The sequence below is a fragment of the Allobosea sp. 10L422 genome, assembly GCF_056395345.1.
Window position 1 is genome coordinate 279,402 of record NZ_JBFTJI010000001.1, and the last position, 452,981, is coordinate 732,382.

General features: G+C 65.8%; 412 protein-coding genes, 4 tRNA genes and 6 pseudogenes (2 of these 422 cut by a window edge). 195 read left to right on the top strand and 227 right to left on the bottom strand.

Going from position 1 to position 452,981, the window contains the following annotated elements; translation table 11 throughout:
• Both AC1DEZ_RS01330 and AC1DEZ_RS01335 read right to left on the bottom strand, forming a co-directional pair.
• Positions 1-37, bottom strand: the 5' end (the start) of a protein-coding gene (locus AC1DEZ_RS01330) for a hypothetical protein (protein ID WP_476778320.1). It extends 272 nt beyond the left edge of the window; the window shows 37 of its 309 coding nt (coding positions 1-37); the start codon lies at positions 35-37; the stop codon falls past the left edge of the window.
• 169 nt (positions 38-206) lie between these two features.
• Positions 207-401, bottom strand: coding sequence for a helix-turn-helix domain-containing protein (locus AC1DEZ_RS01335; RefSeq protein ID WP_476778321.1), 195 nt, complete (start codon positions 399-401; stop codon positions 207-209).
• A gap of 140 nt (positions 402-541) precedes the next feature.
• On the opposite strand from AC1DEZ_RS01335, the gene AC1DEZ_RS01340 reads away from it, so the two are divergent.
• A complete protein-coding gene (locus tag AC1DEZ_RS01340) occupies positions 542-976 on the top strand; it encodes a DUF669 domain-containing protein (RefSeq protein WP_476778322.1) in 435 nt (144 codons plus the stop codon).
• A gap of 56 nt (positions 977-1,032) precedes the next feature.
• Here AC1DEZ_RS01340 and AC1DEZ_RS01345 read toward each other — a convergent pair whose 3' ends face one another.
• Positions 1,033-1,257 carry a hypothetical protein gene (locus AC1DEZ_RS01345; protein ID WP_476778323.1) on the bottom strand — a complete coding sequence of 75 codons (225 nt, stop codon included), beginning with the start codon at positions 1,255-1,257 and terminating at the stop codon, positions 1,033-1,035.
• Positions 1,258-1,813: 556 nt separating this feature from the next.
• Positions 1,814-1,888: transfer RNA gene (locus AC1DEZ_RS01350), tRNA-Lys, on the bottom strand.
• 232 nt (positions 1,889-2,120) lie between these two features.
• Between AC1DEZ_RS01350 and AC1DEZ_RS01355 the strand changes: the two genes are divergently transcribed.
• On the top strand, positions 2,121-3,908 hold the full coding sequence (locus AC1DEZ_RS01355) for a peptide ABC transporter substrate-binding protein (RefSeq protein ID WP_476778324.1): 1,788 nt from the start codon (positions 2,121-2,123) through the stop codon (positions 3,906-3,908).
• A 47-nt stretch (positions 3,909-3,955) separates the two neighbouring features.
• On the opposite strand, the gene AC1DEZ_RS01360 is transcribed toward AC1DEZ_RS01355, so the two are convergent.
• The gene (locus tag AC1DEZ_RS01360) at positions 3,956-4,648 is read right to left on the bottom strand and encodes a GntR family transcriptional regulator (RefSeq protein WP_476778325.1); all 693 of its coding nucleotides are present in this window, start codon (positions 4,646-4,648) and stop codon (positions 3,956-3,958) included.
• A 194-nt stretch (positions 4,649-4,842) separates the two neighbouring features.
• Here AC1DEZ_RS01360 and aroQ (AC1DEZ_RS01365) point away from each other — a divergent pair, with 194 nt between their 5' ends.
• Positions 4,843-5,310, top strand: a complete 468-nt coding sequence (aroQ, locus tag AC1DEZ_RS01365; RefSeq protein ID WP_476778326.1) for a type II 3-dehydroquinate dehydratase — start codon at positions 4,843-4,845, stop codon at positions 5,308-5,310.
• Positions 5,311-5,360: 50 nt separating this feature from the next.
• Here aroQ (AC1DEZ_RS01365) and AC1DEZ_RS01370 read toward each other — a convergent pair whose 3' ends face one another.
• Entirely contained in the window at positions 5,361-6,026 is a 666-nt protein-coding gene (locus AC1DEZ_RS01370; protein ID WP_441513317.1) for a TetR/AcrR family transcriptional regulator, read from the bottom strand.
• A gap of 227 nt (positions 6,027-6,253) precedes the next feature.
• On the opposite strand from AC1DEZ_RS01370, the gene AC1DEZ_RS01375 reads away from it, so the two are divergent.
• The 11 genes from AC1DEZ_RS01375 to pcaG (AC1DEZ_RS01425) all read left to right on the top strand — a co-directional run bounded on the left by AC1DEZ_RS01375 (position 6,254) and on the right by pcaG (AC1DEZ_RS01425) (position 15,938).
• A complete protein-coding gene (locus AC1DEZ_RS01375; RefSeq protein ID WP_476778327.1) occupies positions 6,254-6,922 on the top strand; it encodes an amino acid ABC transporter permease in 669 nt (222 codons plus the stop codon).
• A 7-nt stretch (positions 6,923-6,929) separates the two neighbouring features.
• A complete protein-coding gene (locus AC1DEZ_RS01380) occupies positions 6,930-7,571 on the top strand; it encodes an amino acid ABC transporter permease (RefSeq protein WP_441513315.1) in 642 nt (213 codons plus the stop codon).
• Between the two features lie 51 nt (positions 7,572-7,622).
• Complete coding sequence (locus tag AC1DEZ_RS01385) at positions 7,623-8,456, top strand: transporter substrate-binding domain-containing protein (RefSeq protein WP_441513314.1); 834 nt, start codon at positions 7,623-7,625, stop codon at positions 8,454-8,456.
• Positions 8,457-8,624: 168 nt separating this feature from the next.
• Complete coding sequence (locus AC1DEZ_RS01390) at positions 8,625-9,356, top strand: amino acid ABC transporter ATP-binding protein (RefSeq protein WP_476778764.1); 732 nt, start codon at positions 8,625-8,627, stop codon at positions 9,354-9,356.
• Between the two features lie 28 nt (positions 9,357-9,384).
• Positions 9,385-9,834: a type II 3-dehydroquinate dehydratase gene (gene aroQ, locus AC1DEZ_RS01395; RefSeq protein ID WP_476778328.1), complete on the top strand. Its 450-nt coding sequence runs from the start codon at positions 9,385-9,387 to the stop codon at positions 9,832-9,834.
• Positions 9,835-9,845: 11 nt separating this feature from the next.
• A complete protein-coding gene (locus tag AC1DEZ_RS01400; RefSeq protein ID WP_476778329.1) occupies positions 9,846-10,910 on the top strand; it encodes a Gfo/Idh/MocA family protein in 1,065 nt (354 codons plus the stop codon).
• Positions 10,907-11,737 (top strand): shikimate dehydrogenase family protein, encoded by an 831-nt coding sequence (locus tag AC1DEZ_RS01405; protein WP_476778330.1) that lies wholly within the window; start codon positions 10,907-10,909, stop codon positions 11,735-11,737. The genes AC1DEZ_RS01400 and AC1DEZ_RS01405 overlap by 4 nt, the downstream gene beginning before the upstream one ends.
• Before the next feature lie 14 nt (positions 11,738-11,751).
• Entirely contained in the window at positions 11,752-13,659 is a 1,908-nt protein-coding gene (locus AC1DEZ_RS01410) for a bifunctional sugar phosphate isomerase/epimerase/4-hydroxyphenylpyruvate dioxygenase family protein (protein WP_476778331.1), read from the top strand.
• A 10-nt stretch (positions 13,660-13,669) separates the two neighbouring features.
• Positions 13,670-14,503 carry a 3-oxoadipate:acetyl-CoA acetyltransferase gene (locus AC1DEZ_RS01415; RefSeq protein WP_476778332.1) on the top strand — a complete coding sequence of 278 codons (834 nt, stop codon included), beginning with the start codon at positions 13,670-13,672 and terminating at the stop codon, positions 14,501-14,503.
• Positions 14,504-14,518: 15 nt separating this feature from the next.
• Entirely contained in the window at positions 14,519-15,238 is a 720-nt protein-coding gene (gene pcaH / locus AC1DEZ_RS01420; protein WP_476778333.1) for a protocatechuate 3,4-dioxygenase subunit beta, read from the top strand.
• Positions 15,222-15,938 carry a protocatechuate 3,4-dioxygenase subunit alpha gene (gene pcaG, locus AC1DEZ_RS01425; protein ID WP_476778334.1) on the top strand — a complete coding sequence of 239 codons (717 nt, stop codon included), beginning with the start codon at positions 15,222-15,224 and terminating at the stop codon, positions 15,936-15,938. Before pcaH (AC1DEZ_RS01420) ends, pcaG (AC1DEZ_RS01425) begins: the two co-directional genes overlap by 17 nt.
• A gap of 144 nt (positions 15,939-16,082) precedes the next feature.
• Here pcaG (AC1DEZ_RS01425) and mfd read toward each other — a convergent pair whose 3' ends face one another.
• Together mfd and AC1DEZ_RS01435 are read right to left on the bottom strand one after the other, a co-directional pair.
• A complete protein-coding gene (mfd, locus tag AC1DEZ_RS01430) occupies positions 16,083-19,631 on the bottom strand; it encodes a transcription-repair coupling factor (protein WP_476778335.1) in 3,549 nt (1,182 codons plus the stop codon).
• A 121-nt stretch (positions 19,632-19,752) separates the two neighbouring features.
• The gene (locus AC1DEZ_RS01435) at positions 19,753-20,049 is read right to left on the bottom strand and encodes an FAD assembly factor SdhE (protein ID WP_476778336.1); all 297 of its coding nucleotides are present in this window, start codon (positions 20,047-20,049) and stop codon (positions 19,753-19,755) included.
• 171 nt (positions 20,050-20,220) lie between these two features.
• Here AC1DEZ_RS01435 and recG point away from each other — a divergent pair, with 171 nt between their 5' ends.
• A complete protein-coding gene (recG, locus tag AC1DEZ_RS01440; protein ID WP_476778337.1) occupies positions 20,221-22,320 on the top strand; it encodes an ATP-dependent DNA helicase RecG in 2,100 nt (699 codons plus the stop codon).
• 187 nt (positions 22,321-22,507) lie between these two features.
• The gene (locus AC1DEZ_RS01445) at positions 22,508-23,341 is read left to right on the top strand and encodes an AraC family transcriptional regulator (protein WP_476778338.1); all 834 of its coding nucleotides are present in this window, start codon (positions 22,508-22,510) and stop codon (positions 23,339-23,341) included.
• Here AC1DEZ_RS01445 and AC1DEZ_RS01450 read toward each other — a convergent pair.
• Positions 23,331-24,047 carry a DUF502 domain-containing protein gene (locus AC1DEZ_RS01450; RefSeq protein ID WP_476778339.1) on the bottom strand — a complete coding sequence of 239 codons (717 nt, stop codon included), beginning with the start codon at positions 24,045-24,047 and terminating at the stop codon, positions 23,331-23,333. The two genes, AC1DEZ_RS01445 and AC1DEZ_RS01450, sit on opposite strands and share 11 nt — an antisense overlap.
• A 218-nt stretch (positions 24,048-24,265) precedes the next feature.
• Between AC1DEZ_RS01450 and AC1DEZ_RS01455 the strand changes: the two genes are divergently transcribed.
• Entirely contained in the window at positions 24,266-24,652 is a 387-nt protein-coding gene (locus AC1DEZ_RS01455) for a YbaN family protein (protein ID WP_476778340.1), read from the top strand.
• Between the two features lie 43 nt (positions 24,653-24,695).
• On the opposite strand, the gene glmS is transcribed toward AC1DEZ_RS01455, so the two are convergent.
• Positions 24,696-26,522: a glutamine--fructose-6-phosphate transaminase (isomerizing) gene (gene glmS, locus AC1DEZ_RS01460; RefSeq protein WP_441513300.1), complete on the bottom strand. Its 1,827-nt coding sequence runs from the start codon at positions 26,520-26,522 to the stop codon at positions 24,696-24,698.
• Positions 26,523-26,643: 121 nt separating this feature from the next.
• Entirely contained in the window at positions 26,644-28,020 is a 1,377-nt protein-coding gene (glmU, locus tag AC1DEZ_RS01465; RefSeq protein WP_476778341.1) for a bifunctional UDP-N-acetylglucosamine diphosphorylase/glucosamine-1-phosphate N-acetyltransferase GlmU, read from the bottom strand.
• Between the two features lie 315 nt (positions 28,021-28,335).
• Between glmU and AC1DEZ_RS01470 the strand changes: the two genes are divergently transcribed.
• Together AC1DEZ_RS01470 and mdoH are read left to right on the top strand one after the other, a co-directional pair.
• Entirely contained in the window at positions 28,336-29,883 is a 1,548-nt protein-coding gene (locus AC1DEZ_RS01470; RefSeq protein WP_441513298.1) for an OpgD/OpgG family glucan biosynthesis protein, read from the top strand.
• Positions 29,871-32,054, top strand: a complete 2,184-nt coding sequence (mdoH, locus tag AC1DEZ_RS01475; protein ID WP_441513297.1) for a glucans biosynthesis glucosyltransferase MdoH — start codon at positions 29,871-29,873, stop codon at positions 32,052-32,054. Before AC1DEZ_RS01470 ends, mdoH begins: the two co-directional genes overlap by 13 nt.
• Positions 32,055-32,105: 51 nt before the next feature.
• Here mdoH and AC1DEZ_RS01480 read toward each other — a convergent pair whose 3' ends face one another.
• The 4 genes from AC1DEZ_RS01480 to AC1DEZ_RS01495 form a co-directional block, all read right to left on the bottom strand.
• On the bottom strand, positions 32,106-32,987 hold the full coding sequence (locus tag AC1DEZ_RS01480; RefSeq protein WP_476778342.1) for a VOC family protein: 882 nt from the start codon (positions 32,985-32,987) through the stop codon (positions 32,106-32,108).
• Between the two features lie 74 nt (positions 32,988-33,061).
• A complete protein-coding gene (locus AC1DEZ_RS01485; protein ID WP_476778343.1) occupies positions 33,062-34,231 on the bottom strand; it encodes a glutathionylspermidine synthase family protein in 1,170 nt (389 codons plus the stop codon).
• Between the two features lies 1 nt (position 34,232).
• Entirely contained in the window at positions 34,233-34,844 is a 612-nt protein-coding gene (locus AC1DEZ_RS01490) for a DUF1190 domain-containing protein (protein WP_476778344.1), read from the bottom strand.
• 7 nt (positions 34,845-34,851) lie between these two features.
• Positions 34,852-35,253: a DUF350 domain-containing protein gene (locus tag AC1DEZ_RS01495; protein ID WP_476778345.1), complete on the bottom strand. Its 402-nt coding sequence runs from the start codon at positions 35,251-35,253 to the stop codon at positions 34,852-34,854.
• Positions 35,254-35,365: 112 nt separating this feature from the next.
• Between AC1DEZ_RS01495 and AC1DEZ_RS01500 the strand changes: the two genes are divergently transcribed.
• Complete coding sequence (locus tag AC1DEZ_RS01500) at positions 35,366-35,569, top strand: GFA family protein (RefSeq protein WP_476778346.1); 204 nt, start codon at positions 35,366-35,368, stop codon at positions 35,567-35,569.
• A pseudogene (locus AC1DEZ_RS01505) lies at positions 35,566-35,628 on the top strand (GFA family protein); the annotation flags it as partial. The gene AC1DEZ_RS01500 and the pseudogene AC1DEZ_RS01505, both read left to right, overlap by 4 nt.
• Positions 35,629-35,843: 215 nt before the next feature.
• Here AC1DEZ_RS01505 and AC1DEZ_RS01510 read toward each other — a convergent pair.
• The 3 genes from AC1DEZ_RS01510 to tpiA all read right to left on the bottom strand — a co-directional run bounded on the left by AC1DEZ_RS01510 (position 35,844) and on the right by tpiA (position 38,949).
• On the bottom strand, positions 35,844-37,472 hold the full coding sequence (locus AC1DEZ_RS01510; RefSeq protein ID WP_441513291.1) for a CTP synthase: 1,629 nt from the start codon (positions 37,470-37,472) through the stop codon (positions 35,844-35,846).
• A gap of 152 nt (positions 37,473-37,624) precedes the next feature.
• The gene (gene secG / locus AC1DEZ_RS01515; RefSeq protein ID WP_441471045.1) at positions 37,625-38,032 is read right to left on the bottom strand and encodes a preprotein translocase subunit SecG; all 408 of its coding nucleotides are present in this window, start codon (positions 38,030-38,032) and stop codon (positions 37,625-37,627) included.
• 152 nt (positions 38,033-38,184) lie between these two features.
• On the bottom strand, positions 38,185-38,949 hold the full coding sequence (gene tpiA / locus AC1DEZ_RS01520; protein WP_476778347.1) for a triose-phosphate isomerase: 765 nt from the start codon (positions 38,947-38,949) through the stop codon (positions 38,185-38,187).
• Between the two features lie 191 nt (positions 38,950-39,140).
• On the opposite strand from tpiA, the gene AC1DEZ_RS01525 reads away from it, so the two are divergent.
• On the top strand, positions 39,141-41,054 hold the full coding sequence (locus AC1DEZ_RS01525) for a peptidylprolyl isomerase (protein WP_476778348.1): 1,914 nt from the start codon (positions 39,141-39,143) through the stop codon (positions 41,052-41,054).
• 2 nt (positions 41,055-41,056) lie between these two features.
• On the top strand, positions 41,057-42,571 hold the full coding sequence (gene trpE, locus AC1DEZ_RS01530; protein WP_476778765.1) for an anthranilate synthase component I: 1,515 nt from the start codon (positions 41,057-41,059) through the stop codon (positions 42,569-42,571).
• 67 nt (positions 42,572-42,638) lie between these two features.
• Here the strand turns inward: trpE and AC1DEZ_RS01535 are convergent, their stop codons facing one another.
• Positions 42,639-43,208 (bottom strand): TIGR00645 family protein, encoded by a 570-nt coding sequence (locus AC1DEZ_RS01535; protein WP_476778349.1) that lies wholly within the window; start codon positions 43,206-43,208, stop codon positions 42,639-42,641.
• Positions 43,209-43,456: 248 nt separating this feature from the next.
• On the opposite strand from AC1DEZ_RS01535, the gene AC1DEZ_RS01540 reads away from it, so the two are divergent.
• Together AC1DEZ_RS01540 and xth are read left to right on the top strand one after the other, a co-directional pair.
• On the top strand, positions 43,457-43,906 hold the full coding sequence (locus tag AC1DEZ_RS01540; RefSeq protein WP_476778350.1) for a BA14K family protein: 450 nt from the start codon (positions 43,457-43,459) through the stop codon (positions 43,904-43,906).
• A gap of 135 nt (positions 43,907-44,041) precedes the next feature.
• Complete coding sequence (gene xth / locus AC1DEZ_RS01545) at positions 44,042-44,821, top strand: exodeoxyribonuclease III (RefSeq protein WP_476778351.1); 780 nt, start codon at positions 44,042-44,044, stop codon at positions 44,819-44,821.
• A 103-nt stretch (positions 44,822-44,924) separates the two neighbouring features.
• Here xth and AC1DEZ_RS01550 read toward each other — a convergent pair whose 3' ends face one another.
• From AC1DEZ_RS01550 to dps, 5 genes are all read right to left on the bottom strand, one after another.
• On the bottom strand, positions 44,925-45,887 hold the full coding sequence (locus tag AC1DEZ_RS01550; RefSeq protein WP_441513284.1) for a tetratricopeptide repeat protein: 963 nt from the start codon (positions 45,885-45,887) through the stop codon (positions 44,925-44,927).
• Positions 45,874-47,604, bottom strand: coding sequence for a dihydroxy-acid dehydratase (ilvD, locus tag AC1DEZ_RS01555; RefSeq protein ID WP_476778352.1), 1,731 nt, complete (start codon positions 47,602-47,604; stop codon positions 45,874-45,876). Before ilvD ends, AC1DEZ_RS01550 begins: the two co-directional genes overlap by 14 nt.
• Positions 47,605-48,057: 453 nt before the next feature.
• The gene (locus AC1DEZ_RS01560) at positions 48,058-48,639 is read right to left on the bottom strand and encodes a YqaA family protein (RefSeq protein WP_441513282.1); all 582 of its coding nucleotides are present in this window, start codon (positions 48,637-48,639) and stop codon (positions 48,058-48,060) included.
• 152 nt (positions 48,640-48,791) lie between these two features.
• Positions 48,792-51,611 (bottom strand): valine--tRNA ligase, encoded by a 2,820-nt coding sequence (locus AC1DEZ_RS01565; protein WP_476778353.1) that lies wholly within the window; start codon positions 51,609-51,611, stop codon positions 48,792-48,794.
• A gap of 147 nt (positions 51,612-51,758) precedes the next feature.
• On the bottom strand, positions 51,759-52,286 hold the full coding sequence (gene dps / locus AC1DEZ_RS01570) for a DNA starvation/stationary phase protection protein Dps (protein WP_476778354.1): 528 nt from the start codon (positions 52,284-52,286) through the stop codon (positions 51,759-51,761).
• 177 nt (positions 52,287-52,463) lie between these two features.
• On the opposite strand from dps, the gene AC1DEZ_RS01575 reads away from it, so the two are divergent.
• Together AC1DEZ_RS01575 and AC1DEZ_RS01580 are read left to right on the top strand one after the other, a co-directional pair.
• Positions 52,464-52,946, top strand: a complete 483-nt coding sequence (locus AC1DEZ_RS01575) for a pyridoxamine 5'-phosphate oxidase family protein (protein ID WP_476778355.1) — start codon at positions 52,464-52,466, stop codon at positions 52,944-52,946.
• Positions 52,947-52,972: 26 nt separating this feature from the next.
• Positions 52,973-53,266, top strand: a complete 294-nt coding sequence (locus AC1DEZ_RS01580) for a hypothetical protein (RefSeq protein WP_476778356.1) — start codon at positions 52,973-52,975, stop codon at positions 53,264-53,266.
• 56 nt (positions 53,267-53,322) lie between these two features.
• Here AC1DEZ_RS01580 and AC1DEZ_RS01585 read toward each other — a convergent pair whose 3' ends face one another.
• The 4 genes from AC1DEZ_RS01585 to AC1DEZ_RS01600 form a co-directional block, all read right to left on the bottom strand.
• Positions 53,323-53,928 carry a PopZ family protein gene (locus tag AC1DEZ_RS01585; protein ID WP_476778357.1) on the bottom strand — a complete coding sequence of 202 codons (606 nt, stop codon included), beginning with the start codon at positions 53,926-53,928 and terminating at the stop codon, positions 53,323-53,325.
• A gap of 280 nt (positions 53,929-54,208) precedes the next feature.
• A complete protein-coding gene (locus AC1DEZ_RS01590) occupies positions 54,209-55,624 on the bottom strand; it encodes a TolC family outer membrane protein (protein WP_441513276.1) in 1,416 nt (471 codons plus the stop codon).
• Positions 55,625-55,797: 173 nt separating this feature from the next.
• Entirely contained in the window at positions 55,798-56,439 is a 642-nt protein-coding gene (locus AC1DEZ_RS01595) for a protein-L-isoaspartate O-methyltransferase family protein (protein WP_476778358.1), read from the bottom strand.
• 184 nt (positions 56,440-56,623) lie between these two features.
• Positions 56,624-56,698: transfer RNA gene (locus tag AC1DEZ_RS01600), tRNA-Asn, on the bottom strand.
• Between the two features lie 169 nt (positions 56,699-56,867).
• Here AC1DEZ_RS01600 and AC1DEZ_RS01605 point away from each other — a divergent pair.
• From AC1DEZ_RS01605 to AC1DEZ_RS01615, 3 genes are all read left to right on the top strand, one after another.
• Positions 56,868-56,941 (top strand) — tRNA-Cys (locus tag AC1DEZ_RS01605).
• A 359-nt stretch (positions 56,942-57,300) separates the two neighbouring features.
• Positions 57,301-58,143, top strand: coding sequence for a hypothetical protein (locus tag AC1DEZ_RS01610; RefSeq protein ID WP_476778359.1), 843 nt, complete (start codon positions 57,301-57,303; stop codon positions 58,141-58,143).
• Between the two features lie 78 nt (positions 58,144-58,221).
• Positions 58,222-59,676 (top strand): cryptochrome/photolyase family protein, encoded by a 1,455-nt coding sequence (locus AC1DEZ_RS01615; RefSeq protein WP_476778360.1) that lies wholly within the window; start codon positions 58,222-58,224, stop codon positions 59,674-59,676.
• An 8-nt stretch (positions 59,677-59,684) separates the two neighbouring features.
• On the opposite strand, the gene AC1DEZ_RS01620 is transcribed toward AC1DEZ_RS01615, so the two are convergent.
• Positions 59,685-60,467 (bottom strand): SDR family NAD(P)-dependent oxidoreductase, encoded by a 783-nt coding sequence (locus AC1DEZ_RS01620; protein WP_476778361.1) that lies wholly within the window; start codon positions 60,465-60,467, stop codon positions 59,685-59,687.
• Positions 60,468-60,639: 172 nt separating this feature from the next.
• Here AC1DEZ_RS01620 and AC1DEZ_RS01625 point away from each other — a divergent pair, with 172 nt between their 5' ends.
• From AC1DEZ_RS01625 to AC1DEZ_RS01635, 3 genes are all read left to right on the top strand, one after another.
• Positions 60,640-61,356: an alanyl-tRNA editing protein gene (locus AC1DEZ_RS01625; RefSeq protein WP_476778766.1), complete on the top strand. Its 717-nt coding sequence runs from the start codon at positions 60,640-60,642 to the stop codon at positions 61,354-61,356.
• 144 nt (positions 61,357-61,500) lie between these two features.
• On the top strand, positions 61,501-62,358 hold the full coding sequence (gene sseA / locus AC1DEZ_RS01630) for a 3-mercaptopyruvate sulfurtransferase (protein ID WP_441513270.1): 858 nt from the start codon (positions 61,501-61,503) through the stop codon (positions 62,356-62,358).
• A 13-nt stretch (positions 62,359-62,371) separates the two neighbouring features.
• Positions 62,372-62,893, top strand: coding sequence for a cupin domain-containing protein (locus AC1DEZ_RS01635; RefSeq protein WP_476778362.1), 522 nt, complete (start codon positions 62,372-62,374; stop codon positions 62,891-62,893).
• A gap of 117 nt (positions 62,894-63,010) precedes the next feature.
• On the opposite strand, the gene tsaA is transcribed toward AC1DEZ_RS01635, so the two are convergent.
• Together tsaA and AC1DEZ_RS01645 are read right to left on the bottom strand one after the other, a co-directional pair.
• Positions 63,011-63,502: a tRNA (N6-threonylcarbamoyladenosine(37)-N6)-methyltransferase TrmO gene (gene tsaA, locus AC1DEZ_RS01640; protein WP_476778363.1), complete on the bottom strand. Its 492-nt coding sequence runs from the start codon at positions 63,500-63,502 to the stop codon at positions 63,011-63,013.
• Between the two features lie 14 nt (positions 63,503-63,516).
• Complete coding sequence (locus AC1DEZ_RS01645) at positions 63,517-63,723, bottom strand: TOBE domain-containing protein (protein WP_441513267.1); 207 nt, start codon at positions 63,721-63,723, stop codon at positions 63,517-63,519.
• Between the two features lie 117 nt (positions 63,724-63,840).
• Between AC1DEZ_RS01645 and modA the strand changes: the two genes are divergently transcribed.
• The 7 genes from modA (at position 63,841) to AC1DEZ_RS01680 (ending at position 71,915) form a co-directional block, all read left to right on the top strand.
• Positions 63,841-64,644, top strand: coding sequence for a molybdate ABC transporter substrate-binding protein (gene modA / locus AC1DEZ_RS01650; protein WP_476778364.1), 804 nt, complete (start codon positions 63,841-63,843; stop codon positions 64,642-64,644).
• The gene (modB, locus tag AC1DEZ_RS01655) at positions 64,641-65,339 is read left to right on the top strand and encodes a molybdate ABC transporter permease subunit (protein WP_476778365.1); all 699 of its coding nucleotides are present in this window, start codon (positions 64,641-64,643) and stop codon (positions 65,337-65,339) included. The genes modA and modB overlap by 4 nt, the downstream gene beginning before the upstream one ends.
• The gene (modC, locus tag AC1DEZ_RS01660; protein WP_476778366.1) at positions 65,336-66,430 is read left to right on the top strand and encodes a molybdenum ABC transporter ATP-binding protein; all 1,095 of its coding nucleotides are present in this window, start codon (positions 65,336-65,338) and stop codon (positions 66,428-66,430) included. The genes modB and modC overlap by 4 nt, the downstream gene beginning before the upstream one ends.
• Positions 66,431-66,651: 221 nt before the next feature.
• A complete protein-coding gene (locus AC1DEZ_RS01665; RefSeq protein WP_476778367.1) occupies positions 66,652-69,156 on the top strand; it encodes a heavy metal translocating P-type ATPase in 2,505 nt (834 codons plus the stop codon).
• A gap of 1 nt (position 69,157) precedes the next feature.
• On the top strand, positions 69,158-69,568 hold the full coding sequence (gene cueR / locus AC1DEZ_RS01670; protein WP_476778368.1) for a Cu(I)-responsive transcriptional regulator: 411 nt from the start codon (positions 69,158-69,160) through the stop codon (positions 69,566-69,568).
• A 166-nt stretch (positions 69,569-69,734) separates the two neighbouring features.
• Positions 69,735-71,153 (top strand): M20 family metallopeptidase, encoded by a 1,419-nt coding sequence (locus AC1DEZ_RS01675; RefSeq protein ID WP_476778369.1) that lies wholly within the window; start codon positions 69,735-69,737, stop codon positions 71,151-71,153.
• 204 nt (positions 71,154-71,357) lie between these two features.
• Entirely contained in the window at positions 71,358-71,915 is a 558-nt protein-coding gene (locus AC1DEZ_RS01680; RefSeq protein ID WP_476778370.1) for a MarR family winged helix-turn-helix transcriptional regulator, read from the top strand.
• Here the strand turns inward: AC1DEZ_RS01680 and AC1DEZ_RS01685 are convergent.
• From AC1DEZ_RS01685 to AC1DEZ_RS01730, 10 genes are all read right to left on the bottom strand, one after another.
• Positions 71,872-72,582 (bottom strand): ABC transporter ATP-binding protein, encoded by a 711-nt coding sequence (locus AC1DEZ_RS01685; RefSeq protein ID WP_476778371.1) that lies wholly within the window; start codon positions 72,580-72,582, stop codon positions 71,872-71,874. The two genes, AC1DEZ_RS01680 and AC1DEZ_RS01685, sit on opposite strands and share 44 nt — an antisense overlap.
• Positions 72,582-73,355 carry an ABC transporter ATP-binding protein gene (locus AC1DEZ_RS01690; protein WP_476778372.1) on the bottom strand — a complete coding sequence of 258 codons (774 nt, stop codon included), beginning with the start codon at positions 73,353-73,355 and terminating at the stop codon, positions 72,582-72,584. Before AC1DEZ_RS01690 ends, AC1DEZ_RS01685 begins: the two co-directional genes overlap by 1 nt.
• The gene (locus tag AC1DEZ_RS01695; RefSeq protein ID WP_476778767.1) at positions 73,352-75,217 is read right to left on the bottom strand and encodes an ABC transporter permease; all 1,866 of its coding nucleotides are present in this window, start codon (positions 75,215-75,217) and stop codon (positions 73,352-73,354) included. Before AC1DEZ_RS01695 ends, AC1DEZ_RS01690 begins: the two co-directional genes overlap by 4 nt.
• Before the next feature lie 206 nt (positions 75,218-75,423).
• Positions 75,424-76,629, bottom strand: coding sequence for an ABC transporter substrate-binding protein (locus AC1DEZ_RS01700; protein ID WP_476778373.1), 1,206 nt, complete (start codon positions 76,627-76,629; stop codon positions 75,424-75,426).
• A 387-nt stretch (positions 76,630-77,016) separates the two neighbouring features.
• A complete protein-coding gene (locus AC1DEZ_RS01705; protein WP_476778374.1) occupies positions 77,017-77,259 on the bottom strand; it encodes a hypothetical protein in 243 nt (80 codons plus the stop codon).
• Positions 77,260-77,329: 70 nt separating this feature from the next.
• On the bottom strand, positions 77,330-78,196 hold the full coding sequence (locus AC1DEZ_RS01710; protein ID WP_476778375.1) for an energy transducer TonB family protein: 867 nt from the start codon (positions 78,194-78,196) through the stop codon (positions 77,330-77,332).
• Positions 78,193-78,645, bottom strand: a complete 453-nt coding sequence (gene exbD, locus AC1DEZ_RS01715) for a TonB system transport protein ExbD (RefSeq protein WP_476778376.1) — start codon at positions 78,643-78,645, stop codon at positions 78,193-78,195. The genes AC1DEZ_RS01710 and exbD overlap by 4 nt, the downstream gene beginning before the upstream one ends.
• Positions 78,646-78,648: 3 nt before the next feature.
• A complete protein-coding gene (gene exbB, locus AC1DEZ_RS01720) occupies positions 78,649-79,629 on the bottom strand; it encodes a tonB-system energizer ExbB (RefSeq protein WP_476778377.1) in 981 nt (326 codons plus the stop codon).
• 335 nt (positions 79,630-79,964) lie between these two features.
• On the bottom strand, positions 79,965-80,315 hold the full coding sequence (locus AC1DEZ_RS01725; RefSeq protein ID WP_476778378.1) for a winged helix-turn-helix domain-containing protein: 351 nt from the start codon (positions 80,313-80,315) through the stop codon (positions 79,965-79,967).
• A gap of 8 nt (positions 80,316-80,323) precedes the next feature.
• Positions 80,324-80,836: a GAF domain-containing protein gene (locus tag AC1DEZ_RS01730; RefSeq protein WP_441513251.1), complete on the bottom strand. Its 513-nt coding sequence runs from the start codon at positions 80,834-80,836 to the stop codon at positions 80,324-80,326.
• Positions 80,837-81,069: 233 nt separating this feature from the next.
• On the opposite strand from AC1DEZ_RS01730, the gene AC1DEZ_RS01735 reads away from it, so the two are divergent.
• The 3 genes from AC1DEZ_RS01735 (at position 81,070) to AC1DEZ_RS01745 (ending at position 83,022) form a co-directional block, all read left to right on the top strand.
• Positions 81,070-81,870 (top strand): class I SAM-dependent methyltransferase, encoded by an 801-nt coding sequence (locus tag AC1DEZ_RS01735; RefSeq protein ID WP_476778379.1) that lies wholly within the window; start codon positions 81,070-81,072, stop codon positions 81,868-81,870.
• Entirely contained in the window at positions 81,867-82,166 is a 300-nt protein-coding gene (locus tag AC1DEZ_RS01740) for a hypothetical protein (protein ID WP_476778380.1), read from the top strand. The genes AC1DEZ_RS01735 and AC1DEZ_RS01740 overlap by 4 nt, the downstream gene beginning before the upstream one ends.
• 565 nt (positions 82,167-82,731) lie before the next feature.
• Positions 82,732-83,022 carry a GlsB/YeaQ/YmgE family stress response membrane protein gene (locus tag AC1DEZ_RS01745; RefSeq protein ID WP_476778381.1) on the top strand — a complete coding sequence of 97 codons (291 nt, stop codon included), beginning with the start codon at positions 82,732-82,734 and terminating at the stop codon, positions 83,020-83,022.
• A gap of 21 nt (positions 83,023-83,043) precedes the next feature.
• On the opposite strand, the gene AC1DEZ_RS01750 is transcribed toward AC1DEZ_RS01745, so the two are convergent.
• Genes AC1DEZ_RS01750 through AC1DEZ_RS01785 form a run of 8 tightly spaced genes read right to left on the bottom strand, consistent with a single transcriptional unit; the run spans position 83,044 to position 90,365 of the window.
• A complete protein-coding gene (locus AC1DEZ_RS01750) occupies positions 83,044-84,843 on the bottom strand; it encodes an SLC13 family permease (protein WP_476778382.1) in 1,800 nt (599 codons plus the stop codon).
• 24 nt (positions 84,844-84,867) lie between these two features.
• Positions 84,868-86,499, bottom strand: a complete 1,632-nt coding sequence (locus AC1DEZ_RS01755) for a complex I subunit 5 family protein (protein WP_476778383.1) — start codon at positions 86,497-86,499, stop codon at positions 84,868-84,870.
• A complete protein-coding gene (locus AC1DEZ_RS01760) occupies positions 86,496-88,019 on the bottom strand; it encodes a complex I subunit 5 family protein (protein ID WP_476778384.1) in 1,524 nt (507 codons plus the stop codon). The genes AC1DEZ_RS01755 and AC1DEZ_RS01760 overlap by 4 nt, the downstream gene beginning before the upstream one ends.
• Complete coding sequence (locus AC1DEZ_RS01765) at positions 88,016-88,360, bottom strand: NADH-quinone oxidoreductase subunit K (protein WP_476778385.1); 345 nt, start codon at positions 88,358-88,360, stop codon at positions 88,016-88,018. The genes AC1DEZ_RS01760 and AC1DEZ_RS01765 overlap by 4 nt, the downstream gene beginning before the upstream one ends.
• On the bottom strand, positions 88,357-89,289 hold the full coding sequence (locus AC1DEZ_RS01770; protein ID WP_476778386.1) for a hydrogenase subunit MbhD domain-containing protein: 933 nt from the start codon (positions 89,287-89,289) through the stop codon (positions 88,357-88,359). The genes AC1DEZ_RS01765 and AC1DEZ_RS01770 overlap by 4 nt, the downstream gene beginning before the upstream one ends.
• Positions 89,286-89,579, bottom strand: a complete 294-nt coding sequence (locus AC1DEZ_RS01775; RefSeq protein ID WP_476778387.1) for a monovalent cation/H(+) antiporter subunit G — start codon at positions 89,577-89,579, stop codon at positions 89,286-89,288. The genes AC1DEZ_RS01770 and AC1DEZ_RS01775 overlap by 4 nt, the downstream gene beginning before the upstream one ends.
• A complete protein-coding gene (locus AC1DEZ_RS01780; RefSeq protein WP_476778388.1) occupies positions 89,576-89,863 on the bottom strand; it encodes a monovalent cation/H+ antiporter complex subunit F in 288 nt (95 codons plus the stop codon). Before AC1DEZ_RS01780 ends, AC1DEZ_RS01775 begins: the two co-directional genes overlap by 4 nt.
• Positions 89,856-90,365 (bottom strand): Na+/H+ antiporter subunit E, encoded by a 510-nt coding sequence (locus tag AC1DEZ_RS01785; RefSeq protein ID WP_476778389.1) that lies wholly within the window; start codon positions 90,363-90,365, stop codon positions 89,856-89,858. The genes AC1DEZ_RS01780 and AC1DEZ_RS01785 overlap by 8 nt, the downstream gene beginning before the upstream one ends.
• Before the next feature lie 242 nt (positions 90,366-90,607).
• Between AC1DEZ_RS01785 and AC1DEZ_RS01790 the strand changes: the two genes are divergently transcribed.
• Positions 90,608-92,347, top strand: coding sequence for a metallophosphoesterase family protein (locus tag AC1DEZ_RS01790; protein WP_476778390.1), 1,740 nt, complete (start codon positions 90,608-90,610; stop codon positions 92,345-92,347).
• Here AC1DEZ_RS01790 and AC1DEZ_RS01795 read toward each other — a convergent pair.
• The 11 genes from AC1DEZ_RS01795 to AC1DEZ_RS01845 form a co-directional block, all read right to left on the bottom strand.
• Positions 92,337-93,395, bottom strand: coding sequence for an AI-2E family transporter (locus AC1DEZ_RS01795; RefSeq protein ID WP_476778391.1), 1,059 nt, complete (start codon positions 93,393-93,395; stop codon positions 92,337-92,339). The genes AC1DEZ_RS01790 and AC1DEZ_RS01795 overlap by 11 nt on opposite strands.
• A gap of 60 nt (positions 93,396-93,455) precedes the next feature.
• Complete coding sequence (locus AC1DEZ_RS01800) at positions 93,456-94,442, bottom strand: patatin-like phospholipase family protein (protein ID WP_441513511.1); 987 nt, start codon at positions 94,440-94,442, stop codon at positions 93,456-93,458.
• Between the two features lie 118 nt (positions 94,443-94,560).
• A complete protein-coding gene (locus AC1DEZ_RS01805) occupies positions 94,561-96,291 on the bottom strand; it encodes a hypothetical protein (RefSeq protein WP_476778392.1) in 1,731 nt (576 codons plus the stop codon).
• Positions 96,288-96,797 carry a DUF1269 domain-containing protein gene (locus tag AC1DEZ_RS01810; RefSeq protein ID WP_476778393.1) on the bottom strand — a complete coding sequence of 170 codons (510 nt, stop codon included), beginning with the start codon at positions 96,795-96,797 and terminating at the stop codon, positions 96,288-96,290. Before AC1DEZ_RS01810 ends, AC1DEZ_RS01805 begins: the two co-directional genes overlap by 4 nt.
• On the bottom strand, positions 96,794-98,290 hold the full coding sequence (locus AC1DEZ_RS01815; protein ID WP_476778394.1) for a M17 family peptidase N-terminal domain-containing protein: 1,497 nt from the start codon (positions 98,288-98,290) through the stop codon (positions 96,794-96,796). The genes AC1DEZ_RS01810 and AC1DEZ_RS01815 overlap by 4 nt, the downstream gene beginning before the upstream one ends.
• Positions 98,291-98,376: 86 nt before the next feature.
• Complete coding sequence (locus AC1DEZ_RS01820; protein WP_441513235.1) at positions 98,377-99,525, bottom strand: efflux RND transporter periplasmic adaptor subunit; 1,149 nt, start codon at positions 99,523-99,525, stop codon at positions 98,377-98,379.
• Positions 99,522-102,602 carry an efflux RND transporter permease subunit gene (locus AC1DEZ_RS01825; RefSeq protein WP_476778395.1) on the bottom strand — a complete coding sequence of 1,027 codons (3,081 nt, stop codon included), beginning with the start codon at positions 102,600-102,602 and terminating at the stop codon, positions 99,522-99,524. The genes AC1DEZ_RS01820 and AC1DEZ_RS01825 overlap by 4 nt, the downstream gene beginning before the upstream one ends.
• Positions 102,599-103,699, bottom strand: a complete 1,101-nt coding sequence (locus AC1DEZ_RS01830) for an efflux RND transporter periplasmic adaptor subunit (protein WP_476778396.1) — start codon at positions 103,697-103,699, stop codon at positions 102,599-102,601. Before AC1DEZ_RS01830 ends, AC1DEZ_RS01825 begins: the two co-directional genes overlap by 4 nt.
• Positions 103,700-103,934: 235 nt before the next feature.
• Complete coding sequence (locus tag AC1DEZ_RS01835; protein ID WP_476778397.1) at positions 103,935-105,200, bottom strand: MFS transporter; 1,266 nt, start codon at positions 105,198-105,200, stop codon at positions 103,935-103,937.
• A 3-nt stretch (positions 105,201-105,203) separates the two neighbouring features.
• Entirely contained in the window at positions 105,204-106,088 is an 885-nt protein-coding gene (locus tag AC1DEZ_RS01840; RefSeq protein WP_476778398.1) for a helix-turn-helix transcriptional regulator, read from the bottom strand.
• 286 nt (positions 106,089-106,374) lie between these two features.
• Positions 106,375-107,505: an alpha/beta hydrolase gene (locus AC1DEZ_RS01845; RefSeq protein ID WP_476778399.1), complete on the bottom strand. Its 1,131-nt coding sequence runs from the start codon at positions 107,503-107,505 to the stop codon at positions 106,375-106,377.
• A gap of 384 nt (positions 107,506-107,889) precedes the next feature.
• On the opposite strand from AC1DEZ_RS01845, the gene AC1DEZ_RS01850 reads away from it, so the two are divergent.
• The 5 genes from AC1DEZ_RS01850 to AC1DEZ_RS01870 all read left to right on the top strand — a co-directional run bounded on the left by AC1DEZ_RS01850 (position 107,890) and on the right by AC1DEZ_RS01870 (position 114,427).
• Positions 107,890-109,440 (top strand): AbgT family transporter, encoded by a 1,551-nt coding sequence (locus tag AC1DEZ_RS01850; protein WP_476778400.1) that lies wholly within the window; start codon positions 107,890-107,892, stop codon positions 109,438-109,440.
• 52 nt (positions 109,441-109,492) lie between these two features.
• Entirely contained in the window at positions 109,493-110,698 is a 1,206-nt protein-coding gene (locus AC1DEZ_RS01855; protein WP_441513228.1) for a M20/M25/M40 family metallo-hydrolase, read from the top strand.
• 52 nt (positions 110,699-110,750) lie between these two features.
• Complete coding sequence (locus tag AC1DEZ_RS01860; protein ID WP_476778401.1) at positions 110,751-112,580, top strand: SLC13 family permease; 1,830 nt, start codon at positions 110,751-110,753, stop codon at positions 112,578-112,580.
• A 12-nt stretch (positions 112,581-112,592) separates the two neighbouring features.
• A complete protein-coding gene (locus AC1DEZ_RS01865) occupies positions 112,593-112,859 on the top strand; it encodes a YMGG-like glycine zipper-containing protein (RefSeq protein WP_441513226.1) in 267 nt (88 codons plus the stop codon).
• Between the two features lie 125 nt (positions 112,860-112,984).
• Complete coding sequence (locus tag AC1DEZ_RS01870; RefSeq protein ID WP_476778402.1) at positions 112,985-114,427, top strand: metal-dependent hydrolase family protein; 1,443 nt, start codon at positions 112,985-112,987, stop codon at positions 114,425-114,427.
• Positions 114,428-114,555: 128 nt separating this feature from the next.
• On the opposite strand, the gene AC1DEZ_RS01875 is transcribed toward AC1DEZ_RS01870, so the two are convergent.
• Complete coding sequence (locus AC1DEZ_RS01875) at positions 114,556-114,765, bottom strand: hypothetical protein (protein WP_476778403.1); 210 nt, start codon at positions 114,763-114,765, stop codon at positions 114,556-114,558.
• A gap of 702 nt (positions 114,766-115,467) precedes the next feature.
• On the opposite strand from AC1DEZ_RS01875, the gene AC1DEZ_RS01880 reads away from it, so the two are divergent.
• The 3 genes and pseudogenes from AC1DEZ_RS01880 to AC1DEZ_RS01890 form a co-directional block, all read left to right on the top strand.
• On the top strand, positions 115,468-115,614 hold the full coding sequence (locus tag AC1DEZ_RS01880; RefSeq protein ID WP_476778404.1) for a hypothetical protein: 147 nt from the start codon (positions 115,468-115,470) through the stop codon (positions 115,612-115,614).
• A gap of 63 nt (positions 115,615-115,677) precedes the next feature.
• Positions 115,678-116,136 (top strand): DoxX family protein, encoded by a 459-nt coding sequence (locus AC1DEZ_RS01885; RefSeq protein ID WP_476778405.1) that lies wholly within the window; start codon positions 115,678-115,680, stop codon positions 116,134-116,136.
• A gap of 175 nt (positions 116,137-116,311) precedes the next feature.
• Positions 116,312-116,422, top strand: a pseudogene (locus AC1DEZ_RS01890) (IS6 family transposase); the annotation flags it as partial.
• A gap of 14 nt (positions 116,423-116,436) precedes the next feature.
• Here the strand turns inward: AC1DEZ_RS01890 and AC1DEZ_RS01895 are convergent.
• From AC1DEZ_RS01895 to AC1DEZ_RS01975, 17 genes and pseudogenes are all read right to left on the bottom strand, one after another.
• Positions 116,437-117,159, bottom strand: a complete 723-nt coding sequence (locus tag AC1DEZ_RS01895; protein ID WP_476778406.1) for a trimeric intracellular cation channel family protein — start codon at positions 117,157-117,159, stop codon at positions 116,437-116,439.
• A 40-nt stretch (positions 117,160-117,199) separates the two neighbouring features.
• Positions 117,200-118,432 (bottom strand): M20 family metallopeptidase, encoded by a 1,233-nt coding sequence (locus AC1DEZ_RS01900; RefSeq protein WP_476778407.1) that lies wholly within the window; start codon positions 118,430-118,432, stop codon positions 117,200-117,202.
• Positions 118,433-118,744: 312 nt separating this feature from the next.
• The gene (locus tag AC1DEZ_RS01905; RefSeq protein ID WP_476778408.1) at positions 118,745-120,154 is read right to left on the bottom strand and encodes a c-type cytochrome; all 1,410 of its coding nucleotides are present in this window, start codon (positions 120,152-120,154) and stop codon (positions 118,745-118,747) included.
• Positions 120,151-121,785 carry a GMC family oxidoreductase gene (locus tag AC1DEZ_RS01910; RefSeq protein ID WP_476778409.1) on the bottom strand — a complete coding sequence of 545 codons (1,635 nt, stop codon included), beginning with the start codon at positions 121,783-121,785 and terminating at the stop codon, positions 120,151-120,153. Before AC1DEZ_RS01910 ends, AC1DEZ_RS01905 begins: the two co-directional genes overlap by 4 nt.
• A 10-nt stretch (positions 121,786-121,795) precedes the next feature.
• Positions 121,796-122,296, bottom strand: a complete 501-nt coding sequence (locus tag AC1DEZ_RS01915; protein ID WP_441513217.1) for a sugar dehydrogenase complex small subunit — start codon at positions 122,294-122,296, stop codon at positions 121,796-121,798.
• Positions 122,297-122,371: 75 nt separating this feature from the next.
• Positions 122,372-122,944 (bottom strand): NADPH-dependent FMN reductase, encoded by a 573-nt coding sequence (locus tag AC1DEZ_RS01920; RefSeq protein ID WP_476778410.1) that lies wholly within the window; start codon positions 122,942-122,944, stop codon positions 122,372-122,374.
• A gap of 42 nt (positions 122,945-122,986) precedes the next feature.
• A pseudogene (locus AC1DEZ_RS01925) lies at positions 122,987-123,201 on the bottom strand (hydrolase); the annotation flags it as partial.
• Between the two features lie 44 nt (positions 123,202-123,245).
• The gene (locus AC1DEZ_RS01930) at positions 123,246-123,689 is read right to left on the bottom strand and encodes a hypothetical protein (protein WP_476778411.1); all 444 of its coding nucleotides are present in this window, start codon (positions 123,687-123,689) and stop codon (positions 123,246-123,248) included.
• A gap of 325 nt (positions 123,690-124,014) precedes the next feature.
• Positions 124,015-125,049, bottom strand: coding sequence for a glycine betaine/L-proline ABC transporter substrate-binding protein ProX (gene proX, locus AC1DEZ_RS01935; RefSeq protein WP_441513214.1), 1,035 nt, complete (start codon positions 125,047-125,049; stop codon positions 124,015-124,017).
• Positions 125,050-125,198: 149 nt separating this feature from the next.
• Entirely contained in the window at positions 125,199-126,152 is a 954-nt protein-coding gene (locus AC1DEZ_RS01940; protein ID WP_441513213.1) for an ABC transporter permease, read from the bottom strand.
• On the bottom strand, positions 126,145-127,332 hold the full coding sequence (locus AC1DEZ_RS01945; RefSeq protein ID WP_476778412.1) for a quaternary amine ABC transporter ATP-binding protein: 1,188 nt from the start codon (positions 127,330-127,332) through the stop codon (positions 126,145-126,147). Before AC1DEZ_RS01945 ends, AC1DEZ_RS01940 begins: the two co-directional genes overlap by 8 nt.
• 156 nt (positions 127,333-127,488) lie before the next feature.
• Entirely contained in the window at positions 127,489-127,803 is a 315-nt protein-coding gene (locus tag AC1DEZ_RS01950; protein WP_476778413.1) for an NIPSNAP family protein, read from the bottom strand.
• Positions 127,800-128,651, bottom strand: coding sequence for an alpha/beta fold hydrolase (locus tag AC1DEZ_RS01955; RefSeq protein ID WP_441513210.1), 852 nt, complete (start codon positions 128,649-128,651; stop codon positions 127,800-127,802). The genes AC1DEZ_RS01950 and AC1DEZ_RS01955 overlap by 4 nt, the downstream gene beginning before the upstream one ends.
• Before the next feature lie 4 nt (positions 128,652-128,655).
• Positions 128,656-129,756: an LLM class flavin-dependent oxidoreductase gene (locus AC1DEZ_RS01960; RefSeq protein WP_476778414.1), complete on the bottom strand. Its 1,101-nt coding sequence runs from the start codon at positions 129,754-129,756 to the stop codon at positions 128,656-128,658.
• Between the two features lie 38 nt (positions 129,757-129,794).
• The gene (locus AC1DEZ_RS01965) at positions 129,795-131,306 is read right to left on the bottom strand and encodes an aldehyde dehydrogenase (RefSeq protein WP_476778415.1); all 1,512 of its coding nucleotides are present in this window, start codon (positions 131,304-131,306) and stop codon (positions 129,795-129,797) included.
• Between the two features lie 15 nt (positions 131,307-131,321).
• Positions 131,322-132,302, bottom strand: a complete 981-nt coding sequence (locus tag AC1DEZ_RS01970) for a flavin reductase (RefSeq protein ID WP_476778416.1) — start codon at positions 132,300-132,302, stop codon at positions 131,322-131,324.
• 126 nt (positions 132,303-132,428) lie between these two features.
• Complete coding sequence (locus AC1DEZ_RS01975; RefSeq protein ID WP_476778417.1) at positions 132,429-134,240, bottom strand: helix-turn-helix domain-containing protein; 1,812 nt, start codon at positions 134,238-134,240, stop codon at positions 132,429-132,431.
• A gap of 146 nt (positions 134,241-134,386) precedes the next feature.
• Between AC1DEZ_RS01975 and AC1DEZ_RS01980 the strand changes: the two genes are divergently transcribed.
• Positions 134,387-134,977, top strand: a complete 591-nt coding sequence (locus AC1DEZ_RS01980) for an amino acid synthesis family protein (protein ID WP_476778418.1) — start codon at positions 134,387-134,389, stop codon at positions 134,975-134,977.
• Between the two features lie 91 nt (positions 134,978-135,068).
• Here the strand turns inward: AC1DEZ_RS01980 and AC1DEZ_RS01985 are convergent, their stop codons facing one another.
• Together AC1DEZ_RS01985 and AC1DEZ_RS01990 are read right to left on the bottom strand one after the other, a co-directional pair.
• Positions 135,069-136,475, bottom strand: a complete 1,407-nt coding sequence (locus AC1DEZ_RS01985) for an aminotransferase (protein WP_476778419.1) — start codon at positions 136,473-136,475, stop codon at positions 135,069-135,071.
• Positions 136,476-136,491: 16 nt separating this feature from the next.
• Complete coding sequence (locus AC1DEZ_RS01990) at positions 136,492-137,970, bottom strand: NAD-dependent succinate-semialdehyde dehydrogenase (protein WP_476778420.1); 1,479 nt, start codon at positions 137,968-137,970, stop codon at positions 136,492-136,494.
• A 126-nt stretch (positions 137,971-138,096) separates the two neighbouring features.
• On the opposite strand from AC1DEZ_RS01990, the gene AC1DEZ_RS01995 reads away from it, so the two are divergent.
• Both AC1DEZ_RS01995 and AC1DEZ_RS02000 read left to right on the top strand, forming a co-directional pair.
• Entirely contained in the window at positions 138,097-138,564 is a 468-nt protein-coding gene (locus AC1DEZ_RS01995) for an Lrp/AsnC family transcriptional regulator (protein ID WP_476778421.1), read from the top strand.
• Positions 138,565-138,933: 369 nt separating this feature from the next.
• Entirely contained in the window at positions 138,934-139,188 is a 255-nt protein-coding gene (locus tag AC1DEZ_RS02000) for a hypothetical protein (protein ID WP_476778422.1), read from the top strand.
• A 62-nt stretch (positions 139,189-139,250) separates the two neighbouring features.
• Here AC1DEZ_RS02000 and AC1DEZ_RS02005 read toward each other — a convergent pair whose 3' ends face one another.
• The 6 genes from AC1DEZ_RS02005 to speB all read right to left on the bottom strand — a co-directional run bounded on the left by AC1DEZ_RS02005 (position 139,251) and on the right by speB (position 145,135).
• Positions 139,251-140,021 (bottom strand): creatininase, encoded by a 771-nt coding sequence (locus AC1DEZ_RS02005; RefSeq protein ID WP_476778423.1) that lies wholly within the window; start codon positions 140,019-140,021, stop codon positions 139,251-139,253.
• A gap of 27 nt (positions 140,022-140,048) precedes the next feature.
• Entirely contained in the window at positions 140,049-141,125 is a 1,077-nt protein-coding gene (locus tag AC1DEZ_RS02010) for an ABC transporter ATP-binding protein (protein ID WP_476778424.1), read from the bottom strand.
• On the bottom strand, positions 141,125-141,955 hold the full coding sequence (locus AC1DEZ_RS02015; RefSeq protein WP_476778425.1) for an ABC transporter permease: 831 nt from the start codon (positions 141,953-141,955) through the stop codon (positions 141,125-141,127). The genes AC1DEZ_RS02010 and AC1DEZ_RS02015 overlap by 1 nt, the downstream gene beginning before the upstream one ends.
• Positions 141,952-142,779 carry an ABC transporter permease gene (locus AC1DEZ_RS02020; RefSeq protein WP_441513197.1) on the bottom strand — a complete coding sequence of 276 codons (828 nt, stop codon included), beginning with the start codon at positions 142,777-142,779 and terminating at the stop codon, positions 141,952-141,954. Before AC1DEZ_RS02020 ends, AC1DEZ_RS02015 begins: the two co-directional genes overlap by 4 nt.
• 122 nt (positions 142,780-142,901) lie before the next feature.
• Complete coding sequence (locus AC1DEZ_RS02025; protein ID WP_476778426.1) at positions 142,902-144,047, bottom strand: ABC transporter substrate-binding protein; 1,146 nt, start codon at positions 144,045-144,047, stop codon at positions 142,902-142,904.
• Positions 144,048-144,079: 32 nt separating this feature from the next.
• Entirely contained in the window at positions 144,080-145,135 is a 1,056-nt protein-coding gene (gene speB / locus AC1DEZ_RS02030; RefSeq protein ID WP_476778427.1) for an agmatinase, read from the bottom strand.
• A 255-nt stretch (positions 145,136-145,390) separates the two neighbouring features.
• On the opposite strand from speB, the gene AC1DEZ_RS02035 reads away from it, so the two are divergent.
• Positions 145,391-146,245, top strand: a complete 855-nt coding sequence (locus tag AC1DEZ_RS02035) for a LysR family transcriptional regulator (RefSeq protein ID WP_441513194.1) — start codon at positions 145,391-145,393, stop codon at positions 146,243-146,245.
• 222 nt (positions 146,246-146,467) lie between these two features.
• On the opposite strand, the gene AC1DEZ_RS02040 is transcribed toward AC1DEZ_RS02035, so the two are convergent.
• Positions 146,468-146,863, bottom strand: coding sequence for a hypothetical protein (locus AC1DEZ_RS02040; protein ID WP_441513193.1), 396 nt, complete (start codon positions 146,861-146,863; stop codon positions 146,468-146,470).
• Positions 146,845-147,891, bottom strand: a complete 1,047-nt coding sequence (locus AC1DEZ_RS02045) for a sugar-binding transcriptional regulator (protein WP_476778428.1) — start codon at positions 147,889-147,891, stop codon at positions 146,845-146,847. Before AC1DEZ_RS02045 ends, AC1DEZ_RS02040 begins: the two co-directional genes overlap by 19 nt.
• A gap of 116 nt (positions 147,892-148,007) precedes the next feature.
• On the opposite strand from AC1DEZ_RS02045, the gene AC1DEZ_RS02050 reads away from it, so the two are divergent.
• From AC1DEZ_RS02050 to AC1DEZ_RS02170, 25 genes are all read left to right on the top strand, one after another.
• Entirely contained in the window at positions 148,008-149,369 is a 1,362-nt protein-coding gene (locus AC1DEZ_RS02050) for an NAD(P)H-dependent oxidoreductase (RefSeq protein WP_476778429.1), read from the top strand.
• Positions 149,366-150,394, top strand: a complete 1,029-nt coding sequence (locus tag AC1DEZ_RS02055) for a thiamine pyrophosphate-dependent dehydrogenase E1 component subunit alpha (protein ID WP_476778430.1) — start codon at positions 149,366-149,368, stop codon at positions 150,392-150,394. Before AC1DEZ_RS02050 ends, AC1DEZ_RS02055 begins: the two co-directional genes overlap by 4 nt.
• Entirely contained in the window at positions 150,384-151,406 is a 1,023-nt protein-coding gene (locus AC1DEZ_RS02060) for an alpha-ketoacid dehydrogenase subunit beta (protein ID WP_441513510.1), read from the top strand. Before AC1DEZ_RS02055 ends, AC1DEZ_RS02060 begins: the two co-directional genes overlap by 11 nt.
• Complete coding sequence (locus AC1DEZ_RS02065; protein WP_476778431.1) at positions 151,406-152,641, top strand: dihydrolipoamide acetyltransferase family protein; 1,236 nt, start codon at positions 151,406-151,408, stop codon at positions 152,639-152,641. The genes AC1DEZ_RS02060 and AC1DEZ_RS02065 overlap by 1 nt, the downstream gene beginning before the upstream one ends.
• Before the next feature lie 113 nt (positions 152,642-152,754).
• A complete protein-coding gene (locus AC1DEZ_RS02070; RefSeq protein ID WP_441513188.1) occupies positions 152,755-153,750 on the top strand; it encodes an ABC transporter substrate-binding protein in 996 nt (331 codons plus the stop codon).
• A gap of 15 nt (positions 153,751-153,765) precedes the next feature.
• Positions 153,766-155,472, top strand: a complete 1,707-nt coding sequence (locus AC1DEZ_RS02075; RefSeq protein ID WP_476778432.1) for an ABC transporter permease — start codon at positions 153,766-153,768, stop codon at positions 155,470-155,472.
• Positions 155,460-156,551, top strand: a complete 1,092-nt coding sequence (locus AC1DEZ_RS02080; RefSeq protein ID WP_476778433.1) for an ABC transporter ATP-binding protein — start codon at positions 155,460-155,462, stop codon at positions 156,549-156,551. Before AC1DEZ_RS02075 ends, AC1DEZ_RS02080 begins: the two co-directional genes overlap by 13 nt.
• Positions 156,552-156,574: 23 nt before the next feature.
• Positions 156,575-157,723 (top strand): MBL fold metallo-hydrolase, encoded by a 1,149-nt coding sequence (locus tag AC1DEZ_RS02085; protein WP_476778434.1) that lies wholly within the window; start codon positions 156,575-156,577, stop codon positions 157,721-157,723.
• Between the two features lie 3 nt (positions 157,724-157,726).
• Complete coding sequence (surE, locus tag AC1DEZ_RS02090; RefSeq protein WP_476778435.1) at positions 157,727-158,506, top strand: 5'/3'-nucleotidase SurE; 780 nt, start codon at positions 157,727-157,729, stop codon at positions 158,504-158,506.
• A gap of 76 nt (positions 158,507-158,582) precedes the next feature.
• Positions 158,583-159,011, top strand: coding sequence for an NUDIX hydrolase (locus AC1DEZ_RS02095; RefSeq protein ID WP_476778436.1), 429 nt, complete (start codon positions 158,583-158,585; stop codon positions 159,009-159,011).
• A 162-nt stretch (positions 159,012-159,173) separates the two neighbouring features.
• Positions 159,174-159,941 carry a DeoR/GlpR family DNA-binding transcription regulator gene (locus AC1DEZ_RS02100; RefSeq protein WP_476778437.1) on the top strand — a complete coding sequence of 256 codons (768 nt, stop codon included), beginning with the start codon at positions 159,174-159,176 and terminating at the stop codon, positions 159,939-159,941.
• A gap of 116 nt (positions 159,942-160,057) precedes the next feature.
• Entirely contained in the window at positions 160,058-161,047 is a 990-nt protein-coding gene (gene phnD, locus AC1DEZ_RS02105; protein ID WP_441513181.1) for a phosphate/phosphite/phosphonate ABC transporter substrate-binding protein, read from the top strand.
• 41 nt (positions 161,048-161,088) lie between these two features.
• Positions 161,089-161,904 (top strand): phosphonate ABC transporter ATP-binding protein, encoded by an 816-nt coding sequence (gene phnC / locus AC1DEZ_RS02110; protein WP_476778768.1) that lies wholly within the window; start codon positions 161,089-161,091, stop codon positions 161,902-161,904.
• On the top strand, positions 161,901-162,707 hold the full coding sequence (gene phnE / locus AC1DEZ_RS02115; protein ID WP_476778438.1) for a phosphonate ABC transporter, permease protein PhnE: 807 nt from the start codon (positions 161,901-161,903) through the stop codon (positions 162,705-162,707). The genes phnC and phnE (AC1DEZ_RS02115) overlap by 4 nt, the downstream gene beginning before the upstream one ends.
• Complete coding sequence (phnE, locus tag AC1DEZ_RS02120) at positions 162,704-163,534, top strand: phosphonate ABC transporter, permease protein PhnE (protein ID WP_476778439.1); 831 nt, start codon at positions 162,704-162,706, stop codon at positions 163,532-163,534. The genes phnE (AC1DEZ_RS02115) and phnE (AC1DEZ_RS02120) overlap by 4 nt, the downstream gene beginning before the upstream one ends.
• Positions 163,512-164,492 carry a TIGR01459 family HAD-type hydrolase gene (locus AC1DEZ_RS02125; protein ID WP_476778440.1) on the top strand — a complete coding sequence of 327 codons (981 nt, stop codon included), beginning with the start codon at positions 163,512-163,514 and terminating at the stop codon, positions 164,490-164,492. Before phnE (AC1DEZ_RS02120) ends, AC1DEZ_RS02125 begins: the two co-directional genes overlap by 23 nt.
• A complete protein-coding gene (locus AC1DEZ_RS02130) occupies positions 164,486-165,814 on the top strand; it encodes an ABC transporter substrate-binding protein (RefSeq protein ID WP_476778441.1) in 1,329 nt (442 codons plus the stop codon). Before AC1DEZ_RS02125 ends, AC1DEZ_RS02130 begins: the two co-directional genes overlap by 7 nt.
• A 150-nt stretch (positions 165,815-165,964) precedes the next feature.
• Positions 165,965-167,680, top strand: a complete 1,716-nt coding sequence (locus AC1DEZ_RS02135; RefSeq protein WP_476778442.1) for an ABC transporter permease — start codon at positions 165,965-165,967, stop codon at positions 167,678-167,680.
• A 2-nt stretch (positions 167,681-167,682) separates the two neighbouring features.
• Positions 167,683-168,756: an ABC transporter ATP-binding protein gene (locus AC1DEZ_RS02140; RefSeq protein WP_476778443.1), complete on the top strand. Its 1,074-nt coding sequence runs from the start codon at positions 167,683-167,685 to the stop codon at positions 168,754-168,756.
• 355 nt (positions 168,757-169,111) lie between these two features.
• Positions 169,112-170,611, top strand: coding sequence for a MocR-like pyridoxine biosynthesis transcription factor PdxR (gene pdxR, locus AC1DEZ_RS02145; RefSeq protein ID WP_476778444.1), 1,500 nt, complete (start codon positions 169,112-169,114; stop codon positions 170,609-170,611).
• A 113-nt stretch (positions 170,612-170,724) separates the two neighbouring features.
• Positions 170,725-171,498: an ABC transporter ATP-binding protein gene (locus AC1DEZ_RS02150; protein ID WP_441513173.1), complete on the top strand. Its 774-nt coding sequence runs from the start codon at positions 170,725-170,727 to the stop codon at positions 171,496-171,498.
• A 31-nt stretch (positions 171,499-171,529) separates the two neighbouring features.
• Positions 171,530-172,312, top strand: coding sequence for a transporter substrate-binding domain-containing protein (locus tag AC1DEZ_RS02155; protein WP_476778445.1), 783 nt, complete (start codon positions 171,530-171,532; stop codon positions 172,310-172,312).
• Between the two features lie 45 nt (positions 172,313-172,357).
• Positions 172,358-173,056 (top strand): ABC transporter permease, encoded by a 699-nt coding sequence (locus tag AC1DEZ_RS02160; protein ID WP_441513171.1) that lies wholly within the window; start codon positions 172,358-172,360, stop codon positions 173,054-173,056.
• Positions 173,053-173,784 carry an ABC transporter permease gene (locus AC1DEZ_RS02165; protein ID WP_476778446.1) on the top strand — a complete coding sequence of 244 codons (732 nt, stop codon included), beginning with the start codon at positions 173,053-173,055 and terminating at the stop codon, positions 173,782-173,784. Before AC1DEZ_RS02160 ends, AC1DEZ_RS02165 begins: the two co-directional genes overlap by 4 nt.
• Complete coding sequence (locus tag AC1DEZ_RS02170) at positions 173,771-174,556, top strand: inositol monophosphatase family protein (protein WP_476778447.1); 786 nt, start codon at positions 173,771-173,773, stop codon at positions 174,554-174,556. The genes AC1DEZ_RS02165 and AC1DEZ_RS02170 overlap by 14 nt, the downstream gene beginning before the upstream one ends.
• 29 nt (positions 174,557-174,585) lie before the next feature.
• On the opposite strand, the gene AC1DEZ_RS02175 is transcribed toward AC1DEZ_RS02170, so the two are convergent.
• The 18 genes from AC1DEZ_RS02175 to AC1DEZ_RS02260 form a co-directional block, all read right to left on the bottom strand.
• Positions 174,586-175,539 carry an ABC transporter ATP-binding protein gene (locus AC1DEZ_RS02175; protein WP_476778448.1) on the bottom strand — a complete coding sequence of 318 codons (954 nt, stop codon included), beginning with the start codon at positions 175,537-175,539 and terminating at the stop codon, positions 174,586-174,588.
• Between the two features lie 21 nt (positions 175,540-175,560).
• The gene (locus tag AC1DEZ_RS02180; protein WP_476778449.1) at positions 175,561-176,196 is read right to left on the bottom strand and encodes an ABC transporter permease; all 636 of its coding nucleotides are present in this window, start codon (positions 176,194-176,196) and stop codon (positions 175,561-175,563) included.
• Positions 176,193-176,825: an ABC transporter permease gene (locus AC1DEZ_RS02185; RefSeq protein WP_476778450.1), complete on the bottom strand. Its 633-nt coding sequence runs from the start codon at positions 176,823-176,825 to the stop codon at positions 176,193-176,195. The genes AC1DEZ_RS02180 and AC1DEZ_RS02185 overlap by 4 nt, the downstream gene beginning before the upstream one ends.
• A gap of 90 nt (positions 176,826-176,915) precedes the next feature.
• Positions 176,916-177,731, bottom strand: a complete 816-nt coding sequence (locus AC1DEZ_RS02190; protein ID WP_476778451.1) for a phosphate/phosphite/phosphonate ABC transporter substrate-binding protein — start codon at positions 177,729-177,731, stop codon at positions 176,916-176,918.
• An 8-nt stretch (positions 177,732-177,739) separates the two neighbouring features.
• Entirely contained in the window at positions 177,740-178,744 is a 1,005-nt protein-coding gene (locus AC1DEZ_RS02195) for an ornithine cyclodeaminase family protein (RefSeq protein WP_441513164.1), read from the bottom strand.
• Between the two features lie 199 nt (positions 178,745-178,943).
• On the bottom strand, positions 178,944-179,831 hold the full coding sequence (locus AC1DEZ_RS02200) for a glycine betaine ABC transporter substrate-binding protein (RefSeq protein ID WP_441513163.1): 888 nt from the start codon (positions 179,829-179,831) through the stop codon (positions 178,944-178,946).
• Between the two features lie 107 nt (positions 179,832-179,938).
• Entirely contained in the window at positions 179,939-181,453 is a 1,515-nt protein-coding gene (locus AC1DEZ_RS02205; protein ID WP_476778452.1) for an HAL/PAL/TAL family ammonia-lyase, read from the bottom strand.
• Positions 181,454-181,548: 95 nt separating this feature from the next.
• Positions 181,549-182,400 (bottom strand): MaoC/PaaZ C-terminal domain-containing protein, encoded by an 852-nt coding sequence (locus tag AC1DEZ_RS02210; RefSeq protein ID WP_476778453.1) that lies wholly within the window; start codon positions 182,398-182,400, stop codon positions 181,549-181,551.
• The gene (locus AC1DEZ_RS02215) at positions 182,397-183,203 is read right to left on the bottom strand and encodes an SDR family NAD(P)-dependent oxidoreductase (RefSeq protein ID WP_476778454.1); all 807 of its coding nucleotides are present in this window, start codon (positions 183,201-183,203) and stop codon (positions 182,397-182,399) included. The genes AC1DEZ_RS02210 and AC1DEZ_RS02215 overlap by 4 nt, the downstream gene beginning before the upstream one ends.
• On the bottom strand, positions 183,200-184,750 hold the full coding sequence (locus AC1DEZ_RS02220; protein ID WP_476778455.1) for an acyl CoA:acetate/3-ketoacid CoA transferase: 1,551 nt from the start codon (positions 184,748-184,750) through the stop codon (positions 183,200-183,202). The genes AC1DEZ_RS02215 and AC1DEZ_RS02220 overlap by 4 nt, the downstream gene beginning before the upstream one ends.
• A 382-nt stretch (positions 184,751-185,132) precedes the next feature.
• On the bottom strand, positions 185,133-186,275 hold the full coding sequence (locus AC1DEZ_RS02225; protein ID WP_476778456.1) for a LysR family transcriptional regulator: 1,143 nt from the start codon (positions 186,273-186,275) through the stop codon (positions 185,133-185,135).
• Positions 186,276-186,589: 314 nt separating this feature from the next.
• Positions 186,590-187,405, bottom strand: a complete 816-nt coding sequence (locus AC1DEZ_RS02230; protein WP_441513157.1) for an ABC transporter permease — start codon at positions 187,403-187,405, stop codon at positions 186,590-186,592.
• 1 nt (position 187,406) lies between these two features.
• Positions 187,407-188,321 (bottom strand): ABC transporter permease, encoded by a 915-nt coding sequence (locus AC1DEZ_RS02235; RefSeq protein ID WP_476778457.1) that lies wholly within the window; start codon positions 188,319-188,321, stop codon positions 187,407-187,409.
• A complete protein-coding gene (locus AC1DEZ_RS02240) occupies positions 188,318-189,457 on the bottom strand; it encodes an ABC transporter ATP-binding protein (protein ID WP_476778458.1) in 1,140 nt (379 codons plus the stop codon). Before AC1DEZ_RS02240 ends, AC1DEZ_RS02235 begins: the two co-directional genes overlap by 4 nt.
• Positions 189,454-190,509 carry an ABC transporter substrate-binding protein gene (locus tag AC1DEZ_RS02245; RefSeq protein ID WP_476778459.1) on the bottom strand — a complete coding sequence of 352 codons (1,056 nt, stop codon included), beginning with the start codon at positions 190,507-190,509 and terminating at the stop codon, positions 189,454-189,456. Before AC1DEZ_RS02245 ends, AC1DEZ_RS02240 begins: the two co-directional genes overlap by 4 nt.
• Before the next feature lie 171 nt (positions 190,510-190,680).
• A complete protein-coding gene (locus AC1DEZ_RS02250; RefSeq protein WP_476778460.1) occupies positions 190,681-191,991 on the bottom strand; it encodes an NAD(P)/FAD-dependent oxidoreductase in 1,311 nt (436 codons plus the stop codon).
• Between the two features lie 9 nt (positions 191,992-192,000).
• On the bottom strand, positions 192,001-193,488 hold the full coding sequence (locus tag AC1DEZ_RS02255; protein ID WP_476778769.1) for an aldehyde dehydrogenase family protein: 1,488 nt from the start codon (positions 193,486-193,488) through the stop codon (positions 192,001-192,003).
• Between the two features lie 2 nt (positions 193,489-193,490).
• Entirely contained in the window at positions 193,491-194,597 is a 1,107-nt protein-coding gene (locus tag AC1DEZ_RS02260; protein WP_476778461.1) for a mandelate racemase/muconate lactonizing enzyme family protein, read from the bottom strand.
• 133 nt (positions 194,598-194,730) lie between these two features.
• On the opposite strand from AC1DEZ_RS02260, the gene pdxR (AC1DEZ_RS02265) reads away from it, so the two are divergent.
• From pdxR (AC1DEZ_RS02265) to AC1DEZ_RS02290, 6 genes and pseudogenes are all read left to right on the top strand, one after another.
• Positions 194,731-196,272 (top strand): MocR-like pyridoxine biosynthesis transcription factor PdxR, encoded by a 1,542-nt coding sequence (pdxR, locus tag AC1DEZ_RS02265; protein ID WP_476778462.1) that lies wholly within the window; start codon positions 194,731-194,733, stop codon positions 196,270-196,272.
• Between the two features lie 57 nt (positions 196,273-196,329).
• Positions 196,330-197,940, top strand: coding sequence for a GMC family oxidoreductase (locus AC1DEZ_RS02270; RefSeq protein WP_476778463.1), 1,611 nt, complete (start codon positions 196,330-196,332; stop codon positions 197,938-197,940).
• Positions 197,941-198,021: 81 nt separating this feature from the next.
• The gene (locus AC1DEZ_RS02275; protein WP_476778464.1) at positions 198,022-198,393 is read left to right on the top strand and encodes an ArsR/SmtB family transcription factor; all 372 of its coding nucleotides are present in this window, start codon (positions 198,022-198,024) and stop codon (positions 198,391-198,393) included.
• A 92-nt stretch (positions 198,394-198,485) separates the two neighbouring features.
• On the top strand, positions 198,486-198,899 hold the full coding sequence (arsC, locus tag AC1DEZ_RS02280; protein WP_476778465.1) for an arsenate reductase (glutaredoxin): 414 nt from the start codon (positions 198,486-198,488) through the stop codon (positions 198,897-198,899).
• 5 nt (positions 198,900-198,904) lie between these two features.
• On the top strand, positions 198,905-199,975 hold the full coding sequence (gene arsB, locus AC1DEZ_RS02285; protein WP_476778466.1) for an ACR3 family arsenite efflux transporter: 1,071 nt from the start codon (positions 198,905-198,907) through the stop codon (positions 199,973-199,975).
• Positions 199,976-200,135: 160 nt separating this feature from the next.
• Positions 200,136-200,459 (top strand): annotated as a pseudogene (locus tag AC1DEZ_RS02290) (ATP-binding cassette domain-containing protein); the annotation flags it as partial.
• A gap of 206 nt (positions 200,460-200,665) precedes the next feature.
• Here AC1DEZ_RS02290 and ligD read toward each other — a convergent pair.
• Complete coding sequence (ligD, locus tag AC1DEZ_RS02295) at positions 200,666-201,610, bottom strand: non-homologous end-joining DNA ligase (protein ID WP_476778467.1); 945 nt, start codon at positions 201,608-201,610, stop codon at positions 200,666-200,668.
• A 409-nt stretch (positions 201,611-202,019) separates the two neighbouring features.
• On the opposite strand from ligD, the gene AC1DEZ_RS02300 reads away from it, so the two are divergent.
• A complete protein-coding gene (locus tag AC1DEZ_RS02300) occupies positions 202,020-202,718 on the top strand; it encodes a L,D-transpeptidase (protein WP_441513144.1) in 699 nt (232 codons plus the stop codon).
• A gap of 424 nt (positions 202,719-203,142) precedes the next feature.
• Here the strand turns inward: AC1DEZ_RS02300 and AC1DEZ_RS02305 are convergent, their stop codons facing one another.
• The 4 genes from AC1DEZ_RS02305 to AC1DEZ_RS02320 all read right to left on the bottom strand — a co-directional run bounded on the left by AC1DEZ_RS02305 (position 203,143) and on the right by AC1DEZ_RS02320 (position 216,255).
• The gene (locus AC1DEZ_RS02305; protein ID WP_441513143.1) at positions 203,143-204,489 is read right to left on the bottom strand and encodes an HlyD family type I secretion periplasmic adaptor subunit; all 1,347 of its coding nucleotides are present in this window, start codon (positions 204,487-204,489) and stop codon (positions 203,143-203,145) included.
• A gap of 48 nt (positions 204,490-204,537) precedes the next feature.
• On the bottom strand, positions 204,538-206,706 hold the full coding sequence (locus tag AC1DEZ_RS02310; protein ID WP_476778468.1) for a calcium-binding protein: 2,169 nt from the start codon (positions 206,704-206,706) through the stop codon (positions 204,538-204,540).
• Complete coding sequence (locus AC1DEZ_RS02315) at positions 206,703-208,523, bottom strand: type I secretion system permease/ATPase (protein ID WP_476778469.1); 1,821 nt, start codon at positions 208,521-208,523, stop codon at positions 206,703-206,705. Before AC1DEZ_RS02315 ends, AC1DEZ_RS02310 begins: the two co-directional genes overlap by 4 nt.
• A 91-nt stretch (positions 208,524-208,614) precedes the next feature.
• Positions 208,615-216,255: a peroxidase family protein gene (locus AC1DEZ_RS02320; protein WP_476778470.1), complete on the bottom strand. Its 7,641-nt coding sequence runs from the start codon at positions 216,253-216,255 to the stop codon at positions 208,615-208,617.
• 262 nt (positions 216,256-216,517) lie between these two features.
• On the opposite strand from AC1DEZ_RS02320, the gene AC1DEZ_RS02325 reads away from it, so the two are divergent.
• Complete coding sequence (locus AC1DEZ_RS02325) at positions 216,518-217,927, top strand: sensor histidine kinase (protein WP_476778471.1); 1,410 nt, start codon at positions 216,518-216,520, stop codon at positions 217,925-217,927.
• A 49-nt stretch (positions 217,928-217,976) separates the two neighbouring features.
• Here the strand turns inward: AC1DEZ_RS02325 and AC1DEZ_RS02330 are convergent, their stop codons facing one another.
• Complete coding sequence (locus AC1DEZ_RS02330) at positions 217,977-218,654, bottom strand: response regulator (protein WP_476778472.1); 678 nt, start codon at positions 218,652-218,654, stop codon at positions 217,977-217,979.
• 410 nt (positions 218,655-219,064) lie between these two features.
• Positions 219,065-219,997, bottom strand: coding sequence for a LysR substrate-binding domain-containing protein (locus AC1DEZ_RS02335; protein WP_476778473.1), 933 nt, complete (start codon positions 219,995-219,997; stop codon positions 219,065-219,067).
• A 156-nt stretch (positions 219,998-220,153) separates the two neighbouring features.
• Here AC1DEZ_RS02335 and AC1DEZ_RS02340 point away from each other — a divergent pair, with 156 nt between their 5' ends.
• The 8 genes from AC1DEZ_RS02340 (at position 220,154) to AC1DEZ_RS02375 (ending at position 228,776) form a co-directional block, all read left to right on the top strand.
• Positions 220,154-221,110: a hydroxymethylglutaryl-CoA lyase gene (locus tag AC1DEZ_RS02340; RefSeq protein WP_476778474.1), complete on the top strand. Its 957-nt coding sequence runs from the start codon at positions 220,154-220,156 to the stop codon at positions 221,108-221,110.
• Entirely contained in the window at positions 221,110-222,366 is a 1,257-nt protein-coding gene (locus AC1DEZ_RS02345) for a CaiB/BaiF CoA transferase family protein (RefSeq protein ID WP_476778475.1), read from the top strand. Before AC1DEZ_RS02340 ends, AC1DEZ_RS02345 begins: the two co-directional genes overlap by 1 nt.
• A complete protein-coding gene (locus AC1DEZ_RS02350; RefSeq protein WP_476778476.1) occupies positions 222,363-223,085 on the top strand; it encodes a PIG-L deacetylase family protein in 723 nt (240 codons plus the stop codon). Before AC1DEZ_RS02345 ends, AC1DEZ_RS02350 begins: the two co-directional genes overlap by 4 nt.
• Positions 223,082-223,780 carry a 4-carboxy-4-hydroxy-2-oxoadipate aldolase/oxaloacetate decarboxylase gene (locus AC1DEZ_RS02355; RefSeq protein ID WP_476778477.1) on the top strand — a complete coding sequence of 233 codons (699 nt, stop codon included), beginning with the start codon at positions 223,082-223,084 and terminating at the stop codon, positions 223,778-223,780. Before AC1DEZ_RS02350 ends, AC1DEZ_RS02355 begins: the two co-directional genes overlap by 4 nt.
• A 100-nt stretch (positions 223,781-223,880) precedes the next feature.
• A complete protein-coding gene (locus tag AC1DEZ_RS02360) occupies positions 223,881-224,942 on the top strand; it encodes an ABC transporter substrate-binding protein (protein WP_476778478.1) in 1,062 nt (353 codons plus the stop codon).
• A gap of 28 nt (positions 224,943-224,970) precedes the next feature.
• Complete coding sequence (locus AC1DEZ_RS02365; RefSeq protein WP_476778479.1) at positions 224,971-226,728, top strand: ABC transporter permease; 1,758 nt, start codon at positions 224,971-224,973, stop codon at positions 226,726-226,728.
• On the top strand, positions 226,721-227,806 hold the full coding sequence (locus AC1DEZ_RS02370) for an ABC transporter ATP-binding protein (protein ID WP_476778480.1): 1,086 nt from the start codon (positions 226,721-226,723) through the stop codon (positions 227,804-227,806). The genes AC1DEZ_RS02365 and AC1DEZ_RS02370 overlap by 8 nt, the downstream gene beginning before the upstream one ends.
• Before the next feature lie 79 nt (positions 227,807-227,885).
• Positions 227,886-228,776, top strand: coding sequence for a type 2 periplasmic-binding domain-containing protein (locus tag AC1DEZ_RS02375; RefSeq protein WP_476778481.1), 891 nt, complete (start codon positions 227,886-227,888; stop codon positions 228,774-228,776).
• Positions 228,777-228,974: 198 nt separating this feature from the next.
• Here AC1DEZ_RS02375 and AC1DEZ_RS02380 read toward each other — a convergent pair whose 3' ends face one another.
• Positions 228,975-229,967: a substrate-binding domain-containing protein gene (locus AC1DEZ_RS02380; protein WP_476778482.1), complete on the bottom strand. Its 993-nt coding sequence runs from the start codon at positions 229,965-229,967 to the stop codon at positions 228,975-228,977.
• 56 nt (positions 229,968-230,023) lie between these two features.
• On the bottom strand, positions 230,024-231,067 hold the full coding sequence (locus AC1DEZ_RS02385) for a Gfo/Idh/MocA family protein (RefSeq protein WP_476778483.1): 1,044 nt from the start codon (positions 231,065-231,067) through the stop codon (positions 230,024-230,026).
• Positions 231,068-231,401: 334 nt separating this feature from the next.
• Between AC1DEZ_RS02385 and AC1DEZ_RS02390 the strand changes: the two genes are divergently transcribed.
• From AC1DEZ_RS02390 to AC1DEZ_RS02435, 10 genes are all read left to right on the top strand, one after another.
• Positions 231,402-232,445 (top strand): cupin domain-containing protein, encoded by a 1,044-nt coding sequence (locus tag AC1DEZ_RS02390; RefSeq protein WP_476778484.1) that lies wholly within the window; start codon positions 231,402-231,404, stop codon positions 232,443-232,445.
• A gap of 45 nt (positions 232,446-232,490) precedes the next feature.
• Positions 232,491-233,756: a flavin-dependent oxidoreductase gene (locus AC1DEZ_RS02395; protein WP_476778485.1), complete on the top strand. Its 1,266-nt coding sequence runs from the start codon at positions 232,491-232,493 to the stop codon at positions 233,754-233,756.
• Positions 233,757-233,818: 62 nt separating this feature from the next.
• Entirely contained in the window at positions 233,819-234,874 is a 1,056-nt protein-coding gene (locus AC1DEZ_RS02400; RefSeq protein ID WP_476778486.1) for a Bug family tripartite tricarboxylate transporter substrate binding protein, read from the top strand.
• Between the two features lie 62 nt (positions 234,875-234,936).
• Positions 234,937-235,725, top strand: coding sequence for a hypothetical protein (locus AC1DEZ_RS02405; protein WP_476778487.1), 789 nt, complete (start codon positions 234,937-234,939; stop codon positions 235,723-235,725).
• 2 nt (positions 235,726-235,727) lie between these two features.
• On the top strand, positions 235,728-236,177 hold the full coding sequence (locus tag AC1DEZ_RS02410) for a tripartite tricarboxylate transporter TctB family protein (protein WP_476778488.1): 450 nt from the start codon (positions 235,728-235,730) through the stop codon (positions 236,175-236,177).
• A gap of 5 nt (positions 236,178-236,182) precedes the next feature.
• Entirely contained in the window at positions 236,183-237,682 is a 1,500-nt protein-coding gene (locus AC1DEZ_RS02415) for a tripartite tricarboxylate transporter permease (RefSeq protein WP_441513121.1), read from the top strand.
• 26 nt (positions 237,683-237,708) lie between these two features.
• A complete protein-coding gene (gene pcaH / locus AC1DEZ_RS02420; RefSeq protein ID WP_476778489.1) occupies positions 237,709-238,413 on the top strand; it encodes a protocatechuate 3,4-dioxygenase subunit beta in 705 nt (234 codons plus the stop codon).
• Positions 238,414-238,431: 18 nt separating this feature from the next.
• Complete coding sequence (pcaG, locus tag AC1DEZ_RS02425) at positions 238,432-238,995, top strand: protocatechuate 3,4-dioxygenase subunit alpha (protein ID WP_476778770.1); 564 nt, start codon at positions 238,432-238,434, stop codon at positions 238,993-238,995.
• Positions 238,996-239,178: 183 nt separating this feature from the next.
• Complete coding sequence (locus AC1DEZ_RS02430) at positions 239,179-239,751, top strand: MarR family winged helix-turn-helix transcriptional regulator (protein WP_476778490.1); 573 nt, start codon at positions 239,179-239,181, stop codon at positions 239,749-239,751.
• Positions 239,752-239,934: 183 nt separating this feature from the next.
• The gene (locus tag AC1DEZ_RS02435; RefSeq protein WP_476778491.1) at positions 239,935-240,810 is read left to right on the top strand and encodes a fumarylacetoacetate hydrolase family protein; all 876 of its coding nucleotides are present in this window, start codon (positions 239,935-239,937) and stop codon (positions 240,808-240,810) included.
• A gap of 263 nt (positions 240,811-241,073) precedes the next feature.
• Here the strand turns inward: AC1DEZ_RS02435 and AC1DEZ_RS02440 are convergent, their stop codons facing one another.
• The 7 genes from AC1DEZ_RS02440 to AC1DEZ_RS02470 are packed head-to-tail and all read right to left on the bottom strand — an operon-like array spanning position 241,074 to position 248,410.
• The gene (locus AC1DEZ_RS02440) at positions 241,074-241,877 is read right to left on the bottom strand and encodes an MBL fold metallo-hydrolase (protein ID WP_476778492.1); all 804 of its coding nucleotides are present in this window, start codon (positions 241,875-241,877) and stop codon (positions 241,074-241,076) included.
• A 9-nt stretch (positions 241,878-241,886) separates the two neighbouring features.
• Positions 241,887-242,687: a TatD family hydrolase gene (locus AC1DEZ_RS02445; protein WP_476778493.1), complete on the bottom strand. Its 801-nt coding sequence runs from the start codon at positions 242,685-242,687 to the stop codon at positions 241,887-241,889.
• Positions 242,687-244,246 (bottom strand): methionine--tRNA ligase, encoded by a 1,560-nt coding sequence (metG, locus tag AC1DEZ_RS02450; protein ID WP_476778771.1) that lies wholly within the window; start codon positions 244,244-244,246, stop codon positions 242,687-242,689. Before metG ends, AC1DEZ_RS02445 begins: the two co-directional genes overlap by 1 nt.
• 21 nt (positions 244,247-244,267) lie before the next feature.
• Positions 244,268-245,338 carry a DNA polymerase III subunit delta' gene (locus AC1DEZ_RS02455; protein ID WP_476778494.1) on the bottom strand — a complete coding sequence of 357 codons (1,071 nt, stop codon included), beginning with the start codon at positions 245,336-245,338 and terminating at the stop codon, positions 244,268-244,270.
• Positions 245,338-245,988, bottom strand: a complete 651-nt coding sequence (gene tmk, locus AC1DEZ_RS02460; RefSeq protein ID WP_476778495.1) for a dTMP kinase — start codon at positions 245,986-245,988, stop codon at positions 245,338-245,340. Before tmk ends, AC1DEZ_RS02455 begins: the two co-directional genes overlap by 1 nt.
• A gap of 10 nt (positions 245,989-245,998) precedes the next feature.
• Complete coding sequence (locus tag AC1DEZ_RS02465; protein WP_476778496.1) at positions 245,999-247,219, bottom strand: D-alanyl-D-alanine carboxypeptidase family protein; 1,221 nt, start codon at positions 247,217-247,219, stop codon at positions 245,999-246,001.
• Between the two features lie 48 nt (positions 247,220-247,267).
• Positions 247,268-248,410, bottom strand: a complete 1,143-nt coding sequence (locus AC1DEZ_RS02470) for a septal ring lytic transglycosylase RlpA family protein (RefSeq protein WP_476778497.1) — start codon at positions 248,408-248,410, stop codon at positions 247,268-247,270.
• Between the two features lie 370 nt (positions 248,411-248,780).
• Between AC1DEZ_RS02470 and AC1DEZ_RS02475 the strand changes: the two genes are divergently transcribed.
• Positions 248,781-248,870, top strand: a tRNA-Ser gene (locus AC1DEZ_RS02475).
• A 75-nt stretch (positions 248,871-248,945) separates the two neighbouring features.
• Here the strand turns inward: AC1DEZ_RS02475 and AC1DEZ_RS02480 are convergent.
• The 3 genes from AC1DEZ_RS02480 to AC1DEZ_RS02490 all read right to left on the bottom strand — a co-directional run bounded on the left by AC1DEZ_RS02480 (position 248,946) and on the right by AC1DEZ_RS02490 (position 251,839).
• Complete coding sequence (locus AC1DEZ_RS02480) at positions 248,946-249,626, bottom strand: DUF4145 domain-containing protein (protein WP_476765184.1); 681 nt, start codon at positions 249,624-249,626, stop codon at positions 248,946-248,948.
• Positions 249,627-250,043: 417 nt separating this feature from the next.
• On the bottom strand, positions 250,044-250,394 hold the full coding sequence (locus tag AC1DEZ_RS02485; RefSeq protein ID WP_476778498.1) for a hypothetical protein: 351 nt from the start codon (positions 250,392-250,394) through the stop codon (positions 250,044-250,046).
• A 440-nt stretch (positions 250,395-250,834) separates the two neighbouring features.
• Positions 250,835-251,839, bottom strand: a complete 1,005-nt coding sequence (locus AC1DEZ_RS02490; protein ID WP_476778499.1) for an AraC family transcriptional regulator — start codon at positions 251,837-251,839, stop codon at positions 250,835-250,837.
• 221 nt (positions 251,840-252,060) lie between these two features.
• Here AC1DEZ_RS02490 and AC1DEZ_RS02495 point away from each other — a divergent pair, with 221 nt between their 5' ends.
• The 5 genes from AC1DEZ_RS02495 to AC1DEZ_RS02515 all read left to right on the top strand — a co-directional run bounded on the left by AC1DEZ_RS02495 (position 252,061) and on the right by AC1DEZ_RS02515 (position 256,130).
• The gene (locus AC1DEZ_RS02495; protein WP_476778500.1) at positions 252,061-252,819 is read left to right on the top strand and encodes a hypothetical protein; all 759 of its coding nucleotides are present in this window, start codon (positions 252,061-252,063) and stop codon (positions 252,817-252,819) included.
• A 179-nt stretch (positions 252,820-252,998) separates the two neighbouring features.
• Positions 252,999-254,450 (top strand): DUF1254 domain-containing protein, encoded by a 1,452-nt coding sequence (locus AC1DEZ_RS02500; protein ID WP_476778501.1) that lies wholly within the window; start codon positions 252,999-253,001, stop codon positions 254,448-254,450.
• A 204-nt stretch (positions 254,451-254,654) separates the two neighbouring features.
• On the top strand, positions 254,655-255,011 hold the full coding sequence (locus AC1DEZ_RS02505) for an HdeA/HdeB family chaperone (protein WP_476765189.1): 357 nt from the start codon (positions 254,655-254,657) through the stop codon (positions 255,009-255,011).
• Positions 255,012-255,070: 59 nt separating this feature from the next.
• Positions 255,071-255,292 carry a hypothetical protein gene (locus tag AC1DEZ_RS02510; RefSeq protein ID WP_476765190.1) on the top strand — a complete coding sequence of 74 codons (222 nt, stop codon included), beginning with the start codon at positions 255,071-255,073 and terminating at the stop codon, positions 255,290-255,292.
• Between the two features lie 112 nt (positions 255,293-255,404).
• On the top strand, positions 255,405-256,130 hold the full coding sequence (locus AC1DEZ_RS02515; RefSeq protein ID WP_476765191.1) for an outer membrane protein: 726 nt from the start codon (positions 255,405-255,407) through the stop codon (positions 256,128-256,130).
• A 57-nt stretch (positions 256,131-256,187) separates the two neighbouring features.
• On the opposite strand, the pseudogene AC1DEZ_RS02520 reads toward AC1DEZ_RS02515, so the two are convergent.
• The 10 genes and pseudogenes from AC1DEZ_RS02520 to AC1DEZ_RS02565 all read right to left on the bottom strand — a co-directional run.
• A pseudogene (locus AC1DEZ_RS02520) lies at positions 256,188-256,591 on the bottom strand (transposase); the annotation flags it as partial.
• A gap of 579 nt (positions 256,592-257,170) precedes the next feature.
• A complete protein-coding gene (locus AC1DEZ_RS02525) occupies positions 257,171-257,878 on the bottom strand; it encodes a hypothetical protein (RefSeq protein WP_476778502.1) in 708 nt (235 codons plus the stop codon).
• Positions 257,879-258,452: 574 nt separating this feature from the next.
• Positions 258,453-260,117 (bottom strand): hypothetical protein, encoded by a 1,665-nt coding sequence (locus tag AC1DEZ_RS02530; protein WP_476778503.1) that lies wholly within the window; start codon positions 260,115-260,117, stop codon positions 258,453-258,455.
• A gap of 97 nt (positions 260,118-260,214) precedes the next feature.
• Entirely contained in the window at positions 260,215-260,496 is a 282-nt protein-coding gene (locus AC1DEZ_RS02535; protein WP_476778504.1) for a hypothetical protein, read from the bottom strand.
• Positions 260,497-260,650: 154 nt separating this feature from the next.
• Positions 260,651-261,010, bottom strand: a complete 360-nt coding sequence (locus AC1DEZ_RS02540) for a hypothetical protein (protein ID WP_476778505.1) — start codon at positions 261,008-261,010, stop codon at positions 260,651-260,653.
• 63 nt (positions 261,011-261,073) lie between these two features.
• Positions 261,074-262,198 carry a hypothetical protein gene (locus AC1DEZ_RS02545; protein WP_476778506.1) on the bottom strand — a complete coding sequence of 375 codons (1,125 nt, stop codon included), beginning with the start codon at positions 262,196-262,198 and terminating at the stop codon, positions 261,074-261,076.
• Positions 262,195-262,524 (bottom strand): helix-turn-helix transcriptional regulator, encoded by a 330-nt coding sequence (locus AC1DEZ_RS02550; RefSeq protein WP_476778507.1) that lies wholly within the window; start codon positions 262,522-262,524, stop codon positions 262,195-262,197. Before AC1DEZ_RS02550 ends, AC1DEZ_RS02545 begins: the two co-directional genes overlap by 4 nt.
• 319 nt (positions 262,525-262,843) lie before the next feature.
• Positions 262,844-264,082 carry a tyrosine-type recombinase/integrase gene (locus tag AC1DEZ_RS02555; RefSeq protein ID WP_476778508.1) on the bottom strand — a complete coding sequence of 413 codons (1,239 nt, stop codon included), beginning with the start codon at positions 264,080-264,082 and terminating at the stop codon, positions 262,844-262,846.
• A 505-nt stretch (positions 264,083-264,587) separates the two neighbouring features.
• Positions 264,588-265,820, bottom strand: a complete 1,233-nt coding sequence (locus AC1DEZ_RS02560; protein ID WP_476778509.1) for an anion transporter — start codon at positions 265,818-265,820, stop codon at positions 264,588-264,590.
• A gap of 4 nt (positions 265,821-265,824) precedes the next feature.
• Positions 265,825-267,135 (bottom strand): MFS transporter, encoded by a 1,311-nt coding sequence (locus AC1DEZ_RS02565; RefSeq protein ID WP_476778510.1) that lies wholly within the window; start codon positions 267,133-267,135, stop codon positions 265,825-265,827.
• A gap of 359 nt (positions 267,136-267,494) precedes the next feature.
• On the opposite strand from AC1DEZ_RS02565, the gene AC1DEZ_RS02570 reads away from it, so the two are divergent.
• The 5 genes from AC1DEZ_RS02570 to AC1DEZ_RS02590 all read left to right on the top strand — a co-directional run bounded on the left by AC1DEZ_RS02570 (position 267,495) and on the right by AC1DEZ_RS02590 (position 271,730).
• Positions 267,495-268,244 (top strand): Crp/Fnr family transcriptional regulator, encoded by a 750-nt coding sequence (locus AC1DEZ_RS02570; RefSeq protein WP_476778511.1) that lies wholly within the window; start codon positions 267,495-267,497, stop codon positions 268,242-268,244.
• Between the two features lie 33 nt (positions 268,245-268,277).
• Positions 268,278-268,535: a DUF6894 family protein gene (locus AC1DEZ_RS02575; RefSeq protein WP_441513108.1), complete on the top strand. Its 258-nt coding sequence runs from the start codon at positions 268,278-268,280 to the stop codon at positions 268,533-268,535.
• 168 nt (positions 268,536-268,703) lie between these two features.
• Positions 268,704-270,200, top strand: a complete 1,497-nt coding sequence (locus AC1DEZ_RS02580) for a sensor histidine kinase (protein ID WP_476778512.1) — start codon at positions 268,704-268,706, stop codon at positions 270,198-270,200.
• 26 nt (positions 270,201-270,226) lie between these two features.
• Complete coding sequence (locus AC1DEZ_RS02585; protein WP_441513506.1) at positions 270,227-270,640, top strand: response regulator; 414 nt, start codon at positions 270,227-270,229, stop codon at positions 270,638-270,640.
• Between the two features lie 22 nt (positions 270,641-270,662).
• Positions 270,663-271,730: a histidine kinase dimerization/phosphoacceptor domain -containing protein gene (locus AC1DEZ_RS02590; protein WP_476778513.1), complete on the top strand. Its 1,068-nt coding sequence runs from the start codon at positions 270,663-270,665 to the stop codon at positions 271,728-271,730.
• 21 nt (positions 271,731-271,751) lie between these two features.
• Here the strand turns inward: AC1DEZ_RS02590 and AC1DEZ_RS02595 are convergent, their stop codons facing one another.
• Positions 271,752-274,286, bottom strand: coding sequence for an HWE histidine kinase domain-containing protein (locus AC1DEZ_RS02595; protein WP_476778514.1), 2,535 nt, complete (start codon positions 274,284-274,286; stop codon positions 271,752-271,754).
• Complete coding sequence (locus tag AC1DEZ_RS02600; RefSeq protein ID WP_476778515.1) at positions 274,283-274,828, bottom strand: biliverdin-producing heme oxygenase; 546 nt, start codon at positions 274,826-274,828, stop codon at positions 274,283-274,285. The genes AC1DEZ_RS02595 and AC1DEZ_RS02600 overlap by 4 nt, the downstream gene beginning before the upstream one ends.
• Positions 274,829-275,010: 182 nt before the next feature.
• On the opposite strand from AC1DEZ_RS02600, the gene AC1DEZ_RS02605 reads away from it, so the two are divergent.
• The 12 genes from AC1DEZ_RS02605 (at position 275,011) to AC1DEZ_RS02660 (ending at position 289,851) form a co-directional block, all read left to right on the top strand.
• Positions 275,011-276,243: a putative DNA modification/repair radical SAM protein gene (locus AC1DEZ_RS02605; RefSeq protein ID WP_476778516.1), complete on the top strand. Its 1,233-nt coding sequence runs from the start codon at positions 275,011-275,013 to the stop codon at positions 276,241-276,243.
• Positions 276,240-277,682 (top strand): UdgX family uracil-DNA binding protein, encoded by a 1,443-nt coding sequence (locus AC1DEZ_RS02610; protein WP_476778517.1) that lies wholly within the window; start codon positions 276,240-276,242, stop codon positions 277,680-277,682. The genes AC1DEZ_RS02605 and AC1DEZ_RS02610 overlap by 4 nt, the downstream gene beginning before the upstream one ends.
• An 85-nt stretch (positions 277,683-277,767) precedes the next feature.
• Positions 277,768-280,176: a response regulator gene (locus AC1DEZ_RS02615; RefSeq protein ID WP_476778518.1), complete on the top strand. Its 2,409-nt coding sequence runs from the start codon at positions 277,768-277,770 to the stop codon at positions 280,174-280,176.
• A 98-nt stretch (positions 280,177-280,274) separates the two neighbouring features.
• The gene (locus AC1DEZ_RS02620) at positions 280,275-280,478 is read left to right on the top strand and encodes a hypothetical protein (protein WP_476778519.1); all 204 of its coding nucleotides are present in this window, start codon (positions 280,275-280,277) and stop codon (positions 280,476-280,478) included.
• Positions 280,479-280,487: 9 nt separating this feature from the next.
• Positions 280,488-281,357 carry a hypothetical protein gene (locus AC1DEZ_RS02625; RefSeq protein WP_476778520.1) on the top strand — a complete coding sequence of 290 codons (870 nt, stop codon included), beginning with the start codon at positions 280,488-280,490 and terminating at the stop codon, positions 281,355-281,357.
• Between the two features lie 401 nt (positions 281,358-281,758).
• Complete coding sequence (locus AC1DEZ_RS02630) at positions 281,759-282,856, top strand: LacI family DNA-binding transcriptional regulator (protein WP_476778521.1); 1,098 nt, start codon at positions 281,759-281,761, stop codon at positions 282,854-282,856.
• Positions 282,857-282,935: 79 nt separating this feature from the next.
• Complete coding sequence (locus AC1DEZ_RS02635) at positions 282,936-283,811, top strand: carbohydrate ABC transporter permease (RefSeq protein ID WP_476778522.1); 876 nt, start codon at positions 282,936-282,938, stop codon at positions 283,809-283,811.
• Positions 283,801-284,634, top strand: a complete 834-nt coding sequence (locus tag AC1DEZ_RS02640) for a carbohydrate ABC transporter permease (RefSeq protein ID WP_476778523.1) — start codon at positions 283,801-283,803, stop codon at positions 284,632-284,634. The genes AC1DEZ_RS02635 and AC1DEZ_RS02640 overlap by 11 nt, the downstream gene beginning before the upstream one ends.
• A 24-nt stretch (positions 284,635-284,658) precedes the next feature.
• The gene (locus AC1DEZ_RS02645; protein ID WP_476778524.1) at positions 284,659-285,954 is read left to right on the top strand and encodes an ABC transporter substrate-binding protein; all 1,296 of its coding nucleotides are present in this window, start codon (positions 284,659-284,661) and stop codon (positions 285,952-285,954) included.
• Positions 285,955-286,029: 75 nt separating this feature from the next.
• The gene (locus tag AC1DEZ_RS02650) at positions 286,030-287,469 is read left to right on the top strand and encodes an FAD-dependent oxidoreductase (protein ID WP_476778525.1); all 1,440 of its coding nucleotides are present in this window, start codon (positions 286,030-286,032) and stop codon (positions 287,467-287,469) included.
• 1 nt (position 287,470) lies between these two features.
• Positions 287,471-289,126, top strand: a complete 1,656-nt coding sequence (locus AC1DEZ_RS02655) for an FGGY-family carbohydrate kinase (RefSeq protein ID WP_476778526.1) — start codon at positions 287,471-287,473, stop codon at positions 289,124-289,126.
• Positions 289,123-289,851, top strand: coding sequence for an SDR family oxidoreductase (locus AC1DEZ_RS02660; protein ID WP_476778527.1), 729 nt, complete (start codon positions 289,123-289,125; stop codon positions 289,849-289,851). Before AC1DEZ_RS02655 ends, AC1DEZ_RS02660 begins: the two co-directional genes overlap by 4 nt.
• A gap of 93 nt (positions 289,852-289,944) precedes the next feature.
• On the opposite strand, the gene AC1DEZ_RS02665 is transcribed toward AC1DEZ_RS02660, so the two are convergent.
• The 3 genes from AC1DEZ_RS02665 to AC1DEZ_RS02675 all read right to left on the bottom strand — a co-directional run bounded on the left by AC1DEZ_RS02665 (position 289,945) and on the right by AC1DEZ_RS02675 (position 293,249).
• A complete protein-coding gene (locus AC1DEZ_RS02665; protein ID WP_476778528.1) occupies positions 289,945-291,276 on the bottom strand; it encodes an aspartate aminotransferase family protein in 1,332 nt (443 codons plus the stop codon).
• Positions 291,277-291,810: 534 nt separating this feature from the next.
• Positions 291,811-292,281 (bottom strand): chromate resistance protein ChrB domain-containing protein, encoded by a 471-nt coding sequence (locus tag AC1DEZ_RS02670; protein WP_476778529.1) that lies wholly within the window; start codon positions 292,279-292,281, stop codon positions 291,811-291,813.
• Positions 292,278-293,249 (bottom strand): Fe-Mn family superoxide dismutase, encoded by a 972-nt coding sequence (locus AC1DEZ_RS02675; RefSeq protein WP_476778530.1) that lies wholly within the window; start codon positions 293,247-293,249, stop codon positions 292,278-292,280. The genes AC1DEZ_RS02670 and AC1DEZ_RS02675 overlap by 4 nt, the downstream gene beginning before the upstream one ends.
• A 96-nt stretch (positions 293,250-293,345) precedes the next feature.
• Here AC1DEZ_RS02675 and AC1DEZ_RS02680 point away from each other — a divergent pair, with 96 nt between their 5' ends.
• Positions 293,346-294,332, top strand: a complete 987-nt coding sequence (locus tag AC1DEZ_RS02680) for a chromate resistance protein ChrB domain-containing protein (RefSeq protein ID WP_476778531.1) — start codon at positions 293,346-293,348, stop codon at positions 294,330-294,332.
• Between the two features lie 15 nt (positions 294,333-294,347).
• On the top strand, positions 294,348-295,763 hold the full coding sequence (chrA, locus tag AC1DEZ_RS02685; protein ID WP_476778532.1) for a chromate efflux transporter: 1,416 nt from the start codon (positions 294,348-294,350) through the stop codon (positions 295,761-295,763).
• Positions 295,764-295,906: 143 nt separating this feature from the next.
• On the opposite strand, the gene AC1DEZ_RS02690 is transcribed toward chrA, so the two are convergent.
• From AC1DEZ_RS02690 to AC1DEZ_RS02725, 8 genes are all read right to left on the bottom strand, one after another.
• Positions 295,907-296,827, bottom strand: coding sequence for a ribokinase (locus tag AC1DEZ_RS02690; protein WP_476778533.1), 921 nt, complete (start codon positions 296,825-296,827; stop codon positions 295,907-295,909).
• A 17-nt stretch (positions 296,828-296,844) separates the two neighbouring features.
• Entirely contained in the window at positions 296,845-297,291 is a 447-nt protein-coding gene (gene rpiB / locus AC1DEZ_RS02695) for a ribose 5-phosphate isomerase B (RefSeq protein ID WP_476778534.1), read from the bottom strand.
• A 62-nt stretch (positions 297,292-297,353) separates the two neighbouring features.
• A complete protein-coding gene (locus AC1DEZ_RS02700; protein ID WP_441512570.1) occupies positions 297,354-298,142 on the bottom strand; it encodes a transporter substrate-binding domain-containing protein in 789 nt (262 codons plus the stop codon).
• A 26-nt stretch (positions 298,143-298,168) separates the two neighbouring features.
• On the bottom strand, positions 298,169-298,939 hold the full coding sequence (locus AC1DEZ_RS02705) for an amino acid ABC transporter ATP-binding protein (RefSeq protein WP_476778535.1): 771 nt from the start codon (positions 298,937-298,939) through the stop codon (positions 298,169-298,171).
• A gap of 15 nt (positions 298,940-298,954) precedes the next feature.
• Positions 298,955-299,623, bottom strand: a complete 669-nt coding sequence (locus AC1DEZ_RS02710; RefSeq protein ID WP_476778536.1) for an amino acid ABC transporter permease — start codon at positions 299,621-299,623, stop codon at positions 298,955-298,957.
• 9 nt (positions 299,624-299,632) lie between these two features.
• A complete protein-coding gene (locus AC1DEZ_RS02715) occupies positions 299,633-300,316 on the bottom strand; it encodes an amino acid ABC transporter permease (RefSeq protein ID WP_476778537.1) in 684 nt (227 codons plus the stop codon).
• Positions 300,317-300,324: 8 nt separating this feature from the next.
• A complete protein-coding gene (locus AC1DEZ_RS02720) occupies positions 300,325-301,218 on the bottom strand; it encodes an NAD(P)-dependent oxidoreductase (RefSeq protein ID WP_476778538.1) in 894 nt (297 codons plus the stop codon).
• Positions 301,219-301,259: 41 nt separating this feature from the next.
• Positions 301,260-302,009: a FadR/GntR family transcriptional regulator gene (locus tag AC1DEZ_RS02725; RefSeq protein ID WP_476778539.1), complete on the bottom strand. Its 750-nt coding sequence runs from the start codon at positions 302,007-302,009 to the stop codon at positions 301,260-301,262.
• A gap of 663 nt (positions 302,010-302,672) precedes the next feature.
• Between AC1DEZ_RS02725 and AC1DEZ_RS02730 the strand changes: the two genes are divergently transcribed.
• Complete coding sequence (locus AC1DEZ_RS02730; RefSeq protein ID WP_476778540.1) at positions 302,673-303,572, top strand: LysR family transcriptional regulator; 900 nt, start codon at positions 302,673-302,675, stop codon at positions 303,570-303,572.
• Positions 303,573-303,611: 39 nt separating this feature from the next.
• Here AC1DEZ_RS02730 and AC1DEZ_RS02735 read toward each other — a convergent pair whose 3' ends face one another.
• Both AC1DEZ_RS02735 and AC1DEZ_RS02740 read right to left on the bottom strand, forming a co-directional pair.
• Positions 303,612-304,976, bottom strand: coding sequence for an HlyD family type I secretion periplasmic adaptor subunit (locus AC1DEZ_RS02735; protein ID WP_441512576.1), 1,365 nt, complete (start codon positions 304,974-304,976; stop codon positions 303,612-303,614).
• On the bottom strand, positions 304,963-306,705 hold the full coding sequence (locus AC1DEZ_RS02740; RefSeq protein ID WP_476778541.1) for a type I secretion system permease/ATPase: 1,743 nt from the start codon (positions 306,703-306,705) through the stop codon (positions 304,963-304,965). Before AC1DEZ_RS02740 ends, AC1DEZ_RS02735 begins: the two co-directional genes overlap by 14 nt.
• Positions 306,706-307,357: 652 nt before the next feature.
• On the opposite strand from AC1DEZ_RS02740, the gene AC1DEZ_RS02745 reads away from it, so the two are divergent.
• The 14 genes from AC1DEZ_RS02745 (at position 307,358) to rimO (ending at position 323,857) form a co-directional block, all read left to right on the top strand.
• Positions 307,358-311,083: a beta strand repeat-containing protein gene (locus AC1DEZ_RS02745; RefSeq protein WP_476778542.1), complete on the top strand. Its 3,726-nt coding sequence runs from the start codon at positions 307,358-307,360 to the stop codon at positions 311,081-311,083.
• Positions 311,084-311,418: 335 nt separating this feature from the next.
• The gene (locus AC1DEZ_RS02750; RefSeq protein ID WP_476778543.1) at positions 311,419-312,393 is read left to right on the top strand and encodes a Gfo/Idh/MocA family protein; all 975 of its coding nucleotides are present in this window, start codon (positions 311,419-311,421) and stop codon (positions 312,391-312,393) included.
• Positions 312,394-312,670: 277 nt separating this feature from the next.
• Positions 312,671-313,027 carry a DUF2849 domain-containing protein gene (locus AC1DEZ_RS02755; protein WP_476778544.1) on the top strand — a complete coding sequence of 119 codons (357 nt, stop codon included), beginning with the start codon at positions 312,671-312,673 and terminating at the stop codon, positions 313,025-313,027.
• A 3-nt stretch (positions 313,028-313,030) separates the two neighbouring features.
• Positions 313,031-314,701 carry a nitrite/sulfite reductase gene (locus tag AC1DEZ_RS02760; protein WP_476778545.1) on the top strand — a complete coding sequence of 557 codons (1,671 nt, stop codon included), beginning with the start codon at positions 313,031-313,033 and terminating at the stop codon, positions 314,699-314,701.
• Positions 314,688-315,212 carry a DUF934 domain-containing protein gene (locus tag AC1DEZ_RS02765; RefSeq protein WP_476778546.1) on the top strand — a complete coding sequence of 175 codons (525 nt, stop codon included), beginning with the start codon at positions 314,688-314,690 and terminating at the stop codon, positions 315,210-315,212. The genes AC1DEZ_RS02760 and AC1DEZ_RS02765 overlap by 14 nt, the downstream gene beginning before the upstream one ends.
• Positions 315,213-315,214: 2 nt before the next feature.
• Positions 315,215-315,466, top strand: a complete 252-nt coding sequence (locus tag AC1DEZ_RS02770) for a hypothetical protein (protein WP_441512582.1) — start codon at positions 315,215-315,217, stop codon at positions 315,464-315,466.
• Entirely contained in the window at positions 315,463-316,920 is a 1,458-nt protein-coding gene (cysG, locus tag AC1DEZ_RS02775; RefSeq protein WP_476778547.1) for a siroheme synthase CysG, read from the top strand. The genes AC1DEZ_RS02770 and cysG overlap by 4 nt, the downstream gene beginning before the upstream one ends.
• Before the next feature lie 194 nt (positions 316,921-317,114).
• Positions 317,115-318,155 carry a sulfate ABC transporter substrate-binding protein gene (locus AC1DEZ_RS02780; protein WP_476778548.1) on the top strand — a complete coding sequence of 347 codons (1,041 nt, stop codon included), beginning with the start codon at positions 317,115-317,117 and terminating at the stop codon, positions 318,153-318,155.
• Between the two features lie 4 nt (positions 318,156-318,159).
• Positions 318,160-319,056, top strand: a complete 897-nt coding sequence (gene cysT / locus AC1DEZ_RS02785; protein ID WP_476778549.1) for a sulfate ABC transporter permease subunit CysT — start codon at positions 318,160-318,162, stop codon at positions 319,054-319,056.
• The gene (gene cysW / locus AC1DEZ_RS02790) at positions 319,049-319,939 is read left to right on the top strand and encodes a sulfate ABC transporter permease subunit CysW (RefSeq protein ID WP_441512586.1); all 891 of its coding nucleotides are present in this window, start codon (positions 319,049-319,051) and stop codon (positions 319,937-319,939) included. The genes cysT and cysW overlap by 8 nt, the downstream gene beginning before the upstream one ends.
• Before the next feature lie 24 nt (positions 319,940-319,963).
• Positions 319,964-321,010, top strand: coding sequence for a sulfate/molybdate ABC transporter ATP-binding protein (locus AC1DEZ_RS02795; protein WP_476778550.1), 1,047 nt, complete (start codon positions 319,964-319,966; stop codon positions 321,008-321,010).
• A gap of 126 nt (positions 321,011-321,136) precedes the next feature.
• Positions 321,137-321,574, top strand: a complete 438-nt coding sequence (locus tag AC1DEZ_RS02800) for an OsmC family protein (protein ID WP_441512588.1) — start codon at positions 321,137-321,139, stop codon at positions 321,572-321,574.
• Complete coding sequence (locus tag AC1DEZ_RS02805; protein WP_476778551.1) at positions 321,571-322,437, top strand: sulfurtransferase; 867 nt, start codon at positions 321,571-321,573, stop codon at positions 322,435-322,437. The genes AC1DEZ_RS02800 and AC1DEZ_RS02805 overlap by 4 nt, the downstream gene beginning before the upstream one ends.
• A 100-nt stretch (positions 322,438-322,537) precedes the next feature.
• The gene (rimO, locus tag AC1DEZ_RS02810) at positions 322,538-323,857 is read left to right on the top strand and encodes a 30S ribosomal protein S12 methylthiotransferase RimO (protein ID WP_476778552.1); all 1,320 of its coding nucleotides are present in this window, start codon (positions 322,538-322,540) and stop codon (positions 323,855-323,857) included.
• 12 nt (positions 323,858-323,869) lie between these two features.
• Here rimO and AC1DEZ_RS02815 read toward each other — a convergent pair whose 3' ends face one another.
• Positions 323,870-324,199, bottom strand: coding sequence for a hypothetical protein (locus AC1DEZ_RS02815; protein WP_476778553.1), 330 nt, complete (start codon positions 324,197-324,199; stop codon positions 323,870-323,872).
• 234 nt (positions 324,200-324,433) lie between these two features.
• Positions 324,434-325,408: a quinone oxidoreductase family protein gene (locus AC1DEZ_RS02820; RefSeq protein WP_476778554.1), complete on the bottom strand. Its 975-nt coding sequence runs from the start codon at positions 325,406-325,408 to the stop codon at positions 324,434-324,436.
• A 135-nt stretch (positions 325,409-325,543) separates the two neighbouring features.
• Between AC1DEZ_RS02820 and AC1DEZ_RS02825 the strand changes: the two genes are divergently transcribed.
• Positions 325,544-326,716, top strand: a complete 1,173-nt coding sequence (locus tag AC1DEZ_RS02825; RefSeq protein ID WP_476778555.1) for a UbiH/UbiF family hydroxylase — start codon at positions 325,544-325,546, stop codon at positions 326,714-326,716.
• A gap of 259 nt (positions 326,717-326,975) precedes the next feature.
• Here AC1DEZ_RS02825 and AC1DEZ_RS02830 read toward each other — a convergent pair whose 3' ends face one another.
• Together AC1DEZ_RS02830 and AC1DEZ_RS02835 are read right to left on the bottom strand one after the other, a co-directional pair.
• Positions 326,976-328,097: a CaiB/BaiF CoA transferase family protein gene (locus AC1DEZ_RS02830; protein ID WP_476778556.1), complete on the bottom strand. Its 1,122-nt coding sequence runs from the start codon at positions 328,095-328,097 to the stop codon at positions 326,976-326,978.
• Between the two features lie 9 nt (positions 328,098-328,106).
• Positions 328,107-329,078 carry an AEC family transporter gene (locus AC1DEZ_RS02835; protein ID WP_476778557.1) on the bottom strand — a complete coding sequence of 324 codons (972 nt, stop codon included), beginning with the start codon at positions 329,076-329,078 and terminating at the stop codon, positions 328,107-328,109.
• A gap of 258 nt (positions 329,079-329,336) precedes the next feature.
• Here AC1DEZ_RS02835 and AC1DEZ_RS02840 point away from each other — a divergent pair, with 258 nt between their 5' ends.
• Both AC1DEZ_RS02840 and hspQ read left to right on the top strand, forming a co-directional pair.
• On the top strand, positions 329,337-330,386 hold the full coding sequence (locus AC1DEZ_RS02840; protein ID WP_476778558.1) for an HpcH/HpaI aldolase/citrate lyase family protein: 1,050 nt from the start codon (positions 329,337-329,339) through the stop codon (positions 330,384-330,386).
• 113 nt (positions 330,387-330,499) lie between these two features.
• Positions 330,500-330,829, top strand: coding sequence for a heat shock protein HspQ (gene hspQ / locus AC1DEZ_RS02845; protein WP_441512597.1), 330 nt, complete (start codon positions 330,500-330,502; stop codon positions 330,827-330,829).
• Positions 330,830-330,934: 105 nt separating this feature from the next.
• Here hspQ and AC1DEZ_RS02850 read toward each other — a convergent pair whose 3' ends face one another.
• Complete coding sequence (locus AC1DEZ_RS02850) at positions 330,935-331,711, bottom strand: invasion associated locus B family protein (RefSeq protein WP_476778559.1); 777 nt, start codon at positions 331,709-331,711, stop codon at positions 330,935-330,937.
• 268 nt (positions 331,712-331,979) lie between these two features.
• On the opposite strand from AC1DEZ_RS02850, the gene AC1DEZ_RS02855 reads away from it, so the two are divergent.
• The 3 genes from AC1DEZ_RS02855 to AC1DEZ_RS02865 are packed head-to-tail and all read left to right on the top strand — an operon-like array spanning position 331,980 to position 335,193.
• Positions 331,980-333,806: an extracellular solute-binding protein gene (locus AC1DEZ_RS02855; RefSeq protein ID WP_476778560.1), complete on the top strand. Its 1,827-nt coding sequence runs from the start codon at positions 331,980-331,982 to the stop codon at positions 333,804-333,806.
• 10 nt (positions 333,807-333,816) lie between these two features.
• Positions 333,817-334,848, top strand: a complete 1,032-nt coding sequence (locus tag AC1DEZ_RS02860; RefSeq protein WP_476778561.1) for an AMP-binding protein — start codon at positions 333,817-333,819, stop codon at positions 334,846-334,848.
• Between the two features lie 45 nt (positions 334,849-334,893).
• Positions 334,894-335,193, top strand: coding sequence for a hypothetical protein (locus AC1DEZ_RS02865; protein WP_441512601.1), 300 nt, complete (start codon positions 334,894-334,896; stop codon positions 335,191-335,193).
• Here AC1DEZ_RS02865 and AC1DEZ_RS02870 read toward each other — a convergent pair.
• Positions 335,165-335,839, bottom strand: a complete 675-nt coding sequence (locus tag AC1DEZ_RS02870; protein WP_476778562.1) for a ceramidase domain-containing protein — start codon at positions 335,837-335,839, stop codon at positions 335,165-335,167. The genes AC1DEZ_RS02865 and AC1DEZ_RS02870 overlap by 29 nt on opposite strands.
• A 96-nt stretch (positions 335,840-335,935) precedes the next feature.
• Between AC1DEZ_RS02870 and AC1DEZ_RS02875 the strand changes: the two genes are divergently transcribed.
• The 9 genes from AC1DEZ_RS02875 to lexA all read left to right on the top strand — a co-directional run bounded on the left by AC1DEZ_RS02875 (position 335,936) and on the right by lexA (position 344,207).
• The gene (locus AC1DEZ_RS02875) at positions 335,936-336,217 is read left to right on the top strand and encodes a YARHG domain-containing protein (RefSeq protein ID WP_476778563.1); all 282 of its coding nucleotides are present in this window, start codon (positions 335,936-335,938) and stop codon (positions 336,215-336,217) included.
• 126 nt (positions 336,218-336,343) lie between these two features.
• Positions 336,344-337,855, top strand: coding sequence for a helicase HerA domain-containing protein (locus tag AC1DEZ_RS02880; protein ID WP_441512604.1), 1,512 nt, complete (start codon positions 336,344-336,346; stop codon positions 337,853-337,855).
• A gap of 269 nt (positions 337,856-338,124) precedes the next feature.
• Positions 338,125-339,159: an aldo/keto reductase gene (locus tag AC1DEZ_RS02885; protein WP_476778564.1), complete on the top strand. Its 1,035-nt coding sequence runs from the start codon at positions 338,125-338,127 to the stop codon at positions 339,157-339,159.
• A gap of 80 nt (positions 339,160-339,239) precedes the next feature.
• Positions 339,240-339,857 (top strand): anthranilate synthase component II, encoded by a 618-nt coding sequence (locus AC1DEZ_RS02890; protein WP_476778565.1) that lies wholly within the window; start codon positions 339,240-339,242, stop codon positions 339,855-339,857.
• A 16-nt stretch (positions 339,858-339,873) separates the two neighbouring features.
• Complete coding sequence (gene trpD, locus AC1DEZ_RS02895; protein ID WP_476778566.1) at positions 339,874-340,887, top strand: anthranilate phosphoribosyltransferase; 1,014 nt, start codon at positions 339,874-339,876, stop codon at positions 340,885-340,887.
• Between the two features lie 7 nt (positions 340,888-340,894).
• Complete coding sequence (gene trpC / locus AC1DEZ_RS02900; RefSeq protein ID WP_476778567.1) at positions 340,895-341,707, top strand: indole-3-glycerol phosphate synthase TrpC; 813 nt, start codon at positions 340,895-340,897, stop codon at positions 341,705-341,707.
• A complete protein-coding gene (gene moaC / locus AC1DEZ_RS02905) occupies positions 341,704-342,186 on the top strand; it encodes a cyclic pyranopterin monophosphate synthase MoaC (RefSeq protein WP_476778568.1) in 483 nt (160 codons plus the stop codon). The genes trpC and moaC overlap by 4 nt, the downstream gene beginning before the upstream one ends.
• Entirely contained in the window at positions 342,186-343,397 is a 1,212-nt protein-coding gene (locus AC1DEZ_RS02910) for a molybdopterin molybdotransferase MoeA (RefSeq protein WP_476778569.1), read from the top strand. Before moaC ends, AC1DEZ_RS02910 begins: the two co-directional genes overlap by 1 nt.
• A 99-nt stretch (positions 343,398-343,496) precedes the next feature.
• Positions 343,497-344,207, top strand: coding sequence for a transcriptional repressor LexA (gene lexA / locus AC1DEZ_RS02915; protein ID WP_441512610.1), 711 nt, complete (start codon positions 343,497-343,499; stop codon positions 344,205-344,207).
• Here the strand turns inward: lexA and AC1DEZ_RS02920 are convergent.
• Positions 344,201-346,462: a ComEC/Rec2 family competence protein gene (locus AC1DEZ_RS02920; protein WP_476778570.1), complete on the bottom strand. Its 2,262-nt coding sequence runs from the start codon at positions 346,460-346,462 to the stop codon at positions 344,201-344,203. The two genes, lexA and AC1DEZ_RS02920, sit on opposite strands and share 7 nt — an antisense overlap.
• Before the next feature lie 154 nt (positions 346,463-346,616).
• Here AC1DEZ_RS02920 and gltX point away from each other — a divergent pair, with 154 nt between their 5' ends.
• The 3 genes and pseudogenes from gltX to AC1DEZ_RS02935 all read left to right on the top strand — a co-directional run.
• Entirely contained in the window at positions 346,617-348,035 is a 1,419-nt protein-coding gene (gene gltX / locus AC1DEZ_RS02925) for a glutamate--tRNA ligase (RefSeq protein ID WP_476778571.1), read from the top strand.
• Between the two features lie 374 nt (positions 348,036-348,409).
• Positions 348,410-349,699 (top strand): citrate synthase, encoded by a 1,290-nt coding sequence (gltA, locus tag AC1DEZ_RS02930; RefSeq protein ID WP_149128843.1) that lies wholly within the window; start codon positions 348,410-348,412, stop codon positions 349,697-349,699.
• 110 nt (positions 349,700-349,809) lie between these two features.
• Positions 349,810-350,314, top strand: a pseudogene (locus AC1DEZ_RS02935) (Bug family tripartite tricarboxylate transporter substrate binding protein); the annotation flags it as partial.
• Positions 350,315-350,328: 14 nt separating this feature from the next.
• Here AC1DEZ_RS02935 and lpxB read toward each other — a convergent pair.
• From lpxB to frr, 11 genes are all read right to left on the bottom strand, one after another.
• Positions 350,329-351,507 carry a lipid-A-disaccharide synthase gene (gene lpxB / locus AC1DEZ_RS02940; RefSeq protein WP_476778572.1) on the bottom strand — a complete coding sequence of 393 codons (1,179 nt, stop codon included), beginning with the start codon at positions 351,505-351,507 and terminating at the stop codon, positions 350,329-350,331.
• Entirely contained in the window at positions 351,507-352,358 is an 852-nt protein-coding gene (locus tag AC1DEZ_RS02945) for an LpxI family protein (RefSeq protein ID WP_476778573.1), read from the bottom strand. Before AC1DEZ_RS02945 ends, lpxB begins: the two co-directional genes overlap by 1 nt.
• Positions 352,355-353,164: an acyl-ACP--UDP-N-acetylglucosamine O-acyltransferase gene (gene lpxA, locus AC1DEZ_RS02950; RefSeq protein WP_476778574.1), complete on the bottom strand. Its 810-nt coding sequence runs from the start codon at positions 353,162-353,164 to the stop codon at positions 352,355-352,357. The genes AC1DEZ_RS02945 and lpxA overlap by 4 nt, the downstream gene beginning before the upstream one ends.
• A gap of 34 nt (positions 353,165-353,198) precedes the next feature.
• Entirely contained in the window at positions 353,199-353,657 is a 459-nt protein-coding gene (gene fabZ / locus AC1DEZ_RS02955) for a 3-hydroxyacyl-ACP dehydratase FabZ (RefSeq protein WP_441512617.1), read from the bottom strand.
• A gap of 205 nt (positions 353,658-353,862) precedes the next feature.
• Positions 353,863-354,924, bottom strand: a complete 1,062-nt coding sequence (gene lpxD, locus AC1DEZ_RS02960) for a UDP-3-O-(3-hydroxymyristoyl)glucosamine N-acyltransferase (protein ID WP_476778575.1) — start codon at positions 354,922-354,924, stop codon at positions 353,863-353,865.
• 36 nt (positions 354,925-354,960) lie between these two features.
• Positions 354,961-357,459: an outer membrane protein assembly factor BamA gene (gene bamA, locus AC1DEZ_RS02965; RefSeq protein ID WP_476778576.1), complete on the bottom strand. Its 2,499-nt coding sequence runs from the start codon at positions 357,457-357,459 to the stop codon at positions 354,961-354,963.
• Positions 357,460-357,675: 216 nt separating this feature from the next.
• Positions 357,676-358,824 (bottom strand): RIP metalloprotease RseP, encoded by a 1,149-nt coding sequence (gene rseP, locus AC1DEZ_RS02970; RefSeq protein WP_476778577.1) that lies wholly within the window; start codon positions 358,822-358,824, stop codon positions 357,676-357,678.
• A gap of 22 nt (positions 358,825-358,846) precedes the next feature.
• Entirely contained in the window at positions 358,847-360,028 is a 1,182-nt protein-coding gene (dxr, locus tag AC1DEZ_RS02975) for a 1-deoxy-D-xylulose-5-phosphate reductoisomerase (RefSeq protein WP_476778578.1), read from the bottom strand.
• A gap of 4 nt (positions 360,029-360,032) precedes the next feature.
• On the bottom strand, positions 360,033-360,863 hold the full coding sequence (locus tag AC1DEZ_RS02980; protein WP_476778579.1) for a phosphatidate cytidylyltransferase: 831 nt from the start codon (positions 360,861-360,863) through the stop codon (positions 360,033-360,035).
• Positions 360,860-361,618, bottom strand: a complete 759-nt coding sequence (locus AC1DEZ_RS02985) for an isoprenyl transferase (protein ID WP_476778580.1) — start codon at positions 361,616-361,618, stop codon at positions 360,860-360,862. The genes AC1DEZ_RS02980 and AC1DEZ_RS02985 overlap by 4 nt, the downstream gene beginning before the upstream one ends.
• A 52-nt stretch (positions 361,619-361,670) precedes the next feature.
• On the bottom strand, positions 361,671-362,234 hold the full coding sequence (gene frr / locus AC1DEZ_RS02990) for a ribosome recycling factor (RefSeq protein ID WP_441512624.1): 564 nt from the start codon (positions 362,232-362,234) through the stop codon (positions 361,671-361,673).
• A gap of 244 nt (positions 362,235-362,478) precedes the next feature.
• Between frr and AC1DEZ_RS02995 the strand changes: the two genes are divergently transcribed.
• Complete coding sequence (locus tag AC1DEZ_RS02995) at positions 362,479-362,892, top strand: VOC family protein (RefSeq protein ID WP_476778581.1); 414 nt, start codon at positions 362,479-362,481, stop codon at positions 362,890-362,892.
• A gap of 7 nt (positions 362,893-362,899) precedes the next feature.
• Here the strand turns inward: AC1DEZ_RS02995 and pyrH are convergent, their stop codons facing one another.
• The 4 genes from pyrH to AC1DEZ_RS03015 all read right to left on the bottom strand — a co-directional run bounded on the left by pyrH (position 362,900) and on the right by AC1DEZ_RS03015 (position 366,485).
• Positions 362,900-363,607, bottom strand: coding sequence for a UMP kinase (pyrH, locus tag AC1DEZ_RS03000; protein ID WP_441512626.1), 708 nt, complete (start codon positions 363,605-363,607; stop codon positions 362,900-362,902).
• Positions 363,608-363,716: 109 nt separating this feature from the next.
• Complete coding sequence (gene tsf, locus AC1DEZ_RS03005) at positions 363,717-364,640, bottom strand: translation elongation factor Ts (RefSeq protein ID WP_476778582.1); 924 nt, start codon at positions 364,638-364,640, stop codon at positions 363,717-363,719.
• A 197-nt stretch (positions 364,641-364,837) separates the two neighbouring features.
• On the bottom strand, positions 364,838-365,839 hold the full coding sequence (locus AC1DEZ_RS03010) for a 30S ribosomal protein S2 (RefSeq protein WP_441512628.1): 1,002 nt from the start codon (positions 365,837-365,839) through the stop codon (positions 364,838-364,840).
• 256 nt (positions 365,840-366,095) lie between these two features.
• The gene (locus tag AC1DEZ_RS03015) at positions 366,096-366,485 is read right to left on the bottom strand and encodes a pore-forming ESAT-6 family protein (RefSeq protein ID WP_476778583.1); all 390 of its coding nucleotides are present in this window, start codon (positions 366,483-366,485) and stop codon (positions 366,096-366,098) included.
• Between the two features lie 196 nt (positions 366,486-366,681).
• Here AC1DEZ_RS03015 and AC1DEZ_RS03020 point away from each other — a divergent pair, with 196 nt between their 5' ends.
• Complete coding sequence (locus AC1DEZ_RS03020) at positions 366,682-367,851, top strand: GGDEF domain-containing protein (RefSeq protein ID WP_476778584.1); 1,170 nt, start codon at positions 366,682-366,684, stop codon at positions 367,849-367,851.
• 19 nt (positions 367,852-367,870) lie between these two features.
• Here AC1DEZ_RS03020 and AC1DEZ_RS03025 read toward each other — a convergent pair whose 3' ends face one another.
• The 9 genes from AC1DEZ_RS03025 to AC1DEZ_RS03065 form a co-directional block, all read right to left on the bottom strand.
• Positions 367,871-368,254, bottom strand: a complete 384-nt coding sequence (locus AC1DEZ_RS03025) for a VOC family protein (RefSeq protein ID WP_476778585.1) — start codon at positions 368,252-368,254, stop codon at positions 367,871-367,873.
• Positions 368,255-368,323: 69 nt separating this feature from the next.
• The gene (locus AC1DEZ_RS03030; protein WP_441512632.1) at positions 368,324-369,019 is read right to left on the bottom strand and encodes a helix-turn-helix transcriptional regulator; all 696 of its coding nucleotides are present in this window, start codon (positions 369,017-369,019) and stop codon (positions 368,324-368,326) included.
• A gap of 11 nt (positions 369,020-369,030) precedes the next feature.
• A complete protein-coding gene (gene pncA / locus AC1DEZ_RS03035; RefSeq protein WP_476778586.1) occupies positions 369,031-369,759 on the bottom strand; it encodes a bifunctional nicotinamidase/pyrazinamidase in 729 nt (242 codons plus the stop codon).
• Between the two features lie 77 nt (positions 369,760-369,836).
• Entirely contained in the window at positions 369,837-373,310 is a 3,474-nt protein-coding gene (dnaE, locus tag AC1DEZ_RS03040) for a DNA polymerase III subunit alpha (protein ID WP_476778587.1), read from the bottom strand.
• A gap of 512 nt (positions 373,311-373,822) precedes the next feature.
• Entirely contained in the window at positions 373,823-374,512 is a 690-nt protein-coding gene (locus AC1DEZ_RS03045) for an ABC transporter ATP-binding protein (protein ID WP_476778588.1), read from the bottom strand.
• A complete protein-coding gene (locus AC1DEZ_RS03050; protein WP_476778589.1) occupies positions 374,512-375,804 on the bottom strand; it encodes a lipoprotein-releasing ABC transporter permease subunit in 1,293 nt (430 codons plus the stop codon). The genes AC1DEZ_RS03045 and AC1DEZ_RS03050 overlap by 1 nt, the downstream gene beginning before the upstream one ends.
• A gap of 43 nt (positions 375,805-375,847) precedes the next feature.
• Positions 375,848-377,179, bottom strand: coding sequence for a proline--tRNA ligase (proS, locus tag AC1DEZ_RS03055; protein ID WP_476778590.1), 1,332 nt, complete (start codon positions 377,177-377,179; stop codon positions 375,848-375,850).
• 173 nt (positions 377,180-377,352) lie between these two features.
• Positions 377,353-377,853: a pantetheine-phosphate adenylyltransferase gene (gene coaD, locus AC1DEZ_RS03060; RefSeq protein ID WP_441512638.1), complete on the bottom strand. Its 501-nt coding sequence runs from the start codon at positions 377,851-377,853 to the stop codon at positions 377,353-377,355.
• A gap of 92 nt (positions 377,854-377,945) precedes the next feature.
• Complete coding sequence (locus AC1DEZ_RS03065; RefSeq protein ID WP_441470575.1) at positions 377,946-378,068, bottom strand: hypothetical protein; 123 nt, start codon at positions 378,066-378,068, stop codon at positions 377,946-377,948.
• A 158-nt stretch (positions 378,069-378,226) separates the two neighbouring features.
• Here AC1DEZ_RS03065 and AC1DEZ_RS03070 point away from each other — a divergent pair, with 158 nt between their 5' ends.
• On the top strand, positions 378,227-380,101 hold the full coding sequence (locus AC1DEZ_RS03070; RefSeq protein WP_476778772.1) for an ABC-F family ATP-binding cassette domain-containing protein: 1,875 nt from the start codon (positions 378,227-378,229) through the stop codon (positions 380,099-380,101).
• A gap of 156 nt (positions 380,102-380,257) precedes the next feature.
• Positions 380,258-380,944, top strand: coding sequence for a DUF2161 domain-containing phosphodiesterase (locus tag AC1DEZ_RS03075; RefSeq protein WP_476778591.1), 687 nt, complete (start codon positions 380,258-380,260; stop codon positions 380,942-380,944).
• Positions 380,945-381,125: 181 nt separating this feature from the next.
• On the opposite strand, the gene AC1DEZ_RS03080 is transcribed toward AC1DEZ_RS03075, so the two are convergent.
• From AC1DEZ_RS03080 to AC1DEZ_RS03090, 3 genes are read right to left on the bottom strand one after another with little or no spacing between them, the layout of a single operon-like run.
• Positions 381,126-381,536, bottom strand: coding sequence for a hypothetical protein (locus tag AC1DEZ_RS03080; RefSeq protein WP_441512640.1), 411 nt, complete (start codon positions 381,534-381,536; stop codon positions 381,126-381,128).
• Positions 381,533-381,985 (bottom strand): DNA polymerase III subunit chi, encoded by a 453-nt coding sequence (locus tag AC1DEZ_RS03085; protein WP_476778592.1) that lies wholly within the window; start codon positions 381,983-381,985, stop codon positions 381,533-381,535. Before AC1DEZ_RS03085 ends, AC1DEZ_RS03080 begins: the two co-directional genes overlap by 4 nt.
• Before the next feature lie 49 nt (positions 381,986-382,034).
• Positions 382,035-383,528, bottom strand: coding sequence for a leucyl aminopeptidase (locus AC1DEZ_RS03090; RefSeq protein ID WP_476778593.1), 1,494 nt, complete (start codon positions 383,526-383,528; stop codon positions 382,035-382,037).
• 155 nt (positions 383,529-383,683) lie between these two features.
• Here AC1DEZ_RS03090 and lptF point away from each other — a divergent pair, with 155 nt between their 5' ends.
• Genes lptF through rsmA form a run of 5 tightly spaced genes read left to right on the top strand, consistent with a single transcriptional unit; the run spans position 383,684 to position 390,485 of the window.
• On the top strand, positions 383,684-384,877 hold the full coding sequence (gene lptF / locus AC1DEZ_RS03095) for an LPS export ABC transporter permease LptF (RefSeq protein ID WP_441512643.1): 1,194 nt from the start codon (positions 383,684-383,686) through the stop codon (positions 384,875-384,877).
• Positions 384,877-385,968, top strand: coding sequence for an LPS export ABC transporter permease LptG (gene lptG, locus AC1DEZ_RS03100; RefSeq protein WP_441512644.1), 1,092 nt, complete (start codon positions 384,877-384,879; stop codon positions 385,966-385,968). Before lptF ends, lptG begins: the two co-directional genes overlap by 1 nt.
• Positions 385,969-386,017: 49 nt before the next feature.
• Positions 386,018-388,567, top strand: a complete 2,550-nt coding sequence (locus tag AC1DEZ_RS03105) for an LPS-assembly protein LptD (RefSeq protein ID WP_441512645.1) — start codon at positions 386,018-386,020, stop codon at positions 388,565-388,567.
• A 53-nt stretch (positions 388,568-388,620) separates the two neighbouring features.
• A complete protein-coding gene (gene pdxA, locus AC1DEZ_RS03110; protein ID WP_476778594.1) occupies positions 388,621-389,640 on the top strand; it encodes a 4-hydroxythreonine-4-phosphate dehydrogenase PdxA in 1,020 nt (339 codons plus the stop codon).
• Complete coding sequence (gene rsmA / locus AC1DEZ_RS03115; protein WP_476778595.1) at positions 389,637-390,485, top strand: 16S rRNA (adenine(1518)-N(6)/adenine(1519)-N(6))-dimethyltransferase RsmA; 849 nt, start codon at positions 389,637-389,639, stop codon at positions 390,483-390,485. The genes pdxA and rsmA overlap by 4 nt, the downstream gene beginning before the upstream one ends.
• Before the next feature lie 42 nt (positions 390,486-390,527).
• Here the strand turns inward: rsmA and gmk are convergent, their stop codons facing one another.
• The 7 genes from gmk to fabD all read right to left on the bottom strand — a co-directional run bounded on the left by gmk (position 390,528) and on the right by fabD (position 397,363).
• Positions 390,528-391,175: a guanylate kinase gene (gmk, locus tag AC1DEZ_RS03120; RefSeq protein WP_441512648.1), complete on the bottom strand. Its 648-nt coding sequence runs from the start codon at positions 391,173-391,175 to the stop codon at positions 390,528-390,530.
• A 6-nt stretch (positions 391,176-391,181) separates the two neighbouring features.
• Complete coding sequence (locus tag AC1DEZ_RS03125; protein WP_476778596.1) at positions 391,182-392,063, bottom strand: YicC/YloC family endoribonuclease; 882 nt, start codon at positions 392,061-392,063, stop codon at positions 391,182-391,184.
• 213 nt (positions 392,064-392,276) lie between these two features.
• Positions 392,277-393,605 carry an endolytic transglycosylase MltG gene (mltG, locus tag AC1DEZ_RS03130; RefSeq protein WP_476778597.1) on the bottom strand — a complete coding sequence of 443 codons (1,329 nt, stop codon included), beginning with the start codon at positions 393,603-393,605 and terminating at the stop codon, positions 392,277-392,279.
• 199 nt (positions 393,606-393,804) lie between these two features.
• Positions 393,805-395,076 carry a beta-ketoacyl-ACP synthase II gene (gene fabF, locus AC1DEZ_RS03135; protein ID WP_476778773.1) on the bottom strand — a complete coding sequence of 424 codons (1,272 nt, stop codon included), beginning with the start codon at positions 395,074-395,076 and terminating at the stop codon, positions 393,805-393,807.
• Positions 395,077-395,131: 55 nt separating this feature from the next.
• Positions 395,132-395,368, bottom strand: coding sequence for an acyl carrier protein (locus AC1DEZ_RS03140; RefSeq protein WP_149128804.1), 237 nt, complete (start codon positions 395,366-395,368; stop codon positions 395,132-395,134).
• Positions 395,369-395,627: 259 nt separating this feature from the next.
• Positions 395,628-396,365 carry a 3-oxoacyl-[acyl-carrier-protein] reductase gene (gene fabG / locus AC1DEZ_RS03145; protein WP_476778598.1) on the bottom strand — a complete coding sequence of 246 codons (738 nt, stop codon included), beginning with the start codon at positions 396,363-396,365 and terminating at the stop codon, positions 395,628-395,630.
• 53 nt (positions 396,366-396,418) lie between these two features.
• On the bottom strand, positions 396,419-397,363 hold the full coding sequence (fabD, locus tag AC1DEZ_RS03150) for an ACP S-malonyltransferase (protein WP_441512652.1): 945 nt from the start codon (positions 397,361-397,363) through the stop codon (positions 396,419-396,421).
• A gap of 335 nt (positions 397,364-397,698) precedes the next feature.
• Here fabD and rpsF point away from each other — a divergent pair, with 335 nt between their 5' ends.
• The 10 genes from rpsF to AC1DEZ_RS03200 all read left to right on the top strand — a co-directional run bounded on the left by rpsF (position 397,699) and on the right by AC1DEZ_RS03200 (position 407,330).
• Positions 397,699-398,130 (top strand): 30S ribosomal protein S6, encoded by a 432-nt coding sequence (gene rpsF, locus AC1DEZ_RS03155; RefSeq protein WP_441512653.1) that lies wholly within the window; start codon positions 397,699-397,701, stop codon positions 398,128-398,130.
• 2 nt (positions 398,131-398,132) lie between these two features.
• Positions 398,133-398,378: a 30S ribosomal protein S18 gene (gene rpsR, locus AC1DEZ_RS03160; protein ID WP_038367644.1), complete on the top strand. Its 246-nt coding sequence runs from the start codon at positions 398,133-398,135 to the stop codon at positions 398,376-398,378.
• 180 nt (positions 398,379-398,558) lie between these two features.
• Complete coding sequence (locus AC1DEZ_RS03165) at positions 398,559-399,506, top strand: DUF2232 domain-containing protein (RefSeq protein ID WP_476778599.1); 948 nt, start codon at positions 398,559-398,561, stop codon at positions 399,504-399,506.
• 32 nt (positions 399,507-399,538) lie between these two features.
• On the top strand, positions 399,539-400,102 hold the full coding sequence (gene rplI, locus AC1DEZ_RS03170; protein ID WP_476778600.1) for a 50S ribosomal protein L9: 564 nt from the start codon (positions 399,539-399,541) through the stop codon (positions 400,100-400,102).
• A gap of 220 nt (positions 400,103-400,322) precedes the next feature.
• Positions 400,323-401,810 (top strand): replicative DNA helicase, encoded by a 1,488-nt coding sequence (locus tag AC1DEZ_RS03175; RefSeq protein ID WP_476778601.1) that lies wholly within the window; start codon positions 400,323-400,325, stop codon positions 401,808-401,810.
• Positions 401,810-402,937 (top strand): alanine racemase, encoded by a 1,128-nt coding sequence (gene alr, locus AC1DEZ_RS03180; protein WP_476778602.1) that lies wholly within the window; start codon positions 401,810-401,812, stop codon positions 402,935-402,937. Before AC1DEZ_RS03175 ends, alr begins: the two co-directional genes overlap by 1 nt.
• Positions 402,937-404,337, top strand: a complete 1,401-nt coding sequence (gene radA, locus AC1DEZ_RS03185; protein ID WP_476778603.1) for a DNA repair protein RadA — start codon at positions 402,937-402,939, stop codon at positions 404,335-404,337. The genes alr and radA overlap by 1 nt, the downstream gene beginning before the upstream one ends.
• Before the next feature lie 106 nt (positions 404,338-404,443).
• Positions 404,444-405,061, top strand: a complete 618-nt coding sequence (locus tag AC1DEZ_RS03190; protein ID WP_441512658.1) for a CvpA family protein — start codon at positions 404,444-404,446, stop codon at positions 405,059-405,061.
• 39 nt (positions 405,062-405,100) lie between these two features.
• The gene (gene purF, locus AC1DEZ_RS03195) at positions 405,101-406,573 is read left to right on the top strand and encodes an amidophosphoribosyltransferase (protein WP_441512659.1); all 1,473 of its coding nucleotides are present in this window, start codon (positions 405,101-405,103) and stop codon (positions 406,571-406,573) included.
• 16 nt (positions 406,574-406,589) lie between these two features.
• Positions 406,590-407,330, top strand: coding sequence for an SDR family NAD(P)-dependent oxidoreductase (locus AC1DEZ_RS03200; RefSeq protein WP_441512660.1), 741 nt, complete (start codon positions 406,590-406,592; stop codon positions 407,328-407,330).
• A gap of 10 nt (positions 407,331-407,340) precedes the next feature.
• Here AC1DEZ_RS03200 and AC1DEZ_RS03205 read toward each other — a convergent pair whose 3' ends face one another.
• The 31 genes from AC1DEZ_RS03205 to AC1DEZ_RS03355 all read right to left on the bottom strand — a co-directional run bounded on the left by AC1DEZ_RS03205 (position 407,341) and on the right by AC1DEZ_RS03355 (position 435,044).
• Complete coding sequence (locus AC1DEZ_RS03205) at positions 407,341-407,745, bottom strand: NUDIX hydrolase (protein WP_476778604.1); 405 nt, start codon at positions 407,743-407,745, stop codon at positions 407,341-407,343.
• Positions 407,746-407,761: 16 nt separating this feature from the next.
• A complete protein-coding gene (locus tag AC1DEZ_RS03210) occupies positions 407,762-408,859 on the bottom strand; it encodes an NAD(P)/FAD-dependent oxidoreductase (protein ID WP_476778605.1) in 1,098 nt (365 codons plus the stop codon).
• The gene (gene der / locus AC1DEZ_RS03215) at positions 408,859-410,247 is read right to left on the bottom strand and encodes a ribosome biogenesis GTPase Der (protein ID WP_476778606.1); all 1,389 of its coding nucleotides are present in this window, start codon (positions 410,245-410,247) and stop codon (positions 408,859-408,861) included. The genes AC1DEZ_RS03210 and der overlap by 1 nt, the downstream gene beginning before the upstream one ends.
• A gap of 82 nt (positions 410,248-410,329) precedes the next feature.
• Positions 410,330-410,992: a tetratricopeptide repeat protein gene (locus AC1DEZ_RS03220; protein WP_476778607.1), complete on the bottom strand. Its 663-nt coding sequence runs from the start codon at positions 410,990-410,992 to the stop codon at positions 410,330-410,332.
• Between the two features lie 246 nt (positions 410,993-411,238).
• Positions 411,239-412,330: a tRNA preQ1(34) S-adenosylmethionine ribosyltransferase-isomerase QueA gene (queA, locus tag AC1DEZ_RS03225; RefSeq protein ID WP_476778608.1), complete on the bottom strand. Its 1,092-nt coding sequence runs from the start codon at positions 412,328-412,330 to the stop codon at positions 411,239-411,241.
• A gap of 155 nt (positions 412,331-412,485) precedes the next feature.
• Entirely contained in the window at positions 412,486-412,956 is a 471-nt protein-coding gene (locus AC1DEZ_RS03230; protein ID WP_441512666.1) for a peptidylprolyl isomerase, read from the bottom strand.
• Positions 412,956-413,606: a hypothetical protein gene (locus tag AC1DEZ_RS03235; RefSeq protein ID WP_441512667.1), complete on the bottom strand. Its 651-nt coding sequence runs from the start codon at positions 413,604-413,606 to the stop codon at positions 412,956-412,958. The genes AC1DEZ_RS03230 and AC1DEZ_RS03235 overlap by 1 nt, the downstream gene beginning before the upstream one ends.
• A gap of 25 nt (positions 413,607-413,631) precedes the next feature.
• Positions 413,632-414,180 carry a peptidylprolyl isomerase gene (locus AC1DEZ_RS03240; RefSeq protein WP_476778609.1) on the bottom strand — a complete coding sequence of 183 codons (549 nt, stop codon included), beginning with the start codon at positions 414,178-414,180 and terminating at the stop codon, positions 413,632-413,634.
• Between the two features lie 522 nt (positions 414,181-414,702).
• Positions 414,703-414,933, bottom strand: a complete 231-nt coding sequence (locus tag AC1DEZ_RS03245) for a DUF1467 family protein (protein ID WP_441512669.1) — start codon at positions 414,931-414,933, stop codon at positions 414,703-414,705.
• Entirely contained in the window at positions 414,930-415,322 is a 393-nt protein-coding gene (locus AC1DEZ_RS03250) for a RidA family protein (protein ID WP_476778610.1), read from the bottom strand. Before AC1DEZ_RS03250 ends, AC1DEZ_RS03245 begins: the two co-directional genes overlap by 4 nt.
• Positions 415,323-415,327: 5 nt before the next feature.
• Positions 415,328-415,732, bottom strand: coding sequence for a methylmalonyl-CoA epimerase (mce, locus tag AC1DEZ_RS03255; RefSeq protein WP_441512671.1), 405 nt, complete (start codon positions 415,730-415,732; stop codon positions 415,328-415,330).
• Positions 415,733-415,768: 36 nt separating this feature from the next.
• Complete coding sequence (locus AC1DEZ_RS03260; RefSeq protein ID WP_476778611.1) at positions 415,769-417,439, bottom strand: ribonuclease J; 1,671 nt, start codon at positions 417,437-417,439, stop codon at positions 415,769-415,771.
• 259 nt (positions 417,440-417,698) lie between these two features.
• Positions 417,699-418,454 (bottom strand): biotin--[acetyl-CoA-carboxylase] ligase, encoded by a 756-nt coding sequence (locus AC1DEZ_RS03265; protein ID WP_476778612.1) that lies wholly within the window; start codon positions 418,452-418,454, stop codon positions 417,699-417,701.
• An 11-nt stretch (positions 418,455-418,465) separates the two neighbouring features.
• Positions 418,466-419,893, bottom strand: coding sequence for an NADH-quinone oxidoreductase subunit NuoN (nuoN, locus tag AC1DEZ_RS03270; RefSeq protein WP_476778613.1), 1,428 nt, complete (start codon positions 419,891-419,893; stop codon positions 418,466-418,468).
• Positions 419,894-419,902: 9 nt separating this feature from the next.
• Positions 419,903-421,417: an NADH-quinone oxidoreductase subunit M gene (locus AC1DEZ_RS03275; RefSeq protein ID WP_441470614.1), complete on the bottom strand. Its 1,515-nt coding sequence runs from the start codon at positions 421,415-421,417 to the stop codon at positions 419,903-419,905.
• A gap of 4 nt (positions 421,418-421,421) precedes the next feature.
• A complete protein-coding gene (gene nuoL, locus AC1DEZ_RS03280; RefSeq protein WP_476778614.1) occupies positions 421,422-423,464 on the bottom strand; it encodes an NADH-quinone oxidoreductase subunit L in 2,043 nt (680 codons plus the stop codon).
• A gap of 29 nt (positions 423,465-423,493) precedes the next feature.
• Entirely contained in the window at positions 423,494-423,802 is a 309-nt protein-coding gene (nuoK, locus tag AC1DEZ_RS03285; RefSeq protein WP_061968159.1) for an NADH-quinone oxidoreductase subunit NuoK, read from the bottom strand.
• The gene (locus AC1DEZ_RS03290; protein ID WP_441512676.1) at positions 423,802-424,425 is read right to left on the bottom strand and encodes an NADH-quinone oxidoreductase subunit J; all 624 of its coding nucleotides are present in this window, start codon (positions 424,423-424,425) and stop codon (positions 423,802-423,804) included. Before AC1DEZ_RS03290 ends, nuoK begins: the two co-directional genes overlap by 1 nt.
• 255 nt (positions 424,426-424,680) lie before the next feature.
• Positions 424,681-425,169 (bottom strand): NADH-quinone oxidoreductase subunit NuoI, encoded by a 489-nt coding sequence (gene nuoI, locus AC1DEZ_RS03295; RefSeq protein WP_038367698.1) that lies wholly within the window; start codon positions 425,167-425,169, stop codon positions 424,681-424,683.
• Between the two features lie 19 nt (positions 425,170-425,188).
• Entirely contained in the window at positions 425,189-425,425 is a 237-nt protein-coding gene (locus tag AC1DEZ_RS03300; RefSeq protein ID WP_476778615.1) for a hypothetical protein, read from the bottom strand.
• Positions 425,422-425,616 (bottom strand): hypothetical protein, encoded by a 195-nt coding sequence (locus AC1DEZ_RS03305; RefSeq protein WP_476778616.1) that lies wholly within the window; start codon positions 425,614-425,616, stop codon positions 425,422-425,424. The genes AC1DEZ_RS03300 and AC1DEZ_RS03305 overlap by 4 nt, the downstream gene beginning before the upstream one ends.
• A 2-nt stretch (positions 425,617-425,618) precedes the next feature.
• Positions 425,619-426,671, bottom strand: coding sequence for an NADH-quinone oxidoreductase subunit NuoH (nuoH, locus tag AC1DEZ_RS03310; protein ID WP_441512679.1), 1,053 nt, complete (start codon positions 426,669-426,671; stop codon positions 425,619-425,621).
• Positions 426,672-426,677: 6 nt separating this feature from the next.
• Positions 426,678-428,741: an NADH-quinone oxidoreductase subunit NuoG gene (nuoG, locus tag AC1DEZ_RS03315; protein ID WP_476778617.1), complete on the bottom strand. Its 2,064-nt coding sequence runs from the start codon at positions 428,739-428,741 to the stop codon at positions 426,678-426,680.
• A 4-nt stretch (positions 428,742-428,745) separates the two neighbouring features.
• Positions 428,746-430,050 (bottom strand): NADH-quinone oxidoreductase subunit NuoF, encoded by a 1,305-nt coding sequence (nuoF, locus tag AC1DEZ_RS03320; RefSeq protein WP_441512681.1) that lies wholly within the window; start codon positions 430,048-430,050, stop codon positions 428,746-428,748.
• Between the two features lie 11 nt (positions 430,051-430,061).
• Positions 430,062-431,309 carry an NADH-quinone oxidoreductase subunit NuoE gene (gene nuoE, locus AC1DEZ_RS03325; RefSeq protein ID WP_476778618.1) on the bottom strand — a complete coding sequence of 416 codons (1,248 nt, stop codon included), beginning with the start codon at positions 431,307-431,309 and terminating at the stop codon, positions 430,062-430,064.
• Positions 431,309-432,499, bottom strand: coding sequence for an NADH-quinone oxidoreductase subunit D (locus AC1DEZ_RS03330; protein ID WP_476778619.1), 1,191 nt, complete (start codon positions 432,497-432,499; stop codon positions 431,309-431,311). Before AC1DEZ_RS03330 ends, nuoE begins: the two co-directional genes overlap by 1 nt.
• A gap of 3 nt (positions 432,500-432,502) precedes the next feature.
• On the bottom strand, positions 432,503-432,931 hold the full coding sequence (locus tag AC1DEZ_RS03335) for a hypothetical protein (RefSeq protein ID WP_441512684.1): 429 nt from the start codon (positions 432,929-432,931) through the stop codon (positions 432,503-432,505).
• A complete protein-coding gene (locus AC1DEZ_RS03340; protein ID WP_441512685.1) occupies positions 432,928-433,368 on the bottom strand; it encodes a GFA family protein in 441 nt (146 codons plus the stop codon). Before AC1DEZ_RS03340 ends, AC1DEZ_RS03335 begins: the two co-directional genes overlap by 4 nt.
• Complete coding sequence (locus tag AC1DEZ_RS03345) at positions 433,368-433,973, bottom strand: NADH-quinone oxidoreductase subunit C (RefSeq protein WP_476778620.1); 606 nt, start codon at positions 433,971-433,973, stop codon at positions 433,368-433,370. Before AC1DEZ_RS03345 ends, AC1DEZ_RS03340 begins: the two co-directional genes overlap by 1 nt.
• Positions 433,974-434,014: 41 nt before the next feature.
• Complete coding sequence (locus AC1DEZ_RS03350) at positions 434,015-434,599, bottom strand: NuoB/complex I 20 kDa subunit family protein (RefSeq protein WP_149128770.1); 585 nt, start codon at positions 434,597-434,599, stop codon at positions 434,015-434,017.
• Between the two features lie 64 nt (positions 434,600-434,663).
• Positions 434,664-435,044, bottom strand: a complete 381-nt coding sequence (locus AC1DEZ_RS03355; protein ID WP_441512687.1) for an NADH-quinone oxidoreductase subunit A — start codon at positions 435,042-435,044, stop codon at positions 434,664-434,666.
• A gap of 408 nt (positions 435,045-435,452) precedes the next feature.
• On the opposite strand from AC1DEZ_RS03355, the gene AC1DEZ_RS03360 reads away from it, so the two are divergent.
• Entirely contained in the window at positions 435,453-436,091 is a 639-nt protein-coding gene (locus AC1DEZ_RS03360) for a YcbK family protein (protein WP_476778621.1), read from the top strand.
• A 72-nt stretch (positions 436,092-436,163) separates the two neighbouring features.
• On the opposite strand, the gene AC1DEZ_RS03365 is transcribed toward AC1DEZ_RS03360, so the two are convergent.
• Complete coding sequence (locus AC1DEZ_RS03365; protein ID WP_476778622.1) at positions 436,164-438,725, bottom strand: bifunctional acetate--CoA ligase family protein/GNAT family N-acetyltransferase; 2,562 nt, start codon at positions 438,723-438,725, stop codon at positions 436,164-436,166.
• A 179-nt stretch (positions 438,726-438,904) separates the two neighbouring features.
• The gene (pcaD, locus tag AC1DEZ_RS03370; protein WP_476778623.1) at positions 438,905-439,678 is read right to left on the bottom strand and encodes a 3-oxoadipate enol-lactonase; all 774 of its coding nucleotides are present in this window, start codon (positions 439,676-439,678) and stop codon (positions 438,905-438,907) included.
• A 117-nt stretch (positions 439,679-439,795) separates the two neighbouring features.
• Between pcaD and AC1DEZ_RS03375 the strand changes: the two genes are divergently transcribed.
• The 7 genes from AC1DEZ_RS03375 (at position 439,796) to AC1DEZ_RS03405 (ending at position 446,213) form a co-directional block, all read left to right on the top strand.
• Positions 439,796-440,464: a TetR/AcrR family transcriptional regulator gene (locus AC1DEZ_RS03375; protein WP_476778624.1), complete on the top strand. Its 669-nt coding sequence runs from the start codon at positions 439,796-439,798 to the stop codon at positions 440,462-440,464.
• A complete protein-coding gene (locus AC1DEZ_RS03380; RefSeq protein ID WP_476778625.1) occupies positions 440,461-441,699 on the top strand; it encodes a metal-dependent hydrolase family protein in 1,239 nt (412 codons plus the stop codon). The genes AC1DEZ_RS03375 and AC1DEZ_RS03380 overlap by 4 nt, the downstream gene beginning before the upstream one ends.
• 18 nt (positions 441,700-441,717) lie before the next feature.
• The gene (locus AC1DEZ_RS03385) at positions 441,718-442,938 is read left to right on the top strand and encodes an ABC transporter substrate-binding protein (protein ID WP_476778626.1); all 1,221 of its coding nucleotides are present in this window, start codon (positions 441,718-441,720) and stop codon (positions 442,936-442,938) included.
• Positions 442,939-443,012: 74 nt separating this feature from the next.
• The gene (locus tag AC1DEZ_RS03390) at positions 443,013-443,876 is read left to right on the top strand and encodes a branched-chain amino acid ABC transporter permease (protein WP_441512694.1); all 864 of its coding nucleotides are present in this window, start codon (positions 443,013-443,015) and stop codon (positions 443,874-443,876) included.
• Positions 443,876-444,760, top strand: a complete 885-nt coding sequence (locus tag AC1DEZ_RS03395; protein WP_441512695.1) for a branched-chain amino acid ABC transporter permease — start codon at positions 443,876-443,878, stop codon at positions 444,758-444,760. The genes AC1DEZ_RS03390 and AC1DEZ_RS03395 overlap by 1 nt, the downstream gene beginning before the upstream one ends.
• A complete protein-coding gene (locus AC1DEZ_RS03400; RefSeq protein ID WP_476778627.1) occupies positions 444,757-445,515 on the top strand; it encodes an ABC transporter ATP-binding protein in 759 nt (252 codons plus the stop codon). Before AC1DEZ_RS03395 ends, AC1DEZ_RS03400 begins: the two co-directional genes overlap by 4 nt.
• Positions 445,512-446,213 (top strand): ABC transporter ATP-binding protein, encoded by a 702-nt coding sequence (locus AC1DEZ_RS03405; RefSeq protein WP_476778628.1) that lies wholly within the window; start codon positions 445,512-445,514, stop codon positions 446,211-446,213. The genes AC1DEZ_RS03400 and AC1DEZ_RS03405 overlap by 4 nt, the downstream gene beginning before the upstream one ends.
• A 67-nt stretch (positions 446,214-446,280) precedes the next feature.
• Here the strand turns inward: AC1DEZ_RS03405 and AC1DEZ_RS03410 are convergent, their stop codons facing one another.
• Genes AC1DEZ_RS03410 through AC1DEZ_RS03420 form a run of 3 tightly spaced genes read right to left on the bottom strand, consistent with a single transcriptional unit; the run spans position 446,281 to position 449,515 of the window.
• A complete protein-coding gene (locus tag AC1DEZ_RS03410) occupies positions 446,281-447,753 on the bottom strand; it encodes a protein adenylyltransferase SelO (protein ID WP_476778629.1) in 1,473 nt (490 codons plus the stop codon).
• A gap of 40 nt (positions 447,754-447,793) precedes the next feature.
• Positions 447,794-449,107 carry an MFS transporter gene (locus AC1DEZ_RS03415; protein WP_476778630.1) on the bottom strand — a complete coding sequence of 438 codons (1,314 nt, stop codon included), beginning with the start codon at positions 449,105-449,107 and terminating at the stop codon, positions 447,794-447,796.
• A gap of 45 nt (positions 449,108-449,152) precedes the next feature.
• Positions 449,153-449,515 carry a MarR family winged helix-turn-helix transcriptional regulator gene (locus AC1DEZ_RS03420; protein WP_476778631.1) on the bottom strand — a complete coding sequence of 121 codons (363 nt, stop codon included), beginning with the start codon at positions 449,513-449,515 and terminating at the stop codon, positions 449,153-449,155.
• 270 nt (positions 449,516-449,785) lie between these two features.
• Here AC1DEZ_RS03420 and AC1DEZ_RS03425 point away from each other — a divergent pair, with 270 nt between their 5' ends.
• The 3 genes in view from AC1DEZ_RS03425 to AC1DEZ_RS03435 are tightly spaced (at most 59 nt apart) and all read left to right on the top strand, a layout consistent with a single transcriptional unit that may run on beyond the window.
• Positions 449,786-450,631: a VOC family protein gene (locus tag AC1DEZ_RS03425; RefSeq protein WP_476778632.1), complete on the top strand. Its 846-nt coding sequence runs from the start codon at positions 449,786-449,788 to the stop codon at positions 450,629-450,631.
• 59 nt (positions 450,632-450,690) lie between these two features.
• Positions 450,691-452,295, top strand: a complete 1,605-nt coding sequence (locus AC1DEZ_RS03430) for an ABC transporter substrate-binding protein (protein ID WP_476778633.1) — start codon at positions 450,691-450,693, stop codon at positions 452,293-452,295.
• Between the two features lie 56 nt (positions 452,296-452,351).
• On the top strand, positions 452,352-452,981 hold the 5' portion of the coding sequence (locus AC1DEZ_RS03435; protein WP_441512703.1) for an ABC transporter permease. 348 nt of this gene lie beyond the right edge of the window; only the first 630 of its 978 coding nucleotides appear in the window; it begins with the start codon at positions 452,352-452,354; its stop codon lies beyond the right edge, outside the window.

The window sequence follows — 452,981 nt, forward strand, 5'->3', positions numbered from 1 at the left end:
CCTTCTGCAGCTCATAGTCGCCCTCGCCCCATATCATGCCGATCGTATCGCCCTCGATCGGAATCGAGCCGCCAAAATAGTGCGCAGGATGTTCGGCGGAACCGACGAGCGAGCCGTCATTGCGGTACTTGACGATGCGAATGCCCGCAGGGCATGCACGAAATGCCGGATGGCGAAGTCGTCAATCCTCGGCGGGTATGCCTCGCTCATTCCTTGGCCCCCAACGCCACTCCCGGGCCGGTGGCTGTTTCGCCGTCCGCTAAGAACTGGACGCCGGCGGCCTCTAGGGCGATGCGGATGGCCGCGAGATTGTTAGCGCCAGGCGTGCGCTTGCCCTTCTCGAAATCAACCACTGTGTTGCGAGAGACATTCGCCGCCTTGGCGAGCACCGCCTGGTCCATTTCGACTAGGCTTCGTCCGGCTCTGCACTGTTCTGATGTAATCGTCATGGTGCCCAACGTTGCGCGTGGTGTTGACATGCCGCCTAACGTTGGGCATGGTGCTCAACAGTTAGCACGAAGCGCAACCAAGGAGCAACGCCATGAGCCTCAACGCAGTTAACGAGTCCGCTACTTCAAAGCCCTGGCGTGCCGGACGTATCGCAGGAAGCTGCCGGGACTCATTCCCCACGAGCTACATCCCGTTTCCGGTCGGTGAGTATCAGCTTGAGATTGTTGAATCCGACTACGTCACCAACAGCACCGGGACGGGCAACATCCTCAAGTGCAAGGCTCAGGTCGTCGGCGGCGACTTCGATCAGCGCCCGTTCTACATCAACTACGACCTCGAGAATGATAACCCAGACGCGCAGGAAATCGGCCAGCGCGAATTTGCCAGGCTCCGCCGGGCCGTTGGAGTGCTCGCTCCCGAGAACAGCGCGGAACTGCACTGGAAGCGGTTCCGGGTGAAGCTCCATGCCGACGGGCCGGTGCAATACCTGTTTGACGAGCCCGCTGATCTGCGGAGGGCCGCCTGAGAATCGCCGCCTGCGACGCGATGGGAATCGCAGCAGCAGCGCCGGGATTCCCTTCGTCAGACGCTTTCGATCACTCGTCCGGCAAAAGTCATATAGTCCGCGCCGACCGACGTGATCCTTATATGGCACCGTCCCCCCTCGTCTGTCTCGAGCAGTAGATCGCCCTGAAGGTCTGCGAGCGCCAATACGCTGGGGTCGCAGAGCAGCTTACCCGATCTCTCATTCGACATGTCGCACACGATCTCGGCACGTTGTCCTGTCTTCGTGATCAAGCGAGCCATGGGTTCGATCCTTCTGCGCGAGGGCGGCGATACTGCTGGCGCTCGGAATGACGGACTGCCGGCCCATCAAATCTTTGCCTGCAAGCGAGGCCGGATCCTTGATATGGGTAATCGTCTGCAAATCGCTAGGGGTAGCTTGATATTAATAAGTCACATTCGGAGAAAACTGAATGTTACCCAAATGATATCAGCGCTTTAAAGACTTTTTTATTAAGCTGAAAATTTGATAATTACAGACTTACTTGGCGTGCGATGCTTGCCTCACGTCTTGTTTTGGCCGGTTCGACCAGGATCGAACGGGCCAAGCGCGCGACCGGAGTGCTTAGTCCGCAGGACAGCGCCGAGCTGCATTGGAAGCCGTTCCAGTTTCCGTTCAGCATTGAGCGTGTGGAACTCCTGAGGGCTGCCTAGAGAATCACGACTAGCGCCGCAATAAGCCCGCCTCTGAAACCAGGGCGGGTTTTCCGATTCTGGCTACAAGCGCTCAGCCTGGCTACAATGTGGCTATAAGCTTTATAGCCAGCGCCTCAGGTGACTGCTAAGTGCTTGATTTCGCTGGTGAGCGGGGTGGGGATCGAACCCACGACCACATGATTAAAAGTCACGTGCTCTACCACTGAGCTACCCGCCCTCACCGAGGCGCTGACATACGGAGCCATGCCGCCCGGGTCAACTCGTTCGATGAAGTCGTCACCATCTCAAGCGCCGCAAGGCCGCCGACCGGCGAAACTCGGCGTTTTCTTGCGGCATCGCAGCATCGGAACTTCTGGACGCCCTTCCCCTCCCATGCATTCTGGGGGCGCCCATAACAACGAACGGCGATTCAACGCCGGGGGATTCCAACTGATATCGGGAGAGAGAGAATGGACGAACGGGAAATCCGCGGCCTCGTCGCGGATGTGAAGGGTGGCGCGCTGTCGCGACGATCCTTCATCCAGAGGATGGCGGCAGTGGGCATCACGGCCCCGATCGCGAGCCAGATCCTGGCATGGAACGATGTGGCGATGGCAAACGCCGCGCTGCAATACAAGCCGACCAAGGCCGGCGGCGGCGGGGCGCTGAAAATCCTGCTCTGGCAGGCGCCGACCCTGCTCAACCCGCATTTCGCCTCGGGCACCAAGGACCAGATCGCCTCGCGCATCTTCTTCGAGCCGCTCGCCGGCTGGGACAAGGAAGGCAACCTCTTCCCGCAGCTCGCCGCGGAGATTCCGAGCAAGGCCAATGGCGGCCTCTCGGCAGACGGCAAGGAGGTCATCTGGAAGCTGAAGCAGGGCGTGAAGTGGCATGACGGCAAGCCGTTCACCGCCGACGACGTCGTCTTCACCTGGGAATATGCCGCCGATCCGGCGACCGCCGCCTACACCACCGGCTCCTACACCAACATCAAGGTCGAGAAGATCAACGATCACACCGTCAAGGTGATCTTCAAGGACCCGACGCCGTTCTGGGCCGATCCCTTCGTCGGCGTCGCCGGCATGATCATCCCGAAGCACCATTTCGGCGACTATAAGGGCGCCAAGTCGCGCGAGGCGCCCGGCAACCTGAAGCCCGTCGGCACCGGCCCCTACAAATTCGTCGACTTCAAGCCCGGCGACATCCTCACCGGCACCCGCAATGAGGACTACCACGTCAAGAACCAGCCGCATTTCGATACGCTCGAAGCCAAGGGCGGTGGTGACGCGGTCTCGGCGGCGCGTGCCGTGCTCCAGACCGGCGAATACGACTATGCCTGGAACATGCAGGTCGAGGACGAGATCCTCAAGCGCATGGAGACCGGCGGTCGCGGCAAGGTGGTGGCGGTTCCCGGCGGCGACATCGAGTTCATCATCCTGAACACGACCGATCCGTGGACCGAGGTCGATGGCGAGCGCTCCAGCGTCAAGACCAAGCATCCGACGCTGTCGGATCCGAAAGTGCGCGAGGCGATCAACCTGCTGATCGACCGCGATTCGATCCAGAAGTTCATCTATGGCCGCGGCGGCACCGCGACGGCGAGCTTCGTCAACGAGCCCAAGCAGTTCAAATCGCCGAAGCTCAAATACGAATTCAACATCGACAAGGCCAACAAGATCCTCGACGACGCCGGCTGGAAGAAGGGCGCCGACGGCATTCGCGAGAAGGACGGCAAGAAGCTCAAATACGTCTTCCAGACCTCGATCAACGCCCCGCGCCAGAAGACCCAGGCCATCATCAAGCAGGCCTGCCAGCGCGTCGGCATCGACCTCGAGCTCAAGTCGGTCACGGCGTCGGTCTATTTCTCTTCCGACGTCGCCAACCCGGATACCTACACCAAGCTGTATTGCGACATGGAGATGTACACCACGACGCAGCCGCAGCCCGATCCGGAGCGCTTCCTCAACCAGCTCGTCTCCTGGGAGATCGCCAACAAGGAGAACAAGTGGCTGGGCCGCAACGTCTCACGCTACTCGGACCCTGAGGCCGACAAGGCCTACAAGGCCGCCCAGAAGGAGTTCGACCCGGTCAAGCGCGCCGCGCTGCTGATCAAGGTCAACGAGATCTTCTGCGAGGCCAATATCCTGCTGCCGATCCTCTCACGCACGGTCGTCGGTGCCTCGGCCAACAACCTGGAGGCCGATATCTCCGGCTGGGAGGTCACGACCTGGAATCTGGCAGCCTGGTATCGGACCTGAGCGCACCGCCATTTCAAACAGGACCGGCCCCTTCGGGGGCCGGTCCGCTAATCCAACAAACCCCGTTCCAGAGCCCCATCGATGCAGCCATGGATATGGCCGTGCAACAGCCGCTGCGCCTCGCCTGCGTCGCGGTGAAGCGCGCAATCGAGCAGCGCGCGGTGCTCGCCGATCGAGGTCGGTCCCCAGAAGATGAAAAACACCATCTGGTAGCGCAGATAGCGCTCATAGATCCCGGCATGAAGATCGAGCAGCGCCTTTGAGCCGCAGGCCGAAACCAGCGCCTGATGAAACTCGAAATCGTAGCGCTTCCACTGCTGCGTGCCGGAATCGTCGCCGGCCAGCAGGCGCTCTTCCATGCGGGCGAGCTTGTGATGGGCCGCGACGACGCGCCCTTCCCATTCCATGTCGCCGGCTGCGAAAGATTGCGCGAGCGCGTGGCTCTCGATCAACAGCCTGAGGTCGGCGAGCTCCCGGAGTTCGCTGGCCGTGCAGGGCGCGACCTGGAAGCCGCGCTGCCCTTCCGCCACGACAAATCCCTCCGGCGCGAGGCGATTCAGGATTTCGCGAAGCGTGCTGATGCCGACGCCATAAACCGGCCGCAGCTTGTCGAGCGTCAGCCGCTGGCCGGGCTGCAGGCGCCCGAAGACGATATCCTGCCGGATTCGCTCATAAGCCTGCTCGCCCGTGGACAGAGCGGCGATCTCCTCGCCGCCGCTATCCGCTGCCGCTTCCGCCATGACATCCCCTTTCCTGATCATCACGCAGATTAAGCCCTTCGGCCGAGCGCGCCAACCGTTAAAGCTGTCCATCCATGAAATAGCAGACGATCTACGAATTATCAGTTGATTTGAATCGGGCACCGGGTAGGATCGTCGGCACAAGAAGCCGACGGAGCCGTGGACTCCGCAGCGAAGGATCTCGGGAGGTCATCATGTCGGCAGGCGGGAAGCCGGCAGCCGGGCGCGGCTGCATCTACATCCTGAACGGCCCCAACCTGAATCTGCTCGGGCAGCGCGAGCCGGCCATCTATGGCAGCACGACGCTGGCCGAGATCGGCCAGCGCTGCACGGCCAAGGCGAAGACGCTCGGTTTCACCGTCGACTTCCGCCAGACGAATTTCGAGGGCGAGCTCGTCGAAAGCGTACAGCAGGCGCGGCAGGAGGCCTGCGGCATCATCATCAACCCGGCCGGCTACAGCTTTACCTCGGTAGCCTTGCTCGATGCGCTGAAAATGTTCGAGCGACCGAAGATCGAGCTGCACATCTCGAACGTCCATGCGCGCGAGAGCATCTATCACAATTCGCTGGTTTCGCGGACGGCGACCGGGATCATCATCGGTTTCGGCGCCGCCGGCTATGAGCTTGCCATCCAGGCGATGGCCGGGCTGGTGGAGGCCTGAATATGGCTTTGATCGCCGCAAGCCGGATCGACGATGCGGAGCGGCGGCCTTCAGCGGCGCAGCGTGCGCAGCATGGTATCGATCGCAGCGGCCCTGCGGCGCGTCAGAGCCTCCGGCGCGCCCATGTCGTGGCCAAAAATCTGGCGGATGCTCGCGCGGTTCGAGACGTTGTAGAAGGCGAGCGCACTGATCGTCAGGTGGATGTCGATCGCTTCGATCCCCGGCCTGAACACGCCCCCCGCGACGCCGCGTTCATAGGCCTCGCGGATCATGTCGATCACCGAGAGGTTGAGGGCGGAGATCCTGTCGGACGACGCAAGGTGTCGGGCATGATGGATGTTCTCGATCATCACCATCCGAACGAAATCCGGGTTCTCGGCGTGATAGTCGAAGGTGAATCCCGTCAGCAGCGCGATCGCCTCTTCCGGCTCCAGGCTCGCAAGGTCGAGCCCACGCTCGAAGCTGCGGATGCGCTCATACATCTCTTCAAGGACAGCGCGGTAGAGCCCCTCCTTGTCGCCGAAATAGTAGTAGATCATCCGTTTGCTGGTGGCGGTTCGGGCTGCGATCTCGTCGACGCGGGCGCCGCTCAGGCCGTTCTCGACGAATTCCAGCCGCGCCGCCTCCAGGATACTGCGGCGCACGCCCTCCGGGTCCTGGGTCCAGGACGCCGATTTCCGGCTCGTTCCCCGCGGTTTGATCGCTGCCTTGCTCATGTTCTACCCGGCGCCCTGCTGCCCCGCCGACCTTCGGCGGCACCCAAATGGACAGCTCGGTTAATTTCGCTTGACCAAATGAACTAAGTGGTACAATTAACATACCATCGGCCTCATGCAAGCTGCGTGAGCGACTGAAAAGGCCCTCGCAAGAAGGGCTGCGAAGACAGACGGGACCCGGACCGACCCCTTTTTTTTCGAGAAGGTCGGCCGCTTTGGGAAGCGCCATGAATTACAAGCTCGATTTCACTCCCGTGATCGAGGGCATGCCCGACCTCCTGATGGGCTGCCTCGGCACGTTTCTACTGGCGCTCAGCGGGATGGCGCTGGCCATCGTGATCGGAATCGGCGGCGTGGTGCTGCGGGATTCGCGCTTTGCCCCCGTGCGCTTTCTGGTGCGGGCTTTCGTCGAGATCATCCGCAACACGCCCTTCCTGGTGCAGATCTTCTTCATCTACTTCGCGCTGCCGCTGACGGGCCTGCGCCTCGACCCGACGCCGACGGCGATCATCGCGCTCGGCATCAATGGCGGCGCCTATGCCATCGAGATCATCCGCGGCGGCGTCCAGTCGATCAGCAAGGGCCAGATCGAGGCCGGTCTGGCGCTTGGCCTGCACAAGGCGCAGGTCTTCCGGCTGATCGTGCTCAAGCCGGCGCTGCGCGCGATCTTCCCGTCGCTGACCAGCCAGTTCGTGCTGCTGACGCTGACCACCTCGGTCGCCTCGGCGATCTCCGCCTATGAGCTGACCTCGGTCGCGCAGCGGATCGAGTCCGACAGTTTCCGCTCTTTCGAGGTCTACGGCACGATCACGCTGTTCTACCTCGTGATCTCCTGGGTGATGATGCGCTTCTTTTCGGCGATCTCGACCCGCTACTTCAGCTACCCGGTGAAGTGAGGGCGCGATGGGCTGGAACGAATTCCTCTTCCTCCTCACCGGCCTGAAATGGACCGTGGCGCTGTCGGCGATCGGCTTCGTCTTCGGTTCGGTCTCCGGGCTCGGGATCGCGCTGATGCGCACGTCCGGCCGTTCGCTGCTGGAACGGATCACCGCCGGCTATATCGCCCTGTTCCAGGGTACGCCGCTCCTGATGCAGCTCTTCGTCGTCTATTACGGGCTGGCGCTGGTCGGGCTGAAGCTCGATGCCTGGGTCGCGGTCGCGATCGGCTTCACGCTGCATGCCAGCGCCTATCTCGGCGAGATCTGGCGCGGCTCGATCGAGGCGGTCCCGAAAGGGCAGACCGAGGCCGCCAAGGCGCTGAGCCTACACTATGTCTCGCGGATGCGGGACGTGATCCTGCCGCAGGCGATCCGCATCTCGCTGCCCGCGACGGTCGGCTTCCTGGTCCAGTTGATCAAGGGCACCTCGCTTGCCGCCATCGTCGGCTTCACCGAGCTGACGCGGGCCGGCAACATCGTCTCCAACCAGATCTTCCAGCCGCTCCTCGTCTTCGGGATCGTCGGCGTCCTCTACTTCCTGCTGTGCTGGCCGCTCTCGCTCTACGGCTCGCATCTGGAAAAGCGCATGGCCATCGCCGCGCGCTGAGCATCCCGGTTCAACGCCTAGACCAACCACCAACCATAAAGGGAGAGAAACATGACGAAGATGAAATCCACCCGCCGCAGCCTGCTGATCGCCGGCGCAGCCGCGCTGGCCCTGCCCGCCCTGGTCGGCAGCCCGGCGCAGGCGATCACCCCGGCCGAGATCAAGGCCAAGGGCAAGATCGTGGTCGGCATCCAGGGCGACAACCCGCCATGGGGTTTCGTGACCAGCGCCGGCAAGCAGGATGGCCTCGACGCCGACATCGCCACGCTCTTCGCCAAGGAGCTGGGCGTGCAGGTCGAGTTCGTGCCGCTCGAGGTCAACAACCGCATCCCGGCGCTGACCACGGGCCGCGTCGACGTGCTCTTCGCGACCATGGCGATGCTGCCGGAGCGCGCCAAGGCCGTGCAGTTCTCGAAGCCCTATGTCGCCAACACCATCGTGCTGATCGGGCCGAAGAAGGACAAGATCACCACCAACGAGGACATGGCGCGCTACACAATCGGCGTCGCCAAGGGCGCAGCGCAGGACACGCAGGTGACCAAGAACGCGCCGGCCGGCACGACGATCCGCCGCTATGACGGCGACGCGCCCTCGATCCAGGCGCTGGTCTCCGGCCAGGTCCAGGCGCTCGGCGGCAACATCTTCTACATGCAGCGCGTCGAGCAGGGTCGCCCCGGCGAGTTCGAGAACAAGCTCGAGTTCCAGAACCTCTACAACGGCGCCTGCACCCGCCTCGGCGAGAAGGAGATCAACGCGGCGCTCAACACCTTCATCGACAAGATCAAGGCGAATGGTGAGCTGCAGAAGGTCTACGACAAGTGGATGAAGGTGCCGGTGCACAAGTTCCCGGACAGCCTCGAAGGCATCACCTTCACCGCGAGCTGAGCGCTCCGGAGCATCTCCGCGCTACTCTGAAGCGCGGAGATGCTCCGACGCCTTGTTTGATCGCATTTCCTCTCGCGAACCGGCGTCCACTTCGCTCGAAAATGCTTGGGGACCGGAGCCCGGACCATGAACCAGCCAGTCCTCAAGAGCGCCGCTGCGGCGGATGCCATGATCGCCATGGCGCATGTCGAGAAATGGTATGGCGACTTTCTGGCCCTGACCGACATCAACCTCGAAGTCCGCAAAGGCGAGCGCATCGTCCTGTGCGGCCCTTCAGGCTCCGGCAAGTCGACGCTGATCCGCTGCATCAACCATCTGGAGACCTACCAGAAGGGTGAGATCAGGGTCAGCGGCGCCAAGGTCGACGACAACGCGAAGACCATCGACGCGGTTCGCCGCGAGGTCGGCATGGTCTTCCAGCACTTCAACCTGTTCCCGCATATGAGCGTGCTGCAGAACTGCATGCTTGCGCCGATGCGCTCGCTCGGCGCGAGCAAGGCGGAGGCGGAGGCGACCGCCCGCCAGCTGCTCGGCCGGGTCAAGATTCTCGAACAGGCAGAGAAGTATCCCGCCCAGCTCTCGGGCGGCCAGCAGCAACGCGTCGCGATCGCACGCGCGCTCTGCATGAAGCCCAAGGTCATGCTGTTCGACGAGCCGACTTCGGCCCTCGACCCGGAGATGGTCAAGGAGGTGCTCGACACCATGATCGCGCTCGCCGACGAAGGCATGACCATGATCTGCGTCACCCATGAGATGGGCTTCGCCCGGCAGGTGGCGAACCGCGTCATCTTCATGGCAAACGGTGCCATCGTCGAGGAGGCGCCGCCCGAGGAGTTCTTCCATAACCCGCGCCAGGAGCGGACGCGGAAGTTTCTCGGCGAAATCCTCCACAAGCACTGAACCCAAACGCCTGAAACGGAACGCAACCATGTCCCGCCTCGTCTACGTCCTGAACGGCCCGAACCTGAACCTGCTCGGCAAACGCCAGCCGCATATCTACGGGCACGAGACCCTGGCCGATGTCGAGCGCGATTGCCGAAAGCTGGCCGAGGAGCTGAAGCTGGAACTGCGCTTCCATCAGTCCAACCGCGAATACGAGCTGATCGACTGGATCCATGAGGCGCGCGAGGACGGCGCGGGCATCGTCATCAACCCCGCGGCCTTCACCCATACCTCGGTCGCGCTGCTCGATGCGCTCAACACCTTCGAGGGGCCGGTGATCGAATGCCATATCTCGCAGGTGCATAAGCGCGAGGCCTTCCGACACCATTCCTATGTCTCGCTGCGCTCCGACGGCGTCATCGCCGGCTTCGGCACGCAGGGCTATCAGCTCGGGCTGCGGCGCATCGCCAAGCTGATCGACGACAAGGCCGCTTGAGGATCGATCCGATGGCTCCGGTCAAAATCGCGGTGATGGGTGCGGGCCTGATCGGCAAGCGCCACGCCGCCCATGCCAGGGCCCAAGAGGGCGCGCTCCTGTCGGCGATCATCGACCCGGCGCCAGCCGGCAAGGCCTTCGCCGCGGAGATGGGCGTCACGTGGTACCCGGCATTCGACGCCGTCCCCGCCAGCGCGAGGCCTGACGGCGTCATCGTCGCCACGCCGAACCAGCTCCATGTCGCCAACGGGCTGGAGCTGGCGGCGGCCGGCATCCCGATGCTGGTCGAGAAGCCGATTGCGGATAGCGTAGACGGCGCGCGCAAACTGGTTCAGGCGGCGGAGGCTGCGGGTGTGCCCCTGCTCGTCGGCCACCACCGGCGCCATAATCCGATGATCCGCAAGGCGCGCGAGACCATCGACGCCGGCCGGCTCGGCCGCGTCCTGACACTGACCGGGCAGTTCTGGCTGGTGAAGCCGGACGCATATTTCGACGTCGACTGGCGCCGGCAGGAAGGCGCCGGGCCGATCCTGATCAACCTGATCCACGATATCGACCTGTTCCGCTATCTCTGCGGCGAGATCGTCGGGGTGCAGGCGCAAAGCTCGAATGCGGTGCGCGGCAACCCGGCCGAGGAGACGGCCGTCGCCATCCTGCGCTTCGCCAATGGCGCGCTTGGCACGGTCAGCGCCTCCGACACCGTGGTCTCGCCCTGGAGCTGGGAGCTGACGACCGGCGAGAACCCGGCCTATCCGCGCCAGGACCAGTCCTGCTACCAGATCGGCGGCACGCATGGGTCGCTGACGATCCCGGCGCTCGAACTCTGGAACCACACCGACAAGCGCGGCTGGTGGGAGCCGCTGAAGCGCGAGCGCATCCCGTTCGTTCCGGAGGATCCGCTCCAGGCCCAGATCCGGCATTTCTGCGCAGTGATCCGCGGTGAGGAGGAACCCCTCGTCTCCGGCCGCGAGGGATTGGCGACGCTCGCGGTCATCGAGGCGGTGAAACAGGCGGCGCGCTCCGGCGGGCCTGTCGAGGTGGCGACCGAACCTGTGTCGGCGAGGGCTTCGGCATGATCAAGGGCACGACACGGCTGATCGGCCATCTCGGCTTTCCGACCGAGAGCTTCAAGGCGCCGATGATCTACAACCCCTATTTCGAGCGGGATGGGATCGACGCCGTCGTCGTGCCGATGGGCTGCCGCAGCGAGGATTACCCTGACTTTCTCAAGCTGTTCTTCCGGCTATCCAACGCGCATGGCGCGCTGGTGACCATGCCGCACAAGGTGACCACAACCGGCCTCGTCGACACGCTCTCCCCGACCGCCGCGATCGCCGGCGCCTGCAATGCGGTGCGCCTTGAGCCGGACGGCCGGCTTGCAGGCGACATGTTCGACGGCGAAGGCTTCGTGCGCGGCGTCCTGCGCAAGGGGCGCAAGCTCGCTGGCGCCCGCGCGCTGGTCGTCGGCGCCGGAGGCGTCGGCTCGGCGATCGCCGCATCGCTGGCGAAGGCCGGTGTCGGTGAACTCGGCCTGTTCGATACCCACGGGGCGATGGCCGAGGAGCTGGGCCGGCGGCTTGTCGCGCACTACCCCGCCCTGCGCGTCACGACCGGTTCGAACGATCCAGTGGGCTTCGACATCATCGTCAATGCGACGCCGCTCGGCATGAAGCCGGGCGATCCCTTGCCGCTCGATGTCGCCCGCCTGCCCTCCTCCGCCCTGGTCGGCGAGGTCGTGATGGCGCAGGAAATCACGCCGTTTCTGGCCGCGGCACGCGCACGCGGCTGTGCGGTGCAGGTCGGCACCGATATGCTGTTCGAGCAGATCCCCGCCTATCTGGAGTTCTTCGGCCTGCCCACGACCACGGCCGAGGATCTGCGCGCCGTGGCGCGGCTGGGCTGAGAGGAGGCAATCCCGTGATTCCATCGATCGCCACCGTCTGCGTCTCCGGCACGCTCCAGGAAAAGCTCGAAGCCATCGCGGCCGCCGGCTTCACGGCGGTCGAGATCTTCGAGAACGACCTGATCGCCTTCCCCGGCTCGCCGGCGGAGGTCCGGCGCATCTGCGGCGATCTCGGCCTGACGATCGTAACCTGCCAGCCCTTCCGCGATTTCGAGGGCATGCCGGAGGCGCGCCGCCAGCGCGTCTTCGACCGGGCGGAGCGCAAGTTCGATCTGCTGCAGGAGCTGGGGACAGATCTGCTTTTCGTCTGCTCCAGCGTCTCGCCTGAAGCACTTTCCGGCATCGAGCGGCTCGCGGCCGATTTCATCGAGCTCGGCGAACGGGCCGGCCGGCGAGGTCTGCGCGTCGGCTACGAGGCGCTGGCCTGGGGGCGGCATGTCTTCGACTATCGCGACGCCTGGGAGATCGTGCGCCGCGCCAACCGGCCGGAAGTCGGGATCGTGCTCGATTCCTTCCATATCCTGGCGCGCGGGCTCGACCTTTCGGCCATCGGCACCATCCCGCGCGACAAGATCGCGATGGTGCAGATGGCCGATGCGCCGCTGCTGCAGATGGACCCGCTGTCATGGAGCCGGCACTGGCGCTGCCTGCCCGGACAGGGCGATCTCAACCTTTCCGGCTTCATGCGCGCTCTGGTCTCGACCGGCTATGACGGGGTGCTGTCACTGGAGATCTTCAACGACCGCTTCCGGGCAGGCTCCGCCCGTTCGGTAGCGCTCGACGGCCATCGCTCGCTGATCTGGCTGCTCGACGAAACGGCGCGCCAGATCGGCAAGCCTGTGCCCGGCGCGGTGCCGATGCCGCCGCCGGCACCCGTCGAGGCGGTGGAGTTCATCGAATTCGCCGTGTCGGAAGCCGAGCGGCCGGGCTTCGAGCGGCTGCTGCGCGCGCTCGGGTTTGCGCGTTCCGGCGCGCATCGCTCCAAGGATGTCGATCTCTGGAGCCAGGGCGATATCCGCATCGTGCTGAACAGTGAGGCGGACGGCTTCGCCCATAGCTACCAGATCACGCACGGCACCTCGGTCTGCGCTCTGGCGCTGCGCGTGCCGGATGCGCAGGCCGCGATCGCCCGTGCCACGGCCCTGCTCGACGTGCCGCATGCCGGCGCGGTCGGGCCGGGCGAGCTCGATATCCCGGCCGTGCGCGGGCTCGGCGGCAGCCTGGTCTATTTCCTCGACCACGCCTCGGCGCTCGGCCGCTGGGCCGAGGTCGATTTCGAGGCGACGGAGGAAACCGGACGCGATGCCGGTTTGACCGGCGTCGACCATGTCTCGCAGAGCATGCAGTACGAGGAGATGCTGACCTGGCTGCTGTTCTATTCTTCGCTGTTCGAAACGAAGAAGGCGCCGAGCCAGGCCGTGCTCGATCCCGGCGGCGTGGTCCAGAGCCAGGTCATCGAGAGCGGACTCGATGGCGAGCGAGGACACGGGCTCCGCCTCATCCTGAACGGCTCTCAGAGCCACCGCACGCTCTCGGCCCGTTTCATCACCGATTTCTTCGGCTCCGGGGTGCAACACATCGCCTTGGCGACCGACGACATCGCCGCGACGGTGGAGCGGCTGGTTGCGAACGGCGTGGCCATGCTGCCCATCCCCGAGAACTACTATGATGACCTCGAGGCCCGCTCCGACCTGTCGGCGCAGGAAATCGATGCGATGAAGGCGTTGAACATCCTCTACGACAGCGATGCCTCGGGCATCTTCCGGCAGGCCTATACGCAGACTCTGGACGGCGGGCTGTTTTTCGAGATCGTCCAGCGCGACGGCTATGCCGGCTATGGCGCCGCCAATGCCGGCATCCGCCTGACCGCGCAATCCAGGCTCGCCCGCCCGATCAGCGTTCCCGCCCCGAGCCACGGCTGAGGATCTGACGATGACCTCTCCTTGCATCATCACCGTCGCGATCACGGGGTCGCTGCCGACGAAGAATGATAACCCCGCGGTCCCGATCACGGTCGCGGAACAGGTCGAGTCGACACAGGAAGCCTTCGAGGCGGGCGCGACGCTGGTTCATGCCCATGTCCGCAACGATGACGGCACGCCAAGCTCAGATCCCGAACGCTTCGGGCGGCTGCTCGAAGGGCTGCGCCGACATTGCCCCGGCATGATCGTGCAGTTTTCGACGGGGGGCCGCTCCGGCGCAGGCCGCGAGCGCGGTGGCATGCTGCCGCTCCGGCCCGACATGGCCTCGCTGTCGACGGGCTCCTGCAACTTCCCGACGCGGGTCTATGAAAACAGTCCGGAGCTGGTCGACTGGCTGGCCGCCGAGATGAAGAGCCACGGTATCAAGCCGGAGATCGAGGCCTTCGACCTGTCGATGATCTTCAAGGCCGCCGAGATGGAGCAGGCGGGCGCGATCGCCGGGCCACTGCATGTTCAATTCGTGATGGGCGTCAAAAACGCCATGCCGGTCGATCGAGCCGTCTTCGAATTCTACATCGCGACCCTGAAGCGGCTCGCCCCGGCCGCGACCTGGACCGGCGCCGGGATCGGGCGCGACCAGATCACGCTCAATCGCTGGTCGCTGGAGCTCGGCGGCCATTGCCGGACGGGGCTGGAGGACAATGTCCGCCTCGATCGCGACACGCTCGCGCCGTCCAATGCGGCGCTGGTCCGGCGTATCGTCGCGCTGTGCCCCGAATATGCGCGCCATCCCGCCTCGGTGGCGGAGGCGCGCGCGCTCTTGTCCCTTCCCGCTGTCCCCTGACGGAGGCACGATGTCATGACCCGTCTCATCCTTCCCTATGCGGCACCGGACCAGGGCCAGCCGGCCTCGCTGTTCCCGGATTACCGCTCGACCGTGGCCCGCAGCCCGCGGCAGGCGCCGATCATGGTCCCGCAGACGCTGACCGAGGTGACTGGCCCGAGCGACTGGTCCCGGCTGATGGGGCCGGCGATGTCCGACCTCACCGCCCAGCACAAGGGCGAGCCGCAGGGTCAGCGCATCGTCGTGACCGGCCGCGTGCTCGACGAGGACGGCCGGCCCGTTCCGAACACTGTCGTCGAGATCTGGCAGGCCAATGCCGCTGGCCGCTATATCCACGCCAAGGACGACTGGCCGGCGCCGCTCGATCCGAACTTCACCGGCGTCGGCCGCGTCGTCACCGACGGTGAGGGCCGCTACCGCTATGTCACGATCCGGCCCGGCGCCTATCCCTGGGGCAACCACAAGAACGCGTGGCGCCCGGCCCATATCCATCTCTCACTGCTGGGGCCGGCCTTCGCGACGCGGCTGGTCACGCAGATGTATTTCCCCGACGATCCGCTGATCGAGATCGATCCGATCGCCAACGCCGTGCCGATGCCCTATCGCCAGCGCATGGTCTCGCGCTTCGACATCGGCACCACCGTGCCGAACTGGGCGCTGGGCTATGTCTTCGACATCGTGCTCAAGGGCCGCGATCAGACACCGTTCGAGGACGATCATGACGACGACCACTGACTCGACGAGTGGGGACCTGGAAACCCGCAACGCCGCCCCGCGGCACGACAATCAGGACGCGACGCTCTTCGGCCAGACGCCCTGGCAGACGGTCGGCCCCTATTTCCACTACGGCCTGCCGTGGAAGGGCGGCGCCGACCTCGTCGAGCGCTCCGATATGGGCGCGCGGCCGGACCTGATGCCGCCGGAGCATTTCCTGCTGTCGGGCTCGAATGTCTCGGGGACGCCCGAAGGCGAGGTCATCGCGCTGGCCGGCTGCGTCTACGATGCCGACGGCAAGCCGATCGAGGACGCGATGATCGAGATCTGGCAGGCCAACGCGGCGGGCCGCTATGCCAGCCCGGACGATCTTCGTGAGGAGGTGCCGCTCGACCGGCATTTCGTCGGTTTCGGCCGGGCGTCGACCGACAAGGACGGCGTCTTCCGCTTCCGCACCATCCGCCCCGGCCGCGTGCCCGGCCCCGGCAACAGCTTGCAGGCGCCGCATATCGCGCTCTCGGTCTTCGGCCGCGGCCTGCTGAAGCGGCTGCCGACCCGGCTCTATTTCGCCGACGGCGAGGGCAACGACTCCGACCCGATCCTCAACCTCGTGCCCGAAGCGCGCCGCCACACCCTGATCGCCGAGCGCAAGCCGGACGGCACCTGGTGGCTCGACATCAACCTCGCCGGCGAGAACGAGACGGTCTTCTTCGATCTGTAGAAGCGCGGCGCGCTCTCCCGGCCGAGATGCTCGGGCTTGACCCGAGCATCTCACAACGAGAACGCGCCCGCGCCCCTTCCTGCGAGAGCTTCTCGGGTCTGCGCTTTGCTCCGCCCGAGAATGACGGCCTTAAAAGGCGGCTGCTCAGGCCGCCTTTTTCCTTTCGGCGATGTGCGCGAGATCGGTCAGCAGCCGGCGCGTCGCCTTCAGGCGCTGCTCGACTGTCTCGAAATCGTCGATGAAGACGACGCGCATGTCGGGGCGCACCTTCGCCAGCGTGCCCTGCTTGGCAACGAAGCCCACCAGCCCTTCCGGATTGGCGAATTCGTTGTTGCGGAAGGCGACGATGATGCCCTTCGGCCCGGCCTCGACCTTCTCGACATTGGCGCGCTTGCACAGCGCCTTGATCGCGACGATCTCCAGGAGCTGGTTGACCTCCTCCGGCAACGGGCCGAAGCGGTCGACCAGCTCGGCACCGAAGGATTGCAGCTCGGCATCGTCGTCCATGGTCGAGAGGCGCTTGTAGAGCGTCAGCCTGAGCGTGAGGTCAGCGACATAGTGCTCGGGGATCATGACGGGCGCGCCGACCTGGATGGCCGGCGACCACTGCGTCTCGGCCTCGAACTCGATGCCGGCCTTGAGTGCCGCCACCGCCTCTTCCAGCATCTGCTGGTAAAGTTCGTAGCCGACTTCCTTGATATGGCCGGACTGCTCATCGCCGAGCAGGTTGCCGGCGCCGCGGATGTCGAGATCGTGGCTGGCGAGTTGGAAGCCGGCGCCGAGCGTATCCAGCGATTGCAGCACCTTGAGGCGCTTCTCGGCCTGCTCGGTCAGCTTGCGGTTGGCCGGCACGGTGAAGAGCGCATAGGCACGCGTCTTCGAGCGGCCGACGCGCCCCCGGAGCTGATAGAGCTGGGCGAGGCCGAACATGTCGGCGCGATGGACGATCAGCGTGTTCGCCGTCGGGATATCGAGGCCCGACTCGACGATCGTGGTCGAGAGCAGGATGTCGTACTGGCCGTCATAGAAGGCGGTCATCACGTCTTCCAGCGTTCTTGCCGCCATCTGGCCATGGGCGATCCCGACCTTGCACTCCGGCACCTGCTTGTCGAGGAAGTCCTTGACCTCGGCAATGTCCTCGATACGCGGCACGACATAGAAGGAGCGCCCTCCCCGGTAACGCTCACGCAGAAGCGCCTCGCGCACGATCAGCGGATCGAAGGGCGTGACGAAGGTACGCACGGCAAGGCGGTCGACCGGCGGCGTCGCGATGATCGAGAGCTCGCGCACGCCGGTCATGGCGAGCTGGAGCGTGCGCGGAATGGGGGTCGCCGACAACGTCAGCATATGCACCTCGGCGCGTAGCTCCTTCAGCTTCTCCTTGTGGGCGACGCCGAAATGCTGCTCCTCGTCGACGATGACGAGGCCGAGATCCTTGAAGTCGACGCCCTTGCCGAGCAGCGCATGGGTGCCGACGACGATGTCCATCGTGCCGTCCTTGGCGCCCTGCTTCACCGCCTTGAGATCGGCCGAGCCGACGAAGCGCGACGCTTGTCCGACATTGACAGGTAAGCCGGCAAATCGATCCGCGAAATTGCGGTAGTGCTGGCGAGCGAGCAGCGTCGTCGGCACGACGACCGCGACCTGCTTGCCGTTCAGCGCCGTAGCGAAGGCTGCGCGCAGCGCGACCTCGGTCTTGCCGAAGCCGACATCGCCGCAGACGAGCCGGTCCATCGGCCTGCCGGCCGCGAGGTCGTCCAGCACCGCGTCGATGGTGTTCTGCTGGTCCTCCGTTTCCTCGTATGGGAAGCGGGCGATGAATTCGTCATAGACCCCATCCGGCGGAACGAGGCGGGGCGCATCCTTGAGCGCGCGCGCTGCCGCGATCTGGATGAGCTTGCCAGCCATCTCGCGGATGCGCTGCTTGAGCTTGGCCTTGCGCGCCTGCCAGCCGCCACCGCCCAGCCGGTCTAGCTGGACTTCGGTGTCCTCCGAGCCATAGCGGGAAAGCAGTTCTATGTTCTCTACAGGCAAGAACAGCTTGGAATCGCCGGCATAGTGGATTTCGAGGCAGTCATGCGGCGCGCCGACGGCCGTAATCGATTGCAAACCGATAAAGCGGCCGATGCCGTGATCGACATGGACGACGAGATCACCTGGTGCGAGCGAGGAGAGCTCCGCAATGAAATCCTGCGGCCGGCGCGTCTTGCGGCGCGGACGGACGAGGCGGTCGCCGAGGATATCCTGCTCGCCGACGACGGCGAGGCGCCCGGCCTCGAAGCCAGTCTCGAAGCCCCAGACAGCGAGCGCGACCGTGCCGGGCTTGAGATCGAAGGCGGCCCGCAGCGAGCCCGTCATCTGGACGCTCTTCAGACCGTGGTCTTCGAGAACATGGGCGAGGCGCTCGCGCGAGCCTTCCGACCAGCCGGCGAGGATGACGCGCTTGCCGTCGGCTTCGAGCGCGCGGACATGGGCGACGGCCGCCTCGAAGACGCTGCCGGAATCGCCGGCACGCTCGGCCGCAAAGCTGCGCCCCTGCTTGCCGCCGAGATCGAGGATGAGCTTGCCTTCGCTGTCGGGCAGTTGGAAGGGGGTGAGCGTGGCGACGCCGGAGGCATCGACGATGCCTCGCCAATCCGCCGGCGAGAGATAGAGCGCGTCCGGTGGCAGCGGCTTGTAGGGAATGCCTCCTGCTCCGCCCTGGTCGAGCGCTGCCTTGCGGGCGTCGTAATAGTCCTTGATCAGGCTGATGCGCTCGCCGACCGCGTCCTCGGCCTGATGGTCGAGCACCAAGGGCACGTCCGGCAGATAGGTGAAGAGCGTGTCGAGCTTCTCGGTGAGCAGAGGCAGCCAGTGCTCCAGCCCGGCCGGGCGGCGGCCTTCGCTGACGGCCTCATAGAGCGTGTCGTCGCGGCCGGGCGTGCCGAAGGTCGAGATGTAGGATTGGCGGAAGCGGCGGATGCTCTCGCTCGTCATCTGCGCTTCGGACATCGGCACGAGATCGAGTCCACGGAGCTGCCCGGTGGTGCGCTGCGTCTCCGGATCGAAGGTGCGGATCGATTCCAGCGTGTCCCCGAAGAAGTCGAGCCGGATCGGCGCCGGCATGCCCGGCGGGAACAGGTCGACGATGCCGCCACGCACGGCGAATTCGCCGGTTTCGCGCACTGTCGAGGTGCGCAGATAGCCGTTGATGTCGAGCCAGCGCGCCAGCTCCTCGATATCGACCATGTTGCCGGGGGCCGCCGAGAAACTCTCCGACGCCACCTTGCCGAAGGCCGGCACGCGCTGGAGCGCGGCGTTGACGGTGGTGAGCAGCAGGCGCGGCCGCTCGCCCGACTTCGTCTTGGCGAGGCGCGAGAGCGTCGTCATCCGGTGCGCGACGATGGCGGGCGCCGGCGAGACGCGGTCATAGGGCTGGCAGTCCCAGGCCGGGAAGCTCATCACTTCGAGATCGGGCGCGACGAATTGCAGTGCGTTCTCAAGCACCTGCAGGCGCTGGCCGTCACGGGCGATGAAGACGAGCAGTGCCGGCCCCTCCGCCTTCTTGGCGCGGGCGCGGGTCAGGTCGGCGAGGACGACGGCGTCGAAACCATCAGGCACGCCGGCGAGTGTCGGCTTGTCGCCGCGGTTCAGCGCATCGAGGATGCGGTCGAGCTGCGGCTTGGCGATCTGGCTGGGAGGAGGAATGCTCATCGGAAAGGCGTCATTCTGCGAAAGGGCGTCATTCTCGGGCTTGCCCCGAGAATCTCGGGACGAGCGGGCTCCGATTCAGAGATGGCCGGGTCAAGCCCGACCATGACGGCCATGGGGCCGCTCACACATGGATCGGCTTGTCGTGATGGTGGAAAGCCTTGAGCTTGCGGAACAGTTCCGTGTCGTAGTTCTCGGGCACTGTGGCTTCTCCGGTCACCCAGCTCAGCAGATCCCGGTCCAGCACCTCGATCAGGCGCTCGAACTCGTCGAGCTCGGCATCGTCGAAGCCGGCGATGGTGTCATCGGCGAAGCGGCCCATGATCAGGTCCATCTCCCGCATGCCGCGATGCCAGGCGCGGAAGAGGATCTTGCGGCGGCGCGGGTCGAGATCGGCGCTGGAGCGGGTCGAGCCGGACATGGGAACCTCGGCAAGGAAATGTCAGGTCCGAAAACCTGGGGGATGGCGCAATGACAAACGGGCCGGCCCGTCGCGGAGCCTGCCTGCGCGGGTTATATAGCGACCTAACCCGGTGAAGTCAGCGGCCAAGCCACCGCGATCTTCGCGCTCCTGACAGTTTCGCGAGACATCTTGCGCCCTTCGATCCTCGATCCGCTCTTTGCTCCCGTCACGGCGCTCTCCGGCGTCGGGCCGAAACTCGGCAAGGTTCTCGATCGTTTCCTCGGCGATGAGACGCAGGCTGCGCGCGTGGTCGATCTGATGTTCCACCTGCCGACCGGTGCGGTAGACCGCAGGCCGAGCCCGACGATCGCGGACGCGCCGATCGGCGATATCGCGACCTTCGCCGCCCGTGTCAGCGAGCATCGCGCCGCGCCGGCCGGCAAAAAGGCGCCCTATCGCGTCCTTGTCGAGGATGAGACCGGCGACGTCACCCTCGTCTTCTTCCACGCCGATTCCCGGCATCTGGCCCAGACCCTGCCGATCGGTGCCTACCGGATCATCTCGGGCAAGCTCGAGCTCTGGGAAGGCATGCGCCAGATGGTCCATCCCGAGCGCATCCTCGATCCCAAGCTCGCGACCACCCTGCCCGCCTTCGAGCCGGTCTATCCGCTGACCGAGGGCATCGGCGCGCGCGTGATGATGCGGACCGTGCAGGCCGCTGCGGAGCGCTGCCCGGAGATGCCGGAATGGCAGGATCCCGCTTTCCTTGCCAAGGGCGATTTCCCCTCGTTCCATCAGGCGATCGAAGCGCTGCACCATCCCGCCGATCGCAAGGCGGCCGAGGGCGACACCGTCGCGCGGCGCCGGATCGGCTATGACGAATTGCTGGCGAGCCAGATCGCGCTCGCCCTCGTGCGCCGCCAGCAGAAGAAGATCGCCGGACGCGCCACCACCGGCGATGGTGGCCTACGCTTCCGCATCCAGTCCGCCCTGCCCTTCGAGCTGACCGAGGGCCAGCGCAAGGCGATCGCCGATATCCATTCCGACATGGCCCGGCCCGAGAAGATGCTGCGCCTGCTCCAGGGCGATGTCGGCTCGGGCAAGACCGTGGTCGCGCTGATGGCGATGGCGGCGGCCGCCGAAGCCGGGCGGCAATCGGTGCTGATGGCGCCGACCGAAATCCTCGCCCGCCAGCATGCCGAAAGGCTGGCGCCATTGGCCGAGCAGGCAGGGCTCAAGCTCGCCCTGTTGACCGGGCGCGAGAAAGGCGCCGGCCGCAAGCAGGTGCTCGCCGGGCTGGCGGATGGCTCGATCGACATCGCCGTCGGCACGCATGCGCTGTTCCAGGAGGGCGTCGCCTTCCATGATCTCGCTCTCGCCGTCGTCGACGAGCAGCACCGTTTCGGCGTGCACCAGCGCCTGCTGTTGGGATCGAAGGGCGAAGCGGTGGACGTTCTCGTGATGACCGCGACGCCGATCCCACGCACGCTGTCGCTGACCTGGTTCGGCGACATGGACGTCTCGATCCTCTCCGAGAAGCCGGCTGGCCGGAAGCCGATCGTCACCCGCGCCATCTCCTCCGAACGCTATGACGAGGTCGTCGGCGCCATCGGCCGGGCGGTCGAGAGCGGGGCGCAGGCCTATTGGGTCTGCCCACTCGTGCAGGAATCCGACACGCTCGACGTCGCCGCCGCGCAGGAGCGTTACGAAGCGCTGCAGGAGATCTTCGGCGCCAAGGTCGGCCTGCTGCACGGACAGATGCCCGGCCGCGAGAAGGACGCCGCCATGGCCGCCTTCGTCGCCGGGGAGACGCGCATTCTCGTCTCGACCACCGTCATCGAGGTCGGCGTCGACGTGCCCAATGCCAGCGTCATGGTGATCGAGCATGCCGAGCGCTTCGGCCTCGCGCAGTTGCACCAGTTGCGCGGACGCATCGGGCGCGGCTCAGCCGCTTCGACCTGCCTCCTGCTCTACAAGGGGCCGCTCGGGCCGGTCGCCGAGGCGCGGCTCACGATCATGCGCGAGACGGAGGACGGCTTCCGCATTGCCGAGGAGGATTTGCGGCTGCGCGGCGAAGGCGAGGTGCTCGGCACCAAACAGTCGGGTTCGCCGGACTGGCGCATCGCCCGCCCCGAGACCGATGGCGACCTTCTGGCGGCCGCCCGCGACGATGCTCGGCTCCTGATCGAGCGCGACCCGCATCTGGAGACACCGCGCGGCCAGGCGATCCGGGTGTTGCTCTACCTGTTCGAGCGCGATGTCGCGATCCGGCTGCTCAGGGCGGGATAGGCTTGGTCGTCATGCTCGGGCCTGCCCCGAGCATCTCCTGACGCGGAGGCCCGGGAGCCTCCTTCTGAAAGAGGTGCTCGGGTCTGCGCTTCGCTGCGCCCGAGAATGACGGGGTGGTCCCACCGCAATCCTGATCAAGCGCGGCCGTCTTGCCTGCGCCATGGTGTCGGCGCTTCGTGGAGAGAGCATGGACCCGGTCAAGGCAGCCATCTGGTGCATCGAGAGCCGCTTTACCGCCGAGCTCACGCTCGACGAGATCGCTGAGGTCAGCGGCGTCTCGCGCTTCCATCTCAGCCGCGCCTTCGGCGTGGCGACCGGCCGCTCGGTGATGCGCTATGTGCGCGAGCGCCGACTGTCGGAGGCAGCACGCCAGCTCGCCGGTGGCGCGCCCGATATCCTCACGGTCGCGCTCGACTGGGGCTATGGCTCCCACGAAGCCTTCACCCGCGCCTTTCGTGAGCAGTTCGGCATCACGCCGGAAGAGCTGCGCGCCCGGCGCGACCTCTCATCGCTCGCTCTCGTGGAGTCGTTGAACATGCATGACATCACCCCTGCCCCCATCGCCGAACCGCGCATCGCCACCGGCAAACCTATGCTGATCGCCGGGTTCAGCGGCCATTTCTCGATGGACAAGACGCAAGGCATCCCGCTGCTCTGGCAGAAGGTCGCCCCGCATTTCGGCCATATCCCCGGCCAGCGCGGCTATGTCGCCTATGGCGCGAGCTATAACTGCGATGACAACGGCGCCTTCGACTATATCGCGGGGGCCGAGGTCTCCTCCTTCGGCGGACTTCCGGACGAGTTCGTTCGGCTCAGCGTGCCCGAGCAGCTCTGCGCCGTCTTCGAGCATTGCGGCCATATCACCGGCATCAAGCAGACCTATGAGGTGATCTGGCGCGACTGGTTCCCGAAATCGGGGCGAGAACCGGCGATGGGCGTCACTCTCGAGGTGATGGATGAGCGCTTCGACGGCGCGACCGGCAACGGCACCGTCGAGATCTGGGTGCCGCTCAAGCGGTGACCGGAGGTTTCGTTTCGATCTTCGGCTTGCCGTTCTGCTCTCCGGGCTGGATCAGCCCGGCGGACATGATGAGCTTGGCGCCGTCCTCGACCGAGATCGAGAGCTCCACCACCTCGCGCCGGGGCAGGTAGAAGAAAAAGCCCGTGGTCGGGTTCGGCGTGCAGGGCAGGAAGACGCCGATCTGTTCCTCGCCATCCGGTAGGCGTCCGGCGATGTCGGGCGCGGCCTCCTGCGCGATGAAGACGATCGACCACATGCCGGGCTGCGGAAACTGCACCATCCCCACCTTGCGGAAGGAGGTGCCCGACTGCGAGAAGATCGTCTCGAAAACCTGCTTCACGCCCTTGTAGAGGCTGCGCACCACCGGCATGCGGTCGAGGATCGCCTCGCCGGCGCGGATGAGCGAGCGGCCGACGAGATTGGCGGTGAGGAAGCCGAGCAGCGTCAGCCCGACCAGCGCGATGATGAGGCCGAAACCGGGTATCGGATAAGGCAGATAGGCGTCGGGCAAGTATGAGTTCGGAATGACCGGCTTCACCAGCCCGTCAATGAAATTGATGAACCACCACGTCACCGAAGCGGTGATGGCGAGCGGCGCGGCGATGACGAGGCCGGTCAGGAAATAGCGGCGCAGCCGCGCGCCCCAGGTCGGGCGCAGGATTTCCGTCGGAAGAATGAGGCGGGGATCGGAAGGGCCGGCGGTCATCTCTCTCCCCTGGGCACCGGCGCGGCCTCCAGCCTGCTTGCAGACGCAGTCTCGCGCCGCGATATGACAAGATAAGCGAGGCGGAGCTATCCGCTAGAGAACTTTCGAGCGGTTCGCGTAAAGAAAATGCGCCAAAACAAAGAGATAGAGCATTTCCGCGATTCGGAGAAACGCGGAAATGCTCTAGCCCCGCGCTTCATGCAAGCAAGGACGAGGCCGTGAGCGACGACGATCGGCCGCAAAGCCGCTGGCCGCGGCCGCTTCTGTTTGCGGCCGGTTGGGTCTTCACGGCACTCGGTATCGTCGGGCTGATGCTGCCGGTAATGCCCGGCACCGTTTTCCTGATTCTCGCGGCCTGGTGCTTCTCGCGCTCTTCGCCGCGGTTCGAGACCTGGCTGATAGGTCATCCGAAGCTCGGCCCGCACGTCAAGCGCTGGCGAGAGACCGGCGCCATCGCCCGGCGGGCGAAATATGCCGCCTGTGGATCGATGGTGCTGAGCTTCGTGCTGCTGACGCAAACAAGCGCGCCGCCGATCGCGCTGGCGACGACGGCTATTTGCCTGATCGGTGCGGGCCTCTACGTCTCGACCCGCCCCGACCATTGATACCCGGCGCTGGCAGGATGCGGCATGCGCCGCACCCTCCACGTCACTCCACCGTGACGGACTTCGCCAGATTGCGGGGCTGATCGACGTCCTTGCCCATGAAGACGGCCGTCTGATAGGCGATCATCTGGATCGGCAGGGCGTAGACGATCGGCGCGAAGGTCGGATCCATGTCGGGCATGATGATCGTCGCCTCGGGCTCGATGCCGCATTCGGCGGCGCCCTTTGCGTCGGTAATCAGGATGATGCGGCCGCCGCGCGCCGCGACCTCCTGCATGTTCGAGGCGGTCTTCTCGTAGAGAGCGTCATGCGGCGCGACGACGATGACCGGCATGTCCTCGTCGATCAGCGCGATAGGCCCATGCTTAAGCTCACCTGCGGGATAACCTTCCGCGTGGATATAGCTGATTTCCTTCAGTTTCAGGGCTCCCTCAAGCGCGAGCGGGAAGCTGGTGCCGCGGCCGAGATAGAGCACATCCTTGGACTTGGAGAGCTCGCGCGCGAGCTTCTCGATCTCGGGCTCCAGCTCCAGCGCCTTGGCGATCAGACCGGGCAGCGCGATCAGGTGCTGCACATGGCCAGCCTCCTCCTCGGCCGAGAGCGTGCCGCGGGCACGAGCGGCAGCGAGCGCGAGCGAAGCGAAAACCGCGAGCTGGCAGACGAAGGCTTTGGTCGAGGCGACGCCGATCTCGGGGCCGGCGAGCGTCTGCGCGACCGCATCGCTCTCGCGCGCGATGGTCGAGGTCGGCACGTTGACGACCGAGAGGATGGCCTGCCCGTTCTGGCGGGCGTAGCGCAGCCCGGCCAGCGTGTCGGCGGTTTCGCCGGACTGCGAGATGAAGAGCGCGAGGCCGTGCTCCGGCAGCGGCGCCTCGCGGTAGCGGAACTCGGACGCGACATCGATCTCGACCGGCAGGCGGGCGAGCTTCTCGAACCAATATTTCGCGATGAGGCCGGCATAATAGGAGGTGCCGCAGGCGCTGATGGTCAGGCGCGAGAGGCCCTTCCAGTCGATCTTGTCGCCGAAGGGCAGGCGCACCGCGCCATTGGCCATGTCGAGATACTGCGTCAGCGTATGGCCAATGACCTCCGGCTGCTCGTAGATCTCCTTCGCCATGAAATGGCGGTGATTGCCCTTCTCGACCAGGAAGGCTCCGGCCGCGACGCGCTGGGCGCGGCGTTCCACCTCCGCGCCGGTCTTGTCGTAGAACGTCGCGCCGCGGCGGTTGAGCACGACCCAGTCGCCCTCCTCCAGATAGGCGATCAGATTGGTGAAGGGCGCCAGCGCCAGCGCGTCGGAGCCCAGATACATCTCGCCGTCGCCGATGCCGACCGCGAGCGGCGAGCCCTTGCGGGCGCCGATCAGCAGATCTTCCTGGCCGTGGAACAGGAAGGCGAGCGCGAAGGCCCCGTGCAGGAGCGGCAGGCTCGCGCGGACCGCATCGGCCGGAGACTTGCCGCGATCGAGCTCGCGGGTCACGAGATGGGCGACGATCTCGCTGTCGGTCTCCGTCTCGAAGACGTAGCCGTCGGCCTGCAGCGCGGCGCGCAGCTCGCGGAAGTTCTCGATGATGCCGTTATGGACGACGGCGAGCTTCGCTGTAGCGTGCGGATGGGCGTTGGTCTCGTTGGGCTTGCCATGGGTGGCCCAGCGGGTGTGACCGATGCCGATCAGCCCGTCGAGCGGCTCGGTCGACAGGCGGACTTCGAGATTCCTGAGCTTGCCCTCGGCGCGGCGACGGGCGAGCTGACCGGCCTCCAACGTCGCGACGCCCGCGGAATCATAGCCGCGATATTCGAGTCGCCGCAGCGCCTCGACGATCTGCGTCGCTACCGCTTCCTTGCCCAAAATCCCGACGATGCCGCACATGGGCGAACCCTTCGAATAGTTGCTGCTGGCGATACCGCTTAGCTGCAGAAGAAGCGGTTGCCCAATCAATCTAAATGACGAACTGTGAAAGGCCGTTCGCCAGCTTCTCTCGGAATTCCGACTATTCCGCGGCCTTCTTGGCCGCTTTCCGCGCCATTGCTTCCGCGCGGAACGTTTGCGCCCAGCCCTCCTTCTCGACCTGGCGGCCGCGGCCGATGGCCAGCGCATCCGGGGCAACGTCTCTGGTGATGACCGAGCCGGAGCCGATATAGGCGCCCTCGCCGATCGACACCGGCGCAACCAGCGAGGAGTTCGAGCCGATAAAGGCATTCGCGCCGATCGTCGTCTTCGATTTGGCGAAGCCGTCATAGTTGCAGGTGATCGCGCCGGCGCCGATGTTGGCGGCTGCGCCGATCGTCGCATCCCCGATATAAGTCAGATGGTTGACCTTGGCGCCCGGGCCGATATCCGACGCCTTCACCTCGACGAAGTTGCCGACCTTCGACCGCTCGGCAAGCCTCGCGCCCGGCCGCAGCCGGGCGAAGGGGCCGACATTCGCCCCCTGGCCTATGGAAGCGCCTTCGAGATACGAGAAGGCGTGGATCAAGGCAGCGTCGGCGATGCGCACGCCCGGTCCGAAGATCACATTGGGCTCGATCACGACGTCGCGGCCGATCTCGGTATCGAAGCTGAAGAAGACCGTTTCCGGGGCGATCAGCGTCGCGCCGCCGAGCATGACCGCGTTGCGCGTGCGCCGCTGGAATTCCGCTTCTGCCGCGGCCAGCTGCACCCGGTCGTTGACACCCTGGACTTCGCTTTCCGGTGCCCTCAGGACGACGGCGTCCAACCCAAGCGACCGCGCGATTGCGACCGCGTCCGTCAGGTAGAATTCCCGCTGGCCGTTTTCGTCGTCGATCGCTTCGAGAATCGCCAGGGCGTGCTCGCCGGCGAGCGCCATGAGGCCGGCGTTGCACAGTTTGATCTTCCGCTGCGCCGATGTCGCATCCTTGTGCTCGACGATCGCCTCGAGGTGGCCATCATGCTCGACGAGCCGGCCGTAGCCGGCCGGGTCGCGTGCCTCGAAACCGAGGACGGCGACCGCCGCTCCGCCGGCCAGCGCCCCGCGCAGCGCCAGGAAGGTTTCCGGCCGGACGAGCGGCGTGTCGGCGAAGGCCACCAGGATTTCTCCGTGGCCGTCCTTCAAGGCTTCCTTGGCCGCCAGCACGGCGTGGGCGGTTCCGCGCCGCTCGTGCTGCGTCGCGATCCGCGCCGCGGGAAGGAGCTTCAATGCCTCCTCGCCGACCTCCGGACGCTCGGATGAGACCACGACGGCAACGGCGTCCGCGCCGGCCTGCGAGACCGAGGACAGGACATGGCCCAGCATGGAAAGACCGGCAACGGGATGAAGCACCTTCGGGGTGCGCGATTGCATGCGGGTGCCTTCGCCGGCCGCCAGAACGATCGCAAGGCAAGAGCGAGCCGGCTGTATTTCGGTCATCTTTGTCGTTTCCCCTGCGGGCATGACTGGATTTCTGCCCGCTCCTCACGGTCGCTTTCGCGCATGCTGGCGTTGCAGGCGGCGTGGATAGCCGATCCCTGCGGCTTTTGCCAAAGTCGAAATGGCAAAATGAGGGCGTCCCGAAGACGGCCGCCGTTCATCCGCCGTTACAAGTCGGTCTGGGATACCCTCTCCAGCGGGTGCGATCACCACTAATTTCCTGATCGGAACCGCTTTTCAGCCGAACTGGAAATGATCTAGAAGCGCGGAGGACGAGGGCGTCGTCCGCGCAGTTTGGAAAAGATGTCGAATCCCTTGAATCGCAGACAGTTTCTGGAGGGCGCGGCTGGTGGGGCGGCCCTGCTGTCTCTCGCCGCGCCGGCTGCGGCCCAGACGCCGGCAGGCGCGGCCGCCCTTAACATTCCCGCTCTCGCCGATGGACAGCGTTTCGACCCGGCCCTGGTGGTCGATGCCGCCCGCACCTTGGCACAGCGTCCGTTGATCCCGCTTGGAGCGTCCGACCTTCCCGAAGGTTATGCGACGCTTCCGGCCGACCAGTTCGCCGGGATTCGCACGCGTCCCGAGGCGACGATCTGGGCCGGTGAGAATCGCGGCTTCACCGTCGAGCCACTGCATCGCGGCTTTGTGTTCTCCAACCCCGTCAGCCTGTTCACGGTCGAGGACGGCACCGTGCGCCGCGTCGGCTTCGATCGCGCCAAGTTCGACTATGGCCGCGTCACACCTCCCCCGGCCAATGCCGATTTGCAATTCTCCGGCATGCGGATCGCGGCCGGGCTCGAGCGGCCGTTCGAGGTCGCGATCTTCCAGGGTGCCACCTTCTTCAGAGCGCTCGCCCGCGGCCAGAATTTCGGCGCGATGTCGCGCGCGCTCATCCTGCGGCCGGGCGAGCAGCGCGGCGAGGAGTTGCCGTTCTTCCGCGCCTTCTGGATCGAGCGGCCGAGCCCGGCCACCGGCTCGCTGGTGATCCACGGACTGCTCGATTCGGAGAGCGTGACCGGCGCGGCGCGGATGACGCTGCGCCCGGGCGACGTGACCTTCATCGACGTCGAGATGACGCTGTTCGCCCGGCAGGCGCTGGAGCATGTCGGCTTCGGCTGCACGAGCGCGACTTTCCTCTCCGGCCCGCAAAGCCGGCGCACTTTCGACGACCTCAGGCCGTCGATCGGGGAGGTTTCCGGCGTTCAGATGCAGTCGGGCGGTGGTGAATGGATCTACCGGCCGGTGAGCAACCCCGCGACATTGCAGGTCTCTTCCTTTGTCGACGAAAACCCCAAGGGCTTCGGCCTGGTGCAGCGCGAGCGGGATCCCACCGCGTTCCAGGACGACGACCAGCGCTTCGAGCTCAGGCCCAGCGTCTGGAACGAACCTCTCGGCGACTGGGGCGCGGGCTCCGTCCAGCTGATCGAGATCCCCAGCGACTCCGAGCTGAACAAGAACATCATCATGTACTGGCGGCCCAAGCAGCCGCTGGCTGCCGGCAGCGAAACCTCGATCAGCTATCGACAGGCCTGGTGCTGGCAGCCGCCCGACCGGCCGCCGCTTGCGATCGCGACCCGCACCCGGCAGGGCAAGGGCTCGCAGGGTCGCCGCCGCCGCTTCATCGTCGAATTCGCCGGCGACAAGCTCGGCGATGCCGGATTGATCGCCTCGACGCGGGCAACCGTGACCGCGCAGCCCGGCGCGGTGCATGGCGTCCGGCTCTGGCCCTATCCGGAGCGCAAGATGATGCGCGTCGGGTTCGAGGTCGATCCGGGCACCGAAGCGCTCTCCGAGCTCAGGCTCGTCCTGCAATCCGGCGGCCAGCCCGTCTCGGAAACATGGTTGAACCGATGGACGTGGTAACCGCGCCCCGCCAGGAGATCGCGGAAACCGAGGCGCGCAGCTTCAACCCCGCCCGCGAACCTGCCACTCCGCCCGAAGACCGGCTGATCATGCCGGTTCAGTCCTTCCGGAGCTGGAGCGCCTCCGAACGGCGCAAGCCTGCGGCGCCGGCCAACTGGAAGACGCCCTGGCTGAAGCGCCTGTTCGTCTTCGGCGGCGGCTTCGCGCTCACGGCCTATGGCGCCTGGGAGATGTACAACGTCGTGTCGGTCAGCCGCACGACGTCGTTGCAGTACGCCTTGCTCGTGCTGTTCACGATCAACTTTTCCTGGATCGCCCTCGCCTTCACCAGCGCCCTGCTCGGCTTCTTCGGCGTGCTCTTCGGCGCCGGTCGTGCGGAGCGGGCGGACAGCCTGAAGCATCGCACCGTGGTGGTGATGCCGATCTACAACGAATCATCCGCACGCATCTTCGCGGCGGTGGCCGCCATCCGCGAGTCGGTCGAGGCCACCGGGCTCGGCGACCATTTCGACTACTTCATCGTCTCCGACACGACCAATCCGGATGTCTGGGTGGCAGAGGAGCGCGCCTTCCTGGCATTGCGTGAGCGGATCGGGCCCAATTCCCGCATCTATTACCGCCACCGCCCGAAGAACCATCACCGTAAGGCCGGCAACATCGCGGATTTCGTGACGCGCTGGGGCGGCCTCTACGAGCACATGGTCGTGCTCGATGCCGACAGCCTGATGACCGGCACCTGCATCGTGCGGCTTGCCGCCGCGATGGAGGCCGACCCCGACGCCGGCATCATCCAGTCGCTGCCGCTGATCATCAACCGCAACACCTTCTTCGCGCGGCTGCAGCAGTTCGCGGCGCGTGTCTATGGCCCCGTCATCGCCACCGGCCTCGCTATGTGGTCCGGACGCGACGGCAATTACTGGGGCCACAACGCCATTATCCGGACGAAGGCCTTCGCCGACCATTGCGGCCTGCCCGATCTCAAGGGCAAGCCGCCCTTCGGCGGCCATGTGCTGAGCCATGACTTCGTCGAGGCAGCGCTGATCCGCCGTGCCGGCTGGTCTGTCTACATGCTGCCGGACCTGACGGGGTCTTACGAGGAAAGCCCGCCCTCGCTGATCGACATCTCCGTCCGCGACCGGCGCTGGTGCCAGGGCAACCTTCAGCATTCGCGCATCATGGGTGCGAAGGGCTTCGTGGCGCCGACGCGCCAGCATTTCGCCACCGGCATCATGGGCTATCTCGCCTCGCCGCTCTGGCTGATGCAGCTGGTCGTCGGTATCCTGATCGTGTTGCAGGTCAACTACGCCAGGCCCGAGTATTTCACGCAGGAATTCACGCTCTTCCCGGTCTGGCCGCGGTTCGACCCCGAACGCGCCTTGCGCCTGTTCGCGCTGACCATGGCGATCCTGCTGGCGCCGAAGCTGTTCGGCCTGCTGCTGACGCTGTTCAACAACAAGCTGCGGCGTGCCGGCGGCGGCGCGATTCGCCTCGTGGTCTCCGCCCTGATCGAGGTACTGTTCTCCGCCTTCTTCGCGCCGATCATGATGCTGATCCAGTCCGGCTCGGTCTTCCAGATCCTGCTCGGCCGCGACACGGGCTGGAATCCGCAGCGCCGCGACGATGGCTCCATTCCGCTGAAGGACATCATCCGCCGCCACCGCACCCATACGGTGCTCGGCGTCGTGACAGGCCTGTCGGCGTTCATGATCGCGACCTCGCTCTTCGCCTGGATGTCGCCGACGATCGTCGGCCTCGTGCTGGCGATTCCGCTGTCCTGGGCCTCTGGCCAGCTCGCGATCGGCCTTTGGCTCAAGCGCCACAAGCTGCTGATGACGCCGGAGGAAGGCGCTCCTCCGGCCATCGCGCTGCGCGCCAACGAATTGCAGGCCGAGTTCGAGAAGGCCGGCTTCGACGATGCCGATGGCATCAAGGCGCTTCACGCCGATGCCGAGCTGCGTCACGCCCATGAGCTGATGCTGCCCTATGGCCAGTCACGCCGGCGCGGCGAGATCGAGCCGGACCGTGCCGTCGCCCAGGCCAAGCTCGTCGATGCCGAGACGGTCGACGACGCGGCGATCTGGCTCAAACCGAAGGAGCGCATGGTCGTGCTGCACGATCGCGCGCTGATCGGGCTCCTGGCCTCGCTGCCGCCGGTCGAGGTCAAGAGCTGAGTCAGCCCCTATCGCGTGAAGGGGCTGACGCCCGGCAGCGTGGCGGCAGGCTCAGATCTGCTCGAAGGCGATCATGCAGCCCATGGCATCCTCTGCCTGGACGAAGAGCCGTTCCTCGTTCTGCACGAAGGGAATCTCGGCCGCGGTCAGGCGCTCCGCCATCGCATCGAGGCTCGGCACCGCGACGCAGAAACCGAGGAACCGGGCAGGCGTGGTGTCCGGCTCGACCTGATAGGCGCCAAGGGCAGCTTCGGGATCGAGCACGTCGATGCGGCCGCGCGGCAAAGCGAGAACATAGTCCTCATTGCCTTCCAGCACCTCGGCGCCACCGCTGAAGGTGGTGAGGAAGGCCCGGTGCAGCGCCGGTTCCTCAGCGACGATCACGGCCGAGGTCAGAGCTGTCGCGCCATTCTCATGTTGCTGGAAATCCGGGTTCCAGAAGTTCTGCGGCTCGAGCTGCTGACAGACGAAGAAGCCGCATTCAGGCGCGCGGGAATCGGCTGCAAAGGCGAGTTCGAAGGCGACCCGCACAGTGGAACCGTCCGGCCGCGTGCCCTGACGCTCGAAGAAGAAAGGCTCGAAATCTCCGATTCCGGCAGCCTGGAACGTGGCCGCGTCGGCCTTGGCATTGGTGCTTTCCAGCACCAGCATCGAGAGCCCCTCCCCCTGCCCGGCCAGCGCATCGCGAACGAAGGCGCCGAAGGAGAAGAGGCGTTCGCCATGCGGCGGGATCGCGCTCTGGTCGGCGATGGTGACGAGTTCAAGGAACGAGCCCGGGAACTGCACGATTCGGTTCTCGGTGCCCCAAGGGTGGCGATTGCGGGTACCGACGCGGAAGCCGAGCTTCTCGTAGAAGCGCCATGCGGCATCGAGATCGCGCACGCCGATGACGAGATGGTCGAGGCCGCGGGGCGTGGAGGCTGTGGCAGGCATGGCAGGCTCTTTCGACAGGCGTCAGGAACCCAAGGCTAGCAACACTTCACGGCGCGGTCATGTGCCTGCCGCGCTTATGGCTCGATGAAGTGCGGCAGGAAGCGCGAGGTATTCTTGGTGATCGGCGAGGCATCCTCGCGCAGGCAAAGCCCGCAGGGCTGCGAGGCGACGAGCCAGGAGCCGAGAACGGCGTAGTTTCCGTCGGCCGAGAACAGGTTGCTCGCCGCATCCTGCAGGATATGACCCTCCGCGCCATAGGGGCCGTCATCGCTGTCGAGCACCCGGTCGCGTTCCATCAGCGTGATGTTGGCGCCCTCGCGCGAATAGAGCGGCTTGCGCACGCGGCGCGCCGACAGCGTCGCACAACGCGGATCGCCCTCGAAGAAGGCCGGCAGCAAATTGGGATGGCCGGGCTCCATCTCCCAGAGACAGGCGAGCAGCCCCTTGTTGGAGAGCAGCGCCTTCCAGGGCGGCTCGACGAATTGACATTGCGACCCGGCGAGCGCCCCGCCGTAGCTCTCGCGAAACAGCCATTCCCAGGGATAGAGCTTGAACAGCGTCTCGATCGGCTGGTTGGAGCCGTCGCAGAAACGCCCATCCGAGAGCAGGCCGATCTCCTCGATATAGGTGAAGCGCGCATCGAGACCGGCCTGGACGGCGCAGTCAGTCAGGTAGTCGACCGTGCCCTTGTCCTCGGCACTGCCCTGCACGCAGGTCAAATGCAGGCGGTAGGGAGAAGGCTCGCGCAACGCCGCGAAGGCGGCGATCAGGCGCTCGTGCAGCGAATTGAACTGGTCGGAGCCCTTCGGGATCGCGCCGCGCCCCATCGCCTGCTCCAGCCAGTCCCATTGCACGACGCTCGATTCGAACAGGGCCGTCGGCGTATCGGCGTTGTATTCGAGCAGTTTGGCAGGCCCATGCCCGTCATAGGCGAGGTCGAGCCGGCCATAGAGATTGCGCTCGCCGCGCTGCCAGCTCCGGCGGATATAGTCCCAATGCTCGGCTGGGATGGCGAGGCGGCCCAGGATTTCCTCGCTCGCCAATGCCTTCTCGATGAAGGCGAAGCACAGCTGCTCGATCGCTTCTGTCGGCGCTTCGATATCCCGCTCGATCTCGTCGAGCCTGAAGGCATAGGCAGCGCTTTCGTCCCAATAGGTCTCGCCGTCGATGGTGTGGAAGGCGAAGCCCAGACGCTCGACCTGGTCGGTCCAGTCCGGGCGTGGCGGGAGGGTGACGCGGCGCATCTCAGGACGAGGAATGCGAGGAATAGGAGCGCGCGATCGAACCGAAGCCGCCGCGGGAGGAGACACTGGTCGTTGCGGCGCTGCCACTCCGCGCACCCGTCGCAAAGGCTGCGGTGACGCCGCGTCCGCTTGTCTTCGAATAGGCCCGCGAACGGCTGCTGCTGGACGAACTGCTCCCGCCGGAGGAGCCCGATGACGAGCTGCCGCTGCGCGCTTGCTGGCATTCCGGCAGCGGCGATCCCGGCGGGCAAGCAGCGGTGGTGGGCGGCAGCAGCGGCTGCGCGCCGGCCAGGCCGCGCGCCAGCATGAAGCCGGCGAGTGCGGGGATGAAATACTGCGCCCCGCCGATGCTTGCCGAGCTGCAGCCATTGGCGCCGTATTGCGCCTCGCATTCGTTCTGATTGCGGAACTTCGGCGCATCCTTGAGCCGCGTGGCCGTCGCTTCGGCGAAGGCCGTTTCGCATTGCTGGGCGCTGAGTTGACCGCTCGCGCGGCAGTCGCTCAAATTGTTGTAGACGAGGTTCTCCTCGCTCTCGTCCCCTGTCATCGACCAGACGGTGGCGACGAGGAGGACACCGGCAGCAGCGAGCCCGATCTGGGACGAGCGCTTCATGGCCGCCTCATTCCGTCATGCTGGCCGCGGCCAGCGTTCCGGACACCACGGCGATGACCGCGAGCATCACGGCCGACGGCAACCCGTCCTCCTCGATCTTCCGCGACAGCTCGGGGATCAGGAGGCGCGCGAGACCATAGGCCGCGAACTGGATGACCATCGCCGCCACCGCCCAGAGGATGCAGTCGGGAATGCTGCTCGCCTGGGAGATTGCCTGCTCCAGCGGCAAGGAGAAGCCGACGACGTTGCCGCCGAGCGCAACTGCCGCCGAGAGATTGCCATCACGGATCAGGGCGATCTCGTCATGCGGCGTCATGCGCAGATAGAGCCCCGCGAAAGCGGCGATCAGCGCCGCGCCAACGGCGAAATAGAGGAGGAACGCGGGCAGGCCCGCCATGGAGATCGTCATGCCACCCTGCCCGATGCCCGCCCGATGGCCACTATATACCTACGGTTGCCGCGCGCCGCCAATACTATCCGAAAAACTGCGTCAGCCGTCATTCGAAGGGAGGATGAACCGCATGGCGATCCGGGAGAGGCGCTGCAGTTGCGGCCAGTTGCGCGTCGCTTGTCAGGGAGAACCGGCCATCGTCGCGCTCTGTCATTGCCGCGAGTGCCAGATGCGAACAGGCAGCGCCTTAGGGCGTTGCGCCCGTCTTTGCACGCGGAGCCGTAGTCATTTTCCGAGTATGGCCGGCCAGCTGATAGCGGCCTTCGCGTCCTGAACCATTTCTGTCCCCACTGCGGAAGCACGGTCTTCTCGGAGCCGTCGCGAAGGCCGGAGTTGATAACGGTCGCGGTCGGGGCGTTCGCCGACCCCGAACTCCCGGCCCCGCGGATGGTCGTCTTGGAGCAAACACCGTCACCTCTGGGCGACGGTGATTCCGGGAAAGCAGATCGCCACTCGCCCTTGCGGACAGCGAGCGGGGCGACCGACTCTTTGCCAACACATCGACCGCGCGCCTTAAAGCGGCTGCCGCATGTCGGGCCGGCGCCGGATCAGACCAGCCGGCTCTGGGCCTTGGCCGCCTCGATGAAGCTCGCAAAGAGCGGGTGCGGCTCGAAGGGGCGAGACTTCAGCTCGGGGTGGTACTGCACGCCGATGAACCAGGGATGGTCGGGATACTCGACCGTCTCCGGAAGCAGGCCGTCCGGCGACAGGCCGGCGAAGCGCATGCCTTTCGCCTCCAGCCGCTCGCGATAGCCCATATTGACCTCGTAGCGGTGGCGATGACGCTCGGAGATTTCGGTCGAGCCGTAGATCTCGGCGATCTTCGAGCCCGCGGCGAGCGTCGAGGCATAGGCGCCGAGCCGCATGGTGCCGCCGAGATTGCCGTCGGCGGCGCGTTGCTCCAGCTCGTTGCCGCGCATCCACTCGGTCATCAGGCCGACGACCGGCTCCTGGGTCGGGCCGAATTCGGTCGAGTTGGCGTTGTCGATGCCGGCAAGCGAGCGCGCCGCTTCGATCACCGCCATCTGCATGCCGAAGCAGATGCCGAAATACGGCACCTTGCGATTGCGGGCGAAGGTCGCCGCCTTGATCTTGCCCTCGGCGCCGCGATGGCCGAAGCCGCCCGGCACCAGGATGCCGTGGACATGTTCGAGGAAGGGCGCGGGATCCTCCTTCTCGAAGACCTCGGATTCGATCCAGTCGAGATTGACCTTGACGTTGTTGGCGATGCCGCCATGCGTCAGCGCCTCGATGAGAGACTTATAGGCGTCCTTCATGCCGGTGTATTTGCCGACGACGGCGATGGTGACCTCGCCCTCGGGGTTCTTCACGCGCTCGGAGATGCGCTTCCAGTTGGTGACGTCCGGCTCGCTCGAAGCATCGAGGCCGAAGGCGGCGAGCACCTCGTTGTCGAGCCCTTCCGCATGGTAGGACAGTGGCACGTCATAGATCGAGGCGACGTCACGGGCCTCGATGACGGCCGTCTCGCGGACATTGCAGAACAGCGCGAGCTTGCGGCGCTCCTCGCGCGGGATCTCGCGGTCGGTGCGGCAGAGCAGGATGTCGGGCTGGATGCCGATCGAGCGCAGTTCGGCGACCGAGTGCTGGGTCGGCTTGGTCTTCAGTTCACCAGCGGTCGGAATGTAGGGCAGCAACGTCAGGTGGATGAAGATGCACTGGCCGCGCGGCAGCTGCTGGTTGGTCTGACGGATGGCTTCGAGGAAGGGCAGACTCTCGATGTCGCCGACAGTGCCGCCGATCTCGACCAGCGTGAAGTCGTAATCCTCGTTGCCGTCGAGGATGAATTCCTTGATGGCGTTGGTGACATGCGGGACGACCTGGATGGTCGCGCCAAGATAATCGCCCCGGCGCTCCTTGGTCAGGATGTCCATGTAGATGCGGCCGGTGGTGATGTTGTCGCCCTTGTTGCAGGGCCGGCCGGTGAAGCGCTCGTAGTGGCCGAGGTCGAGATCTGTCTCGGCGCCGTCGTCGGTGACAAAGACCTCGCCGTGCTGATACGGGCTCATCGTGCCCGGATCGACGTTGAGGTAGGGGTCGAGCTTGCGCAGGCGGACCTTATAGCCACGAGCCTGCAGAAGGGCTGCGAGAGCCGCCGCCGCCAGGCCTTTGCCAAGCGAGGACACCACGCCGCCGGTGATGAAAACATACCGCGTCATGGGAGTTCACCTCTATCGCCACGGGTTCGATTCGCTAAGCGCGTTCAGTGCAGTCCCGCCTTGCCCTGAGCGCTTGTCCACAAAAGAGAAGGCCGGTCGCCCGGCCCCTCCAAACTCAAAAGAGAAGGGCCGGTTTCCCGGCCCTGCCCTGCTTACTGCTGCGGCGCCGCTGGCGGCGTCGGCGGCTGTGCGCCGCCCTGGCTTTGGTTCTGCATCTGGCGGAGCTGGTCGAGCACGCCGGCATTCGGGGCGCTCGGAGCCGCGGGCGCGCCAGGGGTCGCAGGCGCGGTCGTCGCCGGAGCACCGTCGATGATCGAGCGCTGGACGCGGCCGCGATTGGCCATGACGGCCAGCACGATCGAGGTCAGGAAGAAGAGAGCCGCGAGGATCGCCGTTGCGCGGGTCAGCGCATTGGCCTGGCCACGGCCGGTCATGAAGCCGCCGACGCCGCCACCGCCGCTGCCCATGCCGAGGCCGCCACCCTCCGAGCGCTGCAGCAGCACGACGCCGACGAGCGCGACGACGATGATCAGGTGGATGACGATGAGAACGTTCTGCATGGTCTCACGAAATGGATATGGCGCGGGCTGCCGGCAAGGGCCACCCGCTCCTCCTCGAAAGGTCGAGGCGAATTCGGCGGCGCACATAACATGCGTGCGCCGACAGCGCCACCCCTCAGTGACGGCCGATCAGCCCCGCGCCCTGCTCCGGCTCAGCCGTTGCAGGCGCGAGCGATCGCCAGGAATTCCTCGGCCTTCAGACTCGCCCCGCCGACGAGCGCGCCATCGACATGGGCGACGTTCATCAGTTCGGCCGCGTTCGAAGGCTTGACCGAGCCGCCATAGAGCAGCCGCACGCCGGCCGCCGCGGCCTTGCCGATGAGGAGGCCGAGCTCAGTGCGGATCGCAGCATGCATCTCGGCGACGTCGGCTGCCGTCGGCGTCAGGCCGGTGCCGATGGCCCAGACCGGCTCGTAGGCGACCACGAGCGTGCCCGCCGTCGATCCTTCCGGAATCGAGCCGCGCAGCTGCTCCTCGACGATGGCGAGTGCCTTGCCGGCCTCGCGTTCGTCCTTGGTCTCGCCGACGCAGACGATCGGCACCAGCAGCGCCTTCTGCGCCGCCTCGGCCTTGGCCTTGACCGTCGCATTGCTCTCGCCATGGAGCGTGCGGCGCTCGGAATGGCCGACGATGCAGAAGCTCGCGCCGGCATCGGCCAGCATCGCGGCCGAAAGCTCACCCGTGAAGGCGCCGGAGCCTTGCGTGCTGCAATCCTGCCCGCCGGTGGCGATGCGTGTGCCGATCAGGGTGGCCGAAGTCGTGAACAGCAGCGTGCCGGGCGGGCAGATGGCGATATCGACACCCTGCTTCAGCGCGGCGTCGTAGCCCTTCGCGACCTCGGCTGCGATGGCGAGATCGGCCTTGAGGCCGTTCATCTTCCAGTTGCCGGCTACCAGCGGCCTGATGCTGCGCGTCACGTCTTTCCTCCGAAAATTGATCGCTGCGCTCTAGCAACGCGCGCCCGCCGCCGCAATCGCATGCGACCTCGCGACACGATTCCGCTACGGCGATTGCGGCTTTCGCCGCCGGTTCCTATAAGCAGCGCCGAAACAGACGCGCGCAGGGCATAAATCCGCGCCACGAACAGGTTCAGGGAAAGACAGCTTCCATGATGATGCAGGGCATCCGCAAGGCGAGTCAGGGTTTTCTCGGCAAGCTCGTCGTCAGCGTCATGTTCGGCGTCCTGATCCTCGCCTTCGCGATCTGGGGCGTCGGAGACATCTTCCGCGGCTATGGGCGGAACGAGGTGGCGAAGGTCGGCAAGACCGAGATCGGCCTCGAGCAGATGCGCCAGGCCTATCAGAACGACCTGCAGAACCTGATCCGCCAGCAGCGCCGCCAGATCTCGCCCGAGATGGCGCGCGCGCTCGGCCTCGACCGCCAGACGCTCTCTCGCCTGCTGACCGAGGCGACGCTGGACCAGACGGCGCAGGGCATGCGGCTCGCCGTTTCCGACGACACGATCCGCAACCTGATCTTCGACGATCCGGTCTTCCGCGACGCCGCCGGCCAGTTCTCTTCGGCACGCTTCAACGAGCTGCTGCGCTCGAACGGTTACACCGAACAGAGCTATGTCGCGCTCCAGCGCTCGACCATCCTGCGCCAGCAGCTCTCCGAGATGCTGGTCGGTGGCCTCACCGCCCCGCTTGCCCTGCAGGAGCTCGGCAGCCGCCTGCGCAACGAGAAGCGCGCCGTCACCTTCGCGCGGATGCCTGCGAGCGCCGCCGGCGAGATCGCGGCGCCGACCGAGGACCAGCTCAAGACCTTCTTCAACGACCGCAAGATCGCCTTCCGCGCGCCGGAGTACCGCTCGGCCGACATCCTCGCGATCTCGGCCGACGCACTCGCCGATCCGGCCAAGGTCACGGATGAGGAGGCCAAGGCGCGCTACGAGGCGGTCAAGGCCCAGCGCTTCACCACGGCCGAGACCCGCACCATTCAGCAGATCGCCTTCCCGAATGTCGAAGAAGCCCAGGCTGCCAAGGCCAAGATCGACGGCGGCGAGACCTTCGACGAGATCGCGACCGAGCGGAACGTCGCCTTCAACGACCTGACGCTCGGCACTTTCACCCGCGATCAGGTCTTCGACGCCGCCGTGCGCGAGGCCGCCTTCGCCCTCGAGCAGGAAGGCGTCAGCGCACCGGTCACCAGCGCCTTCGGCACGGTGCTGCTGCGTGTGACGAAGGTCGACACCGCGCATGTGCGCCCGTTCGAGGAGGTCGCCGCCGAGCTGAAGCAGGAGATCGCGACCAGCCGCGCGGCCGGGCATATCACCGAGCTACACGACAAGATCGAGGACCAGCGCGCCGCCGCCAAGCCGCTCGCCGAGATCGCCAAGGAGTTCAACCTGAAGCTGCGCAGCGCCGGCCCGCTGAACGCCACGCTCGGCCGGCCCGACGGCTCGAAGGAAGAGGCATTGCCGGGCGGCGACGCGACGCTGCAGGCGATCTTCCGCTCCGATATCGGCGTCGATAACGAGGCGATCCGCCTGCCGCGCGAAACCGGCTATGTCTGGTTCGACGTCACCAAGATCGACCCGGCGCGCGAGCGCGGCTTCGATGAGGTCAAGGCCGAGGTCGAGAAGCAGTGGCGCGCCGACGAGACGGCGGCCAAGCTCGCCGCCAAGGCGCGTGAGCTGACCGAGCGGCTCGACAAGGGCGAGAACTTCGACGTGGTTGCCGCCTCAGTCGGGCTCACCATCGAGACCGCCGCCGATATCGGCCGTCAGGACCAGCGCCCGGAGCTGCCGGCTACCGTCGTCAGCCAGATCTTCGGCACTGCCGCCGGCAAAAGCGGCTCGGCGGCCGGCACAGATGGCGGGCGCATCCTGTTCAAGGTCGATTCGGCGACCGTTCCGCCTTACGTCCGCACCACGCAGGAAGCTGGCAATTTCGAGCGGGCGCTCTCGTCGAGCGTCAGCGAGGACATCCTGGTGCAATATGTCGCCAAGCGTCAGGCCGAGCTGGGTGTCAGCATCAACGAGGCTGCCTTCCGCAATGCCACGGGCGGAGCGCAGAATTGACGATGCAGCCCCTTCAGGAGTTCGAGCGCTTCGCGCAGATCTATGAGACGGGCGCACCGCAACTCCTGCGGCAGGTTCTGGTCGGCGACTGCGAAACGCCGGTCGCGGCCTTCCTGAAGCTGCGCCGCTCCACCTCCGGCCCGGCCTTCCTGCTCGAATCGGTGGAAGGCGGCGCCGTGCGCGGCCGCTACTCGATGATCGGGCTGGAACCGGACCTGATCTGGCGCTGCCATAAGGGCGAAGCCTCGCTCTGCCGGACCGCGCTGGGCGACAGCTTCCTCACCGATCCGCGGCCGGCCTTCGAGAGCCTGCGTGCGCTCCTCGATGAGAGCGCGATTCCGGAGGCTGAAGATCTGCCGCCGATGGCGGCCGGCGTGTTCGGCTATCTCGGCTACGATATGGTTCGGCTGATGGAGCGGCTGCCGGAGCCGAAGGAGACCGGCACCGGCCTGCCCGACGCCATCCTGACCCGGCCGACGCTGATGGTGGTGTTCGATTCGGTGCGCGACGAGATCCATGTCGTGACGCCGGTGCGGCACATGCCGGGCGTCGCCGCGCGCCACGCCTATGAGCGGGCGCAGGAGCGACTGGAAGCGGTGGTGCAGGCGCTGGAAGGCCCCCTGCCCGCCGAGGCCGACATCGACATCGCCAACCTGCCGGAGCCGGCGACGATCTCGAATACAAGCGAGGCCGAATTCCACGAGATGGTGGCCAAGGCGAAGGAGTATATCCGCGCCGGCGACATCTTCCAGGTCGTGCTGTCGCAGCGTTTCGAGGCGCCGTTCGCGCTGCCGCCCTTCGCGCTCTATCGCGCACTGCGGCGAATCAACCCGGCGCCCTTCCTCTGCTATCTCGACTTCAGCGATTTCCAGATCGTCTGCTCGAGCCCGGAGATCCTGGTCAGACTGCGGGACGACACCGTCACCATCCGCCCGATCGCCGGTACGCGCCGCCGCGGCGCCACGGAGGCCGAGGACGAGGCACTGGCGGAGGAATTGCTGGCCGATCCGAAGGAGCGTGCCGAGCATCTCATGCTGCTCGACCTCGGCCGCAACGATGTCGGCCGCGTCGCGCAGATCGGCACGGTCAAGGTGACCGATTCCTTCTTCATCGAACGCTACAGCCAGGTGATGCACATCGTCTCGAACGTCGAGGGGGCGATCGATCCCAAGCACGATGCGCTCTCGGCGCTGATCGCCGGCTTCCCGGCCGGCACGGTCTCCGGCGCGCCGAAGGTGCGGGCGATGGAGATCATCGACGAGCTGGAGCACGACGCGCGTGGGGCCTATGGCGGCTGCATCGGCTATTTCGGCGCCAATGGCGAGATGGACACCTGCATCGTGCTGCGCACGGCCGTCGTCAAGGATGGACGCATGCATGTCCAGGCCGGTGCCGGCATCGTCTACGATTCCAACCCGGCCTCCGAGCAGGAGGAATGCATCAACAAGGCCAAGGCCCTGTTCCGCGCCGCGGAGGAAGCGATCCGCTTCGCCGCCCGGACCGGGCGCGGGCAGTAATCTCCTCAAAAACAAACCGCCCGGCTGCTTGCAGCCGGGCGGTTTTCTTTTGTCCTGGCGCCGCGGCTCAGTGGCTCTTGCCGCCTACCGTCATCCGGTCGACCCAGGCGATGCCGATGGCGGAGAAGATGAAGACGACGTGGATCAGCGTCTGCAGCAGGACGCCTGTCTCGGTGTAGTTCGCGGTCCTGCCAACGATGCCGATATTGCCGGCCTCGATGAAGGTTCTGAGCAGGTGGATCGACGAGATGCCGATGATCGCCATCGCCAGCTTGATCTTGAGGATGCTCGCATTGACGTGGCTCAGCCATTCCGGCTGGTCGGGATGGCCTTCGAGCCGCAGCCGGGAGACGAAGGTCTCGTAGCCGCCGACGATGACCATGATCAGCAGATTCGAGATCATCACCACGTCGATCAGGCCGAGAACGACCAGCATGATCTGCTGCTCGCTGAAATCGAAGGCGTGGGTGACGAGGTGCCAGAGTTCCTTCAGGAAGAGGAAGACATAGACGCACTGAGCCACGATGAGGCCGATATAGAGCGGCAGCTGCAGCCAGCGGGAGCTGAAGATGAGCGCCGGCAGGGGTTTCATCGCGCCAGTGGCGCCTAAGTGGGAGGGCGGGCTGCCGGAGGCCATGGTCGGGTCCTGATCCTTCGAATGTATGACGAGGCTTTTCGGTGGAGAGACGCTAGATGGCGAGGAAAACGCCTCTGCGCAACCCGCCAGCCGATGCTCTGGCACCCAACAGCCACAATGTTGTGACGACCTATTTGCGCCGGGATTGCCTGCTAGTCTTTGCGCGGGATCGACAGATCGCTAGAGTTGAAACCGACCGGGGGAACATGCCGAGTTCCACTCGCACAGGACAGCAGAGGAGTTTCGTCATGATCAGGACGCTTGTCGTCGTCACCGCTCTCGCCGGTTGCGGCGCCATGGCCGCCCCCGCTTCGGCAGCGCCGCTGGCTCCGGCCTCTGCAGCTATCGCCTCGGCCAAGGTCGATTCGGGCCTGCTGCAGAGCGTGCAGTGGCGCCCCTACGGCTATTACGGCCCTCGCTACTATCGCTACAACCGAGGCCCGGCGGTCGGCGCCGGCATCGCAGCTGGCGTCATCGGCGGGGCCCTGGCGGCCGGCGCGCTCGCCGCTCCGCCGCCACCCCCGGTTTACTACGGCTATCCGGCCCCGGCGCCGGTCTATGGCGCGCCCGCGCCTGCCTATGGCTACGGCATCGAGGATGTCGACGCGGTGGCCTACTGCTCGCGCCGCTTCAGGTCCTACAACCCGGAAACCGGCACCTATATCGCCAAGGGCGGTGTGGTTCGCGCCTGCCCCTGACAGGGCTCGACAATCCGATCCCGGATGTTCGCTCCCCGCAGCAATGCGGGGAGTTTTCTTTTCGCGGTGGAAAGCGGCTTGCCATGACGGCGGCGATCCCGCTTATCCTGCGCCCTGCCTAACCCGGAGCGTCTCGTGCGTATCGCCACCTGGAACGTCAATTCGGTGCGCCAGCGTCTCGGCCACCTGCTCGATTTCCTGAAGGAGGCTGAGCCCGACGCGCTCTGCCTGCAGGAGATCAAGTGCGTGGATGCCGATTTCCCGCGCGCCGAGATCGAGGCGGCCGGCTGGCAGGTCGAGACCCACGGCCAGAAGACCTTCAACGGCGTCGCGATTCTCAGCCGTTCCCGGCTGGAGGATGTCCGGCGCGGCCTGCCCGGCGATGATGGCGACGAACAGGCGCGCTATCTCGAAGGGGTGCTGCCCTTGGGCGACGGCGTGGTGCGCGTGGCCTCGATCTATCTGCCGAACGGCAACCCGCCCAACACCGAGAAATATCCCTACAAGCTCGGCTGGATGCAGCGGCTGACCGCCCATGCCCGGATGCTGCTGGAGCAGGAGGAGCCGCTGGTGCTCGCCGGCGACTACAACGTCATCCCCGAGCCGCGCGACGCCCGCGATCCCGCCGCCTGGGTCAGCGACGCGCTGTTCCTGCCGCAGACACGCGACGCCTTCCGCGGGCTGATCAATCTCGGACTGACCGAGGCCGTGCGCAGCACGACCGATGCCGGCGGACTCTACACCTTCTGGGATTATCAGGCTGGCGCCTGGCAGCGGAACAACGGCATCCGCATCGACCATCTTATGCTCTCTCCACAAGCCGCGGACAGGCTCGCAGGAGTGAGGATCGCCAAGCATGTCCGTGGCTGGGACAAGCCGTCCGACCACGTGCCCGTGATGGTCGAGCTGAACTGAGGGCGGCAACCAGCCTTCAGGCTCGGGCTTGACCCGAGCATCTCGGAAACCAGCGCCATCTCGTCCTGAGATTCTCGGGGGCAAGCCCGAGAATGACGGCGCCCTAGTTCTGGCCGTTGTTGCTGTTGCCGCTGTTGCGCGAGCTCGCCATTTGCTGGCGCTCGACGAGGGCCAGCGCCGCCGAGCGATCGGCAGCGGAAGCTGCGGCGAAGGCGGCGGCGTGACGCTCGATGATCCAGGATTCGCGCGCCGGGTCGGCACCCTCGCGGGCCATGGCGAGCCACATCAGGCCGAGCACCGGCTGACGCGGCACGCCCTCGCCACCGCGCAGCAGCATCTCGCCGAAAGCGGCGCGCGCCGGTGCATGCCCCTTCTCGGCAGCGAGCTTCATCCAGCGCGCCGCCTGCCGCGGATCGCGGCTGGTGCCCTGGCCGGTCATGTAGAGGCGGCCGAGATTGTACTGACCGTCCGGGTCGCCGAAATAGGAGGCAGCATAATTGAACATGTCGAAAGCCCGGTCGGGGTTGGGCTTCACATAGCTGCCCTTGATGCCGTCGGAGAAGTAGCCGCCCAGCGCAACGAAGGCGCTGCCGACGATACGGCCCTCGGCCGTGCCCGGAATGGCGTCGGCATTCTCGTCCGCGATCTTCGAGAAATACTCGAAGGCCTTGAGATCATTGGCCGGAACGCCCTCGCCTCCGGCATACATCCGGCCCAGCTTGTACTGCGCGGTGAGGTGCCCCTGCGAGGCGGCGTATTCGAGTGCGCGAACGGCGCCGACCTTATCGCCGGCAGAGGAATCGCGCATCCAGGCCCGCAACGCATCGCGCGCGCTGTTGAACGGCACGAGCGGCAGCGCCGTATGCCCCGTCGGCGTATTGGGTGCGGGAGCGACAATCGCCGCTCCGGGGGCTCCCGACAGGGAATCGCCCGGTTCCGGCAGCGCGGCGCCCGGAATAGCGCGCGGCGGTACCGGCTTTCCGCCTGCAAGATCCTGGGCCCAGGCGGCCTGCTGGCCACCCAGGAACAGGAACAGGCATGCTATGGTCGAGCTAGATATCCGCATAGCAATGGGTTTCGGCCGCCCCTCCTGGATGGGTGACTGCGCCGCCCTTGGCGGAGCCAACCGTCTGCGCGTATTTCCACAGCGCGCCGGAGTTGTAGTCGGTTTTCCTCGGTTTCCAGCCCTTACGACGCTCTTCAAGTTCGGCATCAGAAAGGCGGACTGCGAGCTTTCCTGTGATGGCGTCGAGTTCGATGATGTCGCCGTCGCAGATCAGGCCGATCGGGCCGCCGACAGCGGCCTCGGGGCCGACATGGCCGACGCAGAAACCGCGGGTCGCGCCGGAGAAGCGGCCATCGGTGATCAGCGCGACCTTGTCGCCCATGCCCTGGCCGTAGAGGGCGGCGGTGGTCGACAGCATCTCGCGCATGCCGGGGCCGCCCTTGGGACCCTCATAGCGGATGACGAGCACGTCGCCTTCGTTGTAGGTCCGGTTCCTGACGGCCTCGAAGGCGTCCTCCTCGCGGTCGAAGCAGCGGGCGGGGCCGGTGAAGACGAGTTGATCTTCCGGCATGCCGGCGATCTTCACGATCGCGCCTTCGGGCGCCAGATTGCCCTGCAGGCCGACGACGCCGCCGGTGACCGTAATCGGCTTGTCGGCACGGTAGACGACGTCCTGCTGATCGTTCCACTTCACCGAAGCCATATTCTCGGCGATGGTGCGGCCGGTGACGGTCAGGCAGTCGCCATGGAGGAAGCCGGCATCGAGCAGGCTCTTCATGACGAGCGGAATGCCGCCGACCTCGAACATATCCTTGGCGACGTATTTTCCGCCCGGCTTCAGGTCGGCGATGTAAGGCGTCTTCTTGAAGATCTCTGCGACCTCGAAGAGATCGAAGTCGATGCCGCATTCATGTGCGATCGCCGGCAGGTGCAGCGCGCCATTGGTCGAGCCGCCAGTGGCGGCGACGACCATCGCGGCGTTCTCGAGCGCCTTACGGGTGACGATGTCGCGCGGGCGGATGTTCCGGGCGATCAGCTCCATCACCATCTCGCCGGCGGTGTAGCAGAAGGTGTCGCGGACATCGTAGGGCGCCGGCGCGCCGCAGCTATAGGGCAATGCCAGGCCGATCGCCTCGGCGACCGTCGCCATGGTGTTGGCGGTGAACTGGGCGCCGCAGGAGCCGGCCGAGGGGCAAGCGGCCTCCTCAAGCTCCTTCAGGTCCTCGTCGGACATCGCACCGACCGAATGCTTGCCGACGGCCTCGAACACGTCCTGCACGGTCACGGGGCGGCCCTTGAAGGTGCCGGGCAGGATCGAGCCGCCATAGATGAAGATCGATGGCACGTTGAGGCGCACCATCGCCATCATCATGCCGGGCAGAGACTTGTCGCAGCCGGCCAGGCCGACGAGAGCGTCGTAGCAATGGCCGCGCATGGTCAGCTCGACCGAGTCGGCGATGACCTCGCGCGAGGCGAGCGACGACTTCATGCCCTGGTGGCCCATGGCGATGCCGTCGGTGACGGTGATGGTGCAGAACTCGCGCGGCGTGCCGGCCGCGGACGCCACGCCCTTCTTCACGGCCTGGGCCTGGCGCATCAGCGAGATGTTGCAGGGGGCCGCCTCGTTCCAGCAGGAGGCGACGCCGACGAAGGGCTGCGCGATCTGCTTCGCGGTCATGCCCATCGCATAATAGTAGGAGCGGTGCGGGGCCTTGGCCGGGCCAACGCTCACATGGCGGCTCGGCAGCCTCGACTTGTCGAACACACGCGTATCCATCGCCACTCGTCCCGTCCCCCGGCCAGCACGGCGCGAAGATGTGCCACGCCATGCACGCCGGGAGCAATCGCACCCCCGAATACCCAACAGCGGCCCGGAACCGATCCGATACCCGCACGTTAGTTCCAATTTGAATATATCTCAGGGACTTAACGCCCCGTTTTGCTGGGCGCCGTTTGTGGCGGCATCGCGGCGATTGCGATAGTCGCGAGAGCGCGGGGCGCCGATCTCATCGGTGTGTTGCGGCGATGTCACAAAGTTGAGTGCGGCAGTTGACGCAGCGGCCGCTCAGACCCGTCTGCAAATTCCCTCAAGCCCTCATCCTCGGGAGCCATCCCGCCGGGAATGGTGTCTCGAAGGATGCTCCAGGAGACTCAGGCGAGATCAGGGCCATCCTTCGAGACGCGCCCGAAGGCGCCCCTCGGGATCAGGCTGGCGTTTTCAAGAAGCCGCTCAGAGCACCATGGGAAGGACGAAGAAGCCACCGACGATGATGGCGAGGAGGGCGAGCGCGGTCATCGGCAGATGCTTCTCGATGAAGATGCGGATGTCGTCGCCATAGAAGCGCAAGGCCACAGCGATCATCAGGAAGAAGGTGGTGCGCGACACCACCATGCCGATGGTGAACTTCCACAGGTCGAAATGCAGGAAGCCCGACATGATCGTGACGATCTTGAACGGAATCGGCGTCAGGCCCTTGGTGACGAGAACCCAGAACCAGTAATCCTGCGAGGAGGAGATCAGGTGCGCGGCCTTGTCCTGCAGCCCGTAGATGCCGATCAGCCAGGCGCCGACCGATTCGTAGAGCAGAGCGCCGATGGCATAGCCGAGATAGCCGCCGAGCACCGCGCCGAGCGAGCAGATGCCGGCATAGAACCAGGCGCGGTCCGGCCGGGCGATGCACATCGGAATCAACAGCGGGATCGGCGGCAGCGGGCTGACCGAGCTTTCAACGAAGGTGATGGCGAAGAGCAGCCAGGGGGCAGCAGGATGGGAGGCGTACGAAACGCACCAGTCATAAGCTCGCTTGAGCATGGGTTCTGAACAGCCGGTCCTTTGGCCGCCACGCATTCTGCATGGCGGATTTGCGTCGGGCGCATCTAAGCGGGGTCCGCGAGAGATTGCCAGTCCTCTCTTGGATCAACGTCAATTTGACGACATTGCCGTGACCGGATTGCGGTGGCCGGTCACGATAGCCGCGTCAGGGCCTCGGCGATCTTGAGCTTGCGCGCTTGCGCCGCAGCCTTGCGCTCGCGGTTCTCCTCGACGATCTCTTCCGGCGCGCGGGCCATGAAATCAGGGTTGCCCAGCTTCTTCTCGACGATCGCGATGTCCTGGTCGAGCTTGGCGAGTTCCTTCGTCAGGCGCGTGCGCTCCGCGTCGAGGTCGATCAGGCCGGCGAGCGGCAGCGCCGCCACCTCGCCGCGCACGATGATCTGTGCCGATTGCGCCGGCGCAGCCGCCTCGAAGGCGATGTCGGAAACGCGAGCGAGACGCTCGATCATCGGCCGCCAGCTCTCGATCGTCGCCCGCGTCGCAGCGGAAGCGTTGACGAGCACGAGGGGCGCCTGCGTGCCGGCGGGAACATTGACCTCCGAGCGCACCGAGCGGATGTCCGAGATCAGGTCGACGACGAAGCCGATCTCGGCCTCGGCCGCCGAATCCTTGAGCGCTGAAAGATCGGGCCAGCGGGTGAGGCAGACCAGCGAAGCATCGCCCGTCGCCAGCTTGCGCGGCGCGCCGGCCTCGGCCTTTTGCGCCCAGAGCTCTTCGGTCAGGAAGGGCATGAAGGGGTGGAGGAGCTGGCAGATCAGGTCGATGACGTAGGCGACCGTCGCCTGCGTCTCGGCCTTCGCCGCGGCATCGACGCCCTCGCCCTGCAGCACCGGCTTGGCAAGCTCCAGATACCAGTCGCAGAACTGGTTCCAGACGAAGCGATAGGCCGCGCCCGCCGCCTCGTTGAACTTGAAGCTGGGGATGCCGGCCGCGACCTCCTCGGCCGCCTGCGCGGCTTCGCTGAGGATCCAGCGGTTCAGCGGCTGCTTGACGGCGGCTGGGTCGAAATCGGCAGCGCGCAGGCAGCCGTTCAGTTCAGCGAAGCGCGCGGCGTTCCAGATCTTGGTCGCGAAGTTGCGGTAGCCCTCGACGCGGGAAGTCGCGAGCTTGATGTCGCGGCCCTGCGCCGCCATGGCGGCCAGCGTGAAGCGCAGCGCGTCGGCGCCGTATTTGTCGACGAGCACCAGCGGATCGATGACGTTGCCTTTCGACTTCGACATCTTCGCGCCCTTCTCGTCGCGAACGATGGCGTGCAGATAGACCTCGCGGAACGGCACCTCGTCCATGAAATTGAGGCCCATCATCATCATCCGGGCGACCCAGAAGAAGATGATGTCGAAGCCGGTGACGAGCGTCGCCGTCGGGTAATAGTGCTTCAGCTCGGCCGTCTGCTCCGGCCAACCCAGCGTCGAGAAAGGCCAGAGCGCCGAGGAAAACCAGGTGTCGAGCACGTCCTCGTCGCGCTTGAGCGCGACGGTGTCACCGTAATGCGCCATCGCCAGCGTCTGCGCCTCAGCTTCCGACTCGGCGACGAAGACCTCGCCGTCCGGTCCATACCAGGCTGGGATCTGATGGCCCCACCAGAGTTGGCGCGAGACGCACCAGGGCTCGATATTCTCAAGCCAGTCGTAGAAGACCTTGGTCCAGTTCTCGGGCGTGAAGGTCGTTCGGCCGTCGCGGACCGCCTTGATCGAGCGGTCGGCCAGCGGCTTGACGTCGACATACCACTGGTCGGTCAGCCAGGGCTCGATGACGACGTCGGAGCGGTCGCCATGCGGCACGGTATGGCCATGCGGCTCGACCTTCGCGAGATAGCCGCGCTCGGCCATCATCGCGACGACGCGGCGGCGCGCGACGAAACGGTCGAGGCCGTCGAGCGCGAGCGTCTCGGCTTCCGGCTTGGATCCGGCCAGGAAGTCCTCGTTGCCGGCGAGCAGGATGCGCGCCTCGCCGTCGAGGATGTTGACGACATCGAGCTTGTGGCGCTTGCCGACCTCGAAGTCGTTGAAATCATGCGCCGGGGTGATCTTGACCGCGCCGGTGCCCTTCTCCGGATCTGCATAGTCGTCGGGCACGATCGGGATGACGCGGCCGACCAGCGGCAGCACGGCATCGCGCCCGATCAGATGGCCGATTGTCTCGTTGTCCGGATGAACGGCGATGCCGGTGTCGCCGAGCATCGTCTCTGGACGGGTCGTGGCGACGGTGATGAAGGTCGAAGCGTCGTCCGCGTCGTAGGTCGCGCCTTCGAGCGGGTAGTTGAAATAGTAGAGATGGCCGTTCGGATCGCGGTTCAGCGCCTTGTCGAGCTTGGCGGCGTCGAAGGGCTCCTCGCCGCCCCGCTCCCATTTGAACGTGCCGGTTTTCTCGACCTGCAGGACCTCGATATCCGAGATCGCGGTCTGGAATTTTGGATCCCAGTTCACCAGGCGCTTGGCGCGATAGATCAACCCCTGCTTGTGCAGGCCGACGAAGACCTTGAGGACGGCGGCCGACAGCCCTTCGTCCATGGTGAAGCGCTCGCGCGTCCAGTCGCAAGAGGCCCCGAGACGGCGGAGCTGGTTGACGATCGTGCCGCCCGATTCTTCCTTCCACTTCCAGACTTCGGCCAGGAAGGCCTCGCGCCCCATCGTGCGGCGGTCGGTGCGGTTTTCGGCGGCGAGCTTGCGCTCGACGACCATCTGCGTCGCGATGCCCGCGTGGTCGGTGCCGGGCTGCCAGAGCACGTCCTTGCCGCGCATGCGCTCGAAGCGGCAGAGCACGTCCTGCAGCGTGTTGTTGAGCGCGTGGCCCATATGCAGCGAGCCGGTGACGTTTGGCGGTGGGATCACGATGCAATAGGGCTCGGCCCCGGCGGCGGCGCCCCTGCCCGCCTTGAAGGCTTCAGCCTCGTCCCAGGCCTTGCTGATCCGGGCCTCGACGGCTGCCGGCTCGAAAGTCTTGTCCATCATCACATCGCTCGAACGCAGAAAGGCCGGGGAACCTGCCCCGGCCGGAAAGATCACAGGCCAAAAGGTCTCGTGTCTTAAGAGCGCATGCGAAGGGCGCCCGTCAACGTTTTCGATGACGGGCGATCGCCAGCCTTGCGCTGAAGCGGCTCAACCAAGGTTCGACTGCAGGAACCAGAGCGACTTGTCGAGCATGCGCGAATAGGCCGTCAGGATGTCGGCGGAATCGGCGTCGCCAGCCTCGGCGCAGGCGTCGATCGCGTCGCGAACCTTGTTGCCGGTGTCGGCATAGCGCTCGATCAGTGCGTGGAGATGGTCCTGAACCGACACGATCTCGGTCGGATAGGGCTTGAGCGAGGTCGCCGCGACCGTCGTCTGCGCGGTGCCGAGCGCGATGCCGCCGAGCTGCGCGATCCGCTCCGCGACCGTGTCGACATGCTCGTCGAGGTCGTCGCGAAAGCCGTCCAGCATGAGATGCACGGCAATGAAGCCCGGTCCCTTCAGATTCCAGTGCGCCTGCTTGGTGACCAGCGCCAGATCGATGCCGTCGGCAAGTCGTTCGTTGAGCAGCCCGACGACCTTCGTCTTGGTGTTCGAAGCCAGATCGATCTTGCTCGATTTGACGATCTTCGCGGATGCGGAGGTCTTCGGCGCAGTCTTGGTGGCAGGCTTGGCCATGGCAAATCCCCCTGAGCGGAAAGCGACACATGAAAACGCCGCGCCGAGAACGGCCGCTGCGCGCCACTCCCTACGCGTGGGGGGCGCCATTGTTCCCTCGCCAAGGCCTGAACGCCGGAGGGAACCTGCCACGCGGCGATCCGTTGCATCCAAGACAGCTCAACGGGAGACGCCGACATGCCTCACAACGATCAGAAACGCGTCTGGGACCTCATCGACTCGATCAAATTCGCCATGCTCGTGACCCATGACGGCAATGGCGACGAGCTTCGGGCGCGCCCGATGCACGCCCATGGCAAGCGCGAGGAGGACACCATCTACTTCCTGACGGATCGCCGCCATCACAAGGACGACGAGATCCAGATCAACGATAATGTCTGCCTCGCCTTCTCCGACACGAGCGGACACCGCTATCTGTCGATCAGCGGCACGGCGAGCTTGGTCGACGATCGCGCCCGCGTGCGTGCCCTGTGGGAGCCGAGCAACAAGGCGTTCTGGGACGACGAGAACGATCCCAACATCCGCATCCTGCGCGTGCGGCCCGCAATGGCCGAGTTCTGGGACAGCCCCGGCAAGATCGTCACCAGCGTCAAGATGGCCGCGGCTGCTCTGACCGGCTCGAAACCCGAACTCGGAGAGCACCGCAAGGTCGTCCTCTAAAGCTCTGCTGCTGAACAGGAAAAACGATGCTGAAGCTCATTGTTCATGGCCTCGGGGCATGGTTCGCCGCCGAGGCCGCCTCGGGGCGCTATCCGCGTCCGATTGCGGTCGGGCTGACGATGCTGGTGTCGCGGCTTGGCGCACCCGCGACCTTGCTCGCTGTCGCTGGATACGGGCTCGAACGGCTCAGGGAAGCCGGGGCCTTCGACAGCCGGGCTCGGCGGCCACGCCGCCGCCAGGCAGCACCCGCTGTCGTCCGGCGGCGCCGAGTGCAACCCGCCAGCCCTCCCCGGGAAAGCTCGCAACGAACCGAGACCTGATGGCGCTCCGCCTGCCCCCATGAGCGGCCGCAGGAGCGGGCGGGCCTTGGAGCCGGTCAGCTGCGTCCGCCGCGGGCGACGCGCTCGATCTCGGAGCGGACCAGACGTTCGACCATCGTCGGAAGGTTGTCGTCGAGCCAGGTCTTGAGCATCGGCTTGAGCATGTCCTTGACCAGGTCTTCCAGCGTCCGGGCGTTGTTGCTGAGCACGGTGCTGGCGAGTTGGCCGAAAGCGTTGGTCACGGCCGAGCTGGCCTGGTCCGAGAGCAGGCTTGCCATGTCCACGGCAGGCGCGGGCGACGCAGCGATGACGGGAGCCGGTTCCGGCGCAGGAGGCGGCGGCGCCGCAACAGCAACGGCCGGCTGCTCATCGGCGAAGGCGATGTCGGAATCGTCGACGATGCTGATCGGTGGGGCTGGTTCCGCTTCAGCTGCAGGCGCAGCTGTCGGGGCTGCGATCAGAGCGGCTTCGGCTCCCAGATCAAGCACGTCATCGTCGATAGCAGCTATCGTGGCCGGCTCGGGCTCGGGCTCGGGCTCCGATTGCAGAACCTGAGCGGCAGCAGCCTCGCCCGGCTTCGCCTCATCGTCCGAAATGATCCGGCGAATGGAAGCGAGAATCTCCTCCATCGACGGTTCGTTGGGCTTGGCTTGCGCGCTCATGAAGGCCTGACCGTTTCGACAACGGGCGCGCCGATGGAATCAACGCTGCTCCAAGAGCTGAGTATTCCACGACTTGCGGGGCAGACAAGGCGAGCACAGCCTATCCCACAGGAGAAATCGGCGCTGTTGCGCGAATGCGCCGGCCCCGGTAGCCGCGCGTCCTCGCGCAATGGCGATCTACCTTTGTCTGAGCATCGGATTTGTCCGAAAAGCGAATTCCACTTTTCGGACCGATGCTCGAGGCGGCCGGCATCATGGCCAGCCGCATTTAAGGAGAGCCTCAGCGGCCGTCAGGCGTCTGCGTGCCCCACAACAGGCCCTTGACCTGATCGTAGTGCTGGCGGGGTTCGTAGGTCTCCGCCTTGAGTTTGAGCGTCTGCGAGGAGAGCTTGCCGACGGCCGAAAGCACCGCATAGGAAGCGACGACACGATCGCGCTGCGCCGTCACCAGGCTCGAACGCGCGCTGACCAGCTCCTGCTGCGCGTTCAGGACGTCGAGAGTGGTTCGCTGGCCGACCTTGGCCTCTTCGCGCACGCCGGCAAGCGCCGTCGAGGACGCCTCGACCTGAGCCTGCGCGGCGATGATCTGCGCTTTGGCCGCTTCCAACCCGCCCCAGGCGGAGACGACTGCCGCGCGAACCGTATCGCGCTGCGTATCGACATCGATCCGGCGTTGCCCGGCCGTTTCTTTGGCCTGGCGGGTGCGGGAATAGACCTGCCCGCCCTCATAGATCGGGATCGTCAGCGCGCCGACGATGGTCGCCGACAGGCGGTTGTCGCCGAAGAACGTGCTGTCGTAACGCTGCTGGACCGTGCCGGTGACGCCAAAGGTCGGATAGAGGTCAGCTTCCGTCACCTTCACCTGCAACTCGGCGGCATCGACGCCGTGCAGGGCCGCGACGATCGCCGGATGATTTCCGAGCGCATGATTCAGCGCCAGCGGCAGCGATTTCGGCAGGAGGTTCTCGACCGGACGGGCGGGCGTCAGCGAACGGGGCTCGATACCGATATTCTGGCGAAACCGCGCCACCGAGGTCTTGAGATTCGATTCGGCGAGAATCGCCTGCGACTGCGCGGAGGACAGCCGCGCCTCGGCCTGCGCGACGTCGGTTCGCGTCACTTCGCCGACCTGAAATCGGTCGCGCGTCTGGCGCAGCTGCTCTTCCAGAACCTCAACGTTGTTACGGTTCAGGCTGAGAATCGCCGTGTCGCGCAGCACGTTCATATAGGACGTCGCGCCATCGAGCAGCACGTTCTGCTCGGTATTGCGCAGGGTGGCGCGTGCGCCAAGCACCTGCGATTCGGACTGGCCGACCGAGTTGCGGGTCTTGCCGGCGTCGAAAATGTTCTGCGTGATCGAAACGCCGGCGCCGCGCGGCGCCAGCCGACTGACAGTGCTGTTGTGAAGGCCCGATGACGTACTGCCGGCCGGGGTGTCGGTCTCCAAGATGCTCGCGCCGATATCGGCCGAAGCCTGGATGCGGGGCCGATATCCGGAAAGAGCCTGCGGAACATTCTCGTCTACGGCGCGCACCGATGCGCGCTGCGAATTCAGCGTCGGGTTACCTGAATAGGCCCGAGCCAGCGCGGCTTCCATCGACTGGGCCGCCGCAGGCAAAGCCCATCCGCCTGACATCGCCAAGGCGATGATGGCGGAGAGCCCGAACCCGGAAATCTTGTCGTATTGTCTTTTCACTGGACGCCTCGTGTGCGCACTGAAGTCGCGCCCAGGCTACGCCCCAGCCTCGGCATAAGTCTCAATTTCATACTCTGCCCGACGCCGCGAGCCAACGCATGGGTGCCGTCAAGAGCATTTCCCTCGGAACCTGCCACAAAAATGCGACACCCTCCTTTCGAAAATGCAAACGCTCAAAAGATGAATGCCTCCGGTCGCCGGAACTCGGACAGAACCGGAGCCGCAGCGTCGAACACCGGGCGGCCGGCAACGATATCCGCGGATTTTCGATAGAGTTTGACGCGGGCGGCGCGGCCTGCCCCCTCGACCACGACCAGCCGCCCCTCGGCACGCAGCAAGGGGAAGAGCGATTCCGGCTCGGTCTCGCAAGAGCCGCTCACCAGAATCGCGTCGAACGATTCGCTGGCAGGCTGCGTGGCAGTGATCGTGACCTGGCGAGCGCCGGCGGCGCGCAGCGCACCTTCGGCAAGAGTGCGAGCAGCCGAGTCGGGCTCCCACAATGTCACCTTGGCGCCGACATGGGCCATCAGAGCCGCACCATAGCCGGAGCCGCCGCCATATTCGAGCGCATCCTCGCCCGCCTGCAGGTCGAGCAGCTGGATCATGCGGGCGATGACCATCGGCGCCATCAGCGCACGCCCAGTGCCCGGCAAGGCGATCGACTGATCGAGATAGGCAAGATGCGCGAAATTTTCCGGGACGAACACCTCGCGCGGGACCGCAGCGGCCGCAGCCAGAACGGCCCGATCGGTCACGTCATAGGTACGCAACTGGCAATCGACCATGTTGCGGCGCAGCCCGCTGAAACCTTCCATAACCCTGAATTCTCCGTCTGCGCTGGCACCGGGCGCGCAGCGGCTACGAGAGCACATTCCACGCGGCCGGCTCAGCGCCGTCACGGCTGCTTTGTGTTCGACCCGCGCGCAAAAGGCAAGCGCGCCTTGCATCGCAACAAGGCGGCGGGCGTTTGGGCGAACTAACGATTTCGGGGGGAAATGTTGGCTCCCGGAGCAGGATTCGAACCTGCGACCAATCGATTAACAGTCGATTGCTCTACCGCTGAGCTATCCGGGAACAACGTGGCGGGGTCATAGCGGGGCGCCCCCGGCAGCGCAAGCCCCTTGCGAGCCAACGAAGCAGATTTGTCATCAACGCTGTGGACGGTGCGATGCCGGCTTGCGGCGAACTGCGGCTTGTGGTTATAGCGCTTTCGCTGAAGCGGCAGACGCCGCTTTCGCCGGAAGGCCTCGTGGCGGAGTGGTTACGCAGAGGACTGCAAATCCTTGCACCCCGGTTCGATTCCGGGCGAGGCCTCCAACAGATTTTCAAGCGCTGGTTTCCTTGCGCTTTTCCCCGATTTGTCCCGGTTTTCGACCACCCCGCTTTCCGGCGGGACAATTTTGTCCGCGCTTTTGCCCGTGGAGAGCGTGATTCTCGCCGCGCCGAATCCGGCCAGGCGGCGGCGGCTCGTCTTCTTCGCGTAGAGCGCCGCCTGCTTCGGTGATTTGCCTTCAACATCGCCGAGAACGCTATTGGGCCGATTGCCTGGCCAAATATCCGATGCCTCGTGCGGACTGCGACAGCAGTCGCCACTTGCTTATCGCCATGTCGCGAACTGTCATATATCTGGGTCGCAGGGTCGGTTCTCAGTTTTAGGACCGCCAGAAAAGCTCGCCATGACACTCGCGAAGTCGCTCACCAACCAACTTCACAAGTCGCTCGATCCTTGGCTGTCGGTAACGCGAAAAACACGGCTGCGCGATTTCGGCCTTAAGCCTGATCAAATCCTGCCGATCGCGCATCTGGAGCCCGAAGCGCCGCAACGCTGCTTGCACCCCTTGTGCAGCCATATTATTTCCGATGCGCGTCGCTTCCATGAGCGAAACGCGCCTCGGTCGGGCCTTCGGCGTTGGACCGTTCCTACCGCCATGCTGTTGGACCTGGATCGTTTTCCGACATCGGACTCGTATATCCGTGCCGTTGCGAAGCGCTCCCACGGCAACATCGTGCGTGCGAGCAAGAAGGCCGCCCGCCTGGGCGTCAGCTGCGCACCCATTCAAGCGGAGAGCTATGCCGCCAGCATCGCAGCTATCGCCGCCTCCAAACGCTTCCGTTCCGGGGGGCCGGTGCTGTCCGCATGGTTTGGCGTCGGGCCAAATCTCGTCGATACGCTTGCCCCACCCTCCGCGCCGGCCTGCTCCTCGCATTGGACACTGACATGGGGGGCCTTCATTCAGGAAGAAGGCGGCGAACGGCTCGTTGCATACATTTCGCTGAGGCGCGTCGGCAATATGTGCCGCACACACGAAATCATGGGGCATGGCGACTATCTCAAAACGGGCGCCGTGAAGCTCCTTTTCCTTGAGGTGGCCCGCTGGCTCACGGATCGACAGGACCCTCAAGTCCAAGGCCTTCGCTGGCTCATGTACGGCACCATGGAGCATGGCGGGGCTGGCCTGCACGAATGGAAGCGGTTGCTCTGTTTCGAGCCCGCCAACCTGAAATTTGTGCCAGGCTAACCGTTGTATAGCCGCCTGCCGCGTTTGTGCCGGCATGACTGGCGTGCGCGCGATGTTGCGCCCCGCGGGTGAGGAATGATGGCCCAACACGCCCTGCACTGGTTCAGGAACGATCTGCGACTGGCTGACAACCCTGCCCTCGCCGCCGCGGCGCAGGCCGGGCCGGTCCTCTGCCTCTATATTCTCGACACCAGCCCCGATCGTCGCCCGCTCGGCGCAGCCTCGCGCTGGTGGCTGTCGCGCTCGCTCGACACGCTCGGCAATGCGCTGGCGCAGAAAGGCAGCGAGCTCGTGCTGATGCAAGGCGATCCGGCTGCGCTGATTCCACGCGTCGCGGCAGCGGCCGGGATCAGGCTGGTCACGTGGAATCGCCGCTACGAGGCAGAGGCGATCGCGCTCGATCGCCAGCTCAAGGAAGAACTGTCGCGGTGCGGAATCAGCGTCCATAGCTTCAACAGCCATCTCCTGAACGAGCCCTGGCAGGTCACAACCACGACCGGGCAGCCGATGAAGGTGTTCACGCCGTATTGGCGCGCCGCCCGGCAGAAGGGCGAGCCGCTGGCTCCGATTCCTGCGCCAGCGCGAATCGAGGCGCTTGCCCTGCCCGATTCGGTCGAGCCTCTCAGCATTGCGCTGCCGAATCTCGGGCTCGAGCCCCGGAAGCCCGACTGGGCCGCGGGCATGCGGGCGGAATGGACGCCGGGAGAAGACGGCGCCTCGGCCCGCCTCAACGATTTTCTCGCCGGCGGACTGGCGGGTTATGCCGAAGGCCGCGACCGGCCACGCCGCGAATCGACGTCGCGGCTTTCACCGCATCTACGCTTCGGCGAGATCGGTCCATGCCAGATCTGGCATGCGCTCCGTCATGCCCGCGCCACCGGCGAGGCGGCGGGATCGGAACGCGATGCGGAAAAGTTCCTGTCCGAGATCGGCTGGCGGGAATTCTCCTACCATCTGCTCTTCCACAATCCCGAGCTGGCGACACGCAACTACGATGAGCGCTTCGACTGTTTTCCCTGGCAACCCGCCAGGGAAGCGCTGAGCCGCTGGCAGCGTGGACAGACCGGCATCCCGCTGGTCGACGCCGGCATGCGCGAGCTCTGGACGACAGGCTGGATGCACAACCGCGTCCGGATGGTCACGGCGTCCTTCCTGATCAAGCATCTGCTGCAGGACTGGCGCGCCGGCGAAGCCTGGTTCTGGGACACGCTCGTCGATGCCGACCCCGCCAACAACGCTGCCAGCTGGCAATGGGTGGCGGGATCGGGCGCCGACGCCTCGCCCTATTTCCGCATCTTCAATCCGGTCACGCAGGGCGCGACCCATGACCCCGCCGGCGGCTATGTGCGCAAATGGGTGCCGGAGCTGGCCGGGCTCGCGGATGACGACATCCACGAGCCGTGGAAGGCGTCCGAGATGGCGTTGCGCGCGGCGGGAGTGCGAATCGGCGAGACCTATCCGGCCCCGCTCGTCGACCTCGCCTTCGGGCGCCAGCGCGCGCTCGATGCATTCGCCAAGATCCGCAACCGTTGAAGCAACGCTCAGTCAGGCCGCTCGGCAAAGCGGGACATCAGCGCGAAATAGATCGGATAAGGCAATAGCCGCGCCGCCTTCAGGATCCACGCGAGGCGACGCGGGAAGGTGATTTCGAAGCCGCCGCGCTCGAAGCCGTCGACGATTCGACGGGCGCCATCCTCCACCGTCAGCAGGAACGGCATCGGGAATCGCCGGCCCTGCGTCATCGGCGTGTCGACGAAACCGGGATTGACCAGTTGCAGGCGAATGCCGGCTGCCTTGCAATCGAAGCGCAGCGCCTCGCAGAAATAGATCGCGCCCGCCTTGGCGGCACCATAGGCGGCAGCACCGGGAAGGCCACGGTACCCGACCAGCGACGCGTTGACCGCGATCTGGCCGCGCCCGCGGGCAGCCATGCGCGGCTCCACGGCGAAGAGGCTTTTCACGACACCGAGCAGATTGACCGCGACAACCCTTTCGACCGTCTCGGTATTGATCCTGCCGCCTTGCCCCGACGCGATGCCGGCATTCAGGAACGCCAGCGCGATCGGTCCGTGAATGCTCTCGATGGCCTCCGTCACTCCCCGCATCGCCTGTGCGTCGGTCACGTCGCCGGCATGGGCTACGATCCGGCCCGGCAGGCCTTCAGCCTCGCGCGCCACCGCTTCGAGGGCATCGGTCCTGCGCGCGGTGATCGCGACCGTCCAGCCGCGCCGCGCCAACTCGAGCGCGACCGCCGCGCCGATGCCGGAGCTGGCACCGGTGATCCAGGCGACGCCGTCCTGCGGGGTCATGCGGGGCAAGGCCATCGGCGGCTCCGGTTTGATCGGAACAGCCATCTAGGCATCGAAACGCGATGCCGGAAGCCATGCGGTCCAAATCATCCCCGTTATCCCGCCAAGGCTGTGGCACAGTCGCAGCAATCGGTGCAGTCTGCGCGGCGAAGGCGCCTTGCGCGCGACCCACGAGATTGACGAGATCATGCCGACCGAACTGCTGTTTCGCCAGGATGCCTATCTGCAGGAGACGCCTGCGACCGTCCAAACCGTCAACGAGCGCGGCGGCGTCATCCTCGACCGTACGGTGTTCTACGCGACCGGGGGCGGCCAGCCCGGCGATGTCGGGCATCTCCGCCTGACGGACGGCGGCATCGTCGCCATCGGCACCACGATCTACGATCCCGAGGACAAGAGCCGCGTCATCCATGTTGCCGCTGAGGGACAGGCGCTGCCGGCGCCGGGCGATGCCGTCACGGCAGTGCTCGACTGGGAGCGCCGCTTCAAGCGCATGCGCGTGCACACCGCGCTCCATCTGCTCAGCGTCGTGCTGCCCTTCCCCGTCACGGGGGGATCGATCGGCGATGGCGACGGGCGGCTCGATTTCGACATCCCGGAAGGCGGACTGGACAAGGCCGAAATCACCGAAAAGCTCCAGGCCTTGGTCGCGCGCCATGCCGACGTGACCGAACGCTGGATCACCGACGAGGAGCTCGACGCCAATCCGGGCCTGGTCAAGACGATGTCGGTCAAGCCGCCGCGCGGCTCGGGCCGCGTCCGGCTCGTGGCTATCGGCGATATCGATCTGCAGCCCTGCGGCGGAACCCATGTCCGCAACACGGCGGAGATCGGCCTCGTCAGCGTCACCGATATCGAGAAGAAGGGCAAACAGAACCGGCGCGTGCGCATCGCGCTGGCCTGAGATTGGCTTTCGACGGACCGTCACGGTCATTTCGAGGCCGCGCCGATCCGGAATCCATCTCGTTCCATGATGGATTCCGGGGCAAGCCCGGAATGACGGAGCGGATCCGATCATCAGATAAGACTTTGCCCAGAGGATACGCCTATGGCCCGTGAAGACGTTTTCGTTTCAACCGAGTGGCTCGCCGAGCGCCTGAACGCGCCCGATATCGTCGTCGTCGATGCCTCCTGGTATCTGCCGGCGCAGAAGCGCGACGGAGCGGCCGAATATGCCCAGCGCCGCATTCCCGGCGCGGTCCATTTCGATATCGAGAAGATCAAGGACAGCCGCTCGTCCCTGCCCCACATGCTGCCATCCGCCCCCGAATTCGCGGCGGCCGTCGGCGCGCTTGGCATCGGCGACGGCATGCGCATCGTCGTCTATGACGGGCTCGGCTTCTTCTCGGCGCCGCGCGTGCGCTGGACCTTCAAGGTGTTCGGCGCACGAGACGTCGTTATCCTTGACGGCGGCTTCCCGAAATGGCTCGCCGAGGGCCGTCCCGTCGAGGAAGACAGTCCGCAGCCGCGCCAACCCCGCAGCTTCACCGCCCGGCTCGACAACGGCGCCGTCGCGAATGCCGAGGACGTGGCGCGGGCCACGGCCTCGCAGGCGATCCAAGTGGTCGATGCGCGCGCGGCCGACCGCTTCCGCGGCGAAGCGGCGGAGCCGCGTCCCGGTCTCCTCTCCGGCCATATTCCCGGCTCGCTCAACCTTCCGTCATCCCAACTCACCTCCGATGGCAGGCTGAAGTCTCCCGAGGAGATCACGGAATTGTTCCGGGATGCCGGCGTCGATCTCGACAAGCCCTCGATCATGACCTGCGGTTCGGGCGTCTCGGCCGTGATTCTGTCGACGGCGCTCGAGACCGTCGGCAAGCCGGCCAAGGCGATCTATGACGGCTCATGGTCCGAATGGGGCATGGGCCAGCGGCCTGTGGCGACCGGGCCAGCGAAGAAGGACTGATCGGGAGACTGCCATGGACCACGACCACGATCATTCGCACGACCACCCGCACGATCACAGCCATGACGGCGAGCCGCGCTGGAAACATGATGGCGTGCGCGTCATCTCCGGCGACAAGCTCGATCCCAACACGGCGCAGACGCCGGGCATGTTCCGGCAGGCGGCGATCAACCATGCCCGTGTCGGTGCGCAGAAGATCTGGGCCGGCACGGTTGCGATCGAGCCCAACGCCAAGACCGGCGTGCATCACCATGGCGAGCTCGAAAGCGTGATCTATGTGGTGAGCGGCAAGGCCCGCATGCGCTGGGGCGAGCGGCTTGAATTCGTCGCCGAGGCCGGGCCGGGCGACTTCATCTATGTGCCGCCCTTCGTGCCGCATCAGGAGATCAACGCCGATCCCGACAACCCACTGCAATGCGTGCTGGTGCGCTCGGACAACGAGGCGGTGGTGGTCAACATCACCGATGTCGACCCGGTCGAAAAGCCGGAAGAGGTCTATTGGGTCGACCCCATCCACAAGCACCCGCACGGCTGAGCGGGACTGCAGAAACGCCGTCGTTTTGCTCGGGCTTGCCCCGAGCATCTCCTGCCAGGGTTCTCGGGTCTGCGCTTCGCTCCGCCCTAGAACGACGGCGTTCTCAACGGGGCAACCTCAACCCGTCTCGAAATCGCCGGGCTGCGGCGGCGCGATCGGCGTGAACAGCGTGCGGTCCGGCTTGATGTCGAGGAGCGGCGTCTCGTCGAGGCAGTCGAGCCCGCGCACCAGCAACACCCGCCCTTCCCGCGCCACCAGCGTCGCGATCGAGGTGCCGATCGGATTGGGCCTCACCGGCGTGCGCAAGGCAAACGTGCCGTGGGTCTTGCCGTTGTTGGCTGGGCTCTGGCGGACGAGGTCCCGGCGCGACTGGTGCAGCCAGTAGAGCACCTCGAGCCGTTCGAAGCGCTCGACGCCATCCAGGGCCTCGTCCCAGGGCGGGAAGAGTTCGATGCGGCAGATCGGCCCGTCCGCCCTGCCCTGGCGCGGACAGGTCAGTCGCGAGGTCCAGGGCGTGCGGATCGTACCGATGAAGACGAGGCCGGCATCGGTCGCCTGCGGCGGCGCGACGGCGACCTCCTTCTCGCGGATTTCGTTCTCGCGGACCATGGCGGCAGACCTCCTCAGTCGATCGCGATCATCACGTCGGAAGCCTTCACCACGGCATAGGCCTCCTTGCCGATGGTGAGCCCGAGATCGTCCACCGCCGCGTTGGTGATCGAGGACGTCACGATCGCGCCGCCGATATCGATGCGGACATGGGCCGTCGTCGCGCCCTTGGTGATCTCGACGATCCTGCCCTTGAGCTGATTGCGCGCGCTGATCTTCATGGCTCGTCCTTTCGTTGCGACAACCCGACTGCGACGGCGCCTTGACTTGGCTCGGGGGGCGCGGCAACCATCGTTATATCCATCGATATACAACGATAAATTCGAGCGAGGAACAGCATGTTGAAGCGTCGCACCCTGCTGGGCATGGGCCTTGCCCTTGCCGTGAGTTTCCCCCCGGCGTTCAACGCCGCTCAGGCGCAGACGAAGGACCTCGTCATCTTCGCCGCTGCCAGCATGAAAAATGCGCTCGACGAGGCCGCCGCCAACTGGGTTAGGGAGAGCGGCAAGCCCGCGCCGAAGATCTCCTACGCCGCCAGCAACACACTCGCGAAGCAGCTGGAGAACGGCGCCCCGGCGGATCTCTTCGTCTCGGCCGATCTCGACTGGATGGACTATGCGGCCAGCAAGGGCCTGATCAAGCCGGACACCCGCGTCAGCCTGCTCGGCAACCGCATCGTGCTCGTTACCAGCAAGGATTCGACCGCCAAGCTCGACCTCAAGCCCGGCGTCGATGTTTCTGCGGCGGTCGGCTCCGGCCGCCTCGCCATGGGCAATGTCGATTCCGTCCCGGCCGGCAAATACGGCAAGGCTGCGCTGGAAAAACTCGGCGCCTGGGACAAGGTGAAGGACAAGATCGCGCAAGCCGACAATGTCCGCGCCGCTCTGCTGCTGGTCTCGCGCGGCGAGGCCCCGCTCGGCATCGTCTATGCGACCGACGCGGCCGCCGACCCGCAGGTCAAGGTCGTCGCAACCTTCCCCGAGGATTCGCATCCGCCGATCGTCTATCCCGTCGCCATCACCAAGGATTCGGCCAATCCCGATGCGCAGGCCTTCCTGACTTATCTGCGCAGCCCCGCTGCCAAGCCTGTCTTCGAGAAGCAGGGCTTCACGGTTCTCAACAAGCCCGCCACCTCTTCGTGACCGACTGGCTTTCGCCCGAAGAATGGACGGCGGTGAGGCTCAGCCTCATCGTCGCCAGCACGGCCATGCTCGCGAGCCTGCCGCTCGGGCTTGGCGTTGCGCTTCTGCTGGCGCGCGGGCGCTTCTGGGGCAAGTCTCTGCTCGACGCCATCGTCCACATGCCGCTGATCCTTCCGCCGGTGGTGACGGGCTACCTGCTGCTCATCGGCTTCGGCCGGCGCGGGCCGATCGGGCAGTTCCTCTATGACTGGTTCGGGATCGTTTTCTCGTTCCGCTGGACGGGTGCGGCGCTGGCCTGCGGCGTGATGGGCTTTCCGCTGATGGTCCGCGCCATCCGTCTCTCGATCGAAGCCGTCGACCGCAAGCTGGAAGCCGCCGCCGGGACGCTGGGCGCCAGCCCGCTCTGGGTCTTCCTCGTTGTCACCCTGCCGCTCTGCCTGCCCGGCATCATCGCCGGCATGATTCTCTGCTTCGCCAAGGCGATGGGCGAATTCGGCGCGACGATCACCTTCGTCTCAAACATCCCCGGCGAGACGCAGACCCTGCCCTCCGCGATCTACACCTTCACGCAGGTTCCGGGCGGCGACGCCGGCGCGATGCGGCTGACGCTGATCTCGATCGTGATCTCGGTCGCGGCGCTCTTCCTCTCCGAATTGATGGCGCGCATCGTCGGTCGCCGGATCGACATCGAATGAAGCCCGCCCTCGATATCGCGGTCCGGCACCGGCTCGGCGACTTCAAGCTCGATGCCTCCTTCACCTCCGACGGGCGCCTGACCGCGCTGTTCGGCAGTTCGGGCTCGGGCAAGACCTCGCTCGTCAATGTCATCGGCGGGCTAATCCGCCCGGATTCCGGCTATGTCCGAGTCGATGGCGAGACGCTGGTCGACACCGAACGTGGCATCTTCCTGCCGAAGCACCGCCGGCGCATCGGCTATGTCTTTCAGGAGGCCCGGCTTTTCCCCCATCTCACCGTGCGCCAGAACCTGCTGTTCGGGCACTGGTTCGTGCCGCGCGGACAGCGCAAGCCGGCCGAACTCGACAAGGTGCTCGAGTTGCTCGGCATCGGCCATCTGTTGCTGCGGCGGCCGGGCACCCTCTCGGGTGGCGAGAAGCAGCGGGTCGCCATCGGCCGCGCCCTGCTGGCGCAGCCCCGCCTTTTGCTGATGGACGAGCCGCTGGCCGCGCTCGACGAAGCGCGCAAGGCCGAGATCCTCCCGCATATCGAGCGGCTGCGCGACGAGGTCGGCATACCCATCGTCTATGTCTCGCACGCGCTGGCGGAGGTCGCGCGCCTCGCCACCACCGTCGCCGTGGTCGAGAACGGGCGCATCGCCGCTTGCGGTCCGACAGTCGAGATCCTCGCCCGCCCCGATCTGGCGGCGCGGCCGGGGGCGCCGGAGGCGAGCACCTTGCTCTCGGCTGAGGTCGCCGGCTTCGAGGAAGCTTTCGGGCTGGCGCGGCTCACGACTCCGGCCGGGCCGCTGGCGATCGCGCGCGGCACGCTTCAGCAAGGCCAGCGCATCAAGATCCGCATCCTGGCGAGCGACGTCATGCTCAGCCTCGGCCGCCCCGGAGACATCAGCGCGCTCAACGTGCTGTCCGGCACAATCTCCGAGATCGGGGAGCGGAGCGGTTTCGGCGGCAGCACCGTGCATCTGCTCATCGCCTGCGGCGAGGCGAAGCTGGCGGCGCGTCTGACGGCGAAATCCGTTGCCTTGCTCGGGTTGGCGCCCGGAAAGCCGGTCCATGCGGTGATCAAGAGCGTCTCGGTCGAGATGCCTTGATCCGGACGGTCAGGGCGTCATTCTCGGGCGAAGCGAAGCGCAGACCCGAGAATCTTAGGCAGGATGAGATGAAAAGAGCCTCTTTCGGCATGAGATGCTCGGGTCAAGCCCGAGCATGACGGCCAAACCGGTGATCGGAGAATTCGAAGCCCATTACACCCCTTGACCTTCCCACCATGGGAAGCCCTATATCGCTCGTCATCACCCTAAAGGAGACGGCGATGACGGTCATCGACAGGAGCAGGAACGACCTCGAAACCCTTGATGTGGGCGTCGAGGGCATGACCTGCGCGAGCTGCGTCGCCCATGTGGAGCGCGCCATCGCAGCGGTGCCGGGGGTCGATGCGGTCTCGGTCAATCTCGCGACCGAACGGGCACATGTCACTTTTGCCAAGGGCGGCACCGATCTCGGGCAGATCGAGACCGCGATCCGGCACACCGGCTACACGCCGGTCGAGACGATGATCGAGCTGTCAGTCTCGGGAATGACCTGCGCGTCCTGCGTCGGCCATGTCGAGAAGGCTTTGCGCGCCGTGCCGGGCGTGGTCGAGGCCACCGTCAACCTCGCCACCGAGCGCGCCAGCGTGAAGACGCTCGCCGGCGACGAGATCGTCCCGGCCCTCGTCAAGGCCGTGGCCGGCGCCGGCTACAAGGCGAGCCCGACGGTCGCGGCCGATGGCGACGCGGCCTCGCGCCAGCAGGCCGCCCGGGACGAGGAGCAAGGCAAGTTGCTGCGCTCGGTCATCCTCGCCGGGCTGCTGACCTTGCCGCTGCTCGTCGTCGAGATGGGCGGGCACATGGTCCCTGCGCTGCACCACTGGCTCGCCGGCACCTTCGGCGAATGGAACGTGCGCGTATTCTCCTTCGCGCTCGCGACCATCGTGCAGTTTGGCCCGGGCCTCGTCTTCCTGCGCAAGGGTTTCCCGGCGCTGCTGCGGCTCGCGCCCGACATGAATTCGCTCGTCATGCTCGGCACCGGCGCGGCCTATCTCTACTCGACGGTCGCGACCTTCCTGCCGAATCTGCTCCCGGCGGGAACGGAGGGCACCTATTTCGAATCCGGCGCCGTCATCGTGACGCTGATCCTGCTCGGCCGCTGGTTCGAGGCTCGCGCCAAGGGGCGGACCAGCGCCGCCATCCGCAGCCTGATCGCGCTCCAGCCCAAGACCGCCCGCGTGTTGCGTGACGGCGCCGAGAGCGATGTGCCCGTCGAGAGCGTCCGCCCCGGCGATGTCGTCATCCTCCGGCCGGGCGAGCGGGTTCCGGTCGATGGCGAGGTCACGGCCGGCACCTCCTTCGTCGACGAATCCATGATCACCGGCGAGCCCGCCCCCGTGCGCAAGCAGGCCGGCAGCGTCGTCACCGGCGGTACGATCAACGGCTCGGGCGCGCTGCGCTTCACCGCTCGGAAGGTCGGCTCCGACACGCTGCTGGCCCAGATCGTGCGGACCGTCCAGGCCGCGCAGGGCGCCAAGCTGCCGATCCAGGCGCTGGTCGACCGGGTCACGCTCTGGTTCGTCCCGGTGGTGATCGCGCTGGCGCTGGCGACCTTCCTGGTCTGGCTGACATTCGGCCCGAGCCCGGCGCTCTCGCATGCGCTGGTCAATGCCGTCGCGCTGCTGATCATCGCCTGCCCGTGCGCCATGGGCCTGGCCACCCCGACTTCGATCATGGTCGGCACCGGCCGCGGCGCCGAGCTCGGCATCCTGTTCCGGCAGGGCGACGCCCTGCAGGCGCTGAAGGACGTCCAGATCGTCGCGCTCGACAAGACGGGCACGCTGACCAAGGGCAAGCCCGAGCTCACCGACATGGAGCCGGCGTCGGGCTTCAGCGCAGACGAGGTCCTGCGCCTCGTCGCCTCGGCCGAGAACCGCTCGGAGCACCCGTTGGCGCAAGCGCTGGTCGCGGCGGCCAAAGCGCGCGGGCTCGCGCTCGCCGAGCCCGTCGATTTCACCAGCGATCCCGGCCGCGGCGTCACAGCGACGGTCGAGGATCGCAAGGTCGCGATCGGCGGGCACCGGCTGATGGAAGAGGCGAAGCTCGACATCTCGCCCTTCGCGGCCCGCGCCAAGGCGCTGGCGGAAGCGGGCAAGACGCCGCTCTATGCCGCGATCGACGGCCGGATCGCCGCCGTCATCGCCATCGCCGATGCTGTGAAGGAGACCACGCCCGCCGCCATCGCCGCCTTGCACAAGCTCGGCCTCAGGGTCGCGATGGTGACCGGCGACGACCGGCGCACGGCAGAAGCCGTCGCGCGTCAGCTCGGCATCGACGAAGTCCGGGCCGAGGTGCTGCCGACCGACAAGGCCGAGGTGGTGAAGGCGCTGCAGCAGCGCGGCGCCAAGGTCGCCTTCGTGGGCGACGGCATCAACGACGCCCCTGCCCTCGCCCAGGCCGATGTCGGCATCGCCATCGGCACCGGCACGGACATCGCCATCGAGAGCGCCGATGTGGTGCTGATGTCGGGCGACGTGATGGGCGTGCCGCGCGCCATCGCCCTGTCGCAGGCGGTGATCGCCAATATCCGCCAGAATCTGGCCTGGGCCTTCGGCTACAACGCGCTGCTGATCCCGGTCGCGGCGGGCGTGCTCTATCCGGCCTTCGGCATCCTGCTCTCGCCGGTCTTCGCCGGGCTCGCCATGGCGCTGTCGAGCGTCAGCGTCGTCAGCAATGCACTGCGGTTGAAGCGCTTCCAAGTTCCGGTTTCGCATGTACAGGAGACCTGAGATGAATATCGGCGAAGCCGCGACCCGCTCCGGCGTCAGCGCCAAGATGATCCGCTATTACGAGAGCATCGGCCTGATCACACCGCCGGCCCGAACAGCCGCGCAATACCGGGTCTATGCCGATGAAGACGTCCATACGTTGCGCTTCGTGCGCCGCTCGCGCGATCTCGGCTTCTCGCTGGAGGAGACGCGCGAACTGCTCGCGCTCTGGCGCGACAAGAGCCGGGCCAGCGCCGATGTGAAGAACCTCGCCATGGCGCATGTGCGCGAGCTCGAGGAAAAGGCGGCAGAACTCAAGGCCATGGCCGACACGCTGCGGCACCTTGCGACGCATTGCCATGGCGACCACCGGCCGGATTGCCCGATCCTCGCCGATTTCGCCGCCACCTCGCCGGTGCAGGGCAAAGCCTGAGACGCTGTTCCGCCATGCGCTGAATGTCTGGACGGCGCCGGCCGAGATTGCTCATATGCCGCTGCCCACCAGAGGCGGGTCCGGCCCGGCTGCATCGGCCCCGTCGGGGAATCCGCCTCTCAACGAAAGACGGGGAGCGCCCAGGCGTTCTCCAGGCGGAACGACAATGGACAATCGAAACGATCTCTGGCGGCATGTCGATGCGAACAAGGAGCGACTGATCGCGCTGAGCGACCGGGTCTGGGGCATGCCGGAGGTGTGCTACACCGAGAAGCGCTCGGTCGCCGAGCATATCGCCGAGCTGAAGCACCAGGGCTTCAAGATCACCGAGAATGTCGCGGATATCCCGACCGCCGTGATCGGCGAGGCCGGCGAAGGCGGCCCGGTCATCGCCTTCCTCGGCGAATACGACGCCCTGCCCGGCCTCTCGCAGGAAGCTGGCCTCGCCGAGCACAAGGAAATCGAGACCAACGGCCATGGCCATGGCTGCGGTCACAACCTGCTCGGCTCCGCCGCGATGCTCGCTGCCGTCGCGATGAAGGACTGGCTGGCCGAGAACAAGATTCCCGGCCGCGTGCGCTATTATGGCTGCCCGGCCGAGGAAGGCGGCGCCGCCAAGGCCTTCATGGTCCGCGCCGGCGCCTTCGACGACGCCGATGTCGCCATCAGCTGGCACCCGTCGAGCTTCTGGGAGGTCGCCCCGGCTCTGGCGCTGGCCAATACCCGCGCCGATTTCGTCTTCACCGGCCGCGCCTCGCACGCGGCGGCGGCGCCCCATCTCGGCCGCTCGGCGCTCGACGCCGTCGAATTGATGAATGTCGGCGTGAACTATATGCGCGAGCACATGCCGTCCGATGCGCGCGTCCACTACGCGCTGCTCGACACTGGCGGCATCGCGCCGAACGTCGTGCAGGCCCATGCGCGCGTCCGCTACTCGATCCGTGCGCGTGACCTGCGCGGCATGTTGGAACTCGTGCAGCGCGTGAAGAAGATCGCGGAAGGCGCTGCGTTGATGACGGAAACCAAGATGGAGATGCGGATCGTCAGCGCCGTCTCCGACCTCGTCGCCAACACGCCGCTCGAAGAAGCCATGCACAAGGTGATGGAGGATCTCGGCGCGCCGCATTTCGACGACGCCGACAAGGCCTATGCCGAGAAGATTCGCGGCACGCTCTCGCCGCAGGAGATCGCCTCGATCTGGCGCACCGTCGGCATGCCGGATAGCGGCGCGCCGCTCGCCGACTTCCTCGTGCCGCGCGATGCCAAGCGCAACCCGGCCATCGGCTCGACCGATATCGGCGATGTGAGCTGGGCGGTGCCGACCGTGCAGGCCCATGCGCCGACCGTCGCGATGGGCACGCCGTTCCACACTTGGCAGGTGGTGGCGCAGGGCAAGTCGCCGGCCGCGCACAAGGCGATGGTCCATGTCGCCAAGGCGATGGCTGCGACCGGCGCCGCCGTGCTCAGCGACCCCGCCCTGATGGAAGCCGCCAAGGCCGATCACAAGGCGCGCCTCGGCAAGGAAGGCTACACCTCGCCGCTGCCGCCCGAGGTCAAGCCGCCGCTGACGATGTCGCTGGGCTGATAGCGACGGGCTTGCCGTCATTCTCGGGCGCCGCGCAGCGGTGACCCGAGAATCTCGCACCGATGGATGCGCCCTTCCTTCATGAGATGCTCGGGTCAAGCCCGAGCATGACGGCTGTGCTAGCCTGCGCGATTGAATGAATACATATGATCCGGGACAATGACCCCTGCCGGCCAGCCGGCAGAATCGCCGCCCGGAGCCAGCATGGATCGCACAGAGGAATCGGAAGACGGGCTCGGCCGGCATCATCGCTCGGCCAGTGGTCAGGCTGATTCCGCCACTCCCGAACCGGTCGATCTCGCCGGCTATGTGCTGGACGAGCAGTTCGGCTTCCTGCTGCGGCAGATGCAGCAGCGCTATGTCGCGATGTTCCTCGAGATGATGGGCCAGGATGGGCCAACGCCACCGCAATTCGCGGTATTGTGCCGCCTCGCCGCCGATGGACGCATCTCCCAGAATCAGCTCGGCCGCATGACGGCGATGGACCCCGCGACCATCCGGGGCGTGGTGACGCGCCTTGCCGAGCGCGGGCTGGTTGAGCGCCTGCACGATCCCGACGACAAGCGGCGCGTGCTGGTGCAGCTCGGCCAGCGCGGCCGCGAGCTGCTGCCGGAATATGTCGGGCGCGCCAAGGCGATCACCATCGCGGCGCTGGACCCGATGGCGGAGCAGGAGGTCGAGCCGCTGCTCGACGTGATGCGGCGCCTGCTCGCCGGCTTCAAACCGCCAGATACTGGCTCCGCGCCGCCTCGTCGGTCTTGAGATCGGCCATCGTATCGTCGAAGCGGATCAGCCCCTTCTCGATGATGACGGCGCGGTCGGCGATGCTGCCGGCGAAATGCAGGTTCTGCTCGGAAAGCAAGACCGAAAGCCCCTCGCCTTTCAGCACGCGAATGGTCTCCGCCATCGCCTCAACGATGACCGGCGCCAACCCCTCCGAGGGTTCGTCGAGCAGGAGCAAGCGCGGATTGCCCATCAGCGTGCGGGCGATGGTCAGCATCTGCTGCTCGCCGCCGGACATCGCGCCGCCCGGCCGATCGCGCATGCGGCCGAGATTCGGGAAGAGGTTGAAAAGCCGCTCCGGCGTCCAGTGCGGCGCACCCGCCCGCGCCGGCTGGCGGCCGACTTCGAGATTCTCCATCACCGTCAGCTCGGAGAAGACGCGCCGGTCTTCCGGCACATAGCCGACGCCGAGCCGGGCGATGGCGAAGGGCTCGCGCCCGGCGATCTCCTTGCCTTCGAAGCGGATCGAACCCTGCGGCTGCGGCACCAGCCCCATCACCGTCTTCATCGTCGTCGACTTGCCGGCGCCGTTGCGCCCCATCAGCGCGACGACCTCGCCCTGTCCCACCGAAAAGCCGACGCCGTGCAGGATCTTGGCGCGGCCATACCAGGCCTCGACGCCGGCGAGTTCGAGGAGCGCCGCCATTAGTGGCCTCCCGAAGTCGCGCCGGAGCCGAGATAGACGGCGCGCACTTGGCGGTCATTGCGGACCTCGGCGCTGGTCCCGGCTGCGATCAGCCGGCCGCGGTCGAGCACCAGCACGCGGTCGGCATGGGCGAAGACGACATCCATGTCGTGCTCTGTGAACAGCACGGCGATGCCGCGCTCCCTGGCGATGCGGGCGGTGAGCGCCATCAGCGCGATGCGCTCCTGCGGCGCCATGCCGGCGGTCGGCTCGTCCATCAGCAGGAGTTTTGGCGCATTGGCGAGCGCGACCGCAAGCTCGACGCGCTTCAGGTCGCCATAGGCCAGCACGCCGCAGGCGCGCTCCGCCTGCTTGATCATGCCGACCTGATCAAGCAGCGCGTCCGCCGCCTCACTGTGGCGCCCGTTGGCGCGGCCGAAGAGTCGCCAGCTTTCGCCGGCATGTGAAATCAGCGCCATCTGGACGTTCTCGCGCACTGTCATCGAGGCGAAGGTCGCGGTGATCTGGAAGGTGCGGCCGACGCCGAGGCGCCAGATCTTGCGCGGCTCAAGCCCGGTGATCGGCTGGCCAGCGATAAGGACCTCGCCGCGGTCGGGCTTGAGCTGCCCGTTCAGCATGTTGAAGCAGGTCGTCTTGCCGGCGCCGTTGGGGCCGATCAGCGCGACCAGCCGCCCGGCCGCGACCGAGAAGGACACCCCATCGACTGCTTTCACCCCGCCGAAGGATCGGGCGAGGTCGCGTGCTTCCAGCACGGGGGCCATGGGTGCGGTCATGCCGCCACGGTCGCTTGCGCCGCGCTGTCCCGCCTAGCGCGCCAGAACAGCCAGGTGCCCACCAAGCCGCGCGGGAACAGGACCACCAGCAGCACGATCGACAGCCCGAGGCCGAAGCGCCAATAGGCGGTCACCTTCGCGAGCTGTTCGTTCAGCCCCATATAGGCGAAGGCGCCGACGACCGGCCCGGCAACCGTCTGCACGCCGCCGAGCAACACCATCAGCAGCGCGTCGACCGAGCGCGGGATCGCCATATAGGTCGGGAAGACCGAGCCCTTAGAGAAGGCGAAGAGCCCGCCGGCGATGCCAGCCGCGATCGCGGCGATGACGAAGGCGGCCCATTGCAAGCGCCCGACATCAAGGCCGATCGCCTCCGCCCGCAAGGGGCTGTCGCGGCCGGCGCGCAGGGCGTAGCCGAAGGGTGCGAAGATGATGAGGCGCAGGGTCAGGATCACAAGCACGGCGGTGGTCAGTGCGAGATAGTAGAACGCGGTCTTCGAGACTGCCCACGCCGAGGGCCAAACGCCGAGAATGCCGTTATCGCCGCCGGTCAGATCCACCCATTGGAAGGCTGTCGCCCAGGCGATCTGGGCGAAGGCCAGCGTCAGCATGGCCAAGTAGACGCCCGAGAGCCGCACGCAGAACCAGCCGAAGATCGCCCCGGCGACGCCGGCCATCACGGGCGCGAAGACGAGCGCAGACTCCATCGATGCGCCCAGCCATTTTACCGCCAGCGCCGCGCCATAGGCCCCGAGGCCGAAATAGGCGGCATGGCCGAATGAGATGATGCCGCCCGGCCCCATCAGCAGATGCAGCGAGGCGGCGAAGACCGCGAAGATCACCAGATCGGTCAGCGTCAGGACGAAATGATCGGGCACGACGAGCGGCGCGATGACCAGCAGGGCAAGCGCGACAGTGCCAAACAGCTTGGCCGCGCCATCGGCCGGGCGCAGCAGGAAGAGCTGGCCGGCATGGCCGCGCGGCTCGGCGCCGGCTTTGCCGAGCAAGCCGTGGGGCCTGGCGATCAGCACCACCGCCATCACCAGGAAGACCAGCACCAGCGTGATCTTGGGGAGAATCAGGATGCCGAAGGCGTGGAGCACGCCGATCAGCACGGCGGCGAGATAGGCTCCGGTCACGCTGCCGAGCCCGCCGACAACCACGACGACGAAGGCCTCCGCGATCATCGACAGATCCATATGCAGGTTGATCGCCTCGCGCGGGAGCTGGAGGGCGCCGCCAAGCCCCGCCAGCGCGGCGCCAAAGGCAAAGACCGAGGTGAAGAGCAGGCGCTGGTTGACGCCGAGCGCGCTGACCATCTCGCGATCTTCAGTCGCGGCCCGGATCAGCACGCCCCAGCGTGTGCGATGGAACAGCAGCCAGATCAAGCCGAGCACGACCGGGCCGACCGCGATCAGAAGCAGATCGTAGCTCGGGAAACGGTTGTCGAACAGGATGACGAAACTGCGGAAACCCGGTGCGCGCGGGCCGAGTTTGTCCTCGGGGCCCCATGTCGCCAGCGCGATGTCCTGCAGCATCAGCACGACGCCGAAGGTCGCGAGCAGTTGGAACAGCTCGGGCGCCTGATAGATCCGCCTGAGGATCGTGACCTCGATCAGCACGCCGACGACGCCGGTGAGCAGCACGGCCAGGATCACGCCGCCCCAGAAGCCCAAGGGATCAGCCGGGCCGAACCAAGTCACCAGCGTCCAGGCGAGATATCCGCCCAGCATGTAGAGCGAGCCATGGGCGAAGTTCACGATGCGCGTGACGCCGAAGATGATCGACAGCCCGCACGCCACCAGGAAGAGCGACGACGCCGAAGCCAGGCCGTTCAGGGTCTGGGTGAGGACGAGATCCAGCATGTCGTCTCGGGCAAAGCGATAGGTCTCAGACGGTGGGGATCTTAGCGGTGGTGGCATCCGGTGATGCCGGCGCTTCGCTCCGTCATTCTCGGGCGAAGCGCAGCGTAGACCCGAGAATCGTCCGCCGAAAGAGGCTCGGGAGCCTCATGCGTCAAGAGATGCTCGGGTCAAGCCCGAGCATGACGCGCTGATTTTCAACGCCCTCAGACCGCCGGCCGCAGCTTGCGGACCTCGTCGTCGCTCGGCAGGTACTTGGCGCCGTCGCGATAGCTCCAGTCGACCATCACGCCCTTGCCGTTCCGGAGCGCGCTCTTGCCGACATAGGCGCCGAGCGTCGATTGGTGGTCGATCTTGCGGAACTCGATCGGGCCGAAGGCCGAGGTCATCTTCAGCCCCTCGAAGGCGTCGACGAGCTTCTCGTTGTCCGTCGAGCCGGCCTTCGCCAGCGCCGCAGCGATGGCCTGCACCGTCTCGTAGCCGACGACCGATCCCAGGCGGGGATAGTCGTTGTACTTCGCCTTGTAGGCGTCGCGGAACTTGACGTGCTCCGGCGTCTGCAGGTCGGCATGGGGATAGCCGGTGATGATCCAGCCTTCCGGCGTCTCGGCGCCGAGCGTGTCGAGATATTCGGGCTCGCCGGTCAGCATCGAGACGACCTGGCGCCCCTCGAACAGGCCGCGCGTATTGCCGGCGCGGACGAAATTGGCGAGGTCGACCGCGAAGGTGACGTTGAAGATCGCCTCGGGCTTCGCGGCTTCCAGCGCCTGGACGGTGGCGCCGGCATCGATCCGGCCGAGCGCCGGAAACTGCTCGGCGACGAAGGTCACGTCGGGGCGCGCCTTGAGGAGCAGCTCCTTGAACCATTTCACGGCCGACTGGCCGTATTCGTAGTTGGGAGCGACGATCGCCCATTTCTTCGCCGGGAGCTTCGCCGCCTCCTCCACCAGCATCGCCGCCTGCATGTAGGTCGAGGGTCGCAAGCGGAAGGTGTAGCGGTTGCCCTTCGACCAGACGAGCGCGTCGGCCAGCGGTTCGGAGGCGACGTAGAGCCGCTTGTTCTGGTTGGCGTAGTCGGCGAGCGCCAGGCCGACATTGGAGAGGAAGCCGCCGGCGATGATGTCGACCTTCTCGGCCGTGGCAAGGTCGGCGGCGTGGCGCACCGCATCCTCGGGCTTGCCGGCATCGTCGCGGACGACGGTCTCGAGCTTGCGGCCGAGCACGCCGCCCGCGGCGTTGATCTGCTCCTGCGCCAGTTCCCAGGCCTGCCGATAGGGTTTCAGGAAGGCCGGCTGGGCGGTATAGGAGTTGATCTCGCCGATGCGGATCGGCCCGGCCCCCTGGGCGCGCACCAAGCCGGGAGCCCCGACGGCGGCGACGCCGGCGATGAAACTGCGACGATCGATCTGCATCAGGCTATCCTCGCCCGCTTCGGCCGCGTTGCGCGCCGATACCACCCGCCACGCGATGCGGCAGGAGCGGATTCATTTGTATGCATATGAAAATCGATACCGGCCGATTGTCAACAGCGTCTCGGCAATGCAGCAGAAGCAGGACTGCCGAGAAACTCATCGCCGCCGCCGCAAATTTCAAGAAAACTTTTTGATATCAAGAGATTAATGGCCGCTGAAAAATAAGTCAGTGCTGCTGTCCTTTTCCTCTTGCGGGAGCGAGGTGACGCTCCTATCTAGTGCGCAGCGCAGCAGAGATGTTGCGTCGCCCTCCTTGGGCGTTTCCTCCCTAGACTTGGGCTGCGCTTTCGGGCGTGGCCCTTTTTTCTTGTCTGGAAGGTGGTTAGCTCACCACCAATTGCGGCCGTAATACCAACCGGGCGGTGCATCGTATCGGTCGAAGCGGGCACGCCGATCCGCGGCGCGATTGAGATCGAGCTGGAGCAGGCAGTTCGCAAAGCCTTCGCTCGATGTGCGGAAGCCGAATGAGTGGCAGCGCGCCTCGTCTGCCGCGCGCAGCTCGGCTTCCGTTACGCAGCCGCTGCAGGCGACCGCCAGAAGAGCGCCGGCTGCGAGCTTTCCGATATCCATGGCGCGTCTCCTTTGCGCACTGGCTGCGAACGCGACGACGCGCAAATGGCGTCCGGGTTCCCCATCTACCTCAGCGCGAGAACCGGACGGGCACCGCAAGCGCGATCGCGCTGCCACCGATCCCGTCCGGCGGCGCCGGCACGGGGCTCGCCCGCCTGATCATTGCGACCGCCTCCTCGTCCAGAGCCGCATCACCAGAGCCACGGACCAGCCGCGCCGACAGGACCCGGCCGCCCCGGTCAATGCTGAACGCGACCTGCACGGTACCGGGACTGGCGCCGTTCGGGAAGCGCTTGAAGCGGTTGAGATGGGCGATCAACGAGCCCCGCCAGCTGGCATTGGCGGCCGGCGCAGCGGTCGAGGCACCCGAGGCAGGCGCCGCGGCCTGCAGGGCGGCCTGCGCCTGTGCGATCGGCGCCGTGGTCTGCTCCGCCTTCGGCTTGTCCGGGTTCACCGGCTTGCGCCGCTCGACCACTTTCGGCTTGGGCTTGGGCTTGGGCTTCGGCTTCACCTCCGGCAGCTTCGGCTGCTCCTTCGGCGGTGGCGTCAGCACGGCGGCAGCGTCAGGCAGCGGCGGCAGTTCTGGAATCTTGATCTCGGGTTCCGGAATCGCGACCGGCTCGGGCTCCGGCGGCGGCGGCTCTGGCTCCTTGGGCTGCTCGACAGGCTCTGGCGTCGGCGGCTCAGGCTCGGGCTGCGCCTCGACCATCTCCGGCCCCGGCGCGATATCCTGCTGTGCCGAAGCGGGCGCGACGGCGAGCGGCGCAAGCTCGATCATGACGGCGGCAGGAGGCGAGCCCATCGCAGCCTCGGCGCGCTGCCAGTTCGCCGCGACCCAGCCAGCCGTACCATGGGCACTCGCGACGACGAGCGCCGCCACGCTCCAGCGCAGCGCGGCCGGGGCAAAGCGCGACAGGGAGCGGCGTTCCAGGCTCATGGCTTGGCCCCCGATGGGGCGGCGCCCTGTCCGGTATCCTCGAGGCCGACGAGAGCGATCTTGAGATAGCCGGCGTTACGCAGCAGGTTCATCACCTCCATCAGCTCACGATAGGCGACGGTGCCGTCGGCGCGGAGAAATACGCGCTGCTCGCGGTCCCGGTTCGTGCGCTGGTCGAGCGCGGCCTGCAGCGCCTCGCGGGACAAGGAGTCGTTCCCCAACGCCAGCGAGAGATCGCCCTTGACGGTGAGGAAGACGGGCGTGTCCGGCCGGGGCTGCGGCTGCGCATTCGACACCGGCAGATCGACAGCGACGTCGACGGTCGAGAGCGGTGCTGCGACCATGAAGATGATCAGCAGAACCAGGATCACGTCGATGAAGGGCGTGACGTTGATGTCACTGACTTCGTTGAGATCGCCGTCCTGTGGGTCCTTGAGGGAAATGGCCATGGCTCACTCCACCGGCACGAGCGCGGATGCGGCTGCCGCCGCCGAGGAGGAGGCCGAACGGGGAGTGGCCACGACGGCGCGATGGCGCCGCTCGAGATCGCGCGAGAGATGACGCAGGATCTCGCCGGAAGCATCCGAAAGCGTGGCGCGATAGCCGGTGATCGCACGGGCGAAAACGTTGTAGATGATGACGGCGGGGATCGCCGCGACGAGGCCGATCGCGGTCGCCAGCAGCGCCTCGGCGATGCCGGGCGCCACCACGGCGAGATTGGTCGTCTTCGCCTGGCTGATGCCGATGAACGCGTTCATGATGCCCCAGACCGTGCCGAACAGGCCGACGAAAGGTGCCGTCGAGCCGATGGTCGCGAGCAGTCCTGTTCCGCGCGCCATGGAGCGGCCGGCACGGGCCTCGATCCGCGACAGGGCGATGGCGACGCGCTCCTTGGTGCCGTCCTCACCGAGATCGGCCGAGCGCCGGGTCTCGGAGAGCGCGGCCGTGAGGAGTTCGCCGACGGCGCCGCGCAGCTTGCCGCTCTTCGAAGCTGCAGCGCTGGCCGCAGCGCCGAGACTGTCCGCCGCCTCGATACGGCGCAGTGCCCGGCCGGCCGCGGCCTTCGCGCCGGCGAGTTCCATCGCCTTCGCGAGCCAGATCGTCCAGGTGACCAGCGAGGCGAAGGCGAGGCCGAGCATCACGGCCTTCACGACGATGTCGGCAGCCATGAACATGCCCCAGGGCGACAGGTCGTGCGGCAGCACCGCTGCCACAGCCGGCGCGGCAGTGGGCGCCGATGGAGCCTCCGTCGTCAGCGGCGGATGCGCGGTGCTTGGCGGATTGATGCCGAACTGAGGCGGAACCGCGGGCAGCGGATTGGTCGGGGTGGCCGACTGGACCTGAGCAGCAGGAGCCTCCTGAGCGTGGACGGCAAGCCCGGACAGCGCCGAGAGACCCGCTGCGACGAGAGCCAGACGAAACGCACGCATCATAACCAAGTCCAGTCTTCGCTGGAGGTAAGCTTACCCAGCTGCTGCCGGCTCGGAGTCTTCCGGTTTGCGCTCTCTGCACACGGCCATTGGCTTCGTGCCAAGAGATCATTCCGAATACTTAGACTCCACCGCTTCCTCATTAGAAAAATTACAAAAAAGACCTGCAGAACTCATTCTGCATATGCGATACGCCTGTTCGAATAGGCTGCGGATGTCAAGGCTGACCAGCTTAGAGCTGTGTCTGTGCGCAGTCGTCTTTCCGGCGCCCAAACCGGCCCGGACGTTTCCGCATATCCGTTCTTCGATGGATGCGAGGCCGGGCGCCGGCTTGCGCTTCAGGAATTCGTCGGCCGGTCGATCTCGGCCTGAAGCGCGGCAAGGTGTTCGCTTGCGGCTGCGGTAGCGGCCTGCTCGACGGCCCGGAAGCGCGTGATCAGGGCCTGACCGAGATCGGTCACGCGGGCTCCGCCGCCATTGCGGCCGCCGGTCTGGCGCTCGACGACAGGCTTGCCAAACAGGGTATTCAGCTCCTCGACCAGTTCCCAGGCCCGCCGATAGGACATCGCCATCGCCCTGCCCGCAGCCGAGATAGAGCCCTGCGCCGCGATCTGCTCGAGCAGCTCGATCTTGCCGGGGCCTATCCGCCCCTCGGGATCGAGCTGGATGCGCAGGCTAAGCGAGGGCACCGCTCGGCTCAGGAAGCTTTGGCGAGACGGGCGCCCTCGCCGCAGGCGGCAAGATAGATCGCGGCGATGCGCTCGATCCCGGCCTGATCGGCGGCGTCGAAACGCGCGACCGAGGGGCTGTCGAGATCGATGACGCCGATGACGCCGTCACGGCCGATCAGCGGGACGACAAGCTCCGAGCGGGAGGCCGAATCGCAGGCGATATGGCCGGGAAAAGCATGGACATCCTCGACGAGAACCGAGGCACGGCGCTCGACTGCGGCTCCGCAGACGCCCTTCCCGACGGGAATACGCACGCAGGCCGGCTTGCCCTGGAAGGGCCCGAGTACGAGTTCCCCGTTCCGCATCAGATAGAAACCGGCCCAGTTCAGCTCCGGCATCATCTGGTAGAGCAGCGCCGAGGTGTTGGCCGCGTTGGCGATCGGGTCGCTCTCCCCGGTGAGCAGGGCTTCGAGCTGCGTCGTCAGCTCGTCATAGAATGCGGCCTTGTCGGTCGTGTCGATGCGCTGTGCCTCGAACATGGTCCTGCGTCTCGCTGAAGGGCTTTGAAGTCCGATGGCTGTCCTACCACCATCGACAGGCCGGCGCCAAAGCCCTTTCCGAAGGAGCGCGCGTCATGGCAATCCTCCCCCGCGCCATCTGAAAGGGAATCGACCTTTGATCGGGACGACCCGGCGGCTGCGCATTGCGACCGCCCTGCTGACGCGGGACCATATCCTGCCGTTCTGGCAATCCATGGCCTCGGAGGCCCTGAATGACCACTGACCTCAATGCCGCCACCAGCCTGCGCCGCGCCGATGGCAGCGCGGGAGATGCCGATTACGGCCGGATCGGCCAGGGCTATGCCTCCTATCGGCAACCGGAGCCGGCTATCGCCGCGCTGATCGAGAGCGCGCTCGGCCCGGCCGGTCGCATCCTCAATGTCGGGGCCGGCGCAGGCTCCTATGAGCCGCGCAACCGCGACGTCACGGCGGTCGAGCCTTCCGCCTCGATGCGGGCGCAGCGGCCGGCCGATATTGCCGTGGCGATCGATGCGACAGCCGCGAATCTGCCCTTTCCCGACAAAGCCTTCGACGCGAGCATGGCGACCTTCACCGTGCATCAATGGCAGGATCTCGATGCCGGCCTGCGCGAGATGCGCCGCGTGACCCGCGGCCCCGTCGTCATCCTCTCCTGCGACCCGGAGCTGGTCGAGGCTTTCTGGCTCAACCACTATGCCCCCAAGGTTCTGGCGACGGAGGCGCGGCGCTATCCCTCGCTCGGCCATATCGGCAAGGTCCTGGGCGGCGATGTCGAGATCGTCGCGGTGCCGATCCCCCTCGCCTGCCGCGACGGCTTCAACGAGGCCTATTACGGCCGGCCGGAACTCTTCCTGGAGCCGGGCGCTCGTTCGGCCTGCTCAGCCTGGAGCTTCGTCAGCGAAGCCGAGAGCGCCGCCTCGATTGCCCATCTGCAGGGCGACCTCGAATCCGGAGCCTGGGATTCGTGCTACGGCTTCCTGCGCAGCCAGCCGAGCTTCGAAGGTTCGCTGCGCCTCGTCGTCGCGCGGCCGTGACTCAGCGACTTTCTGGCGGGGTGCAGGCGTTTCCGCGATCCATCGCTCCCGAGGCGAAACTCGTCAGCCGCGGCCTGACGCGGCGCGTCGGCTTCGTCGTGCCGAATTTCCAGATGGTCCAGACACGGCTGCACGGCTCGGACATGGTCGCCCTGCTGCCTTCGCGCGTGCCGTCATCCTGCGGGGCTGGTTTCGTTTCCGTCGCCGCTGCGGTGCTGGGCTTCTCGCTCCATTTCGGCACCGGCGACGTCGCACTGCGGCATGCCGCGGCGATCCTGACCAAGATGTTCCGGTAACGACATGGTTTGAAAGCGGCCCTGCAAGGTGCCGAAGATGTTGGCCCCGCTCTTCGGACGCCCTACATTGCCATTTCCGAAGCCAGTCTGGAGCGTATCCCATGGAACGACGTTCATTTCTGCTCGGATTGCTTGCCCTTGCAACGGGCTCCGCCCTGGCCCTGCCGGCCCGCGAGGCCGAAGCGGCGCCGCGGCAGCCGACGCCATCGCCGGATCAGGAACTCAGGCTGCCGGACGGGACACCGATCGACTGGTCCCAGAATCGCAGGGGCCACCCCGTCCACCGCCGGCATCACTATCGGCACTGGCACCGCCATTATCGCCGCCGTCGGCGGGTTTGCCGGACCCATTGGGATCGGTGGGGAAGGCCTGTTCGCCGGTGCCACTGGGTCTCGTTCTAGAGCGTTTCGAGCCTAGCGGGTATCGCTTCGCGTAAAGAAAATGCCGTAAAACAAAGAACTAGAGCATTTCCGCGTATCGAGGACGTGCGGCGATGCTCTAGCATTGTTTCTGCGGGCGGCCAGAGCGAAGGTCGTCCCGCCATCGATCGCGACTTGGGGGAAACATGCAGACGCTCGATCATGTGATTGTCTGGATCATCATCGGGGTGATCGGCGGCGGCCTCGCCGGCCTCACGATCAAATGGGACAAGCGCGGCTTCGGCCTCCTGCGGAATCTCGCCGTGGGTCTGGCGGGCGCCGTGGTCGGCGGCCTCCTCTTCCGCTGGTTTCAGATCCTGCCGGGTCTCGACAACATCGCGATTTCGCTCAGGGATGTGATCGCCGCCTTCGTCGGGTCCCTGATCGTGCTCGTCGCCCTCTGGAGCTGGAAGCGCTTCGAAGGGCCTTCGGCCTGAGGCCGAGGCGCCGGCAACCCTTCAGAACCGCCAGATCAGCGGTACGTAAAAGACCGCCATTACGAAGAACCAGAGCATCAGCGGTGTGCCGAGCTTCCAGTAGCTGTTGAAGCTGTAGCCGCCCGGCCCCATGACCATCATGTTGGTCGCCGTCGCGATCGGCGTCAGGAACGAGGCCGAGCCGGCGACGCACAGGCTCATCAGCACCGGCCGCGGCGATACGCCCATGCCGGCGGCGGCGGCCATTGCGATCGGAATGACCAGCATCGTCGTCGCGGTGTTGCTCATGACCTGGCCGAGGCTCGCCGTCAGCACGAAGAGACCGGCGAGGAAGACGATAGGCCCTGCCCCGCCCGTCAGAGCCACGAGATGGTCGGCCACGACCTTGGCCGCGCCCGACTGCACCATCGCTGTGGAGAGCGGCATCATCGCCGCGATCAGGATCACCGTCGTCCAGTTGATCGCACGGTAAGCCTGCTCGACGGTCATGATGCCGGCGGCGATAAGGGCCCCGGCACCGAGCAGCCCGGCGACGGCCGGCGGCAGGATACCCGTCGCGAGCGCGGCGACGAGGCAGGTCAACACCGCCAGCGCCACTCCGGCGCCCGCGCCCATCGGCACGGCCTGGCGCCGGACGAGGTCGGGCGAGTTGACGACGAGCACGTCGGGATCGTCGAGCTGGAGATCGAGCGCTTCCCAACTGCCTTCGAGCAGCAGCGTATCGCCGGCCAAGAGAGCATCGCCCGGCTCCAGATCGACCCCCGCGCGCTGGACGGCCAGCACGACGAGATCGCCACTGTCCGTCACCATTCCTGGAAAGAGCGCACGGCCGATCAGTGCCGAGCGCGGCGGAATCACCACCTCCGCCAGCCCCGAGCGGCGGCTGAACAAGCCTTTCTGAGCAGGGTCGTCGCGCAGGGCGAGATGCTTGTCGGCTGCCAGCGTCGCGACGGCCTCCGCATCGCCGCGCACGAGGAGATAGTCCCCCTCGGAAATGGCCGGCGCCCGCAACGGTATGCCGGAAGCTCCCGCCTGCACGGCCATCAGGCTGAGCCGCCCGTCCGCGTTGAGATCGACCTCGAGCGGGCTGACACCGATATAGGAGGAGGTCGAGCGCACGCGCAGCCTGAAAATCCCGTCGCTTAACCCATAATGCTCAACGAGAGTCTGAGCGTGCCGGCTAAAATCGGCCGGCAGCCGCGCGCTGCTCTGCTGCGGCAGCAGGCGCTTGCCCAGCAGCAGGATGATCGCCATCGTGCCCGCCAGCAGCGGCAGGCCGACGAGCGCGAACTCGGCAAAAGCGAATCCCTGCAGGCCGGCATCCTCCAGCGCCTCGGACACCAGGATGTTCTTGGGCGCTCCGGTCAGCAGCAGGTTGGAGCCGGCATGGGAGGCGAAGGCGAGCGGCATCAGGAGCTGGGCCGGCGACTGGCGCAGCCGCACCGCGGCCATGACCGCCACCGGCATGAGGGCTGCGACCGAGCCGCTGCCGCTGATGAGCGCGCTGAGACAGCCGGCCGCGACCATGATGATGATCAGCAGACGCGTCTGCCCATCGCTGCCAGCCTTGGCGATCAGATATTGCCCCGCCCAGGCGGTCACGCCGGTCTTGTCCAGCGCCGCGCTGATGATGAAGAGGCTGGCGACGAAGAGTGCGGCGCGGTCGCCGAAGCCGGCGAAAGCCTGCTCGAGCGTCACCACGCCCGTGGCCCAGAGCGCCAGCGCCGCCCCGATCGCGACCACGACGACCGGAAGCCTGTTCCAGGTGAACAGCACGATCGCAGCCACGGTGACGACGGCGGTACTTTCGATCGGTGTCACGCGGCGGTCTCCTGCAGGCCTTCGTCAGGTCCTGAGCATCAAAGCGCCGCCGAGCAGGATGGCAAGGGCGATCAGCCCCAACCCGGCTGCGGGCCAGCGCCGGAGATGCACATCGATTTCTCCGATGCGGTTCGAGATGCCACGAACCAACGGGCCGCCCTTTTGCGCGAGGACGACGATGTCTCCCTCCGGAATCCTGCCCAGGCGTTGCGGCCAGCGGTCGACGAAGAGCATCACCGCCGCGCCCAGCAGCATCGGCCAGCTCACCTTCCAGAGCGCCTCGGGCTCGAGCAGGCTGGCGATGGGTTCGCCGGACACGGCCGGATAGAGCGACCAGGGGATGACGAGCGAGGCGGCCAGCACGACGAGCCAGGGCAGGAGCTGCCCGAGCGGCGGCGATCCGACAGGGTTGTCGAGCGTGTCGCGGCGGAGGATCAGCAGGAAATGCACCATCAGCGCGGTGCTGCCCGCGGCGGCGAGCGTCATCGCGCCGGCGAGCCAGCCATAGCCGAGCATCGGCTTGGTCGCGAGCTTGGCCAGCGCCCCGCTGGTCAGCGGCAGGCCGCCGAGGCTCAGCGCCAGCACGGCCGTCAGCAGCAGAACAGGCGTCAGCCGACGCCCGCCGGTTGCGGCGAGGATGCCGATGCCGAGAAAGAGCGCGCCCTTCACCAGTGTGTGGTGGACGACGTAGTAGGCCGTCAGATGGGTGGCGGCCGGGTCGGCCGTGTCGAGGCCGATGCCGAGCAGCACGGCGAGCAGCCCCATCTGGCTCACGGTGGAATAGGCCAGCACCGTCTTGGCGCGCCGCTGGGTGATGCCGAGCATGGCACCGTAATAGGCTGTGACGAGGCCCGCGCCGATCAGGACGGCACCCGCGAACGGCATCCCGGCCTCGAAGGGCAGGAAGCGGATCAGCCCGATCACGCCGGCCTTGACCACGACGCCGCTCAGCACCGCCGAGGCCGGGGTCGGCGCCGCCGGATGCGCCAGCGGTAGCCAGACATGCAGCGGCACCAGCCCCATCTTCAGCGCGAAGCCGAGGACGAACAGCGCGACGATGCCGTCCCGCATCGGATTGGCCGAGAGATCGGCGACGACGCTGCGGATCTGCGGGTTGGCGTCGGGATGGCCTGCCGCCAGCATCACCAGCGCGATCAGCAGGAACGCCTCCGCCAGCAGCGCCAGCACGACATAGATGACGCCGGCCCGGTGTGCGGCAGCGCTCTGCTCATGGATGATCAGGCCATAGGCCGCGAGGCTCGCCAGCGTGAACAGCAGATAGAAGTTCACGACATCGCCGACGATGAACAGGCCGAGGCTGCCTGCGAGCGTCAACAGCCACCAGATCGCGAAGCGCGGCGCAGCCCGATCTCGTGCCATCTGCGAGGCGGCGTAGGCACCGGCCGCGCTCCAGAGCAGCGCTGCTCCCCCGAGCAGGATCGCGCCGGGCTGGTCGAGCACGAGCGTCAGCCGGAACGGCGCCGGGAAAAAGGCGAAGCGGCCTTCAGGCACGAAGATGGCCCCCGCAAGCGCGGGGAGCGGGGCAATCACGAGCACGGCCAGCACCCTCGCCCGGAACCAGGCCGACAGGCAGCACGCGGCAAGCAGGAGCGGCACGAGCAGGGCCGAAGCTAGGAGGAGACCGGCGGCAGTCATGGCGCCAACGCCGTGGCGAGGCCGTCGCGGCCGATCTGCAGGAAGCCGAAGGGGCGCAGCGGCACGAATCCGAGCAGAACGGCGGCCACGGCCAGTGTCAGCGCCGCGATTTCGAGCCGGCGCGGCACTTTGCGTCGCGGCGCGACGGGAACGGCGGGGACGGCGAGTGCCTTGTCGATCACGCGGAAGACGTAGCCGCCAGCGAGAAGCCCGCCGGCCAGAATGGTCGCGGCCAGCCAGGGATTGCCCTGAATGACCGCCGCCGTCAGCAACAGGCATTTGGCGACGAAGCCGCCGCTTGGCGGAATGCCCATCAGCGACAGCCCGGCGAGGCCGAAGGCCGCCGCGCTGAGCGGCAGCACGCGGCCGAAGCCGCCGAGATCCGCAATGCGGTCATGGCCGTAGGCCTCGGCGATGACGCCGGCCGCAAGGAACATCGCCGCCTTCGCCAGCGCGTGAGAGATGAGCTGGAGCGCGCCGCCGGTCCAGGCGATCGTTCCCCAGGGCGGCAGCTCGGCGCTGCCGGCCGCCAGTGGAAAGACGATGAAGAGATAGCCGATCTGCGCGACCGTCGAATAGGCGATCATCAGCTTGAGCCGGGCCTGCCGGAGCGCCATGACGCTGCAGAACAGAATCGAGGCCGCGCCAAGGACGGCCAGCATCTGGCCGGCGATCGCGGCCGATTGCGGCGGGGCCACATCGAGCACCAGCCGCAGGATCAGGAAGATCGGGGCCTTGATCACCAGCGCCGAGAGCACGGCGCTCGCCGGCGCGGGCGCCCCGGCATGGGCCGGCGGCAGCCACAGATGCAGCGGGAACAGCGCCGCCTTGGCCAGGAGGCCGACGATCATCAGCGCCAGTGCCGCCGCGAGCGCCGGATCCTGCCGGCTCAGGCGCGAGAGCGCGAGCAGGTCGAGCGTGCCGTACTGGCCGTAGATCAGCCCGGTCCCGAGCAGGTAGAGCAGCGAGCCGATCAGCGCGAACAAGAGGTAGCGCAGCGCGGCTTTGACGGTTTCGGCCCGGCCGTCGAGGCAGACGAGCGGCACCGCTGCGAAGGTCAGCAGTTCCAGCGCGACGTAGAGGTTGAACAGGTCCTCGCCGACGAAGACGGCGTTCAATGCACTCCAGAGCGCGAGCAGCATCAGCCAGAACGTCGTCTGCGCACGCCCGTCGTCTGCGCCCTCATGAAGCTTGTGCTGGGTTCGTGCGAAAAGGCCGACCGTGACGACGACCAGCGCCGTCATGACGAGCATGGCGCCCGAAAGCCCATCGGCCCGCAGTGCGATGCCGAGCGGCGGCTGCCAGGAGCCGACGACATAGGACAGGGCCGCGCCGCTCGATGCCAGCTCGACGGCGATCGCAATGGCAAGGGCGAGCCCGGCCGCAAACGTCGTCATTGCGATCCGCGCCGCGCTGCGCGGCCCGCAGGCGAGGATGGCGAGCACGGCACAGACCGGCAGGATCACGGCCAGGACCAGCAGGAAGCCACCCGGCGAAGTGGTGTGGACGAGCGGCATCATGACCCGCTCCGCCGTTGGGCCGGCGCAGAGGCATCTGCCTGATCGCCCACATTCAGCTCGGAGAGGCGCTTCAGCAGGGCAACGGCCAGAGCACTCGCCGAAAAGGCGACGACGATCCCGGTGATGACCAGAGCCTGCGGCACCGGGTCCGCTTCGAAGCCGGCGGCGGCGCCCCGCCGCGCGACGGCGCCGAAGACGAGGAAGATGCCCGCGCCGAGAATGTTGCAGCCTACGATCCGCCGCAGCAGGACGGGGCTCGTGACGATGGCGAAGAGCCCGATGCCGACGAGCGCAGCGCCGCACAGGCCGAACAGAATGCCGGGCTGCAGCGCCGCCGTCATCGTGTGGGCGCCTTTCGGGCCGGGCCGGCCACCAGCATGGCGAGCGCCGCGGCGACGGACAGAGTGAGGGCAGCCTCGATCGCGACGATCAGCGGCTTGGCGAGCCCTTTCGGATAGGCGAGGAAGCCGTCGGCAACAGCGAAGCCGAGAAAGGCGATCGCCAGGAACAGGGCCGGGCCGCCCGTGAGCGCAAGCCGAAGCAGCGGGCGCGCCGTATCGGGCGGTGGACGGAGACCCGCCATCATCACCAGCAGCCACATCGCGGCAAGGACTGTGCCGGCCTGGAAGGTGCCGCCCGGCGCGTCGGCCCCGACCCAGAACATGTAGACGCCGATCACGATTCCGAAGGGTGGCAGGATGCGCGCGAGATAGGCCAGCGGCCCCGGAACGGCGGTGGGCTTAACCTCGGGTGCGCCACCCCAGACACCGTCAGGCGCCAGGGACCAGACCCCGATCAGCGCGAGCAGCACCACGACCTTCTCCAGCAGGGTGTCGAGCGCGCGATAGGCCAACAATACGGCGGTGACGGGGTTGCCCAGCCCCGTCGTCCCCAGCGCCTCCGAAGCGGCCGGCGCCAGCGTCGGAGCGGGCGCCGACAGGGTCAGCACGGCAAAGGCGAGCCCCGCGGAGATCGCGGCGCAGCCCACGGCCACGGCGAGCTTGCCGGCGCGCGTCATCGCCTCCTCATGCTTGCCGCGGCCGCGCAGCGCCGCTTCCGCTCGCAGCAGCAGGATGCCAGTCCCGCCCCCCCCGATGGCGATTTCCGTCAGCGCGACGTCCGGCGCCGCGAGCCGGACCCAAACCAACCCGAGCAGGAGCCCGAAGGCGAGGAAGGCGATGATCGCGCTGCGTTCATCCGGCTGCGCGACCACATAGACCGCAAGTCCCAGCAGCCAGGCGACGAGCGCGAGATCGAGCAGGAGCGTCATGGCTCGGCCCGGTCGCGGTGGAGGGCGCGCGCGAGCAGCTGGCTCGCCGTCGCGGCCGAAAGCTGAGCGAGCAGCCAGACGCAGATCAGCTTCAGCGCGCCCGTGACGCTCGCCGCCTGTGGCAGGAGACCGAGAACGATCAAGCCGAGCCCCAGATTGTCCGCCTTGCTGATGGCGTGCAGCCGGCTCAACGTATCGGGGAAGCGCAGCAAGCCGAGCGTGCCGGCGAGAAAGAGCAGCGCTCCCGCCATCACGAGAACGACGGTGACGATGTCGGCGAGGCCGCTCACGGCCGCTCCTTCGACGAATCCCCACCGGCGCCCGGCCCGTCGGCGCCAAGCACGAAGGCGACGCAGGAGAACGCCGCGAACAGCGCGAGCAACAGCGCGACATCGCTCGTCGCCGCCGATCCGGAAGCAGTTCCCAGCAGCAGGAGGGCCGCCGCTCCGCCGGTCCCCAGCAACTGTACGGCCATCATGCGCTCGGGAACGATGCCGGAACGCAGCACGCGGAACAGCGCTATCGCCGTCACGGCCAGGATGAAGAGCGCGGCCCCGGTGAGGAAATCAGCCATCGTGCCGCCCCGGTCCGAGGATGCGCAGGAATGCCGCCTCGTCATCGGCGACCTGCTCGGCCACGGCCTCGCGCAGATCGAGGCAGTGGATCAGCAACGTCCCGTCGGGCTCGGCGGAAACGGGCAGCTTGCCCGGTTGCAGGCTCATCACGGCGCAGGCCGAGTCGAGCGCAAGGCCGGCTGGAATCAAGAAGAGACAGGTCGCAAAACCGGGCTGCAGGTCGGGCTCGCGTGCAAAGGCGCGCCGCGCCACGTCGAGACCTGCAACGACGGATTGCGGGAGAAAGCGAGCCAGAAAACCAACGAGGCCAATCCATGAGAGCTTCCCGCCGGGCGGCCAGAGAGCCGTGCTGGCCCAGACTCCGCAGGCGCTGGCGACCAGCCCGACCGGCAAATCCTCGAGCGCCGGTCCCATCAGGATCACCCAAAGCAGCAGCAGCCCGAGCCCTCGGGCGAAGAGCGCCGAGAGGGGCGCGTCGTCGGCTGCGGCCGCCGCCTTCATTCCATCCGCCCGTCTCTGGTGGGTGCCCTGCCGGGCCGTGAGACCAAGGTAGCTTCCACCTCCGCGGGCAACATCAGCCCGACGTCTCACTCCTGTGCGCCGCGTCCCATTCTCGCCCGCGCTGCTGGCAGTGGCCCGCCCGATATGAGCAGGATGCGTTCGGTGCCGCACTCCGGGGATCGCATGAATCGGCCAAGGCTTTCGCCAATCACAGCTCTCGGCTCCGCCGGGGTGCCGTGTCCATGATCATCGAACCGCGCAACGGCGACGCCGAGGACGATGCCAGCAGCACCAAGAAGCACTCGCTGATTGCGATCGCCGGCAGTCTGCTCGGCGAGATCAGCCTGCCCAAGCTCGCGCTCGCCTGGGTTCTGGGCGCCTTGCTGCCGAGCCTCCTTCTGGGCGCAGCTCCGCTGGTCATGACGGCGTGGGTCGCATCGGTATCGGGCCGCGTGGTGGCGCTGGCCGGGATCAGCTCCCTCGTTTTGCTCGCATTTGTCGGAATTGTCGGCTGGTATGGCTTCCGGCCACTGTTCCGCATGGCAGAGAAGAGCTTCTGGTCGTTGAACGCTCTGGTGGTCCAGCCGGGCTACGCGGTCTGCCGCGAAGGGCTGCAGCATCTTGCGGAGAGTTTCAGTTCCGTCGGAACCGATCCCGATAAGCGCGCACGATTGCGGGCAGGCAGCGCGATCGGGGCAGGCTTGCTGGGTTGTGCCGTCGCCGGGGTCGTCTTCTGGCTCGTCTGGCCGGCGACGCGCTGGTCCGGCGGCTTTGCCGATTTCGCCGATCCGCTGCGGCTCGTCGTTCCAGCGCTGGCCAATGCGGTTGCGTTGATGTCGCTCTATCTGGCTGCGGCGTCGCTGCTCTGGGGCCTGGCCGACGGGCTGATGGACCAGCCGCGCGATCTCGATGGCTTCGACACCGCGGCCGCATCGGCGCGGCGATGGCGCGTCGCCCATCTGTCCGACGTCCATGTCGTCGGCGAGCGCTACGGCTTCCGGATCGAAAGCGGGCGCGCGGGTCCGCGCGGCAATGAACGCTTCCTGCAGGTGCTCGACAGGCTGGCGGCGATCCACGCGAGCGAGCCGCTCGACCTGCTGCTCATCACCGGGGACATGACCGATGCCGGGCGCTCGGCCGAGTGGGGCGAATTCCTCGACGCGATGGAACGCCATCCCGCCCTCGCCGGTCGCTGCCTGATCCTGCCGGGCAACCACGACGTCAACATCGTCGACCGCGCCAATCCCGCCCGGCTCGAGCTGCCGGGCAGCCCGGGCAAACACCTGCGCCAGATGCGGACCCTTTCCGCCATGGCGGCCCTGCAGGGCGAGCGCGTGCAGGTCTTCGACCAGCGCCGGACGAGGCTCGCGGGCAGCCTCAGCGCGGCGCTTGAACCGCATCGCGAGAAGATCGCCGCCTTCGCCGACACCGGCGGCCTGCGCCGAGCGGCGGGGCTCGAAGCGGTCTGGGCGGATGCCTTTCCGATGGTGCTGCCGCCGGCGGAACCGGAAGGGCTCGGCGTCATCCTGCTCAACTCGAATGCCGAGGCGCATTTCTCCTTCACCAACGCACTTGGGCTCGTCGCCGAGGAGGACATGCAGGCCACTCTCGCCGCGGCCCGCGCCTTCCCGCAGGCGCGGTGGATTTTGGCGCTCCATCACCACCCGATCGAATATCCGAAACCGGCGAAAGCCTTTTCGGAGCGGATCGGAACCGCGCTGATCAACGGCAGCCGCCTCTTGCGGCTGCTGCGGCCCGTCGCCGCCCGCATGGTCGCGATGCACGGCCACCGCCATATCGACTGGATCGGGCGCTGCGGCGCGCTGAAGATCGTCTCCGCGCCCTCCCCGGTCATGGAAGCGACGAATGCGGAGCCAACCTGCTTCTACATTCACACGCTGGCGGCAGCGCCCGAGGGGATCGCGCTGCTCGAACCGCAGCGCATCCTGATCGCGCCGGCACCGCCCGCCATTACGGCGTGACGGGCGCGCCTTCGGGGACCTTATCTTCCTTCTGCGGCGAGCCGAAGATTTCGGCGAGCCACAGGCTCGACGGATGCAGGGCGCAGAAGGTGAGGAAGGCGATGGTGATGGGCACGCCGATGAATGCGCCGAAGACACCCCATAGATAGCTCCAGAAGAACACCGAGAACAGCACCGTCGCCGGCGAGATCGAGAGCGCACTGCCGGCCACGCGCGGCTCGACATAGCTGCCGACGACGAACTGGATCAGGTTGAGGCAGGCGAAGACCGCGACCACCGCCTGCCAGGAGCCGAACTGCGTCATCGCGAACAGCGTCGGGAAGACGGTGGCGACGAGAGGCCCGAGGAACGGGATGTAGTTGAGCGAGAAGGCGATGAAGCCCCATTCCTCGGCCAGTTGCAGCCCGACGGCTCTGGCGAAGAGCCAGACCAGGACGCCGGTGATCACGCTCATCAGCGTTCGCACCAGCATGTAGCGCCTGATTTTGGCCGCCGTCATCATGCTGCCTTGCAGCAGCAAGGACCCGGCGGCGCGGTTGCGCATGCCCTTGAGCTTGCGGCCGAAATCGTCGACCTCCAGCAGCCCGAGAAAGACGTAGACGAGAACAACGAGCCAGAAGCTCATGGTGCTGTTCAGGCGGCCGGTCACGGTCTGCGCGGTGCGCAGCATCCAGCCGACACTGAACGCCTCCGACCAGGCTCCCGCGACCGCTATGCCGTGTCCTTCGAGCCAGAGCGTGATCTGGTCGTAGAAAGCCTGGAAGCGGGCGGCGTCGCTGACGATCCAGCGCCCGACACGTCCGAACGCGGACACCACCAGCGACCCGACATAGACGAACGCGACGGTCATGACGATTACGCTGACCGCGAGCGCGAGCAGCCGCGGCAGAAAGCCCTGAAGCATCTTCTGCAGGGGCCAGACCAGCGCGATGATGAACAGCGCAAAGGCGACCGGCGCGAAGACCGAACTCGCGATCGACAGCGCCGCAACGACGAGGATCGTCGCGACGACGACCTGGGCCGCCTGATAGATGCCGCCACTCGTCATAGGCCCGCCCAATTCCGCATCCGGAGCGTCGCCGACACGGCTCGATTTCAAAGACACCCGTCAAACCCCCTTGGTGAACTCGGCGAGATCGAGCGTCGAGCGCTTTCCGATCTCGTCGCGATGCGTCCGGTAGAACATCTCGGCCGAGCGCCTGCCCTCGTCATGCAGCATCGTCAGGAACTCCCACTCGGCATTGAGTTTGGAAGAGTAGCCGAGCTCCGTCATCGCGTCGCTGGCGATGCGGTGGATGCGCATGCGCGCCCAGCGGGCGCCCTCGCCCGAGCCGGAGACTGCCTCACGCTGCAGGAGAGCCATCATGCGCAGCTCCTTCAGCAGAACCGCGTTGAAGGAGACCTCGTTGAGGCGGTTCAGAATGTCGCGCGCCGTCCGCGGTGTGCCCGGCCGCTCGACCGGATTGATCTGGACGAGGATCGTGTCGCTCGCGTTGCTCTCCTCGATCAACGGGGTCATGGTCGGGTTGCCGGAGTAGCCGCCGTCCCAATAGCTGTCGCCGTCGATCTCGACGGCTTGAAACAAGGTCGGCAGGCAGGCCGAGGCGAGCAGCACCTCGGGGGTGATTTCGGCGTTGCGGAAAACGCGGTTGCGGCCGGTCCGGACATTCGTCGCGCTGATGAACAGCTTGATCGGGCATTTCGCGAGCGCCTCGAAGTCGATCACCTCGGCGAGGATGTCCGTCAGCGGGTTGGTGCCCATCGGGTTGAGGCTATAGGGCGAGACGACGCGGGACATCATGTCCATCGCCACGAACAGCGGCGAGGTGTCGAGCGTCCAGCGCCCGAGCAGGACATCGAGCGGCGAACGCTGGAACGGGCTGAAGCGCGCAGCGTCCGAGACCTTCCGCCAGAATTCGTTCAGGGCCTCGCGCGCGCCGGCCCGCCCGCCCGTGACATAACCGGAGGCGAGGACCGCGGCGTTCATGGCGCCGGCCGAGGTGCCCGAAATAGCCTCGATCGTCAGCCAGTCTTCCTCGAGGATCCGGTTCAGCACGCCCCAGGTGTAGGCGCCATGTGCGCCGCCGCCCTGCAAGGCGAGATCGATGTTGAGCGGCTCGCGCGACGCTGCACTGCCGCGCTCATCGCTGGCGCTGCTGGAAGTGGAAGGTGCCTTGCTCACGATTTCACCCTTGTTGATAGAACCGGCCGCCTCACGACGACTTCACCAGCCCGGAGAAGCCCGCGACGGCGAGCAGGCTCAAGGCCCAGCCGACGACCGACTGGAAATAGAAATAGTTGATGGCGGCCCGCCCCCCCGGCTTGGTCGGATTCGGCCGCCAGAAGGTACGCTGCCCCATGTCGAGCACAGGAAGCAGCGTGTCGAGCGAATACATCCAGGGGCTGAAGGCGGGGTAGCTCGAGGCCTCCCAGCGCTGCCGGAAGCAGGCGAGCTGGTTCTGGCCGGGCGCCGCCAGCCCTTGCGAGGGGCCGGTGGCGACCAGCGGCCGCTGCTCGCCCCGCTCGATGCCGCACAAGGTCCATTCGGGCGCGCGCAGCACCACGGCGCTGTTGGGCATCAGCGCGCCCTGGCGCTCGGCATAAGCGAAGATCGCGACGCCCCCGAGCCAGAAGAACGCCAGCCAGACGAGCGCGAAAAGCGGCCTGCGGCCATATCCGAGCGTGATCCCCAGAATGCCGTCGGCGACGAAGAGAATTGCCCGCCAGACCGGGTGCTCCGTCCGGGCGCGGCGCGCCCTGCGCTGCAGGCGCTCCTTGATGACGAGGACGGAGCTGGCATCCTCGCCATGGCCCATCTCGCGAAAGACGGCGGCGAGCTGCTCATAGGGCTGCGGCCAGAAATCCTCGCCCCAGCGCTTGGGCGTTTGACGCGCCAGCCAGTCCAGACGGCTCTCGGCATCGACCGGCCCGTCGATGAAGGCGCCATAGCGGCAGCGGTTGAGGAGCAGGTCGCCGGCCCTCGGCCAGCTCGCTGCCTCGTCATGGATCGTGCCGATCGAGGCGCCGGTGAGTGCGAGCGTGCCGTCCAGCCTTGCCTCGCGCCGCAGGAAAAACGCGCCCTTGACCACGACCCGGCTCGCTTCGATGGCCGTCTGCCCGGCATTTTCCACGGTCGTGCCGGAGCAATCGAGATCGCCGGCGATGGCCGAGCCGGTCAGCCGTACCTCCCCCGTGATTCGGGTGCCGCGCAGGACGACGCTGCCGTGGCAGGCGATCTCACCGGCGTCGAGCGCCATCCGATCGAAAGCGGGGATGCTCGCACCGGCCGCATCCAGATCGGCGGCCAGCACGGCGCCGGACAGGTTGATCCCGCCGCGCAACGTCGCCCCGCGCAGGAGCACGTTGCGAGCCTCCAGGCTGCGGCCCAGCAGCGCATAGTCTCCGCGGTTGCGGATCGCCGCACCATCGCATTGCAGGTTCCCGCCGAGCCGCGCCTGGTCGAGATTGACCGCCCCCTCGACCTCCGCGCCCCGCAGATAGACCCCGCCGCGCGCCTCCAATCGCTCGCCCTGCAGGCCGGGAAGCCGCGAGCCATCGAGGAACAGCCGGTTGATGATCGCCGCGCGCAGGATCGGCGTCGCCTCGAAATGGCAGTCGTTCAGGCCGATATCGCGAAAGACGCGGCAGGCTTCGAGATCGAGGACCTCCGTGATCCAGGCGCCCCGGATCAGGACGCCCTTCTCATGCGGGCGGAAGCCCGGCTCGCCGCCCAGGATCAGGAAGCGCAGGAAGGGGGCGCGAACCGACCGGGTCGGATCCGCCTGCGTGGGCAGGATGCCATCCCCCAGCCTGTCGAAATTGCCGGACTGGAGCCTGGCGACGATCTCCTCCTCTGCCGGAAGCAGAGGCCGGAAATCGTCGAGACGCGCGGTCGACGCCGCCCAGACGGCAGCCTCCGCTCCCAGGCTCCAGTCCAAGGTCACGTCGCGGCCGCTTGCGTGTCCGCCACGAACGAGAGGGCTTCGCGCAGCTGGGCTTCCTTTGTTTCATCGAAGGAGGTGCTGATCAGCGTGCCGCCGGTTCCCTTGAGATCGGCCAGAACCTTGTCGGTGGTCATCTTGCGGATGAGCAGGAAGAGACCGGCGGTATTCGGCTGGAGCGCGGAGGCGGCATCCTTCATGAACTGGTCGTTGATGCCGATGTCGCTGAACTTGCCGCCCAGCGCACCCGAGGCGGCGCCGATCGCGGTGCCGATGAGCGGCGACAGGAAGATGAAGCCGATCAGCGTGCCCCAGAGCGCGCCCGAAGCTGCGCCCGTGGCGGTCAGGTTGATCATCTGGTTCAGCTTGACGTGGCCCTTGTCGTCCTTGACCACGACGACGGCGTCGCCGAGCTCGATCAGGTATTCGCGCTGAAGCGAGAGGACCTTCTGACGGACCTCCTCGGCCTTCTGTTCGGTCGGAAAGGCGATGAAGACGAGATCGCTCATGAGTGTAGCTCCGGGTTCGGGCGGGGGGGAAAGATTGACTGGCCGGGTACCGCCCGTGCCCTGCCGATCAGGAATTCGGCCAGCAGCGGGACAGGACGTCCCGTAGCGCCGCGGATGCGGCCGGCGGTCGAAGCGGTTCCGGAGATGTCCAGATGCGCCCAGGGATAGGCGGTGGCGAAACGGGCCAGATCGGAGGCGGCGGCGATGGCGTCGGGCGGTCCGTCGGCCGGGTCCGCCTCACCGGCCGCAGAGGACGCCGGATCGTCATCCCATAGGGGCAGCCGCCAGACGCGATCGCCAGACCGTCCACCGCATTTCATCAGTTCCGATGCAAGAGCTTCGTCATTGGCGAACAGGCCGCTGGCATGACTGCCCAAGGCGACGACGCAGGCGCGCGTCAGCGCTGCGACATCGATGACGCAGCTCGGCGAGAACTGCGCGGCGTAGCCAAGCACGTCGCCCAGCAGCGAGGACTCATGTGCCTGCCGGCGCCGGACTGCTTTCGGCGCGGCTGGGCGCCATCCGCCTTGACGCGGTGTCCAACCCTGGCTGGCGACGATGAGCCCCACGACATTCAGAGCGAGGCCGAGCCGTTCCACCGTCCGCATCGCGCCCAGCACGCTGGCGATCCCGCGCATGTCGCGGATCGGGGCGCGATGCAGGCGCTGCTCATGCTCGGGCAGCGCGTCCAGCGCCGCCACGCCGTTACCGATCAGGACAATCGGCCGGCCCGTCGCCATGCGCCGGTCACTTCTCAGGACGATGAGTTTGCAGTCGCCAGCGGCGATCTGTTCTCCGGCGAGAAACGCCGCCAGCCCGTGTTCCTCGAATTCGCGCCGCCCGAGCACGTCGACGCTGAAGCCGAACTGGTTCGCCATCGCCTCGGCCGTTCGCGCGATGAAAGTCGGCGTGCACAAATCCGGCGGCAGGTTTCCGAGCTCCTTGGCGAAGGAGACGCCCTCTCCGATGGCCACGCCCTGCCGAAGCGCCGTGACCAGCTCCGAGGTCAGGGTTTGCGGCACCAGCAGCATGATGTTGCGCCGCTCCTCCCGAATGGGCACGTCAGGCAAGCCGAAATCATAGCGGCCATCGGCGAGGATGCGCCCCGCCTGCTGCATCCGCCAGCTGAGCGTCCGGCGCGGGACCTCGTTCTCCGCCAGCGTCACGACCACCTCCGTAGCGGGGTCGCCATTGAGGGCTTTGGCCACGACGGAGAGTGCCTGGCGATAGGCCCTGTCCGAAAAAGTCTCCGCACGTCCGAGGCCGACCAGCAGCAGTCGTTTCGCCGCGACGCCCGGCAACGGCCCGACCATATGCACGGCGCCAACGGCGTCTCCGAGACCGGCCCGGCCGAGGATGCCGGCGAGCCGGCCGGAGCAGCGATCGTTCACGGCCCGAGCCGACCCCGTCAGCGGGCCATCGCCGAAGACGCCGAGGACGAGCAACTCGGCCCCGAGCTTTTCCGCTTCTCCGACTGCCGGAATGATCTCCATGGATGCCCTCTGCCGGGGAAACATCGTGTCGGTGGCCACATTTCGAAACGCTTTGACCTGGTATCGCGCCAGCTCCTGCCGCCGCGTCACGGTCGCTGCGGCGAAGCAGCGGCCTCCTGGCGCGAGCCGGATCGCTGCTCGGGCAACAGCCTGACGCGCTGACCGGGATGCAGCGCCTGGATACCGGCCGAGACGATCGTTTCACCCGGCTCCAGCCCCTGTGACAGGATGACCTTGCCCGGATCGAAGCGCAGCACATCGACGCTGCGCAGGGAGACGGTCGACTTGACGGGATCGACGATCCACACGGCGGGCGAGCGGCCCTGCTGGGTCAGCGCGCTCGCGGGGATCGAGACGATTGCGGCGGTGGTGAGCTCGACCGTGCCGACGACGGTGGAGCCGAGCCGCATCGCCTCGGGCGGATTCTGCAAGCCGACCCTGATGGCGAAGGTCCGCGTCACCGGATCGGCCTGCGGGGCGACCTCGCGCACTGCGCCATAGGCCGTCACCGTCGGCGCATCGGCCAGCGCGACGCGGATCCGAGCGTCGCTGAGATGGGTATCGAGCACGGCGGCCGGCACGTTGAAGACCGCATCACGGCTGTCGTCGCGGGCGATCTGGACGACGACCTGACCGGGCTGCACGACCTCCCCGGGCTCGATCTGCCGCGCCGTCACCACGCCGTCGACATTGGTGCGCAATTCGGTGAAGCCGAGCCGGTCCCGCGCCAGCTCGAGCTGCGCCTCCGCATTCTCCAGCCGGGCCTGCGCGGTTTCCTGGGCGCGCTGCGCCTGGTCGAAACGCGGCCTCGTGGTGAAGCCCTGCGCCATCAGGCGCTCCTGGCGCTCGAAGGTGTTGCGCGCCGTGTCGACCTCGCCGCGGGCAGCTTCCAGCGCCGCCTTGGCTGCCGCCAGCGCATTCTGTTCGAGGGCCGGTTCGAGCCTTGCGATGACCTGCCCCGCCTTCACCCGGTCGCCGACATTCACCGGGCGTTCGAGGACGCGCCCGCCGATGCGGAAGGCGAGCCCGACATCCTTCTTCGCCTGGATCTCACCGCTGAGCTGGATGTCGTCGGAGAACTGCCCGGCCTCGACCGTGACGACCCCGACAGGCCTCCCCTCCGCCTGCGGCGCCTTCTCGCTGCTGCAGGAAACGAGAACCGTTCCCAGCAACGCGGCGGCGGCGACCCGTCCCAACCCGTTCATCGGCATCCGCCTCGTCGCGATCGCGCTCATGACAGGGAGCCTCCCGCACCGGCCGTCCGCCCCGCCCTGCCGCCCGCGCTCGCTGCGCCGAAGACGGTGACGTAGAGGACAGGCAGAAGAACGAGGGTCAGCACGGTCGCGACCAGCAGGCCGCCCATGATCGCGAAGGCCATCGGCCCCCAGAACACGGTCGGCGCGATCGGGATCATGCCGAGCACGGTCGAGATGGCCGTCAGCATGATCGGGCGGAAGCGCGTGCCGGCGGCGTCGATGGCGGCTTCGACCACGCCCTTGCCGGCTGCACGCTCGTCCTCGATCTGTCCGACCAGGATCACCGCGTTCTTGGTGATGATGCCGATCAAAGCGAGGATGCCGAGCAGCGCGACGAAGCCGAGCGGCTTGCCGGAAAGCAGCAGCGCTCCGACGACGCCGATCAGTCCGAGCGGCGCGATGCTGAGCACGATGGCGAAGAGCCTGAAGCTCCTGAGCTGCGCCATCAGCACCGTGAACATGATCAGCAGCATCACGGGGATCACGGCGATGACCGATGCCTGCGACTTGGCGCTCTCCTCGACCGTGCCGCCGACGGTGATGTCGTAGCCGGCCGGCAGCGTCTTCCGGAGCGCGTCAACCGAGGGCTGCAGTGCGCCGACGACGGCATCCGGCAAGGTGCCGGGCGGCACATCGGCCGAGACCGTCAGGTTCGGCACCCGGTCGCGACGCCAGATCAGCGGCGCGTCGAGCCCGTAGCTGAAGCTCACGAACTGCGAGACCGGCACCGAGCGGCCGCTCGGCAGCGCGACCTGCATGCTGCGCAGCGTGTCGAGCGAGGCGCGCTCGGCGTCCTGGGCCCGCACGACGACGTCGACGAGGTAGATGGAGTCGCGCACCTGGGTGACGACCGTGCCGGAGACTACGGTGTTGACGATCGCGGCGACTGCGGCGGAGCTGAGGCCGAGCCGGCGCGCCTCGTCCTGGTCGACGCGCAGCCGCAGCTCGCGGGCGGGCTCGATCCAGTCGAAATTGATCTGGAGCGCCTTGGGATTCGACGCGACGACCTGCGCGAGTTGCATCGCGATGGTGCGGACCTCGGCGATGTCGGGGCCGCTGACGCGGTACTGGACCGGCCAGCCGACCGGTGGGCCGAGCTCGAGCGGCGAGACGCGCCCGACCACATTGGGGAAGTCCTTCGCGAGGAGCGCCTCGAGCTTCTTCTGCAGCCGCTCGCGTGCCGCAACATCCTTGGCGACGATCACGGCCTGGCTGAAGAAGTCGTTGGGAAGCTGCGCATTCAGTGGCAGGTAGAAGCGGATCGCGCCGCGGCCGACATAGGTGCTCCAGCGCTCGACATCGGGATCACCCTTCAGCGAGGCCTCGAAGCGCTCGACGAGGTTCTCGCTCGCATAGATCGAGGCGTTCTGCGGCAGGGTGAGGTCGACGAGCAGCTCGGGCCGGTCCGAGGCCGGGAAGAATTGCCGCGGCACGAGCGCCAGCGCCAGGATCGACGCCACGAACAGGCCGAGCGTCACTGCGATCGTCACCCAGCGCAACTTGATCGCGCCGGAGAGCAGGGAGCGGAAGCCGCGTTCGACCCGCCCTGGCTCCTTGCCCTGGGCCGAAGCGTCAGGTGCCTTCAGCATGGCGACGCCGAGCACCGGAGCGAAGAGGACGGCCACGAACCAGGATACGACGAGCGCGATCGTCACCACCGCGAAGAGCGAGAAGGTGTATTCGCCGGCCGAGCTCGCCGCGAAGCCGATCGGCACGAAGCCGGCGATGGTCACCAGCGTGCCGGCCAGCATCGCAGTGGCGTATTTGTCGAAGGCGAAGGTCGCCGCCTTCATCTTCGCGTCGCCTGCGGCCAGCCGCGTGACCATGGCATCGGTCGTGGTCATGGCGTCGTCGACCAATAGCGCGAGCGCAATGATGAGCGCGCCGAGCGAGATGCGCTGCATGTCGATGCCGGCGACCAGCATGCAGGCGAAGACGATGGCGAGCGTCAGCGGGATCGCGAGCGCGACGACGAGGCCCGGCCGCACGCCAAGGCTAATGAAGCTGATGAAGAGGATGATGCCGACCGCCTGCCAGAGCGAGGTCATGAAGTCGTTGATCGCGTGCGAGACCGTTACGGCCTGGTCGGCGACGAGATAAGGCTCGATGCCCAGCGGCAGGCCGGCGGTGATCCCTGCCATCGCCTTCTTGATGTTGCTGCCGAGCGCCAGGATGTCGCCGCCCTCGCGCATGGCGATGCCCAGCCCGATCGCATCGCGCCCGTTGACGCGGAACATCGGCGCCGGCGGATCGACCTGCCCGCGCCTGATCGTCGCGATGTCGGCGAGGCGTACCATCCGGTCGCCGGCCGGGAAGTTGATGCCGAGCAGATCGGCCTCGGACTGGAAGGCGCCGGACACCCGTACCGAGAACGTCTCGTCCTGCGTCTGCACCTCGCCCGCCGGCCGGACCACGTTCTGCGCCTGGAGCGCCGCAAGCAGCGCGGAACGATCAAGGCCGAGATTGGCGAGCTCTCTCACCGAGAATTCGATGAAGATGCGTTCGTCCTGCGCGCCGATGATCTCGATCTTCGAGACATCGGGCACGAGCAGGAGGCGCGACCGGATGGTCTCGACATGGTCGCGCAGCTCGCGGCTGGAGAAGCCGTCCGAGGTGAAGCCGTAGATGATGCCGAACGTGTCGCCGAAGCGGTCGTTGAAGAACGGCCCGAGCGTGCCGGCCGGCAGCGTGTGCCGCATATCGGCGATGAGATTGCGCACTCTGTACCAGGTGTCCTGGACCAGGCGGCCGGGCACTTCACCCTTGAGGTTGACGAAGATCGTCGTCACGCCAGGCTTGGTGTAGCTGCGCACGCTGTCGAGGCCGGGCGTCTCCTCGAGCTGCCGCTCGAGGCGCTCGGTGACCTGGCTCAGCGTGTCTTCCATGCTGGCGCCGGGCCAAACCGCCGAAACCACCATCGTCTTGATGACGAAAGCCGGGTCCTCGTTGCGGCCGAGGCGGATAAAAGCGAAGATTCCGGCCGCGACCGCCACGATCATGAGATAGATCACGACCGAGCGGCTCTTCAGCGCCCATTCCGAGAGGTTGAAGCTCATCGCGGCTCCGCTCCGATCAGGCGTACGCGCTGGCCTTCACGCAGAAGCCCCGCACCGGCGGTGACGACGATGTCGCCGATGTCCAAGCCCTTGGCGATCCTGGCCGCCGCCGGGTCCGCGCTCGCGACGTCGAGCTTCCGCAGCGAGACCGTCAGATTCTTGGGGTCGACCACCCATGCCCCTGTCGCCTGATGACGCTGCGTCAGGGCCGTCGCGGGGATGGTGATGGCGCCGCTCGCGCCGGCGCGGATCGAGCCCGAGACGGCAGCGCCGAGCCGGAAGGCCGGCGTGGGGTCGGTGAGGCCGACCCTGATCCGGAAGGTCCGAGTCACCGGGTCCGCCTGCGGCGCGATCTCACGTACGCGGCCGGTCGCCTCCGCTCCCGCCTCCCCGGTCAGCGCAAGCCGCACCGGCATGCCGGGCGTGAGCTGACGCACCAGATCGGCCGGGATCTCGAAGACCGCGTCGCGGCCCTCTCGCCGCGCGAGCTGGACGATCATCCGGCCGGCCGTGACGACCTCGGAAGGCTCGGCACCGACGCGCGTCACGATGCCCGGCGCGTCAGCCGTCAACGTCGTGAAGCCGACGACGTCCTCGGCGGAGCGAACACGCGCCTGGGCGGCGTCGACCTGCGCGCGGGCCGCCGTGAGCGCCTGCTGGGCGGCCTCGAAATCGGCCTGCGTGGTGATGTGGCGATCGAGCAGATGGCTCTGCCGCTGGAACTGGTTCTCTGCCTTGCGCAGATCGCCCTGCGCGGCCGTGAGCGCAGCCTGGGCCGAACGGAGATCGTTGAGCTCGTTCTCGGAGTCGAGCCGCGCGACGATCTCTCCCTCCTTCACGCTCGCGCCGACGCCGACAAGGCGCTCAGCCAGCCGTCCGCCGATGCGGAACGCCAGCGAGGCCTGATCCTGCGCTTCGATATGGCCGGTGAAGGCGAGATCGGGCGCCTGGCGCGGCGCCTCGACCGTCACGGTACGGACATAGCGCACCGGAGGCGGAGCCTCCTTCTCCTCCCGATTGCAGGAGGCGACGCCGAGCGCGACGACGGCCGCGGCCGCGACGCAGCCCAGGCGCGATGAAGCTTCGCTGCGCCTCATGCCCGCTCCGCGGAAGCCCCCCGGTGCCCTGTCGGCCCCGGACGCCGTAAGCCTCGCCTCTGCATCGAACTGTTCCTCTGACGGCTGCCGCGTCGCGCATCCGCAAGCGCGTTTGCGCCCAGCAAAGCTCTTCGGGACCCTGGATCGACGCTAGCAACAGCCGAGGAGACGTGGATTAGCTCAGAATCCCAACTCTGGGCTGCTCATCCCATTGTTGGGAAAGGTCACTCTCCCGCTAGGTCGCGCTCAACGGTTCCCGCGTCGAGACACGGCGCAGACCGAGGGCAACCGCCAGCAACAGGGAGAGCCCGGCCGCGGCGACCGCGGCCATGACGAGGTAGATCTGCTCTCCCCACGTCTCGTAGAGCAGGCCGCAAAGGGTCGTCAGGACGGCCATGGCGCCGGCCCAGCTGCCCGCGAGCCAGGCCTGGGCACGGGCTTGCATTCCACCCGGCGCCAGCCGCGCGAGGAGGAAGATGCCGGCAAGATGCGTAGCGCCGAATGTCACCCCGTGCGTCAACTGGAGAAACACCAGCGTGGAAAGGCTCGGATCCTGCGACATCGCTCCCCAGCGCAGGATGGTGGCGACCGCCGCGCCGACCAGCAGGCCGGCTGCGCTCGAGACGCCTTTGACGCGGTAGCCAAGGAAGGAAAACAACACGACCTCGGACAGGACACCGAGCGCCCAGAGCCCGCCCATCGCTGCGCCGGGAACCCCGGCTGCCTGCCAATGGAGCGTACCGAAGCCATAGTATGCGGCGTGGCTTGCCTGCACCAAGGCCGCGCCGGCAATTGTGCCGATGAGCAGCAATGGGCGCACCGCCCGCGCTTCGCTCGCTTCGGCAGCGCGCGGGCCGTTCGATCGGGGGGCCATGCAGCTGGTAGCGGCCGCCGCCGTGAGGACGGACGAGAGCAGCAGCATTGGGACGATCGAAGAGGTCGAAAACCATTCGAGCGACCAGCCGGCTGCGAGATTGGCTGCCGCGAAACCGAGCGATCCCCACAGCCGGATGCGCCCGTAAGTCAGCTCGGATCGCGGCGTTTCGGCGAGACGGCCGAGCGTCATCGCGTCGGCCAAGGCAATCAATGGGCCCTGCGCCAGAGCAATGGCGACGACGACGGCGAGGATCGGCCAGAAGCCGCGCGCGACGGTCAGGAGGCCGGTGCCGGCAGCAACCAGCGCCGCGCAGATCGCAAGCGTCGCCGAGATGCGTCCGCTCCGGTCCGCGAACGCCCCGACCGTGGGATTCGCGATAATTCGGATCAGCAACGGCGCCGCCAGAACGATGCCGATGGCGTCGGCGTCGAGAGACTGGGCTTGCAGCCAGAGCGGGAAGAACGGGAGATTGACCCCAAGTTCGAAGAACAGACATGCGTAGAGAAGCGAAAGCCGCCCCCTGGGCAGGCCAGCGGCCGGGCTCGCTAGCGGGACCTGCCGAACAGCGGAATCCGAGGCCCACCGGCCGAAACGCGGCGTTCTGGCACGTGCTCGAAGCCGCATCGTTCAGCCTTCGATCGCCTCGCCCCGCTCATCGGTGAAGGCGCGCACGATCCCCTGCTCACGCGCTTCGGTCGGGCTGTAGCCGAACTCGCGGCGAAAGGCCCGGCTGAAGGTGGAATGATCGACGAAGCCGACCTCGCTTCCGATCGCGTGGATCGAAAGCGTTTCACGCTGCGAGCTCAACCGGAGATGGGCTTCGCGCAGCCGCTCCCTGTTGATGAAATGAGCCACCCCGCCACAGTTCTCGAAAAGCCGGTAGAGCTTCGAGCGGGACATCGCCAGCAGGCGGGCCAGCCGTTCAGGGCCGAAATCCGGCGAGGCCATGTTCTGGCGCACGATGTTGCGGGCCCTGTCGACGAGAACCGACCCAAGAGGCGCCCTCGCCGCCTCTTGGTAAACCGATTGCGGGATGATGCAGGCCGCAACGAGCGCCCTGGTAGGCATTTCGAGGCTTGCTGCATGCTCCGCGGTGACGTGCGGCAACTGTCGCACCAGACTGTCCAAGTAGCCGATGAGCAGGGGCGCGAAATCCTGGCTCACGGCCAGATCATGCGCCCAATCGAAGCGCTGCTCGTCGGCAACGCGCTGGTCGCGCGGGAGATACAGGGTGATAACCTCGCTGTCCCGGGCTCTCCCCTCATAAGGGAGCGCCAGCGAACGGAAGCTCAGCTCTTCGTGCAGCACGCCATTCGCAGCCTTCGTCCGCGCCAGCACGACGCACCAATGATCGAGATAGGATCTGGGGCGGTGCCGCCATTGCCTGTCCGGCGCGCCGGAATAGACGACATGCGTCAGGGCAAGCTCGCCCACGCGCCATGAGGAGAATTCGGCGGCGAATCCCGCCAGGGATTCGCGTGTCGGGAAAAGCTCGATGGTGTTTCCGTGCAAGGACCGCCAAGCGTCAAACTGATCCTTCGCGCGAAGCTCTGCAGTGCAAAAATGCGCTACGGAAAACACGCTGGTGTCCTTCCTCACCCCGCCATGAGAGAAAGCCGGCATCGGACACTCCGATCATTCGACGCTCGTCAGAAGTAAGGTGAAATTCCAGCACAAACCGAAGTCGATTGAAATTGATCGAAGTCAATAAACTGAAACAAGATCAATATTGCTTATTCAGTATTTCAAGTTTAGTATATCAGTCAAATATTGGCACCATCGACCTAGGCCGTCAACCCTATGGCGTCGCTGCGGCATCGAACACTCTGATCGGCGCGGTGACGAGGAGTGTCGCCGCCGAGCCGATCGCCCCGGCAGCAGCCAGCGGTGCCGGAACGTCGACATCGGTGATCACCTGGCCTTGCAGCAACCTGTCGCCGATCAGGCGAACGGCGTCCGGGCTGGCCGCGAACAGATCATGGTTGATCCTGTCCCCCGCATTGATCGCGGACAGATCGATCACGGTGATCCCGGACAGCCCCGCGAACTGGGTGCGGTACTCCTCCTGCGTCGGGTCGATGCCGCCGAGCCGGGTCCCCCCGCGCGAAATAAAGCGGGACAGCTGCAGTGCCCGGTCGTGCTGTGCCGTGAACAGGGTGATCTGCGGTCGTTTCGGACCCATATCCTCGATCTGACGGCGGAAGACCCCGACATCGAGATCTGGCGATGCCAGGATGAGGTTGCTGATCTTGCGCGGGACGCCGCCATCCCTGAGGGCGATCTGCCTGACCGCTTCGACCGCGGGCCAGCTCCCCATCGAATGGGCCAGGATCACGATTTCCCGAACCGAGGGGCTCGCAGCCGCCACCTTCAGCAGATCCGCCAGATCCGAGCGCGAGTAGGAGGCGTTGTCGAAGTCGCGGCTGTAGTCGAGCAGATAGCCGCGCGATGGCCAGGAGAACAGCACGGGCGCCGCATCGGCATCCGCATCATGCGCCAGCTGCGCGAAACGGAAGACTGCGCGGTCGAACGGCGTGTTGAACCCGTGGACGAAGACGAAGACGCGCTTCGACCGCCCGCTCGTCGAACGAAACCAGTCGACGAGCTTGGCTTTCGGCAGCGGCGTCGCGCTTGTGACGACGAAATCCGTGGCGGGATTGCCGGGAACCGAGCGCGGCAACTGGATTGTGCCGGCCTCGCGCTCGCGCGGGATCGAGACGATGATATTGCTGAACGAAACATGCTCGCCCCGGTCGCCGGTGAAGAGGATACCGGGATCGGGCGAGGCTGCGCGCGTCGTTGCAGCCAGCATATCGACCCGGTCGGTTCCGGGCGCCGCGGCGACGGGCTGCAGCAGCCCCTGCGGCGTCGAGGCGCAAGCGCCGAGACCGACGGCAAATACCAGGAGAGCAAGACGGCATCGAACCATCCGGCCGATATGCGCGCGCAGCTCAGGCTGAATCCTGCCGTCGGTCGCGCAGCGGGCCCCCGCCCAGCTTGCGCGGCCATTATCTTTGCCCCGAGCTGGCATCGCTTCGACTCGTTAGGTTACCGGAAGGCGGCATTTCGCATGCGCAGCAGACCCTAGGAAACCCCCTGGCCCACGGCAAGCGAAAGCATCTCCTGCCGCCGTGACCGGTCGAACTTTGGGACAGGGGGCCCAAAGTTTGGGATTCTCTGCCGATGCTCTCCCCGTACCCGGATTTATGGTTCTCTTTCGAGACTCGGAGTCTTGTCGGCGCCCATCATCGGGTCGTGCGGGCCTGCCGCTGATCTTGCGTCGAGGGCCTTGGCTCAAGGGGGATTAAGAGCGATGACGACTGACGCCGCCGCGCCGAAGACAACCATGCAGAGGTTCCTCGACACCGTCGAGAAGGTCGGGAACATGGTTCCCCACCCCGTCATCATCTTCCTGATCCTCATCGGCATCGTGATCGTCCTGTCGGCCGTACTCGGGCTCTTCGGCGCCGCCGTCACCTTCGAGCGGATCAATCCCGACACGCACAAGATCGAGACGGCGAGCACGGCGATCCAAAGCCTGCTGACGATCGACGGCATCCGCTTCATGTATTCGTCGCTGATCCCGAACTTCATGAGCTTCACGGCGGTGGGGCTGATGATCGTCGCGATGATCGGCGCCGGCGTCGCCGAGGAATCGGGGCTCGTCACCGCGCTGATCCGCAAGCTGGTCATCGTCTCCCCGCACTGGGCGCTGACCTATATCCTGGCCTTTGTCGGCATCCTCGCCAGCATCGCGGCCGACGCCGGCTATCTCGTGCTGATTCCGCTGGCCGGCATCGCCTATCTCGCTGTCGGGCGCCATCCGGTTGCCGGTCTGGCGCTGGGTTTCGCTGCAGTGGCCGGAGCCTTCACCGTCAACATGCTGATCAAGCCGCTCGACGCGGTTCTGGTAGAGTTCACCAATGATGCGGCGCGCCTCGTCGACCCCAACCGCACGATTGGCCTGGCTTCCAATCTCTGGTTCTCGATCGCCTCGGTGCTGTTCCTGACCGTCATCATCGCCTTCATCACCGACAAGATGATCTCGCCGCGCCTTGGAGCCTACGATCCGAAGCTGGCGGCCGAGGGAACCGTCACCGAGCAGGGCGCCGTGCTGTCCGAGGCGGAGTCGAGCGGGCTTCGCTTTGCCGGCTTCGGCCTGCTCGCGCTGATCGCGGTGTTCTGCCTGCTGACGCTCCCCGCGGGCGCGCCGCTGCGCAACCCGACGACCGGCGAGCTCATCGGCAACTCGCCCTTCATGAACGGCCTGATCGCCCTGATCATGCTGATGTTCCTGATCACCGGCTGGGCCTACGGCATCGGCGCCGGGACACTGAGGACGCTGTCGGAGGTCATCGCCGCGATCGAGAAATCGATCAAGAACATGGGCGGCACGATCTTCCTCTTCTTCGTGCTCAGCCAATTCGTCGCCTATTTCACCTACACCAATATCGGCACGGTGATGGCGCTGAGCCTTTCCGGGATGCTGCAGGCAGCCAATATCGGCGCCCTGCCGCTGCTGCTCGGCTTCATCGTCGTGGTCGCGCTCATCGACCTCCTGCTGACCGGCGCGATCGCGAAATGGGCGATCTTCGCTCCGGTCTTCGTGCCGCTGCTGATGAAGCTCGGCGTCGAGCCCGAGGCCGTGCTCGCCGCCTATCGCATCGGCGATTCCCCGATGAACGCGATCACGCCGCTTAACGCCTATTTCGCTCTCGTGGTCGGCTTCATCCAGAGATACGACAGGAACGCCGGCGTCGGCACCGTGGTCTCGCTGATGCTGCCCTATGTCGTGTGGATGTTCGTGCTGTGGACGGCGCTCTTCGCCGTCTGGAAGATGCTCGGCCTGCCCTGGGGGCTGTGAGCCTCTTCGCCGGCCTCCCCCGTCGCCAACTCAACCCGACCGGATGCAGATCATGACGACACCATCCATCCCGCTCGATGTCGAAGCCGCCATCGCCCATCTCATGCGCTTCCTCTCGGTCGAGGGCGTGACCGGCAAGGAGGCGAATATCGGCGCCGCGGTCAGCGACGCGCTCAAGGCCGTCGGCGTGCCCGCCTCGGCCATCCGCTTCGACGACGCCAACAAGCGCATTCCCCTGCCGACCGAGACGGGAAACCTGATCGTGGACCTGCCGGGCACCAAGGCCGGCCCGCGCCTGCTGTTCTCGACCCATCTCGACACTGTGCCGCTCTGCGCCGGCGCCAAGCCGAAGCGCGAGGGTGACCGTATCGTCTCCGACGGCACCACGGCGCTGGGCGGCGACGCCCGCACCGGCGTCGCCCTGCTCGTCGTGCTCGCGGAGACGCTGATCAAGCATAAGCTGCCGCATCCGCCGATCACGCTGCTGTTCACGGTGCGCGAGGAAAGCGGCCTGCACGGCGCGCGCGAGCTCAACCCGAAGGACCTCGGCGGCGCCGTCATGTGCGTCAATGTCGATGGGCAGCTCGCTTCCGAGTTGCTGATCGGCGCGGTCGGCCAGGAGAACTGGGAGGTCGAAATCACCGGCAAGGCCTCCCATGCCGGCGTCGCACCGGAAAAGGGCATCTCGGCCACGCTCGTCGGCTCGATCGCCATAGCGGAGGCCCGCCGCGAGGGCTGGTTCGGCAAGATCGTCAAGCCGGACGGGCGCGGAACCAGCAATGTCGGCATCTTCGGCGGCAAGGGCGGCACGGTCGCGGCCGGCGACGCCACCAATGTCGTGACGGATTACGCCTATATCCGCGGCGAAGCGCGCAGCCCCGAGGCCGCCTTTGCCACGAAGATCGCCGAGGCCTTCAAGGCCGCCTTCGCCAAGGCGCAAGCCGAGGTCAAGGACGATGGCGGCGAGACCGCAAAGGTGACCTTCACCCATAAGCCGGCCTATCCGCCTTTCGAGCTCGACAAGAATTCGCCGGTGGTGAAGCGCGCCGCCAAGGCCCTCGGCATTCTCGGCATCGAGCCGAACTACCTGTTCTCCAATGGCGGCCTCGACGCGAACTGGCTCGACAAGCATGGCGTGCCGACGATCACGATCGGCGCCGGCCAGGCCGAGATCCACACGATCAAGGAATATGTGAACCTGACCGAGTACGAGAAGGGCTGCCGGCTCGGCATCCTGATGGCGACGCTCGAGGACTGAGACCCTTCCAAGCAGGGTCTGCGATCGAGCAGGACCCACAAGGAGCTGATGCGTGAGTCCGATCGCCTATACCGGCATCATCATCGCGATTGCCGTCGTCCTGTTCGTCACGAACAAGGTGCCCGTCGTGCTCGTCGCGATGGGCACGGCGCTCGGCTTGTGGGCGACCGGCGTCCTCACCTTGCCGCAAGCGCTGAGCGGCCTGGGCGATCCCGCCGTCATCTTTATTGCCTCGCTCTTCGTCGTCAGCTCCGGCCTCGAGGTGACGGGCGTCACTGCCTGGGCGGGCCAGCTCCTGATCAAGGGCGCGGGTGAGGAAAGCCGAACACGTCTGCTGCTGATGATGATGGCGCTGGTCGCGCTTCTCGTCGCGCTGATCAGCCTCAATGGCGCGGTCGCCGCGCTGCTGCCGGTCGTCGTCGTCATCGCGGTCCGGCTCAAGCGCAACTCGTCGCAGCTCCTGATGCCGCTGGTCTTCGCCGGTCATGCCGGCTCCATGCTTGCGCTCACCGGCACGCCGGTGAACGTGCTGGTCTCCGAAGCCGGGCTCGACGCCGGCGTCGGCGGCTTCGGCTTCTTCGAATTCGCTTTGGCCGGCATCCCGCTGCTCGCCGGCACGATGGCGATCATCATCCTCTTCGGCGAACGCCTGCTGCCGCAGCGCAATGGCGCGACCATGCCGGCTGATTTCAGCCGCCATGCCCGCACGCTGGTCGAGCAATACGGGTTGGCAAGCGGCCTCCATCAATTGCGTGTCCGCGCGAGCTGCCCCTATGTCGGAGCGTCATCCGGCGCGATCGTGCTGGACGAATGGCCCGGGCTTCAACTGGTGGCGGTCCAGGACGGCAACACGGCCGGCCCACTGCGTCGGACAACCATCGCCGAGGGCGATTATCTGCTGCTGCGCGGCGACGCCGAGGCGGCTGCCAATTTCTCGGCCAAGATGCATCTCGCCTTCCGTGAAGAAGGGGCCGGCGACAGCGAGGAAACCCTGTTCAACCGCCGCTCGGGCTTGGCCGAGGTGGTGATCCCGCCGCGCTCCGGCTTGATCGGCCAGTCCGTGTTTCCGGGCATGGTCACCGAAAGCGGCGACCTGATCATCCTCGCCGTGCAGCGCGGCGCGAGCGCGGCTCCGACCGTCGGCGCAACAAAGGCCGCCGGCGTCATGCTGCAAGCCGGCGACACCATGCTGCTTCAGGGCACGTGGAAAGCGCTCGACACCCATCTCGACGACCCGGACGTGCTGGTCGTCAGCTCACCGGAGCTGGTGCGGCGGCAGGCCGTGCCGATGGGGCCGGGAGCCAAGCAAGCGATCATCATCCTGTTCGCGATGGTGCTGATGCTGGCGACCGGTGTGGTGCCCTCCGCCGTGGCGGGCCTGCTGGCGGCCGGCGCCATCATCCTCTGCGGCATCATGACCGTCGAACAATCCTACCGCGCGATCAGCTGGACGACCGTGATCCTGGTCGGCGCGATGATGCCGCTCTCGACCGCGATGATCGAGACGGGCGCGGCGAAGATGCTCGCGGACCGACTCGTCGGCCTGGTCGGCGACGCCGGACCTACCGCGCTGCTCGCCGGCCTGTTCGTGCTGACCGCGATCATGGGGCAGCTCATCAGCAACACAGCGACCGCGCTGATCGTCATCCCGATCGGCGTCGCCGCCGCCGCCAGCATGGGCATCTCGCCGCGCCCCGTGCTGATGAGCACCGCCGTCGCCGCCGCCGGCGCCTTCCTGACGCCGATCGCCACTCCGACCAATCTGATGGTGATGGGCCCCGGCGGCTACATCTTCAGCGACTATTGGAAGCTCGGGCTGCCGCTCCTGATCTGGTTCTTCGTCGTCGCGGTTTTCATCGTGCCATTGATCTGGCGCTTCTGAGGGAGGAATACGATGCGTTGGAAGTTTGCTCTACTTGCGGCTGGCCTGGTCCTCGCGGGCTGCAATGCCGACTCGGCCGATCAGCGGACGCTGGGCGGCGGACTCATCGGCGCCGGCACTGGAGCCGCGATCGGCGGCATTGCGGGCGGCGGGCGTGGCGCGGCTGTCGGTGCCGCGATCGGCGGCATCACGGGTGCAGTGATCGGGCGCGCGACCACCCCCAACAACTGCATCTATCGCGACCGCTACGGCCGCACCTTCGAGGCGCGCTGCCCCTGACGGTCGCCGATCATTCGGCCCGGAGGTCATGGGACCGCCGTGACGTCGGCGGATGATGGTCTTCGAAGCCTGATCCGCGCGGCGCGCTCCACGCGCCTCGCATCCTGCTGCCCAGGAGGAAAAGCATGATCCGCGTGGGCAAGAAATATCAGCACCTGATCCACGGCGCAGCCTGCGGCTGCTCCAATCCGATGCTCGTCCAGGCCTCGCAGCGTCTCGATGCCTTCACGCGCCGAGGCCTCCTGACAGGGGCGGCCTTGCTGGCCGGCGCAGCGGTCGCGCCGACTCAGGCGCAGAGCACGCGTCCTCCGACGAAGACCTTGTTCCGGCAGGTCAGCCTGTTCGACGGCAAGTCCAGCAACCTGCAACAGGGCGCGCAGGTGCTGGTCGAGGGCAATCGGATAGCCGCGGTCGAAACCAGCAACAATCCGCCCCAGGCAGACTGGACGGTGATCGACTGCGGCGGCCGCATGTTGATGCCGGGCCTGATCGATGCCCATTGGCATACGCTGTTCGCGGCGGTTCCCGCGCCGACCCTGATGACGGGTGAGCCCGGCTCGATCTTCACGGCCTCGACCGCAGAAGCCAATCGCACCCTGCTGCGCGGCTTTACCACGGTCCGTGACGTAGGCGGACCGGTCTTCGCCTTCAAGCAGGCTATCGACGCGGGCATCATCCCTGGGCCGCGCATCTTTCCTTCGGGCGCGATGATCACGACGACAGGCGGGCATGGCGACCTGCGCATGCTGAGCGACATCCCGCGCGATCCGGCGCGCCTCAGCCTGATCGAAAGCATGGGGGCTGCCGCGATCGCGGACGATGTCGGCGACCTCAGAATGAGAATCCGCGAGCAGTTGATGCAGGGCGCCTCGCAGATCAAGCTCGTGGGCGGCGGCGGCGTCTCCTCACCGCGCAGTCCGCTCGACATGACGACATTCAGCGAGAGCGATCTCCGCGCGGCTGTCGCCATCGCCAGCGACTGGAACACCTATGTCACCGTCCATGCCTACGCGCCGCGCACGGTCCAGCGCGCGGTGGCGGCGGGCGCCGCCTGCATCGAGCACGCCCATCTGATGGATGAGGAAACCGCTGGCCTGCTCGCTCAGAAGGGCATCTGGCTGAGCATCCAACCCTTCCTGACCGAGGCGGATTCCGTGCCGCTGACGGGGCCGAGCCGCGAGCGGATGCTGCAGGTCTTCGCCAGCACGCCGCGGGCCTACGAACTCGTCCGGAAGCACGGCATCAAGACGGCCTGGGGATCCGACCTGCTGTTCTCGCCCGAGATGACGCCCCGCCAGGGCGTGATGCTCACTCATCTCGGCCAATGGTATAGCAACGCCGAAGCGCTGCGCATGGCGACCGCAGGCAATGCCGATCTCCTGGCATTGTCCGGCCCGCGCAACCCCTACCCCGGCAAGCTCGGTGTCATCGAACCGGGAGCGTTGGCGGACATCCTTGTCGTCAACGGAAACCTGCTCGACGATCTCAAGCTCATCGAACAGCCTGATCGGAGCCTCGCCGTCATCATGAAGGACGGGACGCTCTACAGGAATTCGCTGACCTCGTAGCGGGCTATGCGGATGTCTCAAACGCAGCAGAGGCCGGAACGCGCGCCCGGGCTGCAAGGCCGGCGAATCCGTGCCGGTAAAGGGAGCACAACGATATGATGGACAGGCGCCTGTTCCTGTTGGGCCTTTTAGGCGGCGTCGGCCTGGCGCCGAAAAGTGCCGCTGCCGAGACAGGCCTTCTCCCCGGCGATGATCGGCCCGTCACGGTAGAGATCGCTCGCGCGCTGGACGAGGCCGACGCCGCCTTCAGCCAGCAGCGGCCGCAATTGCACTACAACCGCCAGCGCCAGCACGGACAGCCGCCGCGGCATCGTCGTCAGCGCCGGCGTCCGCCGCATTGGCGCCATCGCTGATCGTCAGCAGGCCCTGCTCTGCGCAAGAACGGCCGCCGGGCGGGAGGCTCTTGGCAAGCCTCCCGGACATGAAAGAAAATGGCCAATTCAGGCCCCGAACTCCGTCGGGCGCCGCCCTAGAAGGTTTTTATGCGGCACATTTTGTCCACTGTGTGTGTCAGTCCCCGGAATTGATCGAGTCCTCACCATTTAGAAAGCTTGTCCAGCCACCCCTTTAGTGACGCGCGCTTGTTTTGGTTCAGAAAGGCGTCGTGCATGCGATTGTGCGCGTTGGCTTGGAAGCCATTCACTGCGTCGCCGTCCACTTCCCTGTCCCCTCCCCGCTGACAACCGCTATCCTTTTTTTGGCTGGAGAGGCCAAGCGGATCAAGTTTGGCTACCCACGGAGCTTCCGCTGATGGCCGATACCCGGCATTCGGAATGTCCGCTTTCGAGCGGTTCAGTTTGACCAGATATCGCGTAGCCGAGTTGCCCCGTGGCTGACATCAGGAAAGCCCGCTCCCGGGACAGATCGTGATTCCGCTTTTGGCGCGACCCGGTGGTTGACCTTGGCCTTGGTCGTGCTGAAAGCATTGCAAAGCGCGGCGCTGACCATCGGCCCCAAGTTCCCCTGGCGGCGGCCGCGGGCTTCGCGTGGGGTTAAGGACCCTTGCGGAACGCTTCGAATACCAGTGCACGGAGCCAGCGATGGCCGGCATCGGCATCTATCCGCGGGTGGCAGATCTGCGACACGACGAGCTCGGGCATCTGGATCGGCCAATCGCAGAAGAAGTCATCGAGGCGTTCAGTTTCGAAGGCGCAATTAGCCCTACTCCGGAATCCAAAAGGGAGTAAAATCAGAGTGGTTGAGGGCACCCGGCAGAGATCGCAACCCACCGATGAACATGGAGGCGGATCATGACCGACTTCGGCGCCAAGAGGATCAAGGATGAGGTCATTCTGATTGCTCGAATCCTGCTTGCTCTGCTGTTCCTGATATTCGGTTGGAGCAAGCTCACCGATTACTCCGGGACCGTTGCCTACATGACGCAGATCGGCGTTCCCCTGCCGATGATTGCCACCCTCGTGGCGATCGTGGTCGAATTTTTCGTGTCCATTGCAGTCATTCTTGGTGTCTGGACACGGCCCCTGGCGGTGGTGCTGGCACTCTACACCATTGCCAGCGCGTTCATCGGTCATCCCTTCTGGACCATGGCGGGGGCCGAGCACTATGAGAACATGATCAACTTCTACAAGAACGTCAGCATCATGGGTGGCCTCTTCCTGCTCTACGTCACGGGAGCAGGCAAATACTCGATCGATGCGAGGCTGGGGGGCTTGGCCGGTGCACCGCCGCTGCGGCCTCGGGCTCCCTGAACGCGACCGGATTTGGCGGGCGGTGTCGATGCGCCGGCCGGCGGTATGCGCGCGCCGCCTCGGACCGGGGGATCAGACAGGGGTTTGGTTGCAACGAAATTAGCAAGCCCGATGGCATGGCCGGCGCGGCGCGCCATCGCGACGACATCGACCTCCTCATTGGTCGAGTAACCGTATAGGTCTTCCGCCCATCATCTACACGGGCCATCGTTCCCCGCCGGCGATCATCGCCCATGCGGTGCAGCTGTATTTTCGCTTCCCCCTGAACGTTCGCCTAGTAGAGGAAGCAAATTGGGGCGTTCATCGCCGTCGCTCCTCGTCCGAATTATCTCTTTCGGCACGCCGCTGCGCGGAGAGATGCGCAATCGGAAGATGCCAACCACGCCTGATCGCCATGAAGCGAAGGCCGAAGCACACGGCGGCTCCAGCCAGCGCTGAAACGCCATAGGAAAGGCCGAGCATATGGCCGATAACAACGAAAGACGCGGCGGTCAGCGCTGCGACGGCGTATAAATCGGAACGCAACACGTGTGGAATCTCCGCAAGCAGAACATCGCGCGTCATGCCTCCGCCGATTCCGGTCATCATGCCCAGAAGCGCTGACATCACCGGGTTCAGTCCGAACTCGAGCGCCTTCTGTGCACCGACCACTGCGAAAAACGAAAGGCCCACCGCGTCGAACAGGAGGACGGGGCTACGCAGCTTGTCGACGCCGGCATACCAGAAGAAGGTGATGAGCCCGGCCAGGACTGAGACCAGCAGATACCGCCAATCCGTCAGAGCGGCAGGCGGGATGGCGCCGATGAGGACGTCACGAGTGATGCCGCCAAAATTGCCGGTGACGAACGATAGGACGAGGATACCGAAGATATCGAGGCGGCGATTGACTGCGGCAACCGCCCCGCTGATCGCGAAAACGAAGGTACCTCCCAGGTCGAGAATTCGCACAAAGGTTTCGATCGCGATCATGACGAATCCGCCCGCGAAATCCTGGCGCATCCGGACGAAAGCACCGAACAGCATTCAAATGAGACTGATCTCCGGTGCAATCGGGTAGAGCGGTTCATGTTGTTTTTGCGCCCAGCCAAGCGAGCGCTCCGACAACCAGTGCCTCGACGCCCGTTTCCAGCGTAGGATGCAGAACCGGCGCGAATTGCGGGCTGTGATTGACCGGCAATTCGTTCAGCTTGCCGGCCGCCTTGGCCTCGGCATAGACCTTGGGATCGTTGCCACCCACGAACCAGAATACCGAAGGCACCTGCCATGCGGTGCCGAAGCAACCAAAGTCCTCGCTCGCAGGGGCGGGACCAGTATGCTTCACCCGATCGGGCGAAAAATACCCGCGAAACGCTGCGGCGATGCGGTTGCTGGCGGCTTCGTCATTGACGTTCAGAGGGTAGCGATCGAGCGGCGTGATCTCCGGTTTGCGCGGCGCGCCGGAGGCTTCGGCCTCAGCGTTGACGATCCGCTCGATGGCGGCGAGCACATGCTTGCGCACGCCTTCGTCGAACGTACGCACATTGAGCTTGATGACGGCGTCGTCGGGGATGACGTTTTCCTTGGTGCCTGCCTGTAGCACGCCCACAGTGACCACTGCCGCGTCGTTTGCGGCAACCTCGCGGGACACGATAGCCTGGAGCCGCAGGACCACGGATGCCGCCATGACGACGGGATCGATGCTGGCCTGCGGCATAGACCCGTGTGCGCCGCGCCCGAACAGGCGGATTTGCAGGCTGTCCGCAGCGGACGTGATCGGTCCAGCGCTTCCGGCAACGCTGCCGGCGGGGCCGACCATGACATGCTGGCCAAGCACGACATCGGGCGTTGGGAAACGTTGAAGCAGACCGTCATCGATCATCGCCCGAGCGCCTTGCGCGGTTTCCTCGCCGGGCTGGAAGACGGCCATCAACGTGCCCTTCCAGGCACCGCGCGCCTGTGACAGCAACGTCGCCGCACCAACCAGCCAGGCGACGTGCATGTCATGGCCGCACATATGGCCCACCGGGACGGTGCTGCCTTCGGCATCCGTCGCTGTGACCTTGCTGGCATAGTCCAGGCCAGTGTTCTCGGCGATCGGCAACGCGTCCATGTCGGCCCGGAGCATGACCGTCGGCCCCTCGCCGTTGCGAAGCAATCCGACCACGCCCGTCTTACCCACGCCAGTTGTCACCTCGAAGCCGGCTTTCCTGAGCTTGTCCGCGGCGAGGCTCGCGGTTCGCGTCTCCTGCATCGACAGTTCGGGATGGGCGTGAACGTCCTTGTAGAGCGCCTCGAGATCGGGCAGCAGCTTGGCCATGTCCGCCAGGACTGCAGATGCACTTCGGGAGGAGTCATGCCCAGCCATCATAATCTCCTTCTGACGCTGCCCTTGGCTAGTATCCGCCGGTGAAGCGATTGCGGCTGTTGGCAGGAGGCTCGAGCTCATCGACCATCGCGATCGCGAAATCTTCGATTGTTTCGAGGTGCCAGTTGACCTGAATCTAACCGCATTCCGTCAGCGTAACGCCGGCATCCTATCTCGCGGTCGCGATCCCGGAGTCACGTCGCCATCACCTTCCTAATCTTCCAAATGCTGCCAGTGCTGCATGCGCAACAGTCAAAAATGAGATTATCCTCGGATCTGCGCTGTGCGCCTGCTTTTATTCCGCCGCACAAGGAACCAACTGATAAGGCCAATCACGACAAGCCCCCCCGCCGCCATGGCCGTCTGCGCGAGAGTGACGAGGACGGTGCTTGTTGTTCCGCTCCGAACCGAGGCTGTTTGTTCGACAGAGACCTTGGCCGCCGGGTTGCCGAAATGCTGGATCAGATAGTTGCTCAGGGTTGCAACCTGCGTATCCGAAAGCTCCTTGGCGAAGCCCGGCATAAAAACATCCGGCTGGCGGCGCAGCCCATCCAGGATGACCATCACCAGATTGTTGGTATTGGTCCTGCCCAACGCGGTATTGTGCAGCAGCGACGGCAGGCCGCCCTTAAAGCTGCCCTGTCCCTGCGCCTGGTGGCAGGTTGCGCAATAAGCATCGTAAATCTGCGGACCGCTCATGGCGTCCGGGTTCGACGGCAGCGCCACGCCGCGGATGCTAGCCAGCTCATCTGACGGTACGCCCCAGTCAAAGACCGGCTTCGTGTCGGCCGGGTCACGAATAGGCGAAACCGTTTTAAGGTAAACCGCGATCGCCTTCAGGTCCTCCTCGGTCAAAAACCGCAAGCTGTAGTCGATTGCTTCTGCCATCGGGCCAGCGGCCTGGCTTTTTCCTGAAGCGTGGCCGTCGCGCATATAGGTGACCAGTTCTTCGACGGTCCATCCACCAATCCCGCTGTTGGGGTCGGATGTGATGTTGGGCGCATGCCAGAAGCCAACCTCGCCCCCGGCCATTTCGCTCGACGTCCTTTCCGCCATGAACAGATTGCGCGGTGTATGGCAGCTTCCGCAATGCGCCGGCCCACGCACGAGATAGGCGCCCCGGTTCCATTCGGCGTTATGCGCGGGATCGGGCTTGAACGGGCCTTTGTCGAGGAACAGCAGGTTCCAGGCGGCCATCGACAGGCGGATGTTGAACGGGAACGGCAATTTCGTTTCAGCAGGGCGGGTTTCGACCGGCACCACGTCATTCATGAAATAGGCGTAGAGCGCGGCGACGTCGTCGTCGGACAGCTGCACATAAGAGGTATAGGGCATCGCTGGGTAGAGCTGCCTGCCGTCCGCCCGCACGCCTTTGCGCAACGCGGCGTCGAACTGTTCAAGCGTGTAATTGCCGATGCCGTTTGCCTTCGACGGCGTGATGTTGGTGGCAACGATCGGGCCGATGGGCGTGGCAATGGAAAGGCCGCCGGCCATGGCCGCGCCGCCGGGCGCCGTATGGCAGGCCATGCAATCGGATGCCGTGGCGAGGTATTTTCCATGCGCGATCTGATCGACCGCGGCCCCGGTGGACTGCTGCGCGTCTGACGTGCCGGGCACGGACAACGCCAGGGCAAGCGCGAAACCGGAAAACAGGCGATGCATCGCGCGGCTCATGTCTTCGCTTCGCTCATCGGAGCGGCAAGCGAGGCGCTCTTCCGCCCCAGAATATGCGCGACCGAGCGCAGGGCGACGGCCAGGCCGTTCTCCGTCGAGTTGCAGGTCGCGGAAGTCGGCAGCACGCCGGTGCTCGCCAGGAAGAGGTTCTCGTGGTCGTGCGCACGTCCCCATTGATCGCAGACTGAGGTTTTGGGGTCGCTGCCCATGCTGAGCGTGCCGCAAATGTGCTGGTTGTTGGCGAAGTCGCCGTCCCTGCTGAAGCGCAGGTTGGTCCCACCCATCCGTTCGGCGATGCGGCGGAAGTCCTGCTGGGAGCGCTCATGACCACGCTTCGTGTAGTCGGCGATCGCATAATGCGCTTCGGGCTTCGGAATGCCCATCGCATCCTTCTCGGAGCTCAGGGTTATACGGTGCTTGGGGTCCGGTAGCACCTCGAGCACGTTCTTCACGTTCATCTCGCGGGCCGCACTGTAGCGCAGGCGCTTCTCCAGTTCCGTACCATAAACGCCGGCCGCGATTAGACTTTTCGTGGCACCATCGACACGCGAGATGTTGGTGAAATCCAGCCGGTAGGGAGCGTGCTCGGAGCGGAACGCGCCGTCGCGCATCGTATTGATCGAACTCGGGCTTTGCGGTCCCCGTCCCAGCCATACCTCCTCGTCGGCGTCGAAGGTCAGCGAGGTGCTCGGATGATCCATCAGATTGCGGCCGACCATGTCGGAGCTGTTGGCGAGGCCCTTCGGGAACTTGCCGCTGGCCGACAGCAGCAGCAGGCGCGGGCTTTCGATGCCGTTGGCAGCGACTATGAAGGTCTTGCCGGTGACCCGGTGCGAGACCTTGTCGGGATCGTAGTAAAGCGCCGCCGCGATGCGGCCCTTCTCGTCATGTTCGAGCTTGTAGACATTGGCGTTGGGAACCAGCTTTGCCCCGGCCGTCTCGGCGGCGGCCGCCGCGAGCCCACCATGGTACTGGGCATCGATGGGGCAGATTGGCTGGCAGGAGTTGTTGCCGCAGCAGGCCGGCCGGCCGTCATAGGGCCGGCTGTTGCGCGCCGTGGTGTTGGTCACGACCGGGTAGTCGGAGGCGAGCCGCTCTCGCAGGCGGCGCATGGCAAAAGGCTCGGCGACCGGCTCCATCGGGAAAGGCTTGTTGCGCGGCGAGCCGGTGTCGGGCGCGCCCGAAACGCCCATGATCTCCTCGGCCTCCTGGTAGAAGGGCTCGATGTCGTCATAACTCATCGGCCAGTCGACGCCGACGCCATACAGGGTTTTGATCTTGAAATCGTTGGGCAGATTGCGCCAGGCTTGGGCCGCCCAATGCCATGTCGTGCCGCCGACCTGCCGAACATACTCGGCGGCGTAGGGGTAGGGTCCGGCCTGTACGAGATAGTTGTTCGGCTCCGGCTGATAGATCGGATGCGGTGCCCAGGCCGCGGGCGGGTAAGGCGACATCCAGTCGCTGCGGCGCGGCGAATTGCGGAAGCGTGCCACCAGCTCGCCGCGCGTGACGCGTGGGCCGGCTTCGAGAATGAGAACCGACGCGCCGGCGAGCGCAAGCTTGCGAGCGACCAGCGAACCGATGATCCCCGATCCGATGACGACGAAGTCCGCTGACAGCGTATCGGCCATCGTGTTTTCCTCAGATCGGGCTTCGCGCCCAACTGCCATAGGCGCCGTAGGCATAGGTCGGCGGCTTCAAAACGTCGGCGACGGTCTGCGCATTAAGCGCCGTCTCGAAGGCGAGGCAGCGCGCCTTGGTCCCGTCCCCAACGATGCCCATGTACCAGGCCGTCACGATCCGGGTCGGCAACGGCGCCAGTGACGACTTTTCGTCGTCCAAAGTTTTCTGCAACTGCATGGGATCGATCTTGCGCTGCTCGATCATGTCGAGCAGCGCCTTCGTTGCAGCAGGAAAACCGGGATCGTCGGCCACAAGGGCGCCGAACAGACGCAGGGACTGTGCCGCGTCGAGCGACGGGCGCCCTGCCAGGATGGCCGACAGCGCCAGGAACGCGCCATGGTCTGCGTCCGTCGCTTCCTGAGCCAGCGCCCACGGGATCAAGGATGCCGTGTAGGCCGAAACAAGTCCGAAAAGCAGAAGCCGGCGGCCAGGATCAGGATGCGCTTTTGAAGCCTGCATGACACATGTCCGATGTTGCAGTCGCGACGCCGGCGGATTTGAGCCGACAGCGTCGGCGTCGGAATAGTCCGCCCCCTACGCGTCCGGAGGCAGGACTGAAAGAACCCTTGCGATGAAGGTATGGAATTCGGTCATATAGTTTCGCAAGAAATCTTCGGTTTCTTCATTGCTCACCTCACCATCATCGGAAATCAGGCCCGGAGTGAAGCGAATATAGGCTTCAGGAGCGTTCATCTGCGGCGAATTACAGAAACTGAGCACACTGCGTAGACTCTGCTGGGCGACGGCCGTTCCGATCGCGCCGGGCGACGTGCCGATGACTGCAGATGGCTTGCGCGTGAACGAATTCTTGCCATAGGGGCGGCTGGCCCAGTCGATTGCGTTTTTCAACCCGCCGGGGATCGAACGATTATACTCCGGCGTGATGAAGAGGACGGCCTCTACGGCAGCGAGGGCATCCTTGAAGGCGCGTGCAGAAGGCGGAAAATCAGCATCGTAGTCGTAGCTGTAGAGCGGCAGATCCTTGAAGGACACCTCCGACATTTCTAACTCCGGGGGCGCAAGTTGGACCAACGCCTTCGCGAGTTTGCGATTGATCGATCCCTTGGCGAGGCTGCCGATAAGGTAGCCAACTTTATGTACGGTCATCGAAACCTCCATTTAGGCGCGGCGGTTTGAGGCCGCTCAGTCCGCGGCCGAAACGAGCTTCTCGCGGCCGGTTGCTTCGACAGCCTTGCGGAATTCGACATCTTCCCAAGAATTGATAGTGGTGCGATCAGCAACGGGCGGTCCATCGAGGCGACGGATTTCACCTGCACCGGCTGGTCGTCGATGATGATGAAGGCCGCATTCTCTGGCGTCAGCAGATGGTCCTTGACGGGATCGCGGATCGGTTCGCTGGACATCGCTTTCCTCCTCCGATCATCGCGCGGGGAGACCCGGCACCCCGTCAGATTCTGTCGAAGCCTCCGCCGGCGGCAACCAAGCCGCCGCTCACGCGCAGGGATTCGATCGCGCCATGTTGTTCGACGGGAGCTACGCCGGCTCCGTTAGTCTTGATGCCGCCGGCGAACTCGATCTCGAACGCGCCGGTGATGACATAGACGCCATATCCGTGCGGGCGTTCTGTCTCGCTCCGAGCATCGGCCGCGATGATATCGAGCCCGTTCACATCGACATGGCCTGCGCGAACCTTGTCGCGGGCGAGGATCCGAACGCAGCCAGTCGTCGTGACGCCGCGCAATTCGATCCGTCCGAGGCTCTGCCCGGGAGACAGACGGATCGACGGCACGTTCGCCAGACTGCCGTGAACGACGATTCGCTGGATACCCGGGTCCTTGGTGACCGCTACCAAAGCATCGACGGTCGAGACGGCGCATTCCACAGTCTGCATGAGGCGATCCTAAGCCGATGCCCATAACGCCCAGACCGACATAGGGACACTGCGTTTAGATCAATTCAAGGCGACGTTTCGGGGAAAGCAATCGATCAACTGAATGTGAATTCGCGGAGCCTAGGTTCAGGCAAATGAAACAGGGCGCTGCACTTATCAACTTTGGTCGCACGATGTTGCCGTGGATCTATTCTCGTGTGAGGGCAGCCTCGCCGCAGCAGTTTCTGCGGAGGCTTATGGCTGCTGCTCAACAGTCCGAGTTCGAAAAAATGGGCGAGGCCGAAACCGGCCCCGCCCTTCCAAAGCGTTGAAATATCGCCTTCGCTTACTTCGCAGCGCGTCCGGCCGCGACCCAGCTGTCGAACTGGGTCTTGTGCGCACCGACCCATTCTTCGGCCATCTTCGTGATGAGGGCGTTGCTGCCGCCGTTCTTGTTGATATTGAACTCCCAGTGGGACCAGTCCTCGAGCGGGAACTTCATGTTCTCGACGAGCGCCTTCACAGCCGGATTCGCGGCGATAAACTTCTTGTTGGCGACCGAACCCCAGTTCCAGGAGGCCATCGCCATGCGGCAGGGATCGGCGCCGCCGGCGCAGCCCTTGACACCCTTGACCAGGGCCGAACCCTTGTTCGGGACGGAGGGCGGCAGCGCGTCCTCCGGCGTCGGCAGCCAGACGACATCCTTGCCAGGAACCAGCGCGTTGTTCACCCAGGACGGGCTCCAGGCATAGAAGAAGGCCGGCTCGCCGCGCTTCACGCGGGCCACGGCCTCGACCATCAGCGCCTCGTACTTGCCGCGGATCGACTTGACGTTGTCCTTCAGGCCGAACTTGTCGAGCTGGAAATCGACGACGTCGCCGCAGGACCAGCCGGGATCGCAGTTGATCAGGTCGGCCTTGCCGTCCTTGCCGAACAGCGCCGCGATCTTGGGGTCCTTCATCTGGATCAGAGAGGTGATGTTGTGGGCGTCGGCGGTCTTCTTGTCGATCAGGTAGCCGTTGATGCCGCCGCCGACGATCATGCCGCCTCCGACGATCTCGGCATCCTTCTCCACCGCGCGGAAGCCCGGCTCGCGTTGCGGGAAGTTGACGTCGGTCGCAAGGTCGAGATCGCCCTGCCCCGCCGCCTGGAAGAACAGCGTCGTGTTCACGGTGCTGAGCTTGACGTCGTAGCCGAGCTCCTTCAGCGCTTTCATCACGATCTGGGCGGTGACGTAGTTGGCGCCGAGGCTGTCGCTCTGGGCGTAGCGCACGGTCTTGCCCTTGCCGGGCAGTTCCTGCGCCTGAGCAGGCGCCGCCGCAAAGGCGAGCGCGCCAGCGGCCATTGCCACCGTCAGCATCTTCAATCTGGTCATGGTCATCAACTGTTCTCCTCGTCGTCGACCGTGCCGGCCGTGGTTGCTTTCCCCTGCCCGCCCTTGCGACGGGTCTTAAAAACCGGAACGCTGCGCTGTCCCGGCCATTCCTTGAGTGCGAGCACCTCCCGCGGCGTGGAGGCTCCGCAACGCGTTCAGAGCGCCTGCTTCACCGGTGCCACGGCCTGGACGGTCTCGTCCGGCCGACCGCCCTTGAACAGCCGCGCGACCGCGCCGAGCAACGAGGCGCGTGCAGCTGCCCTGCCACCGGCCTTGGGAGCGGCGAGCTTCTGCGTGATCCGGTCGAGCACCATGGCGAGGAGCACGATGGCGATGCCGCCCACGGCAGCACGGCCGACATCGAGGCGGCCAAGGCCCTGCAGCACGACGAGGCCGAGGCCCTCCGCACCGATCATGGCGACGACCACCGAGAGCACCATCGCCGTCAGGACGGTCTGGTTCAGGCCGCCGAGGATGGTCGGGATAGCCAGCGGCAGCTGGATCTCGAAGAGGAGCTGGCGCTTGTCCGCACCGAAGGCGAGACCGGCCTCGACGATCTCGTGCTCCACCATGCGGATGCCGAGATTGGTGAAGCGGATCAGCGGGGGCGCCGCCGCCGTCACGACCGCGACCTCGCCGGGCACGGTGCCGACGCCGAACAGCATCACCACCGGCACGAGATAAACGAAGCTCGGCGTGGTCTGCATGATGTCGAGGATCGGGCGGACGACGTTCCAGACCCGGTCGCTGCGCGCGCACCAGATGCCGATCGGAATGCCGATGACGGCGCAGAAGACGATGGCGGTCGAGATCAGCGAGAGCGTCGTCATCGCCTCGTTCCACACGCCGAGCATGGCGATCACGATCAGCGAGACCGCACTGAAGATCGCGATGCCGGGCGTGGAGAGCCGCCAGGCCAGCAGGAAGAAGCCGACCACGAAGAGCGGGAACGGAATGGCGTGGAGGAGCCAGTCGTTTAGGCTCAGCAGGTTCTCGACCGGCCATTTGATGGCGAGGAAGATCGGCCGCAGATTGAGCGCGACCCAGCTGACGCCCTGCTGGATCCAGGCGTCGATCGGGAAAACGGCGAGATCGTCGGCTTTAAGCATGATGCTCTCCGACCGAAGCGGGCTTGGGAGTGGTGGATGAGATGCGGGCGAGGATGTCGTCGGCGCCGAGCGACCCCATGAACTTGCCGTCATCGTCGACGACCGCGATCGGGCGGCCGTCGCGATAGCTGCGGGCCACGTCGAGGAGCTTCGCGCCGGGCGGGACGCTGACATAGTCGCCGCTCGGGGCCGCGATCTCGCCGCCCGCACGGGCTTGCCCGCAAGCTTCGGCGTCGAGCGTCCCGAGCACCTTGCCCTCGCGGTCGAGCACGAAGCCGGCGCCGCCGGCCTCGCCGATCAGCGCTCCGCGCTCCGACTGCAGGATCGGCTCGCCCGGCCGCATCACGGAACGCGCATCGAACAGCCGCGCGCGGTCGACCTCGCGGGTGAAGGCGGCGACATAGTCGCTGCCCGGCTCCAGCACGATCGACTGAGGCGTGCCTTCGCGCACCAGCTCGCCATCGGACATGATGGCGATGCGGGTGCCGAGCTTCAGCGCCTCCTGGAAATCATGGGTGATGAACAGGATCGTCTTGTTCAGCGTGCGCTGCAGGCGCAGCAATTCGTCCTGCATCTCGGTACGGATCAGTGGGTCGAGCGCGCTGAAGGCTTCGTCCATGATCAGAATGTCGGCGTCGGTCGCCAGCGCGCGGGCGAGGCCGACGCGCTGGCGCATGCCGCCCGACAGCTCATGCGGGAAGTGGTAGCCCCAGCGGCCGAGGCCAACGACGCTCAGCACCTCCTCGGCGCGGCGGCGCCGCTCGCCCGGCGCAATGCCGCGCAGCTTCAGGCCGAATTCGACATTCTCGATGACGCGCTTGTTGGGCAGCAGTGCGAAATGCTGGAAAACCATGGAGATGCGGGTGCGGCGCACCTCGCGTAGCTCCTCCTCGCCCAGCGGAACGATGTCGCGCCCGTCGAGCAGGATCTTGCCGCCGCTCGGCTCGTTCAGCCGGTTGATGCAGCGGGCCAGCGTCGACTTGCCCGAGCCCGACAGGCCCATGACCATGTACATGGCACCCTCGGGCACGCTCAGCGAGACGTTGTTGAGCCCGACCACCGCGCCGAGCTTCTCGAAGACCTCGTTCTTGTTGCCGCCCTTCGCGAGCATCTCCAGCGCCGGGCGCGGCGTGCTCGAAAATATCTTGTACAGATTCTGGATTTGCAGTCGCTCGGTCATGTCCGGCCCCCTCTTCTCGGCGCCCGATTGATCGGGCTTGTTCGACCTGCCTGCCGACACCATTAAGTGCCGGCGGGGATGACGCGTCTTCCTGCGATCCGATGGAGGAACGTTCCTCTCCCTCGTCCCCCTGGAGGAATACGCAGGCGGCCGCTGCTAGCGGAGCGGCGAAAAATCCGTCGGCAGCAGGATCCGGTTCTCGGCCTGCTCGATGTTCTCCGACAGCCTGGGCAGGAAGGCCTGCCAGCGCGGGTCGTCCGCGAGCTGCCGGCGCCGGCGCGTCCTGTCCTCGAAATCGGCATAGGCCCAAAGATGGGTCACATGGCTGAGCGCCCCGATCTCGGTGGTGAAATAGCCGACCAGATGGCCGAGGATGGGTTGCTGGATCGCCAGCCCTTCCTCGCGGACCAACTGGAGATAGCGGCCCATCCGGCCGTTGCGGATCCGGTAGATGCGTTCTTCGACGATCATGGCTGCCGCTCCTCCCTGCCGTCCCCGAGGAAGCCGCGCATCAGCCCGGCGACCTGCTCGGGCGCCTCGGTCAGGATCGAGTGGCGCAGGCCCGGCAGGATGTGCAGCTTCGAGCCGGAAATGCGCTCGTGCATGTAGCGCGCCATGCGCGGATTGGAGCCGGCGTCCTCTTCCCCGGTCGCGATCAGGACGGGCACGCGGATCTGGTCGAGCAGCCCGCCGAAATCCGTTTGGGCCAGCACGCGATAGGCCGCAGCATAGCACTCCGGGTCGTTCTCCGCATTGCGCTGGCGCAGCTTGGCGATGAGTTCCGGGTTCTTCGCCTGGAAGTCTTCGGTCAGCCAGCGCGAGAGCGAGGCGTCGTAATGCGAGCCGCGATCGCCCGCCTGCAGGGCGGTAAGTCGGGCGGCGACACGTTCCCGCTCTTCTTCGGTGCGCCCGGCGACGGTTGCCAGCAGAATGAGGCGGCGGATGCGCTGTTGATGCGTCAGCGCCAGGCGCTGTGCGATCAGCCCACCAAGCGAGAAGCCGGCGAGGTTGAAGCTGCCGAACCCGGTATGATCGGCCAGTGCCAGCACGTCGCCGACGAAATCGTCGATCTCGTAGCGGCCGCGCGGCTTGCTCGAGCGGCCATGGCCGCGCAGGTCGAAGCTCAGGATGCGGAAACGGTCTGAGAGGCGCTCGACCACGCCCTCCCAGGCCTCGAGATAGGAGCCGACGCCGTGGATGCAGATCAGCGGCTCGCCCTCCCCCTCGATCCGGTAATTCAGCGTGACGCCGCCGACGGTCAGGCTTTGCGGTCCCTGCGCCGGCTCGGCACGCCGGGCAGGCAATGTCGCGCCAGCCATCGCCTTAGTGCCCGACCGCGGCCAGGCGCGGAGCCTGCGCCGCCGCCTTGGTCTTCTCGCGCTCGCGGGCGGCGAAATGCGGCATCACCTCGTCGATGAAGAGCCGCAGCGTCTTCATCTGCAATGCGAAAGGCAGGTTGAAGGAGAGGCCCAGCGCGAACTGGTCGACGCCGGCATCCTCGTAAACCTGCAGCTTGCGGATGATCTCGTCCGGCGTGCCGAACATCAGATTGTCGCGCACCGCCTGCGGATTGTAGTTGTCGCGGTTGGCGATGGTCTCGAACGGAATGGCCTCGGGGAAACCGTTCCTTACCGCACCGCTGTTCTGCATCAGATTCTCGAAATAGCCGCCATAGTCGACCGAGTGCCGCACGGCGAGCTCCCAATCCGCCTGCCGGTCGTAGACGCAGGTGCGCCGCTGCATCATCAGGCGCGGACGCGGGCGCTCCGGGTGATCGGCCACCGCCTTGCGGAATTTCTCGCCGAGCACCCCGACCTCGGCCGGCGGCGCCGAGAGCGGCGTCGAGAGGATATTGGCGCCGATGCCCACCGCCCAGTCGAAGGTGCCGGGGTCGCGTGCCGCCACCCAGATCGCCGGGTGCGGCTGCTGCAAGGGCTTGGGCACCGAGGTGGCGAGCGGGAATTTCCAGTACTGGCCGTCATGCTCGTAGTCACCGGCCCAGAGCTTCCGCACCGCCGGGACCAGCTCCTTCATGAAGGCGACGCCTTCCTGCTGGGGAATGCCGCCGGCCATACGGTCGAACTCGTATTGATAGGCGCCGCGCGCGATGCCGAATTCCAGGCGCCCGCCCGTCAGGTGGTCGCAGAGCGCCGCCTCGCCGGCGAGGCGGATCGGCGACCAGTAGGGCGCCACCAGCGTCGCGGTGCCCAACCGGATGCGGTCGGTATGCTGGGCGAGCCAGGTCAGCGTCTGAAAGGGGTTCGGCGAGATCGTGCACTCGATGGTGTGGTGTTCAGCGGTCCATAGCGTCTCGAAACCGCCCTCGTCGGCGACTTTCGCCAGCGCACGGAAGTTCCTGACGGCGTCCTGCATGGACTCCCCCGGCGAGAAGCGCTCCATGCTGATGGAAACGGCGAATTTCATGGCTTTCCTCCGTCGTTCTGGCTCATGCCGTGGGCCGCTCAGCGCAGGCGGATCACGAACGGGTCCTGCATGGCGCCCGAGTAGTCGATGAGAACGTTCTTCAGGCGCGAGAACTCGCGCATGACCTCGAAGCCGCCGCGGCGGCCATAGCCGCTGTTCTTCATGCCGCCATTGGCGGACATGTAGGCGGCAGAGCGGTAGGTGTTGATCCAGACGGTGCCGGCATCGATCTCGCGGGCGAAACGCATCGCCCGATCGATATCCTTGGTCCAGATGCCCGAGGCGAGGCCGTATTCGGTGTCGTTGGCGAGCTGGATCATCTCGGCCTCGGTCTCGAACGGCACGATGCCGACGACCGGCCCGAAGATCTCCTCGCGCATGAAGCGCATGTCGTTGCGGGCCTCGACCATGACGGTCGGCTCGAAATACCAGCCGCGGGCCAGCTCGCCGTCCTGCGGCTTCCGCCCGCCGACCGCGACCTTCGCACCCTCGCGCACGCCGGCCCCGACATAGTCCTCGACCTTGGCGAGCTGCGAGGCGAGCGCGACCGGGCCGATATCGGTGTCTTCGCTCTGCGGATGGCCGACCTTGATGCGGCGCGTGCGCTCGACCAGCGCCTCCACGAAACGGTCATAGATCGGCCGCTCGACGAAGCAGCGGGAGCCCGCGACGCAGGTCTGGCCCGCGGCGGCAAAGACGCCGGAGACGACGCCGTTCACCGCGCGATCGATATCGACATCGGAGAAGATGACGTGAGGTGACTTGCCGCCGAGCTCCATCTGGCAGGGAGCGAGGTGGTGCGCGGCATTGGCCGCTATCTTGCGGCCGGTGAAGGTCGAGCCGGTGAAGACGTATTTGGCGATGCCGGGGTGGCGCGTCAGCGCCTCGCCGGTGGTGGCGCCGTCGCCGGTGACGACATTGATCACGCCGGGCGGAATTCCGGCCTCGATCGCGAGTTCGGCCAGCGCGAGGCTGGAGGCGGTCGCGTGCTCGGAAGGCTTCACGACGATGGTGTTGCCGATGGCGAGGCAAGGCGCCAGCGTGCCCGTCAGCATCATCAACGGCGAGTTCCAGGGAATGATCATGCCGATCACGCCAAGAGGCTCGCGCAGGTTGAAATTCAGCGAGTCGAGCTTGTTGACCGGAATCGTATCGCCCTGAAGCTTGTCGGCCATGCCGGCGAAGTAGAAATAGGAGTCCGGGATCGCGCGCATCTGGGCGCGCATCTCCTTGAGCAGCTTGCCGTTGTCGCGGCACTCGATCATCGCGAGCTCATCGGCGTTCGCGAGCACAAGCTCGCCGAGACGGCGCACCAGCTTGCCGCGCTCGGTCTGCGTCATCCGGCGCCAGGCCGGGTTGACGAAGGCGGCCCTGGCCGAGCGCACGGCGGCGTCGACATCATGGGCGTCGCCCTGGGCGAATTCGTACCAGGGCACGGCCGTGGTCGGATCGTATGACGCGACGTAGGCGCCGCTCCTGGGCGCGACGAAGGCGCCATCGATGAACAGGCCCTGGCGCGAACCTTCGAGAGATTTGACGGTCGTCTTCATGGTCGCTCTGCCAGCTCAGATTTGCGGAAGGTTGGCCCAGGGCTGCGCATCGCCGACCATGGCGAGGCGGCCGCCATCATCGGAATCCATGTAGATTCCGAAGCGCTTGCTGGCGCTCTCGCGGACGTAGCGGCGCAGCATCGAAGAGATTTCCCGGGTCGGAATCTCGTCATAGGGAAGCTGGTCGATCGGGAAGAAGCGCAAGCCGGCGGAAAGCGGTTGCGAGGCCGCTGCCTGTGCGAGGCGGGCGCGGTAGATCAGGTAGCCCGGATCGCCGTCGGTGACGTCGAAGACGGAGTAGAGGAAGGTGTCGTCGGGCAGGAGCGTCAGCGCCTCGCCACCATCGAGCTTCAGCTCGCTATCGGCGATGCGGCGCTTCGCGCTCGGCAGCACCCAGCCGCCCTTGCCGTCCGACCGCAGCAAAAGCCTGCCGTCGGACTCGATCAGATAACCGACGATCATACCCTGGGATTCAAGCCAGCCCGGCGGCAGCGGATCCTTCACATTCGCATAGCGGCCGCGGCAGAAGCCGAGCGGCGCGGAAGGGCTCGTACCGAAGGCCTGCACCTCGCCGATCAGCACCAGGTGATCGCCGGCATCGACGCGGCTATGCACGGTGCAGTCGAACCAGGTCAGGCAATCGGTGAGCACCGGCGCGCCGGTATGGACGTGGTCATGATTGATCGTGTCGAACTTGTTCGCGGCCTTTGAGGCAAACAGGTTCGAGATATCGGTCTGCGCCTCGTGCAGGAGATTGACCGCGAAGGCGCCGGAACTGTTGAAGGCGCCGTAGCTATGGGCGCTCTTGCCGACGCAGACCAGAAGCAGGGGCGGATCGAGCGAAACCGAGGTGAAGGAGTTCGCGGTCATGCCGCGGGGTGCCCCCTCGGCATCGCGCGTCGTGATCACGGTGACGCCGGTGACGAAGGTTCCGAAAGCGCGTCGCAGCGCGACCGGATCGATTGCCGTTGCTGTCTTTTCCGCGGGAGCGAGCATCCGCCTCACCTCGATCAATGCGGGATCGTGGTAAGAGGCTAGGCGCCGAGGCTGCCGTTCGCTTCCTAGGAATAGCTGGACAAATTCCGGAAATGTTTCGCCGGATCGGTGGAAGCGAGTTTCGCCTCAGGCCACCGTCGCTTCGGTGTTCTCGATGACACCGTGCAGCCGGATGGCAAGCTCGATCGCAAAGCGCTTGTCGGCGGTCTCCGGGTCGATGCCGAAAAGATCCTGGATCCGCGAGAGCCGGTAGCGCAACGTCGTGACGTGGAGCCCCATCGCATCGGCGCAGGCCTGGGCGCGGCAGCCCTCGCGCAGATAAGCCGCAAGCGTCGCCAGATAGGGCGTGTCGTGCTTACGGTCATGCGCGATCACCGCACCGATCGCGCCGTCGACGAAGCTGCGTACATCCACCGATTCCGCGGCGCCGATCAGCATCGGCATCGGGCCAAAATCGAAGGCTGACAACGTTCCACTGCGCCCGAAGGAACGCGCGATGCGGATCATCCGCCAGCAGCGATCCCATTCCTTGGGATAGCTCTCGAGCCCGTCACAGATGCCACCGAGCACGGCGATCGGCTCGCGGCTGAAACTGTGGCGGAGCACCTCGACCATGCGGCGCGCCAGCTTTCCGGCGCGCTCCGTCTCGCCGCTCTTCTCCTCGGGAACGAGGCAGACGAGCCCGCCGCCGACAGCGATGACGTTGACTGGCAGGTTCATCTGGCGCGCGAGCCTGGTCACGGCGTGATGGCAGTCGACGCTGATATCGGCCGGCAGAGACGGGCCGTCGGGAAAATCCACCACGATCATCCGGGCCCGAGCGCCCAGCGCCAGCCCGAGCCGGCGGCCGCGCTGGACGATGTCGTCGGCATCCCGCCAGCGCCGTTCGACGATCTCGAAGAAGAGCTCCGTCAGCGTGCGCGTCTCGAAGCGGAAGCGGATGACGCTGCGCATCATCTGCACGCTCAAGGCGAATTTCACGCTGTCGAGCAGCAGGCGCCGGAGATCGCCGGCGCCCTCCCCGGCTTCCGGAAAGATCACCAGCGCGCCGACAGCCTGCCCATCGACATCGAGCGCCTCGATCCGCGCCGTGATCTGCAGCCGCTGAGCTCCAACGTCGAGGCGCAGAACCAGAGGCTCGGTGCGGCCCACTGCCACGGCGTCGCGTGCGGCGGCCGTGATCTGGGCGCCGATCGCGCCGTCGAGCGCCCGCTGCCAGGCGGCATCGTCGAAATGCAGCGGCGCCGGCGAGCGGCTGGACGCGAGTGCGTTTCCGGCGAAATCCACCACCAGGATCGCTTCCGGCAGCAGTTCGGCCAGCAATGTCGAGAGCGCCGCGGTCGAGCCGCCCGACAGAACCGCTTGCAGCAGCGTGGTCTGGGTCTGCAATGCGTTCTGCAACTGCTCGGCCGCTTGGCGCTCTGCGCGCAGGCGATGCTCGCGCTCGACGGCGATGCCGCCGAGATGGACGATCATGCTCATGAAGGCGAGGTCGTCGGCCGAGACGTCCTGAATGTCGCGGGAGACGACGTTCAGCACCATGGCCCGCCCCTGCGCGTCTGCGCAGCTCATCGGCAGCACCAGCACGGTGCGGTAGTCGCGTTCGAAGGCTTCCCGGCGATAGCCCGGAAACTCCTCCGAGGCGCGCGCGTCCCGGATGTAGACGGGCTCATTGCGCTGGAGCGCGATCAGGGCGGGGCTGGTGGCCAGCTCCCAACGATCCTCCAGACGCCGGCGCAGCAAGGTCGGATCATGGCGGACGACGACATGAGCGTCGCCATGCGGAGCGTCGATCGCCATGATCGACCCCAGCGCCCAGCCGCCATGCTCGCAGGCCGCGCGGATGAGATCGCGGAGCACCGTGTCGAGATCGCCGCCCGAATTGATCCGGCTTGCGACATCGCGCAACGAACGCATCTGCGAGGCCTGATCCGCCATGGGTCTCTCCCTACCGACCGCAGATGATCTTACGCCGCATCGCAGGTCGATCCATGAGTTTCTTCCCGCGTTCCGATGGAAGACGATCCGGGAATGGCATCGTTAGGCTGCTCCATCCATTCACGATCGCAACAGGTGGACACGCCATGGATTACGGCCTTCGCAAGATCTCGACCTTCGTCGAGGAAACCTTCATCGAGGGTGGCAAGGCCGCCGACAAGCCGGTGCGCTTCGTCGTCGTGGCCGCCGTGCTGCACAACCCCTGGGCGGGCAAGGGATTCGTCGAGAATTTGCGCCCCGAGATCCTGCGCATCGCGCCCCGGCTCGGCGAAGAGCTGACGAAACGCCTCGTCGCCGTGATGCCGGCCGAGCAGGTCGAGGCCTATGGCAAGGCTGCCGCCGTCGGTACCAACGGCGAGATCGAGCACGCCTCGGCGCTGATCCACACGCTGCGCTTCGGCAACATGTTCCGCGACGCGGTGAAGGGCACGGCCTTCCTGAGCTTCACCAACACGCGTAACGCACCGGGCGCGCTCATCTCCCTGCCGATGATCCATAAGACCGAGACCGGCAAGCGCTCCCACTTCCTCACCGCCCAGTTCCTGATTCCGGATGCCCCGGCCGCCGACGAGGTGCTGGTCGCGATCGGCGCCGCCGACAACAGCCGCGCCCATCCCCGCCTCGCCGATCGCTTCCAGGACATGGAAGAGATGAAGCGGGAGCTGGTGAACGCCTGACGCCGCTGGGCCGGACGACTCTCCCCGCCTCGCAGGGCCCGCCTGATCGGCGGGCCCTTTTTTCATGGCCTGAGCGCATGGGAGCGCCATCTCAGGCGAGCGCGGCCTTGTCGCGAGCAAGCTCGTCCATCACCTGCCGCACCGCCTTCTCGGCGATGGCGACGATCTCGTCGATCTCGTCGGGGGTCGTGACCAGCGGCGGCGCGAAGCCGAGGATCTCGCCATGGGGCATGGCCCTGGCGATCAGCCCGCGATCGCGCGCCGCCTTGGAGATGCGGGCGCCGACCTTGAGAGCGGGATCGAAGCGCGTCTTCGACTCGCGGTTGGCGACGAATTCCAGCGCACCGAGCATGCCGACGCCGCGGACCTCGCCGACGATCGGGAGCTGCGCGAAGACCGCCTTCAGCCGCTCCTGGAAATAGCCGCCGACATCGCGCGCCTTGCCCGCCAGATCCTCCGTCTCGACAATGTCGAGCACCGCATTCGCCGCTGCCGCGCCGATCGGATGGCCGGAATAGGTGTAGCCATGCGAGAAGGCGCCGACGCGGTCCGCGCCCTCCTCCATCACCTTGTAGACCTTCTCGCCGACGATCGCGGCGGAGAGCGGGAAATAGGCTGAGGTCAAACCCTTGGCGACCGTGATCAGGTCCGGCTCGATACCGTAGAGATGCGAGCCGAAGGGCGTGCCGATGCGGCCGAAACCGGTGACGACCTCGTCGGCGATCAGCAGCACATCGTATTTGCGCAAAACCGCCTGGATCGCAGACCAGTAGCCTTCCGGTGGCGGCGTGATGCCGCCCGTGCCGAGCACGGGCTCGCCGATGAAGGCACCGACCGTCTCGGGCCCCTCGCGCAGGATCAGCTCCTCAAGCTCGGAGGCGAGGCGCAGCGAGAATTCGGCTTCGGTCTCGCCGGGCTGCGCGCCCCAGTAATGATGCGGCGCACCGGTGTGGAGGATGCCGGAAAACGGTAGATCCATATGGTCGTGATAGAAGCTCATCCCGGTCATCGAGCCGGAAACGACCGAGCAGCCGTGATAGCCGCGCAGCCGCGAGATGATCTTCTTCTTGCGGGGCTGGCCGCGCAGGTTGTTGTAGTACCAGACGAGCTTGGCCTGGGTCTCGTTGGCGTCGGAGCCCGACATCCCGTAGAAGACCTTGCTCATCCTGCCCGGCGCCATCCTGACGAGGCGATCGGATAGGATGGCGAGCTCGTCGGTCGTGTGGGCGGCATAGGAATGGTAATAGGCCAGCCGATAGGCCTGCCGGGAGATCGCCTCGGCGACTTCGGTGCGGCCATAGCCGATATTGACGCAGTAGAGCCCGGCGAAGCCGTCGATATAGCTGCGGCCGGTCGCATCCTGGATACGGATGCCCTTGCCGGTCTCGACGATGGTGGGCTCGCCGAGCTTGCCGGTGGCGAAGTCCTTGAGCTGGGTGAAGGGGTGCAGGGTGCTGGCGCGATCCAGCGCGCCGATCGCCGCGACGTCAATCGTCATTGTCTCATCTCCTTGATTACGCTGCCAGATTGCCGAAGCAGAGATATTTCGCTTCGAGATATTCGCTGAGGCCGTGGCGCGAGCCCTCGCGGCCGAGACCGGACTGCTTCCAGCCGCCGAAGGGGATCGGCGCGCCGGTGAATTTCGGCGTGTTGACCGCGACCATGCCGTATTCGAGCTGGTCGGTCAGGCGCATCGCCCGGCGCAGATCCTCGGTGTAGAGGTAGGCCGCGAGCCCCATCTCGGTCGCATTGGCGCGGGCGACGACCTCCTCCTCCGTATCGAAGGGCAGGATCGCGGCGACCGGCCCGAAGGTCTCCTCGCGGGCAATCAGCATCTCGTCGGTAACGTCGGCCAACACCGCAGGCTGGACGAAACTGCCGCCGAGCGGGCTGTCCTGCCCGCCCGCGACGAGGCGGGCACCCGCGGCGAGCGCCTGCGCGATTTGCTCGCGGCATTTCGCGGCGACGGAGGGGCGCGTCATCGGGCCGATATCGATGCCCTGCTCCAGCCCATGACCGACCTTGAGCCGGGCCGTCGCCGCGGCATAGGCCGCGACGAAGCGCTCATAGGCGCAGCGCTGGACATAGATCCGGTTGGCGGCAAGACAATCCTGTCCCGAGGTCGCGAACTTCGCCGCGATGCCGCCGATGACCGCCTTGTCCAGCGGCGCGTCGTCGAAGACGATGAAGGGCGCGTGGCCGCCGAGCTCCAGCGAAGTGCGTTTGACTGTCTGCGCGGCATGGCCGAGCAGGAGGCGGCCGATTTCCGTCGAGCCGGTGAAGGAGAAGGCGCGGATCTCGGCATGCGCCAGCAGACGATGCGCCATCGGCGCGGCCTCGCCGGTGAGCACCTGGAATATGCCTTTCGGGAAGCCGACCTCCTCGGCGAGCTTCGCCAGCGCCAGCGCCGAGAGCGGCGTTTCGGGAGCGGGCTTCACCACCATCGCACAGCCGGCGGCCAGCGCCGCGCCGGCCTTGCGGGTGATCATCGCGCTCGGAAAGTTCCACGGCGTAACCGCGGCGGCAACCCCGATCGGCTGCATCTGCACCGAGAGTCGGCTGCCCGGCATATGGCTCGGGATGGTCTCGCCATAGCTGCGCTCGCCTTCGGCCGCGAACCAATCGAGGAAGGCCGCGGCATAGGCGATCTCGCCATGGGATTCCGCCAGCGGCTTGCCCTGCTCGGCGGTCATGATCACGGCGAGGTCGTCGACATTGCGCCGCATCGCCGCCGCCCAGTCGCGCAGCAAGCGGCCGCGCTCGACAGGCAGGGTCTCGCGCCAGAGCTTCTGAGCAGCGACGGCTGCAGCCACTGCCTCATCAACGGCTTCCAGCGGCAGCGAAGCAATGGTCGCGATGGTTTCCTGCGTCGCGGGATCGACGACCGGGATCTGCTCGTCCGCCGCGCGCCAGCTGCCATCGACGAAGGCCCGGCTCTCCAGCAGGTCGGAACGCTTCAGCTCTTTCAGCGCTTTCGCGGATAAACCCTGCATCACATCCTCCGCTTCGATGATTGAGTGGCGAGGACGCTAGTGCAGAGAATGCGTCCCATGCCGTCGAAGCACGCGCTTTCGCGATGATTTTCGGCTTAGGTCGACAAAACAACGCAGGTTTTCAGCATGATCGAACTCGACAGCCTGGATCGCAGACTTCTGGATGCGGTGCAGCAGAACAACCGGCTGACGACGGCCGAGCTCGGCGAGCGCGTCGGCCTCTCCGCCACCGCCTGCCAGCGTCGCCTCAAGCGCCTGCGCGATGCCGGCGTGATCGAGGCCGATGTCGCCATCGTCTCGCCGCGCGCCGTCGGGCGGCCGCTCTCGATGTTGGTGCTGGTGACGTTGGAGCGCGAGCGGGCCGACATCGTCGACCGCTTCAAGGCCTCGATCCGGGCGACCAGGGAGGTGATGATCGGCTTCTATGTCACCGGCGATGCGGATTTCGTGCTGCATGTCACGGCGCGGGACATGGAGGACTACGAGCGCTTCACTCGCCGGTTCTTCTACGAGAATCCCGACATCAAGGGCTTCAAGACTCTGGTGGTGATGGACCGGGTGAAGGCGAGTTTCGCCCTCCCCTTCGATCCGTAAGCTCAAGGCAGCTCATGGCCGGACATGACAAGCTCGATCGGATCGACATCAACATCCTGGGGTATATCAGGGCTATGGAGCAAGGCTCGACCTCGCGAAACTAACGAGCAGCGTGACCGTGTTCACGAAGTGACACCGGGTCACCACGGAATCGACGACATCACCAAGTTCGAGTCCGGCATTCGAGACGTCGACGGGCTCATGGAATGCCATCTGATAAGGGGCGGGTACAACTATCTGCCGCGTTCCTGGCGCAGAATATCGCGCGTTACCAGGAGCAAATAGAGAGCCTCCTCCGACGCAATATCGCGATCGAGAATACTTCAGCTATATCGCTGGCAGACCAACCTGCTCGTGCTGACGCCGCAGATGCTGAAGGTCGTTGTCGCACCTGCCGCCAGCTACATGATCGTGCTGTTCAAGACGACGCCCTATCTGGCGATCGTCGGCGTCAAGGAGATGCTGGGCACGGCTTTCGACCAGGCCCCGGAATCCTTCCGCTATCTCGAGCCGATGAGCGTCGTGGGAATTCCATTTCCAGCCTGCTGTCTAACCATCGCGCAGGCGGTGAAAAAGCTCGGAGCCGAGTCATCCGGCGTGCCGCTGGGCGTACCCGCATGGTGACACCGAGCGGGTACGCGACCACCGGAGAGCGCTCTGGCGCTCAAACTCCAAGCCAGACGGCTCTAAGTTTGATCGAACGCCTGCTTCAATGCCTGTGTCAGGCTGGAAACATAGGCATCGAGGAATTGCTTGCCCTTGTCCGCGGTCGCCGCAGTCGCGGTGTTGAGCACGCCATCCGATGGAACGGCTTCGACGTCGTATGGCCAAAGCTCGTAACCCGGCACGCGGGACGGCGCATGTTCGACCAGGCGCTCCATATGGACGAGGTCGGGCCGCAGATGCAGCATCATCGAGGTTTCCATGATGCCGGCGTGCTCAAGGTCCCAGTCGATCTGCGTCGTGCCGAAGATGGCAGTCGCGGTTTCCGCGGGCAGGAACTGCCAGTAGCCGACATTGAGAATGCGAAGGCCATCGGCGAGGCGTGCGTTCTCGCGGTAGGCGAGATCGCATCCTTCACTGACATGCCAGAGATTCTCGGTGTGGCCAACGATGAACGCGATGTTGCGCGCGCCATGCCGTACGAATTCGCGCGAGATGTCCTTGACCTGCGCGATCAGGCTCGCCGCATCGAGGCTCGTCGTGCCCGGAAAGTGCTGCCCTCCGCCGGAGCGCGGCATGGATTTGTAGCCATACGCCAGCGGCGGCGCGACGAGATAGCCGCCGCCCTCAGCTACGCCTTCGCACACTGCCGTCGGCAGGATGACGTCGACTGAAAGGGGCAGATGCGGGCCGTGCTGCTCGGTCGCGCCGACCGGAACCAGCAGGGTGGCGCCGCGCGCGATCGCATCGCGGTATTCGAGCCACGTCATTTCGGTCATTCGGAAGCTGGTCACGTCATTTCCCCGTATTCTCTCGGACGATCAGGTTTCGAGGACATAGGCATTGCCCGGCTGCCAACCGGCGAACAGTGCCTCGCCATGCGCCGGCGCAAGCTGCTCGAACTGGTGCAGGGGCAATTGAGCCCGAAGGCTGCGCTCATCGCCGGCGTCGAGATGAACCACCACGACCGAGCCGACAAACTGCTCGCCGAGGACGCGCACCGGCACGACGTTCGGCAGATCGGGACGCTCGCGCGACAGCGTCAGGAAATCGGCGCCGATCACCAATTCGACCTTGCGCCCCGGTGCCAGATCGCTGCTGCGCGGAAGCTGCAGGATGCCGAAGCCCGACTCGATCATCGAGCCACCGCCATCGGTGCGAACCTTGCCGGCGATGATGTTGTTGGTGCCGATGAACTCCGCCACGAAGCGGTTCGCCGGCTTGCGGAAGATCTCACGGGGAGCGCCGACCTGCTGGATCGTTCCGCCGTTCATGATCACCACGCGGTCTGCCATGGCGAAGGCTTCCGACTGGCTGTGGGTGACATAGCAGAAGGTGATGCCGAGCTGTTTCTGCAGCTGGATCAATTCGGCCTGCATCTTCACGACGAGATGGGCATCGAGCGCGCTCAGCGGCTCGTCCAGGAGCAGCAGTTCAGGTTCCAGGACGAGCGAGCGGGCCAATGCGACACGCTGGCGCTGACCACCGGACAATTGCGTGACCGGGCGCGTCGCGAAGGCTCCGAGACCGAGGCGTTCGAGCCAGCCATCGGCCTTTGCGCGCCGGGCCGAGGCATCGACCCCGCGCATCTTCAGGCCGAATTCGACGTTCTGACGAACGTTAAGGAAGGGAAAGAGGGCCAGGCTCTGCCAGACCAGCGGGGTTTGTCGCTGCCAGGGGTCGACATGGTTCAACACCTTGTCGCGCAGCCGGATCTCGCCGGCCGTCGGCACTTCGAGCCCGGCGATCATGCGCAGCGTCGTGGTCTTGCCGCAGCCGCTGGGCCCCATGATGGCGATGAACTCGCCGGATTCGACGACCAGATCGATCGATTTCACCGCAGTGAAACCGCCATAGTCCTTTTCAACCTTATTGAGAACGAGCAGGGGCGAGTTCATCACGCGTCGCTTTTGTTCGAAGAAATCGGGGAGCGCTCAGGACGGTCGCCGGTCCGGCGCCAGGAGAACAAGGCCAGCGCCACAAGCGCCAGGAGGATGGTCACGAAGAAGACGATGCTGCCGATCGCGTTGACCCGCGGGCTGACCTCCCGCTGCAGCAGCACCAGGATCCGCACGGGCAGCGTCTCGTTGAAGCCGGAGACGAACCAGGCCATCGCGAACTCGTCGAACGAAACGGCCATCGTCAGAAAGAAGGCGGCCAGGATCGACGGTAGCGCAAAGGGGAGGATGACATGTCGTAGCGCCTGTGTCTGGCCAGCCCCTAGATTCCAGGCGGCCGCCTCCAGATCGGGATCCATCTGCGACAGGCGCAGGCGAATCAGCGCCATGGCGAAGGGCGCACAATAGATCACATGGGCGATGATCACCGAATGCAGGGCGCCCGCGAGGGAAAGCTGGCTCTGGTAGACCAGCATGGCGAGGCCGAGGATCATCACCGGGACGTTTGGCGGCAGCATCGCCAGCGCCACATAGACCGCCTTACCCGTGAAATTGTAGCGATAGTCGGTATAGGCAGCGGTGAAGCCGAGGACGGTCGCGATCGCGGCCGAACACACGGCCACGATCAGGCTGTTGGCGAGCCCCGACCGGATGGCCGGCTCCGTCAGAACCGCGACATACCAATCCGTGCTGAATCCCTGCCAGGGCAGGCTCGGAAAGCGTCCGGCATTGAAGGAGAAAACGAAGCTCGAGACGATCGGCGCCAGAATGAAGGCGATCATGAGCACGACGTAGCCGAGCAGCGCCCAGCCGATCAGACGGTTGGTCATCGCGCTGCCGCTCCCTGCTTTCCGTAAGCGAGCTTGAGGGCGCCGAGGCCCGCCGCCAGCAGGGTCACGACCATGACCATGGCGATGACGGAGGCGCGGGGCCAATCCGAGCCCGAGCGCACCGTGTCGACCATAAGGATGCTCAGGACCGGCGGCTTGCTGCCACCCAGAAGGGTGGGACTGACGAAGTCGCCAAAGGCGAGGACGAAGGCAAATGTCCCGGCCAGGACGAGTCCGATCTTGGCCGAGGGGATGACGACCGCGAACACCGTGCGCAGGCGGCCGCACCCCAGATTATGGGCGGCCTCGATGAGGCGCCGGTCGACATTGGACAGGCTGATCAACTGGATCAGCAGGACCAGCGGAAAGCAGAGGGTGACATAGCCTACCATCGTTCCGAACAGGTTGTTGTACATCCGGAAGGGGCCGAGCCCGAGCCCGCCGAGAGCGAGATTGATCAGGCCCTGATCCGTGAGCAGGATCTTCCAGGAGTAGATGCGCACGAGATAGCTGGTGAAATACGGTGTGATCAGCAGGAAGACGACGATGCGGCGAACGCCGGCCGAAGCGCGGTAGGCGAGGTAAAATGCCCCCGGGAAGCTCACGAGGCTCGTGATGGCTGCGGCAAGGAGCGCATAGAGCAGCGTGCGCAGATAGATGTCCCAGAAATAGCCGGTCGAGAGCACCTTGTTCCAGTTGGCGAAGGTGAAATCGGGTGAAAGCGCGAAGTTTCGGACGCTCCAGAACGTCATCATGACGAGGAAGCCGAGTGGCACAACGAACAGCAGTATCTGGCAGACCAGCATCGGAGCGCCGAGGGCCACTCCGAACAGGCTCCTTCCACCGCTGGCGCGGCCTTCGCGGGTCGCGTCGCCTGGCATTGTCTTGAGTTCCCGTAAAGAAGGACAGCGAGCCGGTGGCAGCGAGCTGCCACCGGCCATGACGATCACGCGTTCTTGAATCGAGTCCAGACGTCGGTCCATTCCTCGATGGACTGCTGCGTCGGCAAACCGCGAATCTGGATCTTGCCCTCGGTGATTTCCGTCATGACGTTGCGCGTATCAAGGCGATGCTCCAGCAGATCGGCCATCTTCGGATCCGTCTTGTTGAGCAGTTCCCAGGCGGCCTTGTTGGGCATCGACGCGACATAGGACGATTTCGTCGCCGTCTTCACCTGCCCCTCGGGCGAGGCGCGGTACTGCAGGAACTTGACCGCGAGATCCTTCTTCCGCGACGAGGAGACGATCGAAAGCGACTCCGTCCATTGCACCGCGCCCTCGTCGGGAATGGTGGCCGTAATGGGCACGCCGTTCTTCTGCAGGAGAATGGCTGCCCAGGCGCCGACGCCCGGCATGACCCAGGCCTCGCCATTGGTCAGCGAGGAGAAGACAGACGACCACGGGCCGATGCCGGACATCTGCGGCGACAGCGACAGCAAGGTCTGGCTGAGCTTTTCGAACTGCGCCTTATTGAGGTCTGAGGGCGGCTTGTTGCCATTATACATGCTGAGGCACGACATATTGGGCAGATACCAATCGTACATGCCGACTTTCTTGGCGACTTTCTTGTCCCAGAGAATCTTGTAGGACTTGGCTTCTTCGGCCGAGATCTTCGTGTTGTTGTACACCAGCCCGAGATAGCCGAAGCTGTTCATCAGCGAGTAGAGCTTGCCGTCCTTCCAATGGGTCGGAAATTTCTGGAACTGCGGCCAGAAATCGTTCAGCGGATATTGGGCCGGATCGAGCGCGTCGATCTTTCCGGCCTGAGCGAGCATGGTGACGTATTCGGCGTCGGTCAGGACGACGTCGAAAGTGCCCGGCGGTGACGATTGCAGCAGCGCCAGCATCTCCTCGCCGCCGGTATATTCCTTGGCCTGGACTTTGACGTTGTACTTCTTCTCGAACTCGCCGACGACCTCCGGGCCCGCGTGCCCCGGCCAGCTCAGCAAGCTCAGAACCTGATCATCCGCGGCCAGGGCCGGCCGAAGCGATGCGGAGACAGATGTACCCAGACCGATCGCTGCACCCGTCTTGATGAAAGAGCGGCGCGAAACGTGACGGCTGAAGAAGCCGCGACCTTCGAATTTATCCATTATTGTAATCCCCTCTGATCGATTGCTGGTTATTATTGCGGTTTTTCACCGTTCTTCAGTGCTATGAGGCATAGGAGCTCGAACAGAACCTGCGCGGCAATCTGCGCGGTATTGCTGGTCGGATCGTATTGGGGAGCGACCTCGACGACATCCGCGCCGATGATATCGAGGCCGGCGAATCCACGCAGCAACTGCAAGACCTCTCGCGGCAGGAGGCCGCCCACCTCCGGCGTGCCGGTCCCCGGCGCAAATGCCGGATCGAGGCTGTCCACGTCGAAGGTGATGTAGGTGGGGCCATCGCCGACGACCTCGCGGGCCTTCGCGATCACGGCCGGAATGCCCTGTTCGACGAGTTCCTCGGCGTGGATGACGGTCATGCCCGAGGCGTAGGAAAACTCCCAAAGATATTCCGCGCCGCCGCGAATTCCGATCTGCACCGTCCGGCGCGGGTCCAGGGCGCCCGCCAGAACGGCCTCGCGAAACGGGCCGCCATGGTGGAACTTCGAGCCTTCATAGGGACCGGCGGTGTCGCAATGCGCGTCGATCTGGATCATTCCCACCGGCCGCCCTGCGCCCAGCGCCTTGAGGATCGAGCCGGTCATCGAATGGTCACCGCCGACCGAAAGCGGGACGGCCCGCGTCCCGGACACCATGCGGTAGCAGACTTCGATATCGGCATGGCATTCAGCCAGATCGAAGCGACTTCTCATCGGCACGTCACCGACATCGGCAACGGCGAGCGTGCCCATCGGCGCCAGCCGCAAGATATGTTCGTAAGGGCCGACCCGATCGATCGCCCTGACGGCTCGCGGCCCGAAGCGGGCGCCATTGCGATTGGTCACGCCGAGATCCATCGGAACCCCGATGAGCGCAACATCCAAGGTTTCCAGAACGTCCGGGTTCAATCCATTCGCGATGAAGGGCGCATCCAGCAGGGTGGCAGGATCGGCAAAGGGCCATTTGCGGCCGTCGGAATCGCGAAAGATCTGCCGCGCGACGTCCCGGAAATGCGGATCGAACATCTCGCCGCCGCCGGCGCTGCCATAGCGCGCCCGCAAATCTTCCAGGTCGAGAATATCAAATGGCATGATTGTCGCTTTACCGTCCGGGCTTCGTCGCCTTCCGGGTATCGGCCCTTGAGAAGCGACGCATTATCTGGCCTGGACGGTGGCACCCCGGCTCCGTCCCGGATAGCCTCAAAAGACTGGAGAGGGTATAAGGAAAACTGAATGCCGAGCCGGAAGGCACGCGAACGCGCCTGGCACTCCAGATCTTGTAATCATATGAGAAACAAGGGAACTTTAGGCGACTCTGCGCGCCTGCAATATAATGATATGTGAACGATGAATCTCGACCCCTACCTCCTGCGCGCCTTTTTGACTGCCGCCGAAATCGGCACGGTGAATGGCGCGGCGAACACCCTGAATCGCACCCAGGCTGCCGTCAGCATGCAGATTCGCAAGCTGGAGGACCTGGTCGGCAAGGAGTTGTTCGAGCGCTCCTCGCGCGGCTTGACGCTGACCGCAGACGGCCAGCTTTTCGCCACCTACGCGCGCGAGATGATCGCCCTGAACGAGGAGGTACGGCGGCGATTTCAGGGGGACGAGATCGAAGGACGGGTCAGGCTCGGCGTCGTCGAGGATTTCGCGGCGACGCGGCTGATCCAGATCCTCAAGGCATTCCGCGATCAGAATCCGAGGATCGACATCGATATCATCGTCGAGCCCAACCGCCGCCTCGCCTCGCTGTTCGAGGCCGACAAGCTCGATGTGACGATCTGCGACGTCTCTCAGATCGCTCGCAAGCCGATTTTGGTCTGGAACGAGGAACTGCACTGGATCGCGCGCTCGGACCTGGTTCTATCGACCGACGCGCCCTTGCCGATCATCATGTTCGCGGAATCCTGCCCGTGGCGCGCGCCGACGATGGCTGCCCTTGCGAGCCTCAAGCGCAGATGGAGCGTCGTCTGCGAAGCGTCGACATTGGTCGCCATGATCACCGCCGTGCGTGTCGGAATTGGCATCGGGCCGATGATCGCCGCGACGGTGCCAAGCGACTGTCGCATCTTGGATGGTTCGGGTTCCTTTCCCCGGTCTCCCTATATCGATGTCGGGCTGTACGCTCACTCCGCCGCGTCCAGCGAGGCTTCCTACCTCGCCGATTTCATCGCCCGGAACAGTCGCCTCAGGAAGTTTTGAAGAGAGGCGGCAGCCGATAAGCGCTCGGTGCGGACGATACCATGGCGAAGTCGTCCGCAACGACAGTTGCTAACTGGGTGGGTTCCCAATCGGAGCGGGCGGCGCACCTCAGCGGCAGGTATTATCGGCACCACTCAATCGTTTAGCGCGGAACTATCGAGAAACCGAGCAGGTCAGTGCGCTCAGCAGGCTCTCGCCAGCAGGCATCTCCGCTGCTCGCGTTCAGGGCAGCTGCTGGTCTTCGAAGAAGCCGTCCAGCGGGATTTGCGTGGTTTTCTCGAAGTCGTCCATCGCTGCGAGCAGACGCTGGCGATAATTCAAGAGAGCCAACAGCAATTGCGCAGCATCGCGCGAAAGGCCGTAGCGAGCCCAGCTCTCAGAGGTTCGCGGCTCAAGGCCGATCTTGTCCCCGAAGGCCTCGACCGTTGCGAAGCCCAATCTCTGGACGACTTCGAGCAGTTCCTCAGCCGACATGCGCGGCTTGACGACGTGAGAATGCACACGCTCCAACATGAGGCGAACGTCTGAAGGGCGGAACTGAAGCGAGTTTTGTGCGAACTGCCCTAAATTGCTGACCATAGAACCCTCCCGAATCTCTTCTATGCGCGTGCGCGCCATTCACTCTGTCGTGCTTCGGCGTTTCCGGCCAGCAGGCCTTCGGCGGCGCCTTCATCCGTAATCAGGACCTTGGCGCCGCTCGCACGCAGGGCTGCCCGGATCGCTCCCTCCTTATGCGCGCCGCCGGCGGCGATCGCGACCAGCCCGATACCCCGCAGGTCCGCAGGGCTGATCGCCATCACGCGCTGGTTGACGGGGTGATCGACCAATTGCCCTTCGGCATCGACGAAATGGCAGACGAGGTCGCCGACGGCACCCGCCTTCTTCAGCGAGACCAGATCGGCACGAGGCAGGATCGCTTCGCGGAACAGCGTCGAATCCGGGGCGAGATCGCCGACGCTGATCAGCGCGAGGTCCGCCGCACGCGCCCGATCGATCAGGTCCCGTAGCGTCGGCTCGCGCCAGAGCGCCTCCCGTAGCTCGGGGCTTGAAACGAAGACCGGCGCCGTGAGCTGAAAGCAATCCGCTCCGAACATGTCGGCGACGCGGCGCGCCACGGCGGACGGATTGATGCTGCGCGAATGGGTCAGTCCTCCGAGGAGCGACACGACCGACATCGCCTCGATCTGTCGCGGCTGGATGCCGCGTAGCGCCTGGTGCAGCGTCTGCCCCCAGCCGACTGCAAGCGACATGTTGTCTTGCAGCCGGTCCGAAAGCCACACGCCCGCGGCATGGCCGATCAGCGCCGAGATGTTGGCCGGATCGCGCGCCGTCGGTACGACCACCGCCTCCTGCAGTCCGAAGCTGGTGACCAGCCCGCGCTCCAACCCGACCTGCCGGGCCGAGCGCGCCTCGATCCTGATCTTGACCAGGCCTTCGCTGCGCGCCGCGGCCAGCATGCGGACCACCTTGATCCGGCTGAGGCCGAGAAGGTCTGCGATCTGCTCCTGCGTCAGCCCCTCGACATAATAGAGCCAGGCCGCACGAACTTTCGCATCCGCAACCGACTCCTCACGCGGGAAATGTCCAGAATCTAATGTGTCTTCCACCGTTTCGTCGCCAGGCTGCCCCGCACTCGTTGCCAACATCGCAGCATCGCAATGCGAAACGCAATAGGCCCGCACATATGGGCTATTGACAGAACAAAAGATACGATCTTTTGTTCCAGACAAAGAACATATGTCCTTAGGGAGATTCCGAAACGATGGCTGCGCTTCTGACGCAACTGCCTCCAGGCGCGCCGACAGCCGGCCTGTCTTTGGCCGAGGCCCTCGAGTTGCGGGAGGCCTCCGGCAAGCGCGTTCGTGTCGGCTTGATCGGCGCCGGCCAAATGGGAACAGACATCGTCGTCCAGATCTCCCAGATGACCGGCATCGAGATCGCCGCCGTCGCCGACATCGCGCCCGATCGCGTCGCGGAGGCGGCCGCACTGGCCGGGCGCAAGGGCGAAGTCGATAACGTCACCGACGAGGCCGGGCTCGATGCCAGCAGACGCAAGGGCCGCATCGCCGCCTCGACCTCGCTCGACCTGATCTGCCGTTCGCCCCATGTCGACGTCATCATCGACGCCACCGGCAATCCCGAGGCCGGCTCGCGCGTCGCGCTGACCGCGATCGCCGCGCGCAAGCATATCGTGATGATGAATGTCGAGGCCGACATCACCATCGGCTCCTATCTCGCGGTCGAAGCTGCCAAGGCCGGCGTGGTCTATACGCTCGGCGCCGGCGACGAGCCCGCCGCCGCGATGGAACTGATCAATTTCGTGCGCGCCATGGGTTATCCCGTCGTCGCCGCCGGCAAGGGCAAGAACAACCCCTTCCGCATCGACGCCGTGCCGGCCGACTATGTCGAGGAAGCCACGCGCCGGAACATGAACCCGCGCATGCTCGTCGAATTCGTCGACGGCTCGAAGACGATGGTCGAGATGGTCGCCATCGCCAACGCCTGCGGCTTCATCCCCGACATCCCCGGCATGCACGGCCCGGCCGCGCCGAAGGACGAATTGCAGAACTATTTCTGCCCTAAGGAGGAAGGCGGCCTGCTCTCGCACAAGGGCGTGGTCGATTTCTCCGTGGCCAAGGGCGTCGCGCCCGGCGTCTTCGCCGTCGCCGAGATGCGCCATCCCCGCGTCCGCGAACGGATGAGCGACCTGCATCTGGGCCCCGGGCCCTACTACTCCTTCTTCCGGCCCTATCACCTGACGAGCCTGGAAGTGCCGCTCTCGGCCGCCGCCGCCGTCATTTTCAACCAGAGTCATATGCGCCCGCTGCCGGTGCCGACCTCCGAGGTCGGCTGCATCGCCAAGCGCGATCTCGCGGCCGGCGAGACGCTCGATGCCATCGGCGAATACGGCTATCGCGGCTTCGCCCTCTCCCGCGCCGACGCGCAGGCCCGCAAGGCCCTGCCGATCGGCCTCGCGCAGGGCGCAACCATGACGCGGGCCGTCGCCAAGGGCGAATTGATCACGCTCGCCGACGCCACCCCCGACAAGCGCTTGAAGATCGTGGAGGTGCGCCGCGCTCAGGACGCGATGATCGCCGCGCTGACCTCCGGAGCCCAGGCATGAGCGCACGCAAGACGGACGAGATGGCGAGCGCCGCGCCGAGGCCCAACCAGCGACCCGAACTCGCCGCCCTCGACGACGAGACGGTGGCCCGCGCGCTGACCCGGATGCACCTGATCCGCAAGTTCGAGGAGGCGGCCGAGGCGAGCTATATGCGCGGCCTGATCCACGGCACGATGCACCTGTCGATCGGCCAGGAGGCGAGCGCTGTCGGCACGACGCTGCCGCTCGAAGCGCACGATTACATCCTCTCGACCCATCGCGGCCATGGCCACTGCATCGCGCGCGGCGCCGAGCCCAAGCTGATGTTCGCCGAGTTCTTCGGCAAGGAGACCGGCTACTGCAAGGGCCGCGGCGGCTCGATGCACATCGCCGATGTCGAGGGCGGCAATCTCGGCGCCAACGGCATCGTCGGCGGCGGCCTGCCGATCGCGGTCGGCGTCGGCATGAGCATCAAGGCCCAGAAGAACGGCCGCGTCTGCATGGTCTTCTTCGGCGACGGCGCCTCCAACGAGGGCGCCTTCCACGAAGCACTCAACATGGCCTCGATCTGGAAGCTGCCGGTCGTCTTCGTCTGCGAGAACAACAAATACGGCATGTCGATGGACATCTCGCGCGCCATGGCGGTGGCGAATGTCGCCGACCGTGCCGCCGCCTACGCCATGCCGGGCCACAGCCTCGACGGAAACGATCTCGCCGGCGTCGCGGCGGTGGCGCGCGAAGCGATTGCGCGGGCCCGCTCCGGCGAAGGCCCTTCGCTGATCGAGTGCAAGACCTATCGCTGGCGCGGCCATTCCAAGAGCGACCGCAATCTCTACCGGACCAAGGAGGAGATCGAGGAGTGGCGGGCGCAGGACCCGATCCGGCGCCTGGAGGACGAGCTCAAGGCGCATGACCGGTTCGACGCTACGGCACTGATGAAGCTGGAGGAGGATGCCCAGAGCGACATCGACGCTGCCGTCGAATTCGCCCGCGCCTGCCCGGACCCCGATCCGAAAGACCTGACCCGTGACGTCTATGCCCTCTGACACCCTCGAAGCCGTGAGCGAGATCCGCGAGCTATCCTATGCCGAGGCCGTGCGCGAGGCGCTCGGCCAGGCGATGGAAGCCGACGAACGCGTCTTCCTCTTCGGCGAGGACGTCGGAATCTATGGCGGCGCCTTCGGCGTCTCCGGCGATCTCGTCCACCGCTTCGGCAAGGAGCGCGTGATCGACACCCCGATCAGCGAGCTCGGTATTGCCGGAGCCGCCGTCGGCGCGGCGATAACCGGTATGCGGCCGGTGCTGGAGATCCAGTTCTCGGATTTCGTCACGCTTGCCATGGAGCAACTCGTCAACCAGGCGGCCAAGATCCGCTTCATGTTCGGCGGGAAGGCGAGCGTGCCGATGGTGGTGCGCCTCCCCGGCGGCTCGGGCACCGGCGCCGCCGCGCAGCACAGCCAGAGCCTGGAAGCCTGGTTCGCGCATGTGCCGGGTCTCAAGGTTCTGCAGCCAAGCACCCCGCATGACGCCAAGGGCATGCTGCTCGCGGCGATCGACGACCCCAACCCGGTGCTGATCTTCGAGCACAAGCTGCTCTACAAGACCAAGGGCCATGTCCCGGCCGAGGCCTATCGCGTGCCGATCGGCCAGGCGGCGATCCGCCGCGAGGGCACGGACGTCACCATCGTCGGCTCCTCGATCATGGCCCGCAAGGCGGAGGCCGCGGCCGAGCGCCTCGCCGCCGATGGCATCTCGGCGGAGGTGATCGACCTGCGCTCGATCCGCCCGATCGACTTCACGACCATTGCCGAGAGCGTGCGCAAGACGCATCGCCTCGTGGTGGTCTACGAGGGCGTGAAGACAATGGGTATCGGTGCCGAGATCTCGGCGATGATCGCCGAGAGCGAGGTCTTCGATTTCTTGGACGCGCCGATCATCCGGCTGGGCGGCGCCGATGCGCCGATCCCCTATAATCCGGTGCTGGAAAAGGCCGCCGTCCCGCAGGAGGACGACATCGTCGTCGCCGCAGCCAATCTCGTGCGTCGCGGGGAAGCCTGATGCCGGTAGAGGTCATCCTTCCCAAGGTCGACATGGACATGGAGACGGGCACGATCGAGGCCTGGCATGTCAAGGAAGGCGATCTTGTCCGCCAGGGCGACACGATCTTCGAAATCGGCACCAACAAGGCCGTGATGGAGGTCGAGGCGCCAGCCAGCGGCGCGATCCGCGGTATCAAGCTCGAGACCGGCGTGCCGATCACGGTTGGGACGCCCGTCGCCTGGATCTACCTCGACGGTGAGGCCGCCACCACGCCGTCCGAGCCGGCAGCCGCTGCGGCTTCCGTGGCGGCTGCCACCTCCAACCCTGAAGGCGCGGCCCCGACGTCAGGCGCCTCTGCGGCTCAATCCGCGGCGCCGGGCCTGCGCGCGACCCCCCTCGCCCGCCGCATCGCCCGCCAGAATGCGCTCGACCTCAAGATAGTGGCCGGCACGGGGCCGCGCGGGCGCATCGGCGAAGCGGATGTGAAGCGTCATTTGGAGCAGCGGCCTTGCTGCACCCCGACGCAGGAGGCTCGCCCGGCGCCGACGCCTGCCACCAGCGCTTCCGAAGGCCGCCTGCAACCTTTCTCCGCCATCCGACGCATCGTCGCGAACCGGCTCTCCGAGAGCATGCGCACGGCGCCGCATTTCTATCTCACCTCCGAGATCGAGATGAGCACAGCGCGCGAACTGCTGCGCCGTCTCACGGCTCGGCATGAGCGGATCGGCGCACCCAAGCCCAGCATCACCGTGCTGATCGCGCGTATCGCCGCCCGCATCCTGCGTGACCACCCGGTCATCAACGCCTCGGCCGAGGGCGAGGCGACGCGCTTCCACGAGCGCGTCGACATCGGCATCGCCATGGAACGCGATGGCGACCTCGTCGTCCCTGTGTTGCGCGATGCCGCCGGCATGGACATGCCTGCCATGGCTCGCGAGTTCGCCAGGCTGCGCGACGGCATGGCGAAGCGCACGCTGACGCCGACAGAGCTCGGCGGCGGCACCTTCACCATTTCCAATCTTGGCATGTATGGCGTCGACAGCTTCACGGCGATCATCAACCCGCCGCAGGGAGCGATCCTCGCAATCGGGCGCACGCTCGACAAGCCGGTCGGGCGCGATGGGCAGATCGTGCTCAGGCCGATGGCGAACTTCACCCTTTCCTCGGATCACCGCATCGTAGACGGCGTGGCAGCCGCCCGTTTCATGGCCGACCTGCGGGAGGCGGTGGAGAACCCCGAAGTCATTTTGTGATTGAACGTCACCGTCGGCACTTCAACGGGCGCCGGCCATAGACCATCGATGATCGAGATCGACCGACGCGACAGGCGTAAAGGTCGGCGGCAAATAACGGAGGAGACAGAACGATGACCCCGACGAAACGCAGGTTCCTGATCGCCGCCGCCTTCGGCACCCTGCTCGCGGCTGCCCCGGCCTTCGCCCAGGCGCCCTCGGGCAAGCTGGTGCTCTATACCTCACAGCCCGAGAAGGATGCCGCCCAGACCACCGCAGCCTTCAAGAAGGCCTACCCCAATGTCGAGATCGACATTTTCCGCTCCGGCACGACCGAGGTGATGGGCAAGCTCGCGGCCGAGATTTCCGCCGGCCAGCCCGGCGCGGACGTGTTGCTGATCGCGGACGCGGCGAGCATGGAAATCCTGAAGGCACAGAACCAGCTTCTCGCCTATCCCGGCGCGAAGACCGAAGGCCTGCTGGAAGGGTCCTTTGACAAGGACAAGAGCTATTTCGGCTCCAAGCTGATTACGACCGGGATCGCCTACAATACCGCCGCGAAGGAGAAACCGGCTTCCTGGGCCGATCTCGACAAGCCGGGCTACAAGGGACAGATCTCGATGCCGAGCCCGCTCTATTCGGGCGCTGCGGCGATCATGCTGTCGACGATGACGGCGCGTCCCGATCTCGGCTGGAAGCTGTTCGAGGGGCTGAGGGCCAACGAGGCCGTGGCGGTGCGCGGCAATGGCGCGGTGCTGCGCTCGGTCGCCACCGGCGAGAAGGCCTATGGCGTGCTGGTCGATTTCATGGCCTACAACGCCAAGAAGCAGGGTTCGCCGATCGACTTCGTTTTCCCGAAGGAGGGCGCCCCCGCCGTAACCGAGCCCGTCGCCATCGTGAAGACGACCAAGAACGTGGCTGCCGCCAAGGCCTTCGTCGACTTCATCCTCTCCGATGACGGCCAGAAGCTGGCGCTCGCCATGGGCTACATTCCGGCCAAGCCCAGCGTCGGCTCGCCGTCTTGGCTGCCGGAGGGCACCAAGATCAATGTGATGGCCTCGGACATCCCGGCCGTGGTCAAGGCGACGGAGGCCGACAAGGCCCGCTTCGCCACCATGTTCGGCAACTGAGCCGGCTGGGTGCGCATGTCCCTCGCTGATACCGCGACGCTTCGTACGCGCGTCGAGGAGGCGGGCCTTCTCTGGGGTCTCGTCGGTCTCGTCGCCGTACTGTCGCTGCTACCGATCGGGCGACTGGTCGTCGAGGGCTTCGCCCCTGGCGGCCAGCTCTCGACGACCGCGCTCGGCAAGGTGCTCGCCAGCCCGGCGACCTGGACTGCGACCTGGAACAGCCTCGTCACGGCGATAGCAGGCACCGTGCTCGCGGTCCTGATCGGCGGCGCGGTCGCGCTGATCGCGACGCTGACCGACATCCGCGCCCGCAACGCCTTCACTTTCTGCTTCGTCCTGCCGCTGATGATCGCGCCGCAGGTCACGGCTCTCGCCTGGCTGCAGCTCTTCGGCCCGTCGAGCACCCTGCTCAAGGTGATCGGACTGGCTCCGCCGCTCGGCAGCCGCAACCCGCTCTATTCGCGCGAAGGCATCATACTGCTGCTCGGCATCCAATATGCGCCACTGGTCTTTCTGACCCTGCGTGCGGGGCTTCGCGCTCTGCCCAAGGAACTGATCGAGGCCGGGCTTGCCGCCGGCGCCGGCCCGCTCACGGTGCTGCGCACCGTCGTGCTGCCGCTGATGACGCCGCCCCTCGTCGCCGGCATAGCGCTCTGCTTCGTCTCCTGCCTCGGCAATTTCGGCATACCGGCCTTCCTCGGCATCCCCGGCAACTTTCTGGTGTTGCCGACGCTGATCTATCAGCGCCTGGCCGGCCTCGGCCCTGGCGTGCTCTCCGAAGTCGCGATCCTCTCCCTGCTGATCGGCGCCATCGCGATGGCGGGCATCCTGCTGCAGGATTTCATGATGCGCCGTCGCGATTTCCGCATCACCACGACCTCCACCGCCGCGCGGCCCTTCGAGCTCGGCCGTTGGCGGGCGCCGGTCGAGATCCTGCTCTGGACCTTCGCGGTCCTCGTCCTGGCGCTGCCCTTCCTCGGCCTGCTGACGACGTCGCTGATCCCGGCCTTCGGCGTGCCGCTCAATGCAGCGACGGCGACGCTCGCCAATTATGCCTATGTGCTGATCGAGCACGCCGCCTCGAAGCGCGCCTTCGTCAACAGCTTCCTGATGTCGGCCGGGGCGGCGCTCGCCATCGTGCTGATCTGCGTGCCGCTCGGCTATTTCCTCGTCTGGAAGAAATCCCGGACCCTGCGCCTGCTGAACCTTGCCGCCGAGCTGCCCTATGCGATGCCGGGCGTCGTGCTCGCAATCGCCGCCATTCTGCTCTTCCTCAGACCGATCTTCGGTATCTCGCTTTACAACACCGTCTGGATCATCGTTTTCGCTTATCTCGCCCGTTTCCTCGTGCTTGGCCTGAGACCGGTCGTCAGCGGATATCTTCAGGTCGATCGCACACTGGAGGAGGCTGCACAGATTGCGGGTGCCAGCCTGCCGCGCCGCCTCGTCACGGTCATCTTTCCGTTGGTCGCCCCTGCCGCGGTCGCCGGAGCGCTGTTGATCTTCCTGACCGCCTTCAACGAACTCACCGTCTCCGCACTGCTCTGGTCGTCGGGGGCCGAGACGCTGGGCGTCGTGGTCTTCTCGTTCGAGCAGGGCGGTGATTCCACCTATGCCTCGGCGCTGGCGACGATCACCGTGCTCGTCACCGTCGGGCTGATGGCTTCCACCACCCTCTTCGCCCAGAGATTGCCCCAGGGAGTCCTGCCGTGGCGCGACTAACCATCGACCGGGCGCAGAAGCGCTTCGGCTCCTTTATCGCACTCGACGACGTCTCGATCGATGTCGCGGACGGCGAATTCCTCGCCGTGCTCGGCGCCTCTGGCTGCGGCAAGACCACGCTGCTGCGTCAGATCGCCGGTTTCGACAAGCTCGACGGCGGCTCGATACGCATCGGCGACCGGCTGGTCTCGTCAGCGGAATCCCATGTTCCGCCCGAGCACCGCAAGCTCGGTATCGTCTTCCAGTCCTATGCGCTCTGGCCGCATATGACGGTGGCGGAGAACGTCGCCTATGGACTCACCGTCGCCGGCGTGCGCGATCCCGAGCGGGCGCGCCGCGTCGCTTCAGCGCTCGAGCTCGTCGGCCTGAACGGCTTTGCCGAGCGCCGCCCCGGCATGCTCTCCGGCGGCCAGCGCCAGCGCGTCGCGCTCGCCCGGTGCCTCGTGACCGAGCCCTCGCTGGTGCTGCTCGACGAGCCTCTCGCCAATCTCGACGTGCATTTGCGCGCTTCGATGGAGGACGAGTTCGCCCGCTTCCACGAGCGCACGGGAACGACCATGGTCTACATCACCCACGACCAGGCCGAGGCGATGGCGCTGGCCGACCGCATCGCCGTGATGGACCGTGGCCGGCTGCTCCAGCTCGCTACGCCTTCCATGCTTTACCGGGAACCCGCGAACGCCCTCGTCGCCGGCTTCATCGGCGAGGGCATGGTCCTGCCGGCGGCGGTGCTCTCCGCGCCGCAGGCCGGCCGCTGCAAGGTCAGCGTGCTCGGCGTGGAGGCGGTAGTGCGCTGCCGGCCCGACCAGACCGTCACCGAACGGGCGAAGCTCTGCCTGCGTGCACGCGACATCGGCATCGCGCCCGCAGGAGACAGCGGCCTTTCCGCCGATGTCGAGCGGCTGTCCTATCAGGGCGGGTACTTTCGGCTCGAGGCACGGCCGGCCGCGAACGAAGGTGTCATCCTGCATCTCGACGCCGCCGAGCCGGCCCCGGCCCAGGCAGGCGAGGCGATCCGCATCGCCATCAATGACGGCTGGGTGATTCCGGAGCACGGCGTCACGGACAAGGCCGCATGACATCGGCCGTATGAGATCTGCGTATGAAACTGACCATTCATGGCGGCGTCGGCGAGAAGGGCCGCACCTGCATCGGCGTTGAGGAAGGCGGGACGCGTCTTCTGCTCGATGCTGGTGTCGACACCAGCGTGCCGCGAGGCCCTGGCTACTACCCTGCGATCAGCCCGTCCGAGCTCGAGCGCCTTGATGCGATCATCGTCACTCATGCCCATGAGGACCATGTCGCGGCACTGGGCTGGTGCCTCGCGCATGGCTTTATGGGCCGGATCCTGATGACGACCGAGAGTGCGGCTGAAGCCGACGCCACACTCGCCGCCTATGCGACGCCGCAAGAGCATGCGCTCGTGCGGATGGCCGCTATCGAGACCATCGCGCCCGGCCGGGAATTCGCCATCGGTCCGCTGACCATTCATACGGGCCGCAGCGGCCATGTCGTGGGCGGCGTCTGGTGCCATCTTTCCGCGGGCGGGCGCGGGCTTGTTTACTGCGGCGATGTCGTGCCGGCCAGCCCCGTCTTCGCGATGGACCCGCTGCCAGCCAGCGACCTGTTGCTCGTCGATGCGTCCTATGGTGCCGACAATGTCCCCGCCGCCGAGCGTGGCGCTGCCATCACGCGCTGGCTGGACCGCCATCCGCAAGGGAGTGTCTTGCCGACCCCGCTATCCGGCCGTTCAATCGAACTGATCGGGCTGATCGGGGGGCCGATCGCAATCCACCCTTCGATGCGAAACGCCCTTGCCGCACAGATCGCCGCCAGCGGCTGGCTGAAGCCCGGCATCGCCGAGGTTTTGTCGCACCGCCTCGCCGCTGCACTCCTCTGGGAAGAGGGGCAGCCGCTGCCTCCGGCCGCCCTGCTCTGTGACGACGGAATGGGGCTCGCAGGTCCCTCCAAGGCTGCGCTCCACCAGGCGGAGCGCGCGGGGCATCCTGTGCTGCTGACCGGCCATATCCCGAAAGGCAGCCCGGCCGATGCGTTGCGCGCTGCCGGAAAAGCCGATTGGCTGCGGTTCCCAACCCATCCCACGCTGCCGGAGAATGCCGCCATCGCCGCGGCCAACGGCGCCGGTCGCGTGCTCGCCCATTCCTGCGACGCCACAACTGCCCGCCATCTCGCCGCCACCATCCCCCGCCTCGTGGCCGACTTGAAGCCCGGCGACAAGATCGAGATCTGAGCCATGCGCATCCTCATCGCCAATGACGACGGCATCAACGCGGCCGGGATCGCTCTGCTCCGTCAGGCCGCCTCCCGCGTGGCGTCCGATATCTGGGTCGTCGCCCCCGAGCGGAAATGGACGGCAGCAAGCCACCATCTCTCCTTCGATCGCGACCTGACGCTGACCCGTCGCGAGCAGCAGGTCTACGCGTTGGACGGCACCCCGGCCGATTGCGTCGTCGCCGCCATGACCGTGCTGTTCCGCGATGGAGGCCGTCCCGATCTCGTCCTGTCCGGTGTCAACGACGGTCGCAACGCCGCCGAAGACGCCGCCTATTCCGGCACGCTTTCAATTGCGCGCGAGGCGAGCTTCTGGGACGTTCCGGCGATTGGATTCTCGCGTACCAAGGGCGGCGCATCCGAGGAACGGGATATCACGGCACTCGCCGCCCTGATCGAGAATCTCTGGCAGCGTCGCGCGCTCTGGAGCCGCGAGGGCGCCTATCTCAGCGTCAACCTGCCGAAAGACCTGCCGGCAGAGGCAGGCCTCGCCACGATTGGCCGCGACAAGATCGCAGGAGCGGCCGATGTAAAGTCAGATGATGGCGAGCGCATCATCTGGCGCATCCGGCGCGGCCGGCCTCATACGAGCCGGCCCGGCGACGAAAACAGCCTGATCGATTCGGGCCGGATCGCCATCGTCCGCCATTGCTGGATCGATGGGGCGCCGCTGCCTGACGGCTTCGCCGCCGGGCTCAACGCCGCGCTGTCCCCTGCCCCGGTCGCGACAGCTGAGCAATAGCGTCTTGGCGAGATCGTCTCGCCGGGCTCCTGTGAGTCCGCCAGAAAGCGCGGCGTCTCGAAACCACACTGGTGCAATGAAAAAACCCCGGGAAAACGGCAAGGCTAATCTGCAAGTCGGAGCGTTACCGCTTCGACGGACAGCCGCCGGTTCTTGGGAGGTTCTGCTCGTCACTACGCGTTCGACAAAACGCTGGACCGTGCCAAAGGGGTGGCCGATCAAGAGACTGAAAGCTCATGACGCGGCAGCAAGAGAGGCGCGTGAAGAGGCTGGCGCGGTTGGGCTGATGAAAAAGAAGGCCGTCGGGCGGTATCTCTATTGGAAGCGAATGGAAGCCGAATTCAGGCTCTGCAAAGTTCGCCTCTATCCCTTGCTTGTTACAGAGCAGTTGTCCCAGTGGCCCGAACAGGCACAGCGCCTGCGACATTGGTTTAGCCTGAAGGACGCGGCCGACCTTGTGGAAGAGCCGGGACTTAGAAAGGTGCTGGCTACGCTGAAGCTCTGATGCCAACCTAGCCAATGTTGCATCCGTCGGGCGCTTGGCGAGGCCGAATGCCGCATTCGCATAGGATGCACCGATGCGCGGCACGACAGGGCTTGGCCCATATTTTCATTCGTTGTTACTAGGGCTCGGAATCGAACTTCCCCCCATTGCCGGTGGAGCTATATGCCGACGCTCGGCCTCACCTCTCGCCAGAAACAGATTCTCGCCGTTGTGCAGGAAGTCGGCTTCACGACGATCGAGACTCTCGCAGCTCGCTTCGGCGTGTCGACCCAGACAATCAGGCGCGAAATCATCCGTCTGCAGGAACAGAATTATCTGCAACGCTTCCATGGCGGCGCCGGCCTGGCGTCGGGCGGCATCCGCTCGGCCTACGCCCAGAAACTCACCATTTCCCCCAAGGGCAAGCAGCGGATCGGAGCGGCTCTGGCGGACGTCGTTCCACCAGGCGCTTCGGTGTTCCTCGACGTTGGCACCACTGTAGAAGCCGCAGCCCGTGCATTGCTAGGGAAGCCGGGACTGCGTGTCGTGACCGCAAGTGTTTCGGTCGCACAGATCTTCTGCCAGGGCGGCGTGTTCGAGGTCGTGGTCACAGGCGGAATCACCCGCGGTGCCAACGGGTCCCTCGTTGGCCAGCAGGCCATCAGCATGATTGCGGGTTTCCGCTTCGACTATGCGATTCTCGGCGCCGGTGGTTTCGACGACGACGGTGCGCCGATGGACTTCGATCTCGAGAAGATTGCCGTTCGTCAGGCGGCGATGGCCCGGTCTCGTCAGACGGCCGTGCTCGCAGACCACAGCAAGTTCGGCCAAGTCGGCACCGCCAGGATCGCCGAGCCAGGCATGGTAGACCTGTTCGTCGTCGATGCCGCACCGACCGAGCCGCTACGCCAAGCCTGGCTCAAGAGCGGCAGTCGCTGGCTGGTCGCCTAGGAGGCGCAGTGGCATCTGAGTAGCCGGCAACCCTTGTCACGCTGATCGATATTGATCAGGATGGAAGAAATCTTACACGAGCGCTGTTCACAGGCGCCGCTTCCGGGGAGGTTGCCATGCTGCGCGTCAAAACCGCGTTCCTTTGCCTGTTCGCTCTTGGTGTCGGGCTCGCGGGCTCCGCGCAGGCGCAGGATTGTGCGAACCGCGGGACGCTCGATGCACGCTATTGCGACGCCAATCGCGACTTGCTCGCCGACACGCCGACCGATGCGGCGAAACAGAAAGACCCCGATACGCTGATCTTCTCCTACACGCCGGTCGAAGATCCGTCGGTCTACGAAAACGTCTTCGCCGACTTCCTCGCCCATCTGAGCAAGGTCACCGGCAAGAAGATCAAATGGTTCGGCGCCGAGTCCTATGCCGCGCAGGTCGAGGCGATGCGCTCCGGGCGCCTTCACATCGCGGGCGTCGCCAGTGGACCGACGCCGTTTGCGGTCAATCTCGCAGGCTTCGTGCCGATTGTCGCAATGGCGAAGAAGGACGATTCGATCGGCTACACGCTCCAGCTCATCGTGCCGAAGGATTCGCCGATCAAGAGCATCGCTGATCTCAAGGGCAAGCGCGTGGCCCATGTCGCGCCCTCGTCGAACTCCGGCGACACCGCGCCGCGCATCCTGTTCAAGGAGAAGGGCGTCGTACCCGGCAAGGACTACGAGGTCCTCTATTCGGGCAAGCACGACAACTCGATCATGGGCGTGGTCAACAAGGACTATGACGCGGCGCCGGTCGCCTCCAGCGTCGTCGAGCGTATGGCCGATCGCGGCATGTTCAAGCGCGACGACATCCGCATCGTCTATGAGTCGAGCCCGTTCCCGCGCACGGCCTTCGGTCTCGCCCATGACCTCAAGCCCGAGCTGCAGGCCAGGATCAAGCAGGCCTTCCTGACCTTCGACTTCCTTAATTCCGCGCTCGCCAAGGAGTTCAAGGACACCAAAGGCTTCAAGGAGCTCAGCTACAAGGACGCCTGGAGCGACATCATCCTGATCCAGAGCAACAGCGGCATCACCTATACCCAGGACGGCCTCTCGAAGCTGAAGGGCGATTGATGTCGGCGGCGTTCGGGGCGGCGGCAGGCAGCGGCGCGCCGCTGCTGGCCGTCGAGGGGCTGACCAAGGTCTATCCAACCGGCAAGAAGGCCCTCGGCGGGGTCGATGTCGTGATCGACAGGCCGCAGCTCGTGGCGGTGATCGGCTCCTCGGGGGCCGGCAAGAGCACGTTCATCCGCTGCATCAATCGGCTGGTCGAGCCGACTGCGGGCAGCGTGCGGCTCACCGGCGAGGATATCGTCGCGCTCGACCGGCGTGGCCTGCGCGCCGCACGGCGCCGCATCGGCATGATCTTCCAGGAATACAATCTGGTCGAGCGGCTCAGCGTCATGCAGAACGTGTTGTCGGGGCGGCTCGGCTATACCGGCCTCCTTGCCTCGTTGCGCTACCGCTTCCCGCCCGAGGACATCCAGGCGGCCTTCGCCCTGCTCGACCGCGTCGGCCTCGATGGCTACCACAACCAGCGGGCGGACGCGCTCTCCGGCGGGCAGCGCCAGCGTGTCGGCATCGCACGCGCCCTGATGCAGCGGCCGGACCTGCTGCTCCTCGACGAGCCAACCGCGAGCCTCGATCCCAAGACGTCGCGCCAGATCATGCGCCTCGTGCGCGAGCTCGTCGCGGAGCGCCAGACGCCGGCCATCATCAATATCCACGACGTCGCGCTCGCCCGCGCCCATGCCGACCGCATCATCGGCATGAAGGACGGGTTGGTCGTCTTTGATGCGGAGGCCCCGGCCCTGACCGATGCGGCGCTGACGCGAATCTATGGCGAGGAGGACTGGTCGAGCCCGACGGACGAGGAGGCCGAGACTTCTCCCGCGAGCGCTACGATGGCCCCGCTCGGCGCACTGTCATGACGGTGGCGGCAGCCTCCCATCCCAGCAAATGGCGTGCGCCCAGCATCTTTGGCAGCCCCGGCCGGCGGCTGGTATTCTGGATGCTGGTGGTTGCCTATCTGGTCTGGTCGCTCTCGACGCTCAATGTCGACACGGCCCGCATCCTCGCCGGCCTGCCGCGCGCCTGGACGATCCTCGCACGCATGGTTCCACCTGATTTCGGCCGCTGGCAGCTATTGCTGACCGGCATGGTCGAGAGCGTGCAGATCGCCATCGCCGCGACGATCATCGGCGCGGTGCTGTCGATCCCGATCGGCATCGCGGCCGCGGCCAATCTCTCGCCCCGGCCGCTCTATCTGCTGGCACGTGCCTTCATCGTCACGGGGCGGACCTTCCACGAGGTCATCATCGCGATCTTCTTCGTGAAGCTGTTCGGCTTCGGCCCGGTCGCCGGCTTGCTGACGCTCGCCTTCTCCTCGGCGATCTTCCTCGGCAAGATGCTGGCCGAGGATATCGAGAACATGAAGCCGGGCCCGGTCGAGGCGATCCGTGCCACCGGCGCAAGCTTCGGCCAGACCTTCTTCTACGCGGTCGTCCCGCAGGTCCTGGTCAAGACGCTGGGCGTGCTGATCTACCGGCTCGATTCCAACCTCCGGCATTCGACCGTGATCGGCATCGTCGGGGCCGGCGGCATCGGCCAGACGCTGTCGGCCTCGTTCTCGCGCTATGATTTCGACTTCGCCAGCGCGATCCTGCTGACGATCGCGGCGATGGTCGCCTTCGGCGAATGGTTCAGCGACTGGGCCAGGCGGAGGCTGAGATGACGGCGCATCAGCTCCCGCAGGACCGCGCGCCGATGCGCCGCTATCCCGACCAGTGGGAACGCTATTCGCTGCGCGAGCGCATCGTGCACTGGCTCTGGCTCGGCGGCATCGCGGTCGCTGCGGCGTGGTCGGTCTCGGCGCTCGACATCGAGTGGGCCTTCTTCGCCGATGCCCACGAGCAGGCGGCCGACCTGATCTCGCGGATGTGGCCGCCGCGCTGGTCCTATCTGCCGCGCATCGTCCAGCCGCTGATCGAGACGCTGCACATCGCGACGCTCGGCACGATGATCGCCATCGTCTTCGCGCTACCGGTCGCCTTCCTCGCGGCGCGCAACACCACCTACAACCAGGTGACCTGGCTCATCGGACGCTCCATGCTGGTGCTGTCCCGCTCGATCAACACGGTGATCTGGGGCCTCCTCTTCGTCGCGATCTTCGGGCCGGGGCCGGTCGCCGGCATCTGCGCGGTGGCGGCCCGCTCGATCGGCTTCATCGCCAAGCTCGTCGCCGAGGCGATCGAGGAGGTCGATGGCGGCCAGATCGAGGCGGTGGAATCGACCGGCGCAAGCACCTTGCAGGTCTATGGCATCGCGATCCTCCCGCAGATCCTGCCGGTGCTGATCGGCACCTCGATTTATCGCTGGGACATCAATGTGCGGGAGTCGAGCGTGCTCGGCTTCGTCGGCGCTGGCGGCATCGGGCTCCTGCTCTACGCCTCGATCAACCAATTCGCTTGGTCGCAGGCGATCGTGATCCTGATCGCCATCCTCGGCATCGTCATCATCAGCGAGGCGCTTTCGGCCTATGTCCGCTCTCGCATCGTCTGATCTGCATGGGCAGACAATCTTCGTGGAGGGCGTGGCGCAGCTGGCCAGGCGTTACGACGGTTTCCTGCTAGATCAGTGGGGGGTGCTGCACGACGGCGCTGCCGCTCACGAAGGAGCCGTGGCCTGCCTTCGGGCGCTCCGAGCAGCCGGCAAGCGCGTCATCATCCTCTCGAACTCGGGACGCGGAGGCAGCGAGAACGACGCGATCCTCGCCAGTATGGGCTTTCACCGCGACCTCTACGACGTTGTGGTTTCCGCCGGCGACGATGCCCGGGATGCGCTGTTGAGGCGTGATGAGCCCGGCTACCGAGACCTCGGCCAGCGTTGCCTGCCGCTCACGCGGCCCGGCGAGCAACATCTCGCCGACGGCCTGGGCCTCACCCTCGTGGAAGCCCCCGAGGAGGCGGATTTTCTCTTCACGCTCAGCATCGATGCCGAGAGGCAGTCGTCCGCCGGGTGGCGGCCCGTACTCGAACGAGCTCTGCGACTGGGGCTGCCGATGATCTGCGGCAACCCGGATCGCCACCGTATCCATCCGGGCGGGCGTCTGCTCGAGGCGCCCGGAGCAGTCGCTCTCGCCTATGAGCGGATGGGCGGGACGGTGCATTATCACGGCAAGCCGGAGGCGCGCATCTATCGCACCTGTCTGGAGCGGCTGGGATTGCCTCCCAGCCGCCTGCTCGCGATCGGGGACTCGCTCGAACACGACCTGGCCGGCGCGGCGCGCGCCGGCGTGGATTGCCTCTTCATCGCCGGCGGCATTCATCGCGACGAACTGAGCTGGAACGAAGGCAGCCAGGCGTTTCGGCGAAGCTGCGAGGACCTGTTCGCCCGCAACGCCGGCGCGCCGCGCTATTGCCTGCCGACATTCGCCTGGGAGCCGGACAGTGGAACAATGAGCAGTTCCGCCGGGCTCACCCCAACCAACAATACCTCGGAGGGAGATTCACAATGTTGACGCGCCGTTTCGTGATCGCCGCCGCGCTGGGCGCGGTGAGCCTGCCTGCAGTGGCCTTCGCCCAGACGTCGTCGGGCAAGGTCACGGTCGTGACCTCATTCTCGAAGGATGTCACGGATCCAATCAAGAAGGCGTTCGAGAAGGCGGTTCCGGGCGTCACGCTCGAAGTGCAGAACCGCAACACCAATGCCGGTGTGAAATATGTCGAGGAGACCAAGGCCAACAACCAGGTCGACCTGTTCTGGGCCTCGGCGCCCGACGCCTTCGAGGTGCTGAAGGGCAAGAAGCTGCTCACCGCCTACAAGCCCAAGGCGACCGGCATCCCCGACAAGATCGGCTCCTATCCGATCAACGATCCGCAGGGCTACTATTTCGGCTTTGCCGCCTCCGGCTACGGCATCATGTGGAACGACCGCTATGCCAAGGCCAACAAACTGCCCGAGCCCAAGGAGTGGCAGGACCTCGCCAAGCCGATCTTCTACGACCATGTCGCGATCGCGGCGCCGTCGCGCTCCGGAACGACCCACCTGACGATCGAGACGATCCTGCAGGGCGAGGGCTGGGACAAGGGCTGGCGCACCATCAAGGAGATGGCCGGCAATTTCCGCTCGATCAACGAGCGCTCCTTCGGCGTGCCCGAACAGGTCAATTCCGGCCAGGTCGGCGTCGGCATCGTCATCGACTTCTTCGCCTTCTCGGCCCAGGCCTCGGGCTTCCCGGTGAAGTTCGTCTATCCGAGCGTGACGACGGTGGTCCCGGCCAATGTCGGCATCGTCGCCAACCCGCCGAACAAGGCGGCTGCCGAAGCCTTCATCGAGTTCCTGCTCTCGCCCGCCGGCCAGGAGGTGCTGCTCGAGCCCGGCATCCGCCGCCTGCCGGTCAATCCCGCCGTCTATGCCAAGGCCGGCGTCGACTACCCGAACCCCTTCACCGATCCGCGCTTCCAGAAGATGATCGGCTTCGATGTCGACAAGTCGGAGCAGCGCACCGCGGTGGTCGACACCTTGTTCGACCAGTTGATCTCCTTCCAGCTCGATGCGCTGAAGGGCGTCAGCAAGGTGCTGCACGAGGTCGATGCGGCCCTGGCCAAGAAGCCGAACGACAAGGCCAAGGCGCTGGCCGAGGAAGCCCGCGTGCTGCTCGCCGCCATGCCGGTCAGCGAGGCGCAGGCCGCGAGCGCGGAGCTGCGCGGCGCCTTCACCGGCGCCAAGGAGAAGGGCGCCCGCCAGGCCGAGGTCGAGAGTCAGTGGGCGAGCTTCGCCCGCGACAACTACGCCAAGGCCAGGGCCAAGGCGGAGGAGGCTCTCAAGGCTGCGAAGTAAGCTCTCCCGCGCATGTCATCCCGAGCGCGCTGCGGCGCAGATGCGGGACCGCGTGACGAAGAGGCGCCTTTCCTGAAGACGGTCCCGTGTCTGCGCAGCGGCATTTTCATGCCGCGGCGCGCACGGGATGACAGCCCGCGCAGCGATCTCATGACAGCCAATCCGACCTCGGCTCCCCGCCCCCGTCGCATCGCCGGCACGCCCGGCCAGATCGCACTGGCGCTGGCGATCGCCGCCTTCCTCCTGATGTTCCTGGTGCTGCCGGTGGCGACGGTGATCTATGTCGCCTTCACCGAGAAGGGCACCTCGACCTTCACGCTGGTGAACTTCTACGACTTTGTCCGCACCGAGCTGTTCATGCGCTCGTTGTGGAACTCGTTCTATGTCTCTGCAATGTCGGTGGTCTGGGCCTCGGTCTTCGCCCTGCCGCTGGCTTATCTCACGACACGGTTCGTCTTCCGCGGCGCGGCCATCGTCCAGACACTCGGCTTCCTGCCGCTGATCATGCCGCCCTTCGTCGGGGCGGTGGCGATGCAGCTCTTCTTTGGCCGCAACGGTTCGATCAACCTGCTGCTCGACGACTGGTTCGGCTTCAAAATCGACTTCATGGAGGGGCTGAACGGCGTCATCTTCGTCCAATCCGTCCATTATTTCCCGTTCATCCTGATCAATCTCTCGGCGGCGCTCCGCAATGTCGACCGCGCCATGGAAGAGGCCGCGCAGAATCTCGGCTCCTCCGGTTTCCGGCTGTTTCGGCGGATCGTCTTCCCGCTCGCCATGCCGGGCTATCTCGCCGGCGCCTCGCTCGTCTTCGTCAAGGTCTTCGACGACCTCGCGACCCCGCTCCTGCTCAACGTCAAGGACATGCTGGCGCCGCAGGCCTATCTGCGGGTGACCTCGATCGGCATCGCCGACCCGATGGGTTATGTCATCTCGGTCGTTCTGATCGTCGCCTCGGTCACGGCGATGTGGCTCTCGGCAAGGGCGTTGAAGGGGCGCGATTACGCCACGACGCAGCGCGGCGGCGGCGGCCTCGCCAAGCGGGTGATGACGCCGATGGAGGCCGTGTTCGGCTACGGCATCGTCATCCTGATCCTCGCGCTAGTGCTGGCACCGCATCTGGGCCTGCTGCTGCTCTCCTTCGCGACGATCTGGTCCTATTCGCCCCTGCCCGACGCCTTCACGACGGCGCATTACGCCCGCGTCTTCGGCGAGAGCTCGGTCTACATCAAGAACACGCTGATCTACGCGACGATTGCCGGCGGCATCGACGTCGTGCTCGGCGTCGCCATCGCCTATCTCGTGCTGCGGACCAAGCTCGTCGGCCGCGAATGGCTAGACTGGATGGCGACTGCCGCGCTTGCGATCCCCGGCGTGGTGCTCGGCATCGGGTATCTCAGGACCTTCTACGGCATCACCCTGCCGGACGGGACGCCTCTCGCCGCGCTCTGGATCACCATCGTGATGGCGCTCGCCATCCGGCGCCTGCCCTATGCCCTGCGCGCCTGCTATGCGGCGCTCCAGCAGATCTCGGTCTCGCTCGAGGAAGCCGCCGAGAACCTGGGAGCTACCACGGCGCGCACGGTCCGGCGCATCGTCGTGCCGCTGATGGCTGGCGGCATCCTTGCCGGCTTCGTCACCTCGTTCTCGACGGCGGCCGTCGAGCTCTCGGCGACGCTGATGCTGGTGCAGTCCAATTCCGACGCGCCGCTGGCCTATGGGCTCTATGTCTTCATGCAGTCGGCGGCGGGGCGCGGCCCCGGTGCGGCGCTCGGCGTCGTCGCGGTGATCCTCGTCGCGGCCTGCACCTTCCTCTCCCATCTCATCATCGAACGCAGCCAGAAGGCCAAGGGAATGGGCCACTGATCATGAACGCGACCGTCTCCCTGACCACACCCGCCGTCTCAGTCGACATCGAAGGCGTCAACCTCTCCTACGGCACCAACCATGTGCTCAAGGACATCAACCTGGCGATCAAGCCTGGCGAGTTCTTCGCCTTCCTCGGCCCCTCCGGCTGCGGCAAGACCACGCTCTTGCGCCTGATCGCCGGCTTCAACCATGCCGATGCCGGCGAGGTCCGGGTCGGCGGCAAGCCCATCACCGACCTGCCGCCGTGGAAGCGCGACGTCGGCATGGTCTTCCAGTCCTATGCGCTGTGGCCACATATGACGGTGCGCCGCAACGTCGCCTTCGGGCTGGAGGAACGCGGCGTGAAGCGCGCCGAGGTCGAGCGTCGCGTCGAGGCGGCACTGGGCCTCGTCGGCCTCGCCCATCTCGCCGAGCGGCGGCCCTCGCAGCTCTCCGGCGGCCAGCAGCAGCGTGTCGCGGTCGCCCGTACCGTCGCGGTCGAGCCCAAGGTGCTGCTGCTCGACGAGCCGCTCTCCAATCTCGATGCCAAGATGCGGGTGCATGTACGCCGCGAATTGCGCGATCTGCAGCAGCGTCTCGGCCTGACCACGATCTTCGTCACCCACGACCAGGAGGAGGCAAACACGATCTGCGATCGGATCGCGGTCATGAATGACGGGATCGTCCAGCAGGTCGGGACGCCGATGGAGCTCTATGAGAATCCAGCCAATCTTTTCGTCGCGAATTTTCTCGGAAGCGCAAACATCCTCGATGGACGGACCACTGCCGACGGCCGAGGCTTCGAGCTTGCCGGAGGCCTCGTTCTGCCGGTTGGCCATGAGGTCGCTCCCGGCGCCAAGCTCGTCTTTCGCCCGCAGCATGCGACTCTGGCTGGGAGTGCCGACGGCATCTCGCTACCTGGCTCCGTAGCAGGGCGCGAATTCCTCGGGGCGAGCGTCCGATATCTCATCAGGGTTGGGGAAACGGAGGTGGCGGTGGATACACCGTTTCAATCCGGTCGCGAGATCTTCCAGATCGGGCAAGAGTTGACGGTTTCATTGTCCCGGACGTCACTTCTCTGGCTGAAGGAGTGACGACCCTTCTCAATCGGGAAGCCGCCAAAGCGGCGCCTGTGCGAGTTCGCCGGAATTTACTTGGGCACCTGACGTTGCCAAGCTCCGCAAAGGGCCGGTGATGCACCCGGTATTCCAGGCGCTGATGGACCTGCCGAGCTTCGACAAGCATCGTGCATCCTCCGACGGGATGCCGCATCAACCGGCCGCGAGGTCCCAGAGATAGAGCTTGGCGCGGGAGGACCAGAAGCCGTCGAAGCGGCCTTCGGCGACATAGGCCCTCGGCCTCACGCTCGAAAGCGGTTCCGCGAAATCCGCTTGGAGAATCCGGCGTCCGCGTCCATTCGGAAGGAGCGTGTCAGCCTGACGAGGGCGAATGGCCAACCAGTTCAACTATCCCGTCTGGAACCTGATCAGGCTCGAGCGCGATAGCGATATCCCGCTCTATGAGCAGATCTTCGCCCGGTTCCGCGCCGGCATTGTCGAGGGGATGCTTCCGCGCGGCACGCGACTGCCGCCCAGCCGCATCCTGGCCAAGGAGTTATCGCTCGCACGCAATACGGTGGTGCAAGCCTATGACCGGTTGGAGGCGGAAGGCTATGTCTGGCGCGCCCATGGCTCCGGTACCTTCGTCGACAAGATCCTGCCCGAGGATCACCAGACACGAGCTACGCCCGGCTTGTCCACCCCGCCGTCCGGCGAGACCGTGTTGTCGGAACGTGCGGCCCGTTTGATCGAATTTCGCCTCCCACCCGAGCGCTCGGAGATGCTGGGCCTCAGTCCGGGCATGCCTGCGCTCGACGAATTTCCCTATGAGATCTTCAGCCGGATCGCGGCGCGGCACTGGCGTTCGCGCGCCATCTCGCAAACGGGCTATGGCGTGGGCCATCCTCGCGCCGGCCTCACCCACCAGATCGCCGCCTATCTGGCAGAAGCGCGAGGCCTGGCCTGTGCGCCGGAACAGGTCATCGTCATCGGCAGCACCCTCCAGGCGGCTGCGCTCGTTGCCCATGTCCTGCTCGACGTCGGCGACACCGTCGCGGTCGAGGACCCCGGCCACCTGGCCGAGCTCGCCACCTTCGAGCTCAGCGGCCTGCGCATCCACCCCCTTCCGGTGGACGAGATGGGGCTCGACGCCGCCGCGCTCCCGACCCGGGCTGAGGTCGGGGCGCTGCCGAAACTGGTCGTCATCTCTCCAGTCGAGCAATACCCGTTCGGATGCTCGATGCCGCCGGCACGGCGCCAGGCGCTGCTCGCCTGGGCACAGACCCATGGCGGCTGGGTGCTGGAGGACGATTTCAACAGTGAGATCCGCTGGTCGGGAGAGGCACAGCCACCGCTCTTCGCCGCTGGTCCCCATGCCCGCGTCATCTATACCAGCTCGTTCAACCGCGCTCTGGCACCGGGCCTCAGGCTGGCCTATCTCGTTGTGCCGCCGAACCTGATCGAAGCCTTCACCCAGGCGCAGCGCGTCTTCTCGCTCTACGCGCCGCAGCCGGACCAGGCGCTGGTCGCCGCCTTCATGGCGGAGGGGCATCTGGCAGCGCATTTGCGGCGCATGCGGGCGATCTACCGGGAGCGCTCGCTCTTGCTCGGCGAACATCTGCGGCGGCGCCTCGGCGATCGCTTCACTGTCCCGCAGGTCACGGCGGGTCTGCATCTCACGATCAGGTCCCGGGTCCCGTTCGACGATACCGCCGCCGCCGCGTCGCTTCTGAGCTGGGGCTTAGACTGCCCGGCTCTGTCGCAATATTGCCGCGGCCCGGCCCGGCGCGGACTCGTCATCGGCTTCGGCAATACCGGCACCGAGAAGCTGCCGGCCTGCGCCGAAGCGGTGGTGCGTGCCGTCGAGGCGGCCTGCGAAACCGTCAAGTAACGGCGCTTGCGCGCTTTCGATCCAGGCCGAAACTGGACCCCAGCGAAATCGCAAAATTGGACCTTGGGAGGTCCTTCCCCGCCCCGCATGTTCTCCGCACCAGCGGAGTTCTCATGAACGTCGAACGCAGCACAGTCCTGGAAGTCGAGGGTGTCAGGAAGAGCTTCGGGGACCTTGCCGTCCTCAAGGGGCTTGATCTGACGGCGCGCAGCCACGACGTCGTCACGATGATCGGTGCCAGCGGCTCGGGCAAGAGCACCTTCCTGCGCTGCATCAATTTCCTCGAGTTTCCCGATGCGGGCACCATTCGCTTCGAGGGCGAGACGGTCCGCCTGACGCAGCAGGGCGCCGGCCAGGGAAAGCTCGACCGCAAGCAGATCAACCGGATGCGCAGCCGTATCGGCATGGTGTTCCAGAGCTTCAATCTCTGGACCCACCTGACAGTTCTGGAAAACATTGCGGTGGCGCCGATCAAGGTGCTTGGGCTGAGCCGCAAGGAGGCGACAGAGCGCGCCGAAGCCTATCTCGAAAAGGTCGGGCTGATCGAAAAGCGCCACGCCTATCCCGCCCATATCTCCGGCGGCCAGCAGCAGCGCGTCGGCATCGCCCGAGCCCTCGCGATGGAGCCCGCGCTGCTGCTCTTCGACGAGCCGACATCGGCGCTCGATCCCGAGCTTGTGGGCGAGGTGCTCGCGGTGATGCGCACGCTCGCCGCCGAAGGACGCACGATGATCATCGTGACCCATGAGATGGGCTTCGCCCGCGAGATCTCCAGCGAGGTCCTGTTCCTGCACCGCGGCGTCGTCGAGGAGCGCGGCCCGCCCGAGCAGGTCCTCGGCGATCCGCGCTCCGAGCGCTGCCGCGCCTTCCTGCAGCGCATCCTGTGAATCGAGCCGTCAGACAAAAGGGGAGATCGACATGCTGAAGCCATTTCTCGTCGCCGCTGGATTGCTCGGCGCCTTCACCGCGGGCGCAGCGGCGAAGGACGTCAAGGTCGGCAGCGAATGTACCTACCCGCCCTTCAATTTCCGCGACGCCAAGGGTGAGCTTCAGGGCTTCGACATCGACGTGGCCCGCGAGATCGGCAAGCGCCTCAACGTCAATCTCATCTTCGTCTGCCAGCAATGGGACGGCATGATCCCGGCGCTGCTCGCCGGCAAGTTCGACCTGATCGTGGCGAGCATGTCGATCACCGACGAGCGGAAGAAGTCGATCGACTTCAGCGTGCCCTACCGCTCCTCGACCGCCCGCTTCGTCGGCGCCAAGACCCTGAACGTCCAGCCGGTCTCGGCTGACGGCAAGCCGGACCCGAAGGCACTGGCCGGCAAGACCGTCGGGCTCCAGCGCTCCTCGACCTACGAGCAGTTCATGACCAAGGAATTCCCCGGCGTGAAGCTCGCTCAGTACGACACGGTCGACAACCTGCTGCTCGACCTGCAATCGGGCCGGATCGACCTCGCCTTCGCCGGGCCGATCAAGCTTGACGGCGATTTCCTGCAGAAGCCGCGGGGCGAGAAATTCCATTTCGTCGGCCCTGAGATCAACAACGTCGCGCTGTTCGGTCCCGGCGTCGGCGTGGCGCTGCGCAAGGAGGACAGCGCGCTCCGCGACGAGATCGACGCGGCGCTGAACGCCTCGTTCAAGGACGGCTCCTTCAAGGCGATCAACGACCGCTACTGGTCGTTCAGCGTCCTGCCCTGATCGCCTGCGAACGGGGCAGCCGACCGGAGAGCCGCGGAGGTGGCGATGGATATCCTGATGGGCTGGGGCGGCCAGCTCCTGCACGGTGCGCTGACCACACTCGAGGTCGCCTTCGCCGCACTGGCGCTCGGGCTCGTCTGGGGCATTCTCGGCGCGCTCGCCCAGCTCTCCCGCTGGTGGCCGGTCCGGCAGCTCGGCTTCCTGTTCACCCTGGCGATGCGCGGCACGCCCGAGCTGCTGATCATCCTGATCATCTATTTCGGCGGTTCGGTCACGCTGACCGGACTCGCGAAATCGATCGGCGCGGCGGCAGGTTTCGTCGAGATTCCCGCCTTCGCGGCGGGCGTCTTCGCGCTCAGCCTCGTCTTCGGCGGCTATGCCGCGGAGGTGTTGCGCGGCGCCTTCCTCGCCATTCCGAAAGGCCAGATCGAGGCGGCGGAAGCCTTCGGCTTCTCTTGGTGGGATGCCTTCACGACGGTGCGCCTGCCGCAGATCTGGCGCTTCGCCCTGCCGGGCCTCGGCAATAACTGGATCTCGCTGATCAAGGACACCTCCCTCGTCTCTGTCGTCGGGCTGGAAGAGGTCATGCGGGTCAGCACCATGGCGACCGCGGTCACGGGCGAGCCGTTCCGCTTCTACCTGATCGCCGCGATCATTTTCTACGCACTGACCACCAGCAACGGCCTGCTCGTCGCCCAACTGGAACGCCGCGCCAGCCGCGGCGAACGGGAGCTGGCGCGATGAACCCGGCCCTGATGATCGAGAGCCTCCCCGCCCTGATCGAGGGCACCTGGCTCAGCCTGCAACTCCTGACGGCCGCCCTCGTGCTCGGGTTGGGGCTGGCCGTGCCGATGGCGATCGCCCGGCTGGAGGCGCCCGCTCCGGTCCGCGCGGTCGTCGCCTTCTACATCTCCTTCTTCAGGGGCACGCCGCTCCTGGTCCAGATCTTCCTGGTCTACTACGGCCTGTCGCAGTTCGACTTCATCCGCGAGAGCGCGCTCTGGCCCTTCATCCGGGAGCCGTGGTTCTGCGCGGTCCTGACCTTCGCGCTGCACACCGCCGCTTATACGGCGAATATCCTGCGTGGCGCGATCCAGGCGGTGCCGGCCGGGGAGATCGAGGCGGCCCATGCCTGCGGCATGTCCGGACCGATGACCTATCGCGTCATCATCCTGCCGCGCGCCTTCCGCCTCGCTCTTCCGGCCTATGCCAACGAGGTCGTCAGCATGCTCAAGGCGACGTCGCTGGCGAGCACCATCACGATCATGGAGCTGACCGGCACCGCCAACACGATCGTGGCGCGCACCTTCGCGCCCTACGAGCTCTTCGTGACCGCAGCCGCGATCTATCTCGTCATCGCCGCCATGCTGACCGCAGCCCTGCGAGCCCTCGAATACCGGCTCGCCAGACACCAGCGCGCGCCCGCCAAGTCCACGGCGGTCATCGCCGGAGAAGCCCATGTCCAAACCTGACATCCACGCCTTCGCGGGCTTCGCCGCGCGGCTCGCCGACGTGAGCGGCGCAATCATCCGCGACGCGATCGCCAGGGGCCGCAGCTTCGACACCAAGGCTGATCGCAGCCCGGTCACCGAGATCGACCGCCGCGTCGAGGACCGCCTGCGCCGCGAACTCGCCTCCGCCCACCCCGATCACGGTATCCTGGGCGAGGAATACGACTCCTTCGGCCTCGACCGCGACTTCGTCTGGATCATCGATCCGATCGACGGCACCAAGGCCTTCATCACCGGTATTCCGACCTTCGGCACGCTGATCGCGCTGGCCTACAAGGGTACGCCGATCCTCGGCATCATCGACAACCCCGTCACGGCCGAGCGCTGGATCGGCGGCGACGGGCTGCCGACGCAGCGCAACGGCGAGGCGGTGCAGACCCGCAAGGGCGCGTCGCTGCCCGATGCCATTCTCGGCAACGGCAATCCCGAACCCTTCGATGCCGGTGAGCGGGCGGCCTTCGAACGACTCCGGAACGATACGAAATGGTGCGTCTATGGCGGCGGCTGTCACGCCTATGGCCGTGTCTCGGACGGAGCGCTCGACATCAGCGTCGACGGCGGGCTCGACCCCTTCGACTACTGCGCGCTGACGCCGATCGTGCGCAATGCCGGCGGTGCGATCACCGACTGGGAGGGCCGGGAGCTCACGATCCATTCCGGCCATCGCTGCGTCGTGGCAAGCGGCAGCCTGGCGCTGCATGGAGCGGTCCTGGAGCGACTGAGCTGCCATTGATGAATTGGATCGTCGGACCGGGGCGAACTTCAAACCGGATGAGGTTCAACGTTACAGGCAAGGATGGCATCTCGGTCGAGATAACCGACGACCGTGCCGTCCGGTGCCTTGACGTCCAAGCCTTGGAGATTTTTGCCCAGGATGGATGCGAGCGCCACATGCAGGTTGGCATCCGGCGAGATCTGAGGGCCCTCGGCGAACGAACGGGGCGGCGCCATCACGCTCGCGACATCGATCAGGCTGAGCCGCTTGATGGTCCGATCGGGACCGAGGAAGTTCTCGACGAATTCATTGGCCGGATTGGCCAGGATCGCCTCGGGGCTGTCGTATTGCAGCAACCGACCGTCGCGCATGATCGCGACGCGATCGCCCATCTTGATCGCTTCGTCGATGTCGTGCGTGACGATGACGACGGTCTTGCTGACCTTCTTCAGGATCTGCCGGAATTCGTCCTGGAGACGGACTCTGGTGATCGGGTCGATGGCGCCGAAGGGCTCGTCCATCAGCATGATGGCGGGATCGGCAGCCAGGGCCCTGGCGAAGCCGACACGCTGCCGCTGGCCGCCCGACAGTTCATGAGGCAGGCGATCGCGCATGACGCTCGGATCAAGGCTGACGAGTTCGAGAAGCTCGTTGATGCGCCGGTCGGTCCGCGCCTTGTCCCAGCCCAGCAGGCGGGGCACGGTGGCGATGTTGCGCGCGATCGTCATATGCGGAAACAGACCGACCTGCTGGATGACATAGCCGATGGTTCGGCGTAGCTGCTTCGGATCTGTGTCGGCGACGTTGCGGCCGTTCACCAGAACCCGGCCGCGGGTCGGGGTCTCCAGGCAGTTGATCATGCGCATGGTGGTCGTCTTGCCGCAGCCCGAAGGGCCGATCATGGCGACGGTCGTCCCGGCTTCGATGTGAAGGTCGAGATTGTCCACCGCAGGGCGATCGCTGCCGGCAAAGTTCTTGGTCACATTTTCGAGGCGTATCATCTTGGTATCCCTGTTCCGCAGTCAGAGCCGGTAGGAAACGCTGCGCTCGAGCCAGCCGAACGCCAGCTCCGCAAAGATCGCCAGAAGCGCGATCGGGATCGCTCCCACCAGGAGACGCGGCATGTCCATGATGGCGATGCCCGCGTTGATGAAATCGCCCAGGCCGCCGCCGCCGATGAAGGATGCGAGGGCGGCTCCGCCGATGACCTGGATGGCCGCCGTGCGGACGCCGGAAAGGATAGAGGGCACGGCCAGCGGCAGTTCGATCTGCCAGAGAATCTCCGCTCGCCCCAGTCCCATCCCGTTGGCGGCATCGAGGACAGCCGGATCCACTTCCCGTATGCCGATGATCGTATTGAGCAGCAGCGGCGGGACGGCCAGAACGACCAACGCGATCACCGATGGCCAGAGGCCGATGCCCATGATCGGCATGGCGGCCGCCAGAATGGCGAGGCTCGGGATGGAGCGTGCGGCGCCGGCGACGTTGACCGTCACGAAGGCGGCGCGCGGCGATCTTGCCACGGCGACGCCCAACGGAAGGGCTATAGCCAGCGCGACGCCCAGCGAAATCAGGCTCATCGCCATATGCCGGTTGAACGCACCGGTGAACGTGCCGAGATTTGCGGCGATCCACTGAAAAGCTTCGACGACGATCATCGGGCTTGCCTCCCATTGCGCCGGCGCAACGCCTTTTCCATCAATGTGAGGAAGTAGTCGGCCGACAGCGCCAGGACCGAGGTCAGCAGACCGCCGGCGATGATCTTTTCGGGGAACCTCTGGTCGATGCCCTGGAAGATGATGACGCCGAGACCGCCGGCATTGATGTAGGCGGCGACAGTCGCGATGCCGATGACCGTTACGACCGCGAGGCGGATTCCGCCGACGATGTACGGCATCGCGAGCGGCAGCTCGACCTCCCAGATCCTGCGGGCAGTCCCGTAGCCCATGCCGTGCGCCGCCTCGAGGATTTCATCCGGGATCGCCTGGAACCCCGTGCCGATGTTGCGGACGAGGATCATCAGGGAATAGGCGGCGAGCCCCAGGATCGCAGGCGCCGGCCCGATGCCCATCACGGGGATGAGCAAGGCGAACAGCGCGAGGCTGGGTATGGCGAAGAGGATGCTCGTCACCAGAATGATGCTGGTGAAAGTTCTTGGACGCCGGGCGGCCCAGATGCCGACGGCAAGCGAAATCACCAAAGCGATCCCCACCGAGGAGAAGACCAGGTACAGATGCTCCATCAATGCCTCGGCGAGCCGAGGGATATTCTTTGGAACCCAAGTCAAAACGATGCTCCTAGCTCTCAGGTCCCCTGGGAGACCCGCCCGTTACCTCTGCCGATCAAACGACGCAGCTCAGGCTGGTTGGCTCTGGCGTCACCACGCGGCGAGCCTCCGGTCGACCGCATCCGCGCGTTCGGCGAGGATCCGGTAGTCGGCCACGTCGGGATGCGCGAACCGCGCCAGGCCGAGCTGGCGCAGCAGCCCACGCCCGTCCTCGCACTCATGCGCCCGCAGCAGCGCCTGCCGCAGCGGGGACAGCATCTCGGCGGGCACGCCGGGAGACGAGACGAGAGGCGGACAGGGTGTCGGTTCAGTTGTCGCGACGATCCGCAGCCCGGCCAATGCGTCCGGCTGATGCATCGCCAACAGTTCGTAGGCGTAGGCGTCGATCGGGCCCGCCTCGATGCGGCCGCAGCGCAGCGCCTCCACCACGCCGGAGGGGTTCAGTAGTGGCCCCACCGGCGACCGCCCGAGCAATTTCCCTTGCAGGAGGTCGGCAAGGAAGCCGCGCGGCGCGTGGTAGCCCGACTGCGAATCCCGCACCGTCCATCCCCAGGTTGCGGTCCCAAGCTGCGCGGCCGATCTGATTGGGCCGTCTTCGGTCACGACGATGTGGCTGGCATAATAGGGGCGCCCGCCGGCCCACGGCGCTTCCGCCACGGGTGCGGCCAGGATGGTCGGACGCTGCGCCTCGCACCAGCGCGACAGGGGGAAGCCACACATGAACACGGCCCCCATGTCGCGCCTTTCCCAGAGTTCGGCGAGCGGCGCGGGGGAAGCGTGAGCGACGATGTCCAGCGCCACACCGGCCTCTTGGCTCAGCCACGCGAACAGGTCGTCCCACCGGGCGCGCACGCCCGCCGAGACATTGTACATTCGCGAACAGGCGATGAGTTTGGCGTCGCTCATGATGCGGGTCAGGCAAAACGGAGTTTCTGGCCGAGGTTCATGCGCTTCGCCTTCGCGACGATCGCCGCGCCCAGCGCCACGTCCGTGCTGCTTAGTCCGCGATGCCAGAACAGGATGGTCTCGTCGTCGCTCTCGCGCCCCGGCTTGGCGCCGCAGACGATCTGTCCCATCTCGGCGTGCAGCGTCTCCAGGGTTACCTTGCCCTCGTCGACATGTCGGCGCAGCGCGCCGAAGGGACGCCCCGGCTGGCACTGGCCCCAGTCGTCGACGACGACCTTGTCCATGATGTCCGTGAGATCGAACTCCAGCGCGCTCATTGTCCCGTAGGGAACCACGAAGGCACCCTTCTTGACCCAGCTCGTCTTGAACAGCGGCGTGGGCTCGGGCAGGCGACTGGCCTCCACCATGATGTCGGCGCCCTTCAGGCAATCCTCCCAGTTGTCCGTCACGATGATTTTCTTGCCGAGATCCTTTTCCAGCCGTGCGGCAAAGCCCTCGCGGCTCTCGGGGCGGCGCGAATGGACACGGATCTCGTCGAAATCGAACAGGTGGTCGAGCAGGCGGACGTTCCAGTAGGACGTGCCGCGCGCGCCGACATGGCCCAGGATCTTGCTGTCCTTGCGCGCCAGATGCTTGGCGCCGAGCGCGGTGATCGCGCCGGTACGCATGTCGGTGATGGCCGTCGCGTCGATGATGGCCTTGGGCATGCCGGTGCGCGGATCGAACAGATTCAGCACTGCCATTTCGGAGGGCAAGCCGACCTTGTAGTTGTCGACGAAATCGCCGACCACCTTCACGCCGGCGTAGTCGAGCGGCTTCACATAGCCGCGCAGCACGTTGAAGTGCCCCTTGTCGGAGCTCTCGGGAACGAGGTGAACCCTAGGCTCGATCACCGTCTCGCCCCGCCCCTGCGCGGCCAGCGCTTCCGACACCGCATCGAGGATTTCGTCGTTGGTCAGCTCCAGCGCCTTGGTGTCCAAGGCGTTGATGTAGTCGATCCAGATTTCCTGCATTTCTCGTCTTCCCAGATTTCAGTTCGAATGGAAGGTCGCGCCCCCTCCTCTGCCGGGACTGCACCCGGCAGGGAGATCGGCATGCGCGTTCGCTGCCGGCCGCAGCCAACCGATAGGGGCCGGTTGCCGTGCTGTCGGGGTCGACGTCAGGGACGGTCCCTTGCCGACCGGGAGGTCCCGGCCGGCAAGGGACCGGGCGTCAGCGGAGCAGGCCCTTGTCCTTCAGGAAGGACACGGCGACATCGCGAGGCTCTTCGCGGTCCTTCTCGACGCGGGCGTTGAGGGTGCGCATCGTCGCGTTGTCGATTTGCGTACCGACGGCCTCGAGCAGTTCGGCGATTTTCGGATTGGCCTCGAGCGTCTGACGGCGAACCACCGGGGCAACGTAGTAGGGTGGGAACAAACCCTTGTCGTCGTCCAGAGCCACGAGGTTTTGCGATACGATCTGCCAATCCGTCGCAGCGCCGTTCGCCCCGTCGATGTCCTTCTGCTGCAGCGCGTCATAGCGCAGGCCGAGCTTGGCGAACTGCTTGAATTCCTTGAATACCGCACCGTAGACCAGCTTCAGGCCCGGGAGGCCGTCCTTACGTTCGGGGAATTCGGGCCCACCGCCGAAGACCATCGAACCTGACACCTTGGCAAGGTCGGAGAGGGTTTTGAGCTGGTTCTGCTGAGCCGTCTCGCGGCGCACGACGATGACGTAGCCGTTGTTGACCCCGGTTGGCCTCAACCAGATGAGGTTGAATTTCTTGGCGTAGAAATCCTTGACCTCATCATAGACCTTCTGCGGGTCGGTCGATGTCTCGCCCTTCACCACGGCCGACAGCGCCGTGCCGGTGTATTCCGGATAGAGATCGATCTGACCTGTGGTCAGCGCCTGGTGGGCGATGAGGGTGCCGCCGAGATTGATCTTGCGCTCAACCTTGAAACCGGCCTTTTCCAGCACGGCGGCATACATTTCGGCCAGGATGTACTGCTCGGTGAAATTCTTGCTGCCTACTTTGATCGGTTCCGCCGCAGCCAGCTGCAGTGTCGCTGCCGCCATCGCGATGGTTGCGACGATAGCCTTCGTGGTCCACTTCTTCATTGTTGTTTCCCTCTGTATTGCAGCGTTGGGTAGGCGTCTCCATTGGACCGGCCGGCTGCGCCTGGCCGTCTTCCTCCCGGGTCCTGCGGCTTCGTTCGGCCGTCCTGTCAGTCCCTCCCCGCCGGAGCGGCGTGCGAAATGGCGTCCGCGAGGCACATGAAATCCGGCCCCTGCGCCCGGTCCTCTCCCAACGGCTCGACCAGGCTGCGCACGAAGCGGTAGGCATCGCCCGACCCGGCGCCGAGCTGGTCTTGCACGCCCCGGAGATCGACCGCCTGGGCGGAGGCTATGAGTTCGATCGCCACGAGGTAGCGCAGCCGCTCGACGATGGTCGCCGTCTTCGCCAGAACGCTCGGCGCCATCGAGGCCTGGTCTTCGACGCCGTCGGCGACAGGGATCGGCGTGAGCGAGACCGGCGCGGCAAGATGGCGGATTTCCGCCTCCAACGCCGACACGGTCTTCTGGACGGTGGCGAAGCCGGAGCGGTTCTGGCCCATCGAGGTCAGGAAGCGCGGCAGGTCCGACATGCCGGGCGACATGATCTTCATGGTTCGGTAGGCCGTCGCCGCGGCACAATGCGCCAGCGCCTGCCCCAGCCGTTCCCAGGCCAGAACGAAGGCCGTCAGGTCGAAGTTGGCGTGCGAGAGGATGAGCCCCTCCGAAGCCAGGACGACGGGGTTGTCGCCCGAGCTGGAGAGCTCGATCTCGGTCGCTTCCCTGGCCTCCGCCATAGCATGTGACAGCGCCCCCCAGACCTGCGGCGCGCAGCGATAGCTGAGCGGGTCCTGCAGGCGCCGCGCCGCCCCCTCCGCGAGCAGCGAACTGCCTGAAAGGAGTTCGCGCAGGCGCGCCGCGACGGCCCGCTGACCGAAGGCGGGCCGTGCCGCGAGGGCGCGGTCGTCGAAGGCGGTCGTGTTGGCGCGGAAGGCTTCGAAGTTCAGCGCCACCGCCAGCAGCGACCACTCGAACAGGCGTTCGATGTCATGGAGGACGAGGCAAGCCTGGGAGACCGACAGGCTGTTGGCGACGACGATCGCATGGCCGTCCTTCGGCCCAAGCGCGAGCGGCTCCAGGCCCGCCCTCTTCAGTGCTTCGAGGGCCGGCATCACCTCGCCGCCGAACTCCGCCTCGCCATAGCCGAGAAGCGCCCGCCCCATATGCGCGAGCGGGGCGAGGTCGGCGGCGCCGATCGAGCCGAGCGAGGGAACGACCGGGTGGAAGCCGGCGTTCAGCGCCGCGACCATCGATCCGACAATGCGCGGCGAGACGCCCGAGCCACCCGCCGCCATGCCGGCGACCCGGACTGCCATCATCGCCCGGACAGCCTCGCGCGGCAAAGCCGCTCCGACGCCGACGGCGCGCGCCTGCGGCACCCTGATCTGGAAAGTGACGAGATCGTCGGCCGCGAGGCGCGTGTCCACACCGGCGCCGAGCCCGGTCGTCAGCCCATAGGCGGGCAGGTTCAGCTCGGCATAACGGTCGACGACAGCCCGCGCGGCTGCCATGCGCCGCTCGACTTCGGGCGAGATTTCGATGCGGGCATCATGGCGCGCGATGGCGACGATGTCGCCGATCGTCGCCGGAGGGGTCTTCAACACCACGGTTTCGGGCGCGCTGGTCATGCTCTCGTTTCTTTCCGCCGGAGGCTGCCGCCGTCCGTCTTCGTCGAATGGACTCGGAGGCGGCGCTTCTCGAACCGAATAGGGAAATTGGCTGGTCATGCGAGCCGCGCCACGCCGTTGTCGAGAACCGTCGCGCCGCGCGACGGCACAATGCATCGGAAGCGGATGTCCTGGCCGGAGCGCCACATCTGGAATTCCAGCGTGTCCCCCGGAAATGCCGGTGCGGTGAAGCGGGCGGCAATCGCGGCGAGCGCGGCAAGCCCGGAGCCGGAGGCCATCAGCGACAGCGCGTAGCCGGCATGCCCGAACGTGCATAGCCCGTGCAGGATGGGCCGGCGGAAACCGCCCCTTTCGGCCGCCGCGGGATCGACGTGCAAGGGATTGAGATCGCCGTTCAGCCGGTAGAGAAGCGCCGCGTCCTCGGCGACGGCCAACTGGCAGGAGACGTCGGGTTGCCGATTGGGCACCGGCGGCAGCGGTTCGGGCGGCGTACCGGCGGAGCCACAGCCGCCGTCGCCCCGGCAGGCGTTGGTCTGCACGATCGACGCCACCGCCTCGCCGGTCGCCTCGTTCGACACGACGCGTTCGAATGCCGCGAACATGCCCTTGCCGGCACCCCGGTCGACCACCGACAGGCTGCGCGTATGTGACACCAGCGGCGTGTCGAGCGGCATCGGGCTATGGATGGTCAGGCGGTGCTCGGCGTGCACGACCTGGCTCCAGTCGACGCCCACCTGCTTCATCCATGGGCCCGCATGCGCCACGACGTTGGCGAGCGTCGGCGCCGTCGCCAGATCGGCCTCGTAAAGGAAGCGCAGATGCGCCGGGTCCAGCGGTGCGCCGCCGTAACCCACAGACAGGGCGTAGAGGATCGCGTCCCTCGCCGTGACCGTCTGGCGAGTCTCGGGGATGGCGAAATCCAGGATCGAGCCGGCAGGAAGGCTCACGAACCGTCACCCGTGCGCGGCGCCTGCTTGCGCACGCCGCCGCCCAGCCGCACCCCGCCATCGACCGACAGCAATTCTCCGGTGACGAAGCCGGCGCCCTCGACCAGCCACACCACGGCGCCGGCGACATCGTCGGGCGTGGCGACGCGGCCCAGTGGCGCCGTCTCGGAAAACCGCTGTGCCAGCGCCGAATAGGCCTCCGTGCCGAGCGTCTGGCGCATCCAGCGCGTGTCGATCACGCCGGGGCAGACCGCGTTGACTCGGATGTCCGGCCCACAGGTGCGCGCCAGCGCCAGGGTCAGCGCATTCAGCGCACCCTTCGACGCGGTGTAGGCGAGCGAGCTGCCGCCCCCGGTAAAAGCGACGTTGGAGGAAACGTTGACGATGGCGCCGCCGCCGCTGGCCCGCATCGGCGGGATCGCCGCCCTGCACATCTGGTAGGCACCGATGACGTTGACGGCGAAGACGTCGTGGAAGTCGCCGGCGGACAGGGTTTCCAGATCGAAGGGATTCGACTTCACCGTCATGGCGGCGTTGTTGACCAGTGCGTCCAGCCGACCCCAACGCTCCACGACCGCGCCGACCATCGCCCGGCAGGCGCCGTCATCGGCGACGTCACCCTGCACCACGATGACCTCGGACCCGAGCGCCCGGCAGGCATCGGCAGTCTCGTCGGCCTCGGCCTTGCTGCGGTTGTAGTTGACCGCGACGCGCGCGCCCCGCTCGGCGAACTGCCGGACGGCGGCCGCGCCGACGCCCGTGGCCGAACCGGTGACGATGACAACTGCCTCGCGAATGTTCATGCGGCGAAGTCCTTCATTGCACGCGTCGCGTAGAGACGGGCATCCATCGTTGCGAGGTGATCGGCGATCGCGACGCCGTCCGGCAGCCGCTCGAGGACATGCTTCCTGACGTCGATGCCGGGTGCCACTTCGGTCAGCGTCAGCCGGCCGTCCAGGACCTTGAAGACCGCCCGTTCGGTGACGACGATCTGTGCCTGCCCGGCGGGCGCGAAGGTTGGGTCGGAGCTGACCTGCGCCACCCGGTCGACGATCTTGCACAGCCGCCCGTCGTTCACGATGGCGAGCCTGCCGTCGCGGATCTCGATCTCGGTGCCGCCGGTCGAGAACGCGCCGACATAGACGATGCGGCGCGCCGTCTGTGAAATGTTGGTGAAACCACCGACGCCGACGATAGACTTGCCGAAGCGGCTGACATTGACCGCTCCGCGCACGTCCACTTCGGCCATGCCGAGGAAGGCGATGTCGAGGCCGCCGCCGTCGTAGAAGTCGAACTGGGAGGCCTGCGGGATCACCGACGATGGATTGATCGCAGCGCCGAACGACAGTTCCTCGGCGGGCACGCCGCCGATGACACCGGATTCGATGGTGACCGTATAGCCGTCGAGCCCCTCTTCGCTGGCGATCCGTCCGATGCCAGCCGGGATGCCGATGCCGAGATTGATGACCGGGCGATCGAGCCCGAGCAGTTCCTGGAAGGCGCGGCGTTGGATGACCTTGTCCACCGACAGCGCAAGCGGCTCGAGACTGCCGGCGGCGGCTTGCAACCGGCCGGTATAGGAGGGGTTGTCGGTCTCGCCGAAGCTGATGCCGTGCTGGGCCGGATCCTCGCAAACCACGACATAGTCGACCAGGGTGCCGGGAATGCGCACATCGCCGGGCGCCAGCGAACCGCGCCGGGCGACCTGCTTGACCTGCACCATCACCACGCCGCCGGAATTGCGCCCTGCCTGGGCCATCGCCAGCACGTCGAGCGGGAACGGTTCGTCCTCCATCGTAACGTTCCCGTCCTCGTCGGCCGTCGTGCCACGCAGCATCACGCAGTCGAGTGGCATGGACGGGTAGAGCAGCCAGTCCCGGCCGCGCAGGGACACGCGCTCGACGAGGGTCTCGCGCGTCGAGGCGTTCATCCTCCCGCCGCCGCTGTTCGGGTCCATGAACGAGCCCAGCCCGATATGGGTGATGACGCCCGGCTGGCCGGCGGCAATCGCCCGATACAGCTGGGCGATGACCCCTTGGGGCCAGCAATAGGCTTCGACCTTCTCTTCGAGGGCGAGATTGCCGAGACGCGGGGTTCCGCGCCAGCCGCCGGCTATGACGCGCTTGACCAGCCCCTCATAGCCAAAATGGCCCATCCCGCGGGTCTTGCGGTCGCCGGCACTGGCGGCAAAAAGTAGGGTCAGGTCGCGAGGCGCGGCTTCGGCGAGGAACCTGTCCTCGACCGCGGCGGTGATCGCCTCGGGATGGCAGCATCCTCCGAAACCGGAGACAGCAACGCTCATCCCGTCGCGCAGCCTAGCGGCCGCCTCGCGGGCAGTTATGATACGCATTGGTTCCCCTGAAGGTCTTCTTATCGGGGTAGCCAAGCACAGCTTCCGACCGCTGAGAAGGCCCCTATGACCTCGCGTCAAGGTGTATATGTTTTGGGATATCCCAGAATCTGCAGACTAGCGTACGGTATGCACCATCGCGGCCCACGTTTCGATTCATTTTCGAGCAATATCAGCTACTTAGATGAAATGAGCATAGTTCGGCGCAGCATTGGGAAAAATTTCGAAAATCGCCAATTGGAAGGGAAGATCGTTCTAATCACCATGTCCGAACGATAGGGCGAAATGCGCAGCCGTCCGCTCCCACGGCGATGCCGATCGTACCTCCCAACCTGCTGCCGCTATTTCGCCTTGTCGCCATAGCCCAGCCCCGCGAGCACCTTCAGGATGGCGCGGGCGGTCTGGCGTCCACTCTCGTTCTTGCCGCAGACGAGCCAATAAGGCAGAGCCAATTCGGAAGGCAGCGGGATTTGGCGCAGGTCGCCGCGGATTCGGCGACCGATTCCGACGGCAGGACCGAAACAGCCCCGTGATGCAGAACCAGATTGATGATGACGGGCATCGAATCCAGCTCGATCACCTTCAGCCTGTCGAGCTCGGTTTCGGTGAGGGTTTCAGCCAGCAGGCGATTGATGATCTGGCGTAGCCCGCTTCTTGGGCTCGGGACGGCGATGGGTGAGCCAAGCACGATCCTGGCCAGGTCGTCCCTGCCCTCCCCCAGTTCGATGACCTCCGACGGACCAACGAGCGACAGCGGCGACCGGGCGATCAGATAGCTATCGAAATCCGTCGGGACGGTGACGCTGTTCAGTAGAACCGCATCGTAGGTGCCGCTCTTCAGGCCGGCGATGAGCCCTTCGGTCGTCGTGCTGGCCACCAGCAGGGGTTGGCGGGGCTTGTCGTTCATCCAGGTCGCGACGAGCGAGGCGAGCAGCGTGGCGACGAAGCTGTCGTGGCCCATGGGGATGATCGAGCCGAGCCGGATCGTCGCGGCACTGCGGCGGGAACGTCCGGCGGCCGAATGTGCAAGTTCGCTCCATATCGCTTCGAGAGCGCGTGTCGACCTTACCAGCCGCTTTCCCGCCTCCGTCATCCTCGAGCCGGCGACGTGGCGATTGAGCAGACGACAGCCGAGCGTCGCTTCGACATGCGCGATCTGGCGGGCAAGCTGGGGTTGGCCCAGCCCAAGAGACTTGGCCGCCCGGCGGATGCTGCCGGTTTCGGCGACATGCGCAAAGCGGGTCAACGCGCTCAGGCTCAGCGAAATGTCGCGCCGATTGCCGATCGCCATGATGTCCTGGACGTGGTCGGCGAGCTGCTTGATGGCAGGAGAAAGCCTCTCAGCCTCGAGGGTTAGGACAACGCTCGTCCCGGCCTTCTGCACAAGCGGCACCGAAATCTCGCTCTCAAGCCGGTCGACCGCCGCGGCAATGCTCGAAACCGGCTTCCTCATCACCCGGGCAGTGCCCCGGATGCTCCGTTCGCTCATCACCCTATGGACAATTTGAAGCGTAGAAGTATCCATCCCTAGACCTGTCAGCGCCTGTGTTGCCGAGAATAGCCCCTGCTGCTCAATCTTGTTTTAGGCCGGACCAGGTTCTGGAATCACATTGGCGCACGAACGGGAGTGATCCGGGTTTGACCCGCCCCCCACCCGTCCGGCCCGATGCGATTGTTAGTGGACGGTCTGCCTCGGCGCCAGCGCCGGTCTCGCGGGCGGCAGTTCTCGATCGAGGACGGCTTCGGAGCGAATTCTCGCCTTCCGATGGGATGACGTCGACCATGCGGATGTGAAGGGATCGCGGACAGGCATGCGATTTCGCACGAGCCGCACGATCGCTAGACGTCCCGTTTGCCGACGAACTGCGACACGGCCAGCAGCAGCGACGTCATCACGATCATGATCGTCGAGATCGCCGCGATGGTCGGGTCGATCTGATCGCGCAGCGCCAAAAACATCATCCGCGTCAGAGTCGCATTGTCACCGCCCGAGACGAACAGCGCAACGACGACCTCATCGAAGGAGGTCAGGAACGACAGGACCGCGGAGGTGACGAGGGCGAAACCGATCTGGGGGGCGGTCACCTGCAGGAAGGCCTGCGTCCGCGTGGCGCCAAGGCTGCGCGCGACCCGCTCCTGATCGAGATCGAAGCTCTTCAGGGCCGAGCCCACGATCATCATGACGATCGGCACCGCCAGCATCGTATGCGCCAGCACGATGCCGAGGAAAGAATTGACCATCTTGAGCTGCACATAGGCATAGAACAGCGCGATGCCGACGAGGATGACCGGCACGATCGTCGGCGTCAGCAGCGCAAGGATCGCAAGCCCGGCGAAGCGCAGCCGCGAGGCGTGCAGGCCGTAGGCCGCGAGCGTGCCCAGCGGCGTCGCAAGCAGCGCCGTGCAGAAGCCGGCCTTGAAGGAGGTCGCGGTCGCCGCCATCCAGCTCGATGAGGAGAAATAAGCCTCGTACCAGCGCAGCGACCATTCCCGCGGCGGGAATTCCAGATATTGCGACTGGGAGAAGGACATCGGGATGACGATCAGCGTCGGTATGGCCAGGAAGGCCAGGACCAGCGCGCCGAGCCCATAGAGCCAGAGCCGCGCGCGATGGCTGATTTGCGTGTCGCTGGCGGGACGATCGAGCCAGCTCATCTCAGTGCCCTGCCCCAAACAGGCCGGCACCGCGCGACAGGCGCGCCGCCACCACCAGCACGGCGAGCGTGATCACCAGGAGCACGACGCCGAGCGCGCTCGCAGCACCCCAATTGAAGAAGAGTTCGATATCGTTGGCGATGCGGTTCGAGACCATCGTTACCTTGCCGCCGCCGAGCATGGCGGGCGTCACGTAGAAGCCGAGGCAGAGCACGAAGACGAGCGAGGCGCCAGCCGCGAGCCCCGGCAGCGAGAGCGGAAAGAACACCGTCCAGAAGCCATGGACCGGCGTCGAGCCGAGGCTGGCGGCAGCGCGCAGCAGGTTGCGGTCGATCGCGCGCATCGTGCCGTAGAGCGGCAGGACCATGAAGGGCAGCATGATATGGACCATGCCGATCAGCGTTCCGCCGAGATTGTGCACGAGTTGCAAAGGTTCGCTCCAGAGGCCGAACTTCATGCCCCATGTGTTCACCAGCCCGCTGCGCTGGAGCAGCACGAGCCAGGCATAGGTACGCACCAGAAGCGACGTCCAGAACGGCAGGAGCACCGCGATCATGCAGAGATTGGCGGCCCGTCGCGGCAGCTGCGACAGGAAATAGGCCAGGGGATAGCCGAGCATGATGCAGATCAGCGTGGTTGCGAGGCTGATCTCGAAGGTGGTCAGGAAGGTCCGGCCATAGGAGGGCTCGGCCAGCATGCGCCGGTAATTCTCAAGGCTCAGCGCGCCGCTATCGTCGAGGAATGACAGGCCGAACAGCCAGCCGACCGGAACGAGCATGGTGATGGTGACGAGCAGGAGCGCGGGCGCGGCCAGCCCCGCCAGCCCCATGCGCTCGCGCCACTGGTCGCGCCGCAAGCCTGCGGCGTGGTCATCCCCGGCCGGGCCGGCGGACGCGAAAGTGCCAGCGGTCGTCACGACGCGCCCCGCGCCTCGCCCGGCAGCAGCACGGTGTCGGAGACGGCGATGCCGATGCGGATGGGCGTCCCGGGTGCAGGCGGCGGCCCCTCGCCGCCGCGGGTCGTCAGGCGCAGCGCAACCGGGCTGCCGTCGCCGAGCGCCGCCTGCAGCAGCAGCGTGTCGCCTTGGTAGACGGCGCCGGTCACGCGGCCGTCGAAGCAGTTCATCCCCTCGCCTTCGCCTGGCCCCAGCCGATGCAGACGCTCCGGCCGCAGCACCATCGTGCAGCGCCCGTGCTGCATCGGCAGGTTCTTGGCGCGGATGGTCGCGCCGCCGGCCCTGGCGGCGCCGTCGGTCACCGCGACGTCGAGGAAGGAGGATTCGCCGATGAACTCGGCGACGAAGCGGCTGCGGGGATCGTCATAGATCGCGCGCGGGGTGTCGATGCGGGCGATGCGGCCGCGGTCGAGGATGGCGACGCGGTCCGACATGGTCAACGCCTCGCGCTGGTCGTGCGTGACATAGACGGTGGTCGTGCCGAGGCGCTCATGGAGCTGGCGCAACTCTATCTGCATGCGCTCGCGCAACTGCTTGTCCAAAGCCGAGAGCGGTTCGTCCATCAGGATGATGCGCGGCTCGAAGACGATGGCGCGGGCGAGCGCGACGCGCTGGCGCTGGCCGCCGGAGAGCTGGTCGATACGGCGGCTGCCGAAGCCCCCGAGCTGGAACATCTCAAGCGCAACCTCGACCCGACGCGCAGTCTCGGCTGCCGGCACGCGCCGCAGCCGCAAGGGGAATCCGACATTACCAGCGACATCCATATGCGGGAACAGCGCGTAGTTCTGGAAGACCATGCCGATCTCGCGCTTGTGCGGCGCGAGACGCACGACCTCGCGCTCGCCGAAGCGAATGCTGCCCTTGTCGGGCCGCAGAAAGCCGGCGATCGCCATGAGCAGCGTCGTCTTGCCCGAGCCGGACGGGCCGAGCAGGGTCAGGAACTCGCCGGGCCGGACATCGAGATCGATCTCGTCCAGAACCGGCACCGCGCCATAGGCCTTGCTCAACCGGCGGACCGCGATCGGCAGGGCCGTCGCGGAACCCGGCACTTGAGCGGCCGCATCGCGCGGCCGCTCGTGATCGCCGGCCAGCCTCATTCGGTCAGCATGTTCTGGTAGGCGGAGGAGGCCTGGGCTTCGTACTTGATGTACCAGTCCAGATCGATCGTCAGCTGCTTGCCGGCATTGTCGGGATGGGACGGCAGCGTCTTGGCATAGGCCGCGTCGATCGCGCCGCCCTCATAGGCCTTGTTGTTGGTCGGGCCGTAGGTGATGTATTTCGTGAACTCGGCCTGGTATTGCGGTTTGCTGATCTCGGCGAGGAATTTCATCGCCAGGTCCTTGTTCGGCGCGCCTTTGGCGACCGCGAAACAGTCATAGTCGAGCAGGCCCTGGTTGAAGGTATAGGCGACCTTTGCGCCGTCCTTCGCGGCGACGTCGAAACGGCCGTTCCAGCCGGTGATCATGTCGACCTCGCCGTCCTTCATCAGCTGGGCATGCTGCGCGCCCGAACTCCACCAGACCGCAATATGGGGCTTGAGCTCGCGGATCTTCTTGATCGCGCGCTCGATGCCGCCGGGCTGGGACAGGACCTCGTAGACCTTCTCGGGCGGTACGCCGTCGGCCATCAGCGCCGGCTCCAGCGCGCCGGCGACGCCCTTGCGATAGGAACGCTTGCCGGGGAATTTCTTGACGTCCCAGAAATCGGCCCAGCTCTGTGGGCCGTTCTGGCCATAGGTCTTGGTGTTCCAGGCCAGCACGGTCGAGAAGACGTCGCCGCCGACGCAGTAATCCTGCGCCGTACCGGGCAGGAAATTCGAGGTGTCGATGACCTTGTAGTCGAGCTTCTCCAGGATGCCCTCGGCGCCGGCGCGGGCCGCGCTGCCCGAGCCGCTGGCGACGACGTCCCAGGTCACGGCGCCGGCCTTCACCTTGAGGCGCAGATCGGCGATGCTGGTATAGGTCTCCTCCTTGATCTTGATGCCCAGCGCCTTGGCGGCGGGCTGGAACAACGCCTTGCTCTGCCCCTCCTGATAGGAGCCGCCGAAGGAGACGACGGTCAGTTCCTGCGCCAAAGCGGGCGCAGCGCTCAGCAGGCCCAGGATGAGGGCCAGGGCGGTTCTCGTCGGCGTCATCGGCTGGCGCGGCATGTGTCGGTTCTCCCTTTGAACGATGCGTTCTTGTTCAGTGCGTTCCCTGGCAATGTGAGCGCGGTTGGCCCGGCAAACGGCGTCCACACTCCCTGCCTTATGCAGAGTTCGGCAAAATTGGTCTGGCGATAAGGTCCACTCTGAGAATTCGGGGCGGCCACTCCAGCTGCGTCAGCGGGCCATTCGATCGAGCAGGTTGTAGTAGAGCACCGAAGGCGCGAGGAACCACGGATTGCCGCTGTAGAAGGGGCGCGTCTGGAAGGTGAGGCCGTCGAAGGCGGTCTTGCCCTCAGCCAGGCCGAGCACCTGCTGGCCGAGCCGCATGCCGAGATAGCTCGCCATGCCGACGCCCGAGCCGCAATAGCCCATCGCATAGTGCATCCCGTCATGGCGGCCGATATGCATCAGCTCGTCGAAGCTGTAGGCGACGAAGCCGCACCAGGAATGGCTGATCTTGCTGACCGCGAGCTCCGGGAATATCCCGCTCATGGCGGCGTGCAATTTCGGCCCGCTGCGGCGCGGATCGGTCTCGCTCAGCGAGACGCGGCCGCCGAAGATGATCCGCCGCCTGTCCGGCGAGGCGCGATAGTAATAGACCACCTTGCGGGTGTCGCTGACGATGCGGTTGCGCGGGATCAGCCTGTCGACCAGCCCCGGATCCAGCGCCTCGGTCGCGATGACATAGCTGCCGATCGGGATGACGCGGCGGCGCAGCCAGCCGGTCAGCGGCCCCGTATACCCGTTGGTGGCGATGACGACGTCGCGGGTGCGGATCATGCCGCGCGGCGTCTGGACCAGGAAATCCTCCCCGATCCGCTCGATGCCCGTCGCCGGGCAATACGGCACGAGTTCGGCACCGGCCGCGACGACGCGCTGCAACAGCCCCTGATGGTAGCGGGCCGGGTTGATCGAGGCGTGGCTCTCATAGACGACGCCACCATGGTAGAGATCGGAGCCGATCTCCGTGCGCTGCTCTGAACGCGGCACGACATGGCAGGCGACTTCGAGCCCCTTCGGCTGGGTTGCGGCACTGCGGGCCAGCTCCTCATATTTGCCCGGCGCATGCGCCGCGTGGAAACGGCCAACGACGCCGAAATCGCAGTCGATCTCCTCGTCGCGGACGAAGTCGCCAATGAAGCGCAAGGAGTTCCGGCCCTCCTGCATGATCGCGAAGGCGCGCTTCTCGCCATGGCGCCGAACCAGCTCGGCATGGCCGGGCTTCACGCTGGTGGAGATCTGCCCGCCATTGCGGGTACTGCAGCCGAAGCCGGCGGCCTCCGCGTCGAGCACGACGGTACGACGCCCGCCACGCGTCGTCTGGAGCGCCGCCTGCAGGCCGGTATAGCCGGAGCCGACGATGACGACCTCCGCCTGTGCAGGGGGATCGGTCCGCGGCAGGTCGGGCCGGGGCACCTCATCCCACCAATAGGGCGCAGCCTTGAAATCGCTCGCGAACAGATCGCTCGGCATCGTCTTCGTCATCCCCCCGGATCAGACTCGCGCCACTACACTCTTGAGCTTGCAGTAGCTGCGCAAGCCCGCCATGCCTTTGGCGCGACCGAAGCCGGACTTGCGATTGCCGCCGAAAGGCATCGCGATGCCGCCGGCAAAGAACTCGTTGATGTAGACCTGGCCAGCATCGACCGCCCTTGCGAAACGCCAGGCCTTGGCGTGATCGCGCGTGTAGATGCCCGCCACCAGAGCATAGGATGTGGCATTGGCGGCGGCGATCGCTGCCTCGACATCCGCAACGATCTGGACCGTCAGCACCGGGCCGAAGATTTCCTCCTGCACCAAGGGATCGTCAGGGCCATCAGCGAGCACGATGGTCGGCTGATAGAACCAGCCGCCACCGCAATCCTCCGGCGGCACGATTGCGCCTCCGGTCAGGATGCGGTTGCCGGCGGCGCGGGCGCGGTCGACATGGGCATCGACGCGCGCCAGCTGCGCCGGCGAGTTGATAGGCCCGATCCCGGCATCGCTCAGGCCATGGCCCGGCCGCAATGCCTGCGCGCTTGCGACGAGGCGTTCGAGCAGGGGCTGCGCGATCGCTTCCTCGACGATCAGGCGCGAGCCGGCCGAGCAGATCTGCCCGGCATTCTCGAAGATCGCTTCCATGACCCCGGCAACGGCCGCGTCGATATCGCAATCGGCGAGCACGACGAGGGGAGACTTTCCGCCAAGCTCCAGCACGAGCCGGGTGACATGCTCGGCCGCGGCGCGCATCACGCGCTGCCCGGTCGCAACCGAGCCGGTGAAGGTGATGTGATCGATGCCGGGATGGGCGACGAGGGCTGCGCCCGCCCCAGTGCCGGTGCCGGCGACGACATTGAGCACGCCTTCCGGCAGACCGGCCTCATCAAGCAGCTCCGCCAGCATGAGCGTGGTGAAAGGCGTCTGCTCGGCTGGCTTGACCACGAGTGAGCAGCCGGCGGCGAGCGCTGGCGCAATCCCGCGCGCGGCAGTCGAGAGCGGGTAGTTCCAGGGCACGATCTGGGCGGCGACGCCGACCGGCTCCTCGATCGTCAGCCCGACATGGTCGGGACCGAGCGGCATGCTGTCGCCATGCAGCTTGTCGGCCGCGCCGGCATAATAGGCGAAGGCCTTCACGACGCCGCCGACATCGCCCTCGGCCTCAACGAGCCGCTTGCCGGAATCGAGGGTCTCGACCACGGCGAAATGGGCCGAGCGCTCCGCGATCAGGCGGCTTGCGCGCATCAGAATTTCGCCCCGCGCGGCCGGGCCGAGACGCGACCACGGGCCGGAGAGAGCCCTACGCGCCGCCGCCACCGCACGGTCGATATCCTCGGCACCACCGGCTGCGACCGAGGCGAAAACCTTGCCCCGACCGGGATCGAAGCTCTCCATCCGCCGCCCGGAGACGGACTCGACGAAGTGCCCGCCGATGAAATGCCCGCTCGGCAGGCCGGCAAGCGTACCCGTCCGCAGGGCTTCGCCGATGAGCTCGGCGCGGTCCATGATCACGTGCCGATCTCCGTGACCTGATAGGCGGCCTTGTCGAGCCAGGACGGCTCAATCTCGACGCCCCAGCCCGGCCCGTCGGGGATCGCGACCATGCCGTCGCGCGCCTGCGGCGGGTTGCGCAGAAGACCCTGCTCCCAGGGGTAATAATCCGGTCCCTCGATGGAGAACTCGATATAGGGCCCGGCATTGGCGAGCGCGCCCATGATGTGCAGCGTGAACACCGTCACCAGTGACTGATTGGCCGAATGCGGCGTCACCGGCAGGCCGGCGGCCTCGGCCCAGCGCGCCACTTTCAGCATCCGCCCGACGCCGCCGATATAGCAGATGTCCGGCTGCACGACGTCGACCACGCCACCGTCGATCATGGCGCGCCAGACGGCGAGGTCGCAGTCCTGCTCGCCGCCGGTCACGTCGAGATCGAGGGCGTCGCGGACCTCGCGCGTCCAGGCATGCTCCCAATAGGGGCAAGGCTCCTCGAAATGGACGATGCCGTGATCCTGCAGCATCTTGCCCACAGCAATGGCCTTGGCCGGCGAATAGCCGCTGTTGCCGTCGACGAGCAGCGTCGCCTCGGCGCCGAGCGCCCGCCTGATCTGCGGCACGATCGCGTCCGTCCGCCCCGGCCACTCGTCGATATCGCGGCCGCATTCCCGCCCGACCCGGAACTTGAAGGCGCGATAGCCGTGGGCGTCGCGCAGGCGCCGGAAGCGCTCGGCCTCCGCCTCCGGCGTGATCTCGCCGCGCTTCATGCTGGAGGCGTAGACCGGGAAGGGACGCGGCGAGCCGCCGAGCAGTTCGCAGACGCTCTTCCGCTCGATCCGCCCGCGCAGGTCCCATAAGGCCGTGTCGAGCCCCGTCATGGCGCGGCAGAGATAGGAGCCCGGGAACTTGTGCTCGCGCTCGCTGATGGTCGCGACGAGTTCGTCGATGGCGAAGGCGTCTTCGCCGACGGCCCAGCGCGCCACCTGCCGGTGGAAGACGGTCGCGGTGATGTCGGCATTATAGGGCGAGAACTGGCCCCAGCCCTGGCTGCCATCCTCGCATGTCGCACGGACGAAGCCGACGTCCTGGGTCGTGAAGCTTTCGAGCCGGGTGATCTTCATCGCTGCCGCTGTCCCGTTTCGCGATCGCCGACCGGCGAACCGCGGACAGCTTCGGCGCAAGGAGGGACTTGAATTGGCCTGATCCCAAGGTCCATTCTCGTCAAACTGACAGTCCACTCTCAAACGAGGCGCCATGGTCAAACGCGAGGAAGGCGCCCTGCTCCAGTCGATCGTGCTGGACCGCGCGGGCGAGCATGGGCTCAGCGTCCAGATCTGCGCGGGCTTGCGCGAACTGATCCTCGGCGGCACCCTCAAGGTCGGCGAGCGCCTGCCGGCGACGCGCACGCTGGCGCAGGAATTCAGGGTTGCCCGCACCACCATCGTCGAGAGTTTCGAGCGGCTCGCCGCCGAAGGGCTGATCGAGACCCGCGTCGGCTCCGGCACCTATGTCAGCCAGGCGCTGGCGAACGAGCGCCCTGCTCCGGCCGCCGCGGCCGTTGCGGCGCCCACCGCGCGGGTCAAGCTGGCGCAGGCGATGAACACGGCATCCAAGCTGTTCGGCACGCGCCTGCCGCACCAGCCGCGCGCCTTCACCACGGCGATGCCGGCCTTCGACGCCTTCCCGATGGCGCAATGGGCGCGGCTTTCCGGGAAGCACTGGCGCAAGGCGCGCCATCAGGTGCTCGGCTATCCCGATCCGCACGGTGCACGGCCGCTGCGCCAGGCCATCGCCGCGCATCTGCGGCTCAACCGCGGCATCGCCTGCGAATGGCAGCAGGTCTTCGTGGTGGCGGGAGCTCAGCAAGCTTTCCACCTGATCGCGGCCACGCTGCTCGATCCCGGCGACAAGGTCTGGTTCGAGGACCCCGGCGCCATCGGGGCGCGCAACAGCATGATCCAGTCGGGAGTCGCGATCGTGCCCGTTCCGGTCGACGAGGCCGGCCTCGTGGTCGAGGAGGGACTGCGCCGCGCGCCCGAATTCAGGCTCGCCTTCGTGACGCCTGCGCATCAGCAGCCGCTTGGCGCCAAGATGAGTCTGGAGCGGCGCCTCGCCTTGCTCGACGCCGCCGAGGCCAACGGCGCCTGGATCATCGAAGACGATTGGGACGGCGAATTCTGCTTTCAGGGCGCCCCGATGGCAACGCTGACCAGCATCGACCGGAGCGGCCGAGTGATCTATGTCGGGACCTTCTCGAAGACGCTGTTTCCCTCGCTGCGGCTCGGCTTCCTCGTCGCGCCGCCGCATCTGGTCGAGCAGATCGGCATCTGCCTCGAGGCCTTCTCGCCGGGCGTGCCGACGGCGCTGCAAGGCATCGTCGCGGATTTCATCGTCGAGGGGCATTTCGCGACGCATGTGAGACGCATGCGCAAGCTCTATCAGGAGCGCTACCAGGCGCTGGACGAAGCGGCGCGCGAATATCTGGCGCCGGACCTGCAGGTGGTGCCCACGCAGACCGGCATGCATACTGTCGCCCACCTCCGCGATGGGCTCGATGCCGTCGCGTTGACACAGGCAGCGGCCCGTTGCGGCGTGACGGTCGCGCCGATCAGTCGCTTCGCCCTCGAACCCGTTGCGCGGGACGGGCTTGTGCTCGGCTTCAGCGGCTTCACGCCGGCGGAAATCCGGGCCGGGGCGCGCGACCTGCGCGGCTGCATCGACAGCCTCGCCGCAGGCGAGAACTGGACTGGCGTTTCAGCGGGAATGGCCCTTAGCGAGAGACCCAATTCTTCCTAGGAGCGGAGGCGGAAACGCTGGCCAATACGCCCTCAAAGCATGGGTAGGACGAGCATCTTGACGGAATGGGACGTGATCATCGTCGGAGCGGGCTCGGCCGGGTGCGTGCTCGCCGGCCGGCTGGCGGAGGCCGGCCAAGGTTCGGTCCTGGTGATCGAGGCCGGGCCGCGCGATCTCAGCCCCTGGGTCCATCTGCCGATCGGCTACGGCAAGACCTTCTACCATCGCCGCCTGAACTGGATGTACCGGACCACGGCGCAGCCGGAACTGAACGGACGCGAAATCTACCAGCCGCGGGGCAAGGTCGTCGGCGGGTCCAGCGCGATCAATGCCATGGTCTATGCTCGTGGCCAAGCCGAGGATTTCGACGCCTGGGAACGGCTCGGCAACCCCGGCTGGGGCTGGACCGAGGTGCTCGCCGCCTACAAGCGCATCGAGGACCATGCTCTGGGCGCCTCCGACTGGCATGGCGCAGGCGGGCCGCTCCATGTCGAGGATGTCACCGGAGAAGTCCATCCGCTCACCCCCCTTGTCGTCAGGGCCGCGGGCGAAGCTGGCCTTCGCTTCAATCCGGACCTCAACGGCGCGACCAGCGAGGGCGCGGGCTTCTACCAGATCACGACGCGCGCGGGCCGGCGCGAATCGGCGGCACGCGCCTTCCTGCATCCGGCGCGGCGGCGCGGGCGCGTGAAGCTGGAAACCGACACCCATGTCACGCGCATCCTGTTCGACGGCCGGCGCGCCGTCGGCGTCGAGGCCCGGCGCGGCGGCGAAACTCTGCGCTTTCGCGCCCGCCGGGAAGTCGTCCTGTCCGGCGGTGCCTTCAACACGCCGCAGCTCCTGCAACTTTCCGGGATCGGCCCGGCGGAACTGTTGAAGCAACACGGCATCATGCCGCTGCTCGATCTGCCAGCCGTCGGCCGCAACCTGCAGGACCATCTCTGCTACGATCACGTCTACCGCTCGAAGCTTCCGAGCCTGAATGACGCGCTCTTATCCTGGCCGGCCCGCATCGGCATGGCCGCGAACTACCTGCTGCGGCGGCGCGGGCCCCTCGCGCTCAGCGTCAACCAGGGCGGCGGCTTCTTCCGCACCAGACCCGAGCTGCCACGGCCGGACATGCAGCTCTATTTCTCGCCGCTGAGCTATGAGCGCGCGATCCCCGGCGTGCGCGCCCTGATGAAGCCAGACCTCTTTCCCGGTTTCAGCCTCAGCGTTTCGCCCTGCCGGCCACTCAGCCGCGGCCATGTCGCGATCCGCTCGCCCGATCCTCGCATCGCACCGGAGATCGCGCCGAACTACCTCGCCGAGCCAGAGGATCTCGGCGAGCTTCTTGCGGGCGCCCGCTACCTGCACCGGCTCGCGGGGACGCCCACACTCTCCGCCGTGATCGATTCCGCAATCCGGCCGGGCCCGGAGGCCATCGACGCGCAGGCGCATGTCGCCGACATCCGCGCGAACGCCTACTCGGTCTTCCACCCCTGCGGGACCTGTCGGATGGGCCCCGACCCACGCGATGCAGTCGTCGATGCCCGGTTGCGGCTGCACGGCATCGACGCCTTGCGCGTCGCGGATGCCTCGATCTTCCCGACCATCCCCTCCGGCAACATCAACGCGCCGGCCATGATGGTCGGCGAGCGCGCCGCCGCCTTGATGTCGGACGCCTGAACACGAATTCCCCTGCCCTGCCCGACCACGGTCGAGCGGCGGCGGCTTGCAGAACATCCATATATCCACTAACCTCGATTTATGGAATCACCGCAGATCATTCTGGCCCTTGCAGCTCTCGCGCAGCAGACCCGCCTCGACGTGTTTCGCTTGCTGGTGAAGCATGAGCCGGAAGGTCTGCCCGCGGGAGAAATAGCGCGGCGCCTTGCCGTGCCGCAGAACACCATGTCGTCGCATCTGGGTGTCCTGGCGCGGGCCGGGCTGGTCCGCACCGAACGCCGGAGCCGCTCCATCATCTATCGCGCCAACCTCGAAGCGGTGCAGCGCCTCGTCACCTTTCTGCTGCACGATTGCTGCGGCGGACGGACGGAGATCTGCGCACCGCTGGGCGCGGCGGTCTCGGCCTGCGGCGCGACCTCGCCGACGGCGAACGAAATCGAGGAAACCGCCTAGACCGTTGCGGATCGGCGCCGCTCCCTTCCCCTCGCTGAACAGCTTGCGCCTTGCGGCCTGAGCACGAAACGTCTGTGCCGGAGTCATTCCAGATGGATGTCGTCATCTACCACAACCCGAATTGCGGCACCTCCCGCAACACGCTCGCGATGATCCGGAATGCACGTGTCGAGCCGCACGTCGTCGAGTACCTGACAACGCCGCCCTCGCGCAGAATGGTGCGCGAGCTCGTCGATCGCGCCGGTCTCACGCTGCGCCAGGCGCTACGCGAAAAGGGAACGCCTTATGCCGAGCTTGGCCTGGACGATCTCTCGCTCGGCGACGAAGCCCTGCTCGACGCCATCGAAGCCCACCCCATTCTCCTGAATCGACCATTCGTCGTGACGCCGAAGGGCGTTCGGCTGTGTCGCCCGTCCGAGCGTGTGCTCGACCTCTTGTCCCCGCAGCTCGGCGAGTTCCGCAAGGAAGACGGTGAGTTGGTCGTCGATTCATCCCGCCCCGCCTGAGAGCCATGTCGACTTTCGAACGCTATCTTACCCTCTGGGTCGGCCTTTGCATCGTCGCGGGCATCGCGCTCGGCCACGCTTTGCCCGGCTTCTTCCAGGTGATCGGCGCGGCTGAGATCGCCAGGGTCAACCTGCCGGTGGCGGTGCTGATCTGGCTGATGATCGTGCCGATGCTGCTGAAGATCGATTTCGCGGCGCTGGGCGAGGTCGGGCGCCACTGGCGCGGCATCGGCGTCACCCTCTTCGTCAATTGGGCGGTCAAACCCTTCTCGATGGCCGCGCTCGGCTGGATCTTCATCTCCTGCCTCTTCCGGCCTTACCTGCCGGCGGATCAGATCAACAGCTACATCGCAGGCCTGATCATCCTCGCTGCGGCGCCCTGCACGGCGATGGTCTTCGTCTGGTCGAATCTGACAAAGGGCGAGCCCCTGTTCACGCTCAGCCAGGTGGCCCTCAACGACGCGATCATGATCGTAGCCTTCGCGCCGATCGTGGCCCTGTTGCTCGGCCTCTCGGCCATCACCGTGCCTTGGGACACGCTGCTGCTGTCGGTCGCTCTCTATATCGTCATCCCGGTGATCGTGGCCCAGCTCGTGAGGCGCCAGCTCCTTGCGCGCGGCGGCCCGGCCACGCTTGACCGCATCCTCGGCGTTCTCGCGCCGATCTCGCTGGTGGCATTGCTGGCGACGCTGGTGCTGCTCTTCGGCTTCCAAGGGGAGCAGATCCTGGCGCAGCCGCTCATCATCGCGATGCTCGCGGCGCCGATCCTGATCCAGGTGTATTTCAACTCGGGCCTGGCCTACCTGCTCAATCGGATGGCCGGCGAGGCGCATTGCGTGGCCGGTCCTTCCGCGCTGATCGGCGCGAGCAACTTCTTCGAACTCGCCGTCGCAGCCGCAATCAGCCTCTTCGGCTTCAACTCGGGCGCGGCGCTCGCGACCGTCGTCGGAGTTCTCATCGAGGTGCCGGTGATGCTGTCGGTGGTCGCGATCGTCAACCGGAGCAAGGGTTGGTACGAGCGCCACCCGGCGGTCATCCGCGGGACGACCAAGCACGACGTATCGGCGTCGGGCTGAAGCGCTGGGCAGCCTCGGGCCGGCCACGCCGCTGGAATCGGCAGCAGGCGGGGTTATCGAAGCCCAGCTCAAGCCGGCCTGCGCAGGATGCGGGTGCGCCGTGCCGGCGCGCGGTCCAACGCCTAATCCCTCGGCAGGCTGCGCGCCGTGAAATCGCATGATTGCTGGGCGATCGCAGCAACGCGTGCGGCGAGCGCGCTTCCTGGCTATGGATCCCGAGGTGATGCTGTTCGACGAGCCGACCCCGGCGCTCGATCCGGAGATGGTCGGCGAGGTTCTGGCTGCGATGAAGCGGCTTGCGGCGGCCGGCATGACCATGATCTGCGTCACGCATGAGATCGGCTTCGCCCGCGAGGTCGCCGACGAGATCTGGTTCATGGAAGCCGGCCGGGTCATCGAGCGCGGCAGGCCAGCGGAGCTGGCGAACGCTGCGGCCCATCCAAGGCTCGCGGCCTTTCTGCGCATGGTCGGTCATCAAGCGTAGCTCGGACCGCATGTCCCGGGCACAGGCGCGTGTCTCATGAGGGCAGGAGCGAACGTCCGCGAGAAACGAGGGGGCCTCATTCTTCGATGATCGGCTCCCTCATGGTGAGACGTGACCGGGCAGCGCGCTCCGGCGCCGCCTCAGATCGCGGATGCGCTCGGCTCGTCTACGCGTCAGATGAACGCGCCGCCAGCGGGCCGGAGTGCTTACTGATCCGACAGCTCGTAGATCGATGCCTCGTCGGCGCGCTCACGCAACCCCTTGAACGATGCGTGGCGCAGCTTGCCGTCGTCGGTCCAGGCCCGGAATTCGATCTCCGCGACCAGCTCCGGCTTGATCCAACGATATGCCTTGCTCCGGCCGGTCATGTTCACAGCGGGCTTTTCGGTGAGAATCCGGTCCATCTGCCTCCGCAGGGCCGTTGCGCTGGCTTCGGAAAAACCAGCCAGCACGCTTCCGACATAGACGAGATGGCCATCCTCGCGAGCCGCGACCAGTATGCGGCCGACGCCGCCGAGAGCCTCGTTCGAAGGCTCATAGCCGATGATGACGAAGCTCTCCGACTGGACGCACTTGATCTTGAGCCAATCTCCGCCTCGCCCGGATCGATAGGGAGCGGAGCGCCGCTTCGCAATGATGCCCTCCAGCCCCATCTCGCCGGCCAGGCGCAGCAATGCCGGCCCATCCGCGTTGATGTCCTCGCTCAGATGGACGGAATTGTGAGGGGAATCGCCCAGAATGTCCTCAAGAATGCCCCGTCGCTCCTCGCAGCTGAGCGCACGGATATCATGGCCGTTCAGATAAAGCAGGTCGAAGGCATAGAAGATTGCCCGGGAAGCGCTCTGCGTGCCGCCGAGGCTGCCAAGAGCCTTCTGCAGCGCGCCGAAATCCGGGGCGCCGCGGTCGTCGACGATGACCGCCTCCCCGTCCATGATGGCACTGCCGACACCAAGTTGCAGGGCGTCGCGAGCAATGACGGGAAAACGCAACGTCCAGTCATAACCGCCGCGCGTGATGATCCGAACCCGCTGGTCGGGCTCGATGTGGACAGCGAGGCGGTAGCCGTCCCACTTGATCTCGTAGGACCAATCGCGCCCCGTCGGCGCCTTGCTGCTCAGCAGGGCGAGACAGGGCTCGACACGCTCAGGCATCGGATCGGTGAAGAGGCGCTCTAGCTTCCGTCGTCGGGTAAGCGGCCCCTGAAGCGTATGTCCGCTCAGTCCGGCTCTGAGAATGCGCCGCGCACACATGGCCCCAACTCCACACGCACAACTATAAACGTGTGACGCGAGGAATCGTTCCAGGACAGCCGCCTCCAGGCGGGGCCAATCCGATCCGCCGCGGAAGGCCTCGAGAGGCATCGCCGCGCTATCGCAGTCTCCTCCGATCGCGCCGGGCCGGGTGCCGCGCAGGTCGAGATTGAGCGATCGCATCGACTTTTGCCGGTGCCGGCGAAAGCCCGGCGCTGCGAAAGCCACGCTTGCCAGCCGCGCCATGTGACGGCAATGTCGGCCCAGAAAGACGTTGAGTGGGTAACGGGACATGGAAAACGGCCAGATCATGATCACGCGCGGTGGGAATGCCGATGTCGGCGAGACGCGAAGGATGGCGGGGCCTGGACTTCTCGATCGCCGATCGTTTCTGGTCGGATCGGCCGTTGGCGTCGGCGCGCTCGGGCTCGGCGGTTGCGCGGTCTCTGACGGCATGAGCTTCGCCGAAGCGCAGAGACTCTACGGGCCGGCGCCTGAGGAGAAATTCCCGATCCCGGCGGCGGATATCAGCAAGGTCGATCCGAAATATTATCGCCGGACGGTGCGCTATGACACCAAGGAAGCGCCCGGCACGATTATCGTCGATCCCGGCAACTACTATGTTTACCGCGTCGAGGAGGGTGGAAACGCCACCCGCTACGGTGCGAATGTCGGCCGCGACGGGTTCCGGTGGAGCGGTGACGCCTATGTCGGGCGCAAGGCCGAATGGGCGACCTGGACACCGCCCAAGGAAATGATCAAGCGCCAGCCCGAGGCGGCAAAATACGCCCGCGGCATGCCGGGCGGCCTCGAAAATCCGCTCGGTGCCCGCACACTCTATCTCTATCAGAACGGCGCCTATACGCTCTACACGATCTATGCCAGCAGCGAGCCTGAATCGATCGGCTCAGGCATCACGAGCGGCTGTGTCGGCCTGCTCAGCCAGGACATGATCCACCTTTATTCGCAAACGCCGGTCAAGACGAAGGTGGTCGTCCTGCCGGCCTAGGCTGCGGCATCGCCCCCCGGACCTGGGCGCTGCCCGTGCGGGCGGTCCAAAGGACAAATGGTGTCCTGGCGATTATACGCGTGACGATATCTGGAAGGTCGATGCGACCTTCCAGGCCGGCGGCCGCCCCGGGCGACGCCGGCATCCAGATTGCTGAAGAGCGCTGTCCGGTCGGCAGGGACTTGGGAATTGGCGGTCCAGCTCTCTGCCTTGGCCAGCTTGCTCCCGGTGTCGGCCAGCCGGTGTCTCAACCGCTCACGGCCCGGCCCGATGCCGCGCACTGACGCACCTAACGGTCCCCGAAAGCAGGCACGAGCTTGACCTCGAGGCCTTCGGGCGGCTCGTGGAAGGAGACACCCCGTCGGCATCCGAATATCAGGCTGGTGGTTTCCAGCGCGCGCATCCGGCTCCGAACCCCGAAATCCTAGCGTTCTCGGAACACACGTTCCGCATGGTCCATGAGTGGTTTGATCAGATAAGACAATGCCGTGCGATCTCCCGTCGAAATGAAGACCTCGACAGGCATGCCGGGCAGCAATTGCCGGTCGCCGAGGGCGATCGCCGCGTCTTGGATCTGGACCTCCCCGATATAGAAGCTCTGCCCGCTCACCGGGTCCTTTGTCGTTGCCGGCGAGAGATGGACCAACTTTCCGGACACCTCCGGCGTGGTGTTGCGATTGAAGGCGGAGAAGCGCATGCGCGCCGTCTGGCCGACATGAACCTGGTCGATATCGTTCGGCGCGACGCGCACTTCGACCATCAGCGTCGAGTTCCGTGGCACGACAGTCGCAAGCCGAGCTGCCGGCGTGATGACGCCTCCCACGGTGAAGATCATCAGCTCATTGACGGTGCCCGCGATCGGCGCCCGGATCTCCATGCGCGCGAGCCGATCCTCGTTGGCAACGCGGCGGTCGCTCAGCTCGGACAGCTTGGCCTCGACCTGGCGCAATTCGCGCTGGGCTTCGGTCCTTGCCGTCTCGTCGATTGCGATGATCTGCAGGCGGGCATCGCTGATGCGCAGCTTGGCGCGGGCGAGCGTCGCGTCGATCTCGCCGCGCTCGCCTAGCAGACGGGCCCATTCCCGGTTGATGTTGAAGACCTTCACGCCATCGATGAAACCTTTCTGGAAAAGGCTGAGATATTTGGCGCGCTCCAGCTCGACGAGGCGGATTTCCTCGACCTTCGCGACCTGGCGCGCCTCCAACCCACGGATCTCCTCGCCGGACTGGACGATCGAGATTTCAAGCTGTTCCTTGCGGCTGTCCCGGTTGGCCTTGTTGCCGGTGAACAGGCGCGTCTCGCCTTCCAGGATATGGTCGACCTCGTCGGAGAGCCGCGCAATCTCCGGCGAATAGGCGACACTCGCGAGATTGTCGCGCTCGGCGAGCAACCTGGCCTTGCGGCCGAGATTCTCGGCGAGCTGCGAATGAATGATCGAAAGCTCGGCGCGCGTCTGGACATCGTCGAGCCGGAAAAGCACCTGGCCCTCCGCGACACGATCGCCCTGCCGCACGGCGATCGACTGGACGATGCCGCCGTCACGGTGCTGCACCTCCTTGAGATTCTGGTCGATCTTGACCGTTCCTTGCGTCACGACAGCGCCATTCAGCGCGGCAGTCGCGGCCCAGCCGCCGCAGCCGAGCACGAGAAGCAAGGCGAGCGCCGAACCGACGACGACATGGCTGCGCAGCCGGAAATTCAGGCGGGCATCCTGCGTCTCGTGCGGGGACTTTGCGAAAGCAGCGGTGAAATCGTGATTATGGGCGTTCATCGGCGCGTTCCCCATGCCGGCCGTTCAATGCGGCCGGCTTTTCTGCGTTCAGACGTAATAGAGCTTGTGACTGCCGTAGATTTCGATCGAGAAATCCTTCGCTTCCGCCTGCTCGACATAGACGTCGACATAGGTGCGCTCGTGCTCGCCGATCTTTTCGATGCGGAAGCGGAAGGGGCGGCTGTCGTTGCCGTCGCCATAGGCTTGGCCGAAACCGTCGCCATCCTGATCATCATCGCCGTCATCATCGTCATCGCGTGAGCGAAGCTGGTACTGCTTGATGACGATGCGGTCGCCGGCCTCGAGATCGAGGATCTGATGGACGAGATCGTCGGTTCGCTCGGGGTCGTCCTCGACCGCAAAGACGAAACGGTCATCACCCTCCCCGCCGCTCAACGTGACGGCCTTTTCCCCGACGATCAGGCAATCGTTGCCGCTGCCGCCGAGAATGGTCTCGAAATCGACCACCGTGTCGGAGCCGATCTCGATGCCAAGCGCCTTGCCACGCTTCAGATCGACGGTGACGCCGTGCTCGGTGGCGGAGAGATCCAGCGTGTCCTGCCCCTCCCCGCCATCATAGCAATCGGCAGCGGCATCGCTCGTCGCCACGATCCAGTCGTTGCCCGCCCCGCCTGAGACATGATCGCTGCCGGCGCCACCGTCGAGCACGTCGTTGCCGGCGTCTCCGAATAATTGGTCGCAGCCCTCGTCGCCGAAGACGCGGTCGTCGCCGCCGCCTGCGCTGACATGGTCGTTGCCCGTCCCGGCGCGGACGACATCGTTGCCCCCACCGAGCATCACCCGGTCGTCGCCGGCTTCGGCGAGCACGATGTTGTTGCCGCCATCGGCCGTCACGATATCGTCGCCCGGCCCCGCGTGGACGGTGTTGTCGCCGGGGCCGGCATCGATCGTATCGTTGCCCGGCCCGGCGTCGATGATGTCGTTGCCGGCGCCACCGGTGATCACGTCGTCACCGTCTTCGTCATAGATCGTGTCGTCGCCGTCGCCGCCGTGCAGGCTGTCGTTGCCGGCACCGCCGCGGATGACGTCGTTCCCGGCGCCACCGAAGACGATATCGTTGCCCGCTCCCGCGTCGATCCGGTCGTTGCCGGCCCCGCCGACGATGTGATCATCGCCCACTCCGGTCACGATGACGTCGTTCCCGCCGCGTGCGTCGACGATATCGTTGCCGCCGAGCCCCGTGATCCGGTCGGCACAGTCGCTGCCGAGCAGCGTGTCATCGCCGGCGGTGCCGGCCAGATCGAGGAATTCGAGCACGCGAAGCGTGGCCGTCTGCTGCACATAAGCCTCGCCGTCGCTGATCCAGTAGGTCAGCGTGACCGTGCCGTACCAGCCGGCTTGCGGCTTGAAGACCCAACCAGCTTCGGCCGCGGTGAGTTGACCATAGGAAGCCTTGAGGCCAACCACCACGAGCGGATCGGCATCGGCGTCGGTCGCTCCCGCGAGCAGAGCGAGGCTCGCGATCATCAGGGTCTGGCAACCGCCGATATCGGCGAGCTGGACAGGGCCGGCTACGCGCGGGGCGCGGTTGCGCGGTTCTTCCGGCGGGTCGTCGCCGTCATCATCGCCGGGCCCGGGCTTCGGCCGGGGGTCGCCAGGCCCCTCCCGGTCCTGGGTGCCGGGGCGCGCGGATTGGCCGCCACCGTCCGTGCTCGCGCGCGCCGGCGCGCCGCCACCGGAAATCGCAGCCAACGAAAAGCTGCGCCAGCCATTGTCGTTATTCGCCGAAAACCCCAGTCCGAACTCGAAGATCGGTGAGGGATAGCGCGGCAGGGGTAGCAGCTCGTAGTCGATCAGCCGCGAGTCGATATTGAGGAAATCGGGCAGGCCGGGCACATCAGGCCCCGCCGCCCCCGAACCGACGGCCCTGGCAGCGGCCGGCTCGTTGCCCAGCGCCCCCGTTTCGTCGACCTGCTCGCCGGAGGCCGGCGACGCCTCATCCCCTTCAGCCAGGGATGGCTTGCGGGGCGCTTCCCCAGCCTGCGCGTCATCTTTCGCAGCGGGGGGCGCCGACGCATCGGTTCTCGCCTCGCCTGGGAACAGGCTTTTCAGATAGAGCACGACCGCCGTCACGGCGAGAGCGAGCACGCCGGGCCAGCGTGGCGCCGCAATCGCCGCATCCTGCGCCTTGCGGTAGATCTGGGCGGAGTCGGGAAGCTGCTGTTCCGCCGATTTTGCAGCCTTGATCGAGATCATGCCGTCACCCGTCCGTGAAGAGCTGCCGGATGTTCGCCGATCCCCACCGCCCGCGGCATGAAGGCGGCGCGCTCGGCTGTTGCCTGAACCGCAGCCGGGGCGCTGGGCGAAGCGGCGGTACGCGGCTGAGCCGGTGCGAGGATCTTGTCGCGCGGGCCGAAGGCGACGAGCTTGCCGGCCTGGATCAGTCCGACATCGTCCACGGCCTGAAGCGCGCTGGGGCGGTGGGCGACGATGACGACGATCCCGCCGCGCGCCTTCACCTGCCCGATCGCGGCGGTCAAGGCGGCCTCGCCTTCCCCGTCGAGATTGGAGTTGGGCTCGTCCATGACGACAAGGAAGGGATTGCCATAGAGGGCGCGGGCAAGCCCGATGCGCTGGCGCTGGCCGGCGGATAGCGCGGTGCCCTGCGGTCCGAGCTGGGTCTTGTAGCCCTGGGGAAGACGCAGGATCATCTCATGGATGCCGGCGACCATCGCCGCCTCGACGACCTCTGCCGGATCGGCATTCTCGGCCAGGCGCGCGATGTTCTCCTCGACAGTGGCGTCGAGCAGCGCGACCTCCTGCGGCAGATAGCCGAGATGGCGGCCGATTGTCTCCTCCGGCCACTGCTCCAGCTCCGCGCCGTCGAGGCGCACCGCGCCGCGCAGGATCGGCCAGATGCCGGTGATCGCCCGGACGAGCGTGGTCTTGCCGCCGCCGCTCGGGCCGATGATGCCGACGGCCGTGCCGGCCTGAACATCGAAGCTCGCCTCGCTCAGCAACACCTGGCCGCTGCCCGGTGCGGCGACCGTGATCTTGTCGATCTTCAGCGTCCGGCGCGGGGCCGGCAGTTCCATCGGCTCGACCGCCTTGCTCAGCGCGGTCATGGTCTCGCGCAACCGCTGGAAGGCCATGCGCGCGGCGACGAAGGGCTTCCAGTTTGCGATTGCCTGATCGACCGGCGCAAGCGCGCGGGCCGAGGCGACCGAGGCGGCGATGATGGCACCGGCGGAGAGCTCGCCCTTGATGGTGAGATAGGCGCCGAGCCCCAGCGTCGCCGATTGCAGGACCATGCGCAGTACGCGCGAGATGGCGCCGAAGGTGCCACCGAGATCGCTGGAACGCGTCTGGAGCAAGAGGTGCTCGCGATTCACCGCGTCGAAACGCTCGACTGCACGCGGCGCGAAGCCCATCGCCTTGAGCACCTCGGCGTTGCGGGCATTGCTGTCGGCGATTGCCCCGCGCGCGATCGCCGCCTGCCGGGTCTCGTTGTTGATGCGCCGGGTCGTCACCTCGCTGAGCAGCGTCAGCATCGTCAGCACGACCGCTCCCGCCAGCGTCAGCGCACCGAGCCAGGGGTGCAGCAAATAGACGAAGGCGAGGTAGAGCGGGATCCAGGGCAGGTCGAACAAGGCGCCGGGCCCCTGCCCGCCGAGGAAGCTGCGCACCGTGTCGACGTCGCGGCCCCTCTCCGTGGCCTCCACCGTCGAGAAGCCGAAGCGCGGCATATCGATCGTGACGCGATGCGCGATCGGCGCGATCTCGTTATCGAAGCGCGCACCGACACGCACCAGCACCTGCGAGCGGATGATGTCGAAGCAGCCCTGGAAAAGGTAAAGTCCGATGGCGAGTGCCGAGAGCGCCGCCAGGGTCTGGATGCTGCCGCTGGTGAGCGCCCGGTCGTAGACCTGCATCATGTAGAATGAGCCGGTCAGCGCCAGCACGTTGATGAGGCCGGAGACGGCGAACAGGAAGAGCGCGACGCGGCGCAACCCGTGGGTCAGCCGGGCGGCGTCGCGCTTGCGGGCGGAGGAAAGCGTCTTGGACGGTGCCATTATGGCCCCCGAAAATGCGAGTGCGAGGACTATCGAGTGAAGAAGGATCGGGCGGGCGGCCCCCCGGTCCGCCCGCCCGCCGCCGGTTCGATCAGACGATGAAGCTGCCGGCTGTCAGGTTGTGACTGCCCTTCAGGTTGATCTGGAACTCGGCATCCGTCGCCGCATCGACATTGCCCTTGACGATGGTGTAGTCGCCATCCGCACGGGTCTCGTAGGTGACCGTAAGCTGGGCCGAGGCGGTGAAGCTTCCGCCGTTGGCCAGAGTGAAGCTCTGGTTGCCGGCCTGGCTCGCATCCGCGTCGATCGCGCCGAGATCGAGCCGGTCTCCGGGCTGGAAGTCGAGGATGGTGTCGCCATCCGCGCCCTGCGTGCTGAGGAAGCGGAAGGTGTCGTTGCCCGAGCCGCCTTCCATCACATTCACCGCATCGCTCGCCGTGATCGTGTCGTTGCCCGAGCCGGTCGCCACATTCTCGATGCTCCACAGCGTGTCGGTGCCGGTCTGGCTGCTGACCGCGCTGCCGCGACCAAGCGCTCCGTTCCCAAGATCGACGGTCAGATTCGCCGTGATCGTCGAGAAATCGAGCGTATCCGAACCGCTGCCGCCGTCGATCTCGTCACCGAAATAGGTGTCGTCGTCGTCGCCGGCCGTGCCGATCATGAGGTCGTCCCCACTCCCCCCGACCACGGTGTCCTTGCCGGCGCCGGCATCGATCAGGTCGTTGCCCGCCCCGCCGAAGATCCGGTCGTTGCCGGCCTCGCCATAGAGCATGTCGGCCCCGCCACCGCCGAAGACCTGATCGTCGCCCGCTCCGGCGAAGACCACGTCGCGGCCGTCGCCAGCATCGACGAAATCAGCCCCTTCGCCGGCCGAGATCGCATCGGCGCCGGCCTCGCCGGTGAGCGTGTCGTCGCCGCCGAGGCCGATGATGTTGTCGGCACCCGCCGTGCCGATCAGGACATCGGCCGCCGCTGTTCCGCTGCGCAACGTACCGCCGCTCGCTGGGTTCGGATTGGGCGCCGGCGTCCCCGGGCCGTCATCATCATCGTCGCAGCCGCAGGACGGATCGTCATCGTCGTCATCGTCATCGCCGCCGGAGCCGACCGGTTCCTCGTCGTCGTCGCCGGGATAGGTCGGCGCGTCGTCATCATCGTCGTCATCGTCCGGGTGATTGCCGGAGCCGAACTGGGGCAAACCCTCGTCGCCCGCCGTAAAGCAGATGCTGTGCGTCGCGCTCGTCATCGTCGTGACGCCGTTCTCGTCCGTCGTGAATTCATAGTCCTCCGGCACGGCGCCGCCGGGGAGCTCGATCACGTCCTGCGGCCGCAAAGTCCCGACAATCGTGTCGTTGCCGCCATTCGACCGGAACACGATGCGGTGTGCCGAGGCCAGCGACGAGATGTCGACGGTGTCGTTGCCGCCGTCGCCGTTGATGGTGATCGTGTTGAAGTTGAGGCTGGTGGGCGAGAAGTCGCCGACCGCCTGGACGGTATCCGCACCGAGGCCCGTATTGATGGTGATCTCCTCGATATTATCGAGCTCCGCGATCACCGTGCCGTTGCGCGTGATCACGATCTCCGTCTCGGGGCGCAGCGTCGCGACGATGGCGGCAGGCGCCGCAGCGCGGGCATAGACTACGAAGGTCTCGGCCAGGATGCTGCCATTGACCACGAAACGATCGAGCGTCCCGGCGCCGCCATCGACGAAATCGCGGCCGTCATTGGTGAGGACGCCCGCCGACCAATTGATCGTGTCGTTGCCTGCTCCGGCCAGGATGACGTCGTTGCCGCCGCCGCCGACGAAAGTGCTGTTGCCGCCGTCCCCGATCAGGATGTTCGCCGCAGCCGTGCCGTCGATCGTGCCGGTGGTGTCGCGGGTGATCGTGACCTGGGCGGTATCGGTCGCGGTACCGTCGCTGGCAGTATAGGTGAAGGTGCCGCCCGCCTGGGCGTTGTCCGTCACCGTGACGGAGCCAGGATTCGCCGTCAGGCTGATCGCAGCCAGGCTCGCATTGTTGATCTGGGTCGCCGTGATGTCGAGCGCAGCGCTGTCGGCATCGGTGTCGTTCGCAAGCAGCGCCCATTCGGGGATAGCGAAAGGCACCGTGGCGAAGTTGGTGATGACCGTGTCGTTCGAAGCCACGGGGGCGTCGTTGACAGGCACCACATGGATCGTGCTGACCGCGACATTGCTGCTGAGCAGCGTGTCCGTGACACTCACATGGACGACGCGGTCGACAGCGCCCGGGTCCTGCGAGCTGTTGCTGAAGGTGACCATCTGAATGGCCGCCTGGTAGTTCGCGACCGAAGCGGCGCCCGTCATCCGGATCGTGACGACACCGGGAACGGAGGTGTCGATCGTGCGCGTGATGCCGCCCGGCAAGGTCGCAGGCGCGGAGAGAGAATCGCCGGCCTGCGCATTGGTGAGCGTGACTGTGGCCGCGTTGATCGTGCCGCTGTCCTCCGTGATCCCAGGCAAGGACGCGATTGCCACGCCGGCGCCACCTTCGGTGAAGGTCGCCTGGTGATTGACAGTCGGGGCGACCGCCGGGCGCTGCAGGTCGATCGACAGGTTGTCGATCGACACCAGCTCGTTGGCGGCGCTGATGTTCGAGGCCACGAAGCGCAACGCGGCCGTCGCGGTGAACGGCCCCGCCAGCTCAAATGAGTGCTGCGTCGCGCCGCCATCGCCTGTGATGGTGGCGAGTTCGACGAAGTTGACGCCGTCAGCGGCGAAGAAGACCGCGACCTGCTCGCCCGCATCGAGATTGTCGGGATTTGCCTGGAAGCTCAGCCTGGCGAAGGAAGCCGCACTCAGGTCGACCGCACGCTCCAGCGTGGCGCCGTTTCCCGCATCGAACTGCAGGGTTCCGCCGTTGATGCGGATCTGCCCGTTCGCACTCGTCGCGCTGCCGTCATCGCCGGTCTCGACCCAGTCCGGTCCCCAGTTCAGGCTGCCATTCGAGTTGCCGTAGTTGGCGGTGCCGAAATTATCCGCGTAGTTGCCGCCGGGATCGTAGGCGTTGAGGCTCAGCTGCGGCGCCGACAGGCTGACGGTCCGATCGGCAAATCGCAGTTGCTCGATGTTCCAGAGTTTGTCCGTTCCGTCGGAGGTGAGGCCGACCGTCACTGTGTCGTGGCTGACGAGCAGAGAGCCGTCGCTGTCGCGGGTAATGGTGTAGTTGGCGAAGTTGTCGCTGAAGACCGCCGTGTCGACGTCGCCCGCGCCATTCGTCGCGCGAATTTCGCGGACGATGTTGAGCTGGACCGGGTTGATCGCGCCGGACAGCATCAGCGTGTGGAGGGGCTCGCCGGCCCAGCCCTGGTAGCCGAGCGCCAGCCCGGCCTCGGTCAGCACGATCGGCTTGGCGAGGCCGTCGGTCGTGGCGATCTCGACGCCGTTGGTGTCGCGGATCGCGATGCGCACGTTGAGCCAGGCGTCGCCGTCGATCACGTCGTTGCCGCCGCGGCCTTCGATGGTGTCGCTGCCGCCGCCGCCGAGCAGGATATTGCCGTCGTCGAAGGCGACGATCTGCTCGCGCTGCTCCGCAGTCGAGCCGGCCGGCGCGGCGGCCACCCAGTTGCCGAGCACGTCCCTCAACCCCGCGATGCGGTCGACGCCCGCCTGGGTGAGCTGGTGGCCGGTCATCGTATTCTCGGCGCCGGCAAGTCCGCCGCCCCCCTCGCCGCCCAGCGCGGGATCGGCGCGGTTGTCGCCCTTCAGCGTGTCGTTTTTGTCCCAGCCCGAAAGCGCTTCGACTGCGTCAAAGCGGTCGCGCAGGATGTCCTGCTGGTCGGTTGTGAAAATCGGGACGAGGAGATCCGATTCCGCGTTCTGATTGTTGCCCTTGTGGATCGCCCAATCGAAGCCGAGCATGCCCTCGTTGCGCATGACGCTTTCGCCCTGGACCATGATGTCGTCGCCGGATTCGGCGTCGAAATCATGCTCGTCGGTCCCGGCGAACATCACGTCGTGGCCGATGATCGTCGAGTTGAAGAACAGTTCGGAATTGTCGCCGGCTGTGGTGTCGAAGCCGCCGCCGCCTTCGATCCAGTCGTCGCCCTCGTTGCCGAGCAGGAAGTCGCCGCCCTCGCCGCCGAGAATGAAGTCGTCTCCCAGGCCGCCGAAAGCCTCCTTGCCGTCGGGGCCGGCGATGAGGACATCCTTGCCCTCGTTGCCGAAGAGCAGGGCAAGGCCGCTGCCGCCATGGATGACGTCGTTGCCGGCTTCGCCGTGCAGCATGTCGACTTCGCCGATATCGGTGCCGCTGTTGGTGATGATGTCGTCACCGTCGCCGCCATGGATCTTGTCGACGCCGTAGCCGGCCTCGATGCGGTCGTTGCCCCCTCGTCCCCAGACGCTGTCGTCGCCGCCCCCGGCGATGATGACGTCGTTGCCGTTCGTGCCCTGGATGAGGACGTGGTCGTTGCTGTTGACGCGCAGATGGGCAGCGATCTGGCCGGCCCCCTGGCTCCCGGCCGCGACGATGACGTTGCCGGCCTGATCACGCACGAAGGTGCCGTCGGGGTTGCGCTCGTACTCGATCAGGTTTCCGGCGGCGTCCCGGCGCTCGACGAAGCTCGACAGCGCCTCGAGGAAGGGATCGTCGTTCTCCGGTTCCGCGATGCCGAATTTCGCCTGCTCCCTGGCGTCCAGATAGATGACATGGTCCGGCACCGAGAAGATGTCGCCCGGCACCGCGTAGCCCTGCGCACCGAGATCGGTATTGGCGAGAACCATCTTGGCGAAGGAGTTGTTCTCCAGCTCGTTCAGGAAATTGAGCCCCTGGACGCGCGACAGGTAATAGAACCGGTCACCATTCTGCAGGTTCTCCAGCTGCAGCTCGAAGATGAAGGAGAAGGTCGAGCCGAGCATGCCTCCGAACGCCATCTTCTTCTCGGCGAGGCCCCCGACCCAGAGATCGACATCGTTCAGGCCGCCGAGGCTGCCGCCGGCATAGACTCCCTTTGCATTGAGGAAATCGAGCCGGTCGGCGGGAGCCCCGGTGCCGCCGAAGACCAGCTTCATCGCGGCATCGCGCTTGGCGTCCGTCGTGGTGGCGGCGACGATCGTGGAATGCGTGCCATAGGCCGCAATGAAGTTCACGATCGAGGCCGGATTCTTCAGGTTGAGCGCGAAGTCGGTCCAGCTCGTGTAGGGGTCCAGCTGGGTGTCGCCGTTGGCGACCTCTTTGAATTGTGCGCGCGCCTCGTTCAGCGATGGAATTCCGGCCTCCCGGCCGCGGGCGATGTTCAGCGCCGCCAGATCGAGCGGAATGCCGACGAGTTGGTTGCGCAGCACATGGGTGACGAATTCGTCGATCTCGTTGCCGACCTGGCTGGTCATGCCGCGCACGATCGCGCCTGCGGCAGCCGCATGATCCACCGTCGCAGAACCGAAGGCGAGCGGGTTCAGGAAGGCATCGAACAGCGCGAGACTGCCGTCCGAACCGTCGGCGTTGGTGACGGCGATCTCCTCGCGCAGCATCGAGTGGCCGAAGCGGTAAACGACATGCGCGAACTCGGCGAAGATCGCGGGATTGATATCCGTCGACGGGTTGAAGACGAAGGCGTCCACATCCGGCTGGATCTTGCGGGCGAACTCCTCGAAGACGAGGTGCTGGTACTGCATCTCCGTCGAGAAGCGGGCAGCCTGGAACAGCCGTTCGCCGTCCCACTGCAGCGCGGCGATCGCTTGCGGATTCGTCGGCAGCGCGGCGACGTCGGTGAGCAGCCATTCGTTCAGGAAGACAAGGTCCGCGGCGGCCAGCGCCTTCTCCTTGATCTGCTGGACCGTACGGTTGTGCTCGGAGTGGAAGATGTGGTGCACCGCCGACAGGCCGATATTCTCGTTTCCGCGCCCGTCGCCGGTGATGTAGTGCGCGTCGAGCAGTTCGTTGTCATAGGTGACGGCGACGCCGAACTCGTTCACCGGGATCTCGTTGCCCGCAGCGTCATCGGTGTCCGCCGTCTTCAGGATCATCGGGGTCGCCGGATTGCGGTCATGGTCCACCAGACCCGGCACGGCGGCGTGCGCGATGTCGTCGAGGAAGGCGTGCCCGGTGCGGACCGCGCCTGCCGTGGAGATCGGAGCGGACGGGTTACCTTCGACGACCGTGTCGGCATCTGCGCCGCTGCCGCCGAACTTGTTGTCGGCCCCTAGGCTCGTGACCATCTGCGGGAAGCCGTTCGGGCCCCGAACGAACTGACCGTAATCGTCCATCACGAAGAGCGGCACATTGAGCACATCGCTATCGGCCAGCTCGATGCCGAGAACGGCCCTAGCCTGCGCCTTGACGTCGGCCCAGGTCGCCAGGCCGCCGTGCTCGCCCTGCGGCTGGCCACGCGTGCCTTCCAGCAGCTTGCCGGTCGCGACCGGAACCAGCCCCGGGAAATCCGGGTCCGAGACCATCGCGTATTCGCGTAGGAAGAGCTGGTGCGAGCCGGAGGAGGTGTAGGTCTGGTTCTGATCCACCCAGGGGGTCGTCAGATTGGTCGCGTTCGTCGGCGCCCTCGTGAGCACCATGAAATTGGTTTCCGGGTGCGCCGGGTCATAGAGCGGGTCATCCGGCTGCAGCGGGATGTAGATCGTGCCGTTGCCGCCCTTCTGGACCAGATCGAGGCCGTGATCGAAGAACTGGCCAAACAGCGTGAACCAGGAATTGTAGGGCGCCGACAGCCCCTCGTCGGGTGCGACATTCGGGATGATGACGGTGTTGCCCTCCATCTCGACGCCATGCGTCTGGAGCAGCGTATCGAGCTGCGTCTCGGCCAGCTCGACATGCTGGGCGGCCGCGAGATTGGCCTGCGCCGTGGCGAGCGCGGCCGTCGCTGCGAGCACGGCGGCATTTGCCTGAACCACGACGGATTGTGCGCCGGCCACGGCTGATGCTGCGGCATTCGCCTCGGCCTCGGCCTGATCCTCGGCGAGTTGGGCGGCCTGCCAGGCAGCCAATGCCGCCTGCTCCGCAGCCTGGCCCGCGGGCGAGTTGTCGCCATCCGCCATCAGAGCGCTGAAAGTCGCCTCCGCTTGCGCGGTGGACTGCTGTGCGGCGGCGAGTTCATCCTGCTCGACAGCGCTCGCGGCCGCAGCGGCCTGAAGAGCTGCGGCGGCATCGGCGGCATCGGCCTGGGCGTCGGTGAGCGCACCGCCAGCGGTGGTGACCTCGGCCTGGAGCGCGGCGATGGTGGCCGCCTGGCCGGGCCCAGCCGCGATCGCCGCATCGAGCGCGGCCTTGGCCTGGACGATGGCCTGGAGTGCAGCGTTGAGTGCGCCGCCGGACAGGCCGGCATAGACGAGAGCCGCATAGATGGCGGCCGGATTGTCCAGCGTCTGGTCGACGATCAGGTTGGAGATGATGCGCGGATCCGCATCGGCAACCGAACCGGTCGGACCGTAGTTCCCGCCGACGGTCCCGCCGGGGCCGAAGCTGATGCTGTCATCGCCTTCGGCGCGATAGGACGGCGTCGTGATCCGCGGGAAGCTGTTGTCGGCCGCCCCCCACTCCTCGCGTCCCGCGACGAGGTTGTTGTAGCTGCCATCCACCGTCCTGAGGCCGTAGGGCGCGAGCGGATGGCTGATCGCCAGCACGGCGCCGGCCGTTCCTTCCGGAACGATATCGCCCTGATCATTGACGTAGATCTGGTCGAGCGGCGTTCCGCTCGAATGCGCCTCGGCGATCTTGATCTGCCGCAGGATGAACTCGAGATCGTGCCTGACGATATTGACCATAGCCGGGATCTCCCAAATCGGCGCGCGAAAGCCCAACTGCGGAAACCACCTTCCGCAGCGTTAACCTAAAGACAAATTTCGCGATCTAATGTAGATTTTGCCGATCGACGCCGTCTTGCCTCGCGTCTTCGTACAAAACAGACCGCAGACATCCCCGATTTAATACTTTGTTAAGCAACAGAGTGCCTGACGGATGCTCAACCCGGTAGATGGAAAGGTCGAGAAAGATTTAGGGCCCGAAGTCGGGGGCGATACATCGACCTTGGATGGCGCCGAGTACCGACGAAAGTCCGTATCCGCTCTCGACAGGCTGCGGCGGCGATGGACCGCGCAAAGCCTGGAGCGTCGCTTCACCATCGCCGCCTCGCTCGTCGTCGGGCTGTCGATGATTACCCTTGGCTATTGGGTCGAGCGCCGCATTCGCAATGGCTGGGAGCAGGGCATGGCCGAGATCGGGGCCCATTACCTCGAAGCCCTTCTCGCCCCCCATGTCCTCGAACTCGAGCATGCCGACGCGCTGACGGAAGAGAGCAAGCAGAGAATCCAGGCGTTGATCGCCGATAGCCGGCTCGGCCAGCGCGTGACCATGATCAAGATCTGGAGCCGATCCGGTCAGCTCGTCTACAGCACCGGCCAGGCGAAGGAGGCGGCGCGACTTCAACCTTCGCGGCTCGCCACGCTCCTGGAAGGCCGGGTTCTGGTGTCCATCCAGAACGACAGCCACGGCGATGGTCGGGACGATCCGGGTCTGCTCGAAAGCTACGCGCCGATCTACAAGCCCGGCACCCGGACAATCGTTGCCATCGGCGAATTCTATGAGGTGAGCCACTCGCTCGACCGCGAAGTCGTGCAGTTGCGCTACGCGACCTGGTTCCTGATTCTCAACGTCGCGATCATCATCGGTTTCCTGCTCTACCTCACGATCAGGCGCGCCAGCCGGACCATCAGCTCGCAGCAATCGCTCCTGGCAGCCAATCTGGCGCGTGCCTCCGCACTGGCCAGACGGAACAACATGCTCCGCCGTGCTGCGGACCGGGCCCGGCTCGACTCGGCCGTCTCGAACGAGGTCTATCTCGCCCGCATCGGCGCCGACCTCCATGACGGGCCGATCCAGATGCTCAGCCTGCTGATGCTCCGGCTCCCCGACAAGCCTCCGGAGCTGCGGGCACAGCTGGAGCGCCTCATCCAGCAGACGCTGGCCGAGCTGCGCAATCTTTCCGCGGGGCTGGTCCTGCCCGAAATCCGCGACCTCTCGCCGTCTGACACGATCGAGGCCGCGATCAAGCGACATGAGCAGCAGACCGGTACGGCCGTCGGCCGAAACCTCGTCGATCTCCCCGAGCAGATGCCGGAGGCGATCCGCTTCTGCGCCTTCCGCGTCGTTCAGGAGGCTTTGATGAACGGATACAAGCACGCACAGGGACGCGGCCAGCATGTCGCGACGCGCTTTGCTGCCGAAACGCTGGAGATCGTGATTTCCGACGACGGCCCCGGAAACGAGGCCCAGCAGCCCGAGCCCACCCTGCAGCGGCCGCGGCTCGGCCTGCGGGGGCTGGAAACCCGGGTGAAAGCCCTGCGCGGCAGCCTGACCATCACGCCGCAACCGCAGGGCGGACTGCAGCTCAGGGCGCTGCTGCCGGTGCGCCGACGCTCACCGACGACGGGGCTTTAGCGGGCAGAGACGAGCAAGCTCGGTCCAAGCAAGCTCGGTCGAAGCCGCCTCAGCGCCCCGCCGAGGAGAAATCGCCCGGCTTCATCTTCTGGGCGGCGATGACGACCTCGAGCCGGTTGCGCGCCCTGAGCTTGGTCATCAGATTGGTCATGTAGCTCTTGACCGTCTTCTCGCTCAGCTCGAGGCTCCGGGCGATCTCGCGGTTCTGCTTGCCGCATAGCAGCAGGCGAACGATCTGCTCCTCGCGCACGCTCAGTTTCGTGCTGATCACCGCTTGCTTCTCGGCGGCCTTGCTGTTCAGGGCGCTGATCACCTTCGCCGCGAAGGCGGGAGTGATGTAGACTTCGCCGCGCAGTGCAGCCTCCACCGCGTCGAGCAGCTCGCTCGCGCTGCTGCCCTTCAGCACATAGCCGGCGGCTCCGGCACCAAGAGCCCTGACTGCATGATCGGTGTCGGTCGAGGCCGTAAAGACGACGACGCGACAAGCAGGCGCGATGTCACGCAGCGCGGCCAACGCACCGAAGACATCGCCGGGCATGTTGAGATCGACGATCAGCACGTCGCAGATCCGCCGGTCGACGATATCAATAATGTCGGCCGCGCTCGCGCCGATCTCTGCCACGACAAAATCGTCGCGGCGCGACAGAACGGTCGCGATCCCTTCCGCCAGCAGCGGATGGTCGTCGACGATCGCTATCGATATCCGGGGACGGGGCTTATCCTGCATGTCCCAATACTCTGCCAGTTTAGAGACTCAGTAAACAAGCGAATTAACATACGGTTAAATCAGCAAGACGATGCTTCCACTACGTCAGCTATATGGCGCACAAGGCGCATCGGGAGCCGGCACCTATCCAGTCTCCGGCGTTTTTTTTCGATCGGTCGGTGCTTTGGTCGGCCGGGGGCGTTGGTCTGCACTCTCAGGCGCCGCATTTTTAGCGGGGCTCAAGCGCATTCTGTCCGCCTCGGCCCAAAGCCGGAAGACAGCGCGTCGGCAGAGAACGCGCGCAGCGTCAGAAACGTCTTCGCGGTCCCCTTCTCAGGGCCAAATCGGCAGAAGAGCTCCCTGAGCAGGTAGCCTGGAACGTCGTGCGGATCATCCCTTTCAAAGCAAGGGCTTATCGACCGGATCGTAGCTCAGCCAGAGGGTGGCTTCGCCCGATCATCCGAGCCCGCATCACGAACCTCTTCCACGAGGCGAAGGAAGCGCTCCGCGAGAGGCGCCGTCTTGTTCAAGGTCTTCGCCAGGGCTATTCCGGTATTCGCATCGCGCGCGCGCAACTCGCGATGGTCGATCCCCGGCAACCCTTTGGAAGCGTAAACCCGCGGCAGGATCGCGATGCCCAGGCCCGCGCCGACGAAGCCGAGCAACGCGCCGCCATCGCTGCTCTGCTGCACCACCCGGGGCACGAAACCCGCACGTCTGCAGAGTGCCAGCGTGTGCTCGAACAGGCCGCTGCCGACCTGCCGCTTGAACGCGACGAAGTCCTCATCCGCGAGGGCGTCGAGCTCGACCGGGCCGTCGCGGCGGGAAAGAGGATGATCTGCCGAGAAGAAGACCTCGAGCCGGTCGCGCCATAACTCGATCATCTGGATGCTCCGGAGCGGCGAGCTTGGCACGAGCGGGCGCAGAAAGCCGAGATCGAGCTGATCATTCGCCAGCATCTGCAGCTGGGTCCCGGTCGGCAGGTGAGACATGTCGAGCGCAACATTGGGATAGCGCTGGCGGAACGCTCTCAGAATGCGCGGGAACATCTCATGCATCGGAACCGACGCCAGAAAGCCGATGCGAAGCCGGCCGGCTTCTCCGCGGCCCGCGGATTTCGCCAAGGCGAGCGTGTCGTTGAAGCGATCGAGAAGGTCCCGGAACGGCTCGAGCAGAAACTTCCCGGAGGTCGTCAATTCCACACCATGCGTGGTGCGGTGAAACAGCGTCGTCCCGAACTCCTTCTCAAGGTCGCGGATCTGGCTGCTCAGCGGGGGCTGACTGATGTTCAGCCGCTCCGCTGCACGCCGAAAGCTTGCTTCCTCCGCCACTGCCAGAAAATAGCGCACATGCCGGATTTCCATGGGGATCAGCCTCGATGATGTCGGCCCAGTGATACGTTGAAGCTTTCACGAGGCCCCTTAAAATATATTGGACGATATCGCTCCCGGCACGCAACTTGGCGGCAACGAACTCGCGGCGCCACTGACCGCCGAGTCTTACGGGAGGTTTCCGGGCGCATGGCTGATCTTCCAGCCTCCATCGAGATTCACGAGGAAGGCCCGCGCGAGGGCTTCCAGATCGAGCCGGGGCCGATCGCGACAGCCGATAAGGTGCGGCTGATCGAGGCGCTGGCCGAGACCGGCCTCAAGCGCATTCAGGTCTGCTCCTTCGTCAATCCACGGGTCGTTCCGGGCTGGGCCGACGCCGACGACGTCGTCGCGCAGATGAAGCCCAAAGACGGCGTCAGCTATACGGCGCTGTGGTTCAACGAGAAGGGCCTCGACCGCGCCCTCGCCGCTGCCGACAAGCTCACGCTCTACGGTTCGATCTCGCTGACGGCTTCGGAAGCGTTCACGCGCAGAAATCTCAATCGCAGCCATGCCGAGCAGGTCGAGGCGAGCCGCCGGCAGACGGCTCTCCACATCGCGCGCGGCGTACCCGTCAAGCGGGTCGGCGTGATGGCCGCCTTCGGCTGCAACTATCAGGGAGACGTGCCGCGCGAGCAGGTGATCGCGACGCTGCAGGACGGCTTCGGCGTCGCCGCCGAAGCCGGTGTCGAGATCGAGCGGATATCGCTGTCGGATACGATGGGCTGGGCGACGCCGCCGCGCGTCGAGGCGCTTGTCGGCGAGGTCCGCGCGAAATGGCCCGACAAGCGCATCACGCTGCATCTCCACGACACCCGGGGTCTCGCGGTCGCGAACGCCTATGCGGGCCTGAAAATGGGCGTCGACTTTTTCGACTCCACGGTCGGCGGGCTCGGTGGCTGCCCCTTCGCCGGCCAGAAGGGCGCGGCCGGCAACATCAGCACCGAGGAACTCGTCCTTCTCTGTCACGAAATCGGCGTCGAAACGGGCGTCGACCTGGATGCCCTGATCGAGGTGGGGCGGATGGCCGAAGCCATCGTCGGCCACACCCTCCCCAGCGAACTGATCCATGCCGGTTCGCTCGACGCCCTGCGAGGTTCCGCCTGATGTCCGCCAAGCCGTTGCGAGGGCTCAAGGTCCTCGAATTCAGCCATATGATCATGGGGCCGACGGCGGGTCTCCTGTTTGCCGACCTCGGAGCGGACGTCGTCAAGATCGAGCCCGCGCCGGAAGGCGACCACACCCGCAGCCTGCCGGGATTTGGCGCGGGGTTCTTTCCGGGCTTCAACCGCAACAAGCGCAGTCTCGCGATCGACCTGAAGAATCCGGAGGGACGCCGGGCCGTCCACCGTCTCGTCGCCGGTGCCGATATCGTCATCGAAAACTACGGCCCCGGAACGATGGAGCGGCTGGGCTGCGGCTATGAAGAGCTGAGCGCGGTCAATCCACGTCTGCTTTATCTCGCCTTGAAGGGCTTTCTCGGCGGTCCCTACGAGAGGCGGCCGGCACTCGACGAGGTCATCCAGTTCCAGACCGGCCTCGCCTATATGACCGGCCCGCCCGGAAGGCCGCTTCGGGCGGGATCGTCGATCACCGACATTCTTGGAGGGATCTTCGGGGTCACCGCCGTCCTCGCCGCGCTCTCGGAGCGCAATCGCACCGGCAAGGGCCAGAAGGTCGGCAGCGCCCTGTTCGAAACCGGCGCCTTCCTGATGCTGACGCATATGGCGGGTTTCGCCGCGACGGGCAACGACCCTCGCCCGATGCCGATCCGGCATGGAGCCTGGGCCATCTACAACGTGTTCGACGTCGCCCGCGGCGAGCAGGTCTTCATCGGCGTGACCAGCAACATGCAATGGAGCCGCTTCATCGAGATGTTCGGCCTGCAGGAACTCGCTGGCGATCCGCGTCTGGCGAGCAACGCGTTGCGCAACGCCGAACGGAGCTGGTTGCTGCCGCGCATCCAGGAAGCGCTGCTGCCGCTTGCGCGCGACACCGTGCAGGAGCGCTGCGTGGCCGCCTCGATTCCCTTCGCCCCGGTCGGCAAGCCCACCGATCTCTTCGATGACGCGCATCTGCTCGCAAGCGGAGGCTTGCTTGACGTCGCCGTCACCACACTCAGCGGGGATGCCAGGACCTTCGGCCTCCCTGCCCTGCCGGTCGGCTTCGATGGCGCACGCCCCGGCATCGAGCGCCAGCCGCCGACGCTCGGCGAGCACACCGTCGAGATCCTGACGGAGATCGGGCACACGGCCCAGGAAATCGCCCTCATGGACAAGGCGGGCGTGATCGCGGGCCCTGACCTCAACCGGCTTTTGTCTTCGGCCGATCTCATCGGCGCAGTTTTGGAGAGCAAGACGTGACGGCACCTGCAAGCGGATTGGTGGTCAGCGCCCACCCCGGCGATTTCGTCTGGCGCGCCGGTGGCGCAATCGCCCTGCACGCCCGCCGCGGCGTGCGAATGAAGATCGTCTGCCTCTCCTTCGGCGAGCGGGGCGAGAGCCAGGGCGCATGGAAGCAGCCCGGCATGACGCTCGAAGCCTGCAAGAGCGCGCGACAGGCGGAAGCCGAGGCTGCCGCGGCCGTACTCGGCGCCGAGATCGAGTTCTTCGACGCCGGCGATTACCCGCTGCATCTGACCTCCGCGATGCTCGACCGGATGATCGATATCTATCGCGAGCTCATGCCCTCCTTCGTGCTCACGCATGCCGATGCCGACCCGTACAATGTCGACCATCCGGAGGCCGCCCGCTTTGCCCGCGAGGCGCGCATCGTGGCGCAGGCGGCCGGTCACAAGCCCGGTCCGCAGGTCAGCTACAATGCGCCCCAGCTCTACGCCTTCGAACCGCATCAGCCCGAGCAATGCGGCTTCCGGCCCGACCGGATTCTCAACATCACCGAGGTCTGGGAGGTGAAGCGCAGGGCTTTCGAGGCCTTGCCGGCGCAGCGGCATCTCTGGGACTATTATGAGCGCGTGGCCCTCAACCGCGGCATGCAGGGCGGGCGCAACTCCGGGCGGCCGATGACCTATGGCGAGGCCTTCAGCTCCGCCTATCCAGAGGCCGTGGAGGCCTTCGCATGAGCGAGCTCGGGATCGTCGTCACGGATATCGAGCGCGCCGCCGGAGCGATCATCGACGAGCTCGGCAAATGCGGCGTCGCGACGTCGCATGAGGCAGCCGGCCGCGCGCCGGGCTTGATGGACCCCTATCTGGGGCCGATCTTTCCGGGAGCCGCGATTGCCGGCTCGGCCGTGACGGTTCTGGCCCAGCCCGGCGACAACTGGATGCTGCATGTCGCCGTCGAGCAATGCCAGCCCGGGGACATCCTCGTGGTCGCCTGCACCGCCGCGAATAGCGATGGCATGTTCGGCGATCTGCTTGCGAGCTCGCTTCAGGCGCGGGGCGTGAGAGGGCTCGTCATCGATGGCGGCGTCCGGGACGTCAGCTCGCTGACGGAGATGGGCTTCCCGGTGTGGTCCCGCGCCATCTCGGCCCGCGGCACGGTCAAGGCGACGCTGGGGTCGGTGAATGTGCCGGTGGTCTGCGCCGGAGCTCATGTGCAGCCCGGAGACGTCGTCGTGGCGGATGACGACGGGGTTCTGGTGCTGCCGCGTCAGCGTGCCGAAGCGGTGCTGGCGGCGGCGCGCAAACGGATCGCCGGCGAAAGCCAGCGCCGCGCGCGCCTCGCGGCCGGCGAACTGGGTCTCGACATCTACGAGATGAGGCCGGCGCTGGCGCGGGCGGGTTTGAAATACGTTTCCGCGAAGGAGCGATGAGCTCTCGATCCTACTAAACATCTCCAAAGATAAAAAAATGGGAGGATGACCGATGATGGACAGGCGTGGTTTCTTGCGGATGGGTGCGGCCGGACTGGCCATGTCCGCGACAAGGGCTTCGGCGCAGAACATACCTGCGAATTATCCGCCCGATTACGCGAGGCTTATCGAGGCCTCGCGTGCCGAACCGGATCTCATCGCGTACTCGAACATGTCGCCGGGCCAATGGCGCCCGACGCTTGAGGCCTTCAAGGCGGCGTATCCCTGGATCTCCGTCCAGACATTGGACATCAACGCCAACGAAGCCATGGAGCGCTACTTCGCGGAATCCGCGACCGGCAGCCGCACGGCGGATCTCATCGTCACCGTGGCGCCCGACGCCTGGATCGACATGATCGATCGCAACCAGATCCTGGCTTACGCCTCGCCGGAAGCCGGTGCCTATCCGGTCTGGAGTCGTCCGAGCCCCGGACTCTACACAGCCGCTCTCGATCCGCTCGTCTTCCTCTGGAACAAGGCGCTTCTGCCGGAAAAGCTCTGGCCGACCAGTTTCGCCGATCTCGTCGAGAAGGTGAAAGCCAATCCTGGCATATTTCGCCGCAAGCTCACGAGCTACAGCGCCAACCTGACATCCTACGGCTACAACGCCCACTACTTTTTCGCCAGGCACCATGGCGACAAGGTCTGGGACTGGTACCGCACTCTCGGCCCGGAGACGCGGTTCGAGCGCTCGGCCGGTCCGATGGTCGAGAAGGTGACCACCGGCGAATATGTCCTGGCTTATTTCTGCGGATCTTCGGCCGCCCGCATGGCAGTCCGCGATCCCGCGCGCGCGCGCATCGTCGGCATGAGCTATATCAGCGACGGCACGCCGATGGTCTTCCGGGGCCTCGGCATTCCCATCAAGTCGGCGCGCCCGAATTCGGCGAAGCTGCTTCTCGACTTCATGCTCTCGGAGACCGGGCAAAAGGCGCTGGCGGCAGGCTCGCGCACGCCGGTCAGGCCATCCGTCACGTCCGAGAGCGTCGGCGGCGCCGAGACTTTCTCGCAGATCGAACGGGAAATCGGCACGGAAAATGCGATCCTGGTCAATTACGACCGCGGCCTGGTGAACGACCACGAAGCCTTCGTGCGGAAATGGCGCGAAGCCAACCGCGCCTGACCGACGGTACGAAACGAATGGAACCGTCATGAGCCAGCTGGACATCCCCGCATTCGACGCGCGCGCGATGCAGCGCCGGACCGGGCTCGCCTCGGGGCTGGCGAACCACCCCGCGCGCAGCGTCATCCTGCAATACGTCATCGCCGTCATGGCGCTGGTCCTGGTCGCAGGGCCGATCCTGCCGCTGTTGTACCAATCCGTGCTGGACCGGCCGCTCTATGACGAGCAGGCGCAGCTCAGCATCAGGAACTACTCCGATCTGTTCGGCTCGGAAGGCTTCGGCACGATCATCTACAACACGCTGGTCTTCGCCTTCATCTCGACGATCGTGTCGCAGTTCTTGGGCGTAGTCAGCGCCGTCCTGATCGGCCGCACGAATGTGCCGGGGCGGCGCCTTTTCGGGAGCATGCTGCTTTGGCCCTTGTTCATCTCCCATCTGATCCTGTCGTTCGGGTGGTTTCTGATGTACGGCCCGGCCGGGTACATCACCTTGTGGGTGCAGGGGATCGTCGGCGAGCAGCCCTGGAATCTGTATTCGCTGGGCGGCATGGCGCTCGTCGCCGGCATCTCGCAATCACCCCTGGCGGCACTCTATTGCCTGGGCTCGACCAAGCTCGCCGATCCCGCCCTCGAAGACGCGGCACGCAGCTGCGGCGCGGGTGCGGTGCGCACGCTTGTCTCGATCACCTTGCCGCTGCTCACGCCGGCGATCCTCTATGGCAGCGTGCTCAGCTTCACCAGCTCCCTGGAGATGCTGTCGATCCCCCTCATCTTCGGCGAGCCGGGCGGCATCACGCTTCTGACGACCTATCTCTATTCGCAGGGGGTGGCGGCCCCGCGCCCGAACTACGGCCTGGTTGCGACGGCGGCGACGCTTCTGCTGGTCATCGTGTCCATCCTGGTCTTCCTTCAAGGACGGATGCTGCGCAATGCGCGGCGATACGTCACCGTCGGCGGCAAGGCCTCGCGCAAGCGGCTCTTCGATCTCGGCGCGGTGCGCTGGATCGCCTTCGGCTTCCTCTTCACCTATACGACGCTGTTCATCGTGCTTCCGCTCGGCGTGCTGGTGCTGCGTGCCTTTACGCGCTTCCTCAGCCCGCTCGTGCCGATGGCGGACGTCCTGACGCTCGACAATTTCGCCGCTGTCTTCTCGTCGGAAGCCAATCTCCGCGCGATCGGCAACACCCTCGTCATCGCGATCGTCGGCAGCGCCGTGGCGATTGCCTTCATCGCCGCATTGACCCTCGTCGTTCACCGCTCCGACTTCCGCTTCCGGCGCGCGCTTGAATATGTCGCGCTGTTCCCGCGCGCGATCCCCGGCCTGATCGCCGGCATCGGCTTCTTCTATGCGATGGTCTTCATTCCGCCGCTCGGCTGGCTGCGCAACAGCATCGTCGTCCTGATGGTGGCCTACACGATGCGCTATATTCCTACGGCCTTCGCGAGCCTCTCGCCCGCCCTCCTTCAGATCGGCCCGGATCTCGATCGGGCCGCCCGCGTCGTCGGCGCGGACTGGCTGACGACGGTCCGCGCCATCGTCCTGCGCCTCATCAAGCCGGCGATGTTCTCGGGCTTCGCGATCCTCTTCATCCACTTCCTCAAGGAATACTCCATCGCCATCTTCCTGATCGCGCCCGGCAGCGAGGTCATCGGAACGACGCTCCTCCAATACTGGGTCCTCGGCGAGATGGGCACATTGTCGGCTCTGGCAACGGTCCAGATCCTGCTGACGGTGCTGTTCATCTTCGCTGCGCGGACGCTCTTCAAGGTCAAGCTTTATGACTGAGCTCATCATCCAGGGACTGACCAAGCGCTTCGGCGCCGTGACGGCCCTCAGCGACTTCGACCTTCACATTGCCGATGGCGAATTCGTGACCCTTCTCGGCCCGTCGGGCTGCGGCAAGTCGACGACCCTTGCGGCGGTTGCGGGGCTCGACCAGCCGACGAACGGTTCGATCCGCACCGGCGAGACCGTGCTGTTCGATGGACAAAACGGCTTTTCTCTGCCGGCGGAACAGCGCAATTTCGGGCTCGTCTTCCAGTCCTATGCGTTGTGGCCCCATATGAGCGTGCGCGACAACGTCGCCTTTCCGCTCAAGCTCAGGAAGGTCAAGGGCGCCGAGAAGGACCGGCGGGTGACCGAGGCGCTCGGACTCGTGGAAATGGAAAGCTATGCCGATCGCTATCCGCATGAGCTTTCCGGCGGACAGCAGCAGCGCGTCGCGCTCGCCCGCACGCTGGTCTACAAGCCGGACGTCCTGCTCCTCGACGAGCCGCTCTCCAATCTCGACGCCAAGCTGCGCGAGCGCGCTCGCGTCTGGCTCGGCCAGCTCAAGGATCAGGTTCGGCTGACCACGATCTATGTCACCCATGACCAGAGCGAGGCGCTGGCGCTCAGCGACCGCATCGTGGTCATGAACAAGGGCCGCATCGTCCAGATCGGCACCCCGCATGAGATCTACGCCAGCCCCGCCGACCCCTTCGTGGCCGACTTCATCGGCACCAGCAGCTTCTTCCCGGGCCGGGTCGTCGGAAACGACACCGCCGACGGCAACGTCGTCAGCATCGGCGAAGACCAGTTCCTGCGCCTGAAAAGCCACCGGACCCTGCCGCTGGAAAGTCCAGTTCGCATTTCGGTGCGCCCTGACAGGATGCGGTTGCTGCAATCGAAGGAACAGCGTCCGGGAGAAGATGGCGCCGTCCTGTCGGCCCGCGTGCTGTCATGCAGCTATCTGGGCGCTCGTTTCCAATATGAACTCGACGTCGCTGGATCGATCGCGAAGGTGGAAGCGCAGGCCGACGTCGCGTCCTCGCAGGTCTATCTCTGGGTCCCCTCGGAAGGAGCCGTGCTGTTCGCGGCCTAGGATCGAGCGCGACACCTGCCTCGTGCATGGGCGCAATTCGCACTGGCAGGCCGGCGTTCAGACAGGAGTCCAAACGATCATGATCTCACAATCGCCACGGTGGCGGCCCGTGCTGCAGGCGCTGTTGGACGACACGCCGCGCACAAAGGCAGTCAAGAGCGGCGCGCTCCGCTCCGACATGTTCGACATCTCCTATGTCCAGGCCCAACCGATCCAGGATGGCTTCAAGCAATTCCTGAACGATCCGGGCTTCGCCTTCGGCGAACTTGCCCTGGTGACCTTCCTGCAGGCGTATGAGGCCGGCCGGCCTCTCAGCCTCCTGCCGATCACGCTCAACCACCGCGTTCAGCACCCTGCCCTGGTCCATGATCCGCGCCGAGGCAAGCTGTCGCCGGGGCAACTCGCCGGCAAACGCATCGGCGTCAGAGCCTATGCGCAGACGAGCCCGGCCTGGGTCCGCGGCCTGCTTGACGAACTCTGGGACCTTCCGGCCGACGCCGTCGAATGGGTCACGGTCGAAGAGCCCCACCTGCCCTCGGCCAATCCTCCGGCGACGGTACGGCGCGCTCCCGCCACATCCGGGCTGCGGGACATGCTGCTCGCCGGAGAGCTTGATGCGGCGCTCCTCGTGCCCTCCGAGCGCGCCGGTCTCTCGGCCGTCATCGACAATGGCCTGCCTCGCGATCCCGCGGCCTGGCACCAGTGCTTCGGCCACTACCAGATCAACCATGTCGCCGTCGTATCCGACCGGCTCGTCGCGGATGAGCCGGGCGCGGTCCAGGAGATCGTGCGCCTCCTGAATCAGAGCGCGGATGCTGCGCCGGCCGACCCGAATACGCCAAATATCAATGGCGCGGAAGCGATGCGCTCATCCATCGAGAAAATGATGGAATACTGCGTTCGGCAAGGAATTATATCAAAATCACATGCGGTAGACGCTCTCTACAAGAGCGCTCTCAAGCTGATTTGAAATAAAGCCGGCGACGATGAACTGAGTGCCCCGGCCCTTTATCGTTGTTTGACATCGTCCAGCTTTCTTACCCCCGACGTGCCGCAGTTCCGCGCGCTCGATGGGAGCCTCATGCGCACGGAACGGTGTGCTGCCCTGGCCGGGACCGGCGCAGGAGCCGATGCCGCGGCCGACCGCCGGGTTAATTGCCGGTTCGGGCTAGATCTTATGGGCGTCCAGGGTCGAGGGATGGAACACCTCCTCAAGCGCTACCCGTCGCGACGAGAGCCCCTGCCTGTGGTGATGGTCGAGGAACGCCTCGATGGTAGGGCGGTTCGACGCGACGCCATAAGGCCAGAAATCCGGCCCCATCAGATCCCGCGCAGCCTTGAGCTGTTCCTCGACGAATGGCAGGGTGACTTTCGTCGCCGACGTGTCCGTCAGCTTCAGGATCGCGGCATTCTTGGAGCTCTCGAAGGCCTTGAGGCAGGCCGCCGGCAACCAGGGCTGGGCCTCGACCAGTTCGCGACGGACGCCGATGACGTGCATGATCGGGAAGATGCGCGTGTGCCTGAAATAGCTGATCGCCGCGGCCGTCGGATCGGCGAACAGGCGCATGACCAAGGGGTTCCCCTGATCATATGACGACGGAGCGCGAGGGCCGATGAACGCGTCGATCTCGCCGCTGAGGAGGAGACTGTTGAGCGATCGTCCTTCGGGAGCGTTCTCGATACGGATCTGCGAGGGGAGATCGAGTCTGATCTTCTCCGGCCGCCCCGGCTCTTCGATGCCACCTCGCACCCAGACGACATCGGACGGTTTCACGCCGAAATCGTCCTCGAGGAACGCGCGGGCCCAGACGCAGGCAGTGAGCTGATACTCGGGGATGCCGATGCGGCGGCCAATCAGGTCGCGCGGTTCCCGGATGCCTCGGTCGGACCGGACGTAAATCGACGTGTGGCGAAAGGCGCGCGACACGAAGGCGGGCACGCCCACATACCGGCTGGTTCCCTGAGCCAGCTTGACCACGTGGCTGCTGAAGGAAAGCTCGCAGATGTCGAACTCCGTATGACGGAAAGCGCGGAAGAAGATCTCCTCCGGGTCGAGCGTCATGAAGACCGGGTCCACCCCGTCAATCTTGACCTCGCCATCGATCAGGGGGCGGTTGCGATCATAGCCTCCGATCGCGACGGACAATCGTAGTTTACTCAAGACATGTCTCCCGGGAACGTCTTTGTGTCATTTGGCATGGTCGCGCCAACGGCGCGCTATCCATGCAGCTCGGCGACACCGTAAGCTTCGTCGATGAGCTTTACGGCCCGATAGCAGTCGTAGACATCCACCTCGGGTCGATCGCCGGATTTCCAACGGCGGAGTGCTTCGGCAATGACCTCGTAGCTCGGATTTGTCGTCGGAGTACTTGGGGCGGTCTCTTCATCGTCCGACGTGACGAGGCGCAGCGCGCCGTCTTTCGACATGAGCAGCGCATCCCGGCCCGAAACCTTCCATTCGCCATCCGCACCGTCCAGAAACTTGTCGCGGCTCGGCCCCTTGTACGGGCCGCCTTCCGCGGTGCGACGCGGATAGGCGTTGCCGACCTCCAATGTCCCGAGCACACCGCTTTTCGAGCGAATCAGCACAGACGCGTAATCGTCGACCGAGGTTCCCAAGGCACGCCGGCTGATCTGGGCACCGGTGATCTCGGCGTCCTCCCCGGTCAGATGCAAGAAGGCATCGAAGCCATGGGCGCCCAGATTGCGCAGCGCGCCGCCGTTCGACTGGGACGGGTCGAGCATCCAGGCCGAATTCCACGCGACATAGCGAGCCGATGAGAAGCGATTCATGCGCATGTAGATATGCGACAGCGGCCCGAACCTGCCCTCGTCGATCATCCCCCTTGCCTTGCGCACGAAGGCGGAATTGCGCTGCGGCATCGGCACGGCGGCAAAGCCGCCCTTCGCTCGTGTCTTCTCCGCCAGCGCAAGCACCTCCCGGGCATCGAAACCCATCGGCTTTTCCATGAGGAAAGGAAGCCCCTCGTCGAGAAGGTGATGCCCGACCTCCGCCATCGCGCTGTGGCGCCCGAGCGCAATCACGAAATCAGGCTTCACCGCGCGCAGCATCTCGCGATAGTCGGTGAAAACCGCCACTCCCCCGCCCAGTTGCGCCGCTGTCCATGCGGCGACGTTCGGGTCGGGATCCTGCAAGCCGGCGAGTTGGACGTCCGGCATTTGGTGAATCTGCCGCAGATAGGCGGCATCATAAAGCGCATGCCAATGACTGACTTCAATGGCGGCGACACGGATTGTCATTGCTTTGCCCCCCTCAGTGCTTCCGGGCGAGATTGATTGTAGCGCGCAAGCTGTCGGCATTCCCGCGCATGACAAGGATGCCCTGCTGTGTGCCGGCCCCTCGCAGGCCGATGATCTGACATCGCGCCTGGGATTCGGCCTGCGCCCGCGAACGGTCGGCCTCCATTCGCTTCGCGGTCGGGCACCGATCGCGACTCTGTGACATTGGCGTGACCCCCAGCTTTTCTTTCGGCTCGAAGAACCGCTTGACAAATTAGTTGGTACGCCAATTATTGGTGATAGTCCATACTGAGGCAAGCCCGGCGACACAAAAAGCCGGATCGGAGGAAGAGCGATGAGCGAGCGACGTGGTTTGGCCGAGCGGCCCGATAGCGCGGACAGCAAGTCCGGTCTCCTGGAGGCGATGGAGGCTGTGAACGTTCAACCGCTTTGGGACCGCTATATGCGTCTCAACACGCGGGAGCCGCAGTACTACGAACCCATCATCTGGCCGTGGGCATCGATGTCGGAGCTGATCGAGAGGTCGGCGCGCGAGATCAGCATGCAGGAGGCTGAACGCCGGGTGCTGCTCCTCACCCACCCCGCCTTCCCGGGAACCGTATTCTCGACGCCGACGCTATCGGGCGGCCTTCAGATTCTCGAGGCGGGAGAAGCGGCGCATGCCCATCGCCATACCCTCGCCGCGCTGCGGCTTGCCATGATGGGAGACGGCGCGGTCACGGTCGTCGACGGCAAGCCCTGCCCGATGGAGCCGGGCGACCTCATTCTCACGCCTGCCTGGAGCTGGCACGAGCACCATCACTCGGGAAAGACCCGGGCCGTCTGGTTCGATGGACTCGACTACCCGCTCGCGCGCCAGCTCGGCACCGTCTTCTTCGAGGTGGGGCCTGGCCCGATCCCCGATCGCGGCCTTGCACAGATGGACGATGCAAGTCTGTGCGAAGGCGGCGTGCTGCCCGAGGGCGACGTCACCGTCCCCTACTCGCCACTTTACCGTTACTCGTGGAGCCGTGTGTCGGGAGCCCTGAAGGCGATGCCGCCCGCGGCGGACGGGTCACGTCGCTTGCGTTATATCAACCCGGTCGATGGCGGTCCGATCATGCCGACTCTCGATTGCTTCGCCCTCGGCCTGACGCCGGGTAGTGCGACGGTGCCGATGCGCACGACCGCGACGGCCATGGTCGTCGTCATCGAAGGTGAGGGCGTCAGCCAGATCGGCGATACCCGCTTCGAGTGGAAGCAGCATGACGTCTTCACGCTGCCGCGCTGGCAGTGGATCGAGCACAACGCCACCTCCGGCCCTGCGACACTCTTCCTGATGACGGATCGCGCGCTGACCGACCGTATTGGCCACCTGCGAGAAGAAACGCGTCGGTGAGCGCTGGTCATCACTGGCTGCTGTCGACCTGAAACGGGGGGAAGAATGGCTCAAAAACAGGATCTGGACGTCCTGATCATTGGAGCGGGCATTGGTGGGTTGACACTCGCCTTGGCGCTTCAAAGGGTAGGGATCAGGTGTCGGCTCTATGAGGGCGCACCTGAGTTCAAGCCCTTGGGCGTAGGGTTGAATTTGCTCCCGCATGCCATCCGGGAGCTGGGTGAGCTCGGGATCGTCGAGCGCCTCGTCGAAAAAGGGATTCCGACGCGGGAGTATTGTTTCTACACGAGCCATGGCCAGCATGTTTACTCGGAACCCCGCGGTCAATTCGCGGGCTATGAATGGCCGCAGGTCTCGATCCATCGTGCGGACCTTCATACCGTTCTCGTCGAGGCGGTCCTGGACCGTCTCGGACGCGACGCGATCACCTTCGGCCACCGTTGCGTCGCGGTCGATCAGGCTGGCGACGAGGCCATCGTGCATTTCGGGGATGCAGCCGGCGTCGTCATCAAGACAGTGCGGGCCAGCATCGTCATCGCCTGCGACGGCGTCCATTCCGCCGCGCGCAAGCAATTCCATCCCGAAGAGGCGAAGCCACGCTATCAGGGCACCACGCAGTACCGCGGCGCGACCCGATGGAAGCCGTTCCTGAGCGGCGCCAGCATGGTCTATATGGGGACCTATGAGACGGGTAAGCTCATTACCTATCCCATTCGCAACGACATCGACGGCGAAGGCAGGCAGCTCATCAATTGGGTGATCGAACTGTCACGCCCGAATGAGCAGACGCGCGACTGGAACCGGGAGAGCAGCGTCGAGGAATTCATAGGCCATTTCGAACATGCGCGGTTCGATTGGCTGGATATTCCCGCGATGCTCCGTGCCGCCGACGTGATCCTGGAATATCCGATGGTGGATCAGGATCCTCTGCGGTTCTGGACTGCCGGGCGCATTACCCTTCTCGGCGATGCCGCTCACCCCATGATGCCACGCGGCTCCAATGGCGCTGCCCAGGCGATCATCGACGCCAACACGATCGCCGTTCTCCTGGCCGGCGGGGACGATCCGCTCGCCGCCCTCAAGGAGTACGAGTCGAAGCGCCTGAAGGCCACCGGCGACGTCGTCATCGCCAATCGCAGCCAGGCGCCGGACGCCATCCTCCGAGTCGTCGAGGAACGGACAGGCGGAAAGCGCTTCGACCACATCAACGACGTCATATCGCAGACAGAACTCGTGGCCTGGCAGGATCGCTATCGCAAATTGGCGGGCTTCTCTGCGGAAGACCTGCAGTCGCCCCGCAAATCCGCGTGAAATCATCGCGAAAGGCAATCAGGAAGCACGACACCTCAGTTCATCTCGGTGCGATCCACTGAATGTGGCGCAAAGGATTCGAAGGCCCCGCCGGCATCGGATCGAAACAAAAAAGGCGGACTTATTCCAGTTGGGAGAGAAACCACATCATGTCAAAGCATCGGGGACTAGCGCTCCTTACCACCCTTGTACTCGCCGCAGGCATCGCCTCCGCAGCGGCACAGGATTTCCCGTCAAAGCCGGTCACGATCGTCGTGCCGTTTCCTCCGGGAGGCGTCGCTGACCAAGCAACGCGGCTTGTCGCGGCCAAAGTATCCGACAGCATTGGCCAGCCGGTGGTGATCGACAACCGGCCCGGCGGCGGCGGTCAGGTCGGCGCGATGGTAGTCAAGCAGGCCAAGCCGGATGGCTATACTCTGTTCTTGGCAAATATCGGCAGCCACGCCATCAACCAATCCCTCTATGCCAAGCTCTCTTACGACCCGGTGAAGGATTTCTCGCCGGTCACTGAAATCTTCAGCATGTCGCATGTGCTGGCTGTGCCGAAAAACAGCGCGGCCAAGACACCGGCTGATCTTGTCGCGTTGTCCAAAGCGAAGCCCCTCTCCTTCGCTTCGCAAGGCATCGGCAGCGGCGGCCATTTGCTCGGAGAGATGTTCAAGTCCGGGACGGGAAGCAATGTCGTCCATGTGCCGTACAAGGGCACGGCACAGATCCTTCCCGACCTGCTGGCCGGCCGGCTCGATCTCATCTTCGACGGTATTCCCGGCTCTGGTCCGCTGGTCCGCGACGGCAATCTCAAGGGGCTGGCCGTCACCGACAGCAAGCGCTCGGCGATGCTGCCGGACGTGCCGACCATGGCCGAGGCGGGATTTCCTGGCTATGAGCTCAGTGCCTGGTTCGGCATCGCGGCGCCGGCGAATACGCCCGCGCCGGTGATCAACAAGCTCAATGCCGAATTCATCAAAGCACTGAAGCATCCCGATGTCGTCGCTCGCATGACGGAATTCGGAGTGAACATCATCGGCAACTCGCCCGAAGAGTTTGCCGCCGTCATGGCGTCTGAAACCACGCGTCTTGGCCAGGTCGTCAAGGCCTCTGGCGCGCGCGCCGAGTAACGTCTCGGCGCAGCCTGCTGCGCCGTTCTCCCAAACCTCAGCTCGATGAGATGGAGCAAGTCATGCCTTTGCTGGGCAAGGGTGCGCTCGTCATGTGGTGCGACATCGCGCCGGAACACCATGCTGCGCATGACGAGTGGCATTCGAACGAACACTTCCTGGAACGCCTTGGTATTCCGGGCTTCCTGCGCGCCAGACGGGGCGTCTCGATAAGTGGCAACGCCCCGCGATACTTCGTTCTCTACGAAGTCGACCAACTCGCGACAATCGCCTCACCCGCCTATCTGGCCCGCCTGAACAATCCCTCCGTATGGACTCGTTCCATCATGGCGTTGGTCCAACGCCTGAGCCGCACCCCGAGCCAGGTGACCGCGAGCCACGGATCGGGAATCGGCGCCTATATCCAGGCCGTTCGCCTGACCCCGCGCGACGATGGCGCGGGCTCAAGCGAACTTCGCCGGTGGCTCGTCGAAACCGCACTGCCGTCGCTCATGTCGCAACCAGGCGTCGTAGGCGCGCATCTCCTCGAGCATGCGCCCGCTTGGGCGCCGCAAGCTACGCATGAGCAGGCGCTGCGCGGTCGCGCCGACGACACCGCCGATTGGATCCTTGTCGTCGAAGGCTATAGCGCCGCAAACCTGGAAAGCGCGACCGCCAGATTGCTTCCGCCGGACGAGGTGATCCGGCGCGGCGCCGCCGGTTCACCCGTCTCAGGTTTCTATCAGATCGCCCATATGGTGACGCCTGCGGATCTGCCCCCTTCGGAACCCACCGTGGTGGACGCAGACGAAGACGAGGCCCGGAATCACTGGCGGTCCCAACAATTAGCAGCCATCGCGGAAGGAGCATGAGCATGCGGCTTCATCTGAATCAGGAAGTCCTCGCCGGCCTCATCTTCGCCTCATTGGGGGGTCTCGGCCTCTGGCTTGGAAGCAACTATCCGGTCGGCTCCGCGCTACGCATGGGGCCGGGATATTTGCCAACGCTGTTGTGCTGGCTCCTCGTCGGATTGGGGGCGACCATCGCGATCCGCGGCGTGGCGATCGGCGGCGAACCGATTACCCATTTCAACATTCGCTCTTTGATCCTGATTGTCGCGGGCGTCCTCGCCTTCGCGGCCCTGGTCGACCGTCTCGGCCTGGCCATCGGCACAATCGCCGTGATCATGATCGGCGCCCTCGCCGGCCACGAATTCAAGTTCCGGGAGATGGCCGCCCTCTCCATCGGCCTCGCAATCGCAGCCTCGGTTCTGTTCGTCTTTGTTCTCGGACTGCCGATCAAAATCCTTGCGGGTTGGAGGTAGAACCCATGGAAATCTTCGACAACCTGGCCCTCGGCCTCTCCGTCGCCTTCACCCCCATGAATCTTCTCTTCTGCTTTGTTGGCGTTCTGATTGGAACGCTCATCGGCGTCCTGCCGGGGATCGGCCCGGTGGCGACGATGGCGATGTTGCTGCCGATCACGTTCTATCTGACTCCGACGGCGGCGCTCATCATGCTGGCGGGGATCTACTACGGGGCTCAGTACGGCGGGTCCACCACGGCAATTCTGATCAATACGCCCGGTGAATCCACCTCGGTCGTCACCTGTCTAGACGGGCACGCCATGGCACGTCGCGGTCGCGCTGGCGCTGCGCTTGCGGTCGCCGCAATCGGCTCCTTCTTCGCCGGCACCGTCTCGACGCTGCTCATAGCGCTGGCCAGCCCGCCTCTGACCCGCGTCGCGCTGCAGTTCGGCCCGGCAGAGTACTTTTCCTTGATGGTGCTGGGTCTCGTCGGAGCCGTCGTGCTTGCGCAGGGCTCGCTCCTGAAAGCCCTCGCCATGACCTGTCTCGGCCTGCTCCTGGGACTCGTCGGAACCGACCTGAATACGGGTGACCTTCGCTACACCTTCGACATTCCCGAATTGATCGACGGCATCGGCTTCATGCCGATTGCGATGGGGCTTTTCGGCATGTTCGAGATCATCAGCAATCTCGAGCATCGGCACGACCGGTCCGCGAGCAGGGTCATCGGCTCGCTGATGCCGTCGCGCGATGAAATGCGCGCGTCGATCATGCCCATCCTGCGTGGCACGGGCATTGGCGCGATCCTCGGCGTTCTGCCTGGTGGCGGGGCCTTGCTGAGTTCCTTTGCGGCCTACGCCATCGAAAAGAAGATCGCCAAGGATCCGTCCCGTTTTGGACATGGCGCGATCGAGGGCGTAGCGAGCCCTGAATCGGCCAACAATGCCGGTGCGCAGACCTCGTTCATCCCGATGCTGACGCTCGGCATCCCTTCGAACCCCGTCATGGCGATGATGCTGGGCGCGCTGATGATCCAGGGCGTTGCACCGGGCCCGAGCGTCATGACCCAGCAGCCCAGCCTGTTCTGGGGCGTCATCGCCAGCATGTGGGTCGGAAACCTGATGCTCGTGGTGATCAATCTGCCACTCGTCGGCATCTGGGTCCGGTTGCTGACAGTTCCCTATCGCTTCCTGTTTCCCTGCATTCTCTTCTTCTGCGTCATCGGCGTCTATACCGTGAACAACTCCGCGTTCGAGGTCGTACTCGCCGCGATTTTCGCCACGCTCGGATACGTATTCTTCAAGGTTGGCTGCGAGCCCGCGCCGATGCTGCTCGGGTTCATCCTCGGGCCGATGATGGAAGAGAATCTGCGCCGGGCGATGATCCTTTCCCACGGCGACCCGACCGTGTTCACGACCGAACCTATCAGCCTGGGCCTGTTGATCGTCTCGGCCGCGTTGCTCGCCGCCGTCGTGCTCCCCGCCCTGCGCCGGACACGAGAAGAAGCATTCAAGGAAGCCTGACGGCGCCAAGACGGAGATCGCTCACAATGACCACGCTCGTCCGCTATCGCCGGCCATCGGCCGGAATTCACCCGCCTCACCTCTACCCGGACTACACATCCACCATAAAGCGGGCCCCCAAGCAGCCTCTCGTGCTGATCCCGCACCAGCTTTCGGAGATCACCGGCCCTGTCTTCGGTCATGGACGCATTCGCGCCGAAGACCACGATCTGACCCGCATGCATGCGGCCGAGCCTCTCGGAGAGCGGATCATCGTGACCGGCCGCGTGCTCGACGAGGATGGGCGCCCTGTCCCTCACACGCTCGTCGAATTGTGGCAGGCCAACGCCGCCGGCCGGTATCTCCACAAAAATGACCAGCATGCCGCACCGCTCGATCCGAATTTCAGCGGCGCCGGGCGCACGGTCACCGACGCAACTGGGCAATACCGCTTCGTAACGATCAAGCCGGGCTCCTATCCCTGGAAGAACCACGCCAACGCCTGGCGCCCCCAACATCTGCACTTCTCCGTCTTCGGGCCGAGCTTTCTCACCCGCATTGTCACCCAGATGTATTTTCCCGGTGACCCGCTGATGGCTTATGACCCGATCTACAACAGCATCCATGACGAGAAGGCGCGTGAACGCCTGATCGCGCGATTTGACCTCGACGTGACCGAACCCGACTGGGCCCTGGGCTACCGCTTCGACATCGTTCTGCGCGGGCGCGACGCGACCCCCGAGCACCACTGAAGGAAGCCGCCCGTGACCATGACGCTGACAGCATCCCAAACCGTTGGGCCGTACTTCCACATCGGGTTCGAAGCCCTTTACACGACCGACCTGACACTTGCGGCGGCGCAGGGGCAGAGCATCACCGTGACCGGGACGATACTGGACGGAGACGGCCAGCCGATTCCCGATGCGGTTCTGGAGCTCTGGCAAGCGGATGCGACCGGACGCTACCATCATCCCGAAGACCGACGAAACGAAGAGCCGGATCAGTCCTTTTTCGGGTTCGGCCGGATTCCCATGCGTGACGATGGCTCCTTCAGCTTCAAGACGATCAAGCCCGGGCGCCCAGAAAGTACCGACGGTCGCCATCAAGCTCCGCACATCAACGTGACCCTGTTCATGAGAGGGCAGCTCACGCATCTCGTGACGCGCATCTACTTCGGCGACGAGCACGCGAACGAGCAGGACCATGTTCTGGGATTGGTCGATCCACAACGGCGCCACACGCTGGTCGCGCGCCTGTCGTCAACGACGCCATACGAATACCGATGGGACGTTCACATGCAAGGTGCAGCAGAAACCGTCTTTTTCGATGTGTGATGGCGGCATGGCCTGTCGGGTCGGAGCGGGCTCGGAGCTGACCGGTCGATTCCGGCCTGAGCATAGTCCTGCCTGAGCCTAGTCCTCTGCGACGTTGAACGATAACATTCGCGATTCTTGGGTCGCCTTGAAGGCGGCTTCCGCTGCAAAGATTGTCCGAAGCTTGTTCAGGCACGTTCCGAAATGACGCTTGAAGTTTTCTACTCGCGAGCCGGCCACCTGATCCGCCGCATGAACCAGATTGCCGTCGCGATCTTTCTTGAGGAGACGAGCGAGCTCGGTCTGACAACCGTGCAATATGCAGCACTGCATATGATCGACGAGATCCCCAACGTCGATCAGGCCAGTCTGAGCAGCATGATCGCCTTCGACAAGACGACGATCGTCAAGGTCTTGGACCGCCTCGAGGAAAAAGGTCTCATCACGCGAGAGCGTTCCGAAACGGATCGACGGCGCCAGCTCCTGAACGCCACGAAGCGCGGCCAGGAGGTCGTCAGGCAGATCGAGCCCATGATCAATCGCTGCGAGGAGCGCATTCTCGCCCCTCTCAGCGCGCCGGATAAGCGCCGTTTCATGGAAATGTTGACCCAGATCGTTCGGGTCAACAACACGTTCAGCCGCGCGCCGCTCAATGACGAGCTGCTCGAGGATTTCGCGGCACGCAAGAACATCTCGCGGCCGAAAAAGCCGATCGACGCGAAGGTCGCCAAGCCGAGCAAAACCTCTCGAAAGCGCGACGCGTCCGGGCCCGCTTGACGCTCTGATCGGCGCGGGAGCGCGCCGCTCGTATGGGGGGCGGCGCGTATAAGTCGCACGCTATTTGACAGCATACCAACTATTGGTATACTTTCTTATATCCGGTTCGCCATTGCATGCGCTGAGCACCATCCTGGGCAATTTCGGCGCGGCATACGGCGGCACGCAAAGAAGAAGGATTGAATGATGAAGCTGTGCCGCTTTAATGACGACAATGTCGGCGTGGTATCGGACGGCAGGGTTTTCGACGTTACCGAACTGGCCGAGAGCTTGTCATCCAGAATTGCCGCTGATGATTTGGGCGATCCTTTCGTATGGAGCATACGAGACCTTCGCAAAGCATTGCCGGACAGTCTGACGAGCTTTCGTTCCTTTTCGCTGGACAAGGTCGATCTCCTGTCTCCAGTGAAGTTTCCCGGCAAGATTGTCGCGGCCCCCGTCAACTACATGGCCCATATCCTGGAGATGCAGGCGAGCAACATTTCACCCGGCCATAATATTCCCGAGATTGGAAAGGCGGGTCTGTTTCTGAAGGCAACGTCTTCTCTGGTCGGCCCCTCGCAGGGGATCGCCCTTCGTTTTCCCGATCGACGCACGGATCATGAAATCGAACTCGTCGCCATCATCGGCGAGACGGCGAGTTGTGTTTCGCGCATGGACGCTCTTGACCATGTCGCCGGATATTGCCTCGGCCTGGATATCACCGTCCGCGGAACGGAGGACCGCAGCTTCAGGAAGTCGATTGACTCCTACTCTGTTCTTGGCCCCTGGCTGACCACGGCCGACGAAATTCCCAGCCCGAACGATCTTGAACTGACCTTGCGTCGGAATGGCGATATCAAGCAACACACTTCGACGGCCGACATGATCTACGATGTCGCGCGCATCATCGAATTCGCATCCTCATTCTATACGCTCTATCCCGGCGACATCGTTTATACCGGGACACCCCAGGGAGTTGGACCTATCGAGCCGGGCGATCGCCTCCATGCGGAATGCCCGGCTTTGGGCGCCATGAGCGTGACGGTTCGCGCATATTCGGAGCAAAGACCCGTGTAGGATAATGGCGCCTCGGGCTACCACGCTGCGCCGGACAATTGCGATGTGACGCTGCAGCCGAGCGCCCCCGACCTCATTTTGCCCGATGTGCAGCTTCGCCCGGTGCCGAGGCCGGCCATCGCGTGGCATTGCTGCCCCAGAAATGCCCAGCAAGCCTCGGCCATATCCTCGGCGGCCACCACGCCGCCGGGAGAGCCCGGTGTCGGCCCATTCCGAGGACGCACCTCACCATTTGGGATCGCTTGAGCGCCGGGATGGTTGCCCTATTCGGCAATCGTCAGCGTCATTCCATCGAATGCCACTGCGATATTGTCCGCCAAGCGGCTGGCGAGGCTCGCATAATCCAGATCGACATGGAGATTGGTCAGGATCGCGCGTCGCGGCTTCAGCGCGGCGATGGCATCGAGCGACTGAGCCAGATGGAAATGGCTGGGATGCGGCGTCTCGCGCAGGCAGTCGAGAATCAGGATATCGAGGCCGGCCATGGCTTCCATTGCTGCCGGCGGGATCAGGCTGACATCGGGCAGATAGGCCAGCGAGCCGAAACGGAAGCCGAGCGCTTCATAATTCGGCCCGTGCTCGACCCGGAATGGCAGCGCTTCGATCAGTCCGCCGGCGCCGTCGATTGTCTGGCTACGTCCGGCAGTGATCTGGTCGAGATCGAGGATCGGCGGGTAGTAACTGCCTGCCGGCGTCTCGAAGAGATAGCCGAAGCGTGTGCGCAGCGAGGCTTGTGTGGTTGTATCGGCATAGATGCGGATGCGCTGGCGCATATGCAGGACAAGCGCGCGCAGATCGTCGATGCCATGGCTATGGTCGGCATGGTCATGCGTCATCAGCACGCCGTCGAGCGCCTCCACCTCGGCGGACAAGAGCTGTTCACGCAGGTCCGGAGAGGTATCGACGAGAACCCGGGTCGTACCGTCCGGTCCCGAACGCGTCAGCAGAATCGAGCAGCGGCGCCGGCGATTCTTTGGATTGCTCGGGTCGCAGGCACCCCAACCGGAGCCAGGCCTTGGCACGCCACCCGAGGAACCGCAGCCGAGGATCGTAGCCGTCAGCGTCATGGCGCGGGATCAGGCGACCCGCGCAACCGGCGCGGCGTGGTCCATCTTCCAGTAGCAGCGCCGGGCGTTTTCGGTGGTGATCCGAGCGGCTTCGTCGAAGGGAACGCCGATCGCATCCGCCAGAACCTTCGCCGTTTCAACGACATAGGCCGGCTCGTTGCGTTTGCCCCTGAACGGGACGGGAGCCAGATAGGGCGCATCCGTCTCGACCAGCAGGCGCTCGCGCGGCACCATCCGCGCGATGCGGCGCAGGTTCTCCGAGGTCTTGAAGGTCAGGATGCCGGAGAAGGATACGTAGAAGCCGAGTTCGACACCGGCCATGGCGAGCGCCTCTCCCGCCGTGAAGCAGTGCAGAATCGCCGGGAAAGCGCCCTTCCCGGTTTCCTCCCGCAGAATCGCGATCATGTCGTCATCCGCCTCGCGGGCGTGGATGACGAGCGGCAACTGCGTCATCCGGGCGGCCGCGATGTGGGTTCGCAGCCCGTGTGCCTGCGCATCGCGCGGGCTGGAATCGTAGTGGTAGTCGAGCCCGGCCTCCCCGATCGCGACACAGCGCGGATGGCCCGACAGTTCCGCCAGCCGCTCGGCCGTGATGTCGAGCTCCTCATGCGCCTGATGCGGATGGGTGCCGACCGAGAACCAGACCGACGGGAAGCGCTCCGCGATCGCAGCATAATCAGCGAAGCGCGCGACGCGGGTCGAGATCGTGACCATCCGGCCGACGCCCGCGGCTTCGGCCCGCGCGATATAAGCCGGCAGCTCCGCCGCGAAGTCCGGAAAGTCGAGATGGCAGTGTGTGTCGATGACCATCACGCCGCCTGACCATCCTCGGGCTCGACATAGCGCGGGAACACCGCGCTCGGCGCCGGCAGCGGTGTCCCGCTGGCCAGACGTCCGATCTCGCCGAGCGCAGCAAAGCTGCGCGCCTCAGCAGGCACGCCGAGCAGGTCAAGCAGTTTGCCCGCTGCCTGCGGCATTACCGGCTGCACCAGGATCGCGACTTGCCGGATCACCTCGATCGTAACGTAAAGCACGGTGTCGCGGCGCGCCGGATCTGTCTTGGTCAGGCGCCAGGGCTCGTTGGCGGCGAAATAGCGGTTCGCCTCCGCCACCACCGCCCAGATATCGGCCAGCAGGCTATGCAGGGCGAAATCCTTCATCATGTCGCGGGCCTTCGCGAGCGCGCCGTCGGCCATGGCGAGCATGGCCTTGTCCGCCTCGGTCAGCGTCCCGCAGGGTGGCACCCTGCCCTCGCAGTTCTTGGCGATCATCGACAGCGAGCGCTGCGCCAGATTGCCGAGGTCGTTGGCGAGGTCGGCATTGATCCGCCCGACAATGGCATCATGGCTGTAATTGCCGTCCTGGCCGAAGGAAACCTCGCGCAGGAAGAAATAGCGCAGCTGGTCGACGCCATAGGTCTCGGCGAGGTCGAAGGGATCGACCACGTTGCCCAGCGACTTCGACATCTTCGTGCCCTTGTTCAGCAGGAAGCCGTGGCCGAAGACGCGCTTCGGCAGCGGCAGCCCCGCCGACATCAGGAAGGCCGGCCAGTAAACCGCATGGAAGCGCACGATGTCCTTGCCGATGATGTGGACATCGGCCGGCCAATAATGCGCGCGGGGGCTCGCGGGATCGGGGAAGCCCGTCCCGGTGAGGTAGTTGTTGAGCGCGTCGACCCAGACATACATGACATGCTTCGGGGCGCCAGGAACCGGCAGGCCCCAGTCGAAGGTCGTGCGGCTGATCGAGAGATCCTCAAGGCCTCCCTTGACGAAGGAGACGACCTCGTTCCTGCGCGTCTCCGGCGAAATGAAGTCCGGGACCTCATCGTAGAGCTTCAGCAGGGCGTCCTGGTACTTGGCGAGGCGGAAGAAGTAACTCTCTTCCTCCACCCACTCGACCGGCGTCCCCTGCCCCCCCAGGCGCGTGCCGTCGGGCTGGAGGGTCGTCTCCTCCTCGCCATAGAAGGCCTCGTCGCGCACCGAATACCAGCCGGAATACTTGGCGAGATAGATGTCGCCATTGGCCTCCATGCGCCGCCAAAGCTCGTCGGTCGAGACCTCGTGGTCGGGGTCGGTCGTGCGGATGAAGCGGTCGAAAGAACAGCCGAGGCGCTGCTCCATCTCCTGGAACCGCGCCGCGATCTTGTCGACGAACTCCTTCGCCGACAGGCCGTTCTGGGCCGCCGTGCGCTGAACCTTCTGGCCGTGCTCGTCCGTGCCGGTCATGGCGAAGACGTCGTAGCCGTCGAGCCGCTTGAACCGCGCGATCGCGTCGGCCGCCACCATCTCATAGGCGTGGCCGATATGCGGCGGCCCGTTGGTGTAATGGATCGCGGTCGTCAGGTAGAATTTCGGGGCGGTTGCCATCATCTGTCCGAGAGCTTCGCTTCACGCTGCGCGCGAGCGGGAAACCGCAGCCGACAGATCATGAAACATCGTCATCACCAGCGGTCGACGGTCGAGGTTGTACGTCTCGACCTCTCGCGCCTGCTGTCCAAGCTTTTCCCATACCTCCGCAAGTGGTGCAAGACGCGCCGGTTGCGCTGCAGCATGCGCGTGCAGGTGGTCGGAGATCCAGCCTTGCACCGTCTCGATCATCACCGCGAAATCGCGCTCGCCGGCCTTGCCGGCGACGTCCTCGGCCAGCGCCAGCAGCGCCGGGGTGTCGACATGCGGCAGCGCGTCGAGGCGCGCCCTCACCGCTTCGACCAGGGCGAGCGTCTCGGGATCGACATAGGTCAGCGCCCGCCGCACCGAGCCTTCGGCAAGGCTCGCGGCTCGCCGCAATGCCGAGCCGTCGAGCGGCGCCTGCATCCGCTCCAGCGCCAGGCTTCCGGCCTCCATCACTCCGGCTTCGTCGAGCGGGGCGAAGGTCAGGAGGCGGCATCGCGAGCGGATCGTCGGCAGCATGCGGCCCGGCGCATGGGCGACGATCAGGAACAGCGCCCGCGGCGGCGGCTCCTCCAGCAGCTTCAGCAGCGCATTCGCGGCGGAGCGCTCCATATCCTCGGCGGAATCGACGATGCAGACGCGCCAGCCGCCCTCGGCAGCGCTCGCGCCGAAGCGGTCGATGACCCGTCGCACCGCATCGACCGGGATGTTGCTGGTGTAGCTCTTGCCGTCCGGCTTGGGCACCCGCCGAAGCACATGCAGATCGGGATGCGACTGCGCCATGACGCGCCGCGAGGCGGGGTCGCTCTCGGGCATGGCGAGATCGCGCTTCTGCGCGGCGCGCATCCGCGGATCGCCGGCAGCGAGCATGAAGCGCGCCGCCCGATAGGCGAAGCTCGCCTTGCCGATGCCTTCCGGCCCACCGAGCAGCCACGCGTGATGCATCCGGCCGGACGAGACCGCATCGAGAAAGGCCCGCTCCTGTGCCTCGTGGCCGATCAGGCTCAGCGTCTCGCGCGGATGCGGCGTAATCGGCAGCCGGTCGGGTTCGTCGCTGGTCTCTCGCATCACGCTTCCGGTCTGGTTTGCAGGCGCTCGCCCACCGCCTTCCACGCCGCTTCCGCAAGCGCCTCGGGGGGCAGCGTTGCATCGAGCAGGACGCAGCGCCGCGGCTCCCGGGCGGCAATGTCGCGATAGGCTTGGCGCAAACTGCGGTGGAAGGCCAGCGTTTCGCCCTCGAATCGATCGACCGCCTCTCCGGGCCGGCGCCGTTTTGCGGCACGGGCGAGGCCGATATCGGGATCGAGATCAAGGATCAGGGTGAGATCCGGCATCAGCCCGGCGACGGTCACGGATTCGAGCGCGGCCAGCAGAGCCGGGTCGATCTTGCCCAGCACGCCCTGATAGACCCGCGTCGAATCGATGAAGCGATCGCAGATCACCCATTCGCCCCCTTCGAGCGCAGGGCGGATTAGGCTGTCGATATGGTCGATCCGTGCTGCCGAGAACATCAGGGCCTCGGCGAAGGCGCCATAGTCCTTGGCCTGCCCCGCCAAGATCATCTCGCGAATAGCCTCGGCCTTGGGCGAGCCGCCAGGCTCGCGCGTCGTCCGGGCCACAAAGCCGGCCTCGCCGAGCCGCCCCGCCAATGCGCGCGCCAGCGTCGATTTGCCGGCGCCCTCGCCGCCCTCGAGGGTGATGAATCGTCCCTTGTCCATGTCGATCCGCTCAGCTCCGGCCCAGCGCCTTGCGGACCCAGCCGGTCGTGGCCTCGAACAGCGCATCGAGCGCGCGGCTCTGCAGCGTGCCGGCCTGCACCGTTTCGGCCGCATAGAGGGGCACGTCCAGCGTTTTGATATCGCCGCGCGTCACGATGAGACGGGCCACTTCCGCCCCCTCCTGGACGGGAACGATAAGCGGGCCGCGATAGACGATACGCGCGGCGAGGCGCTCCGTGCTGCCCCGCGGCAGGAGGAGGCTGATGGCCCCCTTGCTGCGCAGCGCGACGCGCCCCTTCTCGCCGCCATAGACGCTAGCCTCTCCCACGGTCTCGCCATTGGCGAAGAGTTGCCGCCGCTCGAAAGCGCGGAAGCCCCATTCCAGCAGCTTGCGGGCTTCAGCCGCCCGGTCCCGCGCTGTCTTGAGGCCATTAACGACGACGATGAGGCGCTGGCCGTTCTGGACGGCCGAGCCGACGAGGCCAAAGCCCGACTCGTCGATATTCCCCGTCTTCAGCCCGTCGGCGCCGATATCCATCGTCAACAGCGGGTTGCGGTTCTGCTGTCTGATCTTGTTCCAGGTGAATTCGCGCTGGCCGAAGATCTTGTAGAGTTCCGGATAGGTCTTGATGATGTGGTCCGCGAGCAGGGCGAGCTCGCGCGCCGTCACACGTTGCTGCGGATCAGCCATGCCGGTTGCATTGCGGAAGACGGATTTGGTGAGCCCCAGCGCCCGCACCCGCTCCGTCATGATCCGTCCAAAGGTCGCCTCGTCGCCGGCGATCGCTTCGGCCAGGGCGATCGAAGCGTCGTTGCCGGACTGAACGATGATGCCCTGCAGGATATCGGACAGCTTGATGCGGCTGTTGACGATGGCGAACATCGCAGAGCCACCCGAAGGCGCCCCGCCCTTGCGCCAGGCGTTCTCGGAGATGCCGATCTCGCTGTCGAGCGACAGGCGGCCGGCGCTGATGTCCTGAAAGGCGACGAGCACCGTCGCGAGCTTCGCCATGCTCGCCGGGACCATTAATTCGTCGGCCGATTTCTCGTAGAGGACGGCGCCTGTATCCGAATCGAGCAAGACCGCAAAAGGCGCCTGCGACTGGAAGTTCTGGGCACGAACCGGAGCGGCAAGAATGAGAGCCCAGAGCAGGACAACCACGCCGGCGCCCAACCACCGAACCGGCGGCAGAGCCGCAGCAGACAGGTTCGCATAACGAAAGGCGCTCATGCCTCGATGTGAAGCAGAGCGCCCGGCATCAGGTCAAGAAAATTGGCTTCAGTTGCGCGTCGGCGGCAACACGGCCTGGAAAGCGAGCCGGTTGACCAGCTGGGTCCTGGCGAGCCCCTTCTCGGGCACGTTCAGCAGGCTTGCGGACGTGCCGCGCGGCGGCGGCAGCGTGGAGCGCAGCGCAGCGGGAACCGCAACCGGCTTTCCGGCGTTGGCGATGGTATCGAGATCGAAAGGCCGGCTCGGCGGCAGCGGGGCGGCACGGACCGGCGTGGCTGCGGAAGCCGCGGGACCGGCGGATGCAAGCGTGGCCATGACCGGCGACGACGGCGAGATCACACGCGTCGTTTGAGGAGCATAGGCCTGCGCGACGGGCTGGCTGACCTCGGGAACCGTAACGGGCTCCGGCTCCGCCACCGGGGCGGGAGCATCGATATCGGCGCTGCGCGTGCGCGTCGTGGCGACCCCTTCTGTGCTGGCGACCATCGTCCGTGCGCTGGTGCCCGGAATCGGCGCCTGGCTGCCGTCGGTGCGGAGCGTTGCGAGCAGGAGATTGTCGTCCGAGCCGGCGAGCGAGGCCTGGCCGAGATATTCCATCTTGATGCGCGCCGTCCCGAGATGGCGGAAGGCAAGCGCATCGGCAGTCTTCTGCGAAACGTCCATCAGGCGATTGCCGTGATAGGGGCCGCGATCGTTGACGCGTACGATGATCGAGCGATTGTTCAAAAGGTTCGTGACACGCGCATAGGCCGGCAGCGGCATCGTCGGGTGCGCGGCTGAGATGCTGTTGCGGTCATAGACCTCGCCATTGGCCGTGCGGCGACCGTGGAAGGCCTCGCCATACCAGGAGGCCAGGCCGACAGCGGCATAGCCGACAGGCTTTTCGTAGGGCACGTAGCGTTTGCCGGCGACCGAATAGGCCTTGCCGACGAGTTGGCGACCGCCGCCCTTCGGCACCTCCTTGCCGTCCGCGACGACGCGCGGGCTGGCGGGGCCGTATTTCCACTGCGGGAAAGCGCCGATCTCCTTGGAGCGACGGCCGGCGGTCTGATTGCCGGCGCAATTGGCGACGAACAAACCAGCCAGCACGACGCAGCCGAGGCGCGCAATGGACGAGACGGAAGAAGACGCTGGCGGCGATCCGGTCACGCTGGAGGAGAGCTCCTTGGCCGAAAAGCTAGCGTCCCGCATCGTTTTGCTCTTCCGCTTTCTGCGCCAAAAACCACGGCTTCGCCAAAGCCGCACGCGCGGCTTGACCGAGTTTTCGGTCAATTCCTTTAAGGGATCATTAAACAGCGAAATACCTGCACCGAGGATTCGCCGAACAGGAGTCCCTGTCTTTGAGCGGGCACAAAGGTGTCCGAACAGTGGCGCATGTCAACCTGCGCGACAGACCTTCGCCATCTTTTCCACCGAGCGTGACCTTAACGCCACTATTGCCGCACGAAGCCAGGCGCATCGGCTTCGCCTGGGAACTATGGCTCGTTTCATCCGAAAACTGCGGTCTAAACCTGACAGCCCCCTTGCAAATCGGCGGCCCCGATTGCATTGAACCATGGCCGGAAGGGTGGCCGAGTGGTTTAAGGCAGCGGTCTTGAAAACCGCCGTGGGTGCAAGCCCACCGTGGGTTCGAATCCCACCCCTTCCGCCAGAATCCCATATTTCATAGGATTATCTGGGCATCTGACCCACGAACCCACGTTCTACCCACAACGCGAATCAGGGCCTACGGCTGGGTTTTGCCGACGATCTGCCGTGGTGGGATGGCGCTAGACAGCTTCGCAGCGCTTCGCTCGTGAAAATATATCGCTGCCACCAAGCCCTCGGTGATGTCGAGCAGGGTCGATAAATGCTCAGTGGTCGGCTTAAAGCCACGATGCATGGCGGCGTGCCCGGCTTCGATTAGCGCTGCCTTGAAGCTAGGCTGTTGATGTAGCGCGACATATCCGAGCTGAAAGAATTGAGTGATATTGCCGGTGAAAGAGCCGGTGTCGCCGCCGATTTTGTCGATCATCATTATCTCGACAACGGCGCGAATGCCCATCGCAGCTAGTCGGTTCGATCCGTTCTGAAGGGCCGTATAGACCTCGTTCAGGAGCTGACCGATGTCGGTTTCAAGCATCCAGATTGCATTCGGGAAACCCGACATCCAGTCCGGTCGTCGACGCGACAATGGCGGCGGGTAGTAGACTGTGTCGACGATCGGGTTTCCGTCGCCGTCCGACATCTGCGTATAGTCGGTTTCGTGCTGAAGATGAATTCGATCGCAACCCGCGCACTTGATGAGTCTATAGGTGGAGATCAACACCCATTCATCATCGTCACTCACGTCAACTTCGGTGTGAAGAACCAGATGGTTCTTCCTCCCGCCGCAGGTGTTGCAGTGCGCCTTGATCTTCTCGTCCATCCGACACGTGCCCTAAAGTCGATCGCCGGAAGCTATCACGCAACAATCGATCGCGACACGGCACCGATGGCGCCAACCACAAGCTATTGGATGGGCGCTCGACGTCTGCGGTTCTCCCGACTGCTCTCAGCTTTCGGAAAGCTCAGAAGGGTACCCGGCACGCCGTACTTCACCCTTTTCCACTTCCCTGTAAGACCATTGTCGATGCGAATCAGCCGCCCCTCGCTGGCGAGATATTCGCAGACGGCCAGCACGTAGGCGCGTTGACGTTCCTCGGTCAGACCGCTGTTCGTCCAAGGGATAGCGTGGCGGACGTAATCCATCGCGACAGCACCACTCTTATGCTTGGAGGCGTAGGCCAGCACTGCGGATGGCGGTCGAGTTCAACGCGGTCGATCGGGTTCATGATTCGCGCCCCTAATGACGGACGGAGCTGCCACCGGGGGCCGTCATCACAGCCGGGGGAACGCCGAGCTGCACAAGGGAGAGCGTGTCGACCGGGGGCACGAGAAACCGCTTACCGTCCGGCGACATCATCAGGAGGTTCAGCTTATCGGCGACGTAGAGAGCTTCTGGGTTCGCAGCGCCGAGGGCGTCGACCATCTGACCTAGGCTGACAGTGCGGTCCGCTGCGTCGTCACCCTTACGAGCCGACACGATCTCAAGCGCGAAGCAGTATGCTTTCAGCGCTAGCGCCTGCTGTGTGCGCAGCGTCTCTTCGGCAATCATGCTGACGAGCAGTTCGGTCCGGTCGATGTTCATGTGCATTTTCGTGCTCCTGTGGCGCTGAACGGGGTGCTTTTTCGTGGGTCATCCGGGCGGTAGTCGCCAAATCGCCTAGCGGGGATAGGCGTTCGGGCGGAGGATCACGCAGTTTTGCGGGCGAGCGAGATCAGCCACTCCAGTTCCGACAGCGGGAGGTCATTCAGGGGCGGCTGCCAGCGCTGCATTTGTGGTGAGCGCGCGGCGCTCGTGGCATGGTCTGAGCCCGGGTCAATTGTTCGCGCCGGTCAGGAGCGCCTACACACTTGCCTCCTGATGAGGTCAAGGGTGTCTGCGCCGGAGGCGAACGCCGGTTGCCTCGGTCACTTCGGTACTGTGGTGCTTGAGGCGCAAATCGTTGCAGATGGCCCAAGCGCGTAGGTCGCATACCAATCGCCGAGTTTCGGCAATGCCGGCAGGCTTGGACATGCCCGGAACTCTTTATGCTAGATTTTCGAGCGAAACGCCCGGGGTGTTCGGCCGGTCGCCTTTTGGAAGGCGCGCGCGAAATTGGCTGGAGAGGAATATCCCATCTCTGCCGACACACGGGTGATCGAGCCATTCGTGTGCCTGAGCAACTCGGTGGCCCGCTGCACCCTTGCCGCATTCGCCAGGCTGCGAAAGTCGGTGCCAGCCTGACTTAGCTCACGTTGCAGCGTTCGGACGCTGGTAGCCATCGGTCGCGCCACGCGATCGATCGATACGCTGCCGGTGAGGACCTGAGCCCGGACCTGCTCCATGACGACGTCGAGCAGATCGCGTGGAGCGCCGCCGGGCCGGTCTCGGGCCACGTCCTCGATGGTGACGATGGGCCATGCCCCACGGTTGGGAGCAGCCGACAAGAGGTCGCGTTCCATGACGATCGTCACGGCGGGCGCGTTGAACAGGACGGGGCACTGGAAGAGATCTTCGAACAGCCCGATCTGGCGCGGCCTACTGATATTGAGCTCGACGCGCAGTGGCCGCCAGTCAAAAGGCAAATAAGCCCTGAGGACGCTGAGCAGAACGCCGGCAGCCGCTCCGGCGATCATGTCGTAGCCCGCGTGGCCAGCCAAGGCAAAGACGTAGCTATAGCGTGCCTCGTCGCCGACGATGGCGACGGACATCCTGTCATGGGTGCTGTGATAAGGCAGCGCCACAATGGCCCGCTGGATGGATTGGCCGAGGGTATCGCCCCCCAGAACGTAGCGCCCGAAGCTGCCGTAATTGCCTGCGCTCATCATCGGCGCGATCAGAAGCCCGAGATTGGGCTCGCCGGCCGCCCTTGCCGCAGCATTCACGAAGCCGAGGACTGCGGCATGCGGGATGAAACAATTGCGGCCTTCGGTCAGCTCCAGATCGAAGCCTGCTGCGCGGTTTGCCCGTAGGAGCGCGCTTTCCCCGATTGCATGACGCAGGAATGCCGGCAGGCCGTGCAGGATGTGGCTCGAGATGACTGGGATCTCAGCCACGCGCTGGACGCTCCGGAATGCTTGCAAGGTTGGCGCAAAATGAGTGGTCCCGAAACCCGATTGCTGCTTTGTCGCACAGTATAAGTGCCGCCGGCAAACGGGAAAACCGGCCTTCGTCGTCGTCAATTTTATTATAGTTGGGGGAATTTCGGGCCGTGAGCGCGAGGACGTTGATCAGGCTAGCCATACTGACACTCTTCGCGACCTTGTCGTGCTCAGGAGTGGTGCTGGCGGAAGATTCAACGGGCAGCCCTGGCGATCTGGCTAAAGCAGCGCAGAACCCCGTTGCCGACATGATCAGCGTGCCGTTCCAGAACAACTTCAACTTCCATGTCGGTCCGCACAAGCAGCTGCAGAATGTCCTCAACATCCAGCCGGTGATCCCGATCACGCTCAGCAAGGATTGGAACCTGATCACGCGCTGGATCACGCCTGTGATCTCGCAGCCGGCCCTGACGGTGAATGGCGATCGCGAGTTCGGCCTGGGCGACATCAATCCCAGCTTCTTCTTCTCGCCGAAGCAGCCAACTCACGGCATCATCTGGGGCATCGGGCCGACCGTCGTACTCCCCACCGGCACCGACAAGACCCTCACGTCCGGCAAGTACTCGGCGGGGCCGGCCATCGTAGCCTTGGCAATCGAGGGACCCTGGGTTGTCGGCGTCCTCGTCAACAATGTCTGGTCCTTCGCGGGCAAGAGTACCCGCAGCACGGTCAATGCAATGACGCTGCAGCCGTTTGTGAACTACAACTTCCACGGCGGCTGGTACCTGACATCGTCCCCCGTCATCACCGCCAACTGGGAGGCCGGCCAGGGCGACCGCTGGACGGTGCCCATCGGAGGCGGTTTTGGGCGCGTATTCAAGATTGGCCATCAGCCCGTCAATGCGCAGCTCGCAGCCTACTACAATGTCGCAAAGCCCAGCGGGGCCGCCGATTGGCAGCTGAGGGCCCAGCTCCAGTTCCTGTTCCCGAAATGATGGGCGAACAAGCCGCTCACGGGGCGCCTCTCGGATGTCGTGTTCGCGCCAAACGCCGACATAGAGGGGGCTCTGAATTGGCCGTTCCTGCATTGTCAATCATCGCCGACGTCGCGTAACTTCATCTTGCTACCTATGCGCGCTCAGCCACGAGTTGTGAACCCGAAGGAAGTGTTCAAATGATCACGAAACGCGATCTGCTTGGCTCTGCTGCGCTGGCGGCGCTCACCGCCACGATGGCAAAGGCCGACATCGTCTCCCCCCCGGTCATTGAGCAGAACAGTGTCGAATGGCCCAGCCTGTTCGAGGCCAAGGACATCGCCGAAGAAGGCTTCATCTACGGCCTGCCGCTGGTGATGTATTATGCGGTGATGCAGGAGTTCGCCGTCGACAGGAACTCGGGACAGTTCAAGGCCCCATTCAACGAAATCAAAAACCTGAACCATGTCGCCACCCCGGCGGACACGGCAATCATCACGCCCAATAGCGATACGCCTTACTCGTTCATCTGGATGGATTTGCGGGCTGAACCGATGGTGATCTCGGTGCCGGCGATCGAAAAGGAGCGCTATTACTCGGTCCAGCTCATCGACGGCAACACTTACAACTTCGGCTATATCGGCACGCGCGCCACGGGGACCGAGCCGGGCGACTATCTGGTCGTCGGGCCGGACTGGAAAGGTGGAACGCCCGCTGGGATCAAGAAGGTCTTCTCATCGACGACGCCGTTCCCGCTCGCGATTTTCCGCACCCAGCTTTTCAATCCCGGCGACATGCCGAACGTTGAGAAGGTCCAGGCCGGCTACAAGGGGCAACCGCTTTCCGCCTTCCTCAAGCAGCCCGCCCCGCCCGCCGCGCCCAAGCTCACCTTCGTTCCCGCCAGCACCGCCGGGATCAGGCATAACTTCTTCGAGTATCTCGACGCCGCCCTGCAATTCGTCCCCGAGACGGCAAGGGACAAGGCGGTTCGCGCGAAGCTTGCGAAAATAGGCATCGGCCCCGCCAAGACCTTTGCGTTCAAGGATTTGTCGTTCGAGCACAAGGCCGAAATCCTGGTGGCCATGAAGCAAGGCAATGGCAAAGTCGACAAATGGCTGGCCGGTGGAAACAAGAACATCAACGGCTGGAACATCGGCTCGTTCTTCGGCGACGAGGTCTTCTATAACGGCGATTGGGTGATGCGGGCCGGGTCTGCAAAGGGCGGTCTCCTCGGCAATGACGCTGTAGAAGCCATGTACCCCTACACGCGAACGGACGCGACCGGTGAGCCGCTCGACGGCAGCAAGCACAAATACACCATCACCTTCGCGCCTGGCCAGTTGCCGCCAGTGAATGCGTTCTGGTCGGTTACGATGTATGATGGAAAGAGCCAGTTTCTGGTGAAGAATCCGATCGATCGCTACCTAATCAACTCTCCGATGTTGTCCGCGATGAAAAAGGACGCGGATGGTTCGCTGACGCTGTACCTGCAGAAGGACAGCCCTGGCGCCGACAAGGAGGCAAACTGGCTTCCGGCGCCGGATGACAAGATCTATCTCGTGATGCGCCTCTATTGGCCGAAGCCTGCACCGCCTTCGATCCTGCCGGCGGGCACAGGAACATGGCAGCCACCGGGCGTGAAGCGGGTCTGATAGTAGACGAAAGACTTGGTGCACGCTCCCTAGTCGCAAGGTCATTGCGATAACGCGGTTGTCTACCGTGCCGTCTACAAATTTCGGCATAATATTCAATCGGAATTATCGCCAAGGCGACCCGAAACTGGGTCGCCTAATATGATCGGCTTGCCATTTTCGCTCAATACCTGCGGCTCTTACACTTTCAAACAGGAGATCATTATGTCCAAAACTTTCGCTGCCGTGGCGCTTTCGCTCGTCTGCGCAGCCTCGTCTTCGGCGACGGCCCAGGTTCCGCTCACGAGCTATGTCGACGCCAAAGGCTTCATCGATGTTCAGGCCCTGACCTGCGCGCAACTCGCCGCGACCTTCCAGGAGGACGCCGACGCACTTTCTGCCTGGTATAGCGGTTGGTATAACGGCCTCGCCAAGAAGCATTTCCTTGACCTGAAGAAGGGCAAGGTCGTCGAGCACGAGCTCATCGTCTACTGCAAAGCCAATCCCGATAAGAAGATAATCGAGGCGCTTGCGGTCGTGTTCAAGGATGAGCGCGCCAAGCTCGGAATTCACCTGAAGTAAATATTTGAAGCATCGGCAATCATTTCGGGCAGCTCCAATCTCAGCCAGGATAGAACGTCATGAGCCCATATATCTCAGTCGGGATTGCGCTATCACTCGGACTGATCCTTGCAGGCTGCCAAACTTCGCAATCAAGGCAAGAGCAGCTTGCCGCGATTTGTGCTGATCCGGCCAACCGGCAGCCCAATACCTTCTACTGGGCAGAATGTCAGTCGCTTTATCCGTCGACGAGCCGGCAGTTGCAAAAGGATTACGCGCTTGGCGCTCCGACAGGCGACTGAGGTCGGGACCGGGCCGTGCTGAAAGAGAACGAGCGCGAGCCAGAAAAACCTCGCGAGCATATCAATATTGCATAGCCCCAGTCTCTCCACCCTCTCAAAGGATTCATTCGATATGCCACTCCGCACTATAAAAATCTTTGCCGGAATTGCCTTCGCAGCATGCTCGATCACCGCGCAGGCCGCCGACCTGCCGTCTCGGCGGATCGTACCTGTTGCTCCTTTGCCGCCCGCCTTCACCTGGACCGGTTTCTATGTCGGTGCCCAGGCCGGCTGGGCGCAGACCAGAACCGAACTGACGCCGGGCGCCGTGATCGCCGGGCGGGCTGCCGTTGCTTCATTGCCGAGTCTGAACCGGGACGGCGCTGCGGTCGGCCTGCTGGCGGGCTACAACTACCAGATCGGTCAGCTGGTCCTCGGCGGCGAGATCGACGGCGCAGCCCTCATCACCGGCAAGCAGCGCTTCACCGCGCTAACCGGCGATTTCATCACCGCGCATACCAATTGGGTAGGCTCGGCCAGGCTGCGAGTCGGTTATGCCTTTGATCGCTTCATGATCTACGCAACTGGCGGCCTGGCATTGGCCGAGGCCAAGTCGACGGTGACGGGGACAGGTTATTCCTATGGCGCGGGTGACGGCGCCCGTGTTGGCTGGACGCTTGGTGCAGGCGCCGAATATGCCATCACGAACAATTGGATCGCCGGTCTGGAGTATCGGTACTCGCAGTTCGAGGAGGATACCTACACCTATCCGGTCGGCGTTGGCGGACTCGGGATCATCGGCTTCAAGCAGCAACTGAGCACCAATCAGGTTGTCGGGCGGCTGCTCTACAAGTTCTAGCCCTCTCGGACACACGGCGTCGTGCCGACCGAGCCATCGGCGGACCTTCGGACTCTAATGGGCGGCGTGGTCGTCGAGGATCACGGGGACGATATTGCCGGCCGGCCCCTCAGCCTCGATGGCGTTGAGGAAGCGGATGTACTCCTGGTGCCGATGGCGCTGCATGTTGCGGTCGACGGTGCCGTCGAGGACGTTTAACGCGGCGAACAGGTCGCGGTGCCATGGCGTTTGTATTCGTGGGTCATGGTGCCGGGCCGGCCCTTCTTCAGAGGTAGGCCCGGCTCCGTGAGGTCGAGCGCATGGATCTGGCTCTTCTCATAGACGGACATCACGATGGCATGGGCTTGCGGCTCAACGTAGAGGCCGACCACGTCGCGCAGCTTCCGCAGAAAATTCGGATCTTTGGACAGCTTGAACTGCCGACAGCGATGCGACTGCAGCCTGTGCGCCTTCCAGATGCGCGGCACCGTGCTGGCGCTGGACCATCGGTCGGAGCATGAGGCTTCAGGCGGCATCAGGGTGTGACCAATCATATCTGCCGCGCGTAATCCTTAGCGGGCGCCGGTCTCTGCTGGCAGTCCACGATCAGCGCCCCCTCGTTGACGATTACGCTCGTCTAACTCGGTAGGTTCGCCGGCCGGGCGCTTGGCGCCGAATAATCTGAACATGGTCACATCCCGTATTTGGCAAGAAAGGCGGCGTCTGGGTCTTCCGGGGGCTGCCACCGGGGCGCCTCCTGGGTGACCGCTGTCGGCGCCGAGCGTTCGGGCACCGGACTTGGCGGGGCGTCGACTAGCTTCGGGCGCCGGGGCGGGCTGATCGGACCTGACCGGGGGACCGGCTCAAGCGGCCGGAACAGGAACTTGCCTGACGGGACCGCAGCGACGGTGAGAACATGCTGCGCTGTAGCCGGGTCGCCATGTGTCGGCAGTTGCCCGCCGTCCGCACCGAAGAGCCGGATATGAACGCCGCTCGCGTTCAAGCGGGCGTGCTCAACTGCGAGACTGGTACGCAGTGACTTCTGTGCAGTAGGATTCAGGTTAATCTTCATACCCGTCAGCCTCGTAAGGGTCTTTCGCCGTCTCGGCAGGCTTCCCGGTGACGGTACCGAGATACTTGCTAGCCAGATCGACGTTGACGGCTGCTGTGCGGTAGTCGAGCGCCTTCAGGGCGTAGTCAGCCTGTTCGCGGGTCAACATACCGGTCAGTGTCAGTTCAGCGACGCGGGCGTAAGCGTCGGTCAGAGGCAAGGCCAGGATTTCGTCTGTCGTCTCTTTCGTCAGGTTCGGGTCGCGATTGCGCATGCTGTCGAGCAGCTTTTGTGCTGCCAGTTGTCTGTCGGGATCGTATACCGGGCTGATCGCCTTAATCGCCAGCAACTGCACCACGCTTGCGTTAGTGATACGCAGGGTCTTGCGTGCGAGACGCTTGCCAAGCTGTTCGGCATGCTTCGTTGCCTTGTCGAGCAACATTCGCTCAAACGGGTCGAGCACTTCGCCGTCGTCGACCTTACGCCGCACGCCAGCTAGCTTTAGCTTCTCATCAGCGGTCAGGGCATTCAGACCTTCTTCCGCCGCGACGGCCTGCCCTAACTGGCGCATACCCTGCTCGTAAATATCAAGCTCGGCCATGCGTGTCGTGAAGTACGCACGCTTGGTGCGCTCTGCCAATCGCAACTGTTCGCGAAGTTCGTCCTGCTGCTGGTGGTAATTGCGATCATGGCGCAGCGTAATGTTTGCAGGTACCATCGGGAGGTCCGTTCATAGGTTGCGACAGGCCATCTGCGAATTGTGATAGGACGGCTAAGTTGTCGGTCGGAATAGTCGTCCGCCTGTTCAGTATTCGCCTCGCGACCGTTTCGATCAATCGCGCTGGCGGACTGCCACCGGGTGGTCGCCCCCGGTGGTCAGATCACTAACAGGTCTTCACGCATCCGCCGAATAAACTCGGTGACCACTCTTTCGCTGATGTTTGTTGGTTGAAATCCTAGCGCTGCTAGGTTTTGCGGGGGTCTGCGGGGGTCTGGCGGGGGTCTGTCCGAGACAACCCCCGCGAGAATCTGCCTTATTTTGCAGTGACTTGCGGTGGTTAGCGGGGGTTGCGGGGGTTAGTTTTGGTGTCTTTTGCGAGCGGGAGTGTGTGCGTGTGTGCGTGTGCGCTTGCTGGCTAAGGAGGGGAACCACAACCCCCGCAACCCCCGCGAAACCCCGCGAAGGGTACCAGCGCTGGCGGTTTGGTGGCGGGTGTCCGTACGTACCGTCCCCCGCACCACCCACGCACCTACCCCCGCGAATTTCATGTCGAGCCATGTTGACGGGATCATCATGTCTCAATTTTCTCCAGTTTCCAGACTTGTGTCTTCTTGTGCGCATCCATTTTGCTTGTGATTTTCAGCTCATCCGAAGGTATATCCTTATTGCGACCAAGCCATTGCCCGAACTTCAACTTCCACTTGTCCGGATGGTCGTTTACAATCTCAGACATTGCTTCGTTGAGCTGGGGAAACATAAGTCGCCATGGCGCCGTGCTTGTCTGGTCACGCGCTTTAGTGACCAACTCGGCTGTTGACAACGACGTATCAATGCCGATGCACTCCGCCCACGCGCCGATCAACTTCTGACGCTGAATTCGCTTCGGGTCGTTACTGTGCATGCCTTCCATCGATGTTACGGGATCGGCGCAACCAAGCCAGACTAGTGCAGAACGAACGCTGTCAGACCAGCCTTCAAAACTGGCGAGGGGCGGCAATTTACCCGGCTGCCCGGCGAGCAAGTACGCCCGCACGATGATTAGGGCTGCGGTGATATATAGCTTCCGGTTGGCTAATATCGTATCGACCGGACGGCTGGCGAATTCACGCAATTCCGGGCGTTCAACCTTGGCGTCAAGGTTGCACAGAATTGAGCGTCGGATAAGGTCTTGTGAGATCGAGACGTTATTACCGTTGGCAAACATCGTTGCCCGATTGTCGATGGTGATCATTTCACTAGCGCCGAGTCGACGCACCTGAACTGTCGGGCGCTCAATGTATTGGCACAGCGACGCGCCGTTGATCATACCATTCATGTTGTCGATCGACACGATCGGCTGACCGAGCATCAGCAGGGCGCCCAGTCTCTTTTCTGCTTCCTCTTCCGTGTTGCCGTAGTTCATGACCGGACAAGCTTGTCCGCTGGCTACGGCTGTAATCGTGTCCATCAAATAGCTTTTGCCGGTACCGGGGGTAGCTGCGTTGGTGACATGCATCGGTGCTGTACTGAACAGACCGCGCACAACTGGTGTCAGGATACCAGACAGCGCTACCGACTTACTTACTTCGTCAACGAACGGAAATTCGTGCAGCAGATCGCGAAACAACTTGATCGCAAATTCCGCGTCCCAGCGGGTAGGCGCTTCTGGCATATTAGGTAGCGCGGGCGGGTTCATCAAGAACAGGCGCGTTGCTGCGTCGTAGCCGGGTTCGTTCAACAAGCTTCCGTCCGGACGCAAGGTCGGCGTGGTAAGCACACCTGACACGCGACGGAAGCGCCATTCACCGAACCGTGATTGAAGGATTTGTGCGGCCTGTATCGGCGGGTCGACAGGTTCTCCGCCCCGGTTACCGACCTTAGCCCAGGATGCAACACGAGACATATGGTCAAGCAGAACATGCATCGTCACTTCTTTAAGCTGTGCGACTTGTGTGGTGCGGCCCTTGGCTGCTTCCACTTCCTGCATGATCGGAGTAACAAGGCGCGGCCCATTGGCATATAGCGGCGCCTCTTGTTCAATCAACACCGTCTCAACTGTCGTGGCTAGTTCGTGCAGTGGTGCCCCTACCGCAACGATCGGTCGTAGCGGGTCTGATGACTGTCCCCCGGATTCAGCCAGCGCGACCTGCTCGGCTGCTGCTGCTGCCAGATCGGCGCCCGAAGTCAGGGCCGGCTCGTGGGTTTCGGCTGGCTCGGCGCCGAGAAGATCGGCGGGGGTAAGCAGATGGGCGGTCATGACAGCAACTTTCGGGCTTGAGATATCGCCGGAAGCGCCTCAAAAGCTTGACCTGCTTGGGGTCGCTTTCGGGTGACGCACTTCCTGTTAGTACAACTCAGAGCGTCCCGCTGTCGCAAGCGGGGCGCTCTTCTCGTTTCTGGGTATCGGACGGCTGGTCCGAGACCTTGTACAGCCCGAAGGCATATCCGGGCATCACTTCAGCGACCAGCTTAGCCAAAGTATCAGCAGCTAAGTCTTCAGACTCACCGTTGATAAACCGGTGAATTGTCTGCGGAGCGCGCCCGATGTTCACAGCGATCCTATGACCCTTCAGCGGTGAATTGATGACCGCTTGCCGGATCGTCTCGATATCGGGGTGTCTCGAATTACGTTTCATTATAAGCCTCTTGCGCTGCACTTGCCCGGCGCTGGCCTTAACTTTCCGAAATCTGGCGCCACAAGCAAACGCCTAATTCTGCTAGGGAAAAACATGAGTTCGCCAGCCGGGTCAGGGCTGGCGAGAGGGCTGGTCGAGCTGCGACCGGGGGTGATCAGGGCACTAATGACAGCGCCACGGCGAAACACGCGAACCACACCAGCAACGGCGCGGAGCCAGTATTCGTCACCTTGATGCGATGAAATATGTACAGCGGGACGAAGATCAGACCGGCTACCCAATTGGGTTCAAACCCGGCCTCGCGACAGCGGCGAGTATCGGCGTAGCACAACGCCACGTATATCACCAAATTCACGACTGTTTGCAGCATAAAGAGCTTGTCGGCTGGCATACCGATGACCAGTTTTTCGGTGATCCGGTCGGCAAGGAGTCCGAAGATAGGCGATACCGCCAGTGCAAAGAAGAATGAATTGTCGATGGTGGTCGTGGTCTTGGTCTCGGTGATCGTGGTCATGGTGTGATTTCCTTGGTTGATGTTAGTTGGTTGCTTCAGGGGTCGCCCCCGGTGGTCAATTCGTCAGCACATTCCGTTTTGCCTCCGCGCTTCGCAGATCGCAGCACTAACGCGCTCGCGCTCTTCAAGTACTGGCTGATTACGTTCACGAGACAGCGTCAGTTCTTCATCAAACCGACGAATGCAGCGTTCATTGCGGTCCCTGCCCCGATCAGTAAAACCAGCGTTCTCTAAGCACGGAGACTCGATCAGGATGCGCTTTACCTGTTCCGGGTCGCCGCTGATCTTGTCTAGGTCGCCGAGTAGGTCGAGATAGTCTTCTGACCAGTTACCCTTCCGACCAGGACCGGCCATCAGGAACCGGTATGAGTGCCTGTTGATCCGCAGGAGCATGGCGACCACTTCGGCGTCAGTCAGGTCGAGCCGGCGCCCTAGCTCCGTCGTGCGGCCGAGAACGCTGAGCGCGCTGGTCAGCCGTTCAGCCTTGCCCCGCAGCACGCCGCGCCGCTCAAGATCGACCATCAGCGCAGGCAGAGCGTCGCCGACCAGCGGCAGGTCGCGGCCCGAACCGGGTAGCCGCCGACCGGTCAGCGCAACGAACTGGCGAGCACCATAAAACGACCCGCCGAACGCCAGTTCGTAACGCGGGAATGGCATGTGGCCACGTACGAAGATATGTACGCCGTTGCCGGACATGCTGGTTTCCATCCATGCGCCGACTTCGCACGCCCAGCGATAAATGCGGTTCATGAACTGATGCGCCGCTGACAGGCGCTCGGCCTGCACTTCGGGCGTAGCCTCTGCCCACCACCATGTTTTCGGTAGGGTGCGGGTCGGGTTGTCGAGGTCGATACAGACGATGTCGTCTTCGGGCGTGATGAAGAACCCCGGACCAACGAAATACTCGTTGGCTGGCGCAGCGCGTAGGTCGTCCCACGAACACCACGTTGTCGGGTCGTTGACCTTGGCCGGGTTGCGCGCGTCGGGCTGCTTGTACGGCGCCCACTTGTTACGTGCAGCGTACACCGAGAACGGGAATTTCTTCGTGGTGTAAAAGCACCACTGCGGGAGGGCACGCAGAGAAGCCGGGATGTTGTCCCACTGCGTAGCGCGCGCTGCGGCATTCACAGCGTCTTGCTCGGCTTGCGCCACCATCGCCAGCGCAGCCGCGTTCAGGTCCGTGCTCATGACTGCGGCTCGGTCCCGTCGACCTGAGCGATCAGGGCGCGGGCGGCAGCGATCAGCGCAGGCGGGACGACAGGCGCGGCGAGCGCAGCCTTAACGGTGTCCTTGATCAGGTCCGGTTGATAAGCCGCGCAAGCCCCGCGCTGCTTCTCGGCTCTGGCCGCTGACCACGCGTCAACTTCATGCTCAACCCAGCCGACCCGACGCGGCGACAAAACCACCTGTGCCGGGAATTGCTTCCGCTGCATGAGTTCGTACAGCGTGGTGCGAGTTAGCGCTGTGCGACGAAGCACTTCGGGTAAGCGAATAAAGGTATTCTGTTGCGACATGGCGTGGCTCCGTTGCGTTGGAGCCATAAATGGTCCGGGAAGGCTCGGGAAGTCAAGTTGAGTACCGGCGCTATGGAAGCAACGCGAGGTCTAATACTCTTTCTGCACTTTGCGGCGATACGTCTCTTTGCTGAAATATCGTGCCTAATACTACTTCACGGAAGCCCGATCGATACGCATCACGATGCAGGATCGAAGCGATACGCCTAAACGCAAACGGGCCGCCCGATAGGACGACCCGTGTGAATGCTGCCTCTATGTCTTCCCGGCTGATTAGCGCCGATACGTCTTCCGTGTGGTCATCATCCGAGACCCCCGTTCAAGCCCGGATCGCTACGACATTGCCACCGGGGGCAGCAGTGTCAGCCGTCGGGGCGCTAAGGAAATCTTCCCACGACTGCATCAGCCTGCGCCGCTTTTCGAGGGCGTCTGAGCGCCTGTAGGCTGCTTCAGTCTTGTCCTTCAGCCCGTGCGCCAAGGCAGCTTCGATCACTTCGCGAGGGAACGAAGTCCGGTCACCGGCCCAATCTCTGAACGACGACCGGAACCCGTGCACGGTGAGACCCGGCGCCATACCCTTCAGAAGCTCAAGCAGGGCCATGTTGCTCAGCCCGCGTGTCGCCTTCGCACCGCAGAAGAGATGCGCATTGCCGGCCTCCCTCGGGACCGTAGCCAGGATTTCGAGCGCCCGGTGGCAGAGCGGCACTCGGTGTTCCCTGCCCGCCTTCATACGGTTCGCAGGTATCACCCAGACGCTCGCGTTCCTGTCGATCTCGCTTTCCGTCGCGCCGATGACTTCGCCCGTGCGAGCGCCTGTCAGGATGCAGAATTCAAGCGCCCGCGCCGAGACGCTGGTCAGCTCTCGCAGCTTGGCGATAAACGCCGGCAGGTCGTCGACATTCATCGCCTCGTGATGCTTCACCTTCGCGATCTTCGCGCGGCTCGGCAGGATGTGGTCTAGGTGACCCTTCAGCCTCGCAGGGTTCTCGCCCGTGCGGAGATGCCTAGCCTTCGCCCAATCGAGCACCGATTCAATCCGACCCCTGACGCGTCCTGCGGTCTCGGATTTCGTCGTCCAAATCGGTTCGAGAATTTTCAGGACGTGCGACGTTTCAATATGCGCCACGTCAAGCGAACCGATCACCGGAAACGCGTAAGTGGTCAGCGTCGCTAGCCACTGCGCCCCGTGCTTCACGGATTTCCAGCCCGCCGAATGTGCGGAGATGTACTTCTCCGTCGCCTGCTTGAACGTCGTCGCCTTGATGACGTTCGCTACAGCTAGGCTGCGCGTGATCGCCCTCTCGTCAATCGGGTCAATTCCGTCTGCAACCTTCTGACGCGCCAGCCGGGCGCGCTCGCGTGCTTCTGCGAGCCCGAAGTCGATGAACCGGCCAAGCCCCATCTGACGCGCCCGGCCGTTAAGCTGGTACTTGAGTGACCATGACTTGGCGCCTGTCGGACCTACCTGTAGGTATAGTCCCGAACCGTCGTGATACATGCCCGGCTCAAGCGCCTTGGTTATCTTCGTCACTGACAGTCGATTGATTGTCTTAGCCATGTTGTCCCCCGGTCTGACCCATAAAGCACCCTCGGTTTTTGTCGGACGTTGCCGGACGACTCAAGTACTAATCTGAACCGAGAGTGCTTATGTTTGCTGGCCTTTTCAGACGTGACCGGACGTTACCGGATGAACACCATGACGCCACCCCTTCCGCCAGCACGCCTCCAGGTCTTTGTGCCACCCTAAGGCTATGGTGTCGCAAGGAAAATCCCGCAGGCACGCCGATGGCAAAACGAGGTGCGTGAACGCCTCCTGGAACATCGTCGACGGCCTCCCGCCCCTCTGCCGCGCATTCTGCGGGCATGCGCGCATCTGCCCGCACTGCACCTCCCCGCATCCGCGCGAGAACTACCGGCCGGCTGGGCATGCGTCTAAGCCCATCGGCAGCAGCCAAAGCGATGCTGAGTTCAGATGCGGTCCCGCGCTATGAGCGGGGCCTGGCTCTCGGCCCGAAAGCAGACCTTGGCACATCGCGACGTCGGCGCTGCAGCCGGCCGCGCCGTCAAGAAAGCAAGAGTATTCCAACGGTCATCGTGACGAGGGTCAGCGGCGCGCCGATTCTGAAATAGGTCCAGAAATCGATCATGATACCGTCCTTGGCCGCGCGCTCGGCGACGATCAGGTTCGCCACGGATCCCAGCAGGGTGAAGTTGCCGGCAAGCGTCGAAGCCATTGCCACGACGATCCAGGCTCTCTGTGGCTCCTGCAACTGCTCGATGAAGGGTTTCAACACGAGCACGGCCGGAACGTTGCTGACGAGATTCGACAGCACGGCAGTGACGCCGGTCAATACCGCGACATTGCCGAGGTCGAAATGCGCCGCCTGGGCGACGACATCCTTCGTCAGCACTGCATGTTCCAGCCCGCGCACGACGACGAAGAGGCCGGCGAACATAAGCAGCAGCGTACCGTCGATTTCGGCATAAACCTTTCTCGGTGCGATCCGGCGGGTGAGGAGAAGCAGCGCGGCTGCGCAGATCGCCACCTTTGCGACGGGCTGGCCCAGGAAGAACAACACGATCATCCCGAGCGCGACGAGCGCCGATTTGGCGGCCAGCCAGTTATGATAATGCGCCGGCACCGATACGCTCGGCAGCGTCTGCCTGGTGACGTATTCGCTGGGGTTGAGAGCTACGACGAGCAAGATCGTCAGGAGGAGGCCGAGCGCGGCGACCGGCGCCAACGCTCCCGCAAAAGCGCCATAGGAGATCCCCGACAGGTTGCCGATGATCATATTTTGGGGGTTGCCGGTGATCGTCGCCGTCGATCCGACATTCGAGGCGAGCGCCACGGCCACGAGATAGGGCACGGGGTTGCGGCCGAGTGCGCGTGTCAGGGTTATCACGATCGGCGTCATCACCAGGCAGATGGCGTCGTTGACCAGGAAGGCGGAGAGGACGCCCGTCGTCACCACGACCGCCGCCAGCAGCAGCGCCGGGTGGTGGGCCCTTCCGACCGCCCAGCCGGTGGCCATGCGGAAGAAGCCGGAGAGCCGCAGATTGGCGACGACGATCATCATGCCGAGGAGCAGCGCGATGGTGTCGAGATCGACAGCGCGGTAGGCCTCCTCCAATGGGAGCACTCCGCAAGCGACCATGAGAGCGGCGCCGATGAGGGCCGCACCCGCCCGGTCGACGCGCAAGCCTGGCATCCGGCCGATGGCGATCGCGACATAGGTGACGATAAAGATCGCTATCGCTGCGATCTGCGTCGCGCCGAGGCCCCAGCCGGTCATCCGCTTACACCACCCTTTCGCTGATCGCAGCCCCGGACGGAGCTGCGCCACGGTCGGTTGGAGGCTGATAGCTGCGTGTCTCGGGCATGGCCAGGAGATAGAGGACAAAGCCGCAACCGGCTATCGTGGCCAGCGTCAGGAAAGCTGCCGAATAGCTGGCCTCGACAATGATGATGCCCGCGAGCGAGGCCGAAAGCGAGGCGCCGACACCCTGGAACGTCGCGACTGCGCCCTGAGACACGTTGAAGCGGCCGGTACCGCGGGTGAGATCGGCCACGACGACCGGAAAGAGTGCGCCGAAGATGCCGGCTCCCACTCCATCGAGCGCCTGAACCGCGACCAGCCAGAACGGATCGTCGGAGACGACATAGAGCGCGCCGCGCAGGGCGAGAACACCGAAAGCGGCGAGGAAGATCGGCTTGCGGCCCCAGGCGTCGGCCTTGGCGCCGACCATCATCGCCATCGGCACCATGACGCATTGCGCGATGACGATGCAGATGGCGATCAGGGACGTCGCCTGCTCCTTGCCGACCACATGTGTCAGCAACTGGCCGACGGAGGTCAGCATCGCGGCATTGGACAGATGGAAGATGGCACAGAGCAAGGCGAACAGCATCAGGTGGCGGTTCTGCAGAAGCGCCTTCAGCCCGGAGGGCTGCTCGTCGTCGACCGTCTCGTCAAAGCCACGCGCGACATCATCGTCGATCTCTTTCTGCGGTACCAGCAGCATGGCGCCAATGCTGAAGACGGCGAGCACGGCCATCAGCCAAAACACCACGATCGGGCCGAAGACATAGGCCGTCGCCCCGGCGATCGCCGCCGACACGGCGTTGCCGAGATGGTTGAAAGCTTCGTTTCGGCCGATGCGCCTGGAAAACAGCTTCGGCCCGACGAGGCCCAGCGTGATCGCGGCCAATGCTGGCGGAAAGACCGCACCCGCCACCGCCGCGACCGATTGCGTGCCGATCACGAGATAGAAATTGCCGATGAACGGCAAGGCCAGGCAAGACAGCGTCACCGCTACGGCCGAGGCGATGATGATCGCCGGCTTGTTGCGGCTCCTGTCGATGAGCGCGCCAGCCGGCGTCTGAGCGATGAGCCCGACAATGCCGGCAATGGTCATGACGAGCCCGGTCGTCGCCTCGTTCCAGCCTTGTGCGGGGCCTCGCACGGCGATGAGATAGATCGCGAGATAAGGCCCCAGCCCGTCGCGCACGTCGGCGAGGAAGAAGTTCAGGGCGTCCAGGCCGAAGAGTGCCCGATGGGACGGCGAATGCTCAGCCGATTTTTCCGTATTGCCTGCCGGACTTCGCATGGGCACCGCTCGCTAGTGGAGAATCCGGGTGACAGCGCCGGCGCGAGGCGGCGATACAGCGCTCCCCATCGGAAGGCGCCGCTTTAACAGCGTGACCGCGCAATGGTTCCGACAGGCGCCGATATCGCTGAAAAGGCCGTCGCCGCGCCCGGTGCGAGGCCCTGATTCAGTCGTCTCGAGGCGGCGGACAGGGGACGCCGTCCGGAGGCCCCAAGGGGCGGTGTGGGATCAGGATGCCGGACATGTGGCGGTGCTGGACAAGGCGTATGGTTGCGTTCCGCTAGGCGCGGAATTTGACGTGCACATGAAACTGAATGGATATGTCTTGGCATAGCGCCACCTGAAACGGCAGGGAGCGAATGGAGAAGCGGCAATATCTGGAACGGCTCGTTCTGAAGCTTGAAACGCATGTCCCCCTGCCTGCTGTCGAGAGGGAGAAGCTGCTGGATTTGCCGCTCACCTTGAAACGCTTCGAAGCCAGCCAGGACATCGTCAGTGAAGGAGAGGTCACGAAGCAGTGCTGCCTCGTCGCCGAAGGGCTCGTTTGCCGCTACAAGATTGTCGGCGATGGTGCGCGTCAGATCTTGTCGCTCCACCTCCCGGGCGACATTCCCGATATCCATTCGCTGCTCATCGAGCGCATGGATCACTGCCTGGGAGCGCTCACGCCGGCGATCGTCGGCTTGATCCCTCATGATGCCGTCCGAGCACTCACGCGGGCATCTTATCGAATTTCCGAAGCGTTCTGGCGCGAAACGCTGATCGAAGCCTCGATTTACCGCGAATGGATGGTCGGCATTGGGCGGCGCTCGGCACCCAGCCGCATCGCCCACCTGTTCTGCGAGTTCATCACCAAGATGACAGCCATTGGCTTGTCAGACGGCGTGACCTGCAATCTGCCTTTGACGCAGCCTGAAATCGCCGATGCGCTCGGCCTTTCCACAGTTCACATGAACAAGAAGCTTCGAGAAATCCGGGAGGCCAGGCTTGTTCGCATCCGGGCAAATCGCCTGACGGTTCTGGACTGGAAGGGGCTCTGCCGCTTGGCGGATTTTGATCCGGACTATCTTCATCTCCAGCCGGGCGCCGCCAAAATCGAGGGCGATTGAGGAACAGGTTGGCCTCGGCTGCATTAGGCAGGCATGCCCAGCTACTTCTTTCACACGCGCGACGGAGAGAAGCTCGAAATCGACGAGGAAGGCACCGATTTGCCCGATGACCAGTCCGCGCGAAATGCAGCCAAGGAACTGCTCGCCGCATTGAACCGCGAAAAGCTGCCAAATGGCGACCACATGTCGCTTTCGGTCACCGTCGAGGATGCGGAGGGGACGGAAATCTACATGGCCAGTTTGCGCCTGGAGGGTCTTCCCGCGGCCTCAGATCCCAAGAGACGAGGTTGAAGGGCAGGCTCTGTACGCGGCCGCGCTCCAAGCCGATGCTCTCTTGTTGCGATCGCCACATCCACCTCTGCGCGATGCACAAGGATGAAGGCGTGGCAATGTCATTTGATATTGCTCTTGGCACTTTGATTGGCGCAGAGAGGTGAACCTCTCCCGCTGGTCCTCTGCATGCCTATCTCCCAGGCGTTCTTCCAACGCTCGAACGCCCTGCTTCTGGCCATCGGCATCGCCGTATTGGTCGTCATCGTCGCAACGTCGCTTTGGCTGACGACAGCAAGCGAGCGCTATTTCGGCGAGGTGACCGCGGCGCGCGCGGTGCGAAGCGCCACCGCCGATCTGCTGTCTCTGGTGCAGGACGCGGAGACGGGTCAGCGCGGCTACCTGCTGACGCGCGACGAGAGCTATCTTGCTCCCTACAACACGGCGTTCTCCCGGCTTCCGGACCAGCGCGCCCGGCTTGAACGGGCTGCAGCCAGGCTGCCCGAGATCGGCCCGATCCTGCAGCGGGTCGACAACGAGCTCGACCAGAAGATGACGGAACTTGCCGCCACGGTCGACGCGACCCGCAAGGGCGACACCGAGACGGCGCTGAGCCTGGTCCGCAGCGGCACGGGCAAGCGTTTGATGGATGATTTGCGCTCAGATCTCGCCGCGATTCTGGCGGTTTCGGAAACGGAACTCAGGGAGGCGATCGACGCGCAGGTCACGGCCTCGACCCGGCTGCGCTGGACCACGATCGTCGGGGCGCTTCTCATCCTGGCGATGGCTAGCGCGGCGAGCTGGACGATCATCAGCTACACGCGCGAACTTGTCGCCGCGCGCCGGGAAGTCGAGCTTCTCAATGCCGGCCTAGAGGAGCGCGTGCGCGAACGTACCGATGCGCTCGTCAAGGCGAACGAGGAGGTCCAGCGCTTCGCCTATATCGTAACGCATGACCTTCGGGCGCCACTGGTGAACATCATGGGCTTCACCAGCGAGCTGGAAGCGATGTTCAAGCCGATCGATGCCTATGTCACGGCCGGAAACGCAGCCTCCCCGGAGCAGAAGGCCGCGGCGCAAGAGGCGCTGAGCATCGATGTCGCCGAGGCGATCGGCTTCATCCGCTCATCGACGCGCAAGATGGACGGGCTCATCAACGCGATCCTCAAGATCTCGCGCGAGGGCGGGCGCGAATTGCGGGCCGAGAGCGTCGACCTCACCGCGCTCATCGAGACGGCGGCAGCCGCGGTCCACCATCAGGCCAGCGCGGAGGAAGGCGGCGGGATCGAGATCGATTCACAGGTTCCCCGCCTCGTCAGCGATCGCCTGTCGCTCGATCAGATCATGGGCAACCTTCTGGACAATGCCATCAAATACCGGGCTCCGGATCGCCCGATCCGGATATCCGTGCGGAGCCGACGGGAGCGCCGCGGCTGGGTGAAGATCGAAATCGAGGATAATGGACGCGGCATCGCGGGGACCGATCACGAGCGCATCTTTGAGCTCTTTCGCCGCTCCGGCGCGCAAAATACGGCTGGCGAAGGCATCGGCCTCGCCCATGTCCGCACGATGGTGCGCAATCTCGGCGGCGACATTGCCGTGCGCTCAGAACTTGGAAAGGGCACGACCTTTACCGTGACCCTGCCCCCCGACCTTGCGGCCTACAGACGGAGTGCCAAAGCGTGACCAATGGAACGCCCGTCTCGATCATCATGATCGAGGACGATGAAGGCCATGCCCGCCTCATCGAGAAGAACATCCGCCGCGCCGGCGTCAGCAACGAGATCATCCCCTTCGCCAACGGGACGGATGCGCTGAACTACCTGTTCGGCGCCGACGGCTCCGGCGCCGTCAGCGCCGGCCGCCAGTTGCTCATCCTGCTCGATCTCAACCTGCCGGACATGGGCGGCGTCGACATCCTCGAGAAGGTGAAGGCGAATGCCCATACCAGGCGCTCGCCGGTCGTCGTGCTCACCACCACCGACGACAGCCGCGAGATCCAGCGCTGCTACGACCTTGGCGCCAACGTCTACATCACCAAGCCCGTCGACTATGACGGCTTCGCCCATGCGATCCGCCAGCTCGGGCTGTTCTTCTCCGTAATCCAGGTTCCGGAAACACCATGACCCGCTTGCGTGGCCGCCGCTGATGCCGAACCGGCCGATCAACGTTCTCTATATCGACGACGACGCGACGCTGGGGCGGCTCGTGCAGCGCATGCTCGCGCGCCACAACTATGTCGTCGAGCATGTTGAGACTGCCGAGGCAGGTCTCTCGCGCGCAGAAGCCGGCGGGATCGATGTCATCATCCTCGACCACGATCTCGGCACGGCTTCCGGCCTCGATGTCCTCGCAGCGCTTTCCACCGACGCCGCTTCTCCGGCGATCATCTACGTTACGGCATCGTCGGAGTTGTCGATCGCGGTGACCGCGCTCAAGGCCGGCGCCATGGACTATGTCGTCAAGACGGTCGGCGATGATTTCGAGGTGCTGCTGCGGGCAGCGCTGGAACATGCCGTCGTCAAGACGCGCCTGACTCGCGCCCGCGAACAGGCGGAGCAGGAAGTCCGGGCGGCGCGCGACCGGGCGGTGACGCTGCTGGCCGAGGTCAATCACCGCGTTGCCAACAGCCTGTCATTGGTCGGCTCGCTCGTGCGGATGCAGGCCAACTCGGTCGAGGACCTCGGCGCGAAGGCAGCGCTCGCCGAGACGCAGGCCCGGATCACTGCGATCGGCAACCTCCATCGCAGCCTCTACACCTCCGACGATGTCCGCTCCGTCGATCTCGCCGGCTATCTCCGCTCCCTGCTGGAGGAATTCGCGCAGTCGCTGGCAGGCTCGGGCCAGATGCCGACGATCCGCTTCGAGGCGGAACCCGTGCTGGCGAAAACCGACAAGGCGATCTCGATCGGGCTGATCGCGACCGAGCTGGTCACCAACGCACTGAAATACGCGTATCCGAGCGGCAACGGCGAGGTTCGGGTGAGCCTCTCCGGCGACGGCGACAAGGTCACGCTCACGGTCGTCGACGACGGCGTGGGCTGGAGCGGTACGGGTCCGATCAGGGGAACCGGTCTCGGCAGCAAGATCGTCCGCGCGATGGCCAAGAGCCTCGCCACCGAGCTGCGCTACGAGGATACCGGCGGCCGTGGCACCCGTGCCGTCATGGACCTCTCGCTGGCCGAGCTGGCGCCTCCGCATTCCGACACGGCCTGAGCCGCGCCGAACGCCCGCAAGCTAGACGCCTCCCGAAAGCTTGCGGAGCGCGGCCTCGAGCGAGGCGACATTGTACGGCTTGCGCAGCGTCGCCGCTTCGGCGACCCCGAGGATCGCGAGATCGTCATAGCCTGTCGCGAAGAGGAAGCGCACGCCGAGCTCGCGCAGGCGATTGCCGATCGGCTCCGAGGTTTCGGAACCGAGATTGACGTCGAGGATCGCCAGATCCGGCACCGTCCGGCTCAGGAACGACAAGGCCTCGGAGACGTTCGCACAGACCTCGACCTGCCTGGCGCCCAGCCTCGCCAGCATGTCCTCGCAATCCATCGCGATGATGAACTGGTCCTCGACCAGCAGCACGCATTTGCCTTCGAGCGGCCGGCCGGGCTTGCCGCGGACAGGCGCAGGAGCATCGACCGGTACGGTCGTGTCCTCGGTCCAGCGGACGAATTTGGCGGGAATGCAGAACTTGGCCGTGATGCCCTCGGGCTCGAAGGTCAAATCGCTGCGACCGCCGAGGTCGAACGGAATGCTGCGATCGATCAGGATGCTGCCGAAGCCCTGACGCGACGGCGGCTTGACCGGCGGCCCACCGCGCTCCTTCCAGACGATCTCGCAATCGCCTCCGGCGCTGGCCGACCAATCGACGGTGAGCTCGCCGGTCTTGACGGAAAGAGCGCCATACTTCGCGGCGTTGGTGATCAATTCATGGATCACGAGAGCGACGACCGAGAAGGCGCGAGCGTCCAGGGAGGCGGCCGGACCGCGAACCGCGATCGTGCCGCCGCTTGTCCGGTAGGGCGAGGCTTCCGCATTGACGAGATCGAGCAGCACCCCTCCCCCGCTCGCTCTCATCGCCTGGTCATGGGCGATGGCGAGCGCTTCAATGCGCCCCTTCAGCGAGGTCACATAGGCTTCGATCGTCGCCCCCTCAGCGAGCGGATGGGCGACGATCGACCTGATCAGGGCGAGGATATTCTTGACCCGGTGGTTGAGCTCCTGATTGAGCATCTTCTGGCGGATCTCGGCCTTGTTCCGCTCGTCGGCGAGAAGCTCGCTCTGTCGCAATACGACTTCGATCAGGGTCCGGCGCGCCGATTCGGCCAGCTCGCGCTCGACCGGCGTCCAGACCTTGGAATGGCCGGCCACCGTCTCCTTCCAGACCGCGAAGCTCTGCCGCGGCGTCAGGCGGTCGCCATGGGGGCCGGTCGTGTAGGTCTTGTTGGGGTCGCCGCCCCATTCGATCGTATGGACCAGCTCCCGGCGAAAAAAGAAGAGATAGTCGCGCGGTATCTGGGAGAGCGGAATGGCGAGAATGCCGGCAAAACGATCGGCATGGGCGCGCGCGGCGGGCAGCGCCTCGGCCAGCGCCGTCGTTGCCCAGATGCGCCCTTCGCAGACCTCGCCGGCGAAGGCTGCGAGTTCGTCCGCGAATTCGGCCGGTGGCGCGCTCCCTTCGGCACGCCACTCGCCCTGCACCCAGACACCGACGCCGTCGCTTTCCACCAGATTGCGGAATTCGGCGAGATGCTGGCCGAGGAAGCCCGAGGCGTCGGTCACATGCGCGGCGGACGAGAGCAGGCCATTGAGAAAATCCCGCGCCCGTTCAGCTGCGAGCAGCATCTGCTTCTGTGTGAGCGCACCGAGCTGGAGCGCGAAGAACTCGCCGAAGATCTCCGCCGCTATCCGGCGGTTCATCGAGAGCGAGCGCGGGCGATAATGGTGACAGGCGATCAGTCCCCAGAGCGCGCCGTCGACGATGATCGACACCGACATCGAGGCCGAGACGCCCATGTTCCGCAGGTACTCGCAATGGATCGGCGAGACGCTGCGCAGATGGGCATAGGAGAGGTCGAGCGGTTCCCCGGCCGCATCGAGCACCGGAGTGATCGGGAAGCGTTCGCCGCTCGAATCCGAAACGACGCGGATGGGATTGAGGATATAGAGCTGCCGGGCCTGCTGCGGGATGTCGCTCGCTGGGAAATGCTGGCCGAGGAAGCTCTCCAGGTCCGGTCGCTTCGCCTCGCTGACGACCTTGCCGGAACCATCGTGCGCGAACTGATAGATCATCACCCGGTCGTACTGGAGCACGGCCCTGAGCAGACGCGCCGCATTCTTGATGAGCTGGGCCGGGTTCGTGACATCGGAGAGCCGCCCGACCAATGTCCGCGCGAATTCGAGCGGCGAGCTCGGCCCGGCCGGGACGCTCGCCTCGAACTCGATGATGGCGTTGCCTTTGAAGGAATGGATCGAGATGTCCAGTTCGCGATCCAGCGCGGCCAGGCGATAGCGCGGCATCAGCCCAGCCCGCGACGGCACCCCGGAGCGGGCGAGCGCATTGCGCATCTCGTGCACGACCGGCCCACCGAGGATTTCTTCGAGCTTGCGCCCGACGAGCTCGAACTCCTTGAGGCCGAGGAAGGCGCTCGCATTGGTCGAATGGCGCCTGATCGTCACCACCTCGGCATCGCAAACGATCATGCAGCCATGAGGCTGCACGCTACCGGGAATATGGATCGGCTCGCGATCGCAGTTCGTCAGGTCAACGGTCGTCATGCGGGAGAGAGTACTTCCGATCTGAAGGCCTGGATGGCGTGCAGGAAGACGGCTCTCGCCGATTGCGCTGCAGCACCCCATCCCTGCCGGTCGAGCCCCTCGAGCGCCGCCAAAAGTTCGCGCCAGCTATCGAGCGAGGCGGCCTGGGCCGAGAGATAGCGTGCGCCAAATTCAGGTCCGAACCCGAGGCCCTCCACTCCCTTCACGAGCACGCGAGCCCCCAGAGCCGAGCCTTCGAGAACATAGGCGGCCCCCAGGAACGCAGCCATGTCATTTGACAGATGGAAAGGTTCGGTCGTCGGCAAGGGGATGGACAGGCCGGCGAGGTCCGCCTTCAGCTCGGGCAGGAGCGTGCGGGGCCACCGGGAGGAAGGCTGCGCGGTGCAGCCTAGCAATGCGGCCTCGACCGGCGCGCGATGGCAAAACGTGCCTTGCAGGAAGCGGGCGTATTCGGCGCGGTTCGAGAATCCTCCGACGATGGCGTCGAGTTCACGATGAAGCTCGTTGGTCTCGTCGCGTAGGAAACGTCTGATCTCAATCATTCCGCGAGCATCCAGAATCGTACCGTATCGATACCGCCATAATGCAAAATCCGCGGATGCGGCGCTGCCTTCAATGCTGATTTGTTTGGCTGCCCCGATCCAGCGATACGATCATCCGCCAGGTTGGCTTGAATCCAGATTCGGGGCACGCTAAGAACATATAGGGAACGAAAGGAAAGACGATGGCGCAGCTTTCGGTTCTGGAGAAGCTCGAAATCCTCAGCGACGCCGCGAAATATGACGCTTCCTGCGCATCGAGCAGCACCACCAAACGGGATTCGCGTGACGGGAAGGGCCTGGGCTCGACCACGGGTTCCGGCATCTGCCACTCCTACGCGCCCGACGGCCGCTGCATCTCGCTGCTCAAGATCCTGCTGACGAATTTCTGCAGCTTCGACTGCGTCTTCTGCATCAACCGTTCGTCGAGCAATGTCCGCCGCGCCCGCTTTTCGGTCGAGGAAGTCGTCGCGCTGACCCTGAATTTCTACCGCCGCAATTATATCGAAGGTCTCTTTCTGTCCTCGGGCATCATCCGCTCGGCCGATTACACGATGGCGGAACTGATCCGCGTTGCCGAAACACTGCGCCGGCGCCATGCGTTCCGCGGCTATATCCATCTCAAGCTGATCCCCGGCGCGAGCCGCGATCTGATCGAGCGCGCCGGGCTTTTCGCCGACCGGGTGTCGATCAATGTCGAATTGCCGAGCGAGGCGGCTTTGACGCGCTTCGCCCCCGAAAAGCGCGCGGCCGAGATCAAGAGCGCGATGGGCGGCCTCAAGCTGAAGATCGACGAAGCCCGCGAGCAGCGCGACAAGGGTACGAAGGCCCCGGCCTTCTCGCCTGCCGGGCAAAGCACGCAGATGATCGTCGGCGCCGACGGCGCGAGCGACGCCGCCATCCTGAAGCGCAGCGCCTGGCTTTATGGCAGCTTCGGCCTGAAGCGCGTCTATTATTCGGCCTTCAGCCCGATCCCGGACGCCTCGCGCCAATTGCCGCTCCAGCCGCCGCCCCTGATGCGCGAGCATCGGCTCTATCAGGCCGATTGGCTGACGCGCTTCTATGGCTTCGAGACCGAAGAAATCCTCGGGCGCAGCGAGATGCTTGATCTCGATATCGACCCGAAGCTTGCCTGGGCGCTGCGCGAACGCGGCCGCTTCCCCGTCGATGTGAACCGGGCCGGCCGCGAAACCTTGCTGCGCGTGCCGGGGCTCGGCGCGCGCAGTGTCGATCGCATACTGGCCTCGCGCCGTTTCCGCCGGCTGCGGCTGGAGGATGTCGCGCGGCTGACGCGTTCGCTCGCGACGGTCCGGTATTTCATCCTGGCGGAGGGCTGGCAACCGAGCAGCGCGCTCGAAGACCCCAATCTGCGCGCCCGGTTGATGCCGCCGCCGCGGCAGCTGACGCTGTTCCCGTGATCGCGGCCCGGCTGAACGGGCCTGCCGACTTTGCGGGATGGCGCCGCGAGGCGCGCCGGCTGGCGCTTGCTGGCATCCGGCCGGAGGCCGTCGCTTGGCTGACGGGTGAAGACGGTGCCGACTTGTTCGCGACGGAGCGCATCCCGCCGGCCGATGCCGAATCTGCCGCGCTTACCGTACCCCGCCGCTTCATTGAGCTTGCCGAGAGTGTCATCTGCCATCGGGATGCCGGGCGTTTCGCCCTGCTTCACCGCCTGCTGTTACGCCTGCAGCGAGAGCCGCGGCTGCTGGAAGACAGTGTCGATCCCGATGTCGCGCGCGCCGACGCGATGGCCCGTTCGGTTCGTCGTGACCTGCACAAGATGACGGCCTTCGTGCGCTTCCGCGCCGTATCGGGTGCGGGCGAGAACGGACCCTTCATCGCCTGGTTCGAGCCGGAGCACTTCATCCTCGAACGGGCGGCGGCATTCTTCACGGCGCGCTTCGGCACGATGATCTGGTCGATCATGACGCCGCAGGGATCGCTGCATTGGGATGGCACGGTCCTGCAACTCGGCGCAGCCGCCTGCAAAGCCGACGCTCCGGACGGCGATGCCATGGAGACCTACTGGCTCACCTACTACGCCAATATCTTCAACCCGGCCCGCCTCAAGCCGCAAGCGATGAAAAGCGAGATGCCGGCAAAATACTGGCGGAACCTACCCGAGGCCGAACTGATTGTGCCTCTGATCGCAAGCGCAACCCGGCTAGCAGAGGATATGGTCATGCGCGCCCCGACGCAGCCACCCGAACGACATGTCAGGCAGCTTCGGCGCCGGCCCGAGCTCTCCCCCGACGAGACGGCCATCACGTCCTGGCAAGAAGCAGCCATGGCGGCGCAACGATGCAGGCGCTGCGATCTTCATTGCAACGCCACGCAAACGGTTTTCGGCGAAGGCCCGCTGGACGCGCCCGTCCTCTTCGTCGGAGAGCAGCCGGGTGACCAGGAGGACCTTGCGGGTCGTCCGTTCGTCGGGCCAGCGGGGCAGTTGTTCGATCGGGCGATGCGCGAGGCGGGCCTTGATCGGAGCCGCGCCTACGTCACCAATGCGGTGAAGCACTTCAAATTCCAGCTGCGCGGCAAGCGCCGCATTCACGAGAAGCCCAATGTCGCGGAGATCAGCGCTTGCCGCTTCTGGCTCGATCTCGAATTGCAGTTCGTGAAGCCCCCGCTCGTCGTGGCGCTGGGCGCTACGGCTCTGCGATCGCTAACGGGGCATGCCGGCTCGCTGGCGAGCGCCCGGGATCGCGAGATCGCGCTTCAAGACGGCACGCCGCTGCTGGCGACCGTTCATCCGTCCTTTCTTCTCCGCCTGCCGGATGAGGAAGCCCGATCTCGTGAGTATGCGCGCTTCGTTGCCGATCTGGAGCGTGTCGGGCAACGGATACTCCGGCACTAGACTATCTCGATCGGGCTGAGGCGCTTTGCCGGGGCTCGCAGATACCGTACGACCGATCAACCACTCTGCTTTCAGGAAAACGGCCTTGCCCGCCAGCGACGTCAATATCGCCTCGCTCCTCTCCGAGATGTTCGATCAGGCGCCGACCTTCATGGCGCTGCTGCAGGGGCCGGACCATCGCTTTCAGCTGGCGAATCCGAGCTATCTGGAATTGGCGGGTGGTCGCGATCTTATCGGCAAGACCGTCGCCGAAGCGCTTCCCGAAGCGGACGCGCAAGGCTTCGTCCGGATCCTCGACGCGGTTTATCGATCGGGCAAGGCGTATACGGCGTCTGGCGCAAGATTCGTGATTCAGGCTCGGCCTGGCGGCCCGATTTCGGAGCGTTTTCTCGATTTCGTCTATCAGCCGCTCGTCGGTCCGCAGGGCAATGTGACCGGCATTTTCGTGCAGGGAAGCGACACGACGGAGCGAAGCCTGGCCGAGCGCCTTCTGTCCGAGAGCACTGCCCTCTACAAGGGCCTTTTCGACGCGATCGACGAAGGCTTCTGCATCATCGAGTTCTTCGATGGACCGCACGGGCCCGACAGCGACTACATTCATATCGAGGCTAATGCCGCCTATGCCCGGCATGCCGGGATTCCAAATGTCGTCGGTCAGAAGCTGCGCGAGATGGTCGGAGCTGAAGCCGATGCATGGGTGGAGCGCTATGGCGCCGTCCTCCGAACGGGCACGCCCATTCGCTTTCAGCAGGAGCTCGTCGCCACCGGACGCTTCCTGGAGCTGGCAGCGATCCGGATCGAGCCGGCTAGCAAACGACAGGTCGCGGTTCTCTTTCAGGATATTACGGCGCGTCGCCAGGCCGAGCTGGCTTTGGCCAAGCTGAACGAGACGCTCGAACAGATTGTTGCGGAACGCACGCAGAAGCTGATCGCTGCGGAAGAGGCCTTGCGCCACAGCCAGAAAATGGAGGCGATCGGCCAGCTGACCGGCGGGGTGGCGCATGACTTCAACAATCTGCTGCAGGTGATTTCGGGCAACTTGCAGCTCCTGGCCAAGGATGTCGCCGGGGACGAAAAGGCCGAGCGCCGCATCGCCAATGCCATGACGGGCGTTGCCCGCGGTTCGAAGCTCGCTTCGCAATTGCTCGCTTTCGGCCGGCGGCAGCCGCTCGAACCCAAGGTGGTCAATCTCGGGCGTCTCGTTCGCGGCATGGACGACATGCTCAGCCGCACCCTCGGCGAGGGCATCGAGGTGGAGACGGTCGTGGGCGGAGGGCTGTGGAATTCCCTGATCGACCCGACGCAGGTCGAGAACGCGCTGCTCAACCTGGCGATCAACGCCCGCGATGCCATGAACGGTTCGGGGAAGCTGACGATCGACCTCGCCAATGCGCATCTCGATGACAGCTACGCCGCCAGGCACCGCGACGTGGCGGCAGGTCAGTATGTCATGCTCGCCGTGAGCGACACCGGCTCCGGGATGTCTCCCGAGGTGTTGGCGAAAGCCTTCGACCCGTTTTTCTCGACGAAGCCGGAGGGAAAAGGCACCGGGCTCGGCCTCTCGATGGTCTATGGCTTCGTCAAGCAGTCTGGCGGCCACGTCAAAATCTATTCGGAACTCGATCACGGAACCACGGTCAGGCTCTACCTGCCCCGATCGTTCCAGAAGGAGGCCGTCGAAACGGCCGTCGACAACAGCCCGATTGCCGGGGGCACCGAGACGGTTCTGGTGGTCGAGGATGACGAGCAGGTTCGCGGCACGGTGATCGAGCTGCTGACCGATCTCGGCTATCGCGTTTTGCGGGCCAGCGACGCGACAAGCGCGCTTCACGTCATCGAAAGCGGCGTCCCCATCGATCTGCTGTTCACCGATGTGGTGATGCCCGGACAATTGAAGAGCCCCGAGCTCGCCAGGCTCGCGCGCGAACGCCTTCCGCATCTCGCCGTGCTGTTCACGTCGGGCTACACGGAGAACTCCATCGTTCATGGTGGCCGTCTGGATGCGGGCGTGGAGCTCCTGTCCAAGCCGTATACGCGGGAAGCATTGGCGCGAAAGATCCGCCTGGTGCTGTCGAGCCAGAAGGCACGTACTCCCCAAAAGACGGATCAGGCGCCACGTGAGGGCGGCGGAGCAGAACCTGCCGCACCGAAACCTGCGAGCGTCCTGATCGTCGAGGACGACGCGCTGATCCGCATGAACACCTCCGACATCCTCGAGGATGCTGGCTTCTCGATTCTGGAGGCGAGCAGTGCCGAAGAGGCCCTGTCCATTCTGCAGGATCGTCCGGTCGATGTGCTCGTAACCGATGTGAAGCTGCCCGGCGCGTCGGGCGTCGAACTCGCTCGAGAGGCGAGAGAGCAGATCAGCTCGCTCTGCGTGGTGTTTGCGACAGGCGACATCTCGGAGGTGGGCGCCAATGGCGAAGTGGTCGTGTCCAAGCCCTACAGTCCATCAGCAATCATCAATGCGATCGCACGGGCGCGGGGCACATAGATCTGCGCCGTGATCGGCGCAGCGATCAAATCTAATATGCAAATTCTTGGGCCTGAACGTCGAGAGATGGCGGGTCTCGGGCAAGGGCCCTGGCGTCGATGGCGATACAGCGCGATGCGCCACGGCTCGTCGACCACCCGACAATCCTTCCAAAGCGCGTTCTTCCGGAACCTATCCGCAGCGCCAACCGTTTCGCCCTCACTTTCGCTCGCCAGCAGGAGGGGTTCATGGATGGCATCATTTATCTCGTCGGTCTTGTGGTGGTCATCATGGCCATCCTGTCGTTCCTCGGTCTTCGATAGGAATTCGCCATGTCCATGTCTGGAACGGACGTCGTCGTTGCCCCCGTGACCGTCAACAAGGAGAACCGCTCCTATGTGCAGTGGGGGCCGATCATCGGCGGCGCGGTGATCGCAACTGCCATCTCGACCATCATGACGGTCTTCGGCTCGGCGATCGGCCTCTCGATGGTCTCCGCCGATTTCGAGAAGAGCTCCAGTGCCACCGCTCTGGCGGTCGCAGCAGCGCTCTGGGCACTTTGGGTCATGGCTTCGGCGACGATGGCCGGCGGCTATCTCGCCGGCCGCATGCGCCAGCCGAGCTTCGACGCCAACGGCGACGAGCGCAAGGTGCGCGACGCCACCCATGGCCTGCTCGTCTGGGCGACGGGCGCGCTCCTGATCACCTTCGTCGCGACCTCCTCGCTGTTCGGAGCCGCCAAGACGGCCGCCAGTGGCATCGCCAGCGCAAGCTCGGGCGTGGGATCGCTGGTGTCCCAGAATGTCGATCCGCTCGCGATGGCGCTCGACAACGTCATGCGCGCCAACAGTCAGCAGCAGCCGACGGCCCAGGAGCGCGACGAAGCCTCCCGGATATTCGTCAACGCGCTCAAGAACGGCAAGATCGAGCCGAGCGACCGGGACTATCTGGCATCGCGGCTGGCCGCGCGGTCGGGCATCAGCGAGCAGGATGCGCAAAAGCGCATCGACGATGCCTATACCCGGCTCTCGCAGGCCAAGGAAACGGCCAAGCAGGTGGCGGAGCACGCGCGAAAGATCGCGGTTCTGACCGCGTTCCTGACCGCGGCTGCCTTGTTGGTGGGAGCGGCGGCCGCGGCCTGGGCGGCGACGCTCGGCGGCGAACACCGGGACCAGAACCTGCGTGTCGAACCGACGCCCTGATTAATCGCAGCACGGCCCGGCTCCACTTCGGTGGGCCGGGCACTTTTTCGTGTCACCGAGACGATCGGATCGCGGCGGCGCTGGTCCAGCGGCACCCCGGCAAGGGTATGCGACGATCGAGCCTCCAACCAGCTTGACCCAAATCGCACCTCACGTCAGTTGAGTACAGACCCTGGCGTCAGCCTGTCCCGCTCACCACCTGCACGCGCCCTCCGAACCCCCGAGCGAAACAGGGCCTCGTGCGCGTCCCCATCAGGATCGTAGCAGCAATCCTGGACCAGGCGCACATCGTAGTCGGCATCGCATCTGACCGCGATCTCACCGACTGCAGCGAAAACGCTCTTGCAGTCGAGCACCGGACCCGTTAAACGTTTTACTGTAAAACGTTTAACGGGGCGCGGATGCAAGGTGGGCGCGTAACGATCCGGGAGGTGGCAGCTCGCGCTGGCGTGTCCATCGCGACCGTCTCGAACGTCTTCAGCGGCAACAAGCCGGTGAATGCCGATCTGCGCGAGCGCGTGCTGAAGGCCGCGGAAGAACTCGCCTATCAGGTCGACCGGGCAGCATCGCAATTGCGCTCGGGCCAGGCCCGCGTGGTCGGCGTGCTCGTGCCCGATCTCGACGACGTCTTCTTCACTTCGCTGGTCTCGCAGCTTGAAGTTCTCGCGCAGAAAGACGGCTACGACATTCTTGTCGCGAGCTCCCGCGACGATCTCGGGCTGGAGCAGTCGCGCCTGCGCACCCTGTTGGCCTGGCGCCCGTCAGGGCTGATCGCAGTCCCCTGCTCCGATGCGGTTCCGGAAGTGCTGCGCAATGAGGTCGGCCGGCTGCCGATCGTCTTCGCCGACCGCGTACAGCCAGAGGGATCGGTCGTCGATACCGTGGCGATCGACAACCGCGAGGCGGGCGAGATCGCGGCGCGGCATCTCCTCGCAAAGGGACATCGCGATATTCTCGTCGCCGCCTCCAGCCTCGGCATTTCGCCGATCCGCGAGCGTGTCCGCGGCGCCTGCGACCTGATCGGGAGCGCGCTTGGCCGAGAGCCGACGGTCGTCGAACTCGGCTCGAACGCCGACCGCGGCGCCACGGCTTTCCTCCACTGGCTCGAACGGCATGCGCAACCGAGCGCCGTCATCGCACTCACCAACGTCACCACGTTGAGCACGCTTTCGGCGCTGGCGCGGCTGCGGGTCGATATCCCCGACCCCGTCTCGGTCGTCGGCTTCGACGACTATCCCTGGATGAGCGCCCGCAAGACCGGCCTCACCGCGATCCGCCAGCCGATTGACGAGATCGCCGCAGTCGCCTGGCGGCGCCTGCGTGCACGCATGTCCGGAGACCAGGCGCCCCCCGGGCATTCGGTGCTGCAAGCCAGCCTCCAGCTCCGCGGCTCCGTGCGCGATCTCACCACCATCGCGGCGGCTGGCGGCCACGCCGGCGCTCCCGATCCACTTCCGGACACGGAGGGACCGACCGCCTCGCCCAAGCCGGTGCACTGACCGACATCCACTGCGGACGCCCCCGTCCGAGCCACCGGGCCGACAGAGCCCGGAGCGAAAGAAGTTCTGGAGGAAACGCGTGCAACTACAGAGAACGGCACGGATATTGCCGCTGCTTGCGCCGGTGCATCTGCTCGTCCTGAGCGTGATCGTGCTGCCGTCGCTCTATGTCGTCTGGTTGAGCCTGAACACCTCGAGCTTCGGCCAGGCGCCGAGCTTCGTCGGCCTGCAGAACTACTGGCGTGTCCTCACCGATCCCGCCTTCCACAGCGCATTGTTCAATACGGTCGTCCTCGTCGTCGTGGCCGTACACCTGGAACTCGCTGTCGGCCTCGGCATGGCCCTGCTCTTCGCCAGCGGCCTGCCCTTTCGGCGCTTCCTGCTTGTCGCCGTGCTCGCGCCCTATGCCGTCAGCGAGGTCACCGCGGTGGTGATGTGGCGCTTCCTGTTCGATCCCGATGCCGGGCCGGTCACGCTCGCTCTCCGGGCACTTAGCCTGCCGACGCTCGATTGGTCCTTCGAGCCGTCGCACGCGATGATCCTGATCGGCCTGCTGACGATCTGGCTGCACCTGCCCTTCACCTTCGTCATCGTCTATGCGGCCCGCCTCGCCATCCCCGCCGAGCTCTACGAAGCCGCCAGGATCGACGGCGCGACCCGTTGGCAAGCCTTTCGCCGCGTGACGCTGCCGCTGCTCGGCCCTGCCATGCTGATCGCCCTGCTTTTCCGCTACATCTTCGCCTTCCGCCTGTTCTCGGAGGCCTGGCTGCTGACCAAGGGCGGCCCGGCGCGCTCGACCGAGGTGGTCGCGATCTACCTTTATCAGGAGGCCTTCAGCTTCAACGCCTTCGGCTCGGCCGCGGCGACCGCCTGGATCATGGTCGTGATCTCGCTCCTGCTCGCCGGCGCCTACGTCTTCATGCTCAAGCGCGGAGGCGTGGCTCATGCGCACTGAGCGTCTCCTCATCGGTGGCGGCAAGGCGCTCGCCGTCGCCGCGATCCTGTTCTGGTCGCTGTTCCCGATCCTGTTCATCGCCCTGTCGTCGCTGAAGCCGGGGCAGGACATCTTCGCCGTGCCGCCGAAATGGCTGTTCACGCCGACCTTCAAGCACTACGTCGAGCTCTGGCGTTCGTGGGGCGTGTTCTTCGAGGGGCTGCTCAACAGCCTGCTGATCACGGTCGGCGCGACGCTGCTCGCCATCGTCGCCAGCGCCTGCGCCGGCTATTTTTATTCGCGGAATTCCGGCCGCTGGCTCAACGCCAGCATGGGCGGCCTGATCATCGTCAGACTGATCCCGCCGATCGTAGTGACGCTGCCGCTCTTCCCGATCGTGAACTGGCTCGGGCTCAGCGACACTCATCTCGTGTTGATCCTGCTCTACGCGACCTTCTTCGTCTCGCTGGGCACGGTGCTGATGCGCACATTCATGGACCAGATCCCGCGCGAGTTGGACGAAGCGGCTTCCATCGACGGCGCCAGCCGCATGACCATCCTGCGCCAGGTCATCATGCCGCTGGCGATGCCGGGCGTGCTCGCGGTCGCGGTCTTCGTCATCGTGTTCTCGTGGAACGAATTCCTCTTCGCCTTCATCTTCACGGCGACGAAGGCCAAGACCGCCCCGCTCGTGATCTCAGAGATGATCGGCTCCATCGATGGGGTCGACTGGGGGATCCTCTTCGCGGCCGCGACGGTGCAGCTCGTGCCCGTCCTCATCTTCGTCGTCTTCATGAACCGCTACCTCGTGGCCGGACTCACAGCCGGTTCGACGAAGGGATAGCCAACCAAAAAGAGGGAGGAAAAAATGTCGAACAAGCCTGAAACCAAGCTCACCCGCCGTGCCTTCGTCGCCAGCACAGCAAGTGCTGCCGCTGCGCTCGCAATCGCCCCGGCACTCGCTGCCGGCAAGACGCTGAACGTGCTCAGCCACAAGGTCCACCAGACCGTGCTCGGCAGCGGCGACGGTGACCTGATGGCCGGCTGGCGCAAGGCCAACGAGGCCGAGACCGCCTTCACGACCTTCGACTCCAATCCTTTGCAGGACCGGCTCTTCCGCGAGGCCAGCCTGAAGGAGACCGAGTACGGTGTCGGCTATCTCATCGACAACCGACCGACCTCGCAGATCGCCGCGCTGTTCGAGCCACTCGACGCCTATCAGAAGCAGGACGCCATCGAGGATTTCGGCGACATCGCGCCCGGCCTCGTGCAAGGTATGACGGTCGACGGCAAGCTGATCGGCATCCCCGTCCGCCATGCGACGCAAGGCCTGTTCTACAACGAGGCGCTGCTGGAGGAGGCCGGCATCTCCGCCCCGCCAACGACTTTGGAAGAGCTGATCGAGCAGGGGAAGAAGACGAGTTTCACCTCCAAGGCCGGCACGCCTGTCACCGGCATGGTGCTGGCGAGCGACCTCGCCGTCTTCCCGGTGATGTTCGCCCGCGCCTATGGAGGCGACTTCATCAGCCCCGACCTCAAGCTGGTGCCGAACCGCGAGGCGCTGGAGCAGGGATTGGCGGCACTGCGTGGCATGTTCGAGGCCGGCAGCCTGCCGCGCAGCTATGCCACGACCAAGAACGACGATCAGGTCACATGGCTCCAGCAGGGCCGCGCCGCCTTCACCGTGCTGCCCTTCGCCCGTGGCGCGCAGCTCAACAATGCCGAGCAAAGCAAATTCCCCGGCAAGATCAAGGCCGTCCCCTTCCCCGGCTCTGCCGCGATCCAGGGCAAGATGCCGATGGCCTCGGTCGTCGAGGCCTGGGCGATGTCGATCCCGAAGAACGCCAAGGACAAGGCGCTGGCCTGGAGCTTCATCAGGGAAGTCTCGAGCAAGCGCGTGACGCTCGGCATGGCCATGAACGGCAACGGCCCGGTGCGGGTCTCGACCTATGCCGACGAGAAGCTGAAGGCCGGCAACGCGCTCGCGGCAATCGAGGCGAAGGTGCTGGCGACGGCGCGCGGCGCCTTCCCACCCTTCCCCGAAGCTGCCCGCGCGCAGGCGACCTTCCTCGAGGAGGTCCAGCTCGCCGTGCTCGGCCGCAAGCCGGTCAAGGATGCGGTCTCCGCCATCATCGAGCGCGTCAAGCCGATGATGCCGGCCTGATCGATCTTCCGACCTGCGGGGCAAGGCGCCCCGCAGGCGCATCGCACATCGTCGAACTCTGAAGGACATATCGTCATGTCGACCGCATCGCCCCGCTTCATCGAGGAGCCGGCCCGCTCCATCCCCGTCTCGGCCGAGTACGACGTGCTCGTCGTCGGCGGCGGCCCATCTGGAATCACCGCTGCACTGGCGGCGGCCGAGGACGGCCTGCGCGTCGGGCTGATCGAAAGCCGCAGCTTCGTCGGCGGCAACATGACGATCGGCCTGCCGGTGCTCGGTTTCCTCGGCCAGAAGGGCAACCAGATCATCGATGGGCTGCCGCAGAAATTCATCGAGCGCCTGCGCCGGGAGCGCCAGGGCGCCAGCGAGCACCGGCCCTGCCCGCTCCACATGGGCATCACGCTGGTCGAGCCCGAGGCGGTGAAGACCGTCGCGCTGGAAATGCTGACCGAGGCCGGCGTGGACGTGCTGTTCTACACCTTCTTTGCCGGCGCACTGGTCGAGAACGACACGATCCGCGGCGTCATCACCGAGTGCAAGAGCGGCCGCACCGCGATCCTCGCCAAGGTCGTGATCGACTGCAGCGGCGACGCCGACGTTGCCTACAGCGCCGGTGTTCCCACTGAGAAGGGCAATGCCGATGGCGGCATGCAGCCGCCGACGCTGATGTTCTGCCTGGCGGGCGTCGATACCGATGCGCTCAGGCTCTCGATCGCCAATGCCCCGCCGGCGGCGCGGACCTATCTCACCGATTTCATCCCGGCGGAATATTTCGGCCAGAACCACCAGTTCATCGTCGTCGGCATGCGCGAGCTGATGGCCAAGGCCAAGGCTGAGCGCGGCCTGAAGATCCCGAACGAGCGCACGATCATCATCACCGGCCTGAAGAAGGGCGAGGTCTGGATCAACATGACCCGCGTCAAGGGCACTGATGGCACCGACGCCCGCAGCCTGACCAAGGGCGAGATCGAGGGCCGCGCCCAGATCGACGACATCGTCACCTATCTCGTGAACTACGTGCCGGGCTTCGAGAAGGCCTATTTCACCAAGACGGCGCCCTTCCTCGGCATTCGCGAAACGCGCCGCATCCTCGGCCAATACGTGATGACGCAGGAGGATGTGCTCGCCTGCACGCATTTCGACGACGCCATTGCGGTCGCCAGCTACCCGATCGACATCCACCGCCCATCCGATGACGGCTGCACGCTGATCTGGTGCGGCGACTGCTACGACATTCCCTATCGCTCGCTGGTGCCGCAGAAGATCGGCAATCTGCTGGTGGCGGGGCGCAGCATCTCGGCGACGCATGAGGCGATGGGCGCGATCCGCGTCATGGCGACCTGCATGGCGATGGGCGAGGCCGCCGGCCGCGCCGCCAAGATTTCGGTGCGCGGCAACCGGCCGCCGGCCGATATCGATGTCGGGGAACTGCGCCGCCAGCAGCTCGAGCGCGGGGTCTATCTGCGCAATCCCGACGGCACCCGCGCCGGGCCCCCGAACCGTGCCGCGGCCTGACATGACCGGGCATTTCATCGGCATCGATGTTGGCACCGGCAGCGCCCGAGCCGGCATCTTCGACCGGGACGGGCGAATGGTCGCGACGGCCAAGCGCGACATTGCGCTCTACCGGGACGGGCCTGATATCGCCGAGCAGTCGAGCGCGGATATCTGGCAGGCCGTCTGCGCCAGTGTGCGCGAGGCTATGGGGCAAACCGGGCTTAGTCCCAACGCGATCGCCGGCATCGGCTTCGATGCGACCTGCTCGCTGGTCGTGCTGGGGCCGGGCGGCAAGCCCCTCCCCGTCGGGCCGCATGGCGATGGCCGCCGTGACATCATCGTCTGGATGGATCACCGCGCCATCGACCAGACCGAGCGCATCAACGCCACGCGCCACCCCGTTCTCGCCTATGTCGGCGGCACGATCTCGCCCGAGATGGAAACGCCGAAGCTGCTCTGGCTCAAGGAGAAGCTGCCCGCGACCTATGATGCGGCCTGGCAGTTCTTCGACCTGCCGGATTTCTTGACCTGGCGCGCAACCGGCTCGCTCGCGCGCTCGACCTGTACCGTGACCTGCAAATGGACCTATCTCGCCCATGAGGAGCGATGGGATGCCGGCTATTTCCGCCAGATCGGCCTCGGTGACCTCCCGGATGATGAATTCAAGCGGATCTGCACCGAGATCGTTCCGGGCGGCACGGCACTCGGCAACGGGCTCACCGAACATGCCGCCGCCGAACTCGGCCTGAACGCCGGCACTGCCGTTGCGGCCGGGTTGATCGACGCCCATGCCGGTGGTGTCGGTTCGGTCGGTGTGCGCTCGCCGCATGGTACGGCGCTGACGCGCATGGCCTATGTCTTCGGCACTTCTGCCTGCACCATGGCCAGCAGCCGCGAGCCGATCTTCATCCCCGGCATCTGGGGGCCGTATTTCTCGGCGATGGCGCCGGGCCTTTGGCTGAGCGAGGGTGGCCAATCCGGCGCAGGCGCCGCCATCGAGCAGCTCATCGACTTCCATCCCGTGACGCCCGAGGCACGGCACTGGGCCGAGATGCAGGGCGTCTCGCTCCCCGATTGGCTCGCCGCCCGTGTCGCGCAGCATGTCGCCAGCCCCTCGGACGCGGTGCATCTCGCCGAGGGGCTCGTCGTCGTGCCGGATTTCCTCGGCAACCGCTCGCCCCATGCCGATCCGCATGCGCGCGCGCTGATCGCCGGGCTCGGCATGGAGCACGACCTCGATCATCTCGCCGCCCTCTATATCGCCGGGCTCACCGGCATCGGCTACGGCCTGCGCCAGATCGTCGAGGCCAGCCGGGCGAAGGGCGCCGTCGTCGAGGCCATCGTGCTCAGCGGCGGCGCCGGCCGCCAACCCCTGATCCGGCAGCTCCTGGCTGATTGCGCCGGGCTGCCGGTGCTGGTGCCTGATGATGTCGACCCCGTCCTGCTCGGCTCGGCCATGCTTGCCGCAACCGCTGCCGGGGCGTTCCCCGACCTCGCGCAAGCCGTGACCGACATGGCGCCGGGTGCAGCCGTCTTCACCCCCGCCGGCGCTGAGATCGCACGGATTCACGATCGACGCTTCACTGCATTCGAAGCGCTGCAAGGGGCCGCGCGCCAGGCTCGCGAGCTCATCTCGCCCGCCCGCACTCGAGCCTTATCGGAGACCCCGTCGTGACCCTGGAACTGACCGGACAAGTCGCCGCAATCACCGGCGCAGCCTCGGGAATCGGCCTTGCCTGCGCGAAACGGCTGCTCGCCGCCGGTGCCCGCGTCGTCCTCGTCGATCGCGACAGCAAGGCTCTCGCGCAGGTTTGCGAGCCCCTCGGCTCGGCGGCGATCCCGCTGGTCGTCGACCTCAGCGATCCCACCTCGGTCGCCGGCATGCTGCCTGGTATCCTCGACAAGGCCGGCCCGCTCGACATCTTCCATGCCAATGCCGGCGCCTATGTCGGCGGCCCTGTCAGCGAGGGCGACCCCGATGCCTGGGACCGCATGCTGAACCTCAACGTCAACGCGGTCTTCCGCAGTATCCATGCCGTGCTGCCGCACATGATCGCGCGCAAGACCGGCGACATCCTCGTCACCAGCTCGGTGGCAGGGGTCGTTCCGGTGGTGTGGGAGCCCGTCTATACGGCCTCGAAGCACGCTGTGCAGGCCTTCGTCCATACCCTGCGCCGCCAGGTCATCCCGCACGGCCTGCGCGTCGGCGCGGTCCTGCCTGGCCCGGTGGTGACGGCGCTGATCGCTGACTGGCCACAGGAAAAGCTCGATGCCGAGCGCGCTCGCGGCGGGTTGATCGAAGCCGAGGAGGTGGCGGAAGCCGTGCATTTCATGCTGACGCGGCCGCGCAACGTCACGATCCGCGACCTCGTCATTCTTCCCCAGAGCACTGATCTCTAAGGGAACGCCAAGATCTGCGCGCTCCACCGCCTCGGGGCCGCGCAGCGCAGGGCGCTTCGAACAGGCGCCCCACCGGCCAGCAACTCGTCAGCATCAGGCTGACTGATACTGGACGACTTCGCACGCAGCAGGCCGGACCGCGTCCAAAGTCCGCTCAACGATCTCGTCGTCGTGCTCCGACGACACGAACCAGGCGCCGCGCTCCAGCACGCGGACGCCGCGCTTGAGCAGCGCATGAGCGAAGCGGCCATAGGCCGCCTTGTCGGAGCGTGCGATGTCCCGGTAGTTCCGCGCCGGGGCATCCAGCCCGAAAGCGACGTGGAACATCAGTGGGAGGCCAGCGACCTGCGTCTTGATGCCCTCTTCCGCCAGGATCGTGCGGATGCCGTCCTGCAGGCGCTGGCCATGGGCGGAGCTGCGCTCGTAGTGCTCGGGCGTCAGCGCCTTCTGTGTCGCGACCAGTGCCGCCATGGCGATCGGCTGTGCGTTGAAGGTGCCACCGTGGAGCACGCCATCGGCGAAGAGGTCGAGCAGGTCGGCACGGCCCGCTACGGCTGCGACCGGGAAGCCGTTGGCGATCGCCTTCGCCATGATGGTCAGATCCGGCGTCACGCCGAAACGCTCCTGCGCCCCGCCCCGGCTGAGCCGGAACCCGGTGATCACCTCGTCGAAGATCAGGATGGCGCCATGCTTGCGGCAGGCTGAAAGCGCGCCCTCCAGATAGCCCGGCGCTGGAGCGATGGCGCCCTGATTGCACATCGCCGGCTCCATCAGCACCGCCGCGACATCGCCCTTGGCGAGCCGCTTTTCCAGCGCGGCGAGGTCGTTCCAGCCCAGGATCGAGAGCCCCTCGCCCGCTTCCGGGTCCTGCCCCCTGCTGCCGATCACCGGCGTCGGCGCCTCTTCCGGCCCGGCTGCATTCAGCCCCGGCGCGGTCGACCACAGGATGTTGTCGAACCAGCCGTGATAATGCCCCTCGAACTTCACGATGATGCGCTTGCCCGTGGCAGCGCGCGCCAGCCGGATCGCTGCCTGCGCCACTTCCGAGCCTGACGAGCCGAAGCGCAGCCGCTCGGCCGAGGGAATGCGTTCGCAGATCAGCTTCGCGGCCTCGTATTCGATCGGCGCCTGCCCTGCGAACAGGATGCCCTTCTCCGGCTGCCGCTGCGCGGCCTCGATCACCGGCTTCGGCGAGTGGCCGAGCACGGTCGCGCCCATGCCGCAGTAGTAGTCGATGATCCGGTTGCCGTCGGCGTCGATGAGATAGGCGCCCTCGCCGCGCTCGAAAACGAGCGGCCCGGGCGCCATCCCCAAGCGGAAATTACTGTTCACACCGCCCGCGATGAAACGCGCATTCTCGGCGATCTGCCGGGCCGATTCCTCGAAGTGCAGCGTTCCCACCCGCCGGGTGCCATCGTCTGCCAAGTGCGTCGCCTCCGCTGCCGCCCGCGCAGATCTTCGGCGCTCCGAAGAGCACCCGGCTGGCGGCGTTTCTGCGCAATACCCGGAGCTAGCGGTCGGCGGCGCGCATAGCACGCGACGCGCTGCGATCAATCTCGGCCAGCAGTGGCATAGCAGCCGGATTCAGCTGTCGATAGACAAGCCGGGACCAGGTCTTGCTGCGCCAGTTTGAGCGCCTGTTTCGCCAGCATCTGGGCCGATCCCCTGGCGAGCACTATCTCGCCCTGCGCCTCGGCAGCGCGCGACCTGTTGCGGCAGACAAGCCTCTCGATCCTCGAATCCGCACGCGCGCTTGCGGCTTCGCCGGCTCCAGCCTTTTTCCAAGGCTATCGCGATCGCTTCGGCCATCCGCCGAGCGAATGCAGCAGGGCACGCCCTGATCGGAGCTGACAGGAAAACGCGCGCGGGTAGCAGCGCTGGCAGGTGACAGCGGCCACCAGAGCGCTGGTTCCGCCATAATGCATGGCCCGGGCTCTCTCCGATGACGGATGGACAACCTCAGGCCGCAGCAGCGTTCACCGCCGGTGGCCAGCTATGGGTTTCACCCTTCCGGCGGGATGCCCAGGCATAAAGCGCGTCGTAGATGATGAAGCCGCGCCTCAGGACCTCATGGTCATCCGGAGACAAATCGCGCAGCCCCATCGAGATTGCCAGCAGCCCGGCCGATTGCGGCGTGAGATCGTGCCTGTCGGTATCGGCTCCGCGGACGATCGCTGCCACCGTGGCGATGGCCGTATCCTTGGCGAGATCGTGCTTCTCGACGAAGGCGTCGAAGCTGCATCCCTCGCCGACATGCGTGTATTCGACGCCGGGCACGTCATAGGGGATGGCTCCGGTTTCCTCGGCCACCTTCCGAACCTGGTCCGGCGGCACGAACAGGAAATCGGGTTCCTTGTCGATAAACCGGGTGATCAACCAGGGACAGGCGATCCGATCGATGACGGGGCGTTCGCGTGTGACCCATTTCATGGCGTAGGCCTCCCTTCGATGGTGGTGAGCGGAACGGTTGGGGCGCCGATGGCGTGCCAGGCGGCGATACCGCCCGCGAGGGCGTAAGCATCGAGGCCGCGACGGCGAAGTTCGGCGACGGCGTCGCCACTGACCTGGAAGCCGTAGACGCAGTAGGCGACGATCGGCTTCCCCTTCGGCAATTCGCCGGCCCAATCGGCGATCTGCTCGGGCGCGCGCAGTTGCGCTCCCGGGATCATGTCGCCGCGCTTCGCCAGGTCATCCGCGAGGCTGACATCCAGCAGGACCAGATCGTCGTGACCCTGCAAGCGAGCCAGCAGGTCCTCTGCGGCAATGCTGTCTCCGGAAACAGCAGGTGCCGTCGCGCCGGGCATGCGGCCGTTCACGGCTACCCTCCGGAAGCGGGCGCCGACCCGCTCCCAGTGGATGTTCTTCATGAAGGCATCGACATAGGCTCCGGCGTTGGCTCCGAAATCGATGTGATAGGCGTGCTCGTACATATCGAGCGCCATGATCGGGATGCTGCCGGCGAGGCAGTTCGTGTGATCCTGTCCCCATTGGATCATCAGGCGTTCGTGGCGTTCCGACCAGACCAGCAAGGTCCACCCCGAGCCCCCTCCTTGAGCCTTCGCGCAAGCCGAGAATTTCGAGCGCCAGCCGGCAACGCTGCCGAAATCGCGCTCAAGCGCGAGGGCGAGGTCGCCCACGGCATCGCCGCTGCCGCCGAGCCCGTCGAAATAGATCTCATGCAGGATCGCCGAATTGGCGGCGATAAGCTCTTCCCGCTTGAGACCGTCGATGTCGAAGACCGCAGCGCGGCTCCAGTCGAGTTCGTCGAGGCGGCGCTCGATGGCGTTGAGGCGTCGTACGGCGCCGCCGTAGTTGTTCTCGTAATGGCTCGCCAGAAGCCGCTCGGAAAGCCCGTCAAGGCGCGGAGGCTTGAAGGGCAAGGGCATGATCCGATGCATGGCACCCTCTCCAGGATACGCAACGGCCGGACGCTACGCCCAAATCAAAAATGATACAAGTGTTGCTTTTGAAATCCCGGATGATACGGTACCACCATGGACGATGATGCGATTTCCGCGGAGCAGCGCTGGCTCCTGCTGATCCACCAATTGCCGAGCAAGCCGGCCTATTTCCGGGTAAAAATCTGGCGCCGACTGCAGGGCATCGGCGCCGTTGCGGTGAAGAGCACGGTCTATGCCCTGCCGGCGAATGCCGAGACGCAGGAGGATTTCGAGTGGCTGCTGAAGGAGATCGTCGAGGGCGGTGGCGAGGCTATGGTCTGTGAGGCGCGCCTGATCGACGGCCTTTCGGATGGCCAGGCCCGCGCGCTGTTCGATGCGGCTAGGGACGAGGACTACGAGGAAATCTCCAAAGAGGCGCGAGCTCTCGTCTCCCGCCTCACGACAACCGGTACCGACGACGAAAGCGCCGAGTTCCGCTCGCAGGCCAAGCGCCTGCGGAAACGGCTCGCAGATATTGCCACCATCGATTTTTTCGGAGCGACGGGCCGTCTCACCGCCGAGAGCCTGGTCGCCGAGATCGAGCGCAAGCTCGCGGAGGATACCGATATGACCAGTACAACGCCGGAGGCCTCGGCTCAGACCGCGGCCGATCTGAAGGGACATGCCTGGGTGACGCGCAAGGGCATCCATGTCGACCGGATCGCTTGTAGCTGGCTGATCCGCCGCTTTATCGACCCCAATGCCGTCATCCGCTTCGTTCCGGGCAAGGGCTACGCGCCCAAGGCCGGAGAACTGCGCTTCGACATGTTCGAAGGCGAGATCACCCATGAAGGCGATCGGTGCAGCTTCGAGGTCCTGCTGACCCGCGCCGGTCTTTCTGAGCCCGCTCTCCAGGCCATTTCCGAGATCGTCCACGACATCGATCTGAAGGATGGGAAGTTCGGGCGCGAGGAAACCACGGGCATCGCGAGCTTGATTTCGGGCGTCTGCGGCGCCAACGCTCAGGACGAAGAACGCATCGCGCAGGGCGCGGCTGTCTTCGACAACCTCTATCAGTACTTCAGGTCGAAGCGCCGCTGACGGCCGGGGAACACCATGAGCAAGATCGAGACCCTCGACGCTGCGCCTTCCGCACCGAGCACAGCACCTGATCACGGGATTTCGTTCGGCGAGGCACTGCGCGTCTGGGCGCGGGTCGCGGCGCTCAGCTTCGGCGGCCCGGCCGGGCAGATTGCGGTGATGCACCGCATTATCGTGGAGGAGAAGCGCTGGATCGGCGAGACGCGTTTCCTGCATGCGCTGAATTACTGCACGCTCCTGCCTGGCCCCGAGGCGCAGCAGCTGGCCGTCTACATCGGCTGGCTGATGCACAAGACCAAGGGCGGCCTCGTCGCCGGCACACTGTTCGTGCTTCCCGGCCTCGTCGCCATCATGGCGCTGAGCTGGATTTACGCCATCTTCGGCAATGTCGGGAGCGTGCAGGCCCTGTTCTTCGGTTTGAAGGCGGCGGTCCTGGCGATCGTGCTCGAAGCCGTGCTGCGGATCGGTCGGCGCTCCCTCAGGAACGGGGTCATGATCGGCCTCGCCGCAGCGGCCTTCCTCGCGCTGGCGCTGTTCCAGGCGCCCTTCCCGCTCGTTATTCTGGTGGCCGGCTTGATCGGCTATATCGGCGGCCGCGCCGGCTGGTCCGCCTTCCAGGTGGGAGGCGGCCATGGCAAGGCCGGGGGCAAGCAGGTCGCCGACATCGATTCAGCGCTTGGCGAAGGCATTCCCGCGCATGCCAGGCCGCCGCTGAGCTGGTCGCTGAAGGTCGCCGCCATCGGCTTCTTCCTCTGGTTCGCTCCGGTCATCGCCTTGCTGGCGACGCTCGGCCGAGGCGACGTGTTCACCGAGATTTCCATCTTCTTTTCCAAGATGGCGATGGTGACCTTCGGCGGCGCCTATTCGGTGCTGTCCTATGTCGCCCAGCAGGCGGTCGAGCACTATGGCTGGCTGAAGCCGGGCGAAATGCTGGACGGCCTCGGCATGGCCGAAACCACGCCCGGACCGCTGATCATGGTCACGCAATTCGTCGGCTTCATGGGCGCCTATCGCGCGCCGGGATCGCTGAACCCGCTGCTGGCCGGCACGCTCGGCGGCTTGCTGACGACCTGGGTAACCTTCGTTCCCTGCTTCCTCTGGATCTTCCTGGGCGCTCCGTTCATGGAGACGATGCGCAACAACGGGGCTCTTTCCGCCGCTCTCGGGGCGATCACGGCCGCCATCGTCGGCGTGATCCTGAACCTGTCGATCTGGTTCTCGTTGCATGTCCTGTTTGCCGAGGTCCGCCAAATCCGCATCTATGGCATGCAGCTCGACGTGCCCGTGCTGAGCACGGTCAACCTCGCCTCGCTGGTGCTGACGCTGGCGGCCGTGATCGCGGTGTTCCGCTTCAAGGTGGGGATGATCAAGGTCATCGCCGCGTGTTCGCTTGCGGGGCTGCTCTACGGAATGTTGCAGGGGTTCGCCTGATCGCGAGATTGCCCGCTGACCCGATCGAGGACCCGCCGGACGGCATCCGGGGAATGCCAGGAATACGTCCGGTCGTCGGGGCGAGGCTCAAGCGCAAATCCGACCTCTTCCGCGACCAGCCCCAGTTGCAGCGGCGGGACGATTCATTGACCGTGGTCCGGGCCAGCCCATCGGAGCGCGCTGCGCAAGGGCATGCCCGCTTGCGCTCCCCGTGCAAGACAGGAGAGGGCCGCGGCGCTGCAGCCAATGTCGAGCGCCTGCTGCAGATCCAGGCCTTCGTCGAGAGCAGCCGCGACCGCGCCGACGAAGGTATCGCCGGCGCCGGTCGTGTCGACCGGCTCGATGCGCGGGGCGGCTGCATGCAGCCTCTCGCCTTCCGGCGTATAGCCATAGGCTCCTTCGGCACCGGCCGTGACGATGCAGCGCGTCGCGGTGCCCGCGATCAGGCCCGCGATCTCGCCGCCCGGATGTCCGAGGGCGGCGGCGATATCGGCGGCCTCGTGTTCGTTGACGATCAGGACATCGCTCGCGGCAAGGAGCGCCCCCGCATCGGCCGCCGGGAAACCGTCCGGCACCGGCGCGCAATTCCAGACGACCCGGCCGCCGGACGCCCGGACGCGCTGCGCGAGCGCCAGCGACTGCGCGAAGGGAACCTCCATCTGGAGCACGAGCAGCGTATCGACGCCCAGCAGCGCCTCCGGCACGTCGTCCGCACCCGGTTCGAGATTGGCGCCGCTGGCAACGGTGATCGCGTTTTCCGCGCGCGCATCGACCGTGATGAAGGCACAGCCGGTCGGGTTCGCACCGATGCGGACCAGATCGACGGCGACGCCGCTGGCAGCGAGGTTGTCGATCGATTCCCGGCCAAAGCCGTCATCACCGACGCAGGCCGCCATGGCGACTCGGCCCGGCGCAGCAAGGCGCGCGGCGGCCACGGCCTGATTGGCGCCCTTGCCGCCGAAATGGCGTTCATAGGATGGCGCGAGCACCGTCTTGCCGGGTCCCGGAATGATCGCGACCCGCGCGACCAAATCGACATTGATCGATCCGAAGACCAGGATCATCGGGCCCTACCCTCGTTTCAGCCTTCGGCGTCCATCTGGTGCAGCTTCTCGACCCGACGGCGGAAATCCTCGTCGGTCGAGAACTCGGCGGAGAGATAGGACGAAATCAGGTCGCTGGCGAGCCAGGGACCAACGATCTTCGCACCGATGCACATGACGTTGACGTCGTCATGCTCGACGCTCTGATGCGCGGAATGGATGTCGTGGCAGACCGCCGCCCGGATGCCTTTCATCTTGTTGGCGGCGATCGAGGCGCCGACGCCGGTGCCGCAGACCATGATGCCGCGCTCGGCCTCGCCGGACGTGACCTTGCGGGCGACCTCGCGGGCGATATCGGGGAAATCGACCGGATTGTCGTCATGGGAGCCGACATCGACGACCTCGTGGCCCAGCGATTTGATGTGGTCGATGACGTGCTGCTTGAGGGACCAGCCGGCATGGTCGGAGCCGATGACGAGACGCATGAGATGTCCTGTTGGTTGGAGCGAAGCGCCGGCGCCCTTGTCGGACGCCGGCGAGGAATGGATCAGCCGCGCATGTTCGCGGGCAGTTCGGTGCCGTGGAACTTCTTGTAGATCGCGTTGAGCTTGCCGTTCTTGAGGTTCTGCTCGACCCAGGCGTCGAGCTTCTCCAGAAGCTTCGGCTCGCCCTTCTTCACGCCGATGGCGAGATCGAAATTGGTGATCGAGACCTTGGGCTCGAAGGGCCGCGCCGGCGCCTTGACGCCGATCTGCGAGACGATCGTCGCCGAGGTGGCGACACAGTCGGCCTGGCCGGAGATGGCGGCTGTGACCATCGTCGCATCGTCCTCGAAGCGGGCGAGCTTGAGGTCGCGCTCCTTCATGTTGGTCAGCGTCGTGTCCTGCGTCGTGCCGCGCGAGACAGCGATCGTCTTGCCCTTCAGATCGTCCCAGCTCTTCACCTCGAGCGACTTCAGGCAGCCCACCACCGACTGCAAGGCCGCATAGGGTTTGGAGAAGTCGATGACCTTGGCTCGCTCGGGTGTCACAGACAGCGTCGAGATGATGATGTCGGCCTTGTTGGTCTGGACGTTGGGGATGCGGGTCGCACCTGTCGTCTGCACGAATTCCAGTTGCAGGCCCCAATCCTTGGCGAGCAGCTCGGCGGTCTCGACATCCGAGCCCGTCGGCTTCATGGCGCCGTCGATCATGCCGGATGGCGGGATCGCGAGGTCAGTCGCAATGCGGATCTTGCCTGCCTTCATGACGTCGTCGAGCATGTCGGCGCGCGCGGCCTGGCCGGCACAGGCGAGCGCCGTCGTGCAGAGCAAGGCAATCGTGAGAAAGCGTTTCATCCTTGGTTTTCCTTCCCTTTTGGTCGTTAGAGCCCGGCTCCGACGAACTGGGCGAGTTCCGGCGTGGCCGGTGCCGACAGGATCGAGGCACTTCCGGCCTCGTGAACCCTGCCCGCGTGCATGAACACCACCTGATCGGCGATGCCCCGTGCGAACCCCATCTCATGGGTGACCATGACCATGGTCATGCCGTCCGCGGCGAGCTGCTCGATGACCTTGAGCACCTCGCCGGTCAGCTCCGGATCGAGCGCGGAGGTGACCTCGTCGAACAGCATCACCTTGGGCTGCATGGCGAGCGAGCGGGCGATCGCCGCGCGCTGCTGTTGCCCGCCGGAAAGCTGCTCGGGATAGGCGTCGAGCTTCTCGGACAAGCCCACCTTCGCCAGCATCGCTTTGGCGAGCTCGCGGGCCTCGGCCTTCCTCATGCCCTTCACCGAAACCGGCGCGAGCGTGATGTTCTGCTCGATGGTGAGATGCGGAAACAGGTTGTAGCTCTGGAAGACGATGCCGACATCCTGCCTCAGCGCCCTGAGGTCGATATCGGCCGCGTCGACGCGGTGGTCGCAGACGCGGATCTCGCCCGAATCGATCTTCTCGAAGCGGTCGATGCAGCGCAGCGCCGTGCTCTTGCCGGAGCCGGAGCGGCCGATCAGCACCAGCACTTCGCCCCGTTCGACGGTGAAGCTGACCCCGTCCAGCACCTTGAGCGCGCCGAAGCTCTTATGGACCTTGTCGAGGGCGACGATGGGGCGATCGACGATGATGCGTTCGGCGATGGGAAGTCGTTCCTGGCTCATGGCTTTCAAATCTCGTCAGGCCGGCATCAGCTTCGCGCGGCCGACGCCCATGCGGCGTTCGAGACGCCGGCTGAGGAGCGAGATCGGGAAGCAGAGCGCGAAATAGATCAGGGCGATGATCGCGTAGATCAGGAAGGGCTCGAACAGCGAGTTGTTGATGATCTGGCCGGAGCGGGCGAGCTCGACGAAGCCGACGACAGAGGCCAGCGAGGTGTTCTTGATGATCTGCACCATGAAGCCGACGGTCGGCGGCGTTGCGATCCGCATGGCCTGGGGCAGGATGACCTTGAGCATCCGCTGGGTGCGGCTGAGGCCCAACCCCTCGGCAGCCTCCCATTGCGGGCGCGGCACGGCCTGGATGCAACCGCGCCAGATCTCGCCGAAATAGGCGCCGACATAGATGGTCAGCGAGGCGCCGGCGGCCCAGAGCGGCGTGATCCGGAAGCCGAGCGCCGAAAGCCCGAAATAGCCGAGGAACATGATCACCAGCAGCGGCGTGCCCTGGATGAGCTGGACATAGGCGCCGCTGAACAGACGGACGGCCTTGCTCGGCGAGACCCGGGCGAGCGCGATCAGGAAGCCGACGAGGCCGCCGCCGATCAGCGCGATCGCCGACAGCCCGATCGTCCAGAGCGCGCCCTGGCCGAGGAAGAGGAGGTGGTTCGCGTTGAGGGAGCCGCCCATCATCGACCTCTAGAGCGACGTGCCGAGGCGCCGGCGGCGCGGGAAGAGCACGAGCCCCAGCGCCCAGAAGGCGGCGCGCAGGACAAGCGAGAGCGCGATGTAGCCGAGCGCCACGAGGATATAGGTCTCGAAGGCGCGATAGGTGTCGGACTGGACGTAGTTGGCGACGGCCGTCAGTTCCTCGGCCGAAATCTGCGAGGTGACCGAGGAAGCCAGCATCAGCAGCACGAACTGGCTGGTCAGCGACGGATAGACCTTCTCGATCGCCGGCAGCAGGATGACGTGCCAGTAGATCTGGAAGCGTGAAAGCGCGAGCCCTTCGGCAGCCTCGATCTGGCCGGGTGGGATCGCCTCGAAGCCGGCCCGCATGATCTCGGCCGTATAGGCGCCGACATTGATGGCGAGCGCCGCCGCCGCGACGGAGAAGGCCGAGAATTTGAAGCCGATGCTGGCGAGGCCGAAATAGACCAGGAAGATCTGGACCAGCAGCGGCGTGTTGCGGATCGTCTCGACATAACCCGCGCAGAGCCCGGCGATGAAGCGGTTGGTGCTGCCGCGGCCGATGGCGCAGAACGTGCCGATCGCGCCGCCGATCAGGATCGCCATGAAGGCGAGCTGCAGCGTCATCACCGCACCGTCGCGGAAGAGCGGCCAGCGCTCCAGAACGACGGAGAAGTCGAGGTCAAGACCCATCGCCGCCGTCAGGCCCGGTTCGTCATGCGGTCATAGACGCGGAACAGCGCCTGATTGCCGTTGGCGCCTTCGCCATGGGCGCGCGCCTCGATGTACTGGCTGGTGACGAGCGCCGTGCCCGGCAGCGGCACGGAGAGCGCTTGCGCCTGCTCCTGCACGAGGCGCAGATCCTTGAGCATCAGGTCGATGCGGAAGCCCGCCCCGGCATCGCCCGCGATCATCGCGGGGCCGAGCTTGTCGAGCATCCAGGACGCGGCCGAGCCGCCGAGCAGCACGGTGCGCATCTGCTCCAGATCGACGCCGGAGGCGCGGCCGAGCGCGATCGCCTCGCAGACCGCCTGGATGTTGATGCCGCAGATCAACTGGTTGCAGAGCTTGACCGCCTGGCCGGCGCCGGGCGCGCCGACATGGGTGATGGTCGTGCCCATGGCCCGGAAGAACGGCTCGGCCCTGGTGAAGGCCTCAGCCTCGCCGCCGGCCATGATGGTGAGCGACGCGTTCTTGGCGCCTAGTGGACCGCCCGAAACCGGCGCGTCGATGAAATCGGTCCCGGCCGCCTTGAGATCGGCATGCATTCGGCGGACAGCCACCGGCGAGATCGTGCTCATATCGACGATCAGGCGCCCGCGCGGCGGCGAAGCCAGGAGCCCCCCTTCGCCATAGATGACATCCTCGACCTGGGGCGTGTCGGGAAGCATGGTAATCGCGATATCGGCGGCGGCTGCCGCATCGGCCGGGCTCTTCGCCGGCTTCGCGCCCTCCGCCACTAACATGGCGACCGCATCGCCGATGATGTCGAAAACGGTCACCGGGTGCCCCGCCTTCATGAGGTTGCGTGCCATTTCGCGCCCCATCGTTCCGAGGCCGATGAAGCCGACGCTGCCTTTTTCGTTCCCTGCCATGCTCTGTTCTCTCGGCATCTTTTCTGGTGAATGCGGAGCCTTCAGGCGCCCTGCGCGCTGCGCGTATCCGGCCGGTCCCCCTCGCCGGTGATCGCACGGCGCCGGTATTCGTCGCCGATCGCGAAATGGCGCCGCAGCGTCACCTCGGCACGATCGGGATCGCGCCCGACGATGGTGTCGAAAACGCGCTTGTGGTCGTCGATCAGGTAGCTCTTCATCGAGCTGAACTGCTGGACGAGCTCGCGGCGGCTGCGATGCGAGCGCGCGAGCAGCGTCGACATGGATTCATGGAGCACAGCGAGCGTCGGCGACCGCGACGCCAGCACGATGGCGCGGTGGAACTCGAAATCGGCAGCGCCGCCCGCATCGGCATCGTCGATCGTCTCGCCGATCCGGACCAGCGCGCGCTGCAGCCGCTCGAAATCCGCGATCGTGGCGCGCTCGCAGGCCAGCCGCACGGCTTGGCATTCGATCGCGATGCGCGCCTCCATCACGTCGTCGATGAGGTCGGCCTGCTGGGCCAGCGCCAACGTGAAGAAGTCCTTCAGCATCGAGGCATCCGGCCGCTTCACGATGGTGCCGACGCGCTCGCGGATCTCGACGATGCCGAGCATGTGCAGCGCGCGCAGCGCCTCGCGCACGATCGGCCGGCTGACGCCGAGCTGCGTGGCCAGTTCGCGTTCGGCCATGAGCCGTTCGCCCTGCTTCAGCGTGCCGTCGAGCAGCCGCTCCCGCAGATAGGCGAAGACCCGCTCGAACCCCGACGCGCTGTCGGCATCTTGAGCATCCATCCCTGAAACCATTCTTCTTCGTTCTGGTAAGACCAGTACGATGACCAGAAGAAAAGGTCAATTAGGGACGCAATAGCGAAAGGCGGGGCCCGCGGGCGTCCTCACTGGTGCTTGTTTCTCACTCAGACGAACCGGAGATCGTGCCTGGGAGAGGCTCGCGGGCCCGGTGCCGTAGAGATAGCGCATGGCGCCGGAATCGAACCGAGAACAGCGTCGGCGCTGATCCGCTGGCCGCATTCCTCCCCGTCGCGCAATCGGGGATAACGCCGGCCGAGAGCACCGGCGCATCGGCGCTTGAACCGGACGCGAGGATGCCGATGCCCGCTCCTGAAGCCGACAGCCATGACCAAGGTGCGGCCGACACCTCAGGTCAAGCCGCTGCTGCTGGCGCCCTCCGCGATGCATATGTCGTACGAACACAGCCGATAACGGCAGTGCCGGCGCGAAAATAACGATACCACGAACCGTAAATCTGCTTTTAGATTTGCCAGCAAATTATACTTCGGCCCATCGATTATTCCATTTTATTCTTTAGATTTCTGGAATATGCGTCACATTCATGCAGCATCGCGCCGATAGGACGTCCGCGCGCATCGCTTTTGTTTCCGGAAGCCGCGATCGCGCGCCTGGAGCCCCCGGGCCCCTTCCGGCACGTTGAAAGCCATGGCATCGGTCACTCAGCTTCGCGCATTCCACTTCGTCGCGACGGCGGGCGGCTATTCGCAGGCCGCGCGGGAGATGGCGGTCAGCCAATCGACCTTGTCCGGTCAGGTGCGGCAGCTGGAGGCGATCTCCGGCGTCGTATTGTTCGAGCGCGGGCCGCGCGGCGCCACGCTGACGGCCGATGGCGAGGCGCTCTATGAAGTCACGTCTCGCCTGTTTTCGGCCTTCACGGAGGCCGGGCGAATGCTCAAGAGCCGCAAGGCCGACGGCGGACGCCTGCGTCTGGCCTCGGACGGCACCGTCCACTTGCTGCCGATCCTGGGTGCGCTACGTCGGCGCCGGCCCAAGCTCGTCTTCTCGATTCAGCTTCACAACTCCGACGGCGTGATCGAGCAGATCACGCAATACCGCGCCGATGCCGGCGTCACCGGGCAGATGCCGACGGATAGCCGCTTCCATGTTCGGCCGCTGGCCACGATGAAGCTCGGGGTGTTCCTGCCGAAGGGCCATTCCTGGGCTCAGCGGGAATCGGTTTCCATCAGGGATCTGCAGGGTCTTCCCTTCGTGCTGCGCGAGCGTGGCTCGCGTACGCGCGAGGTCTTCGAGCAGAATCTGGCTGCCTGCGGCGTCACGCTCGGCGACATCATCGAGGTGTCGACGCGAGACGGCGTGCGCGAAACGGTCGCCGCCGGCTTCGGCATGGGCGCGATCGCCGATCTCGAATTCGGCTTCGACACGCGGCTGCATTTCCTGCCGCTGCGCGACCCGTGCATCGCGATCAACGAATACGTCGTCTGCCTCGAAGAGCGCCGGCGCGCTCCGATGATCGCCGAGTTCTTCCGCTGCGCTGGCGACGCGTTCGAGCAGCCATCAGGACGGTTGAGTCCCGAGGCCGCCTGACGACCGCGCCAACGCTGGCGCGGTGCGTCTCCGCGGACCTCAATCGTAGCGGAAGGCCCGCGCGAGCTGATCCTCGATCGGCTTGACGATATAGGCGAGCGCAGTGCGCGAACCGGTCTGAATGAAGGTCTCCACCGGCATGCCGGGCAGCAGGCTCTTGCCGCCGAGGCGGTCGATCTCCGGGCGATCGAGCGCGACGCGCGCCGTATAGAAGGACACGCCGGATTGCTGGTCCGTGCTCGCATCGGCCGAGACATGGATCAGCCGCCCCTTGAGGTCCGGCGTGGTGGCGCTGTCGAAGGCCGGAAAGCGCAGCATCGCCGCCTGCCCTATCCGCAGCCGATCGATCAACGCCGGCTCGACCCGCGCCTCGACGATGAGGCCGTCGGCCTCCGGTACGATCAGCATGACCTGTTCGGCTGGGCCGATGACGCCGCCGATCGTGTGCACGGTCTGCTGATGGACGACACCATCTTGCGGCGCGCGCATCTCGATCCGCTCAAGCTGATCGCGCGCAGCGACCCGGCGCTCCGACAGATCGGCGATCTTGCCGTCGACATCGCGCAGTTCGGTCGTGACCTCGCGGCGCAGATCCTCGTCGATCTGGACGATCTGCAATTCGATCTCGGCAATGCGGCCTTTGACCCGTGCCGTGTCGGAGGTGAGGCTGCCCCGCTCGCCGATGAGGCGCGAGGCTTCGCGCTGGAGCGAGGTCAGGCGCGAGAGCGCGACGAGGTTCTGGTCGTACAGCTTCTGCACGCCCTCGAGTTCCTGCTCGATCAGCATGGCCTGCGCCCGCCGGGCCTCGATCTGGGACGACAAGCCCTTGATTTCCTCATGCGACTGCGCGATCCGCTCGCGCAGCTGGGAGCGCTGGACATCGGCCGCGGCGCGGCGGGTGCGGAAAAGCCTCAGCTCGCCAGCGACCGCCCGGATCACGCCCGGATCGCCCGCCCTGTCACGCAACTCCTGAACCAGCACCAAATCGGAGTGGCCCTCGCGCTCGGCCTCCAGCCGCGCCTTGCGCGCCTGGAAACGGATGAGTTCGATCTCGATCAGCGCGAGGCTCGCCCTGGCATTGGTTTCGTCCAGCCGCACCAGCACGTCGCCGGCCTTGACGCGGTCGCCATCCTTGACCCGGATCTCCGCGACGACGCCTCCGGATGGGTGCTGCACGCGCCGGACATTGCTCTCGACGACGACCTTGCCCGAGGCGATCACCGCGCCCGAAAGCGGCGCGGTCGCCGCCCACAGCCCGACAGTGCCCAGCAGCACGGCGATGGTCGCGACCCCGAACAGCGTCGCACGCCGGATGTCGCGGCGAGGATCGGCACGGCGCCCCTCGGCCCCGGCCATGCTCGAAGACGGCTGCCCGCCGGACCTGTTCTCGTTAACCGCGCGCATCGGCCGCCACTGCAATTCGGGGATGGGACGGATTCGGCCCGGCCGAGCCCGGTTTCGCCGCAAGGCTCTTGCGCAGCACCTCCTCCTTCGGCCCGAAGGCCTGCACCTGGCCGTCTGCCAGGATCAGGACGAGGTCGATGCCCGCCAGCGCCGAGGGGCGATGAGCTATGACGACGACGATCCCCCCGCGGGCGCGCACACCGGCGATCGCGGCGGTGAGAGCGGCGTCGCCATCCGCATCGAGGCTGGCATTGGGCTCGTCGAGCACGACAAGGAAGGGATCGCGATACAGCGCGCGAGCAAGCGCGATGCGTTGCCGCTGACCGCCGGACAGGACGCCGCCGGCCTCGCCGATCGGTGTCTCGAAACCTTTCGGTAGTCCGAGGATGAGGTCATAGGCGCCGGCGGCCCTGGCCGCGCTGCGGACGGCCTCTTCCGTCATCGCCGGGTCGAAGCGGGCGATATTCTCCGCAATGGTCCCGGCGAAGAGCTGCACATCCTGCGGCACATAGCCGATGATCGCGCCGCGCTCCTCCTCCGGCCACTGGTCGAGCGTCGCGCCGTCGAGGCGCAAGGACCCGCGCAGCACCGGCCAGACGCCGACCAGCGCCCGCGCGAGCGTGGACTTTCCGGAGGCGGACGGGCCGATCACGGCCAGCCCCTGTCCCGCCTGCAGCGTGAGACCGATCTCCTTGACGGTCGGTGTCGGGCTGCCGGGAGGCGCTACAAAGACCTGCTCCAGCGTGACCCGCTGCGTCGGACGCTCGGGCGAGACCGCGAGTGCCACAGGCGCTTCGCCGAGCGCCGAATGAAGCCGACGCCAGGCCTGCCGCGCACCTATGAAGGGCCGCCAGCTGCCGATCGCGAGCTCGATCGGCGCCAGCGCACGGCTGCTCAGCACCGAGGAGGCGATCATCACGCCGGACGAGGCCTGATCGTGCATAACCAGCCAGGCGCCGACGCCGAGCATGGCGGATTGCAGCATGTAGCGAATGACCTTCGAGATGCCGCCGAGCCCACTGGTGATATCGGAAGCCCTGAGGCTGGCCGCGACGTGCCGGTCATTGGTCCGCTCGAACAGCCGGCCGATCCGCCCGTTCATCCCGAGCGCCGTCACTGCCTCCGCATTGCGGCGCGCGGCCTCGATCAGGGCGGCGCGCTCCCCGGACGAGCGGGCGACGTCGGCGCTCGGCCGCCGCGACAGCACTTCGGTCAGAAGCGCGAGCACGATCAGGATTGCCGCGCCGGCCACCAGCGTCCAGCCGAGATAGGGATGCAGCACGAAGCACAGCGCGCCATAGAGCGGGATCCAGGGCAGATCGAACAGCGTGGTCGGCCCCAGCCCGGACAGAAAGCCACGGACGCTGTCGAGATCGCGCGACAGCTGGCTGCCGCCCGGAGCGCCCCGCAGCTGTCCGCCAAGGATGGCGCCGAGCACCGGTCCGCCGAGCTGACGGTCGAGCTCGACACCGACACGGCTCAGAATGCGCTGGCGCAGCCAGTCGAACACACCGAGCAGGATGTAGAGCGCAGCGACGATCAGCGAGAGGGCAACAAGCGTCGGCACGCTGCGCGAAGGCAGCACCCGGTCATAGACCTGCAACATGTAGAGCGAGCCCGTCAGCATCAGCACGTTGACGAGGGCGGAAAACAACGCCACCGCGAGGAAAGCGGAACGGCACGAGGCCAAAGCCTCGCTGGCAGCATTCTTGGATGATTTTGGGAGCAACGGCGAGTTTCCCTGACGCAAAGCAACCGGAAGAGCCGCTTGCGGGCAGAATCCGCCGCAGCCCCCGAAACCGTATGTCGGCGAGCCCGCCTGCCCACCAACCGAGCCTGCGCTCGACGATCGGCCGCAGCGATAGGAGGACGAGATGACAGCTCGGTGAAATCACCGGGGCGGCAGGCCATCGAAAATGCCCATACCCCCCATCGATGAATTGGATTCGTGCGGTCCCCCCGCCCTGCCTTAGCCTGAGATCCGGGCATGGGCTTCCCGGCCCATCATGAACGGCGATCGGTTATCGACGCCCCTTGTTCTCCGCCACACGGAGAATCGATTCTGGATGTCTTCGATCGTTTTCGAAGGCCGATATTCCAATCTCCATAACAAAGATTCCGATACTATACGTCTAAAACTCGGACAATACCGAGATTGATGCAATTCATGTCACGCGCGCGGCGCCGAAATAGGCTGAAATATTACTTCACCAGATCGATTTAGGCGGCAAAATATCAAAAATTATTTCACTGTTGATCGAATTGTTAAACAATCGTCATCCTTACCAATTCATTAACGCGCCTCAGCTCGCCGGATGCGGGCTGTCCCCTGCTGGCGGCGGACGGGGCTCACGATGCATTGGCTAAAGGATTTGCAAACCATGACGCGCCCCGTCGGTTCGATCAGCTTCGTCGGCTATAGCCCCGACGCCGGAAACGGCATTGTCTTCAAGGTCATCGAACCCGTCCTCGCGGGCAGCGTGATCGCCATTCCCTATGACATTTCCGATATGTCGGGCGCCGAAAAGGGCGCGAGCTGGAACTGGACGGTCGATCGCGACGTTCCGGTCGGGGCGACGGTCACGATCAGCGGTCTCGGCTCCGAGGCGGTTTCGGTTCAGCTCGGGACGGAAACGGATGTCGATGTCACCGGCAGCATCAAGGGAGCCCGCATCGCCCAGGGCAGCTCGACGGATCCGAGTCTATTGGGATCATCCGTCACGCCGGCCGGTTTCATCAGCCCCTCGATCGACCTCGATGTCGCGGCAGGCAGCACGGCGCCGACACCCTTGGCCGGTCCGGTCGATACGGCCCCGTCGGGTGGCGGGCAAGGAGCGCGCAAGTTCACGACATCGAGCCTGACCCTTGCCACGCAGCAGGACGTTCCGGCCGCGGCAGAATCGGGCAATGCCGAGGCGCCGGCCGTCGCCGCCGTGTCCGCGTTCAGCGACGGGAGTGACAGCCTGACCAACAGCGACGAGCTGTTCAACGGCGTCTCGATGCTCGGCGGCGACGACACCCTGGTCAATTCCGGCACGATCATCAGCCAGGACGGCATTGCCGTCGATATGGGCGATGGCAACGACGAGGTCGCGCTCCTTGCAGGCTCGAAGCTCTATGGCGAGATCCGCCTCGGCGCCGGCAACGACAAGCTGACGGCGAGCGACCTTGAGGACGATCTTGTCGTCGATGCCGGGGCGGGCGACGACATCGTGCTGGCGGGCGCGGGCGACGATCTCATCCGCGGCGGCGCGGGCGACGATCAGCTCGACGGCGGCGCGGGCGACGACGTTCTCCAGGGTGGCGATGGCAACGATCGCCTGATCGGCGGAGCGGGCGATGACTTTCTGTTCGGCGGTGCTGGCAACGACAGGCTCATCGGCGGCGAAGGCAATGATCTGCTCGACGGCGGCGACGGCATCGACACCGCCGACTATGCGGCCGAGACCACCGGCGTCACCGTCGATCTCGCCGCGGGCAAGGCCAATGGCGAAGGCATCGGCCGCGACACGCTGACCGGCATCGAGAATGTCATCGGGGGCGCCGGCAACGACGTTCTGATCGGCAACGACCTGGCCAATATCCTCGACGGCGGCGCCGGCAATGACCGCATCGTCGCCGGTGCAGGCGACACGGTGCTCGGCGGCGCCGGTGACGACGTCATCGAGGTCAAGGCCGGTGCAGGCGCAGCCGCCAGCATCGACGGCGGCACGGGCCGCGACACCGTAAAGCTGCTCGGAACGGGCACCGGCTCCCTCGCCGCCCCCACGGGCGTCGAGCGTCTGGAGGTCGAGAGCGGTAGCTGGTCGGTTGCCGGTAGCGCCGGCTACGACGAGATCGCCATCCGCAACGGAGGCACCGTCACCTCCGGCCTCGTTATCGACAAGGACGACAAGGTCGGCATCGATGCGGGCGGCAAGCTCACGGTTTCGAGCAATGCGGTGACCTGGGCCGGCGGCGGCAATGCCGTGCTCACCAATGGAGGCCTGATCGAGGTCGGAGCGACCAGCCGTCTGCTCCAGACAACCGCCGGCGCGACCGGTTCGCTCACCATCGACAACCAGGCGACGGGCGTCCTGCGCGGCGCGCTCAACCCGAGCCAGGCCGGTGCGGCGACAGCCCGCATCGTCATCAACAATGCCGGTCTGGTCGAGGCCGACGGCCGCGTGCTCGACTTCCGCAGCTTCGACAACAACGGCGCCAGCGCCACGATCAACAACCTCGCCGGCGGCACCATCCGCCAGTACGGCACCAACACCGATGTGATCCGCCCCGGCCAGAACGGCACCGTCAACAACTGGGGCACGATCATCACCGGCCAGGGCTTCGCTGCGGACGGCGACCTGATCGATTTCCAGAGCGATGCGGGCGGCAAGGTCAACAACTACGCCGGCGGCCTGCTCGAGGGCGCCAAGCACGCGATCACCGGCGACCGCGGCGTCGCCGTCGTGAATGACGGCACCATCATCGGCCGCAACGGCTCGGCGGTTAACATCGACAGCAACGGCTCCCAAGCCGACCTCGTCAGCATCACCAACCGCGGTACCATGCAGGGCCGGTCGGCCGGCCTCGCCGACAGCGACGGCGACGCGATCGACGTCGACGGCCTGCTCTTCCTCAACAACACCGGCACGGTCGAGGGCCTCGGCGCCAACGGATATCATGATGGCGAGCCGAACGTTTCCGAAGGCATCGCCATCGGCGGCGGCACCATCATCAACGACAGCACCGGCAAGATCTACGGCTATGGCCGGGCCATCCAGGTCGACAACTCCAGCAACCAGAATGCGCTCGGCGCCACGCTCGTCGTCAATCGCGGCCTGATCCAGGGCGATGGCCACGGACCGGAGAACGTCGCGCCGGCAGACGCCGCCCGCTTCGATCTGCGCGGCAACGAGGCGATCAATCTGGTCGGCAACTATGTCGACGAGATCATCAACACCAGCACCGGCCGCATCATCGGCGGCGTCTCGATGGGCGGCGGCAACGACAAGCTCGGCAATTCCGGCCTGATCCAGGCGACCGGAGGCTCGGCGATCGACATGGGTGCAGGCGACGACCACCTGAATCTCTTTGTCGGCGCCTCGGTCATCGGCAAGATCCTGCTCGGCGAAGGCAATGACCTCGTCACCGCCACCTCCTGGAGCGACTTCGACATCGACGGCGAGGAAGGCGACGACCAGGTCTATCTTGGCGACGGCAACGACAGCGTCCATGGCGGCATCGGCAACGACGTCATCTATGCCGGCGGCGGCAATGATTTCATCGATGGCGGCGAGGGCGATGACGCGCTCTACGGCGAGGCCGGCAACGACACGATCCATGGCGGCGCGGGCAACGACATCATCAACGGCGGCGCCGGTGACGACATCATCGACGCCGGCACGGGCGATGACGTGATCAAGGCCGGCCCCGGCAACGACACCATCGACGGCGGTGACGGCTACGATACGCTCGACCTCTCGGCCGCGAGTGGCGCGCTCTATGTCGACATGGCCTCCGGTCGCATCGCCGGCGCCGGCATCGGCGTCCAGTCCTTCGTCAACATCGAGAACCTGTCCTTCGGTGACGGCGACAATGTCGTCACCGGCGGCAATGGCGACGACAGCTTCGACGGCGGCGCGGGCAACGATGCGCTCAACGGCGGCGCGGGCGACGATAACCTGGTCGGCGGCCTCGGCAATGATGCGCTGAAGGGCGGATCCGGCGACGACCTTCTCGACGGCGGCACGGGTGACGACAACCTCTCCGGCGGCTCGGGCGACGACATCCTGCTTGGCGGCCTCGGCAACGATGCGCTGAGCGGCGGTTCAGGCGACGACCGTCTCGAAGGCGGCGCCGGCGACGACACCCTGACCGGCGGGTCGGGCAACGACGTCTTCGTGTTCACGCCCGGCTTCGGTCGTGACACCGTCACCGATTTCGCTGGCGGGCATGAGGACGTCGTCGAGTTTGCCAGCGCGCTCTTCGCCGATTTCGATGCTGCCATGGCCCACGCCGCACAGCTGGGCTCGGACGTGGTGTTCACGGTCGACGCCGACACTTCGCTCACCCTGGCGGACGTGCAGCTCGGTTCGTTGCGCGCCGACGATTTCCGCTTCGTCTGAGCGGACATCTGCCAAAGAAACACAAGACACTGCGCAAGGGCTCCTGAAGGAGCCCTTGTTGCTTGAGCCCCCATAGTGAACGCGCCCGCAGCAGCCGAACGCCGCGGTGGCGCAAAGTTCGGCGCACCGACGGTCGCGAAACCTTCATCCTCAACCGTACTAACCCACCCTTGGGTCCGGTTCGCGCTGGCCTCATGAGGCTCTCGCTCACGGCGTGGATACGAGCCGTCTCGACGCCGACCGGGACCGCGCTGAAACGGCTTCCGCCCGACCGTCCCGGCATGCGATGCAGGGAGCAGCGTTTCTGCCCTTCACTGCCTGCCCGAGATTCCACCATGTCCCAGACTCCTATCTCCTTCGGCCTGATCGGCGCCGGAATCATGGGCGAGCGCATGCTGCGCGCGGCGCTCGACCAGCCGGCGACGGCGCTCAGCGTCTCCGGCATCTGGGATCCTTCCGCCGAGGCCATGGAGCGCATTGGTACGGCGCTGCCCGCAGTGCCACGCCAGCCGGACACCGCCGCCCTTATCACCGCAAGCGACTGCGTCTACATCGCCTCGCCGCCCTCCTCCCATCTCGCCCATGCCCGCGCAGCGCTCGCCGCCGGCAAGGCGGTGTTCTGCGAGAAACCGCTGGCGGTCGACCTCGCCGATGCGCGCGCCTTCGTCGCCGAAGCCGGGGATCGCGGCGCCGTGAACTTTCCCTTCGCCTCCTCGCCCGCCGTGGCACGGCTGCGAGATTGGATAGCCTCCGGCGCGGTCGGCACGCCCCAGCGCGTCTCGATCGAGGTCGCCTTCGCGACCTGGCCGCGCTCCTGGCAGGTCGATGCGGCCGGCTGGCTCGACGGGCCGGCGCAGGGCGGCTTCACCCGCGAGGTCGTCTCGCATTTCCTGTTCCTGACCCGCCGTATCGCCGGCCCCTTCACCGGCCTCGCCGCCAAGGCCAGCTTCCCCGAAGCCGGCAAGAGCGAGCGCCGCATCGAGGCGACGCTGACGGCGGGCGCCCTGCCCGTCACCCTGACCGGCAGCGTCGGCACCACCGCCAAGGACGACCACAACGTCTGGACGTTCGAGGGCGGTAAGGGCGCGGTGCGGCTCTACGACTGGTCGCATGCCGAGCGCCGCCGTTCCGATGGCAGCTGGGAGCGCGACCCGGAGGCACTCTCCCAGAACGAGGCGCGTCCGCTGGCACTGCGCCGCCAGCTCGAGGGCGTGGCGAAGCTGACGCGCGGCGAGCCGCACCACCTTGCTACGCTGCGCGAAGCGTTCGATGTGCAGGAAATCGTCGAAACGATCCTGAAGAGCGCCTGACGCGTCCATCGGGCCGTGGCGGCGCCCCCGGGCTCAACCGGGCGCCGCCACAATTGGCACAAATTTGCGCCGAGAGGGCCCGAAATACGCCTTGCGAGATGATTTTACTCCCTACCCTTGAGAATACAGAAAAACACCCTATCGGATGTGAATTGAGCTATCGCCCGCTCGTAGCGTAAAATCCCTGTTCGAAAGACCGAACAGGGATGGGTATTGCTGTGGCGATTTTGAACGTCATCGATCGGCGGGGCCTCAGCGACAAGCGGAAGGCCGCGTGATGGCCACTGCCTCGAAACGCATCCCCCTGCCCGCGATCCTGCTCGCCAACGACCTGCTCGACGGCGATGTCGTCTTCGCGACCGCCAATGATGCCGGCACCCTCGCCTGGACGCGCGATCCGGCGCCCGCCCTTGTCGCCAATGATGACGCGGCCGCCGAGCGGCTCGAAGCCTTCGCCACCACCGAGCTGCGTGGCAACAAGGTCGTCGACGCCTATCTCGTCGATGTGACCATCGAGGCTGGCGGCCCGGTTCCGCGCCATTTCCGCGAGCGCTTCAAGACGCTCGGCCCCAGCAACCGTCCCGATCTCGGCAAGCAGGCCGGTGAAGGCATCGCCTCCGCGCCGAAGGGCTGATCCATGTATCGCTACGACGAATTCGACGAGCGTTTCGTCCGGGAGAGGGTGGCGCAGTTCACCGATCAGGTGGCGCGCCGGCTCGACGGCTCCCTCACCGAGGATGAGTTCAAGCCGCTGCGGCTCAAGAACGGCGTCTATCTCCAGCTCCACGCCTATATGCTGCGGATCGCCGTTCCCTATGGCACGCTGAACGCGCGGCAACTGCGTCAGCTCGCCCTGATCGGAGAGCGCTACGACCGCGGCTACGGCCATTTCACCACGCGCCAGAACCTGCAGTTCAACTGGCCGAAGCTGCGCGATATCCCCGCCATCCTCGGCCTGCTCGCCGATGTCGAGATGCATTGCATCCAGACCTCCGGCAACTGCATCCGCAACGTCACCGCCGATCACTTCGCGGGTGTCGCGCAGGACGAGATCGAGGATCCGCGCCCGACCGCCGAGCTGATCCGGCAATGGTCCTCGGCCCATCCCGAGTTCAGCTACCTGCCGCGCAAGTTCAAGATCGCGGTGACGGGCGCCGAGCACGATCGTGCCGTGATCAAGGCTCACGATATCGGGCTGCGCCTGCGCCGCCACCCCGACACGCATGAGACCTGCTACGAGATCAGCGTCGGCGGCGGGCTCGGCCGCACGCCGATGATCGGCAAGGTGGTGCGCGACTACCTGCCGAAGAAGGACCTGCTCGCCTATCTCGAGGCGATCATGCGGGTCTATAATCTCGAGGGCCGGCGCGACAACAAATACAAGGCGCGCGTCAAGATCCTCGTCCACGAGATCGGCGCCGAGGAATTCACTCGCCGCGTCGAGGCCGAATTTGCTCTGCTCGACGGCCCCTCGATCAATGCCGACGCGGAAGAGGTCGCGCGCATCGCGGCCTATTTCGCGCCGCCGCGCTATGAGGTGCTGCCGGCCGTCAGCAACACGCTGGAAGCGGCCAAGGCCGCGAACCCGGCCTTCGCCCGCTGGGTCGAGGTCAACACCCACGAGCACAAGGCGCCCGGATACACCGCGTTGACGATCTCGCTGAAGCCGCTCGGCCAGGCCCCAGGCGATGCGAGCAGCGAGCAGATGCGCCTCGTCGCCGATCTGGCCGAGCGCTATTCCTTCGACGAGCTGCGCGTCACCCATGCGCAGAACCTCGTGCTGCCGCATGTGCGCCAGCGTGACCTTCCCGCAATCTGGCAGCGGCTCGGAGAAGCGGGGCTGGCCGAGGCCAATATCGGCCTCGTCACCGATATCATCTCCTGCCCCGGCCTCGATTACTGCGCATTGGCGACGGCACGCTCGATCCCGATCGCCCAAGCGATCCAGCAGCGTTTCGCCGATGAAGCGCGCCAGCGTGAGATCGGGCCGCTCGGCATCAAGATCTCCGGCTGCATCAACGCCTGCGGCCACCACCATGTCGGCCATATCGGCATTCTCGGCCTCGAGAAACGCGGCATCGAATCCTACCAGATCACGCTCGGCGGCGACGCCACCGAGAATGCCGCGATCGGCGAGATCCTCGGCCCCGGCCTTGCCGCCGAGGAGGTGCCGGATGCGATCGAGCGGATCGTCGCCGTCTATCTGGCCGAGCGGAGCGAGGGCGAAAGCTTCATCGACAATGTCCGCCGTATCGGCCTCGGACCATTCAAGGCCGCGTTCCAGGAGACCGCCCGTGCCGCTGCTTGACCAGGACGGAGACGCCGAGGAGCGCTGGACCCGCAGCGAGGGCGCCGCGATCGGCAATATCCCCGCCGCGCTGGTGCCGTGGGAGGCTCTGGCGGAGGCGCTTGAGGCGCAGGCTCCCGATCAGCAGATCGGCGTGATTCTGCCCAACTCCGTGCCTTTCGCCTCACTCGCGCCGTTCCTGCCGCGGCTCGCGCTCGTCGCTATTGCCTTCCCCGCCTATTCGGACGGGCGCGGCTTCAGCCTCGCGCGCCAGATCCGGCGCTCCGGCTTCTACCGTGAGATCCGCGCCACCGGCCCGCTGATCGCCGACCAGTTCGCCTACGCCCTCTCCTGCGGCTTCGACACGATCGAGCTGCCGGAGGCGAGCGCCGCCCGCCAGCCGGCCCAGCAATGGCTGCATGCGCGGGAATCGTTCAGCACCACCTATCAGCGCGGCTATGGCGAGAGCGCGCGCAACATCCTCGACCGGCGCCGGGCGGCGAGAGGCACGGCCCCCACCGCAGCGGAGTGAGCATGACGATCTCGACAGCCATGCACAGCCACGTCGAGGGCCCCGGCGCCGTCAGAGATGGCGGCGAAGACAGCCTGAACGCCGAGTTCGAGGCCATGCTGCCTCGCGAGCCCGCGAGCGAGGCACGCGGGCGCTGGTTCGATCTTTGCTTTCGCCTTATCATCCTGGCACTGGCCGCGTTGTGGCTGCTGACTCCACCGGCGGGCGGCGAGCACAGTGCGGCAGATGAGAAGGCCGTAGCGACCACGCAATGACCGAGAGACAGCCCGAAACGACCGCAGCGCGCATCGAGCCGCTGGCGACGCTGCCGCTCTTCCACAAGCTGGACGGGCGCAAGGTTGTGCTCGCCGGCGGCTCCGAGGCCGCGCTGTGGAAGGCAGAGCTGCTGGCGGCCACCGGGGCGCAGCTGGATGTTTTCGCTGCTGGCGAGGCAGCGCTGTTCTCCGGGCTGGCGCAAGGCGAGACCGGCGGCCGCGTGCATGTCCACGATCGGGGCTGGCAGGCCGGCGACCTCACTGACGCGGCCATCGCCGTGGCCGACCTCGACGATGCCGAGGAGGTCCATGCCTTCGTCGCCGCCGCCCGGCAGGCAGGCACCCCGGTCAACATCGTCGACAAGCCGGAATACTGCGATTTCGCCTTCGGCGCGCTGGTCAACCGTTCGCCCCTGATCGTCGCCGTGTCCACGGATGGCGCAGCGCCAGTCTTCGGCCAGGCGATCCGCACAAAGATCGAGGCGCTGCTGCCGGCCGGGTTGAAGAATTGGGCGCAGGCCGCGGCCGATTGGCGCCCGTCGGTCCAGGCCCGCGATCTGCCCTTTGCGCTGCGGCGCGCCTTCTGGGAGCTCTTCGCCGGTAGGGCGATGGCCGAGCCCGAGCGCGCTCCAGGCCCGCAGGACGAGGCGGAGCTCTTCGCGCGTCTCGTCCAGATCGAGGCCGCGCATGACGGCAAGGGCCGTGTGACGCTGGTCGGCGCCGGCCCGGGCGACCCGGAGCTGCTCACGTTGAAGGCGATCCGCGCCCTGCAGAGCGCCGACATCATCCTCTATGACGATCTCGTCTCTCCGGGGGTGCTCGAGCTAGCGCGGCGCGAGGCCAAGCGCATGCTGGTCGGCAAGACCGGCTATGGCCCCTCGGTGAAGCAGGGCGACATCAACGCGCTGATCGTCTCGCTGGCGTCGCAGGGAAAGCATGTCGTGCGGCTGAAGGGCGGCGATCCCGGCATCTTCGGCCGCGCCGGCGAGGAGATCGAGGCTTGCCAGACCGCCGGCATTCCCGTCGCGATCGTGCCCGGTATCTCGGCCGCGCAGGGCGCGGCCGCGTCGCTCGGTGTCTCGCTGACCCATCGCGACCATGCGCGGCGCCTGCAATTCGTCACCGGCCATTCGCGCAAGGGCGAACTGCCTGATGATCTCGACTGGCGCGCGATGGCCGACCCGGCGGCCTCGACGGTGATCTATATGGCGCGCGCCACCCTGCCCGGTTTCCGCGAGCATGCCATCGCTGCCGGCCTCAATCCGGAAACGCCGGCCGTCGCCGTGCTCTCCGCCACGCGCCCCGACGAAATCCGCGTCGCCGCCACCATTGCGACCCTGCCGGAGCGGCTAGGCGAACTGCCGGCAAGCGGGCCGGTCCTCGTCTTGCTCGGCCACGCCTTCGGCCCGGCTCTGGCGGACGCGAATCCGGCGCAGGACCGCCGCCGTGCCTGACGACGGCCCGGCCTCGCCGCCAAGGCGGAACGCCACCGCCAGAGAAGCGTTTTCTCCTCCGGCGGCCAAGTTTGGAAAGCGCCGATTGCGCCAGGCCATTGAGAAGAGACCGGCAATTCAGTACGTTTCGTTTGTTTTTTAGAACGGACCGAGGTTTGAACCGAGCCTCGCCGTGAATGCAACGGAGCCCTGACATGACGCGACCCGTGTTTCGCCGCCTTTTCCGGGCCGGGCTCGTTCTGGGAGCTTTCACGCTCTGCTTCGGCGTCGTTGCCGGAGCCCGCGCCCAGACCGAGCTCCTGAACGTTTCCTACGACCCCACCCGCGAGCTGTATCGCGACATCAACGCGGCCTTCATCGCCGAGTGGAACGCGAAGAACCCCGACAAGAAGATCAGCACGATCCGCCAGTCGCATGGCGGCTCCGGCGCACAGGCCCGCACCGTCATCGACGGGCTCGATGCCGATGTCGTGACGCTGGCGCTCGCCGGCGACATCGACGCCATCGCCGAGCGCTCCAAGAAGCTGCCGCTCGACTGGCAGACGCGCCTGCCGCACAACTCCTCGCCCTACACCTCGACGATCGTCTTCCTCGTCCGCAAGGGCAATCCGAAGGCGATCAAGGACTGGGGCGATCTGGTGAAGCCGGGCGTGCAGATCATCACGCCGAACCCGAAGACCTCGGGCGGGGCGCGCTGGAACTATCTCGCCGCCTGGGCCTATGCGGAGAAGGCCTTCAACAAGGACGAGGCGAAGGTGCGCGACTATATCGCCAAGCTCCTCGCCAATGTCCCGGTGCTCGACACCGGCGCGCGCGGCGCGACCACGACCTTCACCCAGCGCGGCATCGGCGACGTCTTCCTGTCCTGGGAGAACGAGGCTTTCCTCGCCCTCAAGGAGTTCGGTGCCGACAAGTTCGACATCGTGGTGCCGAGCCTCTCGATCCTCGCAGAGCCGCCGGTCGCGCTCGTCGACGCCAATGTCGACGCCAAGAAGACCCGCGCGCAGGCGCAGGCCTATCTCGAATTCCTCTACACGCCGAAAGCGCAGGCGATCATCGCCAGGAACTTCTATCGCCCGCGCAATCCGGAGGCCGCCGACAGCAAGGACGTCGCGAATTTCCCGAAAATCGAGCTAGTGACCATCGATAGCGCCTTCGGCGGATGGAAAAAGGCGCAGCCGACCCATTTCGGCGATGGCGGCACCTTCGACCAGCTCTACAAGCCGGCACGCTGACGCCATGGCCGCGGCGACGACGACCTTCCGCTGGCGCGAGCCCAGCATCCTGCCCGGCTTCGGGCTGGCGCTCGGCGTCACCGTCACGGCGTTGTCGCTGATCGTGCTGATCCCGCTGGCGGCGCTCTTCCTGAAGGCCGCCAGCGCCGGCCCCGCCGACATCTGGGCGGTCGCGACCTCCCCGCGGACCCTGGCGGCGCTCAAGCTCTCCTTCACGGCGGCGCTGTTCGCGGCGCTGGTCAACGCCGTGTTCGGCCTGATCCTCGCCTGGGTGCTGGTGCGCTACGAATTTCCGGGCCGGCGCCTGATCGATGCCGCGGTCGACCTGCCCTTCGCCCTGCCGACCGCGGTGGCCGGCATCTCGCTGGCGGCCATCTATGCGCCGAACGGCTGGGTCGGGTCGCTGCTGGCGCCGCTGGCCTTCCGCGTCGCCATCCCATTCACCGATCTCTCCTTCGGCTTCGACGGCAAGGTCGCCTATACGCCGCTCGGCGTGATGGTGGCGCTGATCTTCATCGGCCTGCCCTTCGTGGTGCGCACCGTGCAGCCGGTGCTGGAAGAGCTGCAGAGCGATGTCGAGGAGGCCGCGGCGCTGCTCGGCGCCAGCCGCTTCCGGACGATCTTCCGGGTGATCCTGCCGCAGGTGGCACCGGCGCTGCTGACCGGCTTCGTGCTCTCCTTCGCCCGGGCCGTCGGCGAATACGGCTCGGTGATCTTCATCGCCGGCAACGTGCCGATGGTCTCGGAAATCGCGCCGCTCCTGATCGTGATCCGCCTCGAGCAGTTCGACTACGCCGGAGCGGCAGTGGTGGCGATGACGATGCTGCTGATCTCCTTCGCCTTGATCCTCATAGGCAACCTGATCCAGGCCCGCGCCCGCAGGAGGTTCGGCGATGTCTGACGCCACCCTGACCCCGGCCGTCGCGGCGCAGGCACCGCGCAGCCCCGGCCGCGCGCGCGGCGAGAGCCTCGGCGTGCAGATCGCACTGATCGCGATCTCGCTCGCCTTCCTGCTGCTCTTCCTGCTCCTGCCGCTCGTCACCGTCTTCATCGAGGCCGGCGCCAAGGGCTGGGAAGCCTATCGCGCCGCGATCACCGAGCCCGATGCGCTTTCGGCGATCCGGCTGACCCTGCTTGTTGCGGCGATCGCCGTGCCGTTCAACGTCGTGGTCGGCATCGCGGCGGCCTGGGCCATCGCCAAATTCGAGTTCCGCGGCAAGAATCTGCTGATCAGCCTGATCGACCTGCCCTTCTCGGTCTCGCCTGTGATCTCCGGCCTCGTCTTCGTGCTGCTGTTCGGCGCGCAGGGCTATTTCGGGCCGTGGCTGCAGGCCCACGACATCAAGATCGTCTTCGCGCTGCCCGGCCTGATCCTGGCGACGGTATTCGTCACCTTCCCCTTCGTGGCGCGCGAGCTGATCCCGCATATGCAGTCGCTCGGTTCGGCCGATGAGGAGGCGGCGCTGACGCTCGGCGCCTCGCCCTGGCGGGTGTTCTTCGCGGTGACGCTGCCGAACGTGAAGTGGAGCCTGTTCTACGGCGTCCTGCTCTGCAACGCCCGTGCGATGGGCGAATTCGGCGCGGTCGCCGTCGTCTCGGGCAAGATCCGGGGCATGACCAATACGATGCCGCTGCACATCGAAATCCTCTACAATGAGTACATGGGAGCCGCCGCCTTTGCGGTGGCCTCGCTGCTGGCGGGGCTGGCCCTCGTCACCCTCGTGCTCAAGACCCTGCTGGAATGGCGCTACGGCGATGCGATCGCCGCCAGCCGCCGCCACTGACCCCGCGAACGAAGGAGCTGGGCCATGTCGGTCGCCGTCACCATCGAGACCATCGAGAAGCGCTTCGAGAACTTCCCGGCGCTGCGCGGCGTCTCTCTCGATATCCAGCCGGGAGAGCTCGTCGCGCTGCTCGGCCCGTCCGGATCGGGCAAGACCACGCTGCTGCGCCTGATCGCCGGGCTGGAGCAGGCCGATCGCGGCCGCGTCCTCTTCGGCGAGACGGATACGCGCGACCTCTCCCTGCGCGACCGCCGCATCGGCTTCGTCTTCCAGCAATATGCGCTGTTCAAGACGATGAACGTCGCCGAGAACATCGCCTTCGGGTTGAGGTCGCGGCCGCGCCACGAGCGCCCTAGCAACGAAGAAATTCGCAGGCGTGTCAGTGTCTTGCTGGAGCTCGTTCAGTTGCCGGGCCTGGAGAAGCGCTATCCGAGCCAGCTTTCCGGCGGCCAGCGCCAGCGCGTGGCGCTGGCGCGTGCGCTCGCCATCGAGCCGCGGGTGCTGCTGCTCGACGAGCCCTTCGGCGCTCTCGACGCCAAGGTCCGCAAGGACCTGCGCGCCTGGCTGCGGGAGCTGCATGGCCGCACCGGCCACACCACCGTCTTCGTCACGCATGACCAGGAAGAAGCGCTGGAGCTCGCCGACCGGGTCGCCATCCTCAATGACGGGCGCATCGAGCAGGTCGGCTCGGCCGACGACGTCTACGACCACCCGGCGACGCCCTTCATCTGCGAATTCCTCGGCGAGGTGAACAAGCTGCCGGTCAAGGTCGTCGGCAGCCAGGCCTTCTTCGGCGACCGGCCGGTGCTGGGTGGGCTGACGCAGAACCAGGGTGGCCCCGCCTCGCTCTATGTCCGGCCGCAGCATCTGCGTATCGTCGACGAGACGCCGCTGGCGCTGCCCGGCGTGGTCGAGCATCTGCGCCGCAACGGGCCGCTGCGCCGGGCTGAGGTGGCGATCGAGGGGCTGAAGAAGCGCCTCGATGTCGACCTCGCCAGCCAGGTCGCGCCGGCGATCGGCGAGCGGGTCCGCCTGCGCATCACGCACGGCAACCTGTTCGCCGCCGCCTGACCAAGCATTTGTCGACATCGGACGGTGCCGAAAACCGGTTTCCACTTTTCGACCCGATGCCATAGCCTCCCCGACGAATCCCGCCGGCGCTTCGCCGACGGTCCTCGATCCGGACAGGAGATCGCGATGAAAGCACGCGCGAAATGGGTGGAAGGCATGGCCTTCATGGGCGAGGCCGGCAGCGGCCACGCTGTGATGATGGATGGCGCGCCTGAATATGGCGGCCGCAATATCGGCATCCGGCCGATGGAGATGCTGCTGATCGGGCTTGCCGGTTGCACCGGCTTCGACGTCGTCAGCATCCTCAAGAAGGGCCGCGAGGCCGTCACCGGCTGCGAGGTCGAGGTAGAGGCGGAGCGTGCGACCACCGATCCGAAGGTCTTCACCAAGATCCACCTCGCCTACCGCATCACCGGCAAGGGCCTGTCGCACGCCAAGGCGGAGCGCGCCGTCACATTGTCGAAGGAAAAATACTGTTCGGCTTCGATCATGCTCGGGGCGACGGCCGAGATGACCTACAGCCTCGAGGTGATCGACGAGCTGCACAAGGAGGCCGCTGAATGAGCCGGGCTGAATTCGCTGGGCTGATCTCGCCGGAAGCGCTGGCCGCGCGGCTCGGCGACGAGAAGCTCGTCGTCATCGACATCCGCACCGCCGCCGATGGCGGCAGGGACGCCTTCGAGGCCGGCCATATCCCGGGAGCGGTCCATTCCGACTACGCGGCCGATGGCTGGCGGGCGAAGATCGGCAATGCGCCGGGCATGCTGCCCTCGCTCGACAATCTCGCGACGCTCGCGGGGCGGCTCGGTATCGAGCCGCACGACGACGTCGTCATCGTCCCGGCCGGCACAGCCGCGACCGACTTCGCCGCGGCGGCCCGGGTCTACTGGACGCTGAAGTTCATCGGCCACGGCCAGCAGGCGATCCTCGACGGCGGCTTCAAGGGCTGGACCGCCGATCCAGAGCGTCCGGTCGAGCGCGGCCCTTCCACGCCGAAGAGTGCAGGCGCTTATCCAGTCGTGGCGCAGCAGCGCCTGCGCAGCACGACCGACGCCACCCTCGTCGCCTCGCGCAGCAAGCAGGCGAGTCTCGTCGATGCACGCGGGCCGAGCTTCTTCGAAGGGCGCGAGAAGTCGGCCGAAGCGACTCGCGCCGGCCATATCCCCGGCGCGATCCAACGCGACTATGCCGGCGCCTTCGAGCCCGGCAGCGGCAAGCTCAAGGCGCCGGCCGAGTTGGAGAAGCTGTTCTCCGCCGTGCCGCAGGGGCCCGTCGTCTCCTACTGCAACACCGGCCATTCCGCCGCCGCGAACTGGTTCGTGCTGTCGGAGGTTCTCGGCCGCGACGAGGTGGCGCTCTACGACGGCTCGATGACCGACTGGACGCAGGACCCGGAGCGCCCGGTCGCGACCGGCAAGGCGGCCTGAACCGCTTTCGATTGCAAATCAGGCTGAAAAGGTTCAAAGGAAGCGCCGATCGCGCCTGAGGCGCGGCGCTTCCTGACATATTGGACCGAGCCATCAGCCGATGAACGCCGTCGCGCCGAAAATCTCCTTCGTTTCGCTGGGCTGCCCCAAGGCGCTCGTCGATTCCGAGCGGATCATCACCTCGCTGCGCTCGGAGGGCTACGAGCTCTCCAAGAGCCATGCCGGGGCCGACCTCGTCATCGTCAACACCTGCGGCTTCCTCGATTCCGCCAAGGCGGAATCGCTCGAGGCGATCGGTTCGGCCATGGCCGAGAACGGCAAGGTCATCGTCACCGGCTGTATGGGCGCCGAGCCCGAGCAGATCCGCGACGTCTTCCCGAACGTGCTCGCGATCACCGGCCCGCAGGCCTATGAGAGCGTCGTCTCGGCCGTCCATCAGGCGGTGCCGCCGAAGCACGACCCCTTCGTCGATCTCGTGCCCGACCAGGGCATCAAGCTGACCCCGCGACACTACGCCTATCTCAAGATCTCAGAGGGTTGCAACAATCGCTGTACCTTCTGCATCATCCCGAAGCTGCGCGGCGATCTCGTCTCGCGGCCGATCGGCGACGTGCTGCGCGAGGCCGAGAAGCTGGCCAAGGCCGGCGTCAAGGAACTGCTGGTGATCTCGCAGGACACTAGCGCCTACGGGCTCGACATCAAGTACGCGCCCTCAATGTTCAAGGATCGCGAGATCCGCACGCGCTTCTTCGAGCTAGCCCGCGAGCTCGGGCAAATGGGGATGTGGGTGCGCCTGCACTACGTCTATCCCTATCCGCATGTCGACGAGGTCATCCCGCTGATGCAGGAAGGGCTCGTCCTGCCCTATCTCGACATCCCCTTCCAGCACGCCTCGCCGAACGTCCTGAAGGCGATGAAGCGACCGGCCCATCAGGACCGCACGCTCGACCGCATCCGGAAATGGCGCGACATCTGCCCGGACCTCGCCATTCGCTCGACCTTCATCGTCGGCTTCCCCGGCGAGACCGAGGAAGACATGGACATCCTCGTCGACTGGCTCAAGGAAGCGAAGCTGGAGCGCGTCGGCTGCTTCAAATACGAGCCTGTGAAGGGCGCGCCCGCCAACGATCTCGGCCTTGCCCTGGTGCCGGAGGAGGTGAAGGAAGCCCGCTGGCACCGCTTCATGAAGGCGCAGGCGGAGATTTCCGCCCGCATCGTCAAGGCCAGAGTCGGCAAGCGCATCCAGGTCATCATCGACGAGGCCGGACCGACTGTCGCCAAGGGTCGCTCGAAATGGGACGCGCCGGAGATCGACGGCAATGTCTATGTCGCCAGCCGCCGGCCGCTCAGGCCCGGCGACATCGTCACGGTGAAGATCGAGCGCGCCGACGCCTACGACCTGCACGGCATCGCGGTCTAAGACATACCGCTCTCAGTTGAAGGCGCAGAGGCGGCGGATGGTGCGGCCGGTGCGGTCGCGCGCCGTGCCGAGGCTGCTGCAGGCGTCTCCGACCGGGGCCGCATCAACCTGCCCGGACTTCGGCGGCTCGGAGCAGATGCCGCTCGCGCAGCCGGTTGTCTCGGCATAGCGCTGGCGGGCTGCGCCGGGAATGCGGACGCGTCCCTGGTCCGCGCCCTGCAGCATCGCGTCGGTGTGCTTTGCGGATTGCCCGCCGGTTCCTCGGGCCTGCTGCGCCAGCGCGACGCCCGAAAGGGCCAGAATGCCGAAGAGGAAAACGGTGGTCCGAAACTTGGACGACATGAACGCCGGGTCCTGAATGGTCGCCAGCATGCGCTGGCCCCCATTCGTCGCGGCACTTCAGGCGTGGGTTCACGCTCGGTCAAAAAATGCGCCCGGAGGCCCTGGGCGCACGTTGTTTTGGTTTGCGGTCATGCCCGGGCTTGACCCGGGCATCTGGGAAGCCAGTTCTCTCTGGTCACAAGATTCCCGGGTCGAGCCCGGGAATGACGCGAGACGACGCCGATTCCTTCTGGATCAGGGGATCAGCACCGTCGAGCCCGTGGTGCCGCGCGATTCCAGCAGGCGGTGAGCGTCGGCCGCATCCTTCAGCGGGAAGGTCGCGTTGACCGGCACCTTGACCTTGCCGCTCGTCACCGCCTCGAACAGATTCTTCGCCATCGCGATCATGGTTTCGCGTTTCGCGGTGTGCGTGTTCAGCGTCGGGCGGGTGACGTAAAGCGAGCCCTTGGCGGCGAGGATGCCGAGATTGAAGGCCTCCACCGCGCCCGATGCGTTGCCGAAGCTCGCCAGCAGGCCGAAGGGCTTCAGCGTGTCCAGCGACTTCATGAAGGTGTCCTTGCCGACGCCGTCATAGACCACGTCGCAAAGCTTGCCGCCGGTGATCTCCTTCACCCGCGCCGCGAAATCCTCCTCACGATAGTTGATAACGTGGTCGGCGCCGTGGGCCTTGGCGAGCTCGGCCTTTTCCTTCGAGCCGACGGTGCCGATCACGGTCGCGCCGAGCGCCTTGCCCCATTGGCAGAGGATGAGGCCGGTCGCGCCCGCCGCGGCATGGACCAGGATCGTATCGCCCGGCTTCACCTTATAGGTCCGGTGCAGCAGATACTCGGCGGTCAGGCCCTTCAGCATCATGCTGGCGGCCGCCTCATAGGAGATGCCCTCCGGCAGCGCGACGACGGAAGCCGCCGGCACGATGCGCTCCTCGGCATAGGCGCCGAGCGCCGAGACGACCGCGACACGATCCCCAACCTTGAACTCGGTGACGTTCGGGCCGACGGCGAGCACCTCGCCCGCGCTCTCATTGCCGAGCACGAAGGGCAGTTGCGGCGCGGGATAGAGGCCCGAGCGGAAATAGGTGTCGATGAAGTTGAGGCCGATCGCCCGGTTCCGGATCAGGATTTCGCCGGGGCCCGGCTGCGGTAAGGTGATCTCTTCGAACTGAAGAACTTCCGGACCGCCGGTCTTGTGTGCGCGGATGGCTTTGACCATGAAACTCATCTCCCTCGGATGGATGGCCGACCATAGTTCATCACGCGGGAAAGCAGCATCCTTGCCGAACGCAGAACGCACCTTGCGACTTTGCGGACCGTGGCCAAACCGCCGCTCATCGGATAGCGAAGAGCCATGAGCACGCACACTGCCGACCCGGTCGATATCGCCATCGTGGGCGCAGGCGCCGTCGGCCTCGCAGCCGCTTTGGCGCTGAGCCAGGAGGGACGCAGCGTAGCCCTGCTCGGCCCGGTCGCGACGCCGCGCGACGGACGCACCGTCGCCCTGCTCGACGGCTCCTGGCGCCTGCTGGCCGAACTCGGCGTGCGGGATGCCCTGGTCGCCAAGGCCGCTCCGCTCACGGTGATGCGCCTCGTCGACGACAGCGGCAGCCTGTTCCGCCAGCCGCCGGTCGAGTTCCGCGCCTCAGAGATCGGGCTCGAAGCCTTCGGCTGGAACATCGAGAATGCCGACCTGACCACGATCCTGGCCGAGAAGGCCAACGACCTCCCCGGCCTGCGGATGATCCCCGGCTTCGTCCGCGCCATCGAACCGGAGGCCGGCGGAATCCGCCTCTCGGGTGATGATTTTGCCCTGCAGGCCCGGCTCGTGATCGGCGCTGACGGGCGCAACTCGCAGGTGCGCGTCGCAGCGGGCATCGAAAGCCGGGACTGGCGCTATCCGCAGGTGGCGCTGACGGCGATCTTCGAGCACCGCCGCGACCATCGCGAGGTCTCGACCGAATTCCACACGCGCCAGGGGCCCTGCACGCTCGTGCCCCTGCCCGGGCGCCGCTCCTCGCTGGTCTGGCTCGTCGATCCCGAGGAGGCCGACAGCATCGCCGCGCTCGACGATGCGGCCTTCGCCATGCGGGTCGAAAAGCAGGTGCAGTCGCTGCTCGGCGCCATGACGGTGAAAGGCCCGCGCGGCAAGGTGCCGATGGGCGGGCTTTCGGTCGATCGCTTCGGCTCCGGCCGCATGGCGCTGATCGGCGAAGCCGCGCATGTCTTCCCGCCGATCGGCGCGCAGGGGCTCAATCTCGGGCTGCGCGACGTCGCGGCGCTGCGCGATGCGCTCGAAGGCGCCTCGGATCCCGGCAGCGATGCGGTGATCGCGGCCTATGACGCCGCCCGGCAGACCGATGTCCGGCTGCGGACCGGCGCGGTCGACGTGCTCAACCGCACGCTGCTGACCGACTTGCTGCCGGCCGACCTGATGCGCGGCGCGGGGCTGCTGGCACTGTCGCGGATCGGGCCTCTGCGGCGCTTCGTGATGCGGCAGGGGTTAGCGGGCGGCGCAGCCCTTTAATGACCGTCATGCTCGGGCATGACCCGAGCACCTCGTAAAGCAGCGCCGTCCCGTCGCGAGAGGCCGACCGACTAAGCCACCAGGCCTCATCCTGAGGAGCCGCGAAGCGGCGTCTCGAAGGATAGTCCAGGAGGCTCCAGAGACATCTGGAACATCCTTCGAGACGCCGCTTCGCGGCTCCTCAGGATGAGGGGCTGCAATTGTGGCTCAGGCTCTGTCTCGGGGCTGCGCTTCGCCCGAGAATGACGGCGCGGTTGCGTTATTCCTCGTCGAGAACCCTTCGCGTATCGGCACCGCTTGCGGCGACCCTGCGCAACGCCGCCGCCTGCTCCCGAAACACCGGTGCGAGCGGCAACGGCGTCGAGACCAGGCGTCGGCCGCCCGGCTCCTCGACCTGCGCATCGAGCAGGCCGCGGACCGTCATCTGCGGATCGGACACGGCCTCCTCCAGCGTGCGCACCACGGTGCAGCAGCAATCCAACGGCTCGACCACAGCACGCCAGTAGTCGGCGCTTTCCCGCGCGATGATCTCTGCAATCTCCGCGCGGGTCGCCTCCGGATCGCGGCGGTCGTCGCGCAGCCGCTCATCGAGACCGATGCCCTCGCAGAAACTCTGCCAGAATTTGGGCTCAAGCGCCCCGACCGCGAGGAACCAGCCATCGGCGGTTGCGTAGAGCCCGTAGCGCGGGCTCGCCCCGGTCAGGAGACCCTCGCCCCCATCCGGAAACGAGCCGGTCACCTGCCCCTGGGCCAGCCCGTACCAGGCGAAGGTCGGCATGGCATCGGCCATGGCGATGTCGAGATGGCAGCCCTCGCCGCTGCGCTCACGCTGCCTGAGCGCCAGCAGGATGTTGAGCACGGCCGGCATGGTGCCGCCTGCGATATCGGCGACGAGCGGCGGCGGCAGGGGCGGCGCCTCGCCGCGCTTCAGCGACTGGCCGAGCAGGCCGCCGAGCGCCTGGTAGTTGATGTCGTGCCCGGCTTCCTGTGCGCGCGGGCCGTGCTGCCCATAACCGCTGATCGAGCAGTAGATAAGCCGCGGATTATGGGCTTTCAGCGCTTCATAGCCGAAGCCGAGCCGTTCCATCACGCCCGGTCGGAACTGCTCGATCAGAATGTCGGCCTTCGCGATCAGCGGCGTCAGCCGCGCCAGCGCCTCGGGCGCCTTCATGTCGATCTCGACGCTTTCCTTGCCGCGGTTGAGTACCGCGAAGGGCGCCGCCGTCTCGCCGAAGCGTGGCGGGAAGCCGCGCATATCCTCACCGCCCGGCCGCTCGATCTTGATCACGCGCGCCCCGGCCTCGGACAGGAAGAGGCTCGCCAGCGGGCCGGGCAGCAGCGTTGAGAAATCGAGGACCAGCAGATCGTCCAGCGGCAGCATCCGGCACCCTCAGTGGAACAGGTCGGCCGTTATCCTGCCCGTCTTCACCAGCCACAGGAAGCCCGGCAGCGTGATCATCGAAACGATGGTGCCGACGAGGATGCAGGCCGAGGCGCGCTCGACGCCGACACGATACTGGGTCGAGATCACAAAGATGTTCAGAGCCGGCGGCAGCGCCGCCATGATGATCGCGGCGTAGATCCAATGCGTCGGGATGCCGCCGAGCGCCGACAGCAGCACCCAGACCAGGAGCGGGTGCAACAGGAGCTTGATCACGACCAGTCCCGGAACCTCGGCGGGCATCGTCTTCATCGGCCTGAGCGCCACCGTGACGCCGAGCAGGAAGAGCGCGCAGGGCGCCGCAGCCTGGGAGAGCCACAGCACCATCCGGTCGACCGCGACGGGCAGTTCCAGCTTGAAAAAGCTCGCCGCCACGCCGGCCAAAGTCGCGATGTTGAATGGATGCGTCAGCACCCGCCAGATCACCTCGCGCGTGGTGGCCAGCACGCTCTTCTTCTCCACGCCCGCCAGCGCCATCAGGAAAGGCACCAGCGAGAACAGCAGGATGTTGTCGAACACGAAGATCAGGACGACCGGGGCGCTGGCGCTGGGGCCGAGCGCCGCCAGGATCAGCGGCGGGCCCATATAGCCGATATTGGAATAGGCCCCGGCAACGCCCTGCATCACCGCCTGCGGCATGTCGCCCTTATTGTGCTTCAGCCCAAGCGCGAAGGACAGGCAGAATGCGCAGAAGGTCGCCGTGGTCGTGCCGGCGATGAATTTCCAGTTGGCCAGCTCGCTCAGCGGCTTGTCCGCGATCAGCCTATAGAACAGCGGCGGCAGCGCGACATAGATCAGGAAGAACTGCAGCCAGGCGAGCCCCGCCTCCGGCAGCTGCTTGTAGCGGCCGATGGCAAAACCGAGCAGGATCAGCCCGAAGAACGGCGCGACCAGATTGAAGATATTGAGAAGGTCGGCCATCGGCGCATTCGATCCCGGGGCACCCGCCCCGGAACCGAGACGTTGACATCTGCATCTAGAGCATGATGCAGGGCGGGCAAGGTCATTCGAACCGAGGCGATCTTCCCCAGACGCAATGGGAGGATTTTGAACCTAGGCATTAATACCTATAAATCAACATAAGAAAATATACCCATAATCGACGCGTTTCATCGAAAGAACCATGGACGCGGCCTTCATGCTCCTCCACATTCGCTGCATCGCAGCATGGAGCGCCCGATGACGACAAAAACGCCGCGCCAGTTCTTTCGTCCGCTCGCGATCGGCGCGCCGGAACCCTATCGGGAGCTACCGCTCAGGCTCGAGCGCATGATCCATTTCGTGCCGCCGCATCTGGAAAAGGTCCGCGCCAAGATCGGCGAGCTGACGGGCCAGGTCGACATCGTGCTCGGCAATCTGGAGGACGCGATCCCGGTCGACGCCAAGCAGGCCGCCCGCGACGGCTTCATCGCCATGGGCAAGGCGGTCGACTTCGGCAAGACCGGCCTGTGGGCCCGGGTCAATGCGCTGAACTCGCCCTGGTTCCTCGACGATATCACAGCGATCATGGCCGAGATCGGCGGCAAGCTCGACGTGCTGATGGTGCCGAAGGTCGAAGGCCCCTGGGACATCCACTATGTCGATCAGCTCCTCGCGCAGTTCGAGGCGCGCCATGCCCTGCGCAAGCCGATCCTGATCCACGCGATCCTGGAAACGGCTGAGGGCGTGAAAAATGTCGATGCGATCGCGACTGCCTCGCCGCGCATGCACGGCATGAGCCTCGGCCCCGCCGACCTCGCCGCCTCGCGGGCCATGAAGACCACGCGCGTCGGCGGCGGGCACCCGGAATACAAGGTGATCGCGGACCCCTCCCCCGATGGCGGGCCGCGGGCCGTCGCGCAGCAGGATCTCTGGCACTACACGCTCGCCAAGATGGTCGACGCCTGCGCCGCGGCCGGGATCAAGCCGTTCTACGGCCCCTTCGGGGATTTCGCCGATGGCGCTGCCTGCGAAGCGCAATTCCGCAACGCCTTCCTGCTCGGCTGCGCCGGCGCCTGGACGCTGCATCCCTCGCAGATCGACATCGCCAAGCGCGTCTTCAGCCCTGACCCGGCCGAAGTGGCCTTCGCCAATCGCATTCTGGATGCGATGCCGGACGGCTCCGGCGCCGTGATGATCGACGGCAAGATGCAGGACGATGCCACCTGGAAGCAGGCCAAGGTGATCGTCGATCTCGCCCGCCAGGTCGCGGCCCGCGACCCCGATCTCGCAGAGCGCTACGGAATGTGATGGGACAATACGGCGAGGTCGATTGATTTCGACGCATTTACGACGCATTCCTCTCGCAAGGGCGGCGAGAACGTAAGCTGGCGGCGGATCGGCCGGCTCAGTATGGATGAGTCATGGAAGCGCGTTCGGCCAAATTCCGGATCGGGCAAGTGGTCAAGCACCGCATCTACCCATTCCGCGGCGTGATCTTCGACGTCGACCCGGTCTTCTCCAACACCGAGGAATGGTGGGAGGCGATCCCGGAGAACATGCGCCCGTCGAAGGATCAGCCGTTCTATCATCTCTTCGCCGAGAACGAGGAGACGGAATACGTCGCCTATGTTTCGGAGCAGAACCTCGTCAGCGACGATTCCGGCGCGCCCATCCGCCATCCCCGCGCCAAGGAATTCTTCCGGCGCGACCGGAAGGGGCGCTACCGGATCGATCATACCGACCTGCACTGAGGCCGGGGCTGCCTGTGCCGGGACGCGTCGGCCATCACAATGATCAATGAAAAAGGGCCGGCTCCATCGAGCCGGCCCTTTTTCATTTGGTTCGCGTTCAGCCGATCAGGGCTTGGGCGGCGTCGCCGGAGCAGCGCCCGGAGCCGGCGCGGCACCCGGAGCCGCATTGGCGCCGCCTGCGCCAAGGCGCTGACGCAGCTCTTCCTGGCGCTTGGCCAGCTCGTCCTGAAGCTGCTTCTGCTGGTCCTCGAGCACCTTCGGGTCGATCGGCGCGCCGTCGAAGCCCTTGGCGAAATCGGCGAGCGGAATGGCGAAGGTCACCTCGCGGGCGCCCTGGTTCTGGACGCTGATGTTGAGCGTCGTGCCCTTCTTCATCGCGTTGATGAAGTCCTCCTTGACCTGCGCCTCGGCGAAGCAGCCGTTAGGGAAGCAGATCGCGTAGCGGCCGCCGGTCGGCTGGGCGTTGTCGACGCCGAAGCGGATGCCGGGCTGCAGCATCAGGCCGAGCGGCATCAGGAAGCGGACGATCTTGTTCGGGTCACCCTTCACGTCATAGACGGCAGCCGCCAGCACCGGCTGGCCCTGATCCGAGACGAAGTCGCGGGTGGTGTAGCAGATTTCCTTGTTGGCGGCCTGGTCCTTGCCGCAGACCTTGGTCCAGCTCGTCTGGGACGGCTCGGGCTTGACCTGGACAACGGTCGGGCCGGTCGGAGCGGCGCCGGGCTGCTGCGCCGGGGCCGGCTGCTGGGCCGGGGCCGCGGGACGCTGGGCCGGAGCGGCGGGGCGCTGGGCCTGCGCGAAAGCCGCGACGGGCGCGAAGCCGACCGCCGCGCTGAGAACCAGCCCTAGAGCAGACGATGACAGGCGAAACGAAGCGGACATTCTCTGTCTTTCCTTATCAGGCGAATTCGGGGATCACGACTTCGCAAGCCGCGCGTCACCACCGACGGCCCAATCGCATGACGGCGCCGGCCATAGCAAGCCGTGCACATCAAGGGTGATTGAGGCGTTTGAATGACACCCGGTCTCGGCTTTAGCGACTTCGCGCGCGGGATTCCAGCCCGAATAGCTGCGTGACGGCCGTCAGCCCATGCTATTCTTACGTAGGGAATCAGGTCTTACGATGGATTTTAGTCGATCGCCCTTGGCGATGAGCCGCCGCAGGGTCAACACGATGCTCGCCTTGAGCCCGCTCGCCCTGTTGGCGCGCGGCGGCTCGGCCTTGGCTGATTCGGCCTCCGTGCAGCACGCCATCGCGATGCACGGCCAGCCTGCCCTGCCCCCCGGTTTCGCCCATCTGCCCTATGCCGACCCCAAGGCTCCGCGCGGCGGGCGCATCGTCTTCGGCGTCCAGGGCACCTTCGACAGCTTGAATCCGCTGGTCGTTCTCGGCGTCGCGCTGGACGCCGTGCCGAGATATGTGCAGCAGAGCCTGCTCTTCCGCTCGGCCGACGAGCCTTTCACCAGCTATGGCCTGCTGGCTTCGCAGGTGGAACTCGACGCCGATCGCAGAAAGCTCGCCTTCGAGATCGACCCTCGCGCAACCTTCGCGGACGGCGCGCCCGTCACCGCGGCGGACGTGCTCTTCACGGTCGAGATGCTGAAGACGAAGGGCAAGCCCTTCCACCGTTCGAGCCTCGCCCGCATCACCAAGGCATCGGCGCCCTCACCGAGGCGCGTCGAGTTCGAGCTCGGCGACGGCTCCAACCGCGAATTGCCGTTGGTGATCGGCGCGCTGCCGATCTTCGCCAGGCACGCGACCAATGCCGAGACCTTCGGCGATACGAGCTTCAAGCCGGCGCTCGGCTCGGGCCCCTATGCGGTCAGCGAGGTCCGGCCCGGCGAATCGCTGACGCTGAAGCGGCGGAAGGATTTCTGGGCAGAGGACCATCCGCTGACCCGCGGGCTCTTCAATGCCGACGAGATTCGCTACGATTTCTACCGGGATTCCAACGCCTTGTTCGAGGCGTTCAAGGCGGGGCTCTACGACGTCCGGCTCGAGGGCGATCCGACGCGCTGGATGACCGGCTACGACATCCCCGCGGTGCATGACGGGCGCATCATCAGACAGACTCTGCATTTCGACACGCCCAAGGGCATGACGGGGCTCGTCTTCAACACGCGCCGGCCGGTGTTCTCCGACGTCCGGGTGCGCGAGGCACTCGGCCTGCTGTTCGATTTCGAATGGGTCAACCGCAACCTGTTCCACGGCGTCTATCGGCGTGCCGGGAGCTTTTTTTCCGATTCACCCCTGTCTGCCCTCGGCGTCCCCGCTGATGGCCGCGAAAAGACCTTGCTCGCCGCTTTTCCTGATGCGGTGCGCGAGGATATCCTTGCAGGCACGTGGAAACCCTCGGAAACCGACGGGTCGGGCCGAGACCGCGAGCAGGCGCGCAGGGCGCTCGACCTGCTCAGGGCTGCCGGCTATGCGCTGCAGGACGGCGTATTGCGCAACGGCAACGGCGAACCCTTCGCCTTCGAGATCACCGTGACCAGCCGTCCGCAGGAGCGGCTGGCGCTGAACTATGCGCAGTCGCTCGGCCGTCTTGGCATCGCCGCCAATGTCCGGCTGATCGACGACGTTCAGTATTGGCGCCGGCTTTCGGCCTTCGATTTCGACATGATCCAGTGGACCTGGCCGGCCTCCGCTTCGCCCGGCAACGAGCAGATCGGGCGCTGGGGCGCGGCGAATGCCGAGCGCAGGGGCTCTCTCAACTACGCCGGGGTGCGATCGCCCGCCATCGATGCGGTGCTGCAGGCCCTGCTCGGCGCCCGCGAACGCGAGGATTTCGTCGCCGCCGTGCGCGCGCTCGACCGGCTGCTGCTATCGGGCTTCTACGTCGTGCCGCTCTACTACCTGCCCGACACCTGGCTCGCCCTTGCGCGCGACGTGGTGATGGCAGGGCGCCAGCCGGCCTATTTTCTCTCCACTGAAACGCTGGCGCGCCTCCCGGCCACGCCGGCTCCGGCGAATTGAAGGGCCGTCGATGCGAGCAGAACAGGACGAGGCTTCCGCCCTGCTCGATGGGCTCGATATCGACACGCTGCTCAAGGCCCTGACGCGCAGGCGCGGCTACGAGGCAGCCCTGCGCGATCCGCCGGGGCGGCGCGGCTGGAGCGACGTAAGCCCGGCCTCGATCAATTTCCTGCAGCTCGATCAACGGATCGACCAGCTTGCAAGGCTTCTTGCCGCCAACAAGGGACAGCCGGGCGCGAGCGTGGCGATCCTGGCTCCCCTGGGACCCGAGGCCGTTGTTTCCGTGCTCGCCTGCCTGCGCGCCGGCCTCTCCCCGCTGATGCTGCCGCTGCACGGTAACGAGCTTGAGCTACTGCGCCTCATTGAAGCTTCAGGCGCGGTCATGGCTCTCGGCGTCAGCCGCGTTGGACCCTTGCGGCCGCTGTTGACGCTGCGCAATCTCGCCATGCGCGCCTTCAGCACCCGCTTCGTCGGCGGCTTTGGCCCGGACGTGCCAGATGGCGTCGCGCCGCTCGACGCGCTCCTGGCCAATGCGAGCCTGCATCCCCTGCCCGGTCCGGTCGAGCGGCCCTGGCTGCAGGTTGCCGATGCCATCTCGCTCCAGGGTCCGCAGCGGATCTCGGAGCGGGAGATTCTCGGAAAGGCGCTCGAGATCTCGCGGGCACTGAAGCCGATGACCTCCTCGCGGATCGTCAGCACACTTGTCGGCGGTGATCTCGCGGCGCTCGCAAGCGGCCCGGGCATGGCGATGCTCACCGGCGTCGAATTGCTGCCCCTCGGCCTCTTCCACCTCGGCGATCTACAGGCCTGCATTGAAGGCGGACGTTCCGTTCATCTCGTGCTGCCGGGCAATATGGAGCCGGCGCTCGCCCATTCGCGCCTGGCGGGGCACCCGGCGCTCGCCAGCCTCGTCTTCGTGCAGCGGACCGGCGGCGGGCTCGCCTATCCGGCAATTGATCGCCCCGATCTCGCCATCGTCGATATCGCGGCGCATAGTGCTTCGGACATCACCGTCGCGAGGCGCCAGACGCCCAGGAGTTAGAACGCGCCGGGACGATGACGGGGCGAATTCTGGGGAGTGTTCACCATGTTTTCCGTCGGTCTTGTTCTGCTCTCTCTCTCGGCGAGCCCGACTCTTCCCGTCGCCGACTCGGTGCCGCGCTTTGACATCAACGCCTCCTGCGGCAGCGCCGACAAATCGGCCACGGGTATCGGCCGCCCCGCCAGTGCCTGCCGCGACGATGAGGAAAAGGCCCGCAACGCACTGGAAGCCCGCTGGTCGGAATACCCGGCCCGAGCCCGGACAACCTGCACCGAGGGCGCGAGCCTTGGCGGCCCGCCGAGCTATGTCCAGCTCATCACCTGCCTGGAACTGACGAAGAAATAGACGTGCCGCCGGGGAGCATCGCGGCGCGCAGCAACAGGTAGAGCACCGACGCATTGAGCAAGTGCCAAAGCCAAGGCGTTCCGAGCGGCAGGGCGCCGCAAAGCGGGCCGTCCATGCTGCGCAACGCCAACGAGGCTGCGAAAACCGCACCGGCCAACGCCATCAGTTTCCGCAGCCGCCGCGGCGCCGGATCCCGCGGCATGGCCAATGCAATGCCGACGAGCCCCAGCAGAAACGCCGCATAACCGGCAGAGCCCGCCACCATCGCTGGCAGGATTGCCCGCCCCGCCCAGGAGAGACCGAGGGCGACGCCGAAGAAGGCCAGCGTGCCGATGGCCGCTGCCCACCCGGGCGCTCCGAGGAACCGTGCAAGAGCGAAGGCGAAATAACCGAAGGCGAACAGTTGGATCGGCAAGACATCGGCCAGCACCGTCCAGCGGTTCGGCATGGTGTGAAACAGGAAGGAGCCGATCCCGATCGCGAAGACGCGAAGGATGAATGCGAGCACGATACCGTCGCGACGGCCCTGCCGGCGCCAGAGCCGGAAAGCCATCAGCGCCGCCAGAAGAAAGGCGCCATTTGTCACGGCGTTGACGGGCTCGGCCCAAAAGCTCGCATCGAGTCTTTCGCAATAGCCGAACTGCATCGATCCGCCCCTTGATCGCTCGCGATGTCGCATGCCGGCTTGCCTTGCAGCCGCCACTTCCGCAAAGCTCGCGCGCTCATTCCGGGGAAGACCAATATGCGCGGCCTTTATCTCCCGCTTTCCGTAATCCTCATGCTGGCAGCCGGAGCAACAGCACCGGCCTTTGCCAACCCCGAGACCTGCGCGAATCTCTGGACCGCCCGCAACGAGATCTACAAGGCGCAAGGCTACTGCTTCCGCACCCAGCGTGCGACCGCGGCCTTCGGCAATGCCGGCTGCCAGTACGACGCGATCGAGGACGTGCCGCTCTCGGCCAATGACCGCCGCGTGATTGCCGACATCGTTCGGCAGGAGCGGTCGCTACGCTGCCCGCGCTGACCCAAGGTTGCTGACAGCGATTGTCTGTGGAAGGCAGGGCTGCCCTGCGTCCAGCGGGAGCGAGGCCATGCTAGAAGCCCCGGTCGCGCGCCTGCGCCCGACCAAACAAGGCGATTCAAGACCGGTATGACGACAGCGATCGAGATGGGAACGACAAGGACCGGCGAGCCCGGTCTGATCGATCTCGCCGAATTGCTGGCGACGCGCCTGCTCGTCCAGGGCAATTCCGGCTCGGGCAAGTCGCATCTGCTGCGCCGCCTGCTGGAGCAGAGCGCGCCGCTCGTCCAGCAGGCCATCATCGATCCCGAAGGCGATTTCGTTTCGCTGGCCGACCAGTTCGGCCATGTCGTGGTCGATGCCGAATGCGGCGAGGCAGAATTGCAGCGCGTCGCGCTGCGCGTGCGCCAGCACCGTGTCTCGGTGGTGCTCAACCTCGAAAATCTCGAAGCCGACGAGCAGCTGCGCGCCACCGCCGCCTTCCTCGGCGGGCTCTTCGATGTCGACCGCTCGCTCTGGTTCCCGATGCTGATCGTGGTCGACGAAGCGCAGCTCTTCGCCCCCGTGATGGCAGGCGAGGCTTCGGACGAAGCGCGCAGGCTGTCGCTCGGCGCCATGACCAATCTGATGTGCCGGGGCCGCAAGCGCGGTCTCGCGGGCGTCATCGCGACGCAGCGCCTCGCCAAGCTCGCCAAGAACGTCGCCGCGGAAGCCTCCAACTTCCTCATGGGTCGCACCTTCCTCGACATCGACATGGCCCGCGCCGCCGATTTGCTCGGCATGGACCGGCGCCAGGCCGAGATGTTCCGTGACCTGGAGCGCGGGCAATTCGTGGCGCTGGGCCCTGCCCTGTCGAAACGACCGCTGCCGCTCAGGATCGGCGCGGTGTCTTCTGTCGATCGCGGAGGCGCACCGGGGCTGATGCCGCTGCCCGAGCAGGCGCCGGAAGAGGCCGGCAAGCTGATCTTCACGCCCGGCGCGGACGAGCCGCCGCCGATGGCACGGCCGGTGCGCCCAGCACCGCGCCCGCGCCCGGACCCGAACGAGGTTCTGCGCCGGATCGAGACCTACCGCCCGGCCCCGCAGCCGGAACCCGAGCCGGAGATCGAGCTGGAGCCGGAAGAGCGCGAGGCGACCATGGTCGAGATCCTGCGCGAACTGATGGCCGACCCGGAGGCCCGATCCCGACAGGTCGCGGTGCTCTATCAGGATTTCACCGTGCGCTGCCGCATGCGCCGGCTGGGCCGGACGAATCTGAGCCTCGAAGAGTTCCGCCGGAGGCTCGCCGTGGCGCGGGCCGGTGTCAGCGACAGCGTCGCGACCAGCGAGGGCTGGCAGGCGGCGGTGGCTGCCTCGGGCACGCTGCCCGAGGACCTGCAGGGGCTCTTCCTCTACATCGCCCGCACCGCGATCGAGGGGAGGCCCTGCCCCAGCGATGCCGAGCTCGCCGAAGTCTATGGCAGCCATTCGCCCAGCCGGGCGCGGCGCCTGCTCGGCTACATCGAAGAGCGCGGCCTGATCGTCTGCCATGTCGATTTCCGCGGCCTGCGAACGCTCGCCCTCCCCGCGCTGGGCGTCGAGACCGCACCGGGTCAGGCGCAGCCGCGGACGGCCGGGATGCCGCGCAGCGCCCGCGGCTAAACGTATCTCGTCTATCTCCCGAACCGCGCCGTCATCCCGGGCTTGACCCGGGATCGATGCCGGAGCGCGTCCGGCGCAGCTTGAGGCATGGACCCTGGACCTCCGCTTCGCCGCGTCCGGGATGACACGCTCCTTCTTCTGAAGTTCACTAGCTTCGGCGCCCCGCCTTTCGGCACGATGACTTCAACTCACGAATGCTGTTCCGCTCGGCGCACTAATCGCATTAGCTTCGAGCCGCCATGTTCCCGCCACCACAGGAGATCTGGATCATGGAATACCGGCGTTTAGGCCATTCGGGGCTCAAGGTTCCCGCCCTGAGTTTCGGCGCGGGCACCTTCGGCGGACAGGGGCCGCTCTTCAGTGCCTGGGGCAATACCGACGCTCGGGAGGCGCGCCGCCTCGTCGACATCTGCCTTGAAGCAGGGTTGAACCTCTTCGACACGGCGGACGTCTATTCGAGCGGCGCCTCCGAGGAGGTCCTCGGCGAGGCGATCAAGGGACGGCGCGACAAGGTGCTGATCTCGACCAAAACGACGCTGCCGATGGGCGACGGCCCGAACGATGCCGGCTCGTCGCGCAGCCGCCTGATCAAGGCGACCGAGGACGCGCTGCGCCGGCTCGGCACCGACTATATCGACCTGCTGCAGCTGCATGCCTTCGATGCCGGCACGCCCGTCGAGGAGGTTCTCTCGACCCTCGACGCGCTCGTCAGGGCCGGGAAGCTTCGCCATGTCGGCGTCTCCAACTTTTCGGGCTGGCAGCTGATGAAGTCGCTGGCTGCCGCCGAGCGCCATGGCTGGCCGCGCTATGTCGCGCATCAGGTCTATTACTCGCTCGTCGGGCGCGATTACGAATGGGAGCTGATGCCGCTCGGCATCGATCAGGGCGTCGGCGCGCTGGTCTGGAGCCCCCTCGGCTGGGGCCGCCTCACCGGCAAGATCAGGCGCGGCCAGCCGCTGCCCGCCGGCAGCCGCCTGCATGAAACCGCCGAATTCGGCCCACCGGTCGAGGACGAGCAGCTCTACGCCATCGTCGACGTGCTCGATGCCATCGCACAGGAGACCGGCAAGAGCGTGCCGCAGGTCGCGATCAACTGGCTGCTGCAGCGCCCGACGGTCTCCTCCGTTATTATCGGCGCCCGCAACGAACAGCAATTGCGCGACAATCTCGGCGCCGTCGGCTGGAACCTGACGACCGAGCAGGTCGCGCGGCTCGATGCCGCGAGCGTCCGCACGGCGCCCTACCCCTATTTCCCCTATCGGCGGCAGGAGGCCTTCGCTCGCCTCAATCCACCGGCGGTCTAAAGTCGAGCGCGGCCCGCGCAAAACTTGACCACCCCGCCTCCGAACGTGCATGACCTCAAGCCGTATTCACAGGTCCGGCCATGCGCGTTCTGTTGATCGACAACTACGACAGCTTCACCTGGAACCTGGTCCACCTCATCGGTGGCCTGGGGGCCGAGGTCGATGTCTGGCGCAACGACGCGCTGTCGGTCGAGGAAGCGCTGGGCGGCGAGCATGATGCGATCGTGCTCTCGCCCGGCCCCTGCACACCCAACGAGGCCGGAATCTGCCTCGACGTGGTCCGGCATGGTGCCGGCCGCAAGCCGATCTTCGGCGTCTGCCTTGGCCTGCAGGCGATGGGGCAGGCCTTCGGCGGCGACGTCGTGCGGGCGCCCGTGCCGATGCACGGCAAGGTCTCGCCGATCCGGCACAAATCACGCGGCCTGTTCCGCGGCATCAACGGGCCGCTGCAGGCGACCCGCTACCACTCCCTCGTGGTCGACCGCGATTCCTGCCCAACCGTCTTCGACATCGAAGCCGAGACCGATGACGGCCTGATCATGGCGCTCTCGCACCGGGAGCTCCCGGTCCACGGCGTCCAGTTCCACCCGGAGAGCATCGCCTCCGAGCATGGCGCGACGATCCTGCGGAATTTCCTCGATCTCGCCCAGCGATGGCGCAGCGAGCACGAAGCCGCCGCCCTGACCCCATCAGCCTGAATTCCGCAGAGATTCCATGGACGACTTCAAACCCTTCATCGCCAAGGTCGCGACCGGAGCGACGCTCTCGCGCGAGGAGGCGCGGGACGCCTTCGACACGATCCTCTCGGGCGAGGTCACCAATGCGCAGTCCGCCGCCTTCCTGATGGCGCTGCGCGTGCGCGGCGAGACGATCGAGGAGATCGCCGGCGCGGTCGGCGCAATGCGCGGCAAGATGCTGCCGGTGAAGGCGCCGGCCGAGGCGATCGACATCGTCGGCACCGGTGGCGATTCCTCCGGCTCCTACAATGTCTCGACGCTGGCCTCGATCATCACCGCCGCCTGCGGCGTGCCCGTCGCCAAGCATGGCAACCGCGCGGCCTCCTCGCGCTCGGGTGCCGCGGACGTGCTGACCGCGCTCGGCGTCAGGGTGGGGCTGGATTCGGCCGGCACGGAGCGCTGCATTGCCGAGGCCGGGGTCGGCTTCATGTTCGCGCCGACGCATCACGCCTCGATGCGCCATGTCGCGCCCGTGCGCACCGAACTCGGCACGCGCACGATCTTCAACCTGCTCGGCCCGCTCTCCAACCCGGCCGGCGTCAAGCGCCAGCTGATCGGCGCCTTCTCCGAGACCTGGCTCGAGCCGATGGTCAAGGTGCTGGCCTCGCTCGGCTCGACCCGCGTCTGGGCCGTGCACGGCTCCGACGGGCTCGACGAGATCACCACCACCGGCCCGACCCGCGTCGTCTCGCTCGATAGCGGCAGGATCGAGAGCTTCACGATCAGCCCCGCCGATGTCGGCCTTGAGCCGGCCAGGCCGGAGGTGCTGCGCGGCGGCACGCCCGAGCAGAACGCGGCTGCGCTGAACGCCGTGCTGGCCGGCGAGAGAACCGGCTTCCGCGACATCGCCGCCTTCAATGCGGCTGCGGCGCTGCTGGTCGCCGGCAAGGCCGCGAACCTGAAGGACGGCTTCGCCCAGGCGACGGCCGCGCTCGACTCCGGCAAGGCCAAGGCGACGCTCGCCGCGCTCGTCAAAGCCTCGAATGCGTGAGGCCGGCATGACCGACATCCTCGCCAAGATCGAAGCCTATAAGCGCCAGGAGATCGCGGCCGCCAAGGCCGCGGTGCCGCAGGCCGAGATCGAACGCCGTGCCCGCGCGGCCGCCAAACCGCGCGGCTTCGCCGATGCGCTCGCCGCCAAGCTCGCGGTCGGCAAGCCGGCCCTGATCGCCGAGATCAAGAAGGCCAGCCCGTCCAAAGGGTTGATCCGCGCCGATTTCGACCCGCCTTCGCTCGCCCGCGCCTATGCCGCCGGCGGCGCTGCCTGTCTTTCGGTACTCACCGACGCGCCCTCCTTCCAGGGCCAGCCGGAATTTCTGACGCAGGCGCGCGAGGCCTCCGGCCTGCCGGCGCTGCGCAAGGATTTCCTCTACGAGCCCTATCAGGTCTACGAAGCCCGCAGCTGGGGCGCCGACTGCATCCTGATCATCATGGCCGGCGTCGACGACGACACCGCCCGGGCGCTGAACGAAGCCGCTCGCGATCTCGGCATGGACGTGCTCGTCGAGGTGCATGACGACGCCGAGCTCGACCGGGCACTCAAGCTCGAAAGTCGGCTGCTCGGCATCAACAACCGCGACCTGCGCAGCTTCCACGTCGATCTCGCCGTGACCGAGCGGCTGGCGCCGCGCGTCCCGGCCGACCGCATCGTCATCGGCGAGAGCGGCATCTTTGCCCATGCCGACATCGCCCGTCTCAACAAGGCCGGCGTCAACAGCTTCCTCGTCGGCGAGAGCCTGATGCGGCAGGCGGACGTCACAGCGGCGACGCGGACCCTGCTGACCGGCCAGGCTCAAGAGAACGCGGCGTGAGCCGGCTCAGCCATCTCGACGCCCAAGGCCAGGCACATATGGTCGATGTCGGCGACAAGGCCGAGACGACCCGCATGGCAGTAGCCGAGGGCAGCGTCGTGATGGCGCCGGAGACGATTGCGATCGTGCGCGACGGCAATGCTAGGAAGGGCGATGTGCTCGGCACGGCGCGCCTCGCCGGCATCATGGCCGCTAAGCGCACGCATGAGTTGATCCCGCTCTGCCACCCGCTGCTGCTCAGCAAGATCGGGGTCGATCTGGAGATCGACGAGGCCCTGCCGGGCGTGCGCGTGCGCGCTGAGGTGAAGATGAAGGGCCAGACCGGCGTCGAGATGGAGGCGCTCACCGCCGTGTCCGTCGCCTGTCTCACCGTCTACGACATGGTCAAGGCAGTCGACAGGGCGATGCGGATCGAGAATATCCGGCTCCTGCACAAATCCGGCGGCCAGTCCGGCGACTACGAGGCGAAAGCCCGCTGATGGCGCTCACCCCGGTCCCCGTCGCGCGCAAGGCGCTGCTCAACAGCATTCCGGGACCGACCGGAGCGGAGACCCTCCCGCTCGCGCAATGCGCATGGCGGGTGCTCGCAGCCGATCTGAAGGCGCTCAGAACCCAGCCGCCCTTCGCCAACTCCGCCATGGATGGCTACGCCGTGCGTGCCGACGAGATGGCCGAAGATGCCACACTCGCCGTGATCGGGGAGTCCGCCGCCGGGCGGGCCTTTGACGGTACGGTCGGGCCGGGCGAAGCCGTACGGATCTTTACCGGCGCGCCGATGCCTGATGGTGCCGACACCATCCTGATCCAGGAGGACGCCGACGGCGTCGGCAGCCCCACGATCCGCGTGCGGGTGCCCCCCGCCAAAGGCAAGTTCCTGCGCCGGGCGGGGCTCGATTTCCGCGAAGGCGACGCCCTGCTGTCGGCCGGACGCGTGCTCGACAGCGCCGCACTCGGGCTCGCCGCCGCGATGGGCCATCCCTCGCTGCCGGTCCGGCGCAAGCCGCGCGTCGCGATCCTGGCGACCGGCGACGAGCTGGTGGCGCCGGGCGAGCCTGTGGGGCGCGACCAGATCGTCGCCTCGAACTCCTTCGCGCTCGCCGCGCTGGTCGAAAAGGCCGGTGGCACCGTGCTCGATCTCGGCATCGCCCGCGACGACCATGCCGATCTCGCCAACAAGATCGGCATGGCGCGGGCTGCCGATGCCGACGTGCTAATCACGCTGGGCGGCGCCTCGGTGGGCGCACACGACCTCGTGCAGGAGGCGCTGACCCGCGCCGGGATGTCTCTTGGCTTCTGGAAGATTGCCATGCGGCCGGGCAAGCCGATGATGACCGGTCGGCTCGGCCGGATGGTCGTGGTCGGGCTTCCCGGAAACCCGGTCTCCTCGATCGTCTGCGGCCATCTCTTCGTGCTGCCGCTGATCGAAGCCCTGCTCGGCATGGCCGGCGCCGATCGCGACCGCAGCGTCCCCGCCCGCCTCGGCAGCGACCTGCCGGGCAATGACGAGCGTGAGGATTATCTGCGCTCGGAGCTGGCGCTGACGCCCGATGGTTGGGTTGCAACGCCTTTCGATCGGCAGGATTCCTCCATGCTCGGCACATTGGCGCGGGCGCAGGCGCTGACGATCCGCCCGGCCCATGCTGCGCCCGCCAAGATAGGCGACCTCTGCCGTATCCTGCCGCTGCGGTAGACGGGCGCTCTCGCGCGACCGGGTTGCGGAACACAAGGCGAACAGTTATGGTGTTCGTGATTTGTTTCGAATCTACGCTTTTCCGGGGCCGGCGGGATCATGCTGACACGCAAGCAACACGAACTCCTGCGCTTCATCCAGGAACGCTTGCGTGAGAGCGGGGTGCCGCCCTCCTTCGACGAGATGAAGGACGCGCTCGATCTGCGCTCGAAATCCGGCATCCACCGGCTGATCATGGCGCTGGAGGAGCGCGGCTTCATCCGCCGCCTGCCCAACCGGGCGCGTGCGCTCGAAGTCATCAAGATGCCCGATGGACTCGGTACGCCGCAGCAGCGGCCGCGTTTCAGCCCTGCGGTCGTCCAGGGCGGGCTCGGCACGCAGCCCAATCTCGGCAAACCCCGCCCCACCGCCGATGAGGACAGCCGCTCTTCGATCGCGATCCCGGTCATGGGCCGCATCGCCGCCGGCACACCGATTTCGGCCATTCAGAACCGCAGCCACACCGTCTCGTTGCCGCCCGACATGCTCGGCTCCGGCGAGCATTACGCGCTCGAAGTACGTGGTGACTCGATGGTCGAAGCGGGCATCCTCGACGGCGACACCGTCATCATCCGCAAGCAGGACTCGGCCAATACCGGCGATATCGTCGTGGCACTGATCGACGACGAGGAGGCCACACTCAAGCGGCTGCGCAAACGCGGCTCCTCGATCGCGCTCGAAGCCGCCAATCCCGCCTATGAGACGCGTGTGCTCGGGCCGGACCGGGTCAAGATTCAGGGCCGCCTCGTCAATCTGATGCGGCGTTACTGAAGCCGTTCGACCTCGGCTTCGCCATCGGCGGAAGCTGGCGGAATGCTGATGCTCGTTGCAGCGGGCGCCGCCAGACGGGGTTCGCGTCGGCGGCTCCACGGCCGATCGGCCGCGCTGGGCTCTGAGATGCGGCTGCTCCATCCCGACGCCGTGCGGTAGAGCGAGGTCGCGCCGTCGCGTGACAGTCCCATTCGCTCGATCAGCCGGGCCTTGCAGGCGCCGCTCCAGGGAATGGCGGTGACGACGAGGTCGGCCCGCAGGCAATCTTCGATGATCGCCAGCCGGTCGCGCGTGTAGGAAATCATGCGCTTGTCGGCCGTTTGCGCAACACAACCCAGTTGATCGCAAGCGATGCCGGCGCGCAGCGTCGGATCGTCCGGCGAGCGGCTGTCGCCGTCGGCACTCAGCCATTGCTGCAGCACGAAGCGGCTGGGCTTGCCGGCGACCGCAAGGCGTCCATCGAGGCCCCGCACAGCAAGCCCCGAGCCGTCGCGTTCGATCAGGATTTCCGGCCGCTCCGGCTTTCCGGCGATGGCGACGCCGAGCACGATGGGGACCGCCGCCAGCCAGCGCCAGGCCGTGGTCCACAGCGTCAGCCAGAGCAACGCCAGCACGAAGCAGGTCAGCACGGCCGGGCTGAAGGCGGCGATCATCACGGTGGAATGGTCGATGCTTGCGACCCAATGCGCCACCTTGAGCACGACATCCGAAGCCAGCCCCATCAGCGCCCAGGCAGGCCAGTCCAGCCCGAAGGGATAGGCGAGCACGCCGAACACCGCCGCAGGCATCACGAACAGCGAGACGAAAGGCAGTGCCATGGCGTTGCCCAGCAGGCCGAAAGGGTTGAAGGTCTGGAAGTGATAGGCCCCGAAGGGCGCTGTTGCGGCCGTCGCCAGCAAGGTGGTGACGACGATGCCGAGCGCCGCTGCCCAGACCGGCCCGAGCGGCCATGGCAGGCTCGGGGGCGGCTCCGTGCGTTTTCGGCTCTCCCAGCGTTCGGCAAAGGCGATCAGGGCCGCAACCGCGCCGAATGACATCTGGAAGCTCGGTCCGAGCAGCGCCTCCGGCTCGCGTAGCAGCACGATCATGGCTGCAAGAGCGAGATTGCGCATGCTCAGTGCAGCACGATCGACAAGGATCGCGCCGAGCATCACCAGCGTCATGATCAGCGAGCGTTCGGTCGCGACGTCACTGCCTGAAAAGATACAGTAGGCGGTCGCGCCGAGCATCGCCGCGACGGCCGCGATCTTCTTGATCGGCCAGAGCAGCGCGGCAGTCGGGGAGAGCGCCAGTAGGGCGCGCACCAGCCAGAAAATCGTCCCGGCCGCGAGAACCATGTGCAGGCCTGAGATCGAGACGATGTGGTAGATTCCGGCGGCACGCAGGCCATTGTTCGTCGCCTCGGTGATCAGGCCGCGCTTCCCCGTGACAAGGGCGGCAGCGACCGCCCCGCCCTGCCCGCCGCCTACTTCGGCGATGCGCCGGGTCAAGGCGTTGCGGGCCCGGTCGATCGTGACATCGACGGCAAGGCGCGTCGGCATTGGGTGCGGCGCGGGCGCCGACGCGATCTTGCCTGCGATACTGCCGACTGCGCCGATGCCGCGGAAGAAGGCATCGCGCGCGAAATCGTAGCCGCCCGCCCGAGCTGGCCCCGGTGGAGGCAGGAGCCGCGCCGTCGCCGCGATATGATCCCCCGGAGCGACCGAGCCGGCGCGGATATTGACGCGCACGCGCCTTGGACGCTCCGCGGCCGGCATTCCGGCGAATTCCGTTAACAGCAGGACAATGCGGGCGCCGTTGTCGCGTGCCTCCACGCTCTCGACGAAACCCGTCACCTTGCCGATTCGCGGCCGCTCCAGCATCGGCGCGGCGATATCGGCCGTCCGCCAGACGCCGGCGGCAAAACCCGCGAAGGCGGCGGCCGCCGCCAGACAGGCCATCGAGGCGAACCGACGGGTTCGCAGCGCGAACGCGAAGATCGCGCTGAGCGCGAAGCCGGTCAGAGGCGCCCACAAAGCCGGCTCACGATCTGCCGCGAAATAAAGCAGGATGCCGACGCCCGTCGCCACAGGCAGCCATAGGAACGGGCGGCGACGCTCCGCCTCCAATTCGAGCGCCTGACCGAGCCGGGCCTGCCAGTGGTTGAACCAGGCTTTGAAGCGAACGGAGATCAGCCAGGGCGCGAGCAGGCGCAAAGGCAACGCCTCGGCTCGCGCGCCGCGCGGCATGTCCTGCCCCGGCGGCCCCGGCTGCATTCTCCGCCCCTCCCCCGCCGGCGCAGCAATTTGACCGCTTAACCTTTCCGGCCAAGCCATGTTACAGGGCGCGCGCCGGTTGTCATGTCATGACCTGCGCCATTTCCCTGTCTTGCCCCGGACGGCTCGTGCCGCCCGGCCGGAGTTGCCTTCCATGAGCAATGCCGTCGTCACGCGCTTTGCGCCCTCGCCCACCGGTTTCCTGCATATCGGCGGAGCCCGCACGGCGCTGTTCAACTGGCTCTATGCCCGCCGGCAAGGCGGCAAGATGCTGCTGCGCATCGAGGACACCGACCGCGAACGCTCGACCGACGCAGCCATCGCCGCGATTCTCGACGGGCTGGAATGGCTCGGCCTCGATTGGGACGGCCAGACCGTCTATCAGTTCCAGCGTGCGGCGCGCCACCGGGAGGTCGCCGAGCAGATGCTCGCCGCCGGCAGGGCCTATTACTGCTATGCCAGCCCGGCCGAGCTCGAGGAGATGCGCGAGAAGGCGCGCGCCGAGGGCAAGCCGCTGCGCTATGACGGGCGCTGGCGTGATCGCGATCCGTCGACCGCGCCGGAAGGCGTGAAGCCGGTGATCCGCCTCAAGGCGCCGCAGACCGGCGAGACCGTAGTCAATGACGAGGTCCAGGGCCGCGTCGTCTGGCAGAACGAGAATCTCGATGACCTCGTGCTGCTGCGCTCGGACGGCACGCCGACCTATATGCTCGCCGTCGTGGTCGACGACCATGACATGGGCGTGACCCATGTCATCCGCGGCGACGACCATCTCACCAATGCCGCCCGCCAGACGCAGATCTACGATGCGCTCGGCTGGGACGTGCCGAGCATGTCGCATATCCCGCTGATCCACGGTCCCGACGGCGCCAAGCTCTCGAAGCGCCACGGCGCGCTCGGCATCGATGCCTATCGCTCGATGGGCTATCTGCCGGCGGCACTGCGCAACTATCTCGTGCGGTTGGGCTGGAGCCATGGCGACCAGGAAGTCTTCTCCACGCAGGAGATGATCGACGCCTTCAATCTCTCCTCGATCGGCCGTTCGCCAGCCCGCTTCGACTATGCCAAGCTCGAGAACCTCAACGGGCTCTATATGCGCCAGTCGAGCGACCAGGAACTGCTCGACGCGCTCAAGGTCATCCTGCCGGAGATCGGCCCTGCCCGCGGGCTCGGCCCAACGCTGTCGCCCGAGCTCGAAGCGCGTTTCCTCGCAGCGATGCCCGGCCTCAAGGAGCGCGCCAAGACGCTGGTCGAGCTGCTCGACAGCGCCTTCTATCTCTATGCCCCACGCCCGCTGCAGCTTGACGACAAGGCCAAGAGCCTGCTCGACGAAGCCGCGCGCCAGCGCCTGCCGCAGATCGCGGAGAAGCTCGCCGCGGTCAGCGACTGGTCGCCGGCTCCGCTCGAAGCGGCCGTGCGGGCCTATGTCGAGGAGACCGGCATCAAGCTCGGCCAGGCGGCGCAGCCGCTGCGCGCCGCGCTGACCGGCCGCGCCATGTCGCCCGGCCTGTTCGACGTGATGGCCGTGCTCGGCCGTGACGAGACGCTGGCGCGGCTCGCCGACCAGGCCTGAGCTGTCGTCAATGGGGCGTCGCCGCTGCCGAGCGGTGCCCCACTTTCAGCTTTCATGCTCGCGCATGCCGCCTCGCGATGGCGGCGCTGTCGCTGCTCGCGCAGATATGATCCGGACGCGGTTCCAATCGCCTTTAGGCTTGGTTGAATGCACTGGGCAAATGGTCTAGTGACGCGCAAGTGCGTTGCGCGGCCACCCCGCGGCGGGGCACGAATATTGCTTGTAAATCAGTCACATGGGTCTCCTTCCACCTCCCCTCCCGACATCAGCCCGTCACATCGCGGGCCGCGGATGGGAAAAGGCTGGCGCGGAAGTGCCGGCGGACAGGCGAAACAGGGGCTGAACAGCAGCGAGCCTTGAAAGGATCGGTATCGATGAGCGGAAACACGAGCCAGCTCCAGGTCGGCGACAAGACCGTCGACATGGCGATCAAGCAAGGGTCGGTCGGCCCTGCCGTCATCGACATCGGCAAGCTCTATGCCCAGACGGGCATGTTCACCTACGACCCCGGCTTCACCTCGACCGCGAGCTGCGAGTCGCAGATCACCTATATCGACGGCGACCAGGGCGTCCTGCTCTATCGCGGCTACCCGATCGAGCAACTCGCCGAGCATGGCGACTTCCTCGAGACCTGCTATCTCCTGCTCTACGGGGAACTGCCGACCGCCGCGCAGAAAGCGGATTTCGACTATCGCGTCACGCGCCACACCATGGTGCATGAGCAGATGGCCCGCTTCTTCCAGGGCTTCCGCCGCGACGCGCACCCGATGGCCGTCATGGTCGGCTCGATCGGCGCGATGTCCGCCTTCTATCACGACTCCACCGACATCTCGGACCCGCATCAGCGCATGATCGCCTCGATGCGCATGATCGCGAAGGTGCCGACGCTGGCGGCGATGGCGTTCAAATACACCGTCGGCCAGCCCTTCGTTTATCCGCTGAACTCGCTGGACTACACCTCGAACTTCCTGCGCATGTGCTTCGCGGTCCCGGCCGAGGAGTACAAGGTCAACCCGGTGCTGTCGCGCGCGCTCGACCGCATCTTCATCCTGCACGCCGACCACGAGCAGAACGCCTCGACCTCGACCGTGCGCCTGGCCGGCTCGTCGGGCGCCAACCCCTTCGCCTGCATCGCGGCCGGCACGGCCTGCCTGTGGGGGCCCGCCCATGGCGGCGCCAACGAGGCGGCGCTCAAGATGCTTGAGGAGATCGGGACCGTCGACAACATCCCGAAATACATCGCCAAGGCCAAGGACAAGAACGATCCGTTCCGCCTGATGGGCTTCGGTCACCGGGTCTACAAGAACTACGACCCGCGCGCCAAGATCATGCAGAAGACCACGCATGAAGTGCTGAACGAACTCGGCATCAAGGACGACCCGCTGCTGGACGTCGCTGTCGAGCTGGAGCGCATCGCGCTGCACGACGAGTACTTCATCGAGAAGAAGCTCTACCCGAATATCGACTTCTATTCGGGCATCACGCTGAAGGCGATGGGCTTCCCGACGTCGATGTTCACCGTGCTCTTCGCCGTCGCCCGCACGGTCGGCTGGATCGCGCAGTGGAAGGAGATGATCGAGGATCCCTCCCAGAAGATCGGCCGCCCGCGCCAGCTCTACACCGGCTCGCCGCAGCGCGACTATACGCCGATCGGCCGCCGCTGATCCCAGCGCAGCACGAACGCCAGCAAGGGCGCGGTGGTCTCCACCGCGCCCTTATTGTTTCGGAAGATTGATCAAAGCCATGTGGATGATCCGCTAGCGCGTCTGGGAAGGTGCTGAAGGACAACCCGGGCCAGTATTCTTGTGCCTCCTCCGATGTCGGCACGCCGCTGCATCTCTCCGGCGAGCTGTTCAAATCGCTCGGCGGCGTCCAGATGAACCATGTGCCCTATCGCGGCGCCGGCCCGGCGCTGAACGACGTCGTCGCTGGCGCGGTGCCGATCATGTTCGACAACCTCCCCTAGGCCGGCTTCATCCGCGAAGGAGCGCGTCGCGTCCTTCCCGGATGTGCCGGCCATCGCCGAGAGAGGCCTGCCGGGCTATGAGACCTATACCTGGAGCGCGCTGTTCGGCCCGGCCAACATGCCCCACCCTGTCGTCGAGAAGATCAACCAGGCCGCCAACCTGGCGCTCAAGGACGAGGGCGTGAAGAAAAAACTCAACGACGTCAGCGCCGATATCGCCGGCTCGACGCCCGAGCAGCTCGGCGAGCACGTCAGGACCGAACTCGCCAAATGGGCGCCGATCGCCAAGGCGTCCGGCGCAGTCGTCGAATAAGCCGGCTTACAAACTCAAGCCTCGCGGCGAGCCTGCGAGGTGACCAAGGCCAACGCCGCGTCGACGGCGTTGGCGGCCGGACTGGGCCCCGCCGAGCGCATGATGGTCTCGACCTCGGCGAAGCCGTCGAGCTGCACCAGCCGATCAGGCCCCTCGGCGAGCGCCGCCAGCAAATGCCGGCCCAGGGCCTCCGCCGTCGCATCATCCTGGATGAACTCCGGAACGACGTTCCGGCCCAGAATCAGGTTCGGCAGAATCACGCTCGGCAGCTTGATGAGCCGCCGGGCCAGCACTGCCTCCCAGCCTGCCCCGCGATAGGCGGCAACCGTCGGCACGCCCGACAAGGCCAATTCGAGCGTCACGGTGCCGGAGGCGGCCAGGGCCGCGCGGGCCCCGCGGAAAGCGGCGAGCTTGGCCGCCTCGCCGCCGACGATCTCCGGCGTGACCGACCAACGCGCCGCGGCCTCAGCGATCATCGGCTGGAGCCGGGCGACGGCCGGCAGAACAAAGCGCGCGCCCGGAACAGCCGCCGCCACCCGTGCGACCGCCTCGCCAAAAACCGGCATCAAATGATGGATTTCGGAGCGCCGGCTGCCGGGCAAGACCAGCACCAGCGGCCGCGCCGCATCGTCCCGGACAGCTTGCTCGGCCGGGCCCGGCCTGAACTCGCCGAGGCGTTCCATCAACGGATGGCCGACATAGATCGTCTCAGGACCGCGCAGCCGCGCGAGAGCAGCCGGTTCGAAAGGCAGCAGCGCCAGAATGCGGTCGACATGCGGCGCCATGCGGCGTGCCCGGCCGGAGCGCCAGGCCCAGACGCTTGGGCAAACCCAGTGCGCGATCGGGATATGGGGCGCTCGCGCCCGCACCTTCTTCGCCACCCGCAGGCAAAAATCCGGGCTGTCGATGGTCAGCAGCAGATCGGGCTGAAAATCGGCAATCCCGCGTGCCGCATCCTCCATCCGTCGCAGCAGAAGCGGCAGGCGCGCGATCACCGGGCCGAAGCCCATCACCGCGATATCGGCTTGCGGAAAGAACGGGAGCAGCCCCGCTTGCGGCAGTCCGTGATCGCCGACACCGCGCAGCTCTATGGGGCGATCACCCAATCGCTCGCGCAGGGCTGCAAGAAAGCGCAGGGCGAGCGCGTCGCCAGAGGCCTCGCCCGCGATGATGGCGAGCTTGAAGGGTCGCATCAGGCGACGCCCTCGATGAACAAGCCAAGTTGGTCCGCCTGCCGTCCAAGCGCCGCGCGGTCGCCGACCAGCACCGCGCCCGCCTTGAGGCCGATGCCCGACAGGCCAGCCTCGGCGATGTTGCGCAGAGTGTCCGGGCCAATAGCCGGCATGTCGACGCGCAGATCCTGCCCCATCTTTGGGGCCTTCACGAGAACGCCATCGCCCTTGCCGATCTTGAGGCGTCCCCGCGCGACGAGATCCGCCACGCGCTTGATCATGGCGTCGGTACCCTCGGCAGCTTCGATCGCGATGACCCGGTGGTCGGCGATGACAGCCGCCTGCCCGACATCGAATGGCGACAGCGCCGCCAGCAGCGAAAACCCGCGATCGAGCACGGCTTTCTGTCCTGCCCCCGCCTGCTTGCGGCCGAGCGGCCCCCGAGGCGCGGTGAGCTCCGGCGCGATATCCGCCGGGCCGTGGACGCGGAAGCCCTGCTCCTCGAAGAAGCGGACGACACCACGCAAGAGATGGTCGTCGCCGCCCTGGAAGGCGCGAGCGAAGTAAGGCAGATATTTCAAGGTCGAGGCTTCGGGCCGCAGCGCCCCGAAGCTGGGCCGCGGCAGGCTGCCCAGCATGACGATATCGGCGATGCTGCGGCGGCGCAGCTCCCCGAGCAGGCTGCCGAGCTGGCCGAGACGGTAACTCTGCACATCGGCATCGCCGAAAGCAGCAGGGTCGGCTGCGCCCTCGAGTGCCGCGACGAAGGGGCGCTCGCCATGGTCGGCGAGATTTCGAGCCAATCGGAGCGGGTACTCGCCTGCTCCCGCGATCAGCACGAGCGGGCCGCGCGCGATTCCCGCGGCGCTCACCGCTCCGTCGGAGCGACGTCGTGCGGCATGCAGAGCGCCTTGTCGCCACCTTCCCTGATGAAATCCAGGATCTCGTGGACCAGCGGATGCGAAGCGAACTCGGCCGCGACATCCTCGACCCGCTCGGTCAACGTCCCTTCATCGGCGAAGAGCAGGCGGTAGGCGCGGCGCAGCTCGTGGATCTGCTCGCGCGTGAAGCCGCGGCGCTTGAGGCCGATGAGGTTCAACCCGACGAGATGGGCGGGGTTGTCGCGTATGGTGCCGAAGGGAATGACATCGCTCAACACCCCGGCGCCGCCGCCGATGAAGGCATGGTCGCCGATACGGATGAATTGCTGCAAGCCGGCGCCGCCGCCGACGATGACGAAGTTGCCGATCGTGACATGACCGGCGCACATCACGTTGTTCGAGAAGATGACGTTGCTGCCGAGACGGCTGTCATGGCCGACATGCGAGTTGGCGAGAAAGAAGCAGCGGTCGCCGACGGAGGTCACCATCCCACCGCCTTCCGTGCCCGGATTCATCGTAACACCCTCGCGGATCTGGCAATCCGCGCCGATGGTGAGCGTCGAGGGTTCACCCCGGTACTTCACATCCTGCGGCGGGTGGCCGATCGAGGCGAAGGGATAGATCTTGGTGCGCGGGCCGATCGTGGTCCGACCGGCGACGACCACATGGCTGACGAGCTCGACGCCCTCTCCCAGCACGACATCGGGACCGACAGTGCAGAATGGGCCGATCGTGACCCCCGCGCCGAGCTGCGCCTTGGGATCGATCACCGACATCGGATGGATGGAGGGGCTCATCGGGAGCTGGTCCTGATCTCGCAACACCGTGGCCTCAAACGACCATCGCCGAAATTTCGGCCTCGGCCACGAGCACCCCTTCCACCCGCGCCTCGCCGCGATAGAACCAGATGTTGCGCTTGCGGGCGAGCTTCGTGAGATGGAAGCGCAGCGTATCGCCCGGGATGACCGGCTTGCGGAATTTGGCCTTGTCGATCGTCGTGAACAGAACCGTCTTGACCTCCTGCTCACCCGCAGCCCGTGCATTGACAACCAGCACGCCGGCGGTCTGCGCCATCGCCTCGATCATCAGCACGCCCGGAAAAACCGGGCGCTCCGGGAAATGGCCGGTGAACTGCGGTTCGTTGACGGTGACGTTCTTGATCCCCACGCCGGATTCGTCGCCGTTGATCTCGACAACGCGGTCGACCAGCAGGAATGGATAGCGGTGGGGGATGCTGGCCATGATCTTCTGGATGTCGATCACACCCAGCGTCGTCGTCGCCTCGCTCATCGTCTGTCTTCTCCTGGGCCCCGTCCCTGAGCGGCGGCTCGCATTCTCTTCACATGGTCCACTGCGAAAACCGCTTCCGCAATCGGCAGCAATTCCAAAGCGTTCCGCCCGTTTGCCGGAAACAGGGCAGCTTCGGCAACCTAAATCTGTCGGCACTGCGACAGAAAGGGCCCGCAGCGTGTTCTCGCTTTCCGGCAGGCCCGCTTCAGTCCGCGGGCGAGTCTGATTTCCGGCCGCGCTTCGCAACCAGCGTCTTGAGCAAGGCGCTCTCCCGCGCCCATGCCAGCGCCGGCTGGGCCGGATAGCCGCCATATCGCGAGCCACGCGGAACGTCGCCGGCGACCCCGCTCTGAGCGGCGATCTGGGCACCGGCCCCGATCGTGAGATGCCCTGCCAGGCCGACCTGCCCGCCAAGCACGACAAAATCCTCGAGGGTCGAGGAGCCGGCGAGGCCGGTCTGAGCACAGATCACGCAGTGGCGGCCGATGACGCAGTTGTGGCCGATCTGGACGAGGTTATCGATCTTCGTACCCTCGCCGATCACCGTGTCGCGGCTGGCGCCACGGTCGATGCAGCTGTTTGCGCCGATCTCGACGTCATCCTGGATGATGACGCGACCGACCTGCGGCACCTTCATGTGCCCTTTCGGGCTCATGGCGAAACCGAAGCCATCCTGCCCGATGCGGGCGCCCGGATGGATGATGACGCGGTTGCCGATCAGTGCCGATTGGATCGTGCTCCCTGCCCCGATCGAGCAATTGCGCCCAATCCGGACCTGCGGACCGATCACCGCATGCGATGCAACGACGGTGCCTGCCCCGACTTCCGCGCCGGGGCCGATGACGGCCCCCGGGTCGACCGTCACGCCGGGCTCGATAACCGCAGTGGCATGAACGATGGCGCCAGGCGCCACGCCTTGGGAAGCGAACACGGATTCAGGCCGCAGCGCCGAGGGAAAGCATCGCGCCAGAACCTTGGCGAAGGCGTGATACGGCGCAGGCGAGACCAGCGCGACCGTGCCCGCAGGAACGCGGTCGGCGAAGCGCGGCGAAACCAGGCACAGGCCCGCTTTCGTCGCGGCCAGCGCCTCGGTGTATTTGGGATTGTCCATATAGGCGACGTCGGCCGGGCCGGCCATTTCCAGGGCCGCCGCCCCCTCGACGCGACGCGCCGCGTCGGCGCCTGCGGGCAATTGCGAACCCGAAATGCTTGCGACCTCGCCGAAATCGAGCGAGGTCGCGAAAGGAAAGAAAATGGGATCTGCCATGACTGGGTCCGGAGCGGGGCGCGTGGCCCCGCCGCGTCAGAAGCGGGTGCCGCCCGAGAAGCGGAAGGCCTGGAGACGGTCGCCGCCGTATTTTCCGGCCAGACCGGTGGTCGGGTTGACGCCGTACTGACCGTCGTCCTTGGTCAGAGCATAGGCGTAATCGAACCGGATCGGACCGAGCGGCGACTGCCAGAGCAAGCTGACGCCGACCGACGAACGCAGGATGTTCTTGTCGCGAATACAAGCGACGTTGCTCTGCGCGCCGCCGGTGACGACGTTGAACTGACGCGCCTCCGAACCAGCCGGGCAGTTGAAGATGACCGACTTCGAACCGCCGTCGTAATTGAACAGCGTGCCGGCGTCGGCGAAGACTGCGCCCCGCAGACCGATATCCCGCGGCAGGCCCCAGATCGGGAACTGCACCTCGACGGTGCCGCCGAAATAGGTGGTGCCACCCACGGCGTTCGCGGTCGGGTCGTTCAGCACGTCGCGCGGCCCGATGCCGGACGGCGCGAAACCGCGAACCAGTGTCGGTCCGAGGAAGTAGTGGTCGACCATGCGCAGGTTGCCGCTGGTCGCCTGAACGTGACCGCCCTGTACGCGGACGAAGCCGACGACGTCGTCGAAGATCTCGCGGTAGTAGCGCGCGTCGGCCGCGACGCGGAGGAACTTGGAGTCGCCACCGAGGCCGGCGAATTCCGGCTTCAGCTCCGCGATGAAGCCGTTGCGCGGGCTCTGCACGCTGTCGAGCGAATTGTAGTTGAAGTTCAGGCCGACGAGTGAAGTCAGGGTGTCGCCCTGCGCTTCCTTGACCGCCACCGTCGCTTCGCCGTTGGTCACGCAGTTGTAGATATCGGTGGGGCCGCCCGTCGGCGTAATGCCGGGGATCGGATAGGTACAATCGTTATAGGGACGATTGACGTCGTTCGGAATGGTGATGTTGGTCTGGTAGAGCGAGTAGCGCGGCGTGATCGAGAACTCTTCCGTGATCGGGAAGGTGAAGCGCAGCTGACCGCCATTCACACGGCTCTCGAAACGGCCGGTGTTGTAGTTGTCGTTGTACTTCGAGAACAGGTCGATACCGGCCGCCACGCGATAGCCCAGGAAATAGGGCTCGGTGAACGAGAAATCGATGCCCTGCGTGCGTTGGCCGAGCGTGCCCGCGATGCGGACGAACTGACCGCGACCGAGGAAGTTCGACTCCGACAGCGAGACTTCGCCGATGACACCGTCCGAGGTCGAATAGCCACCGGCGATGGAGAACGAACCGGTCGCCTTGTCCTCGACGTCGATATTGAGGATGACGCGATCCGGCGCCGAGCCGGGCTCGTTGGTGATCCGGACCTTGTTGAAGAAGCCGAGATTGTTGAGACGGCGCTCGGCGCGGTCGATCATCACCTTGTTGTAGGCATCGCCCTCGCCGAGATCGAGCTCGCGGCGAACCACATAGTCGCGGGTACGGGTGTTGCCGCGCACATTGATGCGCTCGACATAGACCCGCGGACCTTCGTCGACGACATAGGTGATGCCGATCGTACGGCCGGACGCATCGCGATCGCCGCGCGGACGAACCTGGGCGAAGGCATGGCCGCGACGCGCAACCTCGGTCGTCAGCGCAACCAGCGACTTCTCCACCGCTTCGGCGTTGTAGGTATCGCCCGCCGACGTCGCGACATAGCGCTGAAGCGCCGCCTGATCGACATCGCGCAACGCGGAATCGACGGCGACGTTGCCGACCTTGTATTGCGGACCTTCCTCGATCTGGATGTCGACGACCCAACCGCCGGCCGCGTCGTCGAAGCGAGCGGTGTTATTGACGACCTGGAAATCGGCAAAGCCGTTCTTCAGGTAGAACCGCCGGATGAGATCGAGGTCGGAGCTGATCCGGTCCGGATCGTAAACGTCGGAGGTCTTGATCCAGCTCAGGAAGTTCGACTCGGTCGAGCTCATCAAGCCGCGCAGCCGGCTCGCCGAGTAAGCCTCGTTGCCAGTGAAATTGATCGACTTGATGCCGGTCTTGCCGCTCTCGTTGATGGTGAAGACCACGTCCTGGCGGCCATTCGGCAACGGTGCGATGCGGCCGGTGACCGAGGAGAGGCCATAGCCGGCGCGGCGATAGGCCTCGCGCAGGCGCTGGATGTCGGAATCGATGAGTGCCTGGCTGAGCGGACCACCGGCGCGCGACTGCACCAACGGCGCGAGCTGATCGCTCTTCAGGCGACGGTTACCCTCGAAAGCGACGCGGTTGACCGTGCCGTTCTGCTCCTGGACCGTCACGACGGTCTGCGAGCCGCGGCGTGTGACCTGGACATTGCTGAACAGGCCCGTGGCGAGAAGGCTCTCGCGAATCTCCTGAGGATTCTCGCGCCCGGCCGCATAGGAGCGGATGGTCTCCGCATCGACGCGCCGGTTGCCGTGAACGACAACAGCCTGCGCGAACGCCACACCACCACTCACGGCCAGCATCAAAGCCGAAAGTCCGATCGATCGAGAGAGCCGCAGTTTGGTCGGCCGGCTCTGTTGGGTCGACGTCATCGGGTCGCCTATTCCATATCTCTGGTCACCACCCCCAAGCGGGGACCGCCGTCAGACGACGGCAGCACGGGGACATTGCGGTTCAATCGCTTCTACAAAGTTTCCAGCAGGGTGCAAACCGGGATCATCGTTAACAAAAGATTTTTAACGACCTCGTTGCGGAGAGGCCACGCGGCCTGCCGCGATTTTGCCCGAAAGTGCCGCGCCAGCTGGATTTCAGAGCATTCCACGCACGTGGACGATGTCGTTCCAGGTCACGAACAGCATCAGCATGAGCACCAGGGCAAGCCCCAGCCGGAAGCCGATTTCCTGCGCCCGCGGGCTCAGCGGACGGCCGCGCAGCGCCTCATAGAGGTAAAACATGAGGTGGCCGCCATCGAGCATCGGCACCGGGAGGAGATTCATCAGCCCGATCGAAACGGACAGGATTGCCGCGAGATTGATCAGCCCGAGCAAGCCGCCACTGGAAGCAACGAGGCCGGAAACCTGGGCGATCCGAATCGGCCCGGAGAGCTGGTCGGTGGATTCGCGCCCGCTCACCAGCTTCGCGATATAGTCGTAGGTGCGGGTGACGACGAACCAGGTCTCGGTGACGCCCGTCCGCAAGGAATCGATCGCGCCGAAGCGCTGGGTCGTCCAGTCCTCGGGCTTCGGCGAGGCCCTGACGCCGATGACGCCGATGCGCTGCGTCCCGACCGGCGTCTTCTGCTCCGAGAGCGCCGGCGTGACCGGCAGATCCAGCGCGCGGCCGCTGCGATCCACGGTGACGGTCAGGCGCTCCTCCGGCCTGGTCGAGATGATGCGCTGCATCTCGGAGAAGCTGTCGATCTTGTGCCCGTCGATCGCAATGACGATGTCGCCAGCCTTGAGCCCGGCGGTTTCCGCAGCGCTCCCGGCCACGACGGCATCGACGCGCGGGATCAGCACCTGCTTGCCGAACAAGAAGGTCGTGCCCGCGAAGATGAGAATCGCCAGCAGGAAATTGGCGATCGGGCCGGCGGCGACGATGGCCGCGCGTTCAGCTATCGACTGCGCCGGAAGCGAACGGGCGCGCTCCTCCGGCGTCATTCGCCGGACAGCCGCGTCATCGGGGGCGCTCGCCGCATCCGCATCGCCCGAGAATTTCACATATCCGCCAAGTGGGATGAGCGCGAAGCGCCAGCGCGTGCCATGTCGGTCATTAAAACCGAACAGCTCCCGGCCGAAGCCGATCGAGAAAGTGTGCACGTCGACGCCGCACCAGCGGCCGACGAGAAAATGCCCGAGTTCGTGAACGAAGACGACGAGCGTGAGAACGAACAGGAACGGCAGCAGATAGCCGAGCGCAAAATGCCCGGCATTCCAGAGTGACGCCGCAAATTCCATCGAACTCTCCCGTTCCTCGTCCTTAGGTGGCAGTGAACGGCGCTTGCGACAAGAGCGAGGCGGCTCGGCGTCTGGAATCTTGGTCAACGGCCAGCGCGGCCGCGACATCGCGTGGGGCTTCTCCTGCCGCAGACATGGCAGCGCAGACCGCCTCGACAAGCGCCGGAATTCCCGCAAAGCGCAGCCGTCCGGCCAGAAACGCCGCAACGGCCACTTCATTTGCGGCGTTGAGCACGGCGGGCATGGCGCCCCCTTCGCGCAACGCGGCTATCGCAAGGCCGAGCGCCGGAAACCGGTCGAGATCCGGTCTCTCGAAACTCAGCGGCGCCGCAGCCGCCAAATCGAGGAACCGCGTCGGCGGCGCATCGAGGCGGCCATCGATGCCGAGACAATGGGCCGCAGCAACCCGCATGTCCGGCAGGGCCATGCCCGCACTCACCGAACCGTCCCGGAAAGTGACCAGCCCGTGGACGATCTGCTGGGGATGGACGAGCACGTCGAGCTGATCCGCTTCCAGCCCGAACAGGAAGCGGGCCTCGATCAGCTCGAGCCCCTTGTTCATCATGCTCGCCGAATCGACGGTGATCTTGGCACCCATCGCATAGTTCGGATGCTTCAGCGCCTCCTCCGGTCCGGCCACGGCGATACGCTCCGCGCTCCAGGTCCGGAAAGGACCGCCGGACGCAGTCAGTGTCATGCTGCGGACGGCGCAGAGTGGCTCGGCCCCCAGAACCTGGAACAGCGCGTTATGCTCGGAATCGAGCGGCAGCAGCCGCGCACCGACCTGCGCGGCCCGGGCCATGACCGCCTCGCCGGCACAAACCAGACTCTCCTTGTTGGCGAGGGCGATCGTTCGGCCGGGCAGGAGAGCGGCAAAAGTCGCCTCCAGCCCCGCAGCGCCTGAAATCGCGCTGACGACGATATCGGCGGAGCGTGCCACGGCCTCCAGCACGGCCGTCCGCCCTGCCCCGCTCGCGATACCGGTACCCGCCAGCGCCTCCCGCAATGCCTGACCGCCGGCCTCGTCCGCCAAGGCGGCGAAGGACGCTCGCGTTTCGATCGCGACTTGCGCGAGCGCCGCCGCATCCTGTCCGCCGACAACCGTTCGGATCGCCAGCCGTTCCGGGTTTTCCGCGACGATGTCGCGGACCGAACGTCCGACGGAGCCGGTGGCTCCGAGAAGGGTCACAATACGAAGCGGCATCGGCTCAGATGTTGAGATGGATCGCGAAAAGCGCAAGCCCGGCCAGGACGAGAACGGCCCAGTAGCCATCGAGCCGGTCCAGAAAGCCGCCATGCCCCGGGATCAGCTTGCTTGAATCCTTGGTGTCGAAGCGGCGCTTCAGCGCGGATTCGAACAGATCGCCGGCCTGGCTGACAATCGATCCGGCCAGCGATGCGGCAATGACAGGACCGGCCGCGGTCAGCCCTTCGAACGCCGGCGACAGCCGCCAGACCAGATAGCCGCCAACCGTCCCGGCCAGGGCACCGCCGATCGCGCCGGACCACGTCTTCTTCGGGCTGACGCTCGGCATCAGCTTGGGGCCGCCGAGGCTGCGACCCGTGAAATAAGCGGCGATGTCCGTGAACCAGACCACCGCAAAGCTCCAGAGGATGAGAACCAGCCCGATGCCCGGCAGATCGCGCATGGCCGGCGTTACCAGCGCAAAAGCCAAGGCGTAGCCGACGCCGCAGAGTTCAAGCGCGAGGCGAGAGCGCACGAAAGGGGTGGCCAGCGCGCCCAGCAGCGCCGCCGCGGCCGCCGTGCCGGCCAGCGCGGCCGGGCTCGCCGGGGAGAAGGTCAGGGCCACGCCTGCGACGACCACCCCGATGCCGGCCGGAATCGCGTTGGCCCGGCTGACGATGGCGAGCCATTCATAGGCCACGATGCCGGCCACCAGAATCCAGATCAGGCGGAAGGGCCAGCCACCCCAGATCGTCGCGAGCAGGATCAGCGCGGCGAGGACGAGTGCCGAGACGACCCGGAGCTTCAGCTCGCCCGGGCCCGGTCGCGGCGCAGTTGGGACGGGTTCATTCACGCGACGCCCACGCTGCGGTCAGCGGGAGTGGACACGCCGCCGAAGCGGCGCTCGCGCTGCCGATATTGCGCCAGAGCATCTTCGAAGACGGCGCGATCGAAATCCGGCCACATCACCGGCACGAAGACGAACTCGGCATAGGCAGCTTGCCACAGCAGGAAATTGGAGATGCGCGTCTCGCCCGAGGTGCGGATCACCAGCTCGGGATCAGGCAGGTCGTGGGTATCGAGACGGCCGGCGATCGCAGCTTCGTCGATGGCGGCCGGGTCGATGCGCCCCGCCACCGCATCGGCGGCAAGGCGCTGCGCCGCGCGCACGATCTCGTCCCGCGAGCCGTAGTTGAAGGCAATCACCAGCACGAGGCCGGTATTGGCGTGGGTGCTGGCCTCGGCATGTTCGACGAGGCGGCGCAGGTCGGCGGCAAGGTTCTCGCGATTGCCGATGATGCGGACCCTGACATTGGCCGCCGACAGCTCGGCCAGATCCTTTTCGACGAAATGCTTGAGCAGCCCCATGAGGAAGGTGACTTCCGCATAGGGGCGGCGCCAGTTCTCGGTCGAGAAGCTGTAGAGGGTCAGAACCGAAAGCCCGAGATCGCTGGCATTGCGAACGGTGCGGCGCAAGGCCTCCAGCCCACGGCGATGACCTTCCTGCCGCGGCAGGCCGCGCATCTGCGCCCAGCGGCCGTTGCCGTCCATGATGATGGCGACATGGGCCGGGTTGGGCACATCTGCCTCGCTCTGACCGGATGACATGCGGATGAGCCTCGCTCGACCGGAAGGGCGCAGGACCGATCCCGCGCTGGGATCAGACGTGCAGGATTTCCTTTTCCTTCGCCGCGAGCGCCTGGTCGATCTCCGCGATGTGCTGGTCGGTCGCCTTCTGAACCAGATCGGAATTGCGCGCGGCATCGTCCTTGGTCATGTCGCCGTCCTTCTCGAGCTTCTTGACGACGTCGATGCCGTCGCGACGGACATGGCGCACCGAGACCTTGGCCTCCTCGGCATATTTATGCGCGACCTTGACCATCTCCTTGCGGCGCTGCTCGTTCAGCTCGGGGATGCGGATGCGCAGCACCTGGCCCTCGGTCTGGGGATTGAGGCCGAGATCGGATTCGCGGATCGCCTTGTCGACGGCGTTTACCATGCTGCGATCCCAGACCTGGACGCTGAGCAGGCGCGGCTCCGGCACGCTCACGGTAGCAAGCTGGCTGAGCGGCGTGCGGGCGCCATAGGCCTCGACCTGGATCGGGTCCAGCATGTTGGCCGAGGCGCGGCCGGAGCGCAGCGAGGCGAGGTCGCCCTTGAAGGACTGCACCGCGCCGGCCATGCGGCGCTTGAGGTCGGCGAGGTCGAACGTCGTCTGGGCCATTTCAATCAGGACCTTGCAGATAATCCAAAATCGGCGCGACCATGGCGGCGAGGCCGCCCAGGGTCAAGAATTACATGCTCGAACAGCATGTTCCCCCAGGCCGGGCAAGGGGGAAGCGGCGGATCGAGCTGAATCTCCACGACGTGGCAGACAGGTTGGTCCGCCGCTTCGGGATGCATAGATCAGTCTAGAGGCTTGCAACGCGGCAAGCCAGCACCGCCGGCAAAGAAACACGGAGAAAAACGTGCCCCGCCTGAACCGCATCGTCGAGACTGCCCTCTATGTCGACGATCTCGACCGCGCCCGCGACTTCTACGAAGCGAAGCTCGGCCTCGCACCCCTGCTCAAGACCAAGACCCTTTTCGCCTATGACGTCGGTGGCGCGAGCGTGCTGCTGCTGTTCCTGCGCGGCGCATCGTTGCAGACCCAGCGTTTCGACCATGGAAGCATTCCGCCGCATGACGGCAGCGGCTCGCTGCACATCGCCTTTGCCGTCGATGCGGATGATCTGGCGGCCTGGGAGGCCAAGCTGGATCAGCTCGGCATCCCCGTCGAGGGCCGCATGCAGTGGGATCGCGGGAGCAAGAGCCTCTATTTCCGCGACCCGGATGGGCACATGCTCGAACTGGTCACGCCCGGCCTCTGGCGGACCTACTGAAGCCCCCTCAGGGCGTCACATAGGTCGCCCTGCCCTCGCCCCGCAGGACGGCGGCGAGCATGCCGGGCTCGGCGATCGAGAAGACCACGATGGTCAGGCTCGCATCGCGGGCAAGCGCGAAGGCCGCGGTATCCATCACCTTGAGATCCCGCTTGATCGCATCCTCATGCGTGAGCGTGTCGTAGCGGGTGGCAGTCGGATCCTCCTTCGGATCGGCGCTGTAGACGCCGTCGACCTGCGTCGCCTTGAGCAGATGGCTGCAGCCGAGTTCGGCCGCGCGGAGCGCCGCTCCGGTATCGGTGGTAAAGTAGGGATTGCCGGTACCGCCGCCGAGAATGACGACCTTGCCGTTGCTGAGATGGTCGAGGGCGCGCTTGCGGGCGTAGCTCTCGCAGAGCGACGGCATCGGCACTGCCGACATCGCACGGGCCGGCGCGCCCGCGGCTTCGATGGCGTGTTCCAGAGCCAGCGCATTCATGACAGTGCCGAGCATGCCGATCGAATCGGCGGTCGTCCGGTCGAGCCCCTTGTTGAGGCCCTGGACGCCGCGGAAGAAATTGCCGCCGCCGACGACGATGCCGATCTCGACGCCTTCGCGCGAGGCATGGGCGATGTCGGCGGCCAGCGCGGTCAGGGTGCCGCCGTCGAGCCCGTTTCCGACAGGCCCCGCAAGAGCTTCGCCGGAGAGCTTCACGAGAACGCGTTGGGGTCTCATCGATGTCTCTCCGTCCGTGTTGCGGCCCGCCTCGAATCGGAGCGGGCCTGTCTTCCTACAAAAAAGGCCGCGCGATGCGCGGCCTTTCTGTCATTCATCCGCGGAATTGTCAGCCCGTGGTGCCGCCGGCGGCAGCGACCTCGGCCGCAAAATCCTGCTCTTCCTTCTCGATGCCCTCGCCAAGCGCGAAGCGGGCGAAGCCGGTGAGCTTGACCGGAGCGCCGACCTTGCCCTCGATCTCCTTGAGGACCTGCGAGACCGACTTCGAGCCGTCATGGATATAAGCCTGCTCCAGCAGGCAGTATTCCTTGGCGTAGCTCTTCAGGCCGCTCTCGGTGATCTTGGCAAGGACATGCTCGGGCTTGCCCGCGTTCTTCTCGGCCAGGATCGCCTTCTCGCGCTCCAGGACGTCCGGGGCGACCGAAGCAAGGTCGAGCGCGACGGGGTTGGTCGCAGCGACGTGCATGGCGAGCTGGCGGCCGAGCGCGGCGAGCTCATCGGCCTTGCCGGTCGACTCGAGCGCGACGATGACGCCGATCTTGCCGAGGCCGTCGGCGATCGCGCCATGGACATAGGAGCCGATCACGCCCGAGGAGACCTTGAGCGAGGAAACGCGGCGCAAGGTCATGTTCTCGCCGATGGTGGCGATGGCATTGGCGATGGCGTCCTGGACCGAGCCGCCGCCCGGATAGTGATGGCCGAGCAGCGCATCGACATCGCCGCCACGCTCCAGCGCGACATCGGCGATGGTCTTGGCGAGCGCCTGGAATTCAGGGTTGCGCGCGACGAAGTCGGTCTCGGAGTTGACCTCGACGACGACGCCCTCGTTGCCCTGCACCGCGACGGCGACGAGGCCCTCGGCGGCGACGCGGCCGGCCTTCTTGGCGGCCTTCGACAGGCCCTTGGCACGCAGCCAGTCGACGGCGGCTTCCATGTTGCCGTCGGTCGCCGAAAGGGCGGTCTTGCAGTCCATCATGCCCGCGCCGGTCTTGTCGCGGAGTTCCTTCACCATCGCGGCGGTGATCGCTGCCATCTGTCTTGTCCTTGCTGTCGGTGCGGCGCAGGCCCCAAGGGCCGGCCGCGGATCGGATTTAAGCGGACGCCTGCATGGGGAAACGCCGACGCTCCGTTTCCGGCCGTCGGCGCGTCCTCTCAACTTCTAAAAGCCGGCGTCAAATCGAAAGCCTGATTGCGACGCGCCGATGACGCGCCGCCATCATGCAGTCTGTATCAGGCGTCTGCGAGTTCGCGAGCCTGGGCGACCCAGCCCTCGCGCTCGATCTTGCCGCCGAGCTTCAGGTCGTGGTCGACCTTGGTCACGTCGGCCGGCGACATCGCCGCAATCTGCCAGAAGTGGTAGATGCCGCCGTCGTTCAGCTTCTGGACCGCGTCGGGGCCCATGCCCGAGAGCTTGGTCAGATCGTCCGGAGCGCCGCGCGGGGTGGTCAGCGTCTCGAAAACCTGGCCTTCGGCAGCCACCGGCTCCAGAACCTCCTCGACGACCGGCGCCTCGGCGGCGCCGACATCGATGCCCTGGTCGCCCGAGGCGCGGCCGATGCCGTCGATCGCCGAACGGGCGATCAGGTCGCAATAGAACTGGATGGCGCGGCCGGCGTCGTCATTGGCCGGAACCGGGAAGGTGATGCCGTCCGGATCCGAGTTCGAGTCGACGATCGCGGCAACCGGGATGCCGAGGCGCTGGGCCTCCTTGATCGCGAGTGCTTCCTTGTTGGTGTCGATCACGAAGATCATGTCCGGCGTGCCGCCCATGTCCTTGATGCCGCCGAGAGCCTTCTCGAGCTTGTCGCGCTCACGCGACAGCATCAGACGCTCCTTCTTGGTCAGGCCGGAGCCGCCGCCGTTGAGCAGCTCGTCCACCTTGCGCAGACGCTGGATCGAAGCCGAGATGGTCTTCCAGTTCGTCAGCATGCCGCCGAGCCAGCGGGAGTTGACGTAATACTGGGCCGAACGCTTGGCCGCATCGGCGATGGCGTCCTGCGCCTGGCGCTTGGTGCCGACGAAGAGGACGCGGCCGCCGCGGGCGACGGTGTCCGAGACCGCCTGCAGGGCACGATGCAGCATCGGCACCGACTGCGACAGGTCGAGGATGTGGATGTTGTTGCGGACGCCGAAGATGTACGGGGACATCTTGGGGTTCCAGCGGTGGGACTGGTGGCCGAAATGGGCACCGGCCTCGAGGAGCTGGCGCATGGAGAAATCAGGCAGAGCCATGGTGTTCTAGTCCTTCCGGTTGAGCCTCTGGAGCGCGAATGAACAAGGCATGAGCTGCCGCGTCACCGGAACGCCTCGTAGGTAAAGAGGCGATACGCTCCATGTGGGATGGCTTGCGCCTTACTAGGGATGGCGCCGCATTGCAAGCCGGAGCGGCCAAGAAAATCCGGCTCGGCTCGTGGCACCCCCGCGCGAGAACACGCGCGGGACGCTTCGTCGATCACTCCGATGCGGGCGGGAAACCCGCCCCTCGCCGCTACGGCAGCTTGGCGCCCACCTGCTTCACGAGATCGCCGATCTGCTTGCAATAGGCGGCGGGCGTGCCGCCCTGCGCCTTGGCGATCACCTCGAGATTTTGCTCCATTCCCATGACCGAGATCGAGCCCTTGCGGCCGGCGGCCTCCGCCGCATCCCCGCCGCTGGCATCGGCCGGCGCGGGAATGAGCGCGATCAGCTTCTTCTGCGCGTCCACGGCGGAAGCGTCGGTATGGCCCTTTTCGGCGCAATAGCCGAGAATGCCGAGCTGGTTGCGAGCGGCCTGATAGGCGAGCTTCAACTGGTCTGCCTGCGTCTGGGCAAAGGACGGAACGGCGGACGCCAGAACAGCGACGGCCGACGTGGCGATCAACGACTTATAAAAGTTCATGCTGGATATCCTCGGGCTATTATGATCCCAAGCATGCAACCATGCTCGCCCCCATCCGCATTCTGACTAGCCCTTGCATGCCTGCTCCTCAACCCAGGACGATGCAGGCCCGGCAGGACGTGGACGGCGGTCGTTCCCGGCGCCCAAAGACGCCTGTCGCGCCCGCTCCGCCGCGGCGAGACGGGCCGGCGCGAGCATGATTCTCGACCTCAGGACGATCTTCGTCACCGGCGCGCTGACCTGCTTCATCATTGGCCTGATGCAGTTGATGACCTTCGCGACGGGGCGCTTCACCCGCAGCCCGATATGGTGGGGAACGAGCAGCCTGTGCATCGGGGCGGGCCTCCTCGCCGCAGCGTTCCGCGACGCTATTCCGGACCTGATCTCGATCGAATTCGCGAATACGGCGATGCTGGCCGGCTGCCTGCTGCTGCTGTTCGGCATCCGCCACTTCGGCGGGCGCGAGTTGCACTGGTTCGGCCTCGGAGTCGTCCTGCTTGCAGTCTGGATCCTGCTCTCGCTCTCGCCGGGTGAGCAGGGCTATGCGACGCGGGTCATGATCGTTGCGGTCGTGATGGCCCTCTGCGACGCCGCGATCGTGAGGGAAGCCATTCGCCTCGGATTGGAGGAGCGGCTGCGCTCGGCATGGCTGCTCGCTGCGCTGTTTGCCCCGACGGTCGTGATCTATGTCGGCCGCATGGGGCTGGCGGCGTTCGACCGCGTCGGCACGACCCTTCTCCCGCGCGATGCCGGAGCGAATGCCTGGCTCGCGGCGACCGGCGTCGCCTTCATCATCCTGCGCGGGCAGGCCTTGCTCCTGCTCGCCGCCGAACGCTCAAACCGCATGCTGGCGACACTCGCCCGGCGCGACCCGCTGACCGGCGCGATGAACCGCTCCGGGCTCGAGCAATGGCTCGACCAGCAGGTCCGGGGCGGGCAACGGGGCGAAATGCGGGTCTCCATCCTTCTCGTGGACATCGACCATTTCAAGACCCTGAACGACACGCGCGGTCACGCGGCTGGCGACGAGATCCTGCGGGTCTTCGCGCATGCCGTACAGGGGCAGTTGCGCGGCGGCGACATCCTTGCCCGGCAGGGCGGCGACGAGTTCGCGGTCGTGCTGCCCGGCGTCGGTGTGCGCGAGGCCGTCCGCGTGGCCGAGCGCATTCGCGGTGTCTTCAAGGATGCGCTTGCCGAATTCCATGATCTGGCGGGCCCGCCGACGCTCAGCATCGGCGTCGCCGAAAGCGATCTGCGCTCCCGGGGCCTTGATCAGTTGCTGGCGGAGGCCGACGAAGCGCTCTACCGGGCCAAGCGCCTCGGCCGCGATCGCGTTCAGGCGCAGCTCAGGCCGCTTGAGGCCTGAGCGCCCGAACGCGGCGGTCTCACCCCTGTTCGGGATCTCGAAAGGGATGGAACACCCGCAACCGGTGGCCGTCCGGGTCCTGCGCGGTGAAGGTGCGGCCGAAATCGAGATCCGTCGGCTCCTGCAGGATGGCGATGCCGCGTTCGCGCCAATCCGAACAGGCTGCATCGACAGCCTCGGGACTCGGGACCACCATGGCGATCTCGGCCGCTCCGCCGGATCCGGTCGTTGCCGGCTCGACCGTATGACGCGACCACAGGCCGAGTCTCATTCCCGAGGGAAGCGCGAACATCGCGAAGGTCGGCGACTGTTCGAGCGGCTCGCTGCCGAGCAATTCCGCATAGAAGCGGGCGCTCGCTGCAGGGCTATCGACATGAAGCAGGATGAAGTGGGCGTCGAACATGATGGCCTCCCAAGGTCTCGAGATAGCGGAAGACTAGAATCGGATGCTGCCAATTTCCGGCAGCGTCGATCACACCGATGCGGCAATTCCCTCCTTCTCGCGCCAGATCTTGAGCAGCGCCTGCCGGCGATGCGGATAGCGGTTCTCCTGCGTCTCGAACCGCGTGAGCCTGTCCGTTCGAAAATGCCGGAAATCCTGCCTCAGCTCGCACCAGGCGACGAGCACGCGGACATGATCGAAGAAAGAGAGTGCGATCGGCCAGACCACGCGCTCGCTGACACGGCCCTTCTCGTCGCTATAGCCGATCGCGGCCTTGCGCCCGGCGCGGATGGCCTGACGGATCGCGGCGAGATCGATCTCGGGCGCATCGACGGCCTTTCGCCCAGGGCCAAGGATCAACGCCGCCTCCTCGACGCGACCGGCCATATCGACCGGCAGAACGGCGACGATCTTGGCCATGGCATCGCGCGCCGCCAGCGCCAGCGCGCCGTCCGCGCGGTCCGCCACCCAGCGCGAGCCGAGCACCAGCGCTTCGATCTCCTCTTCGCTGAACATCAGGGGAGGCAGCATGAAGCCCGGCTTCAGCACATAGCCGAGCCCGGGTTCGCCTTCAATCGGCGCCCCCTGCCCCTGCAAGGTGACGATATCGCGATAGAGCGTGCGGATGCTGACGCCGAGCTCGGCGGCAAGTTTGCGCCCCGAAACCGGGCGGCGGTGTCGGCGCAGCACCTGGACAAGGTCGAGCAGGCGTTGCGCGCGCGACACCGGCCTGAACCTCAGCCCGGCAGATCGCTGGCCTTGATCCGCGTCACGTCGAGCTCTGCCATCTCTGCCCAAGCTTTGGCGAGCGAGCCTTCGAGATCGATGGCGCGGCAGGCATCTTCGACGACATAGGTGTCGAAGCCGGCTCGCGCCGCATCTTGCGCCGTCCAGCTCACGCAGAAATCGGTCGCCAGGCCCGCCACGACGGCCCGCAGGATGCCGCGCTCGCGAAGATAGCCGGTCAGGCCCGTCGGCGTCCGGCGATCCGCCTCGACGAAACCCGAATAGCTGTCGATCTCGCGGCGAAAACCCTTGCGGATGACGGTCTGAGCCCGAGCCAGATCGAGATCGGCGCGGAATTCGGCCCCCTTCGTGCCCTGTACGCAGTGATCCGGCCAGAGCACCTGCGGGCCATAGGACATCTGGACCGTATCGAACGGCTTCTTCCCCTGATGGCTCGACGCGAAAGACGAATGGCCGGGCGGATGCCAATCCTGCGTCAAAACGATGTTGGAGAAGCGCTTTGCCAGCGCGTTGATGACCGGGACGACTTCATCACCCCTGGCGACGGCGAGGCTGCCGCCGGGGCAGAAATCGTTCTGGACGTCGACGACGATGAGGACGGTCCGCTCGTCGATCACGGGTTGCTCCTGTGCCTTGCTGGCGCGCGCCGCCGCCGCCGCGGTCAGGATCGTCGCTCCCGCGATCAATCCGCGCCTGTCGATCCCGCCCCGATCCGTCATGGCCCGCCTCCCACCGACATTAACCTGCGCCAGCGGCACGCCCGCGGCAAGGCGGCAACCGTGCCCGCGATGAACGCCTAACGCAGTTCGACGCTGACGACGCCCGGCGCGGCGCGCACCGCATTGGCGATCTGCTGGTTGATCGGGAATTTGCCGGGCAGCTCGATCTCGACCTCCTGCGCGCCTTCGTCGAGGATCATGACTATTGAGACCTTGCCTTCAGCCCGCACGGCTTCGCGCGGGCGGATGCGCTCGGCGATGGAAGCGACTGCTTTCTCGTCGCGCAGATAGATCAGCAAATCCTGCTTCTGCCGCGAGGCGAGGTCATCAAGCACCTCGACATCCTCGATGCGCGGGCGCACCTCCTCGCCGTCGAGCACGGCGGAGAGACGCAGCACCAGCGCCCTGCCCGGCTCGAGCAGGTCACGGAAACGCATCAGCCCTTCCGAAAACAGCACCGCCTCGAACTGCCCGCTCGGGTCGGACAGGTTGACGATGCCCATCTTCGAGCCCGATTTGGTGCGGCGTTCCGACTTGTCGATGACCGAGACTGCGACCTTGCCGACGCCCGTGCCGTTGGCGCGCACCGTCTGGGCGAAATCGGTGTAGCGCTGCACGCGCAGCCGCTTCAGCACATGCTCGTAGTCGTCGAGCGGGTGGCCGGAGAGGAAGAAGCCGACGGCCTCGTGCTCGCGCTTGAGTTTCTCGGCTGGCGCCCAGGGTTCGACCTGCGGAATCCGGAAGGCTTCCTGGACCACCCCGCCGCCCAGGAGATCGAACTGGCCGGCAGCCGCCTCGTCACGAATGCGGTTCGAAAGCGCCAGCATGCCGTCGATCGCCGCCATGGCGCGGGCGCGATCCTCTTCGAGTTCGTCGAGCGCGCCGGCCGCGATCAGCGCTTCGAGCGTACGGCGGTTGACAAGCTTCGTGTCGATGCGGCGCGCGAGATCGGCGAGATCGCGGAAGGGACCACCTGCCGCCCGCGCCGTCACCACCGATTCCACCGCCGACCGTCCGACGCCTTTGATGGCGCCGAGCGCGTAGAAGATCTTGCCCTCGGCCACGTCGAACTCGACGCCTGAGTGGTTGATCGCGGGACGCTCGACCTTGATTCCCAGACGCTCCGCATCGCGCCGGAATTCCGAGAGCTTGTCGGTGTTGCCCATGTCGAGCGTCATCGACGCGGCGAGGAATTCGACCGGGTAATTCGCCTTTAGAAAAGCGGTCTGGAAGGCGACCACCGCATAGGCCGCCGCGTGGCTCTTGTTGAAGCCATAGTCGGCGAATTTGGCGAGCAGATCGAAGATCTCGGAAGCGGTATCCTTCTTGATGCCGCCCTCGATGGCGCCCTTCACGAAACGGTCGCGCTGGGCGTCCATCTCGGCCTTGATCTTCTTGCCCATTGCGCGGCGCAGCAGGTCGGCTTCGCCGAGCGAATAGCCCGAGAGCGCCTGCGCGACCTGCATCACCTGTTCCTGGTAGACGATGATGCCGTGGGTCTCGCGCAGATACGGCTCCATGCCGGGATGGAGATAGGTCGGATCCTCCAGCCCGAGCTTGCGGCGGCAATAGGTCGGGATGTTGTCCATCGGGCCCGGACGATACAGCGCCACCAGCGCGATCAGGTCCTCGATGCGGTCGGCCTTCATTTCGACCAGCGCCTTGCGCATGCCGACCGATTCCACCTGGAACACGCCGACCGTCTCGCCGCGGGCGAGCATGGCGTAGGTCGTCGGATCGTCGAAGGGCAACTGCGCCAGATCGATATGGATATCGCGCTGGGCGATGAGCTTCACCGCCGTGGTCAGCGTCGTCAGCGTCTTCAGGCCGAGGAAGTCGAACTTCACCAGCCCGGCCTGCTCGACCCATTTCATGTTGAACTGGGTGACGCGCATTCCGGTGCGCGGATCGACCGAGAGCGCGACGAGCTGCTCCAGCGGCCGGTCGCCGATCACCACGCCTGCGGCGTGGGTCGAAGCATGGCGGTGAAGCCCTTCCAGCTTCTGGCCAATTTCGAGCAGCCGCGCGACGATCGGCTCCTCCTCGGCCGCCTGCTGCAGCTTCGGCTCGCCCTCGATCGCATCCTTCAGCGAAATCGGCTTGGCCGGGTTCTGCGGCACGAGCTTGGTCAGCTTGTCGACCTGGCCGTAGGGCATCTCCAGCACGCGGCCGACATCGCGCAGCACGCCGCGCGCCAGCAGCGTGCCGAAGGTGATGATCTGCGCGACGCGCTCCTGCCCGTAATGGTGCTTGACGTATTCGATCACCTCTTCACGCCGGTTCTGGCAGAAGTCGATGTCGAAATCCGGCATCGAGACGCGATCCGGGTTGAGGAAGCGCTCGAACAGCAGGCCGAAGCGCAGCGGATCGACGTCGGTGATCGTCAGCGCATAGGCGACGAGCGAGCCGGCGCCCGAACCGCGGCCGGGCCCGACCGGGATGTCCTGGTTCTTCGCCCATTTGATGAAGTCCGAGACGATCAGGAAGTAGCCCGGGAACTTCATCCGGGTGATGATCGAGAGTTCGAAATCGAGCCGCTTGTCGTAATCCTCGACGCTGAAGCCCTCGGCCGGGCCGTGCTTGGCTAGTCGCGCGGCAAGGCCGGCGCGGGCCTGTTCCTGCAGCTCCTCCGCCTCGTCCCGCCCTTCCTCGCCGAAGCGCGGCAGGATCGGCTTGCGGGTCGTGACACGCCAGTGGCAGCGCATCGCGATCTCGACCGTGCTCGCCAGCGCCTCCGGCAGATCGGCGAAACGCTTCTGCATCTCGGCGCGCGAAGCGAAATAATGCTCGGGCGAGACGCGCCGGCGCGTGCCGTCCGAAACGAGCCGCCCTTCCGCCACCGCCAGCAGCGCATCATGCGCGTCGAAATCGGCAGGCTTGGCGAAGAAGGGCTCGTTGGTCGCGACGATCGGCAGATCGGCATCATAGGCAAGGCGCAGGAGATGAGCCTCCAGCCCCGCCTCCCCGTCGCCGCCATGGCGCTGGATCTCGACATAGAGCCGGTCGCCATAGATCTCGGCGAGCGTGGCGAGACGGGCCGTCGCCTGCGGGAGCTGGCCGCTGCGCAGCGCCGTGTCGATCGGCCCGCCATGGCCGCCGGTGAGGGCGATGAGTCCGGTATTGAAGGCGGAGAGCCGTGCGACCGTCGTGACCGGCTGACCTGCCCCGCCGGTTGCCAGAGCGGCCTCGCTGACGAGCTTCATCAGGTTGCCATAGCCGGCCTCGTCCATGGCAAGCAGAACGATATGCGGCAGGCGCTGCGGCTGAACCGGCTTGCGGCTCCCGTCGCCGTCATCGGCAAAATCGACCGAAAGCTGCACGCCGACGATAGGCTGCAGGCCGGCGCCTGCCAGCTTCTCCGAGAATTCGAGCGCGCCGAAGAGATTGTCGCTGTCGGTGAGAGCCAGCGCCGGCTGTCCATCGGCGGCCGCGAGCTTCGAGAGCGTCGCGACGGTCATCGCGCCTTCGAGCAGCGAATAGCTCGAATGGACATGAAGATGGACGAAGCCGATGTCCGAGAGGATGCGCGCCTCGCCAGCTTCCCGACCCATGTCCTTCTCCCATCGTCGCCGCCGCGCGACTCGTCGTGTCCGTTCCCCTTATGAAACCTCGGCCCAGCCGGCGTCGAGGATTCCTTCGCGGTGCTGTGGATGGCTCCTGCCGGGATCAGACATGCGGGCCGGAGAAGATCGCGGCCCAGAGCCAGATCATGCCGAGGAAGACGCCGAGCGAGGCGATCTCGGCAAGGCCGGCGGCGAATTTACGCGCTGCAGTCATGAGAACCTCCGTTGTTCTTGATAGGTTCATTCTAGTTCATGTTTTGTTCTCGTCAATCGAAGCAGCTGGCGTCGGACGCCCTCGCCGCCGGGGCGGTTAACGGCTGCCTAACGGCAATGTGGGCCCGTTAAGATCTGGAGCGCGTGGCAACTGCGCCGTCATTCCGGACAAGCCACCTCCGGCAGCGCCGATTTCGGGTCATGCCGGGGAATGACGATGCGCTTCCGCATCGTCTCCTTCGTTGGACGCGCGAGCCTGCCCATCTCCCAGGAAGACGGCGGCGCCTTCAATCCAGCGGTACGACGAGCCCGTCGCGGATCGTGACCTGCCGGTCCATCTGGCTCGCCAGCTGCAGGTTATGCGTCGCGATCAGCGCCGCGAGCCCCGAAGCCCGGGCCAGCGCCATCAGCGTGCCGAACACATGCTGCGAGGTATGCGGATCGAGATTGCCGGTCGGCTCGTCGGCCAGCAGCAGACGCGGCCCGTTGGCGACGGCGCGGCCGATGGCGACGCGCTGCTGCTCGCCTCCCGAGAGCTCACCCGGCAGATGATCCAGCCGCTCGCCCAGACCCAGGAAGGTCAGAAGCTCCGATGCCCGCTCCTCCGCCTCATCGCGCGGCAGGCCGCGGATGCGCTGCGGCAGGACGACGTTCTCCAGCGCAGTGAACTCCGGCAGGAGGTGGTGGAACTGATAGACGAAGCCGATCTCGGTGCGGCGCAGGCGCGTGCGCCCGGCATCGTCGAGCTTGGTCGTGGCGAGCCCGCCGACGAAGACCTCGCCGGCATCGGGCTTCTCCAGCAGGCCGGCGACATGCAGCAGCGTCGACTTTCCGGTGCCGCTCGGCGCGACCAGCGCGACGACCTCGCCCGGCCAGAGCGCGAGATCGGCCCGGCGCAGCACTTCGAGCGGCGCGTCGCTCTGCGGATAGAAGCGTTCCACCTGCGAGAGGAAGAGCGCGGGCATCTCCTGCGCCATCAGCCCATCCTCAGCGCTTCGACCGGATCGAGGCGCGCCGCCTTCCAGGCCGGATAGAGCGTCGCCAGCAGCGACAGCGTCAGCGCCATCAGCACGACGCTCACCACCTCTCGCCAGTCGATGACCGAGGGGATGTCGCTGAGGAAGCGCACCGTCGGGTCCCAGAGATTGGCGCCGGTGATCCAGTTCAGCGCCGCCATGATCGACTTGATGTTGTTGGCGAAGAGCACGCCGAGGATGAGGCCGGCGACCGTGCCGATGACGCCGATCGCCGCGCCGGTGATCAGGAAGACGCGCAGCACGGTGCCGCGCGTCGCCCCCATCGTCCGCATGATCGCGATGTCGGCGGTCTTGTCCTTCACCAGCATGATCAGGCCGGAGACGATGTTCAGCGCCGCCACCAGCACGATCAGCGTCAGGATGATGAACATCACGTTCCGCTCGACTTCGAGCGCGTTGAAGAAGCTGCGATTCCTCTGGCGCCAGTCCGAAAGCACGAGCGGGCGCGGCGCATCGGCCTCGATCGCATCGCGGACGGACTGGGTCCGGTCGGGATTGTCGACGAATATCTCGATGACGTTCACGTCGCCGTCGCGGTTGAAATAGGCCTGGCTCTCGACCAGCGGCATGTAGACGAAGGTGCTGTCGAACTCGGTCATGCCGATCTCGAAGATCGCCTTGACGGGATAGGCCTTGATACGCGGCGCCGTGCCGAAAGGCGTCGAGGCCCCCTGCGGCGAGACTAGCGTCATCGTGTCGCCGACCTGGATGCCCAGCGCATTGGCGAGGCGTCGGCCGATCGCGACGCCCGGCGTCCCGCTGTCGAAGCCGTCGAGCGTGCCCGCCTTGATATTGCCGCCGATGAAGGGAATCGCCTTGATGTCGACCTCGCGCACGCCGCGGACCAGCACGCCGTTGTTGCCGGTCTGCGAGGAGGCTAATGCCTGGCCTTCGACCAGCGGGATCGCAAGCTTGACGCCGGGGATCTTGGAGAGCTTCAGCGCGACGCTGTCGTAATCGTCGAGCGGCCGGTCGATCGGCGTGGCGAAGATATGCCCGTTCACGCCGACGATCTTCTCCAGCAGTTCTTTCCGGAAGCCGTTCATCACCGACATCACGATGATCAGCGTGGCGACGCCGAGCAGGATGCCGAGGAACGAGAATCCGGCGATGACCGAGACGAAGCCCTCGCGCCGGCGCGTGCGCAGATAGCGCCCGGCCAGCAGCCATTCGAAGCCGGCGAAGGGCTTCGTTCCAGTCGGAATGGCGGCATTCTCGGCGACAGCGCTCATGAAGCCGCTCTGACCATGCGAGGACCTTTGGCGCGGCGCTCCGTCACGCCGTCCGGCCCTTGAAGCGGTCGAGCGCGGCTTCGAGCGAGACGAGCTCGCGCTCGCCGCCCGCACGGCGCTTCAGCTCGACCTTGCCCTCGGCCAGGCCCTTCGGCCCGACGATGATCTGCCAGGGCACACCGATAAGGTCGGCAGTGGCGAATTTGGCGCCCGGCCGGTCGTCAGTATCGTCCAGCGCAGCATCGTAGCCCTTGGCGAGCAGGTGCTTGTAGATCTGCTCGGCCGCGCCGTCGGTCGCCGCGTCGCCGACCTTGAGGTTGATGACGGAAACATCGAAGGGCGCGATCTCGTCGGGCCAGACGATGCCGCCATCGTCATGCCCGGCTTCGATCAGCGCCGCGACGAGGCGGCTCGGGCCGATGCCGTAGGAGCCCATATGGACCGGCACCGGCTGGCCGTCTGGGCCGGTCACGGTCGCGCCCATCGGGTCGGAATATTTGGTGCCGAAATAGAAGATGTGGCCGACCTCGATGCCACGCGCCGAAAGACGCTTGCCCTCGGGGATCGCCTCGAAGGCCGGCTTGTCGTGCATCTCCTCGGTGGCGGCATAGAGGCTCGTCCACTTGTCGACGACGCCCTGCAGCCCGGCAACGCTGTCGAAGTCGGTGTCGGCCGCCGGCGTGTCGAATGTCAGATAGTCGCTATGGCAGAAGACCTCGCTCTCGCCGGTCGAGGCGAGCACGATGAACTCGTGCGAGAGATCGCCACCGATCGGGCCGGTATCGGCACGCATCGGGATCGCCTTGAGGCCGAGCCGCGCGAAGGTGCGCAGATAGGCCGTGAACATGCGGTTATAGGCGTGGCGGGCCGCGTCCTTGTCGATGTCGAAGGAGTAGGCGTCCTTCATCAGGAATTCGCGGCCGCGCATCACGCCGAAGCGCGGGCGCACCTCGTCGCGGAACTTCCACTGGATGTGATAGAGATTGAGCGGCAAGTCCTTGTAGGACTTCACATAGGACCGGAAGATGTCCGTGACCATCTCCTCGTTGGTCGGGCCGTAGAGCATCTCGCGATCATGCCGATCCTTGATGCGCAACATCTCCTTGCCATAGGCGTCGTAGCGCCCGCTCTCGCGCCAGAGATCGGCCGATTGGATCGTCGGCATCAGGATCTCGATGGCGCCCGAGCGATTCTGCTCCTCGCGGATCACCGCATTGATCTTGTTGAGCACCCGCAGGCCCAGCGGCAACCAGGAATAGATGCCGGCCGACTGTTGGCGGATCATGCCGGCACGCAGCATCAGCCGGTGCGAGACGATCTCCGCCTCCTTGGGCGTATCGCGCAGGAGGGGCAGGAAATAGCGGGAGAGACGCATCGGAAAACCTGTCGGAGGGCGTCGCGCAAGAACTTGCACGACGAGTCGCTTCATCTGAGAGACACCATCGCTCTCGGCAAAATGCAAACCAAAATCAGCAGAAAGCCACGGAACGTGGCGAAGTTGTGTGCCGTTCGCCTCGATCTATTTTGCCGCCGGCCAAGAGTGCTGCTTCAGTTTTTGGCGAAGCGCGCCTTCAACGCGGAAAGTACCGGCGCGGGCACGAAGGGCGAGACATCCCCGCCCATCGCCGCGATCTGGCGCACCAGTGTCGCAGTGATGTAGCGCACACCGGGCGAGGCCGGCAGGAACACCGTCTGCACTTCGGGCGCCATCGTCCCGTTCATCCCCGCCATCTGCATCTCGTAGTCGAGATCGCTGCCGTCGCGCAGGCCGCGGATGATGAGCGAGGCCCCCGCGCGGCGTGCCGCATCGACGGCGAGATCGTCGAAGGTCACGACATCGAGCACAGCCCCCTTCGCTGCCAGCAGCGGCGTCGCGACAATACGCACCAGTTCGGCGCGCTGCTCGACGGAGAGAAGCGGCGTCTTGCCGGGATGGACGCCGATCGCGACGACCAGCTTGTCGCAAAGCCCTGCCGCCGCGGCGATCACGTCGGCATGGCCGTTGGTCACGGGGTCGAAGGAGCCGGTGTAGAAAGCGATGCGTGCCATGATGCCAGCGTTAGCGGCTCACCCGCGGCGCGACAAGCCGCATCCCCGACCCCGGCCAGGCTCGCCCTGCCCCAAGGCAAGCCGATGCAACGTCAGGAAAACGGGACGATCGCAGTGAGCGCGGCGGCGCTGCCGAGGATGATGGACAGGCAGATCATCAGGGACGCCAGTGAGGAAACGTGGCGGGACGCGACATCGAACGGGTAGGCATGCATCGAAGACTGCCTCGCGAATCGGAAACGACTTCCGGTTCCGTTGGGTGAAGGCGAGTGCGGGCCGTCCCGTGGCAAGATTGTGACGAAACAGTGACGTCAGGCCCGATATTCCGGCCGTGCATTGCGTTTTCATGCGCAAACCGCCTAAACCGGCGGCCATGCTGACGATCAACGACATCACCTATCGCCTCGGCGAGCGCCTGCTGCTCGACCATACCGGCGCCGCGATCCCGGACGGCGCACGTGTCGGCTTCGTCGGCCGCAACGGCACCGGCAAGACCACCCTGTTCAAGATCATCACCGGCGATCTCGGCACCGAGAGCGGCAATATCAGCCTGCCGAAGGGCCGGCGCATCGGCGGCGTGGCGCAAGAGGCGCCCGGCGGCCCGGAATCGCTGATCGAGGTCGTGCTCGCCGCCGACACCGAACGCACTGCGTTGATGCAGGAAGCCGAGACCGCGACCGACCCGCACCGGATCGCCGAGATCGGAACACGGCTCGCCGATATCGGCGCCCATTCCGCGCCAGCGCGCGCTGCGATGGTGCTGCACGGCCTCGGCTTCAACGAGGAGGCGCAGCAGCGCCCCTGCTCCGACTTTTCGGGCGGCTGGCGCATGCGCGTCGCGCTCGCGGCCGTGCTGTTCTCGGAACCCGACCTGCTGCTGCTCGACGAGCCGACCAACTATCTCGATCTTGAAGGCACGCTCTGGCTCTACGATTATCTGGAGCGCTATCCGCACACCGTTCTGGTCATCAGCCACGATCGCGAATTGCTCGACACCAGCGTCGACCACATCCTGCATCTCGACCAGGGCAAGCTCTCGCTCTATCGCGGCGGCTATTCCTCCTTCGAGAAGCAGCGCGCCGAGAAGCAGATGCAGCTCGCTCGCGCGAAGGAGAAGCAGGACGCCGAGCGCAAGCATCTCCAGGCCTTCGTCGACCGCTTCAAGGCCAAGGCCACGAAGGCGCGCCAGGCGCAGTCGCGCGTGAAGCGGCTGGAGAAGATGGAGACCATCGCGGCGATCGTCGATCGCGACGTCCAGCCTTTCGTCTTCCCCGGGCCGGAGAAGCCGCTCTCGCCGCCGATGATCGTTCTGGACGATGCCAGCGCCGGCTATGGCGAGCGCAAGGTGCTGTCGCGGCTCAAGCTCAACCTCGCCCCGGACGACCGGATCGCCCTGCTCGGCTCCAACGGCAACGGCAAATCGACCTTCTGCAAGCTGATCGGCGGAAGGCTCGCCCCGCTCTCCGGCGAGATGAAGAAGTCGAGCAAGCTCGAAACCGCTTATTTCGCCCAGCACCAGCTCGACGAATTGCGGCTGGAGGACACGCCCGTCGGCCATCTGCGCGACCTGATGCCGGATGCGCCGGAGGCCAAGGTCCGCTCCAAGGCGGCGCAGATCGGCTTTCCCGCGTCCAAGGCGGATACGCCGGTGAAGCTGCTCTCGGGTGGCGAGAAGGCCCGATTGATGCTGGGTCTCGCCACCTTCCACGGCCCGCATCTGCTGATCCTCGACGAGCCGACGAACCATCTCGACATCGACAGCCGCACCGCGCTGATGACGGCAATCAACGACTATCCCGGCGCCGTCATTCTCGTCAGCCACGACCGCTTCCTGATCGAGGCCTGCGCCGACCGGCTCTGGCTGGTGGCGAACGGCACGGTGAAGAACTTCGACGGCGACATGGAGGACTACCGTGCCTTCGTGCTCGACAGCGCCAAGGCCGAACGGCGCGGCAAGCCCACCGCTGAAGCGGGAGCCGCCAAGCCGAAGACGGACGAGCGCAAGGAGGCCGCCACGAAGCGGGCGGCGCAGGGGCCGCTCAGGCAAAAGCTCAACCTTGCGGAAGCGCGCATCGCCAAGCTGACCGGGCTGATCGAGAAGGTCGACGCCGCGCTCGCCAACGGCGCCTTCTCCCGCGAGCCCGAGAAGGCGCTGCAGATCTCGCGCCAGCGCGCTGAGCTGGCGGAGGCGCTGACAGCCGCCGAGGAGGAATGGCTGCTGCTCGGTGAAGAGCTGGAGAGCGCCTAAGGCACGGCCGAAGCGCTATCCGGATCAGGGATCGGACCCATCTGCCGGCGCGCCCGCCGGTTCTGCCGGTGGAGGCGCGGCGCCCTGCTCAGAACGGCGTTTGCCTCTCTGAAACGACTGTGAGGGCATGCTCGACGCGTTGTCCGGAGATGCGGTGTGGAAACCTCTCTTTATCTGCCCGTCAAGCGCTTCCTCGAGGGCTTGGGCTATTCCGTCAAAGGGGAGATCGGACATTGCGATCTCGTCGGGCTTCGGGATGATGATCCGGCTGTCGTGGTGATCGGCGAGTTGAAGCTGACGTTCAATCTGGAGCTCATTCTGCAGGGCGTGGAGCGAATGAGCCTTGGCGATGAAATCTGGCTGGCGGCCCAGCTCTCAGCCAAGGGCAAGGGCCGCGAAAGCGATCCGAGATATCGCAATCTCTGCCGGCGCCTCGGATTCGGTCTGCTGGGCGTCTCCAAATCCGGCCATGTCGATATCCTGGTCTCTCCGACCGCGCCTACGCCGCGGAAGGATCCCCGCCGGCGCTCGAGATTGGTGGAGGAGCACAAGCGGCGCCGGGGTGACCCCGTCGCCGGCGGAGGCACGCGCAAGCCCATCATGACAGCCTATCGCCAGCAGGCGCTCGCCTGTGCCGCAGCGATGGCATCGGCACCGCAACGCCCGCGCGATCTCAAGCCATCGCTCCCCGATGCCCAGAAGATCCTGCGCCGGAACGTCTATGGCTGGTTCGAACGCTCCGCCCGCGGCGTCTACGCGCTGACCCAGACAGGTCGCAGCGCATTGGCGACCTGGCTACCTGAGCACGCCGCACATCGAGAGAGCAGCCAGACATCGGCCTGAACCTCGAATCGGCCTTCTGATTCCGCCACGCGACATCAGCCTTGGACGTCCGAGAAAATCTTAGTCCAACGCAACGGCGGGGCCACGGGGTGTTCTTTGCGGCTCGCGGCGCGACAGCATGCGTCAAAAAGACGGCGAAGCCCGAAGCTCCGGCCGAACATGCGAATATGTGCCGTTCACCTCACCCCTGCCCCGGCTTGATGATCCGGCTCAGGCGGTTGTCGGTGAACATGTAGATCTCGCGCCCGCCGGGCTCTGCGTAGAGCACCTGCACCTCGCGTTGGCCCTTGCCGCTCTCGCCGATCAGCACATCGGTCGGCCGCGCGCCCTTGAGCTTGACCAGCTCGCACTCGGTGATGCCGGGAGCGATCTCGCTCGGCAGCGGGCGCGTCGAGGGATCGAGCGACGCGCCAACGCTGCAATCGCCCTCAGGCGTGAGCACTGGCTCCTGCGTCGAGACTCCGGCGCTGGCACTGCTCGTCCGCGTCGTGGTGACGCCGCCCTTGGTTTCGGACTGGAAGGCGAAGCCGCCCATATCGACCGAACAGCCGGCAAGGGCCGCGGTGCAGAGCAACAGAACAGGCAGTCTCACGCTTTCTTCTCCCAACGGCCGGCATCGTCCTGCTGCCAGTAGCTGGCGGCATGGCCCGAGGCCCTGGCCTTCTTCCAATCCTCGCGGGCGGCGGCAAGTGCCTCGGGATCGTCTCCATCGAATATCAGGACGACGCGCTCGTAGTCCTGCATTGCGTCGGGAATGCGAACCCCGTCGGCGCAGATCCGGACCTGAGCGGCGTTCGGATTGTGGCCCTCGGTCGTGATGACCACCGGGTTCTGCGCGGCGTCCGCCTCCATCGCCGTGACATGCGGCAGGAAGCTCTCATCCGCATAGGCCCACAGGTGATCGTCGATCACGCTCAGGCGCTCCTGGCTCGAGACCTCGACGACGACCTTCTGGCCGCGCGACAGCGCCCGGTCGAGAATCGTCGGCAGGACCTGCTCCAGCGGGCGGGACTGCAGATGGAAGAACAGGATCTCGGTCATCGAAACCCTTTTCTCCTAAACCATTGCCGTTCGTTCTGCGGAGATCGCTTTAGCTCTCGTAATGATCGGCCACCAGCCGGTCGAGCAGGCGCACGCCCCAGCCGGGGCCCCAGGAGCGGTTGATCTCGCTGTCCTTGGCGCCCATGCCGGTGCCGGCAATGTCGAGATGCGCCCAGGGCGTGTCGTTGACATGACGCTGCAGGAACTGCGCGGCGGTGATCGAGCCGGCATAGCGCCCGGCCGAGTTCTTCATGTCGGCGAACTTCGAATCGATCATCTTGTCATAGGCCTTGCCGAGCGGCATGCGCCAGACCGTCTCGCCCGTCGCGACGCCGGCAGCCGTCAGTCGATGCGCCAGTTCGTCGCTGTTGGTGAAGAGGCCGGCATTCTCCTGAGCCAGCGCCACCAGGATCGCGCCGGTCAGGGTCGCAAGATTGATCATGAAGCGCGGCTTGAAGCGCTCCTGCGTGTACCAGAGCACATCGGCGAGAACGAGCCGCCCTTCGGCGTCCGTGTTGATGATCTCGATGGTCTGGCCCGATAGCGAGGTGACGATGTCGCCGGGGCGCTGAGCGTTCCCATCCGGCATGTTCTCGACCAGCCCGATGACGCCGATCGCATTGATTTTGGCCTTGCGGGCGGCAAGCGCGTGCATCAGTCCGACGACGCAGGCGGCGCCGGCCATGTCGCCCTTCATATCCTCCATGCCGGCGCCCGGCTTCAGCGAGATGCCGCCGGTATCGAAGGTCACGCCCTTGCCGACGAAGGCGACGGGCTGCTCGTCCTTGCCGGCGCCGTTCCAGCGCATGATGGCGACGCGGCTCTCGCGCCGCGAGCCCTGGCCCACGCCGAGCAACGCGCGCATGCCGATCTTCTTCAGATCCTTCTCGTCGAGGATCTCGATCTCGACGTCGAGCTTCTTCAGCTTGGCGGCCCGATCGGCGAATTCCTCCGGATAAAGAACGTTCGGCGGTTCGTTGACGAGGTCGCGCGCCAGCACGACGCCGGCGGCGACGGCATCGGCCGCTTTCAGTGCCTTCTTCAGGCTGGCAGGATCGTCCGAGCGCAACGTCACCGCGATCGGTCCGGCCTCATCCTTGTCCTTGCTCTTCGTCTTGTAGCGATCGAAGGCATAGCTGCGCAGCTTCAGGCCCAGCGCCAGTTCGGCGCCATGCTCGGCCGCGATCGGTCCCGTCGGCAGCGCCAGGATGATGTCCGCAGTGCGCCCCGCACCGAGCCGGCCGGCGATGGCGCCACCGAGCTTGACGAAATCAAGCTCGTCAATCTTGTCCGCATCCCCGATCCCGACGACGATCAGACGCCCGTACGAGGCCGCCTCGGGAGCGGGCAAGGTCAGCCCGGCATAGGCCTTGCCCTTGTAGCGCTCGGCAGCGGCGGCTCGCGCCAGCAGCGCCTGCGCAGAGCGCCCCGCCGCATTCTCGGCTGCAGACGGCAATGTGAGCCGGTCCGAAACCAGGATCACGAGATCCTGCCCTTCCGCGGCATTCAGGGCTTTGATCTCGAGCTTCAGGCGCTGGGACATGATCCGCTCACAATCTTGCGACAAGTGCCGGGGAAGGACACAGGGTTGGCCGGCGAAAAACGATTCCCGTTTGCGCCGCGAACGCGCCTATACCATATGGGGTGTCCGACGAACCACCTCGGGAATCTTCGGTTCTCGACTGCCGGAAGCGCTGCGTGCTGTTCAACCGCCTCGACCGATACATCCTGAAGATCGCGGCGGGTGCGGCGATCGTGCTGCTGTTGGGACTTACGGGGGTCATCTGGGTCACGCAGGCCCTGCGCGAGGTCGATCTCATCACCGGCAAGGGCCAGACGGTCCTGATCTTCCTGACCGTCACGTTGCTGTCGCTGCCGGCGCTGATCGCGGGCATCGCGCCGGTCGCGCTGTTCATGTCGACACTCTACACCCTCAACAAGCTCAACGGCGATTCCGAGCTGATCGTGATGAACGCGGCCGGCGTGGCGCCGCACCGGATCGTCCGGCCCTTCTTCGCCCTGACCGCCATCACCGCGGTCGTTGTGGCGTGGATGACGATCTCGGTGATGCCGGCGAGCTTCCGCATGCTGCGCGATCTCATCACGCTGATCCGCGCCGATTTCGTCGCCAACGTCGTGAAGGAGGGGCAGTTCGTCTCGCTCGATTCCGGCGTGACCTTCCACTACCGCGAGAAGGCCGGCGATTCGCTGGTCGGCATCTTCATGCAGGATCGCCGCGACCCGGCGCAGCCATCGATCTATCTCGCCGAGCGCGGGCGAACGGTAGAAGCGGAAGGCCAGAGCTTCCTGATGCTCGAGAAGGGCACCATCCAGCGCGAGGCCAAAAACACCACCACGACCTCGATCATCTCGTTCGAGCGGTACGCGCTCAATCTCTCCGCACTGACCGGCGATTCGAGCGGCGGCCCCGGCGAAGGCGACGGCGACAAGGTGGTCTACAAGCCGCGCGAACGTTCGACCTGGCAGCTCATCAACCAGGACCCGAACGAGAGCTACTACAAGATTCAGGAAGGCCGCTTCCGCGCCGAGCTGCACAACCGGCTGTCGGCGCCGCTCTACCCCTTCGCCTTCATGCTGATCGCCTTCGCGGCGATCGGCGAAGCCCGAACCACCCGCCAGGGCCGGGCTCTGGCAATCCAGGCCGCAATCATGATCGTCGGCGCAACCCGCATCGCCGCCTATGCGGCCTGGACGGCGAGTGTCCGCTCGCCCTTCGCCGCCGCCCTGCTCTACATCCTGCCGATCACGGCCATAACGCTGGCGCTCGCCCTCATCTTCTACGGTGAGCGCCTGCGCCCCGTCGTGGCGCGGTTCACTGCCCCTCTGACCATGCCGCTCGCCAATCTTGCGGCCCGTTTCCGGCGCGCCTGATGCTCCTGTTCTCGACCTTCGGGCGCTATCTGACCAAGCGCTTCGCCCGCGCGATCCTCAGCGTCTTCAGCACCTTCTTCTTCCTCATCGGCACGCTCGATTTCGTCGAGCTGATGCGCCGGGCCGGCGATTCCCCGATCGCGACGACCCCGCGGATCGTGCAGCTCGCGCTCTTCCGGGCACCGGCCGTGGCCGAACAGATCTTCCCCTTCGCCGCACTCTTCGGCGGCATGTTCGCGCTGCTGACGCTAAGTCGAAAGCTGGAGCTGGTGGTCGCGCGCTCGGTCGGCGTTTCCGCCTGGCAGTTCCTTCAGCCCGCAGCAGCCGTCGCAGGCGTCATCGGCCTGATCTCGATCATGGTCTACAACCCGCTCGCGGCTGATCTGAAACGCAAGGCCACCGCGCTCGAAACCCGGCTGTTCGTCCGCGCGAGCGGCAAGACGGGAGCCGCGCAAGATATCTGGTTGAGGCAGCGCAGCGTCGATGGTCAGGCGATCATCCGCGCCGCCGGCGCCCTGCCGGACGAGGATGGCCTGTCTCAGGTGACGTTCTTCATGTTCAACCACGACGGATCCTTCAAGGAACGCGTCGATGCGAAGCAGGCTGTGCTGCTCCCGGGAAACTGGGAGCTCGCCGAGGCGCGCATCACCTCCGCCACGCAAGAGCCACAGAGTTTCGCAAGCTACATGGTCGCGACGACCCTGGAGCCGGAACAGATGCGACAGAGCTTCACCCCACCTGATGCGGTGGGGTTCTGGTCCATGCCCACGGTCATCGATCGTACCCAGCGAGCCGGCCTCGATACGACACCTTATGAGCTGCGATATCAAGCACTTATGGCGCGACCGCTGCTGCTCATCGCCATGGTGCTGGTAGCAGCATCGGTTTCCTTAAGATTTTTCCGCTTTGGTGGTGTGACTAAGTTGGTGATAGGTGGCGTCGCGGCCGGGTTCGTGCTCTATGTTGCGACGCAGCTGTCGGAGGAACTCGGGTCGTCGGGAATCGTCAATCCGATCGTCGCGGCGTGGTTGCCCGCAGCATTGGGGACGATGCTGGGCACCCTTGCCCTTCTCCATCAGGAAGACGGGTGAATCGTACTGTGCCTATGGTTAATTTTGGGTTTAACGGATGGTTTCGGGCGTGACTCGCGCGGCTCGCTTTGCTGCGGCGACCGCTCTCGCCTCCAGCTTGGCCTACCTGCTGGCCGGGCCGGCCTATGCCCAGAATCGGGCGGCCGGCTCTAAGCCTGCGCCCGCCGCTGCCGCCGCCAAGCCGCAGGAGCGGATGGTCGTCGATGCGCGCGAACTCGTCTACGACAACGACAAGAAGACGGTCGCGGCCGTCGGTGACGTTCAGATTCTCTATCAGGGTCGGACGATCGAGGCCGATCGCGTCATCTACGACCAGGCCAACAAGCGGGTCACCGCCATCGGCAACGCCCGCATCACAGAAACCAACGGCACGGTCATCACCGGCGACAGGTTCAACCTGACCGATGATTTCCGCGACGGCTTCATCGATTCCCTGCGCGTCGTGAACCCGGACCGCACGCGTTTCTCCGCCCCGCGCGCAGAGCGGACCGACGGCGAAACGTTCATTTTCGACAAGGGCATCTACACCGCCTGCGAGCCCTGCAAGGACAACCCCGAGAAGCCGCCGCTCTGGCAGGTTCGCGCGGCCCGGATCATCCACAAGAAATCCGAGCAAACGATCTACTACGAGGACGCCCGGCTGGAATTCGCCGGCATCCCGATGGCCTACCTGCCGTACATGTCGGGCCCGGATTCGACGGTGAAGCGGAAATCCGGTTTCCTCTCGCCGCGATTCATCAACACCTCGGCGCTGGGTTTCGGTGTCGGCCTGCCGTATTTCCTCAATCTGGCGCCGAATTACGACCTGACGCTAACCCCGACCTTCCTCACCCGTCAGGGCGTGCTCGGGCAGGCCGAGTGGCGTCATCGACTGGTCAACGGCTCCTACACCATCCGCGCGTCGGGCATCTTTCAGCAAGACCAGGAGGCCTTCCTCGCGAGCCCGCTCGGCCCGCGTGACAAGGAATTCCGCGGCTCGGTCGAGACAAACGGCAAGTTCTACATCAATCAGAACTGGTCGTTCGGCTGGAACGCCTCGATGTCAACGGACCGCTGGTTCTACAAGAACTACCGCATCAAGAACGAGGCCTTCAGCACCACGACCTATCTGCAGGAATCGATCTCGACAGCCTATCTGAACGGCCAGAGCGCGACCGCCTGGTTCGATCTGCGCGGCTATTATTTCCAGCCGCTGAACTACCAGGACTGGCAGAAGCAGCAGCCGATGGTGCTGCCTGTGCTGGATTACGACAAGCGCGTCCACAAGCCGTCCTTCCTCGGTGGTGAGCTAGAATTCACCGTCAACGTCACCAGCCTGCATCGCGACACCGCCGCATTCACGGAATTGCCGCAGCAGAAGACCTTCCTGATCACGAGCCCGACCTACTCCCTCTATGATGGCTGCGCGGTCTACCAGAAGAGCACCTGCCTGGTGCGCGGCCTCGCCGGCAATGTCTCGCGCGCGACGGCCGAGGTTTCCTGGCGGCGCAACTTCATCGATCCGCTCGGACAGATGTGGACGCCCTACGCTTCGGTTCGCGCGGACGTCTTCTCGGTCAACCCCGACACTAGCAGCGTCATCAATTCGCGCGTCTCGACGATCGCGGACACCTCCGACGAGGTCTTCGGCCGGGTGATGCCGGCCATCGGCCTCATGTATCGCTACCCCTTCGTCGCCAAGACCGACTGGGGCACCCATATCATCGAGCCGGTTGCGCAGATCGTGGCGCGGCCGAACGAGACGCACAGCGTGCGTCTCGCCAACGAGGACGCCCAGAGCCTCGTCTTCGACGCCACGAACCTGTTCGAATGGAGCGGCAAGTTCTCAGGCTATGACCGCGTCGAGGGCGGCACCCGCGCCAATGTCGGCGCGCTCTATACCGGCCGGTTCGGCAAGGAGGCTTTCGCCAATCTCCTCGTCGGCCAGTCCTTCCAGCTCGGCGGGCGCAACTCCTTTGCCACCGGCGACCTCGTCAATACCGGCCTCAACTCCGGCCTCGACACGAACAGCTCGGACATCGTCACCCGTGCGCAGCTTTCGCCGTTCAAGGGTTTCTTCCTGACCGGGGCCGCGCGTCTGAACTCGACGACCTTCGAAGCGCAGCGGATCGACGCGGCCGCGACCTATGCGAACAGCGTTATCACGGCCTCGGTCGGCTACGGTCGCTACGAGCCGCAGCCCGAACTCGGCATCTCGCGCCGGCGAGAAGGCCTGTCGCTCAACGGTTCGCTGCGCGTTGCCGACAACTGGCGCCTGCGGGCCGGCGTGCTGTTCGATCTCGACAAATACAAGTACGACCGCGAGCTCTATCGCAACGCTTATGCCGCCTATCTCGCGGCACCTGCGGTCACGGCGGTCCCCGTCTATCCCAACACGGGACCGTTCCAGACCGCCTCGACCTCGTTCGGCGTCAACTATACCGACGAGTGCACGATTTTCGACATCAGCTATTCGCAAAGCAATGCCGACCGCCAGTCGGGCGCGACCAAGGATACCCGCACGGTCATGTTCCGTCTCGAACTGCGCACGTTGGGCGAACTTGCCTACTCGCAGAATCTTGGCGGCAGCGGCTCATCGGCTGACGGCGTCAGTCAGTGACGATATCCGGGCCGCCGAGGCGGCCCGTTTCCTTTTCGACGCGGAGTTCCGCCTTGCCGCTATTGCCGCTTGCGCTGACACAGGGCGATCCGGCTGGCATCGGCCCTGAGCTCGCTTTGCGCGCTTGGCTCGAGCGCCAGGAGCGCGATCTGCCGGCCTTCGCCTGCATCGCCAGCCCCGGCGATCTTGCCGGATTGGCGAACCGATTGGGATGGCGCGTCCCGCTACGCATCTGCGACTGGGGCGATGTCGAGAATACATTTCCGGAAGCCTTGCCCTGCATCGCCCTCGCAGCTGCCGCCACAGCCGAACCCGGCCGGCCCAACCCGGCCACGGCGCCCTCGACAATCGCTGCGATCGACACGGCGGTGGCCGCCGTCATGGCTGGTCGGGCAGCCGCCGTCGTGACCAACCCGATCGCGAAATCCGTGCTCTACCAGTCCGGCTTCGTGCATCCCGGCCACACCGAATACCTCGCCCATCTCGCAGCGGCCGGCGGGGACACGCCGCGACCGGTGATGATGCTATGGTGCGACGAGCTCGCGGTCGTGCCGATAACGATCCATGAGCCGCTGCGCCGCGTGCCGGATCTGTTGACGACCGATCTCATCGTGGACACGGCGCGCATCGTCGCAGCCGAGCTGAAAGCCCGCTTCGGCATCGCCGCGCCGCGCCTCGCCTTCAGCGGCCTCAATCCCCATGCCGGCGAAAGTGGCGCAATGGGCGGCGAGGAGATGGCGGTCATTGCCCCCGCGATCGCCGCGCTGCAGTCGGAAGGCATCGATGCGCGCGGTCCCTATCCGGCGGACACGATGTTCCACGCCCGGGCGCGGGCTGGATACGACGTGGCGCTGGCGATGTATCATGATCAGGCGCTGATCCCGATCAAAACCATCGCCTTCGACGAAGGCGTCAACGTTACGCTCGGCCTGCCCTTCATTCGGACTTCTCCGGACCATGGCACGGCCTTCGACATCGCCGGCAAGGGCATCGCGCGGCCCGACAGTCTCTGCGCCGCGCTGAAGCTTGCGGCACGCATGGCCGAGGGTCCGATGCCGGTGGCCGCATCATGAGTCAGATCGACGATCTGCCGCCGCTGCGCGAGGTGGTCGAACGCCATGGCCTGATGGCACAGAAAGCGCTCGGCCAGAATTTCCTGTTCGACCTCAACCTGACCAGCCGCATCGCGAGAGCTGCCGGCCCTCTCGAAGGCGAGACAATCGTGGAAATTGGTCCGGGCCCAGGCGGATTGACGCGGGCCCTGCTCGCCAACGGTGCCGGGAGGGTGATTGCGATCGAGCGCGACCGGCGCTGCCTGCCCGCGCTGGCTGAGATCGCGGCACATTATCCCGGGCGATTGGAAATCATCGACGGCGATGCGCTCGCCGTGGATTTGTCCCCCCATCTTAAGGGCGAGCGTGCGAAGATCGTCGCCAACCTGCCGTACAATATCGGCACGCCGCTGCTGGTCGGCTGGCTCAGCCTCGAACCCTGGCCGTCCTGGTGGAGCTCACTAACACTGATGTTCCAGCGCGAGGTGGCCGAGCGGATCGTCGCGACGCCGGAACAACGCGCGGATTACGGCCGGCTCGCCGTGCTGTCGAACTGGCGCTGCGAGACGCGGATCCTGTTCGACGTGCCGCGCAGCGCGTTTGTGCCGCCGCCGAAGATCACCTCCTCGATCGTCCAGCTCGTCCCGCGCGAGCAGCCGGAACCCTGCGATCGACGCCTGCTCGAACGGGTGACGCTCGCGGCCTTCGGACAGCGGCGCAAGATGCTGCGGCAGAGCCTGAAGGCGGTGCTGTCGGACCCTGCGCCGATCATCGCCGATGCCGGCCTTCTCGAGACGGCACGAGCCGAAGAAATCCCGGTTTCCGGCTTCGTCGCGCTGGCCAACGCGCTCGGCGCCAGGCGGTAGAGCGATCTGGGTCAGCCGGCCGCCAGGCCGACTGCGCCGCGTTCAGGGCGTCGGCTCGTCGAGCAGCGTCTCGACGAAATCGGCGAGGCCGATCGCCCGGCTGCGCTTGAGCCGCTCGGCGGTGAGGATGGCCTTGATCGAGTCATAAGCGTCGTTCAGATCGTCATTGACGATGACGTAATCGTATTTTTCCCAGCGTGCGATCTCGGAACGAGCGTTTGCGAGCCGCTTGGCGATGACCTCCTGCGCGTCCTCGGCGCGGCGCACCAGCCGCGAGCGCAGCTCCGCCATCGAGGGCGGCAGGATGAAGATCGTCACGACATCCTCGCGCGCCTTCTCGACGATCTGCATCGTGCCCTGCCAGTCGATGTCGAACAGCACGTCGCGCCCACGCGCCAGCGCCGCCTCGACCGGCTTGCGCGGCGTGCCATAGCAATTGCCATGGACCTCGGCCCATTCGAGCAAATCGTCATGATCGCGCAGCGCCTCGAAGGTGTCGCGATCGATGAAGCGGTAATGGACGCCATCAATCTCCGAGGCCCGCCGCTCCCGGGTGGTGACCGAGACGGACAGGTCGATATTGGTTTCGCGCTGGCAGAGATTGCGCGTCAGCGTCGATTTGCCCGCACCGGACGGCGAAGACAGGATCAGCATCAGGCCGCGCCGGGCCGGACGGGTCGTTTCGGCCATCAAGGCTCACTCCACGTTCTGAACTTGCTCGCGCAACTGGTCGACGACAGTGCGAAGCTCCAGTCCGATACGCGACAGGCCGGGATCATTGGCCTTGGCGCAGAGCGTCGAGGCCTCGCGGCCGAACTCCTGCGCCAGGAAATCGAGCTTGCGGCCGATCGGCCCACCTTTGGCCAGGAGCTCGCGCAGCGCGCCGACATGGGCCTGCAGCCGGTCGATCTCCTCGCGGATATCGGCACGCACCGCAAGCAGCGCCGCCTCCTGATGCAGGCGCTGCGGATCGAAACCGTTATTGGCGCCGAGCAAGGTCTCGACCTGCGCGGCAATGCGCGCCCGGATGGCCTCGCTGCTGCGCGCCGGATGCTGCTCAGCTTCGCCGGCGAGCCGCGCAATGGTTTCAAGGTGGCCGAGAAGGATCGCCGCCAAAGCGCGCCCCTCGGCGGAACGGGCCTCCTTGAGAGCGAGAGCCGCAGCCTCCAGGCCAGCGAGCGCCGGAGCCTCCACAGCGCCCAGAATGTCCTGCGCTTCGTCAGCGAATTCGACGACGCCGCGAATGCCGAGCAAGCCATCATAGGATGGCGGGTTGATCCCTGCCGCTGGTGGCAGCCGCTCGACCGCCTGAAGCAAGGCAACGAGAACGGCCTCGTTGATGCGCGGACGCGGCGGGCCGGCGTCACTGGTGACGGCCAGATTGACGTGCAGTGTGCCGCGGGCGAAGGCCCCGGCCAGATGCTTGCGCGCGGATTCGGCGAGCGCCTCGAAGCCGGGAGGCACGCGGACGCGCAGATCGAGCCCGCGTCCGTTGACGCTGCGAATCTCCCACGCCCAGCCATGGATGCCGGCGGTTCCCGCGGCGCGGGCAAAGCCCGTCATGCTTTCGATGGCCATGGCCCTGCCGCTCCTCTGGAGCATCGGACCAAAAAGTGGGATCCACTTTTCGGACCAATCCGATGCTGAAACAAACAGCTAGATCGCCACTTCGCGTCCAAAAGGACGCGCGGCGATCTAGTGATGCGGCGGGACCGTAGTGGCGCGCTCCGGCCGCGGCAAGCGCCGCAACAGCGGAAAATGGGGATGACCCGCGCGGCGATGGGCAGCCGCTCAGGGCTTGAGCTGCGGAACCTGCTTGGGCGAGTTCAGGTCGAAGGTCTTGTTGAGCAGGGGATCGCGCGCTGTCCCTTCGGAGGCATCGAATGCGCGGGCGCGGGTGCCCGCCACAGTGCCGGCCGGCTGGGCCAAGGGCACGCCGTTGTTGTCGGTGGCCGGAGCTTCGGTCCGGTTGTCGGGGCCTGCCGGAGGCTCGATCTTGTCGACCACGTCGCCTGATGGCTTTCCGCCCTGCTGCTGGCTGCGCGTCGTCTCGATCTGGCGCCAACGACCGACATTGCGGTTGTGCTGATCGAGCGTCTCGGCGAAGGCATGACCGCCGCTGCCATCGGCGACGAAGTAGAGTTCCTTCGTCCGCGAATGGTTGACCACGGCCTCCATCGCAGCGCGGCCGGGGTTGGCGATCGGCCCCGGGGGCAGGCCGGTGATGACATAGGTGTTGTAGGGCGTCGCCTGCGTGATCTCGTTGCGCTGGATCGGGCGGCCGAGCGTGCCCTTGCCGCCGACGAGGCCGTAGACGATCGTCGGGTCGGACTGCAGCTTCATCTTCTGGTTCAGGCGGTTGATGAAGACGCCGGCGACGCGCGGGCGCTCATCCGCGCGGCCGGTCTCCTTCTCGACGATCGAGGCGAGGATCACGAGCTCCTGCGGCGTCTTGACCGGCAGGTCGGCCGGACGACGCTCCCAGATCCGCGCAAGGATCACGCGCTGATCGCGCGCCATGCGATCGATGATCGCCTGCCGCGAGAAGCCACGCGGGAACCGATAGGTGTCCGGCAGGATCGAGCCTTCCTTTGGCGCCTGGGCGATCTCGCCGGTCAAAAGCTCGTTGTTGCGCAGACGCTCGACGATCTGCTCGCTCGTCAGCCCTTCCGGTACGGTGATCGAATGCTCGACCACCTTGCCACTGGAAATGATGTCGAGAATCTCCTTCGGGCTGACGCGCGCCTTGAACAGGTACTCGCCGGCCTGAAGCTTGTGCCAGTCGCCACCGACGATCGCCGCGATGCGGAAGCTCAGCGGATGCTCGACCAGCCCCTCGCGCTGCAGCAGCTCCGCGATCTCTGTCAGCCCGCTTTCCTTCGGAATGATGAGGACGCGGTCACTCGCAAGCGGACCCGGCGACTTGCTCTGGCTGGAGACCACGGCGATTCCCGCACCGACGACGCCGGCGCCGACGAGCGCGATCGTGAAAAGACCGCTCAGCATCGACAGGAAGGGACTGCGACGACGGCGACGCGCCTTCGGCGGCGGCGCCGGAGGCGCTACGGGCTTGAGGGCCTCGCTCGGACTCTTCGGGGCGACGCGGGGCGTATCATTCACGATCAAGACGCTCGCAGCATAAAATATATGTCTCGGTACGGCCGGGCGCCGGGGCGCTTCCGGCCTGAGGCGCATCAAATTCGAAACCGCCCCATTAGAACCGGTTTCTCTATGGCTGTGAACGCGGAATCACGCATTCGCCAACGCTGGCGCCAAACTCTACCCAACATTATGGCAAAACGGCGCTGACCCTTTTGGATCAATGGCCGGGGCGGTAGCGCCGCAGGACCAGCGAAGCGTTGGTGCCGCCGAAGCCGAAGGAGTTGGACAGGGCGTAGTCGATCTCGCGCTTGCGCGCGACATGCGGGACGAGATCGATATCCGTCTCGACTGAAGGGTTGTCGAGATTGATGGTCGGCGGAGCGATCTGATCGCGGATCGCCAGCACCGTGAAGATCGCCTCGATCGCTCCGGCTGCGCCCAGCAGATGGCCGGTCGCCGATTTGGTCGAGGACATCGAGGGTCGCTTCGGAGCGTTGGCGAGCAGGCGCTCGACGGCGCGCAGCTCGATCTCGTCGCCGAGAGGCGTCGAGGTACCGTGCGCGTTGATGTAGTCGAGATCCGCCGCCGCGATACCGGCCCGTCCGAGCGCGGCCTGCATGCAGCGATAGGCGCCGTCGCCATCCTCGGCCGGCGAGGTGATGTGATAGGCGTCGCCGGACATGCCGTAGCCGAGGATCTCGGCATAGATGCGCGCGCCACGGGCCAGCGCGTGCTCGAGTTCCTCGAGCACGACGACCCCGGCACCCTCGCCCATGACGAAGCCGTCACGGTCCTTGTCGTAAGGACGCGACGCTTTCTCCGGCGTATCGTTGAAACCGGTGGACAGCGCCCGGCAGGCGCAGAAGCCGGCAATACCGATGCGGTTGACGGCAGATTCGGCGCCGCCCGCAACCATGACGTCCGCATCGCCCAGCGCGATCATGCGCGAAGCGTCGCCGATGGCATGCGCACCGGTCGAGCAGGCCGTCACGGCCGCGTGGTTCGGGCCCTTGAGCCCATGCTCGATCGAGACATAGCCGGAAGCCAGATTGATGAGGCGCCCGGGAATGAAGAAGGGCGAGAGCCGGCGAGGCCCCCGCTCCTTGAGCAGCAGGGAGGCTTCATAGATGCCTCCCAGCCCGCCGATGCCGGACCCGATGGCGACACCGGTCCGGATCTGGTCCTCATAGTTTTCCGGCTTCCAGCCGGCGTCCTTCAGCGCCTGGGTGGCCGCGGCCATCGCAAAGACGATGAATTCGTCGACCTTGCGCTGTTCCTTCGGCTCCATCCAGTCATCGGGATTATATGTCCCGTCGCTGCCGTCACCCCGCGGGATGTTGCAGGCGATTTGCGCCGGCAGGTCGCTGGCATCGAAGCTGGTGATGGGGCCGGCGCCGCTGGCTCCGGCCAGAAGACGCGCCCAGGTCGGCTCGACGCCGCAAGCGAGCGGCGTCACCATGCCGAGCCCGGTCACGACGACGCGCCGCATCGGAAAACTGCGAGAAGCCATGATGTTTTCTGTGTCGATCAGCCTGAAAGGCCGATTACGCGCTCTTCGCCGAGAGGAACTTCACGGCGTCGCCGACCGTCACGATCGTCTCGGCCGCATCGTCCGGGATCTCGACGCCGAACTCTTCCTCGAAGGCCATCACGAGCTCGACGGTGTCGAGGCTGTCCGCACCCAGGTCTTCGATGAAGTTGGCGCCATCGACAACCTTCTCGGGCTCGACGCCGAGGTGCTCGACCACGATCTTCTTCACGCGCTCGGCGACATCGCTCATGAGTCTCTTCCTTAGAAACTGAAAACGCATCGCAGAGCGCGACGCGCGTTATGGACTTTCATTCCGAGCCGCCGCGCCATCGTGACGATGTCCGCGATCCGGAAAGCTCGAAGCCTGCAAAAACGCAACAACCGAGGTTTCGTCAAGTCCCCTCGGCTCGCTCGCCAGCAGCGCGACGGCGCTAGTTAACATAACCTTTCAAGGCTGGCGAGAGCGCCGCGACGTTATCAAAACTAAACTGGAAATGGCGCTAACGCCCTTAGATCATTGCCATTCCGCCGTTCACGTGCAGCGTCTGGCCGGTGACATAACCCGCCTCGGCGCTAGCGAGAAAGGCGACGGCGGCGGCAATGTCGGCGCCCGCACCTAGCCGGCCCATCGGTACATCGGAGAGAATGCTCTCGCGCTGCTTCTCGTTCAGGGCTTGCGTCATCGGCGACTCGATGAATCCGGGAGCGACCACATTGACCGTGATATTCCGGCTGGCGACCTCGGCGGCGAGCGCCTTCGACATGCCGATCAGGCCGGCCTTGGCGGCAGCGTAGTTGCCCTGCCCCGGATTGCCCATCGTGCCGACGACGGAGCCGATCGAGACGATTCGGCCGTAACGCTTGCGCATCATCGACTTCACGGCCGCGCGCGAGAGGCGGAAGGCGGCCGTCAGGTTGACGGCGAGAACGCTGTCCCAATCCTCGTCCTTCAGGCGAATGAACAGGTTGTCGCGGGTGATGCCGGCATTGTTCACGAGGATGTCGAGTCCGCCGAGCTTGTCCTCGGCCGCCGGCACCAGCGCCTCGACCGATTCCTTGTCCGACAGGTTGCAGGGCGCCACGACGACGCGCTCGCCGAGTTCGGCCGCGAGCGCCTCCAGCGCCTCGGCCCGCGTGCCGGAGATCGCGACACTCGCGCCCTGCGCATGCAGGGTCCGTGCGATGGCTCCGCCAAGGCCGCCGGTCGCGCCGGTGACCAGGGCCTTGCGGCCGGTCAGATCAAACATGTTCGCTCCCTTTTCGGCGTTCTGCCGTTCTTGCCCGCTCCGGGCCCGCGCCGTCAGGCGCCACGGGCCTTGTAGGCGGCGATATCCTCTGCCGTGCCGATCGACACCGGCGACGAACCGGCGACGATACGCTTCACCAGGCCGGCGAGCACCTTGCCGCTGCCGAGTTCGACGAAATCGGTGACGCCGGCGGCTGCCATCGCCTGGACGCATTCGCGCCAGCGCACAGTACCGGTGACCTGTGCCACAAGCGAACCCCGGATCGCTTCGGGAGCGCTGAGGGGCGCGGCGCCGACATTGGCCATCACCGGCACGACCGGGGCCTGCATCGTAACCTTCGCCAGCGCCTCGCGCATCGCATCGGCAGCCGGCTGCATCAGGGCGCAATGGAACGGGGCGGAGACCGGCAGCAGCATGGCGCGCTTGACGCCACGCTCGCCCGCGAGCGCGATCGCCCGCTCGACCGCCGCCTTCGCACCGGACAGGACCACCTGGCCGCCGCCATTGTCGTTCGCAGCCTCGCAGACCTCGCCCTGCGCCGCATCGGCGGCGATCGCACGGGCCTGGTCCAGCTCGGCCCCGAGAAGGGCCGCCATCGCGCCCTGCCCGGCCGGAACCGCCTTCTGCATGGCGTCGCCGCGGATGCGCAGCAGCCGGGCGGCGTCCGCGATGGAGAAGGTGCCAGCAGCGGCAAGCGCCGAATACTCGCCGAGCGAATGGCCGGCGACGAAGGCGGCGTCGCGCTTCAGATCGAGTCCGGCTTCGGCCTCGAGCACGCGCACCACCGCGAGGCTGACCGCCATCAGCGCCGGCTGGGCGTTGGCGGTAAGGGTCAACTCCTCCGAGGGGCCTTCCCACATCACCGCAGAGAGCTTCTGCGACAGCGCCGCATCGACCTCGTCGAAGACCGACTTCGCGACGGGAAAGTTCTCGGCCAGGCTCTTGCCCATGCCGACCGCCTGCGAGCCCTGGCCCGGAAAGATGAACGCTGTCGTCATGCTATGAAACGCCCCGGTCTTCACCATTCGTCTTATATGACGCGGCTGTCACATCGGTTCTGCCGCCAAGTCAAGCGCGGAGGCCAAGTTTTCCGCATACGCCAGGCCGTTCGGGCGAGATTCCGATTGCCATGATGCCGCGAACGCTGTAACGACCGCCTCCTGCTTGTTCGGCCGGAGGCTGAACGGATGGCGCACGCCCGCAAGGGTTCAGCGCAGGCTCCGATGGAGTCGTCATCCCGTGTCTCCGCCTTCGAAGAAATCCTGTCGGGCCTTATCCAGGGCTCGGAGGGCTCCGCGCCGGGCGAAGCAGGGTGAAACAAGGAAGGCCACATATGGCATTGTACGAGCATGTGCTGCTCGCGCGGCAGGATGTCAGCGCGCAGCAGGTCGAAGCTCTTGTCGAGCAGTTCAAGGGCGTGATCGAAGCGAATGGCGGCGCCATCCGCAAGGTCGAGTATTGGGGCGTCAAGTCCCTCGGCTACCGCATCAAGAAGAACCGCAAGGCGCACTACACGCTGCTGAACATCGAGGCCCCCTCCGCCGCCGTGCTGGAGATGGAGCGCCAGATGCGCATCAACGAAGACATCCTGCGCTTCCTGACCGTCCGCGTCGAGGAGCTGGAGGAAGCTCCGTCGGCCATGCTCCAGAAGCGTGACCGCGACGACCGTCCGGAGCGCGGCGGCGACCGTTTCGAGCGCGGCCCGCGCCGTGATCGTCCGCGTCGTGAAGACGAAGCGACCGAAACCGCCGAAGCGGAGGCCTGAGAATGTCGACTGCATCCGCTGGCGCTCGCCGCCCCTTCTTCCGCCGCCGCAAGTCCTGCCCCTTCTCGGGCGAAGGCGCCCCGAAGATCGACTACAAGGACGTGCGTCTGCTCTCGCGCTACATCTCCGAGCGCGGCAAGATCGTTCCGTCCCGCATCACGGCGGTCTCCGCCAAGAAGCAGCGCGAGCTCGCCCAGGCGATCAAGCGCGCCCGCTTCCTCGGCCTGCTGCCCTACGTCATCCGCTGATCCGTTCGATCGGTTCCGGATATCGATAATGCCCGGAGGCGCCTCCCGCGCCTCCGGTTCTCGCTTTCAAGATCAACCAGTCGCCTGGCGGTGAAACTCCACCGGGTTCGTTGAGGCCCAAGCGCCTCTCACCCTGCCGAGTCGGAAGGCTTGCGAGCAGCGGGACAGCAGGACGGACGTATGATTCCGATAGTCGGCATCGGCGCGGGCCTCGTTTCGGCCCTGCTCTTCTCAGTGGTGATCACCGGATCGCCGCTGGCAGCTTTGCTGTATTCTGCCGCCCCCCTCCCGATCTTCATTGCCTCGCTCGGCTGGAACCACCGTTCCGGGCTGTTCGCCACGGCTGCCGGCGCGCTCGCCGTTGCGGTGGCGCTGGCCCCGACGGGCGGCATCGCCTTCGCCCTGATCATCGGCCTGCCGGCCTGGTGGATCGCCTATCTCGCCTTGCTCGCCCGCGGCAACGCCCAGGGCGGAATCGAGTGGTATCCGCTCGGCAACCTGCTGCTCTGGATCGCCGCCACTGCCGCGATCGCCACCGTCGGCAGCGCGCTGGTGATGACCACCGACTACGAGACCTATCGTTCGGTGATTGCTCGCATGATCGAGAACCTGCTGAACGAGATGGTGCGCGGCAAGCTGGTCGCGCTGCCTGCCGACGTCCAGGTGAAGGAGCTCGCGCAGAGCCTCGCGCCGGCCGTGCCGCTCGGCATCGGCGCCTCCTTCGTCACCACCATCACCGCCAATCTCTGGCTCGCGGCGCGGACCGTGAAGATGTCCGACCGCCTGCCGCGGCCCTGGCCCTTCATTCCGTCGGCCTCCCTGCCGCGCCAGGCGCTGCTGCTCCTGGCCGCCGCTGCCGTGGTTGCGGCGATGGGCGGCTTCATCGGCGTCGCCGCGACCGCCATGGTCGGCGCGCTGTTCGCAGCCTTCATGTTCAGCGGGCTCTGCCTCCTGCACGACATCTCGCGCGGCCGCCCCTGGCGGCTGCCGATGCTGGTCTCGGTCTATGTCGCGCTCATCGTGATGCAGGCCGTGCTGACGCCGCTGCTCGCGCTCGCCGGCCTCGCCGATACGCTTTTCGGCCTGCGCAAGCGGGTCGCGCTGCCGCCTCCGCCTACCCATTCCTGAAACCCAGACCTAAGACATCAAGGAGAAGACCCATGGAAGTGATCCTGCTCGAGCGCGTCGCCAAGCTTGGCCAGATGGGCGACATCGTCCGCGTCCGCGACGGCTTCGGCCGCAACTACCTGCTCGCCCGCGGCAAGGCGCTGCGCGCCACCGAGGACAACAAGAAGCGCTTCGAGAGCCAGAAGCTCGAGCTCGAGACCCGCAACCTCGAGCTTAAGTCGGAGGCCGATTCGGTCGCCGAGCGCCTGAACGGCCAGAGCGTCACCATCCTGCGCCAGTCCGGCGAGTCCGGCGTGCTCTACGGTTCGGTCTCGACCCGTGACATCGCCGAGGCGCTGACCAAGGACGGCTTCCACGTCTCGCGCGGCCAGGTGACGCTGAACACCCCGATCAAGACGCTGGGCCTGCACACCGTCCCGGTCGTGCTGCATCCGGAAGTCTCGGTCACGATCACCGTCAACATCGCCCGCTCGGCTGAAGAGGCTCATCGCCAGGCTGCCGGCGAGAACGTCACGGCCCAGGAGAAGTTCGATCTCGACGATCTCGGCCTCGAGGTCGGCGCGGCGCTGGCCGAGGCCGGCGACGACGATCGCTGAGCCTTACAGCTCCCCAAACGAGTCAAGGGCGCCGTGGCAACACGGCGCCTTTTTCGTTCTGTCGCCTGTGCAAAGGCGTGGATCGCGCAGCGTCCTACTGGCAGGTGTTGTCGGGATGCTAAGCTAGATGTCTTCCGACTCAGCAGCCGCCTTGCGTTCCGTGTACCGCGGCCGAATGTCGGCTTGAAACGTAAGCCCGCCTCTACCTATCAAGGCAGCCATGGCCTCCGCGACAGCCCTCGTCACCCGCCTCGAAAACCGTGAGCCAGACTATCGCGTCCAGCCTCACAACATCGAGGCCGAGCAGGCGCTGCTGGGCGCGATCCTGGTCAACAACGACGCCTTCTATCGCGTCTCCGACTTCCTGCTGCCGGACCATTTCTTCGAGCCGATCCACCAGCGCGTCTTCGAGCTGGTGGCGAGCCTGATCCGGGCCGGCAAGATCGCGACGCCGATCACGCTCAAGACCTTCGTCAACGATCTCGATCTCGGCGAGATCACGCCGAGCCAGTATCTCGCCCGCCTCGCCGCCGAGGCGACGACCGTCATCAATGCCGGCGACTACGGCCGCACGATCTATGACCTGGCGGTGCGCCGGCAACTCATCGGCGTCGGTGAGGATCTCGTCAACGTCGCCTATGACGCGCCCGTCGAGATGCCCCCGCGCGAGCAGATCGAGGAAGCCGAGCGCAAGCTCTACGAATTGGCGGAAAAGGGCCGCTATGAAGGCGGCTTCCAGAAATTCGACGGGGCGCTTCGCCTCGCCATCGATATGGCGGCGAGCGCCTATCAGCGCGCCGGCGGCCTCTCCGGCATCTCCACCGGCCTGCGCGACGTCGACCAGCGCATGGGCGGCCTGCAGCGCTCCGACCTGCTCGTTCTGGCCGGCCGCCCCGCCATGGGCAAGACCTCGCTTGCCACCAACATCGCCTTCAACATCGCCAAGGCCTGGCGCGGCGAGCGGCAGGAAGACGGCACGATCAAGAGCGTCGACGGCGGCATCGTCGGCTTCTTCTCGCTCGAAATGTCGGCGGATCAGCTCGCGACCCGTATCGTCGCCGAGCAATCCAGCATCTCGTCCTACAAGATCAGGCAGGGCCGCATCACCGAGAGCGATTTCGCCCGGCTGACCGACGTCGCCGCACAGATCGAGAAACTGCCGCTCTATATCGACCAGACCGGCGGCATTTCGATCGCGCAGCTGATGGCGCGAGCCCGCCGCCTCAAGCGCCAGAAGGGGCTCGACGTCCTCTTCATCGACTATCTCCAGCTTCTCTCCGGTTCGTCCAAGGCGGGACAGAACCGCGTGCAGGAGCTGACCGAGATCACGACAAGCCTGAAGGCGCTGGCAAAGGAACTGAACGTCCCGATCATCGCCCTTTCCCAGCTCTCGCGTCAGGTCGAGAGCCGCGACGACAAGCGCCCGCAGCTCTCGGACCTGCGCGAATCCGGCTCTATCGAGCAGGACGCCGACGTTGTGATGTTCGTCTACCGCGAGGAATATTACCTCAAGGGCAAGGAGCCGCGCCCCGGCACCGAAGAACACAACAAGTGGCAGATCGAGATGGAGGCCATGCACGGCGTCGCCGAGCTGATCATCGGCAAGCAGCGCCATGGCCCGACCGGGGCCGTGGCCTTGCAGTTCGACGCCGATGTGACGCGCTTCTCCGACCGCGCCGACGACCTCCGCCTCCCGGACCGTGAATGATGTCTGCAGGACAACCTGATACCGGCGCCTTTGGCGCGACGCTGACGATCGACCTCGACGCGCTGGTGGCGAACTGGCGCCTTCTCGGCAAGCGGGCCGGTGCCGAGGCAGGCGCCGTCGTCAAGGCCGATGCCTATGGGCTGGGCATCGAGCCGGTCGTGACGGCGCTGGCGAAGGCCGGCTGCAAGAGCATGTTCGTCGCGCATGTCTCGGAGGGCATTCGCGCTCGCAAGGCCGCGCCCGGAGCAACGATCTATGTGCTGAACGGGCTCTTGCCCGGCACCTGCGGCGCCTATGCCGAGCATGCGCTCTCGCCCGTCCTCGGCTCGCATGAGGAATTGCTGGAATGGGCCTCGTTCCGGCAGAGCGGCGCCAGGACGCGCCCTGCCGCATTGCATGTCGACACCGCGATGAACCGGCTCGGGCTCTGGCCCGGCGAAGGGCTCAATCTCGCCCGCGAGAAATCCGGCGTGATCGCAGCGGCCGATATCGGCCTGGTGATGAGTCATTTCGCGTCGTCGGAAGACAAGACCGATCCGGCCAATGCCCGCCAGATCGCGGCCTTCGCCGAGATCGCGGCTGCTCTCCCCGGTCTTCCGGCGTCGCTGAAGAACTCTTCGGGCCATTTTCTCGAGGATTGCCCATCCTACCAGCTCACCCGGCCGGGCTATGCGCTTTATGGCGGCAACCCGACGCCTGGCAGGCCGAATCCGATGCGGCCCGTCATCGGGCTGGAAGCGCGGATCATCCAGGTCCGTGACGTCGAGGGCGGCACTCAGGTCGGCTATAACGGCCGCTGGACCGCCAAGGGCAAGCGCAAGCTCGCGACGATCAACCTGGGCTATGCCGACGGCTATCCGCGCAACGGCAGCTGGACCGATGCCACGACCGGCGGCTCGGCCCTGCTGGACGGCGTCCTCTGCCCCTTCGTCGGCACCGTCTCGATGGACCTGATCATCATCGACGTGACCGATGCTCCGGCAGACGCCGCCCAGCGCGGGGCAAGCGTGACGCTGATCGGCGATCGGCTCGACCTCGAAGCGGTTGGCGCCGGCGCCAAGACGATCGGCTACGAGGTCCTGACCAGCCTCGGACGGCGCTACGAGCGCCGCTATATCGGCGGCTGATGGCAAAGCGGGGCCCAACCTATCGCTGCCAGGCCTGCGGCGCGGTCTATCACCGCTGGCAGGGCAAGTGCGACGCCTGCGGGACATGGTCCTCTCTGGTCGAGGACGCGCAGGTTGCGCCCGTCCCGGGCGGGGGCAGGCCGTCCTCGAACGGGCGGGCGCGCGGCCGCGTCTTCGCGCTGGAGACGCTGAAGGGCGAGACGCAGGATGCCCCGCGCATCGTCTCAGGCATTGGCGAGCTCGACCGCGTCACCGGCGGCGGCTTCGTGCCGGGTTCGGTGCTGCTGATCGGCGGCGATCCCGGCATCGGCAAGTCGACGCTGCTGATGCAGGCCTGCGCCGCGCTCGCCAAATCCGGCCGGCGCGTCGTCTATGTCTCGGGCGAGGAATCCACCGGGCAAGTTCGGCTGCGCGCCGAGCGCATGGGGCTGGCGGAGGCGCCGGTCGATCTTGCGGCCGAGACCAATGTCGAGGACATCATCGCGACGCTCGGCCAGGGCGAGCGCCCTGCCCTCGTCGTCATCGACTCGATCCAGACCATGTGGTCGGGCGAGGTCGAGAGCGCGCCCGGCACGGTGACGCAGGTGCGCGGCTCGGCACAGGCGCTGATCCGCTATGCCAAGACCAGCGGCGTCTGCCTGATCCTCGTCGGCCACGTCACCAAGGACGGACAGATCGCCGGCCCGCGCGTGGTCGAGCACATGGTCGATGCGGTGCTCTCCTTCGAGGGCGAAGGGGCCCATGCCTTCCGCATCCTGCGCGGCCAGAAGAACCGCTTCGGCGCCACCGACGAGATCGGCGTCTTCGAGATGACCGGCAAGGGGCTGTCGGAAGTCACCAATCCCTCGGCGCTCTTCCTCGCGGGACGTGATCAGCCGGCGCCGGGCGCGGCGGTCTTCGCTGGCATCGAAGGCACGCGGCCGGTCCTGGTCGAGATCCAGGCGCTGGTCGCGCCGACGGCGCTCGGCACGCCGCGCCGCGCCGTGGTCGGCTGGGAGAACAGCCGTCTTGCCATGGTGCTCGCCGTGCTCGAAACGCATGGCGGCCTGCGACTCGGGCAGCACGACGTCTATCTCAATGTCGCTGGTGGCCTGCGCGTCAACGAGCCGGCGGCCGATGTCGCGGTCGCGGCCGCGCTGGTGTCCTCGCTCAGCGGCGCGACCTTGCCGCCGCACGGAGTGTACTTCGGCGAGATCGCGCTCTCAGGCGCGATTCGGCCGGTTTCGGTGACGCCGGCCCGCCTGCGGGAGGCCGCCAAGCTAGGTTTCGAGGCCGCGCTGATGCCTGCCGGCGGAGCGGATCACGGCGATGGCGGCGGGCTCAATCTGCGCCGTTTCGGCCATGTCACGGAACTCGTTGCCGATATTGCCGCGCGCGCGCCTCGCAGAGATGTGAAATGACTTCCCCGGAAGGGTGACGCAGACGGCGGGAACGCGTATAGCAAAGCCGAAACGGTCACCCTATTTGCGGCCGGCCGGCACCAGACCACAGCAAAGCGGCCCTCCCATGCCTGTAACCATTCTCGATCTCGTCGTCATCGGCGTGGTTCTGATCTCGGCTTTGCTCGCTGCCGTCCGCGGCTTTACGCGCGAGGTGCTTGCGATCGCCTCCTGGGTCGCCGCCGCCGCGGTCGCCTGGGTGTTCCACCCGCAGCTCCTGCCCTTCGTCAAGCAATACATCCCGGCAAGCTCGGCGCAGGACACGATCGCCCTCGTCGCCTCGATCGCTGCGCTGTTTCTCGCCACGCTGATCGTCGTCTCGATCGTGACGGCCAAGATTTCCGACTTCGTGCTCGACTCGCGCATCGGCGCGCTCGACCGCACGCTCGGTTTCGTCTTCGGCGCCGCGCGCGGCCTGCTGCTGGCGGTGATCGGCTACCTGTTCTTCACCGGTCTGGTCGGCAACGAGAAGATGCCGACCTGGGCCAAGGACGCCAAGGCCAAGCCTGTGCTGGAGGAGACCGGGCGCTCGCTGCTCGCGATGCTGCCGCAGGATGTGAATGCCGATTTCATCAAGAATCTGCTGAAAAAGCAGAAGCCGGAGGAAGCCACCGAGGCCCCGGCGGAGGAACCGCGTAGCCCGGCGACGCCGGCACCGGTTGCGCCCGCCCCAACCCGTCCCTAATTGACGCGTAGAGTCACCTCCCCACGCGTGGAGCTCGCCATGATCTCGCAGACCGAGACTGAGACCGCCTTCGACCCCAATGCCGACCGGCTGCGGGAGGAATGCGGCGTCTTCGGCATTTACGGCCACGCCGACGCGGCGGCGCTGACGGCGCTCGGCCTGCACGCACTCCAGCATCGCGGCCAGGAGGCGGCGGGCATCGTCTCCTTCGACGGCAACCGCTTCCATTCGGAGCGGCGCCTCGGCCTCGTCGGCGACGCCTTCTCGGAAGCGAGTGTCATCGACAAGCTGAAGGGCAAGCAGGCCATCGGCCACGTCCGCTACTCGACGACGGGCGAGACCATCCTGCGCAACGTGCAGCCGCTCTTCTCCGAGCTGCATGGCGGCGGTTTCGCGGTGGCGCATAACGGCAACCTCACCAACGGCCTGACGCTGCGGCGCAATCTCGTCCGCGACGGCGCGATCTATCAGTCGACCTCCGACACCGAGGTCCTGCTCCATCTCGTCGCCCGCAGCCGCAAGCAGCAATTCGTCGACCGCTTCATCGAAGCGATCCGCCAGATCGAGGGTGCCTATGCCTTCGTCGGCATCACCAACAAGAAGCTGATCGGCGCCCGCGATCCGCTCGGCATCCGCCCGCTCGTGCTGGGCGAGCTCGACGGCTGCCCGATCCTGACCTCGGAGACCTGCGCGCTCGACATCATCGGCGCCAAGTTCATCCGCGAGGTCGAGAACGGCGAGGTCGTGATCGTCTCCGAGAGCGGCATCGAGAGCCACAAGCCCTTCCCGCCGGTGCCCGAGCGGCCCTGCATCTTCGAGTACATCTACTTCGCCCGCCCCGATTCCATCGTGAAGGGCCGCAGCATCTATGAGCGCCGCAAGGCCATGGGCGCGGTTCTGGCGCAGGAATCGCCGGCCGATGCCGACGTCGTCGTGCCCGTGCCGGATTCCGGCGTGCCGGCCGCCCTCGGCTACGCGCAGGCAAGCGGCATCCCCTTCGAACTCGGCATCATCCGCAACCATTATGTCGGCCGCACCTTCATCGAGCCGACGCAGAAGGTGCGCGAGCTCGGCGTCAAGCTGAAGCATTCGGCCAACCGCTCGGTGGTCGAGGGCAAGCGCGTCGTGCTGGTCGACGATTCGATCGTGCGCGGCACCACCTCCTTCAAGATCGTGAAGATGATGCGCGAGGCCGGCGCCCGCGAGGTGCATTTCCGCATCTCCTCGCCGCCGATCACTCATCCCGACTATTACGGCATCGACACGCCGGATCGCGAGAAGCTGCTCGCCGCCACGCATTCGCTGGAGGAGATGCGGCAGTTCGTCGGCGCCGACTCGCTGGCTTTCATCTCGGTGGACGGGCTCTACCGGGCCATGGGCCATGAAGGGCGCGATCCCGCCCGGCCGCAATTCACCGACCACTGCTTCACCGGCGACTACCCGACCTCGCTGACCGACGTGATCGGCGAGAGCGCCAAACAGCGGATCTCCCTGCTGGCCGAAGCCGGCTGAGCAACCGGAAGCGACAATGACCAAGCCTCTCGAGGGGCGCCTTGCCCTCGTCACCGGCGCCTCGCGCGGCATTGGCCGCGCCGCCGCGCTCGCCTTCGCCCGCGCCGGCGCCCATGTCGTGGCGCTTGCCCGCACGGCCGGCGCGCTGGAGGAACTCGACGACGAGATCCGCGCGATCGGCGGCAATGCCACGCTGGTGCCGCTCGACCTCAGCGATGCCGGCGGCATCGAAAAGCTCGGCCCGGCCGTGCTGGAGCGCTGGGGCAAGCTCGACATCCTGCTGGCAAATGCCGGCATCCTCGGCTCCCTCACGCCGCTCAGCCATGAGACCGAGAAGGAGTGGGCGAAGGTGCTGGACATCAACGTCACCGCCAATTGGCGGCTGATCAAATCGCTCGATCCCGCGCTCCGCGCTTCGGATGCGGGCCGCGCCCTGCTGATGTCCTCCGGCGCCGCCCATAAATGCACCGCTTATTGGGGGCCGTACTCGATCTCCAAGGCCGCCGTGGAGGCGCTGGGGCGCACCTACGCAGCCGAAACCGCGACGACGCCGGTCAAGGTCATGCTGGTCAATCCGGGGCCGCTGCGCACCCGCATGCGCGCCGAGGCGATGCCGGGCGAGGACCCGATGACGCTGAGGACGCCGGAGGATCTGGCGCCGCATCTGGTCCGGCTCGCTTCGCCGGACTGGACCGAGAGCGGCAAGATCTTCGACTTCCCGCAGGGCAAGGTGCTGAGCCCGCAGCTGCCGGCCTGAGCCGGCTGCGTCAGCCCTGCGAGGCCCGCGCGAGCGTGATCAGGTCGGGAATGGTCAGGTTCGGGAGAGCCGCCATTTCCTCCAGGCTGAACCAGCGGATCTCGTCATGCTCGTCGACGAGATTGGCAGCCTCGCCGCCCTCCCAGGCGCTGACGACATAGATGTGGTGCAGCGCCGCGCCGTTGCGCGCGGGAAAGCGCTCCGCTTCCGACAGCACGAGTTCATAGCGGGTCGGCGTCAGCCCGACCTCCTCGCGACACTCGCGGATCAAAGCGCGCTCCAGCGCCTCGCCGGGCTCCACGCGCCCGCCGATCGCATCCCAATGGCCGGGCCAGGCCTGCTTCCAGACGGCGCGTAGCCCAAGCAGCACCTTCCGGTCCCGGTCGACGAAGAGCGCGCTCACGGTTTCGAGCATGCGCGCCTCGCCGTGCTCACTCGGCCCTGAGCCAGCGCAGCAGCGCGGCCTGATCGCCGTTCTCAACAGCCGCTGCCACGCGCCGGCCGACCGAGGCTCCGAACTTATAGCCATGGCCGGAGCAGGCCGAGACGGCAGTCACCCGGCCAATCTGCCGTGAGAGGAACTTGCGGTCCGCGGTGAAGGTGTAGGCGCAGGTCACGACGCGATCGACCCGGTACTCGGCGATGCGCGCGAAGGGGGGCGAGAAATAGTCGCGCAGCATCTCGCCCTCGCCCAGGCGCGGCTCGCGCTCCTCGGCCGGCTGGCGCGGGCGCTTGTGGATGCCGGCGCCGAACTTGAGACCGGTGCCATCGACCGGCGGCAGGACGTAGCCGTCGATCGTGCCACCGACATCGACGATGACCGGCGCCGCCTGCCAGGCTGCCTTGAGATCCTCCGGCGGATCGAGATAGACCACCGCGGTGCGATAGGTGGTCAGGGTCTCGGCGAGATCGGGCAGCAGTTTCAGTACCCAGGCCCCGGCCGACACCACGACGCGGTCGAAGCTCGCCTGCTCGCCATCGGCCAGGGTCAGCCTGCCCGCCTCCGGGTCGATGGCGGCAACCTCCACGCCCTCGCGAATCATGGCTCCGCGCTCGCGCAGCAGGCGCACCAGCCCGGCCGCGATGCGGGCCGGGAAGAGCGCGCCGCCCTCCCGGTTGATGTAGGCGTAGCGGATCGCAGCGGCGTCGAGGAAGGGGTAGCGCCGGGATGCTTCCGCCGGCTCATAGAGCTCGTAGGGCGAGCCGACTCGGTCGAACCCCTGCAGATAGGCGTCGCCTTCGTCATCCGGCGTCTGCGAGACGCCAAGCGTGCCGCAGGGTACGTAATGGCTCATGCCCAGATCGGCCCAGAGCTCCTCCCAGGCCTCGAACGCCTCGCTGATGGTGCGGGCATAGCCGTCCGCGCCGGCATAGGCACGGCGGATGATGCGATGCTGATCGCCGGAGGCAGCGTAGGGGTTGGGGATCTGCGGCGCCTGCTCGAAGAGCGTGACGTCGTGCCCGCGCTTGTTCAGCGACCAGGCGGTGGAAAGCCCGGCGATTCCGGCGCCGACGACCGCGATCCGCATCAGCCCTTGCGCTCCTTGTCATAGGGATTCTGGCCGCCGCGCCGGTGCAGCCGGATCGGCGTGCCCGGCAGGTCGAAGCCTTCCCGCAGGTTGTTCACGAGATAGCGGACATAGGAGATCGGCAGATGCTCGAGCTGGTTGCCGAACAGCGCGAAGGTCGGCGGGCGCGCCTTGGCCTGCGTCATATAGCGAATCTTGATGCGCCGCCCGGCCACGGCCGGCGGCGGATGAGCCGAGAGCACGCCTTCCAGCCAGCGATTGATCCGCGCGGTCGAGACGCGGCGGTTCCAGACCTCATAGGCCGAGAACACCGCCTGCATCAGCCGGTCGATGCCCTCACCGGCGAGACCGGACAGCGGCACGATCGGCACGCCGCGCACCTGCGCCAGCAGATGGTTGGCTTTCTCCTTGAGCTCCGCAAGCAGGCCCTGCTTGTCGGCGACGAGGTCCCATTTGTTGAGGCCAATCACCACGGCCCGTCCCTCGCGTTCGGTCAGGTCGACCAGCGTCAGGTCCTGCTTCTCGAAGGGGACGGTGGCGTCGAGCAGCACGACCACGACCTCGGCGAAGCGGATGGCACGCAGCGAATCCGCGACGGAGAGCTTCTCCAGCTTCTCCTCGATGCGGGCACGCTTGCGCATGCCGGCCGTGTCGAAGAGCTTGACCTTACGGCCGCGCCATTCCCAATCGACCGAGATGGTGTCGCGGGTAATGCCGGCCTCGGGGCCGGTCAGCAGACGCTCCTCGCCGATGATGCGGTTGACCAGCGTCGACTTGCCGGCGTTCGGACGGCCGATGATGGTGACACGCAGCGGCCGGTCGGGATTGTCGTCCTCGTCCGCCTCAGCCGCCGGGACATCCTCCCAAGCGTCGTCCTCTTCTTCCTCGGGCTCGTCCGGGATGAAGGGCACCAGCGCTTCAAGCAGATCGGCTGTGCCCTCGCCATGCTCGGCCGAGAACGGCACGGGGTCGCCAAGGCCGAGCGAATAGGAATCGATGATGCCCTCCGTGCCCTTCTTTCCCTCCGCCTTGTTGGCGAGCAGGATGACGGGCTTACCGGAGCGGCGCACCAGATCGGCGAAGGGCTGGTCCATCGGCGTCAGGCCGAGGCGCGCATCGATCATGAACACCACGACATCCGCCTGAGCGATCGCCGTCTCGGTCTGGGCGCGCATGCGGCCGGCGAGCGATTCCTTGTCCGCTTCTTCCAGACCGGCGGTGTCGATCACCTTGAAGCGCAGATGGCCAAGCGTGGCGTCGCCCTCGCGGCGATCGCGCGTGACGCCCGGCCAGTCGTCGACCAGCGCGAGCTTCTTGCCGACGAGCCGGTTGAACAGCGTCGACTTGCCGACATTGGGCCGGCCGATGAGGGCGACGATGGCTGTCATCAGACTTCACATTCCATCGTCACTCCGGCCCGGCCGCAAGGCCGGAACGGGGTGACGGAAGCGTTGGGAGCCAGGCTCCGGTTCAGTTCTTCACCGTGACGGGCCCGCCGCGGACAAGGGCGAGATACAGTTCCACGCGCTGGCGCAGAGCCTGCGGCGCCTGCGGATCGGTGATCGCGGCATCGAACCAGCGGCCGGCCTCGTCGAACTGGTTGGCCTTGAGCGCGGAGATGCCGAGGAATTCGCGGGCAGAATGGCGCCAGACACCCTGCGGGCTCGCCAGCGGCTCCAGCGCCGTCTTGACCTCCGCATAGGGCGAGAGATCGACGCGCAGGATGCCGGCACGCAGCTTGGCGAGGTCGCGATAGGTCGCGTCCAGCGTAGCGTCGTTGGCGAGCGCATCGAAGGCGGCGATGCCGGCAGCAGCGTCGCCCTTGGCGGTTTCGGCGGCGAGGCGGAAACGGGCGATGAGGCGATAACCTGCGGGCGCGCTGCTGGCGAGCTCCTTCAGGATCGTCTCGGCCTGCGTGCTGTCACCGTCGCGGGAGGATTTCAGGGCCGCTTCGAGGCGCGCGCCCACGGCCTGCGAGGCCTGGATCTCGCGATGCTGCCAGAATTGCCAGCCCGCTACCGCAACGACGGCCAGGACTGCGAGGCCGGTGACGAGCCAGCCATATTTCTTCCAAAGCTCCGCCGCCTTGTCGCGCCGGACTTCCTCATCGATCTCGCGAAAAATATCGGCCATTTGACTGTCAAAATCCCTGTTGGGAGCCCGGTAGCATTTTCAGACCGGGAAGGCGAGCCGGTTCAGCGAATGGATCGTCACGCCCGAGACAAAGGCGCAATGGCCAACTTGTCATTCCGGGGCTTCGCGAAGCGAAGAACCCGGAAACCACGATCAGGCCCGACGTCCGATCGGGCCAGGGCTCGCCCGGTTGGGGGTTCCGGGTTCGCGCCTATGGCACGCCCCGGAATGACAGCGTGCTTCGCTCTACGATCGATCCGCCCGGAAGAGCAGGCTGCCGTCGCCGTAGGAATAGAAGCGATAATTCGCCGCGATCGCATGGGCATAGGCGCGTTTCATCATGTCGAGCCCGCAGAAGGCGGAGACGAGCATGAACAGCGTCGAGCGCGGCAGGTGGAAATTCGTCATCAGCAGGTCGACCGCCCGGAAGCGATAGCCCGGCGTGATGAAGATCGCGGTGTCGCCCGAGAAAGGCCGGATGGTGCCATCTTCGGCCGCCGCGCTCTCGATCAGGCGCAGCGAGGTGGTGCCGACGCAGACGATCCGCCCGCCCTTCGCCTTGACGGCGTTGAGGGCAGCCGCCGTCTCGGCCGAGACCGTGCCCCATTCGGCATGCATGCGATGGTCGTCGGTATTCTCCGCCTTCACCGGCAGGAACGTCCCGGCGCCGACATGCAGCGTCACGAAATGGCGGGAGACGCCGAGTGCCTCCAGCTCGGCCAGGAGTTCCGGCGTGAAATGCAGGCCTGCGGTCGGCGCCGCCACGGCGCCGTCGTTGCGGGCGAAATTGGTCTGGTAGTCGGTGGTGTCGGCGCTGTCGGTCGGGCGCTTGCCGGCGATGTAGGGCGGCAGCGGCAATTCTCCGAGCCGCGCGATCGCCTCGTCGAGATAGGCGCTGGTCAGGCTGAACCGCAGCTCGACCTCGCCGCCCTCGCTTTTGCCAACAACCTCGGCCTGCAGGCGGCCGAGCTCGCAGGCATTGCTGGCCCCCTCGGAATCGAAGACCACGGTCTCGCCCAGCGCCAGCTTCTTGGCCGGCCGGGCGAAGGCGAGCCAGCGATCGTCGCTCTCGCGCTTGTGCAGCATGATCTCGATGCGGGCTGAATCCGCGCCGCGATAGCGCCGTCCGCGCAGGCGGGAGGGAATGACGCGCGTGTCGTTGAGGACGAGCGCGTCGCCCGGCCGGAGCAGCGAGACGAGATCGCGAATGCCGCGATCCTCGAGCGGCTCGGGCGCGTCAGGGCGCACCACGAGCAGCCGCGCGGCGTCGCGCGGACTGACGGGCCTCAGCGCAATCCGGTCTTCCGGCAGCTCGAAATCGAATAGGCCGACATCCATGGCGAGCGAGTCTCGTCCAAAAACAGCGAGCCCTCATCCTGAGGAACGAGCGAAGCTCGTGTCTCGAAGGATGTTCCAGCGCCCGCTGGAACCGCCCTTCGAGACGCCGCGCAGGCGCGGCTCCTCAGGACGAGGGCTCGCCCTTTTTCAAAACCTCAGGCCGCGTCGGCCATCACCTTCAGCGAGACGATCGAGTCGGGATCGCGCACCGGCTCACCGCGCTTGATCTTGTCGACATTGTCCATGCCTTCCACGACCTCGCCCCAGACGGTGTACTGCTTGTCGAGGAAGCGCGCGTCGTCGAACACGATGAAGAACTGGCTGTTGGCCGAGTTCGGGTTTTGGGCGCGGGCCATCGAGCAGACGCCGCGCACATGCGGCTCGGCGTTGAACTCCTGCTTCAGGTCGGGATAGCTCGAGCCGCCGGTGCCGGTGCCGTGCGGGCAGCCGACCTGCGCCATGAAGCCGTCGATGACGCGATGGAAGACGATGCCGTCATAAAAGCCCTCGCGGGCGAGCAGCTTGATCCGCTCGACATGGCCGGGAGCGAGGTCGGGGCGCAGCTTGATGACCACACGGCCCTTGGTGGTTTCCATCACGATGGTGTTTTCGGGATCGAGCGACATTAGCTCTGCCTTTCGTTAGGCGGCACACGGCCGTGGAAACGGATGATGAAGGGTCGCCCCGCGATACTCGCTCCGAGGCCCTTCGACAACCTCATCGGCGTGCAGGAATGGATGGCGGCAACAGCGGAATCGCTGAAGCGCCGCTGAAACGCGGGATCGCCGCGTCGCGTCTCCCAGGTCACGCGCGGCTGCCCGAAGAGGCTGCCGTCGCGGCGCAGGCTGAAGCGAAGCGAGACCATCGCGCCTGTCAGATCGCCCGGCAGCGGCGGAGGCGTCCAGCAACGCCGCAGCGCCGGCGCAATATCGGCCAGAGTGGCGACGGTCTCCCCTTCCTCCGGCCGCGTCTCCGGCGAAACCGAACCGATCAGGCCGATCTCGCCATTGCGGCGCAGCAGGCTCTGCGAGCCGATGCGGCGCTGCTGCATGCCAGGAATATCGTTGTCACCGCCGAAGGGGCCGCCGATACCGGGGTTGTAGCGCTGGCCGCTCTGCGGCGGCAGGATCGGGTTCTGCGAGCCGGATGGCGGAGGCAGAACAGGGTTTTGCGAGCCGGAGGCAGGCGGCAGGCCGAGATCGCGTGTATCCTGCGCGAGCGCCACGCCGCCGAGCAAAAGCACCGCGAGAGTGCCGGTGAGGATCGTCCGCAACATGGTCCCGCCCCTCCCCGGCTTCATCTCACTTGGCGTCGGAAGCCATCCGCATGCGAACGATCTTGTCCGGATTGGTGACCTGACCGCTGCCCTGGGCGCCCTTCTTGATCTTGCGCACGGCATCCATGCCGGAGACCACCTCGCCGAAGAGCGTGTAGCTGCCGGTCAGCGAGCCGCAGCCTTCATAGCAGATGAAGAATTGCGAATTGGCGGAGTTCGGCGACTGGGAGCGCGCCATGCCGACGGAGCCGACCTTGTAGGGCGTCTGGCTGAACTCGGCGGGAATGTTCGGCAGGTCCGAGCCGCCGGTGCCGGTGCCGGTCGGGTCGCCGGTCTGGGCCATGAAGCCGTCAATGACGCGGTGGAACACGACGCCGTCATAGAAGCCGCGCTTCACCAGCGTCTTGATCTGGGCGACATGCTTCGGCGCAAGGTCCGGCCGCAGGCGGATCGTCACCGGGCCGTCCTTGGTCTCGAGAATGACCGTGTTCTCGGGATCGGGCTTGGGGCTCTGGGCTTGGGCGAAACCGAGCGAGGCGACGACGGCAAGGGCGGCGAGCGAGCTGCGCAGCATGAAAATCTCCATGGCCACCGGCAAGTCCGGCGGATGGCCGTAGGTAGCGATATCCTTTGACCGGAACAAGGCACCTGCCCTAACGGCCGCCGCCACGGGTACCGGCAGAAAATACCATTGCTGCACTGCACAAGTGCAATGGAGATCAAACTTGCAAAAATTTAAGGCTGCATTTGTCTAAACTGATGACAGAGCCGTCACAATCAGCTAAGTCATCTCCCGCTGGGAGCGCCTTGCTAGCCATGGCGCTGCGGACCAGGTCTCGGGAGGACAAACGCCCGCCTAGTATCCGAGTCGCACGCAACCAGACGCGCGCCGATACTGCGGTAAAAAAAGACTATCCAAGGCAAGGCATCGGCCTTGCCTTTTTCTTTGCCGGCTGCCCCGCCGCTCTACCTGCCGAAGCTTTTCCTCATCCCACAGCGATCGGAAGCGTCCTGCCCTAGCATGGCGCGCGTCTGCCAGACACGGCAGCGCCTTCCGATCCCTATCCTGCCGGCAGAGCCCTGCGAGTGCGCCGTTTCAGATGTCGTAGGTCACCCAGACGTACCAGACGCCGGCGAAAATCACGGCGGCGACGACCGAGGTGATCGCGGCTTTCTTGAGCAGCCCCGGCAGGATCGGCGCACCCGGCTCGGTTCCCTCGACGACGTCACCCGTCTCGTGCTGGCTGCGGATGCCGAAGGGCAGCACGGCGAAGAGCGTGATCCACCAGATCACGAAATAGAGCGCGAGCCCGCCAACGATGTTCATGCGCCCCTCCCCGCGAGGGCGATGCAGGCGAAAGCGACCCGGGCCTCGGTCGGCACGCCGAAGCGTGCGGTATGGCGCGCCGGCAAGCCGTTGGGAAAATGCCTGACATACTCCGCGTTGCAGGCAGCGTAGTCGGCGGGATCGGTGATCAGCATGGTCATCTGCACGACGCGATCGAGCGAGCTGCCGGCCTCCTTCAGGATCTCCCCTATGCGAAGCAAGGCATTGCGTACTTGCTCCGCGGCCGTGTCGCCCCGGAAGATACCGAGAGCGGGATCGTGCGGCGCCGACTGGCCGGAAACGAAGACCATCCCACCAGCGACGGTCGCCGCGCTGAAGGGGCGTGGCGAGCCGGGTTCCGGCTGGCCGAGGAAAGCGATCTCGGTCATGACTGTCAGGCCTGTTCCAGTTCGACCAGCGTGCCGAGGAAATCCTTGGGATGCAGGAAGAGCACGGGCTTGCCATGGGCGCCGATGCGTGGCTCGCCGGAGCCGAGGACCCGCGCGCCCTGCGCCTTCAGCCGGTCGCGAGCGGCGAGGATATCGTCGACCTCGTAGCAGATGTGATGGACGCCGCCATCGGCATTGCGCTCGAGGAACTTCGCGATCGGCGAGTCGGCGCCAAGCGGCTCCAGCAGTTCCACCTTGGTATTGGGCAGCTCGACGAAGACCACGGTGACGCCATGTTCCGGCTGCGGCAGCGGCTGCGAGACGCGCGCACCCAGCGTGTCGCGATAGAGTGCAGTCGAGGCCGCGAGATCCTTCACCGCGATGGCGACATGGTTGAGGCGTCCGATCATCTTCGTCTTCTCCAGCCCGGCGGCGCTGCGCCTGTTCTACACCTCGACCACCAGCGCATGCACCAGTGGCTTCTTGCCCCACTCCTCGTTGACAGCGCTGCGCACGCCGCGCTCCAGCGCGTTGCGAAGGGCCTCGGGGTCACGGCGGCGAGCCTTGGGGATGCCGTCAAGCAGCTCACTGACGGTATCGGCGACGTACTCGTCGAAATCCGTGCCATCGCGGGTGCGTGGCGGCAGGCCGAGCACCGCGATTTCCGGCTCGCCCGCGATGCCGCCCTTCTCGTCGACGGCGACCGCGATCGAGACGATACCGGCAAAGGAGAGCCGCCGTCGCTCCTGCAGCGTCTTCTCAAGGGCGTTCACCAGCAAGGAGCCGTCCTGGTAGAGCCGGCCATGCGGGGCCTCGTCGACCTTCCTCGCGCCCTCACCCGAAATCGCGACGACGTCGCCATTGCCGGCGCGCATCACATGCTTCACGCCAAGACTGCGGGCGAAGGTCTCGTGCTCGGCGAGATGCAGATCCTCGCCATGGGCTGGGATGGCGATCTGCGGCTTCAGCCAGCCATAGAGCCTCGCCATCTCCTCGCGACGCGGATGGCCGGAGACATGCACGAGATGGGTGCGGTCGGTGATGATCTCGATATTGTCGCGGGCCAGCGCATTCAGGATGTTGCCGACCGATTTCTCGTTGCCGGGGATGGTGCGCGACGAGAAGATCACGCGGTCTCCGGCGGAAAGCGCAATCTCGGGATGGTCATCCGCGGCGATGCGCGAGAGCGCGGCGCGCGGCTCGCCCTGGCTGCCGGTCAACAGCGCCACCACCTTGTCGCGCGGCAGGTAGCCATAGGCATCAACGGGACGGAAGGCAGGGATGCCGTCGAGATAGCCGCATTCGCGGGCCACATCGATGACGCGATCCATCGCGCGGCCGACCACCACCACCTCGCGCTCATTCGCCATGGCGGCCTCGGCTACCGCACGCAGCCGCGCCACGTTGGATGCGAAGGTGGTGACGGCGACACGACCGGGCGCGGAGGCCACCAGCTCCTTCAGCTTGGCGGCGACGTCGGCCTCGCTCGGGCTGATGCCGTCGCGCATGACATTGGTCGAGTCGCAGACGAGGGCCAGCACGCCCTCCTCACCGAGTTCGCGCAGGCGCTTTTCGTCGGTCGGCAGGCCAACGCGCGGCGTCGGGTCGATCTTCCAATCGCCGGTGTGGACGACGAGGCCGGCCGGGGTGCGGATGGCGAGCGCATTCGACTCGGGGATGGAATGCGCAACCGGCACATATTCGATGTCGAACGGCCCGAGCGTGATGCGCCCGCCCTGCGGCACGACGTTGATCTCGACATTCGGCGCGCCCGGCTCCGAGAGCCGGCGCGTCGCGAGGAGGCCGGCGGCGAAGCGCGTGCAGTAGACCGGCGCCCGCAGCGAAGGCCAGAGCGCGGCGAGCGCGCCGATATGGTCCTCATGGGCATGGGTGATGACGATGCCGAGGAGGTTCGCCCGCTCCTCGATGATGTAGCGCAGATCGGGCAGGACGATATCGACGCCCGGCGCTTCCGGGCCGGCGAAGGACAGGCCGCAATCGACCAGGATCCATTTGCGTCTCCCCTCGGGCCCGAAGCCGTAGAGGGCGGCGTTCATGCCGATCTCGCCGAGGCCGCCTAGGGGAACGAAAACGAGCTGGTCGCTGGAGCGGGTCACTGGCAATCCTGAAGGCATGGCAGTCGCCAACAGCGCATCATTGCGCGCCGATGCCGACTTGCCGGGAGATCTTGCGGGATACGCGGTGCATCCCGGACGAAGCGAAGCGGAGATCCGGGATGCATGCCGGCGCGATTCCGGCTCGCGTTCCGGCATGGATCCCGGGTCGTCCTTCGGCCGCCCGGGATGACCGCGTGGAACCGACGAATTCCTCTAGCATGGTCGTGACGCGGCAGGCCAGCATGGCCGCCCGCGCATCTCAGGCCGCTCCAAAGAAGAGATCGCCCGCATCGATGACGCGCCGGCCGGCTTCCGTTTCGAGTTCGAGACGCCCTGTCGGGTCGAGACCGACAAATCGCCCCGCCAGCGGACCGTCAGGCAGGCGGATGGTGATGGTCTCGCCGAGAAAGGCGGCGCGCTCGAGCCAGGCGGCACGGATCGGCCCGAAGCCACCGGGCTGGGACCAGATGGCGAAGCGCTGGGCGAAGGCGTCGCTCAGCCCCGTCAGCATCGTCTCGACATTGGCCTGCGGCGCTGCCGCCTTGAGGAAGGTCGCGGGATAGGGTGTGTCGGAGGGGCAGGAAGCGATGTTCACGCCGCAGCCGACGATGACGTTGAGCCGCCCTGCCCGGCTCTCGCCTTCGAGCAGCAGGCCCGAGGTCTTGGCGCGATCGAGCAGCAGATCGTTCGGCCATTTCAGCTTCAGCCCGGACGCGGCCGCGCCGAGCAGCTTCGCCGCGGCATCGTGCAGGGCAAGGCCCACCACGAAGCCGAGTTGCGGTGCCAGCGCCGGCTCGCACGGGTCGGTCAGCAGCAGGCTCGCATAGAGATTGCCGGGCGGCGAGCCCCATTGCCGGCCATGCCGGCCTCTGCCGGCATTCTGGCTGCGGGCGACGATCCAAAGCTTGCCGGGTTCGCCCTGATCGAGCGCGCGGCGGGCCTCCTCCATGGTCGAGGCGACCTCGTCGCGGATGATCAGCCGGTAGCCCGCTGCGCGGGCGGCTTCGCCGAGCACGCGCCGTCGGCTCAGAAGAGCGACTTCGCCGCCGCCTCGGCCGCATTGAAGAGCGGCGCCGGCAGCAACGAAAGCACCAGCACGAAGATGGTCGAGAACAGCAGCACGGTGCGCACGCCGTAATCCGCGGTCTCGAAGGCCGGCTTCGGATCGTCGAAATACATCACCTTGACGAGGCGCAGATAGTAATAGGCGCCGACGACGCTGGTGATCACGCCGACGACGGCGAGAACGTAGAGCTTGGCCTCGATCGCGGCGAGGAAGACGTACCACTTCGCCCAGAAGCCGGCGAGCGGCGGGATGCCGGCGAGCGAGAACATCATCATCGACATCGCGAACGCCATCCAGCGATTGGTACGGGACAGGCCGGCAAGCTCCGAGATGTCCTCGACCAGTTTTCCGTCACGGCGCATCATCAGCACGCAGGCGAAGGCGGCGAGCGTCGTGGCGAGATAGATCGCCATATAGGTCATGACGCCCTGCACGCCGCCGGGGGTGCCGGCGGCGAGACCGACCAGCGCGTAACCCATATTGGCGATCGAGGAATACGCGAGCAGGCGCTTGATATTGCGCTGGCCGATCGCGGCGAAGGCGCCGAGCGCCATCGAGGCGATCGAGATGAAGACGATGATCTGGCGCCAGTCCTGGATGGCGCCCGGGAAGGCGCCGACGAAGATGCGGACCACCATCGCCATGGCGGCCATCTTGGGAGCCGAGGCGAAGAAGGCGGCGGCCGGGGTGGGAGCCCCCTCATAGACGTCCGGCGTCCACATATGGAACGGCACGGCCGAGATCTTGAAGGCGACGCCGGCGGCGATGAACACGATGCCGAAGATCAGGCCGATGCCGGCATGGCCGCCCTGCGTCGCCGCGGCAATGCCGGTGAAGGTGACGGTGCCGGTGAAGCCGTAGACCAGCGAGGCGCCATAGAGCAGCATGCCGGAGGAGAGCGCGCCGAGCACGAAATACTTCAGGCCCGCCTCGGTCGACTTCGCATTGTCGCGGTCGAACGCCGCGACGACATAGAGCGCCAGCGACTGCAGCTCGAGTCCGACATAGAGGCTGATGAGATCGTTGGCCGAAATCATCATCATCATGCCGATGGTCGCGAGCACGACGAGAATGGGGAATTCGAAGCGCATCGCCCCCTCGCGCCGCAGCGTATCGGCGGAGAGAAGGATCGTGGCGCCGGCGCCGATGAGCGTCAGCACCTTCATGAAGCGGGAGAAGCCGTCGGCGATGAAGCCGTTGTTGAAGGTCAGGAGCTTGCCGCCGGCCGAAACGACCAGCACCAAGGCGACCGCGAGCAGCACGAGGGCGAGGCCTTCGAGCAGGCGCGTCGCGCGCTCACCCTGGATCGCGCCGACCAGCACCATCGCGATGGCGCCGACGGCGAGGATGATTTCCGGCAGGGCCGGGCCGAGAGCGGGCAGAGCCATGACGAGACCTTACTGCACGGCCGCCACTGCCGTCTTCGCGACAGTGAGGGCAGCCTGATAGTTCTTGATGAGCGCTTCGGTCGGCGCCGCGAAGGCGTCGAGGATCGTGTGCGGCTGCACGCCGTACCAGATCGTCAGCAGGACGAGCGGGACCAGGATCGCGATCTCGCGGCCGTTCAGGTCCTTGATGTCCTTGAGCTCCGGCTTGACGAGCTCGCCGAAGACGACCCGGCGGTAGAGCCAGAGCGCATAGGCCGCCGAGAGAATGACGCCGGAGGTCGCGAAGAAGGCAACCCAGGGATTGGCGCGGAAGGCGCCGACCAGCGTCAGAAACTCGCCGACGAAACCGGCGGTGCCCGGCAGGCCGACATTGGCCATGGTGAAGACCATGAACACCACCGCGTAGAGCGGCATGCGGTTCACCAGCCCGCCATAGGCCGCGATCTCGCGGGTGTGCATGCGGTCGTAGATCACGCCGACGCAGAGGAAGAGCGCGCCCGAGACGAGGCCATGGCTCATCATCTGGAACATCGCGCCCTGGATGCCCTGCGGCGTCAGGGTGAACAGCCCCATGGTGACGAAGCCCATATGCGCCACCGAGGAGTAGGCGATCAGCTTCTTGATATCCTCCTGCATCAGCGCCACCAGCGAGGTGTAGACGATGGCGATGACGGAGAGCGCGAAGACCAGCGGCGCGAAATAATGCGACGCCTCCGGGAACATCGGGATCGAGAAGCGGATGAAGCCGTAGCCGCCCATCTTCAGCAGGATCGCCGCCAGGATGACGGAACCGGCCGTCGGCGCCTCGACGTGCGCGTCGGGCAGCCAGGTGTGGACCGGCCACATCGGCATCTTCACCGCGAAGGAGGCGAAGAAGGCCAGCCACAGCCATGTCTGCATGCCGGCCGGGAATTTGTGGGCGAGCAGCGCCGGAATGTCGGTCGTACCGGCGTTCCAGTACATCGCCATCACCGCCAGCAGCATCAGCACCGAGCCGAGCAGCGTGTAGAGGAAGAACTTGTAGGAGGCGTAGACGCGCCGCTTGCCACCCCAGATACCGATGATCAGGAACATCGGGATCAGGCCGGCTTCGAAGAACAGGTAGAACAGCACGAGGTCGAGCGCCGCGAAGACGCCGATCATCAGCGTCTCCAGGATCAGGAAGGCGACCATGTACTCTGCCACCCGCTTCTCGACCGAGGTCCAGGAGGCGAGGATGCAGAACGGCATCAGGAACGCCGTCAGCACGATGAAGGGGAAGGAAAAGCCGTCGACGCCAAGCTTGAACTTGATGGCGTCGGAGACCCAGCCATGGGTCTCGACCATCTGGAAGCCGGGGTTGGCCGTGTCGAAGCGGCTCCAGGCCACGCAGGCGAGCACGAAGGTCAGCACCGTCGTGATCAGCGCCGCCCAGCGGGCGTTGGAGTCGACCGAGGCCTGATCGCCGCGCTGCGCCAGGATGAAGGCAGCGCCGACCAGCGGCAGGACCAGAAGACCGGTGAGGATACCGAAACCGAAGGACATCATCTCACCCGCGGGTCACAAGATACCAAGTCACCAGCCCGGCGACGCCGATCAGCATCGCGAAGGCATAGTGATAGAGATAGCCGGTCTGCAGCCGGACCACCCGATTGGTCACATCGACCACGCGTGCCGAGATGCCGTCCGGTCCGAGGCCGTCGATGACCAGGCCATCGCCCTTCTTCCAGAGGAAGCGGCCGAGCCATTTCGCCGGGCGCACGAACAGGAAGTCGTAGAGCTCGTCGAAGTACCACTTGTTCAGCAGGAACTGGTACAGCGCCGGGTTCGCAGCCGCGAGCTTGCCCGGAATGTCCGGCCGGCGGACATACATCCAGTAGGCGAGCACGAAGCCGATCACCATCGCCACGAACGGCGATGCCACCACCCACTTGGGCACCTCGTGCATGGTGTGCAGGATGTGGTTGTCCTTGCCCATGAACAGGGACGACTTCCAGAAATGCTCGAAGTCGTGGCCGACGAAGTATTCCTTGAAGGCGACGCCAGCGAAGATCGCACCGACCGAAAGCAGGGCGAGCGGCAGGAGCATCACCCAGGGGCTCTCATGCGGCGTGTGATCATGGCCGTGGCCGTGATCGTCGTGGCCGTGCGCATGATCGTCGTGACCGTGCGCGGCATGGGCATGGTCGTCGTGACCATGCGAGTCATGGCCATGGCCCCAGCGCGGTGCGCCCTCGAAGGTCATGAAATAGAGCCGCCAGGAATAGAAGGACGTCATGCAGGCGGCGACGACCAGCAGGATGAAGGCATAGGAGCTGGCGAAGCCACCATGCCCGACCGAGGCATAGGCGCTCTCGATGATCGCATCCTTCGAGAAGAAGCCGGCGAAGCCGAAAACCGTCCCGGGGATACCGACGCCGGTCAGCGCCAGGGTGCCGATCGTCATCGCCGCCGCGGTCAGCGGGATGTGCTTACGCAGGCCGCCCATGCGGCGCATGTCCTGCTCGTGGTGCATCGCGTGGATGACCGAGCCGGCGCCCAAGAAGAGCAAGGCCTTGAAGAAGGCGTGGGTGAAGAGGTGGAAGATGCCGGCGCCGTAATTGCCGACGCCGAGCGCGACGAACATGTAGCCGAGCTGCGAGCAGGTCGAATACGCGATGACACGCTTGATGTCGTTCTGCACGAGGCCGACCGTCGCGGCGAAGAAGGCCGTGGTCGCGCCGATGACGACGACGACGGTGAGTGCGACGGGAGCATACTCGAAGAGCGGTGACAGGCGCGCCACCATGAAGACACCGGCAGTGACCATGGTCGCGGCATGGATGAGGGCCGAGACCGGGGTCGGGCCTTCCATCGCGTCCGGCAGCCAGGTGTGGAGCAGGAACTGGGCCGACTTGCCCATCGCGCCGACGAACAGCAGCAGGCAGGTCAGGGTCAGTGCGTTCCAGTCATAGCCGAGGAAGCGGAAGCCCTGGTTCACGAACTCGCCGGCGCGCGGGAAGATCGCGTCGAAGGCGACCGAGCCGAACAGCACGAAAACCAGGAACATGCCGAGCGAGAAGCCGAAGTCGCCGACGCGGTTGACGATGAAGGCCTTCATCGCCGCGGCATTGGCCGAAGGCTTCTGGTACCAGAAGCCGATCAGCAGATAGGAGGCGAGACCGACGCCCTCCCAGCCAAAGAACATCTGGACGAGATTATCCGCCGTCACCAGCATCAGCATCGCGAAGGTGAACAGCGAGAGATAGGCGAAGAAGCGCGGCCGGTGCGGATCCTCGTGCATGTAGCCGATCGAGTAGAGGTGCACGAGCGACGACACGGTGTTGACGACGACCAGCATCACGGCGGTCAGCGTGTCCACGCGGAAGGCCCAGTCGACCTGCAGGCTGCCGGAGGAAATCCAGCTGGCAACCTGGATGCGCGTCGTGCCGGAGCCGAAGCCGACCTGGACGAGGGCAACCCAGGACAGGATTGCCGAGACGATGAGCAGCGAGGTCGTGACGATCTCGGAGCCGCGCGCGCCGATCAGCCGGCCGAAGAGGCCGGCGATCAGGAAGCCGATCAGGGGGAGGAAGACGATCAGGTGATACATGGTCGTGAGGTCCAGGCGCCAGGCAGCGCTCAGCCTTTCATCATGTTGATGTCTTCCACCGCGATCGTGCCGCGGTTGCGGAAGTAGACGACGAGAATGGCGAGGCCGATCGCGGCCTCAGCCGCCGCCACCGTGAGCACCAGCAGCGCGAAGACCTGTCCGACGATGTCGTTCAGGAAGCTCGAGAAGGCGACGAAGTTCAGGTTGACCGAGAGCAGGATGAGCTCGACCGACATCAGGATGACGATGACGTTCTTGCGGTTGATGAAGATGCCGAGCACGCCGAGCGTGAACAGGATGGCGCTGACGGCGAGATAATGGCCCAGTCCGATCGTCATCATGCCATCTCCTCGGGAACGCCGGCGCGCGAGGGCACCTGCTTGACCTCCATCGCCGCGTCCTTGGTCCGGGCGTTCTGGGTCGGGACGTGCTGGCGCTTGATGCCGTGGCGCTCGCGCAGCGTCAGCACGATCGCGCCGATCATGGCGACCAGCAGCACGAGACCCGCCGCCTGGAAGTAGTAGACATACTGGGTGTAGAGCACGCGGCCGAGCGCCTCGGTATTGGTCATGCCGGCGGGGATCGCGGCGACCGGCGCCTTGACGATCTGCGGGTCGATCACCCAGGCGCCGACGACCAGCAGCAGTTCGACGGCGAAGATGAAGCCGATCAGCGCCCCCACCGGCAGATAGTTCAGGAACCCCTGGCGGAACTCGGCGAAATCGACGTCGAGCATCATCACAACGAAGAGGAAGAGCACCGCGACCGCGCCGACATAGACGACCACCAGCAGCATCGCGAGGAACTCGGCGCCGAGCAGCATGAACAGCCCGGCCGCATTGACGAAGGCCAGGATCAGGAACAGCACCGAGTGCACGGGATTGCGCGAGGCCACCACCATGAAGGCGGATGCCACGGTAACGCCTGCAAAGAGATAGAAGAAAGCCGCTGCGGCATTCATCTCGGCCAGCCCTTCCCGCCCCTTTTCGGCGCGGTCCTCGTTTGGTTCGTGCGCCGGGACTCAGGGAGCCCGGAGCAATTTGGAGCGTCTATAAACAGGCCCTCCGGACGCGACAACCGCGCGGCGGGTCTGGTCTCGTTCTAGGACGTCATTCTCGGGCGAAGCGAAGCGCAGACCCGAGAATCTCTGGCAGAACGAGGCGTCGGAGCCTCTTCCTGCACGAGATGCTCGGGTCAAGCCCGAGCATGACGGCAGCTACCGATAGGGCGCATCCATCGCGATGTTGCGCGCGATCTCGCGTTCCCAGCGCGCGCCGTTCGCGAGCAGCTTGTCCTTGTCGTAGAACAGCTCCTCGCGGGTCTCGGTCGCGAACTCGAAATTCGGCCCCTCGACGATGGCATCGACCGGGCAGGCCTCCTGGCAGAAGCCGCAATAGATGCACTTCGTCATGTCGATGTCGTAACGGGTGGTGCGGCGCGTGCCGTCGTTGCGGCGCGGGCCGGCCTCGATGGTGATGGCCTGCGCCGGGCAGATCGCCTCGCAGAGCTTGCACGCGATGCAGCGCTCCTCACCGTTCGGATAGCGGCGCAGCGCGTGCTCGCCACGGAAACGCGGCGAGAGCTGGCCCTTCTCGAACGGGTAGTTCAGCGTCGCCTTCGGCTTGAAGAAGTAGCGCATCGACAGGCCGATCGCCCCGACGAACTCCTTCAGCAGCAGGCCCCTTGCGGCTTGCGCGAGTGACATCGCCTTCGTCCTTCCATCCTCAGCCGAGCAAAGTCCGGCCGATCACGAAACCCAGGATCGGCGTGAAGCCGATCGTCATTGCCATCAGCGCCCACCGCAGGATGCGGATGCGGCGCTCATAATCATTCTTCTCAGCCTCGGTCGTGGAGTGATCCGTGCGCCTGAGCGCCCCGATCACCACGGCCGTCATCAGCCGGTATTCTAGCAGACCCAGCCCGAACCCGATCAAGGCACCGAGCCAACCCGCCATATTCATGCCGTCAGCAGCCCGAGCCACTGAACAGCCTTGTATCCGCCGAAGCCACCGACAACCGCGGCGGCCACCGCCCCTCCGAGCGCCACGGCCAGCGCATCGAATATCCGGCTTCGCCGCGCCCACCAGCACGCCGAGCCGTAAAGAACCAGTGCTGCGATCATGCCGAATGCAATTCCGGAGATCGCGGCCAAACTCATCCGCCGACCGGACCCCAGCCCGTCAGCTGCAGCACCAGCGCCACCAGAACGACGCTCGCGATCGAAAGCGGCAGGAAGACCTTCCAGCCCAGGCGCATCAGCTGATCGTAGCGGTAGCGCGGCACGAAGGCCTTCACCAGCGCGAACATGAAGAAGACCAGGCAGATCTTGAGCGCGAACCAGAACACGCCGGGCAGCCAGGTGAAGGGCGGCAGCGCGACCGGCGGCGCCCAGCCACCGAGGAACAGGATCGTCGTCAGTGAGCACATGGTCATGATCGCCACGTATTCGCCGAGCATGAACAGCAGGTACGGCGTCGAGGAATACTCGACCATGAAGCCCGCTACGAGCTCCGATTCCGCCTCGGCCAGATCGAAGGGCGGCCGGTTCGTCTCGGCCAGCGCCGAGACGAAGAAGACGACGAACATCGGGAAGAGCGGCAGGAAGTACCAGTTCAGGATGCTGAGCCAGGGAACGCCGAGCGCATGGGCGAGCCCGCGGTTCTGCTGGGCTTCGACGATGGCGGATAGGTTCAGCGAGCCGACGCAGAGCAACACGGTGATGATGACGAAGCCGATCGAGACCTCATAGGACACCATCTGCGCCGCCGAGCGCAGAGCGCTCATGAACGGATATTTCGAGTTCGACGCCCAGCCGGCCATGATGATGCCGTAGACGCCGAGCGAGGAGATCGCGAGGATATAGAGCACGCCGACATTGATGTCGGCGATGGCCCAGCCTTCCGCCACCGGGATCACCGCCCAGGCGCCGAGCGCCAGCAGGCAGGAGATGAAGGGCGCCAGCAGGAAGAGCCCCTTGTTCGCGCCGGCCGGGATAATCGGCTCCTTGAGCGCGAACTTGATCAGGTCCGCGAAGCTCTGGAACAGACCCCAGGGACCGACCACGTTCGGGCCGCGGCGCAGTTGCACCGCCGCCCAGACCTTGCGGTCGGCGAGCAGGATATAGGCGATGAAGACCAGTAGGCAGACCAGCAGCAGCAGGCTCTTGCCGAGGATGATCGCGATATCGAGGACGAGGTCCCAGTTCATGGCCGGTTACTCCGCCGCCTGCTGGTGCCGGCCCGAAGCCAGCGCCGAGCATTCCGCCATCACGGCAGAGGCACGTGCGATCGGGTTGGTCTGATAGAAGTCGCTGACGGCCGGGGCGAAGCCCGCCTTGTCGGTCTTGCCGCCGAGGCCGGCGAGCTTGCCGATCTCCGCCGCGTCGTTGGCCGGGAGGCCGTCGAGCGCCGCGAAATGCGGGTGCGCCTCGTAGAGCGCCTTGCGCAGGCCGGACAGCGAGTCGAAGGGCAGCGTCTTGCCGAGCGCCGCGGAGAGCGCACGCAGGATCGCCCAGTCCTCGCGGGCGTCGCCCGGCGGGAAGGTGGCACGATCCGCCATCTGCACCCGGCCTTCGGTGTTCACATAGGTGCCGGACTTTTCGGTATAGGCCGCGCCCGGCAGGATGACGTCGGCGCGGTGAGCGCCCTTGTCGCCATGCGTGCCCTGATAGACCACGAAAGCGCCTTCCGGCACCTCGATCTCGTCGGCGCCGAGCAGGAAGAGCACGTCGAGCGCGCCCGGCTGGGCCATAGCGGCCGCATCCAAACCACCCTCGCCTGGCACGAAGCCGAGATCGAGCGCACCGGCGCGGGCGGCGGCGGTGTGGATCACGCCGAAGCCGTTCCAGCCCTCGGTCATCGCGCCCAGCGACTGCGCCGCCTTGGCGGCTAGCGAGAGCACGGCCTCGCCATCGGCGCGGGCAAGAGCCCCCTGCCCGATCAGCACCATCGGCTTGCCGCCGGCGGCGGCGGCCGACTTGACGATATCGGCCAGCGTCTCCGGGCCGGCGCCGAGATAGTCGTAGGAGTAGGTCAGGTCGGCCTTCTCGCCGATGACACCGATCTTGAAGTCGCCGCGCAGCCAGCGCTTGCGGATGCGGGCATTCAGGATCGGCGCCTCGCGGCGCGGGTTCGAGCCGATGATCAGCAGCGAGGTCGCATCTTCGATGCCGGCGATGCCGGCGTTGAGGACATAGGATGCGCGGCCGAATTTCGGATGCAGCTTGGTGCCGTCCTGGCGGGCGTCGAGATTGGCCGAGCCGAGCGCGGCGATCAGCGCCTTCAGCGCGAACATCTCCTCGACCGCGGCGAGGTCGCCGGCGATGGCGCCGATCCTCTCAGGGCTCGCGGCCTTCACCTTGCTGGCGATGGCGGCGAAGGCCTCGTTCCAGCTTGCCGGACGCAAACGGCCGTTCTCGCGGATATAAGGCCGGTCGAGGCGCTGGGTCTTGAGGCCGTCGGCGACATGGCGGGTCTTGTCGGAGATCCACTCCTCGTTCACCGCCTCGTTGAGGCGGGGCAGGATGCGCATCACTTCCTTGCCGCGCGAGTCGACGCGGATCGCCGAGCCGACGGCGTCCATCACATCGATGCTCTCGGTCTTCGAGAGCTCCCAGGGCCGGGCCTTGTTCTGGTAGGGCTTGGATGTCAGCGCGCCGACCGGGCAGAGATCGACGATGTTGCTCTGCAACTCCGACGACATCGCGTGCTCGAGATAGGTGGTGATCTCCATGTCCTCGCCGCGGCCGATGGCGCCGAGATCGGAGGCGCCGGCGACCTCGGTGGTGAAGCGGACGCAGCGCGTGCACTGGATGCAGCGCGTCATCGTCGTCTTGACCAGCGGGCCGATATACTTGTCCTCGACCGCGCGCTTGTTCTCGGCGAAGCGCGAGGTATCCGCGCCATAGGCCATGGCCTGGTCCTGCAGGTCGCACTCGCCGCCCTGGTCGCAGATCGGGCAATCCAGCGGGTGGTTGATGAGCAGGAACTCCATCACCCCTTCGCGGGCCTTCTTGACCATCGGCGACTTGGTCGAGACGACCGGCGGCTCGCCGTTCGGGCCGGGGCGCAGATCGCGCACGCCGATGGCGCAGGAGGCCTGCGGCTTCGGCGGGCCACCCTTCACCTCGACGAGGCACATGCGGCAGTTGCCGGCGATCGAGAGCCGCTCGTGGAAGCAGAAGCGCGGCACCTCGACGCCCGCCGCCTCGCAGGCCTGGAGCACCGTGTGCTCGGCGGGTACGTCGACCTCGATGCCGTCGATGAGGAGTTTCGTCATGGTCTCACTCCGCCGCCATCAGGCGCACAGGCTCGCTGTGCGGGTTGGCGGCATAGTCGTCGATGCGCTGCTCGATTTCGTGACGGAAATGCGCGATCAGGCCCTGGATCGGCCAAGCCGCGGCATCGCCGAGCGCGCAGATCGTGTGGCCCTCGATCTGCTTGGTGACGTCGAGCAGCATGTCGATCTCGCGCTTCTGGGCGCGGCCTTCCGCCATGCGCTCCATGACGCGCCACATCCAGCCCGTGCCTTCGCGGCAAGGCGTGCACTGGCCGCAGCTCTCATGCTTGTAGAAATGGCTGATGCGGGCAATGGCGCGGACGATGTCGGTCGACTTGTCCATCACGATCACCGCCGCCGTGCCGAGGCCGGAGCGCAGCTTCGAAAGCGAGTCGAAATCCATCGGCGTGTCGATGATCTGCTCGGCCGGCACCATGCGCACCGAGGAACCGCCGGGGATGACCGCCTTCAGATTGTCCCAGCCGCCGCGGATGCCGCCGCAATGCTTTTCGATCAGTTCGCGGAAGGGAATGCCCATCGCCTCTTCGACGTTGCAGGGCTTGTTCACATGGCCGGAGACGCAGAAGAGCTTGGTGCCGACATTGTTCGGCGTGCCGATCGACGAGAACCAGCTCGCGCCGCGGCGCAGGATGGTCGGAGCGACCGCGATCGACTCGACGTTGTTCACCGTGGTCGGGCAGCCATAGAGGCCCATATTGGCGGGGAATGGCGGCTTCAGCCGCGGCATGCCCTTCTTGCCCTCGAGGCTCTCCAGCAGCGCCGTCTCTTCGCCGCAGATATAGGCGCCGGCGCCATGATGCACATAGAGATCAAAGGGATAGCCGTGGACGTTGTCCTTGCCGATGAGCTTGGCCTCATAGGCCTCGTCGACGGCGCGCTGCAGCGCCTCGCGCTCGCGGATATATTCGCCGCGGATATAGATGTAGGCCGCATGCGCGCCCATGGCGAAGGAGGCGATCAGGCAGCCCTCGACCAGCGTATGCGGGTCGTTGCGCATGATCTCGCGGTCCTTGCAGGTACCGGGCTCCGACTCGTCGGCGTTGACGACGAGATAGTGCGGGCGCCCGTCGCTCTGCTTCGGCATGAACGACCATTTCAGTCCGGTCGGGAAGCCGGCGCCGCCGCGGCCGCGCAGGCCGGACTTCTTCATCTCGTCGATGATCCAGTCCCGGCCCTGCTCCAGCAGGAACTTGGTGCCATCCCAGGCGCCGCGCTGGATCGCACCCTTCAGGGTACGGTCGTGCAGGCCGTAGAGATTGGTGAAGATGCGATCGCGATCTGCGAGCATGTCCTAGTGCCTCACTCTGCCGGCTTGTCGCCAAGCTTCGACTCCGGGCGCCAGCCCGTCGCGAGCTTCTTCGACTGAGCAATCCAGTCGTCACGCACCGCCCTGCCCTTGAAGCCGGTCAGGCGTGCATCGACCCAGGCGAGCTCCGCCGGTGTCCATTTGGCGATCTGGTCGTAGTGCCAGATCCCCATCTCATTGAGCATCTTGGCCAGCTTCGGCCCGACGCCCCAGATCAGTTCGAGATCGTCACCCTCGCCGCCGCGCGCAGCGGTCAGCAGCTCGGGCTTGCTCTCCTCGACGGCGGGCTCGGGCTTGCTCTCCTCGACGGCGGGCTCGGCCTTTGTCGCAACGGCAGGCTTGGCAGCCTCGGCAACATCCTTCTTCTCGACCTTGCCCTTGGCGGCCGGCGTATCGTTGGCGGCGCTGGAAGGCTGGGTCGGCTCGGACGGCTTCGGGCGGGCGGCGGCGGCCGTCTCGCTGGCGGGCTTTTCGGCGACAGCGGCCGGCGTGGCCTCGGCCTTCTTCGCCTCGGCTTCTGCAGCCTTCTTCGCTTCCGCCTCGGCGGCAGCCTTGGCGGCAGCGGCTTCGGCAGCAGCCTTGCGCTGCTCGCCAATGCGCCTCTGCCAGTCGCCGGCGCCGATCATCGAGCCGTCATAGAGGGCCTTGTCGGTCAGAGTCTGCGGGCCACCTTCCGGCTCGGAGCCGGTGCGGCCATTCTGCGGGCCGGGCTTGGTCGGGCGGCCATTGCGGAGATCGTCGAGGAGCTGGCGGAAATTCGCCGGCGTCAGGTCCTCGTAGTAGTCGACATTGATCTGTGCCATCGGCGCGTTGCAGCAGGCGCCCAAGCACTCGACCTCGAGCCAGGAGAGCTTGCCGTCGGCGGTCACGGTCGATTGCGGGCCGATGACGTCCTCGCAGACCTTCTTCAGCGCTTCCGCGCCGCGCAGCGCGCAGGGCGTCGTGCCGCAGAGCTGAACGAAGAACTCGCCCCCCGGCTGCAGGTTGAACATGGTGTAGAAGGTCGCGACCTCCAGCACCCGCATCGGCGCCATGCCCAAGCGCTTGGCGACGGTCTCGATCACGGCCCGCGAGACCCAGCCCTCCTGCTCCTGCGCCTTCCATAGCAGCGGGATGACGGCGGAAGCCTGGCGGCCGGCCGGATACTTGGCGATCTGCTGGTCGATCCAGTTCTCGTTCGCCGCGGTGAAGGCGAAGGAGGCCGGTTGGACAGGATCAGGCGCGAGACGACGGACGGACATTAGCGGTCCACCTCACCAAAGACGATATCAAGGGAGCCGAGGATCGCGGAGACGTCGGCGAGCATGTGCTTGCGGCACATGAAATCCATGGCCTGGAGATGGGCGAAGCCCGGGGCCTTGATCTTGCAGCGATAGGGCTTGTTGGTGCCGTCCGAGACCAGATAGACGCCGAATTCGCCCTTCGGCGCCTCGACGGCGGCATAGACCTCGCCGGCCGGCACCTTGTAGCCCTCGGTGTAGAGCTTGAAGTGGTGGATCAGCGCTTCCATCGAACGCTTCATCTCGCCGCGCTTGGGCGGCACCATCTTGCCGTCGAGCGAAGAGACCGGGCCGCCGCCATCGGCTGCCAGCAGCTTCTCGCAGCACTGCTTCATGATGCGCACCGACTGGCGCATCTCTTCCATGCGGATGTGGTAGCGGTCGTAGCAGTCGCCGTTCTTGCCGACGGGAACGTCGAATTCCATCTCCTCGTAGCACTCATAGGGCTGCGACTTGCGCAGATCCCATGGCGCGCCGGAGCCGCGCACCATCACGCCAGAGAAGCCCCATTTCCAGCAGGTCTCAAGATCGACCACGCCGATATCGACGTTGCGCTGCTTGAAGATGCGGTTGTCGCTGAGCAGTCCTTCGAGGTCATCGCAGACCTTGAGGAACGGATCGCACCATTCGGCGATGTCGTGGATCAGCGAGACCGGGATGTCCTGGTGCACGCCGCCGGGGCGGACATAGGCCGCGTGCATACGCGCGCCGCAGGCCCGCTCGTAGAAGATCATCAGCTTCTCGCGCTCCTCGAAGCCCCAGAGCGGGGGCGTGAGGGCGCCGACGTCCATCGCCTGCGTGGTGACGTTCAGCAGATGCGAGAGGATGCGGCCGATCTCGGAATAAAGCACGCGGATGAGCTGACCGCGGCGCGGCACGGTCACGCCGGCGAGACGCTCGACCGCGAGCGAATAGGCATGCTCCTGATTCATCGGCGCGACATAGTCGAGCCGGTCGAAATAGGGCAGCGCCTGCAGATAGGTCTTGGCCTCGATCAGCTTCTCGGTGCCGCGATGCAGCAGGCCGATATGCGGATCGACGCGCTCGACCACCTCGCCGTCGAGTTCCAGCACGAGTCGCAGCACGCCATGCGCCGCCGGGTGCTGCGGACCGAAGTTGATCGAGAAGTTGCGGATATTATGCTCGGACATCTCTTAGCCCCGTCTCGGGTCGAGAAATTTGTTGGCGGCAGGGTCCGCGACAATCCGCTGCCGCATCGTCGCGCAGCCCCCGGGCCGCTTGGACAAACGCTCGGCTTCCGCTTCCGCCTTCTTGACGGCCTCGGGACCGGCGGCCTCCTGCCCTTCCAGGGCGAGATCGCGGAACGAGGAGGACTGGAGGAAGAAGCTCAGCCGCAGCTCCTTCGGACAGGCGGCGGCCCAAATGCGCGCAGCCGGAACCTCGACACCAATCTCACCCAGAGTGAAGCGAGCCTTGCTGCCGTCATGCAGCGTGATCTGGCCGACGCTGGTCGAAGCATCGCGGTTGGGCCCGATCCTGCTGGCAGGCTGGCAAGCCGACAAGCCGACACCGACCAGGGCACAGGCCGCCACGGTCAGGTTGCTGAGGTTGCGCCCGCTCATTGCCGGCCTTCCTGCTGCGCCTGGAAGCGCGCCATCACGTCTGCGCCCGTCAGCCGCGGGCGCTCGCCGGCGAAGTCGTAGAGCGCCGGCTTCTCGTCGATGAAGATCTCTTCGAGAAACGCGAAAGAGCTGGTGTCGTCGAAGCTCTGGAAGGCCACAGCGACATGGTCCCCGCCCTCGCGCAGCCGCCAGAACAGGCTCGAACCGCAATTGCGACAGAACTGGCGCATGGCCCAGTCGGAAGAGACATAGCTACCGACTTGGCTCTCGTCCTCGATTGCCACTTCGCCGCAGGGCACGGCCATGAAGACCCCGCCGCTCCAGCGCCGGCACATGCCGCAATGGCAGACGTCCATCTCGCGCTTCGTCGGCACGGCGCTGAACCGCACCGCGCCGCACAGGCAGCCGCCGGACAGTTTTTCCGCGCCGGCCGCCATCACGCCCCCTTCGCCTTCTCGTCACCGGGCAGCACGTAGTCCGTGCCTTCCCAGGGCGAGAGGAAATCGAAGTTGCGGAATTCCTGGTTGAGCTTCACCGGCTCGTAGACGACACGCTTCTGCTCGTCGTCGTAGCGCACCTCGACGAATCCGGTCAGCGGGAAGTCCTTGCGCAGCGGATAGCCCTCGAAGCCGTAATCGGTGAGGATGCGGCGCAGGTCCGGGTGGCCGGAGAAGAGGATACCGTAGAAATCGTAGGCTTCGCGCTCGAACCAGTTTGCCGCCGGGAAGACGTCGACGACGGAGGGAACGGGCGTCGCCTCGTCGGTCTGCACCTTCACGCGGATGCGGCGGTTATGGTGCGGCGCCAGCAGATGGTAGACCACGTCGAAGCGCTTCTCGCGGCCCGGATAATCGGCGCCGGCGATATCGGTGAAATTGACGAAGCGGAAGCGCGGATCGCTGTAGAGCACCCGCAGGACCTCGACGATCGTAGCTGCCTCGGCATGAACCGTCAGCTCGTCGAAGGCGACGACCGCCTCCGTCACCGCGCCGGGCAGCGCGGCCTTGATCTCTTCGCCGAGTTTTACGAGCGCTTCGCTCATCGTTTCACCTTCATCGCCTGCAGCATCGACCGACGGAGCGCTCAGCGCTCGATCGTGCCGGTGCGCCGGATCTTCTTCTGCAGCAGCAGCACGCCGTAGAGCAGCGCCTCTGCCGTCGGCGGGCAGCCCGGGACGTAGATGTCGATCGGGACGATGCGGTCGCAGCCCCGCACCACCGAATAGCTGTAGTGGTAGTACCCGCCGCCATTGGCGCAGGACCCCATCGAGATGACGTAGCGCGGCTCCGGCATCTGGTCGTAGACCTTGCGCAGGGCCGGAGCCATCTTGTTGGTCAGCGTCCCCGCGACGATCATCACGTCGGACTGGCGAGGTGAGGCGCGCGGCGCGAAGCCGAAGCGCTCGACATCGTAGCGCGGCATCGAGAGCTGCATCATCTCGACGGCGCAGCAGGCCAGACCGAAGGTCATCCACATCAGCGAGCCCGTGCGAGCCCAGTTGATCAGATCGTCGGTGGCGGTGACGAGAAAGCCCTTGTCGGCCAGCTCGTTGTTGATCTCGACGAAGAACGGATCACGCGTGCCGACCGGCTTGCCGTCCGGGCCGAGAAGCCCCCGCGGTGCCGGCGCGACGAGCGGGTCGCCGCGATCGATCGCTGTGATTGCCATGACCTAATCCTCGTGAACCTTTGCCTGCCAGATATGAAGCGGAAGTCCGCCCGCGATCCGACAGTCAGTCCCACTCCAGCGCGCCCTTGCGCCACTCGTAGACGAACCCCACGGTCAGCACGCCGAGGAAGATCATCATCGACCAGAAGCCATACCAGCCGAGCTTGCCGAAGGCGACGGCCCAGGGGAACAGGAACGCGACCTCGAGATCGAAGATGATGAAGAGAATCGAGACCAGGTAGAACCGGACGTCGAACTTCATGCGGGCATCGTCGAAGGCATTGAAGCCGCATTCGTAGGCCGAAAGCTTTTCCGCATCCGGCTTCGAATAGGCGATCGCGAAGGGGGCGATCAGCAGGGCCAGGCCGATGACCGCCGAGACGCCGATGAACAGCACCAGCGGGAGATAGTCGGTCAGAAGAGACTGAACCGGGAGAGCTTGCATGGTCGAACTCACTTCGGACGGCCGCGTAACGGCTCGCTGCCCAGTCGCTTAGACCCTCGATTAGAATGAAGCAAGACTCCGCCGCGCCGCACAATCGCGCGAGCGGGTTGAATGCAGCGCAGGATGGGGCAGAATTCGTCTGCGTCCGCACACTCTCTCCGCCATTCCGGGCGGAATTCCGTCGGAAACGCGTATTTTCAGCCGCTGTGACGGGCACAAGCCCGTTCGCCGTGCCGAATCGTTCCCGGCCGGCAAGCCTGCCACGCCCGAAAGGCCTTCGATGCCCAAGCCGTTTCAGCCTGCCTTCGAGTCGAATCCGGCAGTGGTTCGTGCGGCGCGATGAAGCCCGCTTGCCTGCGCGCCGGAGTCGTCCCGGCGCTTGTTCTTCTGCTTTCCGCGACGTCTGCCATGGCCCAGGAGGGCGAGCGCGTCCGCGCGCCCTTGCCACCGCAGCGGCCGTTCGATCTCGATCTGGAGGGCACTCCGAAACTGCCCGATATCGTCGTGCCTCCGGCGGCACCCGTGACGGCGCCGTCAATCCGCAGCACCGCGCAGGACACACCTCCCGCGACTCCGGCGCCCGAAACGCCTGAGAATACCCCGGCCTCCATGACACCGCCCGCCGAAGGCACCCCGCCCGCCCCCGGCGAACCGGACGACGACGAAGGCGTGGAGTGGCCGAAGCTGACGCCGGGCCAGAAGGCCGGCGCCGAGCCCGACTTCGACCCGAACGAGAAGCCCGAGCGTCCGGGCATCTCGACCGACCCCGGCACCTCGATCACCTGCCTGCCCGACCAGTTGAAGCAGACCCTCGGCAAGATTGCCGATCGCTATGGAGCGGTGAAGGTGACCTCGACCTGGCGGCCGCCTTGGCGCGCGCGGCGCGGCTCCTATCACAAGGGCTGCCAGGCGATGGACTTCCGTGTCCCGGGCGTGCGCCCGCGCATCGTCCTGGAATGGGTGCGCAGCCTGCCGGAGGTCGGCGGGCACCATGTCTACTGGAACGGGCTGATCCACATCGACACCGGCCCGCGACGCCCCTGGTAGGGAGCGGCGCTTCGTCCGTCTCCCGAGGTTTGAGTGTCCGCAAACGCGGCCGCTCATTCCCTTCAACCGCGTTCAGGGCCTCTCCGCCGCCTCCGAAAGGCCTGGCCCATCCAAGCGCAGCGTGACCCGCTTGACCGAAACATCATCGGGATCGAGAGCGATTGCGAAGCCGAGACTGTGACAGAGAGCGAGCATAGGCCCGTTCTCCGCCAGCACCTGGCTATGGACGCGGCGGATGCCCTCTGCCCTGGCCCAGTCGATCATCAGGACCATCAAAGCGCGGCCCAGTCCCATGCCTTTCAGGTCCGAGCGAAGCAGGATCGCGTATTCGGCCTCGACATGTCCGGGGTCGGCATGCAGCCGGACCGCGCCGGCGGCGTCGCCGCTCCCATCCTCGGTCGCGATGAAGGCCATCTCCCGCGCGTAGTCGAGCTGGGTGAGGCGCGCGAGGAAGTTGTGGCTGAAGGATTTGAGCGGCGCGAAGAAGCGCAGCCTCAAATCCTCCGGGGTCACCCTGTTCAGCATCGCGCCGATCAGGAGTTCGTCCTCCGGCTTGATCGGGCGGACCGAAAAGCGCCGCTCGCCCAGCTCCAGCCGCCTCGTCCAGGCCCCGGGATAGGGGCGGATCGCCGGACGCCGGCGGCGGGCGGGGTCGGGTTCCAGCGCGATGCGTGCATCCACCACCACGGCACCATTCGCATCTGCGAGGATCGGATTGAGATCGAGTTCGCGGATCTGCGGCAGCTCGGACGCCATCTTGCCCAACGCGACCAGCAGCGTGGCGATCGCACGCCGGTCGGCCGCCGGGACATCGCGATAGGCCGCCAGGATACGCGAGACGCGGGTTCGCGAGATCAGGTTCTCGGCCGAAGCCAGATCGAGCGGCGGCAACGCGACATGCGTATCGGCGATCAGCTCCGCCGCGATTCCGCCCCGGCCGAACACGATCACCGGGCCGAAACAGAAATCGGTGGCGAATCCGGCGATCAGCTCCCGCGCCTTGGCACGGTGCGCCATCGGCTGCACCATGAAGCCGGTCAGACGGGCCTGCGGACGCTGCCGGCGTAGGCGCTCCGCCATCTGCTCCGCGGCCGCGCGGACAGCGCTTTCATTGCCAAGGTCGAGCTCGACGCCGCCGACATCCGATTTGTGCGGAACGTCGGGGGAGACGATCTTGAGCGCGACCGTCCGCCCACCCTCGAACTGCGCTCCGGCTGCTGCAACGGCCGCATCGGCATCGGGAGCGATGATGAGATCGAGCGTCGGGATCCGGAACAAGGCGAGCAGACGCGTCTCCTCATCAGGCTCGAGCCAGCTTCGGCCCTCCCCGAGCGCCTGCGCGATGATCGCCTCGGCGGCAGCGACGTCGGGCGGGTCGTCATCGTCGATCGATGGCGGCGTCGCCATCAGCTCCTTGATCAGCCGGGCGTGGCGGGTGAGGTGCTGAAACCCGACGACCGCCTCCTGTTCCGTGGCGAAAGAGGGAATACCGGCGGCAGCAAAAATCGCCGCCGCGCTTTCCCCCGCTCCGACCCAGGCAGCGAGAACCGGCTTGGCCCGCGCGTCGCGGTGGGAGTCGACCACCGCGCGGGCGCAATCCAACGGATCGGATGGCGCGACCGGCGCGTTGAGCGCCAGCACCGCATCGACCGTTTCCTCCGCCAGCAGGCGCGAGACCGCTTCGTGATAATCCTGCGGGCTGCGGACGATCTCTGGCTCCCGGCGCCGTAGCTGGGAGCCAGCCGCCTGTCGCAACCGGCCGGCGGCCAAGGCGGCCAGCCCCTCCCCGTTGCTGACGATGGCGAGCCGGCCCGCATCGGCCGCCCGGGCCCGGCCGAGAGTCTCGGCGGCGGCGAAGAGCTCGTCGAGATCGTTTACGCGCAACAATCCGGCGCGATGAAAGGCCGCGTCATGCGCGGCATCGCTGGTCACGATCAGCCCCGCATGAGTCAAGGCCGACAGGCTGTCGTCGAGACGTGGCGGCTTCAGAACCAGCACGGGCTTGATCCGCGCTGCGGTGCGTGCCGAAGAGAGGAAGCGCGCGGCATCCGTGACCTCGTCGATGGCCAGCAGAATCGTCCTCGTATGCGGATCGGTGGCGAAATGATCGAGGCAATCGGCGATGTCGACATCCGCCCCCTCGCCGACCACCACGGCCCCCGACAGACCGATCTCGCGACGCCCCGCCCAGGCCAGGATGCCGGCAGCCACCGAGTTGGACTGCGCGGCCAGCGCCAGCGTGCCGACTGAAAGCTGCACGGGCACCGCGGTCGCGTTGAGGCCGAGGCGGGGGGCCGCGATCCCGAGAGACGACGGCCCGATCAATCTCACCCCGGCGGCACGGGCTGCCGCACCCAGTCGGTCGCGGTCGGCAGCGTCCCCATCCGGCACCAGCACGCCGCCGCAGCCGCGGTCCTTGGCTGCAGCCAGCGCCCGTTCCGCAGCCGCGCTGGGGGCGATGACGAGATCGGAAGGCGGCATGGACGGCAGATCGTCCTCCCCGGAGAGCACGACCAGCTTGCCCCGATAGGCGCCCGCCTGGATTTGTTTCGCCAGCTCATCCGTTTCGCCGACGCCGGCAATCACGGTGGTCGAGGCCGGCTCGAGCAGGCGCTTGATCAGGGCGAGCGTCATCGGTCGGCCATGTCCGTTTGCGATGCTGCGATCAGAAGCGATCCTGGCCGCTGGGGCCAAGCGTCATCGACAGCTTTTCACATATGATCGCGCAAATCCCGTGACGAGCCTATGCAGCCAGATGGCGGCTGACCGGATCTCCACCATGGCCGGCAGGGCCGCGACAGCCCCGCCTCCCATCAGCGGAGAAACGCATCGACCTCCGCGGCGAATTGCTCGGCCTGCTCGATGTTCGAGATATGCGCCGCATCGAGCAGGCATTTGCGCGCGCCCGGGATCGCAGCGACGATGGCCTCGCCATCGGCAGGCTTGGTCGCCGGATCCTTCGACCCGATGATGACCAGCACCGGATTGCGGATCGCCTTGATCGACTCCCGCTGATCCATGTCGCGAATCGCCAGGCACGATCCCTGATAGCCCGCGACCGGCGTCCCCAGGATCATGGCCCGCATCCGCTCGATGGTCGCGGGCGCCGCGGCGCGGAAGGGCTCCGGGAACCAGCGCGCGATCGTCGCATCGACAAGCGCCTCCATGCCCCCACTTTCCGCTGCCGCGACTCGTCCGTTCCAGAGATCGGCCGGGCCCATATAGGCTGCGGTGTTGGCGAGGACGGCCCGGTCGATCCGCTCCGGCGCATGCGCCAGGAGCCACATGCCGACCATGCCGCCCATCGAGAGCCCGCAGAAATGCGCGCGTTCGACGCCGAGCGCATCGAGCACGCCGAGCGCATCCCGGCCCAACTGCTCCATCGTATAGGGAGCAGGCGAAACGATGCTGCGGCCATGGCCGCGCTGATCGTAGCGGATCACCCGGAAATGCCGCGACCAAAGCGGAATCTGGTCGTCCCACATCGACATGTCCGAGCTGAGCGAATTGGACAGCAGCAACGCGGGCGCCGAGTCGGCCCCGTCGATGCGAACCTCGAATTCCTCATGGCCGATTGTAATCCGCATCGTCTTGGCTCCGTTCGCTGACCGCATCTTTGTGTCCTCCCAATGCCGCTGTGCGCAACATCGGAAAAAACAAACATGCATGCTTGTCTGTTTGTTTCCAACTGCTAGAGTTCGGGCATGCCGCCATCAGCCGACAAACAGCGCCGGACGCAGGAGGAACGCTCGACGGAAACGCGGGCGCGCCTGATCGACGCGACGCTCGATCTGCTGGTCGAGCGGGGCTACGCGCTCGCGACGACGTCGGAGATCGCGGGGCGGGCAGGTGTCACCCGCGGCGCGCTGAACCACCATTTTTCCGGCAAGGACGATCTGATCGTCCAGTCCGTGAGCCATCTGCTCCATAGCTGGATCGGCGAGATCCGGCAGGTCGCCGAACTGGTCAAAGCCGGCAGCCTGTCCCTCTCCGACTTTGTCGATCGGATGTGGGAGCTGTTCTCCGGCAAGCTGTTCCTGGTCACGCTCGAGCATGTGACCGCCGCACGGCACAATCCCTATCTGCGTGAGCAGCTGGTCTCGGTGACGCGAGAGTTTCATACGGCGCTCGACGGCACCTGGCAGGATTTCTTCGACGGAACCGGCCTGCAGAAGCCCGAGGTGGAGGCGGCCTTCAACGCCACGCTCTGCCTGATGCGCGGCATGAGCCTGCAGACCATCCTGCGCGACGACGCTGCCTACTATGCGCGCCTTCTCGGCTTCTGGAAGACGGTTCTTGCCGAACATTCGCAGCAGGGCCGCGCTGGCGAAGGCGCCCTTTCCGATCTGACAGAACAAGGCGTGCACCCATGACACAGGCGATCATTTTCGAGAACGCAAGGCTGCTCGACGGCACCAGCGCGCAAGGCGAGCACGACCGCTTCGTGCGCGTCGAAGGCGGGTTGATCCGCGAGGTTTCCGACCGCCCGATCGCCGATGCCGGCGCGCGTCGCATCGATCTCAAGGGCCGGACCCTGATGCCCGGCCTGATCGACTGCCACGTCCACGTCATCGCCAACTCCGCGAATTTCGGCCAGAATGCGCTCCTCCCGGATGCGCTCGTCGCGCTGCAGGCCGCGAAGCTGATGGGCGAGATGCTGCACCGCGGCTTCACCACCGTTCGCGACGTCGGCGGCGCGACCTACTCCCTCGTCGAGGCGCAGGAACAGGGCCTCTATGTCGGCCCGCGCCTCGTCATCTGCGGCAAGGCCCTGTCGCAGACCGGCGGCCATGCCGATTTCCGCGGCCGCTACGACAACCGCAGGCCTGATTACCAGACCCACCAGCTCGGTTCGCTCGGCCGCATCTGCGACGGTGTCGACGCCTGCCGCGCCGCGGCCCGCGACGAGATCCGCCAGGGCGCCCAGTTCGTGAAGATCATGGCCAATGGCGGTATCGCCTCGCCGACCGATCCCATCGCCTTCCTCGGCTTCAGCGACGCGGAGATCGCCGCGATCGTCGAGGAAGCCCACAACGCCCAGACCTATGTCGCTGCGCATCTCTACACCGACGAGGGCATCGCCCGCGCCGTGAAGCTTGGCGTACGCTCGATCGAGCACGCCAACCTCGTCCAGGCCGCGACCGCCCGCCTGATGCAGGAGCGGGGTGCGATCGCCTGCCCGACGCTCGTCACCTATGAGGCGCTGAACAACGAAGGCGCCTCCTACGGCCTGCCCCCCTCCTCCGTCGCCAAGATCGACGATGTCCGCTTGCGCGGTCTGGAATCGCTCGAGATCATGCGCGAGGCCGGCGTGACCATGGCCTATGGCACCGATCTGCTCGGCGCCATGCACCGGCACCAGTCGGAGGAATTCATTATCCGCGGACGCGTTCTGCCTGCCATCGAGGTCATCCGCTCGGCGACCGTCAACGCGGCCGAGTTGATCGGGATGCCCGGCAAGATCGGCACCATCAAGCCCGATGCCTATGCCGACTTCATCGTGGTCGACGGCGATCCGCTGGCCGATCTCTCGCTCCTGACGGGACAGGGGCGCAACATGCCGGTCATCATGAAGAACGGCGACTTCATCAAGAACGAACTGAACTAACCAAAAAGGGAACAGGCCATGACCACCAACCGTCGTCAGTTCATCGGCACGCTCGGCGCCGCTTCGGCGCTGATCGCTGCGCCTTCCGTCCTGCGCGCCCAGTCGCAGGGCGTCTTCCGCATCGGCGCGCTCTGCCCGGTGACGGGTGCCGGCGCGCCCTACGGCTCCGGCATGCAGAAGATGATCATTGCCGCCGCCGAGATCGTCAACGCCGCCGGCGGCGCCGCCGGCCGCAAGCTCGAGGTCGTCTCCGAAGACACGCAGACCAGCCCGCAGGCCGGCGTCCTCGCCGCCAAGAAGCTGATCGACGTCAACAAGGTCCAGGCCATCCTCGGCACCTGGTCCTCTGGCGTCTCCCTCGCCGTCGTGCCGCTGACGAACGACGCCAACATCATCCTGATGAACACCTCCGGCGCGCCGGCGCTCTCGGTTCCGCCGGCCAATGCCAAGGGCCTGTCCTATCGCTTCCAGGCGACGAACGACCGCTTCGGACGGGCCTTCGCGGAGATCTGCGTGAAGGAGGGCTTCAAGCGCCCGGCCACCATGGCCTTCAACAATGCCTCCGGCATCGGCAACACCGAGGGCTTCCGCAAGGCCTGGGAGGCGAAGGGCAACAAGGTCGTCGAGAGCGTCGTCTACGAGCCGAACCAGGCGTCCTATCGCTCCGAGCTGCAGAAGATCCTCGCTGCCAACCCGGACGTGATCGTCACCGGCTCCTATCTGTCGGACACCACGATCATCATGCGCGAGTGGTTCCAGACCGGTCAGCCGGTCAAGTGGATCATCCCCGGCTGGGCCGCCAACCCCGATCTGGTCAAGGCGACCGGCCCGGAGGTCGTCGAAGGCGTGATCTCGGTCGATTCGATCTCGAACGAGACGGCTCCGTCCTTCAAGGCGTATGCCGAGGTCTACGAGAAGACGACCGGGCAGTCCGGCCAGTCGAACATCTTCAGCGCCATGACCTGGGACATGGTCAATGCGCTCGCCCTGGCGATCGAAGCGGCCGGCTCCACCGAGACGGCGGCGATCAACGCCAAGATCCGCGAGGTCTCGAACCCCGGCGGCACGAAGGTCTACAGCTATGCCGAGGGCAAGGAAGCGCTGAAGAAGGGCAAGATCAACTATGAGGGCGCGTCCTCCGTGCTGGATTTCGACCAGTATGGCGATGTCTCCCCATCCTTCGGCGTCTTCTTCATCGAAGGCGGCAAGCTCAACCGGCGCTACGTCGTCAACATCTGACGCATCGCCCCTGCAGGCCATCGCCTGCAGGGGCCGCAGGCTCCGGCCGCGGCGATGCCCGACCAGGTTGCTCCATGTTCTACGCTCAGCTTTTCATAAACGGGCTATTCCAGGGCCTCGTCATCGGCCTGGCGGCACTCTCGATCACGCTCGTCTTCGGGATCGCGCGCTTCCCCAACGCCGCGACCGGTGACTCCATGACGCTCGGCGCCTATGCGGCTCTGGCGGCCCACAAGGCCAGCGGCTCCTTCATCCTCGCCGGGCTCGGCGCGGCCGGCGCGACCGGCATCGTGCTGCTGCTCGCCTATTGGAGCGTATTCCGGAAGCTCGCCAACCGCTCCGTCGTCGCGCTTCTCGTCGCCTCGATCGGCGTCGCCTTCGTGCTGCGGGCCGCGCTCGGCGTCGCCTTCGGCCATGGCCAGCAGGTCTTCCAGGTGCCGCTCTCGCGCCCCTACGTCTTCGGCGGGCTGCGCATCCTGCCGCTCGACCTGCAGATGGCGCTGGTCGCGCTCGTCACGCTGATTGCGGTCTTCGCCCTGCTCTATCTCACGGCGATCGGGCGGCAGATGCGCGCCGTCGCCGACAACCGCGATCTCGCCCGTGTCTCCGGCATCCGCCCGGGCCGCGTGATGATCGCGCTCTGGCTGCTCGCCGGCGCCGTCGCCGGCATCGCGGGCATGATGCTCGGCATGAAGACGATCGTGACGCCCGAATTCGGCTGGGAGATGCTGCTGCCGGCCTTTACCGCGGCGATCCTCGGCGGCATCGGCTCGCCGGTCGGCGCCGTCGTCGCCGGGCTCATCCTCGGCGCCATGCAGGAGGTTTCGACCCCCTTCGTCGGTTTCACCTACAAGATCGCGATCGCGTTCCTGATCATGCTCGCCGTCCTGCTGGTCAGGCCGCGCGGATTGTTCGGCCGCGTCGAGGGAGTGCGCTGATGGAAGCCTATCTCGTCGCGATCGGCATCATCGCGCTGATCTATGTCCTGCTCAGCCTCGGCCTGACGCTGCAATACGGGCTCACCGGCCTGATCAATTTCGGCCATGTCGGCTTCTTCGCGATCGGCGCCTATGCCAGCGCGCTGCTCGTGCTCAACGGCGCGCCGTTCATTGTGGGCTTCGCGGGCGCGGCCCTGTTTGCGGCCGTGGCGGCCTGGCCGATCGGGCTGGTCTCGCTGCGCCTGCGTGACGATTACTTCGCCATCGTCACACTCGGCTTCTCGGAGGTTGTGCGCATCGTCCTGACCAGCGAGCGCTGGCTGACCCAAGGCGTGCAGGGCATTCCCGGCATTCCGCGGCTCTACTCCGGCCTCGGCGGCGCGGCCGGCCAGATCGCCACCTTCGCCACCATCCTTGCCGTCACGATCGCCGCCGCCTGGATGATCCGCCGGATCGCGCGCTCGCCCTTCGGCCGCATCATCGAAGCCATCCGCGACAACGAGGAAGCCGTGCAGGCGCTGGGCAAGGATCCGCCGCGCTTCAAGATCCAGGTGCTGGTTGTCGGCGCGGCGCTCGCCGGCATCGCCGGCGCCTTCTATGCGCACTACATCACCTATATCGTGCCCGAGCAGTACATCCCGCTCGTCACCTTCTATGTCTGGATGGCGATCATCATGGGCGGCGTCGGCCGCGTTTCCGGCGCGGTGATCGGCTCAGTGATCCTGATGGCCTTCCTCGAAGGCTCGCGCTTCATCCGCGATATCGTGCCGGGCATCTCCGAGGTCGACATGGCCTCCGTCCGGATCGGCCTCGTCGGCCTGCTGCTGATCCTGTTCATCATCTATCGGCCGCAGGGGCTCATGGGGGACTACACCAAGCGATGACCCTCGAAATCCGCGACATCACCAAGTCCTTCGGCGGCTTCCAGGCCCTTGACGGCGTGCGCCTCACGATCGAGACCGACGCCCTGTTCGGCATCATCGGGCCGAACGGCGCCGGCAAGTCGACGCTGTTCTCTGTCATCTCCGGCTTCGTCCCGGCCGATGCGGGCGAGATCCGGCTCAACGGCGATCCGATCGACGCCCTCTCCCCGCCGCAGCGCGCTCGCGCCGGCATGGTCCGCACCTTCCAGGTGCCGCGCGAGTTCTCGCATCTGACCGTCCGCGAAAACCTGATGGCCTCCGCCCCGGATCAGACCGGCGAGAGCCTGCTCGGCCTGTTCTTCCGCCCCGGTCAGGTCCGCAAGGAGGAGGCCGCGATCGCGGAGAAGGTGGAGCGCACCATCGCCTTCCTCAAGCTCGGCAAGGTCGCCGACGTGCCATCGGGCAAGCTCTCCGGCGGCCAGAAGAAGCTGCTCGAACTCGGCCGCGCCTTGATGGTCGAGCCCAAGCTCATTCTGCTCGACGAGCCCTTCGCCGGCGTCAATCCCGTGCTGATCGGCGAGATCATGGAGCGAATCGAGGAGCTGAATACACGTGGCATCGGCTTCGTGATCATCGAGCACGATCTGGAGGCGCTGACCCGCCTCGTGCCGCGGCTCGCAGTCATGGATCGCGGCAAGGTTCTGGCCGAGGGGGCGCCCGCCGCCGTGCTCGAGGATCCCGTCGTGCGCGAAGCCTATCTCGGAGGCGTGTCGTGACGCTGCTTGAAATCAAGGATGTCCGCGGCGGCTACGGCGAGGTCGACATCCTCAACGGCATCTCGCTGTCGCTGCAGAAGGGCGAGGTCCTGACCGTGGCCGGCACCAACGGCGCCGGCAAGTCGACGCTGGCGAAGGCGATCGTCGGCCTGCTGCCACGGGTCTCCGGCGGAATCCAGTTCGAGGGGCGCGACCTGCTGCCCCTGACGACCGAGGATCGCATCGCCGCCGGCATCGGCTACGTCCCGCAGGTCGCTAACGTCTTCGGCTCGATGAGCATCCTGGAGAACCTGCAGGTCGTCGTCGGCGTACGCGATCAGGCACAGCGCATCCGCGAGCTGTTCGAGGCGTTTCCGCTGCTGGGCGAGCGCAAGCGTGCCCGCGCCGGGTCGCTCTCCGGCGGCGAGCGCCAGCAACTCGCCTTCGCTCGCGCGCTGATGACGCGCCCGCGGCTGATGATCCTCGACGAGCCGACGGCGGCCCTGGCCCCCGCCAAGGTGGCCGAGGCCTTCGCCCTGATCAAACGCCTGCCCGATCTCGGCGTCTCGGTTCTGGTCGTCGAGCAACGCGCGCGCCAATCGCTCGCGATCTCCGACAATGGCTGCATCCTCGACGGCGGCAAGGTCGCCCTCGCAGGCCTCGCCCAAAGCCTGCTCGACGATCCCAAGGCGGCCGAACTTTATCTCGGCCAGCACTGACGACGCGGCCGCTGCCCAACCGGCAGCGGCCCACAGATCCGGCCCCCCAGCGGCAAGCGCAAAAACGCTAGGTACCGCAGAAGGTTGCCAACACGCGCTCATGTACGGCGGGCGGCCGAGCGTACTCCTCCCGGCCCGGCTGCTCGTCATAGGGCTTCGCCAGGACGGCGAGCAGTTCCTCGAATGGCGCCAGATCGCCCCGCTCGGTTGCCGCCTCGATCACGGCCTCGACGCGGTGATTCCGCGGAATGAACAGCGGATTGATGCTGTGCATCGCGCGCTGCCGCTCTTCCGCGGAGAGGCTCTCCTGCTGCAGCCGCTGTTGCCAGCGACCATGCCAATCGTCGAACTCGGCGGGATTGGTGAAGAGTTCGCGGCAGCTTTGCCCGTTGCCAACGGCGTCATGGCTGAGCCGCCTGAAGGTCAGAGTGAAGTCCGCATGGCCGCGCTGCATCGTTTCGAGCAATGCCTTGATGAGCAGGACGTCATCCGGCGCTTCGGTGAAAAGGCCGAGTTTCCGACGAAAGCCCGCGATCAGACTGGCCTGGAACAGTTCGTTGAAACGATTGACCGCTTCCTGCGCGACCGCGACCGCATTCTCCTGGTCCTCCGCCAGCAGCGGCAGCAGCGCCTCGGCCAAGCGCGTCAGGTTCCACAGCGCGATCGGCGGCTGGTTGCCATAGGCATAGCGGCCGTGCTCGTCGATCGAGCTGAAGACCGTGGCGGGGTCGTAGCTGTCCATGAAGGCGCAGGGACCGTAGTCGATCGTCTCGCCGGCGATCGACATGTTGTCGGTGTTCATCACGCCATGGATGAAGCCGATCAGCATCCAGCGCGCGACGAGGTCGGCCTGCGCGGCAACCACCGCTTCAAGCAGAGCCAGATAAGGTGCGTCGCCATCCGCCACCTGCGGGTAGTGCCGGGCGATGACATGGTCGGCGAGGAGGCGCAGCGCCTCGACATCACGCCGGGCGGCGAAGAACTGAAATGTTCCGATCCGGATATGGCTGGCGGCGATGCGGGTCAGGATGGCGCCGGGCAGCAGCGTCTCGCGCCGGACGGTTTCACCCGTCAGCACCGCGGCGAGTGCCCGCGTCGTCGGCACGCCGAGCGCCGCCATGGCTTCGCTGAGGACGTACTCGCGCAGCACCGGCCCCAGCGCGGCCCGGCCGTCGCCACGCCGCGAGAACGGCGTCGGGCCGGCTCCCTTGAGCTGGATGTCGCGGCGCCGGCCGTCACGGTCCACCACTTCGCCAAGCAGGATCGCCCGGCCGTCGCCGAGCTGCGGGCTGAAGCCGCCGAATTGATGCCCGGCATAGGCCGTCGCGATCGGGAGCGCCCCTTCGATCAGGCTGTTGCCGGCCAGCATCACGACGCCGTCCGGCCCCTTCAGCCAGTCCGGATCGAGGCCGAGCTGCCGGGCCAGGGCCTCGTTGAGCTTGATCAGACGAGGCGCGGCCACCGCGGTCGGGTTCACCGCGGCATAGAACCGCTCCGGCAGGCGCGCATAGGAGTTGTCGAACGGAATCGCGATCATCATCCGTAGATATGCGCGCCAGCCGGCATGGCAACGTCAACCTTCATGCGGCGGCCGGGACGAGCTCCCGTTCGCGCGGCTCGCGCACCGACACGATGGCGAGCGCGGCGATCAGGCAGAGCACACCGGCGATGAAGAAGGCCGGCAGATAGCTCGCATAGACCGTGCGGCTGAAGCCCGCGCCCCAGGCGGCGGTTGCGGCGCCGAGCTGGTGGCCGGCGAAGATCCAGCCGAAGACGAGGTTGGCGCGTTCGCCGAAGCGGTCGGCCGCGAGCTTCACCGTCGGCGGCACGGTCGCCACCCAGTCGAGACCGTAGAACACCGCGAAGATCGAGAGTTCGTAGAAGCTGAAGCTGGTGAAGGGCAGGTAGATCAGCGAGAGCCCGCGCAGGCCATAATACCAGAACAAGAGCTTACGGCTGTCGAAGCGGTCGGACAGCCAGCCCGAGCCCACCGTGCCGGCGAAATCGAAGATGCCGATGACCGCGAGCATGCCCGCCGCGGCGACCGGCGCCATGCCGAAATCGCCACATAGCGAGACGAAATGGGTCTGCACCAGGCCGTTCGTGCTGGCGCCACAGACGAAGAAAGTGCCGAACAGCGCCCAGAAGATGCCAGAGCGAGAGGCATCCTTCAGCGCGACGAGCGGCGAGGCGAGCATCGCGCCCAGCGTCGCCGGTGCCGCGGGTGCGGGCGCGAGAGCCGTCGCTCCATAAGGCGCAAGTCCGAGGTCGGAGGGCCGGTCACGCATCAGCACCAAAACTGCGACGGCGGCCAGCAGCAGCATGCCCAGCACGAAGGAGAGTGCGCTGCGCCAGCCGAGCGTTTCCGTGAGCGAGGCGAGCAAGGGCAGGAAGACGAGCTGGCCGGTCGCCGTGCTGGCAGTCAGCAGCCCGATCACGAGGCCGCGGCGCGCCGAAAACCAGCGTGTCGCCACCGTCGCGCCCAGCACCATGGCGGTCAGCCCCGTGCCGAAGCCGACGACGACGCCCAGGAACAGCATGAGCTGCCAGAGCGTCGTCATGGCGAAGGAGCCCAGCACGCCCGCAGCGATCAGCGTCAGGGCGACGGCCGCGACGCGCCGGACGCCGAAGCGGTTCATGAAAGCAGCGGCGAACGGCCCGATCAGCCCGAACAGCACCAGGCGGATCGCGAAGGCGGACGAGATCTCCGCGGTCGACCAGCCGAACTCCTGATGCAGCGGGCCGATCAGAACACCGGGCGCACCGACCGCCCCGGCCGTCACCAGCATGGTCAGGAAGGTGACCGCCGCGACCACCCAGCCGTAGTGGATGCCCCGGCGGGCGAAGAAGCGGGGTAATGCCGAGTTCTCGGCGGAGATGGCTATCTGCGACATGAGAGCATCCAATTTATGGGTATATACCCGCTTAAGATTAAACGATCAGAGAAGATCGCTCAGCTCGTTGAGAGCCTTGAGACGCTCTGCGCCAAGACGCCCGGTGATATCCTGCTGGCACGTCTCCCAGAGCGGAGATGCCTCTTCCAGAATCGCCTCCCCCTGCGCGCTCAGCGACACGACCAGCTCCCGTTGATCTTCGCCGCGCCCAAGTTGTACCAGACCCATCTTCTCGACCACGCGGATATTGCGCCCCATGGTCGATCGATCGAGTTCCAGAAGCCGGCCCAGTTCCGTCAGGCTGACTGGCTGATGCCTCCGGACGTTCCTGAGGATCGCGAACTGGGCGATGTTAATCCCCACCGGCGCCAAAGCGCCGTCATACAGCCCCGCAATCTTGCGGGTCACGGTCTTGAGGCGTGTGCAGTAACAGGCGATGGACATAGTTGCGGGTATATGCCCGCTTTGATGCAAAATCAAGCGCGATTCGACCGCCGCGCCGCAGCGTATCCAGCGCAGCCGGCCCGCATGGCGCCGACCGCGAAAAGGAGATCATTCATCTCTAAAATCGGAAAACAACGATAAGGACATTCCCCATACCGCCCGACTAGATTGCCGACCGAAGAAGGAAATTCTTCACTTACGCCGCCGCGAGCGGCACCATATCGGACCGGCTGGATGTCTCTCAATCATGTTCTCGGCGTCGACCATGTCGTCGTCGCCGTTCGCGATCTCGCTCTCTCGGCGAAGGCCTGGGAGGGGCTAGGCTTCACGATTTCGCCTCTCGGCTTGCATTCGCCGCATATGGGCTCGGCCAACCACACGATCATGCTGCAGGAGGACTATCTCGAGCTGCTCGGGATCGTCTCCGAGACCGACCAGAACAAGCCCACGCGCGACTTCCTGGCGAAGCACGAGGGCATTGAGCGCATCGCCTTCACCACCGACGACGCCGCGGCCGGCGCGGCCGAGATCACGGCACGGGGCTTTCCTGCGATCGGCCCGGTGCATTTCGGCCGACCGGTACCGCTCCCCGGCGGCGGCGAGGCCGACGCCAAGTTCAATGTCTTCCGCTGGCCGCTCGAGGAGCAGCCCGGCGGTATCCGTATCTTCGCCTGCCAGCATCTGACGCGGGAGAACGTCTGGGTGCCGGTGCTGCAGAAGCACGCCAACGGCGCTGTCGCCATCCGGCGTATCGAGACCCTGTCGGCCGATCCGCAGGCGGCCGCCGAACATCTTTCGCGGCTGATCGACGAGCCGGTTCGGCAGGAAGGCACGGTCTGGCGCGTCGCTTCCGGCCGTTCGCGCGCCGACATCCTGTTCTATGCCGCCGAGACCTTTGCCGAGCGCTATCCGGATGCGGTGCGGGAAGGCGCGGCAACCTTTGGCGTCGCTGCGCTCGTGCTGGCCACGCGCGATCTCGACGCTGCCGCAGCAGCATCCGGCGCGATCCGCCACGGCGAAGCCGCCAGCGTGCCCGCAGCCCGCGCCTCCGGCTCCGTGCTCAGCTTCGTGCCGGCCTGACCGGCACGGCTCCTGCATTCCGCCTTTCAGCCTCCGAGCTCAGATCGTCGAGGACCTCCATGGACTTCACCCGTCGTTCAATCCTGATGACCTCCGCCGCGATCGCGGCCAATGTCGTCAACCCGTTCAAGGCCTTCGCGCAGGAGACGCCGCGCAAGGGCGGCGTCTTCGGCGTTCACTACGGCGCCGAGCAGCGCCAACTCAATCCGAGCCTCCAGGCCTCGACCGGCGTCTACATCATCGGTGGCAAGATTCAGGAGGCGCTGGTCGATCTCGACGCAAACGGCAACCCGGTCGGCGTGCTCGCCGAAAGCTGGGAGGCGGCGCCCGACGGCAAGACCATCACCTTCAAGCTGCGCAAGGGCGTGACCTGGCATGATGGCCAGCCCTTCACCTCGGCGGACGTCCAGTTCACCGCGATGGAGATGTGGAAGAAGATCCTGAACTACGGGACGACGCTGCAGCTCTTCCTCACGGCCGTCGACACGCCCGATCCCTACACAGCGATCTTCCGCTACGAGCGGCCGATGCCGCTGAACCTCTTGCTGCGCGCCCTGCCCGACCTCGGCTACGTCTCGGCCCGCCATCTCTATGAGGGCAAGGGCGACATCCGGAACAACCCGGTCAACCTCGCACCGATCGGCACCGGCCCGTTCAAGTTCGTCACCTATGAGCGCGGCCAGCACATCATCGCCGACCGCAACCCGAACTACTGGCGCGAGAACGCGCCCTATCTCGACCGCATCATCTGGCGCGTGATCACCGACCGTTCGGCCGCCGCGGCACAGCTCGAAGCCGGCCAGCTGCATTACAGCCCGTTCTCCGGCCTGACGATCTCCGACATGGCCCGCCTGTCGCAGGACAAGCGCTTCATCGTCTCGACCAAGGGCAATGAGGGCAACGCCCGCACCAACACGATCGAGTTCAACTTCCGCCGCAAGGAACTCGCCGATATCCGCGTGCGCCGCGCCATCGCGCATGCGCTCGACATCCCCTTCTTCATCGAGAATTTCCTCGGCGATTTCGCCAAGCGCGGCACCGGGCCGATCCCCTCGGTCTCGACCGATTTCTACCCGGCCGACAACGGCCCGCAGTACCCGTTCGACAAGGCGCTCGCGGTCAAGCTGCTCGACGAGGCCGGCTACAAGCCCGGCGCCGGCGGCACGCGCTTCTCGCTCCGGCTGACCCCTGCCCCCTGGGGCGAGGACATCTCGCTGTTCTCCACCTTCATCCAGCAGTCGCTGGCGCAAATCGGCATCAAGGTCGATATCGTGCGCGTCGATGGCGGCGGCTTCCTGAAGAGCGTCTACAACGATTGGGACTTCGACCTCGCCACCGGCTGGCACCAGTACCGCAACGACCCAGCCGTCTCGACGACGGTCTGGTACCGCTCCGGCCAACCCAAGGGCGCGCCCTGGACCAATCAATGGGACTGGAAGGACGAGGCCGTCGACAAGATCATCGACGACGCCGCGACCGAGGTCGATCCCACCAAGCGCAATGCGCTCTACGGCGATTTCGTCCGCAAGGTGAACACGGAACTGCCGATCTGGATGCCGATCGAGCAGATCTTCGTCACCACGATCAGCGCCAAGGCCCGCAACCACTCGAACACCCCGCGCTGGGGCTCGTCGAGCTGGCACGACCTTTGGTTGGCCGAGTGAGAACAGGAGAGCGGGCCGCCCTTCCGCCCGGCCCGCAGCAACACGGCGCGTAGACCATGCGTATCCTCACCCTTGCGGGGCGGCGGCTCGTCGCCTCGATCCCCACGCTGTTGCTGATCCTGATCGGCATCTTCCTGCTGTTGCAGTTCGCACCCGGCGACACCGTCGATGCCATGATGGCGCAGATGGGCGGCGGCGACGCGAAACTCGCCGAAGAGCTGCGCCGCTTCTACGGGCTCGATCTCTCCACCGCCGAGCGGCTCGGCCAGTATCTCTGGCGGCTGGTCCGCTTCGACCTCGGCCACTCCGCCATCTACGGCAAGCCGGTCGCCAGCGTCATCGTCGAGCGCCTGCCGGCGACGCTGCTGCTGATGACATCCGCGCTTTCCTTCGCCTTCTTCGCGGGCATCGTGTTCGGCGTCCTCGCCGCGCGCGACGTCAATCGCTGGCAGGACACGCTGATCTCGACGCTCGGCCTGATCTTCTACGCCACACCGTCCTTCTGGTTCGGGCTGATGGCGATCGTCGTCTTCTCCGTTCATCTGCAATGGTTGCCGGCCGGCGATTTCGAGGATATCGGCGCCGGGCTGACAGGCTTCGCCCGCACGCTCGACATCGCGCGCCATCTCATCTTGCCGACATTGACGCTGGGTCTGATCTACCTCGCCATCTATCTCAGGCTGATG

Excerpts from the sequence above, each read along its gene's own strand:
- AC1DEZ_RS02055 (WP_476778430.1), top strand. The coding sequence starts at position 149,366 with ATGAGCGCACGCAAGACGGACGAGATGGCGAGCGCCGCGCCGAGGCCC.
- AC1DEZ_RS02645 (WP_476778524.1), top strand. The coding sequence starts at position 284,659 with ATGTCGAACAAGCCTGAAACCAAGCTCACCCGCCGTGCCTTCGTCGCC.
- AC1DEZ_RS02095 (WP_476778436.1), top strand. The coding sequence starts at position 158,583 with ATGAAAAAACCCCGGGAAAACGGCAAGGCTAATCTGCAAGTCGGAGCG.
- AC1DEZ_RS01940 (WP_441513213.1), bottom strand. The coding sequence starts at position 126,152 with ATGCTTAAAGCCGACGATCTCGCCGTTTTCCCGATCGACGCCTGGATC.
- AC1DEZ_RS03390 (WP_441512694.1), top strand. The coding sequence starts at position 443,013 with ATGTTCTACGCTCAGCTTTTCATAAACGGGCTATTCCAGGGCCTCGTC.
- AC1DEZ_RS02745 (WP_476778542.1), top strand. The coding sequence starts at position 307,358 with ATGACGCGCCCCGTCGGTTCGATCAGCTTCGTCGGCTATAGCCCCGAC.
- AC1DEZ_RS02230 (WP_441513157.1), bottom strand. The coding sequence starts at position 187,405 with ATGAGCTGGCTCGATCGTCCCGCCAGCGACACGCAAATCAGCCATCGC.
- AC1DEZ_RS03020 (WP_476778584.1), top strand. The coding sequence starts at position 366,682 with ATGATTCTCGACCTCAGGACGATCTTCGTCACCGGCGCGCTGACCTGC.
- AC1DEZ_RS02155 (WP_476778445.1), top strand. The coding sequence starts at position 171,530 with ATGCTGAAGCCATTTCTCGTCGCCGCTGGATTGCTCGGCGCCTTCACC.
- AC1DEZ_RS01345 (WP_476778323.1), bottom strand. The coding sequence starts at position 1,257 with ATGGCTCGCTTGATCACGAAGACAGGACAACGTGCCGAGATCGTGTGC.
- AC1DEZ_RS02510 (WP_476765190.1), top strand. The coding sequence starts at position 255,071 with ATGAGCCCATATATCTCAGTCGGGATTGCGCTATCACTCGGACTGATC.
- sseA (WP_441513270.1), top strand. The coding sequence starts at position 61,501 with ATGGCCCGTGAAGACGTTTTCGTTTCAACCGAGTGGCTCGCCGAGCGC.
- nuoH (WP_441512679.1), bottom strand. The coding sequence starts at position 426,671 with ATGAACTGGGACCTCGTCCTCGATATCGCGATCATCCTCGGCAAGAGC.
- AC1DEZ_RS02375 (WP_476778481.1), top strand. The coding sequence starts at position 227,886 with ATGATCTCACAATCGCCACGGTGGCGGCCCGTGCTGCAGGCGCTGTTG.
- AC1DEZ_RS02125 (WP_476778440.1), top strand. The coding sequence starts at position 163,512 with ATGTCCGCTCTCGCATCGTCTGATCTGCATGGGCAGACAATCTTCGTG.
- AC1DEZ_RS02440 (WP_476778492.1), bottom strand. The coding sequence starts at position 241,877 with ATGACGCTGACGGCTACGATCCTCGGCTGCGGTTCCTCGGGTGGCGTG.
- AC1DEZ_RS01560 (WP_441513282.1), bottom strand. The coding sequence starts at position 48,639 with ATGCTCAAGCGAGCTTATGACTGGTGCGTTTCGTACGCCTCCCATCCT.
- frr (WP_441512624.1), bottom strand. The coding sequence starts at position 362,234 with ATGGCCCAGACGACGTTCGACCTCGCCGACCTCAAGCGCCGCATGGCC.
- AC1DEZ_RS02820 (WP_476778554.1), bottom strand. The coding sequence starts at position 325,408 with ATGGTCAAAGCCATCCGCGCACACAAGACCGGCGGTCCGGAAGTTCTT.
- AC1DEZ_RS01495 (WP_476778345.1), bottom strand. The coding sequence starts at position 35,253 with ATGACGATCTCCATGGCGGGCCTGCCCGCGTTCCTCCTCTATTTCGCC.
- der (WP_476778606.1), bottom strand. The coding sequence starts at position 410,247 with ATGACAGCCATCGTCGCCCTCATCGGCCGGCCCAATGTCGGCAAGTCG.
- AC1DEZ_RS02010 (WP_476778424.1), bottom strand. The coding sequence starts at position 141,125 with ATGAACTCGCCCCTGCTCGTTCTCAATAAGGTTGAAAAGGACTATGGC.
- AC1DEZ_RS02730 (WP_476778540.1), top strand. The coding sequence starts at position 302,673 with ATGGCATCGGTCACTCAGCTTCGCGCATTCCACTTCGTCGCGACGGCG.
- AC1DEZ_RS02370 (WP_476778480.1), top strand. The coding sequence starts at position 226,721 with ATGACTGAGCTCATCATCCAGGGACTGACCAAGCGCTTCGGCGCCGTG.
- AC1DEZ_RS01450 (WP_476778339.1), bottom strand. The coding sequence starts at position 24,047 with ATGACCGCCGGCCCTTCCGATCCCCGCCTCATTCTTCCGACGGAAATC.
- cysT (WP_476778549.1), top strand. The coding sequence starts at position 318,160 with ATGGCCGCGGCGACGACGACCTTCCGCTGGCGCGAGCCCAGCATCCTG.
- AC1DEZ_RS02335 (WP_476778473.1), bottom strand. The coding sequence starts at position 219,997 with ATGGAAATCCGGCATGTGCGCTATTTTCTGGCAGTGGCGGAGGAAGCA.
- rimO (WP_476778552.1), top strand. The coding sequence starts at position 322,538 with ATGAACGCCGTCGCGCCGAAAATCTCCTTCGTTTCGCTGGGCTGCCCC.
- AC1DEZ_RS02815 (WP_476778553.1), bottom strand. The coding sequence starts at position 324,199 with ATGTCGTCCAAGTTTCGGACCACCGTTTTCCTCTTCGGCATTCTGGCC.
- AC1DEZ_RS03425 (WP_476778632.1), top strand. The coding sequence starts at position 449,786 with ATGTCTCTCAATCATGTTCTCGGCGTCGACCATGTCGTCGTCGCCGTT.
- AC1DEZ_RS02910 (WP_476778569.1), top strand. The coding sequence starts at position 342,186 with ATGGCGCTCACCCCGGTCCCCGTCGCGCGCAAGGCGCTGCTCAACAGC.
- AC1DEZ_RS01760 (WP_476778384.1), bottom strand. The coding sequence starts at position 88,019 with ATGATGCCGCTCGTCCACACCACTTCGCCGGGTGGCTTCCTGCTGGTC.
- AC1DEZ_RS02445 (WP_476778493.1), bottom strand. The coding sequence starts at position 242,687 with ATGGTCATCGACACACACTGCCATCTCGACTTTCCGGACTTCGCGGCG.
- AC1DEZ_RS02560 (WP_476778509.1), bottom strand. The coding sequence starts at position 265,820 with ATGACCGGCTGGGGCCTCGGCGCGACGCAGATCGCAGCGATAGCGATC.
- arsC (WP_476778465.1), top strand. The coding sequence starts at position 198,486 with ATGGATGTCGTCATCTACCACAACCCGAATTGCGGCACCTCCCGCAAC.
- AC1DEZ_RS01500 (WP_476778346.1), top strand. The coding sequence starts at position 35,366 with ATGGCGATCCGGGAGAGGCGCTGCAGTTGCGGCCAGTTGCGCGTCGCT.
- AC1DEZ_RS02455 (WP_476778494.1), bottom strand. The coding sequence starts at position 245,338 with ATGCGAGAGACCAGCGACGAACCCGACCGGCTGCCGATTACGCCGCAT.
- AC1DEZ_RS01490 (WP_476778344.1), bottom strand. The coding sequence starts at position 34,844 with ATGAAGCGCTCGTCCCAGATCGGGCTCGCTGCTGCCGGTGTCCTCCTC.
- AC1DEZ_RS02035 (WP_441513194.1), top strand. The coding sequence starts at position 145,391 with ATGAATCTCGACCCCTACCTCCTGCGCGCCTTTTTGACTGCCGCCGAA.
- AC1DEZ_RS02275 (WP_476778464.1), top strand. The coding sequence starts at position 198,022 with ATGGAATCACCGCAGATCATTCTGGCCCTTGCAGCTCTCGCGCAGCAG.
- AC1DEZ_RS02390 (WP_476778484.1), top strand. The coding sequence starts at position 231,402 with ATGAGCGAGCGACGTGGTTTGGCCGAGCGGCCCGATAGCGCGGACAGC.
- AC1DEZ_RS01920 (WP_476778410.1), bottom strand. The coding sequence starts at position 122,944 with ATGACCGTACATAAAGTTGGCTACCTTATCGGCAGCCTCGCCAAGGGA.
- AC1DEZ_RS02140 (WP_476778443.1), top strand. The coding sequence starts at position 167,683 with ATGAACGCGACCGTCTCCCTGACCACACCCGCCGTCTCAGTCGACATC.
- AC1DEZ_RS02725 (WP_476778539.1), bottom strand. The coding sequence starts at position 302,009 with ATGGATGCTCAAGATGCCGACAGCGCGTCGGGGTTCGAGCGGGTCTTC.
- AC1DEZ_RS01995 (WP_476778421.1), top strand. The coding sequence starts at position 138,097 with ATGATCGAACTCGACAGCCTGGATCGCAGACTTCTGGATGCGGTGCAG.
- pncA (WP_476778586.1), bottom strand. The coding sequence starts at position 369,759 with ATGACGGATCGGGGCGGGATCGACAGGCGCGGATTGATCGCGGGAGCG.
- AC1DEZ_RS02405 (WP_476778487.1), top strand. The coding sequence starts at position 234,937 with ATGCCTTTGCTGGGCAAGGGTGCGCTCGTCATGTGGTGCGACATCGCG.
- AC1DEZ_RS02830 (WP_476778556.1), bottom strand. The coding sequence starts at position 328,097 with ATGCTGCCGCTGGACGATCTGCTGGTCCTCGATTTCTCAACGCTGCTG.
- AC1DEZ_RS01780 (WP_476778388.1), bottom strand. The coding sequence starts at position 89,863 with ATGGCTGATTTCCTCACCGGGGCCGCGCTCTTCATCCTGGCCGTGACG.
- AC1DEZ_RS03290 (WP_441512676.1), bottom strand. The coding sequence starts at position 424,425 with ATGAATGCCGCAGCGGCTTTCTTCTATCTCTTTGCAGGCGTTACCGTG.
- AC1DEZ_RS01730 (WP_441513251.1), bottom strand. The coding sequence starts at position 80,836 with ATGTTCGAGGCACAGCGCATCGACACGACCGACAAGGCCGCATTCTAT.
- AC1DEZ_RS01620 (WP_476778361.1), bottom strand. The coding sequence starts at position 60,467 with ATGGCCTTGCCCCGCATGACCCCGCAGGACGGCGTCGCCTGGATCACC.
- AC1DEZ_RS01525 (WP_476778348.1), top strand. The coding sequence starts at position 39,141 with ATGATGATGCAGGGCATCCGCAAGGCGAGTCAGGGTTTTCTCGGCAAG.
- pyrH (WP_441512626.1), bottom strand. The coding sequence starts at position 363,607 with ATGAGACCCCAACGCGTTCTCGTGAAGCTCTCCGGCGAAGCTCTTGCG.
- AC1DEZ_RS03340 (WP_441512685.1), bottom strand. The coding sequence starts at position 433,368 with ATGGCGGCCGGCGCGGAAAAACTGTCCGGCGGCTGCCTGTGCGGCGCG.
- lpxD (WP_476778575.1), bottom strand. The coding sequence starts at position 354,924 with ATGGCAGATCCCATTTTCTTTCCTTTCGCGACCTCGCTCGATTTCGGC.
- pcaH (WP_476778333.1), top strand. The coding sequence starts at position 14,519 with ATGACCCGTCTCATCCTTCCCTATGCGGCACCGGACCAGGGCCAGCCG.
- AC1DEZ_RS01595 (WP_476778358.1), bottom strand. The coding sequence starts at position 56,439 with ATGGAAGGTTTCAGCGGGCTGCGCCGCAACATGGTCGATTGCCAGTTG.
- AC1DEZ_RS02720 (WP_476778538.1), bottom strand. The coding sequence starts at position 301,218 with ATGGCAGGGAACGAAAAAGGCAGCGTCGGCTTCATCGGCCTCGGAACG.
- AC1DEZ_RS02415 (WP_441513121.1), top strand. The coding sequence starts at position 236,183 with ATGGAAATCTTCGACAACCTGGCCCTCGGCCTCTCCGTCGCCTTCACC.
- AC1DEZ_RS01875 (WP_476778403.1), bottom strand. The coding sequence starts at position 114,765 with ATGCGGCGGACGCCGGCGCTGACGACGATGCCGCGGCGGCTGTCCGTG.
- AC1DEZ_RS03240 (WP_476778609.1), bottom strand. The coding sequence starts at position 414,180 with ATGCTGCGCAGCTCGCTCGCCGCCCTTGCCGTCGTCGCCTCGCTCGGT.
- AC1DEZ_RS01635 (WP_476778362.1), top strand. The coding sequence starts at position 62,372 with ATGGACCACGACCACGATCATTCGCACGACCACCCGCACGATCACAGC.
- AC1DEZ_RS02585 (WP_441513506.1), top strand. The coding sequence starts at position 270,227 with ATGATCGAGGACGATGAAGGCCATGCCCGCCTCATCGAGAAGAACATC.
- AC1DEZ_RS02100 (WP_476778437.1), top strand. The coding sequence starts at position 159,174 with ATGCCGACGCTCGGCCTCACCTCTCGCCAGAAACAGATTCTCGCCGTT.
- AC1DEZ_RS01830 (WP_476778396.1), bottom strand. The coding sequence starts at position 103,699 with ATGAGGCGCAGCGAAGCTTCATCGCGCCTGGGCTGCGTCGCGGCCGCG.
- modC (WP_476778366.1), top strand. The coding sequence starts at position 65,336 with ATGAAGCCCGCCCTCGATATCGCGGTCCGGCACCGGCTCGGCGACTTC.
- AC1DEZ_RS02605 (WP_476778516.1), top strand. The coding sequence starts at position 275,011 with ATGGCGCAGCTTTCGGTTCTGGAGAAGCTCGAAATCCTCAGCGACGCC.
- AC1DEZ_RS03175 (WP_476778601.1), top strand. The coding sequence starts at position 400,323 with ATGGCCTCCGCGACAGCCCTCGTCACCCGCCTCGAAAACCGTGAGCCA.
- AC1DEZ_RS01435 (WP_476778336.1), bottom strand. The coding sequence starts at position 20,049 with ATGTCCGGCTCGACCCGCTCCAGCGCCGATCTCGACCCGCGCCGCCGC.
- AC1DEZ_RS01370 (WP_441513317.1), bottom strand. The coding sequence starts at position 6,026 with ATGAGCAAGGCAGCGATCAAACCGCGGGGAACGAGCCGGAAATCGGCG.
- AC1DEZ_RS02705 (WP_476778535.1), bottom strand. The coding sequence starts at position 298,939 with ATGAGCCAGGAACGACTTCCCATCGCCGAACGCATCATCGTCGATCGC.
- trpC (WP_476778567.1), top strand. The coding sequence starts at position 340,895 with ATGACCGACATCCTCGCCAAGATCGAAGCCTATAAGCGCCAGGAGATC.
- AC1DEZ_RS02190 (WP_476778451.1), bottom strand. The coding sequence starts at position 177,731 with ATGAGCGACGCCAAACTCATCGCCTGTTCGCGAATGTACAATGTCTCG.
- AC1DEZ_RS03085 (WP_476778592.1), bottom strand. The coding sequence starts at position 381,985 with ATGACCGAGATCCTGTTCTTCCATCTGCAGTCCCGCCCGCTGGAGCAG.
- pcaD (WP_476778623.1), bottom strand. The coding sequence starts at position 439,678 with ATGCGGATTACAATCGGCCATGAGGAATTCGAGGTTCGCATCGACGGG.
- AC1DEZ_RS02345 (WP_476778475.1), top strand. The coding sequence starts at position 221,110 with ATGTCCGCCAAGCCGTTGCGAGGGCTCAAGGTCCTCGAATTCAGCCAT.
- AC1DEZ_RS03335 (WP_441512684.1), bottom strand. The coding sequence starts at position 432,931 with ATGAGCGGGCGCAACCTCAGCAACCTGACCGTGGCGGCCTGTGCCCTG.
- AC1DEZ_RS03140 (WP_149128804.1), bottom strand. The coding sequence starts at position 395,368 with ATGAGCGATGTCGCCGAGCGCGTGAAGAAGATCGTGGTCGAGCACCTC.
- AC1DEZ_RS02755 (WP_476778544.1), top strand. The coding sequence starts at position 312,671 with ATGGCCACTGCCTCGAAACGCATCCCCCTGCCCGCGATCCTGCTCGCC.
- AC1DEZ_RS01865 (WP_441513226.1), top strand. The coding sequence starts at position 112,593 with ATGCGTTGGAAGTTTGCTCTACTTGCGGCTGGCCTGGTCCTCGCGGGC.
- exbD (WP_476778376.1), bottom strand. The coding sequence starts at position 78,645 with ATGGCCATTTCCCTCAAGGACCCACAGGACGGCGATCTCAACGAAGTC.
- AC1DEZ_RS03385 (WP_476778626.1), top strand. The coding sequence starts at position 441,718 with ATGACCACCAACCGTCGTCAGTTCATCGGCACGCTCGGCGCCGCTTCG.
- arsB (WP_476778466.1), top strand. The coding sequence starts at position 198,905 with ATGTCGACTTTCGAACGCTATCTTACCCTCTGGGTCGGCCTTTGCATC.
- AC1DEZ_RS01485 (WP_476778343.1), bottom strand. The coding sequence starts at position 34,231 with ATGCGCCGCGTCACCCTCCCGCCACGCCCGGACTGGACCGACCAGGTC.
- AC1DEZ_RS02825 (WP_476778555.1), top strand. The coding sequence starts at position 325,544 with ATGAGCACGCACACTGCCGACCCGGTCGATATCGCCATCGTGGGCGCA.
- AC1DEZ_RS02680 (WP_476778531.1), top strand. The coding sequence starts at position 293,346 with ATGGACGATGATGCGATTTCCGCGGAGCAGCGCTGGCTCCTGCTGATC.
- tmk (WP_476778495.1), bottom strand. The coding sequence starts at position 245,988 with ATGGACAAGGGACGATTCATCACCCTCGAGGGCGGCGAGGGCGCCGGC.
- pcaH (WP_476778489.1), top strand. The coding sequence starts at position 237,709 with ATGACCACGCTCGTCCGCTATCGCCGGCCATCGGCCGGAATTCACCCG.
- trpD (WP_476778566.1), top strand. The coding sequence starts at position 339,874 with ATGGACGACTTCAAACCCTTCATCGCCAAGGTCGCGACCGGAGCGACG.
- AC1DEZ_RS01575 (WP_476778355.1), top strand. The coding sequence starts at position 52,464 with ATGCCTCACAACGATCAGAAACGCGTCTGGGACCTCATCGACTCGATC.
- AC1DEZ_RS02000 (WP_476778422.1), top strand. The coding sequence starts at position 138,934 with ATGCTGAAGGTCGTTGTCGCACCTGCCGCCAGCTACATGATCGTGCTG.
- AC1DEZ_RS02180 (WP_476778449.1), bottom strand. The coding sequence starts at position 176,196 with ATGATCGTCGTCGAAGCTTTTCAGTGGATCGCCGCAAATCTCGGCACG.
- lpxA (WP_476778574.1), bottom strand. The coding sequence starts at position 353,164 with ATGAGCCCCTCCATCCATCCGATGTCGGTGATCGATCCCAAGGCGCAG.
- ilvD (WP_476778352.1), bottom strand. The coding sequence starts at position 47,604 with ATGGATACGCGTGTGTTCGACAAGTCGAGGCTGCCGAGCCGCCATGTG.
- AC1DEZ_RS02920 (WP_476778570.1), bottom strand. The coding sequence starts at position 346,462 with ATGCAGCCGGGGCCGCCGGGGCAGGACATGCCGCGCGGCGCGCGAGCC.
- AC1DEZ_RS03415 (WP_476778630.1), bottom strand. The coding sequence starts at position 449,107 with ATGTCGCAGATAGCCATCTCCGCCGAGAACTCGGCATTACCCCGCTTC.
- nuoL (WP_476778614.1), bottom strand. The coding sequence starts at position 423,464 with ATGTATCACCTGATCGTCTTCCTCCCCCTGATCGGCTTCCTGATCGCC.
- AC1DEZ_RS02340 (WP_476778474.1), top strand. The coding sequence starts at position 220,154 with ATGGCTGATCTTCCAGCCTCCATCGAGATTCACGAGGAAGGCCCGCGC.
- AC1DEZ_RS03205 (WP_476778604.1), bottom strand. The coding sequence starts at position 407,745 with ATGCTCGAAACCGTGAGCGCGCTCTTCGTCGACCGGGACCGGAAGGTG.
- metG (WP_476778771.1), bottom strand. The coding sequence starts at position 244,246 with ATGGCAACCGCCCCGAAATTCTACCTGACGACCGCGATCCATTACACC.
- AC1DEZ_RS01680 (WP_476778370.1), top strand. The coding sequence starts at position 71,358 with ATGGATCGCACAGAGGAATCGGAAGACGGGCTCGGCCGGCATCATCGC.
- AC1DEZ_RS01745 (WP_476778381.1), top strand. The coding sequence starts at position 82,732 with ATGCAGACGCTCGATCATGTGATTGTCTGGATCATCATCGGGGTGATC.
- AC1DEZ_RS02130 (WP_476778441.1), top strand. The coding sequence starts at position 164,486 with ATGTTGACGCGCCGTTTCGTGATCGCCGCCGCGCTGGGCGCGGTGAGC.
- phnE (WP_476778439.1), top strand. The coding sequence starts at position 162,704 with ATGACGGCGCATCAGCTCCCGCAGGACCGCGCGCCGATGCGCCGCTAT.
- AC1DEZ_RS02600 (WP_476778515.1), bottom strand. The coding sequence starts at position 274,828 with ATGATTGAGATCAGACGTTTCCTACGCGACGAGACCAACGAGCTTCAT.
- exbB (WP_476778377.1), bottom strand. The coding sequence starts at position 79,629 with ATGATGCGTGCGTTTCGTCTGGCTCTCGTCGCAGCGGGTCTCTCGGCG.
- AC1DEZ_RS02070 (WP_441513188.1), top strand. The coding sequence starts at position 152,755 with ATGACCCCGACGAAACGCAGGTTCCTGATCGCCGCCGCCTTCGGCACC.
- AC1DEZ_RS03070 (WP_476778772.1), top strand. The coding sequence starts at position 378,227 with ATGCTGACGATCAACGACATCACCTATCGCCTCGGCGAGCGCCTGCTG.
- pcaG (WP_476778770.1), top strand. The coding sequence starts at position 238,432 with ATGACGCTGACAGCATCCCAAACCGTTGGGCCGTACTTCCACATCGGG.
- AC1DEZ_RS01755 (WP_476778383.1), bottom strand. The coding sequence starts at position 86,499 with ATGACTGCCGCCGGTCTCCTCCTAGCTTCGGCCCTGCTCGTGCCGCTC.
- gmk (WP_441512648.1), bottom strand. The coding sequence starts at position 391,175 with ATGGCCGAAACGACCCGTCCGGCCCGGCGCGGCCTGATGCTGATCCTG.
- AC1DEZ_RS02750 (WP_476778543.1), top strand. The coding sequence starts at position 311,419 with ATGTCCCAGACTCCTATCTCCTTCGGCCTGATCGGCGCCGGAATCATG.
- AC1DEZ_RS02075 (WP_476778432.1), top strand. The coding sequence starts at position 153,766 with ATGTCCCTCGCTGATACCGCGACGCTTCGTACGCGCGTCGAGGAGGCG.
- AC1DEZ_RS02205 (WP_476778452.1), bottom strand. The coding sequence starts at position 181,453 with ATGACCAGCGCGCCCGAAACCGTGGTGTTGAAGACCCCTCCGGCGACG.
- AC1DEZ_RS03430 (WP_476778633.1), top strand. The coding sequence starts at position 450,691 with ATGGACTTCACCCGTCGTTCAATCCTGATGACCTCCGCCGCGATCGCG.
- AC1DEZ_RS02650 (WP_476778525.1), top strand. The coding sequence starts at position 286,030 with ATGTCGACCGCATCGCCCCGCTTCATCGAGGAGCCGGCCCGCTCCATC.
- AC1DEZ_RS02355 (WP_476778477.1), top strand. The coding sequence starts at position 223,082 with ATGAGCGAGCTCGGGATCGTCGTCACGGATATCGAGCGCGCCGCCGGA.
- AC1DEZ_RS01615 (WP_476778360.1), top strand. The coding sequence starts at position 58,222 with ATGGCCCAACACGCCCTGCACTGGTTCAGGAACGATCTGCGACTGGCT.
- AC1DEZ_RS02865 (WP_441512601.1), top strand. The coding sequence starts at position 334,894 with ATGTTTTCCGTCGGTCTTGTTCTGCTCTCTCTCTCGGCGAGCCCGACT.
- AC1DEZ_RS01580 (WP_476778356.1), top strand. The coding sequence starts at position 52,973 with ATGCTGAAGCTCATTGTTCATGGCCTCGGGGCATGGTTCGCCGCCGAG.
- AC1DEZ_RS02545 (WP_476778506.1), bottom strand. The coding sequence starts at position 262,198 with ATGAGCACGGACCTGAACGCGGCTGCGCTGGCGATGGTGGCGCAAGCC.
- AC1DEZ_RS02735 (WP_441512576.1), bottom strand. The coding sequence starts at position 304,976 with ATGCGCGCGGTTAACGAGAACAGGTCCGGCGGGCAGCCGTCTTCGAGC.
- AC1DEZ_RS03045 (WP_476778588.1), bottom strand. The coding sequence starts at position 374,512 with ATGGCGCAGGAGATGCCCGCGCTCTTCCTCTCGCAGGTGGAACGCTTC.
- ligD (WP_476778467.1), bottom strand. The coding sequence starts at position 201,610 with ATGCCTGAGCGTGTCGAGCCCTGTCTCGCCCTGCTGAGCAGCAAGGCG.
- AC1DEZ_RS02150 (WP_441513173.1), top strand. The coding sequence starts at position 170,725 with ATGAACGTCGAACGCAGCACAGTCCTGGAAGTCGAGGGTGTCAGGAAG.
- phnE (WP_476778438.1), top strand. The coding sequence starts at position 161,901 with ATGACGGTGGCGGCAGCCTCCCATCCCAGCAAATGGCGTGCGCCCAGC.
- nuoI (WP_038367698.1), bottom strand. The coding sequence starts at position 425,169 with ATGTCACTCGCGCAAGCCGCAAGGGGCCTGCTGCTGAAGGAGTTCGTC.
- AC1DEZ_RS01820 (WP_441513235.1), bottom strand. The coding sequence starts at position 99,525 with ATGAGCGCGATCGCGACGAGGCGGATGCCGATGAACGGGTTGGGACGG.
- AC1DEZ_RS01980 (WP_476778418.1), top strand. The coding sequence starts at position 134,387 with ATGGATTACGGCCTTCGCAAGATCTCGACCTTCGTCGAGGAAACCTTC.
- AC1DEZ_RS02565 (WP_476778510.1), bottom strand. The coding sequence starts at position 267,135 with ATGCGAAGTCCGGCAGGCAATACGGAAAAATCGGCTGAGCATTCGCCG.
- AC1DEZ_RS01765 (WP_476778385.1), bottom strand. The coding sequence starts at position 88,360 with ATGACGGCGGCGCTGCAGCCCGGCATTCTGTTCGGCCTGTGCGGCGCT.
- rseP (WP_476778577.1), bottom strand. The coding sequence starts at position 358,824 with ATGGAATTTGCGGCGTCACTCTGGAATGCCGGGCATTTTGCGCTCGGC.
- AC1DEZ_RS02250 (WP_476778460.1), bottom strand. The coding sequence starts at position 191,991 with ATGACGAAGACGATGCCGAGCGATCTGTTCGCGAGCGATTTCAAGGCT.
- tsaA (WP_476778363.1), bottom strand. The coding sequence starts at position 63,502 with ATGGTCCGCGAGAACGAAATCCGCGAGAAGGAGGTCGCCGTCGCGCCG.
- AC1DEZ_RS01785 (WP_476778389.1), bottom strand. The coding sequence starts at position 90,365 with ATGAAGGCGGCGGCCGCAGCCGACGACGCGCCCCTCTCGGCGCTCTTC.
- AC1DEZ_RS01375 (WP_476778327.1), top strand. The coding sequence starts at position 6,254 with ATGAATTACAAGCTCGATTTCACTCCCGTGATCGAGGGCATGCCCGAC.
- modA (WP_476778364.1), top strand. The coding sequence starts at position 63,841 with ATGTTGAAGCGTCGCACCCTGCTGGGCATGGGCCTTGCCCTTGCCGTG.
- AC1DEZ_RS01405 (WP_476778330.1), top strand. The coding sequence starts at position 10,907 with ATGATCAAGGGCACGACACGGCTGATCGGCCATCTCGGCTTTCCGACC.
- AC1DEZ_RS01700 (WP_476778373.1), bottom strand. The coding sequence starts at position 76,629 with ATGCAGATCGATCGTCGCAGTTTCATCGCCGGCGTCGCCGCCGTCGGG.
- AC1DEZ_RS01905 (WP_476778408.1), bottom strand. The coding sequence starts at position 120,154 with ATGAGCCGCGCGATGCATCGCCTGTTTTCCGGTTTCGCGCTTGCCCTG.
- AC1DEZ_RS02840 (WP_476778558.1), top strand. The coding sequence starts at position 329,337 with ATGACGACAAAAACGCCGCGCCAGTTCTTTCGTCCGCTCGCGATCGGC.
- AC1DEZ_RS02570 (WP_476778511.1), top strand. The coding sequence starts at position 267,495 with ATGGAGAAGCGGCAATATCTGGAACGGCTCGTTCTGAAGCTTGAAACG.
- pcaG (WP_476778334.1), top strand. The coding sequence starts at position 15,222 with ATGACGACGACCACTGACTCGACGAGTGGGGACCTGGAAACCCGCAAC.
- AC1DEZ_RS02640 (WP_476778523.1), top strand. The coding sequence starts at position 283,801 with ATGCGCACTGAGCGTCTCCTCATCGGTGGCGGCAAGGCGCTCGCCGTC.
- AC1DEZ_RS02485 (WP_476778498.1), bottom strand. The coding sequence starts at position 250,394 with ATGCACATGAACATCGACCGGACCGAACTGCTCGTCAGCATGATTGCC.
- AC1DEZ_RS02435 (WP_476778491.1), top strand. The coding sequence starts at position 239,935 with ATGATGAAGCTGTGCCGCTTTAATGACGACAATGTCGGCGTGGTATCG.
- AC1DEZ_RS01965 (WP_476778415.1), bottom strand. The coding sequence starts at position 131,306 with ATGAAGACGACCGTCAAATCTCTCGAAGGTTCGCGCCAGGGCCTGTTC.
- AC1DEZ_RS02780 (WP_476778548.1), top strand. The coding sequence starts at position 317,115 with ATGACGCGACCCGTGTTTCGCCGCCTTTTCCGGGCCGGGCTCGTTCTG.
- AC1DEZ_RS02515 (WP_476765191.1), top strand. The coding sequence starts at position 255,405 with ATGCCACTCCGCACTATAAAAATCTTTGCCGGAATTGCCTTCGCAGCA.
- proX (WP_441513214.1), bottom strand. The coding sequence starts at position 125,049 with ATGACCATGACCAGATTGAAGATGCTGACGGTGGCAATGGCCGCTGGC.
- nuoF (WP_441512681.1), bottom strand. The coding sequence starts at position 430,050 with ATGCTCGCAGATCGCGATCGCATCTTCACCAATCTCTACGGCCTGCAC.
- AC1DEZ_RS02315 (WP_476778469.1), bottom strand. The coding sequence starts at position 208,523 with ATGGCACCGTCCAAGACGCTTTCCTCCGCCCGCAAGCGCGACGCCGCC.
- AC1DEZ_RS01550 (WP_441513284.1), bottom strand. The coding sequence starts at position 45,887 with ATGCGGATATCTAGCTCGACCATAGCATGCCTGTTCCTGTTCCTGGGT.
- rplI (WP_476778600.1), top strand. The coding sequence starts at position 399,539 with ATGGAAGTGATCCTGCTCGAGCGCGTCGCCAAGCTTGGCCAGATGGGC.
- AC1DEZ_RS02395 (WP_476778485.1), top strand. The coding sequence starts at position 232,491 with ATGGCTCAAAAACAGGATCTGGACGTCCTGATCATTGGAGCGGGCATT.
- AC1DEZ_RS02500 (WP_476778501.1), top strand. The coding sequence starts at position 252,999 with ATGATCACGAAACGCGATCTGCTTGGCTCTGCTGCGCTGGCGGCGCTC.
- AC1DEZ_RS01400 (WP_476778329.1), top strand. The coding sequence starts at position 9,846 with ATGGCTCCGGTCAAAATCGCGGTGATGGGTGCGGGCCTGATCGGCAAG.
- AC1DEZ_RS02760 (WP_476778545.1), top strand. The coding sequence starts at position 313,031 with ATGTATCGCTACGACGAATTCGACGAGCGTTTCGTCCGGGAGAGGGTG.
- bamA (WP_476778576.1), bottom strand. The coding sequence starts at position 357,459 with ATGACGTCGACCCAACAGAGCCGGCCGACCAAACTGCGGCTCTCTCGA.
- AC1DEZ_RS02690 (WP_476778533.1), bottom strand. The coding sequence starts at position 296,827 with ATGATCCTGGTCTTCGGATCGATCAATGTCGATTTGGTCGCGCGGGTC.
- AC1DEZ_RS02215 (WP_476778454.1), bottom strand. The coding sequence starts at position 183,203 with ATGAACATTCGCGAGGCAGTTGTCATCGTCACCGGTTCGGCCACGGGC.
- AC1DEZ_RS02855 (WP_476778560.1), top strand. The coding sequence starts at position 331,980 with ATGAGCCGCCGCAGGGTCAACACGATGCTCGCCTTGAGCCCGCTCGCC.
- AC1DEZ_RS02165 (WP_476778446.1), top strand. The coding sequence starts at position 173,053 with ATGAACCCGGCCCTGATGATCGAGAGCCTCCCCGCCCTGATCGAGGGC.
- AC1DEZ_RS03355 (WP_441512687.1), bottom strand. The coding sequence starts at position 435,044 with ATGCAAGCTCTCCCGGTTCAGTCTCTTCTGACCGACTATCTCCCGCTG.
- AC1DEZ_RS02875 (WP_476778563.1), top strand. The coding sequence starts at position 335,936 with ATGCGCGGCCTTTATCTCCCGCTTTCCGTAATCCTCATGCTGGCAGCC.
- AC1DEZ_RS03010 (WP_441512628.1), bottom strand. The coding sequence starts at position 365,839 with ATGGCTCTGCCTGATTTCTCCATGCGCCAGCTCCTCGAGGCCGGTGCC.
- AC1DEZ_RS02410 (WP_476778488.1), top strand. The coding sequence starts at position 235,728 with ATGCGGCTTCATCTGAATCAGGAAGTCCTCGCCGGCCTCATCTTCGCC.
- AC1DEZ_RS01915 (WP_441513217.1), bottom strand. The coding sequence starts at position 122,296 with ATGCAGGCTTCAAAAGCGCATCCTGATCCTGGCCGCCGGCTTCTGCTT.
- AC1DEZ_RS01835 (WP_476778397.1), bottom strand. The coding sequence starts at position 105,200 with ATGCGGCTTCGAGCACGTGCCAGAACGCCGCGTTTCGGCCGGTGGGCC.
- glmU (WP_476778341.1), bottom strand. The coding sequence starts at position 28,020 with ATGACCGAAATACAGCCGGCTCGCTCTTGCCTTGCGATCGTTCTGGCG.
- AC1DEZ_RS01880 (WP_476778404.1), top strand. The coding sequence starts at position 115,468 with ATGGCCGGCATCGGCATCTATCCGCGGGTGGCAGATCTGCGACACGAC.
- AC1DEZ_RS02700 (WP_441512570.1), bottom strand. The coding sequence starts at position 298,142 with ATGAAACGCTTTCTCACGATTGCCTTGCTCTGCACGACGGCGCTCGCC.
- AC1DEZ_RS01535 (WP_476778349.1), bottom strand. The coding sequence starts at position 43,208 with ATGGCCTCCGGCAGCCCGCCCTCCCACTTAGGCGCCACTGGCGCGATG.
- fabD (WP_441512652.1), bottom strand. The coding sequence starts at position 397,363 with ATGACGACAGCGTTCATCTTTCCGGGCCAGGGCTCGCAGGCGGTCGGC.
- AC1DEZ_RS01665 (WP_476778367.1), top strand. The coding sequence starts at position 66,652 with ATGACGGTCATCGACAGGAGCAGGAACGACCTCGAAACCCTTGATGTG.
- AC1DEZ_RS02245 (WP_476778459.1), bottom strand. The coding sequence starts at position 190,509 with ATGCCGCGCCAGCCGATGACGCCGACGAGAACCGCCCTGGCCCTCATC.
- hspQ (WP_441512597.1), top strand. The coding sequence starts at position 330,500 with ATGGAAGCGCGTTCGGCCAAATTCCGGATCGGGCAAGTGGTCAAGCAC.
- tsf (WP_476778582.1), bottom strand. The coding sequence starts at position 364,640 with ATGGCAGCGATCACCGCCGCGATGGTGAAGGAACTCCGCGACAAGACC.
- AC1DEZ_RS02015 (WP_476778425.1), bottom strand. The coding sequence starts at position 141,955 with ATGACCAACCGTCTGATCGGCTGGGCGCTGCTCGGCTACGTCGTGCTC.
- AC1DEZ_RS02620 (WP_476778519.1), top strand. The coding sequence starts at position 280,275 with ATGGCGATACAGCGCGATGCGCCACGGCTCGTCGACCACCCGACAATC.
- nuoK (WP_061968159.1), bottom strand. The coding sequence starts at position 423,802 with ATGACGATCGGACTGGGCCATTATCTCGCCGTCAGCGCCATCCTGTTC.
- AC1DEZ_RS02540 (WP_476778505.1), bottom strand. The coding sequence starts at position 261,010 with ATGACCACGATCACCGAGACCAAGACCACGACCACCATCGACAATTCA.
- AC1DEZ_RS03210 (WP_476778605.1), bottom strand. The coding sequence starts at position 408,859 with ATGCGGATCGCGGTCGTCGGCGCCGGAATCGCCGGGCTTTCCACCGCC.
- AC1DEZ_RS03360 (WP_476778621.1), top strand. The coding sequence starts at position 435,453 with ATGGCCCAGGAGGGCGAGCGCGTCCGCGCGCCCTTGCCACCGCAGCGG.
- AC1DEZ_RS01870 (WP_476778402.1), top strand. The coding sequence starts at position 112,985 with ATGATCCGCGTGGGCAAGAAATATCAGCACCTGATCCACGGCGCAGCC.
- speB (WP_476778427.1), bottom strand. The coding sequence starts at position 145,135 with ATGCCATTTGATATTCTCGACCTGGAAGATTTGCGGGCGCGCTATGGC.
- AC1DEZ_RS02160 (WP_441513171.1), top strand. The coding sequence starts at position 172,358 with ATGGATATCCTGATGGGCTGGGGCGGCCAGCTCCTGCACGGTGCGCTG.
- AC1DEZ_RS03275 (WP_441470614.1), bottom strand. The coding sequence starts at position 421,417 with ATGTCCTTCGGTTTCGGTATCCTCACCGGTCTTCTGGTCCTGCCGCTG.
- AC1DEZ_RS02885 (WP_476778564.1), top strand. The coding sequence starts at position 338,125 with ATGGAATACCGGCGTTTAGGCCATTCGGGGCTCAAGGTTCCCGCCCTG.
- AC1DEZ_RS02655 (WP_476778526.1), top strand. The coding sequence starts at position 287,471 with ATGACCGGGCATTTCATCGGCATCGATGTTGGCACCGGCAGCGCCCGA.
- radA (WP_476778603.1), top strand. The coding sequence starts at position 402,937 with ATGGCAAAGCGGGGCCCAACCTATCGCTGCCAGGCCTGCGGCGCGGTC.
- AC1DEZ_RS03025 (WP_476778585.1), bottom strand. The coding sequence starts at position 368,254 with ATGTTCGACGCCCACTTCATCCTGCTTCATGTCGATAGCCCTGCAGCG.
- AC1DEZ_RS01585 (WP_476778357.1), bottom strand. The coding sequence starts at position 53,928 with ATGAGCGCGCAAGCCAAGCCCAACGAACCGTCGATGGAGGAGATTCTC.
- AC1DEZ_RS01975 (WP_476778417.1), bottom strand. The coding sequence starts at position 134,240 with ATGGCGGATCAGGCCTCGCAGATGCGTTCGTTGCGCGATGTCGCAAGC.
- phnD (WP_441513181.1), top strand. The coding sequence starts at position 160,058 with ATGCTGCGCGTCAAAACCGCGTTCCTTTGCCTGTTCGCTCTTGGTGTC.
- gltA (WP_149128843.1), top strand. The coding sequence starts at position 348,410 with ATGAGCGGAAACACGAGCCAGCTCCAGGTCGGCGACAAGACCGTCGAC.
- surE (WP_476778435.1), top strand. The coding sequence starts at position 157,727 with ATGCGCATCCTCATCGCCAATGACGACGGCATCAACGCGGCCGGGATC.
- AC1DEZ_RS01685 (WP_476778371.1), bottom strand. The coding sequence starts at position 72,582 with ATGGCGGCGCTCCTCGAACTCGCCGGCGTCGAGGCCTGGTATGGCCGC.
- AC1DEZ_RS01855 (WP_441513228.1), top strand. The coding sequence starts at position 109,493 with ATGACGACACCATCCATCCCGCTCGATGTCGAAGCCGCCATCGCCCAT.
- AC1DEZ_RS02220 (WP_476778455.1), bottom strand. The coding sequence starts at position 184,750 with ATGCGTATCATAACTGCCCGCGAGGCGGCCGCTAGGCTGCGCGACGGG.
- AC1DEZ_RS02300 (WP_441513144.1), top strand. The coding sequence starts at position 202,020 with ATGATCACGCGCGGTGGGAATGCCGATGTCGGCGAGACGCGAAGGATG.
- cueR (WP_476778368.1), top strand. The coding sequence starts at position 69,158 with ATGAATATCGGCGAAGCCGCGACCCGCTCCGGCGTCAGCGCCAAGATG.
- AC1DEZ_RS02465 (WP_476778496.1), bottom strand. The coding sequence starts at position 247,219 with ATGAGCGCCTTTCGTTATGCGAACCTGTCTGCTGCGGCTCTGCCGCCG.
- AC1DEZ_RS03365 (WP_476778622.1), bottom strand. The coding sequence starts at position 438,725 with ATGACGCTCGCCCTGATCAAGCGCCTGCTCGAGCCGGCCTCGACCACC.
- AC1DEZ_RS01845 (WP_476778399.1), bottom strand. The coding sequence starts at position 107,505 with ATGGTTCGATGCCGTCTTGCTCTCCTGGTATTTGCCGTCGGTCTCGGC.
- AC1DEZ_RS02880 (WP_441512604.1), top strand. The coding sequence starts at position 336,344 with ATGACGACAGCGATCGAGATGGGAACGACAAGGACCGGCGAGCCCGGT.
- nuoE (WP_476778618.1), bottom strand. The coding sequence starts at position 431,309 with ATGTCCGTCCGTCGTCTCGCGCCTGATCCTGTCCAACCGGCCTCCTTC.
- cysW (WP_441512586.1), top strand. The coding sequence starts at position 319,049 with ATGTCTGACGCCACCCTGACCCCGGCCGTCGCGGCGCAGGCACCGCGC.
- AC1DEZ_RS02085 (WP_476778434.1), top strand. The coding sequence starts at position 156,575 with ATGAAACTGACCATTCATGGCGGCGTCGGCGAGAAGGGCCGCACCTGC.
- AC1DEZ_RS02525 (WP_476778502.1), bottom strand. The coding sequence starts at position 257,878 with ATGGTACCTGCAAACATTACGCTGCGCCATGATCGCAATTACCACCAG.
- AC1DEZ_RS02225 (WP_476778456.1), bottom strand. The coding sequence starts at position 186,275 with ATGGATACTTCTACGCTTCAAATTGTCCATAGGGTGATGAGCGAACGG.
- AC1DEZ_RS03230 (WP_441512666.1), bottom strand. The coding sequence starts at position 412,956 with ATGTCGCTCGATCCCGAAAACACCATCGTGATGGAAACCACCAAGGGC.
- AC1DEZ_RS01810 (WP_476778393.1), bottom strand. The coding sequence starts at position 96,797 with ATGAGCGATCTCGTCTTCATCGCCTTTCCGACCGAACAGAAGGCCGAG.
- alr (WP_476778602.1), top strand. The coding sequence starts at position 401,810 with ATGTCTGCAGGACAACCTGATACCGGCGCCTTTGGCGCGACGCTGACG.
- AC1DEZ_RS03090 (WP_476778593.1), bottom strand. The coding sequence starts at position 383,528 with ATGTCCCAGCGCCTGAAGCTCGAGATCAAAGCCCTGAATGCCGCGGAA.
- AC1DEZ_RS03375 (WP_476778624.1), top strand. The coding sequence starts at position 439,796 with ATGCCGCCATCAGCCGACAAACAGCGCCGGACGCAGGAGGAACGCTCG.
- AC1DEZ_RS02320 (WP_476778470.1), bottom strand. The coding sequence starts at position 216,255 with ATGGTCAATATCGTCAGGCACGATCTCGAGTTCATCCTGCGGCAGATC.
- AC1DEZ_RS01675 (WP_476778369.1), top strand. The coding sequence starts at position 69,735 with ATGGACAATCGAAACGATCTCTGGCGGCATGTCGATGCGAACAAGGAG.
- AC1DEZ_RS02260 (WP_476778461.1), bottom strand. The coding sequence starts at position 194,597 with ATGAAGATCACCCGGCTCGAAAGCTTCACGACCCAGGACGTCGGCTTC.
- AC1DEZ_RS02795 (WP_476778550.1), top strand. The coding sequence starts at position 319,964 with ATGTCGGTCGCCGTCACCATCGAGACCATCGAGAAGCGCTTCGAGAAC.
- AC1DEZ_RS02170 (WP_476778447.1), top strand. The coding sequence starts at position 173,771 with ATGTCCAAACCTGACATCCACGCCTTCGCGGGCTTCGCCGCGCGGCTC.
- AC1DEZ_RS02240 (WP_476778458.1), bottom strand. The coding sequence starts at position 189,457 with ATGAGGCTGGCCGGCGATCACGAGCGGCCGCGCGATGCGGCCGCTCAA.
- AC1DEZ_RS03015 (WP_476778583.1), bottom strand. The coding sequence starts at position 366,485 with ATGAACTTTTATAAGTCGTTGATCGCCACGTCGGCCGTCGCTGTTCTG.
- AC1DEZ_RS02530 (WP_476778503.1), bottom strand. The coding sequence starts at position 260,117 with ATGACCGCCCATCTGCTTACCCCCGCCGATCTTCTCGGCGCCGAGCCA.
- AC1DEZ_RS01815 (WP_476778394.1), bottom strand. The coding sequence starts at position 98,290 with ATGGAGATCATTCCGGCAGTCGGAGAAGCGGAAAAGCTCGGGGCCGAG.
- AC1DEZ_RS01380 (WP_441513315.1), top strand. The coding sequence starts at position 6,930 with ATGGGCTGGAACGAATTCCTCTTCCTCCTCACCGGCCTGAAATGGACC.
- lptG (WP_441512644.1), top strand. The coding sequence starts at position 384,877 with ATGCTCCTGTTCTCGACCTTCGGGCGCTATCTGACCAAGCGCTTCGCC.
- AC1DEZ_RS02400 (WP_476778486.1), top strand. The coding sequence starts at position 233,819 with ATGTGGCGCAAAGGATTCGAAGGCCCCGCCGGCATCGGATCGAAACAA.
- AC1DEZ_RS02985 (WP_476778580.1), bottom strand. The coding sequence starts at position 361,618 with ATGTCATCCGGTCAGAGCGAGGCAGATGTGCCCAACCCGGCCCATGTC.
- AC1DEZ_RS02630 (WP_476778521.1), top strand. The coding sequence starts at position 281,759 with ATGCAAGGTGGGCGCGTAACGATCCGGGAGGTGGCAGCTCGCGCTGGC.
- AC1DEZ_RS02505 (WP_476765189.1), top strand. The coding sequence starts at position 254,655 with ATGTCCAAAACTTTCGCTGCCGTGGCGCTTTCGCTCGTCTGCGCAGCC.
- AC1DEZ_RS02480 (WP_476765184.1), bottom strand. The coding sequence starts at position 249,626 with ATGGACGAGAAGATCAAGGCGCACTGCAACACCTGCGGCGGGAGGAAG.
- AC1DEZ_RS01950 (WP_476778413.1), bottom strand. The coding sequence starts at position 127,803 with ATGATCGTCGAAGAACGCATCTACCGGATCCGCAACGGCCGGATGGGC.
- rpsR (WP_038367644.1), top strand. The coding sequence starts at position 398,133 with ATGTCGACTGCATCCGCTGGCGCTCGCCGCCCCTTCTTCCGCCGCCGC.
- glmS (WP_441513300.1), bottom strand. The coding sequence starts at position 26,522 with ATGTGCGGCATCGTCGGGATTTTGGGCAAGGAAGCGGTAGCGACGCAG.
- mce (WP_441512671.1), bottom strand. The coding sequence starts at position 415,732 with ATGATCGGACGCCTCAACCATGTCGCCATCGCGGTGAAGGATCTCGCG.
- AC1DEZ_RS02040 (WP_441513193.1), bottom strand. The coding sequence starts at position 146,863 with ATGGCGCGCACGCGCATAGAAGAGATTCGGGAGGGTTCTATGGTCAGC.
- AC1DEZ_RS02310 (WP_476778468.1), bottom strand. The coding sequence starts at position 206,706 with ATGATCTCGATCAAGGCTGCAAAATCGGCGGAACAGCAGCTTCCCGAC.
- AC1DEZ_RS03190 (WP_441512658.1), top strand. The coding sequence starts at position 404,444 with ATGCCTGTAACCATTCTCGATCTCGTCGTCATCGGCGTGGTTCTGATC.
- AC1DEZ_RS01335 (WP_476778321.1), bottom strand. The coding sequence starts at position 401 with ATGGACCAGGCGGTGCTCGCCAAGGCGGCGAATGTCTCTCGCAACACA.
- AC1DEZ_RS01970 (WP_476778416.1), bottom strand. The coding sequence starts at position 132,302 with ATGCTCGCTCCCGCGGAAAAGACAGCAACGGCAATCGATCCGGTCGCG.
- dps (WP_476778354.1), bottom strand. The coding sequence starts at position 52,286 with ATGGCCAAGCCTGCCACCAAGACTGCGCCGAAGACCTCCGCATCCGCG.
- AC1DEZ_RS01825 (WP_476778395.1), bottom strand. The coding sequence starts at position 102,602 with ATGAGCTTCAACCTCTCGGAATGGGCGCTGAAGAGCCGCTCGGTCGTG.
- AC1DEZ_RS02360 (WP_476778478.1), top strand. The coding sequence starts at position 223,881 with ATGTCCGCGACAAGGGCTTCGGCGCAGAACATACCTGCGAATTATCCG.
- AC1DEZ_RS01625 (WP_476778766.1), top strand. The coding sequence starts at position 60,640 with ATGCCGACCGAACTGCTGTTTCGCCAGGATGCCTATCTGCAGGAGACG.
- AC1DEZ_RS01895 (WP_476778406.1), bottom strand. The coding sequence starts at position 117,159 with ATGCTGTTCGGTGCTTTCGTCCGGATGCGCCAGGATTTCGCGGGCGGA.
- AC1DEZ_RS02800 (WP_441512588.1), top strand. The coding sequence starts at position 321,137 with ATGAAAGCACGCGCGAAATGGGTGGAAGGCATGGCCTTCATGGGCGAG.
- AC1DEZ_RS02575 (WP_441513108.1), top strand. The coding sequence starts at position 268,278 with ATGCCCAGCTACTTCTTTCACACGCGCGACGGAGAGAAGCTCGAAATC.
- AC1DEZ_RS01900 (WP_476778407.1), bottom strand. The coding sequence starts at position 118,432 with ATGGCCAAGCTGCTGCCCGATCTCGAGGCGCTCTACAAGGACGTTCAC.
- AC1DEZ_RS02135 (WP_476778442.1), top strand. The coding sequence starts at position 165,965 with ATGACAGCCAATCCGACCTCGGCTCCCCGCCCCCGTCGCATCGCCGGC.
- AC1DEZ_RS01480 (WP_476778342.1), bottom strand. The coding sequence starts at position 32,987 with ATGCCTGCCACAGCCTCCACGCCCCGCGGCCTCGACCATCTCGTCATC.
- AC1DEZ_RS01710 (WP_476778375.1), bottom strand. The coding sequence starts at position 78,196 with ATGAGCCTGGAACGCCGCTCCCTGTCGCGCTTTGCCCCGGCCGCGCTG.
- AC1DEZ_RS03395 (WP_441512695.1), top strand. The coding sequence starts at position 443,876 with ATGGAAGCCTATCTCGTCGCGATCGGCATCATCGCGCTGATCTATGTC.
- mdoH (WP_441513297.1), top strand. The coding sequence starts at position 29,871 with ATGGACGTGGTAACCGCGCCCCGCCAGGAGATCGCGGAAACCGAGGCG.
- coaD (WP_441512638.1), bottom strand. The coding sequence starts at position 377,853 with ATGGCACGCATCGCTTTCTACACCGGCTCCTTCGACCCCGTGACCAAC.
- AC1DEZ_RS01360 (WP_476778325.1), bottom strand. The coding sequence starts at position 4,648 with ATGGCGGAAGCGGCAGCGGATAGCGGCGGCGAGGAGATCGCCGCTCTG.
- fabF (WP_476778773.1), bottom strand. The coding sequence starts at position 395,076 with ATGCGGCGCGTCGTCGTGACCGGGCTCGGCATGGTGACGCCGCTCGCT.
- AC1DEZ_RS03400 (WP_476778627.1), top strand. The coding sequence starts at position 444,757 with ATGACCCTCGAAATCCGCGACATCACCAAGTCCTTCGGCGGCTTCCAG.
- AC1DEZ_RS02330 (WP_476778472.1), bottom strand. The coding sequence starts at position 218,654 with ATGCAGGATAAGCCCCGTCCCCGGATATCGATAGCGATCGTCGACGAC.
- AC1DEZ_RS02710 (WP_476778536.1), bottom strand. The coding sequence starts at position 299,623 with ATGGGCGGCTCCCTCAACGCGAACCACCTCCTCTTCCTCGGCCAGGGC.
- AC1DEZ_RS02860 (WP_476778561.1), top strand. The coding sequence starts at position 333,817 with ATGCGAGCAGAACAGGACGAGGCTTCCGCCCTGCTCGATGGGCTCGAT.
- AC1DEZ_RS02200 (WP_441513163.1), bottom strand. The coding sequence starts at position 179,831 with ATGAAGAAGTGGACCACGAAGGCTATCGTCGCAACCATCGCGATGGCG.
- AC1DEZ_RS03300 (WP_476778615.1), bottom strand. The coding sequence starts at position 425,425 with ATGAATATGGCGGGTTGGCTCGGTGCCTTGATCGGGTTCGGGCTGGGT.
- AC1DEZ_RS01610 (WP_476778359.1), top strand. The coding sequence starts at position 57,301 with ATGACACTCGCGAAGTCGCTCACCAACCAACTTCACAAGTCGCTCGAT.
- AC1DEZ_RS01990 (WP_476778420.1), bottom strand. The coding sequence starts at position 137,970 with ATGCAGGGTTTATCCGCGAAAGCGCTGAAAGAGCTGAAGCGTTCCGAC.
- AC1DEZ_RS02555 (WP_476778508.1), bottom strand. The coding sequence starts at position 264,082 with ATGGCTAAGACAATCAATCGACTGTCAGTGACGAAGATAACCAAGGCG.
- AC1DEZ_RS02470 (WP_476778497.1), bottom strand. The coding sequence starts at position 248,410 with ATGCGGGACGCTAGCTTTTCGGCCAAGGAGCTCTCCTCCAGCGTGACC.
- queA (WP_476778608.1), bottom strand. The coding sequence starts at position 412,330 with ATGGATGTCGGCCTATTCGATTTCGAGCTGCCGGAAGACCGGATTGCG.
- rsmA (WP_476778595.1), top strand. The coding sequence starts at position 389,637 with ATGAGTCAGATCGACGATCTGCCGCCGCTGCGCGAGGTGGTCGAACGC.
- purF (WP_441512659.1), top strand. The coding sequence starts at position 405,101 with ATGATCTCGCAGACCGAGACTGAGACCGCCTTCGACCCCAATGCCGAC.
- AC1DEZ_RS02580 (WP_476778512.1), top strand. The coding sequence starts at position 268,704 with ATGCCTATCTCCCAGGCGTTCTTCCAACGCTCGAACGCCCTGCTTCTG.
- AC1DEZ_RS01690 (WP_476778372.1), bottom strand. The coding sequence starts at position 73,355 with ATGACCGCACCCATGGCCCCCGTGCTGGAAGCACGCGACCTCGCCCGA.
- AC1DEZ_RS02045 (WP_476778428.1), bottom strand. The coding sequence starts at position 147,891 with ATGTTGGCAACGAGTGCGGGGCAGCCTGGCGACGAAACGGTGGAAGAC.
- AC1DEZ_RS03200 (WP_441512660.1), top strand. The coding sequence starts at position 406,590 with ATGACCAAGCCTCTCGAGGGGCGCCTTGCCCTCGTCACCGGCGCCTCG.
- AC1DEZ_RS01415 (WP_476778332.1), top strand. The coding sequence starts at position 13,670 with ATGACCTCTCCTTGCATCATCACCGTCGCGATCACGGGGTCGCTGCCG.
- nuoG (WP_476778617.1), bottom strand. The coding sequence starts at position 428,741 with ATGACGAAACTCCTCATCGACGGCATCGAGGTCGACGTACCCGCCGAG.
- AC1DEZ_RS02065 (WP_476778431.1), top strand. The coding sequence starts at position 151,406 with ATGCCGGTAGAGGTCATCCTTCCCAAGGTCGACATGGACATGGAGACG.
- AC1DEZ_RS01960 (WP_476778414.1), bottom strand. The coding sequence starts at position 129,756 with ATGAAATTCGCCGTTTCCATCAGCATGGAGCGCTTCTCGCCGGGGGAG.
- AC1DEZ_RS03065 (WP_441470575.1), bottom strand. The coding sequence starts at position 378,068 with ATGCATGCCTACCCGTTCGATGTCGCGTCCCGCCACGTTTCCTCACTG.
- AC1DEZ_RS02595 (WP_476778514.1), bottom strand. The coding sequence starts at position 274,286 with ATGACGACCGTTGACCTGACGAACTGCGATCGCGAGCCGATCCATATT.
- AC1DEZ_RS03330 (WP_476778619.1), bottom strand. The coding sequence starts at position 432,499 with ATGTCCGAGCATAATATCCGCAACTTCTCGATCAACTTCGGTCCGCAG.
- gltX (WP_476778571.1), top strand. The coding sequence starts at position 346,617 with ATGAGCAATGCCGTCGTCACGCGCTTTGCGCCCTCGCCCACCGGTTTC.
- AC1DEZ_RS03125 (WP_476778596.1), bottom strand. The coding sequence starts at position 392,063 with ATGGCCATCGAAAGCATGACGGGCTTTGCCCGCGCCGCGGGAACCGCC.
- pdxR (WP_476778462.1), top strand. The coding sequence starts at position 194,731 with ATGGTCAAACGCGAGGAAGGCGCCCTGCTCCAGTCGATCGTGCTGGAC.
- trpE (WP_476778765.1), top strand. The coding sequence starts at position 41,057 with ATGCAGCCCCTTCAGGAGTTCGAGCGCTTCGCGCAGATCTATGAGACG.
- AC1DEZ_RS02175 (WP_476778448.1), bottom strand. The coding sequence starts at position 175,539 with ATGATACGCCTCGAAAATGTGACCAAGAACTTTGCCGGCAGCGATCGC.
- AC1DEZ_RS01985 (WP_476778419.1), bottom strand. The coding sequence starts at position 136,475 with ATGACGATTGACGTCGCGGCGATCGGCGCGCTGGATCGCGCCAGCACC.
- AC1DEZ_RS03245 (WP_441512669.1), bottom strand. The coding sequence starts at position 414,933 with ATGAACATCGTTGGCGGGCTCGCGCTCTATTTCGTGATCTGGTGGATC.
- AC1DEZ_RS02060 (WP_441513510.1), top strand. The coding sequence starts at position 150,384 with ATGCCCTCTGACACCCTCGAAGCCGTGAGCGAGATCCGCGAGCTATCC.
- AC1DEZ_RS01385 (WP_441513314.1), top strand. The coding sequence starts at position 7,623 with ATGACGAAGATGAAATCCACCCGCCGCAGCCTGCTGATCGCCGGCGCA.
- AC1DEZ_RS02670 (WP_476778529.1), bottom strand. The coding sequence starts at position 292,281 with ATGAAATGGGTCACACGCGAACGCCCCGTCATCGATCGGATCGCCTGT.
- AC1DEZ_RS03220 (WP_476778607.1), bottom strand. The coding sequence starts at position 410,992 with ATGGCCGATATTTTTCGCGAGATCGATGAGGAAGTCCGGCGCGACAAG.
- AC1DEZ_RS02850 (WP_476778559.1), bottom strand. The coding sequence starts at position 331,711 with ATGTCCGCTTCGTTTCGCCTGTCATCGTCTGCTCTAGGGCTGGTTCTC.
- AC1DEZ_RS03410 (WP_476778629.1), bottom strand. The coding sequence starts at position 447,753 with ATGATGATCGCGATTCCGTTCGACAACTCCTATGCGCGCCTGCCGGAG.
- AC1DEZ_RS02805 (WP_476778551.1), top strand. The coding sequence starts at position 321,571 with ATGAGCCGGGCTGAATTCGCTGGGCTGATCTCGCCGGAAGCGCTGGCC.
- AC1DEZ_RS03250 (WP_476778610.1), bottom strand. The coding sequence starts at position 415,322 with ATGACCGAGATCGCTTTCCTCGGCCAGCCGGAACCCGGCTCGCCACGC.
- dxr (WP_476778578.1), bottom strand. The coding sequence starts at position 360,028 with ATGCCGCTTCGTATTGTGACCCTTCTCGGAGCCACCGGCTCCGTCGGA.
- cysG (WP_476778547.1), top strand. The coding sequence starts at position 315,463 with ATGACCGAGAGACAGCCCGAAACGACCGCAGCGCGCATCGAGCCGCTG.
- AC1DEZ_RS01735 (WP_476778379.1), top strand. The coding sequence starts at position 81,070 with ATGACCACTGACCTCAATGCCGCCACCAGCCTGCGCCGCGCCGATGGC.
- AC1DEZ_RS03165 (WP_476778599.1), top strand. The coding sequence starts at position 398,559 with ATGATTCCGATAGTCGGCATCGGCGCGGGCCTCGTTTCGGCCCTGCTC.
- AC1DEZ_RS02025 (WP_476778426.1), bottom strand. The coding sequence starts at position 144,047 with ATGGATAAATTCGAAGGTCGCGGCTTCTTCAGCCGTCACGTTTCGCGC.
- AC1DEZ_RS01790 (WP_476778390.1), top strand. The coding sequence starts at position 90,608 with ATGATCATCGAACCGCGCAACGGCGACGCCGAGGACGATGCCAGCAGC.
- AC1DEZ_RS03050 (WP_476778589.1), bottom strand. The coding sequence starts at position 375,804 with ATGAGCGCTGTCGCCGAGAATGCCGCCATTCCGACTGGAACGAAGCCC.
- AC1DEZ_RS03380 (WP_476778625.1), top strand. The coding sequence starts at position 440,461 with ATGACACAGGCGATCATTTTCGAGAACGCAAGGCTGCTCGACGGCACC.
- AC1DEZ_RS02535 (WP_476778504.1), bottom strand. The coding sequence starts at position 260,496 with ATGAAACGTAATTCGAGACACCCCGATATCGAGACGATCCGGCAAGCG.
- AC1DEZ_RS02870 (WP_476778562.1), bottom strand. The coding sequence starts at position 335,839 with ATGCAGTTCGGCTATTGCGAAAGACTCGATGCGAGCTTTTGGGCCGAG.
- fabZ (WP_441512617.1), bottom strand. The coding sequence starts at position 353,657 with ATGAGCGAGGCGACGACGACGCTGGGTGTGATCGACATCCAGAAGATC.
- AC1DEZ_RS03235 (WP_441512667.1), bottom strand. The coding sequence starts at position 413,606 with ATGTTGCGGACGATCCTCACCGGCACTCTCGCGGTGCTTTTGCTCGGC.
- AC1DEZ_RS01945 (WP_476778412.1), bottom strand. The coding sequence starts at position 127,332 with ATGACCGAGCGACTGCAAATCCAGAATCTGTACAAGATATTTTCGAGC.
- AC1DEZ_RS02050 (WP_476778429.1), top strand. The coding sequence starts at position 148,008 with ATGGCTGCGCTTCTGACGCAACTGCCTCCAGGCGCGCCGACAGCCGGC.
- AC1DEZ_RS02255 (WP_476778769.1), bottom strand. The coding sequence starts at position 193,488 with ATGGACCGCGCCGAGCTCATCGGCGAAGCCCTGCGGACGGGTACGCTT.
- AC1DEZ_RS02715 (WP_476778537.1), bottom strand. The coding sequence starts at position 300,316 with ATGGGTCTTGACCTCGACTTCTCCGTCGTTCTGGAGCGCTGGCCGCTC.
- AC1DEZ_RS01705 (WP_476778374.1), bottom strand. The coding sequence starts at position 77,259 with ATGGATATCGGAAAGCTCGCAGCCGGCGCTCTTCTGGCGGTCGCCTGC.
- chrA (WP_476778532.1), top strand. The coding sequence starts at position 294,348 with ATGAGCAAGATCGAGACCCTCGACGCTGCGCCTTCCGCACCGAGCACA.
- AC1DEZ_RS02550 (WP_476778507.1), bottom strand. The coding sequence starts at position 262,524 with ATGTCGCAACAGAATACCTTTATTCGCTTACCCGAAGTGCTTCGTCGC.
- AC1DEZ_RS02385 (WP_476778483.1), bottom strand. The coding sequence starts at position 231,067 with ATGACAATCCGTGTCGCCGCCATTGAAGTCAGTCATTGGCATGCGCTT.
- AC1DEZ_RS01540 (WP_476778350.1), top strand. The coding sequence starts at position 43,457 with ATGATCAGGACGCTTGTCGTCGTCACCGCTCTCGCCGGTTGCGGCGCC.
- rpiB (WP_476778534.1), bottom strand. The coding sequence starts at position 297,291 with ATGCGTCTCGTCATCGGCTCCGACCATGCCGGCTGGTCCCTCAAGCAG.
- proS (WP_476778590.1), bottom strand. The coding sequence starts at position 377,179 with ATGCGTCTCTCCCGCTATTTCCTGCCCCTCCTGCGCGATACGCCCAAG.
- AC1DEZ_RS02890 (WP_476778565.1), top strand. The coding sequence starts at position 339,240 with ATGCGCGTTCTGTTGATCGACAACTACGACAGCTTCACCTGGAACCTG.
- secG (WP_441471045.1), bottom strand. The coding sequence starts at position 38,032 with ATGCAGAACGTTCTCATCGTCATCCACCTGATCATCGTCGTCGCGCTC.
- fabG (WP_476778598.1), bottom strand. The coding sequence starts at position 396,365 with ATGTTTGATCTGACCGGCCGCAAGGCCCTGGTCACCGGCGCGACCGGC.
- AC1DEZ_RS01770 (WP_476778386.1), bottom strand. The coding sequence starts at position 89,289 with ATGACGCTCCTGCTCGATCTCGCGCTCGTCGCCTGGCTGCTGGGACTT.
- AC1DEZ_RS02590 (WP_476778513.1), top strand. The coding sequence starts at position 270,663 with ATGCCGAACCGGCCGATCAACGTTCTCTATATCGACGACGACGCGACG.
- aroQ (WP_476778328.1), top strand. The coding sequence starts at position 9,385 with ATGTCCCGCCTCGTCTACGTCCTGAACGGCCCGAACCTGAACCTGCTC.
- AC1DEZ_RS01565 (WP_476778353.1), bottom strand. The coding sequence starts at position 51,611 with ATGATGGACAAGACTTTCGAGCCGGCAGCCGTCGAGGCCCGGATCAGC.
- AC1DEZ_RS01340 (WP_476778322.1), top strand. The coding sequence starts at position 542 with ATGAGCCTCAACGCAGTTAACGAGTCCGCTACTTCAAAGCCCTGGCGT.
- nuoN (WP_476778613.1), bottom strand. The coding sequence starts at position 419,893 with ATGGCTCTGCCCGCTCTCGGCCCGGCCCTGCCGGAAATCATCCTCGCC.
- aroQ (WP_476778326.1), top strand. The coding sequence starts at position 4,843 with ATGTCGGCAGGCGGGAAGCCGGCAGCCGGGCGCGGCTGCATCTACATC.
- AC1DEZ_RS01510 (WP_441513291.1), bottom strand. The coding sequence starts at position 37,472 with ATGACGCGGTATGTTTTCATCACCGGCGGCGTGGTGTCCTCGCTTGGC.
- AC1DEZ_RS02835 (WP_476778557.1), bottom strand. The coding sequence starts at position 329,078 with ATGGCCGACCTTCTCAATATCTTCAATCTGGTCGCGCCGTTCTTCGGG.
- AC1DEZ_RS02365 (WP_476778479.1), top strand. The coding sequence starts at position 224,971 with ATGAGCCAGCTGGACATCCCCGCATTCGACGCGCGCGCGATGCAGCGC.
- AC1DEZ_RS03345 (WP_476778620.1), bottom strand. The coding sequence starts at position 433,973 with ATGAGCGAAGCGCTCGTAAAACTCGGCGAAGAGATCAAGGCCGCGCTG.
- AC1DEZ_RS01955 (WP_441513210.1), bottom strand. The coding sequence starts at position 128,651 with ATGGCTGGCGCGACATTGCCTGCCCGGCGTGCCGAGCCGGCGCAGGGA.
- AC1DEZ_RS02625 (WP_476778520.1), top strand. The coding sequence starts at position 280,488 with ATGTCCATGTCTGGAACGGACGTCGTCGTTGCCCCCGTGACCGTCAAC.
- AC1DEZ_RS03350 (WP_149128770.1), bottom strand. The coding sequence starts at position 434,599 with ATGGCAATCACAGCGATCGATCGCGGCGACCCGCTCGTCGCGCCGGCA.
- AC1DEZ_RS01390 (WP_476778764.1), top strand. The coding sequence starts at position 8,625 with ATGATCGCCATGGCGCATGTCGAGAAATGGTATGGCGACTTTCTGGCC.
- AC1DEZ_RS02770 (WP_441512582.1), top strand. The coding sequence starts at position 315,215 with ATGACGATCTCGACAGCCATGCACAGCCACGTCGAGGGCCCCGGCGCC.
- rpsF (WP_441512653.1), top strand. The coding sequence starts at position 397,699 with ATGGCATTGTACGAGCATGTGCTGCTCGCGCGGCAGGATGTCAGCGCG.
- dnaE (WP_476778587.1), bottom strand. The coding sequence starts at position 373,310 with ATGGGTCGGGAAGCTGGCGAGGCGCGCATCCTCTCGGACATCGGCTTC.
- AC1DEZ_RS01355 (WP_476778324.1), top strand. The coding sequence starts at position 2,121 with ATGGACGAACGGGAAATCCGCGGCCTCGTCGCGGATGTGAAGGGTGGC.
- AC1DEZ_RS01910 (WP_476778409.1), bottom strand. The coding sequence starts at position 121,785 with ATGGCCGATACGCTGTCAGCGGACTTCGTCGTCATCGGATCGGGGATC.
- AC1DEZ_RS02675 (WP_476778530.1), bottom strand. The coding sequence starts at position 293,249 with ATGCATCGGATCATGCCCTTGCCCTTCAAGCCTCCGCGCCTTGACGGG.
- AC1DEZ_RS01930 (WP_476778411.1), bottom strand. The coding sequence starts at position 123,689 with ATGCAGACTGTGGAATGCGCCGTCTCGACCGTCGATGCTTTGGTAGCG.
- AC1DEZ_RS01645 (WP_441513267.1), bottom strand. The coding sequence starts at position 63,723 with ATGAAGATCAGCGCGCGCAATCAGCTCAAGGGCAGGATCGTCGAGATC.
- AC1DEZ_RS01850 (WP_476778400.1), top strand. The coding sequence starts at position 107,890 with ATGACGACTGACGCCGCCGCGCCGAAGACAACCATGCAGAGGTTCCTC.
- AC1DEZ_RS01445 (WP_476778338.1), top strand. The coding sequence starts at position 22,508 with ATGGACCCGGTCAAGGCAGCCATCTGGTGCATCGAGAGCCGCTTTACC.
- AC1DEZ_RS02305 (WP_441513143.1), bottom strand. The coding sequence starts at position 204,489 with ATGAACGCCCATAATCACGATTTCACCGCTGCTTTCGCAAAGTCCCCG.
- AC1DEZ_RS01795 (WP_476778391.1), bottom strand. The coding sequence starts at position 93,395 with ATGACGAGTGGCGGCATCTATCAGGCGGCCCAGGTCGTCGTCGCGACG.
- pdxR (WP_476778444.1), top strand. The coding sequence starts at position 169,112 with ATGGCCAACCAGTTCAACTATCCCGTCTGGAACCTGATCAGGCTCGAG.
- lpxB (WP_476778572.1), bottom strand. The coding sequence starts at position 351,507 with ATGCGACCCTTCAAGCTCGCCATCATCGCGGGCGAGGCCTCTGGCGAC.
- AC1DEZ_RS02195 (WP_441513164.1), bottom strand. The coding sequence starts at position 178,744 with ATGCAGGAAATCTGGATCGACTACATCAACGCCTTGGACACCAAGGCG.
- mfd (WP_476778335.1), bottom strand. The coding sequence starts at position 19,631 with ATGAGCATTCCTCCTCCCAGCCAGATCGCCAAGCCGCAGCTCGACCGC.
- lexA (WP_441512610.1), top strand. The coding sequence starts at position 343,497 with ATGCTGACACGCAAGCAACACGAACTCCTGCGCTTCATCCAGGAACGC.
- AC1DEZ_RS02430 (WP_476778490.1), top strand. The coding sequence starts at position 239,179 with ATGACGCTTGAAGTTTTCTACTCGCGAGCCGGCCACCTGATCCGCCGC.
- AC1DEZ_RS01885 (WP_476778405.1), top strand. The coding sequence starts at position 115,678 with ATGACCGACTTCGGCGCCAAGAGGATCAAGGATGAGGTCATTCTGATT.